The organism is Acinetobacter equi (assembly GCF_001307195.1).
In the GTDB taxonomy this organism is placed as follows: domain Bacteria; phylum Pseudomonadota; class Gammaproteobacteria; order Pseudomonadales; family Moraxellaceae; genus Acinetobacter; species Acinetobacter equi.
Window position 1 is genome coordinate 1,038,085 of record NZ_CP012808.1, and the last position, 461,373, is coordinate 1,499,457.

Annotated in this window: 413 protein-coding genes, 19 tRNA genes, 6 rRNA genes, 5 pseudogenes and 1 riboswitch (2 of these 444 cut by a window edge); of the genes and pseudogenes, 246 read left to right on the forward strand and 197 right to left on the reverse strand. The window is 35.4% G+C overall.

The window, feature by feature from the left end:
- The 4 genes from AOY20_RS04830 to AOY20_RS04845 form a co-directional block, all read left to right on the forward strand.
- On the forward strand, nt 1-241 hold the 3' portion of the coding sequence (locus AOY20_RS04830) for an ArsR/SmtB family transcription factor (RefSeq protein ID WP_054580811.1). The gene continues 59 nt to the left of window position 1, outside the view; 241 of the gene's 300 nt are visible here — the last part of the coding sequence; its start codon lies off the left edge, out of view; it ends in the stop codon at nt 239-241.
- 20 nt (nt 242-261) lie between these two features.
- Entirely contained in the window at nt 262-1,329 is a 1,068-nt protein-coding gene (locus AOY20_RS04835) for an alkene reductase (protein ID WP_054580812.1), read from the forward strand.
- An 84-nt stretch (nt 1,330-1,413) separates the two neighbouring features.
- A complete protein-coding gene (locus AOY20_RS04840; protein WP_054580813.1) occupies nt 1,414-2,694 on the forward strand; it encodes a 3-deoxy-D-manno-octulosonic acid transferase in 1,281 nt (426 codons plus the stop codon).
- 14 nt (nt 2,695-2,708) lie between these two features.
- Complete coding sequence (locus AOY20_RS04845) at nt 2,709-3,416, forward strand: 16S rRNA (uracil(1498)-N(3))-methyltransferase (RefSeq protein ID WP_054580814.1); 708 nt, start codon at nt 2,709-2,711, stop codon at nt 3,414-3,416.
- Here AOY20_RS04845 and AOY20_RS04850 read toward each other — a convergent pair.
- Nucleotides 3,396-4,370, reverse strand: coding sequence for a mechanosensitive ion channel family protein (locus AOY20_RS04850; protein ID WP_054580815.1), 975 nt, complete (start codon nt 4,368-4,370; stop codon nt 3,396-3,398). The genes AOY20_RS04845 and AOY20_RS04850 overlap by 21 nt on opposite strands.
- Before the next feature lie 562 nt (nt 4,371-4,932).
- Here AOY20_RS04850 and acs point away from each other — a divergent pair.
- Nucleotides 4,933-6,876 (forward strand): acetate--CoA ligase, encoded by a 1,944-nt coding sequence (acs, locus tag AOY20_RS04855; protein ID WP_054580816.1) that lies wholly within the window; start codon nt 4,933-4,935, stop codon nt 6,874-6,876.
- A 143-nt stretch (nt 6,877-7,019) separates the two neighbouring features.
- A complete protein-coding gene (locus AOY20_RS04860) occupies nt 7,020-8,198 on the forward strand; it encodes an acyl-CoA dehydrogenase family protein (RefSeq protein ID WP_054580817.1) in 1,179 nt (392 codons plus the stop codon).
- A 45-nt stretch (nt 8,199-8,243) separates the two neighbouring features.
- Here the strand turns inward: AOY20_RS04860 and AOY20_RS04865 are convergent, their stop codons facing one another.
- Together AOY20_RS04865 and AOY20_RS04870 are read right to left on the reverse strand one after the other, a co-directional pair.
- Entirely contained in the window at nt 8,244-9,080 is an 837-nt protein-coding gene (locus AOY20_RS04865; protein ID WP_054580818.1) for an SDR family NAD(P)-dependent oxidoreductase, read from the reverse strand.
- Nucleotides 9,081-9,090: 10 nt separating this feature from the next.
- On the reverse strand, nt 9,091-9,474 hold the full coding sequence (locus tag AOY20_RS04870) for a DoxX-like family protein (RefSeq protein WP_054580819.1): 384 nt from the start codon (nt 9,472-9,474) through the stop codon (nt 9,091-9,093).
- Between the two features lie 201 nt (nt 9,475-9,675).
- Between AOY20_RS04870 and AOY20_RS04875 the strand changes: the two genes are divergently transcribed.
- The 3 genes from AOY20_RS04875 (at nt 9,676) to AOY20_RS04885 (ending at nt 15,131) form a co-directional block, all read left to right on the forward strand.
- Nucleotides 9,676-12,795: an autotransporter outer membrane beta-barrel domain-containing protein gene (locus AOY20_RS04875; protein ID WP_054580820.1), complete on the forward strand. Its 3,120-nt coding sequence runs from the start codon at nt 9,676-9,678 to the stop codon at nt 12,793-12,795.
- 406 nt (nt 12,796-13,201) lie between these two features.
- Nucleotides 13,202-14,509 (forward strand): CitMHS family transporter, encoded by a 1,308-nt coding sequence (locus tag AOY20_RS04880; protein ID WP_054580821.1) that lies wholly within the window; start codon nt 13,202-13,204, stop codon nt 14,507-14,509.
- Between the two features lie 109 nt (nt 14,510-14,618).
- Nucleotides 14,619-15,131, forward strand: a complete 513-nt coding sequence (locus AOY20_RS04885) for a metal-dependent hydrolase (RefSeq protein ID WP_054580822.1) — start codon at nt 14,619-14,621, stop codon at nt 15,129-15,131.
- A gap of 21 nt (nt 15,132-15,152) precedes the next feature.
- On the opposite strand, the gene AOY20_RS04890 is transcribed toward AOY20_RS04885, so the two are convergent.
- The 3 genes from AOY20_RS04890 to msuE all read right to left on the reverse strand — a co-directional run bounded on the left by AOY20_RS04890 (nt 15,153) and on the right by msuE (nt 17,790).
- The gene (locus AOY20_RS04890; RefSeq protein WP_054580823.1) at nt 15,153-15,770 is read right to left on the reverse strand and encodes a riboflavin synthase; all 618 of its coding nucleotides are present in this window, start codon (nt 15,768-15,770) and stop codon (nt 15,153-15,155) included.
- Between the two features lie 158 nt (nt 15,771-15,928).
- Nucleotides 15,929-17,029, reverse strand: a complete 1,101-nt coding sequence (gene sfnG / locus AOY20_RS04895; RefSeq protein ID WP_054580824.1) for a dimethylsulfone monooxygenase SfnG — start codon at nt 17,027-17,029, stop codon at nt 15,929-15,931.
- Between the two features lie 29 nt (nt 17,030-17,058).
- Nucleotides 17,059-17,790: an FMN reductase gene (msuE, locus tag AOY20_RS04900; RefSeq protein ID WP_054580825.1), complete on the reverse strand. Its 732-nt coding sequence runs from the start codon at nt 17,788-17,790 to the stop codon at nt 17,059-17,061.
- Between the two features lie 376 nt (nt 17,791-18,166).
- On the opposite strand from msuE, the gene AOY20_RS04905 reads away from it, so the two are divergent.
- Nucleotides 18,167-18,817, forward strand: a complete 651-nt coding sequence (locus AOY20_RS04905; protein ID WP_054580826.1) for a response regulator — start codon at nt 18,167-18,169, stop codon at nt 18,815-18,817.
- Nucleotides 18,818-18,908: 91 nt separating this feature from the next.
- Here the strand turns inward: AOY20_RS04905 and AOY20_RS04910 are convergent, their stop codons facing one another.
- Nucleotides 18,909-19,676, reverse strand: a complete 768-nt coding sequence (locus AOY20_RS04910) for a hypothetical protein (protein WP_054580827.1) — start codon at nt 19,674-19,676, stop codon at nt 18,909-18,911.
- A gap of 395 nt (nt 19,677-20,071) precedes the next feature.
- Nucleotides 20,072-23,563: a hybrid sensor histidine kinase/response regulator gene (locus tag AOY20_RS04915; protein WP_054580828.1), complete on the reverse strand. Its 3,492-nt coding sequence runs from the start codon at nt 23,561-23,563 to the stop codon at nt 20,072-20,074.
- Between the two features lie 189 nt (nt 23,564-23,752).
- On the opposite strand from AOY20_RS04915, the gene AOY20_RS04920 reads away from it, so the two are divergent.
- The 3 genes from AOY20_RS04920 (at nt 23,753) to AOY20_RS04930 (ending at nt 28,042) form a co-directional block, all read left to right on the forward strand.
- Nucleotides 23,753-24,085, forward strand: a complete 333-nt coding sequence (locus AOY20_RS04920; RefSeq protein WP_054580829.1) for a DUF485 domain-containing protein — start codon at nt 23,753-23,755, stop codon at nt 24,083-24,085.
- A gap of 1 nt (nt 24,086) precedes the next feature.
- The gene (locus tag AOY20_RS04925; RefSeq protein ID WP_054582543.1) at nt 24,087-25,796 is read left to right on the forward strand and encodes a cation acetate symporter; all 1,710 of its coding nucleotides are present in this window, start codon (nt 24,087-24,089) and stop codon (nt 25,794-25,796) included.
- A gap of 272 nt (nt 25,797-26,068) precedes the next feature.
- On the forward strand, nt 26,069-28,042 hold the full coding sequence (locus tag AOY20_RS04930) for a BCCT family transporter (RefSeq protein ID WP_054580830.1): 1,974 nt from the start codon (nt 26,069-26,071) through the stop codon (nt 28,040-28,042).
- Nucleotides 28,043-28,095: 53 nt separating this feature from the next.
- Here the strand turns inward: AOY20_RS04930 and omp33-36 are convergent, their stop codons facing one another.
- The gene (gene omp33-36, locus AOY20_RS04935; protein ID WP_054580831.1) at nt 28,096-28,986 is read right to left on the reverse strand and encodes a porin Omp33-36; all 891 of its coding nucleotides are present in this window, start codon (nt 28,984-28,986) and stop codon (nt 28,096-28,098) included.
- Between the two features lie 1,009 nt (nt 28,987-29,995).
- Here omp33-36 and AOY20_RS04940 point away from each other — a divergent pair.
- Complete coding sequence (locus AOY20_RS04940) at nt 29,996-31,648, forward strand: GGDEF domain-containing protein (protein WP_227510365.1); 1,653 nt, start codon at nt 29,996-29,998, stop codon at nt 31,646-31,648.
- An 89-nt stretch (nt 31,649-31,737) separates the two neighbouring features.
- On the opposite strand, the gene uvrA is transcribed toward AOY20_RS04940, so the two are convergent.
- Complete coding sequence (uvrA, locus tag AOY20_RS04945; protein WP_054580833.1) at nt 31,738-34,569, reverse strand: excinuclease ABC subunit UvrA; 2,832 nt, start codon at nt 34,567-34,569, stop codon at nt 31,738-31,740.
- A 184-nt stretch (nt 34,570-34,753) separates the two neighbouring features.
- On the reverse strand, nt 34,754-35,137 hold the full coding sequence (locus tag AOY20_RS04950; RefSeq protein ID WP_054580834.1) for a hypothetical protein: 384 nt from the start codon (nt 35,135-35,137) through the stop codon (nt 34,754-34,756).
- Between the two features lie 121 nt (nt 35,138-35,258).
- On the opposite strand from AOY20_RS04950, the gene AOY20_RS04955 reads away from it, so the two are divergent.
- Nucleotides 35,259-35,609, forward strand: coding sequence for a GlpM family protein (locus tag AOY20_RS04955; protein ID WP_054580835.1), 351 nt, complete (start codon nt 35,259-35,261; stop codon nt 35,607-35,609).
- 67 nt (nt 35,610-35,676) lie between these two features.
- On the opposite strand, the gene tenA is transcribed toward AOY20_RS04955, so the two are convergent.
- Nucleotides 35,677-36,348: a thiaminase II gene (gene tenA, locus AOY20_RS04960; RefSeq protein WP_054580836.1), complete on the reverse strand. Its 672-nt coding sequence runs from the start codon at nt 36,346-36,348 to the stop codon at nt 35,677-35,679.
- Nucleotides 36,349-36,680: 332 nt separating this feature from the next.
- Between tenA and AOY20_RS04965 the strand changes: the two genes are divergently transcribed.
- The 4 genes from AOY20_RS04965 (at nt 36,681) to AOY20_RS04980 (ending at nt 45,248) form a co-directional block, all read left to right on the forward strand.
- Complete coding sequence (locus AOY20_RS04965) at nt 36,681-37,760, forward strand: DUF475 domain-containing protein (RefSeq protein WP_054580837.1); 1,080 nt, start codon at nt 36,681-36,683, stop codon at nt 37,758-37,760.
- A 158-nt stretch (nt 37,761-37,918) separates the two neighbouring features.
- Entirely contained in the window at nt 37,919-39,283 is a 1,365-nt protein-coding gene (locus AOY20_RS04970) for an MFS transporter (RefSeq protein ID WP_054580838.1), read from the forward strand.
- Nucleotides 39,284-39,334: 51 nt separating this feature from the next.
- Nucleotides 39,335-39,916, forward strand: coding sequence for a single-stranded DNA-binding protein (gene ssb / locus AOY20_RS04975; protein ID WP_054580839.1), 582 nt, complete (start codon nt 39,335-39,337; stop codon nt 39,914-39,916).
- Between the two features lie 352 nt (nt 39,917-40,268).
- Entirely contained in the window at nt 40,269-45,248 is a 4,980-nt protein-coding gene (locus tag AOY20_RS04980) for an ESPR-type extended signal peptide-containing protein (RefSeq protein WP_054580840.1), read from the forward strand.
- 64 nt (nt 45,249-45,312) lie between these two features.
- Here AOY20_RS04980 and AOY20_RS04985 read toward each other — a convergent pair whose 3' ends face one another.
- Nucleotides 45,313-45,645 carry a hypothetical protein gene (locus AOY20_RS04985; RefSeq protein WP_054580841.1) on the reverse strand — a complete coding sequence of 111 codons (333 nt, stop codon included), beginning with the start codon at nt 45,643-45,645 and terminating at the stop codon, nt 45,313-45,315.
- 226 nt (nt 45,646-45,871) lie between these two features.
- Here AOY20_RS04985 and ahpC point away from each other — a divergent pair, with 226 nt between their 5' ends.
- The 3 genes from ahpC to AOY20_RS05000 all read left to right on the forward strand — a co-directional run bounded on the left by ahpC (nt 45,872) and on the right by AOY20_RS05000 (nt 49,003).
- The gene (gene ahpC, locus AOY20_RS04990) at nt 45,872-46,435 is read left to right on the forward strand and encodes an alkyl hydroperoxide reductase subunit C (RefSeq protein ID WP_054580842.1); all 564 of its coding nucleotides are present in this window, start codon (nt 45,872-45,874) and stop codon (nt 46,433-46,435) included.
- A gap of 441 nt (nt 46,436-46,876) precedes the next feature.
- Nucleotides 46,877-48,175, forward strand: a complete 1,299-nt coding sequence (locus AOY20_RS04995) for an FAD-dependent oxidoreductase (protein WP_054580843.1) — start codon at nt 46,877-46,879, stop codon at nt 48,173-48,175.
- 3 nt (nt 48,176-48,178) lie between these two features.
- Nucleotides 48,179-49,003 (forward strand): SAM-dependent methyltransferase, encoded by an 825-nt coding sequence (locus tag AOY20_RS05000; RefSeq protein WP_054580844.1) that lies wholly within the window; start codon nt 48,179-48,181, stop codon nt 49,001-49,003.
- Between the two features lie 52 nt (nt 49,004-49,055).
- On the opposite strand, the gene AOY20_RS05005 is transcribed toward AOY20_RS05000, so the two are convergent.
- A tRNA-Thr gene (locus tag AOY20_RS05005) sits at nt 49,056-49,131 on the reverse strand.
- A gap of 190 nt (nt 49,132-49,321) precedes the next feature.
- A complete protein-coding gene (locus tag AOY20_RS05010; RefSeq protein WP_054580845.1) occupies nt 49,322-49,549 on the reverse strand; it encodes a hypothetical protein in 228 nt (75 codons plus the stop codon).
- 492 nt (nt 49,550-50,041) lie between these two features.
- Between AOY20_RS05010 and AOY20_RS05015 the strand changes: the two genes are divergently transcribed.
- The gene (locus AOY20_RS05015) at nt 50,042-50,968 is read left to right on the forward strand and encodes a 5'/3'-nucleotidase SurE (RefSeq protein WP_054580846.1); all 927 of its coding nucleotides are present in this window, start codon (nt 50,042-50,044) and stop codon (nt 50,966-50,968) included.
- A gap of 9 nt (nt 50,969-50,977) precedes the next feature.
- The gene (locus AOY20_RS05020; protein WP_054580847.1) at nt 50,978-51,664 is read left to right on the forward strand and encodes a hypothetical protein; all 687 of its coding nucleotides are present in this window, start codon (nt 50,978-50,980) and stop codon (nt 51,662-51,664) included.
- Between the two features lie 287 nt (nt 51,665-51,951).
- On the opposite strand, the gene AOY20_RS05025 is transcribed toward AOY20_RS05020, so the two are convergent.
- A tRNA-Ser gene (locus AOY20_RS05025) sits at nt 51,952-52,042 on the reverse strand.
- 122 nt (nt 52,043-52,164) lie between these two features.
- Here AOY20_RS05025 and AOY20_RS05030 point away from each other — a divergent pair.
- The 3 genes from AOY20_RS05030 (at nt 52,165) to AOY20_RS05040 (ending at nt 56,396) form a co-directional block, all read left to right on the forward strand.
- On the forward strand, nt 52,165-54,045 hold the full coding sequence (locus AOY20_RS05030) for a potassium transporter Kup (RefSeq protein ID WP_054580848.1): 1,881 nt from the start codon (nt 52,165-52,167) through the stop codon (nt 54,043-54,045).
- Between the two features lie 344 nt (nt 54,046-54,389).
- Nucleotides 54,390-55,391, forward strand: coding sequence for a DNA/RNA non-specific endonuclease (locus AOY20_RS05035; RefSeq protein WP_054580849.1), 1,002 nt, complete (start codon nt 54,390-54,392; stop codon nt 55,389-55,391).
- Nucleotides 55,392-55,433: 42 nt separating this feature from the next.
- Complete coding sequence (locus AOY20_RS05040; protein WP_054580850.1) at nt 55,434-56,396, forward strand: DNA/RNA non-specific endonuclease; 963 nt, start codon at nt 55,434-55,436, stop codon at nt 56,394-56,396.
- Nucleotides 56,397-56,477: 81 nt separating this feature from the next.
- Here the strand turns inward: AOY20_RS05040 and AOY20_RS14725 are convergent, their stop codons facing one another.
- On the reverse strand, nt 56,478-56,624 hold the full coding sequence (locus AOY20_RS14725; RefSeq protein ID WP_158319989.1) for a hypothetical protein: 147 nt from the start codon (nt 56,622-56,624) through the stop codon (nt 56,478-56,480).
- A gap of 201 nt (nt 56,625-56,825) precedes the next feature.
- The gene (gene aqpZ, locus AOY20_RS05045; protein WP_054580851.1) at nt 56,826-57,515 is read right to left on the reverse strand and encodes an aquaporin Z; all 690 of its coding nucleotides are present in this window, start codon (nt 57,513-57,515) and stop codon (nt 56,826-56,828) included.
- Nucleotides 57,516-57,936: 421 nt separating this feature from the next.
- Here aqpZ and AOY20_RS15075 point away from each other — a divergent pair, with 421 nt between their 5' ends.
- Complete coding sequence (locus AOY20_RS15075) at nt 57,937-58,062, forward strand: hypothetical protein (protein ID WP_257720063.1); 126 nt, start codon at nt 57,937-57,939, stop codon at nt 58,060-58,062.
- Here the strand turns inward: AOY20_RS15075 and hisF are convergent.
- Nucleotides 58,059-58,817, reverse strand: coding sequence for an imidazole glycerol phosphate synthase subunit HisF (gene hisF / locus AOY20_RS05055; protein ID WP_054580853.1), 759 nt, complete (start codon nt 58,815-58,817; stop codon nt 58,059-58,061). The genes AOY20_RS15075 and hisF overlap by 4 nt on opposite strands.
- Nucleotides 58,818-58,931: 114 nt before the next feature.
- Here hisF and AOY20_RS05060 point away from each other — a divergent pair, with 114 nt between their 5' ends.
- From AOY20_RS05060 to AOY20_RS05070, 3 genes are read left to right on the forward strand one after another with little or no spacing between them, the layout of a single operon-like run.
- On the forward strand, nt 58,932-59,882 hold the full coding sequence (locus tag AOY20_RS05060) for a homoserine kinase (protein WP_054580854.1): 951 nt from the start codon (nt 58,932-58,934) through the stop codon (nt 59,880-59,882).
- Between the two features lie 20 nt (nt 59,883-59,902).
- Complete coding sequence (locus tag AOY20_RS05065) at nt 59,903-60,535, forward strand: DUF1294 domain-containing protein (protein WP_054580855.1); 633 nt, start codon at nt 59,903-59,905, stop codon at nt 60,533-60,535.
- A 30-nt stretch (nt 60,536-60,565) separates the two neighbouring features.
- Nucleotides 60,566-60,970 carry a DUF4870 family protein gene (locus AOY20_RS05070; RefSeq protein WP_054580856.1) on the forward strand — a complete coding sequence of 135 codons (405 nt, stop codon included), beginning with the start codon at nt 60,566-60,568 and terminating at the stop codon, nt 60,968-60,970.
- Between the two features lie 32 nt (nt 60,971-61,002).
- Here AOY20_RS05070 and AOY20_RS05075 read toward each other — a convergent pair whose 3' ends face one another.
- The 5 genes from AOY20_RS05075 to hisB form a co-directional block, all read right to left on the reverse strand.
- Entirely contained in the window at nt 61,003-61,908 is a 906-nt protein-coding gene (locus AOY20_RS05075) for a DMT family transporter (protein WP_054580857.1), read from the reverse strand.
- Between the two features lie 76 nt (nt 61,909-61,984).
- Nucleotides 61,985-62,707, reverse strand: a complete 723-nt coding sequence (gene hisA, locus AOY20_RS05080) for a 1-(5-phosphoribosyl)-5-[(5-phosphoribosylamino)methylideneamino]imidazole-4-carboxamide isomerase (protein ID WP_054580858.1) — start codon at nt 62,705-62,707, stop codon at nt 61,985-61,987.
- A gap of 100 nt (nt 62,708-62,807) precedes the next feature.
- Nucleotides 62,808-63,317, reverse strand: a complete 510-nt coding sequence (locus AOY20_RS14460; RefSeq protein ID WP_081403361.1) for a DUF805 domain-containing protein — start codon at nt 63,315-63,317, stop codon at nt 62,808-62,810.
- 172 nt (nt 63,318-63,489) lie between these two features.
- A complete protein-coding gene (gene hisH, locus AOY20_RS05090; protein WP_054580860.1) occupies nt 63,490-64,107 on the reverse strand; it encodes an imidazole glycerol phosphate synthase subunit HisH in 618 nt (205 codons plus the stop codon).
- Nucleotides 64,107-64,700, reverse strand: coding sequence for an imidazoleglycerol-phosphate dehydratase HisB (gene hisB, locus AOY20_RS05095; RefSeq protein ID WP_054580861.1), 594 nt, complete (start codon nt 64,698-64,700; stop codon nt 64,107-64,109). Before hisB ends, hisH begins: the two co-directional genes overlap by 1 nt.
- Nucleotides 64,701-64,800: 100 nt before the next feature.
- On the opposite strand from hisB, the gene AOY20_RS05100 reads away from it, so the two are divergent.
- From AOY20_RS05100 to AOY20_RS05115, 4 genes are all read left to right on the forward strand, one after another.
- The gene (locus tag AOY20_RS05100) at nt 64,801-65,178 is read left to right on the forward strand and encodes a GNAT family N-acetyltransferase (RefSeq protein ID WP_054580862.1); all 378 of its coding nucleotides are present in this window, start codon (nt 64,801-64,803) and stop codon (nt 65,176-65,178) included.
- A gap of 148 nt (nt 65,179-65,326) precedes the next feature.
- Nucleotides 65,327-65,402 (forward strand) — tRNA-Phe (locus AOY20_RS05105).
- Nucleotides 65,403-65,538: 136 nt separating this feature from the next.
- Nucleotides 65,539-65,614 (forward strand) — tRNA-Phe (locus tag AOY20_RS05110).
- Nucleotides 65,615-65,748: 134 nt separating this feature from the next.
- Nucleotides 65,749-66,489, forward strand: coding sequence for a class I SAM-dependent methyltransferase (locus AOY20_RS05115; RefSeq protein ID WP_054580863.1), 741 nt, complete (start codon nt 65,749-65,751; stop codon nt 66,487-66,489).
- Here the strand turns inward: AOY20_RS05115 and AOY20_RS05120 are convergent.
- From AOY20_RS05120 to ompR, 4 genes are all read right to left on the reverse strand, one after another.
- Nucleotides 66,486-66,905, reverse strand: coding sequence for a GNAT family acetyltransferase (locus tag AOY20_RS05120; RefSeq protein WP_054580864.1), 420 nt, complete (start codon nt 66,903-66,905; stop codon nt 66,486-66,488). The two genes, AOY20_RS05115 and AOY20_RS05120, sit on opposite strands and share 4 nt — an antisense overlap.
- A 146-nt stretch (nt 66,906-67,051) precedes the next feature.
- Nucleotides 67,052-68,569: an acetyl-CoA hydrolase/transferase family protein gene (locus AOY20_RS05125; protein ID WP_054580865.1), complete on the reverse strand. Its 1,518-nt coding sequence runs from the start codon at nt 68,567-68,569 to the stop codon at nt 67,052-67,054.
- Nucleotides 68,570-68,773: 204 nt separating this feature from the next.
- Nucleotides 68,774-70,234 (reverse strand): ATP-binding protein, encoded by a 1,461-nt coding sequence (locus tag AOY20_RS05130; protein WP_054580866.1) that lies wholly within the window; start codon nt 70,232-70,234, stop codon nt 68,774-68,776.
- A 186-nt stretch (nt 70,235-70,420) separates the two neighbouring features.
- Nucleotides 70,421-71,185: an osmolarity response regulator transcription factor OmpR gene (ompR, locus tag AOY20_RS05135; protein WP_054580867.1), complete on the reverse strand. Its 765-nt coding sequence runs from the start codon at nt 71,183-71,185 to the stop codon at nt 70,421-70,423.
- A 336-nt stretch (nt 71,186-71,521) separates the two neighbouring features.
- On the opposite strand from ompR, the gene AOY20_RS05140 reads away from it, so the two are divergent.
- Entirely contained in the window at nt 71,522-73,870 is a 2,349-nt protein-coding gene (locus AOY20_RS05140) for a Tex family protein (RefSeq protein ID WP_054580868.1), read from the forward strand.
- A 59-nt stretch (nt 73,871-73,929) separates the two neighbouring features.
- Here the strand turns inward: AOY20_RS05140 and AOY20_RS05145 are convergent, their stop codons facing one another.
- The 3 genes from AOY20_RS05145 to AOY20_RS05155 form a co-directional block, all read right to left on the reverse strand.
- On the reverse strand, nt 73,930-74,241 hold the full coding sequence (locus tag AOY20_RS05145; protein WP_054580869.1) for a hypothetical protein: 312 nt from the start codon (nt 74,239-74,241) through the stop codon (nt 73,930-73,932).
- A gap of 178 nt (nt 74,242-74,419) precedes the next feature.
- Entirely contained in the window at nt 74,420-75,307 is an 888-nt protein-coding gene (locus tag AOY20_RS05150; protein ID WP_054580870.1) for an SDR family NAD(P)-dependent oxidoreductase, read from the reverse strand.
- A 282-nt stretch (nt 75,308-75,589) separates the two neighbouring features.
- Nucleotides 75,590-76,867 carry an O-acetylhomoserine aminocarboxypropyltransferase/cysteine synthase family protein gene (locus AOY20_RS05155; RefSeq protein WP_054580871.1) on the reverse strand — a complete coding sequence of 426 codons (1,278 nt, stop codon included), beginning with the start codon at nt 76,865-76,867 and terminating at the stop codon, nt 75,590-75,592.
- 319 nt (nt 76,868-77,186) lie between these two features.
- Between AOY20_RS05155 and ettA the strand changes: the two genes are divergently transcribed.
- The 3 genes from ettA (at nt 77,187) to AOY20_RS05170 (ending at nt 80,445) form a co-directional block, all read left to right on the forward strand.
- Entirely contained in the window at nt 77,187-78,848 is a 1,662-nt protein-coding gene (gene ettA / locus AOY20_RS05160) for an energy-dependent translational throttle protein EttA (RefSeq protein ID WP_054580872.1), read from the forward strand.
- 162 nt (nt 78,849-79,010) lie between these two features.
- Nucleotides 79,011-79,385: a hypothetical protein gene (locus tag AOY20_RS05165; protein WP_054580873.1), complete on the forward strand. Its 375-nt coding sequence runs from the start codon at nt 79,011-79,013 to the stop codon at nt 79,383-79,385.
- Nucleotides 79,386-79,500: 115 nt separating this feature from the next.
- Nucleotides 79,501-80,445: a cation diffusion facilitator family transporter gene (locus AOY20_RS05170; RefSeq protein ID WP_054580874.1), complete on the forward strand. Its 945-nt coding sequence runs from the start codon at nt 79,501-79,503 to the stop codon at nt 80,443-80,445.
- A gap of 25 nt (nt 80,446-80,470) precedes the next feature.
- Here the strand turns inward: AOY20_RS05170 and AOY20_RS05175 are convergent, their stop codons facing one another.
- From AOY20_RS05175 to AOY20_RS05190, 4 genes are all read right to left on the reverse strand, one after another.
- On the reverse strand, nt 80,471-80,812 hold the full coding sequence (locus AOY20_RS05175; protein WP_054580875.1) for a hypothetical protein: 342 nt from the start codon (nt 80,810-80,812) through the stop codon (nt 80,471-80,473).
- Between the two features lie 157 nt (nt 80,813-80,969).
- Nucleotides 80,970-81,045: transfer RNA gene (locus AOY20_RS05180), tRNA-Glu, on the reverse strand.
- 91 nt (nt 81,046-81,136) lie between these two features.
- The gene (gene gltX / locus AOY20_RS05185) at nt 81,137-82,645 is read right to left on the reverse strand and encodes a glutamate--tRNA ligase (RefSeq protein WP_054580876.1); all 1,509 of its coding nucleotides are present in this window, start codon (nt 82,643-82,645) and stop codon (nt 81,137-81,139) included.
- Nucleotides 82,646-82,769: 124 nt separating this feature from the next.
- Nucleotides 82,770-83,066, reverse strand: a complete 297-nt coding sequence (locus AOY20_RS05190) for a hypothetical protein (protein ID WP_144424757.1) — start codon at nt 83,064-83,066, stop codon at nt 82,770-82,772.
- Nucleotides 83,067-83,673: 607 nt separating this feature from the next.
- Here AOY20_RS05190 and AOY20_RS05195 point away from each other — a divergent pair.
- The 8 genes from AOY20_RS05195 to AOY20_RS05230 all read left to right on the forward strand — a co-directional run bounded on the left by AOY20_RS05195 (nt 83,674) and on the right by AOY20_RS05230 (nt 92,874).
- The gene (locus AOY20_RS05195; RefSeq protein WP_054580878.1) at nt 83,674-84,690 is read left to right on the forward strand and encodes a sulfate ABC transporter substrate-binding protein; all 1,017 of its coding nucleotides are present in this window, start codon (nt 83,674-83,676) and stop codon (nt 84,688-84,690) included.
- A 176-nt stretch (nt 84,691-84,866) separates the two neighbouring features.
- Nucleotides 84,867-85,781, forward strand: coding sequence for a 16S rRNA (cytosine(1402)-N(4))-methyltransferase RsmH (gene rsmH / locus AOY20_RS05200; protein ID WP_054580879.1), 915 nt, complete (start codon nt 84,867-84,869; stop codon nt 85,779-85,781).
- Nucleotides 85,771-86,124, forward strand: a complete 354-nt coding sequence (ftsL, locus tag AOY20_RS05205; protein WP_417855682.1) for a cell division protein FtsL — start codon at nt 85,771-85,773, stop codon at nt 86,122-86,124. The genes rsmH and ftsL overlap by 11 nt, the downstream gene beginning before the upstream one ends.
- A gap of 12 nt (nt 86,125-86,136) precedes the next feature.
- Nucleotides 86,137-87,957, forward strand: a complete 1,821-nt coding sequence (ftsI, locus tag AOY20_RS05210) for a penicillin-binding protein PBP3 (protein WP_054580881.1) — start codon at nt 86,137-86,139, stop codon at nt 87,955-87,957.
- A gap of 12 nt (nt 87,958-87,969) precedes the next feature.
- Entirely contained in the window at nt 87,970-89,463 is a 1,494-nt protein-coding gene (locus tag AOY20_RS05215; RefSeq protein WP_054580882.1) for a UDP-N-acetylmuramoyl-L-alanyl-D-glutamate--2,6-diaminopimelate ligase, read from the forward strand.
- Between the two features lie 9 nt (nt 89,464-89,472).
- On the forward strand, nt 89,473-90,882 hold the full coding sequence (locus AOY20_RS05220) for a UDP-N-acetylmuramoyl-tripeptide--D-alanyl-D-alanine ligase (RefSeq protein ID WP_054580883.1): 1,410 nt from the start codon (nt 89,473-89,475) through the stop codon (nt 90,880-90,882).
- Nucleotides 90,883-92,001, forward strand: coding sequence for a phospho-N-acetylmuramoyl-pentapeptide-transferase (gene mraY / locus AOY20_RS05225; RefSeq protein WP_054580884.1), 1,119 nt, complete (start codon nt 90,883-90,885; stop codon nt 91,999-92,001).
- 66 nt (nt 92,002-92,067) lie between these two features.
- Nucleotides 92,068-92,874, forward strand: coding sequence for a putative RNA methyltransferase (locus AOY20_RS05230; RefSeq protein WP_054580885.1), 807 nt, complete (start codon nt 92,068-92,070; stop codon nt 92,872-92,874).
- Between the two features lie 73 nt (nt 92,875-92,947).
- On the opposite strand, the gene ponA is transcribed toward AOY20_RS05230, so the two are convergent.
- Nucleotides 92,948-95,479: a penicillin-binding protein PBP1a gene (ponA, locus tag AOY20_RS05235; RefSeq protein ID WP_054580886.1), complete on the reverse strand. Its 2,532-nt coding sequence runs from the start codon at nt 95,477-95,479 to the stop codon at nt 92,948-92,950.
- A 161-nt stretch (nt 95,480-95,640) separates the two neighbouring features.
- On the opposite strand from ponA, the gene AOY20_RS05240 reads away from it, so the two are divergent.
- The 13 genes from AOY20_RS05240 to AOY20_RS05300 all read left to right on the forward strand — a co-directional run bounded on the left by AOY20_RS05240 (nt 95,641) and on the right by AOY20_RS05300 (nt 112,090).
- Nucleotides 95,641-96,699, forward strand: a complete 1,059-nt coding sequence (locus AOY20_RS05240; protein WP_054580887.1) for a pilus assembly protein PilM — start codon at nt 95,641-95,643, stop codon at nt 96,697-96,699.
- On the forward strand, nt 96,699-97,292 hold the full coding sequence (locus tag AOY20_RS05245) for a PilN domain-containing protein (protein ID WP_054580888.1): 594 nt from the start codon (nt 96,699-96,701) through the stop codon (nt 97,290-97,292). Before AOY20_RS05240 ends, AOY20_RS05245 begins: the two co-directional genes overlap by 1 nt.
- Nucleotides 97,293-97,369: 77 nt before the next feature.
- Complete coding sequence (locus tag AOY20_RS05250; protein ID WP_054580889.1) at nt 97,370-98,065, forward strand: type IV pilus inner membrane component PilO; 696 nt, start codon at nt 97,370-97,372, stop codon at nt 98,063-98,065.
- 2 nt (nt 98,066-98,067) lie between these two features.
- Entirely contained in the window at nt 98,068-98,583 is a 516-nt protein-coding gene (locus AOY20_RS05255; RefSeq protein ID WP_054580890.1) for a pilus assembly protein PilP, read from the forward strand.
- 59 nt (nt 98,584-98,642) lie between these two features.
- Complete coding sequence (gene pilQ, locus AOY20_RS05260) at nt 98,643-100,703, forward strand: type IV pilus secretin PilQ (RefSeq protein ID WP_054580891.1); 2,061 nt, start codon at nt 98,643-98,645, stop codon at nt 100,701-100,703.
- Between the two features lie 37 nt (nt 100,704-100,740).
- Nucleotides 100,741-101,283 carry a shikimate kinase AroK gene (gene aroK, locus AOY20_RS05265; RefSeq protein ID WP_054580892.1) on the forward strand — a complete coding sequence of 181 codons (543 nt, stop codon included), beginning with the start codon at nt 100,741-100,743 and terminating at the stop codon, nt 101,281-101,283.
- 19 nt (nt 101,284-101,302) lie between these two features.
- Entirely contained in the window at nt 101,303-102,385 is a 1,083-nt protein-coding gene (aroB, locus tag AOY20_RS05270) for a 3-dehydroquinate synthase (RefSeq protein WP_054580893.1), read from the forward strand.
- A gap of 7 nt (nt 102,386-102,392) precedes the next feature.
- Nucleotides 102,393-103,175: a hypothetical protein gene (locus AOY20_RS05275; protein ID WP_054580894.1), complete on the forward strand. Its 783-nt coding sequence runs from the start codon at nt 102,393-102,395 to the stop codon at nt 103,173-103,175.
- A gap of 463 nt (nt 103,176-103,638) precedes the next feature.
- Nucleotides 103,639-108,114 carry a glutamate synthase large subunit gene (gltB, locus tag AOY20_RS05280; protein ID WP_171250406.1) on the forward strand — a complete coding sequence of 1,492 codons (4,476 nt, stop codon included), beginning with the start codon at nt 103,639-103,641 and terminating at the stop codon, nt 108,112-108,114.
- 90 nt (nt 108,115-108,204) lie between these two features.
- Nucleotides 108,205-109,626, forward strand: coding sequence for an FAD-dependent oxidoreductase (locus tag AOY20_RS05285; RefSeq protein ID WP_054580896.1), 1,422 nt, complete (start codon nt 108,205-108,207; stop codon nt 109,624-109,626).
- A gap of 237 nt (nt 109,627-109,863) precedes the next feature.
- Nucleotides 109,864-110,454 (forward strand): LemA family protein, encoded by a 591-nt coding sequence (locus tag AOY20_RS05290; protein WP_054580897.1) that lies wholly within the window; start codon nt 109,864-109,866, stop codon nt 110,452-110,454.
- 23 nt (nt 110,455-110,477) lie between these two features.
- Entirely contained in the window at nt 110,478-111,533 is a 1,056-nt protein-coding gene (locus AOY20_RS05295) for a TPM domain-containing protein (RefSeq protein ID WP_227510366.1), read from the forward strand.
- Nucleotides 111,527-112,090, forward strand: a complete 564-nt coding sequence (locus tag AOY20_RS05300; protein WP_054580899.1) for a TPM domain-containing protein — start codon at nt 111,527-111,529, stop codon at nt 112,088-112,090. The genes AOY20_RS05295 and AOY20_RS05300 overlap by 7 nt, the downstream gene beginning before the upstream one ends.
- 70 nt (nt 112,091-112,160) lie before the next feature.
- Here the strand turns inward: AOY20_RS05300 and AOY20_RS05305 are convergent, their stop codons facing one another.
- Nucleotides 112,161-112,595 (reverse strand): pilin, encoded by a 435-nt coding sequence (locus AOY20_RS05305; RefSeq protein ID WP_054580900.1) that lies wholly within the window; start codon nt 112,593-112,595, stop codon nt 112,161-112,163.
- A gap of 339 nt (nt 112,596-112,934) precedes the next feature.
- On the opposite strand from AOY20_RS05305, the gene AOY20_RS05310 reads away from it, so the two are divergent.
- A complete protein-coding gene (locus tag AOY20_RS05310; RefSeq protein ID WP_054580901.1) occupies nt 112,935-114,575 on the forward strand; it encodes a PglL family O-oligosaccharyltransferase in 1,641 nt (546 codons plus the stop codon).
- A 60-nt stretch (nt 114,576-114,635) separates the two neighbouring features.
- Here the strand turns inward: AOY20_RS05310 and bfr are convergent, their stop codons facing one another.
- The 6 genes from bfr to gmk form a co-directional block, all read right to left on the reverse strand.
- Nucleotides 114,636-115,100: a heteropolymeric bacterioferritin subunit Bfr gene (gene bfr, locus AOY20_RS05315; RefSeq protein ID WP_054580902.1), complete on the reverse strand. Its 465-nt coding sequence runs from the start codon at nt 115,098-115,100 to the stop codon at nt 114,636-114,638.
- A gap of 244 nt (nt 115,101-115,344) precedes the next feature.
- Nucleotides 115,345-115,539, reverse strand: coding sequence for a bacterioferritin-associated ferredoxin (locus AOY20_RS05320; protein WP_054580903.1), 195 nt, complete (start codon nt 115,537-115,539; stop codon nt 115,345-115,347).
- Between the two features lie 153 nt (nt 115,540-115,692).
- Entirely contained in the window at nt 115,693-116,076 is a 384-nt protein-coding gene (locus AOY20_RS05325) for a RidA family protein (protein WP_054580904.1), read from the reverse strand.
- 80 nt (nt 116,077-116,156) lie between these two features.
- Entirely contained in the window at nt 116,157-118,259 is a 2,103-nt protein-coding gene (locus AOY20_RS05330) for a RelA/SpoT family protein (protein WP_054580905.1), read from the reverse strand.
- Nucleotides 118,260-118,486: 227 nt separating this feature from the next.
- Nucleotides 118,487-118,768: a DNA-directed RNA polymerase subunit omega gene (gene rpoZ / locus AOY20_RS05335; protein ID WP_054580906.1), complete on the reverse strand. Its 282-nt coding sequence runs from the start codon at nt 118,766-118,768 to the stop codon at nt 118,487-118,489.
- Between the two features lie 77 nt (nt 118,769-118,845).
- Entirely contained in the window at nt 118,846-119,469 is a 624-nt protein-coding gene (gene gmk, locus AOY20_RS05340; RefSeq protein ID WP_054580907.1) for a guanylate kinase, read from the reverse strand.
- Nucleotides 119,470-119,604: 135 nt separating this feature from the next.
- Here gmk and ispH point away from each other — a divergent pair, with 135 nt between their 5' ends.
- The 12 genes from ispH (at nt 119,605) to rplS (ending at nt 130,559) form a co-directional block, all read left to right on the forward strand.
- Nucleotides 119,605-120,555, forward strand: coding sequence for a 4-hydroxy-3-methylbut-2-enyl diphosphate reductase (gene ispH / locus AOY20_RS05345; RefSeq protein WP_054580908.1), 951 nt, complete (start codon nt 119,605-119,607; stop codon nt 120,553-120,555).
- 149 nt (nt 120,556-120,704) lie between these two features.
- A complete protein-coding gene (locus AOY20_RS05350; RefSeq protein ID WP_054580909.1) occupies nt 120,705-121,187 on the forward strand; it encodes a pilus assembly FimT family protein in 483 nt (160 codons plus the stop codon).
- A complete protein-coding gene (gene pilV, locus AOY20_RS05355; RefSeq protein WP_054580910.1) occupies nt 121,184-121,687 on the forward strand; it encodes a type IV pilus modification protein PilV in 504 nt (167 codons plus the stop codon). The genes AOY20_RS05350 and pilV overlap by 4 nt, the downstream gene beginning before the upstream one ends.
- The gene (locus AOY20_RS05360) at nt 121,687-122,565 is read left to right on the forward strand and encodes a prepilin-type N-terminal cleavage/methylation domain-containing protein (protein WP_054580911.1); all 879 of its coding nucleotides are present in this window, start codon (nt 121,687-121,689) and stop codon (nt 122,563-122,565) included. The genes pilV and AOY20_RS05360 overlap by 1 nt, the downstream gene beginning before the upstream one ends.
- Nucleotides 122,562-123,281: a pilus assembly PilX family protein gene (locus AOY20_RS05365; protein WP_054580912.1), complete on the forward strand. Its 720-nt coding sequence runs from the start codon at nt 122,562-122,564 to the stop codon at nt 123,279-123,281. The genes AOY20_RS05360 and AOY20_RS05365 overlap by 4 nt, the downstream gene beginning before the upstream one ends.
- Before the next feature lie 11 nt (nt 123,282-123,292).
- Complete coding sequence (locus tag AOY20_RS05370) at nt 123,293-127,324, forward strand: PilC/PilY family type IV pilus protein (protein WP_158319990.1); 4,032 nt, start codon at nt 123,293-123,295, stop codon at nt 127,322-127,324.
- An 11-nt stretch (nt 127,325-127,335) separates the two neighbouring features.
- Nucleotides 127,336-127,797 (forward strand): type IV pilin protein, encoded by a 462-nt coding sequence (locus AOY20_RS05375; RefSeq protein WP_054580914.1) that lies wholly within the window; start codon nt 127,336-127,338, stop codon nt 127,795-127,797.
- Nucleotides 127,798-128,238, forward strand: coding sequence for a type IV pilin protein (locus AOY20_RS05380; RefSeq protein WP_054580915.1), 441 nt, complete (start codon nt 127,798-127,800; stop codon nt 128,236-128,238).
- A gap of 151 nt (nt 128,239-128,389) precedes the next feature.
- Nucleotides 128,390-128,647 carry a 30S ribosomal protein S16 gene (rpsP, locus tag AOY20_RS05385; protein WP_054580916.1) on the forward strand — a complete coding sequence of 86 codons (258 nt, stop codon included), beginning with the start codon at nt 128,390-128,392 and terminating at the stop codon, nt 128,645-128,647.
- A gap of 26 nt (nt 128,648-128,673) precedes the next feature.
- Nucleotides 128,674-129,222, forward strand: coding sequence for a ribosome maturation factor RimM (gene rimM, locus AOY20_RS05390; protein ID WP_054580917.1), 549 nt, complete (start codon nt 128,674-128,676; stop codon nt 129,220-129,222).
- A 42-nt stretch (nt 129,223-129,264) separates the two neighbouring features.
- Nucleotides 129,265-130,014: a tRNA (guanosine(37)-N1)-methyltransferase TrmD gene (trmD, locus tag AOY20_RS05395; protein ID WP_054580918.1), complete on the forward strand. Its 750-nt coding sequence runs from the start codon at nt 129,265-129,267 to the stop codon at nt 130,012-130,014.
- 173 nt (nt 130,015-130,187) lie between these two features.
- On the forward strand, nt 130,188-130,559 hold the full coding sequence (rplS, locus tag AOY20_RS05400) for a 50S ribosomal protein L19 (protein WP_004787066.1): 372 nt from the start codon (nt 130,188-130,190) through the stop codon (nt 130,557-130,559).
- 51 nt (nt 130,560-130,610) lie between these two features.
- On the opposite strand, the gene AOY20_RS05405 is transcribed toward rplS, so the two are convergent.
- Together AOY20_RS05405 and AOY20_RS05410 are read right to left on the reverse strand one after the other, a co-directional pair.
- Nucleotides 130,611-131,573: a lipase family alpha/beta hydrolase gene (locus tag AOY20_RS05405; protein ID WP_417855683.1), complete on the reverse strand. Its 963-nt coding sequence runs from the start codon at nt 131,571-131,573 to the stop codon at nt 130,611-130,613.
- A 324-nt stretch (nt 131,574-131,897) separates the two neighbouring features.
- On the reverse strand, nt 131,898-132,926 hold the full coding sequence (locus AOY20_RS05410) for a lipase secretion chaperone (RefSeq protein ID WP_054582544.1): 1,029 nt from the start codon (nt 132,924-132,926) through the stop codon (nt 131,898-131,900).
- A gap of 149 nt (nt 132,927-133,075) precedes the next feature.
- On the opposite strand from AOY20_RS05410, the gene truB reads away from it, so the two are divergent.
- Together truB and AOY20_RS05420 are read left to right on the forward strand one after the other, a co-directional pair.
- Nucleotides 133,076-133,984, forward strand: coding sequence for a tRNA pseudouridine(55) synthase TruB (gene truB, locus AOY20_RS05415; RefSeq protein ID WP_054582545.1), 909 nt, complete (start codon nt 133,076-133,078; stop codon nt 133,982-133,984).
- Nucleotides 133,985-134,019: 35 nt separating this feature from the next.
- Nucleotides 134,020-134,793 (forward strand): sulfite exporter TauE/SafE family protein, encoded by a 774-nt coding sequence (locus AOY20_RS05420; RefSeq protein ID WP_054580920.1) that lies wholly within the window; start codon nt 134,020-134,022, stop codon nt 134,791-134,793.
- 41 nt (nt 134,794-134,834) lie between these two features.
- On the opposite strand, the gene AOY20_RS05425 is transcribed toward AOY20_RS05420, so the two are convergent.
- The 3 genes from AOY20_RS05425 to serA all read right to left on the reverse strand — a co-directional run bounded on the left by AOY20_RS05425 (nt 134,835) and on the right by serA (nt 138,066).
- Complete coding sequence (locus AOY20_RS05425) at nt 134,835-135,713, reverse strand: EamA family transporter (RefSeq protein ID WP_054580921.1); 879 nt, start codon at nt 135,711-135,713, stop codon at nt 134,835-134,837.
- A gap of 99 nt (nt 135,714-135,812) precedes the next feature.
- Nucleotides 135,813-136,709 carry an EamA family transporter gene (locus AOY20_RS05430; RefSeq protein ID WP_054580922.1) on the reverse strand — a complete coding sequence of 299 codons (897 nt, stop codon included), beginning with the start codon at nt 136,707-136,709 and terminating at the stop codon, nt 135,813-135,815.
- 124 nt (nt 136,710-136,833) lie between these two features.
- Nucleotides 136,834-138,066, reverse strand: coding sequence for a phosphoglycerate dehydrogenase (gene serA / locus AOY20_RS05435; RefSeq protein WP_054582546.1), 1,233 nt, complete (start codon nt 138,064-138,066; stop codon nt 136,834-136,836).
- A 361-nt stretch (nt 138,067-138,427) separates the two neighbouring features.
- Here serA and AOY20_RS05440 point away from each other — a divergent pair, with 361 nt between their 5' ends.
- From AOY20_RS05440 to ddlA, 3 genes are all read left to right on the forward strand, one after another.
- Nucleotides 138,428-139,840: an FAD-binding oxidoreductase gene (locus tag AOY20_RS05440; RefSeq protein WP_054580923.1), complete on the forward strand. Its 1,413-nt coding sequence runs from the start codon at nt 138,428-138,430 to the stop codon at nt 139,838-139,840.
- A 117-nt stretch (nt 139,841-139,957) separates the two neighbouring features.
- The gene (locus AOY20_RS05445; RefSeq protein WP_054580924.1) at nt 139,958-140,347 is read left to right on the forward strand and encodes a hypothetical protein; all 390 of its coding nucleotides are present in this window, start codon (nt 139,958-139,960) and stop codon (nt 140,345-140,347) included.
- Nucleotides 140,348-140,539: 192 nt separating this feature from the next.
- On the forward strand, nt 140,540-141,637 hold the full coding sequence (ddlA, locus tag AOY20_RS05450) for a D-alanine--D-alanine ligase (RefSeq protein WP_054580925.1): 1,098 nt from the start codon (nt 140,540-140,542) through the stop codon (nt 141,635-141,637).
- A 53-nt stretch (nt 141,638-141,690) separates the two neighbouring features.
- Here ddlA and ruvX read toward each other — a convergent pair whose 3' ends face one another.
- A complete protein-coding gene (gene ruvX, locus AOY20_RS05455) occupies nt 141,691-142,131 on the reverse strand; it encodes a Holliday junction resolvase RuvX (RefSeq protein WP_054580926.1) in 441 nt (146 codons plus the stop codon).
- Nucleotides 142,124-142,678 (reverse strand): YqgE/AlgH family protein, encoded by a 555-nt coding sequence (locus AOY20_RS05460; protein ID WP_054580927.1) that lies wholly within the window; start codon nt 142,676-142,678, stop codon nt 142,124-142,126. The genes ruvX and AOY20_RS05460 overlap by 8 nt, the downstream gene beginning before the upstream one ends.
- A 274-nt stretch (nt 142,679-142,952) precedes the next feature.
- Between AOY20_RS05460 and AOY20_RS05465 the strand changes: the two genes are divergently transcribed.
- Entirely contained in the window at nt 142,953-143,681 is a 729-nt protein-coding gene (locus AOY20_RS05465; RefSeq protein WP_054580928.1) for a hypothetical protein, read from the forward strand.
- A gap of 89 nt (nt 143,682-143,770) precedes the next feature.
- Here the strand turns inward: AOY20_RS05465 and recN are convergent, their stop codons facing one another.
- Nucleotides 143,771-145,429, reverse strand: coding sequence for a DNA repair protein RecN (gene recN, locus AOY20_RS05470; RefSeq protein WP_054580929.1), 1,659 nt, complete (start codon nt 145,427-145,429; stop codon nt 143,771-143,773).
- Between the two features lie 499 nt (nt 145,430-145,928).
- On the opposite strand from recN, the gene ppnP reads away from it, so the two are divergent.
- The 3 genes from ppnP (at nt 145,929) to AOY20_RS05485 (ending at nt 148,053) form a co-directional block, all read left to right on the forward strand.
- A complete protein-coding gene (gene ppnP / locus AOY20_RS05475) occupies nt 145,929-146,252 on the forward strand; it encodes a pyrimidine/purine nucleoside phosphorylase (RefSeq protein ID WP_054580930.1) in 324 nt (107 codons plus the stop codon).
- A gap of 129 nt (nt 146,253-146,381) precedes the next feature.
- Nucleotides 146,382-147,131 carry a 23S rRNA (guanosine(2251)-2'-O)-methyltransferase RlmB gene (gene rlmB, locus AOY20_RS05480; protein WP_054580931.1) on the forward strand — a complete coding sequence of 250 codons (750 nt, stop codon included), beginning with the start codon at nt 146,382-146,384 and terminating at the stop codon, nt 147,129-147,131.
- A gap of 34 nt (nt 147,132-147,165) precedes the next feature.
- Nucleotides 147,166-148,053, forward strand: a complete 888-nt coding sequence (locus AOY20_RS05485; RefSeq protein WP_081403362.1) for a DMT family transporter — start codon at nt 147,166-147,168, stop codon at nt 148,051-148,053.
- Between the two features lie 19 nt (nt 148,054-148,072).
- Here AOY20_RS05485 and coaE read toward each other — a convergent pair whose 3' ends face one another.
- Genes coaE through AOY20_RS05505 form a run of 4 tightly spaced genes read right to left on the reverse strand, consistent with a single transcriptional unit; the run spans nt 148,073 to nt 152,582 of the window.
- Nucleotides 148,073-148,681, reverse strand: a complete 609-nt coding sequence (coaE, locus tag AOY20_RS05490) for a dephospho-CoA kinase (RefSeq protein WP_054580933.1) — start codon at nt 148,679-148,681, stop codon at nt 148,073-148,075.
- An 8-nt stretch (nt 148,682-148,689) separates the two neighbouring features.
- Entirely contained in the window at nt 148,690-149,550 is an 861-nt protein-coding gene (locus AOY20_RS05495; RefSeq protein ID WP_054580934.1) for a prepilin peptidase, read from the reverse strand.
- Nucleotides 149,550-150,776 carry a type II secretion system F family protein gene (locus AOY20_RS05500; RefSeq protein ID WP_054580935.1) on the reverse strand — a complete coding sequence of 409 codons (1,227 nt, stop codon included), beginning with the start codon at nt 150,774-150,776 and terminating at the stop codon, nt 149,550-149,552. Before AOY20_RS05500 ends, AOY20_RS05495 begins: the two co-directional genes overlap by 1 nt.
- 24 nt (nt 150,777-150,800) lie before the next feature.
- Nucleotides 150,801-152,582: an ATPase, T2SS/T4P/T4SS family gene (locus tag AOY20_RS05505; RefSeq protein ID WP_054580936.1), complete on the reverse strand. Its 1,782-nt coding sequence runs from the start codon at nt 152,580-152,582 to the stop codon at nt 150,801-150,803.
- A 280-nt stretch (nt 152,583-152,862) separates the two neighbouring features.
- Between AOY20_RS05505 and tpiA the strand changes: the two genes are divergently transcribed.
- The 12 genes from tpiA (at nt 152,863) to AOY20_RS05565 (ending at nt 161,072) form a co-directional block, all read left to right on the forward strand.
- The gene (tpiA, locus tag AOY20_RS05510) at nt 152,863-153,654 is read left to right on the forward strand and encodes a triose-phosphate isomerase (protein ID WP_054580937.1); all 792 of its coding nucleotides are present in this window, start codon (nt 152,863-152,865) and stop codon (nt 153,652-153,654) included.
- Between the two features lie 13 nt (nt 153,655-153,667).
- On the forward strand, nt 153,668-153,997 hold the full coding sequence (secG, locus tag AOY20_RS05515; RefSeq protein ID WP_054580938.1) for a preprotein translocase subunit SecG: 330 nt from the start codon (nt 153,668-153,670) through the stop codon (nt 153,995-153,997).
- A 53-nt stretch (nt 153,998-154,050) separates the two neighbouring features.
- Nucleotides 154,051-154,135, forward strand: a tRNA-Leu gene (locus AOY20_RS05520).
- 50 nt (nt 154,136-154,185) lie between these two features.
- Nucleotides 154,186-154,262 (forward strand) — tRNA-Met (locus AOY20_RS05525).
- Nucleotides 154,263-154,333: 71 nt separating this feature from the next.
- Nucleotides 154,334-154,410: transfer RNA gene (locus AOY20_RS05530), tRNA-Met, on the forward strand.
- Nucleotides 154,411-154,477: 67 nt separating this feature from the next.
- Nucleotides 154,478-154,554, forward strand: a tRNA-Met gene (locus AOY20_RS05535).
- An 87-nt stretch (nt 154,555-154,641) separates the two neighbouring features.
- Nucleotides 154,642-154,718: transfer RNA gene (locus tag AOY20_RS05540), tRNA-Met, on the forward strand.
- Between the two features lie 213 nt (nt 154,719-154,931).
- On the forward strand, nt 154,932-155,456 hold the full coding sequence (rimP, locus tag AOY20_RS05545; RefSeq protein WP_054580939.1) for a ribosome maturation factor RimP: 525 nt from the start codon (nt 154,932-154,934) through the stop codon (nt 155,454-155,456).
- Between the two features lie 33 nt (nt 155,457-155,489).
- Nucleotides 155,490-156,974 (forward strand): transcription termination factor NusA, encoded by a 1,485-nt coding sequence (gene nusA, locus AOY20_RS05550; RefSeq protein WP_054580940.1) that lies wholly within the window; start codon nt 155,490-155,492, stop codon nt 156,972-156,974.
- Nucleotides 156,975-156,984: 10 nt separating this feature from the next.
- Complete coding sequence (infB, locus tag AOY20_RS05555; RefSeq protein ID WP_054580941.1) at nt 156,985-159,687, forward strand: translation initiation factor IF-2; 2,703 nt, start codon at nt 156,985-156,987, stop codon at nt 159,685-159,687.
- Nucleotides 159,687-160,091, forward strand: coding sequence for a ribosome-binding factor A (locus AOY20_RS05560; protein WP_054580942.1), 405 nt, complete (start codon nt 159,687-159,689; stop codon nt 160,089-160,091). Before infB ends, AOY20_RS05560 begins: the two co-directional genes overlap by 1 nt.
- A gap of 300 nt (nt 160,092-160,391) precedes the next feature.
- Entirely contained in the window at nt 160,392-161,072 is a 681-nt protein-coding gene (locus AOY20_RS05565; protein ID WP_054580943.1) for a tetratricopeptide repeat protein, read from the forward strand.
- Between the two features lie 59 nt (nt 161,073-161,131).
- Here AOY20_RS05565 and AOY20_RS05570 read toward each other — a convergent pair whose 3' ends face one another.
- The 10 genes from AOY20_RS05570 to AOY20_RS05615 form a co-directional block, all read right to left on the reverse strand.
- Nucleotides 161,132-161,533, reverse strand: a complete 402-nt coding sequence (locus AOY20_RS05570; RefSeq protein WP_054580944.1) for a Na+/H+ antiporter subunit G — start codon at nt 161,531-161,533, stop codon at nt 161,132-161,134.
- Nucleotides 161,534-161,543: 10 nt separating this feature from the next.
- On the reverse strand, nt 161,544-161,819 hold the full coding sequence (locus AOY20_RS05575; RefSeq protein ID WP_054580945.1) for a monovalent cation/H+ antiporter subunit F: 276 nt from the start codon (nt 161,817-161,819) through the stop codon (nt 161,544-161,546).
- Nucleotides 161,816-162,337 carry a Na+/H+ antiporter subunit E gene (locus AOY20_RS05580; protein WP_054580946.1) on the reverse strand — a complete coding sequence of 174 codons (522 nt, stop codon included), beginning with the start codon at nt 162,335-162,337 and terminating at the stop codon, nt 161,816-161,818. Before AOY20_RS05580 ends, AOY20_RS05575 begins: the two co-directional genes overlap by 4 nt.
- On the reverse strand, nt 162,338-164,140 hold the full coding sequence (locus tag AOY20_RS05585) for a monovalent cation/H+ antiporter subunit D (protein WP_054580947.1): 1,803 nt from the start codon (nt 164,138-164,140) through the stop codon (nt 162,338-162,340).
- The gene (locus AOY20_RS05590; protein WP_054580948.1) at nt 164,140-164,508 is read right to left on the reverse strand and encodes a Na+/H+ antiporter subunit C; all 369 of its coding nucleotides are present in this window, start codon (nt 164,506-164,508) and stop codon (nt 164,140-164,142) included. Before AOY20_RS05590 ends, AOY20_RS05585 begins: the two co-directional genes overlap by 1 nt.
- Nucleotides 164,509-164,511: 3 nt before the next feature.
- Entirely contained in the window at nt 164,512-167,349 is a 2,838-nt protein-coding gene (locus tag AOY20_RS05595) for a monovalent cation/H+ antiporter subunit A (protein ID WP_054580949.1), read from the reverse strand.
- A 331-nt stretch (nt 167,350-167,680) separates the two neighbouring features.
- A complete protein-coding gene (locus AOY20_RS05600) occupies nt 167,681-169,072 on the reverse strand; it encodes an AAA family ATPase (RefSeq protein WP_054580950.1) in 1,392 nt (463 codons plus the stop codon).
- Between the two features lie 16 nt (nt 169,073-169,088).
- Complete coding sequence (locus AOY20_RS05605) at nt 169,089-170,603, reverse strand: UvrD-helicase domain-containing protein (RefSeq protein ID WP_054580951.1); 1,515 nt, start codon at nt 170,601-170,603, stop codon at nt 169,089-169,091.
- Nucleotides 170,604-170,606: 3 nt separating this feature from the next.
- Nucleotides 170,607-171,389 carry a bifunctional phosphoribosyl-AMP cyclohydrolase/phosphoribosyl-ATP diphosphatase HisIE gene (hisIE, locus tag AOY20_RS05610; protein WP_054580952.1) on the reverse strand — a complete coding sequence of 261 codons (783 nt, stop codon included), beginning with the start codon at nt 171,387-171,389 and terminating at the stop codon, nt 170,607-170,609.
- Nucleotides 171,390-171,517: 128 nt separating this feature from the next.
- On the reverse strand, nt 171,518-172,789 hold the full coding sequence (locus AOY20_RS05615) for an FAD-dependent oxidoreductase (protein WP_054580953.1): 1,272 nt from the start codon (nt 172,787-172,789) through the stop codon (nt 171,518-171,520).
- Nucleotides 172,790-173,128: 339 nt separating this feature from the next.
- On the opposite strand from AOY20_RS05615, the gene AOY20_RS05620 reads away from it, so the two are divergent.
- On the forward strand, nt 173,129-173,782 hold the full coding sequence (locus AOY20_RS05620) for a hypothetical protein (RefSeq protein WP_054580954.1): 654 nt from the start codon (nt 173,129-173,131) through the stop codon (nt 173,780-173,782).
- 95 nt (nt 173,783-173,877) lie between these two features.
- On the opposite strand, the gene AOY20_RS05625 is transcribed toward AOY20_RS05620, so the two are convergent.
- The 5 genes from AOY20_RS05625 to AOY20_RS05645 form a co-directional block, all read right to left on the reverse strand.
- Nucleotides 173,878-174,957: a patatin-like phospholipase domain-containing protein gene (locus AOY20_RS05625; protein ID WP_054580955.1), complete on the reverse strand. Its 1,080-nt coding sequence runs from the start codon at nt 174,955-174,957 to the stop codon at nt 173,878-173,880.
- A gap of 167 nt (nt 174,958-175,124) precedes the next feature.
- Nucleotides 175,125-176,744 (reverse strand): ABC1 kinase family protein, encoded by a 1,620-nt coding sequence (locus tag AOY20_RS05630; RefSeq protein WP_054580956.1) that lies wholly within the window; start codon nt 176,742-176,744, stop codon nt 175,125-175,127.
- 31 nt (nt 176,745-176,775) lie between these two features.
- Nucleotides 176,776-177,435: a ubiquinone biosynthesis accessory factor UbiJ gene (locus tag AOY20_RS05635; RefSeq protein ID WP_054580957.1), complete on the reverse strand. Its 660-nt coding sequence runs from the start codon at nt 177,433-177,435 to the stop codon at nt 176,776-176,778.
- Nucleotides 177,436-177,447: 12 nt separating this feature from the next.
- The gene (gene ubiE, locus AOY20_RS05640; RefSeq protein ID WP_054580958.1) at nt 177,448-178,389 is read right to left on the reverse strand and encodes a bifunctional demethylmenaquinone methyltransferase/2-methoxy-6-polyprenyl-1,4-benzoquinol methylase UbiE; all 942 of its coding nucleotides are present in this window, start codon (nt 178,387-178,389) and stop codon (nt 177,448-177,450) included.
- A 156-nt stretch (nt 178,390-178,545) separates the two neighbouring features.
- Nucleotides 178,546-179,250 carry a DUF8198 family protein gene (locus AOY20_RS05645; RefSeq protein ID WP_054580959.1) on the reverse strand — a complete coding sequence of 235 codons (705 nt, stop codon included), beginning with the start codon at nt 179,248-179,250 and terminating at the stop codon, nt 178,546-178,548.
- Between the two features lie 201 nt (nt 179,251-179,451).
- On the opposite strand from AOY20_RS05645, the gene pap reads away from it, so the two are divergent.
- Nucleotides 179,452-180,870, forward strand: a complete 1,419-nt coding sequence (gene pap, locus AOY20_RS05650) for a polyphosphate:AMP phosphotransferase (protein ID WP_054580960.1) — start codon at nt 179,452-179,454, stop codon at nt 180,868-180,870.
- A gap of 30 nt (nt 180,871-180,900) precedes the next feature.
- Here the strand turns inward: pap and AOY20_RS05655 are convergent, their stop codons facing one another.
- Entirely contained in the window at nt 180,901-181,416 is a 516-nt protein-coding gene (locus tag AOY20_RS05655) for a hypothetical protein (protein ID WP_054580961.1), read from the reverse strand.
- 174 nt (nt 181,417-181,590) lie between these two features.
- Here AOY20_RS05655 and AOY20_RS05660 point away from each other — a divergent pair, with 174 nt between their 5' ends.
- The 5 genes from AOY20_RS05660 to pnp all read left to right on the forward strand — a co-directional run bounded on the left by AOY20_RS05660 (nt 181,591) and on the right by pnp (nt 194,243).
- Nucleotides 181,591-185,283 (forward strand): exodeoxyribonuclease V subunit gamma, encoded by a 3,693-nt coding sequence (locus AOY20_RS05660; RefSeq protein WP_054580962.1) that lies wholly within the window; start codon nt 181,591-181,593, stop codon nt 185,281-185,283.
- Nucleotides 185,284-185,286: 3 nt separating this feature from the next.
- Nucleotides 185,287-188,991: a UvrD-helicase domain-containing protein gene (locus AOY20_RS05665; RefSeq protein ID WP_054580963.1), complete on the forward strand. Its 3,705-nt coding sequence runs from the start codon at nt 185,287-185,289 to the stop codon at nt 188,989-188,991.
- Nucleotides 188,992-189,054: 63 nt separating this feature from the next.
- Complete coding sequence (recD, locus tag AOY20_RS05670; protein ID WP_054580964.1) at nt 189,055-190,815, forward strand: exodeoxyribonuclease V subunit alpha; 1,761 nt, start codon at nt 189,055-189,057, stop codon at nt 190,813-190,815.
- Between the two features lie 816 nt (nt 190,816-191,631).
- Nucleotides 191,632-191,901, forward strand: a complete 270-nt coding sequence (gene rpsO, locus AOY20_RS05675) for a 30S ribosomal protein S15 (RefSeq protein ID WP_004637724.1) — start codon at nt 191,632-191,634, stop codon at nt 191,899-191,901.
- 254 nt (nt 191,902-192,155) lie between these two features.
- On the forward strand, nt 192,156-194,243 hold the full coding sequence (pnp, locus tag AOY20_RS05680) for a polyribonucleotide nucleotidyltransferase (RefSeq protein ID WP_171250438.1): 2,088 nt from the start codon (nt 192,156-192,158) through the stop codon (nt 194,241-194,243).
- Between the two features lie 48 nt (nt 194,244-194,291).
- On the opposite strand, the gene AOY20_RS05685 is transcribed toward pnp, so the two are convergent.
- From AOY20_RS05685 to AOY20_RS05715, 7 genes are all read right to left on the reverse strand, one after another.
- Nucleotides 194,292-194,516 carry an HP1242/YdcH family protein gene (locus AOY20_RS05685; RefSeq protein ID WP_054580966.1) on the reverse strand — a complete coding sequence of 75 codons (225 nt, stop codon included), beginning with the start codon at nt 194,514-194,516 and terminating at the stop codon, nt 194,292-194,294.
- Nucleotides 194,517-194,804: 288 nt separating this feature from the next.
- Nucleotides 194,805-195,059, reverse strand: coding sequence for an HP1242/YdcH family protein (locus tag AOY20_RS05690; protein WP_054580967.1), 255 nt, complete (start codon nt 195,057-195,059; stop codon nt 194,805-194,807).
- A gap of 81 nt (nt 195,060-195,140) precedes the next feature.
- Nucleotides 195,141-195,473 (reverse strand): chaperone modulator CbpM, encoded by a 333-nt coding sequence (locus AOY20_RS05695; protein ID WP_054580968.1) that lies wholly within the window; start codon nt 195,471-195,473, stop codon nt 195,141-195,143.
- A 10-nt stretch (nt 195,474-195,483) separates the two neighbouring features.
- Nucleotides 195,484-196,431 (reverse strand): DnaJ C-terminal domain-containing protein, encoded by a 948-nt coding sequence (locus tag AOY20_RS05700; RefSeq protein WP_054580969.1) that lies wholly within the window; start codon nt 196,429-196,431, stop codon nt 195,484-195,486.
- Nucleotides 196,432-196,658: 227 nt separating this feature from the next.
- Nucleotides 196,659-197,534, reverse strand: coding sequence for an Hsp33 family molecular chaperone HslO (hslO, locus tag AOY20_RS05705; protein ID WP_054580970.1), 876 nt, complete (start codon nt 197,532-197,534; stop codon nt 196,659-196,661).
- A 50-nt stretch (nt 197,535-197,584) separates the two neighbouring features.
- The gene (locus tag AOY20_RS05710; RefSeq protein WP_054580971.1) at nt 197,585-199,435 is read right to left on the reverse strand and encodes a monovalent cation:proton antiporter-2 (CPA2) family protein; all 1,851 of its coding nucleotides are present in this window, start codon (nt 199,433-199,435) and stop codon (nt 197,585-197,587) included.
- Between the two features lie 53 nt (nt 199,436-199,488).
- Nucleotides 199,489-201,711 carry a primosomal protein N' gene (locus AOY20_RS05715; protein ID WP_054580972.1) on the reverse strand — a complete coding sequence of 741 codons (2,223 nt, stop codon included), beginning with the start codon at nt 201,709-201,711 and terminating at the stop codon, nt 199,489-199,491.
- 153 nt (nt 201,712-201,864) lie between these two features.
- Here AOY20_RS05715 and gspF point away from each other — a divergent pair, with 153 nt between their 5' ends.
- From gspF to AOY20_RS05740, 5 genes are all read left to right on the forward strand, one after another.
- Nucleotides 201,865-203,070, forward strand: a complete 1,206-nt coding sequence (gspF, locus tag AOY20_RS05720; protein WP_054580973.1) for a type II secretion system inner membrane protein GspF — start codon at nt 201,865-201,867, stop codon at nt 203,068-203,070.
- Between the two features lie 25 nt (nt 203,071-203,095).
- Nucleotides 203,096-203,527, forward strand: coding sequence for a type II secretion system major pseudopilin GspG (gene gspG, locus AOY20_RS05725; RefSeq protein WP_054582547.1), 432 nt, complete (start codon nt 203,096-203,098; stop codon nt 203,525-203,527).
- Between the two features lie 99 nt (nt 203,528-203,626).
- The gene (locus AOY20_RS05730) at nt 203,627-204,382 is read left to right on the forward strand and encodes a hypothetical protein (protein ID WP_054580974.1); all 756 of its coding nucleotides are present in this window, start codon (nt 203,627-203,629) and stop codon (nt 204,380-204,382) included.
- 85 nt (nt 204,383-204,467) lie between these two features.
- Nucleotides 204,468-204,980, forward strand: a complete 513-nt coding sequence (locus AOY20_RS05735) for a hypothetical protein (protein ID WP_054580975.1) — start codon at nt 204,468-204,470, stop codon at nt 204,978-204,980.
- A gap of 26 nt (nt 204,981-205,006) precedes the next feature.
- Nucleotides 205,007-205,648 (forward strand): fumarylacetoacetate hydrolase family protein, encoded by a 642-nt coding sequence (locus AOY20_RS05740; RefSeq protein ID WP_054580976.1) that lies wholly within the window; start codon nt 205,007-205,009, stop codon nt 205,646-205,648.
- Nucleotides 205,649-205,696: 48 nt separating this feature from the next.
- Here AOY20_RS05740 and msrA read toward each other — a convergent pair whose 3' ends face one another.
- The 5 genes from msrA to thyA all read right to left on the reverse strand — a co-directional run bounded on the left by msrA (nt 205,697) and on the right by thyA (nt 209,400).
- Complete coding sequence (gene msrA, locus AOY20_RS05745; protein ID WP_054580977.1) at nt 205,697-206,218, reverse strand: peptide-methionine (S)-S-oxide reductase MsrA; 522 nt, start codon at nt 206,216-206,218, stop codon at nt 205,697-205,699.
- A gap of 105 nt (nt 206,219-206,323) precedes the next feature.
- Nucleotides 206,324-206,785 (reverse strand): META domain-containing protein, encoded by a 462-nt coding sequence (locus tag AOY20_RS05750; RefSeq protein ID WP_054580978.1) that lies wholly within the window; start codon nt 206,783-206,785, stop codon nt 206,324-206,326.
- Between the two features lie 127 nt (nt 206,786-206,912).
- Nucleotides 206,913-207,959: an Lnb N-terminal periplasmic domain-containing protein gene (locus AOY20_RS05755; protein WP_054580979.1), complete on the reverse strand. Its 1,047-nt coding sequence runs from the start codon at nt 207,957-207,959 to the stop codon at nt 206,913-206,915.
- A 28-nt stretch (nt 207,960-207,987) separates the two neighbouring features.
- A complete protein-coding gene (locus AOY20_RS05760) occupies nt 207,988-208,500 on the reverse strand; it encodes a dihydrofolate reductase (protein WP_054580980.1) in 513 nt (170 codons plus the stop codon).
- A 57-nt stretch (nt 208,501-208,557) separates the two neighbouring features.
- On the reverse strand, nt 208,558-209,400 hold the full coding sequence (gene thyA / locus AOY20_RS05765; protein ID WP_054580981.1) for a thymidylate synthase: 843 nt from the start codon (nt 209,398-209,400) through the stop codon (nt 208,558-208,560).
- 397 nt (nt 209,401-209,797) lie between these two features.
- Between thyA and leuC the strand changes: the two genes are divergently transcribed.
- The 4 genes from leuC to leuB all read left to right on the forward strand — a co-directional run bounded on the left by leuC (nt 209,798) and on the right by leuB (nt 213,677).
- Entirely contained in the window at nt 209,798-211,231 is a 1,434-nt protein-coding gene (leuC, locus tag AOY20_RS05770; RefSeq protein ID WP_054580982.1) for a 3-isopropylmalate dehydratase large subunit, read from the forward strand.
- A gap of 14 nt (nt 211,232-211,245) precedes the next feature.
- On the forward strand, nt 211,246-211,896 hold the full coding sequence (gene leuD, locus AOY20_RS05775; protein ID WP_054580983.1) for a 3-isopropylmalate dehydratase small subunit: 651 nt from the start codon (nt 211,246-211,248) through the stop codon (nt 211,894-211,896).
- Nucleotides 211,897-211,993: 97 nt separating this feature from the next.
- Nucleotides 211,994-212,569 (forward strand): hypothetical protein, encoded by a 576-nt coding sequence (locus AOY20_RS05780; RefSeq protein WP_054580984.1) that lies wholly within the window; start codon nt 211,994-211,996, stop codon nt 212,567-212,569.
- Nucleotides 212,570-212,597: 28 nt separating this feature from the next.
- Nucleotides 212,598-213,677, forward strand: a complete 1,080-nt coding sequence (gene leuB / locus AOY20_RS05785; RefSeq protein ID WP_054580985.1) for a 3-isopropylmalate dehydrogenase — start codon at nt 212,598-212,600, stop codon at nt 213,675-213,677.
- Nucleotides 213,678-213,925: 248 nt separating this feature from the next.
- Here leuB and infA read toward each other — a convergent pair whose 3' ends face one another.
- Nucleotides 213,926-214,147, reverse strand: coding sequence for a translation initiation factor IF-1 (gene infA / locus AOY20_RS05790; RefSeq protein ID WP_001284370.1), 222 nt, complete (start codon nt 214,145-214,147; stop codon nt 213,926-213,928).
- A 224-nt stretch (nt 214,148-214,371) separates the two neighbouring features.
- On the opposite strand from infA, the gene AOY20_RS05795 reads away from it, so the two are divergent.
- The gene (locus AOY20_RS05795) at nt 214,372-215,379 is read left to right on the forward strand and encodes an AraC family transcriptional regulator (protein ID WP_054580986.1); all 1,008 of its coding nucleotides are present in this window, start codon (nt 214,372-214,374) and stop codon (nt 215,377-215,379) included.
- A 56-nt stretch (nt 215,380-215,435) separates the two neighbouring features.
- Here the strand turns inward: AOY20_RS05795 and truA are convergent, their stop codons facing one another.
- The 9 genes from truA to AOY20_RS05840 form a co-directional block, all read right to left on the reverse strand.
- Nucleotides 215,436-216,233, reverse strand: a complete 798-nt coding sequence (gene truA / locus AOY20_RS05800; RefSeq protein WP_054580987.1) for a tRNA pseudouridine(38-40) synthase TruA — start codon at nt 216,231-216,233, stop codon at nt 215,436-215,438.
- 18 nt (nt 216,234-216,251) lie between these two features.
- A complete protein-coding gene (locus AOY20_RS05805) occupies nt 216,252-217,214 on the reverse strand; it encodes an asparaginase (RefSeq protein ID WP_054580988.1) in 963 nt (320 codons plus the stop codon).
- A gap of 54 nt (nt 217,215-217,268) precedes the next feature.
- The gene (locus AOY20_RS05810) at nt 217,269-217,469 is read right to left on the reverse strand and encodes a FimV/HubP family polar landmark protein (protein ID WP_054580989.1); all 201 of its coding nucleotides are present in this window, start codon (nt 217,467-217,469) and stop codon (nt 217,269-217,271) included.
- A 143-nt stretch (nt 217,470-217,612) separates the two neighbouring features.
- Complete coding sequence (locus tag AOY20_RS05815; RefSeq protein ID WP_054580990.1) at nt 217,613-218,080, reverse strand: hypothetical protein; 468 nt, start codon at nt 218,078-218,080, stop codon at nt 217,613-217,615.
- Between the two features lie 203 nt (nt 218,081-218,283).
- Nucleotides 218,284-219,237: a FimV/HubP-related protein gene (locus AOY20_RS05820; protein ID WP_054580991.1), complete on the reverse strand. Its 954-nt coding sequence runs from the start codon at nt 219,235-219,237 to the stop codon at nt 218,284-218,286.
- A gap of 135 nt (nt 219,238-219,372) precedes the next feature.
- The gene (gene asd / locus AOY20_RS05825) at nt 219,373-220,491 is read right to left on the reverse strand and encodes an aspartate-semialdehyde dehydrogenase (RefSeq protein WP_054580992.1); all 1,119 of its coding nucleotides are present in this window, start codon (nt 220,489-220,491) and stop codon (nt 219,373-219,375) included.
- Nucleotides 220,492-220,981: 490 nt separating this feature from the next.
- Nucleotides 220,982-222,349: a H(+)/Cl(-) exchange transporter ClcA gene (gene clcA / locus AOY20_RS05830; RefSeq protein ID WP_054580993.1), complete on the reverse strand. Its 1,368-nt coding sequence runs from the start codon at nt 222,347-222,349 to the stop codon at nt 220,982-220,984.
- Between the two features lie 326 nt (nt 222,350-222,675).
- Entirely contained in the window at nt 222,676-223,611 is a 936-nt protein-coding gene (locus AOY20_RS05835; protein WP_054580994.1) for an LpxL/LpxP family acyltransferase, read from the reverse strand.
- 113 nt (nt 223,612-223,724) lie between these two features.
- The gene (locus AOY20_RS05840; protein ID WP_054580995.1) at nt 223,725-225,632 is read right to left on the reverse strand and encodes an ATP-binding cassette domain-containing protein; all 1,908 of its coding nucleotides are present in this window, start codon (nt 225,630-225,632) and stop codon (nt 223,725-223,727) included.
- A gap of 35 nt (nt 225,633-225,667) precedes the next feature.
- Here AOY20_RS05840 and AOY20_RS05845 point away from each other — a divergent pair, with 35 nt between their 5' ends.
- The 11 genes from AOY20_RS05845 (at nt 225,668) to AOY20_RS05895 (ending at nt 236,174) form a co-directional block, all read left to right on the forward strand.
- On the forward strand, nt 225,668-225,910 hold the full coding sequence (locus AOY20_RS05845) for a SlyX family protein (protein WP_054580996.1): 243 nt from the start codon (nt 225,668-225,670) through the stop codon (nt 225,908-225,910).
- An 81-nt stretch (nt 225,911-225,991) separates the two neighbouring features.
- Nucleotides 225,992-226,981, forward strand: a complete 990-nt coding sequence (locus AOY20_RS05850; RefSeq protein WP_054580997.1) for a hypothetical protein — start codon at nt 225,992-225,994, stop codon at nt 226,979-226,981.
- 70 nt (nt 226,982-227,051) lie between these two features.
- Nucleotides 227,052-227,501, forward strand: coding sequence for an ammonium transporter (locus tag AOY20_RS05855; RefSeq protein ID WP_054580998.1), 450 nt, complete (start codon nt 227,052-227,054; stop codon nt 227,499-227,501).
- 25 nt (nt 227,502-227,526) lie between these two features.
- Complete coding sequence (gene topA / locus AOY20_RS05860) at nt 227,527-230,169, forward strand: type I DNA topoisomerase (RefSeq protein WP_054580999.1); 2,643 nt, start codon at nt 227,527-227,529, stop codon at nt 230,167-230,169.
- Between the two features lie 326 nt (nt 230,170-230,495).
- Entirely contained in the window at nt 230,496-230,717 is a 222-nt protein-coding gene (locus tag AOY20_RS15040) for an NUDIX hydrolase (protein WP_236762037.1), read from the forward strand.
- Between the two features lie 142 nt (nt 230,718-230,859).
- Nucleotides 230,860-231,432, forward strand: coding sequence for an HdeD family acid-resistance protein (locus tag AOY20_RS05870; RefSeq protein WP_054581000.1), 573 nt, complete (start codon nt 230,860-230,862; stop codon nt 231,430-231,432).
- 152 nt (nt 231,433-231,584) lie between these two features.
- Nucleotides 231,585-232,718, forward strand: coding sequence for a glycerate kinase family protein (locus tag AOY20_RS05875; protein ID WP_054581001.1), 1,134 nt, complete (start codon nt 231,585-231,587; stop codon nt 232,716-232,718).
- 108 nt (nt 232,719-232,826) lie between these two features.
- On the forward strand, nt 232,827-234,815 hold the full coding sequence (locus AOY20_RS05880) for an ATP-dependent helicase (RefSeq protein WP_054581002.1): 1,989 nt from the start codon (nt 232,827-232,829) through the stop codon (nt 234,813-234,815).
- A gap of 77 nt (nt 234,816-234,892) precedes the next feature.
- Nucleotides 234,893-235,144, forward strand: a complete 252-nt coding sequence (locus AOY20_RS05885) for an RNA recognition motif domain-containing protein (protein WP_054581003.1) — start codon at nt 234,893-234,895, stop codon at nt 235,142-235,144.
- Nucleotides 235,145-235,284: 140 nt separating this feature from the next.
- Nucleotides 235,285-235,788 (forward strand): DUF6586 family protein, encoded by a 504-nt coding sequence (locus AOY20_RS05890; protein WP_054581004.1) that lies wholly within the window; start codon nt 235,285-235,287, stop codon nt 235,786-235,788.
- A 107-nt stretch (nt 235,789-235,895) separates the two neighbouring features.
- Nucleotides 235,896-236,174, forward strand: a complete 279-nt coding sequence (locus tag AOY20_RS05895; protein ID WP_054581005.1) for a hypothetical protein — start codon at nt 235,896-235,898, stop codon at nt 236,172-236,174.
- A 71-nt stretch (nt 236,175-236,245) separates the two neighbouring features.
- On the opposite strand, the pseudogene AOY20_RS05900 reads toward AOY20_RS05895, so the two are convergent.
- The 4 genes and pseudogenes from AOY20_RS05900 to AOY20_RS05915 form a co-directional block, all read right to left on the reverse strand.
- Nucleotides 236,246-237,963: pseudogene (locus AOY20_RS05900) on the reverse strand (cation:proton antiporter).
- Between the two features lie 217 nt (nt 237,964-238,180).
- The gene (rpmG, locus tag AOY20_RS05905) at nt 238,181-238,336 is read right to left on the reverse strand and encodes a 50S ribosomal protein L33 (protein ID WP_001205031.1); all 156 of its coding nucleotides are present in this window, start codon (nt 238,334-238,336) and stop codon (nt 238,181-238,183) included.
- Between the two features lie 16 nt (nt 238,337-238,352).
- Entirely contained in the window at nt 238,353-238,589 is a 237-nt protein-coding gene (rpmB, locus tag AOY20_RS05910) for a 50S ribosomal protein L28 (RefSeq protein WP_000048256.1), read from the reverse strand.
- 165 nt (nt 238,590-238,754) lie between these two features.
- On the reverse strand, nt 238,755-240,203 hold the full coding sequence (locus AOY20_RS05915; RefSeq protein WP_054581006.1) for a coniferyl aldehyde dehydrogenase: 1,449 nt from the start codon (nt 240,201-240,203) through the stop codon (nt 238,755-238,757).
- A 114-nt stretch (nt 240,204-240,317) separates the two neighbouring features.
- Between AOY20_RS05915 and AOY20_RS05920 the strand changes: the two genes are divergently transcribed.
- The 7 genes from AOY20_RS05920 to yddG all read left to right on the forward strand — a co-directional run bounded on the left by AOY20_RS05920 (nt 240,318) and on the right by yddG (nt 245,988).
- The gene (locus AOY20_RS05920) at nt 240,318-241,010 is read left to right on the forward strand and encodes a TetR/AcrR family transcriptional regulator (protein WP_054581007.1); all 693 of its coding nucleotides are present in this window, start codon (nt 240,318-240,320) and stop codon (nt 241,008-241,010) included.
- Between the two features lie 75 nt (nt 241,011-241,085).
- Nucleotides 241,086-241,952, forward strand: coding sequence for a formyltetrahydrofolate deformylase (gene purU, locus AOY20_RS05925; RefSeq protein WP_054581008.1), 867 nt, complete (start codon nt 241,086-241,088; stop codon nt 241,950-241,952).
- Between the two features lie 208 nt (nt 241,953-242,160).
- Nucleotides 242,161-242,937, forward strand: coding sequence for an energy transducer TonB family protein (locus AOY20_RS05935; protein WP_054581010.1), 777 nt, complete (start codon nt 242,161-242,163; stop codon nt 242,935-242,937).
- Between the two features lie 27 nt (nt 242,938-242,964).
- Nucleotides 242,965-243,588, forward strand: coding sequence for a MotA/TolQ/ExbB proton channel family protein (locus AOY20_RS05940; protein WP_054581011.1), 624 nt, complete (start codon nt 242,965-242,967; stop codon nt 243,586-243,588).
- Nucleotides 243,588-243,992, forward strand: coding sequence for an ExbD/TolR family protein (locus AOY20_RS05945; RefSeq protein WP_054581012.1), 405 nt, complete (start codon nt 243,588-243,590; stop codon nt 243,990-243,992). The genes AOY20_RS05940 and AOY20_RS05945 overlap by 1 nt, the downstream gene beginning before the upstream one ends.
- A gap of 168 nt (nt 243,993-244,160) precedes the next feature.
- Nucleotides 244,161-245,093: a DMT family transporter gene (locus AOY20_RS05950; RefSeq protein WP_054581013.1), complete on the forward strand. Its 933-nt coding sequence runs from the start codon at nt 244,161-244,163 to the stop codon at nt 245,091-245,093.
- 10 nt (nt 245,094-245,103) lie between these two features.
- Nucleotides 245,104-245,988: an aromatic amino acid DMT transporter YddG gene (gene yddG, locus AOY20_RS05955; protein WP_054581014.1), complete on the forward strand. Its 885-nt coding sequence runs from the start codon at nt 245,104-245,106 to the stop codon at nt 245,986-245,988.
- A 28-nt stretch (nt 245,989-246,016) separates the two neighbouring features.
- Here the strand turns inward: yddG and AOY20_RS05960 are convergent, their stop codons facing one another.
- Nucleotides 246,017-247,264, reverse strand: a complete 1,248-nt coding sequence (locus tag AOY20_RS05960; protein ID WP_054581015.1) for a YihY family inner membrane protein — start codon at nt 247,262-247,264, stop codon at nt 246,017-246,019.
- 114 nt (nt 247,265-247,378) lie between these two features.
- Between AOY20_RS05960 and wrbA the strand changes: the two genes are divergently transcribed.
- On the forward strand, nt 247,379-247,969 hold the full coding sequence (wrbA, locus tag AOY20_RS05965) for an NAD(P)H:quinone oxidoreductase (protein WP_054581016.1): 591 nt from the start codon (nt 247,379-247,381) through the stop codon (nt 247,967-247,969).
- Between the two features lie 58 nt (nt 247,970-248,027).
- Here the strand turns inward: wrbA and AOY20_RS05970 are convergent, their stop codons facing one another.
- The 3 genes from AOY20_RS05970 to AOY20_RS05980 are packed head-to-tail and all read right to left on the reverse strand — an operon-like array spanning nt 248,028 to nt 250,564.
- The gene (locus AOY20_RS05970) at nt 248,028-249,227 is read right to left on the reverse strand and encodes a hypothetical protein (protein ID WP_054581017.1); all 1,200 of its coding nucleotides are present in this window, start codon (nt 249,225-249,227) and stop codon (nt 248,028-248,030) included.
- Between the two features lie 3 nt (nt 249,228-249,230).
- Entirely contained in the window at nt 249,231-249,671 is a 441-nt protein-coding gene (locus tag AOY20_RS05975; RefSeq protein WP_054581018.1) for a divergent PAP2 family protein, read from the reverse strand.
- Between the two features lie 11 nt (nt 249,672-249,682).
- Nucleotides 249,683-250,564 carry a decaprenyl-phosphate phosphoribosyltransferase gene (locus tag AOY20_RS05980; RefSeq protein WP_054581019.1) on the reverse strand — a complete coding sequence of 294 codons (882 nt, stop codon included), beginning with the start codon at nt 250,562-250,564 and terminating at the stop codon, nt 249,683-249,685.
- A 30-nt stretch (nt 250,565-250,594) separates the two neighbouring features.
- Here AOY20_RS05980 and AOY20_RS05985 point away from each other — a divergent pair, with 30 nt between their 5' ends.
- From AOY20_RS05985 to AOY20_RS05995, 3 genes and pseudogenes are all read left to right on the forward strand, one after another.
- Complete coding sequence (locus AOY20_RS05985) at nt 250,595-250,999, forward strand: GtrA family protein (protein WP_054581020.1); 405 nt, start codon at nt 250,595-250,597, stop codon at nt 250,997-250,999.
- Nucleotides 251,000-251,003: 4 nt separating this feature from the next.
- Nucleotides 251,004-252,304 (forward strand): annotated as a pseudogene (locus tag AOY20_RS05990) (FAD-binding oxidoreductase).
- Nucleotides 252,305-253,060, forward strand: a complete 756-nt coding sequence (locus AOY20_RS05995) for an SDR family NAD(P)-dependent oxidoreductase (RefSeq protein ID WP_054581021.1) — start codon at nt 252,305-252,307, stop codon at nt 253,058-253,060.
- A gap of 49 nt (nt 253,061-253,109) precedes the next feature.
- On the opposite strand, the gene AOY20_RS06000 is transcribed toward AOY20_RS05995, so the two are convergent.
- The 8 genes from AOY20_RS06000 to miaB all read right to left on the reverse strand — a co-directional run bounded on the left by AOY20_RS06000 (nt 253,110) and on the right by miaB (nt 259,448).
- Complete coding sequence (locus AOY20_RS06000; protein WP_054582548.1) at nt 253,110-253,466, reverse strand: hypothetical protein; 357 nt, start codon at nt 253,464-253,466, stop codon at nt 253,110-253,112.
- Between the two features lie 165 nt (nt 253,467-253,631).
- Nucleotides 253,632-254,207: a xanthine phosphoribosyltransferase gene (locus AOY20_RS06005; protein WP_054582549.1), complete on the reverse strand. Its 576-nt coding sequence runs from the start codon at nt 254,205-254,207 to the stop codon at nt 253,632-253,634.
- Nucleotides 254,208-254,295: 88 nt separating this feature from the next.
- A complete protein-coding gene (locus tag AOY20_RS06010; RefSeq protein WP_054581022.1) occupies nt 254,296-255,009 on the reverse strand; it encodes a DUF3108 domain-containing protein in 714 nt (237 codons plus the stop codon).
- A gap of 129 nt (nt 255,010-255,138) precedes the next feature.
- Nucleotides 255,139-255,774, reverse strand: coding sequence for a hypothetical protein (locus tag AOY20_RS06015; protein WP_054581023.1), 636 nt, complete (start codon nt 255,772-255,774; stop codon nt 255,139-255,141).
- A gap of 275 nt (nt 255,775-256,049) precedes the next feature.
- Complete coding sequence (locus AOY20_RS06020; RefSeq protein ID WP_054581024.1) at nt 256,050-256,286, reverse strand: antibiotic biosynthesis monooxygenase family protein; 237 nt, start codon at nt 256,284-256,286, stop codon at nt 256,050-256,052.
- Nucleotides 256,287-256,364: 78 nt separating this feature from the next.
- A complete protein-coding gene (gene ybeY, locus AOY20_RS06025) occupies nt 256,365-256,847 on the reverse strand; it encodes an rRNA maturation RNase YbeY (RefSeq protein WP_054581025.1) in 483 nt (160 codons plus the stop codon).
- Nucleotides 256,848-256,872: 25 nt separating this feature from the next.
- The gene (locus tag AOY20_RS06030) at nt 256,873-257,949 is read right to left on the reverse strand and encodes a PhoH family protein (protein ID WP_054581026.1); all 1,077 of its coding nucleotides are present in this window, start codon (nt 257,947-257,949) and stop codon (nt 256,873-256,875) included.
- A 41-nt stretch (nt 257,950-257,990) separates the two neighbouring features.
- A complete protein-coding gene (gene miaB, locus AOY20_RS06035) occupies nt 257,991-259,448 on the reverse strand; it encodes a tRNA (N6-isopentenyl adenosine(37)-C2)-methylthiotransferase MiaB (protein ID WP_054581027.1) in 1,458 nt (485 codons plus the stop codon).
- Between the two features lie 412 nt (nt 259,449-259,860).
- Here miaB and AOY20_RS06040 point away from each other — a divergent pair, with 412 nt between their 5' ends.
- The 4 genes from AOY20_RS06040 (at nt 259,861) to AOY20_RS06055 (ending at nt 264,240) form a co-directional block, all read left to right on the forward strand.
- On the forward strand, nt 259,861-261,750 hold the full coding sequence (locus AOY20_RS06040; RefSeq protein ID WP_417855889.1) for a lytic transglycosylase domain-containing protein: 1,890 nt from the start codon (nt 259,861-259,863) through the stop codon (nt 261,748-261,750).
- 28 nt (nt 261,751-261,778) lie between these two features.
- Nucleotides 261,779-262,435, forward strand: a complete 657-nt coding sequence (locus AOY20_RS06045) for a ribonuclease T2 family protein (protein WP_054581028.1) — start codon at nt 261,779-261,781, stop codon at nt 262,433-262,435.
- A gap of 372 nt (nt 262,436-262,807) precedes the next feature.
- A complete protein-coding gene (locus tag AOY20_RS06050) occupies nt 262,808-263,794 on the forward strand; it encodes a malate dehydrogenase (RefSeq protein WP_054581029.1) in 987 nt (328 codons plus the stop codon).
- A 188-nt stretch (nt 263,795-263,982) separates the two neighbouring features.
- A complete protein-coding gene (locus AOY20_RS06055; protein ID WP_054581030.1) occupies nt 263,983-264,240 on the forward strand; it encodes a DUF2789 family protein in 258 nt (85 codons plus the stop codon).
- A gap of 81 nt (nt 264,241-264,321) precedes the next feature.
- On the opposite strand, the gene AOY20_RS06060 is transcribed toward AOY20_RS06055, so the two are convergent.
- Together AOY20_RS06060 and AOY20_RS06065 are read right to left on the reverse strand one after the other, a co-directional pair.
- Nucleotides 264,322-264,849, reverse strand: coding sequence for a hypothetical protein (locus tag AOY20_RS06060; RefSeq protein ID WP_054581031.1), 528 nt, complete (start codon nt 264,847-264,849; stop codon nt 264,322-264,324).
- Between the two features lie 56 nt (nt 264,850-264,905).
- Entirely contained in the window at nt 264,906-265,508 is a 603-nt protein-coding gene (locus AOY20_RS06065) for a 2OG-Fe(II) oxygenase (RefSeq protein ID WP_054581032.1), read from the reverse strand.
- A 117-nt stretch (nt 265,509-265,625) separates the two neighbouring features.
- Between AOY20_RS06065 and AOY20_RS06070 the strand changes: the two genes are divergently transcribed.
- The 9 genes from AOY20_RS06070 (at nt 265,626) to AOY20_RS06110 (ending at nt 275,658) form a co-directional block, all read left to right on the forward strand.
- A complete protein-coding gene (locus tag AOY20_RS06070; RefSeq protein ID WP_054581033.1) occupies nt 265,626-266,483 on the forward strand; it encodes a 23S rRNA (adenine(2030)-N(6))-methyltransferase RlmJ in 858 nt (285 codons plus the stop codon).
- Nucleotides 266,484-266,525: 42 nt separating this feature from the next.
- Nucleotides 266,526-267,353 carry a CDP-diacylglycerol--serine O-phosphatidyltransferase gene (gene pssA, locus AOY20_RS06075; RefSeq protein WP_054581034.1) on the forward strand — a complete coding sequence of 276 codons (828 nt, stop codon included), beginning with the start codon at nt 266,526-266,528 and terminating at the stop codon, nt 267,351-267,353.
- A gap of 24 nt (nt 267,354-267,377) precedes the next feature.
- Nucleotides 267,378-268,454 (forward strand): DUF6670 family protein, encoded by a 1,077-nt coding sequence (locus tag AOY20_RS06080; RefSeq protein WP_054581035.1) that lies wholly within the window; start codon nt 267,378-267,380, stop codon nt 268,452-268,454.
- Nucleotides 268,455-268,893: 439 nt separating this feature from the next.
- Nucleotides 268,894-270,431: ribosomal RNA gene (locus tag AOY20_RS06085) — 16S ribosomal RNA — on the forward strand.
- A 61-nt stretch (nt 270,432-270,492) separates the two neighbouring features.
- Nucleotides 270,493-270,569, forward strand: a tRNA-Ile gene (locus AOY20_RS06090).
- A gap of 37 nt (nt 270,570-270,606) precedes the next feature.
- Nucleotides 270,607-270,682: transfer RNA gene (locus AOY20_RS06095), tRNA-Ala, on the forward strand.
- 386 nt (nt 270,683-271,068) lie between these two features.
- Nucleotides 271,069-273,960, forward strand: a 23S ribosomal RNA gene (locus AOY20_RS06100).
- Between the two features lie 184 nt (nt 273,961-274,144).
- Nucleotides 274,145-274,259 (forward strand): 5S ribosomal RNA (gene rrf, locus AOY20_RS06105).
- Together the 16S, 23S and 5S rRNA genes with 2 tRNA genes alongside form the textbook arrangement of a ribosomal RNA operon.
- 178 nt (nt 274,260-274,437) lie before the next feature.
- Entirely contained in the window at nt 274,438-275,658 is a 1,221-nt protein-coding gene (locus AOY20_RS06110; protein ID WP_054581036.1) for an MFS transporter, read from the forward strand.
- Between the two features lie 18 nt (nt 275,659-275,676).
- Here AOY20_RS06110 and AOY20_RS06115 read toward each other — a convergent pair.
- From AOY20_RS06115 to AOY20_RS06125, 3 genes and pseudogenes are all read right to left on the reverse strand, one after another.
- Nucleotides 275,677-277,054, reverse strand: a pseudogene (locus AOY20_RS06115) (dihydrolipoyl dehydrogenase).
- 213 nt (nt 277,055-277,267) lie between these two features.
- Nucleotides 277,268-277,690, reverse strand: coding sequence for a protein tyrosine phosphatase family protein (locus tag AOY20_RS06120; protein ID WP_054581037.1), 423 nt, complete (start codon nt 277,688-277,690; stop codon nt 277,268-277,270).
- The gene (locus tag AOY20_RS06125) at nt 277,683-278,018 is read right to left on the reverse strand and encodes a protein tyrosine phosphatase family protein (RefSeq protein WP_054581038.1); all 336 of its coding nucleotides are present in this window, start codon (nt 278,016-278,018) and stop codon (nt 277,683-277,685) included. The genes AOY20_RS06120 and AOY20_RS06125 overlap by 8 nt, the downstream gene beginning before the upstream one ends.
- A 132-nt stretch (nt 278,019-278,150) precedes the next feature.
- Between AOY20_RS06125 and AOY20_RS06130 the strand changes: the two genes are divergently transcribed.
- From AOY20_RS06130 to AOY20_RS06140, 3 genes are read left to right on the forward strand one after another with little or no spacing between them, the layout of a single operon-like run.
- Entirely contained in the window at nt 278,151-279,047 is an 897-nt protein-coding gene (locus tag AOY20_RS06130; protein ID WP_054581039.1) for an alpha/beta hydrolase, read from the forward strand.
- Entirely contained in the window at nt 279,048-279,476 is a 429-nt protein-coding gene (gene trxC / locus AOY20_RS06135; protein ID WP_054581040.1) for a thioredoxin TrxC, read from the forward strand.
- Nucleotides 279,477-279,497: 21 nt separating this feature from the next.
- Entirely contained in the window at nt 279,498-279,917 is a 420-nt protein-coding gene (locus AOY20_RS06140) for an acyl-CoA thioesterase (protein WP_054581041.1), read from the forward strand.
- 46 nt (nt 279,918-279,963) lie between these two features.
- Here AOY20_RS06140 and AOY20_RS06145 read toward each other — a convergent pair whose 3' ends face one another.
- The 3 genes from AOY20_RS06145 to AOY20_RS06155 form a co-directional block, all read right to left on the reverse strand.
- Nucleotides 279,964-280,440, reverse strand: coding sequence for a nuclear transport factor 2 family protein (locus AOY20_RS06145; RefSeq protein ID WP_054581042.1), 477 nt, complete (start codon nt 280,438-280,440; stop codon nt 279,964-279,966).
- Between the two features lie 137 nt (nt 280,441-280,577).
- Entirely contained in the window at nt 280,578-281,078 is a 501-nt protein-coding gene (locus AOY20_RS06150) for a DUF4442 domain-containing protein (protein WP_054581043.1), read from the reverse strand.
- Nucleotides 281,079-281,107: 29 nt separating this feature from the next.
- Nucleotides 281,108-281,596, reverse strand: coding sequence for a YajQ family cyclic di-GMP-binding protein (locus AOY20_RS06155; protein WP_054581044.1), 489 nt, complete (start codon nt 281,594-281,596; stop codon nt 281,108-281,110).
- A 91-nt stretch (nt 281,597-281,687) separates the two neighbouring features.
- Here AOY20_RS06155 and AOY20_RS06160 point away from each other — a divergent pair, with 91 nt between their 5' ends.
- Nucleotides 281,688-281,993: a rhodanese-like domain-containing protein gene (locus tag AOY20_RS06160; protein ID WP_054581045.1), complete on the forward strand. Its 306-nt coding sequence runs from the start codon at nt 281,688-281,690 to the stop codon at nt 281,991-281,993.
- 83 nt (nt 281,994-282,076) lie between these two features.
- Here AOY20_RS06160 and mnmC read toward each other — a convergent pair whose 3' ends face one another.
- The 4 genes from mnmC to AOY20_RS06180 are packed head-to-tail and all read right to left on the reverse strand — an operon-like array spanning nt 282,077 to nt 285,480.
- On the reverse strand, nt 282,077-283,978 hold the full coding sequence (mnmC, locus tag AOY20_RS06165; RefSeq protein WP_054581046.1) for a bifunctional tRNA (5-methylaminomethyl-2-thiouridine)(34)-methyltransferase MnmC2/FAD-dependent 5-carboxymethylaminomethyl-2-thiouridine(34) oxidoreductase MnmC1: 1,902 nt from the start codon (nt 283,976-283,978) through the stop codon (nt 282,077-282,079).
- A gap of 37 nt (nt 283,979-284,015) precedes the next feature.
- Nucleotides 284,016-284,522, reverse strand: coding sequence for an SH3 domain-containing protein (locus AOY20_RS06170; RefSeq protein ID WP_054581047.1), 507 nt, complete (start codon nt 284,520-284,522; stop codon nt 284,016-284,018).
- A 5-nt stretch (nt 284,523-284,527) separates the two neighbouring features.
- Nucleotides 284,528-284,830, reverse strand: coding sequence for a YciI family protein (locus tag AOY20_RS06175; protein ID WP_054581048.1), 303 nt, complete (start codon nt 284,828-284,830; stop codon nt 284,528-284,530).
- Nucleotides 284,831-284,865: 35 nt separating this feature from the next.
- Nucleotides 284,866-285,480 (reverse strand): inner membrane-spanning protein YciB, encoded by a 615-nt coding sequence (locus AOY20_RS06180; RefSeq protein WP_054581049.1) that lies wholly within the window; start codon nt 285,478-285,480, stop codon nt 284,866-284,868.
- Nucleotides 285,481-285,525: 45 nt separating this feature from the next.
- Between AOY20_RS06180 and AOY20_RS06185 the strand changes: the two genes are divergently transcribed.
- Entirely contained in the window at nt 285,526-286,380 is an 855-nt protein-coding gene (locus tag AOY20_RS06185) for a PHP domain-containing protein (protein WP_054581050.1), read from the forward strand.
- Between the two features lie 32 nt (nt 286,381-286,412).
- Here AOY20_RS06185 and AOY20_RS06190 read toward each other — a convergent pair whose 3' ends face one another.
- From AOY20_RS06190 to radC, 3 genes are all read right to left on the reverse strand, one after another.
- Complete coding sequence (locus AOY20_RS06190; protein ID WP_054581051.1) at nt 286,413-286,988, reverse strand: LysE family translocator; 576 nt, start codon at nt 286,986-286,988, stop codon at nt 286,413-286,415.
- A gap of 194 nt (nt 286,989-287,182) precedes the next feature.
- A complete protein-coding gene (locus tag AOY20_RS06195; protein WP_054581052.1) occupies nt 287,183-288,094 on the reverse strand; it encodes a bestrophin family protein in 912 nt (303 codons plus the stop codon).
- 71 nt (nt 288,095-288,165) lie between these two features.
- Nucleotides 288,166-288,861, reverse strand: a complete 696-nt coding sequence (gene radC / locus AOY20_RS06200) for a RadC family protein (protein ID WP_054581053.1) — start codon at nt 288,859-288,861, stop codon at nt 288,166-288,168.
- Nucleotides 288,862-288,972: 111 nt separating this feature from the next.
- On the opposite strand from radC, the gene coaBC reads away from it, so the two are divergent.
- A complete protein-coding gene (gene coaBC / locus AOY20_RS06205) occupies nt 288,973-290,247 on the forward strand; it encodes a bifunctional phosphopantothenoylcysteine decarboxylase/phosphopantothenate--cysteine ligase CoaBC (RefSeq protein ID WP_054581054.1) in 1,275 nt (424 codons plus the stop codon).
- A gap of 72 nt (nt 290,248-290,319) precedes the next feature.
- Here coaBC and AOY20_RS06210 read toward each other — a convergent pair whose 3' ends face one another.
- The 5 genes from AOY20_RS06210 to AOY20_RS06230 form a co-directional block, all read right to left on the reverse strand.
- Nucleotides 290,320-291,234: a phosphatidate cytidylyltransferase gene (locus tag AOY20_RS06210; protein ID WP_054582551.1), complete on the reverse strand. Its 915-nt coding sequence runs from the start codon at nt 291,232-291,234 to the stop codon at nt 290,320-290,322.
- A gap of 26 nt (nt 291,235-291,260) precedes the next feature.
- Nucleotides 291,261-291,932, reverse strand: coding sequence for a lysophospholipid acyltransferase family protein (locus AOY20_RS06215; protein WP_054581055.1), 672 nt, complete (start codon nt 291,930-291,932; stop codon nt 291,261-291,263).
- A gap of 212 nt (nt 291,933-292,144) precedes the next feature.
- The gene (dusA, locus tag AOY20_RS06220) at nt 292,145-293,149 is read right to left on the reverse strand and encodes a tRNA dihydrouridine(20/20a) synthase DusA (RefSeq protein ID WP_054581056.1); all 1,005 of its coding nucleotides are present in this window, start codon (nt 293,147-293,149) and stop codon (nt 292,145-292,147) included.
- 191 nt (nt 293,150-293,340) lie between these two features.
- The gene (locus AOY20_RS06225) at nt 293,341-294,528 is read right to left on the reverse strand and encodes an MFS transporter (RefSeq protein ID WP_054581057.1); all 1,188 of its coding nucleotides are present in this window, start codon (nt 294,526-294,528) and stop codon (nt 293,341-293,343) included.
- Between the two features lie 197 nt (nt 294,529-294,725).
- Nucleotides 294,726-295,649 carry a DMT family transporter gene (locus AOY20_RS06230; protein WP_054581058.1) on the reverse strand — a complete coding sequence of 308 codons (924 nt, stop codon included), beginning with the start codon at nt 295,647-295,649 and terminating at the stop codon, nt 294,726-294,728.
- Nucleotides 295,650-296,482: 833 nt separating this feature from the next.
- Between AOY20_RS06230 and AOY20_RS06235 the strand changes: the two genes are divergently transcribed.
- The 4 genes and pseudogenes from AOY20_RS06235 (at nt 296,483) to AOY20_RS06250 (ending at nt 300,181) form a co-directional block, all read left to right on the forward strand.
- Nucleotides 296,483-297,610: a Re/Si-specific NAD(P)(+) transhydrogenase subunit alpha gene (locus tag AOY20_RS06235; protein ID WP_054581059.1), complete on the forward strand. Its 1,128-nt coding sequence runs from the start codon at nt 296,483-296,485 to the stop codon at nt 297,608-297,610.
- An 11-nt stretch (nt 297,611-297,621) separates the two neighbouring features.
- On the forward strand, nt 297,622-297,942 hold the full coding sequence (locus AOY20_RS06240) for a proton-translocating transhydrogenase family protein (RefSeq protein WP_054581060.1): 321 nt from the start codon (nt 297,622-297,624) through the stop codon (nt 297,940-297,942).
- Nucleotides 297,943-297,945: 3 nt separating this feature from the next.
- Nucleotides 297,946-299,399 (forward strand): annotated as a pseudogene (locus AOY20_RS06245) (NAD(P)(+) transhydrogenase (Re/Si-specific) subunit beta).
- A 92-nt stretch (nt 299,400-299,491) separates the two neighbouring features.
- Complete coding sequence (locus tag AOY20_RS06250) at nt 299,492-300,181, forward strand: XAC2610-related protein (protein ID WP_054581061.1); 690 nt, start codon at nt 299,492-299,494, stop codon at nt 300,179-300,181.
- 69 nt (nt 300,182-300,250) lie between these two features.
- Here AOY20_RS06250 and rsfS read toward each other — a convergent pair whose 3' ends face one another.
- The 5 genes from rsfS to AOY20_RS06275 form a co-directional block, all read right to left on the reverse strand.
- Nucleotides 300,251-300,652 carry a ribosome silencing factor gene (gene rsfS, locus AOY20_RS06255; RefSeq protein ID WP_054581062.1) on the reverse strand — a complete coding sequence of 134 codons (402 nt, stop codon included), beginning with the start codon at nt 300,650-300,652 and terminating at the stop codon, nt 300,251-300,253.
- Nucleotides 300,653-300,742: 90 nt separating this feature from the next.
- A complete protein-coding gene (locus AOY20_RS06260; RefSeq protein WP_054581063.1) occupies nt 300,743-301,522 on the reverse strand; it encodes a hydroxypyruvate isomerase family protein in 780 nt (259 codons plus the stop codon).
- A 16-nt stretch (nt 301,523-301,538) separates the two neighbouring features.
- Complete coding sequence (locus AOY20_RS06265; RefSeq protein ID WP_054581064.1) at nt 301,539-302,411, reverse strand: NAD(P)-dependent oxidoreductase; 873 nt, start codon at nt 302,409-302,411, stop codon at nt 301,539-301,541.
- 36 nt (nt 302,412-302,447) lie between these two features.
- Entirely contained in the window at nt 302,448-303,236 is a 789-nt protein-coding gene (locus AOY20_RS06270; RefSeq protein ID WP_054581065.1) for a crotonase/enoyl-CoA hydratase family protein, read from the reverse strand.
- Between the two features lie 102 nt (nt 303,237-303,338).
- A complete protein-coding gene (locus AOY20_RS06275) occupies nt 303,339-306,155 on the reverse strand; it encodes a GacS-like sensor histidine kinase (protein WP_054581066.1) in 2,817 nt (938 codons plus the stop codon).
- Nucleotides 306,156-306,439: 284 nt separating this feature from the next.
- Between AOY20_RS06275 and cysM the strand changes: the two genes are divergently transcribed.
- From cysM to AOY20_RS06395, 24 genes are all read left to right on the forward strand, one after another.
- The gene (cysM, locus tag AOY20_RS06280; protein WP_054581067.1) at nt 306,440-307,360 is read left to right on the forward strand and encodes a cysteine synthase CysM; all 921 of its coding nucleotides are present in this window, start codon (nt 306,440-306,442) and stop codon (nt 307,358-307,360) included.
- Nucleotides 307,361-307,373: 13 nt separating this feature from the next.
- The gene (locus AOY20_RS06285) at nt 307,374-308,195 is read left to right on the forward strand and encodes a 3'-5' exonuclease (protein ID WP_054581068.1); all 822 of its coding nucleotides are present in this window, start codon (nt 307,374-307,376) and stop codon (nt 308,193-308,195) included.
- A 6-nt stretch (nt 308,196-308,201) separates the two neighbouring features.
- Nucleotides 308,202-309,593: a 23S rRNA (uracil(1939)-C(5))-methyltransferase RlmD gene (rlmD, locus tag AOY20_RS06290; protein ID WP_054581069.1), complete on the forward strand. Its 1,392-nt coding sequence runs from the start codon at nt 308,202-308,204 to the stop codon at nt 309,591-309,593.
- Between the two features lie 30 nt (nt 309,594-309,623).
- A complete protein-coding gene (locus AOY20_RS06295) occupies nt 309,624-311,927 on the forward strand; it encodes a RelA/SpoT family protein (protein ID WP_054581070.1) in 2,304 nt (767 codons plus the stop codon).
- 208 nt (nt 311,928-312,135) lie between these two features.
- A complete protein-coding gene (locus AOY20_RS06300) occupies nt 312,136-312,762 on the forward strand; it encodes a beta-ketoacyl synthase chain length factor (protein ID WP_054581071.1) in 627 nt (208 codons plus the stop codon).
- Nucleotides 312,747-313,568, forward strand: coding sequence for a lysophospholipid acyltransferase family protein (locus tag AOY20_RS06305; protein ID WP_054581072.1), 822 nt, complete (start codon nt 312,747-312,749; stop codon nt 313,566-313,568). Before AOY20_RS06300 ends, AOY20_RS06305 begins: the two co-directional genes overlap by 16 nt.
- Nucleotides 313,552-313,812: a phosphopantetheine-binding protein gene (locus AOY20_RS06310; protein WP_054581073.1), complete on the forward strand. Its 261-nt coding sequence runs from the start codon at nt 313,552-313,554 to the stop codon at nt 313,810-313,812. The genes AOY20_RS06305 and AOY20_RS06310 overlap by 17 nt, the downstream gene beginning before the upstream one ends.
- 10 nt (nt 313,813-313,822) lie before the next feature.
- Nucleotides 313,823-314,071 carry an acyl carrier protein gene (locus tag AOY20_RS06315; RefSeq protein ID WP_054581074.1) on the forward strand — a complete coding sequence of 83 codons (249 nt, stop codon included), beginning with the start codon at nt 313,823-313,825 and terminating at the stop codon, nt 314,069-314,071.
- Nucleotides 314,068-314,616, forward strand: coding sequence for a COG4648 family protein (locus AOY20_RS06320; RefSeq protein WP_054581075.1), 549 nt, complete (start codon nt 314,068-314,070; stop codon nt 314,614-314,616). Before AOY20_RS06315 ends, AOY20_RS06320 begins: the two co-directional genes overlap by 4 nt.
- Nucleotides 314,617-314,635: 19 nt before the next feature.
- Complete coding sequence (locus AOY20_RS06325; protein ID WP_054581076.1) at nt 314,636-316,306, forward strand: ApeI family dehydratase; 1,671 nt, start codon at nt 314,636-314,638, stop codon at nt 316,304-316,306.
- A gap of 22 nt (nt 316,307-316,328) precedes the next feature.
- A complete protein-coding gene (locus tag AOY20_RS06330) occupies nt 316,329-317,066 on the forward strand; it encodes a glycosyltransferase family 2 protein (protein ID WP_054581077.1) in 738 nt (245 codons plus the stop codon).
- Entirely contained in the window at nt 317,066-317,992 is a 927-nt protein-coding gene (locus AOY20_RS06335; RefSeq protein ID WP_054581078.1) for an LpxL/LpxP family acyltransferase, read from the forward strand. The genes AOY20_RS06330 and AOY20_RS06335 overlap by 1 nt, the downstream gene beginning before the upstream one ends.
- A 2-nt stretch (nt 317,993-317,994) precedes the next feature.
- Nucleotides 317,995-319,539 (forward strand): HAL/PAL/TAL family ammonia-lyase, encoded by a 1,545-nt coding sequence (locus AOY20_RS06340; RefSeq protein WP_054581079.1) that lies wholly within the window; start codon nt 317,995-317,997, stop codon nt 319,537-319,539.
- 2 nt (nt 319,540-319,541) lie between these two features.
- On the forward strand, nt 319,542-319,961 hold the full coding sequence (locus tag AOY20_RS06345; RefSeq protein WP_054581080.1) for an acyl-CoA thioesterase: 420 nt from the start codon (nt 319,542-319,544) through the stop codon (nt 319,959-319,961).
- A gap of 53 nt (nt 319,962-320,014) precedes the next feature.
- The gene (locus AOY20_RS06350) at nt 320,015-320,605 is read left to right on the forward strand and encodes an outer membrane lipoprotein carrier protein LolA (RefSeq protein ID WP_227510384.1); all 591 of its coding nucleotides are present in this window, start codon (nt 320,015-320,017) and stop codon (nt 320,603-320,605) included.
- Nucleotides 320,580-322,901 (forward strand): MMPL family transporter, encoded by a 2,322-nt coding sequence (locus AOY20_RS06355; protein WP_054581082.1) that lies wholly within the window; start codon nt 320,580-320,582, stop codon nt 322,899-322,901. The genes AOY20_RS06350 and AOY20_RS06355 overlap by 26 nt, the downstream gene beginning before the upstream one ends.
- 18 nt (nt 322,902-322,919) lie before the next feature.
- Nucleotides 322,920-324,218, forward strand: a complete 1,299-nt coding sequence (locus AOY20_RS06360) for an NAD(P)/FAD-dependent oxidoreductase (protein WP_054581083.1) — start codon at nt 322,920-322,922, stop codon at nt 324,216-324,218.
- Entirely contained in the window at nt 324,208-324,759 is a 552-nt protein-coding gene (locus AOY20_RS06365; RefSeq protein WP_054581084.1) for a DUF3261 domain-containing protein, read from the forward strand. Before AOY20_RS06360 ends, AOY20_RS06365 begins: the two co-directional genes overlap by 11 nt.
- Nucleotides 324,749-325,945: a beta-ketoacyl-[acyl-carrier-protein] synthase family protein gene (locus AOY20_RS06370; RefSeq protein WP_054581085.1), complete on the forward strand. Its 1,197-nt coding sequence runs from the start codon at nt 324,749-324,751 to the stop codon at nt 325,943-325,945. The genes AOY20_RS06365 and AOY20_RS06370 overlap by 11 nt, the downstream gene beginning before the upstream one ends.
- Entirely contained in the window at nt 325,942-326,361 is a 420-nt protein-coding gene (locus AOY20_RS06375) for a hotdog family protein (protein WP_054581086.1), read from the forward strand. Before AOY20_RS06370 ends, AOY20_RS06375 begins: the two co-directional genes overlap by 4 nt.
- A 13-nt stretch (nt 326,362-326,374) precedes the next feature.
- On the forward strand, nt 326,375-327,100 hold the full coding sequence (fabG, locus tag AOY20_RS06380) for a 3-oxoacyl-ACP reductase FabG (RefSeq protein ID WP_054581087.1): 726 nt from the start codon (nt 326,375-326,377) through the stop codon (nt 327,098-327,100).
- Complete coding sequence (locus tag AOY20_RS06385; protein WP_054581088.1) at nt 327,100-328,323, forward strand: beta-ketoacyl-ACP synthase; 1,224 nt, start codon at nt 327,100-327,102, stop codon at nt 328,321-328,323. Before fabG ends, AOY20_RS06385 begins: the two co-directional genes overlap by 1 nt.
- Before the next feature lie 82 nt (nt 328,324-328,405).
- The gene (locus AOY20_RS06390) at nt 328,406-328,840 is read left to right on the forward strand and encodes an excinuclease (protein ID WP_054581089.1); all 435 of its coding nucleotides are present in this window, start codon (nt 328,406-328,408) and stop codon (nt 328,838-328,840) included.
- A 94-nt stretch (nt 328,841-328,934) separates the two neighbouring features.
- On the forward strand, nt 328,935-329,576 hold the full coding sequence (locus AOY20_RS06395; RefSeq protein ID WP_054581090.1) for a 4'-phosphopantetheinyl transferase family protein: 642 nt from the start codon (nt 328,935-328,937) through the stop codon (nt 329,574-329,576).
- A gap of 43 nt (nt 329,577-329,619) precedes the next feature.
- Here AOY20_RS06395 and secF read toward each other — a convergent pair whose 3' ends face one another.
- The 6 genes from secF to queA all read right to left on the reverse strand — a co-directional run bounded on the left by secF (nt 329,620) and on the right by queA (nt 335,992).
- Nucleotides 329,620-330,588 carry a protein translocase subunit SecF gene (gene secF, locus AOY20_RS06400; RefSeq protein WP_054581091.1) on the reverse strand — a complete coding sequence of 323 codons (969 nt, stop codon included), beginning with the start codon at nt 330,586-330,588 and terminating at the stop codon, nt 329,620-329,622.
- An 11-nt stretch (nt 330,589-330,599) separates the two neighbouring features.
- The gene (gene secD / locus AOY20_RS06405; protein WP_054581092.1) at nt 330,600-332,498 is read right to left on the reverse strand and encodes a protein translocase subunit SecD; all 1,899 of its coding nucleotides are present in this window, start codon (nt 332,496-332,498) and stop codon (nt 330,600-330,602) included.
- A 54-nt stretch (nt 332,499-332,552) separates the two neighbouring features.
- Nucleotides 332,553-332,882: a preprotein translocase subunit YajC gene (gene yajC / locus AOY20_RS06410; RefSeq protein ID WP_054581093.1), complete on the reverse strand. Its 330-nt coding sequence runs from the start codon at nt 332,880-332,882 to the stop codon at nt 332,553-332,555.
- A 102-nt stretch (nt 332,883-332,984) separates the two neighbouring features.
- The gene (gene tgt, locus AOY20_RS06415) at nt 332,985-334,112 is read right to left on the reverse strand and encodes a tRNA guanosine(34) transglycosylase Tgt (RefSeq protein ID WP_054581094.1); all 1,128 of its coding nucleotides are present in this window, start codon (nt 334,110-334,112) and stop codon (nt 332,985-332,987) included.
- 224 nt (nt 334,113-334,336) lie between these two features.
- Nucleotides 334,337-334,762 (reverse strand): hypothetical protein, encoded by a 426-nt coding sequence (locus AOY20_RS06420; protein ID WP_054581095.1) that lies wholly within the window; start codon nt 334,760-334,762, stop codon nt 334,337-334,339.
- 192 nt (nt 334,763-334,954) lie between these two features.
- Complete coding sequence (gene queA / locus AOY20_RS06425; RefSeq protein ID WP_054581096.1) at nt 334,955-335,992, reverse strand: tRNA preQ1(34) S-adenosylmethionine ribosyltransferase-isomerase QueA; 1,038 nt, start codon at nt 335,990-335,992, stop codon at nt 334,955-334,957.
- 180 nt (nt 335,993-336,172) lie between these two features.
- Between queA and AOY20_RS06430 the strand changes: the two genes are divergently transcribed.
- From AOY20_RS06430 to AOY20_RS06445, 4 genes are all read left to right on the forward strand, one after another.
- A tRNA-Leu gene (locus tag AOY20_RS06430) sits at nt 336,173-336,259 on the forward strand.
- A 515-nt stretch (nt 336,260-336,774) separates the two neighbouring features.
- Nucleotides 336,775-338,010, forward strand: a complete 1,236-nt coding sequence (locus tag AOY20_RS06435) for a sensor histidine kinase (RefSeq protein ID WP_054582552.1) — start codon at nt 336,775-336,777, stop codon at nt 338,008-338,010.
- A 105-nt stretch (nt 338,011-338,115) separates the two neighbouring features.
- Nucleotides 338,116-340,875, forward strand: coding sequence for a bifunctional [glutamate--ammonia ligase]-adenylyl-L-tyrosine phosphorylase/[glutamate--ammonia-ligase] adenylyltransferase (gene glnE / locus AOY20_RS06440; protein WP_054581097.1), 2,760 nt, complete (start codon nt 338,116-338,118; stop codon nt 340,873-340,875).
- Nucleotides 340,876-340,893: 18 nt separating this feature from the next.
- Nucleotides 340,894-341,820 carry a branched-chain amino acid transaminase gene (locus AOY20_RS06445; RefSeq protein ID WP_054581098.1) on the forward strand — a complete coding sequence of 309 codons (927 nt, stop codon included), beginning with the start codon at nt 340,894-340,896 and terminating at the stop codon, nt 341,818-341,820.
- A 77-nt stretch (nt 341,821-341,897) separates the two neighbouring features.
- Here the strand turns inward: AOY20_RS06445 and AOY20_RS06450 are convergent, their stop codons facing one another.
- Nucleotides 341,898-342,818 carry a PIG-L family deacetylase gene (locus AOY20_RS06450; protein ID WP_054581099.1) on the reverse strand — a complete coding sequence of 307 codons (921 nt, stop codon included), beginning with the start codon at nt 342,816-342,818 and terminating at the stop codon, nt 341,898-341,900.
- 252 nt (nt 342,819-343,070) lie between these two features.
- Here AOY20_RS06450 and AOY20_RS06455 point away from each other — a divergent pair, with 252 nt between their 5' ends.
- The 5 genes from AOY20_RS06455 to AOY20_RS06475 are packed head-to-tail and all read left to right on the forward strand — an operon-like array spanning nt 343,071 to nt 347,246.
- On the forward strand, nt 343,071-343,835 hold the full coding sequence (locus AOY20_RS06455; RefSeq protein ID WP_054581100.1) for a hypothetical protein: 765 nt from the start codon (nt 343,071-343,073) through the stop codon (nt 343,833-343,835).
- Nucleotides 343,836-343,853: 18 nt separating this feature from the next.
- Nucleotides 343,854-344,846 (forward strand): Stealth CR1 domain-containing protein, encoded by a 993-nt coding sequence (locus AOY20_RS06460; protein ID WP_054581101.1) that lies wholly within the window; start codon nt 343,854-343,856, stop codon nt 344,844-344,846.
- On the forward strand, nt 344,846-345,616 hold the full coding sequence (locus tag AOY20_RS06465; protein WP_054581102.1) for a glycosyltransferase family 25 protein: 771 nt from the start codon (nt 344,846-344,848) through the stop codon (nt 345,614-345,616). Before AOY20_RS06460 ends, AOY20_RS06465 begins: the two co-directional genes overlap by 1 nt.
- 30 nt (nt 345,617-345,646) lie before the next feature.
- On the forward strand, nt 345,647-346,447 hold the full coding sequence (locus tag AOY20_RS06470; protein WP_054581103.1) for a glycosyltransferase family 25 protein: 801 nt from the start codon (nt 345,647-345,649) through the stop codon (nt 346,445-346,447).
- A gap of 31 nt (nt 346,448-346,478) precedes the next feature.
- Nucleotides 346,479-347,246 (forward strand): glycosyltransferase family 25 protein, encoded by a 768-nt coding sequence (locus AOY20_RS06475; protein ID WP_054581104.1) that lies wholly within the window; start codon nt 346,479-346,481, stop codon nt 347,244-347,246.
- 14 nt (nt 347,247-347,260) lie between these two features.
- Here AOY20_RS06475 and AOY20_RS06480 read toward each other — a convergent pair whose 3' ends face one another.
- On the reverse strand, nt 347,261-348,238 hold the full coding sequence (locus tag AOY20_RS06480; protein WP_054581105.1) for a glycosyltransferase family 2 protein: 978 nt from the start codon (nt 348,236-348,238) through the stop codon (nt 347,261-347,263).
- Between the two features lie 102 nt (nt 348,239-348,340).
- On the opposite strand from AOY20_RS06480, the gene AOY20_RS06485 reads away from it, so the two are divergent.
- Nucleotides 348,341-349,033 carry a glycosyltransferase family 25 protein gene (locus AOY20_RS06485; RefSeq protein WP_081403365.1) on the forward strand — a complete coding sequence of 231 codons (693 nt, stop codon included), beginning with the start codon at nt 348,341-348,343 and terminating at the stop codon, nt 349,031-349,033.
- Nucleotides 349,034-349,116: 83 nt separating this feature from the next.
- Here AOY20_RS06485 and AOY20_RS06490 read toward each other — a convergent pair whose 3' ends face one another.
- The 6 genes and pseudogenes from AOY20_RS06490 to AOY20_RS06510 all read right to left on the reverse strand — a co-directional run bounded on the left by AOY20_RS06490 (nt 349,117) and on the right by AOY20_RS06510 (nt 353,897).
- On the reverse strand, nt 349,117-349,659 hold the full coding sequence (locus tag AOY20_RS06490; protein ID WP_417855820.1) for a glycosyl transferase: 543 nt from the start codon (nt 349,657-349,659) through the stop codon (nt 349,117-349,119).
- Nucleotides 349,660-349,668: 9 nt separating this feature from the next.
- Nucleotides 349,669-349,764, reverse strand: a pseudogene (locus tag AOY20_RS15130) (glycosyltransferase family 32 protein); the annotation flags it as partial.
- 187 nt (nt 349,765-349,951) lie between these two features.
- The gene (locus tag AOY20_RS06495; RefSeq protein WP_054581107.1) at nt 349,952-350,797 is read right to left on the reverse strand and encodes a lysophospholipid acyltransferase family protein; all 846 of its coding nucleotides are present in this window, start codon (nt 350,795-350,797) and stop codon (nt 349,952-349,954) included.
- A 23-nt stretch (nt 350,798-350,820) separates the two neighbouring features.
- Entirely contained in the window at nt 350,821-351,039 is a 219-nt protein-coding gene (locus AOY20_RS06500) for a hypothetical protein (RefSeq protein ID WP_054581108.1), read from the reverse strand.
- Nucleotides 351,040-351,157: 118 nt separating this feature from the next.
- Nucleotides 351,158-352,942 (reverse strand): aspartate--tRNA ligase, encoded by a 1,785-nt coding sequence (gene aspS / locus AOY20_RS06505; protein ID WP_054581109.1) that lies wholly within the window; start codon nt 352,940-352,942, stop codon nt 351,158-351,160.
- 148 nt (nt 352,943-353,090) lie between these two features.
- Nucleotides 353,091-353,897 carry a DUF4184 family protein gene (locus tag AOY20_RS06510; RefSeq protein ID WP_054581110.1) on the reverse strand — a complete coding sequence of 269 codons (807 nt, stop codon included), beginning with the start codon at nt 353,895-353,897 and terminating at the stop codon, nt 353,091-353,093.
- Nucleotides 353,898-354,025: 128 nt separating this feature from the next.
- On the opposite strand from AOY20_RS06510, the gene znuD reads away from it, so the two are divergent.
- Together znuD and AOY20_RS06520 are read left to right on the forward strand one after the other, a co-directional pair.
- Nucleotides 354,026-356,089, forward strand: a complete 2,064-nt coding sequence (znuD, locus tag AOY20_RS06515; RefSeq protein WP_054581111.1) for a zinc piracy TonB-dependent receptor ZnuD — start codon at nt 354,026-354,028, stop codon at nt 356,087-356,089.
- Between the two features lie 88 nt (nt 356,090-356,177).
- Nucleotides 356,178-357,641, forward strand: a complete 1,464-nt coding sequence (locus AOY20_RS06520; protein WP_054581112.1) for a phospholipase D family protein — start codon at nt 356,178-356,180, stop codon at nt 357,639-357,641.
- Between the two features lie 289 nt (nt 357,642-357,930).
- On the opposite strand, the gene AOY20_RS06525 is transcribed toward AOY20_RS06520, so the two are convergent.
- Both AOY20_RS06525 and AOY20_RS06530 read right to left on the reverse strand, forming a co-directional pair.
- Complete coding sequence (locus AOY20_RS06525) at nt 357,931-358,383, reverse strand: hypothetical protein (protein WP_054581113.1); 453 nt, start codon at nt 358,381-358,383, stop codon at nt 357,931-357,933.
- Nucleotides 358,384-358,545: 162 nt separating this feature from the next.
- On the reverse strand, nt 358,546-359,043 hold the full coding sequence (locus AOY20_RS06530) for a phosphate-starvation-inducible protein PsiE (RefSeq protein WP_054581114.1): 498 nt from the start codon (nt 359,041-359,043) through the stop codon (nt 358,546-358,548).
- Nucleotides 359,044-359,205: 162 nt separating this feature from the next.
- Between AOY20_RS06530 and AOY20_RS06535 the strand changes: the two genes are divergently transcribed.
- Nucleotides 359,206-359,415 (forward strand): hypothetical protein, encoded by a 210-nt coding sequence (locus tag AOY20_RS06535; RefSeq protein WP_054581115.1) that lies wholly within the window; start codon nt 359,206-359,208, stop codon nt 359,413-359,415.
- 50 nt (nt 359,416-359,465) lie between these two features.
- Here the strand turns inward: AOY20_RS06535 and AOY20_RS06540 are convergent, their stop codons facing one another.
- From AOY20_RS06540 to AOY20_RS06550, 3 genes are all read right to left on the reverse strand, one after another.
- The gene (locus tag AOY20_RS06540; RefSeq protein WP_054581116.1) at nt 359,466-361,247 is read right to left on the reverse strand and encodes an acyl-CoA dehydrogenase C-terminal domain-containing protein; all 1,782 of its coding nucleotides are present in this window, start codon (nt 361,245-361,247) and stop codon (nt 359,466-359,468) included.
- Nucleotides 361,248-361,415: 168 nt separating this feature from the next.
- On the reverse strand, nt 361,416-363,218 hold the full coding sequence (locus tag AOY20_RS06545; RefSeq protein WP_054581117.1) for an acyl-CoA dehydrogenase C-terminal domain-containing protein: 1,803 nt from the start codon (nt 363,216-363,218) through the stop codon (nt 361,416-361,418).
- A 301-nt stretch (nt 363,219-363,519) separates the two neighbouring features.
- A complete protein-coding gene (locus AOY20_RS06550) occupies nt 363,520-364,140 on the reverse strand; it encodes a hypothetical protein (RefSeq protein ID WP_054581118.1) in 621 nt (206 codons plus the stop codon).
- Between the two features lie 131 nt (nt 364,141-364,271).
- On the opposite strand from AOY20_RS06550, the gene baeS reads away from it, so the two are divergent.
- Both baeS and AOY20_RS06560 read left to right on the forward strand, forming a co-directional pair.
- A complete protein-coding gene (gene baeS / locus AOY20_RS06555) occupies nt 364,272-365,918 on the forward strand; it encodes a sensor histidine kinase efflux regulator BaeS (RefSeq protein ID WP_054581119.1) in 1,647 nt (548 codons plus the stop codon).
- 11 nt (nt 365,919-365,929) lie between these two features.
- Complete coding sequence (locus AOY20_RS06560) at nt 365,930-366,616, forward strand: response regulator (RefSeq protein WP_054581120.1); 687 nt, start codon at nt 365,930-365,932, stop codon at nt 366,614-366,616.
- A 58-nt stretch (nt 366,617-366,674) separates the two neighbouring features.
- Here the strand turns inward: AOY20_RS06560 and AOY20_RS06565 are convergent, their stop codons facing one another.
- Nucleotides 366,675-367,061 carry an MmcQ/YjbR family DNA-binding protein gene (locus tag AOY20_RS06565; RefSeq protein WP_054581121.1) on the reverse strand — a complete coding sequence of 129 codons (387 nt, stop codon included), beginning with the start codon at nt 367,059-367,061 and terminating at the stop codon, nt 366,675-366,677.
- A 27-nt stretch (nt 367,062-367,088) separates the two neighbouring features.
- Nucleotides 367,089-367,595: a GNAT family N-acetyltransferase gene (locus AOY20_RS06570; protein ID WP_054581122.1), complete on the reverse strand. Its 507-nt coding sequence runs from the start codon at nt 367,593-367,595 to the stop codon at nt 367,089-367,091.
- A 320-nt stretch (nt 367,596-367,915) separates the two neighbouring features.
- Here AOY20_RS06570 and AOY20_RS06575 point away from each other — a divergent pair, with 320 nt between their 5' ends.
- Nucleotides 367,916-368,470 carry a hypothetical protein gene (locus tag AOY20_RS06575; RefSeq protein WP_054581123.1) on the forward strand — a complete coding sequence of 185 codons (555 nt, stop codon included), beginning with the start codon at nt 367,916-367,918 and terminating at the stop codon, nt 368,468-368,470.
- Nucleotides 368,471-368,533: 63 nt separating this feature from the next.
- Here AOY20_RS06575 and AOY20_RS06580 read toward each other — a convergent pair whose 3' ends face one another.
- From AOY20_RS06580 to AOY20_RS06610, 7 genes are all read right to left on the reverse strand, one after another.
- Nucleotides 368,534-369,175: a L,D-transpeptidase family protein gene (locus tag AOY20_RS06580; protein WP_054581124.1), complete on the reverse strand. Its 642-nt coding sequence runs from the start codon at nt 369,173-369,175 to the stop codon at nt 368,534-368,536.
- Between the two features lie 88 nt (nt 369,176-369,263).
- Nucleotides 369,264-370,709 carry a protein adenylyltransferase SelO gene (locus AOY20_RS06585; RefSeq protein WP_054581125.1) on the reverse strand — a complete coding sequence of 482 codons (1,446 nt, stop codon included), beginning with the start codon at nt 370,707-370,709 and terminating at the stop codon, nt 369,264-369,266.
- A gap of 72 nt (nt 370,710-370,781) precedes the next feature.
- A complete protein-coding gene (locus tag AOY20_RS06590) occupies nt 370,782-371,111 on the reverse strand; it encodes a DHCW motif cupin fold protein (RefSeq protein WP_054581126.1) in 330 nt (109 codons plus the stop codon).
- Nucleotides 371,112-371,178: 67 nt separating this feature from the next.
- On the reverse strand, nt 371,179-372,345 hold the full coding sequence (locus AOY20_RS06595; RefSeq protein ID WP_054581127.1) for an acyl-CoA desaturase: 1,167 nt from the start codon (nt 372,343-372,345) through the stop codon (nt 371,179-371,181).
- Nucleotides 372,346-372,583: 238 nt separating this feature from the next.
- Complete coding sequence (locus tag AOY20_RS06600) at nt 372,584-373,318, reverse strand: glycerophosphodiester phosphodiesterase (protein WP_054581128.1); 735 nt, start codon at nt 373,316-373,318, stop codon at nt 372,584-372,586.
- A gap of 44 nt (nt 373,319-373,362) precedes the next feature.
- Nucleotides 373,363-373,941: a cob(I)yrinic acid a,c-diamide adenosyltransferase gene (locus AOY20_RS06605; protein WP_054581129.1), complete on the reverse strand. Its 579-nt coding sequence runs from the start codon at nt 373,939-373,941 to the stop codon at nt 373,363-373,365.
- 84 nt (nt 373,942-374,025) lie between these two features.
- On the reverse strand, nt 374,026-375,876 hold the full coding sequence (locus AOY20_RS06610) for a TonB-dependent receptor plug domain-containing protein (RefSeq protein WP_054581130.1): 1,851 nt from the start codon (nt 375,874-375,876) through the stop codon (nt 374,026-374,028).
- A gap of 38 nt (nt 375,877-375,914) precedes the next feature.
- A riboswitch (cobalamin riboswitch) is annotated at nt 375,915-376,123 on the reverse strand.
- Between the two features lie 145 nt (nt 376,124-376,268).
- Between AOY20_RS06610 and AOY20_RS06615 the strand changes: the two genes are divergently transcribed.
- From AOY20_RS06615 to AOY20_RS06630, 4 genes are all read left to right on the forward strand, one after another.
- Nucleotides 376,269-376,919, forward strand: a complete 651-nt coding sequence (locus tag AOY20_RS06615) for a phosphoribosylanthranilate isomerase (protein ID WP_054581131.1) — start codon at nt 376,269-376,271, stop codon at nt 376,917-376,919.
- On the forward strand, nt 376,894-378,123 hold the full coding sequence (gene trpB, locus AOY20_RS06620; protein ID WP_054581132.1) for a tryptophan synthase subunit beta: 1,230 nt from the start codon (nt 376,894-376,896) through the stop codon (nt 378,121-378,123). The genes AOY20_RS06615 and trpB overlap by 26 nt, the downstream gene beginning before the upstream one ends.
- A gap of 181 nt (nt 378,124-378,304) precedes the next feature.
- Complete coding sequence (locus tag AOY20_RS06625; RefSeq protein ID WP_054581133.1) at nt 378,305-378,820, forward strand: DUF1543 domain-containing protein; 516 nt, start codon at nt 378,305-378,307, stop codon at nt 378,818-378,820.
- Nucleotides 378,821-378,953: 133 nt separating this feature from the next.
- Nucleotides 378,954-379,946, forward strand: coding sequence for a DUF2804 family protein (locus tag AOY20_RS06630; RefSeq protein WP_054581134.1), 993 nt, complete (start codon nt 378,954-378,956; stop codon nt 379,944-379,946).
- A 38-nt stretch (nt 379,947-379,984) separates the two neighbouring features.
- Here the strand turns inward: AOY20_RS06630 and AOY20_RS06635 are convergent, their stop codons facing one another.
- Both AOY20_RS06635 and AOY20_RS06640 read right to left on the reverse strand, forming a co-directional pair.
- On the reverse strand, nt 379,985-381,826 hold the full coding sequence (locus AOY20_RS06635) for a DUF3413 domain-containing protein (protein ID WP_054581135.1): 1,842 nt from the start codon (nt 381,824-381,826) through the stop codon (nt 379,985-379,987).
- 267 nt (nt 381,827-382,093) lie between these two features.
- Nucleotides 382,094-383,425, reverse strand: coding sequence for a Na+/H+ antiporter NhaC family protein (locus AOY20_RS06640; RefSeq protein WP_054581136.1), 1,332 nt, complete (start codon nt 383,423-383,425; stop codon nt 382,094-382,096).
- Nucleotides 383,426-383,786: 361 nt separating this feature from the next.
- On the opposite strand from AOY20_RS06640, the gene trpA reads away from it, so the two are divergent.
- The 4 genes from trpA to AOY20_RS06660 are packed head-to-tail and all read left to right on the forward strand — an operon-like array spanning nt 383,787 to nt 387,710.
- On the forward strand, nt 383,787-384,590 hold the full coding sequence (gene trpA / locus AOY20_RS06645; protein WP_054581137.1) for a tryptophan synthase subunit alpha: 804 nt from the start codon (nt 383,787-383,789) through the stop codon (nt 384,588-384,590).
- The gene (gene accD, locus AOY20_RS06650) at nt 384,587-385,483 is read left to right on the forward strand and encodes an acetyl-CoA carboxylase, carboxyltransferase subunit beta (protein ID WP_054581138.1); all 897 of its coding nucleotides are present in this window, start codon (nt 384,587-384,589) and stop codon (nt 385,481-385,483) included. The genes trpA and accD overlap by 4 nt, the downstream gene beginning before the upstream one ends.
- Nucleotides 385,480-386,763, forward strand: coding sequence for a bifunctional tetrahydrofolate synthase/dihydrofolate synthase (gene folC, locus AOY20_RS06655; protein WP_054581139.1), 1,284 nt, complete (start codon nt 385,480-385,482; stop codon nt 386,761-386,763). Before accD ends, folC begins: the two co-directional genes overlap by 4 nt.
- Nucleotides 386,760-387,710 carry an SPOR domain-containing protein gene (locus tag AOY20_RS06660; protein WP_054581140.1) on the forward strand — a complete coding sequence of 317 codons (951 nt, stop codon included), beginning with the start codon at nt 386,760-386,762 and terminating at the stop codon, nt 387,708-387,710. Before folC ends, AOY20_RS06660 begins: the two co-directional genes overlap by 4 nt.
- A gap of 23 nt (nt 387,711-387,733) precedes the next feature.
- On the opposite strand, the gene AOY20_RS06665 is transcribed toward AOY20_RS06660, so the two are convergent.
- Nucleotides 387,734-388,315 (reverse strand): dual specificity protein phosphatase family protein, encoded by a 582-nt coding sequence (locus tag AOY20_RS06665; RefSeq protein ID WP_054581141.1) that lies wholly within the window; start codon nt 388,313-388,315, stop codon nt 387,734-387,736.
- A gap of 445 nt (nt 388,316-388,760) precedes the next feature.
- Here AOY20_RS06665 and secA point away from each other — a divergent pair, with 445 nt between their 5' ends.
- The 8 genes from secA to AOY20_RS06705 all read left to right on the forward strand — a co-directional run bounded on the left by secA (nt 388,761) and on the right by AOY20_RS06705 (nt 395,027).
- Nucleotides 388,761-391,469, forward strand: a complete 2,709-nt coding sequence (gene secA, locus AOY20_RS06670; protein WP_054581142.1) for a preprotein translocase subunit SecA — start codon at nt 388,761-388,763, stop codon at nt 391,467-391,469.
- Between the two features lie 133 nt (nt 391,470-391,602).
- The gene (locus AOY20_RS06675) at nt 391,603-391,899 is read left to right on the forward strand and encodes a hypothetical protein (RefSeq protein ID WP_054581143.1); all 297 of its coding nucleotides are present in this window, start codon (nt 391,603-391,605) and stop codon (nt 391,897-391,899) included.
- A 161-nt stretch (nt 391,900-392,060) separates the two neighbouring features.
- Entirely contained in the window at nt 392,061-393,281 is a 1,221-nt protein-coding gene (gene argJ / locus AOY20_RS06680) for a bifunctional glutamate N-acetyltransferase/amino-acid acetyltransferase ArgJ (RefSeq protein ID WP_054581144.1), read from the forward strand.
- Between the two features lie 130 nt (nt 393,282-393,411).
- On the forward strand, nt 393,412-394,479 hold the full coding sequence (nadA, locus tag AOY20_RS06685) for a quinolinate synthase NadA (RefSeq protein ID WP_054582553.1): 1,068 nt from the start codon (nt 393,412-393,414) through the stop codon (nt 394,477-394,479).
- Between the two features lie 149 nt (nt 394,480-394,628).
- Nucleotides 394,629-394,705, forward strand: a tRNA-Pro gene (locus tag AOY20_RS06690).
- A gap of 42 nt (nt 394,706-394,747) precedes the next feature.
- Nucleotides 394,748-394,824: transfer RNA gene (locus AOY20_RS06695), tRNA-Arg, on the forward strand.
- A gap of 33 nt (nt 394,825-394,857) precedes the next feature.
- Nucleotides 394,858-394,933: transfer RNA gene (locus AOY20_RS06700), tRNA-His, on the forward strand.
- 17 nt (nt 394,934-394,950) lie between these two features.
- Nucleotides 394,951-395,027, forward strand: a tRNA-Pro gene (locus tag AOY20_RS06705).
- A gap of 107 nt (nt 395,028-395,134) precedes the next feature.
- Here AOY20_RS06705 and yfiB read toward each other — a convergent pair.
- From yfiB to yfiR, 3 genes are read right to left on the reverse strand one after another with little or no spacing between them, the layout of a single operon-like run.
- Nucleotides 395,135-395,611, reverse strand: a complete 477-nt coding sequence (yfiB, locus tag AOY20_RS06710) for an outer membrane lipoprotein YfiB (protein ID WP_054581145.1) — start codon at nt 395,609-395,611, stop codon at nt 395,135-395,137.
- Between the two features lie 15 nt (nt 395,612-395,626).
- The gene (gene dgcN, locus AOY20_RS06715) at nt 395,627-396,829 is read right to left on the reverse strand and encodes a diguanylate cyclase DgcN/YfiN (RefSeq protein ID WP_054581146.1); all 1,203 of its coding nucleotides are present in this window, start codon (nt 396,827-396,829) and stop codon (nt 395,627-395,629) included.
- Nucleotide 396,830: 1 nt separating this feature from the next.
- Nucleotides 396,831-397,331, reverse strand: a complete 501-nt coding sequence (yfiR, locus tag AOY20_RS06720; protein ID WP_081403368.1) for a regulatory sequestration protein YfiR — start codon at nt 397,329-397,331, stop codon at nt 396,831-396,833.
- Between the two features lie 530 nt (nt 397,332-397,861).
- On the opposite strand from yfiR, the gene AOY20_RS06725 reads away from it, so the two are divergent.
- The 5 genes from AOY20_RS06725 (at nt 397,862) to rrf (AOY20_RS06745) (ending at nt 403,227) form a co-directional block, all read left to right on the forward strand.
- Nucleotides 397,862-399,399, forward strand: a 16S ribosomal RNA gene (locus AOY20_RS06725).
- 61 nt (nt 399,400-399,460) lie between these two features.
- A tRNA-Ile gene (locus AOY20_RS06730) sits at nt 399,461-399,537 on the forward strand.
- Nucleotides 399,538-399,574: 37 nt separating this feature from the next.
- Nucleotides 399,575-399,650, forward strand: a tRNA-Ala gene (locus tag AOY20_RS06735).
- A gap of 386 nt (nt 399,651-400,036) precedes the next feature.
- Nucleotides 400,037-402,928: ribosomal RNA gene (locus tag AOY20_RS06740) — 23S ribosomal RNA — on the forward strand.
- A gap of 184 nt (nt 402,929-403,112) precedes the next feature.
- Nucleotides 403,113-403,227 (forward strand): 5S ribosomal RNA (gene rrf, locus AOY20_RS06745).
- 262 nt (nt 403,228-403,489) lie between these two features.
- Here the strand turns inward: rrf (AOY20_RS06745) and AOY20_RS06750 are convergent.
- From AOY20_RS06750 to rplM, 5 genes are all read right to left on the reverse strand, one after another.
- The gene (locus AOY20_RS06750; RefSeq protein WP_054581148.1) at nt 403,490-404,134 is read right to left on the reverse strand and encodes a hypothetical protein; all 645 of its coding nucleotides are present in this window, start codon (nt 404,132-404,134) and stop codon (nt 403,490-403,492) included.
- 15 nt (nt 404,135-404,149) lie between these two features.
- Nucleotides 404,150-404,575, reverse strand: a complete 426-nt coding sequence (locus AOY20_RS06755; RefSeq protein WP_054581149.1) for a ClpXP protease specificity-enhancing factor — start codon at nt 404,573-404,575, stop codon at nt 404,150-404,152.
- Between the two features lie 12 nt (nt 404,576-404,587).
- Nucleotides 404,588-405,238: a glutathione S-transferase N-terminal domain-containing protein gene (locus tag AOY20_RS06760; RefSeq protein WP_054581150.1), complete on the reverse strand. Its 651-nt coding sequence runs from the start codon at nt 405,236-405,238 to the stop codon at nt 404,588-404,590.
- Between the two features lie 549 nt (nt 405,239-405,787).
- A complete protein-coding gene (gene rpsI, locus AOY20_RS06765) occupies nt 405,788-406,174 on the reverse strand; it encodes a 30S ribosomal protein S9 (RefSeq protein ID WP_054581151.1) in 387 nt (128 codons plus the stop codon).
- A 12-nt stretch (nt 406,175-406,186) separates the two neighbouring features.
- The gene (rplM, locus tag AOY20_RS06770; protein ID WP_054581152.1) at nt 406,187-406,615 is read right to left on the reverse strand and encodes a 50S ribosomal protein L13; all 429 of its coding nucleotides are present in this window, start codon (nt 406,613-406,615) and stop codon (nt 406,187-406,189) included.
- 347 nt (nt 406,616-406,962) lie between these two features.
- Between rplM and pdxA the strand changes: the two genes are divergently transcribed.
- The 4 genes from pdxA to AOY20_RS06790 all read left to right on the forward strand — a co-directional run bounded on the left by pdxA (nt 406,963) and on the right by AOY20_RS06790 (nt 410,572).
- Nucleotides 406,963-407,931: a 4-hydroxythreonine-4-phosphate dehydrogenase PdxA gene (gene pdxA, locus AOY20_RS06775; protein ID WP_054581153.1), complete on the forward strand. Its 969-nt coding sequence runs from the start codon at nt 406,963-406,965 to the stop codon at nt 407,929-407,931.
- Between the two features lie 30 nt (nt 407,932-407,961).
- The gene (gene rsmA / locus AOY20_RS06780; RefSeq protein ID WP_054581154.1) at nt 407,962-408,774 is read left to right on the forward strand and encodes a 16S rRNA (adenine(1518)-N(6)/adenine(1519)-N(6))-dimethyltransferase RsmA; all 813 of its coding nucleotides are present in this window, start codon (nt 407,962-407,964) and stop codon (nt 408,772-408,774) included.
- 3 nt (nt 408,775-408,777) lie between these two features.
- A complete protein-coding gene (locus AOY20_RS06785; protein WP_054581155.1) occupies nt 408,778-409,623 on the forward strand; it encodes a symmetrical bis(5'-nucleosyl)-tetraphosphatase in 846 nt (281 codons plus the stop codon).
- A gap of 118 nt (nt 409,624-409,741) precedes the next feature.
- Nucleotides 409,742-410,572: a hypothetical protein gene (locus AOY20_RS06790; protein ID WP_054581156.1), complete on the forward strand. Its 831-nt coding sequence runs from the start codon at nt 409,742-409,744 to the stop codon at nt 410,570-410,572.
- A gap of 77 nt (nt 410,573-410,649) precedes the next feature.
- On the opposite strand, the gene AOY20_RS06795 is transcribed toward AOY20_RS06790, so the two are convergent.
- From AOY20_RS06795 to AOY20_RS15080, 4 genes are all read right to left on the reverse strand, one after another.
- Nucleotides 410,650-411,327: an LrgB family protein gene (locus tag AOY20_RS06795; protein ID WP_054581157.1), complete on the reverse strand. Its 678-nt coding sequence runs from the start codon at nt 411,325-411,327 to the stop codon at nt 410,650-410,652.
- Between the two features lie 10 nt (nt 411,328-411,337).
- Complete coding sequence (locus AOY20_RS06800) at nt 411,338-411,709, reverse strand: hypothetical protein (protein ID WP_054581158.1); 372 nt, start codon at nt 411,707-411,709, stop codon at nt 411,338-411,340.
- Nucleotides 411,710-411,746: 37 nt separating this feature from the next.
- The gene (gene hflX, locus AOY20_RS06805) at nt 411,747-413,066 is read right to left on the reverse strand and encodes a ribosome rescue GTPase HflX (protein ID WP_054582554.1); all 1,320 of its coding nucleotides are present in this window, start codon (nt 413,064-413,066) and stop codon (nt 411,747-411,749) included.
- A 95-nt stretch (nt 413,067-413,161) separates the two neighbouring features.
- Nucleotides 413,162-413,296 carry a hypothetical protein gene (locus tag AOY20_RS15080; RefSeq protein ID WP_257720065.1) on the reverse strand — a complete coding sequence of 45 codons (135 nt, stop codon included), beginning with the start codon at nt 413,294-413,296 and terminating at the stop codon, nt 413,162-413,164.
- A 275-nt stretch (nt 413,297-413,571) separates the two neighbouring features.
- On the opposite strand from AOY20_RS15080, the gene AOY20_RS06810 reads away from it, so the two are divergent.
- Nucleotides 413,572-414,354 (forward strand): lysophospholipid acyltransferase family protein, encoded by a 783-nt coding sequence (locus AOY20_RS06810; RefSeq protein WP_054581159.1) that lies wholly within the window; start codon nt 413,572-413,574, stop codon nt 414,352-414,354.
- 32 nt (nt 414,355-414,386) lie between these two features.
- Here the strand turns inward: AOY20_RS06810 and AOY20_RS06815 are convergent, their stop codons facing one another.
- The gene (locus AOY20_RS06815; RefSeq protein WP_054581160.1) at nt 414,387-415,979 is read right to left on the reverse strand and encodes a phospholipase D-like domain-containing protein; all 1,593 of its coding nucleotides are present in this window, start codon (nt 415,977-415,979) and stop codon (nt 414,387-414,389) included.
- Between the two features lie 129 nt (nt 415,980-416,108).
- Here AOY20_RS06815 and AOY20_RS06820 point away from each other — a divergent pair, with 129 nt between their 5' ends.
- The gene (locus AOY20_RS06820) at nt 416,109-417,119 is read left to right on the forward strand and encodes a metallophosphoesterase (RefSeq protein ID WP_054581161.1); all 1,011 of its coding nucleotides are present in this window, start codon (nt 416,109-416,111) and stop codon (nt 417,117-417,119) included.
- 106 nt (nt 417,120-417,225) lie between these two features.
- Here AOY20_RS06820 and AOY20_RS06825 read toward each other — a convergent pair whose 3' ends face one another.
- Both AOY20_RS06825 and trhA read right to left on the reverse strand, forming a co-directional pair.
- Nucleotides 417,226-418,539, reverse strand: coding sequence for an MFS transporter (locus tag AOY20_RS06825; protein ID WP_054581162.1), 1,314 nt, complete (start codon nt 418,537-418,539; stop codon nt 417,226-417,228).
- Nucleotides 418,540-418,683: 144 nt separating this feature from the next.
- Nucleotides 418,684-419,331: a PAQR family membrane homeostasis protein TrhA gene (gene trhA, locus AOY20_RS06830; protein ID WP_054581163.1), complete on the reverse strand. Its 648-nt coding sequence runs from the start codon at nt 419,329-419,331 to the stop codon at nt 418,684-418,686.
- A 104-nt stretch (nt 419,332-419,435) separates the two neighbouring features.
- Here trhA and AOY20_RS06835 point away from each other — a divergent pair, with 104 nt between their 5' ends.
- Together AOY20_RS06835 and AOY20_RS06840 are read left to right on the forward strand one after the other, a co-directional pair.
- The gene (locus tag AOY20_RS06835; RefSeq protein WP_054581164.1) at nt 419,436-420,653 is read left to right on the forward strand and encodes a class I SAM-dependent methyltransferase; all 1,218 of its coding nucleotides are present in this window, start codon (nt 419,436-419,438) and stop codon (nt 420,651-420,653) included.
- Between the two features lie 10 nt (nt 420,654-420,663).
- Nucleotides 420,664-421,080 carry a GNAT family N-acetyltransferase gene (locus AOY20_RS06840; protein WP_054581165.1) on the forward strand — a complete coding sequence of 139 codons (417 nt, stop codon included), beginning with the start codon at nt 420,664-420,666 and terminating at the stop codon, nt 421,078-421,080.
- Nucleotides 421,081-421,116: 36 nt separating this feature from the next.
- Here the strand turns inward: AOY20_RS06840 and AOY20_RS06845 are convergent, their stop codons facing one another.
- A complete protein-coding gene (locus tag AOY20_RS06845; protein WP_054581166.1) occupies nt 421,117-421,413 on the reverse strand; it encodes a hypothetical protein in 297 nt (98 codons plus the stop codon).
- A gap of 152 nt (nt 421,414-421,565) precedes the next feature.
- On the opposite strand from AOY20_RS06845, the gene AOY20_RS06850 reads away from it, so the two are divergent.
- Nucleotides 421,566-422,453 carry a hypothetical protein gene (locus AOY20_RS06850; protein WP_054581167.1) on the forward strand — a complete coding sequence of 296 codons (888 nt, stop codon included), beginning with the start codon at nt 421,566-421,568 and terminating at the stop codon, nt 422,451-422,453.
- Between the two features lie 158 nt (nt 422,454-422,611).
- Here AOY20_RS06850 and AOY20_RS06855 read toward each other — a convergent pair whose 3' ends face one another.
- The gene (locus AOY20_RS06855) at nt 422,612-423,337 is read right to left on the reverse strand and encodes a FadR/GntR family transcriptional regulator (protein ID WP_054581168.1); all 726 of its coding nucleotides are present in this window, start codon (nt 423,335-423,337) and stop codon (nt 422,612-422,614) included.
- A gap of 126 nt (nt 423,338-423,463) precedes the next feature.
- Here AOY20_RS06855 and AOY20_RS06860 point away from each other — a divergent pair, with 126 nt between their 5' ends.
- From AOY20_RS06860 to AOY20_RS06875, 4 genes are all read left to right on the forward strand, one after another.
- On the forward strand, nt 423,464-424,216 hold the full coding sequence (locus tag AOY20_RS06860) for an SDR family oxidoreductase (protein ID WP_054581169.1): 753 nt from the start codon (nt 423,464-423,466) through the stop codon (nt 424,214-424,216).
- A gap of 27 nt (nt 424,217-424,243) precedes the next feature.
- The gene (locus AOY20_RS06865) at nt 424,244-425,086 is read left to right on the forward strand and encodes a fumarylacetoacetate hydrolase family protein (RefSeq protein WP_054581170.1); all 843 of its coding nucleotides are present in this window, start codon (nt 424,244-424,246) and stop codon (nt 425,084-425,086) included.
- Between the two features lie 107 nt (nt 425,087-425,193).
- Nucleotides 425,194-426,474 carry an L-fuconate dehydratase gene (locus AOY20_RS06870; protein ID WP_054581171.1) on the forward strand — a complete coding sequence of 427 codons (1,281 nt, stop codon included), beginning with the start codon at nt 425,194-425,196 and terminating at the stop codon, nt 426,472-426,474.
- A 124-nt stretch (nt 426,475-426,598) separates the two neighbouring features.
- Entirely contained in the window at nt 426,599-427,951 is a 1,353-nt protein-coding gene (locus tag AOY20_RS06875) for an MFS transporter (RefSeq protein ID WP_227510368.1), read from the forward strand.
- 113 nt (nt 427,952-428,064) lie between these two features.
- Here the strand turns inward: AOY20_RS06875 and AOY20_RS06880 are convergent, their stop codons facing one another.
- Together AOY20_RS06880 and AOY20_RS06885 are read right to left on the reverse strand one after the other, a co-directional pair.
- Nucleotides 428,065-428,664, reverse strand: coding sequence for a DUF805 domain-containing protein (locus AOY20_RS06880; protein ID WP_054581172.1), 600 nt, complete (start codon nt 428,662-428,664; stop codon nt 428,065-428,067).
- A 271-nt stretch (nt 428,665-428,935) separates the two neighbouring features.
- Complete coding sequence (locus AOY20_RS06885; protein ID WP_054581173.1) at nt 428,936-429,703, reverse strand: hydroxymethylpyrimidine/phosphomethylpyrimidine kinase; 768 nt, start codon at nt 429,701-429,703, stop codon at nt 428,936-428,938.
- 95 nt (nt 429,704-429,798) lie between these two features.
- On the opposite strand from AOY20_RS06885, the gene AOY20_RS06890 reads away from it, so the two are divergent.
- Entirely contained in the window at nt 429,799-430,443 is a 645-nt protein-coding gene (locus AOY20_RS06890; RefSeq protein WP_054581174.1) for an HAD-IA family hydrolase, read from the forward strand.
- 48 nt (nt 430,444-430,491) lie between these two features.
- Here the strand turns inward: AOY20_RS06890 and AOY20_RS06895 are convergent, their stop codons facing one another.
- Nucleotides 430,492-430,956, reverse strand: coding sequence for an Lrp/AsnC ligand binding domain-containing protein (locus tag AOY20_RS06895; protein ID WP_054581175.1), 465 nt, complete (start codon nt 430,954-430,956; stop codon nt 430,492-430,494).
- Between the two features lie 141 nt (nt 430,957-431,097).
- Here AOY20_RS06895 and AOY20_RS06900 point away from each other — a divergent pair, with 141 nt between their 5' ends.
- Nucleotides 431,098-432,357 (forward strand): D-amino acid dehydrogenase, encoded by a 1,260-nt coding sequence (locus AOY20_RS06900; protein WP_054581176.1) that lies wholly within the window; start codon nt 431,098-431,100, stop codon nt 432,355-432,357.
- A gap of 262 nt (nt 432,358-432,619) precedes the next feature.
- Entirely contained in the window at nt 432,620-434,044 is a 1,425-nt protein-coding gene (locus tag AOY20_RS06905; protein WP_054581177.1) for an amino acid permease, read from the forward strand.
- A 57-nt stretch (nt 434,045-434,101) separates the two neighbouring features.
- On the opposite strand, the gene hemJ is transcribed toward AOY20_RS06905, so the two are convergent.
- A complete protein-coding gene (hemJ, locus tag AOY20_RS06910) occupies nt 434,102-434,554 on the reverse strand; it encodes a protoporphyrinogen oxidase HemJ (protein ID WP_054581178.1) in 453 nt (150 codons plus the stop codon).
- Nucleotides 434,555-434,577: 23 nt separating this feature from the next.
- Complete coding sequence (locus AOY20_RS06915) at nt 434,578-435,807, reverse strand: beta-ketoacyl synthase N-terminal-like domain-containing protein (RefSeq protein WP_054581179.1); 1,230 nt, start codon at nt 435,805-435,807, stop codon at nt 434,578-434,580.
- Nucleotides 435,808-436,087: 280 nt separating this feature from the next.
- On the opposite strand from AOY20_RS06915, the gene AOY20_RS06920 reads away from it, so the two are divergent.
- The 6 genes from AOY20_RS06920 (at nt 436,088) to rimI (ending at nt 442,834) form a co-directional block, all read left to right on the forward strand.
- Nucleotides 436,088-437,380, forward strand: a complete 1,293-nt coding sequence (locus AOY20_RS06920) for an EcsC family protein (protein ID WP_054581180.1) — start codon at nt 436,088-436,090, stop codon at nt 437,378-437,380.
- 211 nt (nt 437,381-437,591) lie between these two features.
- Complete coding sequence (gene rpsL / locus AOY20_RS06925) at nt 437,592-437,966, forward strand: 30S ribosomal protein S12 (protein WP_002050319.1); 375 nt, start codon at nt 437,592-437,594, stop codon at nt 437,964-437,966.
- Between the two features lie 179 nt (nt 437,967-438,145).
- Nucleotides 438,146-438,616, forward strand: coding sequence for a 30S ribosomal protein S7 (gene rpsG / locus AOY20_RS06930; RefSeq protein WP_054581181.1), 471 nt, complete (start codon nt 438,146-438,148; stop codon nt 438,614-438,616).
- A gap of 190 nt (nt 438,617-438,806) precedes the next feature.
- Nucleotides 438,807-440,945: an elongation factor G gene (gene fusA / locus AOY20_RS06935; RefSeq protein WP_054582556.1), complete on the forward strand. Its 2,139-nt coding sequence runs from the start codon at nt 438,807-438,809 to the stop codon at nt 440,943-440,945.
- 97 nt (nt 440,946-441,042) lie between these two features.
- Entirely contained in the window at nt 441,043-442,233 is a 1,191-nt protein-coding gene (gene tuf, locus AOY20_RS06940; protein WP_054580458.1) for an elongation factor Tu, read from the forward strand.
- Between the two features lie 142 nt (nt 442,234-442,375).
- The gene (gene rimI, locus AOY20_RS06945) at nt 442,376-442,834 is read left to right on the forward strand and encodes a ribosomal protein S18-alanine N-acetyltransferase (protein WP_054581182.1); all 459 of its coding nucleotides are present in this window, start codon (nt 442,376-442,378) and stop codon (nt 442,832-442,834) included.
- Between the two features lie 10 nt (nt 442,835-442,844).
- On the opposite strand, the gene AOY20_RS06950 is transcribed toward rimI, so the two are convergent.
- The 4 genes from AOY20_RS06950 to trxB form a co-directional block, all read right to left on the reverse strand.
- A complete protein-coding gene (locus AOY20_RS06950; RefSeq protein WP_054581183.1) occupies nt 442,845-443,660 on the reverse strand; it encodes an arginyltransferase in 816 nt (271 codons plus the stop codon).
- Nucleotides 443,661-443,681: 21 nt separating this feature from the next.
- A complete protein-coding gene (aat, locus tag AOY20_RS06955; protein WP_054581184.1) occupies nt 443,682-444,410 on the reverse strand; it encodes a leucyl/phenylalanyl-tRNA--protein transferase in 729 nt (242 codons plus the stop codon).
- 66 nt (nt 444,411-444,476) lie between these two features.
- Nucleotides 444,477-446,027 carry a methyltransferase regulatory domain-containing protein gene (locus AOY20_RS06960; RefSeq protein ID WP_054581185.1) on the reverse strand — a complete coding sequence of 517 codons (1,551 nt, stop codon included), beginning with the start codon at nt 446,025-446,027 and terminating at the stop codon, nt 444,477-444,479.
- 175 nt (nt 446,028-446,202) lie between these two features.
- Complete coding sequence (gene trxB, locus AOY20_RS06965; protein WP_054581186.1) at nt 446,203-447,156, reverse strand: thioredoxin-disulfide reductase; 954 nt, start codon at nt 447,154-447,156, stop codon at nt 446,203-446,205.
- 249 nt (nt 447,157-447,405) lie between these two features.
- Here trxB and AOY20_RS06970 point away from each other — a divergent pair, with 249 nt between their 5' ends.
- The gene (locus tag AOY20_RS06970) at nt 447,406-450,426 is read left to right on the forward strand and encodes a DNA translocase FtsK (RefSeq protein WP_054582557.1); all 3,021 of its coding nucleotides are present in this window, start codon (nt 447,406-447,408) and stop codon (nt 450,424-450,426) included.
- 61 nt (nt 450,427-450,487) lie between these two features.
- The gene (locus AOY20_RS06975; protein ID WP_171250440.1) at nt 450,488-451,393 is read left to right on the forward strand and encodes an AEC family transporter; all 906 of its coding nucleotides are present in this window, start codon (nt 450,488-450,490) and stop codon (nt 451,391-451,393) included.
- Nucleotides 451,394-451,466: 73 nt separating this feature from the next.
- Here the strand turns inward: AOY20_RS06975 and AOY20_RS06980 are convergent, their stop codons facing one another.
- The 6 genes from AOY20_RS06980 to AOY20_RS07005 form a co-directional block, all read right to left on the reverse strand.
- Nucleotides 451,467-451,754 (reverse strand): PA4642 family protein, encoded by a 288-nt coding sequence (locus tag AOY20_RS06980; protein ID WP_054581188.1) that lies wholly within the window; start codon nt 451,752-451,754, stop codon nt 451,467-451,469.
- A 133-nt stretch (nt 451,755-451,887) separates the two neighbouring features.
- Nucleotides 451,888-452,160: a cell division topological specificity factor MinE gene (minE, locus tag AOY20_RS06985; RefSeq protein WP_054581189.1), complete on the reverse strand. Its 273-nt coding sequence runs from the start codon at nt 452,158-452,160 to the stop codon at nt 451,888-451,890.
- 1 nt (nt 452,161) lies between these two features.
- On the reverse strand, nt 452,162-452,974 hold the full coding sequence (minD, locus tag AOY20_RS06990) for a septum site-determining protein MinD (RefSeq protein WP_054581190.1): 813 nt from the start codon (nt 452,972-452,974) through the stop codon (nt 452,162-452,164).
- Between the two features lie 63 nt (nt 452,975-453,037).
- A complete protein-coding gene (gene minC, locus AOY20_RS06995; protein ID WP_054581191.1) occupies nt 453,038-453,766 on the reverse strand; it encodes a septum site-determining protein MinC in 729 nt (242 codons plus the stop codon).
- 121 nt (nt 453,767-453,887) lie between these two features.
- Complete coding sequence (locus AOY20_RS07000; RefSeq protein ID WP_054581192.1) at nt 453,888-454,949, reverse strand: hypothetical protein; 1,062 nt, start codon at nt 454,947-454,949, stop codon at nt 453,888-453,890.
- A gap of 8 nt (nt 454,950-454,957) precedes the next feature.
- Nucleotides 454,958-455,893, reverse strand: a complete 936-nt coding sequence (locus AOY20_RS07005; protein WP_054581193.1) for an acyltransferase — start codon at nt 455,891-455,893, stop codon at nt 454,958-454,960.
- A gap of 230 nt (nt 455,894-456,123) precedes the next feature.
- On the opposite strand from AOY20_RS07005, the gene AOY20_RS07010 reads away from it, so the two are divergent.
- The 5 genes from AOY20_RS07010 to argB all read left to right on the forward strand — a co-directional run.
- Complete coding sequence (locus AOY20_RS07010; protein WP_054581194.1) at nt 456,124-456,771, forward strand: YiaD family glycine zipper/OmpA-like lipoprotein; 648 nt, start codon at nt 456,124-456,126, stop codon at nt 456,769-456,771.
- A 130-nt stretch (nt 456,772-456,901) separates the two neighbouring features.
- Entirely contained in the window at nt 456,902-458,941 is a 2,040-nt protein-coding gene (locus tag AOY20_RS07015) for a UvrD-helicase domain-containing protein (protein ID WP_054581195.1), read from the forward strand.
- A 32-nt stretch (nt 458,942-458,973) separates the two neighbouring features.
- Complete coding sequence (gene dut, locus AOY20_RS07020) at nt 458,974-459,426, forward strand: dUTP diphosphatase (RefSeq protein WP_054581196.1); 453 nt, start codon at nt 458,974-458,976, stop codon at nt 459,424-459,426.
- A 176-nt stretch (nt 459,427-459,602) separates the two neighbouring features.
- The gene (locus AOY20_RS07025) at nt 459,603-461,027 is read left to right on the forward strand and encodes a phosphomannomutase/phosphoglucomutase (protein ID WP_054581197.1); all 1,425 of its coding nucleotides are present in this window, start codon (nt 459,603-459,605) and stop codon (nt 461,025-461,027) included.
- A gap of 10 nt (nt 461,028-461,037) precedes the next feature.
- A protein-coding gene (gene argB / locus AOY20_RS07030) for an acetylglutamate kinase (RefSeq protein ID WP_054581198.1) crosses the window boundary here: on the forward strand, nt 461,038-461,373 show its 5' portion. It continues 573 nt past the right edge of the window; the window shows 336 of its 909 coding nt (coding positions 1-336); the start codon lies at nt 461,038-461,040; its stop codon lies off the right edge, out of view.

Consider the following 461,373-nt stretch of genomic DNA (forward strand, 5'->3'; position numbering starts at 1 on the left):
ATGGTTGAAATCGCCAGAACGATTTTTGTCTGTAGAGGAGTGCGGTGACTTTAAACGTGGGGTTTGTGCAGGTCAAATTGAAAAATTGGGTAAAGTATCCCAATCGACCATGTCAAATCATTTATCTGTTTTACAGCAAGCAGGACTCATTCAAGCTCAAAAATACGGGCAGTGGTCTTATTTTTCTCGCAATGAAATCTTAATTCAGCAATATATTGATTATTTAAAAAGCACACTTTAATGCCGTGCTTAGAGGTATCTATGGCTGAATTAAATACACCTTTAATTCTTGGTGATTTACATTTAAAAAATCGTGTCGTAATGGCACCACTTACACGTAGTCGTGCAACCGATGACCGTGTGCCAACAGAAATGATGGCTGAATATTATGCGCAGCGCGCTAGTGCGGGTCTCATTATTTCAGAAGCAACGGTAATATCAGAAGAAGCAAATGGTTATTTAAATACGCCAGGATTATTTACTGATGCTCAAGTTAAGGGTTGGAAAAAAGTCACTTCAGCAGTTCATAACAAAGAAAGTTTAATTGTGGCACAGCTTTGGCATGTTGGTCGCGTATCTCATCCAGATCTATTAAATGGTGAAACACCTGTTTCAGCAAGCGCTGTTCAACAAGCAGGTCATGTCAGCTTATTACGTCCAAAACGTGAATATGTTTTGCCTCGTCCACTTGAAATTTCTGAGATTCATGCAATTACTGCGCAATATAAACAAGCAGCAATTCGTGCAAAAGAAGCAGGTTTTGATGGTGTTGAATTACATGCAGCAAATGGTTATTTAATTGATCAATTCCTACAAACTAAAACGAACTTACGCGAAGATGAATACGGTGGTTCAGTAGAAAATCGTGCTCGTTTCCTATTGGAAGTAATTGATGCATTAATTGAGGTTTGGGGTGCAGGTCGAGTAGGTGTTCATTTATCACCACGTGGCGATGAGCATGATATGGGTGACCATGATCCACGTGAAACATTTGGTTATGTGATGCAAGAACTTGGTAAGCGTAAAATTGCCTTTTTCTTTACACGTGAATATTTAGCTGAAGATAGTATTTCAAGTTATTTAAAAGAACGTTCAAATGGAGTTCCATATATTGCGAATATGCGTTTAAGCCGTGAAGATGCAGTAGCACTTTTAGCTTCTGGAAAAGCAGATGCAGTATCTTTTGGTAAAGCTTATATTGCAAATCCAGATTTATTTGAGCGTTTGGTACAAAATGCACCATTAAATGAATTAAAATTAGAAACTATGATTGGCACTTCAGTTGCTGAAGGATATATCGATTATCCAACATTAGAGACTGTTGCTTAATTTATAGTAAAGAGAGCTATACGCATTAACATGTGGGTATAGCTCTGTTATATTTTATTTTTATAGATTGTCTGAGGCGATTCTTTGGCTACACCATTTTGGTATAACGCAGCATTAACATTCATTAAGCCCTATTATAAGTGGCGCATAAAAAAGCGTGCGGATAATGCTGAACAATTGCATCAAGAATCTTTAGAAAGATTTGGTCCTTTTCAGGCTGTTAAAAATACACAAGCAATTTGGTTTCATGCTGTTTCTGTGGGGGAAACAAATGCAGCGCAACCACTCATTGAACACTATTTAAAATTAGGCCACCCAGTTTTAGTCACCAATACAACCAAAACAGGGCAGGCTCGTGCGAAGTCATTATTCTTAAAAGAACCTTATTTAGATTTATTTCAAGCCGTTTATTTACCAGCAGATCAAAAGCATTTAGTACGTAATTTTTTTGATAAATATCAGCCTAAAATTCTTGCTTTAGTTGAAACAGAACTTTGGCCTAATTTAATTGATCAAGCAAATAAGCAAAAGATTCCTTGTATGTTGATTAATGCTCGATTATCAGAAAAGTCAGCAAAAGGTTATGGCAAAGTACCAAGCTTAACAATACCTATGTTGAATGGGCTTCAGCAATTATTGGCACAAGATCAAGCGACAAAAGAAAGATTTATTGACTTAGGTATGTCTGCTGAACATGCTCAAGTGGTTGGAAGTATTAAATTCGATATTTCTGCACCACATTCATTTCTTGAGCAAGCTGAACAATTAAAAGAACAGTGGAATTTAGCTTCACGTAAAATAATTGTTTTAGCGAGTACTCATGCTCCAGAAGAACAGAATTTATTAGCAGCTTTAAAGCCTTATTTACAGCAATACCCAGAGCTTTTGTGTATTGTTGTACCAAGACATCCTGAACGGTTTGAAGAAGTTTTTGATGTTTGCCAAAATTTACAGTTGGTCATTCAACGTCGAAGTTTAGCTGAACAAATTCAGCCTGATACACAAGTCTATTTAGCTGATAGCATGGGTGAAATGTGGCTTTGGTATGCATTAAGTCAAGCTTGTTACGTGGGCGGTTCTTTGAATGAACCTGGTGGTGGTCACAATATTTTAGAGCCCTTGGCATTACATGTTCCGACAATTTTGGGAAAAAATTATTTAAATTTTCAAACGATTGTTGATGAATTTATTCATGCAGAAGCTATTCGTGTTGTTCAAAATGCAGAGGAAGCAGCAGAAGCACTAATTCAATTGGTTTTTGATTCTGAATTGGTTGAATTATTAAATTTTAATGCAGATCGTATTATGCAAGCAAATAAAGGCTCTTTAGAAAAGCATATTCATGTCATTGATCAATATTTATAAGCTTGGTTAATGAAATGAATATTGTTTTACTTGATGAGCGTCAAACTCAAAATGACATTTGGAATATTACAGCGCAAAGACAATTAATACATCTACACGAGCATTTGAATATTCAAATTGGAGATACTTTAAAAGTTGGTATTTTAAATGGGAAGCGTTATTTAACAGAAGTGATTGATGTTTCTGAACATGTCATTTCAGTTAAGCCATTACATGAAGAACTCATTCCAAATAAGTTACCAGTGACGCTTATTGTCGCTATGCCACGGCCTAAAGTGCTGAGACGTCTAATCGCAGATAGCGTGACTTTAGGTGTAGAAAAAATTATTTTATTGCATAGCTATCGGGTAGATAAAAGCTATTGGCAAACGCCTTTTTTACAACAATTAGAGTCTTTTATTCATTTAGGTTTAGAGCAAGCTGGAGATACGCAGCCTCCTAAAATTGAAGTTTATAAACGTTTTAAACCTTTTGTTGAAGATGTTTTACCGCAATTCATTTCTCAAGATTGCCCTGCTTTTGTAGCTCATCCTTATACAGATATTCCAATGCCTGTAGCAATTGATCATGCTTGTAGTATTATCATTGGACCTGAAGGTGGGTTTATTCCTTATGAAGTTGAGTTATTGCAAAAAAATGGTTGCCAAGTCAGAAACTTAGGCAACCGTATTATTCGCACTGAAACAGTTATTCCTTATGTATTAGGAAGATTGTTTTGCTAAATGCTCATTTAGATCATTACCCAACATTTTAACTTCTTGAATTGGATACGGAATAGATATTCCATTTTGGTTAAAGCTGTCGACGACTTCTTCTTGAGTTTTACTAATAGATGTTGAAATTGATGTTTCAGTGGTATTAATCCACCAGCGAACATTTAAGTTAATTGAAAAGTCAGCAAGTGTTGAAACATTGACAGAAAAAGCTGGTTGGCTCAGTACGGTTGGATCACGATCTAAAATTGTTCTAATAATTTCTTTGGCTTGTTGTACATCATCTTCATAACCAATACCAACAACAAACTCACAACGACGGCGTTGATAGGCTGTATTAACGGTCACCGCACTGGTATAAACCGTTGCATTTGGAATCACAATACGTCTTCCATCTGGAGAGCGTAAAAAGGTTGCACGAATTTGAATATCTTCAACAGTACCTTCCATACCATTCACAATAATATCGTCGCCAATTTTAAAAGGTTCACTTAAAAGAATAAGAATTCCAGATAATAAGTTTTGGAAAATATCTTTGAATGCAAAACCGATTGCAACAGAGCCAATGCCTAATGCACTCATAAGCTGACCTGGTGTAAAACCTGGAATAGCAATGACCATGGCAATTAAAAAACCGAAAAAAACAATAAAGGAGCTACCTACACGGTTAAGTACAAGTACTAGGTTTTGCTTGCTATATGAGCTTTCAGTTAATGCTTTACGCACAAAAAACTTAAAGAGTTTAGAAAATAAATAAAAAATTGTAAAAACAACAAGAGCAATACAAATATAAGGTAGGCGAGACCAAAAACCATCAATAATTTGATCGATTGCGGCATATGCATCGTTATATTTAGTGGTATGTGCAATGACAGTTTGAGTTGTTCTTTCACTCGCCTCATGTAGTAACTGAGCTGTTTCTTGAGCGACTAAGTCACTTAAGCTACCTTTTTCTTCGGCCATTGATGTTTCTATCCAAATGATAAGAGATATAAAAAAAGTAATTAACGTGTATTTATGACATTACTTTTCTTACATTTTGTCAGAAAATTACTTATATGTTTAGGTATTAAAATATCATTTTAGTTGTGAAGTGTTAATTAAAAAGCAATATATTAAGAATGTTAATTGTTAAATACTTTAAGTTGATAATTTATTCATTTTTGAAGAGTCAGTCCTAAAAAATGAATTTGCATTTTAAAAAATCAAAAAATATATTGATCTTTTATTTAAATAATTTTGATGAAAATTAAGGATGTAATTTTAGCTAAGAGGGATGAAAATATAGGGTATATAGAATATTGCTTATTTTTTCTTTTTAAAGCTAAAGTTTACAAAAAAGTCATGATGTCACATTGGAGTTCAGTGATATTTTGAGAAAGTAAATAAATGAACAGTATACGACCAAAGAAGAATTGAGTTGTTTGAAATTTAACCGCAATACTAAACCAGCATGCAAGTATAACAAGTCAGAAATTGGCATGGCATTTCGTGAGGAAATGTATAACTATCAAGGAAGTAGCTTATGAAAGAAGTGTATTCTGTACCAGAAGGATTTAAACGTACAGCACGAACCAACGAAGAGGAATATTTTCAAAGGTATCAAAACTCCATTGAGAATCCTGATGAATTTTGGGCAGAACAAGCGCAAAAATTAGAATGGATAAAACCATTTAGTAAAGTGAAAGATACGAATTTTGATCCTGAAAATTTTAAAATTGAATGGTTTGCTGATGGGCAATTGAATGTTAGTGCAAATTGCTTAGATCGACATTTAAAAGAACATCCATATAAGCCTGCCATTATTTGGGAAGGCGACCATCCATCACGTCATAAAATTATTTCATTTGTAGAACTACATGATGAAACATGCCGTTTTGCGAATGTTTTAAAAAAACAGGGAGTAAAAAAAGGCGATAGAGTTATTTTATATATGCCAATGGTATCTGAAGCCGCGATAGCAATGCTTGCATGTGCACGTATTGGTGCTGTGCATTGTGTGGTTTTTGGTGGATTTTCACCAGATTCATTAGCAAGTCGTATTGAAGATAGTCAGGCAACAGTAGTGATTACTGCTGATTCTGGAACGCGTGGTGGTAAACCTATTTATTTAAAAGAAAATGTAGATGCTGCCTTAGAAGTTCAAGGAACAGAGTCTATTGAAAAAGTTATCGTGGTTCATCGTTCTGGGCATCCTATTACCATGAAAGAAGGAAGAGATTTGTGGTATCACATGGAAATTATGACAGTCACAGATGATTGCCCACCTGAACCAATGAATGCAGAAGATCCTTTATTTATTTTGTATACTTCGGGTTCTACAGGAAAACCTAAAGGTGTTTTACATACAACAGGTGGCTATTTAACTTATGTGAATAGCACCTTTAGAGAAATTTTTGATATTAAACAAAATGATGTATTTTGGTGTACCGCAGATGTAGGGTGGATTACAGGGCATTCTTATGTTTTATATGGACCACTTTCTAATGGTATTTCTACCGTTATGTTTGAAGGAATTCCACAATATCCAACTTGGGCAAGAACAGGGCATATTGTAGATAAGCATAATGTCAGCATTCTTTATACGGCACCAACAGCTATTCGCGCCATGATGAGAGAGGGTGATGCTTTTGTCCGAGAAAGTAATCGAAGTAGTTTACGATTACTCGGATCAGTTGGTGAGCCAATTAATCCAGAAGCTTGGAATTGGTATTATACCGTTGTTGGCGAAGAGCGTTGTCCTATTGTTGATACGTGGTGGCAGACTGAAACTGGCGGTATTTTAATTTCACCATTACCAGGTGCAACACCTTTAAAACCAGGTTCTGCTACACGTCCATTATTTGGGATTCAACCTGCAATTGTCGATGCTGAAGGTAATGAATTAGAGGGTGCTGCTGAAGGAAATTTAATTATTAAAGATTCTTGGCCAGGACAAATGCGAACAATTTGGGGCGATCCAAAACGCTTTATAGAAGCTTACTTTTCAACATATTCAGGGTCATATTTTACTGGAGATGGTGCTCGTCGAGATGAGGATGGCTATTATTGGATTACAGGTCGTGTTGATGATGTTTTAAATGTATCAGGGCATCGCTTGGGTACCGCAGAAATTGAAAGTGCGCTTGTCGCTCATGAATATGTAGCCGAGGCTGCTGTTGTTGGGATGCCGCATGACATTAAAGGTCAAGGTATTTGTTCCTTTGTTACTCTTCAAGCAGGGGTTATTGAATCAGAAGAGCTACGTGCCGAATTAGTCGCTTGGGTACGTAAAATTTTAGGACCTGTAGCAACACCAGATGCATTACATTGGGCACCTGCATTACCTAAAACGCGCTCTGGAAAAATTATGCGCCGTATTTTAAGAAAAATTGCAGCAAATGAACTTGATAGTTTAGGTGATACATCAACTTTGGCTGAACCTCAGGTTGTTGAGCATCTGATTAAAACTGTTTACCCAAATGATTAATTGTATTGAACTAAATACCGGTTGTTTTCAAACGGTATTTTTATTTTATAGATAAGTTCTGCATGCATTTAGATAAAGCGTCGAAGAATGCTCTGTTAAGCTAGAAAGAGTTGAATAAACTGATAAAAGAACCAGACTATATTATGAATGTTTCCACTCTTGTGACATCTGACCCAATAAAAGTTGCACAGCAATTAGCAGAAAAGCTTGCTTTAACTGCAGCAGAACGAGATAAACAAGGAGGTAATCCAAAATTTGAACGAGACTTAATTCGTCAAAGTGGATTATTAAATTTGTCCATTCCAAAACAATTTGGGGGGCAAGGTGCAGATTGGCACATTATTTTTAAAACGATTCAAACAATTGCACAAGTGGATAGTTCATTAGCACATGTATATGGTTTTCATCATTTATTAATTGCGACAGTACAGCTATTTTCACAAGCTGAGCAATATGGCAAATGGTTTGAGCAAACGGCGAAAGACAATTTATTTTGGGGAAATACGCTTAATCCTTTAGATAAAAGAACAACAGCAACAAAAAATTCAGATCATGAATATATTTTTCATGGTTATAAAAGCTTTTGTTCAGGTTCGATAGATTCCGATATTTTATTATGTTCGGGTTATAACGAAGCAGGAAAGCTATTAATTGGGGTAATTCCTACATCACGAGAAGGTGTCCAATTTTTAGGTGATTGGAATAATATGGGACAACGCCAAACAGATAGTGGTACTAGCCATTTTGAATCGGTAAAAATTCATGAAGATGAATTATTATTAAATCCAGGACCACTAAGCACACCATATTCAAGCTTACGTCCTTTGATTGCACAACTTATTTTTGTTCACTTATTTTTGGGTGTGGCGGAAGGAGCTTTTGAAACAGCAAAAGAAACAGTTCAAACACAAAAAGCTTGGTCAAAATCATTAGTGGAACAAGCCGTAAATGATCCATTTACACAAAAACATTTTGCTGAATTTTATGTGCAATTAGAAAGTGTTCGGTTACTGGCTAATAAAGCCATAGATATCTTACAATCAGCTTGGAACAAGGGGGATAAACTTTCAGCAGAACAGCGAGGAGAAGTGTCAATTGCAATTGCGACTGCAAAAATTGCAGCGACAAATACATCGTTATACATCACACAAAATATATTCCAAGTGATGGGAGCGAGAGCAACAACGGCTAAATTGAATTTAGATCGCTTTTGGCGCAATGTTCGAACACAAACATTACATGATCCTGTCGATTATAAATATCAAGAAATTGGTGAATGGGTTTTAACTGGGAAAGTACCTGATCCAAGTTTTTATTCTTAGTATTTATGAATGAGTTAAAAGGAATTTTATGTGTATGAGTTCCTTTTAATGATCTAAATGCTCTAAGTCTGTATTTTGAATAGGATTGCGTTTCCAATAATAAGGCTGAAATAATCTAAATAGGAGTCGTAAAGGAGTCATCCATACAATGCGGTTATAACTTTTTTTATTTGTCTTAATTTTATGTGCTAAAAACTTACAAACAGTTTCTGGTGGATCAATAATAAATAAAAACAGGCGTTTCATTTTTTTCCAATTTTGTACATTTCCTTGTGTCCAAGAGGAAATGAGTAGATCTGTTGAAACCATGCCTGGGCTTAATGTTCCAATTCGAATACCATGAGATTTCGCTTCTTTGAAAAGTGCTTTACTGAAGTAACTAACTGCATATTTTGTTGTTGAATAAACAGTCATACCTGCACTCCATTCACCTTTACTGCCCCAACCCTCCATATTATAAATTTGACCAAATTTTTGTTGAATCATACCTTGTAATGCGACTTGAGATGCAAGAGTTGTTCCTAAGATATTAGTTTGAATTGTATTGTTTATTTCACTTTCTGGAATATTAATAAAATCCAAGGTTGCTGTGCATGTACCTGCATTATTAATCCAAATATCAACTTGTTTAAATTGTTGAGTTGCTTGTTTCCATAATGCTTTTAAGTCGTGGTGCTGTGTAATATCACAGCGTATAGCAAGAATTTTTGATTCACTAAAATTTTGAATAAGTTGTGCGAAGGCTACATCTAGCTGTGTTTTATTCCGACCAGAAATGACAACATTATAATTTAGTTTTAAAAATGCTTGAGCTAGACCAAATCCGATTCCTTTACTACTTCCCGTAATAACGACACAGCCTTTTTGATATGAGCGATTCATATAATTCTCTTTATTTGTGTATGTTTTGCTGATGTATTAATAGATATAAAACAGATAGGCTAATCATTGCAAAGTTCATTACAACAGGATTAAATGCGGAAATTAAAGATGTTGGAAGTAAAAAACTAACAAGAATAAAAAGAAAAATTAAGCCCAAAATACTTAAAAAATGTAGATATTTATTGGTCAAAAAAATAAAACATATGCCAAAAACAATCTCTATGATGCCTGAAATTTGTCCTGCAAATTTTGCATATTCATAAGATAGACCAAACAATTGCCAAATATAAATTTCATCAGCATTAATAAACAGCAATTTGGGTACAAGACCTTGATATATCCATAAAAAAGCGAGTGTTAAATTAATAAATTTTGAAACATTGATGTTATGCATTTCATTCAGTATTTATTTTTAAGTATATCTAATGTTAGAGCTTAAACTTTGCTGTGTAAACCAACTAAATCTATTTACTTGAAATTGATTATTAAGTTAAAAAAACAAAGTAGTAACAATAAAAAACATAATAAAAACAGATTGAAAGGCTATAAAAATCATTAATAAATCACACAAAAAATAAAGTTATATTGGGGATGTATGAATAAAGTTTATAAACTAATGTGGTCAAGTATTCATGGGGCTTGGGTAGTTTGTTCTGAATTGGGGAAAAGAACAAAATCAAGTGGTATTAAAATAATATTAGCAACAGCAGCAGGGGTTGGTATCAGTTCAATTACTTTTGCTGCTGAATGTGTGGTTGGCGGAAATGGCACAATTGCAATTAACCAAAATACAGTAGCAAGTTGTACATTATCTAGCATTGCACCTGAAATTGGTAATTCAAGTCCATATAACACGGGCTTTTTGGTCTACAGTAATGGTGGAGTTGCTAGAAGTATTATTGTTGAAAATGACTTAACGACGATTTTAAAAGGGGTTAATGGCATTAGCGTTTATGCAACAGCTCCATATTCTGCAAGTTCTACATTTGATGCTTCAGGAAAAATAATCAACTTAACCATGGCAGATGTTGATTATGCTGGTATGCCACCGACTGCAACAAGTTATGCTCGTATTGGTGCAGGTATTTCTTATGGAGGAACGTTAAGTGTTGGTACACTAAATTTGAATATGCCAGATTTACCTGCTGGAACGAATCGAGATACAAGATTTGAGCACTATGGCGTACTGACAGGTTCTTATAAGGACTCAGGAGAAAATAATACATCTAATGGGCTATATTCAAAGGCGCTATTTGATAATTTAAATATTGCAATGAATTCTAGTAACAATACTGGACTACTTTATGGTTCATATCCTTTATTAGCTGGAATTCGTGTTATTCAAGGTGCGGGTTTAAATACAAATGTTGGGCAAGGAAGTGCAGGATATGTAGCAGTTAATGATAATTTAGATCTGAATCTTGTTGGCACAACAAATGATGTTATTGGTATTTATATTTCAGGTTCAAGTCAACAAAATGCAGATGGTGAAGAAATTTTCCCAGAAGTTCATTTGAATAACAGTAAGATTAAAGTGGTGAGTACCTCTAGTCGTGCAAATGCAATTCGTTTAGGTAAAGATGCAGCTGTGGGAACAGGTGAAGGGCGGTTGTATTCTACTGGTCATATGGAAATAGATACAACTGAAGCTAAAAATAGCAATGCAATTGATATTATTTGGCAAGGTGCAATTTTAGATGCAAATGCAGACACATCAAGTACAGAAATTAAAGCTGGTAAACAAGCTATTCGTATTAGTGGTAATGCGAGTCAAGATACAGATCAAACTCGTACAGAGTTTAATAATTTAGTTATTAATAAAACAGAAACAGCAACAGCTAATTTAATTGAAGTTGCTAGTAATCAAAAAGATTATATTTTTACTGCCCGTGGTCAAGATTCCTCAATTATTGCAAATACCAATGGTTATATTATTAATGTTGCAGGAGGTACATCTACACCAAGTCAAGTGACATATAACTTTGCAGATGGGTATATGCAAGGGCTAGTGAATAAAACAGCAAGCTCTACACTTAATTTAAATTTAGATAATGCACGTTGGCAGCTTGAAAAAAATAGCCAAGTGAATACAGCTCTTTTTAGTCAGTTAAATTTAACGAATGCATCAGAAATTTTTGCATATAACAGTGTAACTGAACCATCTCAATTTATTTTAAGTGGTCAAGTTAACTCTAAAAACTCTACATTAAATTTAAGCAATGGAATTTTAGGTGACACACTCACTATTAATGGTGACTACTCTGGTGATAATGGCATTGTTGTTTTAGATACTCAGCTTGGAGAAGATGATTCACCGACAGATAAATTAATTATAAGTGGTGCTGCAACTGGCTCTACACAGCTTAAAGTGAATAATGTTGGTGGAACTGGTGCTCAAACAGTAAAAGGTATTCATGTTATTCAAACTGGGTCATCAGCATCTGATAATACATTTTATTTAGCAGGAAATTATGTCTCTGCGGGTGCATATGACTATTCATTGCATTTAAAAAAAGCAGAAGTAATAGAAGAGCTGTCGACAAATCCATTAGATAATTGGTATCTGGAGAGTGTACTAGCTGATACTGATCCTACTGATCCTACTGATCCTACTGATCCTACTGATCCTACTGATCCTACTGATCCTACTGATCCTACTGATCCTACTGATCCTACTGATCCTACTGATCCTACTGATCCTACTGATCCTACTGATCCTACTGATCCTACTGATCCTACTGATCCTATAGAGCCTCAACCAAAACCTCCTATTTATACACCTGGCGTTGGTTCTTATTTAGCTGTAGCCACAATGGGAAATACATTATTTACGTCTAGATTAGAAGATCGTGAGGGGGCAAGTCGCTTCCAACACCTAGAACAAGACAATGGTAATGTGTGGATTCGTGCTTATGGTGGACATCATCAATTTAAGAGCATGGGTGATCAATTAAAAACGAAAGGTAAGAGTTTTGTGACTCAAATTGGTACTGGTTTAGTTTCTTTAGGTGAGGAAGATCAGTATAACTTAGGAATTATGGGGGGATATGCTCACTATAGTGGTGATACATCTTCACGCTTAACTTCTCGTGAATCAAAAGCAACTGTTGAAGGTTATAGCGTTGGTTTATATGGTACTTGGTATGCATATCCTGTAGAGAAACGAGGTGCTTATATTGATACGTGGGTGCTTTGGAATAGCTTTAATAACAAAGTAGAATCAGCAGATTTTCAACAATATAAGTATGATTCATCGGGTATTACAGCTTCAATTGAAGCAGGTGGAGAATATCTTTTAAATAAAAATGGTGATCAAGATTGGTGGCTTCAACCTCAGGCTCAAGTCATTTATCAAGGTGTTCACACAGATAGCTTTGAAGATGTACAAGGAGCGACTATAGATAGAGGCTCTGATAACTTTCAATCCCGTCTAGGATTTAAAACTTATTTAGAAATACCAACAGAGGCAGGAAGCTTTAAGAGTTATCGACCATATTTGGCGCTGAATTATATTCATAATACGACTCCTTATTCGGTTGTGATTAATCAAGTTCAGTATGAGAATGAGGGGATGAAAAACTTAGGTGAATTTAAGCTTGGTATTGAAGGTTATATTTCAAAAGATAGCCAAGTTTGGTTGAATGCATCTTATGTTGCAGGTAGTCATAGTAATCAAACTTACCAAGGTAATTTAGGATGGAAATATAGCTTCTAAGATTTTTTAAAAGGTTCTCTATTTTTCCTCGAAGAGGGGGAGAATAGAGAACAAATATAATGTTGAGTTGTTTTTGTTATTTTTTATCAGCATTTAAATTTATTCATGCTTTTTATAAGAATAAAAATACTTAATCTTTTAGATTTCTTTATTAAATGAGTAAAAATAAAAGAATTTATTTATTACAGTTGAATTTTTAATTAATTCTTTAATTACATGTGTTTATGGTGTTTTTGTAATTATTTGTTTCAAAAATCAAACGATATAGTCAAATAAAAAATAGAAATATATTTTAGTATCAATAAGGTGATAATTTGATAAATAAATCACACTTTAATGGAATGTATATTTAACATTATTTCAATGATGAAGTGTATAAAACGAATCTAATGATAAGGAGTTTCTAATGCTAACAGTGATTGGAATCCTAATAATTGTCACCATTGTGACGCTATTGATGGCAGGTAAAGTGAATCCAATCTTAGCGATGTCTATTATTCCGCTTATTGGTGCTTTTATTGCCGGCTTTACACCCTCTGAAATTTCAGGTTTTTTTGAGGCAGGAATTACTAAAGTAACAAAAGTTGCAGTCATGTTTTTATTTGCAATTTTGTTTTTTAGTATTCTCAAAGAGTTACATGTTTTTGATCCACTTATTAAAAGAATGGTCACCTTAACTGGTGGAAATGTTATTGTTGTCGCCGTTGTAACGGCAATTATTGCAGGGCTTGTTCACTTAGATGGTTCAGGTGCAGCCACTTTTTTAATTATTATTCCAGCATTATTACCTCTCTATCGTCAATTAGGTATGAGTCCATACTTGATGTTGCTTTTAATGGCAGGAAGTATGGGGATTATGAATATGGTGCCGTGGGGCGGACCGTTAGGGCGAGCTTCTGCTGTTACGGGAATTGATGCGTCAACTTTATGGCAAAGTATTATTCCTGTGCAGATTATTGGTATGCTCGGAATGGTTGTTTTTGCAGTCATTATGGGGATGAGAGAAAAACGCCGTATTGCAGCAGCTCATCTTGTAGGTACAACTCCTTTTGAAAAAGATTGTTTAATTACAGACTTTCCAGAAGAAAATAATGAAAATGTAAAACCTAAGAATTTCTGGATTAATATTGCCTTAATTGTAATTGCAATTATTTGTTTGGCATTTGGTTTATTTTCAGCACCTTATGTCTTTATGATTGCATTATCTTTAGTTTTATTCCTTAATTTCCCGAATCCTAAAGAACGTATGCAAGCGATTAGTCGACATGCACCGCAAGCACTTTCGATGGTCGCAATTATTTTTGCAGCAGGTGCATTCTTAGGCATTATGTCTGAGTCAGGAATGCTTAAATCAATTGCTGTTGATTTAATTTATATTTTGCCAACAACATGGGTTGGTAGTTTACATATTTTTGTTGGAATATTAGGTGTTCCAATGGATTTGTTTACAAGTACAGATGCATATTATTTTGCATTACTTCCAATTGTTCAAGAAGTTACTGCTACTGCTGGTGTAACACCTGATGCTGTGGTATATGCAATGGCTATTGGTAATAACGCAGGAACATTTGTTAGTCCATTTTCTCCAGCAACATGGCTTGCGATGGGACTTGCTGGCACCGAAATGGGTAAACATCTACGCTATTCATTTGGTTGGATTTGGTTATTTAGTTTCTTCTTATTAGCTATAGGCTATTTACTTGGTCTTTACTAAAAAATTAAGTAATTTTTAAATAAAAAGCCCTTAATTGATTAAGGGCTTTTGCTAAATAATTAAATATAGTTAAAATATTCTTAGAATTAAAACGTAATAGAAGATAAAAATGTTTATTGCCCATTTGCCATCTGGTTATATTTTAGCAAAAGTACTTCAAAAAAAATTTAAAACCCTTCCTATACACTCGCATCTATTTATTACAGTGACAATGCTTGGAGCAATTTTTCCTGATATTGATTTATTTTATTTTTATTTAATTGATGGAAGATCTGTTCACCATCATCAGTATTTTTTACATTGGTTTGCATTTTGGATTCCACTCTTTTTTATTGCGTTCTTTTGCTTTTGGAAATCTAATTTTCAATCAAAATGGGCTGCTTTAGCGAGTACATTCTTTTTAGCAGCATTACTGCATGTTTTTTTAGATACATTTGTGGGTGATGTTTGGTTACTTGCACCATTTGTGATGGAGCCTTTCGCATTTTTTGAAGTAAGTGCACGTTACCAACCTTGGTGGCTAAACTTTATTTTTCATTGGTCATTTGCTGTTGAATTAGTGATTTGTATGTGGGCTTTAATTATATTTATAAAAGAGTGTAAATCTAAAAGTCTTAGTTAAAAGACTTTTAGACTATAGCCTTTATTTGTGTTGATGTATATTTTCTAAAGTATCAACTAGAGTTCGTGTCATTTGATCAATTTCATAATTTACTTGATCATTAACTTGAATATTTTTCCATGTGGTTAAGCGCAGTGTTTCTGGAATTAAGTCGATTGAAATTTCATTTTTTTCTCTGTCAACGCGGTTAACAGTCAAGCTACATCCATTTAGACCAATAAAACCTTTTAAGAAAAAATATTTGATATTGCCATCAGGTATTTCTAAATCTATATGTAGGGTTTCGCCATGTCGTTCTAAAGAATTAACCTTTGCAGTTCCTTCAATATGTCCATATAAATTATGACCACCATTTTCAGCTCCAACTTTGGCAGAGCGTTCAATATTGACATCATCTCCTACTTTTAAAAATTTAAGCGTAGTTAAGTCGAGGGTGAGGTTAGAGACATCAAAATGAACTTGATTTGCTGTGTTGTCAATTTTAGTGACAGTTAAACAAGTTCCATTAATTGAAACACTTGCTCCAATAAAAACGTCATTGAAAAATTGTTGATGATTTGAAAGGACTAAGCTAATGAAGCCATCTCCTTTTTGAATATCAATAATTTTTTCTAAGCCTTGAACAATGCCTGTGTACATGTATTTGTTCCTAATTCATTTTACTTTGAGCTTAGAATGATTCTAGCGACTTTTTTAATGAAATTTAAAAAATAGTGAAATGATGAATAGCAATAAAAAATCCCCCGAGCCGAGCCTCAGAGGAAAACTGAAAAAACTTATTATTTTTATAATGAAAGTTAAGCCGATTTATCTTGAAGAATTTGCTTTTGTTCCTCTTCAAGTTGGCGAACTAAAGGAAGCACTTTTTCTCCAAAATATTCAACTTCTTCAATGAAATGTAAGAAACCAGATAAAATAAGATCGACCCCAACATTTTTGAGTTCAAGAATACGTTCAGCAATTTGTTGTGGTGTACCAATTAAATTCGTGCGAAAGCCATCGTTATATTGCACTAAATCTTCAAATGTAGATTTTGCCCAGTTACCTTCACCTTCGTTGCTTGCGGCACCAGCTTCACGTGTTGCACCATGAAATGCATTGACTGCATCTTTATCTGCATGATCAATAATATCTTGTAGAACAGCTTTAGCTTCTTCCTCAGTATCACGAGCGATGATGAACGCATTTACACCAATTTTAACGTGATGATGATTGGCTTTTGCTTTTTCACGAATATCATCAATTTGTTTTTTGATTTCAGTTGGTGTATTCCCATTGGTGAAGTACCAGTCGGAAACGCGAGATGCCATATCACGTGCCGCACGAGAACTGCCACCTTGGAAAATTTCAATATGTGGTTTTTGAACAGGTTTTGGTCTCAATGTATAATCTTTAAATTGATAATATTTCCCATCAAAAGTGAAATTATCTTGAGTCCAAACACCTTTTAATGAACGAATAAATTCTTCCGAGCGAGCATAACGTTCATCATGTTCTGGCCATGTTTCACCAATGGCATCAAATTCACCACGGAACCAACCGCTCACAACATTAATTGCAATTCGCCCATTTGTTAAATGATCAATAGTTGCAAGTTGTTTCGCTGCCAAAGCAGGTTTCCAAGGACCAGGAAGAATTGCAGCAATAACCTTAAGCTTTTCAGTTTTTGCAAGAATGCCATGACTGAAGCTTACGGATTCATGTTGATTGTCAGCACCATAACCTGCCGTAAAACGGATTTGTGTAAGCGCATATTCAAATCCGCTTTTCTCAGCAGCTTGAGCTAAACGAACATTATATTCGTAACTCCAATCGGTTCGTTGTTTAACTTTACTCACAACTAAACCACCACTGACATTTGGAACCCAATAAGCAAATGTAATTTGGTGAGATGACATCTTCCTGATCCTCTTAATTTTTATGTGAATTAAGCAACTTGTGTTTTTGGTTTTTTATGATGTAGGCGAGCTTCTGCTGCATCTAGACTTGGAACTGCGGCAGAAGGTAAAACTTCTTCCTGTTCAATTTGTTTATTAATTCCAAGGTTTTGACTCGCTTGTTGAGATTTTTCTTTAATCACTTCTGCACGTTGTCCTTTTGCAGGTGCCCATTCTAAAATTGGCAATGCTCGAGCAACTGCTAAAGTGATACGAGCACGTAATAATTCACTATGAATTGTGTATTCAGGTGTGAAATCACGATCTGTTGCATAAACACCAATTGGTAAAGTTTGCGCTTGGAAGAAGCTGAACAATGGACGTAATTGATGTTCAAGTACCAATGCATGACGGTCACTACCACCTGAAGCTGCAAGTAATACAGGGACGTCAACAAGAGCAGTTTGTTCTACGAAATCGAAGAAATGTTTAAATAATCCAGTGAATGATGCACGGTAAACTGGTGTGCCAACAATAAGTGCATCAGCAGCCTCAACAGCAGCTAAATCATCTTGTACACGTTGTGGCAATTGATTGCGATAAATTGCACCACCCAGTAGGGGACCAATTTCACTGAATTTAATAAAATGCACATTAATAGGTGTTGCTTCACCTAGCTCATTAATAATCGCTTGAACAAGTGCTTCAGTTTTTGATGGATTATTTAAGCCACCAGAAACAGCTACAATATTTAATGGTTTTTGTTGATGAATATTAGACATTGTGAAACCTAAAAGTTATATCGCTCGGAATGCCTTTTATTAATCAATAAGTGATTATGACTGTAAAATAACGAATAAAAGATTAGTTATCATATTTTTAGATATATCTGAATTTAGGGATTAAATGTATGGTTTGTTATAAGTAAATTATTGAAATTTATGTTTATATTAAATTTTGGATAATAATTCTTATATATGAATAAATTTTATAATAAAAAGTGATTAGATATGTAAAATTTATAAAATACATAAAAAAAATGTGTATTTTTTATATAAACCTTAAATTTTATTCAAAAAATATGCTTAATTCCGTATCCTTAAACCTAGTTGTGTGGTTAGAATAGGGTAATTGTGCTCAAGATCTCTCACGTTACTTATGAATATCTTAATCGTTGATGATCATCCATTATTTCGTCATGCTCTCATTCAAGCTGTGCGTTATAGTTTGCCTCAGGCTCAAATTCATGAAACTGCAGCAGTTAATGAATTCTATGAACGTTTAGAAAAGGGTCCTGAGCCTGATTTGGTTTTATTAGATTTAAATTTACCTGGTGCTTCAGGTTTTTCTGCTTTAGTTCACGTACGCGCACAATATCCTTCTATTCCTATTATTGTCGTTTCTGCGCATGAAGAATCAACAATTATTCACCGTGCAATTGCGCATGGAGCAATGGGATATATCCCGAAATCAGCTCATCCAAGTCACATTGGTGAGGCAATTCGTCAGGTCTTGGAAGGTGATATTTGGTTACCACCAAATTTACCAGCCAATATGAGTTTTGACCCACGTGCAGCTGATGAAACTGCATTGGCTGAACGTATTCAATCTTTGACACCACAGCAATTTAGAGTATTAATGATGGTTGCTGAAGGTTTATTGAATAAACAGATTGCTTATGAGTTGGATGTTTCTGAGGCGACGATTAAAGCTCATGTAACGGCTATTTTCCGTAAACTTGGTGTACAAAATCGTACACAAGCGGTATTAGCAATTAATGCTTTAAATATTGAAGAAAAGAAAATGTAATAAATGGCTTATTCATAAGTTATTTTGAAAATAAAAGGTCTTCGTGTGAAGACCTTTTTCATATATATTCCGTTCTAAATAAAATAATTTTTTAAGCGAGACAATCTTGTTTGGGAATTAATTCATTACAAAATAAAGGATTTAAGGCAGATTGTAATTCATCAATTTGTTCTTCAGTGACATACCCTAAACTTTTTAGATATTCAGCAACACGATCATCTCTTAAGCTAAGAAAGGTTGCATCATATACTTCTAGATCTACGAAAAGTGCAGCTGTTTCTAAACAGTTAAAACGATCTAAATAGACAATATTATCAAACATTAAAAAAATATGATCGTGATCTGATTTTGGATCTACATTTAGGCGTTCAGCAAGCATAAGTGGTGAAGTTTTTATAAATAAAAGATCTGAAAGTTCATCAAATAGTGTTGTATCTAATACCCATTGATTGGTTTTAATTCTACCAAGCCATGCTTTAAAGACTAGAACAGCACCACCTCGTAAAAGCATACTCCATATTTGATGTCGAGTTTCTTCATCTAGACATTCAGATTCATTTTCTAAGGTTTGAATTAATTTTTCTTCTTGTTCTGATAGCTTGTCGAATAAGCTCAGTTCTTGTGGTTGATATGCTGTTGGCATAAAAACATCAAATTTAAGTTCCTTAAAAACTTGTAGTGCTAAAGGAACTGCTACTTTATATAACGTATCTAATGCTTTGATATGTGTTTCTGATAGAAGATTATGAGCAAATAGTTTTTGCCAATATATTTCAGGTAATAATGAGGTTTCACCATATTTACGATGAATTTTTTGATTTTGACTTTTATTTTGCTGCAAAACTTCTGCATGGTTCATTAGATATTGCCTCTAAAATAGGAGTAAGCAGTTTTATAGAAAATTACACAAAATAGATTTGAGTAAATTGATCTACAATATTTAACTTTTATGATCTTTAGGCATGACATCCGATATAGAACTAAAGTTGAATACAATCATAAAATTATATTTTAAATTATTAAAATCAATCACTTGTTAAGTTGTAACTAAGTGTACATGTGTACACTCAAAATTTTGTAAGCTATTGCCACTGAAAAAAATGATATGAGGCTTTTTGTCAATTATTCAGTAAATTAAGTTTAAGTTTTGGTATCTTTTGTAGATGAAGAGAAAATAAATGCTAATAATGTCTTCTTCAATGTAAAAAGCCTCTAAAAAAATATTTTTTAGAGGCTTCTAAATGTAACAAAAATTTAAGCAGAATTAATTTTTAATCCAGATAACCATGATCTTAATGATGCTGGTTTCAATGGTTTTTTCAATAAAATAATATTTAGATCTTTTAGCTTTTGTGGTAATTCGGGATCGGAGTCTGCTGTAATAAGCGCAACAGCAACATGTTCCTGACGATACTGTAAAATAAAATCCAAACCAACTTTATTATTATTTAAATGCTGATCAACGAGCCAAACTTGAATATTTTCAGTTTGTATAATTTCAGCCGCTTGTTCTGGTTCAGTAGCTTTAAAAACTTGATAGCCCCATTTTGTAAGTAATGTCGTCATACCTTCAAGAATGGCTTCATCATTATCTAGGCATAGGATTTTGTACGCTTTCGATTTGAGAGGTGTTGTTTGAACAGGTGTTGCAACAATTTTTGGCGCATCTACAGTTGGGACTTCAATCATGAAGCATGAGCCTTTACCATATTCCGAATAAACATGAACAGGGTAATCTAACATACTGGTCATACGATGTACGATTGCTAAGCCTAAACCTAAGCCTTGCTCACCCCAAGGGGATGTATGGCCACAACGTTCAAACTCTTGGAATAATTTAATACGTTGTTCTTCTGCAATACCTGGACCTGTATCCCAAACACCAATACGGATATGATTTGGACGTTCTGCTGAACGGAGTATGCCAACAACAACACGACCTTTTGCGGTATAACGAAGAGCATTGCTCACAAAGTTTTGAATAATACGTCGAATCCATTGAGGATCTGTATCAATCCAAAATTGTGCATCGTGAACGCTAAAACGGATACTACGTTGTGACGCGATAGATTTAAATTGAAGTTCTAAATCACTAAGTAAATCATGTAGTAGATAAGATTGACGTTTAGGCTGAATCGTTCCTCCTTCTAAACGAGCAATATCTAATAATGCTGAAAGCATACTTTCTGCACCATGTAGGGCACGATCTAACTGTTGTAATGTAAGACGATCTTCATCTGATTGAATACTTTGTTCTAATGCGGTACTGAACAAACGGGCAGCATGCATGGGTTGAAGTAAGTCATGACTCGCTGCTGCAATAAATCGACTTTTCGACATATTGGCTTTATCTGCTTGCTCACGTGCTAATTGTTGCTCAGCTAAAGCATTTGCCAATTGTTGAGTACGATCTTGTACACGTGCTTCTAATACAGCTTCATTTTCACGGAATGCCGTAATATCAGCAAAGGTTGTTACAAAGCCGCCACCTTCAATTGGATTTCCTCGCATTTGAATAACACGACCATCTTTACGAATACGTTCAAACTCGTGTGCACTACCGACTTTCATCCAATGAATACGTTTACGGACATGTTCTTCAATAGAACCTGGACCACATTCTCCACGCTCTGCGTTATAGCGAATTAAATCTGAAATTGGACAACCGACATAGACAATATCTTTAGGATAATCAAAAAGTTTTAAATATTGATTATTCCAAGCCACTAAGCACATGTTTTCATCAACCACACTCACACCTTGAGTCATATGGTCAATCATGGTCATAATTAAGTTTTGATTAAAACGTTGCCATTGTGATGCTTGGTCTAAAATATTAGCGACTTGTCCAAGTGCCAAACCATTATTGACCATTGCTGTGGTTAATAAGGTACGAGCAGATGCAGCACCAATCGTACCTGCTAAATATTGTTCGGTGAATCGCCACCACATACCATTAGCATTGCTATTTTCATTGAGTACGACATTATTTTGTGCACAGAATTGTTGGAAGGCTCGAATCGTTGGTTCTTCACCCGTAATACGTTTTGCTAATGTAATTAAATCTGCAACTTTTAAGCGAGCGACATCATGATGTAAATAACTGACTTCATTATTGGTTGATTGTGATGGTAATGGTTTTGTTTCGTAGTAGAAAAAGCTTTCTGCTTGAATTTGTTCTGCAACACTTGGGCGGAAAATATGGGATATCCAAATAAATAAAATAATATTTAAACCTAATGACCATACAACACCATGAGTCAGTGGAGCGAGAGATTCAAAGCCTAATAATGCTTCTGGTCTTAACCATGCAAGATCGAATGGACCGAAGTTTAAAAAATCGTGAGCGAAACTTTGGAACTCTGGAGCTAGGCTTTTTAAAACAGTAGGTAGTAATAAAGTGTAAGCCCACATTATAAAGCCGACGATTAAACCTGCATAAACACCTTGTTTACTTCCGCCTCGCCAATACAAGCCACCAATAAGAGCAGGGGAGAATTGTGCAACTGCACTAAAAGCGAGTAAACCAAATACTGAAAGTTGATTAATATCATTAAAGAAATGGAAGAATAAAAAGCCCAATAGCATGACAGCTAAAATACAAATGCGTCGAGTAAATTTTAGAACGAGAGGAAGACGTTTATCATGTCTTGAAAATACGCCAAACTTCCATAAAGCAGGCATAATCAGGTCATTACTCAGCATGATAGAAAGTGCAACAGATGAAACTAAAAGCATTCCTGTAGATGCTGAAAAACCGCCTAGAAATGCCAATAAAGTTAACCAATCTTGGTTATAGCTTAATGGCAAAGACAGAACAGCCACATCTGGAATAGCAAGATATGCAGGTGCAGCGTGTAGTGCCCAACTTGCAATTGGAATAATCGCAATAATGGTTAAAATTAAATAAATTGCGAACCATCTTCTTGCACCACGAATATGCTTTTCATCTCTTAATTCAACAACTGCAACGTGGAATTGGCGTGGTAAACAAATAATAGCTAAACCAGCAAGTAAGGTTTGAATCCAAAATGTTTCGGGAACACCATAAGTTTGAATATTGCTAAATGTATTTGATATATCTTGGCTTATGAGAGAAATATTTTCAGGAGAATCAAAAATAAAAAATGCAGCGACACAAAGTAAAGCGAATAATTTCACAAAAGATTCAAATGCTACGGCAAGCATTAAACCGCCATGTTGTTCTGTATTGGCAATTTGTCTTGTACCAAAAATCATGGCTAAAATTGCCAAAATACCGGTTAAAAATAAAACGCTATTTGTAGTATCTGTTATTCCCGAAGAGGGTTCTAAAATTACATTTGCGCTTAAAGCAATGGCTCTAAGTTGTAAGGCTAAATAAGGAATAATCGCAATAACGGCAAGAATAGTAACTAAGGAGGCAAGCATGCCACTTTTGCCATAACGTGCGGCAATAAAATCTGCAATTGATGAAATAGCATGATGCTGTCGTACACGACCTAAACGTCGCCAAATATCGTAACCGAGTGCAACGAACAGTAAGGGACCTAAATAAATAGGTAAAAATATGATGCCTTCTCGGACAGCAGCACCTGTTGCGCCATAAAATGTCCATGATGAGCAATAGACACCTAAGGTCAGGCTAAAGAGAAACATACGCCCACGTGTACTTAATCGACTTGCATGTTTTTCGCCAAAAAAAGCACAAATAAAAAGTAACGCGATATAAAGCGCGAGAACTCCAATAATTAGCCAACCGTTCATATTGCCCACAACACAATAATTTTATTGAACATCATACTCTATTCGTGAACTGTACAGTTTAAATTGCTCATTTTTTAACGACCAAAGTCTAAATTACAACCACTACAGAACCTTGTTACTTTTACCTATGACAATACGAATTAGAAAATTACACGTATCTAGAGATTAGATACCTTAAGGAGAGAAATTATGGATGACTCAAAAGTAAATCAGATTTTACAAAATCCAAAGTTTAAAGAAATGGTCCGTCAAAAAAGTATTTTAAGTTGGACATTAACCATCATTATGTTAGTGGTTTATGTTGGATTCATGCTTTTAGTCGGCTATAACAAAGAATTTTTATTATCTTCAATTTCTGGAGGTGTGACCACTTGGGGCATACCTTTAGGCTTGGGCATTATTGTTTTATCATTTGTTTTATGTGGAGTTTATTCGTATATCGCAAATAATAAATTAGATCCATTGAATAAAGATGCAGTACGTGAAGTTGAAGCGATTACTCATGAAAAAGGATCAAATTAATATGAAATGGAATTCATTGAAAGCACTTACTGCAACTGCGGTTATCATGCCAGGATTGGCATTTGCTGGTCCAGATTTGGGAGCTGCTGAACAGCAAGCAACAAACTGGTCTGCCATTATTATGTTCCTTATTTTTGTAGGCGCAACATTATTTATTACGAAATGGGCAGCAAAGCAAACCACAAATACAAAGGACTTTTATACCGCTGGTGGTGGAATTTCGGGTTTCCAAAATGGTTTAGCGATTGCCGGTGACTATATGTCAGCTGCTTCGTTCCTTGGTATTTCTGCCATGGTCTTTTTATCTGGTTTTGATGGCTTACTTTATTCTTTAGGATTTATGGTTGGCTGGCCAATTGTATTATTCTTAATTGCTGAACGTTTACGTAATCTTGGTAAATATAATTTATCCGATGTTGTGTCTTTCCGTCTGTCTGAAAAACCTGTGCGTACTTTAGCAGCATTAAGCTCTTTGGTTGTTGTAGCATTTTATCTTATTGCACAAATGGTCGGAGCTGGGCAGTTAATTAAATTACTATTTGGTTTAAACTATAATGTTGCAGTTGTTATTGTGGGTATTCTCATGATGGCATATGTAATGTTTGGTGGGATGTTAGCAACTACTTGGGTCCAAATTATTAAAGCTGTTATGTTGCTTTCAGGTGCAACATTCATGGCATTTATGGTAATGAAGGGCGTTGGTTTTAGCTTTACTAATATGTTTGAACAAGCAATACAAGTATTCTCTAAAGTTCATGATGTTTCATTAGCCGATGCAGCTAACATTATGGGACCTGGAAGTTTGGCATCTAATCCAATTGATGCGATTTCACTTGGTTTAGCACTTATGTTTGGTACAGCAGGCTTACCACATATCTTAATGCGTTTCTTTACTGTAAAAGATGCAAAAGAAGCACGTAAGTCAGTGGTTGTGGCGACTGGATTCATTGGTTATTTCTACTTATTAACGTTTATTATTGGTTTTGGTGCGATTCTATTTGTATCAAACAATCCACAATTCTTAGATGTTGCAAAAATGGCGATCACAGGCAAATTAGAGCTTGTTGGTGGTAATAACATGGCTGCTGTTCACCTTGCTGATGCAGTAGGTGGCGACTTATTCATGGGCTTCATCTCAGCAGTTGCTTTCGCTACAATTCTTGCTGTTGTTGCTGGCTTGACATTATCTGGTGCATCTGCAATTTCACATGACTTATATGCAAACGTATTTAAGAAAGGTAAAACGACACCTGAATCTGAATTACGTATGTCTAAAATTGCAACTTTAGGTTTAGCAATCTTTGCAATGATTTTAGGTATTCTTTTCGAGAAACAAAACGTTGCATTTATGGTTGGTTTAGCATTCTCTGTTGCAGCATGTGCAAACTTCCCAGTGTTAGTTCTATCTATGTATTGGAAAGGTCTAACGACACGTGGTGCTGTGATAGGTGGAGTTGTTGGTTTGGTTACAGCAGTCACATTAATTGTATTATCTAAAGCAGTTTGGGTAGATACATTAGGTATTTCTGATAAGCCAATTAATCCATTCAATGGACCTGCAATTTTTGCAATGCCGTTATCTTTCATCTGTTGCTGGTTATTCTCTATAACGGATAATTCTGCGCAAGCACAAGCAGAGCGTAAAGCATTTGATGCACAGTTTGTTCGCTCACAAACAGGTATGGGAATCTCAGGTGCTTCGGATCACTAAAATAATTTAAAAATAAAAAAGCCTCTTTTATAGAGGCTTTTTTATTTGTAGAGTTGTTTTGATTTTATTTTTATCTAATCAGCTAAATTGATTAAAAATATAAATCTATATTTGTTACGATAATATAACAATTACATAACAGTCTTATTTTTAATAATTAATTATAATTGTCGATGTATTTTTTATATTTTCTTACATTTTGCTTTCACATCTAGTATGTGTCTCTAGCCTATACGGCAAATCTTTTAAATAAAATCGAACATGGGGGAACTATGCCTTCCAGTAAAACACCTTGGTATTCTAATGTGAATCCAAATGTTTTTTTAAGCACAGTCATTATTATTGGGATCTTTATTGCAATTGTATTATTTGCACCAAATGCATTTGATTTAATTACAAAACAGTTAAATCATTGGGTCACAGACTCGTTCAGTTGGTTCTATGTTTTATCTGTTGCAATATTTTTAATTCTACTGATTTATATCGCACTATCAGAAATGGGCAAAGTAAAACTTGGTCCAGATCATAGTCAACCTACTTATGGAAATGCATCTTGGTTTGCGATGCTTTTTACCACAGGTATGGGAATTGGCTTGATGTTTTTTGGTATTGCAGAACCTGTAATGCATTATATTTCACCACCGACAGGTGAGCCAGAAACCATTCAAGCTGCTCAATTGGCTATGCAAGTCACATTCTTCCATTGGGGATTTCATGCTTGGGCTATTTATACCATTGTTGGTTTGTCATTGGCATATTTTGCTTATAGACATAATTTACCTCTAAAAATTCGTTCAGCTTTATATCCTATTATTGGTAAAAGAATTTATGGTCCTATTGGTGATAGTGTTGATACTTTTGCCACAATCGGAACAATATTTGGTATAGCAACAACGCTTGGTTTTGGTGTTACACAAATTAATTCTGGTTTACATCATTTATTTAATATTGAACATTCATCAACAACACAATTAATCTTAATTGTTGTGGTAACTGCTTTAGCATCTTTATCTGTTGTGCTAGGTTTAGATAAAGGGATTAAACGGCTATCTGAATTAAATTTATTACTCGCATTATTTCTATTGTTATTTGTATTTTTTGCAGGACCAACAATTTATTTATTACAAACGACAGTCCAAAATACAGGGCAATATGTTTCTAATCTATTTAATATGACCTTTAATCTATATGCATATCAGCCAAGTGGTTGGATTGGTGGCTGGACGATTATGTATTGGGCATGGTGGATTTCATGGTCTCCATTTGTTGGTTTGTTTATTGCTCGTGTTTCACAAGGGCGTACTATTCGTGAATTCATTGTTGGTGTGTTGTTAATTCCAACAGGTTTTACCTTAATTTGGATGGGATTCATGGGAAATGCTGCATTAAGTAGCATTCTGAATGATGGTAATACTTTACTTGTTGCAGCCGTTCAAAAAGATTCATCTATGGCTCTTTTTGAGTTTTTAAATACATTGCCTTTTTCCGGCATAATGAGTTTTATAGCAACATTATTAGTTGCTCTATTTTTTGTGACTTCTGCTGATTCTGGTGCATTAGTTACAGATTATTTAACATCAAAAAAAGAAGGTTCTCCAACATGGCAAAGACTATTTTGGGCAATTATGATGGCAGCATTGGCAAGTATTCTATTGTTAGCAGGTGGTTTACAAGCACTGCAATCAGCGACAATTTTAAGTGCATTACCATTTACATTTATTATGTTGCTCATGTGTTGGGGATTAGTGAAAGCACTTCGTTTAGATGTAACAAAAATGCAGGCACTTAAACTTGCTCGTATTACACCAAGGGCGATTCAGCAGCCTAGAAGTTGGCAACAACGTTTAGGATTAATTATGCATTATCCACATGGTAAAGCAGAAATTGATGACTATATACAAATAACAGTTGCTCAAGCTTTTGAAAAAGTGAAACGTGAATTCAAGAGAAGACATCTAGATGTCGAAATTGAACAAGTGGAGAATGGTCTTAAGTTGAAAGTCGATCATGTTGATGAAATTAAATTTGTTTATCAAGTAATTGCGACAGCGACAATTCCACCAAGCTTTATGGCAGATGCTGAGCAGACAGAAGAACCTGATTATTATCAAGCTGAAGTTTTCTTAAAAGAGGGCGGTCAGGGCTATGATGTGATGGATTGGACAATAGAAGATTTACTTCAAGATATTATTGACCAATATGAGCGTCATTTACACTTCTTAAGTTTAGTACGGGCATCTGAGTAAAAATAAAAAGGACGCATAAGCGTCCTTTTTTATAGTTCTAATTTTAGAAAAAATTAGAAACGGTATTTAGCATTTAAGCCAACAGTTTGAGTATCTGGATTGCTACCTAAAGCATTAGTGCTTGTATATTTAGCAGTTACAGATAAATCATCAGTAACGAAGTAGTTTACGTTAGCTGACCAAATTGTTTGGTTGTCGTTAGGCATATCTGCGCTAGTTTCAGCATAAGATGCACCAACACTTAACTTAGGAGTGAAGTAAAGGTCTGATTTTAAAGTGTAAGCAGTGTTTTCACCATAAATTAAACCAGCTTCAAAGCCAAGAGCCATGTTTGTACCGTCGATTGCACCAACATATTTAGCACGTGCAGTAGCAACGTCTTTTTTGTCGCCAATTGTTGCACGATCAAAACCAGCTTTAGCAACGCCGTCTTCAAGAATATCAAAAGCATCGTAAGTAGCTTGTGCTTTGTCAGCTACACGAGTGTAACCAGCAGCGATTAAGAAGTTAGGAGCAATCATTGCACCAACTTCAACAGCATAACGATCACCATTGTTGTCGTTTACGCCATTTTTATTATCTTGGTATGTATGGTTATATGCAGCACTTGCATACACAGGAACTAAAGAAGTTGGTACATATGCTTCAGCTTTAGCACCGAAAGTTTGTGAATTGAATTTCACATCGCTTACGCTGCTTGAGTATTTACCATAGTTATATGCAAGAGCAACATTTGAAGCTTGGTTCATGAAAGCAGCTTCAGCTAAAGGGCCTTTTTTAGAATCAACATTGCTTAAGTAGTAAGTACCTTGAACAGCACCTGTAAATTTATTATGCGCGTTTTCAGTTTCGATTTGCTCTGATTGACCTTCAACTTGGAATTGATAAGCTTGAGCACCGGTCATCGCTAATAACAAAGCAGTGGCTAAACCGAGTTTTTTCATAGAAAGCACCAATATAATTAGTTTAAAAATAACGTTATACGCGCTGATTATTCTATTGTAACAAATCATTTAGTCAATGATTGTTCAAGAATTAGATAGTGGGTTTTTTACTAAAAATGCGCTAGAGACGTTGATGGTTTGTAATAAAAAATATTAAAAATCATATTGATATATTGTTTTTTCATATTTTATAAGAAAGATAATCATGATTATATAAATTGAAATTTACAATAAGCTGAATAAGATATTGAATTTTAAATTGTGATAATAATCACATATTATTTTATAATTTTTACAAAGTTAGATGAATTTATTATTTTTAAGCGTGATTAATAAGCAATTTTTTTATAAAAAAGTAAAAATAAGAGAATATATGATTAAAAAACATACAAAAGGGATACTTTACATATATATGTATTTATCACATAATTTATTCAATAAAACCAAGTGAAATGTTTGGTTTTATTGAGTTTATAGTTTTTATCCACCCAACTTCCCCAAGGTTGGGTTTTTTTATATTTTGTTTATTTTTGCACTAAATTGGTGCTTTAATTTATTGGAGATATAATTAATAGGCAAAAAAAATCCTGATTTCGTTAGAAATCAGGATTTTTTCGCCAAAATTTGCGGGTAAACTGTAAAATCTGCTGAGAATTTTATTTATTCGCCCTAATAAGGTGCATTATGCACTTATTTGTTGCACTTGTAAATAAGGATATATATTGCTTTTATAAAAAAGATAAATAATTTTATATATTAATCTTATTTTGATTTATTTAACGGTATTTGTTAAATGTGTGATTTGTTTTGCTTAAATTTGTATATTTTGTTGATAAAAAACATGAAATATCTAAAATAATTGAAAAAATTGTGTTTAAATTAAGCACTAATTAAGTTGAATAACTGAAAAAAGTTGTGATTACAAAAGAGCCTTCTTTATTGTCGAGACAAATATTTAATGAAGTATAATTTGCATTCTGAGCATATTAAGCAGAGGCTTTTTTGGTCGATGGTTATTATCATAGGCTCAATTTTCTTCATTTCTGTTCCACTTACTTTAAGTAGCTATAAACAATATCAAGAATCTAAGAATGCATTGGCTGAAATCTCGATTTTAAAAAATTTAACGGATTTATCTAATTTAATTTCTCGAGAAAGAGCACCAACAAATAATGCAATGTCTAGTAGCCAACAAACATTACCTAAGACTATGTTAGAGTTACAGAAAAGTCGTATTCAATTAGATAAAAAGATAGATGAAACTATACAGATTTTAAATCAGAATAATTATTCTAAATTAGCTGATCAGTTGGAATATGATCTAAAAGTAAAATTAAAAAATGCTCGCGAAACTGTAGATCATTATATTGAATCGCCACCAACACAAAGATCAACAAAACAATTTGATTATGCCATTCAGCAGATGTACATCGCTTGGGGAGCTATTCGACAAGTTTTAGAAAACTTTATGATGAATTCGACAGGTAAAACATCTGAACTTTCAAATTATTATACGATCATTTTATTATTAACAGATTTAAGAGATCAGGCAGGGCGAGTCGCTTCAAATATTATTGCACCATTAACGTATCGTGAAAAAATGCCAGATGAAAATATTGCACGATCTTTACAAACACAGCATCAAGCGAATTATTTATGGAATTTAATTAATACACTCCAACCAGAGGAACTTAAAACTGAGCAATATTTACATTTACATAGACAAGTAAAAGAAAAATTTATAGATAAAAGTTTACCCATTGTTGAACAATTAATTTCTGACAGTGAGCAAGGTGTACCATATTCTTTTACAGCAATAGAGTTGACCAATACATTAATTGATAAATACGCAACAGTTGTGCGATTACAAGCATACATTATTAATAATTGTATTCCTCATGTTCAAAATGAAAACAATAAAATGTTTAGACAATTTATTTTGTCGATAGTCGTTTCATTGATTTCATTAATTACGGCATTGTTTACATTAATTTATGCAAGGGATCGAATTTTTGTTCCCTTAATTGAGGCGCGTCAGAAAATTTTGATGTTAGCGAGTAAAAATAATGATGGTCAACATGCAGAATATAATGACACTTCTATTTCATTATTTGAAGCAATTCAACGATTGCATAGTCGCTTACAGCAAAGAGATATTTTAGAGTTTCAATTACACAACATTGCAAATACAGATGCATTAACTGGGGTATCAAATCGTTTAGCATTAGAACAGTATGTAAAACTTTTAGATAGTCATACTGAAAAGTTACAACATACTGGTCTCATTATTTTAGATATTGATGACTTTAAAAAGGTGAATGATAGTTATGGTCACATTATAGGTGATCAAGTAATTCAGTTTGTGGCGAATAAATTAAAGTCCAATTTAAGAACATCTGACGTAATTGTGCGTTATGGTGGTGATGAGTTTATTATTATTTTAGATTCAATTGATGCTAAAGATACTGTTATTGTTGCAGATAAGATTCGTCTTGATATTTCAGAAAGTGAGTTTGTCATTCCTGAAACAGGAAAACGATTACAAATATCAGTCAGTGCTGGAGTTGCTGTGGGTGCAACAACATGGAAAGAGTTATTTGACAGAGCGGATAAATCTTTATTTAAAGTTAAAGTGAAAGGTAAAAATGCGGTTTCTGAATAGTGCTAAATGTATGTTTAAATAATTCAGGATGAAAAAATCCCTCTTTTAAATGAGGGATTTTTTTTAATGTGAATGATAAAAAAGTATATTTATTTCAACATTGGTTTTAAGAATTTAGCTGTATGTGAAATTTTAGATTTCGCAACTTCTTCAGGTGTTCCTTCTGCAATAATTTGACCACCACCAGCACCACCTTCGGGACCTAAATCTACAATCCAATCGGCAGTTTTAATGACGTCTAAATTATGTTCAATTACAACAATGGTATTACCTTTATTGCGTAATTCATGAAGGATATCTAGAAGCTTTGCAATATCGTGGAAATGTAGACCCGTTGTAGGTTCATCAAGTACGTATAAAGTTTTACCAGTATCTCGTTTTGCAAGCTCACGAGCAAGTTTGACACGTTGAGCCTCACCACCAGATAAAGTTGTTGCTGATTGACCTAGACGAATATAACCCAAGCCAACCTGATTTAATGTATCTAAACGACGGTGAATGACAGGAATAGCATCGAAGAAATGCATAGCATCTTCAACGGTCATTTCTAAAACGTCAGAAATATTGTGACCTTTATAATTAATTTCTAAAGTTTCACGATTATAACGTTTGCCATGACACGCATCGCAAGGAACGTACATGTCAGGTAGGAAGTGCATGGCAACTTTAATCATACCATCACCTTCGCAGGCTTCACATCGACCACCTTTCACGTTAAATGAGAAGCGACCCGCGGTATAACCACGACCTTTCGCTTCTTGTGTCTGTGCAAATAATTCTCGAATAGGTGTAAACAAACCTGTATATGTTGCAGGGTTTGAGCGAGGTGTACGTCCAATAGGGCTTTGGTCAATATCAACAACTTTATCTAAAAACTGTAAGCCATCAATTGAATCAAATTTTTCAGCTGTTAATGTTGTTGCACCATTGAGCTGAGTTGCAGCTAAGGGAAGTAAGGTACGGTTAATGAGCGTAGATTTTCCTGAACCAGAAACACCTGTTACACAGGTCATAATACCTAGAGGAATGGTGAGATCAACATTTTTTAAGTTATGACCAGCAGCACCCATTAGCTTAATTTGTTCATCTGGTTTTGGTGGTTGAGTACGTTGTTTCGGTACTTCAATTTTTTTCTTACCTGAAAGATATTGTCCTGTTAATGAATTTTCATTTGCAGCTAATTCATCGTAGGTTCCTTCAGCAATGACATGACCACCGTGAATTCCTGCCCCAGGACCAATATCAATAATATGATCGGCTGCACGAATAGCATCTTCATCATGTTCAACGACTAAAACGGTATTTCCTAAGTCACGTAAACGTACTAGTGTTTCAAGTAAACGATCATTATCACGTTGATGTAAACCAATAGAAGGCTCATCAAGGACATACATAACGCCCATTAAGCCTGCACCAATTTGTGATGCAAGGCGAATACGCTGCGCTTCACCACCAGAAAGTGTTTCTGCAGAACGAGAAAGGCTTAAATAATTTAAACCCACAGAAACCAAGAAGTGCAGACGTTCACGAATTTCTTTAAAAATTTTATCGGCAATTTCGCCTTTAGCGCCTGTTAAATTGAGCGTTTGATAATAATCTTCAGCATCACCAATCGACATTTTTGTGATTTCTGAAATGGTTTTATCTTGAACTTTTACATTACGAGAAATTTCATTTAATCGTGAACCACCGCAGGCATCACAAGCTGCGTTTGATAAATATTGAGATAAATCATCTCGAACATAATTACTTTCTGTTTCACGATAACGACGCTCTAAATGTGGCAAAATTCCTTCAAAAGCTTGTACACGATTATGACGACGGCCACGTTCATCAATATAACTTAAATCAATTTTTTCTTTGCCAGTACCATAAAGAAATTTCTTTTGGGTATCGGCATCAAGTTCATTCCATGGTGTATCTAGTGAAAAACCGAAATGTTCTGCAACTTTTTGAATCATTGAATAATAATAAGGACGTTGTCTGTCCCAACCACGAATAGCACCTTGGCTAATAGATACTTCACGATTTGGAATGAGTTTATCGGCACTAAAATGGCTACGTGTTCCTAAACCATCACAAACAGGGCAGGCACCAAATGGATTATTAAATGAAAATAAACGAGGTTCTAGTTCGGCAACTGCTCGATCACATTGAGGACAAGAGTGTTTTGCTGAAAATACACGATCTGGATTTTCATCATTCATCCAAGAAAGGATTGCAATATCACTACCTAAACGAAGTGCAGTTTCAAAAGATTCTGCAATACGGTTGCCTAAATCATCACGAACTTTAAAACGGTCAACGACAACTTCAATGGTGTGCTTTTTCTTTTTGTCCAATTCAGGAATTGGATCAATTTCCATAATTTCGCCATCAACACGTGCGCGTACAAAACCTTGGCTTTGAAGTTGTTCAAAGAGAGCAGTGTACTCGCCCTTACGTTCACGAATTACAGGGGCAAGCAACATGAGTGCTGTACCTTCTTCTAAGGCTTTTACTGCATCAACCATTTCAGTAATGGTTTGTGCAACCATTGGTAAATCATGTTCAGGGCAATATGGCGTACCTACACGTGCATATAAAAGACGTAAGTAGTCATAAATTTCAGTAATTGTTCCAACTGTTGAACGTGGGTTATGACTTGTCGACTTTTGTTCGATGGCAATCGCTGGACTTAAACCTTCAATTGAGTCAACTTCAGGTTTTTCCATTTGGGATAAAAACTGACGTGCATAAGCAGATAGAGATTCTACATAACGACGCTGACCTTCCGCATATAATGTATCGAAGGCAAGGGAAGATTTACCTGAACCAGAAAGTCCCGTGATCACGACAAACTTGTCGCGTGGAATATCGAGGGACACATTTTTTAAGTTATGGGTTCGTGCACCTCGAATACGGATATGACTTTGGCTCATAAATACTTCTCGAAAAGGGATACGTGAAAACGTATATGATAGCGCATGAAAATTGTTCAAGTGTGAATTAAATAATTTAAACGTCAAATTGTGACGGATATTTTTACTTTCGTGTGCTAAGCGAAGAATTAAGCATCATTTAGAACGGCTTTTTTTCTTGAGTATTTAAAAGAAGCCAATGAAATTAAGCAATTTGGCAAAGCCCAGCATAGGGGCGTTCAAAAATAGATTCAATATCTTTAAAATTTTGAGTTTTGGGTGTTAAGGTTTGACTAAATGAGTAGTGAATGACAAGTCTTTCTAGTTGAGATAGAAAAGTCTCATACTCGATTGCAAAGAAAGGAATATCGAGGAAATCAAAATTTACTTTAGGATTGCAGTCATAGTGAGAAATAAATTCAAGCATGAGCTGTTGTATATTGCGATTGGTGAAATATAAAAGATAAGTTACAGCAGAACCACAGTGTAAACATCCTTGATTTAAATAAATTTCTTCATTTTCAAACCAACATTGTCGTAATGTAATCATTGCACGAATAGCTTCAGTACCTTGAGTTTCATTGTTCATGGAGTTATACCTCTTATTTTTTAATTTAATGATAATAATTCTCATTAATATTTATAATAATAAGATAAGGTGAAAATGCAAGTTAAATTTTATAAGATATTTAATTGAATGAAGATGAAAAATGGGAATTGTTTTGGCGTTAATATTTAAGTGTGCTTTAGGAGCGATTGCAGTACTGATCATCGCAATTTTGTCAAAAAGTAAAGCATTCTATATTGCAGGTTTAGTTCCACTTTTCCCGACATTTGCCTTAATTGCACATGTAATTGTGTCTAAAGAGCAGGGAGCAGAAGCATTAAAGCAAACAGCATTATTTGGTTTATGGGCAATCATTCCATATTTTATTTATCTATTTATGGTTTATATTTTAGCAACACGAATGTCTATGTGGTCTTGTTTAAGTCTTGCTACATTCGGCTGGATTATTGCCGCTGCTGGATTAATCTATGGTTGGAATAAATTTTACTTATAAAGGAAAAGACAATTCCCTTCTTAAATGAGTTAAGAAGGGAAACGGAATGATTATGGTTCAAAATGAATTATTCACTTAAGCCCGACCATTGTTTTTGATAATAAGCACTGTCCCAGAATAACCATTCAAGTTCTGCACCACGGGTATATGCTTGATGCATTTTTTCAATGGTATCTGCATCACAGCGTGTAGCAACTTTATCAATTGTCGCAATGACATTATTTACTGCGGTATGAAATTCTTCACCAGAATATGTATCGACCCAAGCTTGATAAGGATTATTGGGTACTGAATTTTCTACAATATCTTTACCAACTTCGGCATAAATCCAAAAACAAGGAAGTAAAGATGCAAGTACAACAGGATAACTCTCAGACCAAGCAGTAGCTGTTAAAAAGCTAGTGTAATGGTGGCAAGCTAAGGTTAATGGCGTATTTTCAAATTGGTCTTTTGAAATACCAAAATTTTTCATAAAGCTATCATGTAAGCTACGTTCTACAACAATAGCAATTTTTGCACCTTCAGAAAATTGAATGACATCATCAGCTTCAAAAGCTTTTGCGGCGCAAACAGCAAGTGCACGACCATATGCTAATAAATAATGAGCATCTTGAATCACATAATGGCAAAAGGCATTTGAATTTAATGTACCTTGAGCAAGTTCTTGATTGAACGGATGTTGTAATGTTTTTTGATAAAGTTCGAGATTTCGTGTCCAAACATCTTGAGAAAAGCTCATTTTTAGTCCCTTGAACAAATGTCTTGATGAAGAGGGTCTCACTATAGCAAGTTAATCGTATACTCATTGTTAAAAATGATAATGACTTAAATAAAATAAGATAAAGGGCTTTGATTAACTTGTATAAAAAGCGTCATAATCACATCACTAAACTTAGTTAATTTTATTTGGGTAAATTTTATGGTGAAGCAAAATTTACTCTAGACCTTTTATGGTTTGAATTTAAACATAATGTTGAAGTACATCTTATTTTCAATATGAATTTACTAAGTTTTTTAAATTTCCAATACGATTGGATCATTTTTTAATTTGCATTTATGTAGGTCGTTGTCATGTTGAAACATTTTGGTTTCTCAATCATCTTCACGATCGTATGTCTCGCAATCTCTGCTTATTGGGGCTTTACGCACGGCCCTGAGGCAGGTTTTCAGGCCATGCTTTCAGCACTCACAGTAACCGCAATTTTAGCCGTTATGGAAGTATCACTTTCTTTTGATAATGCAGTTGTTAATGCCTCAGTATTACGCGGTTGGGATCATTTTTGGCGAATGATTTTCCTTACAGTCGGTATTTTAATTGCCGTTTTTGGTATGCGACTTGTTTTCCCTATTGTGATTGTTGCTGTAACTGCAGATATGGGCATGATGGAAGTCGTGACCATGGCAATTAATGATCCAATCAATTACTCAGAACGTTTAATTGCACATCATGCTGAAATTGCTGCTTTTGGTGGTGCATTCTTATTATTGGTTTGTCTGAATTTCTTTTTAGATAGCGGTAAAGATACGCATTGGTTCCGTTGGTTAGAACGTCGCTTAGCAAATTTAGCCAATGTTCCCGCAATGTCTGTTTTCTTGGCATTAATCGCATTATTAATTATGGCAATGAATGTTGATGAAGCTAAACGTTTAGTTGTGACCATCGCAGGCATTTGGGGAATTGTGATTTATATTGGTGTTCAAGTGCTAAGTCATTTATTGGGTGGTGAGCCTGAAGTTGATGAAGATGGCAATGCAGTAGGACATGATGCAAACGGAGCTCCAACAGGTGTAATTAAAGCAGGTATTGGGGGCTTTATTTACTTAGAAGTCTTAGATGCTTCTTTTAGTTTTGATGGTGTGATTGGTGCTTTTGCCATTACTTCTGATGTTGTCATTATTATGCTTGGTTTAGCAATTGGTGCGATGTTTGTACGTTCAATGACAATTTATTTAGTAGAAAAAGGTACGTTAGATGCATATGTTTATTTAGAGCATGGTGCACATTATGCAATTGGTGCTTTAGCTTTTATTATGTTGGCAAGTGGTACAGGTGTACATGTTCCTGAAGTTGTAACAGGTTTAATTGGTGTGGCGCTTATTGTGTGGGCGATTATTGCTTCAATTCAATATACAAAGAAACAAGCGACATAAAAGAATAATAGTGTCATAAAAAGGTGCAATCAATATTGCACCTTTTTTGTTTTTCAGATCATGATGATCTTTAATTTAAATGAAATACGTATTGGGAAAATTTTTGAATATCTTATAATCTTAACCTCGAAATTAATTAATTTTTTAACTGCCAATTTATGATGAATGCCTTAGAACGTCGCTCAACCTTTGCTTTAAGTAGTATTTTCGCCTTACGCATGTTGGGTTTGTTCATGATTATTCCTGTATTTTCAGTTGCAGGACAATCATATGAATATGCAACGCCAGCTTTAATTGGTTTAGCTGTAGGTGTTTATGGTTTAACGCAGGCAATTTTACAAATTCCTTTTAGCTTGCTTGCAGATCGCTATAGTCGTAAACCATTGGTCGTTCTAGGGCTTATTTTATTTGCACTTGGTGGTGCAATTGCAGCCATGTCAGATACGATTTACGGTGTCATTATTGGGCGAGCAATTGCAGGAGCTGGTGCTGTATCTGCTGTCGTGATGGCTTTGTTGGCCGATGTCACTCGTGAAGAACAACGTACCAAAGCAATGGCAATGATGGGCATGAGTATTGGTCTTTCATTTACTATTGCGTTTAGTTTGGGACCTTGGCTAACAGATTTAGTTGGAATTTCAGGACTTTTTTGGGTAACTACAATTATGGGCTTGATTGCAATTTCAATGTTGCTTCTTGTTCCGAAAGTTACACGACATCATAAAAATTTTAGACAAGGTTATCTTGTTCAGCTTAAACAAGTTTTAAAAATGGGCGATTTAAACCGCTTACATGTATCGGTATTTTCATTACACCTATTATTAACGGCAATGTTTGTTTATATCCCATTTCAATTAATAGAATATGCAAATATTCCATTAGTCAGTCATGGATTAGTTTATTTACCACTATTATTAATTAGTTTGTTTTTTGCATTTCCAAGTATTATTTTAGCTGAAAAATATCGCAAAATGCGTGGTATTTTTCTGACAGCAATTGGTGGAATTATACTCGGATTAATCATCATGATTTTTGGTTATCAATCAAAATATGTCTTGCTTGGTGGGCTTGGTTTATTTTTTATTGCCTTTAATGTCATGGAAGCATTATTACCTTCGTGGTTATCTAAATCTGCACCGATTCAATCAAAAGCAACGGCTATGGGAGTCAATGCAAGTAGTCAGTTTCTAGGTGCATTTTTTGGTGGAGTATTAGGTGGGCAATTATTGCTTCTGAATAATACATCTATCGGTTGGAGTATTTTAACAGCTATTGCTATAATTTGGTTGCTCATTAGTTTTGGGCTTGCACAGCCTCGTTACCTTTCTTCAGTCGTGTTGAGTTTGCCAGCGGGTAAAAAAACAGACGAATGGACTTCTCAACTTTTAGCAATTCGTGGTATTGAAGAAGTCGTGGTGATGCAAGAACAACAAGTTGCTTATATAAAGATCGATAAAAAGCTCATTGATGATAATGTACGACAAGATTTAGCGCACTTGTTGGGGAAAGAGGTAGCCATTTAAGCATAACTCTTATAAAGTAAAATATAGAAACAAATAGGAAGAATACGTCTGATGCGTGGTGTAAATAAAGTTATTTTAGTTGGTACTTTAGGTCGAGATCCTGAAACAAAAACTTTTCCAAATGGGGGGTCATTGACTCAATTTTCAATTGCGACAAGTGAGTCTTGGACAGATAAAACCTCTGGTGAACGTAAAGAACAAACAGAATGGCATCGTATTGTATTGCACAACCGTTTAGGTGAAATTGCACAGCAATATTTACGTAAAGGTTCTAAAGTTTATATTGAAGGTTCATTACGTACACGTCAGTGGACAGACCAAAATGGTCAAGAACGTTACACGACAGAAATTCGTGGCGAACAGATGCAAATGCTAGATAGTAATCGCCAACAAGGGGAACAAGGTCAACCTGAGCAACCAAGGTTTAATAATAATCAAGGCAATAGCTATGGAAACCAAGGTGGCTATAATAAAAACCAAGGTAATAACTATGGTAATCAAGCAGGTTATGCAAACAATAATAACCAAGCTAATGGTTATGCAAATAATAACCCGAGTGGTTTTGCACCAAAAACAGCTGCAACACCAGCTGCAGCGGCTCCTGCAGATTTAGATGATGATTTACCATTCTAGACTATACAATAACTAAATATTGTATTTATTAAAGAGAAAGAACTTGATTTATATCAAGTTCTTTTTTTAGAAATAAATATTATATAAAAAGTCTGATTCTAATCAGGCTTTTTTATATAACTTATAAATATATTGTGATGGTATTTGTTTATTGTGTAAAAAATATCGAATATATCAAATAATAATAAAGATAAATTATGTGTTTTATATGTGCAACATGGACATTTTTGCATTTATTGATTAGGATTTATTTGATTATAAAAATCTTTGTATCTAAAAAGAAAAATAGAATTCCATTATTTGAATGGACTTGAAAAAGAATTAATAAATATAAAAAATATAAGAGGCTATTATGAATACAATTTATAAGGTGATTTGGAATGCATCTTTGGGGATATGGATCGCAGTTTCTGAACTAGCAAGGGGCCGAATTAAATCTAAAAATATAAATAATGAACGGGTAGATTGTTTAAAAAAAAATAATTTTAGAAGAATCATTGTATGGGGATTGCTGAGTGTTTTCATTACACCAACATATGCAGTACGTACGATCACAATATCAGGAACATCAGGAGATCTTGTTTCTCCTGACTCTAAGGGGACAGACCTAAATGCTCAGAATTATACTAGTTGGACTAATCCTAATTCACCAACGGCAGATCTAGGAACGAGTACTGGTATTGGTGTTATCATTGGAAATGGTTCATCAACAACTGGTGGTGGTAATACTATTTATGGAAATAATAATAAATCTATTTCAAGTAATACTATTATTTTTGGTAATGGAAACTATTCAAGTGCAACAAATGGATTAACTATTGGACATAGATCATCTACTGCAGGAAATGCAGCTATTGCAATAGGGAGAGATACTGTTGCTAATCAAAATTTTACAGTCGCTATAGGAGTTGTAACATCTGCAACAGGTGTAAAAGCAATGGCAATAGGGCATTCTGCGGAAGCAAGTGGAACAAATTCAATTGCTTTTGGGGCATCACAGGGAACAGGAAGTGCACATACTACAACAGGTGCACGAGCTTCAGGTAATTATGCAATTGCTATTGGGACGAATGTAGAGGCAAGTGGTCAAGACGGTGTTGCTGTGGGGAGTAATGCGATTGCTTCAGCTTTACATAGTGCTTCTTTTGGTAGAGCAGCGAATGCATTGGCAGAAAAATCTCTTGCACTTGGCGATGCTGTATCTGCTAGTGGTGTAAGAAGTTTGGCAATGGGAGCCTCTGCTAATGCAACTCATGATAATTCAGTTGCTTTAGGCTCTAATTCAACAACAGCAACAAATGCAACATCGGAAATATCTGTAACTCAAAATAATTTGATTTATGGGAATTTCCAAGGACAAGTTTCTGGTAGTGGAATGCAGGTTTCTGTTGGTTCTGTTGGTGCGGAAAGACAAATAAAAAATGTTGCAGCTGGAAAAATTAGTAATACCAGTACAGATGCGATTAATGGTAGCCAATTATTTGCAACTAATGCTGTTTTAGGGGCAGTTGCCAATAGTACTAAAACATTGTTGGGCGGTAATGTTACTTTAAGTTCTGCTGGTACTTTAAATATAACGAATATTGGTGGGACTGGAGCAACTACAGTTCATGATGCATTAATTGCAGTAAAAGCAAGCGCTGATAATGCCAATACAGCATTAGCGAATCACACCGCAGCAGCACTGGGTGGAGGAGCCACTTATGATGCAGAGACAGGGACATGGACACCACCGACTTATACACTGATTAATCCAATTACAGGAACAGAAAGTACGGTGAGTGATATTGGCTCAGCGATTAGTGGCTTAGATGCCGCGGTCAATGCACCATTAACTTTTAAAGATGCAACGACAGGCATATCCGTTAATAAATTAGGTTCAGAATTTAAATTTATTGGTGATGCGAATATTGCAGCTATTGTGACAGAAGGACAGTTGGCATTAAGTTTAAACAAAAATTTAACAGGTCTAACAAGTGTCCAAACGACAGATGGCACGAATACCTCGACCATGACAGCCACAGGAACGACCGTGACAGATGGAACAAATACCACGGTTTATGGTGCAAATGGCTTAAATATTAATGATGGTACGGTTGTTCTAGATTCATCAGGTTTAAATGTCGGAGGAGTAACGCTTGGTTCCACAGGAATTAATGCCAATAATCAAAGTATTAGCAATGTTGCAGATGCACAAAATGCAGGAGATGCGACTAATTTAGGGCAAGTTGAAAGTCTACTTGCAGATGTTGGCACAGCAGCAGCAGAAGCCAATACAGCATTAGCGAATCACACCGCAGCAGCACTGGGTGGAGGAGCCACTTATGATGCAGAGACAGGGACATGGACACCACCGACTTATACACTGATTAATCCAATTACAGGAACAGAAAGTACGGTGAGTGATATTGGCTCAGCGATTAGTGGCTTAGATGTCGCGGTCAATACACCATTAACTTTTAAAGATGCAACGACAGGCATATCCGTTAATAAATTAGGTTCAGAATTTAAATTTATTGGTGATGCGAATATTGCAGCTATTGTAACAGAAGGACAATTGGCATTAAGTTTAAACAAAAATTTAACAGGTCTAACAAGTGTCCAAACGACAGATGGCACGAATACCACGGTTTATGGTGCAAATGGCTTAAATATTAATGATGGCACGGTTGTTCTAGATTCATCAGGTTTAAATGTCGGAGGAGTAACGGTTGGTTCAACAGGAATTAATGCCAATAATCAAAGTATTAGTAATGTTGCAGATGCACAAAATGCAGGAGATGCGACTAATTTAGGGCAAGTTGAAAGTTTACTTGCAGATGTTGGCACAGCAGCAGAAGCCAATACAGCATTAGCGAATCACACCGCAGCAGCGCTAGGTGGAGGAGCCACTTATGATGCAGAGACAGGGACATGGACACCACCGACTTATACACTGATTAATCCAATTACAGGAACAGAAAGTACGGTGAGTGATATTGGCTCAGCGATTAGTGGCTTAGATGCCGCGGTCAATGCACCATTAACTTTTAAAGATGCAACGACAGGCATATCCGTTAATAAATTAGGTTCAGAATTTAAATTTATTGGTGATGCGAATATTGCAGCTATTGTGACAGAAGGACAGTTGGCATTAAGTTTAAACAAAAATTTAACAGGTCTAACAAGTGTCCAAACGACAGATGGCACGAATACCACGGTTTATGGTGCAAATGGCTTAAATATTAATGATGGCACGGTTGTTCTAGATTCATCAGGTTTAAATGTCGGAGGAGTAACGGTTGGTTCCACAGGAATTAATGCCAATAATCAAAGTATTAGTAATGTTGCAGATGCACAAAATGCAGGAGATGCGACTAATTTAGGGCAAGTTGAAAGTCTACTTGCAGATGTTGGCACAGCAGTAGCAGAAGCCAATACAGCATTAGCGAATCACACCGCAGCAGCACTGGGTGGAGGAGCCACTTATGATGCAGAGACAGGGACATGGACACCACCGACTTATACACTGATTAATCCAATTACAGGAACAGAAAGTACGGTGAGTGATATCGGCTCAGCGATTAGTGGCTTAGATGCCGCGGTCAATACACCATTAACTTTTAAAGATGCAACGACAGGCATATCCGTTAATAAATTAGGTTCAGAATTTAAATTTATTGGTGATGCGAATATTGCAGCTATTGTAACAGAAGGACAGTTGGCATTAAGTTTAAACAAAAATTTAACAGGTCTAACAAGTGTCCAAACGACAGATGGCACGAATACCTCGACCATGACAGCCACAGGAACGACCGTGACAGATGGAACAAATACCACGGTTTATGGTGCAAATGGCTTAAATATTAATGATGGCACGGTTGTTCTAGATTCATCAGGTTTAAATGTCGGAGGAGTAACGGTTGGTTCCACAGGAATTAATGCCAATAATCAAAGTATTAGTAATGTTGCAGATGCACAAAATGCAGGAGATGCGACTAATTTAGGGCAAGTTGAAAGTTTACTTGCAGATGCGACAACAAGCATTACCAATAAAGGCTTTTCATTACAGGCTGAAGATGGTCAAACAGTAACAAAAAAATTAGGAGAGGCGATAGAGATTGTTGGTGATAATAAAAATATAAGTACCGAAATGAAAGATGACAAACTTTCTGTAGTTTTAGCAAAAGATTTAGTTCTAGATTCAATTAGTGCTGGTGGAACTATTTTAGATTCACAAGGATTAACAGTTGGTAATACCCAAGTCACAAGTGATGGTATTTTTATAGCTGGAGGTCCAAGTTTATCTACGAGTGGAATTGATGCAGGAAATAAAGCCATTAGTAATGTTAGTCGTGGAATAAATGCAAATGATGCGATTAATAAAGAGCAATTCGATGAGGCAATTCAGGATCTGACTGATAGTGTTGGTGGATTAGCAGAAAGTGCTGTGCAATATGATCGTAATGAGGATGGTTCTGTAAATAAAGACATTATGACATTAGGTGGAAAAAATGGAACGCTTATTACAAATGTTGCAGATGGTGATGTATCGATTGGTTCAAAAGATGCTGTAAATGGTGGGCAACTCGCAACTGTTAGGGATAATTTGCAGGGACAAATTACGACTAACACAACTCAAATTACAGAATTAAAAAATGGTTTAGAGGCAGGTACAATTGGTTTAGTCCAACAGGCTAGCCCATCAGACCAAATATCTGTAGCTAAAAATTCAGGTGGCACAACTGTAAATTTTGCAGGTACTAGCGGTAATCGCGTATTAACAGGTATTCAATCAGGTAGTATCAACAAGGATTCTTCAGATGCTATTACAGGTGCGCAACTTAATGCAAATTATGAAGCGCTAGCCAAAACTTTAGGTGGAAATGCTAAATTTGAAAATGGAGAGTGGACAGGTCCATCTTATACAGTCGGCTATGGTGAAAATGAAAAAACCGTCAATAATGTTGGTGATGCTGTTTCTGCTTTAAATGATGCAAATTCTGCACTTACCACGCGTATGGATACGATTGGAGCTCAATTTGATGATGTCATTAAATCAACAAATGAACGTTTAGATAAATTTACCAATAAGACAAATGCAGCAGTTGCCGCAGCTATTGCAATTGCATCTTTACCACAGCCAACAGAATATGGAAATACGATGATGGCAGTTGGTACAGGTGTATGGGAAGGTGAAACAGGATTTTCTATTGGTGCTTCAGGTGTGACCAAAGAAAGCCGAATTTTAAATGCTAGTAAGCCAGTTCATTATGTTTGGAAATTTGCTACAACAACAAATAGCCGAGGTACTTGGGGGGGAGGCGCATCAGTGGGTATTCAATGGAAATAAAAATTCTTGAACTTTAGTGGTCAATATCCAATATTTTAGGGCTGATTATTCAGCCCTAAATGATTTAAAAGATTCGAGAACTTTTCATATACTGTGAAGTTACTTGATTTTGAGCTTGTAGAATTAATGTTAAATCTTTTTGTTGTAAAGCATCATTTAATAATTGCATATATTCTAATAATTGTTGTTTTACGGATTGTGCAAAATCAGATTCAACAGCTTCATCTTCGTACAATAAAACATAGTTTTTAGCAAAGCCATAAATAAGAAATAATGCAGTTTGATCAAGATCTGATGACGTTTGTAATGCTTGTTCACATTCATTTTTTAATTGTTTGAATGCATCAGTACCTGCAGAAAGTGTTTTAAATTTTTCGAAAATTGTTGAGAAATACATTTGTTATATCATCCACTCAAAAAGAAAATCTACAGAAAAAAAGTGTGATGGTCAATACAAAAATAAACAAAGTTGTTTCAAAATTAACATTAAGTTTATGGCGATAATATTTTTAATTTGTTAAAACGATCATTTTTATTAAAAACAATAATTTTACCAATTAATAAAATGGTTTTATTATATGTCCATCAAATAAGCAATCTTATGAATGAAATAGAGGCACTTAATGAGCTTAATCAATACAGAAGTAAAACCATTCCAAGCAACTGCATACCATAACGGTCAATTTGTTGATGTTTCAGAGGCAAGCTTTAAAGGTAAATGGTCTGTTGTATTCTTTTATCCTGCAGATTTTACATTTGTTTGCCCAACAGAGCTAGGTGATCTTGCTGATAATTATGCTGAATTTCAAAAGTTAGGTGTTGAAATTTACGGTGTTTCTACAGATACACATTTTACGCATAAAGCATGGCATGACACTTCTGATGTGATTGGTAAAATTCAATATCCATTAATTGGTGATCCAACTTGGACACTTGCTAAAAATTTTGAAGTATTAATTGAAGCTGAAGGTCTTGCAGATCGTGGTACATTTGTTATTGATCCTGAAGGTAAAATTCAAATTGTTGAAATTAATGCTGGTGGTATTGGTCGTGATGCAACTGAACTTTTACGTAAAGTAAAAGCTGCTCAATATGTACATGCACATCCTGGTGAAGTTTGCCCAGCAAAATGGAAAGAAGGTGATGCAACACTTGCTCCATCTATTGATTTAGTGGGTAAAATTTAAATGTAAAAAAAAGCCTAGATATTTCTAGGCTTTTAAATTTCACTAATTAATTTAAAAAATTTCTTTTAAGCAAAAAAAAGCCTATGATTACTCATAGGCTTTTTTATTTACGCTGCTTGTTCTTTCTTTTTGTTGTGTATTTTATTATTGTTTTCTTTAATTATTGTGATGTTGTTGTCATTTTTATGGATTAAATGTTAAACAATTTTTTTTACTTTGTAAAACATTTTTTTGCTCTTTTTCTCATCAATATGAGATTTTTCATGTAATTTAACGAACTTTTCTTAAAATATGAATAAATTCCGTATGTTGTATAGTAGATTAGCTATGTAAAATTATGTAATTAAAAAAAGATAAAGATTCTGGTAGTTTTTAATAGTTAGATTTTGAATCGCTTGGTTCATAATCATGGAAGTATTTTAAAAAAGATAGGTTTGAATCTTGAATATTGCAATTATTGGTAGCGGGATGGCTGGACTTGCTACTGCAAGAATTCTAAAAGATGCTGGGCATAATATTACAATATTTGAAGCTTTACCTGGCAGAGGAATGGATAGCCACAGTATGGAGTTTGATGGTGGATTAATTGATGCGCCATTAAGAGTGATGAATCCTCATTTATGGAAAAATACATTAAGTTTAGCAACACATTTAGGTATTTCTACATATCCAGTACGTACTTACATGGCATGTAGTTGGTTATTTGAAGAAAAAACAGAAACTTGGTTAACAACAACACGTAGCCGAATTGGTAATTTTCCAATTATTAGTAATCGGAAAGGATTACAGCAGTATGGATGGCGCTTAGTTAAAGGGATGTTGCAACTAAAAGTTGCGATTGCAAAATTTTTTAAATCTAAAAACCAAGATATTACTTTGGCAGACTTCATTAATCAGAATGAAATTGAAGAAGTTTTTTTACATGGTGCAGTAATGCCTGTGCTTTATACCATTTGTACGTGTAATCCTAAGACAATTGGTGAGTGGCCTGCTAAGCCATTACTTATTTTTTTACGTCAACTTACAGATGGTGATGCTCTTTTACGCTTACAGGGTGGAACACCTGCATTGGTAGATAAACTCATTGATGGAATAGAAATTATCAGTGATGCACCGATTATTGATGTTAAAGAAACAGAACAAGGTGTATTAGTTAAAAATAATCATCAGCAATCTTTTATCTTTGATAGAGTTATTGTTGCAACCCCAACGACAAAAGTTGAAGAATTTTTAGATAAAGCACAATTTTCTGAAGATATTGAACTATTGAAAAAGTTTAAATTTGAAGATGGTGATTTAGTTATTCATACTGATGCAACGGTTATGCCTCCGAAGCGTAAAGACTGGTCCGTTTTAAGTTATATGATGGATCGTCAATTTACTCGTCAGCAATTTACGGTATGGTTAAATTCAGTTGAGCCATCTTTAGTAGGTAAGCAGCCAATTTTCCAAACATGGCGTCCTGTAACTGAAATTGATCCTAAAAAAATAGTAGCATCGGTTAAATTAACACGTGCTGTTGTAGATTCGAAAACAGTGGCTTTAAATAAAGAATTGCAATTACGACACCAACAACCAGATCGGAAAGTCTTTTTCTGTGGCTCTTGGTCTTGTGATGGTTTGCCAATTTTAGAATCTGCGGTGACATCTGCAATGAACATTGCTGAAATATTTAATGCACCATTGCCATTTGTTGGATTAAAACCTAAAGTTGAGGTTGCCCCACAACTTGGTTACTAAGTAATGAAATTGCTTCAAGCGATTCGAAATAAATTCCCAGAGCATAAGTATTCAATTAATACAAAATTGTTGGGAGATAATTCGGAATGTGCTTGGAGTAATTTAGGTTTTTGGAGTGAGAATCATAAAAGCACTTATCCACAAGCATGTGAAAATTTAGCTCATCATCTTGCACAGCGTTTAAATTTAAATTCAAAAGATCAATTACTTGATTTAGGTTGTGGTTACGGTGCTAGCTTATTGCTTTGGCAAAAGAGTTATTATCTTAAAAATATTCAAGCTGTTGAATTACAAAAACAATGTGTTAATTTAATTCGTCGTAATATAAAAAATATTCCAGTATTTTGTGAATCTTATTTGAATTTAAAACATATCATGTTTGAAAATAAGTTTGATGTGATTTTGTGTTTGGATTCTGCTTATCATAGTGATTTAAATTCATTTATAAATTCAGCATGCGCTGTTTTAAATTCAAAAGGAAGAATTGGATTTCATACATTAATGCTATCTGAAAAATGGAATACTTTAACTTCACTACAAAAACAAAAATATTCATGGTTATTAAAAGTAGCAGATGTGAAATTGAAAAATTTAAATTCAAAAGAAAAATTAGAACAATGTCTAAAGAAATTTGAATTTAGAAAAATTGAAATTGAAAATTTATCTAAACCTGTCTTATATGGTTTTTCAGATTATGTTGAGCAGGGACTAAAAGAAAATAAAAAAAACGTGGATGATTTAAAAATTAGAATGACGGCAAAATTATGCAAAAAATTATTTGAAGATGATTTTATTCGTTATGTACAAGTGTCTGCGGAATATAAATAAAAGCGAAGTAGTAAAAACAACAAAGGCTCACTAAAAAGCGAGCCTAAGTTTATGGTGCCGGCACACGGATTCGAACTGTGGACCTACTGATTACAAGTCAGTTGCTCTACCAACTGAGCTATGCCGGCGTTGTGGAATGCATTTTACAGAAAGTTTGATTGAATGCAAGCCAAAAAATAACCGATTAATTTATTTCTATAAAAAAAATGATGATTTATTGCATTTTATTTAAAAAAAAAGAATGAAGAGGGTTATTTAGCTCACAAAATATGAGCTAAATAAAGAAAATGAGATTTTATATTAATGAAATATAGTGAATCATTTACTTTTCAGAATACGATCTAAATCTTGAGCACATTCTTCTAGAGTAAAAGCCATATCAAGTTGCATTTGTGGTTTAAGCTCATTTGCTAATTGTCTCCATTGCTCTATTAATTTAAGTGCTTTTTGAATCCGATGTTTATTAACATCTTTAGCGACAGTTGGTGCATATCCACCACGTTTAGCATTTTTAATTTGTTTCACATAATTAAGGCTGTTATTCATATGAGCTCCCGAATAGCAGTTTTTATGTTGATATTTAGTTGCTAATTATTGGATTAAGTGAATATAAAAATGAGAGTGTGAAATATAAGTATCTTAACTTTTGAGTAGAACCTCTCTGATCATGAGAAATATAAGATGATTATTTTTTAACATAAATTCTGAATATTGTCTTATATGTAGCCAATTAAATTGTAAAAAAAATATGACATAAACTTAAAATTTTTTTTATATTTTATGAAGCGGAACGTTTTTTTATGTGGAATAAATATTTGAATAAAATTATCTAATTAAATGATAAAAAAAATGGAGTTATATAAATTAATACTATAATAGTGTAATAAATTTTAAGAATTTTGTTGTTATTGAGATAATACTATTCAGTAGAAAAGTAAAAAATAAAAAATAAATATAACAGAGTGTTTTTTTGTAAATTTTATTTCAAAAATCAAAATATTTATATAGCTTATTTATTGAATTATAAGGGGAAATAAAATGAGAAAAGTAATTTTATATTTAATGACAATGACGTTTGCAGTAGATGCATCTGCATTAAAAATTATTATTACAAATGATGATGGACTGACAAGTAATGTGGTTGCTTTAACAAATGCATTAAGAAGTGCAGGACATCAAGTAGCCGTTTCTGTTCCATGTACAGGACAAAGTGGACGAGGTGGGGCATTAGTCTTTTATAGCCAACAACGAATTGTTGCTGAAAATGATGATCAAATTACGGCAAATGGTGGTTGTTCGTTTGGTGTAGCATCAATTGGCGATCCAGCAATGGGTCCATTTAAAAAGAGCGGGTTTACAGATTATCACTATGTTCATGCAACACCAGTTGTTGCCGCTTTATATGGTATGGATGCGGTAGCAAAGCAAAAATGGGGAACAGTTCCTGATTTAGTGATTTCTGGACCGAATGAAGGGCAGAATGTCGGTGGAATTAATTTAATTTCTGGTACTGTTGGTGCTGCCCAATTTTCAGGTATTCGAAATGTTCCATCTATTGCTGTAAGTGCAGGTGAAAATACTGCATCAGCTACATTGAATAATCCACGTTCAACTGTTGTTGCAAATCATGTCGTACAATTAATTTCTGAATTGGAAGCAAAAGCGGGGGGGAAACGTTTACTTCCTAAAAATGTTGTTTTAAATGTCAATATGCCGAATAACGTATCTGCAACAACACCATTTGCATTTTCTAAAGTAGGTACATTTAATAAATATGATCTTTCTATGGGATCATCAACAACACCAGTTGAAATTCCTGTTTCAAGTGCAACACTAGCTCAGAAATATGATGAGGCGGTTGTTTCAGACCAGAAGATATCTGTAACTGCACTACAAGTAGGATATGAAAGTAGTCCTGTGACACAATCATGGTTAAAATTACATCTAAAAAATCTGTTTAGATAAGGCGGCATAATGAAAAATAAACTGACTTATCTAACAATTGCAGCTGTGTTAGGCTTAGTTTCTTGTGGTGATAATGACGATAATCAAACTGCTCAAGTAACCCCACAAGCTGTAAATTTAATGACTACACGTAGTGTGAGTGTAGCTGATGTAACAGGAATCTCTGAGCTTGGATCGGGTATATATTCTGTTATAACTGGATCTGATGAGCATATTAAGACAGGTACATATTATCAGTCTGATATAAATGAAAAGTTATTAATTATTAATGGTGATGAACAAAAAGCAGAGGTAGGTTTTTACGCATTACCTGAACAAGGATGGAATATTGTTGGTGGTTTAGCAGAAGAGACGACAGTAAATATTCAACAATTCGAAAAAATTGATGATGAAATATTGACTGTTGCATCTTTCAAAGGAAATTATCAAAGTACTTTTAATGATTTTGATATTGAAATTCAGATTGATCAGCAAGGTAAAATTATTTCAGGTCGTTCAACATGTAAATTCAGTGGTCAAATTTATGAGACGACTTTATCTAATATGGTGAAATATGAAATTAATAGTCAGAATTGTGAAGGTTTAGCATCTGTTTTACAAGGTTATTTGGTTAAAGATATAAACTATGAACCAGCGAGTTTTAGAATGATTAATTTAAATTCTGAAATTTTGGATTTATGGTTTTATGAAAATTAAGCATTAATCGAAATGTGTAAATATTTTACATAAAATTTATTAAATTTAAATCATTAAATCTGTAAAAAAAGTGATTTCTTATACATTTTAAATCTGTATTGAAAGGTACAGATTTAATTTTGATAGGGATTATTTTTCAAAGAAAAAAGTAATATTTTTGTAGAAAAATTGAGGAATGATGAGCTATTTTTTTTATTAAAGTTTAATTTATATATCAAATAAAAAAGGCTTAAATCCTTTAGGTTTAAGCCTTTCTTTATATCATATTGTTATATGATATTTGAATCTGGCGGTGAAAGAGGGATTCGAACCCTCGATACGCTATAAACGTATACACACTTTCCAGGCGTGCTCCTTCAGCCACTCGGACACTTCACCGTATAGGCAGGGGATAATAACTAAAAAAGATTAGTCTGCCAAGCTGAAACAATTGATTTGAAGAAAAACTTTTCTTGTAGTGCTATCATTCGCAAAAATACTGTCTAAAATGAAGACAAAATATGCAAAACACTGCAAAAAAGGCCGCATTGCCAGCGATTACGCTCGCTGCACTTGGGGTTGTATTTGGAGATATTGGAACAAGTCCTCTTTATGCATTACGTCAATGCTTCTTAACTGCCCATTTGGCAATTACAGATGCAACAGTGCTCGGGATTTTGTCACTTATTTTCTGGTGCATGATGCTCACCATTAGTTTTAAGTACGTCATGATTATTATGCGTGCCGATAACAATGGCGAAGGTGGAATCATGTCTTTGCTCGCTTTAAATTTACGGACAACCAGAATTGCTGAAAACAAAAAGATTTACTTAATTGCTTTAGGATTTATTGGTGCATCTCTGTTTTTTGGTGATGGTATTATTACCCCAGCAATTTCTGTATTATCGGCTGTTGAAGGATTAAGTATTGCAACGCCAATGTTCAATCAATGGTTGGTGCCACTTGCAATTGGGATTCTAGCTGGTCTATTTTTGGTACAACGCCATGGTACAGGTACCATGGGGAAATTATTTGGGCCTCTGACATTAGTTTGGTTTTTATCGATAGGTTTAGTTGGTGTTTGGAGCATTATTCAAACTCCATTTGTCTTGTCGATGGTTAGTCCACACTGGGCATTTAATTTTGTTGTGCACCAACCTTTTGTTGCATTTTTAACAATGGGAGCTGTTATTTTAACAATGACAGGTGGTGAAGCGCTTTATGCAGATATGGGGCATTTTGGGCGGTTACCTATTCGTTTAGCTTGGTTCATTGTCGTATTGCCATGTTTATTACTTAATTATGCTGGGCAAGGTGCGCTATTACTTCGTAATCCTGAAGCAATTGAAAATCCATTTTATATGCTTGTACCTGAGTGGGCATTATTTCCTATGATTGGCTTAGCAACGGCTGCTGCTGTGATAGCTTCTCAAGCCGTAATTACAGGCGTATTTTCAATGGTAAATCAGGCAATACAATTGCGCTATTTACCAAGATTAACCGTTAAGCACACTTCAGAAGTTGAACAAGGTCAGATTTATTTACCATTCATTAATTGGGTACTATTTATTTCTGTACTTATCTTGATTTTATTATTTGAAAATAGTGCAAATTTAGCAAGTGCTTATGGCGTTGCTGTAACTATGACAATGCTTTGTGGAACCATTCTAATTTCTATTTTAGCTTATGGTTACTGGCGTTGGCCAATGTGGAAAGTTGCACTTTTTGCTATTCCATTTTTATTTTTAGATTTAGTTTTTGTTGCGTCGACTTCATTAAAAATTATTTCAGGTGGATGGGTTCCAATTCTTATTGGCGCTGCATTATTTACAATTTTGATGACATGGAAAGATGGTCGTGCATTGGTATTAAAACGCTTAAGTAAAGATGCCTTGCCGATGGATTTGTTTATTAAAAGCGTAAATATGGGCGATGAAATGAAGTTCATTCCTGGTGATGCTGTATTCTTAACAGGAACACCAGATATTGTTCCTCATGCGATGCTACATAATATTAAGCATAATAAAGTGCTTCATGAACGTAATATTTTAGTCACCATAAATACGAAAGATGTTCCTTATGTGAGTGATGCTGATCGTATTTGTGTTGAAAAATTGGATGAACGTTTTTATCGCGTTGTTATGTATTATGGTTTTAAAGATCAGCCAAATATTCCTCAAGCTTTAGCTTTGGCATATGAAGAACTCGATTTTAATTTCGATTTAATGCAGATTAGTTTCTTTATTTCACGTGATCGAATTATTCATACTTTGGGCGATGGCATGGCACCATGGCGTGAAAAATTATTTATTTCAATGCAGCGAAATACGAGTCCTGTAAGTGACTTTTATCAAATTCCGACAAATCGCGTGGTGGAGTTGGGTAGTCAAATTGAAATTTAGATTCATATTTTTGATAGATAAAACCAGAGATTAAACTCTGGTTTTTTATATTTAAATGGAATGTATAGCAATGACTCTATGAATAGTGAGCAAGTACTAAAAAGAATATGAACTTTTGAGTGTTTGTTAAACGATTGGTACACCTGAGCATATACAACCTACTAGCGCCTTGTTAATCTCGAATTGCTTAATTTTCAAGTCATCAGATGAACATTAAAGATGTGAAATGATGATCTTTTGAAAAGAGATCATGATGAAAAATGTAATGTTAAGCATGATTTTAATTAAGCAAATTTTTGAAAATTTGTATCTTCTTCATTTTTATTTGTTGTGAATCATTCATTGTGAAAATTCAAAATTTTTTACTTGCTAGCAGTTTGATTTTTTCTTTTTCAGCATTTGCTAAAGATAACTCATCTGAATATGCTGTATTGGCAAAAAAGCAGCCAATTGCTTTATATAATAGTGCACAAAAGAAAAATTCCTTTGAAGGATGTGAAAGGTTATTTCCAAATAATAATTCGAATGATGTGGTAGGGCTATACACAGACCATAATGGTTTGTGGAGATTTAGGAAATTATGTTCAGATAATTTTGCTGTTTTATATTCAGATCGTACTAAAACACCTATTCTTGTCGTTGAAAAACTGAATGCTGCATCATTAAATAAAAGAAAAAAAGGTTTAGAGCGAACAGATATTTTCTATACTGACCCAAGAACACCTACAAATGGTCAAGCAAAAGCTTCTGATTATAAAAATGCGAATCCTGGGGTAGATAAGGGGCATTTAGCACCAGCAGGAAATGCTTTAACTGAAAAAGGTATGGCACAGACATTTGCAATGTCTAATATGATTCCACAAGATTCAAATAATAATCGTCAAGCATGGAATAAAATAGAAACTGACGTTAGAAAATATATTACGCGTTCAAAAGGTGATACGTATATTTTAACGGGAGTATTGTTTGATAAAAATGAGAAATCGACAGTTAAATTAGGGAAAAATCAAGTTTGGAAACCAACACGCCTATTTAAATTGGTTTATAACACAGATGAAAATAGAAGTTGGGTTTATTTGGTAGATAATGCTCCTACAACTGTGCCAAAACCAATTTCGTATCCTGAATTTGTTAAAAAAACGAAATTACAATTTAATTTTTTAGACTCAAATGAGCCTGTGCCAGCCACAAATGAAATTTTAACTAATGGCTCATCAAATGATACTGCAAGTAATAATGGTGGTCATGAATCGGCACAAGATAAGTTTTTTACTTTGATTCTTCATCAAGTAAGTGAATTTTTGAAAAATATGCTTCAAGCATTTATCTCTAAAATTTTAAATTAACTTTTACAATTTTAAATTTGTAGTCAATGAGTTTTTGAGTGTATGGCGCTGAGAAAACGTAAGGTTAAATCTAAAGCGAAAAGCCAATATGCTAAGGGAAATTCAATCAAAATATTGCTCGCTATCATTGCTTTAGTGAGCTTTATTTTGGCCTTTTCTTTTGACTCTTTGAATAAGTTAATTGTAGGTATTCAACCGATTGCGAATGAGCGTTGTTTACAAGAATTTTATAAAGAAGTTCCTCCATATTTAAATAAATTAAGTTTGAGCCAGCAGAGTTATCCTTTATGTTTTGATGGTTTTAACTTGATGTATTCCGAATTATCTAAAACAGCGCTTTGGATTGCTGAAGTTTTGACACCCCATCGTTTAAGTTTAACGACCTCAGATCAATCATTAGCTTTAAATTCAAATCGAAATATGAGGCATTTTATAAAACCAACAAATGACGGTTTTTATTTATGGCAACTTGCACCAATGGGACAAAATTCAAATTTATCTGAAGATGCCTATAGCAGTGCAGCAGGGACACAAATTCCATTTGTTTCTAAGGCAAAGTTAGCTTTATTTGAACAGATAGAAGAAAGTATTCGTGCGATTGTACGAGAACACAATGTTAGTGTGTATATGATTACAGGTCCTGCATTTTTAGATAGAACTTTAAAAATCACACAAGATGGCATTATGGTGCCAACAGCGATATATAAAGTGATTTATATTCCAAAAACTGGGGCAATTGGTGCGTATTATGTGCCGAATGATTTAAGTTCTAGCCCAAGACTTGTGAGTATTTGTTATTTGGAAGAAAGATTAGGTATTAATTTATTCCCACAATTAACTGAAGATGAAAAACGAAATACTTATAAACTGCCATGGAAGAAAATGGATATTCAGGCTGATCAGCCTTTAGAATATTTATATTGGGATGCACAAAGCCAATGTGAAGAAGATATTTCTGAATCTAAAATAGAGACACTGCAAAAACAGTTTAAATTTATGTCATAGAAGGTAGAAATATTTTTAACTTTTATAAGGTTTGTACATAAAATAATCGCAAGTATTTTATGTACATTTCATTTTAAATGATTATGAGTTTGTAACCACTTCGCTAGATGCTTGTTGGTTATGCTTATAGGTTTCTTCTTCAACATCTGCTTCAGCAAAAACTAAATAAGCGATAACTGCAATAATAACAATGAGAATGGCAAGAGAAGCTTTTTTTAAGTTAGTCATAACAAGCACAATTGATATAGAGCTGTTGAGGATATTAAAAATTGAAATAAAAAGCTAGAAATTTAATTTTATCATTTAGTTATTTATTCATATTTTATAACGGTTTTTTTCTTTAAAGCTTTAAGTAAAAGATTATAAGTTGCTTTAAAATCAATTATTTTAATCAGTGTAGTACTAAAACAGTACTACACTGAACATGATTTAGGCTTTTTTCGCTAATAAAAGTTTATAAATAACTCCACCTAAGAGACCACCAATAATTGGAGCAACCCAGAATAACCAAAGTTGACTTAATGCTGCTGTTTCAGCAAATAAGGCAACTCCCGTACTGCGAGCAGGGTTTACCGACGTATTTGTGACAGGAATACTAATTAAATGGATGAGCGTTAATGCAAGACCAATTGCAATTGGAGCAAAGCCAGCAGGTGCTAATTTATCAGTTGAACCCATAATAATAATGAGAAAGCCAGCAGTGAGCACAATTTCAATAATGAGGGCAGAAACTAAAGAATATTGTCCAGGTGATAATTCTGCAAAACCATTTGATGCAAAACCACCAACGCCATTAAAGTCTGCTTTACCTTGAACAATCATAAACAAGATAAATGCTGCTAGGCATGCACCAATAACTTGAGAAATAATATAAGGAATAAGTTCTTTTGTTTCAAAGCGACCACCTGCCCATAAACCAATACTTATAGCAGGGTTAAAATGTGCACCTGAAATATGACCTAAGGCATAAGCAGCAGTTAAAACCGTAAGACCGAAAGCAAGAGATACACCAGCGAAGCCAATGCCAAGTTCAGGATAAGCTGCTGCCAATACAGCACTACCGCATCCACCAAAGACGAGCCAAAAGGTTCCAATGATTTCTGCTAAATATTTATTCATTTGGTATTCTCCAAAGTATTTGTTATTTACTTTTTATTGTTAAAAATGTTTTTTAAGCACATTTAACTGTAGCTGTTTTTTAATTAATTTGTAAATAGAAATACGCAATATTCTAGTTTTAAAGAATTTGTAAGATATTGAAAAATAGTGAAATATATAATATTAAAAAAATATTATTAAATTTTTTTAATTCATTTATTTACTTTCATTTTATTTCATAATTTTACTTTTTCTATTTGAAATTTAGTCATTTATATAAATGAATTTAACAAATATTTTTTGAGTAATTTTTAGAAAATAAATTCTTTTTAAATTATTGCTTTTGTCCTATTTCCAAAATTTTGCAAAATATATAAGACAAAAATGGAGGGGGAATGAATCAAAAAGAAGAGGTTTTGTAATAAAATTTATGGTTATTTGTGTGACTTGGTTCACATTCGTTCTTATTTGTGCTATGAAAAAAGTACAGCTTTTTATTCATAATATAAATGAAAGTGGGCTTGTAAATGAGCAAGCCCTACGTTTCAATAGTTTAGATGCAGCTTAAAGGCGCATTTCAATACCTTGTTCAGCTAAATATTTTTTAGCTTCAGGAATTGTATGCTGACCAAAGTGGAAAATTGATGCTGCAAGAACTGCATCTGCACCACCTTGAAGAATACCGTCAGCTAAATGTTGTAAGTTACCTACGCCACCTGAAGCAATTGTTGGAATAGTAACGCGATCATTGATTTGACGCATTAATTGAAGGTCATAGCCTGCTTTGGTTCCATCTGCATCCATAGATGTAATGAGTAGCTCACCAGCACCAAAATCTGCCATTTTTACAGCCCAGTCGATCGCATCAATACCAGTTGGTTTACGACCACCATGAGTGAAAATTTCCCATTTATTTTCACCTGTTTTTTTCGCATCAATTGCGACAACAATACATTGAGCACCAAAGCGCTGAGAGGCTTCTTGTACAAATTCTGGGTTAAATACCGCAGCAGAGTTAATGCTTACTTTATCTGCGCCAGCATTTAGTAGTAAACGAATATCTTCAACTTTACGTACACCACCACCGACTGTAAGCGGAACAAATACAGATTCAGCCATACGTTCAACGGTACGGTATGTTGTGTCACGACCATTTGATGTTGCTGTAATATCTAAAAAGGTAATTTCATCTGCACCTTGTTCGTTATAACGACGCGCGACTTCAACTGGATCACCTGCATCACGAATGTCGAGGAATTGAACACCTTTCACCACACGACCGTTATCTACGTCTAGGCAAGGAATAATGCGTTTAGCAAGCATAATTTTTTCCAATAATTACAGCATGTTGTAAAACAAACCTACGTTTGGTGCTACACCTTAGTAGATGGACAAGGTATTCTATCAAAAATATTTAAGTTTTTTCGCAGGTTTTCTATGTCGGTTTATACCACTTTGACTTTGAAAGAAGTTCAGGATTTTTCTTCACCTTATGGATTAGAGGTGATTGACCTGATTCCAATTCAAGGAGGTATTCAAAATACCAATTATTTTTTGGTCTGTGAAAATAATCAGCAGTATGTTTTAACTGTATTTGAAGAAATGGATGATGAGGGTGCAAGTGAGTTAGTGCCTGTGTTAGAGCATTTAGGGCAAAGCGGTTTAGCTGTGCCTGTGCCATTAAGTCACTCGGGAAAGGCGATTCATCACATTAAAAATAAACCTGCTCAAATTGCACCACGTATGATGGGAGAACATCCCATGCCATCGACTGTTCAGCAAGTAAAAGAAATTGCAATTGCTCAAGCAAAAATGCATGTTGCACTTAAAGATTTTCCATTAGAACGTAAAGAATATCGTGATCATGCATATTGGTTACAAGTTTCACAAGAAATTAAACCAACGCTCAATGTAGCAGATAAAGCATTATTGGCAGAATTATTAGGATTATATGAAGCTTTAACGACGGTTTATCCAGATCGTCCTCGTGGCTTTATTCATTCAGATTTATTTAGAGACAATACCTTATTTGAAGGCAATCAATTAAAAGGTATTTTGGATTTTTATGAATTAAATAAAGATGAATTGTTATTTGATATTGCGATTACATTAAATGACTTTTGTACAGAATACCCTGATGTAATATTGAATGAAGAAAAAGCAGTGGCATTTTTAAGTGCATATGAGTCTGTAAGACCATTAACCAATGATGAAAAAGCATGTCTTGAGCTATATTTGGCAATGGCTGCTGGTCGTTTCTGGATGATGCGTTTACAAGTGGCACAAAAGAATTTAGCTGAAGGACGTACTGGAGAGGATATTTTGCAAAAGAATCCTTTAGAAATGCGTAATATGTTGATTGAACGTTTGAAATTTATTTCGGCATAACTAGAAAATAGGATTGAAAAATGCGTGATCAAGGGCGGCTTATTGAGTGGTTCGATGATAAGGGATATGGCTTTATTCAACCGAATGATTTAAGTAAAGATCACGTATTTCTTCATATCAAAAATTTTTCTAAACCGGGTCCAAGACCTATTGTTGGATGTGCTTTGGAATATACAGTTGTGGTTGATGCGCAATCTCGTTATAAAGCATTAGATGTTGTTTATTTAAAAGCAAATCAAGCTCAAAAGACGAAACAATCAAAAAGTGTAATAAAACCTAAAAATAAATCGAAGCAATATCTTCAACCTATGCAAGTTTTATGTATTGCTTATATTTTAGGTATTGTTGGATTATCATTTTTCGGTTTCTTGAGTGGTATGTTGGTCTTGTTGTTATGTCTGATTAATGCGATGACTTATTGGTGTTATGCGCAAGACAAGGAAGCTGCTCAATTGGGTAATCAACGAGTTCCAGAGCAAGCACTTCACACATTAGCATTTTTAGGGGGATGGCCAGCTGCATGGTTAGCACAACAGAGATTAAGGCATAAAACACAAAAACAACCGTTTAAGCATATTTTTTATTGTACAATTTTCTTTAATATTCTATTGGTTATATGGTTGGTCTCGCCATTAAATCATCTTGTTTTTTGAAACAAGTTTAAAATATAAGGAGAGAATAAAATGAACAATGTAATAGATCAAAATGGAAATAAATCTTTAACATTAGTTTTATATGTACTTTATATTTGTGCCATTTTTACTGCGGGCATATTGGCTATTGTTGCTTTAATTATTAATTATATTAAACGTCCTGATGTAAAAGGTACTTTGTATGAAAGTCATTTTACATGGCAAATTCATACATTTTGGTGGTATTTGTTTTGGAATATTATTGCCTTTATTCCTTTTGGTTTCTTATTTTTTACTGGAGATAATCCTGAATTATTTGCAGGGACAGCAGTCGGTGCTTCTTCATTTTGTATTGCTGTAATTATCATTTCTTGGATTTGGATTGTATATCGTGCAATTCTTGGACTTGTTCGCTGGCGTGAAAATAAGCCGATGTATGAAAATAATATTCAGTAAAATTTCTTGAATTTTAAAGTAAAAAAGAACCGTTAAGGTTCTTTTTTAAATATATATTTTTTAAAAAACTTAAATTTTAATTCACTAATAATGACACCGAGAACAACTAAAGCACCACCAATAAGTGTGATGATAGGAAGTCTTTCACCTGCAATTCGTCCTATAAGTGCTGCCCAAACAGGTTCAGCAGCATAAATGATGGCAGCTTGTGAAGAATCAACATATTGTTGAGCCCAGTTCATAACGAGCTGAATACATGCGCTTGCTAAGCCAAGCCCACATATCACAGCAATTAAGTGCCAGTGAAAAACAGGTGGTTGGGTTTCACCAACGAAGGGAGCAATGATAAAACATAGTAAGGATGCAAAAATAAGTTGTAATACGGTCACTCTACGTATATTTACTTTACCTGCATAATATCCAATAAGAATAATTTCAAAGGCAATAGCAATGGCACCAAGTAATGTAATAATTTGCCCAAATTGCAATTGAACAGCATTCCAACCATTGCCCGTTAGTAGAACTAAACCAATGAATGCACAACTTACCCCTAGCCAAGTCATAATATTGGGACGATGTTTAAAAAAAATCCACATAAAAATGGGTACAAGAGGAACGTATAGGGCAGTTAAAAAAGCAGATTCACTACTGGTAATAGTTTGTAAACCAATTGTTTGTGTACCATAACCTATAGCAATTACACTGCCAATTAAGAAGCCAGCAAAGACTTCTTTTATATTAAAACTATGTAAGTGTTTCCATGAGATTAAGCTGACAGCAATTGCCGCAGCGGTAAAGCGTAAACCAACAAAAATAATGGGGCTACTAAAATTTAAGCCGTATTGAACTGTAATGAAACTACCACCCCAAATAATGGTGATTAAAATCAATGTTAGTTGAGGAAGCTTTTTTTGAATAGATAGAGGTAAATTTAACATGAGAGATTGGTGTCTAAATTTTAATAAAAAAAGAGGTCTTTTGACCTCTTCTTTAATACTTTAAACAGTATACGCTTTATTGATCTAAAAGTAATTGAGCTTCGTTTAGATTTAAAGTACCTTCGTAAATAGCGCGACCTGTAATTGCACCTAAAATGCCAGGTTGACCTTTAAGATTACGAACATCATCAAGATTGGTTACACCACCAGAAGCAATCACTGGAAGTCCTGAATAAGTTGCTAAGTTTACAGTTTGTTCAACATTCACACCTTGCATCATGCCATCACGTGCAATATCAGTATAAACGATGCTTGATACACCAGCATCTGCAAAACGTTTTGCTAAATCAGTTGCTTTAACGTCTGTTACATTTGCCCAACCATCAGTTGCAACCATGCCATTTATTGCATCAATACCAACAATGATATGACCTGCAAATTTTTTGCATGCTTCTTCTACAAATTCAGGTTCTTTTACTGCTTTTGTACCAATGATCACGTAGCTTACGCCAGCATCTAAATAGTGTTCGATCGTTTCTAATGAACGAATACCACCACCAATTTGAATAGGTAAATTTGGTTGAGCTTTAGCAATTGCTTCTACAACAGGTTTATGAATAGGCGTACCAGCGAAAGCACCATTTAAATCAACTAAATGTAAGCGACGAGCACCTTCATTTACCCAATGTTGTGCTGTTGCTACAGGATCATCAGAAAATACAGTATCGTCTTCCATACGACCTTGTTTTAAACGTACACATTTGCCATCTTTCAGGTCAATTGCAGGGATGATCAGCATGCTTTCGCTCCTTGCTCTATTTAGGAAGTAAAATTGTGTGCAATCTTAGCAAATATTCAAAGATTATCTCTAGGAAATTACTAAAAATGTTTAAGGCTTATTACAATAAAGTTGCCAATTGCATCAAAGCCGAGACCATAATTAAGCCTACTAAGCACATTATAATGATATATATCCAAGCTACAGCTGTTTCCCAAGACAGGGCAACTCTTGGCTCACCAAATTTATTACTGGAAATATTTCCTTTAGCAAAAAATAGATATAAACCGAAGAAAAAGTTGATTAATGGAATAAATAGAAGAAGTGACAACCAACCAGTTAAATTTAAGTCATGCAAGCGTTTAATTGTAAAAATAATCAGGAAGTAGTATCCAATTATATATATTGGAAGTTGAATGAAAGAGACGCTATTTAAAAATGTTGATATTTCTTCAGAATTTTGGAGATCGAGTGATGAAATATCTGCTGATAGAAATGCTGATGATAATATTAATAAAATAATAAGGCTTATAATAGCAGCTATTAATGACCAAGCAATATAAGTCGCTCTGCTTATTCGACCTTGTGGTGAAAAAAGATTGTATTTTAAAGATGAATTTGAAGTTGTCATGTTGTTCACATTGAATATTATTAAAATGAGATTAAGTTAAAAAAACGAATAAAAGTATTCCTATTTAAATAGGTCTATTATTTAAGTTTTGTTGGTGTAATCATAATCTCAAAAGATATAAATTTCTCAATAAAAAAGCCCACAATCTGTGAGCTTTAAATAGGTTAGGAAATTAAATTTTCCATTCCACAAAGTTTTTCAACAATTGTAGACCTGCTGTATGACTTTTTTCAGGATGGAATTGAGTCGCAAATAGGTTTTCTTTATGAATTGCAGTACAAAATTCTAAGCCGTAGTCACATGTTGCCGCAACAATCGTTGGATCTTGAGGTTCAACATAAAAACTATGTACAAAGTAGAAGCGAGCATCTTGTTCAATGTCTTTCCACATTGGATGACTTGGATCAGCTTGATGTACCTGATTCCATCCCATATGAGGTACTTTTAAACCATCTATATCTGGAAAGCGTTTTACAGTACCTTCAAAAATACCGAGTGCATCAGCACCACCATTTTCTTCGGAATGCTGCATTAATGCTTGCATACCAACACAAATAGCCAGAACTGGTTTATTAAATACAGCATTGCGGACAACATCATCAATACCTGCTTCATGCATGCCTTGCATACAATCACGCATTGCACCCACACCAGGGAAAACAATTTTATCTGCTTGAGCAATTAATTTTGGATCATTGGTTACATCAACAGTGGCACCGACATGCTCAAGAGCCTTTGCTGCTGAGTGTAAATTTCCCATGCCATAGTCAAGAAGGGCAATACGGGTCATTACAACGTTCCTTTTGTTGAAGCAACTGTATTTTCTGCACGTGGATCGACTTCACAAGCCATACGTAATGCGCGTGCAAATGCTTTAAATACACTTTCAATTTGGTGATGGCTGTTTTTGCCTTTTAAATTGTCAATGTGTAGAGTCATTAGCGCATGGTTTACGAAACCTTGGAAGAATTCAGAGAATAAATCCACATCGAATGTACCAATACGTGCACGTGTAAATGGAATATCCATCCATAAACCAGGACGACCAGATAAATCGACAACTACTCGGCTTAAAGATTCATCAAGTGGTGCATAAAAATGACCGTAGCGTTTTAAACCTTTTTTATCACCTAAAGCTTGTGCAAAAGCCTGTCCTAGCGTAATACCGCAGTCTTCAACTGTATGGTGATCGTCAATTTCTAAGTCACCATCACAATGAATATCAATATCAAATAAGCCATGTCGCTTAATTTGATCTATCATATGATCTAGAAAAGGAACACCAGTGTTGAGGGTACCTTGACCAGTACCATCAAGATTTACACGAACTCGAATTTTGGTTTCGTTGGTATTTCTTACCACTTCACTGATACGCTGCGTCATAGACACGTTCCTTAAAAACGTCAAAAATGATTGATGTAAAATGTTTTTTCGCCGCCGTGACGAAGTCACTGCATATTAGATTGCTCAGGAGGGTTAATCAATGCCTATTACCGTACATCCTAAAACTTCCATTGAAAACGAAGACGTTCGTAATCAACTTGAGCGACTCTATGATACTAGCCCTGAATTTAGCGATGGAAAAGATGCCATTGAGCAATTAGAGCAGAATCTTTCACAGTATACCTTACTTTATACTGCAGAATTTAATACGAGAATTATTGGTGCAATTTGGTGTACAGGGCAAGGAGAGAGTAAAACTTTGGAAAATATAGTGGTTCATCCTGCCAATCGCGGGCGCGGTGTTGCAGATCGTTTGGTTTCTGAAGTATGCAGAATGGAAGAAATTAAAGGTGTAAAAGTATTTGAACCAGGTTGTGGTGCTATTTATCGTTGTCTTTCGAAGCTAGGAAAAATTTGATTTTTCTGAAAATGTAGATAAATTTTCTAAAAAACGATCTATTTATAATCATTTGATTGTTTAAATGCGTTAAAAGTAAACATTTGATAGAAAATATTGAAAAGTCTACTTGACGCATTTGCAACTTAATTGTTTAATACGCGTCATCGGCGTGATAGCTCAGTAGGTAGAGCAACGGATTGAAAATCCGTGTGTCCCCAGTTCGATCCTGGGTCTCGCCACCATATTCAAACGTATATACGTTTTATATATCTCTGATCACAATCAGAGATTTTTTTTGGGTAAAATTTACTCAAACAAATAAAAATATGCTGAATGTTATTGACTATTCAGCCTAGATACGGCTTAATACACCGCATCGGCGTGATAGCTCAGTAGGTAGAGCAACGGATTGAAAATCCGTGTGTCCCCAGTTCGATCCTGGGTCTCGCCACCATATTCTAAAAAACCTCAAACATTGTTTGAGGTTTTTTTATGTCTAAAGAAATTCAACAAAAATGATAATGTGGTGATGTGTATTTATCTGTTTAGATATAAAGCATTATATTTGAGACGAGAAGAATAGATAAAATGAAGGATCTATTTTCAGATCATAGTCAGCTTTATCAAAGTGCTCGACCGAGCTATCCACAAAAAGTATTAGAGGAAATTCTTAAGCATGTAAAAGGAAGGAAGTTTGCTTGGGATTGTGGAGCTGGTTCAGGACAATTTACACAATTGTTGAGCCCTTCTTTTGAAAATGTGGTTGCAACGGACTTAAGTGAACAACAATTACAACAAGCACCTTCTTTTGAAAATGTTGAATACTCTGTACAAAAAGCAGAAATGACAAATTTTAAAGATGATTCGTTCGACTTAATTACAGTTGCTCAAGCCATTCATTGGTTTAATTTTGATTTGTTTTATAAGGAAGTGAGAAGAACGCTCAAAAAGGATGGAGTCATTGCGGTTATAGGTTATGGTCTATTAAGAGTTGATGATATTGAAGTGAATAATGCTGTTCAAAAGCTTTATCTGGAAACTTTGGATGGTTATTGGGATGCTGAACGTCGCTATATTGATGAGAATTATCAAACAATACCATTTCCATTTAAAGAAGTGGAAACAGCTCAATTAAAGATGAGCTATCAATGGAGTGCTTCTCAGTTGTTGGATTATTTAAATACGTGGTCAGCAGTAAAGTATTATCGGCAAAAAAATGAAAATGATCTGTTTGATCAATTGAAACAACTTCTTACTGAAAAAGGTGATGTGTTATTTCAAGTTAACTTTCCAATTCTATTAAGAGTAGGATGCTTGGAAGATCATTAATCTTGGATTAAGCGTTTACCAAAACAAATCACTTCAACTTCTTCATAGCCGAGTTGTTCATAGAAATTTTGTACATCAATATTGTCTTTGTGAATTAATAATTGTAGCTTTGGGCAACCTAAAGCTGTTAAGCGTTTTTCTAGTTGTTGTATGAGTGCTGTGGCAACGCCATTGCGTTGTTGGTGTGGGTGAACTGCTAAATAGTTTACCCAACCTCTATGCCCATCATATCCACCCATAACTGTGGCTATGAGTTCATCATCTTTAATGGCAACTAAAAAAAGCTGATCTTTTTGTGCGACTTTTCTGAAAATATCAATTTCTGGGTTATTCCACGGACGTGACAAATCACATACTTCCCAAAGTGCAATAACATCTTCTAAATCTGTTTCTTGAAATTGGCGAATCATAAACATGGTGATTTTAACCAATATGAAAGGGCTTTAATGAGCTTAATTTTTTTTGTTTAATTAGTAAACATAATTTAAATATTTCATCATAAAAAAGACGCCTGAAGTAGGCGTCTTTTTTTGTTTAAAGTACTTAGATAATACTTATGGGATTATGCTGTTTTAGCATCTTTGTGAGCTGCAAGCATGTGACCAGTTTCTTCGAAATTAGAATGCCAAGAAAGCGCTTCACGAAGAATGTGAGGAGTATGACCACCTTTTTCACATGCACGATCGAAGTAGTCATTTAGTGCATCACGGTACATTGGGTGTGCACAGTGATTAATGATTTCACGAGCACGCTCACGAGGAGCTAAACCACGTAAATCAGCAAGACCTTGTTCTGTTACCAAGATATCTACGTCATGTTCTGCATGGTCAACGTGAGATGCGAAAGGAACGATTGAAGAAATATCTCCACCTTTAGCAATTGACTTAGTCACGAAGATTGCTAGGTGAGCGTTACGTGCGAAGTCACCTGAACCACCGATACCGTTCATCATTTTAGTACCACATACGTGAGTAGAGTTTACGTTGCCGTAAATATCGAACTCAAGAGCAGTGTTAATACCAATAATACCTAAACGACGAACAAGTTCAGGGTGGTTGGAAATTTCTTGTGGACGTAATACAAGTTTATCTTTGTATTCTTCAAGATTGTTAAATACTTTTTCGCCATATTTTGCAGAAAGCGTAATTGATGAACCAGATGCAAATTTCATTTTTCCTGCATCAATCAATTCGAAAGTACAGTCTTGAAGTACTTCTGAGTACATGATTAAGTCTTCGAAGTTAGATTCTTTAAGACCTGTTAATACTGCATTTGCAATAGAACCAATACCTGCTTGTAATGGACCTAAGTTTTTAGGTAAGCGCTCTTCAGCAACTTCTTTTTCAAAGAATGCAATCAAATGATTCGCAATTGCTTGAGTTTCAGCATCTGGCTCAGTCACTGTTGATGGAGAATCATGAAGTTCGCTGTTGAACACAATGCCGACAATTTTAGAAGGGTCGATATTGATTGCTGGAGTACCAATGCGCTCATCAACTTGAGTTAATGGAATTGGTTGACGAGTTGGACGATAAGTTGGAATGTAAATATCGTGTAAGCCTTCAAACGCAGGGCTTAAATTTGTATTGATTTCTACAATTACTTTATCAGCAAAAATTGCAAAGCTTGCAGAGTTACCTACAGAAGTTGTTGGGATAATGCCACCATCTTCAGTAATTGCAACAGCTTCAATAACGGCAATATCAGGCTTTTGTAATTGATGATTGCGCATTTGTTCAACTGTTTCAGATAAGTGCTGATCAATGAACATAACTTCGCCTTTGTTGATGGCTTTACGTAATGTATTGTCAACTTGGAATGGTAAACGACGTGCTAACACACCAGCTTCGGTAAGCTGTTTATCTAGGTCATTACCTAGAGAAGCACCTGTAATAAGTGTAATTTTTAAAGGATTTGTGTGAGCACGTTTAACCAATGCCAATGGTACAGCTTTTGCTTCGCCAGCACGTGTAAAACCACTCATACCTACTGTCATGCCATCTTCAATAAAGGCAGAAGCTTCTTCCGCGCTAATTACTTTGTCATGCAGGGATGCTAAACGAATACGATCTAAAGACATGGTTTACTCTCGTTAAATTCTTAGAATTGGTCAGGATTGTACCGACCAAAAAAGCCATTTTGCATCCCTGTTAGGCTAAGGTCTAATTTTTTGAGGAAATGAAGGTATAAATTTATATGATGATTTTTAAGTTATTGAATTTAATGCTATAAAAAATAAATAGTTAAAAGTTGATCAAACTGTTTGATCAACTTTTATGCTTTGTTAGAAGCGTTCTGAAATAGTTTGTTTAAATTTCCCAAATTTACTTACTATTGTAATTTCTTCATTTTCAATTGGATGAATAGGTAAAGAAATAATAACTTCTAAGCCACCTTCGGATTTATTGTGAATTGTTAGCTGTCCTTGGTGAATATCTACTATACGTTTAACAATAGCCAAACCTAGACCACTTCCTTGAATTGTTCGGGCTTCATTGCCACGTACAAATGGTTGCATGAGCTCATCAATTTGATCTTCGGGAATTCCAACACCATGATCAGCCACTGAAATCAATATATGTTGATCTTCTTGCCATGCTTTTAAATCTATAGGTTCTGAGCCATAACGTTTTGAATTATTAATAAGATTACCAATTAAGCGTTTTAATGACAGGCTACGAGCTTGAATAATTGGAACTTCTTGAGGTGTAAATTGAATATCTAGTGGTTTGAATTGAATTGCAAGCTCTTGTAGTAATGTATTGATGTTTGTATCTTGAAGTTCTTCATCAGAGCCATCACGCATATAAGAAATAAATTGATTAAGGATGGCATCCATATCATCGACATCATAAATTAGACCTTCTTTTAAGAAATCTTCATCTGACATCATTTCAGCACTTAAGCGAATACGAGTAAGCGGTGTGCGTAAATCGTGAGAGATACCAGCAAGCATGACTTTACGATCGCGTTCAATTTTATCCAGTGTATAAATCATTCGGTTAAATGCTTGGTTAACCTGACGAATTTCAAGAGGACCATGATTGGTTTCTAGATAAGGTGCAGTTCCTGTTCTTGTGTAGTTATTTGCTGCATTTTGAAGGCGAAGAAGAGGTCTGTTGAGTTGGCGTACAAGGGTTAAAATAATAATTGCTGAAAATAGTGGGACGCCTAGAAGCCATACTAAAATTAGCTCAGGGCTGTAATTGTCGTAGGTTTTAAGTGGTTCTCTTACCCAATTCCCATTCATTGCTGGGGTTTGAATCCAAATACGCGGGCTAGGTTTAAATTGGAAATAAACGACAACATCTTCAATATTGAGCTCTTTTGCTAATTTTTTTTCAACCTGATTTGTAAAAAATTCCGCAATCACTTTGTCTTTGACTTCTGGGAATTCTTTTGGGTTTGTAATGTATTCAATTCCAATATGTTTTTTTAGCCAATCGTTCACATGAACTTCTTGACCATTTTCAAATATCTGTAAGTTTGGATTTTTAATGACATCAAGTTCAGCAGCTAAATAGCGAGCATGTTGCTGAATTTCAGGTAAATATAAAGTTCGCCAAAAAAACCAAAGTGACATAAATAGGCTGAAGAAGACCACAAATAACACAAGAACTGTTGTTCGCATTGCAGCAGAGCGAGGTTTGATTTTGTCTAGAAAGCGTTCCCATGGGGTACGCTTTCTTTCGGAGTATTTAACAAAATCTGTAAATTCTTGAGGATCAATTGGGTCGAGTTTCACTGATTTATCCTAAAAGATAGAGCCATTAATTGGTGTTTTTATTTTTAGAGAGTGACATGATTGAAGAGGAGATTATTGACCATTCGATCTTTTACTTAATTTTTCACACAGTGTGATGAGATAAGTAAAGTCACGAATGGTGATAAAACTTATTTTTATTCATGCGAACATGAATAAATTAAATAATTATTCAGCACCATCTGGTACAAAAACGTAACCAATGCCCCATACAGTTTGGATATAACGCGCACGAGCAGGATTTTCTTCAATTAAACGACGTAAACGCGAAACTTGAACGTCAATCGAGCGCTCCATTGCTCCCCATTCACGACCACGTGCAAGATTCATTAATTTGTCGCGTGTTAATGGTTCACGAGGATGTTGTACAAGTGCTTTAAGTACAGCAAATTCACCAGTGGTTAAAGTCACAACTTGACCTTCACGAGTTAAAGTTCGTGTAGATAAGTCGAGTGACCATGGTCCAAAGCTTACCACTTCCATTTGTTGGCTTGGAGCGCCGGGCACTTCGCGAACTTGGCGACGTAGTACAGCACGAATACGTGCTAATAATTCATTTGGATTAAATGGTTTTGGTAGGTAATCATCTGCACCTGCCTCTAAACCCGCAATTCGGTCAGAATCACTACCGCGAGCAGTAAGCATAATGACCGGAATATCAATATTTGATTGGCGTAAACGACGACAAATGCTTAAACCATCTTCAACAGGTAGCATGAAGTCTAGAACAATTAGAGAGAATAGCTCTCGTTGAAGTAAACGATCCATTTGAGTTGCATCGTGAGCCGTTTTAACAACAAAACCTTTATCTTCTAAAAAACGCTGTAATAGCGTACGTAAGCGGACATCATCATCTACAACGAGGATACGTTCAATGCGGTCAGTTTCGGCTTGTACAGCATCTGTATTTTCAGCAGGTACAACTAAACTCATGATGTGCTCCTTTATCTTTATTGTCAGTCGTCAAGAATAAATTCCTGATCAACTAAAGTATACGATTGATTGATATGTTTTGACTATGATCTAAAGCAACAAATATTTCAAAAAGAATCAAGACATAGATACTAAATATATACAGGTATATAAAAAATAAACCAGTAGAAATAGATGATTTTGATATAAGAAAGGCTATAATTTGCTACAATTTTTCATAAAGTGAAGAATCAGAGAGATTGTCCATCAATAATTTTTATAAAACAATTGTGGATTTTATACACTCGGTCTTTATAATCATGACTTTTAGAATTTATTCTTGTGGAATCGAACACGATGACTGACTTAGTTCAGCAGTTAGCAAAAGAACTTGCCGTACGTCCAAACCAGGTAGAAGCAGCAATCAAGCTTATTGATGAGGGTGCTAGCGTTCCGTTTATTGCACGTTACCGTAAAGAAGTAACACAAGGCTTGGATGACTCTCAATTACGTCAACTAGATACGCGTTTATCTTATTTACGCGATTTATTCGAACGCCGTGAGAAAGTGATAGAGTCTCTGAAAGAACAAAATAAATTATCAGATGATTTATTGGCGCGTGTAAATGCTGCTGAAACTAAAAATGCATTAGAAGAAATTTATGCACCGTACCGTCCAAAACGTACGAGTAAATCATTCAAAGCGAAAGAAGCGGGCTTAGGTCCAATTGCTGAAAAAATATTTAATGAAGCAATTGATCCAACTGAAGCACTTGCTGGTTTTAGCCATGAAGATTATCCAGATGCAGAAAGTCAACTTGATGCGGTTCAACATATTTTAATTGATGAGTGGGCGCAAAATATCCCATTAACAACTGAACTTAAGACAATGTTTGCAAAAACTGCTGTATTAAAAAGTTTAGTTGCATCTGATGAGAAAAAAGAAGTCGGTAAAAAATTCCGTGATTACTTCGACTTCTCTGAAAACTTAAACAAAGTTGCTTCTCATCGTTTATTGGCAATGTTACGTGGTCGTCAAGAAAACGTACTTGGCTTAAAAGTAGATGGTGAAGATGATGCACCATTGGCGCGTATTGATACTGAATATAATTTAGAAACAGTAGCTCCACAAAGCCGTCAAGACTTCTTGAAGCAAACAGCTAAATTATTCTGGTTAGGCAAAGTACGTCCAACAATTGAACATTCATTGTTGACTGAAAAACGCTTAAATGCAGAAGCTGAAGCAATGCAAGTATTTGCAGAAAACTTACGTCATCTTTTATTGTCTGCACCAGCAGGTTCGCGTTGTACTTTAGGTGTTGACCCTGGTATTCGTACAGGTGTGAAGCTTGCGGTAGTCAATCAATCTGGTGATGTTGTTGCGCACAGCACAATTTATCCATTTGCACCAAAAGAAGATAAAGAAGGTTCTATTGCTGAACTTGCTCGTCTTTGCCGTGAATTCAATGTAGACCTTATTGCGATTGGTAATGGTACTGCAAGCCGTGAAACTGAAGCTGTTGTTGCTGAAATGATGGCAGCAAATGCAGACTTAAGCCTTACACGTGTTTCTGTTTCAGAAGCGGGTGCATCGGTTTATTCAGCATCAGAATTGGCATCGAATGAACTTCCAGATTTAGATGTTTCAATTCGTGGTGCAGTTTCAATTGCACGTCGTTTACAAGATCCATTGGCTGAACTTGTGAAGATTGATCCAAAATCTATTGGTGTAGGTCAATATCAACATGATGTAAACCAAGCAAACTTGGCAAAAACATTAGATGCTGTGGTTGAAGATTGTGTGAACTCTGTTGGTGTGGATGTGAATACAGCATCTGCTGCAATCTTGGGTTATATTGCTGGTTTGAATAAAGCAATTGCACAACAAATTGTAGATTATCGTAAAGAAAATGGTCGTTTTGACAGCCGTCAATCATTGAAAAAAGTACCACGTTTAGGCGACCGTACTTTTGAACAGGCTGCTGGTTTCTTACGTATTCAAGATGGTTCTGAACCATTAGATGCTTCAGCGGTTCATCCTGAATCTTATCCTTTAGTTGCTAAAATTGTTGAAGCAAAAGCAACAACAGTTAAGGATATTATTGGTAACACTGAAATTATTCGTCAAGTAAATGCTGAAGAGTTTGCAGATGAGAAATTTGGTTTACCAACAATTAAAGATGTTTTAGCTGAATTGGAAAAACCTGGTCGTGATCCACGTCCAGAATTCCGTACTGCTAAGTTCCGTGAAGATATTACTGAAGTTGCTCAATTAACTGAAGGCATGCAGCTTGAAGGTGTGATTACCAATGTAACTAACTTTGGTGCCTTTGTTGATGTTGGTGTTCATCAGGATGGTTTGGTTCATATTTCTGAACTTGCGAATGAATTTGTATCTGATCCGCATAAAGTGGCTAAACCTGGTCAAATTGTTCAAGTACGTGTAATGAATGTTGATGTTGAACGTAATCGTGTCAACTTATCTATGCGTCCTGAAGGTTCAGTTGCACCTGTGAAAGCACAGCGTCCACCGCGTCGTGAGCAGAATGGTGAGCAACGTAAACCTCATGCGAAACGTCCACAGCATGCACGTCCTCAAGGTGATCGTCCACAAGGGAAGAAACCTCAATCTGCTAAACCACAAGAAAATAAAATTGGTGGTTTAGGTGCATTATTATTACAAGCCGGAATTAAAGGTTCGAAGTAACCCTTAATTGCTAAATAAAAAAACCTCCTAGATAGGAGGTTTTTTTATGATTTAAACTTTTAAATAAGAGGGACAATCCAGCTGCAAATAATCAGCATAATGCCTAAATGACCGAGTTTACGTGTCATTTTTTCTAATTTGTTTGGCTCTAAAGCGGCTTTTGCTTCTGCTGCATTTGAGTTTGCAATGGTTTTAAGTTTGTTGTAATTAAGGAAAAAACCTAAATCAATACAAATTAAAATAGTACCTACATCGGCAACAATATCCATAAGAACATAATTAGGTTGCTGTAATGCCGTGATAACTTGATAAAGAAGGAAAAATGCAAAAGCAAAACAACAAACACGAAGTACAAGAGCTAAAATTTGCATAAATAAAATAGTATGAAGAAAAAACAACTCTAGTCTTATAACATGAAATAAGAAAAAGGCATTGTGTAATTAAAGAATTAATTATTTTTTTTCACCTGAATTCAAGATATAGAGTTGTTATAAATGACAAAAGTACATCATTGTATTGATCACAATGACGTACTTATTTTGTTATTGATTACCAATGTTCGCCAGGGAATAAACGAGCATATGCTTTTTGTACCCAATTTAATTTTTGTTGTTGACCGACTGATGCTGTTGAGCTTGGAAATAGATTGTACCCAATTGACATGAGTTTATTGTTGATGTCTGGTGCAATTGAATAAGTAATAGAAGCAAGACGACCTAGATGCGTTGCAACCTTCTTCGGTCGTTTTACAATGGCATATGCAACGAGATCTGCTGCTTGATCAGGTGAAAGTGTTGGAACGTATTTATAGATTTTAGTTGGCGCGATCATTGGAGTGCGTACAAGTGGCATGTAAATTGAAGTGATTGCAATTTTATGTGAATGTACTTCTGCAGATAAGCAACGACTAAATGCGTCTAATGCTGCTTTAGAGGCAACATAAGCTGAAAAGCGAGTTGCATTAGCTAAAACACCAATTGAACTAATATTAATAATTTGCCCGTTACGACGAATCATCATCTGTGGCAAAATATTCATAATTAGGCGAATTGCACCAAAATAATTCAGTTGCATGGTTCGTTCAAAATCATGGAAGCGATCTGTAGATTCATGAACTGCACGACGAATAGATCGACCTGCATTATTAATTAAAATATCAATATGATCTACAGTTTCTAAAATTTGTTTTGAAACCTGATCGATAGAGTCTAAATCATTCAAGTCACAAGGGAAGGTTAAGGCTTGTCCACCCTTGGCTTCAATTTCTTGTTTGACTTCTTCGAGAGTTTCTTTAGTACGAGCAACAAGTAAAACACGAGCTCCTGCATCTGCTAGTTTGTGCGCAGTTGTTAAGCCAATACCACTAGAAGCCCCAGTGATTAAAATAGTTTTTCCATTTACTTTTTTTTGAAATTCTTTTTCGAGTTTCGCTTTCACGTTACATGATCCCTGATAAAAATTAACCAAAGTCCGAAGCCATTTATGCCGTCTTGGAAGAGAGGGCTAAAGATAATAAATATCTTAACAAAAAGTTAAGGAAGTTATTTTTAAATGATATATCTGAATATAATGTGAAATATGAAGTTTTTCTTCATATTCATTCAGATGGACAGCAATATTATTAGCATGAATATTTTTTAAATCAAAGATAAGGTATGTTTGAAAATCCCTTCTTTATTGTTAAAGAAGGGATTTTTTGAGATGACTGCTTAGTTTAGTTTAAACACATGAAAGAGCTTGATCTAAGTCAGCAATTAAATCATCTATATGTTCTATGCCAATAGAAAGGCGAACCATATCTTCGCTAACACCTGCTGTTTTTAATTCTTCTGGGTTGAGTTGGCGATGTGTTGTTGTTGCAGGATGGCAAGCTAAGCTTTTAGCATCGCCAATATTTACTAGACGTGTAAATAATTGAAGTGCATCAATAAAGCGAGTCCCACCTTCACGGCCATCTTGGACACCAAAAGAAAGAATGGCAGATGGTTTTCCTTTTACATATTTTTGAGCTAATTCATGTTCGGGGTGATCTTTTAAGCCAGCATAATTGACCCACCTTACTTTTGCATGATTTTTTAAATATTCAGCAATTTTGTGAGCATTTTGGGTATGTCGTTCCATACGTAAATTTAATGTTTCTAGACCTTGTAAAATAAGGAAAACATTATGTGGACTAATTGCTGCTCCAGTGTTGCGTAGTGGAACAACACGTGCACGGGTAATATAGGCTGCTGGACCTAAAGCCTCAACGTAATTTACCCCATGATAACTTGAATCGGGAGTATTTAATGTTTTAAAGCGTTCTGGATATTTTCCCCAAGGGAATTTGCCACTATCAACAATAATGCCACCAATAGAATTACCATGCCCACCAATATATTTTGTTAATGAATGCACAATAATATCTGCACCAAATTCAAAAGATTTTTGTAATACAGGTGTTGCTACCGTATTATCAACAATAACAGGTATGCCGTATTCGTGAGCAATTTTTGAAATTTCTTCTAAGTCAATAATATTTCCAAGTGGATTACCAATAGATTCGACAAAAACGAGCTTGGTTTTTTCATCAATAATTTGATGGAGATTTTTGGGTTTTTTGTAGTCAAAGAAACGGACTTCAATACCTTGTTTAGGAAGAGTGTGAGCAAATAAATTATAAGTACCACCGTAGAGTGTTGAAACAGAAGCAATATTGTCACCCACTTCAGTAATTGTTTGAATTGCATACGTAATTGCAGCCATACCTGAAGCTAAAGCCAAGGCGCCAATTCCACCTTCTAGTGCAGCAATTCGTTGCTCTAGAACAGCAGTTGTGGGATTCATAATGCGTGTATAAATATTTCCTTGGACTTTTAAATCAAATAGATCTGCACCATGCTGAGTATTATCAAAAGCATAAGATGTTGTTTGATAAATAGGGACAGCAACAGCCTTTGTTGTTGCTTCCGGTGTGTATCCTGCATGAATAGCAAGCGTTTCATCTTTATAAGTCATAATTTCCTATCATCCTGAATAGATTCTTATTTGATCAGTCTAGCACTGCTTATTCTTTTTAAATGTGAATCTTTTGGGAAAATATAGTTAATTTATTCATAAAGATGAAATTATTTGAGGGCTGTTGAAATAATCTAATGATTAGCATCTTTAGGATTGTTTTTATACAGAATAAAACTTGTAACAATCCATTGAAGTTGTGCTCTATAGCTTATTTTTTTATTGCTTTAAGGGTATAATAGTCGATTATTTTTTCACTCATTTGAGTTGGGGTTTTTGTTTCCCCCCCCAAATTTAGTTTTCTATTGAGGAGTCCTACGTGGCCCAATATATTTACACGATGAACCGTGTGTCTAAGATGGTTCCGCCTAAACGCGAAATCTTAAAAGACATCTCTTTGTCATTTTTCCCAGGTGCTAAAATTGGTGTACTTGGTTTAAACGGTGCAGGTAAATCTACTTTGCTTCGTATTATGGCGGGCGTAGATAAAGATTTCTCAGGTGAAGCACGTGCTCAACCCGGTATTAAAATCGGTTATTTAGAGCAAGAACCACCTTTGGATGAGACTAAAGATGTTCGTGGTAACGTTGAAGATGGCTTACGTGAGCCACTTGATGCTTTAGCTCGTCTTGATGAAGTGTTTGCTGAATATGCTGCTGAAGATGCAGATTTTGATGCACTTGCAAAAGAGCAAGAAAAATTAGAAGCAATTATTCATTCATGGGATGCTCACAATATTGTGAACCAAATGGATCAAGCTGCTGCTGCGTTAAACCTTCCTGCTTGGGATGCTGATGTATCTAAGCTTTCAGGTGGTGAGCGTCGTCGTGTAGCACTTTGCCGTTTGTTATTGTCTAAACCAGACATGTTACTTCTTGACGAACCAACGAACCATTTAGATGCTTCTTCAGTATCTTGGTTGGAACGTTTCTTGAAAGATTTCCCAGGTACAATTGTTGCAATTACGCATGACCGTTATTTCTTAGATAACGTAGCAGAGTGGATTCTCGAGCTTGACCGTGGTATGGGTATTCCTTATCAAGGTAACTACTCTTCTTGGTTAGAGCAAAAAAATGCGCGTCTAGAACAAGAGAACAAGCAAGAAGAATCTTTTGCTAAAGCATTGAAAAAAGAACTTGAATGGGTTCGTTCAAATGCCAAAGGTCAGCAAAAGAAAAATAAAGCACGTATGGAACGCTTCGAAGAGCTTAACTCTCGTGAATTCCAACAACGTAACGAAACTTCAGAAATCTACATTCCACCTGGTCCACGTCTAGGTAATAAGGTTGTGGAAGTGGAAGGCATCAGCAAATCATTTGGTGATCGTACGCTTTATAAAGATTTATCATTCGTTGTTCCACCATGTGCGATTGTAGGTATCGTAGGTGAGAACGGTGCAGGTAAAACAACACTATTCCGTATGATGACTGGCGAGCAACAACCAGATACAGGTACTGTGGTACTTGGCGAATCTGTGAAAGTGGCTTATGTTGGTCAGATTCGTGACACATTAGATAACAATAAAACGGTTTGGGAAGAAGTTTCTGGCGGTTTAGATATCTTGAAGATTGGTGAATACGAAATTGCATCACGTGCATATATCGGTCGCTTTAACTTTAAAGGTCAAGATCAGCAAAAACGTGTAGGTCAATTGTCAGGTGGTGAGCGTAACCGTTTACAACTTGCAAAAATCCTGCAAATGGGTGCAAACGTAATCTTACTCGATGAACCATCAAACGACTTGGATATCGAAACTTTACGTGCGCTTGAGGATGCAATTCTTGTATTCCCAGGTACTGTAATGGTGATCTCGCATGACCGTTGGTTCCTAGACCGTATTGCAACGCATATCTTGTCATTTGAAGGTGAAACACCAGAATTCTTCACTGGTAACTATGCTGAGTTTGAAGCATACCGTCAAAAACGTGATGGTGATGACTTGGTTACGAAGCGTCAAAAATATCGTAAAATTGGTGGTTAATCCCATTTAATTGTAAAACCAGCCTAAGGGCTGGTTTTTTATTGTCTATGTTTAGGGTGTTTACAAAAAAAATATTTTTCTATGTGTGAAATTAAGTAAATGTAATTTTATTACGCTATGTGTGATTGTTAATATTGTGATCAAATTTTGTGAATGTGGCACATGAAGTATTCAAAATTTTTGATTACCATTCTCTTTAGCTTATTTGTATTCCAAAGTACTTGGAGTACAGCTTTAGTTTATTGTGTGCATAAATCAACAACTCACGGTGGGATTCAGAGTCATTTTGAATATGAGTACTCTGGAAAAAATTTACAAAATCCAATCAGTTTATCTTCTCAATTTATTAAAAATTTAAATCAATTTGATGATCAGCATGGTGATCATTTGTTGTGGTCATTTTATATTGCTATTCAGCCGATATTTATTGTTTTTGATCAGGATACAGCGTGTATGGGGTGTATTTCTGAATACATAGATGATAAAAACTTTTATCAATCTCCTTATTTAAATGTATTAAAACCTCCTCCTTTATGATGAATCAGGAATGGATAGAGTGTTTTTGATAACTTAAATTTTGAATTAATCTAATTATAAGATGCGTGAAAATGAGTATGAATAAGAGCGCATTTTATGAAATAAGGAGTCTGTTATGAGTGGGCATCATGGTCATGATCATAGTCATGCTGTTGTGACTGAAGAGAATGCAAAAAAATTAACATTTGCACTTATTTTAACGTCAATTTTTTTAGTTGTGGAGGTGATTGCTGGTTTTATGACAGAAAGCTTGGCATTAATCTCTGATGCAGCTCATATGTTTACCGATGCTGCTGCTTTGGCTATTGCATTGGTTGCAATTAAAATTGGCAAAATGCCTGCTGATAATAAACGTACATTTGGTTATCAGCGATTTGAGATTCTTGCTGCATTATTTAATGCATTAATGCTCTTTGTTGTTGCAATTTATATTTTATATGAGGCTTATCAACGCTTTTCACATCCTCCAGAAATTCAAAGTATGGGCATGATGATCGTGGCTGTGCTAGGGCTTATTATTAATTTAATTTCTATGCGTATTTTATTTTCAAGTTCACAGGATAGTTTGAATATAAAAGGGGCGTATTTAGAAGTTTTAAGTGATGCAATTGGTTCTGTTGGGGTAATTATTGGCGCGGCTGTTATTTATTTTACAGGATGGATGTGGGTTGATACTTTAGTTGCGATTCTCATTGGAGTATGGGTATTACCACGCACATGGATGTTATTAAAACAGAGTATTAATATTTTATTGGAAGGTGTTCCAGAGGAAATAGATATTGAAGCTTTGAGAGCGGATTTACTGAATTTAAAAGATGTGGAGAGCATTCATCAACTTAAAGTTTGGGCAATCACATCGAAGAATATTCATTTAACGGTACACCTATATGCACCGCATGCAAATCATAAAGCGTTGTATTTGGAAGCAATGGAATTACTTCGTCATACTTATGCTGTTACTGAAATGACGTTACAGGTTGAAGCTGAGGATTGTACTCAGCTTCATGAACATCATCATATACATCATGATGATTCACACGAACATTCGCATCATCATTAATGTTGATGTAAATAGAGTGGGGGTATTACACTTCCCACTCATTATTACATTCACGACATTTCCATTTTTTTTGTGATTGCATAAATGATTGCATAGAGATTTTAAAATCTGGTAAATCACGATAGAACATGAAGCCTGCAATAACACATACAATAAAGACAACTACTGTTGCAATTTGTAGGGTTTGACCAGCGCCGTTGCTAAATAACCAAAGAGCAATACTAATAGAAACAAGTAAAAGTAAAAGTAAAACTGCAGGAATAAGGAAAACTAAACTTTTTGGTACAACTGGACGTGCTGCAGTTTCCCCAGGTTGTGCAACAGGCATAATTTTTGGACTTTGACATTTAGGGCAACGATATTGCATTACGACTCCAGAATTTTCATTTATGCGTTATTTTAATCGGAAATATATAAGAAAGCCAAAATCCTAGCATAAATATCTTGATTGTGAAATTTCAGGCAATAAAAAAGCCCAAGTCATAATGCTTGAGCTTTTTTATAAGATGTCGCCATCTTAAATATGGCGTCCCTACGGGGATTCGAACCCCGGTTACCGCCGTGAAAGGGCGATGTCCTAGGCCTCTAGACGATAGGGACAATTGAGGCATCAGATTCAGTGTTTAACACTGTGTCTCTGTATGGGCGCTATATTAGGGATATAACATCCATACGTCAACTAAAAAATCACTTAAGCTTCATTGATTGCATCATTTTTCGGCAATTTTAGGCTTTCATTGAGTTTTTCCCATGCTTTTGTTTCTTTTTTACTCGGTGTACCTACAATTTCTAGTGCGTGACGTAAGCGAGCAAAAGTAAGATCAGGGCCAATAGTTACCATTGATTGCATTACAGGTGTTGAGCTTGTTGAGCCTGCAATTGCAATAAAGAAGGTCGGCATGAAATCACGGAGTTTAATTTCCATTTGATTTGCAAGATCCATAAGTACTTGGCTGACAGTGTCATTATTCCAAGTAAACATGCTTTCTAAACGCCAAATTGCAAATTGAAGACTTTGACGAACTTGTTCTTCAGACAATTTTTTACTTTCAAATTGTTCTTTTGTGATGTTCGGGAATTGGTTGAAATAGAATCCTGCCCAGTTCACAGCTTCAGATAAAAGATTAATACGAGGTTGAATTGCAGCGGCAATATCTTCAAGAGTTTGGCGATCTGCTTTCCAAGCTAATAATGTATCAAGTAATTGACCAGGTGTTAAACCTTTAATCCATTGACCATTTAACCAATTAAGCTTCTCAACATCAAAGATTGGGCCGCCTAAAGATACGCGTTTAATGTCAAAGTTTTCGATCATTTCAGCCAAAGTGAATTTTTCACGTTCATCTGGCATTGACCAACCCATGCGTCCTAAATAGTTAAGAAGCGCTTCTGGCAATACACCAATATTTTTATAATAGTTGATTGATGTTGGGTTTTTACGTTTAGATAATTTTGATTTATCAGGATTACGCAATAATGGCATGTGGCAAAGCACTGGCATATCCCAACCAAAATATTGATATAACAACTGATGTTTTGGTGCAGATGGAATCCATTCTTCACCACGGATGACATGAGTGATTTCCATTAAATGGTCATCTACAACGTTTGCAAGATGATAAGTTGGTAATCCATCTGTTTTTAGAAGGATTTGCATATCAACTTGAGCCCAAGGAATCTCTACTTCGCCACGGAGCATGTCATTAAATTTACAAATACCTTCAGTTGGAACTTTCATACGAATAACATGTGGTTCACCCGCTGCTAAACGACGTTCAACTTCTTCTTGAGTTAAATTTAGACCACGACCGTCATAACGAGGAGTTTCGCCACGAGCTTGTTGTTCTGCACGCATTTGATCAAGTTCTTCAGCTGTTGCAAAACAATAAAAAGCATGACCTTTTTCAACAAGTTCTAAAGCATATTGTTTATAGATACCCATACGTTCAGATTGACGATATGGTGCATGAGGACCACCAATATCTGGACCTTCAGACCAGTTTAATCCTAGCCAACGCAATGAATCTAAAATCATTTTTTCTGATTCGGGTGTTGATCGAAGTTGGTCTGTATCTTCAATACGAAGGATAAATTCGCCACCATGTTGTTTAGCGAAACATAAATTGAAAAGTGCAATATAAGCAGTACCTACATGAGGAAAACCTGTAGGTGAAGGTGCAATACGAGTACGAACTGTCATAACCAGATATTATTCAGAATGTAAATTAAATCTATTATAACGAAAAAGCCTAATTACATTCTGTTTAATTCATTGGAATGTGTTGGGAGTGTATTTTTATTTTTATGAAGAGAGTAACTTGTATTTAAAGTTGAGCACGACTTTGGGGGAGTATTGCCTGTATTAATTTACTAAAATGTTGATTTTGATTTGAAAAAAAAGCTTGAGTTGGTGCTAAAGTATGATGTTTAACAATATTTGATTGATTGTTACATGATTCTGTATTTTTCAGTTTTTTATCTGTTAATGCCTTTTCAATTAATGAACTTTTATTTAGTGGTGTAATTTTTTTTGATTGTACTGAATTTACACTTGCTGCATGGCTGAATTGTAATGTAATGCCCATACATAAGCAGAATATATACGGTGTTTTAAACTTCATTTTTGAACCCCCTTGCTTATTTGAAGATATTTATGTCTTGATCAAAATCTAGTTACAGTTTTTTATATTATGGTTAATATATAAACACAAATTGTAATCAAAAATAAGATGTATGTCACAAAGCTTACAAAAAAATTACAATCAAACACAAAAAGTGATCAATTTATCCTTAATATTTGTGAAATTAAATTATTTTTTTTTATCAAATGAGACTTCTTTCATATTTGATTTCGATGAAATTCATTAGAAATTGTTAATAATTGTGAGTTGTTTATTGTATTTTTGCATCATAAGTAAGCAAAAAAAATGACATGAAAGCCTTTAACTAAAATAAAATATGTTCAAATTGCAATTTTATTTTAAAGATAGTGAAAAAATCATTATTTAGTAAAATCGAAAAATAATAATGAAAAATACCTTATCTTTTTTATTGATATTCATTTCTTAAAAATGTATATATTGTGAATAAGTAAAATTTATTTGAATTATGATGAAAAACAGAGTCTTATTTTCTAATTGTTCACTTTGCTACTAAATGTATTTGATTGCACTTTAATTCGACTTTTCATATATTTGATCTTATTCAAATAATTCTGATTCAAATGTCATGAAAACTTCTTTTAAAGCGCTAATAAGTGCCACTGTATTGATTGCAAGTTTTGGTTTAACAACAACTTTACAAGCAGCTGATCGTCAATTTTTAAATGTTTCATATGATGCGACACGTGAATTTTATGATGAATTCAATAAATCATTTGGTTCATGGTGGACATCTAAAACAGGTCAAAAAGTTGATTTTAAACAATCACATGGTGGATCAGGAAAACAAGCACGTGCTGTTGTTGATGGTTTAAAAGCAGATGTTGTTACACTTGCTTTAGCTAATGATATTGATGAAATTGTTAAATCAGGGCAAATACAGCCAGGTTGGCAAAAAGAGTTTCCTTATAATTCAGCGCCTTATACTTCAACTATTGTGTTTATGGTACGGAAGGGAAATCCTAAAAATATTAAAGATTGGCCAGATCTTGTTAAGCCTGGTGTAGAGATTATTACGCCAAATCCAAAAACAGGTGGTTTACCTCGTTGGGTATATCTATCTGCTTGGGGGTATGAGTTAACGCAACCAGGTGGAAATGAAGCTAAGGCAAAAGCTTTTGTTGGAAAGTTATATCATAATGTAAAAGTGATGGATTCAGCAGCACGTGCTTCTATGACAACATTTGCTGAGCGTGGTATTGGCGATGTGCTTTTAACTTGGGAAAATGAAGCTTTAGTGACTCAAAAAGCATTAGGTAAGGATAAGTTTGAAATTATTTATCCATCAGTTTCTATTTTAACTGAACCTTCAGTTGCAATTGTTGATAAGACCGTTGAAAAGGATGGTAATAAATGGTTAGCAACGGCATATATTAATTATATGTATTCTCCACTTGGGCAAAATATGGTAGCAAAGCACTACTATCGTCCACGTAATCAAGAAGTTTTGGCAAAATATAGAAATCAATTTCCACCATTAAAAACATTTACGATTGATGAAGTGTTTGGTGGATGGTCGAATGCTCAAAAAACACATTTTGCAAATGGCGCTATTTTTGATCAGCTTTATAATTCAAAACGCTAATTTGTCTAAATATTGAAAAAAAGCCCCATTTATGGGGCTTTTTTTGTATAAGAATAAATACAAAAAACGGTTTTCTCTATAGAAAGTAATATTTACGAACAAAAAGTCGTTTGGAGCTTTTCAAAAACAAGGTAATAATACACAGTTAAATTATAGCTTTTAGATTGATTCCGCTTATGTCGCATATTTCTGTATTACTTTATGAAACTGTTGATGCTCTGTTGGCAGATCGCAATACAGGAATTTATATCGATGGAACCTTTGGGCGAGGCGGGCACACTCGTTTATTGCTTTCAAAGTTAGATGAAAATTCATCTGTTTATGCGTTTGATAAAGATCCACAAGCACTTGCAGTTGCAGCAGAACTTGAAAAAGAAGACCCAAGATTTAAAATTATTCATGCAAGTTTTGCAGATATAAAAGCAGAGCTTGCTACACTGGATATTCATGAAGTTGATGGTGTGATGGCTGACTTGGGTGTTTCATCTCCTCAACTAGACCAGGCTGAGCGTGGTTTTAGTTTTATGAAAGATGGACCGCTCGATATGCGTATGGATAATTCACAAGGTCCAACGGCAGCAGAATGGTTAGTGAATATTGAAGAAGAAGCATTAGCAAATTATATTTTTAAATATGGTGAAGAGCGTTATAGTCGCCGTATTGCAAAAGCAATTAAAAATGCGGGTTATATAGAAACTACAGGTCAGTTAGCTGAAATTGTGAAAGTTGCGCATCCTAAATGGGAAAAAAATAAACATGCCGCAACACGTACTTTCCAAGCTATTCGTATTGCGATTAATAAAGAATTAGAAGACATTGAAAACTTTTTACCGCAAGCGGTAGATATTTTAAAGCCAGATGCTCGTTTGGCTGTTATTAGTTTCCATTCTTTAGAAGATCGCTTAATTAAACAATTTATTCAAAAAGAATCTACGCTTGCTGAAGATACAGGGTGGGGAATGCCACAAAAGCAAGAAGATACACGACGTCTTAAAAAAATTTCACGTATTCGTGCAAGCGAAGAAGAAGTTAAGGCGAATCCAAGATCGCGTAGTGCATGGCTAAGAGTAGCTGAGAAACTTGAAAAATAGTGGAAAAATAATGACAACAGTCTCTATTGAAAATGTGAAAACAAAAATAAAAAACCCTAAAGTTTTTTATTACGTGTTGTTACTTATTTTAGTTCTAGGCAGTGCTGTTATGGTGGTGTTTCAAGTTTTTGAATATCGCCATGATTATCGTGAGCTGAGTAAATACTATCGTGAGCGTGATGATTTGAATGCTGAATGGGGGCGCTTGTTGATTGAGCAACAAACATTTGGTGCAACAGCACAAATTGGGACACGAGCTGTGACACAATTGAGAATGTATTCACCACCTGCAAAACAAACCGTTGTAATTTCTTTGCCGATGAAAACAGAAGATAAAAAGTAGGATTCGTGATTCATGTCAGATTCTCGTAAAAAACCAACACGAAAAAAACAGTCAGTCACAGATCGAAATGCTGTCCATGTTGATATGTGGCGGTATTACCTTATGTGGGGTTTTGTTATTCTATGTTTTCTAGCATTGGTAGGACGTGCTTTTTACGTTCAAATTGTAAATCATGATTTTTTGCAAAATAAATTGAATGCGAATATTCAACGAACTGAAACAGTAAAAGCAATGCGTGGCGTGATTTACGATCGTCATGGTGTTCCTTTAGCAATTAGTACACCAATCATGAAGGTCGTTATTGATCCGAGAGATTATTTTGAAACTAAAAAGCTATATGACGAAATTACAGCAGAATTAAAGAAAGATCCTGATAATCGTAAATTAAAACGTCAATTACCTGATAAAAATTTAAATTTAGATGAGTTAGCAGATGCGGTTGGGATGGATCGTGCTGAATTACGTAAAAAGATGAATGAGCGCCCTCGTTCACGTTATTTAGTTTTGAAAAAGGAAGTTCCACCGCAACAAGCAGAATTAATTGCAAAACGTAATTTCCAAGGTGTATATACAGAAAAAAATTACAAACGCTATTACCCTCAGCCTCAACCAAGTGCTCAAATTATTGGTTTAACGAATAGTGAAGGTTCAGGTATTGAAGGATTAGAAATGCAATTGAATACTCGCTTAGCGGGTACAGATGGGCAACAACAGATTATTCGTGATAAACGTGGAAATCGAGTTAAAGATCCAGAAGTTGTAAAAGAAGTTGAAGCTGGTGAAAACATCATGCTGAGTATTGATTCACGATTACAATATATTATGTACCGTGAATTAACAGCAGCAGGTGTTGCAAACAATGCGCGTTCTGCAACTGCTATTGCTGTTGATGTCAAAACAGGTGAAATTTTAGCGATGACATCTTGGCCTTCTTATAATCCAAATGATAAGAATGGTTTATCGAATAAAGATGCGATGCGTAACCGTGGCGCGGTTGACTCATTTGAGCCTGGTTCAACCATGAAACCTTTGACTGTTGCTATGGCACTGGAAAGTGGCAAATATATGCCAAATACTGTGGTAAGTACGGCACCAGGTTCTATGCGCGTTGGTAACCATACAATTAGAGATACGCATAACTACGGTTCTTTAACACTTGGTGGAATTATCCAAAAATCTTCAAACGTTGGTGTTGCAAAAATTGCTTTATCTTTACCGTATGAAGCATTACCAACATTTTATAAGCGTATTGGTTTTGGTGAGCGCTCAGCAGTTAAGTTTCCAGGGGAAAGTGCGGGTCTAATTTTGCCAAAGAGCAAATGGAATGTATCTGAAGTTGCAACAATGGCTTATGGTTATGGTTTAAATGCCACCGTACTTCAATTGGCAGATGCTTATGCCATGATTGCCAATAAAGGTAAAAAAATGCCTTTAAGTTTGTATAAATTAGATGAAGAACCACAAGGTGAGCAAATTATAGATCCGAAAATTGCAGATGAAGTCTTACTTATGATGGAAGCTGTAACTTTACCGGGTGGAACAGCAAAACAAGCGAATATTCCTGGCTATCGTGTTGCTGGTAAAACAGGAACAGCACATAAATTACGTCCAGATCGTAAAGGTTATTCACAAACAGATTATCGTGCACTTTTTGCAGGTGTTGCACCCGTAAGTGATCCACGATTAGCCATTGTTGTGGTCGTTGAAAATCCAAAAGGTCAATATTATGGAGGGCTTGTTGCTGCTCCTGTATTTGCACGTGTAATGCAAGAATCTTTACGTTTATTGAATGTACCCTTAGATAAACCTTTAGATACTCCCAAAGTCCAGTAAATAGGTGGATAAATGTCAATATCTTTTCAAGATCTATACACCATTGAAAATCCTGAAAGTTGGCTTCAGCAGCCTTTTCAAGGGTTTAATCTGGATAGTCGCAAAGTAACAGCAGGGCAAATTTTTATTGCGCTTACATCTTTGTCACAACCTGAAAAAACAGTTCAATTTGCTCAAGCTGCCTTAAATTTAGGTGCTTTAGGCGTAATTTCTGAAATAGATTTGGCTTTAGAAAATAATCTAGTCATTCCAAATGTACGTCAGTTAATGGGCGAGTGGCAAAAGCAGTATTTACAAGCGACTCAACCTGTTAGACCTGCAAAAATTATTGCGGTAACAGGAACCAATGGGAAAACCACAATTTCACGTTTAATTGCTGAATTATTAATGCTACAAGGCAAAAAATGTGCAGTGATGGGAACCACTGGAAATGGTATTTTACCTCATTTGGAAGCTTCATCTCATACAACATTAGATGCATTACATTTACAAAATGCGTTACATGAATATGCTCAAGCAGGTGCTGAATTCGCTTCAATTGAAGCAAGTTCGCATGGTTTGGAGCAAGGTCGTTTAAATGGCTGTGATATTGAAATTGCTGCGTATAGTAATTTAAGTCGCGATCATTTGGATTATCACGGAACATTAGAGGCGTATGCGGAAGCAAAATCTCGGTTATTCCAATTTAAATCACTTAAAGTTGCGATTATTAATATTGATGATGAACATGCATCTGTAATGTTGGATGCAGCAAGGAATAATCAATCAAAACCTAAAATTTTAACGTATTCAACGACACAAAAAGCAGATTATCAAGTACAAGAAATTGAATATAGTCTAAGTGGGGCACACTTTAAACTCATTACTGCTCAAGGTCAGTTTGTTGTAAATAGCCCATTATTGGGTCATTTTAATATTGAAAACTTAGTCGCAAGTTTAATTGCGGTAGAGCAAGCAGGCTTTAATTTACAAGACCTTATTCACGTGACGCCTAAGTTGAAAGGTGCACCGGGACGAATGCAAGTTATACGTGATGATGAACGTTTATTTGTGGTCGATTATGCTCATACGCCAGATGCATTAATTCAAGTTCTACAAACTTTAAAGCGTCATGTATCACAAAATTTATGGGCAGTCTTTGGGTGTGGAGGAGATCGTGATCGAGGGAAACGTCCTTTGATGACTCAAGCTGCACTTGATTATGCCAATGTTGCATTAATTACTTCAGATAATCCACGAACTGAAGATCCTGCACAAATTTTCGCAGATATGAAAGCGGGCATTCAGTTTGAAAATCATATTGTCCATGAAATTCATGATCGTCGTGAAGCGATTAAGTTTGCTGTTCAGCAAGCTCAAGCAGGCGATATTGTGGTGATTGCAGGAAAAGGACATGAAAACTATCAAGAAATTGATGGTGTTCGACATTGGTTTGATGATGTGGTTGAAGTGACTTCAGCTGTTCAGAATCAACATGCACAAACTAATTCATATCCAGCTCAATAGGAGAGATTCATGCATACCTCAACGACAAGTACGGTACCTTTAGAGCCTTGGACAATTGAACAATTACAAGAAGCAACTCAGGGACAGTGGCACAATGGTCGCATTCCTACAGGTCTTGTGAAACGTATTTTAACTGACTCTCGTCATGCAGAAAAAGGTGATGTATTTCTTGCTTTAAAAGGTGAGAAATTTGATGCACACAATTTCGTTGCTCAAGTGGCTGAAAAGGGCTGTGAAATTGCGATTGTAAGTCATCCTATTGATGCAGATATTTGTCAGCTTGTAGTTGCAGATACACGTTTAGCATTAGGACATTTGGGTGCTTATCGTCGTAAGAAAAATTCACAACTTAAAGTCATTGCTTTAACTGGAAGTAGTGGTAAAACAACAACGAAAGAAATGTTAGGCAGTATTTTGTCACGTATTGCACCGACATTAATTACCCGTGGAAATCTAAATAATGATTTAGGTGTTCCAATGATGTTATTAGAATTACGTTCAGAACACCAATATGCGGTCATGGAATTGGGTGCAAGTCATCAAGGTGAAATTGACTATACGTCTGATCTTGTACAACCTCATGTAGCAGGTATTTTAAATATTGGTACTGCTCATTTGGGTGAGTTCGGTGGGCGTGATGGGATCTGTCGTGCTAAATCTGAAATTTATGCGCATGTTGATGCACAAGGAACTTCAATTGTTCCTGCACATGATGATTTTAGCGCTGAAATTCGCCAAGTGGTAAAAACTGAAAAAGTATTAAGCTTTGGTCAAGATGGTGAAGTATTTGCAACTGACGTTCAGTTACAGCCTCAAGCTTCGGTATTTACTTTAAATACACCTGAAGGTTCACGTACTGTAAATTTACCATTTGCTGGTGAGCATAATGTTGAAAATGCGACCGCTGCGGCAGCATTTGCTTTAGCTTTGGGCATTTCTTTAGAAGATATTATTATCGGTCTAGAACAAGCGACAGGTGCTAAAGGTCGTTTGAATTTTATTCCACATAAGCATTATTTATTTATTGATGATACTTACAATGCAAATCCAACATCTATGCGAGCAGCAGCTGAAGTGCTTGCTCAGCAAGATGGTATTCGTGTGATGGTTGTCGGTGATATTGGTGAGTTAGGAAACAGCGCTGCTCAACAACATTATATGTTGGGGCGCGATTTGGTTTCTGTAAAAGGTTTAAACTTTGTTGTTGCTGTCGGAGAGTTTGCTCCTGCAATGCAAGAAGGTGCAAGAAGTACACAATATGGTAAAAAAATGCAGGCTTTTTTAACACAAGAGCAAGCATTGCCATTATTAATTGATTTGGTTAAAACACATCAGCCTCAGTCCATGAGTTTCCTCTTTAAAGGTTCTCGTTTTACCCACATGGAAACTTTGCTGGCTGACTTGATGGAGAACATATAAATGCTGTTATGGTTATTTGAACAGCTTGCGGGCTACAACAGCTCATTTCAAGTTGTTCGTTATTTAACATTGCGATCATTGCTTAGTGTCTTAACAGCACTAACCATTGGTTTAGTTCTTGGCCCTGTAATGATTCGCAAATTGCAAGCATTAAAATATGGTCAAGCGGTAAGTTCATTCGCTCCAGAAAATCATGCGAAAAAAATGGGTACACCAACAATGGGTGGGGTACTTATTTTACTTTCTATTGGTATTTCAACATTACTTTGGGCTGATTTATCTAATCCATATGTATGGATTGTATTGGCAGTTATGGTGATTTTTGGTGCTGTAGGCTGGGCTGATGATTGGATTAAAATCCGATATAAAGATAATGCTGGTTTACCTGCACGTAAAAAATTCTTTTGGACTTCTGTTGGTTCATTAGGGGCAGGTATTGCGCTTTATCTTATTGCGCAAAACCAAGGCAATCCAATTTACACTGCAAATATGTTGGATGTTTTAATTCCATTCTTTAAAGATTTAAGTATTCCATTGTCTAAAATTCCATTAGGTATTGGTTTCTTAGTTTTTACTTATTTTGTAATTAATGGTGCATCAAATGCAGTGAACTTGACTGATGGTTTAGATGGCTTAGCCATTATGCCTATTGTTTTAGTGGCTGCGGGCTTAGGTGTATTTGCTTATTTAGCAGGTGACTTACGTTTTGCAAATTACTTACATATTCCATATGTAAAATATTCATCTGAACTTGTTGTAATTTGTGCTGCAATGATTGGCGCGGGCTTAGCATTCTTATGGTTTAATGCTCATCCTGCACAAATATTTATGGGTGATGTTGGGGCATTATCTCTAGGTGCGATGCTCGGTACAATTGCGGTAATGGTTCGTCAAGAAATCGTATTTGCGATTATGGCAGGTGTATTCTTAGTTGAAGCAATTTCTGTATTCTTACAGATTGGTTCATTACGTATGCGTAATAAGCGTGTGTTCCTCATGGCTCCTTTACATCATCATTATGAGAAAAAAGGCTGGAGAGAAACTCAGGTTGTAATTCGTTTCTGGATTATTACGATTATACTGGTAGTTTTAGGTCTAATGACTTTAAAATTGCGCTAAGCAAATAGAATCTAAAAAGTCGGCATTTGTCGGCTTTTTTTATGGCTGAAAAGCTTTGGAGAAAAAATGAATCTGCTGATGTGTCCTGTATGTCAAAAGCAATTAGTACTGAATGACAGAACTTGGCGATGTGAAACGAATCATAGTTATGATGTTGCAAAACAAGGCTATGTAAATTTACATGTTGTTCAGCATAAACATAGTAAAAATCCAGGTGATACTCCCGAATCTGTACAAGCGCGTCGAGCATTTTTAAGTGCTGGACACTATGCACCATTACAGCAAGCAGTCGTTGAAAAAATACGCCAATTACGCATTGAAAATTTACTTGATATTGGTTGTGGTGAAGGTTATTACACTAATGCAATGCAGGCAGAAGTATTGCAATGTGTAGGTGTTGATATTGCAAAAAATGCAGTACAAGTTGCCGCTAAATTAAATTCGGAAGTAACTTGGGTTGTTGGAACAGGGGCAACACTTCCAGTACTAGAACATTCCATTGATCTTTGTACAAGTTTGTTTAGTCCAATTCCTAAAGCTGAAATTTTAAGAGTATTGAAGCCTGCAGGTTATTTAATGGTAGTTACGCCTGCCACAGAACATTTATATGCAATGCGTGAAGCTTTATTTGAAGAAGTAAAACCACATGATTCTTCTAAATTTGTAGAGCAATTAGCAGATGCTTTTGAGCTGATTGATGAGCAAGTTGTATGTGCCGATTTAGTACTGAATCAAACAGATTTAAAGAATCTAATTGCAATGACGCCATATGCATATAAAGCAAAACCTGAGCGTCGTTTGGCTTTAGAACAGCATGAGCAGTTTGATTTGACTGCACAATATCAAATTTATGTATTCAAAAAGAAATCTTAATATCAAAGATTAATTAAAGATAATAAAAAGCCCTCAATGAATGAGGGCTTTTTATTGAATTAAATACTTAGATTTACTGAATTTGTTGAATCAGATCTTCTAAAGAATCCTTAGGACGATGTGATGTTCCAGTATTGCTGTTTTGAGTCGTGGGTGACTTCTGAGTCGGTGCAGGATTATCCTCTTCAGGTAAATCATCGAAGTCGTTAATAGATGGTGGCTTAACTACTGGTGCAGGACGATATAACGGTCTTGCTAAAGGTGGTGAAGAACGATCAATCGTTAAAGGAACATCTGTTTCTTGAGTGGTTGATGGGCGTGTAGGATCTTTAGCTTTATGGTCTAAAGTCACCCAAGCTTCAGGTGTTCCTTGAAGTGCTTTTGCCATAAAGTTAGTCCAAATAGGAAGTGCTGCAACACCACCATATTCACGACGACCGAGTGTTGTTGGTCTATCAAAACCTACCCAAGCAATAGAAACGAGTTTTCCATTAAAGCCAGCAAACCATGCATCTTTGGCATCATTTGTTGTTCCTGTTTTACCACCAATATCGTTACGACCAATTCTAAGTGCTGCACGACCTGTACCATGCTGAATTACATCTCTTAAAATATTGGCCATATCATAAGCAGAGCTTGATTTTAAAATACGTTGCGCTTGTTTATATTGGCTATTTTTATTTAATGCTTCAGCATTCATGATCGCTTGCTGTTGATCATCCATAATTGTTTCAATTACTTCATCATCAGGAGTTAAAGCGGGTGCTGAAGTAGGATTTTTTTCTTGCTGTGTAATACATGAAATACATGCGTATTCTGGATCTGCCTGATAAATAACTTTCCCGTATGCATCTTCAATTCGATTAATAAAATGAGGCTGAACACGGTAACCACCATTTGCAAAGGCAGCATAACCTGTTGCCATTTGTACTGGTAAAACTTGGGGTGTACCTAAAGCAATTGTATAGTTATTCGGAATTTGATCTTCTTGTAAACCGAAGTCCATTAGTAATTGTTTAGCACGGTCAATACCGACACTTTGTAATAAACGAACAGAAACTGTATTTCGAGATAAATATAGTGCTCGACGTAATGGAATCATGCCTAAATAACGACCATCGGAGTTTCTTGGTGACCATTTACCAATACGAATAGGACTATCATCAACCATTGTATAAGGAGTCATTCCACGTTCTAAAGTAGCAGCGTAGATGAATGGTTTAATGATGGAACCTGGCTGTCTCCATCCTTGTATTGCACGGTTAAATGTTGACTGTGAAAAGTTATAACCACCAACGATTGCTTCAATTGCACCATTATTGGGGTTTAAAGCAATGATTTGTCCTTGAACCGCTGGAATTTGTACTAAACTCCATGTTGTTTTATCTTCGCTGGGTCTTAAGCGAATAATATCATTCACTTTAACAATTTGAGATGCATTTGTTGGTGCATTACCTACGCTATTTGCATTACGATAGGGGCGAGCCCAAGACATACCTGACCAGTTTACGGTTACTGTTTTTCCATCTTGCATGACTGCATCGAAGCTGTTTTTACTTACTTGCGTGACTTTTGCAGGATAGGTATTTGCAAATGCTGTAAATTGGCTTAAAGGTTTATCATGCGCTTCCGCACCGCGCCAACCATGACGACGGTCATAATCTTCTAAACCTTTACGTAATGATTCTTCAGCATATGCCTGACGCTTACTGTCAATCGTGGTATAAACTTTATAGCCAGAATCAATAGATTGTTCCCCAAAATTTTGAACTAATTCTGAACGAACCATTTCACCGACATAGGGGAATTTATTGCTGATGCTTCGATCAGGCATATTCAAATTGATAGGTTCAGCAATTGCTGTTTGGTATTCCCCTTGATTGATATAACCTAGTTGTAGCATACGTCCAAGAATCCAGTTGCGACGCTCTAGAGCACGATCTGGATTGACCACTGGATTGTATTTTGAGGGTGCTTTAGGTAAGCCAGCAATCATTGCCATTTGGGCAATACTCAGTTCATCTAAACCTTTGTCATAATAAACTTTTGAAGCAGCAGCGATACCATAAGCATTTTTACCTAAGAAAATTTTATTGACATAGAGGGTTAAAATTTCCTCTTTTGATAAGTTTTGTTCAATTTTTCGTGCTAAAAATACTTCAGTTAATTTACGTTTTAATGTTCTTTCGGGGCTTAAATAATAGTTTTTAGCCACTTGCATGGTAATGGTCGAGCCACCTGTTTGCACATTAGAACCAGTCACTGCCTCACTTAATGCTCGTCCTAGTCCTTTGAAACTAATGCCGCTATGTTCAAAAAAAGAAGAATCTTCAGCAGCTAAGAAAGCTGAAATAAATTTGGGTGGAATTTGGTTATATTCCACAGGTATTGATAATTTTCCACCATATTCTGCAATTAATTCATTATCAGCACTATAAACTTGTAAAGGTTTTAATAAAGGTGCTTTTTTGAGCAAAGTCATGTCTGGGAGTGACGGGGCAATATAGAGATACATGCCATAAAAGCCCATTGGAACTGAGACAAATATAATAATTATGAATAAAAAAAATGGATGAATACGACCTGAACTAGATGGCTTTTTCATAACAAGTGAGTTTTAATAAGGACTAATGGCAAACTAATTGTATTCAGTATATCTTGGTAAAGATGCTGATTGTTAAAAACTTTATTTAATCAGATAAAAATTATAAACCAATACTTAATTAGTACGTCGTTTTGGGAAATAAAAACAATAGGAAAAAAACAGTGCCTAGATTATACAATAAATCTAAAGATGGGGTAATAGGCGTAGATATTAGTTCTACTTCTGTTAAATTATTAGAGTTCTCTGTAAGAAATAATGAGTATTGGGTTGAAAATTATGCAGTTATTCCTTTACCTGAAGGAAGTGTAATTGAAAAAAATATTCTAAATACAGAAAATGTAGGAGATGCAATAGCAAAAGCGCTAGATTTTACGAGTTTTCGATCGCGATATGCGGCAATCGCAATTCCCACATCAATGGTCATTACTAAAATCATTGAGATGGATACAGACATGCATGATGATGAACGAGAAGTTCAGATTCGGATGGATGCTGAGCAATATATTCCATTTCCTTTAGATGATGTTAGTCTTGATTTTGAAGTACTACCAGATCGATTATCTTTACCTAATCGAGTGAATGTTCTACTTGTTTTGACCCGTGTAGAAAATGTTGAAATTAGACGAGAAGCGATAGAGCTTAGTGGTTTAGTTCCTAAAATTGCAGATGTTGAAAACTTTGCAATAGAAAATGCGTTTCAACTTTTTACCGACTCAATTCCTATGGGAACTAAAACAATTGCTATTTTGGATGTTGGTCATACCATGACGACCTTATCCGTTTTGCAACATAATAAAATTATTTATAACCGTGAACAAATTTTTGGTGGAAAACAACTGACGAACGATATTCAAAGACATTATGGATTATCATTTGAAGAAGCAGAACGAGCCAAAAAAACACACGTATTGCCTGATGATTATGATTCACAGGTGTTACAACCATTTTTAGAGTCTGTTATTCAACAAGCATCTAGATCTTTACAGTTTTTCTTTTCATCTTCTCAATATCATGATATTGATCATATTTTATTGGCTGGTGGATGTGCGAATATTCAAGGACTTTCACGGTTATTACAACAAAAATTAAATTACAGAGTAACGATTGCAAATCCAATATTACATATGCGGTTTTCTTCGAATGTAGATATTCAAAAAATTAAAAATGATGCACCATCATTGATGGTCGCTAGTGGTTTAGCACTTAGGAGTTTTGATTAATGACAAAAATTAACTTACTCCCTTGGCGAGATGAGCTCAGACAAAAACATAAAAAAGAATTTATTACAATTTGTGGTGGCATCGCTGTATTGGGAGCATTGTTGGTTGGAGGTGGGTGGTTGTATTTTGATCACAAGATGGATGATCAATTGCAAGCAAATCAATTGATTATTAGTACAAATCAGAATTTAGATCAGCAACTAAAATCACTCGAAGGTTTACAGGAGCAACGAGACCAAGTTATTGAGCGTATGAAGCTAATACAAGGGCTACAAAGTCAAAGACCGGTTGTTGTGAGATTAGTGGATGAATTGACGCGTGTGATTCCAGAAAATTTATATATTACAAAATTTTCAAGAGTAGGAGATTTATTTACTTTTGAAGGTAGAGCAGACAATCCAAATACAGTTGCAGAATTTTTAAGAAATTTAGAAGCCTCTTCTTGGTATCGAAATGCTTTTATGAATTCATTTTTAGCCTTAGATGAAGCAAAGAAAACAACAAACTCAAGCTCTGTTGTACCACGCATAGAAGATGGATTTGGACATTTTGTGGTAACAGCAAATGTTGCTGAGCCTAAAGCATCAGAATAATGATAGAAATATCAAACATTAAATAAAAATAGTATTTGCATGAGAAGCCAGTTTGGCGACTAGGGGGTGCACTCAGTATGGAAAAGTATAATAACGTTACTCCAAATACGACAGTTGCAAAAAAGAAGAAGTTTGATTTTGAAAAATTTATGCATCAATGGAATACACTAGATCCACAAAATTATGGTGGATGGCCAATTGCGGTCAAAATGACCATTTGTTGCTTTATTCTTTTATTGATTTCAATTTTAGGATATCTCGTAATCATCAAACCTAAAATTTTAGAAATTGAAAATGCGCAAGGACTTGAGCGGAATTTAATTGAAGAATTTAGAAAGAAAGAATCAACTTTAAGAAATTTATTGCAGTATCAGCAACAATTACAGGAAATGCAGATTAGCTTTAACCAACAATTAGAGCAATTGCCTAAAGAAACTGAAATTTCTGGGTTAGTCGAAGACTTAAATATTACAGGTATAAATTCAGGATTAAAATTTAATAATATTTTATTAGAGCCAGAAATTAAGCAAGAATTCATTATTGAGCAGCCTATTTCTATAGAGGCAACAGGTGATTACCACGCATTTGGAACATTTGTGAGTCAGAGTGCCGTGTTACCTCGTATTGTGACTTTACATGATTTTGTTGTGACTACAGGACAAAATGAGCAAAAAACAACAGCCATTCCTCGAATTACTTATTCAATCAAGGCAAAAACATATCGCTATGTAGGTAGCCTTCCGCAATCTAAAGCATCTACAGAGGAGAAATAATCATGAAAAAATTATTTTTCTTTTCGATCTTATTTATGATTGGGTGCGATTCTCGAATTGATTTTGTAAATCATCAAATGAATGAGATTAGGCGTGAACCACCTTTACCTATTGAGTCACCTCCTGTTTTTGAGCCAGCACCAACTTATGAATACGCGGCACATCAATTACGTAGTCCATTTATTCCGAGTTCGTTATCAGAAGAACTAAAACTAATGGGAGGAAGGAAGGTTTATCCAAACTTATCTCGTCCACAACATCCATTAGAAAGTTATGCGTTAGAAACTTTAAGTATGAAAGGTAGTTTAAAAAATAAAAATGGAAAAATATTAGCGCTGATTCAAACTCCTGATCAAGAAATTGAACAAGTTCAGGTAGGAAGTTATATGGGATTGAATCATGGGCGAGTAAGAGAAGTAACACCGACAAAAATTGATTTAATAGAAATTATTCCAGATGGTCGAGAAGGATATGTTGAGCGTCCTCGGAGTTTAGTTTTAGTAGGGGTAACACCTTAATTTTTAAATACATAACAATGAAAAACATGATGAGTTATATAATTGGGGAATAAATTAGAATGAATAGATTAGTTCGTCAGTGGGCAATGAGCACAGTTTCTATATGTGCAATACAAATAGCAAATGCTCAAGTTGATATTTTAAATATTGTGCCTGTTCAAACTCCTGAACAAGGAACAGAAATTCGAGTAACATTTAACAGATTACCACCTGAACCGCAGGCATATCAGCTTGAAAAACCTTCTCGATTAATTTTAGATTTTGAACAGGTAAAGCCAAATTTAACGCAAAATTCCGTAGCTGTTTTGAGTTCAGAAGTAAATTCGGTTGATGTTGCAGCAGATGATCTGCGTTCGCGTTTAACCGTTAATTTGGCACAAGCAGGTCAATTTACTACACGTGTTGAAGGAAATACTTTTATCTTAAAGGTAAATAATACTAAAAATGATACATTACCTACTCAACAAAAAACGATTGTTAATGCACATAAAGGTATTTCAAATATTGATTTTCAACGTGGCATAAATGGTGAAGGACAGGTATTAATTCAGTTATTTGATGCTCATACACCTGTTGATGTACAGCAACAAGGTACGAAAGTAATTGTCCGTTTCTTAGGAAATAAAATACCTAAGAATCTGGCACAACGTTTAAATGTTAATGATTTTGCAACACCTGTAACGGCTGTTGATGCATATAACGAAGGTGCTAATGGCGTGATTGCTATACAGACAACGGGTGCATATGAATATATGGCTTATCAAGCTGAAAAACAGTTAACTATTAGTTTAAAAAATTTTTCTACTCAAAAAGCTGCATCATTAGCGGTACCTCAACCTAAATATTCAGGACAAAAGGTTTCTTTAGATTTTCAAGATATTGAAGTTCGCCGTGTACTACAACTTTTAGCAGACTTTGCAAATACCAATTTGGTTGCAGCAGATAGTGTGACAGGAAATATTTCATTACGAATGAAAGATGTTCCTTGGGATCAGGCGTTAGATATCATCTTAAAAGCAAAAAATTTAGATAAACGTCAAAATGGAAATGTAGTTTGGATTGCACCTGTTATAGAGTTGGCAAAAGCAGATGAAGATCAGGCAAAAATGCTAGAACAACAAATAAAAATAGCACCAATTCAAACAGAATATATTCAACTTAGCTATGCCAAAGTTGAAGATATTGAAAAGTTAATTACATCAAATAAAACAGCAAGTAATAATAATTTATCTAGCTCAAGTGATAATAAAAATAATGAAAGTTTATTGAGTGGTCGTGGAAGCGTGTCCATAGATAAACGGACCAATACTCTCATCGTGAATGATACAGAACCATTTATTGTAAAAATTCGTAGAATGGTCGATCTGTTAGATGTTCCAGTAAAGCAGGTGATGGTTGAAGCACGCGTTGTTACAGCAGATACTAATTTTACGCGTGAACTTGGCGTCAAATGGGGATTACAACGTAATAATCCATCATTTCCCAATACACCAGGTTCAAATGTTTGGGGAGGAAATTTATCGCCTTCATTTGATTTAGGTGTCAATTTAGCTGCAGAAAATGCAGCAGGAACATTCAGTTTTGGACTACTTAAAATTTCTGATTATATGTTGAATTTACAGTTAAGTGCTATGCAGGCAGATGGTTATGGAGAAGTATTGTCTGCACCGAAGGTACTCACAGGTGATAAACAAAGAGCTTATATTTTAAGAGGTGATCAAATTCCATATCGGACATGGAGTGCAGAAACAGGGGTTAAAACAGAGTTTATGGATGCGAACTTAAAGTTAGAAGTCACCCCAAGCATTACGCCTGATGGAAAAGTACAAATGTCATTAAAAATAGAAAAGGATACGGTTGGACAGCTTACAGATGCAGGTTATGTTTTAAAAACCAATGAGTTGGAAACAAATGTTTTAGTAGATGATGGTCAAACAGTCGTACTTGGTGGGATTTTTGATGAAGCAAAAACGAATGATTATGAAAAAGTTCCATTCTTTGGTGATTTACCTGTAATTGGTCATTTATTTAAGAATAGTGTGAAGACAAATCAGCAATCTGAGCTATTGATTTTTATAACGCCAAGAATAGTTAATGACACTCTTTCAAGAAATCATTAATATATTTTCAATTTAAACAGAAATAATAGGTGACTCCTTGCTAAGCAAAGAGTTTAAGTCTCTACCAAATATTTATTTGGTAGGGCCGATGGGGGCAGGAAAAACAACAGTTGGTCGTCACTTAGCTGAATTGTTAGGACGCGAATTTCTAGATAGCGATCATGAAATTGAGCGTCGTACAGGTGCTTCTATTCCTTGGATCTTTGAAAAAGAGGGTGAGCCAGGGTTTAGATCACGTGAGACAATGGTCATCAATGAATTGACAAAACAGTCGAGTCTTGTTTTAGCAACAGGTGGTGGTGCTGTTACTCAAGCCCCTAATCGTGAATATCTAAATAAACGTGGTATTGTCATTTATCTTTATACGCCAGTTGAAATTCAATTGCAGCGTACATATCGTGATAAAAACCGACCATTACTTCAGGTTGAAAATCCTGAGCAAAAGCTTACAGATTTATTGGCAATTCGTGATCCTTTATATCGCGATGTTGCACATTATATTATTGAAACAAATCAAGGTGCTGCGCGTGATTTAGCGCAAAGAATTTTAAATTTGATTATTTCTAAAGAATTAACTTAAAAGTAAAGTGGTCGATTTCATGCAAACCTTACATGTTGAACTTGGTGATCGTCGTTATCCAATTTTTATTGGAAGTCATTTAGATCCACAAGCGTTACTTGAACCTTATATTAAAGGTAAACAAGTCATGATTGTAACGAACGAAACAGTTGCACCTTTATATTTAAAGCACTACGTTACTGCGCTAGAAGCTTTAGGTAAAAAAGTTTCGACATGTATTTTGCCTGATGGTGAAAAATATAAAAATATAGAACATCTTAATCTTATTTTTGATGCCTTACTTGAAGCAGGTTTTAATCGCGATTGTACTGTTTTAGCTTTAGGTGGTGGTGTGATTGGAGATATGGCAGGTTTTGCATCTGCATGTTTCCAAAGAGGTGTTTATTTTATTCAAGTGCCGACAACACTACTATCACAAGTTGATTCAAGCGTAGGTGGAAAAACAGGGATTAACCATCCTTTAGGTAAAAACATGATTGGTGCTTTCCAACAACCACAAGTGGTGTTGGCAGATATGGCACAATTAAAAACTTTGCCACCTAGAGAATTATCTGCTGGTCTTGCTGAAGTCATTAAGTATGCACTTTTAGGCGATGCAGAGTTTTTGACATGGCTTGAAGAGCATATGGACAAGCTTGTTCAAGGTGATGAAACTCTCTTAGCTGAAGCAGTTTATCGTTCATGTGCACATAAAGCTCGAATCGTTGCGAATGATGAAAAAGAGCAAGGTGAACGTGCTTTATTGAATCTAGGTCATACGTTTGGTCATGCTATTGAATCATATTTAGGTTATGGCGAATGGCTTCATGGTGAAGCAGTTGCAACAGGAATGGTGATGGCAGCTGATTTATCTTGTAAAATGGGATGGATTAGTCAAAATGACCTTGAAAGAACGCGTAAAATTATCGCGCGTGCAAAATTACCAATTGTCTGTCCACAAATTCCCTTAGATGATTTCTTGGGATATATGGCACATGATAAGAAGGTTCTTAATGGTCAGTTGCGCTTGATTTTGATGAAAAATATTGGTCAAGCTGTTATTACAAAAGAATTTGATATCGACTTGATGAAACAAGCGATATTGGAAAATCAACAATCTTAGGTGTCCTATGTCTGCTCTTCAAACAAAACAACAAAAAAATCAGTCCATTGTCTGGCTTGTTTGTGGAGTGCTATGCCTGTCTGGTGCAGGCATATTTTGGGCATTAACCGACGGAAAAATGGCGCAAGCTCCTGAAAAGGAGCCTGAACCAGAAGTTGAAATACAAATTCAGCCTGAAAAAGTTGCAGCAACAACACATTTAGGCGGATTGATTGATGAAGTAAAACCTTTAGAAGATACAACACGTATTAAAATTGCAGGCGTTCATGAAGCTGAATTTCGTGGAACAAAATTTATAAATGAGCATAAAAAAGATTACACCATTGAACTATTCAGAGCAGCAAAAGAAAGTGTAATTAAAAATTTTTTAAGAACTCAAGAATCTAGAAATCAATTTATTTATATCCGATTGAGTGGTGAAGGTGTTCAAGAGCAGTATATTTTATTGTACGGAAGCTTTAAAAATCGTGCTGCAGCCGAAGAGGCTCTAACGCATAATCAAATTGATTTACCAAAATCAATTAAGCCTGTTATTCGTTCATTTTCAGATTTTAGTCATGTGAATGATCTTGGATCTGAAGAGGTTGGCGTAAGTAATGTTTTATATGGGGTGAAGTTAACGCCAGCTGTAATACCTGCTACTACAACTACACCAACTGTAAATGATGCTAGTACAGCGACCACAACAACGACCGTGACGCGTAAAGATCAAAATGGTAATGTAATTGAAGTACAAAAAAGTCAAACTAATATACCATCTACTCAAAATAATGCACCAGTTACGCCTTAGTCTTTAAATTATGTCCAAATTAGGGGACTTTATGGGGCTAAAATGAAGCAGGCATGTTGAAAGAAAAAAATAACGCACAATTATGGTGCGTTATTTTTTAGCTGATTTTTCTCTTTTCTTGAATAAATCTTATAAAAGCATGATCTATTAGTATTGTATAAAAAATATTTAAAGTTGGCATTAATTTTGCTTAATTGGTGCATGAGTTGAGTAAATGTCACTGTTTTGGCGCAAAAATATTCAATGAGTGTGCGAAATTGATCTAAAAACTTGCTTAATTTAAGTGCGCAAGAGTCACAAAAAAGTTTTTCATCTCCTGATGATTAAGTTATAACTGAATCATCCAAGAAAAATTTTGTGAAACATTTATTTCATATAAGTCATAAAGACAAGATCGCAAAATAGAATTTAGATTTGTTTAATGCTCAATAGAGCAAAGTTGAAAGAAGGGTACGCTATGCACATGCCATCGCCTAATACTGTAGCTCCCGCTCAAGGTTTATACCAACCGGATGAGTTCAAAGATAACTGTGGTTTCGGTCTAATCGCTCATATGCAGGGCGATGCAAGTCATGATCTGGTCAAGACCGCAATTCATAGCTTAAGTTGCATGACCCACCGTGGTGGTATTGCCGCAGATGGTAAGACGGGAGACGGTTGTGGTCTTCTGTTAGCTATGCCAAAGACATTCTTCCGTGAAGAATCAAAAAAAATTAGTGATATTACATTAAGCGAAGTTTTTGCTGTTGGTACAGTTTTCTTAAATTTAGATCCAGCACTTGCTTTAAATGCAAAACAAATTTTAACGAAAGAAATTGAAGATGAAGGATGTCGTGTTATTGGTTGGCGTGTTGTTCCAACAAATAACGATGCCTTAGGTTCTATTGCAATGCAGTCATTACCTGCATTTGAGCAAATTTTTGTGAATTGCCCAATGGGTGTAACTGAGGTTGAATTTAACCGTAAGTTATTTATGGCACGTCGTCGTGCAGAACAACAATTAACGAATGATCCGTATTTCTATGTAACGACTTTATGTTCAACAGTTATTAGCTATAAAGGCTTAATGATGCCTGCTTATATTGCAGACTTCTATACAGATTTAGCTGATGAACGTTTAGCATCACATATTGTAGTTTTCCATCAACGTTTCTCTACAAATACTTTACCGCGTTGGCCATTGGCACAACCATTCCGTTATTTAGCACATAATGGTGAAATTAATACTATTACAGCAAACCGTAATTGGGCTGTTGCACGGACACCAAAATTTAAAAATGAGTTTTTACCAGGTTTAACTGAGTTAAACCCTATTGTAAACCGTACAGGTTCAGACTCTTCAAGTATGGATAATATGCTTGAGATTTTGGTTGGTGGTGGTATGGATTTGTTCCGTGCACTTCGTATGCTTGTTCCACCAGCTTGGCAGAACGTTGAAACTTTAGATGCAGATTTACGTGCATTTTATGAATTTAACTCAAAACATATGGAAGCTTGGGATGGTCCAGCAGGTCTCGTGATTCAAGATGGTCGTCATGCGATTTGTATGCTAGACCGTAATGGTTTACGTCCAGCACGTTGGGTGATTACGAAAAATGGTTATATCACTTTAGCTTCTGAAATTGGTGTGTGGGGGTATAAGCCTGAAGATGTTGTATCTAAAGGTCGTGTAGGTCCAGGGCAGATTTTGGTGATTGATACATTCACTGGGAAAATGCTTGATACCCAAGATGTGAGTAATCACCTTAAACGCATGCGTCCATACCGTCAGTGGTTACGTGAAAATTCAGTTCGTGTTCAAGGTAGTCCAGAATTAGAAGAATATTTATGTGATCAAGGCTTAAAAGGTGATGATCTAAAAGCCGCACAAAAAATGTTTATGGTGACGTTTGAAGAACGTGATCAACTTCTTCGTCCAATTGCTGAAAGTGGTCAAGAAGCTGTTGGTTCGATGGGTGATGATACGCCAATGGCGGTGTTATCACGTCAAGTACGTCATGTTAGTGATTACTTCCGTCAGCAATTTGCTCAGGTAACAAATCCACCGATTGATCCGCTACGTGAATCGATTGTGATGTCTCTTGAAACTTGTTTTGGTCGTGAACAGAATGTATTTGAACAAAGCCCAGAGCATGCGGATCGTTTGATTGTTTCAAGCCCAGTGCTTTCAAATTCTAAAATGCATCAAATTCGTACTTGTGGTCGTAAAGGGTATGAAATTGCAGATATTGATTTGAACTATCCTGAAACTGAAGGTTTAGAAGCTGCAATTACGCGTATTTGTGAAGAATCTGCACAAGCCATTCGTAATGGCAAAACATTATTGGTTTTATCTGATAAAAAAATTCGCCAAGGTTATTTACCTGTAAATGCGGCAATGATTACAGGCGCTGTTCATCATCATTTAATTAATCAAGGTTTGCGTACAGATGCAAACTTGATTATTGAAACAGGTTTAGCACGTGACGCACATCAATTCGCTGTCATTTTAGGTTTTGGTGCAACGGCTATTTATCCATACTTAGCTTATGACGTGATTAATGATTTAATTGCGAAAGGCGAATTATTGGGTGATCCAATTCATGCACAAGCTAATTTCCGCAAAGGGATTGATAAAGGTCTGTTGAAAGTTCTTTCAAAAATGGGAATTTCAACAGTTGCATCTTATCGTGGTGGTCAATTGTTTGAAGCAGTAGGATTATCTGATGAAGTTGTAGATAAATGCTTCACAGGTGTTCCAAGTCGTATCAAAGGTGCAACATTTACAGATCTTGAAAATGACCTGAAAAAATTGGCAGATTTAGCATGGAAATCTCGTAAGCCAGTTGATCAAGGCGGCATGCTTAAATTCGTATTTGGTAAGGAATACCATGCATTTAACCCAGATGTGATTAATGCATTACATAAAGCAGTTCGTTCAGGAAATTATGCTGACTTTAAAGAATATGCGGAAATAGTAAATAATCGTCCAATTGCGACAATTCGTGATTTATTTAAACTTAAAACAGAAAATTCAATTGCACTTGAGCAAGTGGAATCTGTGGAAGAAATCTTACCACGTTTTGACTCGGCAGGGATGTCTTTAGGTGCATTATCACCTGAAGCACATGAAGCAATTGCCATTGCAATGAATACGATAGGTGGTCGTTCAAATTCTGGTGAGGGCGGTGAAGATCCTGCTCGTTATGGCACAATTCGTAACTCGAAAATTAAGCAAATTGCATCGGGTCGTTTTGGTGTTACACCAGCGTATTTAACTTCTGCTGAAGTCTTACAAATTAAAGTAGCTCAAGGTGCTAAACCGGGTGAAGGTGGTCAGTTACCGGGTGGTAAAGTAAATGGTTTAATTGCACGTTTACGTTACTCTGTTCCGGGTGTGACTTTAATTTCACCACCACCGCATCATGATATTTATTCGATCGAAGATTTATCTCAATTAATTTTTGATTTAAAACAAGTAAACCCAAATGCAATGGTTTCAGTAAAGCTCGTTTCTGAACCAGGTGTAGGTACAATTGCCGCAGGTGTTGCAAAAGCATATGCAGACTTCATTACCATTTCTGGTTATGACGGTGGTACAGCAGCTTCACCATTATCTTCAATTCATCATGCTGGTTCGCCATGGGAATTGGGCTTAAGTGAGGCACATCAAGCATTACGTGTAAATGATTTACGCGGTAAAGTTCGTGTTCAAACGGATGGTGGTTTAAAAACTGGTTTAGATGTTGTAAAAGCTGCGATTCTTGGTGCTGAAAGTTTTGGCTTCGGTTCTACACCAATGATTGCACTAGGTTGTAAATATTTACGTATTTGCCACTTAAATAACTGTGCAACAGGTGTTGCAACTCAACAGGATCATTTACGTCAGGAACACTATATTGGTGAACCTGAAATGTTGATTAACTTCTTCCGCTTTATTGCCGAAGAAACACGTGAATGGTTGGCTGCACTTGGTGTTTCAAGCTTAAAAGATTTAATTGGTCGTACGGATTTACTTGAAACTTTACCGGGTGAAACAGATAAGCATGCACATTTAGATTTAAGTAAATTACTTGAATCACATCCTGCTGCTGAAGGAAAAGCGCAATATTGCCAAGTTCAAGGTAATGAACCATTTGATAAAGGCATCCTTGCAGAAAAAATGGTGGCTGAAATGTTACCTGCAATTGAAGCATCAACAGGTGGTGAATATCACTTCACGATTGGGAACTGTGATCGTTCAATTGGTGCACGTATTTCAGGTGAAATTGCAAAACGTTATGGTAACTTGAGTATGGAAGCTCATCCTGTAAAAGTGAATTTAACAGGAACAGCAGGTCAGTCACTTGGTGTATGGAATGCCGGTGGTCTGCATATTCGCCTTGAAGGTGATGCAAATGACTACGTAGGTAAAGGTATGGCAGGTGGGCGTATTTCCATTTTCCCACCACAAGGTTCGCCATTCCAAACACAAGAAACAGCCATTATTGGTAATACATGTCTATATGGTGCAACTGGCGGTAAACTATTTGCAGCGGGTACAGCAGGTGAACGTTTTGCTGTGCGTAACTCAGGTGCTTTTGCTGTTATTGAAGGTGCTGGTGATCACTGCTGTGAATATATGACAGGTGGTATTGTAACTGTACTAGGTAAAGTGGGGCATAACTTTGGTGCAGGTATGACTGGTGGTTTTGCTTATGTGCTAGATTTAGAAAATGACTTTGTGGATCATTATAACCATGAACTTATTGAATTAAATCGTATTTCAACTGAATCGATGGAAGAGCATAAAGAGTTCTTAGGTCGTATTTTAGATGAACACATTAAAGAAACAGGTAGTGCTTGGGCGTATAAGATCCGTAATGAGTTTGATTTTTACAGCCGTAAATTCTGGCTTGTAAAACCTAAAGCTGCCAATTTGCAGACTTTATTGAAAACAACTCAAGCAGATCCTCAATAATTCCACGACTCAAATTTAAGGCAGATGTGGATAACTTCTGATTTATACACAAGTGATAGAAGTTATTCACATCCACCGACGGAGAAAGACATGGCAGAGCGCCTAAACAATGACTTTCAATTTCTGGATGTAGCACGCCAAGATCCAGAGAAAAAAGATCTCACTGTCCGCAAAGCAGAGTTTGTGGAAATTTATAAACCATTTACGGCTGAAGTTGCTAAAAACCAAACACACCGTTGTCTAGGTTGTGGTAACCCATATTGTGAGTGGAAATGTCCAGTACATAACTACATTCCAAACTGGCTAAAATTGATTGCAGAAGGTCGTATTTTCCAAGCGGCTGAGTTATGTCATCAAACCAACACATTACCTGAGGTTTGTGGTCGTGTATGTCCACAAGATCGTTTATGTGAAGGTGCTTGTACGCTAAATGATGGTTTTGGCGCAGTAACAATTGGTAATGCAGAAAAATACATTAACGATACTGCATTTGCCTTAGGTTGGCGCCCAGATATGTCTCATGTGAAATGGACAGATAAGAAAGTAGCGATCATTGGGGCAGGGCCAGCAGGTCTAGGTTGTGCTGATATTTTAGTGCGTAATGGAGTTAAGCCTGTTGTATTTGATAAACGTCCTGAAATTGGTGGATTACTAACATTTGGTATTCCAGAATTTAAAATGGAAAAAGATGTGATGAAACGTCGCCGTGAAATTTTCACAGGCATGGGCGTAGAATTCCGCTTAAATACTGAAATTGGTACTGATATCACGATTGATCAACTACTTTCAGAATATGACGCTGTCTTTATGGGGATGGGTACATATACATATATGAAAGGTGGTTTTGCTGGGGAAGATCTTGACGGTGTATATGATGCCCTAGATTTTCTTATTGCCAATGTGAACCGCACTCAAGGCTGGGAAAAAGATCCTTCAGAATATATTAGTGTTGAAGGTAAAAAAGTTGTTGTTTTGGGTGGTGGCGATACAGCGATGGATTGTAACCGTACCTCAATTCGTCAAGCAGCAGAATCTGTTGTATGTGCTTACCGTCGTGATGAAGCGAATATGCCAGGTTCACGTCGTGAAGTAAAAAATGCACGTGAAGAAGGTGTAGAGTTCCAATTTAACCGTCAACCGATAGAAATTGTGGGTGAGAATGGCAAAGTAACAGGTGTAAAAGTTGTTACAACACAACTTGGAGAACCTGATAGCCGTGGTCGTCGTAGTCCTGAACCAATTCCAGGTTCAGAAGAAATTTTACCTGCAGATGCAGTATTACTTGCATTTGGCTTCCGCACAAGTCCAGCTGATTGGTTTGCAAATGTAAATATTGGTTTAGATGGTTCTGGTCGTGTAGTTGCACCAGAACAGCAAAAATTTAAATTCCAAACATCAAATCCGAAAATCTTTGCAGGGGGTGATATGGTTCGTGGTTCAGATCTTGTTGTGACAGCAATTCATGAAGGTCGCCAAGCCGCAGAAGGTATTTTAGATTATTTAGATGTTTAAATTTTTAATTTAAATTTATTTGATGAAACCCGCTTAGGCGGGTTTTTTTATAGCGTTAAAATAAGATATAAATTTAGAAAAATACAGTTTTTTTAACTGAAAAATATGATGATATTATGAGCTAACTATTTGAATCCTTTTTATTAAAAACTTAATGTATAACTAAAATAAACAAATTATTCGTAGAATATGTTTAGAATGAGTACATTAAATGAATAGAAAATGAGAGGCCTAAAAATGAAATCAATACAAAAAAGTATATTAATGCTGACATTGGCTGGAACATTAACTTTAAGTGGTTGTGGATACAATACATTACAAGTGAAAGATGAAGCGGTAAATGCAGCATGGTCTGAAGTGCAAAACCAATATCAACGACGTTTAGATTTAGTTCCTAATTTGGTTAATGTTGTTAAGGGCTATGCGACACATGAAGAAAAAGTTTTAACAGAAGTAACACAAGCACGTGCCAATGTTGCAGGTATAAAAGTGGATAAAGAAGTACTACAAGATCCTGAGTTATTCAAAAAATATCAAGAAGCACAAGCGCAAATGACAACTGCTTTATCACGTTTGATTGCAGTATCAGAAAACTATCCTGCATTAAAAGCCAATGAACAATTTAAAGATTTACAAGTTCAATTAGAAGGTACAGAAAACCGAATCGCAGTTGCACGTAATCGTTATATTACAACAGTTCAAGATTTCAATTCTTATGCGCGTCAGTTACCACAAGCAGTAACAGCTAAAGTCATTGGAATGGATATTAAACAGAATTTTAGCGCAGACCAAGCAGCACAATCTGCACCGACAGTATCATTTAATTAGTAGATATGGATGAGAGTGCATGTATGCTGGCAGTAAAGAGATTCATCATCCATATTTTTATGATTTTTCAGCTCATATTCTTATTGAGCACATCTTTAGTATGGGCTGAAAATACGACGACACTTGATCAATCAGCAGAGCAAGTTGTTGTTAAGCAAATATTAGATACCCAAAAAAATAAGGAAAGCTCATCTGCTCAAAGCCCTAATACAGAACTATCAAACAAAAATATTTCTGTACAAAATGATTTAGCAGAAGGACAGATTCGTGAATTACCAAGTTTAACTGCACCAGTTGTTGATCAGGCTCATATTTTATCAATTGAAGAAAAACAAGCGATAGAACAAAAGCTGTCGGTGATTTATAAGCAAGCTAAAGCTCAAATAGGAGTTGTTATTGTCCCAACAACAGGGCAAGAAGATATTTTTGATTATTCAATGCGTGTTGCAGAAGCGTGGAAACTTGGCTCTGCTAAAAATGACAATGGAATCTTAATTACAGTTGTAATTAATGATCGGCGAATTCAAATTGTGACGGGTTATGGTTTAGAGGGGATTCTACCTGATATCGTTCTAAACCGTATTATTCGACAGTATATATCGCCTGAATTTAAAGAAGGACAACTTGCACAAGGATTAATGTCTGGCATTGTACAAATTGAGAATATTTTAAACATGGATCCAGATGTTGCAGAACAATCAGCAACAGAATTAAAAGAAAGACAAGAACAAGCGCTATTAGAAAAAGAAGGTCGAGAACGAATTTTTGAAGGGACTTTAATTATTTTGTTGGTTGGTATAGTTGCATCCTATGCTATTGGAAATCGATTGAGTGCAACACTTGCTGGATGTGTTGGAATGATCATGGGATTAATAAATGGTATCGGAATATTAAGTAGTATTCTTCTTGGATTTGGAATTTTCTTTTTATTGATTACAGCAATTGCACATACACTTTTTAAAATTATTTTAAGTGCATTATCTAAAGGTGGTGGCTCTGGTGGAGGATCTTCTGGAGGTGGGGGATATCGTGGTGGCGGTGGTCGTTTTGGTGGAGGAGGTGCATCAGGCTCATGGTAAATCAATCAGATACAACAACAATAGTAACACAGCCTAAAGTGATAGAAGATCATAAACCAAGTTTTAAACGATGGTTAAAACATTTTTTCTATATGCCAGAAAGCAAAAGATTTTTTAATAAACAAGATCAATATGTTATTGCACAAGCAGTCACTGATGCAGAACATGGGCATGTTGGTGAGATACAAGTTGTTATAGAAGGGCATATTCCTGCGAATCAAGCGTATTTTCAAAATGTTCATGCACGCGCAAAACAGTTATTTGCAGAATTAGGTGTATGGGATACTGAATATAACAGCGGTATTTTGCTTTATATTAATCTTTGTGAAAAATCAGTTGAAATTGTAATTGACCGTGGAATAAAAGATGCAACATCTCAAGCAGATTGGAACCAAATTTGTGATGGAATAGTAATGCACTTAAGGCAACAAAAATATAGAGAAGGTGTAATTGATGGTATTGTGAAAATTGGTGAAATTTTACATCAATATTATTTAGATCATGAGCAAGATCAAAATCAGCAAAATGAAATTTCAAATAAACCCATTATTTTATAAAGTGATGAGTAAAATTAGAATATAAAAAAACGCATCTTGCGAGATGCGTTTTAACTTTTAAGTTGATGTATTAGTCTTTGACATAGCCTTTTGTTGTACAATCACCAGTATATGCCCACTCAAGACGATTACCACTACCAGCAGCAACAGGTGTTGGTGTAAGTGTACATGTTTCTGTTGCTGCAATACCTTTATAGGTATTTGGTGTTACTTTAATTGCTGCAGATGTTTCAATGAGTTCAACTGTATTTAATGCTTTTCCAGTTAAGCCTGTTGGAAGTGTTTCGCCAATTTCAGCTGCTGTATTACATTTGCTTAAATCTTGCTCTTGGACATAACAGGTTTCAATCGCCAATTTAATAGGTGACATTGCTGTAATTAATTCTGAATAGGCAGCTCGTTTAATATAATTTTGATACGCTGGAATTGCGATAGCTGCTAAAATACCAATAATTGCGATCACAATCATTAATTCAATTAATGTAAAACCTTTTTGAGTGTTCATTATAATTTCCCCATATATTTATGAATTAGTATAGGTTTTGTATACTGATCATATTTTTGCAAAAGTGATGCCAAGTTCTGTTTTGTTTTTAAGTTGTTGTTTTGTATTTGTTATTTTTATTTTGCTAACTTTTTTGTAGTACTGTTTTATGTAAATAAGTGACAAATAATGTCACTTCATTACATTATTTGTTAGTTGCTATTTTATTCATTGTTTTAAATATTTTTATTGATTTATCTTATTTAAAGGTTGAGGAATTGTTTGAATTCTTTTAGCGATCAGAGGATTTCCTAGGAAATTCAGTTAAAATACAGACGATCTAAATTTTTCTTAAATCTAATGAACTTCTTTTTAGTTTTACTCGCAAGTGTATTTATTTCACTTGCGTGGTTATTGCCAATACATTATCGACCATGGGTGACTTATACAGGGGAGTTATACGCTTTTTTTGCATTATTTGCTCTATCTGCAATTTTTATTAAGCAAAAAATTCAGCTCCCTAAAATAAGTTTAGCTTTGCTTTTGCTTGCAATTGTTCCTTTTTTTCAGTTTTTCGCGGGAAAAATATTCTTTTTTAGTAATGCAATAATGGTTTTTTCTTATATTTTTGCATTTTGGATGGCTATTGTTGTTGGATTCAATCTGAGTATTGGACAATTTGATCGAGAAAAAACATTTACATATTTGAGTTATGTATTTTTGCTTGCAGGAACATTAACCGGTTTAATTGGTTTTTTACAATGGTTGAATTTAGATGAGGTTCTTCCTGGGATTACTCGTTTAGTTAGTGCTCGTCCATATGCCAATTTTGCACAGCCGAATAATATGGCAACATTTTTGGTAATGTCTTTATTGGCGACATTATATTTATATGAAAAGAAAAAAGTACAGACGAAATGGTTAGTTGCAGTAAGTACTATGATGTTTGTTACATTGGCTTTAAGCCAATCTAGAACTTCATGGGTTGCTTGTCTCTGTGTTGTTATTTATTTGGCATATCAACAATATAAAGGTTATGTCCATATTAAATGGTATGTTGTCGCTTCATGGCTAGCAGTTTTTGTTGGGTTTATTTTCTTATTTCCAGCAATTAGTGGATACTTAGCTCAATTAGCAGATACACAGATTAAATCGGTAGACATTGCTAAACGTGCAACAGGGGATATGTCTCGCTTAGCCATTTGGCAACAAATGATTCATGCAGTGGAGTATAAACCTTGGTTTGGTTATGGTTTCTATCAATCTGGTGTTGCATACACCACGATCAGTGAGTTTTTCCAAGGCCCTGTATGGATTCGAAGTGCACATAATTTCATTTTAGATTTTATTCTTTGGAATGGAATTATTATTGGTGTGCCATTTCTCGCTTATTTTGGCTATTGGGCATATCAATTAAATAAACATGTGAATTCTATAGAATCAGTCATTGGCATTCTCATGATCGGTGTTTTTGTGGTGCATGCGCTTCTTGAATTCCCACAACATTATGCTTACTTTTTATTGCCTATTGGTTTTATTTTAGGTATTACTCAAGCACAGCAAATAAAACAAAAGATGATCGAGTTGCCTGCTATTGGTATGCGATTAATCTACGGTTGTAGTGTGGTTTTATTGATTATGATTTATCGCGATTATGATCTACTAGTCCCTAAATTGGCGGAATCAATGAGGTATGAGAAGCAACCAGATAAAATTCAAAATGAAGATAAAATTTACGTATTAAGTGAGTTTAATCATCGTATTGAATGGGTGCGTTTTAATCCTTATAGTCAAGTAACTGAGTCTCAATTGAAGAATTTTGAGCACATTGTTTTATTATATCCAACAGAATATAACTTTAGAAAGCTTGCGAAATTATTAGCATTTAATGGTAAAGAAGAGCAGGCTAAGCATCAATTGAAGATGTTAAAAATTTTGCGAAACAAAGATGTTACTTATGACAGTTTGTTAGAGCCACCAGTTAAAGCTCTGAAAGAGTAGATGGATTTGTATAAAAAAACCAGCGTATCGTGCTGGTTTTTTATTCTAAGATTTTATAATTTAGAGCTGGCTTTGAATATAATTCTCAGTACCAACCACTTCAACAAGATCTAGTTGAGTTGTTGTCCAATCTAAATATTCTTCCTCTTTTTCTAAAATATCTTGTATCAAATCACGAGTGACATAATCTAATTCTTGTTCAGCAAGAGAAACAGCTTTTTGTAATGCTTCTATATTTTCTTTGACTTTACGGACATCACAATTTAAAACCTCAACGGTATGTTGTCCAATATATAATTTACCTAAATGTTGGAGATTGGGTAAACCTTCTAAAAATAGAATGCGTTCAATAACTTTATCGGCATGTTTCATTTGACGAATAGATTCTTTGTATTCTACAGAACCTAATTTTTCAATGCCCCAATCATTAAACATACGAGAATGTAGGAAGTATTGGTTGATTGCAGTTAAATGATGATAAAGCACCTGATTTAACTGGTTGATTACGTCACGATTGCCTTTCATTAAACTACTCCATTTATTGTTTATTACCTTTAAATTAAAGGTACTATTTTAATTATATTAACGAACCATGCAGATAATGGCGAGTTATTTATAGAACAGCAAATGAAAATCACAATCAAACATAGTTGCAAGAAATTTTCATAAAAAAACCGCTTAGAGTCAAAGCGGAGGAGGAATGAGTGATCATTGTGTATTATGATTATTTATTATTTTTGGAAATGAGTGGAATATAGTAATTAGTTTGCTATGCAGCTATTGCTAAGCGTGATGCAATTAGTGCAACTTCTTCACTAATGATTGAGCGTGCTTCTGGTGTGCAGCGCCCACAACAAGTACCAAGATCAAGTAGGTCGCGAACTTCACGGTAGCTTTCTGCACCATTTGCAATTGCATCTTTAATGTCTTGATCTGTAATACCACGGCACAAACAAACGTACATTGGTCTCAACCATAGAATGAAATAAGATAAGTAATATTATTGATAATTATTATCGTTTGTCAAATAAAATCATTTGCAAATCCATTTTATTTAATTGGGATTTTAAATAAAAAAATACCACCTTATAGGCGGTATTTATAAAACAGGTGTAAATTATTGATTAATAATAACTACACCATCCATTTCAACTAAAGCACCTTTTGGTAAGCTAGAAACACCTAAGGCTGCACGTGCTGGATAAGGTTGGGCAAAATACTCACCCATAATTTGGTTAACTAACTGAAAATGAGATAAATCTGTTAAGAAAATATTGAGCTTAGCAATATCTGCTAATGAGCCACCAGCCGCTTCACATACTGCTTTTAAATTATCAAAGACACGTCGAATTTGAGCTTCAATGCCTTCAACTAATTCCATACTGTAAGGATCTAAACCAATTTGACCTGAAAGATATAAAGTATTACCCACTAAAATTGCTTGTGAGTATGTACCAATAGCTGCTGGTGCATTTTCAGTATGAATTACTTGGCGGGACATCGATTTCTCCTTATATCATTTTTAACATCATAGTCGATCATACACTAGGGCAGAAGCCCTTTGGGATAAAAGATGATGATTTAACTTACTTTTGATGTTTCGGTAGTATTAATCGGCTGTGCTAAACGAGAAATTCTCGGGAAGCCGAGAGACATGCGTAATTCTCTAATAATTTCAGCAATTTGCTGACGGCTATTCACTACAATATTGATATATGTTTTGGGACCATCTTGATAAACAGCTTCAACCCCAGTTTTTGCTTTACGACATTGATAAATAACTTGAGAGATTTGTTCATCATCTAAAGCTAGGTCGATACATAAATAAGCATTAAATTGAACATCATTAACAGGCTCAGCAGTCCAAAGTAATGGCATGATATTTTCTGGATGTAAATTTTGTTCATGCAGTAAGTTGTGACAATGATGGCGATGTACAATTAAACCACGACGAGACAAATGTCCTTGAATAGGGTCGCCTAAAACAGGATTGCAACAATGTGCATATTTAACGTCTACACCTTCTGTTCCTTGAATTAATCGATGAGCAGATTCGCTAGTTGCTTCATCTTGTGAGAAAAGATGATTAGCGACTAGTTGAGGAAGTAAATCACCAACAGCAATTTGTTCAAAAAGTTCATCTTTACTATTTACATGACGCCATTGGAGCAAGTCATTCCATTCATTTTCTTTAATATCATTAACTGATAAATTGAAAAGTTTTAGAGCACGACTTAAAGCCTGTTGTCCAATTAAGCGTTGTTCTTCTTGATCTTGATCTCGAAGAATATTTTGTAGTGCGCGACGTGCCTTTTGAGTATTAATAAAACTTAGCCAATCAGGATTTGGTGTTGCCAAAACATCTGTGATAATTTCAACAACTTGACCACTTATCAGTGGTGTTGAAAGTGGTTTTATTTCACCATTAATTTTGGAACCAATAGCATGGTTACCTAAAAATAAACTTGCAGAATAGGCAAAGTCTACAGCAGTGGCACCCTGCGGAAGTTCATGTAAATGACCATGAGGGGTATAAACCCAAATTTTTTCTTGGTGCAAATAGTCTAATAGATCATTGAACGTTGTTTTTGCACAACTACTATCAATAAGTGTAGTTAAATTCTGCATTGAAGCCTGAATTGCAGAACGACAAGTTTGAGGTGCATTTTCACCGAGTACAACACCAAAGCGTGCAGCTTTACGCATTAATTCAGTTTGAATGGTGAGAGAAAGTGTTGTTTTTTCACCTTTTAATCGCATCAAAAGTGATTGATTACCGCCAGGTAATGGGCGTCGAATATGATCATCAAAGCGTAATACTTGAAAGTTTTCACGTAAAATTTCAGCGAGTTTGTCGCAGTCAGCAATGCTTTGTAGAATAATTTCAAAAGCGTGACTATGTGTAAGCTCTTGTAGATCAATATGATTTTTTACGAAATGGCGAATTAGCTCAATATTGTTATTTTTCTTTTTAATTCGACCTGGAATTTCTTGCTTTTCTAATAAGGTCGTGAGCTTTTGTTCCCAAATTGCTTGGTATTCACAGCGTTTTGGTTTTGTTTTTAAAAGAGCATCTTGGACATCATTAAACATGTCTAAATCTAAATTTTGATAACAGAGTAACTCTAAATTATCAGCCATTTCATTCATACCAACAATGCGTGCCATTGGTACAAAAATATCAAAAGTTTCTTGAGCAATACGAGCACGTTTATCAGGTCGTAGTGCTTCAAGCGTGGTCATATTGTGGTAACGATCGGATAGTTTAATAATAATGACACGTGGATCTTGTAAGGTCGCTTGTAATATTTTTCTGAAAGACGCTGCTTTATTATATTCTTTATCACTTGAGTGGCTGAGTTTAGTTACACCATCTACAAGTTCTGCAACTGTACGACCAAATTTTTCAGTAATATCTTCTTTGCTGAAATCAGTATCTTCAATGACATCATGCAATAGTGCAGCCATGAGTGTTTCAGCATCTAAACGCATATGTGCAAGAATGCAACTTACTGCAATAGGATGCAGAATATAAGGTTCACCACTTTTTCGTGTTACACCATCATGCGCTAGATCGGCATAATCACAGGCCGCAAGAACTCGATCGATATCACTTTCGGGCAGATAAGCATCGATTATCGTTTTGAGTTGTTGTTTGGCTTGGCTGACCTCTGCGCCTGGCATAGAACACCTATATTAAAAAATATGAAAAATACAGTAGATATATTGTCAAACTCTCATAAAAATAAAATAGCATCAAGTTACTTTTTAAAAAGAGAATGAAGCGTGAACTGGTCGATTAAATTAACCTCATAGTTCCTACCTATATTTATAACTGTTATTTTGAAAATATAAAAGTTTATATAATAAAAAAGCCTAGTGAAAAACTAGGCTTTTTTAATCGGTTTAACTTATTGGAAAGAAAAACCATCTAAATTTAGACTATTTGCTGAAAGAGCAAGGTCAAGACTAGATGCTTGGTAGTCTTGTTCACGGTGTTTCAAAATGTCTTTAGAAACGTGGCCCGCTGCAATTTCACGAAGAGCAACAACTGTTGGTTTGTCATTATCCCACTCAAGTGTTGGTTCCATGCCTTGACGTGCTAATTGACGCGCACGTTTGCTTGCCACTAGTACAAGCTCAAAGCGGTTGTCTACATGGTCTAAACAATCTTCAACGGTTACGCGTGCCATAAGATTTCTCGTTTGAAATAGTAAATTTTAACAGACTGAACAGTATAAAGCCCTTTGCCAATAGACTCAAGTTTTAATCATTCAACTACAGGAGTAATCAATTTTTGAATGAGTTCTTGATGTCTTTGAGCTTGTTGTGAAAGCGTCAAGCGATTTGCAATAATCACGGCTTCTAAGTCATGTAGTGCTTTATTAAAGTCATCATTAATAATGACATAGTCAAAATGAGTATATTGTTGCATGTCTTCAACAGCACAACTTAAACGATATTCAATGACTTCAACAGAATCTGTACCGCGATTTGATAAACGCTGGCGTAAATCAAATTGACTAGGTGGGAGAATAAAAATTTGTTTTGATTCAGGAAAAAGTTTACGAACTTGTTCAGCACCTTGCCAATCAATCTCTAGTAAAACATCATGACCTTTTGCCAATTGTTCTTTTACTGTTGCTTGCGCAGTACCATAGTAGTTACCAAATACTTCTGCGTATTCAATAAAACCATTTTCATTGACTAAATTCAAAAAGTCTTCTTTGGTCGCAAAATGATAATGTACACCATCAAGTTCGCCAGGGCGTTGACCACGAGTTGTATGAGAGACAGAAACGTGAAGGTTATTAACACGCTCAAGTAGGGCTTTAACTAGTGATGTTTTGCCTGTTCCAGATGCTGCAGAAACGACAAACAAGAGACCCGACATGATATTTTTCCTGATATGATAAAATATCTTCTCTATTTTAGAGCAGACGAGCTACAAACAAAATAGCTATAACGCTTTTTGTTTGTATTATTTTTTCAGATTTGATTTATTCCTTTTTTTAACATTGAGGGTTCTATGGAAATTGTATTGGCAAATCCACGTGGTTTTTGTGCAGGTGTAGACCGTGCAATTGCGATTGTAAATCGTGCCCTTGAGTGTTTTAGTCCACCAATTTATGTACGTCATGAAGTTGTTCATAATAAATTTGTTGTGGATGATTTACGTCAGCGTGGTGCTATATTTGTAGATGAATTAGATGAAGTACCAGATGACAATATTGTTATTTTTAGTGCGCATGGAGTTTCTAAAGCTGTTCAGCAAGAAGCAGAACGTCGTGGTTTAAAAGTTTTTGATGCAACTTGCCCATTAGTAACTAAAGTGCATATTGAAGTAACTAAATATGCACGTGAGGGTACTGAAGCTATTTTAATTGGTCATGAAGGTCATCCTGAAGTTGAAGGGACGATGGGGCAATATGACAAAAAGAATGGTGGTGATATTTATTTAGTTGAAGATGAAAAAGATGTTTTAGCCTTAGATGTTAAAAATCCTGCAAAAGTTGCATTTGTAACGCAAACCACTTTATCTATCGATGATACTGCGAAAGTGATTGATGCTTTACGTCAAAAATTTCCAAATATTCAAGGACCACGTAAAGATGACATCTGTTATGCAACACAAAATCGTCAAGATGCTGTTCGTGATTTGGCTACACAGTGTGATGTCGTTTTAGTTGTAGGTTCACCAAATTCATCTAATTCAAATCGTTTACGTGAGCTAGCTGAGCGAATGGGTAAACATGCTTATTTAGTGGATAATGCTGAACAATTAGATCAATCGTGGTTTAGTGAAAATTCTAAGATTGGTGTTACTGCTGGTGCATCTGCTCCTGAAATTTTAATTCGTCAGGTTATTCAGCGTCTTCAAGATTGGGGGGCGAATGTACCTGAAGAACTTGCAGGACGTGAAGAAAATATTACCTTCAGTTTGCCGAAGGAATTACGTATTACTGTTGTTCAAGAATAGTTCACTTGTAGAATTTATATTGATTTAAAAAAAACAGATAATTGGTTTCAATTATCTGTTTTTTTATACCTTTTATCTTCTATAACATTTATTTGTAATGCCTTTTTATTATGATTTTTATAAAAGGATAATGTAGGCATAAGAAGAAAATGGGTGTCATAAAAATAAATGCAGGCTTTTCTTTAATAGAACTCATGGTGACATTAGTTATTGTTGCCATACTTGCTGTTATTGCAGTTCCTTCTTTTGGGCTTATGTTAAATAAATATCACTTGAATAAAAGTGTTCAAGAATTAATAAGTGTTTTAAAAAAAGCAAAATCTAAGGCAGTGTTAGAACGAAGAAATATCATAGTTGATATTGGTACTATTAGTACTGAAACGATCGTTGATGAAGAGACTAACTCAAAACTATATTGGACTCCTTCAGGGAAAGCATTTCTAAAATCTGATCAAATACAGCTTACATTTTTACCAAATGGTTTGATAAAAGAACAAAACGCGAATGAAGTATTAAGTGGAGATCTTTCATTTTTCATCTGTGATCAAGAATTAGATAGTCATCTTTCTAAAACTATATCCATTTCAAAAATTGGAAAGATTCAAAGTATTGAGGATGGTGAGTGCTTATGAATCATTCTAAAACTCAATTGGGCGTAGGTTTAACAGAAATTTTAGTTGCACTGTTTATTTTAGCGATTAGTGTTTTAGGTTTTATTGCTTTGCAATATAGAGCAATTGAAGCCATGAGTGAAGGTGAAAATAGAATACAGGCGATTAATATTGCAAGAGATTTGGCAGAAAAAATCAGAGTAAATCGTACTGCATTGACGCAATATGCATCGACTATTTCAGGAACTGTAACAGCATTACCCTCTCCAAATTGCTATGAGTCTTTATGCTCATCTGCGCAAAAAGCAGTATTTGATGCATCAATGATTAAGATATCTGCACAGCGTGTAGGGATGTCGATAAATATGTTGGCATGTCCTGAAGTTGAAAATCATCGTCAATGTGTTTATGTCGCATGGAATGATACGGCTGCTACAGTGGGGGATGGTGATGGTGACTGTACATCACCATCAGGTACTTATCGTTCCACATCAACATGTGTTGTCATGGAGGTGTATTAATGCGAAAACAGCAAGGTTATACCTTAATTGAGTTAATGATTGCACTAGCATTGGGGTTGATTATTGTTGCAGCAGTTGTATTACTTTTATTGGTAGGTGTACGTAGTAATGCGATGCAGCAAGGCGTTGCAGATTTACAGGATGATGCTAATTTTGGGCTAAATTATATTACGCAGGATATTCGTCTTGCCAATTTAAAAACAGCAACTGCCAAGATAAATGATCAAACTGTTTATGGGGGAATTGTTTTATCACTTCATAATTTACCAGAAAAATTTCATAATTTATCGTCAATATTATTGAGTCGGAGTGATTTTGGTCTATCTCATGTAGCGCAAAAAAGTGATCAACTGGTTATTCAATATCGTCCGATGACAACTGGTGGTTTTGATTGTGAGGGACGTCGTATTGATGATACGAACTCTACAATTATTCAGAGATATTTTTTAAGAATTGATAATGTAAAAGAATCAGGTGAAGAGCAGCCCTTATCTTTAGCTTGTGATGCAGGTCGTTATTCTGACGATAGTGATGTCATTTTAGATTATGGCGATAATGGTGAAATCATCATGAAGCGTGTTGATCACTTTCATGTTTTATTAAGTATTAGTACAGACCAGAATTTGCGTCGTTATATATCAATTCAAGATTATATGGCTTTAGAGGGAGATAAACCCCGTATTTTAGGTGTTCTTTTAGGTGCACTTACGAGATCTGTTCAGAATGTGGGTAAGGACAAATCGATTGAGCAAAATAATCATTTTACCGTTTTAGATCAGAATGTTGTTGTGCAGTCTAATGGTCTTCCCAAAGGTTATATTCGAAGAGTTGTCTCACAAGAAATTGCATTAAGAAATGCCTTGGGAGAACGTGAATGATAATTAAATATTCTAAAGGTTCGACTTTAATAGTGGTGCTTATCGTTATTTTAGCATTAACCATTATTGGTACATTAGCAATTAGGCAAAGTTTAGTTTCCTTAAATATTGCTACTCATGGTCAAGCTCAGCAGCTGTTAATGCAAAACTCAGATGCTGCAATTTTTAATATTGAAGATTCTAAAAATTTGATTCGCGGTTTAGCAAGAGATGGCATGTTTGGAGCGATTAAAGGAACAACAAATAAAGGTAAGGAGCTAGTTTTTTGTTTTAAAGGCTCACGAGAAGAATTTTTCAATCTCTCTCAAGCAAGTATTATTTATGTTCAAGGTGGCACTGTTAATAATAGCTCAATAGGTCCAAATGGATATTGTCGATCAGGTGCGAATAATACAAACTTTTTTACCAGTAATCGACGAGTTGTTTTAACACAAATTTCTGTGAGTTATGTCGATGGTATTACTGAACCATTTCAAAATGCTGTTCGTGGTACAGATGAGGAAATGGCAAAAATAGATAAAACAGATCGTGTCATTGTACATGCCATTTCACTCATTCCAACATTATCTTCAGCATCGACTCAAGAAATTGATCAATGTCTAAATGGTCATTTAAGTAACGATAGAAATAATGGAATTTCAAATTGTTTAACGAGTTTAAATGTTCCTTTCACTGCTCATATTAATGAATATACTTTGGGGCAAGCCTTTTTGTAAGGATGATGAAAATGAAAAAAATAAATAATAACGATAGTCGTCCTCATCTTTTTCAAAAAATCGCAATGATGAGTGTTTCTACGACCATAACGCTTTTACTTTGCGTGTCTACAGCATCATATGCCAGTGACATTGAAATTTATAAAGAAGCACGCTCTGGAAAAGTAACATTAATGTTTGCTTTAGATATTTCAGGAAGTATGACCAATAGTGGTTCTTATGATTTACCTGCAGGCTGTAATGCTACAAATTCTATTAATGATAATTTTAATAATCCAAGTTTAGGAATTAGTTATTCAAGGCAATATAAGGCATGTAATCAAACCGTAACAACGGTTACTCCTGTAGAAAAACAAGTGACTGTTAAAGTTTATTCATATTATCGTTATCGACAAGGAACAACTTCATCACCTAATTATCAATGGTATAAGTGCTCTTCAACTACGGATGGAACAAGTGAAAATCGTTCTAATTGTACCTATACAATTTCAGCACCATCTAATTCTGTATTAAATGGATTTTTATCTGAAACGAATGGCACTAGAAATACGTATTATTATAAAAATCAAACCAAAACAATTATTGAAAATGTTACATCAACGACAACAACTCAGGTGGGTAAACACTATCGCCGTTTAGATAGAGTTCGTGATGCAATGTATCAGTTATTGTATGGTTCAAATGCGATAACAGATGATCGAGTTATTGGTTTATCTGTATTTCCTTATGATACAGGTGGTTCATCTTTACAGGAAAAAACGCAAATTCTTGTTCCTGCAAGACCTTTGAATGAGTTGGTTAATGGCGTGCCTCAACGTCAAAAAATTATGCAAGCTATTGCGAGCATTAATGGGACTTCAGGAACACCAACAGCGAATATCTATGCAGAAGCAGCTTCTTATTTATTTGGAACTAAAACATTTGGAGAAATTTCAACATTAACGAATGCGAGACGATATCGTTCATATACGAGTCAAAGTACAACGTGGTATCAACAATGTAATAATTTTCAAAATAATACATGTGTGACATGGTCATCAAGGCAGAATAATCGACCATCAGGATGGCCTACAACTTCAAGTTATAGCTGTACATTTAGTGATAGTAGTTCCAATCGAAATGGATCATGTTGGGATTATTCTGGAAATTTTATTAATTCATCTGAGTTGGGGAATTCAGGCTTTTTTGAGTCTGCATCAGATACATGGAATACCAATCAAACGGCATATAAAAAACCTGAATCTTTAATACAAACAGACACGCAAAAACTTTGCAGTGGACAAGGGATTTATTTATTGACTGATGGTGAACCGAATGGAGGAAACCAAGCATCAGGATTAATGAAAAATGCACTGGCTGGCCACGGGCCAAGTTTTTCATGTGCATCTAGTTCATCGGGTTGGGCATGTATGCATGAGTTTGTTAAAAATTTATTAGATGAGTCAAAAAATCCATTAGGATTAAAAGTCAAAACTGCAATAGTTGGTTTTGGAAATGATTTTAATAGCGTTCCATCATATTCACCTAGTTTAAGTGAAACTGAAAATATTAATAATATTAATAATTCATCAGCAGATAGTGATCAAAAAAATGCTGCAAAACTAGGAGTCTGGGGGCAAGGTGGTTGGTACTCAGGAAGTAGTGTTGAAGACGTAATTAATAGTGTAAGAGATTTTGTAAATAATTTATCTACGGAAATTCCTGCTGTAACAACAGGAACATCGACCATACCTGTAGATCATTTAAATCCAAGTGCTTTACAGAATTTTGCTTATTATCCGCAATTCCAGCCTACGCCTGAAAAGAATTATCGTCTTTGGGTTGGGAACTTAAAAAAATATTTAGTTTCTGAAAATGGTTTACTAAGAGATAAATTGAATAATTTATTTGTTGATCAACAGGGAAAAATTCTAAACAACTATGATTTATTATCAGCAAATTCTGTTGGTAATGTAAATCAAGACGATGAAAATATTTTAGGAAGTGATAAAAATCGATTGGTTGGTGGCGTAAAGTCACGGCTCAAACTTAGAACCTTAAATGGTCAGATTCAGCGTAAAGTATTGACTGATCGAGCAGCAACACCAACAGAAAATACCTATTTAGATATGACAACGCTTAGATCTTTAGATTTGAGTACGCTGTCTAGTTCTGATCCAGCTCGTGGTTATTTAATTTCTTTGTTGGGATACCGAGTGAATGCAAAATATCCTGAAACGATTACAAATGATGTATTAAACCAAGCAGCTGAATTACGACAAATTGGTGCAATTATGCATTCATCACCATTGTTATTGACGAATAAAGGTAAGGTAACGTTTAGTGAGCAACAACTAGGTTCAGATTTACGTGAGGATTATGTTTTATTTGGAACAACGCAAGGTGTTCTACATGTTGTTGATGCTAAAACGGGTGAGGAGAAATTTGCATTTGTTCCAAATATCATGGTTGAAAATCAAAAAGAAGCATTTATGAATGTTGATTCGGTGATAGGAACACCTGATCAACTTTATTATGGAGTAGATGGTGCTTGGACTGCATATACTGAATATGTAAATACCGATCAAAATATACTCACCGTAGGAGCTGGTGCTTATAACCAAGAGGGTAAGCAGCTGGTATATGGCGGCTTAAGAATGGGCGGTCGAAATTATTACGCATTAGATTTACGAGATATTGATCAACCTAAACTTCTATTTTCAATTAAGCCACAAGGCGATTGTTCTGAAACAAATCCTTTAGGATGTATGGGGCAAAGCTGGTCAAAACCAACATTAACATGGGTGAATTGGAAAGGGACTAAGAAATTAGTCATGTTGGTGGGCGGTGGTTATGATGCTGAAGGGCTTCCACAAGCTATTCATAATATGCCTGAAACAACGGAAGCTCAGCGTATTGCTAAAGCTGCCAAAATTAAGCATTACAAAGGCTATGAATATGATGATTACCAACAAACAAATAAAGTTGGTGCAGGTGTTTATATGTTTGATGCCTTAGATGGAAGCTTATTATGGTGGGCAAGTGCGAATGCAACTGCACAAACAACGACACCAACTTATGTTCCAACAACAGGCGCATCTAGTTCATATGATGCTGATTTAAAATATAGTGTTGTGAGTCAAATAAGAGCAATTGATCGAGATGGAGATGGTTTAACTGATCATTTATATTTTGGTGATTTAGGTGGGCAAATTTGGCGTATTGATTTAAATAATCAAGTTAATAAACCTGAATTATTTGCTAAAGCACCTACACGAATTTTAAATTTAAATCGTGGTGCTGAAAGTCCACGTTTTTATGAAATGCCAAGCTTCTCAACTTTTTCTAATCGTGGAGAAGTGTTTGCTGTTGTTTCAATTGGTAGTGGAAATAGGAGTCAGCCATTAGCTGCTTATAGTACGACAGCAGGATATAACGAAGATGGTGTTTATAGTATTTATGATAAAGATGTAGCACGTAGTAATTTATTTACAATTAATCAAGATCAGCAGTATGTAGTCACAGGAGCTACATTGAAAACAAGAAATATAACATTGCTACCAGAAGGTGATTCGCTAAGTGGTACCGAAGTTAATCAGTTAGTTGGCTTAAATGACCAAAACCGTTTTTCTTTAAGTTCTATTAGAGCACCGTATGCTTTAACTCAAGGATGGTATTACTTATTTAAATCAAGTCTGATCCAAAGTGAAAAAGTCATGGCAACTCCCTTAGTGATTAACAATGACATGTTCGTGACAACTTTTGATAGTAGTCGAGATGGTCTATCGGGTGATTGCGGTGCAGGTGTTAAAGGAGAAAGTTTTATGACTTTATTCTGTATGCCTTTTGGACAATGTAATGAGGGAGACAAAACGACTTATCGCTTGAATTTAGGTGTAGGAATTGTAGGAGGTGCTGTAGGCGCAGGTGATAGTGCAGGAATGACACGTTTAATTGTTGCAAATTTAAATACATCTGCTTTAACAGGAAATGCGATAGCCAATAAACGTTATCAGACCATAAATAAATTAATTTCTCAGCGCTGGTACGATCGACATTACTAAGGAGAGTGGTAATGGGGTCTTATAATAAATTAGGATTTTCATTAATTGAATTGATGGTAGTAATAGTAATTGTTGCAATTTTTGCAACGATTGCGATTCCTTCATATCAAACTTACATAAGAAAAGCTTCAATGAATCAAGCACAACAAGAGATGCAGCATTTAGCAACATTATTAGATAAACATAAAGCTAAAAATTTTACCTATCGGGGGTTTGATATCAGCACAATAAACTTACCTGTGAATGCTATCGATGAAAATGTGAGATATACCTTAATTGTAAGAGATGGTGATAATTCAGATTTAACCTTAGATGAAAATGAAGCTACTGGTCATCATTGGGTGATTCAAGGACAGAGTACAGATATTAATAACTATACGTTGTTACTAACAAGTCATGGGGTGCGATGTAAAAATAAAATTGCTACGCAAGTCGATTTTATAAGTTGTGGATCAGATCAAGAGGAGTGGTAAATGAAAAAAGGATTTTCACTCATTGAATTGATGATTGTAATCGCAATTATGGCAATTTTAGCTACAATTGCTTATCCGTCATATATTGATCATGTTCGTAAAACGAAAAGAGCCGAAGCTCAAGCAGAATTATTAGATTTAGCAAGTAAGATACAGCGTTATAAAGTGGCAAATTTTACATTTTTAAAAGAAGATGATGAACCGATAACATTAGAAGATATTGGTGAGAGCGCGAATTTAAAAATCCCAAGAACAGGAGAAGCTCTTTATAATATTCAATTGTCTGAAGTAACTGAAAAATCATGGATTTTATCTGCCATTCCCATTGATAATACGATACAGCAACTTGATGGTGGTTTAGTAATGAATCATCGCGGAGAAAAATGTTGGGTTAAAGAACAAACAAATTGTGTGCCTTCAGAAGCAACAAATTGGCATTAAAGATAAATATTAAATTCAAAAGTGTGGATAAACAATTTTTGATCTTTCTTTCGGGAGAAACTTCGCGTAAAATACTGCCCTCTATGAAAGGGGTTTGAAGTGTATCGATGGTCGGTACAGGGATAATCCGTAAAAACTATAAGGTTGTATCATGGTAGTTATTCGTCTTGCACGCGGTGGTGCTAAAAAACGTCCGTTCTATCAAATCATTGTGACTGATAGCCGTAATGCACGTGACGGTCGTTTCATCGAACGTATTGGTTTCTTCAACCCTACAGCTCAAGGTAAAGCAGAAAAACTTCGTTTAGACGCTGACCGTTTTGCTCACTGGGTTTCTCAAGGTGCTCAACCTTCAGATCGCGTTGCTTCTTTAGCTGCTCAAGCTAAGAAAGCTGCAGCTGCTGCATAATTTTTTGAATTAGTAGTAGGTAGCCCATGACACCAACACAGAATGTTCCGGAAGATCGTATTCAGATTGGACAGTTGCGTTCAGCATATGGCTTGAATGGGTGGCTCTGGGTCTATTCCAATACAGAACCTATGAGCAACATATTTGACTATCTGCCTTGGTACATTGAGACCAAAGCAGGTTGGCAAATTATAGATGTTAAACGTTGGAAACCACATGGCAAAGGCTTGGTTGTTTCGCTAAAAGGTGTGAGTGATCGCACAGCAGCGGACGGCTTGGTGGGGGCTAATGTTTGGATTTCAAAATCGCAACTGCCTCAAGCAGGTGTGGATGAGTTTTATTGGTCTGATTTAAAAGGTCTAACAGTGTTAGGCTTAAATGATGAAGAGCAAGAAGTAAATCTTGGTAAAATCCACGAATTGTTTGAAACAGGTGCTAACGATGTAATGGTAGTTCGCGCAACTCCAGAAAGCATTGATAGCGAAGAGCGTATGATTCCATGGCATAAAGATGTGGTACAACGCGTTGATATCGAAGCTGGTCGTATCTACGTAAATTGGGGCGTAGATTATTAATCCTTTAAGGATTCACACAGCAGGAAAATAGAGGAGTCTGCGGTGTTTTTTGCAGTCATAACGCTTTTTCCTGAAATGTTTGAAGCGATTACAGCCTACGGTATTAGCGGGCGCGCAGCAAAACGCGATTTGATGCAAATTCATTGTATCAATCCTCGTGATTATGCTGAAGGGAACTACAAACGAGTGGATGAACGTCCATTTGGTGGTGGTCCTGGTATGGTGATGATGGCGGAGCCTTTGGCGAAAGCAATTCATCATGCTAAAGAGCTTGCAAAGCAAGCAGGTGCTGTTTCTGTTCCTGTGGTCTATATGTCACCACAAGGGAAAACTTTGAATGAATCGGCAGTACAACAGTTTGTTGAATATGATGGATTGATTGTATTGTGTGGTCGTTATGAAGGGGTAGATGAGCGTTTAATCCAAAAATATGTTGATCAGGAATGGTCAATTGGAGATTACGTTTTATCTGGCGGTGAACTACCTGCGATGGTTTTATTGGATAGCATCATTCGGAGACTTCCGGGGGCGATGTCTGATGAGCAATCACATGTGCAAGACTCATTTGTGGATGGTCTTCTAGATTGCCCACAATATACTAAGCCAGATCATTTTGAAGGTTTGGGTGTGCCTGAGGTACTAAAATCAGGTCATCATGCAAATATTGAAAAATGGCGGTTTTTGCAACGTTTTCAACGTACACTTGAACGTCGACCTGAATTGGTTGAAACAGTTGAGTTGACTAAGCAGCAAAGAAAATGGCTAAAAGATTCGCAAAGTGACAAAAATTAATTTTGTTATCTATGTACATTTACAACAAGTATTTTACTTGAAGTAATTTAATAGACTCTTTATGTATTGAAGCGGTCAAGCATAAAGGGAAAGTCAATCGGGTCTATGCGCTTTAGCCTCTAGCCCCAGCGATGATCAGACCTCTTCTGACTCGCACAAATTGGAGATACCCCATGAGCGGTAAGCATCCTTTAGTACAAGCTGTAGAAAATGCTCAGCTTAAACAAGACATCCCAGCTTTTGCACCAGGTGACACAGTAGTTGTTCAAGTAAAAGTTAAAGAAGGCGACCGTGAACGTCTACAGGCTTTCGAAGGCGTTGTAATCGCTAAGAAAAACCGTGGTTTGAACTCTGCGTTCACAGTACGTAAAATTTCTAGCGGTGTTGGTGTTGAGCGTGTATTCCAAACTCACTCTCCAATCGTTGCTAAAATTGAAGTTAAACGTCGTGGTGACGTTCGTCGTGCTAAACTTTATTACCTACGTGAACTTTCTGGTAAAGCTGCACGTATTCGTGAAAAGTTACCAGCTCGTAAACAAGGTTAATTTTAGCCTTGCTTCGAAGCAGAAAAATGCGCCTTTTGGCGCATTTTTTATTTATAGACCTTGTAGTTTTAATCGATTTGCATGTTGACGGTAAACATCCACAGGATCTGGAGCAAAAATAGCTTTGAGTCCTAAAAATTGGTTAACTTCATCTAGATGATTCCAATTTAAATTATCACGAATAGTTTTTCCAAATTTTGCACTACAACGGCTAACAAGCCCATCATTATCTTGTCCTTTGTTTATTAATAAGCCAGTTATTCCTAGTGCTGAATCTAAATCAATTAAATTAGTTACTTGTCCGACGCCAGAAAAAGAATAGAAATATATACCATTTTGTTGATAGGCACCTTCACCACAAGAAGTTGTTGGCATGCCTAGTGGAAATTTTTTATTAAATTCTACTGATCCTGTAGTTGATAGACTTATTCCTGCTGCCAAAGAATCATGAGGAAGTTGGCTTGGTTTAAAGCCTTGTACGAGGGTGATAATACGTGAAAGCGTATTCATTAATGTGACAACAGGTGCTTCTAGAGCTGTATTCTGTACTGTTAAAACAGCATCTGCTACTGGTGAGCCTTTGTGTGGAGCAGAAATTGTAGTTAGTGATGCAACAAGATCGGGTCGAATACCAGCAACATAGCGAATAGTTGGTCCACCATGGGAATGACCAATAAGATTAACTTTTGGCTTTCCTGTAATGGCAATGATTTGTTCAACTTGTTGAATCAGTTGTTCACCACGTACTTCTGAAGAGTTTAATGGTGATACACGTGTAGCCCATACATTTGCCCCATTTTTCGCAAGATTAGGGAGAATTTGATACCAATAGTCAACTCCTGCAACATCAGTTCCTAATCTTGCAAAACCTGCCATTCCATGATTAAACACAATTGGGTATTTTGTTTGGGCATAGTTAGAAGTATGGAACCGTTGAGTGATTTGCTCAGCTGGTATGGCTTGTGCTGTATTAAAAATACTGCTGAGTAGTATTGAGCTTATTATTAATCTCATATAGGTCATCTTATATCCTTTTTTTTGTTTGGTTTTGTTAGTGATATGAGCACTTACTTCTACTGTTTTTATCAAATTAATACAAGATTATTTAGATGAATGGTCTTGAGAAATACGCAGATATTTTTGAGTATTTATTGATTCTTTTACTTAAAAGTTGATCTAAATTATTGAAATATTTTATTCATTTTTTCTATTAAATTAATTTTTAGTATAATTAGTTTGATTAAAATTAATATAGTGAAAATATTGTTTATGCTGGGAATGATAGGTAAAAGTGCGTGATTTCACACACTTTAAGATCTGTTTAATAAGCGAGAACCATTATTCAGAAAATGGTAAAGGTCTGCCTTTATCATATAATTTTTCAAAAGTTTCGAGTCTAAGTTGTTCTTGTGATGTCATAAAGTTTTGTTCTTTTAATTTCTGAATAGATTGATTTTTTGTTTCTTCAGATAAATTACTATTAAGAATTTGGCGACGGTTTTCTAAGTAATTATTAACGTTATTTTTCCATTTATTTTGTTGGAAGTCTAAGTTCTCTAAACGCTGAGTTGCTTCAGGTCCAACTAAATTTAAACGCATATTACGTATGTCATTAGCACTGCCACCTTTTGCTTTTATATCAGATGTTAGTTTTTGTAGATCTTCTAATTTATATAGTTGTTCTAAATTATTTTGCCAATCAATAGGTAGTTTGTTGAAAAGTTCTTTGAGCTTTTCAGCTTTTTCTGCTTCATTTAAATCTTGATTAGCAAAGATATCCATGCGATCTAAAGTATAGTTATGGTAAATATCTTCTGAACCAAATAAGCCTTTAATTTCTTGATATGAAAAAAATGTCTGTCGTAAAGTATTAAGACTAGTAAAAAGTGCTCTAAAATATTGTGGATCTGTCGATGTGGCTCCTACTGGTGCCTGTTGTTCACCTAATTTTAAGCGATACTCAAAATATCTATTCCATAGATCTAGGATTTGAGAGCGAGCAGGGTCTGTATATTGCTGTGAAATATAGGCTTTAAAATCATCTTTAATTTGATCTGTCTTTTTTTCACCGTATTGAGTAATAAAGTACTCAAAGCAATTTTTTGTTTGTTCATTGGTAATTAATTGATTATTGTTATTTAAGGTGAGTTGGCAATTAATTTGAGTGTCTTGTTGGCTAGCACTTGCAAAAATAGCAAGATTTTTTTGCGTATGATCTGGAGTGTTTTGATGTGCTAGGTCTTCTAAATTGATTGCAGATTTATTTTTGAGATGTTCATCTGGTTTTTTAGGTTTTAGAAAGTAAATTATTGAAAATATAATAAAAAAAGAAATTATTATCCCTGTCCAAAGATTCAATTTTTTCATTTTAAAAGTACCGAATGCTGTTTTTATGATCTTTAATTTGTGTGATTTATAACACGAAAAAATAGAGATTTTATTAAAAATTTGTAAATCAGCGGTACAGGTTGATACCATTAGCTCCAATCTATATTTACTGTTCTTCATTTTTATTTATGAAATCAAGTTCTTCTCCAAAAATACAGCGTCGTCATATCAGTGGTGTTTTTTTATTGAATAAACCATTGGGTATTAGTTCAAATGCTGCACTACAAAAAGTACGTTGGTTATACCGAGCACAAAAGGCTGGGCATACAGGGGCTTTAGATCCTTTAGCTTCTGGTTTATTACCAATATGCTTGGGAGAGGCAACAAAATTTTCTCACTATTTATTAGATTCGACGAAGCGCTATCAAACAACAGTAAAGTTAGGAAATAGTACAACAACAGGTGATGTTGAGGGTGAGGTGCTGTTAGAAAAGACAGTTCATCAACTAGATGAAGCAACAATTAAAGCGGTATTAGATCAATTTGTTGGAGATATTCAGCAAGTACCGCCAATGTATTCTGCTTTGAAAAAAGAAGGACGTCCTTTGTATGAGTTAGCTCGTAAAGGAATTGAAATTGAGCGAGAAGCCCGTCCAATTACGATTTATGCGATTGAATTATTATCTTTTACTGAAGATAGTATTACTTTAGATGTAACGTGTTCTAAAGGAACTTATATCCGCGTTTTGGGTGAAGATATTGCAAAAGCTCTAAATACATATGGTCATTTAATCTATTTACACCGTATTCAAACGGGACCTTTTGATTTAATTCCTGAATATACGATTGAATATTTAGAGAGTTTAACGGAAGAAGAGCGCGAAGCATTGTTATTATCTGTTTATTCTCCAATTGATCATTTCCCGAAAATACAAGCTCCTGAAGGACGTGCTGAATATTTCAGTCGTGGTATGGAAAGTAATATTGATCATGAAGCTGAAGCTCAGGTTTTGGTTTTTGAGGGTGATAAGTGCTTAGGTTTAGCTGAAATTACAGATAAGAAAAGATTAGTACCTAAACGTGTATTAAACTTATAATTCTCATCTATTAATAATTTATAGGATTTTCTCCCATGGAATTGGACATTATATTAAGCTTAATTTTCTTCGCCTTTTGTGCAGGTGCAATTGATGCAGCAGTTGGTGGAGGGGGCTTAATTCAAATTCCAGCAATCATGGGAGCAATGCCTCAACTTGCTCCAGCAACCGTTTTTGGAACCAATAAACTTTCTTCTATTTTTGGTACAGCTTCAGCGGCATGGGGTTTTCTTCGCAAAGTTAAGTTGCAATGGAAATTAATACTCGTCATTGCACTATGTGCATTTGTAAGCTCATTTTTTGGAGCTGCTTGTGTCCCATTGATTCCTAAAGAAATTCTAAAACCTTTTGTGTTGGTCATGTTGATCATCATTGCGATTTACACCTTAGTGAAAAAGCAATTTGGTCAGGTGCATGTACAGCAAGAATTAACGACAAAGATGTTAGTTCTAGCAGGTATTGGGAGTGTCATTATTGGTTTTTATGATGGCATTTTTGGACCAGGAACTGGCAGTTTCTTTATCTTCTTTTTCATTCGTTATTTACAAGTCGATTTTTTACATGCTTCTGCATTGTCTAAAATTGCAAACTTTATGACGAATTTTGCGGCATTAAGTTTCTTTATTCCAACTGGGCATGTGTTATTTGCGATTGGTTTTGCAATGGCTGCGGCAAATATTGTAGGTGCTTTGGTCGGGGTTCGTGCTGCTTTAAAATATGGAAGTGGTTTTATTCGTATTTTATTTTTAATTTTAGTCAGTATTTTGATTGTGCGCTTAAGTTATCAAATTGTGATGGGTATAAATTAAAATTGTAAGATCATAAAAAAGAGAGCTTAAGCTCTCTTTTTTTATTTAGATGAAGCCATTTTTTGCTTTTGAATAGAACTATATGTGACACCAATAGAAGCTGACATAATGCAAATTAATGCAATCCATTGCCAGAGAGCAATTTTTTCACCCAGTAAGATAAGCCCAGTTAATGCGGCTAATGCTGGAGATAAACTAGATAGCGTTCCATAGCTCGCCTTACTTAAGTGCTTTAATGCCTGTAAATCTAGTGCATAAGGAATGGCTGTTGCAAGAATAGCGATGGCAAGTGCTTTACCCCAATATTGAGTATCAATTAATAAAGGTGCATTGTTATAAAGACCAATAGGTAATAAGGCAATTGCTGAAATACTAATAGCAATAGTCAGCGCATGCATACCAATATTTTGCCTAATTACTTTTTGACCAAAATGAATATATAGTGCCCAAAAAAATCCTGCTGCTAATGCACAAACTGCACCAAATATTGAAAATTGATTTGAGTCTAAATTGCCCCAAGGCACCATTAATCCGATACCTAAAATGGCTAAAATGACCCAAATATATTCATTTTTATTTTTAATAGACAGTAAGGCTAAGCCAAGAGGGCCAATAAATTCGAGTCCTACAGCAATACCTTGAGGTAATTTCCCTAAAGACATATAAAACAAGATATTCATTAGACCTAGAGAAGCACTATATCCAATTAAATTTCGCCATTTTAAATAAGGTAGGCGAGATAAAATTTGCCATGAACGGAACATGACACAGACAATAATTGCGGCAAAAAATAATCTTAAAATTGTAACCGTAAGAGGGTCTAAAATAGCAATTAGTTGTTTAGCAAATGATGCACTAATTTGATAGGAGATCATGGAGATCACCATAAAAAGCACAGCAAGAAGTTGAGAATTTAGCATAAATGTCTAGTTGGGCAATAATGAAATTGCCGTCTTAATTTTTAGCTACAGTATAAATAAAAAATGATTTTATGTAGGTAGCATATCGGTAATGTTGGGTTAAGGATTTACAGATTTAGAAGTTTTACTTTCCAAGGCTTTTTTTGCTTGATGCGTGGTAAAGGTACAACCTATAGATGCACCAATAATAATGCTGAGCGCTAACCATTGTGTCCATAAAAGCTGTTCTTGTAAAAAGATAAAACCTGAAAGTGCTGCAATGGCAGGTTCTAGACTTGTTAATGTTCCAAATACAAGTGGTGTTAAGCTTCGTAAAGCAATCATTTCTAAGGAAAAGGGTAAGGCACTTGCTAAAATAGCTAAACCTAAAAAAATCCATAAATTTGAAACTTCAAATACAGAACTTGGCATTCCCATAAAAATAGCGATAGGCATAATACAAAGCATACCAACAAACATGCCTAAGCAAACCGTATGATTACCCGATACACCTGAGGGTTTTTGTCCTGCAACAATATATAAGGCCCAGCAGGCACCTGCGCTGAGTGCGAAGAATATACCGAGTGGATCTAAAGATTGTGCTGCTTGCTGAAATGGAAAGAGTAAAACCAAACCTAAAATAGCAAGACCGACCCAAATAAAATCGTACTTTTGTCGTGCGTGATAAAGTGCAACACCTAAGGGTCCAATAAATTCAAAAGAAACAGCAATACCTAATGGTAAACGTTCAATTGAAAGATAAAACAGAAGATTCATTCCTGCTAGGGCAATACCATAGCTAACAATGGCGTTCCAATTTACTTGTTTGAATTGAACAGTCCAGATTCTAAAAATAATTGCCAATACAAATGCACCTAAAAAAAGGCGCATTGCAGATACAGTTATTAGTGGGAAATGTTGAAATAAAATTTTAGCAAGTGAGCCACTACTTTGCATGCTGATCATTGCAATGAACAATAAAATCAGTGCTTGAATATGTGGTTTACTTTTTATCATTGTTTAAATCTTAATTTATAACAGGATTGCTTTTCGTAGCGGGAAAAGCAATCGCTGAAAATGTTGTTATTTAATAAACAAAAAACCACAGCACGAATGCTGTGGTTTTTAATATAAATGTTATTTAGAACAATACGCGTACACGAATTGTACCTTCAACATGATGAAGAGTATCTAGCGCTTCTTGAGATGCAGTCGCATCAACATCCATTACTAAGTAGCCTACATCACCTTTAGTCATTAATGACTGACCAGAGATGTTGATGCCATGTTCAGCAAATAAGTTGTTAATTTTAGAAAGAACACCTGGAATGTTTTTGTGGATGTGAAGTAAACGGTGTTTACCTTCAGTCAACGGTAATGCAATTTCAGGGAAGTTCACTGCAGATAAAGTCATACCTTTATCTGAATAAGCAACAAATTTTTCAGCAACTTCTAAACCAATGTTTGCTTGAGCTTCCATTGTTGAACCACCAACGTGAGGCGTTAAAATCACGTTATCTAAGCCGCGAAGTGGAGAAACAAATTCTTCACCATTTGCTTTTGGTTCTTTAGGGAATACGTCAACCGCTGCACCAGCAATATGACCAGATTTAATTGCATCAGCAAGATCTTCAATCACAACACATGTACCACGTGCTGCGTTAAGGAAGATTGAACCTGCTTTCATTTTTGCAAATTGATCTTTACCGAAGAAGTTACGAGTAGACGGAACATCTGGTACGTGTAAAGTTACAACATCAGCATTTGCAAGAAGTTCATCTAAAGAACCAACTTGGCGTGCATTACCCATTGGAAGTTTAGTCACAGCATCATAATAAATAACGTGCATACCTAAACTTTCAGCAAGAACAGAAAGTTGCGAACCAATAGAGCCGTAACCAACAATACCTAAAGTTTTACCACGTGTTTCAAATGAACCGACTGCCGATTTTTCCCATCCACCACGGTGACAAGATGCAGATTTTGCAGGTACGCCACGAAGAAGAAGAATTGCTTCAGCAAGTACAAGTTCAGCAACTGAACGTGTGTTTGAATAAGGTGCGTTAAATACTGGAATACCACGAATCATGGCAGCATTTAAATTCACTTGGTTTGTTCCAATACAGAAACAACCAACAGCGATCAATTTATTCGCTGCTTCAAAGATTTCTTCAGTTAATTGAGTGCGCGAACGAATACCAACGAAATGTGCATCTTTTATCGCTTCTTTCAACGCTTCACCCTCAAGCGCAGTTTTACGATAATCGATATTGGTATATCCAGCAGCATTTAATGTGTCGACAGCATTTTGGTGAACGCCTTCTAACAACAAGAAACGAATTTTATCTTTAGGAAGTGAAAGATGTTGGCTCATTACGGCTCCGCTACAAAGGCCAAATTTGGTGGCAACATCATAGCACATGAACTGAGCTTATATACATTTCCTTTATGGTGTTCAACAAAGGTATTTTGATTAATATATATCAAGACTTCTGATATTTGGTCTAACTAACTGTGTAATTTACAAGGCGACATTATCAAAACACGATTTTCTGCGGGATCTGTTAAAAATGGCTTATAATACGGCCTTGTGAAAATACAACTTAAAAAAATGATGGTTTTATCTTCATGAACAGGCTATAAATTAAGATGTTTTCAATGTGCATTTTTTATTGAAACACATTGATTTTTAGCTAAAAAAACTACTTGTTTACTTCTTGCAAGGTCTGAAAACGATGAACGCTCCAGTCGCTTTAACCCCAGAGTTATTGACTCAATTAACTGCAATTGTTGGTGAAAACCGTATTAAAACAGATGCGGATAGCCTCCAAAATTGGGGACGTGACCACACTAAGCACTTTGATCCAAATCCATCAGTCATCGTTTTTCCATCATCCACTGAACAAGTTCAAAGCATTGTTAAGCTTGCGAACCAGTTTAATGTTGCAATTACACCAAGTGGTGGACGTACAGGTTTATCTGCTGGTGCGGTTGCTTCAAATGGCGAAATTGTTGTTAGCATGGATAAAATGAACCAAATTTTGGAATTTTTCCCAGCTGACCGTATGGTTCGTGTTCAAGCAGGTGTTGTGACTGAACAGCTTCAAAACTATGCAGAAGAACAAGGTATGTATTATCCAGTTGATTTTGCATCTTCTGGTTCATCACAAATTGGTGGCAACATTGGTACCAATGCAGGTGGTATTAAAGTAATTAAATATGGCATGACGCGTAACTGGGTATTGGGTCTTACAGTAGTAACAGGTAAGGGTGATATTCTACGTTTAAATAAAGGCATGATTAAAAATGCCACAGGTTATGCACTTCAACATTTATTTATTGGTGGTGAAGGTACATTAGGCTTAGTGACTGAAGCAGAAATTAAACTTGAACGTCAACCACATGACTTACAAGTAATGGTATTAGGCGTACCTGATTTTGATGCAATCATGCCTGTACTTCATGCTTTCCAAAAGAAAATTGATTTAACTGCATTTGAATTCTTTGGTGAACTTTCAATGCAGAAGGTTCTAGCAAATGGTCATGTACAACGTCCATTTGAAACTGAATGTCCATTTTATGTTTTACTTGAATTTGAAGCACCATATGAGCCAATTATGGATGCGGCAATGGAAATCTTTGAGCATTGTATGGAAGAAGGTTGGGTGCTTGATGGCGTAATGAGCCAAAGCTTAGACCAACTTCATAGCTTATGGCGTTTACGTGAAGACATTTCAGAGTCAATTGCACCATTTACACCATATAAAAATGACATTTCAGTACTCATTACTCACGTACCTGCATTCATTAAAGAAATTGATGCAATTGTGAGTGAAAACTATCCTGATTTTGACATTTGTTGGTTTGGTCATATTGGTGACGGTAACTTGCATTTAAATATTTTAAAACCTGAAAACTTAAGCAAAGATGAATTCTTTGATAAGTGTCAGCATGTAAATAAATATGTGTTTGATACGGTTAAAAAATATGATGGTTCAATTTCGGCAGAACATGGTGTTGGTATGACTAAAAAACCATATTTAGGTTATACACGTTCTGAAGAAGAAATTGGCTATATGAAAGCATTGAAAGAAGTGTTCGATCCAAATGGGATTATGAACCCAGGTAAATTATTTGACTTAAAATAAGTTTATTTAATTTGTTCGTTTAATTTTTCGAAAGCTTTCGAAAAAGATAAAAAAGGCATAATATTTTCATTGTGCCTTTTTTTATTTTAAATTTTTATTATTACAAGGAAAATAGTCATGCTAAAAAAAATGATGATATTCATGACAGGTACTGCATTACTTGCAGGATGTGCGACTACACAAAAAGTGATGTCTACACTTGAAACACCTATAGAAACGGTAGCGAATACACCTTTAGAACAGGTTTTAGAATTACAACCTGAGTTAAAATCGGAATTGACCAATACTGAAATCCGTCAGGTTTTTAATGCAGTTGAATCTCCAAATGTTGCACAAGTTATGGTGCTTCAAGCAGGCTTGTTAGATGATTCGGTCAATGCAATTCGTACGACTTATCGTTTTAAGCTGAATCAAAATGAGCTTTGGCAACAAATTGATAAAGTGACTGAATATAAGTGTGCCCGAGGCGAAAATACAAAATCATTTCAGAAGAAGTTATGTCGTTAATATTGATTGATATTTAAAGCAATTTTCGTTAAAAGCGTATCTAAGGGATACGCTTTTTTATTGGGCTTAATTGTTGTAATAAATATTCCAGTTAAAAAGATTTTTTACATCATGATTTGACAAAAATAATAAAGAATAGAGAAAAAAGAAAGGCTATTGTGATTTACTAATCTTATTGAGGGCAATGGACTAATGAAAAAGCGCGTAGGGATTATCTTTGGTGGGAAATCAGCTGAACATGAGGTTTCTTTACAATCTGCAAAAAATATTGTTGAGGCAATTGATAAACAACGATTTGAGGTTGTTTTAATTGGAATTGATAAGCAGGGTGCATGGAAAATTTTTGAACAAGAACATTATATTGAAAATGATAATAATCCTAGGCTGATTGCCATTAATGATGCGGGTCATGATCTACAAATACAATTTCGAACCGATGAAAATAAATTTCTAGAACAAAGAAAAGAGGGAATTTCTCAGTTGTCTTCCATTGATGTGATATTTCCTATTATTCATGGCACATTGGGGGAGGATGGTTTTCTTCAAGGGATGATGAATATACTAGATATTCCTTACGTTGGATGTGATGTTTTAAGTTCTGCTTTGTGTATGGATAAAGATATTTCAAAGCGGTTATTATTGGCAGCAGGTATACCGGTTACCCCTTATATTGCAATACATGCTTACCAGCGTAATCAACTTTCATTTGAGAAAATTCAAGATAAATTAGGACTACCTATTTTTATTAAGCCTGCAAATCAAGGCTCTTCTGTTGGAATTAGTAAAGTAGAAAATTCTCAAGAATTTGAAAAAGCGATTGAAACTGCATTCCTTTATGATGAAAAAATACTGATAGAAAAATTTGTGAATGGGCGTGAAATTGAATGTGCTGTTTTGGGAAGTAGTGCACATCCTACAGCAAGTGTTTGCGGTGAAATAGAAATACAAAGTTCTTTTTATTCATATGATGCCAAATATATTAATAGTGAAGCTTCACGTATGGTAATTCCTGCAAAAATTTCCGAGGAATTAAGTGAAAAAATACGTCAGCAGTCAATTCAAGCTTTTCAGATATTAGGCTGCTCTGGATTGGCTAGAATAGATTTTTTTCTCACAGAAAATAATGAGATTTATCTTAATGAGTTAAATACATTACCGGGTTTTACCCATAAAAGTATGTATTCTAAACTTTGGGAAAAGAGTGGATTAAGCTATTCAGATTTAATTTCAAAATTAATTGATTTAGCAATAGAAAGATACACTGAATTAAAAAAATTTAGAAATATTTGATTTAGACGATAATGCTTTCCCCCCTCTATATACAGAGGGGAAATAATCAAAAATTAAGGTCGAACCCCTTCAGGGTGTCTATACCAACTTTCAATAAATAATGCAGCTGCAATACTATCTGCCGAAACTTTTTTACGACCTTGCGCTTGATAGCTTTCCAACTCACCGCGAGCTTCACGTGTTGTTAAACGCTCATCGACCATCAACGTTTCAATATTGGTTTGATGGCGCAAACGTCGTGCAAACTTACGTGCACGTGCAGAAAGTTCAGATTCAGTTTCATCCATATTTAAAGGCAAACCGACTAAAAACAAGTTAGGCTGATACTGCTTTACAATTTTTAAAAGTTCATCCCAATTTGGAATACCATCTTTCATTGGAAATAACACAAGAGGGTTGGCACTTTCAATCAATGATTGACCCACTGCCATTCCCATTTTTTGTGTGCCAAAGTCAAATGCCATAATCATTTGAGCTGAATTTACATCAGGCATGTCCGATCTCAGAAGAAAGCCAAGTACGATCTATGCCCATTTTTTTATAGGCTGCATCCCAGCGATCGTCATAAGGAAGATTAAAAATTAAATCCATGTCGGCATCACAAACCAGCCAGTCTCCACGAGACATTTCTTGCTCTAATTGGTTTTTTCCCCAACTCGCATAGCCTAACGCAATTTGATAGCGACCAACACCTTCATTATGTGCAATTGCATCTAAAATATCTTTAGATGTGGTTATACAGATGTTTTCTCCAACGGCAATTGAAGAATGCCAAGTCGGTTGTCCTGTATGTAGAACAAAACCCGCTTCAGGGCGTAAAGGACCACCTTGTAAAACCTCATGCGGATTGACATGATCTGCTTCAATATCTAAGTCATTTAATAATTCTTTTACTTGAATGCCAGCAGGGCGATTAATAATAATTCCTTGAGCGCCATCTTCATCATGACGTGCTAAATAAATGACTGTATTTGCAAAGAAATCATCATCCATATTAGGCGGAGCAATGAGACAACGATGTGTCAGATATTGTTTGGTCACCTAATTATTTCTCCTTATAGATCTGCTTCATTTTAGGTAGATATTTAATCAAAATACTAGACAAACTCAGCTTCAACAATCAATTTTTATAAGAATGTGGCTGGAGAGCGTATTAAAAATAAATTAAATGTGTTTTGTTTGTCTTAATTGGTTTAAAAAGATGAAAATTATGATTTTATCAATATGATTGGATTTTAAATTATAGTTAGCTTTTATTTTATACCGTATGAATTACTGTTTAAACTTAAAATAGCATTTTTTATAGGGAATACCAATGTTTAAAGTAACAAAGACTTTCGCATTGTGTGGTCTTGCATTCTTGGGCGTTTCCAATGTTTATGCAAATCATGCTGATTTGGAAAAATTTGAACAGCAGATTATTCAGAAATATAAAAATAGTGATTATTTTGCAGTGAATGGAGAAATAGAAGAAGCAATATCAAATAAAATCTCACAAGATAGTTCAAGCTTGACTTATGAATTTTCAAATTTACAAAAAAATAATTATGTAAGTATTAAATATTCACCTGATAAAAAACTTAAATTTTATACCTTTGATGTATCGGGTGGTGGAACGATGGGGGAATGGTATTCAGATGTGCAATATAAAACGAATAATGTGATTCATGTTGATGAATTTACAGCAGGTTCAATTTTAGATATTAAACAAGTCAATATAGGAAATAAAACTATTTATTTGATTCAAAGCTATTATAAAGGGGATAGTTGTCATGGACTTTATAATTTACGCGCTGTAGAAATTGGTTCAAAACAGCTATTAAAAGCTTATGTTTTTGAAGATAAAAATAAAAAAAGCCATGAAATTGATGTCGAATATGATTGTCATTATGATCAGGATCGAAGTAGTGCATCGAGCTATTTCCGTATTCATCCTAAAACAATAGATGTGATGTTATTAAATGAAAATTTCATCCCACAAAATAAATATTTGCGTTATAGCCTAGGAAAAACAGGTTATCGCTATACAGGTATTGTGAAATAAAAAAAGACATATCTGTGGATATGTCTTTTTAAATTCAAAGTAAAATTAACTCAGTTTCAATTCAGTTAAATTTAAATTCAAAACTAAATTTAGTGTTGAAACTTGAGTTGTCTTAATTGTTTTGCATGCTGAAGGGTGGTTTCATTAATTTCAATTCCACCTGTCATACGTGCTAATTCTTGAATTCGATCATCTTCTTCAAGTGCAAAAATAGTACTACTTGCAGGATCTGTTTGACGCTTTTTCACCAATAAATGTTGATCAGACTGAGCTGCAACTTGTGCTTGATGGGTAATACATAAAATTTGTACGTGTTCTGCTAAACCTGCAAGCAAACGACCCACAATTTCAGCTGTACCTCCACTAATACCAACATCAATTTCATCAAAGACTAAAACTTCAGATTCAGTTTTTTCAGCATTCATGACTTGCATGACTAATGCAATACGAGATAATTCACCACCTGAAGCTACACGTGCTAAAGGTTGTGCTGGAATGCCTTTGTTGGCAGTAAAGAGCAATTGAATAAAACTTAAACCTTCACTAGATGCTTGCTCAAGTGGTTCAAATTTAAATTCAAAGTGTGCTTCAGGAAGTGCAAGTTGTTTGACTTGTTCTGTGAGTTGTTTTGCTAAAGGCGTTGCTGCTTCACGTCGAATTTGATCAAGATATTCAGCTTTGGTAATAAAATCTTGATAAGAAACTTCAACTTGTTCTGCAAGTGTTTCTGGATCTTCAAGTTGATGAAGCTGTTCTAATTCAGTTTGCCAGGATTCATATTCTTGCTTTAGATTTTCTGGTTGTGTGCGGTATTTACGTGCTAAACGATGGAAAAGCTCAAGATGAGTATTTAGCTCTTCCATGCGTTCAGGATCAAAACTCTGACGATCTATAAACTGACGTAAGTTAGCCGTTGCATCATCTAATTCGCTTTGTGCATTGAGCAGTGAGTTATAAATTTCAGAAAGTTGTTCACTACGTCCTGAATGCGATTCAATGCGTTTTAAAATGGAAGATAATTCTTGATTAATATTTTGTTCAGCATCATCAAGCGCAGCTAAGCCATAACCACAATCTTGCATGATATGTTCATGATGGCTGAGGCGATCAAACTCTTGTTCAATCTCTTTGTAATCGATTTGAACAAGTTCTTCAAGTTCTTCAAGCTGTAATTCAAGTGTCTCGATGCGTTGTTTACGTGTTGCTTGAGCATCTAATGCTGCTTGATGCTGGCGAATATCTTTTTGCCATTTGCTATAAGCATTTCTGACTGCTTGGGCAGGTTCATAGAAGTTGCAGTAACGGTCTAGCCAGTGTTTTGGATAAGGGGGTTCAAGTAATTGTTGTTGGCTATGTTGGCTATAAAGTTGTACCAATAAACGCCCAAGTTCTTTTAGTTCAGATAAACTACTTGGACGACCATTAATCCATGCTTTACTTCGACCAGTTGCAAAAATCACACGACGTAAATGAATTTCACCAGATTCATCATCTAGCTCATGCTCTTTTAGCCATTGTTCTTCTGCAGATGCTTCTTGATAGCTAAAAGTTGCCGTTACATCTGCTTTATCTGAGCCATAGCGGACATAGTTGGTATCTGTTCTTTCACCTAGGCATGCGGAAAGAGCATCGAGTAAAAGAGATTTACCTGCACCCGTTTCACCCGTTAAAACATTGAAACCTTTATCAATGTCGAGGGCTAAGTGGTCGGCTAAAGCAAAGTTAATCAGAGTTAAATGTGTCAGCATAAACGCATCCGAACTGCGAAAAGTTTGAGTTAAGGGTCATTCAGTATTGTTGTTACAAACTAACTTATATTCGAAATTGACTGAAAACCCAATGATTTTATCGCAAAATTAAAGTCGAAGATAAAATAATTATATTCACTTCTATCAAGATAGAATGAATTTTATTTTTTTGAAATGTTAATTTGCCATAAATTTGTTGAATTGTGGAATAAATATTGCTGTATAAAAGTATGTAAAACGCGTTTACCAAAATATACATTTGTTGTTTTATCGGTCTGTATAAAAGTTATTTGTGATTCGGCTAAACTTGATTTAGACTCTCGAAAATTGCAATTAAATTAGCAGATATAAGGTACAGTTTGTGAGCGTTTTGTGGTGAACAGTTCATCTTCTGTAAACGTATATCAATGAACGATTTTTTGGCATGGATTGATTGGCTTTAAGAAATATTTTGTATTTCTCAATCATATAAATAAAAAGTGTTATCTGGAGAATAAGCATGTCAGCTCAGTTTGATCATGTATCAGTGGTAAAAAAATCAAATGTTTACTTTGGTGGTTTATGCATTAGTCATACTGTTCAATTTGAAGATGGTACTAAGAAAACTTTAGGTGTTATTTTACCGAGTGAAAATGCTTTAACTTTTGAAACTCATGTACCTGAACGTATGGAAATCATTTCAGGTGAATGCCGTGTCATTATTGCAGATAGTGAAGAAAGTGAATTATTCCGTGCAGGTCAATCATTTTATGTTCCTGGGAATAGCCGTTTTAAAATCGAAACAGATGATGTTTTAGATTATGTTTGCCATTTAGAAGGCTAAGATATCCATCTACATCAAACAAAGAATTTTTAACCTGAATCGGTTAAACTAGTCTTTGAGCATAAATCCTGTGAAGTTGGCTTTGCAGGATTTTTCTTTTTCTTTGTATTAGTTAATTAGAGGTCGTTCATGGCTAAACCTGAATATTATTATGGCGTTCACTCAGTGGAGTCATTGTTAGAGCTTGAGCCTGAGCGTGTTCTTACTTTATTTACATTGAAAGGTCGTGATGATCATCGTTTAAAGCGTGTTTTAGAATTGGCAGAGCCTTTTGGTGTAAGCGTGCAACAAGCGAGTCGTGACAAGTTAGAGAAGCTTGCAGGCTTACCGTTTCACCAAGGGGTTGTAGCGGCTGTTCGAGCACATCCAACATTAAATGAACAAGATTTAGAACTTTTATTAAAAACTTCAAATCAGCCATTATTGTTGGCACTTGATCAAGTGACAGATCCACATAATTTAGGCGCATGTATTCGTACTGCTGCTGCGATGGGTGTCGAAGCTGTTATTGTGCCACGTGATCGTTCGGCAAGCTTAACGCCAACAGCGCGTAAAGTTGCTGCTGGTGGTGCTGAAAAAGTGAAATTTATTCAGGTAACAAATTTGGCACGTACTTTAGGTCAAATTAAAGAAGAGTTTAATGTACGTGTTGTTGGCACAATGCTTGATGACAAAGCATTACCTATTCAAAACTTCGACTTTACAGGTACACCTGTATGTGTGGTGATGGGTGCTGAAGATACTGGATTACGTCCAATTACACAGTCACAATGTGATCAGACTGTATTTATTCCAATGGCAGGAAATTTGCAAAGTTTAAACGTGAGTGTTGCAACTGGAATGGCATTGTATGAAGCATGTCGTCAGCGTAATGTTTAAGTTGTATATAGCTTATTTTGAAAGTATCTAAATCATGACATCAAAAACTCAAGGTTATTTGTACGTTCTTATTACAATGTGTATTTGGGGCGGTTTTACAATAACTTCGAGGCTAAGTGTGAAATGGCAAATTGAAGTGTGGGATTTAACCGCGCTTCGTTTTTTATTGGCGTTTTGTATTTTAATGCCAATTTTAATTTGGAAAAAAGACACTGCATTTTTATGGAAAAAAGAACCATTTATTTTGGCTCTAATAGGCGGTGTTATTTATTGTTTAACGGCTTATAGTGCTTTTAAATATGTACCTGCTGCGCATGCAGCTATTTTTTTGAATGGTTGTATTCCACTTTGTACAGCGGTTGCTGGTTTTCTTTTATTTAAACAACCTTTTGATCGACATACATGGTTAAGTCTTATCATTATGCTGATTGCTATTACAGCAATGAGTGCGTTGATGTATCAAGAAACGGGTGTTGCCTTTGGCTTTGGTGATTTGTTGTTCACTTTAAGCGCCATGTGGTGGGGGATTTTTACCGTTCTTTTAAGACAATGGAAATTGTCTGCGTGGCATGCAATGTCAGGTGTTGCAATTTGGTCAGCACTAATTTATTTACCTGTATATTTATTATTTTTACCTAAAAATTTAACAGCACCGGAACCCATGCACTTGTTTTCACAAGTCATTTTTCATGGCATTTTTGTGGTGATTATTGCGACCTTGACCTATGTAGAAGCCATTAAAAGATTAGGTGCATTTAAGACGGGTAGTATTGTGACTTTAGCACCATTTATTGCTGCTGTTTTGGCTGTGCCATTATTGGGTGAGCCATTAAGCTTTGCGATTATTTGTGGTTTATTTGGTATGGGGATTGGTGCATTACAACCTTGGCGTTGGTTTGCACAAAAGAAATTACATCATTAATCATGAGTTTTACACTACATTATGATGAATACTGTTGCGCCATTGCTAAGTATTTTTCATGTAATGGCTGTAACTTCTCATACAAATGTTCTAGTTGACCATCATTTAATACAACATCATTTGCAAGTTTCTGTTTTTCTTGGCGAGGCATTTGTGCTGAAATAATTTTTTCAATTTGTTCTATATTTTGTTCATCACGTTGTGAAGCTCTTTGAATTTGTAATTCTTCTGATGCATCAATTAATAACGTATGTTGAGCAAGTTGATACTGATTAGTTTCAAATAAAAGCGGAGATACGAGAATGACATAAGCGCTTTGAGCATTTTGTAATTGTTGAATGATAGATGCACGAATAGCAGGATGTGTAATATTTTCTAAAGTTTTTCGTGCTGTTGGATTTTGAAAAATATGTTCACGTAAAGCACGTCGATTGAGTTCTCCATTTTCGAGTAAAACCCAATCTCCAAATGTTTGATGAATTTGAGCTAAAGCAGGTTGCCCCAATTCAACGATTTCTCTTGCAACAATATCGGCATCTACAACTACAATATTCTGAGATTCAAACCATTGGCTTGCAGCTGATTTACCACTTCCGATACCACCTGTTAATCCCAAAATAAAGCGCATATATTTCCTTAGTAACTTAAATAAAATGTCATGATTGAATCACCCCATAAAAATGCGATCCATCCAGCAATAGCAATATATGGTCCAAATGCGAAAGGCAAATTTTCTTTGCGTACTTTCATTAGAACTATGCCAATAATAGCACCAATAAAAGAAGAAAGAAGAATAATCAGGGGGAGGTATAAAGGACCTAGCCATGCGCCAAGTGCAGCAAGAAGCTTAAAGTCACCATATCCCATGCCTTCCTTACCTGTAATCAGCTTAAAAATATAATAAACGATCCAAAGACATAAAAAACCAACAATATAACCCCAAATTGCAGCGCTGGGAGATGTGTAAAGTGAAAAACTATTGATGGCTAAACCCAAGCCTGCCAAGGGGAGGGTGAGGTGATCAGGTAACAGTTGTGTATCAAAATCAATGAAGCTAAGCGCAAGAAGAAAATAGGTCAGTACTAAACCAAAAAGCATTTGTACACTTGGACCATAAATATAGACTACAGTTAAGGCACAAATGGCTGTAAGCATTTCAATACATGGATAACGCCAACTAACTTTATATTTGCAATATGCACACTTGCCAAGTAATACCATCCAACTGATTACAGGAATATTGTGATACCAATGAATAGCGTGATGACAATGTGGACAAGTAGACTTAGGATGACTCAATGTTAATTTTTTTTGGTCAATTATAGGTTGTTCCGGATGTAATAAAAGCTGACATTCCTGATGCCACTCTTGTTCCATTATTTTAGGTGTGCGATAAATCACAACGTTTAAGAAGCTACCAATACATAAGCTAAAAATCCCAACTGCAATATAAAGTGCAGTTGGGTGTGTCATAAAATACTGAATAAAATTTTCCATTAAAGTACAGATCCCATTTGGAAAATTGGTAAGTACATTGCAACCACTAAACCTCCAATCAAAATGCCTAAAATCACCATGATAAAAGGCTCCATCATTGATGTTAGACCATCTACAGCATGATCAACTTCATTTTCATAATAGTTTGCGACTTTATCTAGCATGTCATCTAATGCGCCAGATTCTTCACCAATAGCCACCATTTGAATTGCCATAGTAGGAAATTTTTCTGTTCTACGCATCGCAAATTGGAGCTGCTGACCTGATGCAACATCTTCTCTTATTTTAAGTACAGCATCTTCATAAACATGATTATTGGTCGCACCTGCAGTAGACTCTAAAGCATCTATTAATGGGACACCAGCTGAAAATGTTGTAGAAAGTGTACGGCTATAGCGAGCAATAATGGCTTTATAAATCAGGCTTCCGAAAATAGGCATTTTAAGTACAAAACGATCTAAAAAATATTGAAATTTAAGACTTCTTCTTTTTGCTTGTATAAAAATAATCAGCGTTAAAATCATTCCAATAAGAAGAAAGAGCCAAAAACTTTGAAACCATCGGGACATACCGACCACCATTTTAGTAAATGCTGGAAGATCTGCACCAAATGAAGCAAAAAGCTCTTCAAAAACAGGAATGACTTTAATCATAAGCACAATGGTTACGGCTATAGCTACAACCAGTACCGTTGCTGGATATTTAATGGCTTTTTTAATTTTTTGTTTAAGAATTTCACTCTTTTCTTTGTAAAGTGCAACACGATCTAGCATAGTTTCGAGTGAGCCAGATTGCTCTCCTGATTCAATAAGTGAACAAAATAATTTATCAAAATATTGAGGATACTTTCTTAGTGCTTCTGCAAAAGTATGTCCACCTTCGACATCACCTTTAATATTTAAAACAACTTCACGCATAGAAGGATTATCTAAACCTTCAGCAACAATTTCAAAGCCTTGTACGAGAGGTACGCCAGCTTTCATCATGGTAGCAAGTTGTCGTGTGAAAACAGTAATATCGAGGGTAGAAACTCGTTTTTTTATCAGATTGTCGAGTACATTTTTTTTCTTTTCTCGAATTGATTTAACACTTATTCCTTGTTTTCTTAAAGTTACTTTTGCGAGGTTAATATTTCGAGCAGGAAGCTCTCCTTTTAGTTTGATCCCCTTGCGATCCACGCCTTCATAAATATATGTTGGCATCATCTGATTTTTTTTGATTGCCATAAGTCTTGTCCTTTTTATTATCTATTATTCACTTGTAATACGGTTTATTTCTTGGAGTGAGGTAATTCCTTGCATTGCTTTGAGTAGCCCAGAGCGTCTTAAATTTTGAAACCCAGATAGTTGTGAAGCTTCCGCAATTTGTATCGAATTACAATCTTCCATAATGAGTCGTGAAATTTCAGGCGTCATTTTCATCACTTCATAAATGCCAATTCGACCTTTATACCCATCATGGCAAGCAGAGCAACCATTTGCATCATAGAGTTGGAATGTCGGATTTTGTATATCTTCTTCTGTAAACCCCATTTCTAATAAGCTTTGAAATGGAATATTGATTGGTCTTTTACATAGATGGCAAAGCCGTCTTGCTAATCGTTGTGCAATGACTAAATTGACTGAAGTTGCAATATTAAATGAAGGTACACCCATATTTCTTAAGCGTGTTAATGTTTCAGGAGCACTGTTAGTGTGTAATGTTGACATCACCATGTGACCAGTTTGGGCAGCTTTAATTGCAATTTCAGCTGTTTCTAAATCTCGAATTTCTCCGACCATAATAATGTCGGGATCTTGTCGTAGAAAGGAGCGTAATGTAGTTGCAATTTCAGCTGTTTCTAAATCTCGAATTTCTCCGACCATAATAATGTCGGGATCTTGTCGTAGAAAGGAGCGTAATGTAGTTGCAAACGTTAACCCAACTTTTTGATTTACATTGACTTGATTGATTCCTTCTAGGTTGATTTCAATAGGGTCTTCTACAGTAGAAATATTGACTTCTTCTTGGTTGAGAATACTGATTCCTGTGTAGAGTGAAACAGTTTTTCCTGAACCTGTTGGGCCCGTTATTAGCAACATTCCTTGAGGTTTGCTTAGTGCTTCCAAAAATAAAGCTTTTTGATCTGGCTCGTAACCTAAAGAATCAATACCCATCATTGCACTAGATGAATCTAGTATTCTAAGCACTAATTTTTCACCATATAGGGTAGGTAACGAATTTACCCTGAAGTCAAATGCTTTATGTTTAGAAAGTTTAAGTTTGATTCGACCATCTTGAGGAATACGTTTTTCTGAAATATCCATTTGGGACATGATTTTTATACGTGAAGCCAAGCGTGTTGCTAGTTGTAGTGGTGGTGTTGCAATTTGCCTTAAAACACCATCAATTCGATATCGAACACGATAAATTTTTTCATAAGGTTCGAAATGTAAATCAGAGGCTCCAATTCGAATTGCATCAACAAGCAATTTATTTACATATTTAACAATAGGGGATTCATCTTTTAAAATATCATCTTCAGTTGGTGTGGTTTTTTGGGTGTCATCACTGATTTCTAAATCAAAGTCATCATCGAAGTTAAATATCTCTTCACCACTATAATGTTGTTCTATTAATTTTTTAAGTTTGTCATATTCAACAATAATCGCCTCAATATGCATTTGGCTGCTAAAGCGAATTGCTTCTATTGCTGTAATGTTTGTTGGATTTGCTGTAGCTACATATAAAATGTTTGCTCGCCTAAAAATAGGCAAGATTTTGTATTTAGTGATTATTTTATCATTTACAGAGTCTTTAATAATTAATGATGAATCATAAGCATCTAAATCAAATAAAGGATCACCGAACTCATGAGAAATTGCTTTGGCAATATCGAGTGGGTGAATATGATGGTTTTGGATTAAATAAGGAACGATATCTTGGTCTAGTTGTTTAGCTGTTTCAATTGCAGATAACATATGTTCTGCATCGATCATTCCTTTCTCAACAAGTTGCCGAATAAAACCGGTAAACTTCGGTATAGATTGCATGCGTGATCCTTTATAATTATCTATATCTTTAAATTATTCATTATTCGATTAACAAAATTATACTTTTCTTTAACAAAAAAACCATATAAAAGTTTGATACTACTGAATATATCTTGATTTTTGTTGTGATAGAATTAACAGAATTTTTTTAATAAATGAAAAAATTTAAATGCATTTTCAAATTATTTTTTCAAAATCTAGAAATATATATTTTTTTAGCAGAAATTAAATTTACGTGTAGAATGTGCGCAATTGAAAAATAGTTTTGTGTGAGTTACATATGTCGGGGTCGACGATTACACCTTGGGTTGTAGGTAATTGGAAAATGAATCCAATAAAAGCCGATGCACTACAACTTGTTGAAAATTTCAAACATTTATTGCAAACAAACCCTATCGATGAAAATAAATGCCATTTAGGGATTGCACCAATTTCAATAGCGTTACCAATGGTGCAAGCTAATTTTTCATCGGCAAATCGAGCTATTTATACAGTTGCTCAAGATGTTTCTAAAGTAGCAGGAACAGGTGCCTATACAGGTGAATTAAGCGCAGAGCTATTAGTTGATAGCCAAATTCATTATGTATTAATTGGGCATTCAGAACGTCGAGAGTTTTTTGCTGATGATGCTGCAGCATTAAAGAAAAAAATAGGCAATGCATTAAATGCAGGAATGACTGTAATTTATTGCGTAGGCGAAAGTTTGGAGCAACGTGAAGCATGTCAAGCTGAAACTGTTGTGTTGCAACAAATTTGTGACATTGCTTCTGTAGTTGAATCTGAGCAATGGGAAAAAATAGTCATTGCTTATGAACCAATTTGGGCAATTGGTACAGGAAAAACAGCTTCTCCTGAAGATGCGCAAGCTATGCATGCTAAGATTAGAGAAGGGTTGACTCAAATTACTGCCAAGGGCGCAAATATTGCCATTTTATATGGTGGTAGTGTTAAACCTGAAAATGCAGTAGAGTTAGCAGCCTGTCCAGATATTAATGGTGCACTCGTTGGTGGTGCATCACTAAATGCTGAGTCTTTCTATCAAATTGCTCAAGCATTTGCGAATACAAAATAATTAGGAGTACAGCATGCAAACTTTTGTGCTGGTCGTACATATTATATTAGCTGTTTTAATGATCGTGTTGATTTTAGTTCAACATGGTAAAGGTGCTGACGCTGGCGCTTCTTTTGGCGGTGGTGGTGCTGCAACTGTGTTTGGTGCAGATGGTTCGGCAAATTTTTTGACAAGAGTAACAGCAATTTTGACTGCGTTATTTTTTGTTACAAGTTTGACACTTGCGATTTTTGCGAAAAAGCAAACATCGGATGCATATAGCTTAAGTTCAGTGCCTGTGACGACAAGTGCACCTGAAAAAACGCCTGAAACTTCATCAACTGCACCAAAAACTGCTGAATAATTCTATTTAGGTCTTTCTTTTTTAGACTGGTACGACTAGAATGCGTCACAGCTGCGGTGGTGGTGGAATTGGTAGACACGCTACCTTGAGGTGGTAGTGCTTTCGGGCGTGGGGGTTCAAGTCCCCCCTTCCGCACCAACAATTAGCCCAGAACTTATTTGTTGGTGAAGCAGCTGAAAATCTATTGATGCGGGATGGAGCAGTCTGGTAGCTCGTCGGGCTCATAACCCGAAGGTCGTTGGTTCAAATCCAGCTCCCGCTACCAATCAATCTTATTGTGAAGCGCAAACTTTCAATAAGCAGTTTATATAAAGCTGAGATGAATTTGCATATTGATGCGGGATGGAGCAGTCTGGTAGCTCGTCGGGCTCATAACCCGAAGGTCGTTGGTTCAAATCCAGCTCCCGCTACCAATCTTATTGTAAAGAGCAAACTTTCAATAGGCAGTTTATTAAAACTGAAGTAAAATTTGCATGTTGATGCGGGATGGAGCAGTCTGGTAGCTCGTCGGGCTCATAACCCGAAGGTCGTTGGTTCAAATCCAGCTCCCGCTACCAATCCAATTGAGGTGCAACTTAATTGGGCAAAATATAGAGTTTTGATTGAAAAGATTCAGTGTTTTGTATATAATTTTTGCACGTTGATGCGGGATGGAGCAGTCTGGTAGCTCGTCGGGCTCATAACCCGAAGGTCGTTGGTTCAAATCCAGCTCCCGCTACCAAGTTTCTAAAGAGGCTCACAACAAGGTGGGCCTTTTTGCACAGTGGATTTTGAAAAATTCAATGTGCGGTATTGGGGCGATTACGCCCTTTTTTATTGGCTATCGTGTAGTGTCGATATAAGCTGTATACGGCTTACGGTCAAATATGCTTCACTATAGTAAATGTATTATGGTTAATCAGGCCACTTTTTCGCACAAATTTGACGAGAGTAAATGAAGCTATCAAATAAAACTCAAGCACTTCAGGACTTAATTGCGCCAGCAGTGCAAGCATGTGATGTGGATCTTTGGGGAATTGATTTTGTTCCTCAAGGTAAACGTTCTTTATTACGTATCTATATTGATAAAGCAATTGATGCAAGTGCTGAACCAGTCGTTAATGAAGCTGGTGAAGTGGAGCAGGGGCGCGGTATCGGTGTACAAGATTGTGTTCGCGTAACACAACAAGTTGGTGCAATACTCGATGTTCATGATCCAATTTCAGGTGAATATGCGCTTGAAGTTTCATCGCCAGGTTGGGACAGACCTTTTTTCAAACTTGAACAAATGTCTGCTTATATAGGGCAACAAGTTGCATTACGCTTAATTAGTGCAGTAGAAAATCGTCGTAAGTTTCAGGCCAAACTCGTTGCAGTTGACCTAGAAAATGAAATGATTCAGGTTGAAGTTGAAAAGCAACTGGTATTGGAGATTGATAGTCACAATATCGACAAAGCTAACTTAATCTATCAAGATTAATTTATTAATAAGAATCTAACGAATAGGTGGCTTATGGCACGCGAAATTCTTACCGTAGTAGAAACGGTTAGTAACGAAAAAGGTGTAAGTCGCGAAGCAATTTTTGAAGCGCTTGAACAAGCTCTAGTTGCAGCGACTAAAAAGAAATTTTACGAAGGTACTCATTCTGAAGAAGCACGTTTACGTGTAGAAATCGATCGTAAAACTGGTGACTATAGCACTTTCCGTCAATGGGAAGTTGTTGCAGATGAAGATCATGAAATGCCAGCATGTCAAGATGCGATTTCTGATGTTGATCCAGCAAAATGGTCTATTGGTGATATTCGTGAGTTAGAAGTAGAATCAATTGATTTCGGTCGTATTGCAGCACAAATTGCAAAACAAGTGATTGTTCAAAAAATTCGTGAAGCAGAGCGTGCCTTAGTTGCTGATGCATATGAAGCCAAAGTTGGTGAGCTTATCTATGGTGAAGTTAAAAAACAAACCAAAGATGGTTTTATTATTGACTTAGGTGATAATGCAGAAGCCTACCTAGCTCGTGAAGAAATGATAGCAAAAGAAATTCTTCGTCCTAAACAGCGTATGAATGCTATTTTATATAGTGTGAATCGTGAAGGGCGCGGTGCTCAATTGTTATTGTCACGTTCTAAGCCAGAAATGCTAATTGCTTTAATGAAAAAAGAAATTCCTGAAATTTCTGAAGAAATTATTGAAATTAAAGCAGCAGCGCGTCAATCTGGTATCCGTGCAAAAATTGCTGTAAAAACTAACGATCATCGTATTGATCCAGTTGGTGCTTGTATTGGTATGCGTGGTACACGTATCCAAGCGGTGCAGCAAGAGTTAAATGGTGAACGTATTGATGTTGTTGTATGGTCTGATGATCCTGCTCAATATATCGCTAGTGCTCTAGAGCCAGCAGATGTATCAGGCATTGTGATTGATGAAGAAGAACGTACAGCAGATATTATTTTTGCAACTAGTGATCAATTGGCTCGTGCAATTGGTTCGCAAGGTCAAAATGTACGTTTAGCATCAGAACTCACAGGCTATAAATTGAACATGATGCTCGAAGAAGAGTATCATGCACGTCAGCAAAGCGAAGCGCAAAAATATTTAGACATGTTTGTAACACGTCTTGATATTGCAGAAGACCTTGCTATGGCATTGGTTGAAATGGGCTTTACTTCGTTAGAAGAAATTGCTTATGTACCAGCAGAAACATTTGATGAAATCGAATTAGATGCTGAAGTTGTGGAAATGTTGCAAAGTCGTGCGAAGGAAGTGACTTTAGCAGATGCATTAAAACAACAAGAAAACATTCAAGATCCGAGTGCTGAACTTCTAGCAATGGAAGGAATGACACAAGAGATCGCATATGCGCTTGCTACTCGTGGAGTTATAACTGTTGATGATCTTGCAGATCAGGCGACCGATGATATCGAAGATATCGAAGGTTTAGGTGCTGAAAAAGCAGGTCAACTCATCATGAAAGCGCGCGAATCATGGTTTAACTAGGAGGTAATATATGGCGGACAAGTCGATTAAAGAGTTGGCTCTCAGCGTGGATCGTTCCGTTGAGAAGCTCCTAGAGCAGGTTCGTGACGCAGGTTTACCTCAACGTAAAGCTGACGATATTATTTCTACTGAACAACAAGATGCCCTTGTAAACCATTTGAAGAAAATTCATGGTCAAGAAGCAGGTAATGCAGGACAAATCACGTTGAAACGTAAAACTACCAGTACAGCTAAAGTAGCGAGTACATCAGGTAAGGCAAAAACAATTAATGTAGAAGTTCGCAAGAAACATACATTTGTTAAGCCAGATCCTGAACAAATTAAAGCAGAAGCTTTAGCTAAAGCTAAAGCAGAACAAGAAGCTAATGCGGCAAAAGAGAAAAAACCTGCTGAACCAAAATCAGCACCTTCTCAACAATCTGGTGCTAGTAAAGCATTAGATGCAATGCGTGCTGCAGCAAAACAAACAAGCGATAAGCAAGAAGTTGCTAAAGCGGCTGTTGTTGTAAAGCGTAAATCTACCAACAAACCGATTGTAAAACAAGTTGTTAAAGCAACTGAAACTCCAGAGCAGAAAAAAGCACGTGAAGCTGAAGCAGCGAAATTAAAAGCTGTTGAAGAAGCTGCACGTCGTAAGGCTGCTGAAGAAGCTCAACAACGTACACTTGAGCAAATGCGTCAAATGGCGTCTAAATATTCTTCAGAAGATACAACTGCAACAATTCGTGTTGTAGATGACTCTCCATTGGCTGCTGGTCTTGTTGGTCAAGCATACGAAGATTCATTTGCAAAAGAAGACCGCGAAATTAAACGTGGTACGAATACTGCGACTGCACGTGCACCAAAAAAAGGTGGTCGTCGTGGTCAGGAAGAGCAAAGCTTTAGCAAACAGCCTAAACGTGGTTTAAAAACAAGCCAAGCAAACAAACATGGCTTTGAAAAACCTGTTAAAAAACAAGTTTATGATGTTGAAATTGGTGAAACAATTGTTGTTGCTGATTTAGCTGCAAAAATGGCAGTTAAAGTTCGTGAAGTAATTAAATCACTGATGAAAATGGGTGAATTGGTTACACAGAACCAAGCAATTGATCAGGAAATTGCTGCATTAGTTGTAGAAGAAATGGGCCATAATCCAGTTCGTGTATCTGATACTCAAGCAGAAGATAACTTACTTGAAGCAGCAGAAGGTGCTCGTGGTGCACAATCTACACGTCCTCCTGTGGTAACAATCATGGGTCACGTTGACCATGGTAAAACATCGCTTCTTGATCGTATTCGTCGTGCTAAAGTGGCTCAAGGCGAAGCTGGTGGTATCACACAGCATATCGGTGCTTATCATGTTACAACTGAGAAAGGTATTATTACTTTCTTAGATACACCGGGGCATGCAGCATTTACATCAATGCGTTCACGTGGTGCTAAAGCGACAGATATCGTGGTACTTGTTGTTGCTGCGGATGATGGTGTTATGCCGCAAACTGCGGAAGCAATTGATCATGCACGTGCAGCTGGTACACCAATTATTGTTGCAATCAATAAAATGGATAAAGAATCTGCTGATCCAGATCGCGTATTGAATGAATTAACAACCAAAGAAATCGTTCCTGAACAATGGGGCGGTGATGTACCAGTAGCAATGGTTTCAGCGCATACAGGTGCAGGTATTGATGAACTTCTAGACCTTATCTCGATTCAAGCTGAACTTCTAGAGCTTAAAGCTTCTGAAGAAGGTGCTGCACAAGGTGTTGTCATCGAAGCACGTGTTGATAACAGCCGTGGTGCGGTAACGTCGATCCTTGTACAAAATGGTACATTGAAAGTAGGCGATCTTGTTCTTGCTGGCGCATCTTACGGACGTGTTCGTGCGATGACAGATGAAAATGGTCAACGTATTCAATCTGCTGGCCCATCTATCCCAGTAGAGATTTTAGGTTTACCAGAAGCACCTATGGCTGGTGACGAAGTTCTTGTTGTGAACGATGAGAAGAAAGCACGTGAAGTTGCTGATGCTCGTATGGATCGTGAACGTCAAAAACGTCTTGAACGTCAATCTGCAATGCGTCTTGAAAATATCATGGCGTCTATGGGCAAAAAAGATGTACCAATTGTTAACGTTGTGCTTAAGACAGATGTACGTGGTACATTAGAAGCATTACATGTTGCACTTGCCGATCTTGCTACAGATGAAGTTGGCGTACGCGTGATTGGTTCAGGTGTTGGTGCAATCACTGAGTCTGATGTAACACTTGCAGAGTCTTCTGAAGCTGTACTTCTTGGCTTTAACGTACGTGCTGATGCAACTGCTCGTCAAAAAGCAGATGCTGATGGTATCGACATTCGTTATTATTCAATTATCTATCAATTGATTGATGATGTTAAAGCGGCAATGAGTGGTAAATTAGCACCAGAACATCGTGAAACGATTCTTGGTGTTGCACAAGTACGTGAAGTATTCCATTCGAGTAAATTTGGTGCAGCTGCTGGTTGTATGGTACTTGAAGGTACATTACACCGTAATAAACCGATTCGCGTATTACGTGATGACGTTGTTGTGTTCCAAGGTGAGCTTGAATCTCTTCGTCGCTTCAAAGAAGTGGTGGAAGAAGTTCGTGCGGGTATGGAATGTGGTCTTGCTGTTAAAGGTTATAAAGACATCAAAGCACTCGATAAGATCGAAGTTTATGATGTTCAATTGATCAAACGGAGTCTTTAATGGCGGGTAGTCAACGTCTTAAGCGTATGGCTGATACAGTTCAGAGAGAACTCTCTGAACTGATTCGTCAAGAGCTGAAAGATCCACGCTTAGGTGGTTTAGTGACCATCTCTGCGGTTAAAGTTAGCCCAGATTTAGGATATGCTGAAGTTTATGTGACTGTAATGGGGCGTGAACTTGGCGATGAGCAAAGTGAAGCTGCAAATAAAGAAACTTTAGATGTGTTAAATAAAGCATCTGGTTTCTTGCGTCATGAACTTGGTCGTCGTATTAAGACACGTATTACGCCACGTTTGCGTTTCCATTATGACAAAACCAATGCATATGGTAACTATATGTTTGGTCTAATTGCTGAAGCAGTGAAGGATTTACCTCCTGCTGAAGACAAAAAAGACGAAGAATAATTTTATTATTATTCTATAAAAGCCACCTTAGGGTGGCTTTTTTGTATTTGTTGATAAATTAATCTACAATGAATTTAAAATTATTTTAAATAATGATGAAGATGTATAAAAAATTGCTCTTTCTTTAATTTCTATATGTATATTTAATTATTCACATGCTTGTCTAAATTCTTATGATGATAAAGTTGAAGGTATGGAGCCGGATCCAACAAGTATTACTTTTGAAAGCCAAGCTAAGCGTGATGAGTTTTATCAAAATGAATTAGAAAAATTTTTAAAAAGTATCCAAAGCCTAAAACAGTGGAAGAGCAAAATGATTATGCTGTTCGATTGATTTATAATGGTAAATATAAAAAGGCAATTAAAATTTTATTAGAAATTGAAAAATCTAAACCTAATCTTTCAAATACGGCGGTCAATTTGGGAACGGCTTATGAGTTATTAGGGCAAAATGAAAATGCTAAATTTTGGATTGAAAAAGGCTTAAAGATTAATCCAAGCGTGCATAGAGGCAGTGAGTGGATTCATTTAAATATTTTAAAAGCAAAATTGGCAAATGCAGATTCTAAATGGATTAGAGAAAATCCAATATTAGAGTTAGATTTTGGAAGTGGATATTTTCCAAAATTGTCTCACGATTCTAATTTAAAGTGGGATATTGATAGCATAGATCGTTTAGCATATCAGGCAAAATTACAATTAAGAGAACGTCGGAAATTTATTTTTGGTCATGATTTAACAATGGCTAGGTTGGCTTATGAGTCAGCAAATGTTGAGGTATTGCGTGGTCAAATGTATGAAGCAAAATATAGAAATGGATTTAAGAATGAAATAGCGGATAAGCTAGCAACAGTTGCTGTAGAACATGGTTTAGAAAAAGGAAAAATAGAAGAAAAGCGTTTGAAAATGTTGCTGAGTGATTCTTTTATTTATCGATTTTTATTGGTGATTTGGGATTTTATTTCAAAACCTTTTAGATAAAACACCTTGGAAATAAAAATATAGTAACTTGTATTTATAGTTTTAAAAGATGATCTACTTTATAGAAGATCATCTTTTGTTGATTTGCTTTTAGAATAAAAAGCACGTCTGCGTGTACGTTGCCAAGGCAGTGGGCGATTTAGTGCTTCAGGAACTTCACCACTCATTGAGCGTAAGCGTAAATGAAGTGCAGCTTGGGCAATTAAATTTGCAGATACAGGTGCTGTAATAAAAGCAAATAATGTGATGAGAATTTCAGCAAAGCCGAATCTACCATGAAAGGCGGAATAAATAATAGCAGCAATTAAGAAGCTACCTAAGCCTAAGGTGCTTGATTTAGTTGGTGCATGGAGACGCATAAATAAGTCTGGTAAGCGAACCATCCCAATTGCACCAACGAGCATGAAAAAAGCACCAATGATAAGGAAAATAGAAACTAATATTTCCATTGTTAATTGCATGATTTAGCTCCTAATCAATGACATGGCCAGTCGTGAAATAACGAGCTAATGCGGCTGTAGAAACAAAGCCAAGCATTGCAACCAATAATGCACCTTCAAACATTGATGTACTTGCCCAGTAAATGCCTAAAACTACAATTAAACAAATCGCATTTAAAAATAGAGTATCGAGTGCTAGAAGACGATCAACCATAGAAGGTCCCATAATCAGACGAATTAAACAAAGCAACATTGAAATTGTAATCGCTAAAGTACAAATCCCTAATGCATAAGGCAGTATCATCATGATTTATCTCCTGCTTTTACACCAAAAATATCCATTAAAGGCTTTTCATATTTGGCTTTAATGACTCTGATTTCTTCATCTGGATCGTCAGTGCTTAAAGCATGTACTAAAATATCGCCACGATCTTGATCAATACCCGCAGATACGGTACCTGGTGTAGTGGTAATAATCATTGCTAATAACGTATTCACTTCTTCATGGTGTGTCTCTAAAGGAACACGAAACCATTTAGGATGTAATTTGTGTGTCGGACCAAGAACTAATTTAGCCACATTAATATTGGAAACAATAATATCCCAAAGCACAACAAAAAAAAGTTTTGATGCTTCAATCCAATTGATGTTTGGTGTTCGATCAATAAAGGGACGAACTAATTTAGGAATAAATATGGCTAAAATAATCGCCATAGTAATTGATGCAATATCAGCACTATGAGAGAGCATGAGCCAACTTAAACCAACAATAACTGAAACGAGTGGATGAGGGAGCCATCTATCCCAAAATGATAATTTTGACATTTATGGTTCCTCCGCTAGTTTCAGTTGATTACTTTCTTCAACAGATGAATGCTGTTGTTGAATTTGTTGTAGTTTAAAATCGGAGATATGCTCTCCAGATAATGTATTGGGTGCAATTAAGAAAGGAATCAAATGAGCATTCGGATCTTCAGTTTCACCACCATATTTAGTTTCTGGCAAATATTCTGGATTAAATGGTTGAATGCTAATGACTTGACCATGCTCATCTTGTTTGAGCAATATTTGATTGTAAAGCGCATTATCTTGCATTTGCTTCGATGTATTTAAAACATATTGATAAACAGGATTTGAAGCGATCACATAGACAATCAACCCTGCTAATAATATATAAATAGTTTTATCATTACGCTTTGGTGCTTGAGCAGGAAGAGCTTGGTATGCTTTATATGCTTCTGTTTCAGGATTATCTTCAGGTTTTGTTGCACGCCAAAATAGTACAAAGCCAGCACGTGTAAATGCAATAATACTTAGTAAGCTCACCAATAAAACAATAACAATAATTAAAATTTGATAAGGTGAATTTTCAGTTGCTTGTAAAATAAAGACTTTACCAAAGAAGCCACTGAAAGGTGGTAAGCCAGCCATCATTAAAGCAATTAGAAAATAAACAACAGCAATTGTTTTATGCTGTTTCATTTGTGGTGCAATTTGAAGTTGATCTTTGAATGCACCACGTTGTGAGGTAATCCATCCACATAAAATGTAGAATGCTGCTCCAATAATTGTACTATGAACTAAATAATAGAGCGCAGCTGCCCAAGCATTGGTATTAAATAGTGAGATGGCAATTAAGATTGTACCAATCGATGATAAAATCATAAAACCAACAAAACGGCGTAATCGTTCTGCTCCCATCGCACCAATGACACCATAAAGTGACGTGATAATGCCAATTGGGAGTAACCAATTTTGGAGAATCTCTTTACTCATTGCATCATCAAACACGGTTCCATTTACACGTAAAATTGAATAAATGCCGACTTTTGTCATGATGGTAAAGATGGCTGCTACAGGTGTAGTTGCAACAGCATATGTTTTCGGAAGCCAAAATCCAACAGGAAGCATAGCTGCTTTTATGCCAAAAACAACGAATAAAAGTAAACCACCTGCAATTGCAATTCTATGCTGGTCTGGTTCAAGTAATGGAATTAAGCGTGCAACATCTGCCATATTTAAGCTACCTACGCTACCATAGATCATTCCTAAACCAATAAGGAAAAATGCAGACGCAAGTAGGTTAATTGTGACGTAATGAATACCCAGTTGGAAACGTGCTTTACCTTGTCCGTGTAAAAGTAAAACATAAGATGCCATGAGTAAAATTTCAAAGAAGACGAATAAGTTAAATAAGTCTCCTGTGAGGAAGGCTCCACATAAACCCATCAGTAAAAAATGCATCATGGCATGGAAATAACGACCGCGTTCATCCCACTCTTTACTTGCAAACCACATGACTGGTACAGCTAAAGAATAAGTCAGTACAAGCATGAATGCAGAGAGTCGATCTAAAACGAGCACAATTCCAAAAGGTGCTGTCCATTCACTTAAGTTATATGTCGTAATTTGCCCACTACTTGCAAAAGTGAGATAAATAATAGCTGTTGTTAAACCTAGAACTGATGACACATAGCTAATGCCTCGACGCCAAGGTTGTCGCCAATCGTGTGCTAAAGAACCAGAGCCAGGATTACCTAACAGTACTAAAATAAAAGCCGTAAATGCTGGAATTAAAATACTGAAAATAGGTGTGTGTTGAATCCAAAACTGGATGAAGTCATTCATTATGGCTCATCCTCACGTGGGTGACTTGGAGATATTTCTTCTTCTTTGGAATCAACGTGATCTGTCCCTGTTTCATAACGTGTACGTAGTGCAAGTTGGACAATAAAAGCAGTGGTTGCAAAGCCAATAACAATAGCTGTAAGTACTAATGCTTGCGGCAATGGATCTGTTGTTTTTGCTGTTTCAGTTAAAATTGCAGGGGCATTAATATGGATGCGCCCCATAGCAAATAAAAATAAATTTACAGCATAACCAATCATGGCTAGACCTAAAACAACAGGAAAAGTACGCGCACGTAAAATTAAATAAATTCCAGTTGCTGTAAGTAATCCAATGGCAGAGGTGAGTAAAAATTCTAAGCTAATCATGATTTACTCCTTTGGTACTGGACCAGCCATGCTTGAATGACGTGAGTCACCCAATACGGAAATCATTAACATGGTTGCACCAACGACAGTGATATACACACCGACATCGAAAAGTGCAGCCGATGCAAGATGCATTTCTCCCAAAAGAGGAGGGGAGATATGAACATGTGCACTTGTGAGGAATGGACGTCCCCAGAACCATGAAGCAAGACCTGTTGCTCCAGCAATCACTAAACCTGTGCCAATCCAAATTTCATATAAACGACCAGATTTAGCTTTGAGCATTCTTTCTGCTTGGTCTTGTCCAATTGCAATATATTGAATAATTAATGCAGATGATGTGATTAACCCTGCAATGAAACCACCGCCCGGTAAGTTATGTCCACGAAGGAAAATATACAAACTCACAACTAATGCAAGTGGTAAAATCCATGAAGCTGTAATTCGGAACATTAGTGGAGATGGATTAAAACGATACGCGAGTCCTTGAGTCATGATTGTGCCATGTGCACGCATACCATCCATCATGCATAGAGCACCAATTGCAGCGATACCAAGAACCGTAATTTCACCAAAGGTATCGAAACCACGGAAGTCTACTAAAATTACATTTACAACATTACTACCACCACCTAATGGGATAGATTGTTGCATAAAGAACCATGAAATTGAATTATGGTCTCGGGTCAGAATGAGCCATGTAATCCAAGAAATACCTAAGCCAGAACCAATGGCAATAATCGCATCACGCCAGCGACGTGAAACACTAGATTCATATGGCGTAAGTTGTGGTAATAAGGATAGGCTCATTAACAGAAGAACAGTAGTTACGACATCTACAGTGATCTGTGTAAGTGCTAAATCTGGAGCAGAGAAACAGATAAATACCATGGTCACAACAAGACCAACAGCACCACTAATGAGTACGGCTTTAATTCGTTCATGATGAAACCAAAGCATCATCCAACAAGATGAGAATAGTAATAACCAAAGAACAATTGCAATGGCAGGTGCATAGGTAAGTTCACGTGTACCTGTAGTTAAGGTATCACTTGCTAAAGGAGCGGCAACAACAGCAATGGTAAAAATGACAATCCACATTAAATAGCTTTGTAATTTTCCATTTTCTGTTGCACGTTTAAACTTACGAGAATTTGTGAGTAGAAACTTAAGGATTGATTCAAAAATAATTTTTCCTTGGAATTTTCCAAGATAAGGATCTAAATCAATACGACGAATTCGACCACCTTTTGCCAATGCAAAATAGAAAATGGCACCACCGATCAAGGCAATAATGCTCATGACTAATGGCGCATTAAATCCATGCCAAATTGCAAGATGGACACCTTCAAAATTTGAATTTTGTGTGGTTGCTTTTGTTCCTGCATTAATAATTGGCTGTATTAAAAGAGCAGGTAAAATACCAACTAAAATACATAAAATAGCAAGTAAAGTTGCAGGTGCTCGCATACCAAAAGCAGGTTCATGTGCATCTTTATTTGGAACATCTTTACCAATTGGACCATCAAAGAACACACCGTGTACTAAGCGAATTGAGTAAGCAACTGCAAAAATACCAGCTAAGGTTGCAATAATGGCAGACAGCACCATGATTGGACCTGTTAAATCTGCCAATAGCTCGGTAAAGAACATCTCTTTAGATAAGAAACCATTGGTGAGTGGTACACCTGCCATAGAAGCAGCTGTAATCATGGTCAATGTTGCAGTAAATGGAAGTAATTGCCATAAGCCGCTCAGCTTACGTAAATCTCGTGTCCCTGATTCATGGTCAATGATTCCAGCAATCATAAACAATGCAGCTTTAAATGTTGCATGGTTGATGATATGGAAAATAGCAGCTGCAACAGCTAATGGAGAACCAATTCCGAGTAAACAAACAATTAAACCTAAATGACTAATCGTTGAATAAGCAAGTAAGCCCTTAAGATCTTCTTTAAATATGGCAAAAAAGGCTGCCATACATAGCGTAAATAAGCCAATAAACGTGACTAAATTATGGTAGAGCACAGAGCCAACGAAAATAGGCAATAATCTTGCTAATAAGAAAATACCCGCTTTGACCATGGTCGCTGAGTGTAAATAAGCGGACACAGGTGTTGGTGCTGCCATGGCATTTGGAAGCCAAAAATGAAATGGAAATTGGGCACTTTTAGTAAATGCACCCAATAAAATCATGAGTAATGCAGGAACAAATAATGGGCTACTTTGAATTTGATCAGCCATTCCTGTGATTTGATCAATTTGGAATGTACCTGTAATTTGCCCCAGTAAAATAAAACCACCTAGCATGGATAAACCACCCATGCCTGTGATGGTTAATGCCATACGAGAGCCACGTTGAGCAGCTTCATAATTACTCCAATAGCCAACGAGTAAGAATGAAGAAATACTGGTGAGTTCCCAAAAGACCAATAAAATAATTAAATTATTAGAAAGAGCAATCCCTAACATTGCTGCCATAAACAGCATAAGTAAAACGTAAAGTTTACTTAGGGAATTTTTAGGGCTTAAATAATAATAAGCATATATATAGATGAGTGTGCCAATGCCTGTGATTAGCAATGCAAAGATTAATCCTAAAGCATCTAAGCGGAAGCTTAAATCAATCCCTAACTGAGGTAGCCAAGACCAACTCTCAGAAAGAGTAGCACCGTTAAAGACCTCTTTGGCTTGAGTCAGTAATAAAATAAAACTTGTTAAACTGACCCCAATCGCTCCAAAAGCAGTCACCCCGCGTGAAAATTTATTCAACCACGAGACAAGTATTGTGCCTAGGACTAGCGGTAACAATATAATAATCGGTAGCACACTCGTATCCATTGTTGTGAATAGGTTTAAAACCTAAGTAAATCTAAATCTTTCAATAATTTTAGGACGACAAAGAGAAGTCCAAGGATTCAATTATGAAAGCAGCTCTCTGTTCAGATTGTGTGAAAAATCAAATTGTATTGCACAATTTGTTAATCGATTGTAATTTCCGATTTTATTTAAGAAATCACAAATAAAATCGATCATATTACAGGCGAAGCTGAACATCAATCTTTTTTGAACACTTTCGCTATTATATGCTTTCTTAGCATTTTCTAGGGCTTAAAAACCCTAAAAAATATTTAAATAATGTAATCATGGGCATGAAATATGGAAATAAAAATTAAGGTTCATCCATATTTTGTGGAATTGAAATATTCCCATGTTGATTAAGAAGATCAATAAGAACTTGTTGTTGCGCTTGATTTAAATGCTGTTGAATGAATTCGAGGAGTGATTCAGGTGAATGTGTTATTTCAAAAGATTGGCTGAGCTCTTCTGTTATAGTTTCAGTAGAAGATTCTTCATTTAATACTTCATGTAATTCATTATAAATTTGTTGGAATGATGAATGCATGAGTTGAGCGTCTAAATCTTGAACTTGATACTTTTGAAGTTTTAAACATTGAAAATCAGTTGCATCATTTAATAACTCATTGCGTGCAGTAGTTGCAATAATTTGTAGCCGAGGGAATGCCTCATTGAGTTTGGTCAGAATTTGACTTGATGTTATATCGTCTAATTGATGTTCAATTTGATCGATTAATAGGATTCCTTCACCCTCTAGACCTGGATATAAACTGTGTGGATTGAGTAAACATAAGCGCCTCACAACATCACCAATTAAGGCAATCCAAGTACGAATGCTACCCGGTAATTGTTGAAAAGGCATCATTTTTTCTTTGTAGCACACGATCATTTGCAGTTTAGGGTGGAAATTTAAGTCAATTGCAGTGACATCTGTAAGTACTGTAAAAATTGCAGTTTTTAATGCTTGTAGGCTAGGGGCATGCATTTGAGTATAGACATCTAAAAGATGCTGACTCAAGTTGATGGCGGGATGTTCAGAACGTTGATCTTGAATAACATGTTGGACAAGTTGAGCTGTTTGTGCGTTTTCAATATCTGAAATTTCTCTAAACCATTCAAAAAAGCGTGAAAAGGTTGTGTAAGGAATAGTGGAAATCTCATAGGCATTTGTTGTTTGAAATACTAAGGGATTATTTTTGCTGAGCAAATTTACTTCATTGATAAAACGCTCAACAGGGTAGTAAGCAATTAAGGGTAAACCTTGCAATTTATCTTTTTGAATTGCTTTTTGATATAGTTTGACCAGCTGTTCAAGTTTCTCTGTATGAATTTGAGTTGTGCCAACATTATTTTGATTTAAGGTTTTATACAGTTGCCACTCGCACAAATGTGGATCTTGCTCTTGATTGGTTGCAGACTCTACAAATGCACCAATTTCACTTGGAAAACGAACAGTTATATCAATTTTTGTCTGCTGTTGGTTGTGTGAAATATCTTGATCAAGTGTAACTAGACCTGCTGTTCTTAAATCCTTATAGCGTGCAGAAAACCATGTTAAAGCTTGAAAGGTGGTCTTTAAAATGGAGGTTTTTCCACTACCTTGTTCCCCAAAAATTAAAGTAATTGGTTTATTGTGGTAATTAAAGTTAAGTGTCAAATTAGAAAAATGTGTAACGTGCCGCAACTGAATAGATTCTATTTTCATGGAACACCTACATGTGTTATTTAATTGATTTCCTTAAAGATAAAGGCATTTTAATTTTAAGCTGTTGTACCAAGTCATAAATATGATGAATATTTAAGCTTAACTTAGCTCGTGTACATGCAACGTATAATAATCGTAATTCTTCATCGCTAATTTTATAATCTTTTTCATTTAACTTAAATTGATAATCATCTTCTATATGAACTCGATTCCATTCTAAGCCTTTGGCTTTATGTGCAGTCGAAATAATATAATCTGATTGTCCAATTGGTGTGATTTTAGCAAGTGCTTTTTTTAGAGGCTCTATTCCGTGATCATCTACCAATTTAACTAAAGGCTTAATGTCACTGCCTTCATTAGTTTCGCAATATTCATGTACATCATGCCAAGAATTGAACCAAGCAAGTTCAGGAACATCAGTAATACGTTTTCCTTGTTTAAGCATGCTGGCAGCATCAACAAAGCGATTTATACGTGCGTGATCGGCTTGGAGGCTGACTTTATCTCCATGAACTAAACCTGCTAAAAGTAGTTCCATTGCACGTGCATTGGTCCGACATAAAATTGCATCGCGAAGTTTTGTATGAGGCTTATTAACGACCTTTGAATTTAAATCAGGATTACCTAATAAAGGTACTGTTTCGTTTAATGCACCTAAAATAGCATTCGCATTATGCGCAATTTCTTCACCAAATCGGAATGATGTAGTTAAACGAGATTCAGGTAAAGGTAATTGCTGCATGGCATTTATAGCACCACGCCATGCATAAATTTGTTGATGAGCATCGCCCACATAAATGACTTGAGAATTACGTTGCTTTAATAAAATCCCCAACATGAGTGGATCAGCATCTTGTGCTTCATCAAATAATATATAATCGGCAGGAATATTAGGTTCAGATAGCGCCCAAAGCTTTAAATAAATATCATGTCCGATTCCAGCTTGATGGTTAGGGTCAATAGACTCTAACCAACGACGTTCTATAGCAGGATATAAATGTGCTTGTAGCGTGACGATATCATCAGGGTGAAGCCAATTAGGTGCTTGTAAATGACGAGGTGCAGGATATTGTGAACTTGTAGCGCAAAAGTAGCTGACAGCATTGGCAACTAAACTTGCTAAACGAGAGGGCATAAGGACATATTTTTCATAACGTCCACCCATCATACGTCTGAGTGTAATTGGTGTAAGTCGATATTCTTTCGCTAAAAAACTAGGGCTTAAACGAGGTAAACGTAGTTTATCAGTGACTCCACGTGGAACACTGCGAAAAGCTAAAGAGTGGAATGTTCGACAATCAACATTACGATGAAATTTGCTTTGAGCTTCGCCCGCAATTGATTTATTAAAAGCTAAATACATGCCACGCCGTTGGGGCATGGCATCACTAATCATTTGTAAGGTTGTGGTTTTACCTGTCCCTGCATAGGCAATAACTTTGAATGATTTTCCTAGGCGAGCATTATCTATTGCTGTTGCTTGCTCATAAGTCGCTTGTGGTTTTTGCATATTAGGGACAGTTGAATTCATAATTTAGTGTTGGCGATTTGCTTTTTCAACTAAACCAGACAAGCCTTGACGACGAGCTAATTCATTGAGTACTAATTGTGGATCTAGGTCGAAATATCCCAACATTACAATCGTATGGAACCAAAGATCAGCGACTTCATAAATTAAGTCATTTTTATTATCTTCATGCGCTTCAATATTAAAATCTTTTGCTGCAATGATAGTTTCAATACTTTCTTCGCCTACTTTTTCTAAGATTTTATTTAAACCTTTATGATAAAGCTTTGCGACATAAGATGAATCAGGATCGGCTTTTTTACGTTCAGCCATCATTTCACCAAGATAAGATAAAACCTCAACTTGTTCTGACTGTGCAGCTGATGCGTTCATCGCAAGAGTATGTGGGTTTACAGATTTTTCACCGTAAATTTGGTTTGGATCTTTGATTTGAGCATCAACAATTTCCCAACCATTTTCAGTTAATTTACGATAGAAGCAAGATTCACGACCTGTATGGCACGCAATACCACCATGTTGTTCAATTTGTAAAACAATAACGTCAGCATCACAATCTAGACGAATTTCATGCACAGTTTGAAAGTGACCAGATTCTTCACCTTTGTGCCATAATTTTTGACGTGAACGAGAAAAATAAACGGCTTGTTTTTTTTCAGCAGTGAGGGCTAAGGATTCACGATTCATCCATGCCACCATTAATACACGTCCAGTTTGATGATGCTGAGCAATGGCAGGAATTAGACCTTGTTCGTTAAATTTTACTTCATCGAGCCATTGCAGATTATTCATGAGTGTTTCACCAAAATTTGTTCAAAAAAATAAGTATACGGATATCGTATCGGTTTCATAGTGTACGGTATTCATCTATAGAGAAGGAAATAAATCTTTATCTATTTTTAATTGCACACTGTATTTTGCTACTTTTTAAATGAAGACTGTGCAATATCTTGATATTTCATATTGGAAAATAAACCAGATTTAAGCCCTGAAATTGTAATAGCCATTTCTTTTCTAAAATATGGAAATTGATACATCATGGAAAAAGATAAATCTCGTAATGGACCAGTCCAAGAAGCATGAGATTGATAAAGTGGTGTTAATAATCGACTAAAAAATTGATAAAAGTTTGTTGAAGATAAACGATGCTGATGATAATCCTGCCAAAGATGTGAAAGATTTAAAGCACCATGTTGCGTTGCTGCTTGAATAGATTGTCCTAATGCCCAAGCATCAAGTAGCGCCATATTTGCACCTTGACCGAGCTGTGGGCTCATAGCATGAGCGGCATCACCAATTACACCTATACGTCCCGAACCGAATTTAGACATGACCACATCTCTATAATGTGCTGAAAGCCATTGTTCAGGATGTTCAATTTGTGGCTTGATAGATTCAATCCACTCTGCAACTTTTGGCCAGCGTTGATTTAGGTCAAAAAGCCAAGTTTCAAATGAATATTGTTTTGTAAGAAATTGGTCGAGTTGATGAGATGGTATGCTCCAAAAAATACTTGAAAGTGCTTGGTCACTGTGAGGGACTTTTCCTGTTGGCATAATTCCCATCATAGTTTGGGAGCGATCATAAAATTGATGCAAAATATGAGTTTCAAATTTTTCACATTCTGGAACAATAATCCATTTTGCTCCCCATGGATAAGGCTTATTAATTTTTACCCATGATTCTGGACGTAAATGACTCCGAGCACCATTGGCAATAATGACTAAGTCAAAATGTGCTGAAAAATGTTGTTGTTTAAATTGACCTTCTAAGGTGACATGATTTGAATATTCATTAATTTTAAAAATTTCATACCCGAGATACCATGAAATTTGTTCTGAAAACGCATGTGCCTTACTTTCTAAAACGTGCGTTAAACTTGCTCGATGAATGCCTAAACCATAAAAATCATCTTGCGCTTGTTGGTAGTGGCTATTGACCAATAATTTTCCATTCGCAAGTTGACCTTCCAGCCCTGTAACAATACGAGTAAGAGACAAAGCATGTTCTAAAACACCAAGATGTTCAAATACAGCTAAACCTGAGGGTTGTAATAATAAACCTGCGCCCACTGGGGAGAGTTGTTCTACTTTTTCAAAAAGACTGACTTTAATATTTTGCTGTGCAAGCAAAATTGCCGTTGCAATACCTGCTGTTCCTGCGCCAATAATGGCAATATGACGTTTTTTCATTATGTTGTAAGTTTCTTAATATATTAATATAAAAAATATAATAGAGTTCTTTCATAAGTCACTTTTCAATCAAATAAAAATCATAGCACTTAAAGCAAAAGACAATAAATATAAGGCTTAGAGCCTTTTACCGATTAATAAAAATATAATTATGAAAGAAGTCTAATATGAATAAGGTGGTATGAATATCACTTGTTTAAATGATATATATGATCGATCATAGCAGAGAAATTTATTATTCTTAAATGTGAAATTTTAATAAAAGGATTAAAGATGAGAATGACAAAAATTAGAGCAATCACTACGATAATATTTTTGAATATCTTTTTAAGTGCATGTATGACATCATTATTATGGGGTGAATATCCTGTAGTTGATAAAAAAACAACCTTTCAATTAGTGAAAGAAGATCAAATTAGAAGTTTCGCTAAAGTGATACAGAATAATCAAAATCCACAGTTTGTGGTAATAGGAACAGATAATGCTTATTTAATTGATGGTGCGACTCAGAATATTAATCGGTTGCTTGAATTAAATAGCTCTAGTCAGACATTAGAAATATTAGCAGACTATGATAATAATTTGACTTTAGAGTTAGATCAAAAACAACAAAATAATTATGAATTTAGCTCTCAATTACAATTTAGACTCATTATAAAAAATCCAAGTGAAGAACAAAAAAATACACTTAAAGCTGAAGCTAAAACATTAAATGCGAAAGTAAATGAGAGTACAGATGAATTAAGAATCACTGCAAATATCCCTATAAAAGGGAAAATAATTGTGTTGGATGATCGGCTGAAAGCATTAGAACAACAACAGATGTCAAAACAGTACAAAATTAAGTTAGGTTATACCTCAAATACAAAATCATTTGATGGTGGTCAGTTCTTATCTAATCTTATTTATACACCATTTGCATTGGTTGCAGATGCAATCGTTATACCACTTGCATCTGTTGGTGTAGCGGGTGCTGTGCTTACAGGAAAATAGTTTTTTGATAATGTAATTAAACTAACGATCTTAAATGTGGATGGTTAGTTTAATGATAAAAATGATTAATTTTTTTAATCATCATAAAAATAGCATTAGAAACTTTTTATAACATCAGCAAAATTTTGTTTTTCAACCATTTCTAAAAACTCATCTCCCATCCGATGGCTTTCAGCAATACATTGTTTCCATAATTTAATCCGTTCATTTTGATCTAAACCTTTTGTGGTGAAGTCTTTACGATCGGGGAAGTGACCTAATGGTAAGCTTTGTAAATATTCTTGAGATGGTGAAATTAATAATGTACGTGCTTGATTCATTGGATTTGCACGACGATTTTTTAACATTTTATCAAACCAACCAGGGGTAATATGGTCTGTAAAATGTGGATATAGCACAATGCCTTTGCTTTCAAAGGGCAGGTCAATATGATAGTCAATGAGCCCACCATCACGATAACTGCCTTTCGGTGCATCGGGAATATCTGTTACCGCAGACATCGCTACAGGAATAGAAGCAGAAGCCATTAACCAAGGCATCACATTTTTTTCAGTGAGTGATTGATAGAGGGTTGTGAACTCATCATTCACTTTGAATTGTTGTTCAATATTGGGTTGGCTAATAACACGTTGCATAAATAAACGATTATGTTTGCGTGCAAGAGCATTACTTCCGACTATGCCCATGACAGATGCAAGAAGGGGAAGTGTTTTATCACTTTGAAAAATATGATTGGCTTTAATAGATAGAATCGTTAAGTGATAATCTGGATGATTAATTAATTGTTGTTCTTTGCCTTTAACTAAGTTTTCTAGCATGTTACGGCATACATCACCAACATCATGGCGCGTCATCTTTTTATGAAATGAAAGATTTGTATATAAATCAGCAAGTCTTTCTGTTCCTTCTTTTGCTCCCCAAGCTAGGATACTTGCAAAACGCCAACTCCCAATTGAAGAACCAATTAATGTACGACGTTGCTTTGCTTGAGAAAAAAAATCGCCAAAAATTGCTTGATCTAATCCCTGAATTCCAAGTCCTTTAGGTCCACCTGCTGCACCTGGTACAATATCAACTTGAGCTGCATTTAATCCTTCTTTTTGAATAAGTTTTTTAGCAATGTACCCAGCTTTAATATTTAATGATGGCGGATGCTTTTTAAGAATGTGGGTCATAATATTTTTAGACAGCGATTGATAAAAACATAGTTGAATTTTAAATAAATATTAAAAAGCAACAATGGCGATAAACCTCATCGTATGACTTTGCAGTCACTTTATAATGCATTGTTGCTAAAATAAAAAAGCTAGTCATGGACTAGCTTTTCAAAATGTGATGATAATTATTTGGATATACGCCAAATTGACAAAATACTTGCAATAACCAACATAATGATTGAAATATACCAAGGTGCAATCACTGCAATTGCTAAGAAAATGGCAATAAAGCTACCAAAAATCCAACTTCGCTTATGCTGAACTTCCATTTGTAGTCGCATACTTTGCAATTCATTAATTTGTTTTGCATGCCATGCAGATTGATTCTTTAAGCCATTTAAGCTGTCAATCAATAGGCTTGGGAAATCTTGTGCGCCAAGAAGTAAATCAGGAATTTTTTGTCCTAATTCTTTAATATTTTTTTGAGGATTCATTTGCGCTTTAATCCAATCCGTTAAGATTGGTTTTGCAAGACTCCAAATATCTAGATTAGGATATAAATCTGTGCCTAAACCTTCTACGTGAACCAATGTTTTTAGTAAAAGCATGAGTTGCGGTGGAATTTCCAAATGGAAGCGACGTGCAATATCCATCACTTCAAGTAAAATACCTGCAAAATCCAACTCATTCATTGGTTTTGACACCATTGGACCTACAGTTCTACGCATTTCACGTGCAAGCGCATCTTGATCTGTACCCGGTGGAATCCAACCCGCCTGATGCACAATTTGAATGAGTTGCATAAAGTCACTATTCATTACAGCTAGCAACATTCGTGCAACGGTCATTTGATCGTGCTTAGACAGTTCTCCCATAATTGCACAATCAAGTGCAATAAAACGTGGATTACTTGGATTAATCGTTTCGACAAAAACATTTCCTGGATGCATATCTGCATGGAAAAAGTTGTCACGGAATACTTGAGTAAAGAAAATAGTTAAGCCTTTACGCGCAAGATCAGCACGATCCATTCCTAAACGATCAAAGGTTTCTATATCTGAAATTGGAACACCAGTAATACGTTCAGCGACCATAACATCTTTACTGTCCATATAGACTTCAGGCACATACATCATGCTTGAACCAGTAAAGTAGTGACGCATACGACGGGTGTTGTCTGCTTCTAAAGTTAAATCAAGTTCTTTTAAAATGATTTGACGATAGTCTTGAATAATTTCAGATAAATGTAAGGCACGTGCTGCTTCTAGACGTTTTTCTAGCGTGTGACCTAGCCATTCTAAAATTTCAAAATCTTGTAAAATTTGTGCACGAATATTTGGACGTGTCACTTTTACCACAACTTCTCGACCATCGTGTAGGGCTGCAGTATGTACTTGCGCAATAGATGCAGCAGCAAGGGGTTGTTCATCAAAACGTGAAAATAATGTTGAAATATCTGCTTTTAAAGATTGTTGAATTCTTGTTTTAGCAACATCAGAACCAAAAGGTTTTACACGGTCTTGAAGTAAAACCAATTGTTGTAAAACTTCAGGTGGAATTAAATCACGACGAGTTGAAAGTAATTGTCCTAATTTAATAGCTAAAGGCCCCATATCTTCAAGGGCTTGTTTTAGCTTCAGAGGATTTTTCCTTTCTTTGCTAGACCATGCAGCAGGATGCATACGAATAATGCTAAGTGCATGGCGAGCTTTTTCAGGTAATTCTTCAGCAGGAAACAACGTGTCGAGTCTATAGTGCGCAGCAATACGCCAAAGTTCGAGTAAACGTGAAACATGCGGAATCATATAGTCAATTACCTAAATTGTGAGTAGTGTTTTAAAGAGATTCAATCAGGTCTTTGAGTTGCTGAATTTTAGCTTCAGCACGATCTAAGTTTTGATTAAAAATACGTATATCTTGGTTTAAGTCGTCCATTTGCCAACGTGGGGCAAATACACCTAAATCTTCTTTTAAAGTATCTTCTGCAAAAAAGAACTGGCTTTGTAAAGTACGTTTTAAATGTTTTGGTGCAAGTTGAATTTTACCAATTTCATGAGCAAGTGCAGATCCAATCCAAGGAGATAAATGTGCTGCAAGATCAGGTTCAGCTTGATTCATAATACGCTGAATATCTTGCAAGAGATGATAATCGCCTTGTAGTGGAATATTTCCAACTTCTTCTGCAAATAATAATTTGATCAGTTCTATAATATTTTGCACATGCAAAGTAGCAGTGGCTTCTTGAACTGTATCATCTGCTTGTTCATAAGGTCGTTGTTCAAAAATAGACGTACTTTCAGATTGTCCTGTTGCTGTGGGTTCGAGACGAATTTTTTGATCATCAAAAAAAACATCAACAGAAAGCTGAGGAGAATCTAAAACAACACGAAGAAGTTTACCTTGTAAACCATTGAGTTGGACACGAGTAATCGCATCCAAATCAATAATATGGTTCATTAATCGTTCAGCTACACCAAGTGCAAGAATCGACCACATGATATAAAACCTTTAAAGTTTGAAACCACGGTGAACTGCAACAATACCACCTGTTAAGTTATGGTAATCACAGTTTTTGAAACCTGCATTTTCCATCATACCTTTTAAAGTACGTTGATCTGGATGCATACGAATAGATTCAGCTAAATATTTATAACTTTCTGAGTCATTCGCAACAAGTTTCCCCATAATTGGTAATGCTGTGAATGAATAAAGATCATAAAGTTTAGAGAATGGTTCAAATACAGGTTTAGAGAATTCTAAAATAAGTAGACGACCGCCTGGTTTAAGCACACGATACATTGATTCAAGTGCTGCATCTTTATCGGTTACGTTACGTAGACCAAAGCTAATGGTTAATAGATCAAAGCTATTGTCAGCAAATGGTTCTAATGTTTCAGCATTAGCTAAAACAAAATCTACATTGGTACAACCTGCATCAATTAAACGATCACGACCTACATTAAGCATTGATTCGTTAATATCAGAAAGTACGACATGACCCGTTGGACCAACTTCACGACTAAATACTTTGGCTAAATCACCAGTACCACCGGCGATGTCTAGAACATGCTGTCCACGACGAACACCAGACATATTAATAGCAAAGCGTTTCCATAAGCGGTGGATACCAAATGACATTAAGTCATTCATGATGTCGTATTTGCTTGCTACAGAATGGAAAACTTCAGCAACTTTTTGTGCTTTTTCTTCACTATTTACGGTTTGATAACCGAAGTGTGTTGTTGAACCAACATTTCCTGTATTCGCACCACGTGGCAGATTATATTTTGGTACAGAACCTGTCACAGGTGTGTCAGTGATACGTTGCCCAAGAGACTGTTGTTGCCCTTGAGGAGCACCTTGTGGAAGAGGTTCAGTTAAGAATGGACTCACGTTGTCTGAGTTTTGTGCCGACGCTGCAGGGGTTGGCGTTTGATTTTCATTCGACATTGGAGTCACTCCTAACAAAAAAATCGGTTTAATCTTGTAGTGCATGCATGATGACAGATTATTTGTCGTTGTACAGCAGTCATCATGCAATTGTTAAGCATAATATACAGGAAAGTACATTTAATTTTCTGCTAATTAAAATTTAGTGAAATAAAATTAGCGGAATGGGTTTGTATCACCAGAATGCACTTTGTCTATAATTTGACGTTCTAAAGCAGTAAATTCATTGACAAATTTTTCAGCAGATTTTAGTGGTTTTATGGCTAAAAAACCTTCTTGCATGAAGTCATACATCACTTCAAAATGATGTTTTATTGCGACATTTTTACACATTTTAAAAGCCGCTTGAATCATGAAAGAACGCATGTATTTATCAAGATAAACTCCAAGCTCATCTAACATATTTAGCTGTTTTTGACGATTATCACCTTGTTGAAGCTTAAGATAGGTTTGACGCATCATTTCATCAGTAATCGCTTCATGAGGATGATAATCTGCCAATAATTGTTCAGCAACTTGTTCATCTAATTCAACAGCAAATATTGCTAAAGAAACACCTAAAGCCCCAGTTTTGATCGCATTATCCGGTATAAAGTTTTCTGCTTTATGGGCATATTTGGTTAGGCGAGAAATTTGTTCAGCAAGTGCATCAAAATCTGGACCACCATATAGGCGGTTCATGAAAAAATCAGCCATAAGAATATTTTTTTTATCTAAAAATTGTTCTGCATGGGTATATTCCATGCGCTTTTTTTTCCAAGCCTGAACATCTTGTAAACGTTGAAAAAGTGTTGAATTTTTATGATATTTTAATCGATAGTAACGTTCTAATAGTTCATCTAATACAGCAAGTTTAGACATAAAGACTCTGAAGGAATGAATAGATGTAGTAAGTGTAAAAGGAGTTATTCCATGTGACTATGACATTTTTATTAAAATGATTATCATAATGGTTTAAAAAGCTGTAAAAATATACAAACAATTGAATCAGAACAACTTAAGGATATAGAAATATATCAATTGAATATTGAATAGATTCTTTAGAACAAATTAGAGGGATGTATGGTTTTAGCTAAAAATGATTTTAAAATGATGGAAGAGGAAGAACTCTCTGTCGCATTGATTCAAGCACAATATGATCTTTTACAATCCAAAGGAAAAAAAAACGCAAAAAGTTTAGTGATTTTGGTGAGTGGAATTGAACTTGCTGGAAAGGGTGAGGCTGTTAAGCAATTACGAGAGTGGGTCGATCCTCGTTATTTACGAGTAAAAGCAGATGCTCCTAATATTGTGAATGACCGTAATGTGTTTTGGCAGCCATATGCAAAGTCAATTCCTGCTGAAGGTCAAATTGTCGTGATGTTTGGAAATTGGTATAGCGACTTATTATCAACAGCCATGCATGTGTCTTCACCTTTAGATGAGACACTATTTGATGAATATGTAGAAAGTATGCGTACTTTTGAACAGGATTTAAAAAACAACCATGTTGATGTTATTAAAGTTTGGTTTGATTTATCTTGGAATTCATTACAAAAGCGTTTAGATCATATGGATCCAAGTGAGGTGCGGTGGCATAAATTGCATGGTTTAGATTGGCGCAATAAAAGACAATATGATAATTTGCAAAAACTAAGACAGCGTTTCACACATGATTGGCACATTATTGATTGTGAAAATGAAGCAGAGCGTGATCAACAATTTGCACAATATATTTTACGTGCAATGAAGCATTGCCCTGAACATTTAACCAAAGCAAAAGGAAAGTGGAAGCAGGCAAAAGTTCCAGAAGAAATTTTGAATCCATCAACTCATGTCATAGAAAAGTCTGAATATAAAAAAGAACTTAAAATCTTAACAAAAAAGGTTGCTGAAGCCCTTCGTTATGATCGACGTAATGTTGTGATCTTGTTTGAAGGGATGGATGCTGCTGGAAAAGGTGGTGCAATTAAAAGGATTGTGAAAAAGCTTGATCCACGTGAATATGAAATTTATACCATTGCCGCACCTGAACAATATGAGCTTGCACGACCTTATTTATGGAGATTTTGGGCAAAACTACAGCCTGATGAAAAAATTAATATTTTTGATCGTAGTTGGTATGGTCGCGTATTGGTTGAGCGTATTGAGAGCTTTGCGAATGATGTTGAATGGCAACGTGCTTATGATGAAATAAATGCATTTGAAAAAAGTTTATATAATCATGAAACAGTTGTAATTAAATTTTGGTTAGCTATTTCGAAAAATGAGCAAGAAGAACGATTTAAAAAACGTGAAGAAACGCCTCATAAGCAATTTAAAATTACAGAAGATGATTGGAGAAATCGAAGCCATTGGGATGAGTATTTAAATGCTGCCGCAGATATGTTTGCGCGCACAAGTACAGAATATGCGCCTTGGAACATTATTTCGACCAATGATAAAAATACGGCACGCTTAGAAGTACTAAGAACAATTTTAAAGCAACTTAAGGTTGGTTAAGCAACCTTAAGTTTTGAAGATATAGAAAAATTATTCTATATCTTCAGCTATTTCTTTGATTTGCTTATGTTGAATACTTTTTGCAAGTTTATAGCAATCATTTACATGTGCTTCAGCAACTTTCTTCATCACAAAAAAGCCCAAGCCAGCTGCAATCATTTGCCCGCCAATAGGAATAAATTTTGTAACTTGTTTTGTAATATATTTTGCAGCAGCATTATTAATGGATTTTTTAACAGCTGTACGTGCAATAACGAGCCCAGAAAACTCAATACCACGTTTACGTAGTTCTTCCCAATGAATTTGTTTTGTTGCAGGATCATAAACGCGAATATGTTCTGGTGCTAGACCAAAACGAGCGCTAATCTCTGGAATAAGTTGTGAAAGAATTCCTACATCAATAACAACATCAAAAAAAGGAACAGGTACAACTGCCGCCCCAGCAGAAAAATATGCTCGTGTTTTTACCAATTTCAGACATTCATCACGTATTTCTTCCAAGTTTAACGTGGGATCAATCGATGTCGGAATATTGTCTATTTTCATAATATTATTACCATAATTGCTGATCTACGTTATGCTACTCAAAGTATCATTAGTCCAATTAAATCTAAGATTTTTATCTATGAGCATGACTGTAATGTGACATGGACAAGCGAAGAAGTATAGTCAATAATCTTAATGATTTGTATGTGTTGGTTTTAGGGAAAGGAAGGTTTAATGGGGATTCATGTTATTCAAAGTCAACGCATTGATGTGCTTTTGGAAGCAATGCTAAAGACCGTACAGAAACCTACAACGAATCCATTTGAAGTTTTAAAACCACAACATTTTATTGTACCGTCTCCTGCTGTTGAGGCTTGGCTTACACAGCGCCTTTCAGAAAAAAAGGGGATTAGTGCTAATGCCTTATTCCATCATCGTATTCGTGGCTTTCAATGGGCTGCTTATCAATGGGTCTTGGATGAGCATAAAGATAAAGTTCGTAAAGCAAACATTCCACGAATTATTGTGAAATGGCGAGTATTTCAAGCACTAAAAGAATATATTCATGAAGAAACTAATCATCTTGAACAAGATCATCCTTTATACCCAATTATTCAAAAAATTTATGACAACGCTGACCGTTTAGAACAAGGCATTGAGAAGCAACTCAAAAAGCAAAGTATGCTGTATTGGGTTGCAGAGCAAGTTTCAAAATTGTTTAGCAACTATATGGTATATAGAGGACATTGTCAGAAGGGATGTGAAGGTGTGTGTCATTGTCCAAGCAACTGGCTAGATTTATGGGGAAATAATCAAGCACTTGATATAGAAAATATGTTTTTTAAAACAAATGGAGATATTTCATCCTTTGTTTTACAGCAAGCATATGAATTAGAGGCTTGGCAAAGATGGTTATGGCAAGAAGGTTTTCATCAAGACTTTCAAGATATGGAAGAAATTGATGAGCTATTTTGGCAGGCTTTGGGGAATCCTGAAAACCCAACAGATGCAGTAAAAAAATTACCACAAAAACTGGTGGTATTTACGTTATTAGATTTACCTTCTAGTCAGCTTAATTTCTTAAGACGACTTGGACAATATATTGATATTTTTGTTTTACATTACAACCCATCACAAGAGTATTGGGCAGATAGTGTCGATCCAAAATGGAAAGTTCGTTATGACGTTCGTGTAAAAGAACGCTTTATTGAAAAAAATCCGAAAGCGACAGATGAAGAAATTCAAAAATTCTTTGAGAAATTTACTTTAAACTTTAATGCGGAAAAACGTGAATCGCGCCATCCACTTTTAACACGACTAGGAAAACAAGCACGAGATCATTTTTCTCTTTTATCTAGTTTATCTTCAGGTGAAGAAGGTGTTTGGGCAGATCTTTTTGTTAATGATTATGCCGATACTTTATTGGCTAAAGTACAGTCTGATATTTTATATTTGGTTGAGCCTGAAGCTCATGCTTATACTTTAAAACCTAATGACGATTCTATTCAAATACATGTTTGTCATTCATCACAAAGACAGTTAGAAGTACTTAAAGATCAACTTATTCATTGGTTATCTAAAAGTACAGCAGAAAATCCGCGTAAGCCAAGTGATATTTTAGTGTTAAGTCCAAATTTAAAGGGAATTGAATCACTTATTCGTAGTACTTTTGCACCGCCACCAAGTACGAGAAATTTAGCATCTTCTTATACGCTATCGGCACAACGTTTAAGTCAGGATACCGTTTATTTACCTATACAAATTGCAGGGGTTACTCAGCTTGATGCAAGTAATGCTTGGCGAGCGGTATTAGGTCGAATTCAACTTATACAAAGCCGATTTACACTAGAAGATTTCGCAGATTGGTTAAGTTTAAATGCAACACTGGTTCGTTATGATTTGGATATTCATTGTGTTGAACGAATGATTGCATTATTGACAGATGCTGGGTTCAAGCGTGGATTTGATGAGGAGCATTTAAAGCAAAGTTTAAGTGAAGGTGATGAAGATTTTAGATTCAGTTTTAAATTTGCTTTAGATCGTTTGGCTTTAGGAATTGCCATTCCTGAACATGCTTTATTTCACGATATTTTAAGTTATTCTCAGGTGAGTCCAGGTGATTTTGAATTAATTGCAAAACTAATTGAAATTTATCATGATTTTAATTATCGCCGTGATTGGATGATTGCATATGAATTAGAACGGAACATTCATGTTGAGCAATGGCTAAAATTGCTGATGAAGGATATTTTAGAATTTATAGATGCAGGGGTAGATGCACTCAGTTCGGTATTTAAAATTGTTAAAAAACAAGAAAGAATGCTGACATTGGCAAACTTTTATGATGAAGATAATCATCATGCTTTAGGTGAATTATCATTACCATTACCGTACTTAATTGAAGAGATAAATCATTTAATAGATGCACAATTAGAGCAAGCAGAACCCACAGGACAAATTACATTTAGTCAAATTGGTCAAATTAGACCATTACCTTATAAACTGATTGTCGTCTTGAATTTAGATGGTGGTAAATTCCCAAATAGGAATGTGAATTTACCTTTTGATCTTATGGATATTCTTAAGCCACAATTAGGAGATCGTTCTCGTTTAGAAGATGATCAAGGTGCATTTTTAGATGTACTTTTATTGGCACAAGAAAATTTATGGTTATTTTACAATGGTTTTGATATTAATGATGGAGAAGTAAGAGATCCATCAACAGTCTTACAAGAATTAGTACAGCATTTGGAATTAATTGTTGAAACATCAGATAAATCAGAGAAAGCATTAAGTGAAATAACCTCTGTAAATGGTTTGAGTATTCCTAAACACTTAAAAAGCTTATATCACATTCACCGTTTACAACCTTTTGATCCTTTGGGTTTTGAAGAACAGCATGAGGTTCGTTATCGAGATCAATGGTTTAAAGTTGCGAATCAAATTCGTTCGGTAAAAGAACAACGTGAAGGTTGGGCAAATACGACATATCCTCTATTTGATGAAGATATTCAAGTATTAGACAGTCAGCAATGGATCAATGACGTTACATTTCCAGCACGATTATATTTAAAAAATTTAGGGATTAAAAATTTAAGTCCAAGTGATGTACCGACCTCTTTTGAGCCATTATTACTTGATGGTCTAGGACGATATGCTTTACGTGATTTTTTACATCAATATCAAGAAAGTGCAAATCAAGAGTTGTTGATGGATCGGCTTCCTGTTGGAAAAATTCAAGAAAGTGCATGGCAAATGAGTTTGATTGAGCAAGAACAATTGAAACATCGTTTACAGAAATACGCTTCAGAAGAAACGGTAACAACACATCAAGTTTGGCGTATTAATGCTGATTTACATATGAATGTTGTGTTACCGAAGCACAGTGCGACACATTGGGTGAGTATTAATGCTTCTAGTGCTCGGGCAAATCGTCGGGCTAAAGTCTGGTTGGAATATTTATTGTGGTTAGCTTATTTAAATTTAGCGGAAGGTGGTGCTGATTATCAAAGAATAGTTGTGTTTAGTGATCAGACTATTTTATGTGAAGGTGTTAGCTCAAACCAAGCAAAACAATGGCTTCAACTTTGGTTAGATGCTTGGGAGTTTGGTAAAACTCAACCACTTGTATTGCCTGCTGCACTGATTTTAAAAGTAATGGAAAAAGGGAAAGAACTTGAATGGCAAAGTGATGCAAATGGAAACATGGTCATTCAAAATATGGATGACATCTTAAAGACTTGGAATGAAAATGGTCAGTTCTCAGGCTTTGATGTAAGGTCTAATGAGTCTAGTAAATACCACCGAGATTGGCAATTTATTTTGCAAGAGCAAGATGTACAAGCATTACTTGAAAGTGCATGTGAACAATTTTCTTATAATTTGTATCAGCCAATTTTTTGGCATCAAAAGACGCTTGAGGATTAATTCATGAATAATAATCAAGCGAAGAATCATATTTCCTTTGAACCCATTAAAGACATGCAATTTGAAGGATTACACTGGATTGAGGCTTCGGCAGGAACAGGAAAAACTTATACTTTATCGAGTTTGATGGTTCGTATTTTATTAGGAAAATATTTGCCTCATCAGGTGATTGCTACAACGTTTACACGAGCTGCTGCGGCTGAATTAAAAACACGAATTCGTTTACGTTTAATAGATACCTTAAAATTTTTTGATGATCTTCAAAATAAAACTTCGGCTGAAATACAGATCATTTTGCAGCAAGAAAAAGATCCATTATTTCAAAAGGTTCTTCAAGATTATCTGGATAAAGTTGATTATGCCAAAGAACGACTAAAACTAGTTTTAGATCAATTAGATGAGTTATTTGTTGGGACTTTAGATAGTTTTAGTCAGAAAATTTTACGTGAATTTAGTTTTGAAAGTGGAAAAATTGAGTTAGCAGAAATTACAGATGATGCTAAAAGTTATACTTATCAATTAATTCATGATGTGTTGAGAGAGTGGATTCAAGCTCAACCTCAAAATGTGATTAACTATTTACTACTTCAACAAAAACTAAAATCAGTAGATCAATATATTACTATTGTTGAAAATACATTGAATTTCACCTCAGCGCATTTTCAAGAAGTTGAAGCACCAAAGCTTGATCTTGAACATTTTGAGTTAGCTATAGATAAATTATTACAACTTGATTTAAATCAAATAGAAAGTTTAGGTGAGTATTATTTAGAAGATGGGTTACATCATAATATTATCGCAAAGAAATGGCGTACTGATCATTTAATGCAAAAAACTTTATGTCTGGATTTGCCAGAGTTGTTTGAGGCACTCAGAGCACAGAGAAGTTATGCATTATTTGCACCACATTTCTCTGAAACATTAAAGAGATTAAGTGATTTAAGTACAAAAAAAGCACTTAATAAATGCGCTGAAAACGTATTAGATACGTTTAATCAGCATCCAGTGATTGTACAATTAAAAGGATTTTTTGAACAGTTACAACAGCTTGATGTTGATTTAAATTTATTAGACGCATATTTAAAATTTTATTTAAGTCAGCAAGTAAAAAGACGTCTTCCACAGCTATTACAACAAAAAGGTGAAACGACCTTTGCTCAGCAAATTAGAACATTGTCAGAAGCATTACAAGGGTTTCAAGGTCAACGTTTTGCTCAATTTATTCAAGCAAAATATCCATTAATTTTAGTGGATGAATTCCAAGATACGAATCAAGATCAAGATGACATGCTTGCACGAATTTGGCGTGATGCACAGCGTTATACTACTGGTTGCATGATTATGGTGGGTGATCCCAAGCAAGCAATTTATGGTTTTCGTGGCGGAGACATGTTGACCTATAACAAAGCAAGAATAGATGTTCTTGCCAAGCATGGGTATCAATATAGTTTAAGATTTAATCATCGTTCGACTGCACATTTGGTTGAAGTGGTTGATGCTTTATTTCAACGGCAAATGGATTTTGGAGAAGATGTATTTTATCAACCTGTTGAAGCAGGGCGACAACATGCTCCTTTAATTGATCAACATGGAGAAAATCATTTACCTTTAAGATGGATTATGCTTGAAGATAAAGCAGATGAGCCGATTCAAGTGGCTTGGAAGATTCGTGAATTATTAAATCAAAGTGCTTTAGGGCAGTTATTTTTAAATAACAATGGTATTCATCAAAAAATTATTGAAGATGATATTGCGATTTTATCTAAAAATCATGATGGTTTAGATAAGGCGCAGTATGAGTTGGAACGCTTGGGAATTCGTGTAAATCGTCCATCTAAAAAAAGTGTGCTTGATAGCCAAATTGCAAAAGATGTGGGGGCTTTATTAACGGCAATTATGCATCCTTATGATGAGGGAAAAGTAAAGCGCGCATTATTAACACGATTATTGAATTTTAAACTGAAAGATTTAATTGAACTTGAGCAACGAGCAGAAGGCTTAAGTCAATTTATTGCAGATTTTGATTTAATTCGTGAAATGTGGCTCGATAAAGGTTTTCTAACGGCTTGGCAATTTGCATTAAATTTATTCCATATTTGGGAAAATATGGTTGCAAGCCAAAGTCGTGATAATGAACGCGCAGTTGTTAATTTAAGACATCTTACGGAAGTTTTAAGTCAACATAGTGAACAATATCAAGGTGCTCAGAATCTTTATCAGTGGTATTTAAAACAATTAGAATCACCTAGTGAAAGAGAATGGGAGTTGGAGCGTAAACTGTCAAATGAGGCAGGTATTCAACTCATGACCATTCACCAATCAAAAGGATTAGAGTATAAAATTGTCTTTTTACTCGGGGCAGATAAAACATTTAAAGAAATGGGGAAAACATTAAACTTCTCCACAGAAACGGTGATAAATCCAGCAACAAAACAAGTAGAGCAATATCGAGTTATCGCAATTAATGACAAGGCTTTAATTACAGATGAAGCCCAAAAACAGCATCAGCAGCGTGCCGAGGCAGAGCAGCACCGCTTATGGTATGTTGCATTGACTCGAGCAAGTTATCGTGTTTATGCAATGATGAGTGACACTGAAGGAAAATCTACAACAGGATTGGCGTTTTGGAGGGGACAAGGGGAACAAATTTTCCAGCATTCTTTTAGTACAAATGAAGAACCATTAAAAGAACGCCCTAGTGTTATTAAAGAACAGCAAATTCAAATGATTGAATTACATGCGCTGACTTTTCCTGAACAACGATTTTATCCACGTTCAAAAACAAGCTTTAGTGCCTTATCTCAACATTTAAGTCGTAAACAGGCAATTGATGCGTTAGCAGCTCAAATTGAAAAAATTGAAAGTGCTGAAGATGAAATACATAGTGTTGTAGAACAAGAAGAGGAGTGTGATAAGCCAATCGACTGGATTAAACATCAATTCCCAATGGGAACGGTTGCTGGTAACTTTCTACATGAAATTTTTGAGCATATTGATTTTCAAGACATGACATTTTGGTCGCTTGAAATTTATCGACGTTTTAAAAATGATTATCCTGCATTATGGGCTGAACTACTTGAAAAATTTAATCAAAATTTTCCAGAACATCATGAAAATCAACTTATTGAGTTGATGGTAAAATGGTTGGTAGATGTATTAGATACACCTTTATATCAAGATTTTCAATTGAAGAATCTTGAAAAAGGGCAACATTTAGCTGAATTCCCATTTTATTTATCATTAGCTGATCATGTGTTGTCGACGAAACGAATTCATCAGCTGTTTTCCGATTATGGTATTTACATGCTGGATTTAAACGAAGCAAATTCAGCACGTTATTTAACAGGTTCAATAGATTTAGTCTTCTTTGATGGTCAGCGTTATCAAATTGCAGATTATAAAAGTAACTTTTTAGGGACTGACCAATCTCATTATGATTCTGAAAAAATTAAAGAAAATATGTCACATTCAAGTTATTGGTTACAGGCAGGATTATATTTAGTTGCCTTACATCGTTATTTGAAAGTTCAGCTAGATAACTATGATATTTATCAGCATTTGGGTGGTGCAACTTATTTATATTTGCGTGGTATGAATGGTCAAATGTTGCAAGGCTATCAGTATTGGCAACCCGAAGCTGAGTTTATTTTGCGACTTGATGCACTTTTAGGCACATATACTGAGGATAAACTAGTCAATATAGTCTGAATGTAACTATTTTTTACTATTAATACAGTTAATTAGATTGTGGATAACTTTGAGGATAATTGTGTGGAAAACCATCAAAAAGTGCTTAAACAACAACCTGAAAGTCAATCCTTAGCATGGTTTTCAGTCTGGAGTGATTTTATTTCAAAATCACCATTTTCCACACAAGTATTAAGTGAAAAATCTTCAAAAGTGATACAGGATATTTTGGAAGCAATCACACGAGGAGATAGTTGTATTGATGCAACTCAAGAGGATATTCAAGCATTAGGTAATTTAGCTCTGCATAATCAGGAGCTTTCATCTACAAATGTAGCGCCATTTATTTACGATCAGTATTTTCTTTATTTATACCGTTATTGGTCTTTAGAGGCATCTTTAGCACAACAAATTATTCGTTTAAAGCAACAAACTATTTTAGATATTCCATATATGGATGTTGAGTTACTCTTTAGTGATGAGTATCAAAAAAATGCATTAAAAACAGTTATTAATAATAATTTAAGTATTATTACAGGTGGACCCGGAACAGGTAAAACGTATACTTTGTCACGTATTATTGCGCTATTAAATTATGCTCAACCAAATTTACGTATTGCAATGGCTGCCCCAACAGGAAAAGCCGCTCAACGAATGAAAGAGGCATTACAGAATTCTTTTAATGATTCTAATTTAGCAGAATTCTTAACACCTGAACTTAAACAAATTACACCTATTACGATTCATCGGTTATTGGGTTTAGGGCACTCATCACATCCAAAATTCAATCTTAAACAGCCTTTACCTTATGATTTAATTGTAGTTGATGAAGCTTCAATGCTCGATTTGAATTTAGCAAACATGCTTTTTTGTGCCATTCCAGATCAAGCACGTCTTATTTTATTAGGGGATGCGCAGCAATTAGCTTCTGTAGATGTCGGAAATGTTTTGGCAGATTTACAGAATATGGATGCATTGTCTGAAAATAGAATTAATTTAGTTAAAAGTCGTCGTTTTAAAGAAGGTGCTTTAATTGGGAAAATGGCGAAGTTTATTTTAAATGAGCACGCTGATTCAGATATTTTAGATAAATTTTCTAAAACGATTGTTCCTGCTGAAATATTAAAAGATATTCAAATCAATGCAGAAATGTCTGATGTCGTTCAATTGGAGTATTTACCACAAGATATTTCCAGCCATACTCATCTTTCAACATATTATGATCAGTTATTTTTAGGATTTAAATCTTATAGTCAGGCAATTCAAAAATATTTAGAAAATGAATATTCCAATGCATCTTTATATCAAGTATTAGAAGCATTTGACCAATATAGAATTTTAACCGCAATTCGTCATTCATTATTTGGATTGGAGAGCCTAAATAGGCAAATCGAGCAACGCTTTTTAAGCAGTACTCAACAGCTTAAAATAGGGGATTGGTATGTTGGGCGCCCCGTGATGATGACATATAACGATTATCAACTCGGGTTATCCAATGGGGATATTGGTATTTGTTTAAAGCGAACTTCAGATTCTTCTACACCTTTTGAAGTTTATTTTCCAAGTCTAGAAAAATGGGTTCTTGCAAATCGGTTACCGAAGAATATTGAAACAGCATATGTCCTTACAATTCATAAATCACAAGGATCTGAATTTAAGCATACAGCAGTTGTTTTAGATCAAAAGGCAAAAAATTTACTGAGTAAAGAATTAATTTATACTGCTATTACACGTGCTAAATCTGTAGTGAGTTTATTGGTAGATCAGGCAGCATTTGAGCAATCTATTAAAGTCGGAACAGTCAGAAAGAGTGGGTTGTTAAGTAAAATTAATCTACTGGATTAATTAATAATTTTTGCTAAATAAATAGACATTCTGTAAGAAAATGCTTACAAGGATTCAAGATATTTGCGCATGGATTAGCCCAATCTGATCTGAGAAGATAGCGCTATAAAATAATCTAGCAAGGAATGCTGGGTATAAATCGTAAAATTATAATATTAAGTTGAATAACAACGAACTTACAGTGACGTAAGGAATAGAGGAAATTACAGCCGCTAAGCCTTGTAGTTTTGGGAGAGACTACAAGGCTTTTTTATATGTGAAATATATAATAATTTCAAAATGTTACATTGTTAAGTTGTGTAAAATATCCTACAAAGATATACGAAAATGTCTGTTTTTTATCTAGTATTTTAATGTAAAGATATGTAAACAAGGAAGTGTTGCTATATACAAGGATAGTTATATAAAAACACAGCTTAAATGCTGAATAATAATTAAAAGAAAATAATAAAAATGAAAAAACAGCGCACATAAGGCAGCTTAGCACACCACTAGGCTGTCTTTTTTCATTTAGTTATATATTTAAATAAATTCGAAATATTTCTTTAAATATCTTTAGATTTATTATTTTTAGTTAAATGAAATATGCTGAAGTGCTCTGAGTTGAATAAAGTTGAAATATAAAGTTAATCCCGCATAAAAATATAAGAGTAATAAAATGTATGTTTTTAATACACATAGATTTATGGATTTAGTTTTGCAATTCCCCCGTATTTCCCTTAAAATATTGTACTTGCTGTAGTGATGCACGGCAGTCAATTGTTTTCAATTGATCAATATCGAAATTTTAAATCTTAAGCATCTCGGAGAAATCGAATGGCTTTAACAAATGCAGATCGCGCAGAGATCATCGCTAAATTTGCTCGTGCTGAAAATGACACTGGTTCACCAGAAGTTCAAGTTGCTCTTTTAACTGCTCAAATCAATGACTTACAAGGTCACTTTAAAGAGCATAAACACGACCACCATAGCCGTCGCGGTCTTATCCGTATGGTTAACCAACGTCGTAAATTATTAGACTACTTAAATGGTAAAGATCATGGCCGTTATGTTGCTTTGATCGGTGCATTAGGTTTACGTCGTTAATTCGATTGAAACTTTTTTTCGGGTTATTGCATGTTAAGTGCTGTATTACTGAAAATAAAAGAATGTCTAGTTTTTTCTAGATAATTGAGAGGGGGCGATGATTCGCTCCTTCTTTGTGTTTAAAAATAGTCTTTCTGGTGAGGTCGGCTTCTAAGTTTTGTCATTTATGTTTTATGCCCATAACTTATGGGCTAGTGAATGCTAAACCTTAGGGGTCTCCACTAGAATAAATTAGGAAACAAAAATACATGTCAATGTTTAATATTGTTCGTAAAGAATTCCAATATGGTCAGTATAATGTTGTATTAGAAACTGGTCGTGTTGCTCGTCAAGCAAATACAGTTGTAATCACAATGGGGGGCGTAACTGTATTAGTTGCAGTTGTTGCTCAACCTACAGCTAAAGCGGGTCAAGACTTTTTTCCGCTTACAGTAAACTATCAAGAAAAACAATATGCTGCTGGTCGTATTCCTGGTGGATATGGTAAGCGTGAAGGTCGTGCTTCAGAAGCAGAAACTTTAATTTCACGTTTAATTGACCGCCCAATTCGTCCATTGTTCCCAGAAGGTTACTATAACGAAATTCAAGTGACAGCAACGGTTATCTCTTCTGATAAAACTATGGATGCTGACATTGCTGCAATGTTAGGTACATCGGCTGCATTGTCAATTGCTGGTACACCTTTCCGCGGTCCAATCGCAGGTGCACGTGTTGGTTTAATCAACGGTGAGTATATTCTTAACCCTAATCACGAACAGTTAAAAGAGTCGGATCTTGATCTTGTGGTTGCAGGTACTGAATCTGCGGTATTGATGGTTGAGTCTGAAGCGAAAGAGCTTTCAGAAGACCAAATGCTTGGTGCTGTATTGTTCGGTCATGACGAAATGCAAATTGCAATCCAGGCGATTAAAGAATTTGCTGCAGCTGCGGGCGCAACAGAATCAACTTGGATCGCTCCTGCGAAAAATGAAGTGCTTCTTGCTCAATTAAAAGAAGCATTTGAAGCGAAGATTTCTGAAGCATACACAATCGCTGTTAAGCATGAGCGTTATGCAGCACTTGATGCACTTCACGCTGAAGCTGTAGCTCAATTTGTTCCTGAAGATGATGAAACAGGTATTGCAGACGAAGTAAACGAGTTATTTGAAGATCTTAAATATCGTACTGTACGCGACAATATTTTATCTGGTAAACCACGTATTGATGGTCGTGATACAGAAACTGTTCGTGCACTTGATGTACAAGTTGGTGTGCTTGATCGTGCACATGGTTCAGCATTATTCACACGTGGTGAAACTCAAGCATTAGTAACAACTACGCTTGGTAATACACGTGATGCACTAATGGTTGATACACTTGCTGGTACAAAAACTGATAATTTCATGTTGCACTATAATTTCCCTGCATACTCTGTGGGTGAAACTGGTCGTGAATCAGGTCCTAAACGTCGTGAAATTGGTCACGGTCGTCTAGCACGTCGTGGTGTTCAAGCAGTTCTTCCACCAGCAGATCGCTTCCCGTACGTAATTCGTATCGTATCAGACATTACTGAATCTAATGGTTCATCTTCAATGGCTTCTGTATGTGGTGCTTCTTTATCACTTATGGATGCAGGTGTTCCACTTAAAGCTCCAGTTGCTGGTATCGCAATGGGTCTAGTGAAAGAAGGCGAGCGTTTCGCAGTTCTTTCTGACATCCTAGGTGATGAAGATCACCTTGGTGATATGGACTTTAAAGTAGCAGGTTCTGCAAATGGTATTACTGCACTTCAAATGGATATCAAGATAGAAGGTATTACTGAAGAGATCATGGAAGTTGCATTGAACCAAGCATATGCTGGTCGTATGCATATCCTTAATGCGATGAATCAAGTGATTTCACGTGCTCGTCCAGAAATTTCAATGCATGCGCCAACATTCCAGGTAATCAACATCAATCCTGATAAGATCCGTGATGTAATTGGTAAAGGTGGTGCGACAATCCGTCAAATCACTGAAGAAACTAAAGCTGCAATTGATATTGAAGACAACGGTACAGTTCGCGTATTTGGTGAAACAAAAGCTGCTGCTCAAGCTGCAATTGCAAAAATCCAAGCGCTTACTGCAGAAGTTGAACCGGGTACAATTTACGCTGGTAAAGTTATTCGTATTGTGGAATTTGGTGCGTTCGTAAACATCCTTCCAGGTACTGATGGTTTACTTCACATTTCTCAAATCTCTAACGAGCGTATTGCAAACGTTGCAGACGTATTGAAAGAGGGCCAGGATGTAAAAGTACAAGTTGCAGATGTAGACAACCGTGGTCGTATTAAATTAACAATGAAAGATATTGAACAAGCTTAATTGTTCATGACTTAAAAAAGCCCGCATTTTGCGGGCTTTTTTTATATATTATGAAGATTTTTCTTCCGCATGCTTTAACATGACATAAATTTCATCTTTAAGTTTCAATTTTTTACGCTTTAATACATCAATTTCATCAGAGGTACTTGTGACTACATCTTTTTCTAGACGTAAAATTTCATGATCTAATGTATTATGTTCATCAAAAATTTTTGCAAAATGAGCATTTTCTTGTTTCAGTTGGCTAATTAAACTTCTGTATTCGGGAAACATATTTTCTCCTTGTTATATCTTAATTAAATAATATTAATTAAGTGATAAAGATTAATAAAAATAATCTATTTATACATCCTAATAAAAAATCATATTGGAAAGCTAATTATAATATGTATCTGGATGTTAATATTTTGTATAACAAAATCATTTATTTTATGCCTTAAAATTTTTAGAAAAGAGTTTGTAAGGCTCAAATAAAAGTTATATTTTTAGATGTTGTTTTTTGTAGATAATAATAAAAACCAATAACTTTAAATATTCTAAAATTATTGGTTTTGACATGAATTATTGATTTTGAGATGCTTTAAGTATTTTATACATCTCATCTTTAATTTTAAGCTTTTTGCGCTTTAAAACTTCAATATTGTCATTAATTTGATTCACTGGATTTTGTTCCAATGAAATAATTTGCTTGTCGAGTTCCTCATGATTCTCGAACATTTTTGCAAAATGTGGATTATCTTCCCTGAGTGTGGCAATCACATCTTTAAATTCAGGGAACATATTTTTATATTTTTTATTACAGTCTTTCATTTTCATCAGTGTCAAAATCCTCATAAAAAATCAGATGATAAGGGGGACTCATATGTTTATAAGCATATGAGCTATGACGAATTGCATTTAATTTGGATGCAAATATTTTACTTTTCGACGTAAGTGTTGTACTTCATCAATGAGATCTAACATCATTGCAACAGCAGTTAAACTAGCATTAAAATCTCGTTGTAAACGATATGCACGAAGTGCGATAGTGACATCTTCGCCAAAAAACTGATGAACACGTTCATCTGGACGATCGGGTAAAATATCATATTCGAGCAGTTGTAAAACCCATTCAGGGCTTTGCCCACAAGCTTCTGCAAAATGATTTAAATCGAAAGATATGTTTTCATCTACGATTTGAGCTTCAATGCAATCGCCACAGACAATTTCACGATAATGTATAGTTGTCATGATTTGCTCCTTAAGATTGACGAGGCTTAAAGTGAGTAAATGCATCTGCAAATACTTGATAAGCAGCTTGTTCTGCTTCAGTGTTTGCAGGTGGATTTACAATATTAAGTAACAAATAAAGATGACCGGGAGTCTTGCTTGGAATTCCTTTATCTTTTAGTCGCAATTGCTGTCCTGTACGACTATTTTTAGGTAAATTTACTTGTACTTTATTTCCTGCTGGAGTCTGAATTTCAATTGCTTGACCTAAGGCTGTTTCCCAAGGTGCAACATCAATTGATTGATAGATATCAGCGCCATCTACACGAATTTTTTCTGTGTGTTTGTAACGTATTTCAATATATAAATCGCCATTCGTACCTCCATTTATACCTGTTTGTCCTTGTCCTGACAATCTTATTTGTTGTCCATCCTTCATCCCTTTTGGAATTTTAACTTCTAAGGTTTTACGTTGTACTTCAGCTTCTCCATATGCATTTAATGTTGGAATTTGCAAAGTAATATTCTGTGTTGAACCATGAAAGGCAATATCTAAATCGATGTCTAGGCTTGCATGTTGATCATCGCCTTTGAAACTTCTATGTTGTTGTCTTTGGTCTCTTTGATATCCATAATCGGAACCGCCAAATCCTGTACCAAAGCGTCCAAAAAGATCTTCAAACCCTGAGAAATCATATTGTTCATGATTGCCTTGAGTATTTTGATAATATTGATTTGAACCTGAATCAAAATGATTAAATCCATTTGGATGTTCTAATTCAAAATCGTATTGCTTTTTCTTTTCATCATTACTAAGGGTGTCGTATGCAACGTTGATTTCTTGCATTTTTTCTTCGGCATCGACTTCTTTGCTAATATCAGGATGATATTTTCGTGCTAATTTACGATAAGCCTTTTTGATTTGTTCAGGTGTTGCATCTTTTTTAACACCTAGTATTTCATAAAAATTTTTTGCCATTTGGGATTCTTAAAATTATTAAGTAATACCTTTATTATTACCACAATAATTGTATAAAAAATTAGCATTATCTGAGTTAATCTTTACGAATCATGACAATGTAACATTAGATTAATAATCGTAAGTATCTTTGGGGGGAAATAATAAAAAATGAATAGTTGTATAAAATTTATGGTCTTTTGAAGTAAAAAAGGATGGAAAACTCCATCCTTTGGATCAAACTTAAATTAACTTAAATGTTCACCAAATAAGCCTAAAGCTTGTTCTGCTGTAAATGTATATTTGGCATTACAGAATTGGCAATCCATTGAAATTGGATTTTGATGTTCTAACGTTTCACGTACTGCAGAAACACCAATTTGTTGAAGTGCAGTTTCACAGCGTTCTTTAGAACATGTACAACCAAATTTTAATGTTTCAACTTCAGGTAAACGAACTTCTTCTTCGTTATATAGACGATATAGAATTTCATTTGCCTCGAGTTGGGTTAACTCATCTGCTTTCAATGTTTCGGTTAACATTGTAAGTCTTGGCCATAAATCTTCATCAACTCGTTTTTGTTCTTCCTCATTATTACGAGGTAAAAGTTGAATAAGTAAACCACCAGAAGTTTGTTCATTACTTGCAAGAACAATACGTGTTGGAATTTGTGCAGATAAGTCATAATACTGCATTAAACAACCTGCCAGAGTAGGCTGGTCTAGCGGTACAATACCTTGGTAACGTTCACCAAATTCAGGTTCAATATTAATAAATAAAACAGGGCTGATTAAAGAAGATAATACAGTGCTACTGTCATCTGCTTGCGTGAATCTAGAATCAAACTCATAATCTGCTAATGCACGAACTTCGCCTAAGTGATTACACTCAGCCATAGCCCATTTGAAGCTACCAGAAGCTTGAATTTGTAAGCTAATACGACCTTTAATTTTAAGTGTACTTGCTAATAAAGCTGTTGCACTGAGCATTTCACCTAACAGAATTTTTACTGCTGGCATATAATCACGTTGTGCCAAAATCGTTTGTAAAGCTTCTTCAAGATGAACGACTTCACCACGAACAGGGCTATCTTCAATAAAAAAGCGTTGGCGTAAATCAGACATAAAATTCTCCATAACCCCGTTTAAATGGTGATGATTTGTAAAAAGACAAGCTATTTTACACTATCTCTTGTGACATCAAGACGCTGAGAATTTAAATGTCGTTTTAAATTGACACCAGTTACAGGCTCATCACGATTTTGAGCATCATTTTCAAACAAATGTTCGAGCTCTGCTAGAGCATTACGATGAGTACTATATATTTTTTGTTCATCTGTATATACATGTTGTTGTTGAGCAAGGAGCTTTTCATCATAATCTCTAAATAGCTCAATACTTTTATAAGCATCTTCTTCGCTGATCCCCATTTGGCAAAGTGTTTGATATGCCATACCAAGTGAGGATAAATACGTTTCACGCCAAATATATTCAACACCAAGATCACGTAATAAGTGAACATGATGTCGATCACGGGCACGAACCAAGAGTTTGAGATCTGGATAATTTAATTTGATATGACGAGCGATATTCATGCAATCTTCAATATCATCAATGGTCAGTAAAAATAACTTCGCATGTTCAATACCTGCAGCTCTTAAAATATCAGGTTGAGTTGCATCACCATAATAAACTTTACCACCATAATTTCTGACGAAGTCAATTTTTTCTAAGTTGTTATCTATGGCTGTAAATTTCAAATGCTGAAGATACGAAACACGAGCAACAATTTGTCCAAATCGCCCAAAGCCTGCAATGATAATTGGGTGATGAACTTCTGATTCGGGAATTTCATCATAAATTGGTGCTTTTTCTTTCTCTAAAAATATGTTCATTAATTTTGTCACAAGCAAATATAATAATGGTGTTAATACCATAGAAAGTGTGACGATTAATGTGAGTGGTTCTAGCATAGCTTGAGTAATAATTTTCTCAGTTTTAGCAACACTTAAAACAACAAAAGCAAACTCACCACCTTGAGCTAAGCAGGTTCCTAGCAATAAACTATTTCGCCATGAAAATTTGTAGTAACGAGCAATTGCTGTTAGTGCAATAAGTTTAATGGTGAGTAAAGCGAGTGTTCCGCCAACAATGAACCAAGGAATTTCAACCAGTAACGAAAGTTGGGTTGTCATACCAACAGCCATAAAGAACAGCCCAAGGAGTAGCCCTTTAAATGGAGCGATACTGGCTTCTAGTTCATGTCTAAATTCAGAATCTGCTAATAGTACGCCTGTTAGAAATGCACCAAGCGTCGTACTAATTCCAAGTAAATCCATTAATGCTACAACAGTGAGAACAATAAATAGTCCTACTGCGGTAATTAACTCGTGAGCACCACTTTTGGCGACAAAGCGGAAAAATGGACGCATCAAATAGCGACTAAACAAGAATAATCCTGTAAAGGCGGCAACAATTGCTGCGAAATATGCAATGCCATGATGTGCTGATTCACTTCCTGCTAATAATGGTAGTATGGCAATGAGTGGAATAGCAGCAATATCTTGGAATAATAAAATGGAAAAGGATTGTTGCCCGTAAGTGCTATTAAGTTGTTGTTTTTCAGTTAAAAGTTGTAAGGCAAATGCGGTGGATGAAAGTGCTAGTGCACAACCTATGACAAAACTAGCCTGAATACTTTGCTGTAATGCAAAGAAAATAAGCGTAATCAGAAGAATAGAAGTGATTCCAACCTGAAGACTACCCATTAAAAAAATGGATTTTCTCATTTCCCATAGACGTTGTGGTCTGAGTTCAAGACCAATCAGGAACATCAGCAGAATAACGCCTAATTCAGAAATTTCTTGAATTTGTTCAGGATTACTCGCGAGATTAAAAACACTAGGACCTAATAAAATACCTGTGAACAGATATCCTAGAACTGTAGCAATACCAAAACGTTTCAGTAATGGAACTAAGAGCAAAGCTGCACCGAGAAAAATTGTAACTTGCAACAGTAAAGACATGGATTAATCCTAAGTGTATTTATTTGCTATATTTTTGAAAATAGAAGATATATTTAGCTCAATTCCTGAGGATCTATATCTAAGCTTAGTTTCATATTTGATGGCTTTTGATGCAACATATTTTGCCACCATTGTCGGATGTAAAAATGTAATTTAGCTCGATCTTGTGATAACAAAACCATATGTGCTTGATAACGTCCAGCTTTACGTTCCATTGGTGCAGGAATAGGTCCCCAAATATCAATAAGCTCATTTGCATTTGTTCTTAGGTTTTGAGCATATCCTTGTAAAAAGTCTTGATTCAATTGTTGATTTTTAGATTCACATCGAATGAGTGCTGTATAACGATAAGGTGGTAATAATGCCGCTTTACGTTCTTTTAAAGTCTGATGAGCAAAAGCACGATAGTCATGATTTACCAAAGTGCTTAATAGGGGATGATCTGGACGTAAAGTCTGTAAATACACATCACCTTTTTTCTCTCCACGACCTGCACGACCTGAAACTTGAACAATGAGCTGTGCCGTTCGTTCAGGGGCTCTAAAATCAACACTTAATAAGCCCGAATCTATATCTAAAATGGTAACAAGTGTGACATAAGGAAAATGATGTCCTTTGGCTAACATTTGTGTACCAAGTAAAATTACAGGTTCGCTGGTTTGAATACGATCATAAATTTTTTGCCAGCTACCAACACGACTTGTGGAATCTCGATCAACACGGATAACGTCAACATTAGGAAATAATTCATTCAAGCTTTCCTCAACTTTTGCTGTTCCCATACCAATTGGTTTGAGTTCTTCGTGATTACATTGCGGGCAGTGATCAGGCTTACGGTGAATCGTACCGCAATGATGGCAGTGTAAGTGAGAATATGGCTGATAATGTAGAGTGAAATTGGCATCACAATTTGGACATTTTGCTTGCCATGCGCAGCTATCACAGATAAGTACAGGTGCATATCCACGTCGATTTAAAAAGATAAGAACTTGTTCTTTGCGTTCAATTCGTCTTTTTATTTCACCAATGAGTAATTGGCTGATGCCATGTTGTTTTGGACTCACTTTTAAATCAAGTACATGCATTTTGGGCATAAGGGCTGAACCTGCACGCTGATTGAGTTCTAATAATTTGAGTTTGCCTTGTTCTACAAGCGCATAGCAGTCAATACTTGGTGTTGCGGAGCCTAGAATAATTGGACATTTTTCTAAATGTGCACGATATAAAGCGACATCTTTTGCATGATAACGAAAACCTTCTTGTTGTTTAAAAGAAAGATCATGTTCTTCATCTAAAATAATTAAACCTAGGTTTGGCAGGGGAGTATAGATTGCTGAGCGCGTCCCTAAAATAATAGATGCTTTTCCCGATTGAGCATGTTGCCATGCTTGTAAGCGTTTTGAGTCATTTAAACCTGAATGTAACAAGACAATATTACAATGGAATCTAGATTGAAAACGGCTAATTGTTTGAGGAGTTAAACCAATTTCAGGCACAAGAACAAGAACTTGTTTTCCCTGTTTTAGGACTCGTTCCATGACTTGTAAATAGACTTCAGTTTTACCACTCCCCGTCAATCCATCTAATAAAAATGCTTGGTACTTATTTTGTGCTTTTAATATGGTATCAATGGCCTTTCTTTGATCTTCATTTGCTGTGAGAGGCATTTGTGCCAAAGTCATTGGCATTGGGCTTAAATCTTGTTTTTCATGCACACATTTGCAAATGTCTTTTTTGGCTAAAGCTTTTAATGTTGCAGTTTCAATACCTGCTAAATTCAAAATATTTTCTGTTGTTCCTTGAGGATGAAGCTTTAGAATTTTATAAGCTTCTTGTTGTTTATCTGAGCGTTTAATTTTTGTTTCAGCATGCTCATCCAGTAAGATCCAAACTCGAGTTAATAGATCAGCGGGCTTTCCTTGACGTAATAACGTAGGTAAAGCACTTTGTATAACTTCTCCAATTGGAAATTGGTAATATTGTGCTGACCATGTCAATAAACTTAAAACTTTTTCATCTAAAATTGCATGTTCATCTAAAATTTCTGTAATAAATTTTAGTTTGAATTTTGTTTGAATGGGTTGATTGGTTGGAAGTTTTTCTACAACAATGCCAACTAGATTTTGGCGACCAAAAGAAACTGAAACTCGAGCACCAAGATGAATATGCTGATACTGCTCTTCTGTCACCAAATAATCGAAAGTGTCGTAAAGGTGTACAGGCACAGCAACACGAATACGATAATTGGTTGAGTTTGTTTCTAAAGTTGTTGGCATAGCGATGTCAATAATCCTATAACAGTATAATCGTCGTGCTAGAAAGTGCGTTATGTTAGAGTATATGGAATAATATAATGCAGAATATGAATAATTTTAGTGTTTTCAGTGTGACTGAACTAAAATAAAAATGAGGATGAAAAGAGCATCACAATGCCAGCATATCAGTTTACCGCTATAGATGGATTAGGAAAGCAAAAAAAAGGTGTGCTTGAAGGGGATTCTGCACGTCAAATTCGTCAACAATTACGAGAACAGGAACTTATTCCTATTTCAGTAGAGCCTGTTGAGCAAAGACAAAACATATCAAAAAGCACGTGGTTTCAAAAAAAATTAACAGCCTATGATTTGGCATTAATGACCAGACAATTATCTGTATTAATTGCTGCGTCTATTCCATTGGAAGAGGCGGTTAAAGCAGTTGCAAAACAAAGTGAAAAAGCACATGTACAAAGAGTATTGTTATCTATTCGTTCAAAAGTTTTGGAAGGGTATTCTTTTGCGAATGCTTTGCAACAATCAGGACGTTTTCCAGATTTATATATTGCAACAATAGCTGCAGGTGAGCGCTCAGGGCACTTAGATTTAATTTTAGATCAGTTGGCTGAATATACTGAAAATCGATTTGCGATGCAGAAAAAAATTCAAGGTGCCATGATTTACCCTATGATTCTTATGCTGATGTCTTTTGCAATTGTGATGGGGTTAATGACGTATGTCGTCCCTGATATTGTAAAAACTTTTGAGCATAATAAAGATGCTTTGCCTTTGCTCACAATTGCCTTAATGAAGACGAGTGATTTTATTCGAGCATCTTGGCAGTATTTGACTTTAGCTGGTATGGGGGGGATTATTTTATTAATTCGATTTTTAAGAACAACAGCAGGGCATTATGCTTTTGATCGAATAATACTCAAACTGCCATTATTTGGTAAGCTTTCACGTGGTATTAATGCTGCACGATTTGCAAGTACGTTATCTATCTTGACTCAGTCTGGAGTACCCTTGGTCGATGCGCTCAAAATTGGGGCTGCTGTAAGTAACAATTGGGTGATACGAGATGCTGTGAATTTGTCTGCTGAAAAAGTCACAGAGGGTGGAAATTTATCAACACAGTTGGAGCGTAGTGGTTATTTCCCTCCTATGATGGTACAAATGATTCGAAGTGGTGAAGCATCAGGTGAATTAGATCTAATGTTAAGTCGAGCATCGAGTATGCAAGATAGAGAAGTGACCACATTTATTTCAACTTTATTGGCATTATTAGAACCATTAATGCTTGTTTTTATGGCAGGTATTGTTTTGGTAATTGTAATGGCGGTGATGTTGCCAATTGTGAATATGAACAATATGATTTGATGATAAAAATATGCGAGAAATTGGAATGAAAATGAAAAGGCTAAATAAGCAATCAGGCTTTACCTTAATTGAAGTGATGGTTGTGATTGTTATTTTGGGTGTTTTAGCCGCGTTGGTTGTTCCTAATGTGATGGGTAAAGTAGATTCATCTAAAATTAAAACAACAGAAATCACATTAAATAGTGTGGCAAAAGAGTTAGATGCTTTTAAAATGGATAATAACCGCTATCCAAATTCTCAGGATGGTGGATTAGAAGCTTTAGTTACTCAGCCTGCAAATGCTAAAAATTATCCGATTGGTGGATACTTAAAGAAATATCCTAAAGACAGTTGGGATAATGACTTGCAATATGTTAATCCAGGCTCAGATGGTCGTCCTTATGATTTATATTCATTAGGTGCAGATGGAAAAGAAGGTGGTGAAGGTACCGATGCTGATATTTACTATAAATACTAATTCATTGTGAAAAATGAAGAGTGTTTTCTATAGCACTCTTCAAATAATAAAAATAATTCTTTAAAAATATCAGAATTAAATTTTTATAAAGAGTCTGTTATGTATAAAAAAATATTTAAATTAAGCTTAATTTTTTTTATTCCCTTCTATTTGATCAGCTGTACTGCAATGGTTTGGCATGAAGGTAATGGCATGTTCTCAATGGGGAAAGTTTGGGAAGAACAAAACAAAACGATATATAAAAAAAAGCTTCTGAAAAAAGATGAGTTATTGGGTTTGGTGCAAACTCAGTCGAGTCAAGATACTCAATTATTTATTATTGGAAAAAAGTACGGTTATAAAGTTTTGAGTGGGCAAGATGAGGCATTAAAAATTGTTAATTCGAATACGGGTATTCAGTATTGGCGTTTAAAACAAGAAGAAGAGTGTAATGAATGTAAGCTTGAAATATTTTTTGATGATGAAACATCAACAGATCAGCATTTGATATTTTACACGACTATGACTTTATACTATGTGAATCCAAACATAACAGAGCAACAAAATGTAGAACTTCTAAAAATAGGAGCTAAGAAAAGGACAGTGATGGTTAATACAACGGAAAGACAAGAAATTTATATAAAAACAATTGATTTAAAAGGAGAGGTTGTTGGTTTAAATAAGCAATTTAAAGCTCTAGAACATCAAAAATTTAGTCAACCATATTCTATAGAACTTTATGATAGAGATATAAGCACTAGAACAAGTAAGGCTAACTATCCACTTTTATTAAAAAAAATCGCTGTAACACCGTTTACATTGTTAGCTGATATTGTGGTAGTTCCACTTTTTTTAATTATGGATGCAAATCATTAAATATGTTGTTCATTTAATTTTAGCAATGTTTTGATCATAATTTGGTGTAAAATTTAACTCGACTTATTAATGTTGCGTTGAACGAATGTCTGAAATTAAGCCTACTTTGTCTTTACGATATATTTTAACTCTTGAAGAATCTCAAGATGGTTTTGCTTTAGCAACATTTGGAAAAAAGCAATTTACCCGTTTTATTACACCAGTAATTAGTATTGCAATTATTGTTTGGGGTTTTTACCTTGGTCTTGATGGTGTTGGTGGCTATTACGTTGCTTTAGGTGCTTTTTTCTTAATTTTACAAATTTTAATGCGCTATTGGTTTTTACCAATGATGTTTAAACGTCAGTTTGTAAAATATCAAATTGGTAAAAGTGAGCAAGGTATAGATTTATATCAAGAAAAAGCTGAAATTTTTAGTAATGGACATAAAAGAGAATTTGAATATTCAAATGTACAAAATTTTGCAATTGGTCGTTTAACCTATATGTTAGAGTTGAAAATGGGACAATCTAAAAATCCTACAGCGGTGATTGTACCTAAAAGTGCATTTAAAGATGTAGCAGATCAAACATTATTTGAAAATACTTTCAAAAAATAATATTGAATAAATAAGCAAGGAAGATGATGAATACTCGTCCATCAAAAATTGTCTGTGTCGGTCGTAGCTATGCAGATCATGCAAGAGAATTAGGTAATGCAATTCCTGATAGACCTGTTCTTTTCATTAAACCGCCAAGTAGTTTAAGTTCTTTAGAAGCTGATATTTCTTGGAACGAAGCTTTAGGTAGTTGTCATTATGAATGTGAATTAACATTACGTATTGATCAAACTTTAAAAGCTGAAACAGATCCACAAAAAGCTTTAGCAGCAGTGGGTGCAGTTACTTTGGGTTTAGATTTAACACTGCGTGATTTACAAGATGATTTGAAGAAGAAAGGTCAGCCTTGGGAACGTGCTAAAGCTTATGATGGTTCATGTGTTTTAGCAGATTGGGTTGATGTTTCTGAAATTGCTGACTGGGATAAAGTAAATTATACCTTGCATGTTAATGATGAATTACGTCAGCATGGAAATACTGAATTCTTGATTTTTGATATCGGTGCATTATTGGTTGATATTAATCAAGTATTTACGTTAGAGGCAGGTGATGTCGTGATGACAGGAACTCCTGCTGGAGTGGCAGCATTACAATCTGGTGATCAATTAAAAATGACTTTAAAAGGTCGTAGCCAAGATTATATTTGGACAACTGCTGTCAAAGCATAAAGTCTTTTCAATTCAATAAAAAAGGACTGCTTTAGCAGTCCTTTTTTATTAATCTTTAAGGAGATGTTGAAACTTACTATGAAGTTTTAATAATTTCGGTGGAATTGCGAAGTTGCAATAACCTTGAGTTGGGTTCTTCACAAAGAAACTTTGATGATATTCTTCAGCAGGGAAAAAAGTTGGTACTGGAGTAACTTCAGTCACAATATTCAAATCTTCTGCTTTTAATGCATCTATCGCTTGTTGTGCAAGTTGCTTCTGTTCTTCATCATAATAATAAATTACAGAACGATATTGTGTTCCAATATCATTACCTTGGCGGTTTAATGTTGTTGGATCATGTGTTGCAAAGAAAACATCTAGAAGATGTTTATATTGAATTTGAGTTTCATCAAAATCAACTAAAATAACTTCTGCATGGTTTGTATCACCTTTGCACACTTCTTCATAGCTAGGATTGATGGTATTTCCACCGGCATAACCACAAGTGACTTTCTGAACACCGATTAAGCGTGAAAAAATAGCTTCTGTACACCAGAAACAACCTCCACCAAAGAGTGCTTGTTGCATGGTAATATCCCTAAAAAATACTCGGTTTTATATATAGGGGCATTTGTGGAAAATTACAATGTATCTTTTATAAAAAAAGCTTACCGAAGTAAGCCTTATATTTGATTAACGAGGCTGAATAACACTTTCAAATTCAAGTACAGGGTTACCATGACGATCAAGTAGTTTTAAAGTTCTATTAAATACTTGGTAATGGGTTACTTTTGCTAAAGCTTCATTAAATTGTTGATCTAAATTATCATTATTCATACAAGCCATACGAGTAGATGCTATTTGTTCAAGCTCTAAAGTATCTTTTCCTGCTTTATACGCACCTGTAAGACGATTACAGCCATCGGTACCAGTCACGCGATGTGTTGCTTCATCAAACTGGAGGCTAGCACGATTAGGTGCATCATTATTGTAAACGATCGTTGATTTACCAATTTTGGTAGCAACCCAAGTTGTATTTTGTAAAAGTGTTAAATTTGTTGCTGTCATATTTGCAGAAGTACTTGGAGTAGATTGACAACCTACAATTGCCAAAGTTGAGCTTAAGATAGTAATAGCGAACAATTTTTTTAACATTTTTAAATCACTTTTAAATTGATATATTTCTAATATAAACAGAAAACTAGAAAACACATAGCACTATTTGTATAGATCATTTGCCTATTTATAGCCTTATTGTTGCATACCGTTGAAAACGTGAATTTTAAGGTGCAAGGTCTTTGCGTATTAATGCAGAATATTGCTCACTAGTGAGTTGTTTGTTTTCAGTTTTAGGATTAACGTGAGCATGTTGATACCATTGCTCTATAGTCCAAGCATGACTAAATGCATGTAAATCGTATAAATAATTAGGTAAATATCCAGAAAGTAATAAACGATAATCTGAAGGATATTCATGATGACTTACAGCCTGTGCCATATCAAAAACAAGTGTGGTGCAATTACTTGTTAATGTGTTGTACCATTTAGGTGTTTGTTGTAATTCTTTAGCTGTTAATAAATATTCTTCAAATAATGCACGCATTTCTGCTTTTGGCATGTGAATAGGGAAGAAATAAACCTCTTCATTACGAATATTACTACGTGTAAAAATAATATCTTTTTCATCAGCTGCAATTAAGCTCAGCTCAAATTTTCGGAAGAATCCCCCTAAGGCAGAAAATGACTCACCTTTTTCTTTACGTATTTCAATGGAAAAGGTCAGTGGGGCACTATTTTCAAAATCAAAACTCACTAAGGTATGTGCAATTTGTGGTCCCATCCAATAAGATGTGATGACATTAATACCAGAAATTTTACTTAAATCGACAGTGCGGTTTTCCCATTTTTCATCATAGTCATTTTCAGAGCGCCAGTTAAAATTACGAACATTATGAAGCGTGACTAAATTGCCATGTTGCTCATAGCTAAGTTCACGAGAAACTTCAGGTGCCCAATCTCGATCTTGTCTAGCTGAAATACTAAAATAGCCTATAAGGCTACAGATAAAGGCGAGACAATAAATAATATTGCACAGATGACGGAGAAAAACGTACTGAGTAAAATGAAAGCCTAAATTAATTGTGGCGAGCACAATCCAAACAACAATTAAAAATATACTAAAAATAAGGCCAAGTGGTTGTTGAAACCAAATGACCATACAGACCCAAATTGAAGTACATACAACAAAAAGAGCAAAGAGGGTATGGAAAAAATATTTTCCAAACTGTGCTAGTTTTGATGATGTTTTTGTTTGTTTAGTTTGGGTCATTATTGATCTAAATTCTAAAAATTAGTGTTTATTTTCTATATGTTGCGAACTCAAAAGCAACCCCAGTTTTGTCATCAATATGTTGTTCAGATGCCACTTTTTTAAATTCATTTGGAATTTCTGGATAATGAGCATCACCTTGAACATCTAATTCAACATGAGTAAGTTCCAAGCGATCTGCAATATCAATTGTTTGCTTGAAAATTTCACCGCCACCAATGATAAAAATAGTGTCGGGCTTTTCTGATGCTTTTACATCTGTCACAGCTTGTTGTAAGGCATCGTCAATACTATGAGCTATTTTTGTACCTTCAAAAGCCCAGTTTAAATCCCGCGTAATAATCCAATTCACACGTTTTGGTAACGTACGGCCCATAGATTCTAGGGTTTTACGTCCCATCACTACAACGCCACCTTGGGTAATTTCTTTAAAATGTTTTAGGTCAGCAGAAATATGCCAAGGCAAGTCATTACCTTTACCAATACAATGCTTTTGATCCATTGCAACAACGTGCACAACTTCTAAATTTTGAAATGCCATATAAGACTCTAATTTAGTCAGTCCTCCTTTTAAAAGGAGGATAAATTCGCGAAGTAATTAAACTGCAACAGGTGCTTTAATTGCAGGATGAGACTCATATCCAATAATTTCAATATCTTCAAATTTAAAATCAAAAATATCTTTAATTTCAGGATTTAACTTTAATTGGCAAAGTGCTAATGGTTCACGTGTGAGTTGTAATTTTGCTTGTTCAAAATGGTTGGCATATAAATGCGTATCGCCACCTGTCCATACAAAATCGCCTACTTGCAAATCACACACTTGCGCAATCATATGAGTTAAAAGCGCATAACTTGCAATATTGAATGGCACACCTAGAAATACATCGGCACTACGTTGATACAGTTGGCAAGATAATTTTCCATCTTGAACAAAAAACTGGAATAAAGTGTGGCAAGGTGGTAATGCAACTTGACCAGCTTCTTGTGGGTTCCAACCTGAAACAATTAAGCGACGTGAATTAGGATTGGTTTTAATTTCATTTACTAGCCATTTTATTTGGTCAAAACCATCTTGTTCATATAGACCATTTTCTTTTTTAGTCGCACCGAAGTTGCGCCATTGATGACCATATACAGGACCTAATTCACCTTCAGGACGACCAAAACGTGCAGTTTGTTCTGCCGTAGCCCATTCATCCCAAATAGAGACTTTATTGTCTTGAAGATATTGAACGTTGGTATCACCTTTTAAAAACCACAATAGTTCCACGACAATTGAACGGAAATGAACTTTTTTTGTGGTTAAAATAGGAAAACCTCTGGATAAATCGAAACGCATTTGATGACCAAACACCGACCGAGTACCCGTTCCAGTACGGTCGCCTTTATCACCACCGTTATCAAGAATGTGTTGGAGAAGGTCTAAATACGCTTTCATAGAAATCCTATTAATTTCCCTTATTCGATTAATAATAAGGGGATAAGAAAATTGATTTAATGTGGGGAGTTTATACTATTTAGTACTAATTTTTAAGACAAGATATTATTTAAAATCTGACTAGTAAAAGATATATGTAAGATGAATTAGTGATCATTTAAATTAATATAAAACAATTATTTACATTGACATATTTTGAATTAATTGTAAGAGCTTATGTTTTAATTGTTAAGAATGTTTCTAAATATATGATTTTATTGTATTTAAAATATATAATACAATAAGTGTATTCCTAAAAGTTTCTAAATTAATAAAAATGATAAATTAGATTTATGTGATATCAGGGTTATAATCGAATAAATAGAGAATTACACCCAGTCCAGTGGAGCAAATCGACATGGCAGGCGAAACCCAAAAAGCAAAAACATTATATGATAAATTATGGGATGACCATTTAGTAAAACAACGAGATGATGGTTCAGCTTTACTTTATATCGATCGTCATTTATTGCATGAAGTGACATCACCACAAGCATTTGAAGGTTTACAACTTGCTGGTCGTAAACCATGGCGCTTAAGTGCAAACGTTGCAACACCAGATCATAACGTACCAACATCAACAAAAGAACGTTCAGAGGGTATTTCTGGAATTGAAGATTCAACATCTCGAATTCAGGTTCAAACTTTAGATGATAACTGTAAAACATTTAATGTCGTTCAGTTCGATATTAACGATGTACGTCAAGGTATTGCACATGTAGTTGGCCCTGAACAAGGTTTAACCTTACCTGGTATGACAGTAGTATGTGGAGATTCTCATACTGCAACACATGGTGCATTTGGTTGTTTGGCACATGGTATTGGTACATCTGAAGTTGAACATGTATTGGCAACTCAATGTTTAGTACAAAAGAAAATGAAAAACATGTTGGTACGTGTTGACGGTAAATTAGGTCAAGGCGTAACACCAAAAGATGTTGTATTAGCAATCATTGGTAAAATTGGTACTGCTGGTGGTACTGGTCATGCAATTGAGTTCGGTGGTCAGGTATTCCGTGATATGTCTATTGAAGGTCGTATGACGGTATGTAATATGGCAATTGAAGGCGGTGCGCGTGTCGGCATGGTCGCTGTAGATGATAAAACCATTGAATATGTAAAAAATCGTCCATATGCACCGAAAGGTGAGCAGTGGGATCATGCGGTTGAATATTGGAATACTTTGCATTCTGATGAAGGTGCTCACTTTGATACGGTTGTTGTATTACAAGGTGAAGAGATTGAGCCACAAGTGTCTTGGGGCACATCTCCTGAGATGGTGATTCCAGTTTCACAAGCTGTACCAACATTAGAACAAGCAAAAGATGATGTTCAACGTAATGATTGGACACGTGCATATCAATATATGGGCTTGGAAGCAGGTCAAGCATTGGCTGATATTCAATTAGATCGTGTTTTTATTGGTTCTTGTACAAACTCTCGTATTGAAGATATTCGTGCTGCAGCTGAAGTTGCGAAAGGCAAAAAAGTTGCAAACTCTATTAAGCAAGCGATGGTTGTTCCGGGTTCTGGCTTAGTTAAAGCGCAAGCAGAAGCTGAAGGCTTAGATAAAATTTTAATTGAAGCAGGTTTTGAATGGCGTGAACCAGGTTGTTCAATGTGTTTGGCAATGAATGCCGATAAATTACAACCAGGTGAGCATTGTGCATCAACTTCAAACCGTAACTTCGAAGGTCGTCAAGGTAATGGCGGTCGTACTCACTTAGTGAGCCCAGCAATGGCAGCAGCAGCAGCGATTGCAGGTCATTTCGTTGATGTACGTTCATTCTAATAGGAGCAAACAACATGAAAAAATATACCGTTGAACAAGGTATCGTTGCACCATTAGACCGTGCCAATGTCGATACAGATTTGATCATTCCAAAACAGTTTTTGAAATCAATTAAACGCACAGGTTTTGGTGAAAATTTATTTGATGAGTTACGTTATTTGGATGAAGGTTTTTTAGGTCAAGATAATTCTAAACGCCCTAAAAACCCAGATTTTGCTTTAAACCAAAAACGTTACCAAGGTGCATCAATCTTGATTTCACGTGCTAACTTTGGTTGTGGTTCAAGTCGTGAACATGCGCCGTGGGCATTGGAAGAGTATGGTTTCCGTACTGTTATTGCGCCAAGTTATGCAGATATTTTCTTTAATAACAGCTTTAAAAATGGCATGTTACCTGTGATCTTGTCTGAAGAGATTGTAGATCAGTTATTTAAAGAATGCTTTGCAACGGAAGGTTATCAATTAACAATTGACTTAGAAGCACAAGAAGTTCGTACGCCATCTGGTGAAAGTTTTAAATTTGAAGTTGATCCATTTCGTAAGCACTGCTTGTTAAATGGTTTAGATGATATTGGCTTAACTTTACAAGCTGCGGATGATATTCGTGCTTATGAAGAAAAAACGAAACAATCAAGACCTTGGGTATTTAGTGAAATTAAAGGCTAATTTCTAGAAAATTTAGTCGTAGATAAGCATCTAATCTCTTGATACTATCAAACATAATTATGGTGATAGCTTTAGGGATTTAAGGTTGGGCCTCTGCATGACTAAATCTATAGGAATACTTGGGGTTTTTAGTTTGATTGTACTCATGCTGGTAGGCTGCCAAGCTTGGGATACTGTTCGAATTAAAAATATTAAAGAAACTGAAAGCATGAAAAAAAATGCATTGGTTTTTTGCGAGGGAACTGAAGTTTGTGAATTTGAACGTCTAGATACAATTAACATTGTTGATGAAAATAGATATCAAATTAGTGATGAAGCGATTGAGCAAGGGCTGGTTCGTTTAAAAGGGACTTCACTGAAACATCCTAATGCATTGTATCTTTCAGTTTTGCCTCAACAGCATGAAGTTGTGATACGTTTTTATCCAATCTCAAAAAATAAGGCTGAAAAATTGGTGGTAATTCATCGGTTTGAGCCAAATAGAAATTATACCTTTAAGATGTATCGCAATCGTGGTACTGGGACTGGTTCATTATTAAATGTTTCAGCACCTGAACCATTATGTGTAGATTTGATTGAAGGTCAAAAAACCATACGTCGTTTTTGCAAACCTTATAATGTTCTTAACGGACTTGGAGAGTTTGCAGAAAAAAAAGTTAACAAACGTCAGTAGTTTACTGATTTAAAGAATGGAAATCCTCATGTCTAAACATATTTTGATTTTACCTGGTGATGGTATTGGCCCAGAAATTATTAAAGCTGCGGAACAAGTACTCGCACGAGTAAACGAAAAATTTAATTTAGGTTTGACGTGGGAGGAAGGTTTATTGGGTGGTGCTGCTATTGATGCGCATGGTTCACCTTATCCAGAAGTAACAGCTGAACAAGCAAAAAAAGCAGATGCTATTTTATTAGGTGCAGTGGGCGGTCCTAAATGGGATACGATTGAGCGTTCCATTCGTCCTGAGCGTGGTTTACTTAAAATCCGTAGTGAATTAAATTTATTTGCAAATTTACGTCCTGCAATTTTATACCCACAACTTGCAGATGCTTCCAGTTTAAAACCTGAAGTTGTTGCTGGCTTAGATATTCTTATTGTTCGTGAATTAACTGGTGGTATTTACTTCGGTCAACCACGTGGTATTCGTGAATTAGAAAATGGCGAGAAACAAGGTTTCAATACTGATGTTTATGCTGAATCTGAAATCAAACGTATTGCGAAAGTTGCATTTGAATTAGCAGGATTACGTGGTGGTAAAGTATGTTCTGTCGATAAAGCAAACGTACTTGAAGTTACTGAGCTTTGGAAGCAAACAGTTACTGCTTTGAAAGAAGAGCAATATCCAAATATTAACTTGTCACACATGTATGTTGATAATGCTGCTATGCAATTGGTACGTGCACCAAAACAGTTTGATGTTATTGTGACAGGGAACTTGTTTGGTGACATCTTATCTGATGAAGCAGCAATGTTGACAGGTTCTATTGGTATGTTGCCATCTGCATCTTTAGATGAAAATGGTAAAGGTATGTATGAACCATGTCATGGTTCAGCACCTGATATTGCTGGTCAAAATATTGCAAACCCATTGGCAACGATTCTTTCTGTTGCAATGATGCTTCGTTATACTTTCCGTGAAGAAGTGGCTGCTAAGGCAATTGAAGATGCTGTCGGTGCTGTTTTAGATCAAGGTTTACGTACAGCAGATATTTTATCTGAAGGTGCAACAAAAGTTGGTACAGTGGAAATGGGACAAGCTGTTGTTACAGCATTGAACTAATTTAAAACTATTTTGTTGTAAGAAAACGTAGCCAAGTGCTACGTTTTTTTATGGAAATAAGAGTTTTATGTAAAAAATTAAGTTTTAAAAATCGTAAAAAGAAATGTAAAGAATAGAAAAAAATGAGGTAGAAGATATTTTTTGATAAAATTTGGGGGATAAAAATGCAAGGCTTCAATTATATAATTGAAGTCGAAAAAGATAATAAAAAAGCCACTAGATAAAAGTGGCTTTTAGCTTACTAACGCTTAGCGTGCACGGTAAGTAATACGACCCTTAGTTAAATCATAAGGAGTCATTTCTACTTTTACACTGTCGCCAGTCAAAATACGAATATAGTGTTTACGCATTTTACCAGAGATGTGGGCGATAACTTCGTGACCGTTTTCTAAACGTACACGGAACATAGTATTAGGAAGCGTTTCGGTGACAACGCCTTCGAACTCGATGAGTTCCTCTTTATTGGCCATAGCCTACCTGAGTATCAAATTGGAAAGGCGCAAATTATAGTCAATTTTTTTGCAAATTACAAGATTAGAGGGCTTTGAGAATGATCATCTGTCATTCAAATAGATGAATTTGGTGTTTAAATAATTTCAACAAATATTGTAGCGATGCTGTTGTCAGTTTGGTCAATCGAAGTTAATCTTAAATTCTAAGATTGGGATAGATGAATAGAGCAAGGAAGATTTTTGTGGGTCAGCTAACAGATGCATCCGTTGTTTTACGACTAGGCTATCAAGCTATTCGACGTTCAGGATTACCAACAGAAGAAATATTAACAAAAGCAGGTGTTGCATTAACACAAGTAGAAGCAAATGATCGAACACCTTTTAGCGCTCAATATGCATTTTGGGTTGCTGCAGAAGAAGTTAGTAAAGATCCAGATATTGGATTGCATTTAGGTGAAAACTTACCACTATATCGTGGGCAGGTGATGGAGCATTTATTTGTATCTTCTGAAAATTTTGGAAAAGGTCTTACTCGTGCTTTAGCTTATCAACGGCTTATTAGTGATGTTTTTTCTGCTAAATTAGTGGTTGAAGATGATCGTTGTTATTTAACCAATGGTTTGCAACGGTCACCTGAAAATATTGTAAATCGTCATTTTTCTGAATGTGCGATGTCAGGCATTATTCGCTTTTTTAAATTTATTACAGAAGGACATTTTAAGCCCTTATATATTGATTTTAATTTTAGCCAAGGTGCACCTGATGATGAATACTTTAGGGTTTACGAATGTCCTGTGAGCTTAGGTCAGGCAGAAACTCGATTGTATTTTGAACCATCTATTTTAGAACATCCACTTTGGCAAGCAGAACCAGAATTGTTACAGTTGCATGAGCAATTAGCATTAGAAAAATTACAAGAGTTGGCTCGTTATGATTTGGTGGGGGAAGTCCGACGTGCTATAGGTTCAACGCTTGAAAGAGGAGAAACAACCTTAGAAACCGTTGCAGCACAGTTAAATATTACTCCACGTCGTTTAAGAACTCAGTTAAGTGAAGCGAATACCAGTTTTCAGCAAATTTTGTCAGATTACCGTTGTCGTTTGGCAAAGCGTCTTCTTGCGAATACAAGTGAAAGTGTTGAGCGAATTGTATATTTAACAGGTTTTTCTGAACCAAGTACATTTTATAGGGCATTTAAACGCTGGACAAATGAAACACCTGTTGAATATAGAAAGCGTAAACAGCGCTAAGATCATATTTAAGAGCTTTCGTATCCCTCTTTTATGTAAGAAGGGATACGATCGTACTATTCAGGCATATTTAGCCAATGAGGTCCTAAAGGTTGCTTGGGTAATTCAAACTCGGGCGGATAGTCGGCATGAATAAAATAAAGTCCATCTGGAGGGGCTGTAATCCCTGCTGCTTTTCGATCTTCGGCTGCAAAAATCTCATCAATATGATCTAAATCATACATACCTTGTCCAATTTCAAGTAAGCATCCCATAATATTTCTTACCATATGATGTAAAAATCCATTAGCTTGAATATCGAGAACTAAATAACAACCATGACGAATTAAACGACAATGGCTGACATGACGAACAGGTTGATTTGATTGGCATGCTGCTGCTCGAAAGCTTTCAAAATTATGTGTTCCTTCAAATTTTTTCGCAGCTTCAATCATTTTATCGACATCTAATGGATAAAAAGCATGAGTCACTTGTTTATATAAAAGAGCTGGTCGCTGAGGATTATTATAGACCACATAACGATAGCGACGTGCTTGTGCTTTAAATCGAGCGTGGAAGCTAGAATCCATCTCTTTAATCCATTGGATGGAAATATCTTTAGGCAAGGTGCTATTTGAGCCCATGAGCCAACCACGCATTGGACGAATTGCATTTGTATCGAAATGAGCAACCATATTGGTGGCATGTACACCAGCATCGGTACGACCTGCACCATGTAAGATGATGGGTTCATCTGCAATTTTAGAGAGTACGGTTTCTATTGTTTCTTGAACACTACGTACGCCAGCTTGTTGAGTTTGCCAACCTTTATATCGAATGCCACAAAACTCAATACCGACTGCAAAACGTGGCATAATCACCTCAAATTAGACTTAATCATTCCAATGTTCAATCCATTGGTCTACGGTATCGTATTTTAAATACATTTTTAATGATTTTGCATAAAGATCTGCATGACTAAGTGTATTACTCACTAAAATTTTAGAAGTTTGAATCCATTGACTAATGGCATAACGTTGATCAATTGAACCAAAAGGGACTTGTGTTGTTAAAATAACTGGACAGTTTTTTTCTTTAAGTTTTTGCAATATATCAATAATTTCTGTATTTGTAGAAATGTTGCCTGTTCCAAATCCTTGTAAAATGAGGCAACTTGGAGGATGAGACAGTAGATTTTTTAAATTAAATAATAATGCAGAAGGATCTGAAGGTTGTAGCATCCAATTTTGACAATTGAATTGTTTTGCTTTCTCAATATGTGAATCTTTTACTATAAGTACATGTTCAATATATGAAATTGAATTTTGTGCAAGAATGCCTGTAAATGCATTTAAATCGGTTGTATGTCGTTTTAAGGCAGTTTGGGCATGTATGAGTTGATGATGAAATGCCAGATAAACACCTACAGGAACATGCATCACAGAATCGAGAGCGAAATTTAAATTTTCTAAAGCATCTGTAAATTCACGTGTATTTTGAGCATCTACCGTAAGCAGAGGATATTGGCTACCTGTAAGCACGACATAGGCAGACTGACCAAGACATTGAGCTAAAATAGCACCTGCATAACTAAGCGTATCTGTACCGTGAATAATCACAAAGTGTTGAAAATTTTGCAGTTGAAATTTTTGAATAAATTGTATGAGTTTAAGCCAATCACTTGGGGTACAAGCACTACTATCTTTAATTACAGGTGCAATAAAACATTCAATATTCAAATGATGCGGTAAGATTTTTTTTAGTTTTGGGATAAGGTCATTTGCAGGCATTGGGTTTAAAGGTTCACCAATGCAGCCAAACGTTCCACCCATATAAATCAATGCAATTTTTTTCATTACTAAAATTCACACTTTAGATTGTCATTTTATGTGATCATAAAACTAAATTTGTTAAGATGCGATTTGTTTTAGTAGTTGATCTGCTTGGTTTCGTTGTGCTGTATTGTAGCTTTTTTCCTTTTCTTCAATTAATCGTCTAGCATCTTCATAAGCTCCCAACTCTATATATTTTTCAGCAAGTTCGAAATTAAGAGAAATTTCATCTGTTTGTTCAAGTTCAGGAAATGCATCTAATAAAGGATCAGAAGGCATTGAGATAGTAGTTTGATTATTCTCACTTTCAACTGCTATAAGATTTAATGAATGGTCATTTGAGAGTGAGTTTTCGCTCGTTGAGATAGAAAAATTCTGATCAAAATATTCTTTTTTACTGTTAGATTCTGTTGTTTCTAGTTCTAATTTTTTAACAATTTGATTTGATTTGATTGAGAAGGTAATTCAAACTCAATGGTTTCTATTGTATTGCTGTTATCTTTGATTCTTGCTTTTACCAATTGAAGAATTGGTTGATGATCTTGTGTATTTAGGCGGTCTAAAAGTTCTTGAATGGAAAGTTCATCATTTTGTAAAAGATAAATTTCGAGTAACAGTAGGTAGGCTTTTGGTTCTAAATGATTTTGTTTAATCCATTCATTAATCTGAACTTCAGCTGCAAAAAAATTACGATCATTAATTAAGGATGTAATCTTTTGGTAAATTTCATCTGAAGTTAAATATATTTGGCTTGTATCGTTTAGTGTAGAAGAGGTAGATCCTTTCTTTACTGATGTGCGGGATACACGTGATTTTTTCTTTGATTTATTAATGATAAAAAATAATGCAATAAATACAATCACAATAGCAATAAGTATATATATGAGCATCTAGGTACCCCTTTAAATATGTTTATATGTAATTAAAATTAGCTCAATTTCGTTATTTTAAATTAAGAAAAAGATACCAGACAAAGTTTAAATAATGATGAGTTTAACATTTATATAGCATAATTAGCATGATATAGGTCTCTTCTAATTTATTATTAAATTAATTTCACTTATATTTATTCGTTAAATTTAATTCTAAAAAATCATACTAGTATTGGCTTTAACGTAATAATAGTGCCATTTTTAAGTTTATTAAAATTTCCACGAATAAATGCATGTTGATTGTTTAGTTGAATTTGTTTCATTACTTGTGAGATGGGGATTTGATGTTTATATGCAATTTTTGATGAAATTAACCATAAATTATCATTTTTTTGAACGATATATTTGATATCTGTTTGAATAGAGCCTGTATTCTTTATATGAGTTTCTTTTGAATTTATAGCAAATTTTTCTTGATTGAGCGATGGTGGCGCAAAAGAAGAAACCTGTAAAACTTTATCAGTAATTGTAGCTTGATTTGTGATTACTTTTTGTGGTGTTTGGTCACTTGTTGAAACCTGACGATTTGATGTTATCCATGTATTGTTTAAATTTGGTGGTTGTTTGGGTAAAGGGGTAAGTACATAGTCTATTTGTGAAGGGCTTTCTATATTGATCCTACTTTGTTGTTTTCTTATGTGCTGTGCAGTAATTTCTAGTTCACTTACAATATGAATGGGGTGTAGCATTTTTTCTTGATAATTTTCTAATTTGTAACTTGTAGATATATTAGGATGATAAATAATAGATTGCCGTATATGTTGCAGTCTCTTATTTTCCCCATTTTGAATTTTAATTACAAAGTCTAAAGTTGGGCTATAAATAGGAGTAGAGGAGGTAACTGTAATGATCCCAGTTTCATGATTTTTAGGGCGAATAAAAAAATTTAAATGTTGTGGTGGTTGGTGTTTAATTCCTAAAGTGTTTAAGTCATGTGCATTTGCTAAACTGACGTGTATAGGTGAGTCATGATCGGTGTATCGAAAATGGATTTCGGCATATAGGAGATCTCCTATAGAGGACTGAATTCGAATGGAGTCAAGAGAAAGAGAATATAAACTTTGAGATCCTAAAATCGCAAAAATCGCCCCGATAATTTTTTGATAAGTATTCATATTTTTCTTTGGATCATATTTATTATTGATATATAAGATATCTTTTTGTTGGTTATTTGTAAATAATTTGTAGAGGGTAGAATTAAAAAAGCCGATCAAAATAGATCGACTTTTCTTTCAAAAATAAGAATTAAATTAGTTGTTTTTAAATTCAATAAGAATACGTAACATACGACGCAGTGGTTCAGCAGCACCCCAAAGTAATTGGTCACCAACAGTAAACGCACCTAGATATTCTTTACCCATATTGAGCTTACGTAGACGACCTACTGGTACAGATAATGTACCTGTTACAGCAACAGGTGTGAGATCAATCATAGATGCGTCACGTGTATTTGGCACAACTTTAGACCAATCATTAGCATTTGCAATGATATCTTCGATTTCATCTAATGGGATGTCTTTACGAAGTTTTAAAGTTAAAGCTTGTGAGTGGCAACGCATTGCACCAATACGAACACAGTGTCCATCAATAGGGACAATTTGTTGATTGCCTAAGATTTTATTGGTTTCAACTTGACCTTTCCATTCTTCTTTAGATTGACCGCTTTCTAATTGCTTATCAATATAAGGAATGAGTGAACCAGCTAATGGAACGCCAAAGTTTGCAGATGGGAAACCTTCACCACGTTGTAATTCAGCAATTTTAGAATCAATATCTAAAATTGGTGAGCGTGGATCATCAAGTAAGTCTTTTGTATTATTATACAAATAACCCATACCAGTGATGAGTTCACGCATGTTTTGCGCACCAGCACCAGAAGCAGCTTGATACGTCATTGATGTTGCCCATTCCACTAAGTTATTTTGGAATAAGCCACCTAAACCCATAAGCATTAAAGAAACTGTACAGTTACCACCAACAAAAGTTTTAGTACCTTTGACTAAACCATCTTTGATGACATTCATGTTTACAGGATCTAGAACAATAATTGCTTCATCATCCATACGTAATGTAGATGCTGCATCAATCCAGTAACCATTCCAATTTTCAGCTTTTAGCTTTGGAAATACTTCAGACGTATAATCACCACCTTGACAGGTAATAATGACATCCATTTGCTTTAGACTGGTAATGTCTGTCGCATCCATAAGTGCTGGGGCAGTTTTACCGCCAAACGCAGGTGCTTCACCACCTGCATTACTGGTAGAAAAATAAAATGGCTCAAAATGAGCGAAATCATTTTCTTCAACCATTCGTTGCATAAGGACGGAACCAACCATCCCGCGCCAACCGACCAGACCTACTTTCATGTCATTTTGCCTCGGTGCGTAAAAAATAAAAGGGGATTTGAGTGTATCAAAAGAGCAATTAACTGCAAGCGTTACACGATGAAAAATCAAGAATATTATGCAATATACCTTGTTTCTTTTAGAGGTAAAATTGATATAAATTTATGAATTAATAAAAAAATAAGAATATGAGATTTGATGTATATTATAAAAAATAAAAATAAGTAAATGTAAAATATGACAAAATATATTTGATATATGTGAATTAATTAATTGAATTGTAGTAAAAAGCTTACATGAACTTAAGTTTATAGAGCTATGGCGTTTTCATAATCATGTTTAAAGTATAAACATCAGTATGTGGAGCCCAGAAAGGATTTTGAAGTGAATACTGATATAAAGATGGAAAGGACGTTCCAAGAAAAAAGTTTGAATGACACAACCTAAAGTAAGCCCGATTTTTGTAGGATGCAGATTTCGGGCTTAGTTTTTTTGATTTATTAAAAAAAGATTAATTTTTTTGATCGGGTTCAATACCTAATTTATTGAGTGTATTTTCTAATATTGCTGAATATAAAGATGTTGAACCAAGTGTTTGAGCCATAAATGTTGCAGCGACACAAGTTAAAATTAAAGGCAGTATTAATATATAGCTACTTGTCATTTCCATCACAATAACAATACCAGTTAATGGTGCACGGATACTTGCGGCAAATAAACCAGCCATACCCAGCACAGCACATGTACTCAGCTGAATGTCATATTCTGGAAAAATAGTTTTTACCATAATGCCAAATAAAACTCCCAATATTGCACCTAAAGCAATGGTTGGTGAGAAAATACCACCTGGTGCTCCAGAGCCAAAACATAAAATAGTGGCAATCAGTCTTAATGCAAAAAGAATGAGTAATGGATAGAAGCCATAGAATTCATTCATCAGATTTGGAACAAGATCGAAGCCACCACCTGTAATTTCAGGTAAAAACATGGTGAGTAAACCAAATGTTCCAGCAAGAAGAGCCCCAGTTAAAACAAAAAGATATTCTTTCTTTTGATAAAAAAGATCTAAAAATTTTCGAGTAGTTAAAATTAAAAAATTAGAAAGAGAGCCAATCACACCTAGAGCAAGCCCTAAAAAAATATAAAGCCAGATGGTGCTAAGAGGAACTGCGCTTTGATTTGGAATATTTAATATTGGTGCAGATCCCATAATTAATTGATAAACCACACATGCAGATACACATCCTACAAATACTGCTTTGATTGATGCTTTGGTATAAGTGAATTCTCCTTTCATTTCTTCAATGACAAATAAAATACCACTGAGAGGTGCATTGAATGCAGTAGTAATACCAGCACCTGCACCAGTTGCAATGAGCGTGTGTTGGGAGTCTTTATTTTTAAGATGGCAGGTATCTGCGACCATTTTTCCTAAATTAGAGCCCATTTGTACTGTTGGACCTTCACGACCTAATACCATGCCACTCCCTAGTGCACATAATCCACCAAAGAATTTAACAGGCAATACACGCCACCAACGGACGGGTCTTAAATCAAGTAAAGCACCTTCAACTTCTGGAATACCAGAACCTCCAGATTCTGGAGCAAAGCGTTTAACTAAATAATATGCAATTGCTCCCATCAAAGCAGTGATTGTAAAAACAATAAATGATTTTAAGTAGATATTGCTAAATGTTGACCCAGTAAGCTCCAATCGCAATGAGATAATATGTTGAATTCCGATTTGAAATAATGAACCAATCGCCCCAGTTAAAGCGCCAACAATACTTGCTAAAATGAGAATAATAAAAGGTGAGCGCATTTGCCAACTGTCAATTTTTTTCACAGCATACATAGCGAAATCTTTACGGTTATGCATGATTTTTCCTAAATTTAGCAAGTATTTTGAGTCTTAATAAGCATCAAAAAAAAGGTTATTAAATACTCTGCAATTAATATGATTTAGATTGCTAGAGAGCTAAAGAATAATTAGAACGAATTTACAAAAAATGGTAAATAAGAATGAAAGATATGATACAAGTTTTAGTAAAATACCAATGTGCGAGTCTTTTGATTTGTATGGAAATATGTGAATTATGTTTTATTTGTAAGATTTAAAATTCATTAAATAAACTTAATATATTTGAATTTGATTTTTTGAAAGGGCTTTTTTTATAAGAATGAGTTATGAAGCCCTTAAGTGTATTAATAAATTTTATCCCAACCTTCTGGGCGAGTTTTAAATCGTCTATGGAACCACATATATTGTGTTGGTGCGATTCGTAGTTGACGCTCAATAATTAAGTTAGTACGTGTTGCATCATCAAGTTCATCATCACTTGGTAAATTTTCTACAGGTGGTTCGATTAGAACTTTATATTTAGGGTTTTTAATATCACCATCACGATAAAAGTATAACGGAATAGCTTCAGCTTTGGTCATTTTAAGTAAACGTCTATGTGCTGTAACAGTTGCAGCAGGCACACCAAAGAAAGGAGCCATGACGCCTTGTTTTAATCCAAAGTCTTGATCGGGGCTATACCAAATAGCACGACCATTTTTTAAATGTCGGATTAGGCCGCGCATATCATCATGATCAATTTGATGGGTATAAATTGTTGAACGACAACGATAAATAAACATATCCAATAACGGATTATTTTGCGGACGATAGACAACATCAGGGTCAAAATATTGTGCACATACATAGCCACCTGCATCAAGCAGCGTTGAATGTGTTCCTAGTAAAAGTGCACCTTTGCCTTGAGCTTGAGCATTTTCAATATGCTCTAAACCTTCCATTTCAACACGGCCATCAAACCATTTTGGACAGTACCAAGCATTGAGTGTTTCAAAAACACCTAACATTTGGTCAATAAAAACTTGTTCTGCATTTTGTAGAACTTGTTCTTGATTCCATTCAGGAAAGCAAACTTCTAAGTTGCGAATTGTCGTTTTACGTCTAGATTTAAGATGACGAAATGAGAAACGTCCCAAAGCTGTTGCTAAGCGGTATTGAATACTCCACGGTAATATCGCCAAAAACATCAGGAATGTAATGCCAATCCAAATACCCCAATATTTAGGCAGAAGGAAAGACCATTGAAATTCACCTGGTTTATAGTTTGGCTTTTTACTCATTGCAACAAAGAGACCTTAAAAATTGACAGTAGTTTAACACGATTGATTTATACAAATAAAAAGACATCTAAACCAAAGGAATAGATGTCTTTATTGGATCTTAAAAATTAAGCTTAGTTTCCTTTACTTAAGTTCTCAAGTTCTTCCCAACGCTCTAATTTTTCAAGTAAAAGTTCATCAATTTCAGATAAACGATTTGAAAGTTTCATTGCTTGATCTGCATTGGATACAAACATTGAACCATCTGCAAGTTGAGCATTAATTTCGGCTTGTTCTTTTTCAAGCGCTTCCATTTCTGCTGGCAATTGCTCTAAAGCACGTTGATCTTTATAGCTGAGTTTTACTTTTTTAGGTGTTGCTGCCGCAGCGGCTGCTTCAGCTTTTGCAAGGGCTTTTTTAACATCACTTTTTTGATCTACCGCAGTTTGATCTGGGCGTTGCTCAAGGTAATCTTGGTAACCACCGATGTATTCATCAATGTTTCCTTTACCATCAAATACCCAAGTTGATGTTACGACATTGTCCATGAAGGCACGGTCATGTGAAATAAGTAGCAATGTACCTTTATATCCACCTAACATTTCCTCTAGAAGCTCTAAAGTCACCATATCTAAATCGTTTGTTGGCTCATCCATCACAATAAGGTTAGATGGTTTGAGTAACAATTTAGCCAATAAAATACGGTTACGTTCACCACCTGAAAGTGCTTTTACTGGCGTACGAGCACGTTCAGGAGAGAATAAGAAATCTTGTAAATAGCTATAAATATGACGACGGTTACCATTTACATCGACATGATCTGAACCTTCAGAAACGTTATCTTTTACTGATTTTTCCAGATCAAGCGCATTACGTAATTGGTCAAAATAAGCAACTTCAAGTTGAGTTCCTGTTTTTACCGTTCCAGTATGTTCAAGATCACCTAAAATAGCTTTAATGAGTGTTGTTTTTCCTACACCATTATCACCCACTAAACCAATTCGATCTCCACGTAGGACAAGTGCAGAGAAGTCTTTGATGATAGGTGCATTATTTCCGAAAGTAACACTTAGATTATCAATTTCGAAAACAACTTTTCCTGAGCGATTAGCATCTTGTGTTGCCATGCTCACTTTACCTTGTTGTGAGCGACGTGCTTTCGATTGCTCACGTAATTCTTTAAGAGCACGTACACGACCTTCATTACGCGTACGACGTGCTTTAATTCCTTGACGAATCCAAACCTCTTCTTCAGCTAAACGTTTGTCGAAGAGCGCATTTTGCTTTTCTTCAGCTTCCATTTGCTGTGCTTTTAAATCTAAATAGCGTGAATAGTTACCTTCGTAGCTACGTAAAGTTCCACGATCAAGTTCAACAATACGTGTAGCAATGTTGTCGACAAATGAACGGTCATGGGAAATAAATAACAAAGTTAAGTTATTTTGATCGAGTAAGAATTTTTCTAACCATTCAATACTTTCAACATCTAAATGGTTCGTTGGCTCGTCAAGTAATAAAACATCAGGTTGTGTTAATAGTGCACGTGCAAGAAGTACACGACGTTTACGTCCACCCGATAAATCGGCTAAATCTGCATCTGGATCTAATCCCATTTTGCTTAAAATAGAATTTACTTTAGTTTCTAAAGCCCATCCATCAAGTTGATCCATTTTATGTTGCAAATGTCCCATATGGTCACATGCTTCCATGTCACCAAGTACACAAGCATCACTGGCTTCATGATAAGCGCGTAAAACTTTAGCAGCTTCACCAGCACCATCGGCAACAATATCTGCAACCTTACCAGAATCCATCGGTACATCTTGTGCAAGCATTGAGATGGTAATGCCATTCTGTAAGGCAATTTCACCAGAATCTGGAAGTAAACTACCGTCAATGAGCTTAAGTAATGTAGACTTACCTTCACCATTACGGCCGATTAAACATACTCGTTCGCCACGTTCTAAGTTAAAATTCGCGCCGTCGAGTAAGGCAGGTCCACCGAAAGCAAGTTGGACATCCCTTAAAGTAATATAGGCCATATTGGTTTCCTAAAAATCTCAAGTGAGGATTTATAATGACTAAACAAAATATTGATGATCAGGCGTCATTTTCCGCACCTATTGAAGATTTGCAAGTGCGAATTGCTTTTTTAGATGATTTAGTTGAACAATTGAATGCACAAGTCGCTCGTCAAAGCTTGGAAATCACTGATTTACAAAAACAAATGAAAATTTTGTATCAGCGTATTGAATCTGCAGATTTATCTGAAGGAATTGAGGAATTTGACCCATTTAAGAATATTCCACCACATTATTAAGATGATTAACGTTCTCAATAGATATGATTGATTATATTCAATTGTATTTTTACATTGCCATTTAAAGAAATAGTTAAGTTTATGCAATCAAAAGTTGTTCTATTCGATTTAGAAAATAATCCCCCTAAAGCTCAATTATTCAGGGAAGTTTTAGAGCACTATTCCACAATTTACTTATTTAATTGTGCGGGAACATTTGACTATGCTTTAGAAGATTTAACTGAAATGGCAAGTTGGATTACGAGTGGTCAAATCATTATATTAGAAACACCCAAAATTTCTCATAAAGAATTTGAATATGCAATGGTCGTAGGGCAATTACTAGCTTTACTTGATTCTTCAACACATATTGAAATTATATCTGCCTCTGCAAGTGCAGAAATGTTACTTTTAATGTTACAAGAATCTGATATCTCAAGTCATTTGATTCAGGTTGAATCTACTACAAGTGGAAAAGTAGCAGCGAAATTTAAAATTCCAGGAATTGAAAAGATCATTCAGAGCACTGATTTACAACGGGTTAAGTTGTATTGTGATGCATTGTCTAAAATGTCAGGTAAACCCAATACAATTGAAAAATTAAAAAATTCAGTAGCGAATGTTTTACAACTTAAAGATTCTGATGTTCAGAATATTGTGGGAATGCTGATTAATCTGAAAATTGTAAAAAAATATGATGCACAAATTGAGTTTCGTAAAAAAGTTTTAAAACAGTGGCAGCAATTAGATTTAAATCAAACTACACCAGATATACATAACGAAACATTATCAATACATCATCGATTGAACATTCAAATGCAAAATTTAGATGAAAATGATGTGATTGAAGAGCATGTTACGGTAGTAGATAAAAATTTTGCCCAAATTGATCCTATACAGATTGAAGTAGCAAAAAAATTACGTAGTTTGAAATCAGAAAAGCCTAAAGATATTTATGCCTTAAGGGATTTATTGGAAAAAATGTTCCCAGAATCTGATGTTCGTTTATTACTCAAGGAATTGCTAGAAAAAGGCTATATTTATTGGAATGGTCATGAAATTTTGTATAGTCACGAAATGTTTTTGAATTAATTTTATCGTTCAAACTTGCGTTTTATATTGAGCTTATGCAACTCTAATATAAGAATAGAAAGGTTGTACTATGGAAAATACTGGAATTTGGGTTGCAGTTATTATCGTTGTGTTCTTACTTGGTTCAATTTTTGGTCTACGTGTGAGTCCAAGAGAAAAAGCCATTGGTATGATGCGCGATAAAGCAAGAAAAATGGGGTTACACCCAAGACTGGTGAAAGCACCTGATTGGACTAAAATTCCGATGGCATCTGAAAGCCGTGCCAGTATGGTTGCGTATTACAGTATTCTGATACCAAATGCTCAACTTCAGTTAATGAGAGCTCTAGTTGTAGAGCAAAAATTACAGTTGGTTTATGGTGATGAAAAATTTAACAATTTGCCGATTGAATTGAAAGGCGTATATGCTATTGATATGCAAGCGAACTGTGTTGGTCTATATTGGAACGAAGAGGTTGATTTAAGAGCTTCTCAATTAGATGACATGAAAGCATTTTTGAATTCTTTAGCTGAAATTTAATTTACAAACAGGATTAATGGTTAATATGGCGAACGCTCCTCGATCCACATCCAAAAGCACTACAGCAAAATCATCCGATGCTGGGAATAAGCGTGCCCTAGTGATTGTGGAGTCGCCTGCAAAAGCGAAAACAATCAATAAATACTTAGGTTCACAGTACATTGTAAAATCTTCTGTGGGTCACGTTCGTGACTTACCTACGGGTGGTGGGGCAAAGACAGCAGAAAAGAAACCTGCAACGCGTACTAAATTGACGGAAGAGCAAAAAGCAGAAAAAGCACAAACAGCTTTGATTAATCGTATGGGAGTCGATCCTGAGCACGATTGGAAAGCTAAATATGAAGTCCTTCCTGGTAAAGAAAATGTTGTTGCTGAACTGAAAAAGCTTGCTTCGCAGGTTGACGAGGTATATCTCGCAACAGATATGGACCGTGAAGGGGAAGCAATTGCTTGGCATTTAAAAGAAGTCATTGGCGGTGATGACTCACGTTATCAACGTGTGGTTTTTAATGAAATTACCAAAAATGCCATTCAAGAAGCGTTTAAACATCCATCTCGTTTAGATACAAATAAGGTTAATGCACAGCAAGCACGTCGTTTCTTAGACCGTGTTGTTGGCTTTATGATCTCACCTTTATTGTGGGAAAAAATTGCCCGTGGTTTATCGGCAGGTCGTGTGCAATCTGTTGCTGTAAAGCTTGTGGTTGAACGTGAGCGCGAAATTCGTGCTTTTGTACCAGAAGAATATTGGCAAGTTTTTGCAGATACTAAATCTGCTAAAGATGACATTCGCTTAGAAGCAGTTAAGCAAGCAGGAAAAACTTTAAAATTACGTAATAAAGCAGAAACAGATGCTTTATTAAACTTAATTAAAGATGTTGCTTATACTGTTTCAGCACGTGAAGATAAACCAACAAAGGTAAATCCTAGCGCACCATATATCACTTCTACATTGCAACAAGCGGCAAGCACACGCTTAGGATTTTCTGTAAAGAAAACGATGATGCTTGCACAGCGTTTGTATGAAGCAGGTTTTATTACCTATATGCGTACTGACTCAACATTCTTAAGTGATGATGCGGTTAATATGGTACGTGATCATATTGGAACTGAGTACGGGAATAAATATTTACCTGAAAAGCCAAATCGTTATGGGAATAAAGCGGGTGCTCAAGAAGCCCATGAAGCGATTCGTCCTTCAAGTGTTTCTTTAAAAGGAGATGCACTTGCAGGTGTGGAACGAGATGCACAGCGTTTATATGATTTAATTTGGCGTCAATTCGTTGCATGTCAAATGACACCAGCACAATATTTATCATCGACTATTTTAGTCAATGCGAATGGCGTGGAATTAAAAGCGAAAGGTCGTACTTTAGTTTTTGACGGTTTTACCAAAGTTCGTGGTCAAAACAAATCTGATGATGATGTTTTACTTCCTGCGGTAAAAGTTGGTGAAGTTCTTAAACTTGAAAAATTAGATCCATCTCAACATTTCACAAAACCACCTGCACGTTTTACAGAAGCATCTTTGGTTAAAGAGCTTGAGAAAAAAGGTATTGGTCGTCCTTCGACTTATGCAGCTATTATCTCAACGATTCAAGATCGTGGTTATGTGAAACTTGAAAATCGTCGTCTTTTCGCCGAAAAGATGGGGGAGATTGTCACAGATCGTCTTGATGAAAGTTTTAATAACTTAATGAATTACGATTTTACGGCAGATTTAGAAGGTCAGCTTGATAAAGTTGCCGATGGTCAGCGTGATTGGAAAGACTTATTAAATAGCTTCTATGGCGATTTTAAGCAACGGTTGACAAATGCTCAAGGTGAGCATGGTATGCGCCGTAATCAGCCAGTAGAAGTGGATGCTGTTCATTGTAAAGAATGTGAGCGTCCAATGCAGATTCGTACGGGTACAACAGGCGTATTCTTAGGATGCTCAGGTTATAACTTACCACCAAAAGAACGATGCAAGGGGACGCTGAATTTAACCCCTGTAGAATCTTTAGCTGCACTTTCAGATGATGATACAGCAGAAACTGCTGATTTAATGTCGAAAAAACGTTGTCCAATTTGTGAAACGGCAATGGACAGCTATGTGATTGATGGTGGTCGTAAACTACATATCTGTGGTAATAACCCAGATTGTAGTGGTTTTGAGCTCGAAGAAGGTGAGTTTAAAATTAAAGGTTATGATGGTCCAACAATTCCATGTGACAAGTGTGATGGTGAAATGCAGTTGAAAACAGGTCGTTTTGGACCATATTTTGCCTGTAATAGTTGTGAAAACACTCGTAAAGTGTTGAAAAGTGGTCAACCTGCACCACCACGTGTAGATCCAATTAAAATGGAGCATTTACGTTCAACAAAACATGATGATTTCTTTGTACTTCGTGATGGTGCAGCAGGCTTATTCTTGGCTGCAAGTAAATTCCCGAAAGTACGTGAAACACGTGCACCAAAAGTTGCTGAATTACGTACGGTGGCAGATCAGCTTGATCCTAAATATCAATTTATTTTACAAGCACCAGATGTAGATCCTGAAGGGAATGCAACACTTGTTAAATTTAGCCGTAAGAATCAAGCACAATATGTGGGTTCAGAAACACCAGAAGGTAAGCAGACTAAATGGAGTTTGGTATACCAAGATGGTAAATGGGTAGAAGCCTAATATTTTTTAAATTTAGTTTTATATCTAAAAATGCTCACATATGTGGGCATTTTTTATGGGTTAAATTCTATGTTTAGTGATTTTAGTAGAGGTTAGAAGTGATTCCAATTCGTTCAATTATTGTATTTTTTGTTTTACTTTCTAAAATTGACGGGGAGGTTAAAATTTTATTAATGAAGCGAGTAAAGGGATAGTTTTGGTGTCATATTGCAGGAAAAGTAAAGAAAAATGAAACCGCAATTTAAGCGATACGTAGAGAAATTTATGAAGAAACACAAATAGAAGTACAGCATTTATTTAGTGCTGACTATTTGGAACAGTTTTATGTGTCACAATTTAATGTTATTGAAATGATTCCTACATTCGTAGGTTTCTGTAGCCCTAATCAATTTGTTACTTTAAATCATGAGCATACAAATGATCAATGGTGCAGTTTAACTGAGGCTAAAAAATTGGCTATGTTTTCAAATCAATGTAAATTATATGATTTTGTTTGGGAAAATTTTGTGATACGAGAACCTAAAAAACTATTAAAAATTACGTTATAGATTTTAAAATGTATGTTAATTTTAAAACTTATTGAATAATTAATTGAATTTATTTGTATTAATAAATTAAATAATAAGTATTAAAACATGATTTATATATTAATATGAAAGATAGTGCCAAAGAGTAGAAGCGAGAAAAAGTATGAAAACAGTCGGGAATGATTTAGTTCGTCATCAATTACATGAGAATCGTAAGTGGTATTTAGGTTTAGGTATTTTATTGACCCTTTTTGGTATTGTTCTATTAGTTTCTTTACCACTTGCAACCCTATCTGCCATATTAATTTTTGGTGCTTTAATGATGTTGGGAGGGATTATTCATATTATTGCGGGACTTAAAATATTTTCAGGCACATTTCGTATTTTATGGTTGTTGTTCGGTATTTTATATTTTGTAGCAGGATATTATGCATTTAAAACACCAGCTCAAACAGCAGTGGTTTTAACTGATTTATTAGCAATTTTTTTAATTATTGCAGGTGCAGTTCGTATATTTAATGCGGTTTTATTTAAAGCAGTACAAGGTTGGGGATGGATTTTATTCTCAGGTTTATTAACATTAATCGCTGGGATAGTGATTCTTAAAACTCCTGGTGCACCATTTTGGGTATTGGGTTTATTTTTGGCGATGGATGTATTATTTCAGGGAATTAATTATTTATCTTTAGCATCTTATATTAAAAATGATGTGCCAAAGAGTTCTGCTGATATATAAATGATCTTAGATCTGATTCAAAAAGAAGAGCGCAATTTGCGCTCTTTTATTTTTTATAGTTGTCATTGGTCAATCTAAACAAAATTGTACTGTTTATCATAAAGAAATTCAAAAATAATAAAATCATTATAAGGATGTAGTAAAAATAGAAAATGATGAAATTTGTACTTGCTCCAGACTCATTTAAAGAAAGTATGACCGCTGAGGAAGCGTGTTTAGCAATGCAAAGAGGAATACTGCAAGTGTATCCGAATGCGGAGTGTATTCATGTGCCTATGGCAGATGGTGGAGAAGGAACAGTTGATGCGTTGATATATGCTTTAGATGGGCAAAAAATAGGATGCAAAGTTCAGGGTCCATTATCACATCAACAAGTTGATTGTTATTTTGGGCTTATTGATGGTGGAAAAACAGCTGTAATTGAAATGGCAAAAGCCAATGGAATTCATCTTGTTAAAGCCAATGAGCGAAATCCTTTACTTACTTCTACTTATGGTACTGGTCAAATGATTCTTAGCGCCCTTGAACATGGGGTGACAAAAATTATGGTAGGTTTAGGAGGAAGCGTTACTAATGATGCTGGTGCTGGAATGGCTCAGGCTTTAGGTATCAAATTTCTAGATGAAAATAAATATGAAATAAAAGTTTGCTCAGGAAATTTAACTCAAATTAAAGATATAGACTTATCAGCGATAGATGCTCGTCTAAAAAATATTGAATTCTTAATTGCATCTGATGTAACGAATCCTTTGTGTGGTGAGCAAGGTGCTTCAGCTATCTTTGGACCACAAAAGGGTGCAACACCAAAGATGGTGCAAGAGTTAAATCAAAATTTAAAATACTTTGCAGATTTTATTGAGCAGAAAATTAATAAAAATTGTCAGAATGTAGCAGGAGCAGGTGCAGCAGGTGGCTTAGGATTTGGATTGATGGCTTTTTTGAATGCTAAGATTCAATCAGGTGCACAATTTATTATAAAGCAAACGAATTTAGCTGAAAAAATTGCATATGCAGATTATGTTTTTACAGGTGAAGGAAGCATAGATTTCCAAACAAAGTTTGGTAAAACGCCTTGGGCAGTTGCACAAGTAGCGAAGCGGTTAAATAAGCCTGTAATCGCTTTTGCTGGTCGTGTTGGAGATGATGTTGAGCCGTTATTTGATGAAGGATTTGAGCAGATTATTTCGATCAATGAGCCAAATTGTGATTTAAAAGTAGCATTAAATAATGCAGAGAAAAATTTAGAAAAAGTAGTGTTTTCTTTTTTAAAGACAATGAATAAGTGAAATTAGAGTTTATATTATGTTGAAGAGACATTAATAATGGAAAACTGAAATCTCCGAAAAAATAATAGCTCTGTTACACTATAGGCTGAATTTGAACGATGAGACACCATGAGTTTAGCCAGCCTAATTGATGAATTAAATCCTCAACAAAAACAAGCAGCGACTACAGAAGCAAAACATAGTTTGATTTTGGCGGGTGCTGGCTGTGGTAAAACAAAAACGATTGTGGCACGTGCTGCATATCTTATTGAACAAGGTATTCCTGCCAATCAAATTCAAATTTTAACTTTCACACGTCGTGCAGCAAGTGAAATTGTGGCGCGTGTAGAACTCGCTTTGGGTGAGCAAGCCAAAGGATTACGAGCATCGACATTTCATACATTTTGTATGTTCTTATTGCGCCGTGTGCCGAAGGCTTTTGGTTTAGAACAATTTTCAATTATTGATCGTGATGATCAGTTAATGATGTTTCGCCTCATTCGTGGGAAAGATGATAAAAACAATCCAAATCAATTACCCAAACCAAAAGAACTCTGTGATTTATATTCTTTTGCTCGTAATACACGACAGAAATTGAGTCTTGCTTTAGAAAAGCAAATGCCAGAATTTTTAGCAATGAAAGATCTTATTGCTGACATGATGAAAGAATATGAGTCACGTAAAAAAGCACGTGGCTTTTTAGACTATGATGATATTTTGGCAATTGTTGCAAAAGCATTAGCTGAATCGGATAGCTTAGTCGATTATGTTGCAGGCATTTGTCGTCATATGTTGGTCGATGAAATGCAAGATACTAATCCTTTGCAGTGGGCACTTTTAGAGCCACTAAAAGAACGTATAAATTTATTTTGTGTAGGCGATGATGCTCAATCAATTTATGGTTTTCGTGGTGCAGATTTTGAAAATATTCATCATTTCAAGGAACGAGTACCAGATGCACAAATTTATAAACTTGAAAAAAATTATCGTTCAACACAAGAAATTTTAGATTTGTCGAATTGGTTATTAGATGAAAGTGAAATTAAATACGATAAAAAGTTAGAAGCATATCGTGGTGATGGTATAAAACCAAAATTACATGTTTTTCCAAATGAATTTGATGAAGCAAAATGGATTGCCATAGATATTAAAGAGCGTCACTACTTAGAGGGAAATAAGTGGAATGACCATATGGTACTCGTTCGTTCAAGCTTTGCTGCTCGTCATATTGAAGCAGCAATGATTCAAGCGAATGTGCCATATCGTTTTATTGGTGGTTTAAAATTACTTGAAACAGCACATGTAAAAGATTTAATTAGTTTGTTACGTGTTATGGCAAATCCTTTAGATGATATTGCATGGATGCGCTTTTTAACCCTCTGGAATGGCGTTGGTGATGTTGGTGCAAGTCGTTTAGCACAGCAGTTATTACTTGAACCAAATATTGATAAAATTGCAGATAAATTAGAGAAGTTTGGCAAAATTCCTCAACAAGTTATTTTAATGATGAAACAAATGTCTGTAATTCGTCATGAAGTCCAAGCTTGTGTGACTTTAGCAATTCAAGCAATTTCAGATCAATTGGCAGAAAATTATAAGAAGGACTGGAATCGACGTCAGCATGATTTTGAGTTAGTGAAGCAATTGGCAACTAAACATGATCAATTAAGTGAATTCTTAGAGGCTTATGTGCTCGATCCTGTTTCTATCTCAGAAATTGAACGTCAATCAGATGTAGATGTTGTGACCTTAATTACAATTCATTCTGCTAAAGGTACTGAGCAAAAGGTATGTTATGTTGCAAATGTAACTGCAGGGCAGTATCCGCATGCGCGAGCACAAGGAAATTTTGATGAGGTTGAAGAGGAACGTCGTGTACTTTATGTGGCATTAACTCGTGCGAAAAATGAATTAATTTTGACTAAGCAAAATTTAAGTATTTGGGCACGTGATATTGTGGATGAGCAAGGTCGTAAAGTAGAAAGTTATTTTTTAAATAATTTAACGCGTGATTTATGTACTACAGAAACACATTATAAGACTCGTCAACAGACAGTAAAAAGTGCATTAATTGAAAGACAGTCGATAAATTTAGATTTTGGAATCGATCTCGATTAAACTAATGTAATATTGATGTGCAAAAAGTAGAGTAGGCGAATGCTTTTTGATGTTTTTGTCTATTTTAAGGTTGTGAAATGAAAATTTTGGTTCGTAATTTAGAACGTACAGTAACAGAAACTGAATTGCTTGAATTATTTAAGCAATATGGAACAGTAGATACGTGTACATTAGTATTGGATGCAGCAACAGGTAAATCTAAAGGCTTTGGCTTCGTTGAAATGCCACATGGTCGTGAAGCAGTAAAGGCAATTAAAGGCTTAAATACGTTACGTTTACATGGCACAGGTATTCGTGTGAAGCAAGTTGAAGATAAACCTGAAGCGTAAGAGAAGAAGGAGCATTGATTGCTCCTTTTTTTGTATAAGAAGAAAAATTTGTTTTACTTACATCGGTTATGCATAATTTTTATTGTGCATTTTGAATGAATATGTTTACTCTGTAATAGCCAAAATTGAGGGAACTATTCATGTCACGTGTTGCTCGCTTTCATGCAGATCGTACAAATCAGAAATTATATTTTGCTCGTTTATCTTGTCAGCAGGCAGAACAAATGGATCATATTCAGCAAGTACAAGCACATCGTGAAGCTGCAGTTTTCCATCTTCAAGGTGCAGTTTTAGCATTTTTGCAAGAATTAGTACGTTATTATCGTTTGAATGATACTGTACCAACATTGAAATCAATTGAAACCTTGATGGCTGAAAAAGGACAAATTTCTCCTGAAATTTCGATCTTACAGCAATTAGCGAAAGATGGATTTATTGCTGAATTAAAACGGGCTTATAGAATGTGTCAGTACGCACCTGAGCCAAGTACACCAGAACCTGAAGATGAAACATCGTCTAATTTAATTATTAAAGTAACGCAAACATCGCAAGCTTGGTTACCAGATGTTAAGATTTTACGAGAATGGCATCGGGATTTGACACAATTGATTGATGGTTTTCGTAATGAAATGGTTGAGTTTTAATTTAAATTTTTAGTGACTTGAAATAAACTATTTTATCCACATATATATTTTTCTAAGCAATGCAAAGTGCAGGTGCCTTTGCCACCATGTTTAGCATGGAGGATTTTATGTCAATTGAGCGGTTAAAAGAATTATTTGGTAATCAAGATGCAATGTTGGAGTTAGTGCAACTTGAAGATGGTGAGCTAGCTTTGCGTAACGCTGGTTCTGAAATGGAACCACTTGTTAAAATTCAGTTTAGTGAAGAAGTTAGAACTTTACTAGGTGAAAATACATCGGTTGTTGCACAAAGTATGATTCAGGCTGCTTTAATTGGCTTAATAGAAAAGCAGGTGGGCGAATGGAATGCTGAAATTGTAGATGAAAAACCAAGATTCATGAGCTAGTTTTATTATATTTTTCATAAAAAACGCACTGATTAAAGTGCGTTTTTTTATTTGAGATTTAACTTCCAGATTTAGTGAGTTGGTGTTTGATGATGAGCAATTTGGATTTGGTTTAAAATATGATTGCTCATATTTTTTGCCATTTCTTCTTTTGCATAGTACACCTCGCCAAAACCTTCATTTCGAATGATTTCAGCTTCTTCTTTACTTTCAGCACATACAAGAACCTGAATTTCAGGATTGAGTGTTTTAGCAATATCGACAATTTTATGAATGTTGAGTACATCCATTGGAGATAATACTAAAAGTCTTGCATGTTGAATATGTGCCTGAATGAGTACACTTGGTTCAGTTGCTTTACCAGAAACAGCAGCAATTCCTTTTTCACGTAAGTTTTCTACTATTTCTCTGTTTTCTTCAGCAATAACAACTTTAATACCATCTGCCATTAGAGTATTCGTGATACGACGACCAACCTCACCGTGACCAACAAGTACAACTTGATCACGTAAATAATCTTGAGATACTTCATCTGGCAACATTGCAAGAGGATCTCCATTGCGTTCAAGTAATCGAGCTAAATAAGAGCGATCTCTGATCCATTGTTGAATAGGTTCTACTGCTGAGAAGATGAAGGTATTTAATGTAATTGATATTAAAGCACCGGCTAAAATAAGATTCTGCCCCTCAAGAGAGAGTAAGTTAAGCGATACCCCTAATGTTGCTAAAATAAATGAAAACTCACCAATCTGTGCAAGGCTGGCGCCTACTGTTAATGCTGTATTGAGCGGATAGCGGAAAAACAGTACTAATGCCATAGCAGCAAGTGTTTTACCAATCATGATGATGGCAACAACAATGAGGACGTGAAGAGGTTGTTCGATTAAAATTCTAGGGTCGAAGAGCATTCCGACAGCGACAAAGAATAAAATTGAAAATATTTCACGTAAGGGCAAGGTTTCTTCTTCTGCACGGTGACTGAAATCGGATTCTTTAACGACCATTCCAGCAAAGAATGCACCAAGAGCCATTGATACGCCAAAGACTTTATAAGCACCAAATGCAATAGAGATAGCAGCAGCAACTACAGTTAATGTAAAGAGTTCACGTGAACCAAGACGTGCCACAATTTGCATGATTTTAGGTACAAGACGTTTACCAATAATGAGCATAAAGGCAATAAAGCCACTTACTTTTAATAAAGTGATACCTAAAGTAAGCCAAATATTTTCATTACCAGTACTGTCGCTTAATGGTGTTCCACCAAGTAAAACAGCCGTTGCAGGAAGTAGAACTAGGACAAGAACCATAACAAGGTCTTCGACTAAGAGCCATCCTACAGCAATTTTACCATTAACAGAGTTAAGTAAGCCTCTGTCACCAAGTGCTTTAAGTAAAACGACAGTGCTTGCACAAGATAAACTTAAACCAAAAACAAGTGCTGAACCAAAACTCCAGCCCCACATCATAGATACGCCCATACCTAAGAGCGTAGCGACAGCAATTTGTAAAATTGCTCCTGGTAGGGCAATACGGCGGACTTGCATTAAATCACCAAGTGAAAAATGCATACCGACCCCGAACATTAAGAACATTACACCTAATTCAGCAAGTTGATTTGCGAGGTGAATATCTCCTACGACACCTGGGGTATTGGGGCTAATTAATATTCCCGCTATTAAATAACCAATCAGGGGGGGAGGCGTAAGCGAGCGGCTAGATAGCCAAAAATTAGGGCTAGTCCAAAACCAACAGCAAGTAATATGATTAATTCTACGTCATGCGGCACTAAAAACTCCTTAAGCGCAAGTTAAGGGTAAAAAAGAATAAGCACAAAAAGTGCCAAAAATAAATTAGCACAGATTAGGCTTTAATATGTTAGATCGAACCTAATATGAGGGAATAAATATTAAGTTCTGTAAATCTTGATAAAATTTTACCAATCAGCATAAAAAAAATGCAAAAAAAAACGACCTAAAAGGTCGCCTTTTTTCAAAAAACTAAAATTATTTAATTTTAGCTTCTTTAAAGATTACGTGTTGACGGATTTTTGGATCAAATTTTTTGATTTCCATTTTTTCCGGCATAGTACGTTTGTTCTTAGTAGTGGTATAGAAATAACCTGTACCAGCAGAAGAAACTAAGCGAATCTTATCACGCATTGTCCTGACTCCTTACTTAGATCTTTTGACCTTGAGCACGAAGGTCTGCAACAACCTTTTCGATACCCAATTTGTCGATAATACGCATACCTTTAGTAGTTAGACGAAGACGTACGAAACGTTTTTCGCTTTCTAACCAGAAACGGTGGTGGTGCAGGTTCGGCTCGAACCGGCGCTTAGTTTTGTTGTTGGCGTGTGAGACGTTGTTACCAACGACTGGACGCTTGCCGGTAACTTGGCAAACCTTAGACATGGTGTAACTCCATTGATTTAGCCAACAGCAAATCTGTATGGCCAGTCAAAAATAAACGGATTGAATTCATTCAAGGGGCGTTTTATACCAAAAATACGCTTAAAAGACAAGCGATTTTATATAAAACCAGACATGATATCGTGTGATAGCTCATGCCTTGATCAGTTATCGAAGAAGAGTCTTTGAAATTAGTCTATGAATCGGCTTATTAAACGGTGGGAGAATGAATTTTAAGCTATACAGCTTAGGATTCGACATCATAGACCGTTCGTGCGATAAACTAAAGAAACCTTCTGGACCGTGATATTTACCCATACCTGATGCTCCGATGCCCCCAAATGGAAGATCATCTTGCGCGACATGGGTTAATACGGTGTTTATTCCGAAATGCCCTGAATGGGTACGCTGTGCGATAAAATCGGCACGCGCCTGATCAAAGTCGAAATAGTATAATGCAAGTGGACGCGGACGGCTATTAATAAAGTGAATAACATCGTCTATTTGATCATATTCCATGATGGGAAGTAGTGGACCAAAGATTTCATTTTGCATAATCTCCATCTCAGGAGTTACACCAGTCAAGACAATAGGGGCAATTTTACGATGAAGAGCGACATCTTCATGTAATGGATTAAATTCAATAATTTTTGCACCATTTTTACGTGCATTATCTAAATATCCTTGTAAACGACCGTATTGTTTATCATTCACAATAGATGTGTAGTCAGGATTATTTAATAGATGTGGATACATTTCATTCACAAAATATGCGAAATGTTCTAGAAATTCTTGAGTTTTTCCTTTTGGTAAAAACATGTAGTCTGGCGCGACGCAGGTTTGTCCAGCATTCCATAATTTTCCTACGGCAATTCTCTGGGCAACATCTTGCATATCACTTGATTCGTGAACGAGTACAGGAGATTTTCCTCCTAGTTCTAAAATAACGGGAACAAGATTTTGTGCGGCAGCAGCCATAACTGTTTTCCCGACATTTGTTGAACCTGTGAAAATAATCTTATCGAAGGGTAAATGTGAAAAATCATTAGAAACTTTTCCACCACCATTAATGACAGCGACAAGTTCTTGTGGAAAAGCTTCTGCTATAACTTTTTCTAAAACATGACCAAAATGCGCAGATGCACTAGAAATTTTGATCATTGCATGATTGCCAGCAGCTAATGCACAGATAAGTGGACCAATAGATAATAGAAGAGGATAATTCCAAGGTGTAATAATTCCAATAACACCTAAAGGCTGATATTCAACCCAGCCTTTTGCAGGTTGATGAATGATACCAATATGTCGTTTTGATGGCTTCATCCAATTTGTGAGGTTTTTACTATAATATTTGATATGTTCGAGACATGTTAATAGTTCGCCAATTTTAGTTTCACTGATTGAGCGATTACCATAATCTTGGTTAATTGCTTCAGCCATTTCATCTTGATACTTAATAAGTACACGTTTAAGCCGTGCAAGGCGATCAATACGTTGTTTTGCTGTTGAGGCTGGAGATTGTTGGTATGCAATTTTTTGTACGTTTAAAATTTCATGTAATCGCGAGTCATCTATGGGCTCAGGATGTATAGAATTCAGATTTGTTTGACTATTCATGGCAAATTACTATTTAAACATGCTAATATGTATTTTTTAGAGTATTTGCTCTAAATAGTCAAGTTACTTTATTTATTTGTAAAATCGCCTAACTCCTGAAAAGAATGGTTACTTATGCTGCATTCAAAAACGGTTAAAACGAAAGAGAGAATCCTACAGTTAAGTTTGCAACTGTTTAATGAACGTGGTGAACGTTCAGTGACAACAAATCATATTGCGGCTGAGCTTGGGATGAGTCCAGGAAATTTATATTATCATTTTCGCAATAAAAGCGAGATTATTAAAGAGCTGATGGAACAATATCAGCGCGAAACATTAGATATGTTAGCTTTGCCAGATGATCGTCCACTCGATGCTAATGATAAAATTCGATATTTCCAAGTTTTAAGTAGTCAGCTATGGGCATATCGATTTTTACATCGTGATGTTTATCATTTAGTTGAAAATAATGAAGACTTTAGAAAAATGTATCCAAAATTTTCAGCTCAAGTTATGCAGCAAGGGCAGAAAATCTATAAAGCTTTTGTCAATGCAGGATTGATGGAGATGACGGATTCAGAAATTGAAGCTTTGACCATTAATTTATGGATTGTTTTAACAAACTGGACAAATTTCCTTTATATGTCTGGGCATATTACAGATTCTAATGTTTTAGAAGATAAATGGTTGTGGCAAGCATTACGTCAAATGGTCTTTTTAGAGGGTGCTTATTTGCGTGGTGAAAGTCGTAATACATATGAAGAATTACTGACAAGTTTGGGCTCTTCTGAGCTTTTTACGCAAATGAAAATGAATAGTTCTGAATAAGGCTATTTAGAAAGCCGATAAAACGAGTTAGAATACTCCGCTTATTTTTACTTATAGATTAGTGACATTAACAAAATGAATATGACGACTGCAAATACTGCGCGCTTACTCATTACTTGTGAAGATAAACCAGGTATTGTGCAAGCTGTATCGAGCTTTTTGTATCATCAAGGAGCAAATATTACTGCGCTTGATCAATATGCAACAGAAGCTCAAGGCGGGCGTTATTTCATGCGCGTTGAGTTTGAATTAGATAATTTACAAAGCCGTAAAGATAATTTAACTCAGACGTTTGCATCTAATGTTGCAGAACGTTATAGCATGCAATGGCGTTTAGCTTTAGTGAGTGATGTGAAAAAAGTAGGTATTTTGGTTTCTAAAGTAGACCATGCCTTATTAGAGCTTTTATGGCGTCATGCTCGTGGTGGTTTACCTTGCGAGATTACTAAAGTTGTTTCAAATCATGAAACTTTACGTGAATCTGTTGAAAACTTTGGCATTCCATTTGAAGTTGTGCCTGTGAATAAAGACAATAAGCGTGAAGCTTATGCAGAAATTGATGAATTAATGAAAGGTAATGATTTATTAGTTCTCGCACGTTATATGCAAATTTTAGATGAAGAATTTGTTGCTAAGTGGGAAATGAAGGTGATTAATATTCATCACTCATTCTTGCCTGCATTTGTTGGTGCAAACCCATATAAGCAAGCACATGAAAAAGGTGTTAAATTAATTGGAGCTACAGCACATTATGTTACTGCTGATCTAGATCAAGGTCCAATTATTGAACAAGATGTGGAACGTGTAAGTCATGATTTTACAGTTGAACAATTAAGAGAGCTAGGTCAGGATGTTGAGCGTAACGTATTAGCACGTGCTGTAAAATGGCATTTGGAAGACCGAATCATTGTAGATGGAAATAAAACAGTTGTTTTTCAATAATTGTTAATTTAACAAGAAAAAAAGCATGCGATTTAGCATGCTTTTTTATATCCATCAAAAAAAGCCATAAAAATATAATAATTAATAGTTGCAAATGAAAACACTTCTCATTTATCATTGCGCATACTTTAATAGTACGAACCGATGCAATTAATTGTTTATTCTGAACTAGAATAAATGTTAAATTCATTAAGGTCAGCGGAATTCAATGAGCACATCTTCAGCCCCTATGATGCCAAATTTTACACCAATGAAAAAGAAAGTTATTGCTGTTATTGCAGCGGTAATTATTGGTCATACTGGTATGATGTGGGCACTAAAGAATGTCAAACCTATAGAATTAAAGCCCCTAGAAAAAGAGCCTCTAAAAGTTCGGTTTGTTAAAATTCAAGAGCAGCCTAAACCTAAAATTGAGCCTGAAAAAGAAAAACCTAAGCCAAAAGAAGTTAAAATTGTAGAAAAGAAATTACCACCACCACCTTCTAAAAAAGTGGAAAAAATTGAACAGGCGAAAACTCCTGAACCTCAAAAACAGGTTAATAAACCAGTAGAATCTTCTGTTCAGTCAAATATTATTACGACTAATTCTTCTGAGAAAAAAATTACTACTCCAGTAGTAGAGCCCGTGAATGTTCCTGTTGAGAATCCAACACCTAAACCAGCTGCTGCACCTGCTACACAAAAAGGTCCAAAAACTGTATCTGTTGGTAGCGGTATTGAATGGAGATCGTCACCTAAACCAAATGTAAATGCTTTACAACGTAAAAATAGAGATTCATTAGGTCAAACATTTAATGTTGTTGTACGTATTAATGCTGATGAAAAAGGTAATATAACATCGGCTATACTTGTTAAAAAAAGTGAAAATGAATCTGTAAATAATGAAGTAATACGAGCAGTTAAGGCAGCAAAATTTAAACCGTATAAAGAGGGTGGTGTAGCCTATCCAATTGTAGCGGATCAACCTTTTTCAATTAAACTCTGATTATCCAGATCACCAAGGAGTTCGAGTATGAACTTTTCAGTTTATTGGCAACATGCTGATGCAGTTAGTAAAACGCTGTATTTCGTGTTATTGGCAATGTCTATTGCGACATGGACAATTGTAATTTTACGATTGATGGGCACTCGCCAACTTAAACAATTAGCTTATGCTCAACTTTCAAATGCTTTACAAGCATTAAAAGCAAAATTAAAACCTTTGTCTTTTGAGCAACGTAAAGCGGTTGCAGAACAAGCGTTATTACGCCAAATTGCAACAGAAAAAGCATCAGCTGAAAAAGGTGTATCTGTTTTAGGTACGATTGCTTCTTTAGCACCTTTTGTTGGCTTGTTTGGTACCGTTTGGGGTATTTTTCATGCACTCGTTGCTGTAGGTAAAAGTGGTCAAGCTGGTTTAGCACAAGTAGCAACCCCCGTTGGTGAGGCACTGATTATGACTGGTTTTGGTCTCGCTGTTGCAATTCCTGCTGTAATTGCTTACAACATCTGTATGCGTTATAACCGTACATTATCAAATGAGCTACAAGATCATGCTCATAGCTTATTAATTGATACGATGTTGCAGCAAGATTCATCAGTTCAAAAAGCTGAAGCGAGCGCAACCCAAGAAGGTTTAGTTGGAGGTCAAGCTTAATGGCTTTTCAATTGGGTGAGGACAATGATGGTGGTATGAATGAGATGAATCTCATTCCACTTATCGACATTATGTTGGTATTGATGATCATCTTTTTGGTGACTGCAACCGTTGCCAACCCATCGATTCCATTAACTTTGCCACAAACAGCAGCTGAGGTTGTAGATCAGCCACCCAAAGCAATAACAGTGAGCATTAATGCAAATAATCAAGTTGCTTGGGATGATCAAGTGATCAGTCTTGATGAGTTGAAAACTCGTTTACAAGAAGCTGGTCAAGAACCACAAAAACCAACAGTACAGCTTCGTGCAGATAAAGAAGCAAAATATGATACTGTTGCACAAGTGATGTCACATGCGAGTGAAGCCGGACTCAGTGATATAGCATTTGTAAGTGATAATTAATTTAAAAATAATATTAAGAAGCGATCAATTATGATCGCTTTTTTTGTTGATTTCTAAAAAGACATACTTTTATTAGTCATATTTTTTAATAAAAATATCCTTAATTAGATCTATATTTAATTTAAGGTAGCATTATAGTATGCAAGTTACATTTTTGTGAGTAATACAGTGGAACTGCGTAAGCAGCTAGATGCACAAGCATCTGGCTTAATGATTTTATTGTGTATGATTTGGGGTATTCAACAAGTTGCGATTAAGCTTGCTGCACCTGATATTTCTCCAATGATGCAAATTGCAATACGATCAGGTTTAGCAGCTTTACTTATTTTTCCTTTAATTAAAATTAGCCATTTCAAAAATTTATATGCAAAAGAATATTTATTACCAGGAATTTGGTTAGGTATTTTATTTTCGGTTGAATATCTTTTTGTAGCGGAAGCATTACGTTATACCTCTGCATCACACACTGTTGTTTTGCTTTATACAGCACCTATTTTTGTGGCTTTGGGCTTACATTGGAAATTACCGTCAGAAAAATTATCTTTCATTCAATGGGGTGGGATTCTTCTGGCATTTTTAGGCATCGTACTTTCTTTTATTCGATCAGATCATCAAACAGAAACAGCATTAAGCCAAATCTTATATGGTGATTTTATGGCACTTATGGGAGGTGTGATGTGGGCGCTGACAACAATTTCTTTACGCTTAACTAAGCTTTCAGAAGTACATCCGACTCAGACTCTGTTTTATCAGCTTATTAGTGCTTTTATTATTTTATTACCCACAACATTTTTGATGAATCAAACCTCCATTCTATGGTCGACAACTGCAATTTGGAGCATGATATTTCAAGTATTTATTATGTCTTTATTTAGCCTGATTTTGTGGTTTTGGTTATTAAGAAATTATTTAGCAAATGCACTTGGTGTTTTTTCATTTTTAACGCCAGTCTTTGGAATGATTTTCGGGGTGATGTTTTTAAATGAGCATATTGAATTAAATTTTATTTTGGGCTCAATACTCGTAATGCTTGGAATTATGATTGTGAGTTTGCATAAGTGGATTAAACGCGCATTTCAATTTTCGAAGTTAATATCTTAAGTGCTGTAATATGATGAATATGACTCAAAAATATACTTGGATTGGTCTATCTTCAATTTTGATTTGGGCAAGTCTTGTTGCTGTGGTAAAGCTTATTACAGATGATTTAACTCCAATTTCAGGCATCGCATTAATTTATACATTCAGTGCTTTTGCAATTTTAATTTTAAATAAATTTCCATCTATTCGGCAAATGCCTAAAGCATATTTATATGGTTGTGGTGCGTTATTTGTTGGTTATGAAGTTTTATTTCTTATCGCAATTGCATTTTCTCATAGTCATGAGGAAGTGCTTGTAATTGCAATGATTAATTATTTGTGGCCACCTATTACAATTCTATTTTCAATTTTTGCCCAACAATTAAAGTTTCATTGGTTGGTGATCGTTGGTTTTATTATTGCTGTTATCGGATTACTTTTGGTCGTCAATCCTAAAGTATTTGAATTTACTAGATTTAGTGCAATCATCATGCAAAATCCTAAAGCATATACTTTTGCTTTTATTGGTGCTTTATTGTGGCCTAGTTATAGTGTACTGACAAAAAAATATGCACAAGGCTTTAATGCTGTGCCATTATTTTTCTTGGTAACTGCATTTACCTTATGGGGATTACATTTTTATCTTGGTGAGTCTTTTATTTTGCCAAGTTTACCTATGTGGTTGCTGATTATAATGACAGGATCTTTGATTGGTATTGCATATAGTAATTGGAATCAAAGTATTCAATTTGGCAATATTCAATTATTGATCTTAGCGACATATTTTATGCCAATTCTTTCATCTTTAATGTCGATGATGATTTTAAATGTTTATCCTTCCATATCGTTTTGGATGGGTAGTTTGTTGGTTTCGATTGGTGCTTTAATTTGTTGGAAAAGTACTTCAGAAGTATAAAAAAAGCCCTAAAAAGGGCTTTTATAAATTATTTTTGTTCAAAAATAGTGGACAGTGGAATAGAGAGTTTTGCTGCAAGATATTGGTCAGATTCTAATAATTGAGGAATCAATTTTTCCATCCAAGGTTCACGAAGCACAATATTTTCAATATCGGTTTGATTTGGTAGTGGATAAGGCAATTGCTGATAAAAAGCCCAAAAATTTACTTGGGATAAATTTCGAACCAATGCGTATTTATTATCATCTGTACGCTTAATTAAATTCTGTTGTTCTAACATGAGAATAAAAGAGGGTAGCGCACCTGCTTCATCGCAACCGAGAATATCTAAGGCTTCGACTTCGGTGACGCTATTTCCTGTTTGTTGACGTTCATAAAATAAATTGAGTAAACTAAGTAGCATAATAACAGGATGACGTTTAGTATTTTTCCCCGCATGGAATGCTGTAATTCCATAGCTAATTTCTACACCCATTAAAATGATATTCCACGTTAAAAATACCCATAATAAGAAAATAGGAATTGCTGCAAATGCACCATAAATAATTTGATAACTCGTAAAATTCGTCATAATGACGCCAAAAAGATTTTTTAAAAGTTCAAAAATAACAGATGCGAAAATACCTGAAATAAAGGCAGCTTTAATAGGAACATTACGATTTGGAATAGTCCAATAGAGAATAAAAAAGCCTAAAATAGTGAGTGCAAAAGAAATAGTCCAAAGAATTAAAGCACCATTGAGCTCATATCCTGCAAAATTATTACTTAAAACATTGAGAGAAGCTAAGGTTGATGAAATAACAAATGCACTGCCTAAAAGAATTGGACCTAGAGAAATAATTGTCCAATAGCGCATAAATCCTAAGATTCCGCCACGCGTTTCTTTCACACGCCAAATTCGATTAAAGACTGTTTCAATACTAGTTAGCATCATTACTGTAGTAAAAAATAAAAAGAGCACACCAATAATGGTTAAATTACTCGATTTATCAGTAAAAGCATTAAGTGCTTTATCAAAGGCTATTGTTGTTTTAGGTAAAAAATTACTATAAATGAGCTGTTGTAGCTGCTGTCTTGCTGGCTCTAAGGCTTTAATTGAAGAAATAATCACAAGAAAAACAGTAAGCATGGGTACAACAGCAAAAAGTGTTGTATAAGTCAATGAGCCGGCCATTTCTCTACAACGATCAGCTTCAAAACGTCTGAATACAAACAGTATAAATTGAAACCAAGTTTGATTATAAAAAGGAAGCTTTTTCAAATATTCAGCGATCATACTTATGTTCGTCTCAATTGTTTTTAATGATATTTCTACAAATCCTTAGCGAAGTTTACCAAATAAAACGGAAAATACCGTATAGTTTTAATATTTGGTTTAGTTAATAAAAATATGCAACCTTATATTTTAGTTTTGTATTACAGCAAATATGGTTCAACAAAGGAAATGGCACATTTTATTGCCAATGGTGTTGAATCTACTGGAATGGCAGTCAAAATTCGTACTGTTCCAAATATTTCTACAGTGGTTAAACAGGCTGAAGCAAGTATTCCTGATGAGGGAGATATTTACTGTACATTGGATGATTTAGCTCATTGTTCTGGTTTGGCTCTAGGCTCGCCAACACGCTTTGGCAATATGGCATCGGAAATGAAATACTTTTTAGATCAAACCACAAGTTTATGGCTGAGTGGAGCATTGCATAATAAACCAGCTTGTATATTTACTTCATCAGGTTCTATGCATGGAGGTCAAGAGAGTACATTGCTTACGATGCTACCACCTTTATTTCATCATGGGATGATGATTATGGGGTTGACGAATGCGACACCTGCACTATCAAATACAAAAACAGGTGGAACACCTTATGGTGCTAGTCATGTGAGCGGTGCGAGACATGATCAAACAATTAGTCAAGATGAACGTACTTTGTGTGAAGAGCAAGGTAAAAGATTGGCTGAGGTTGCATTAAAATTATTATAAAAAAAAGAGGTTAATACTATATTTAAGTAGTATTAATCTCTTTTTTCTTATTTGAAATTTAATTTAAGAAATTTAATTTTTTTTGAGTATCAATCGGAAGATTTTTACTTGAGAGTCCGCCGCTATTTACTTTGTGGATATGAGGATAAAGATTAATGACGCCCAAGGGACCTAGAAATAGAGATAATGTACAATAAATAATAATATTTTTTCTATATTTTATTAAATTATCTCGTAATTGAGAGTTACTGATTAGTTTTTTATTAATCAGATAAGTAAATAAGATAAAAAAATTAAAAAGAAATAAGCTGATCCATCGAAAGTAGTCATATGCAATTAGACTGAGTGCTAATGGTGACATTGTAAAAATAAAATAATATAAGTAAGAAGTTTTACTTATTGATATTGTTATTAACCTAATTACTGGATAAATAATGATAAGACTTAGAATAATAGGGATGAAGGTTTTTCTTTCAATGAGTGAATGCCAATTCATTAAAAGATTCTCATATAAACTGAGAGAAGTTGTTCTAAATGCAAACTCATTATATCCACGGTACTCTTCATAAGTTGAAATAAGTTTTTCTAAGTGTAGTGTGTTTATTTTTCCAAAATGTGAAATAAGTGTAATTGAAATAATTGATAATGCTAGGAAAACAATAATAGGAATTATTTTTTTATATTCTAAATAGTAGATGGATAAAATGAGAGGTAGGAATATAATTATTCCTGCTTCATGTGTTATTGTTATAAGTGGAATGATTAGTAAAATGTATAAGCTAGATATAATATAGCTTTTTATTTTTATTAAAATGAAAAGAAATAGTAGTGTTAATATTTGGAATATTTGATCAAACCTTCCTGCCTCTAAAATAAATTCAGATAATGTAAAAGAACAAAAGAAAAAACAACTAATATATAGGATTATATTTTTTTTACTTAAATTAGTTTTTTTTAGAATATTAAGAATTAATATGTATAGAAGGTAATAGAGTATAAGAACAATAGAAAAAGAGATGGAGCGAATACTATTATAGTTTTTATTTAAATTTAATTGATTGAAAATTTCACCAATGAAACCCCGTTGCATAAATCCATATTCATAACTAAATAGCCATGTACTATACATATAGGGGTCAAGGGTTAGACTAAAGTCAAGACTATAAACTCTACTATGAATAAATAGAACAATAGTTAAGATTAAAAATGGAGTAAATAAATAAAGTTGGATTTTTTCATTTTTAAAAAGCTGTAACATAACTTAAATCCAACACTTCATTGTTGAAACGATGTATAGTAAATAAGCCACACATATGCCTATAATAATTCCACCTAAAATTTCTAAACGAGTGTGCCCCATACGTTCACGCAAATTTGGTTTTATAATTAAATTCTCACTTAAGGTATTAATAGCTTTGGCATGTTTTCCAACTTGTTGTCTAAGACTGTTTGCATCTAAAAGTACAATAAAAGATAGAGTCAAAGCGACACCAAAAGCAGGTGTATTTAAGCCTTCTTTAAATGCAATAAGTGCTGTAGTACTACTGACAATCGCACTATGATTGCTTGGCATTCCACCATAACCGACAAGTCCAAATGCTAGTTTTTTAGCCTTTATACTATTAATAAAAAACTTTAAGCAACCTGCGCTTAGCCATGCACAAAATGGTGTGATTAAATAAATAAAATAATTTAATTGCATTCTATATATCTTCAAATAGATGGTAATAGTGACCATATACAGCATGTAATCCATGCTGTAACTGTGAGAAGAATTTGCCAATCTTGTATTATTACATCTGTTGGCGATTCACCTTCTTCTAGTGTTTCTACAATGAACCAATATCGATATAAACCAAACATGACAAATGGAATGGTCATAATTAATTGAGGTTGAACATCCATTACATAAAGACTATAAAAGACAATAGAAGTAACAGCTGACATTTCGGCAAAGCGATTAATTAAAGAAATGGAATAGTGAGCTAATACACCTCGTCCTAAAGAACCATTATTGATTAATTCTTGGCGACGCTTAATTGATGCTAAGTAAAGTGAGATACTTAGAGTTGTAACAAACATCCAGTTAGATACAGGTACCGCTAAAACAACAGCCCCTGCATAAACTCTTAAAACAAAACCAAATGCAACAACAAATATTTCAATGACAGGTTCATGTTTGAGCTTAAATGTATATGCCCAGTTTAAGGTTAAATATATTGTAATGACATAAATTAAATTTGGTTCATAAAACCATACACTTGCAAGTATTAAATAAATAATAATAAGTAAAGTAATTGCACTTTTTGTTGAAACATTACCTGATGCTAAAGGTCGTTTAAAACATTTTTCTGGATGTGCTTTATCTTTTTCAATATCTTTTAAATCATTAACAATATATACAGCTGATGCTGCTAGACAAAATATTAATGCAGCAAAAATAGTAGATTCAATTGAATTTAAATTTAGAAATAAACCAGAAAATATTAATGGAGCAAATACAAAACTATTTTTAACCCATTGTTTTGGGCGAATGAGTTTTAACAGACCTTTAATTTCTACTAGGATGGATTTCTTTACTGTTATATTATACATGGTAACTCAGAAGAAGAATCTTTTTGAAAAATGATAAATGTTTTTAAACTAACAACGCTATACTTTTGTTTTGCATTGATAGCAACAATATTGAATATATTAGCACAACAAATAATGGTGTATGTTTATTGGGGTAAATTTCAAATATTAATTTCATTAATATTCGGCACTATTGTTGGGTTATTAGTAAAGTATTTTTTGGATAAGAAATATATATTTAAATATAAGGTTTTTAGTTTTAATGATGATGCTAGATTATTTGCTTTATATTCATTAATGGGCGTTTTTACAACATTTATTTTTTGGGGGTTTGAATTTTTATTTTATTATATGTTTGAAAATAGAAGCATGCGTTATATTGGAGCTGTTATAGGTTTATTTATTGGTTATATTATTAAATACTTTCTAGATAAAAAGTATGTTTTTAGGATCTAGTAAAATGAAGAAAATTAAATCATGGGGTCGATTATCTAATAATAATCATTTAATTTTTAATATAAAAAACATCACTAATATTCAATGTGAAATTAAAAATAATTTACCCGGAATTATGCATGGTTTAGGTCGTAGTTATGGTGATGTGGCTTTAAATAGTGGTGGTTGTTTATGGATGGGAAACCAACTCAATCATTTTATTTCATTTGATAAAGATTTAGGTGTTTTATATTGTGAGGCCGGCTCATCCTTACAAGATATACATCGTACTTTAGTACCACAAGGTTGGATGCTTCCGGTTACACCTGGAACTCAGGTTATTACAGTGGGTGGAGCTATAGCGAATGATGTTCATGGTAAAAATCATCATGTTTTAGGTTCTTTTGGAGATCATGTTTTAGAATTTACTTTGTTAAAAACAACGGGTGAGATTTTTCAATGCTCTAGAACAAATCATTCAGAACTATTTTTTGCCACAATTGGTGGTATTGGTTTAACAGGAATTATTTTGACAGCAAAAATACAATTAAGAGCTGTTCAAGGACCTTGGCTAGAAGCTGAAACGGTTCCATATTATGATTTAAATGAGTTTTTTGAACTAGCTGATTCTTCTGAAAAAAAATGGGAGCATACGGTTTCTTGGATTGATTGTATGAATGGTAAGCAGGCACGTGGATTATTTATGCGTGCAAATTTATGTGATGCAAAAGAATCTATTCAAGAGTCGGTCATCAAAGATAAGATTTTCCCTATTGCTCCGCCTATTTCATTGGTAAATCATTTAAGTCTGCCACTATTTAATTTTGCTTATTTTCATAAAAATCGTTTAAGCCATCATCATAAGATTGTTCATTATGAGCCTTTTTTTATCCTTTAGATGCGATACATGAGTGGAATAAAATGTATGGACCTAAGGGTTTTTATCAGTATCAAAGTGTTATACCGAGACATTTAGGATTTGATGCAACTCAAGAAATGTTAAAAGTGATTAAAAAGTCAGGTGAGGGGTCTTTTTTAGCTGTATTAAAAACATTTGGCGATAGAGAGTCAGGAGGATTATTAAGTTTTCCTCAGCCAGGAGTAACACTCGCTTTAGATTTTCCAAATCGGGGTCTAAAAACAGAAAAGTTATTTAATGCGCTTGATGCGATTGTCCGCGAGGCACAAGGACGACTGTATTTGGCAAAAGATGCTCGAATGCCAAGATCATTATTTGAAGCAGGTTATCCGAAATTTAATGAATTTTTAAAATATAAAGATCCAAATATCAGTTCAGACATGTCGAGACGACTATTAGGTGTATAAATGTTAAATAAACAAAAAATTTTAATTATCGGTGGAACATCTGCAATTGCTGAGCAATGTGCGAGACAATGGCTATCTCAAGGAATGATTGATGCGATTCTAGTTGGTCGTAATCAAGAAAAATTAGAAAGGATTGTAAATGATTTAAGAGTGAGATTTCCTCAAAGTAAGATCGATTTTCAGTTGGTAGATTTTCTATCCATTTCATCTATTCAAGAATGTATTAATAACGCATATTTAGATTCGCCAATCGATATTGCTTTAATCGCACATGGAACATTACCTGATCAAATTTTGTGTGAAAACAAAATGAAAGACTTGAAACAAGCTATTGAAATTAATGCATTTTCTCCAGTGGTTTTTGCAGAATCGATTTTAAATAAAATGATTCAATTGGATTCTGGAAAACTTGCTGTGATTGGGTCTGTAGCTGGAGATCGTGGTCGGAAATCAAACTATGTTTATGGTGCATCAAAAGCTTTTATTGATAGATATGTAGAAGGTATGCAACATCGCTTAGCTTTGATCAAGTCATCTGTGAGCGTGACATTAATTAAACCAGGACCAACAGCAACACCGATGACAGAAGAGATTTCAGGGAAAGGAAAATTTGCAAGTCCTGAACAAGTTGCAAAAGAAATAGTAAAAGGAGTTTTAAAAGCTAAAAGAACAATTTATACACCTAAAAAATGGGCAATAATTATGTTTGTTATACGACATTTACCTTTCTTTTTATTTAAAAAAATGGATATATAGTTGTAGATGGTAAAATAGATTAATTTTAAAAGAGGTTGTGTAACCTCTTTTATTTGCAATGAATTTCTTTAAACTTACATTGGCATTGCTTGCATTTAAAATCTAAAAAAATATTTTTATCAATAATAACACCTGCTTTTTTTCCATAAATATTACCTAAAATACCACCTGTAATACCGATGCCAATAGCGCCAACAAATGTTCCAACAGCACCACCAACGATAATGCCTAATGGACCTGCAACAGTAGTTTCGATTGCAGCACCAATGGATGCTCCAGAAGCTGCACCACTAACACTACCAGCTGTGGCACCTGCTGAAGACATTAAAATTCCACCAATTTTTTTTAGTTGTTTATCATGATCACGTTGTTCAATATCTGTTGAACCACACTTAGGGCATATGATGATAGGTTGTATAATGATTTTTATAAATGGCTGAATCGTTAACATTGTAGCGAAGATTAGGGGTGTTTGAGTATGGTAGATTTATATTGTTATCACTCGAATAGTAAAATAAAAATGCCTGAATTTTATTCAGGCATTTTTATTAAGAAAATTTTATTTAAATAATTAATCACGTACAAATTCAACAGTACCATTTGCTAAAGATTTTACTCGAGCAAGTGATTCAACACGATAGCCTTTTTCTAAAAGCAGATCACGACCTGGTTGGAATGATTTTTCGATCACAATACCAATACCCACAACTTCAGCATTTGCTTGATGGATTAAATCTGCTAATCCTAGTGCAGCTTGTCCATTTGCAAGGAAATCATCAATCACTAAAACTTTATCAGTTGAGCTGATGTGCTTGTTTGAGATCGCAATTGTACTTTCAATTTGTTTTGTGAAAGAGAATACTTTTGAGCGATACAAATCATCTTTTAATGTCAGTGATTGGTATTTACGTGCAAAAATTACAGGAACACCGAGTTCTAAGCCAGCCATAACAGCAGGTGCAATACCTGAGGCTTCAATCGTAATGATTTTGGTAATGCCAGCATCTTTAAAAAGACGAGCAAATTCTTGACCAATTAATTGCATCATTACTGGATCGATTTGATGGTTTAAGAAAGAATCGACTTTCAGAACTTCTTCAGATAGGACGATACCTTCAGCTAAGATTTTCTGTTCTAGTGCATGCACGGGAGAATCCTCAGGAGCGGGTGCTTGTGAAAGCAAATGCATATTTTAAAAAGCATTAGAAAAAATGCAAGTAAAATTCGCTTCTGTCTTAGATGCTTGTGTTCTTATAGTTAGTTAATAACAACCCATAGCTGTTTTTTTGATCAATATGTGACACTTTTATAGGTGCATAATCAAGTGATGGGGCAAGCCAGAAAATGGTTTCACGTCCAGGCTTTGTATTTTTCATTACAATTTTGATAGTGTCATATGTTGTATTTCCTGCCTTAATTTTTTCTGTGCCTTGTTTAATAAATTGACGTGATTCAACTTCTTTTGCATCAGCAATGAGGTAATTAGATTTTAAAGCATTCTTTTTTAAATCTTCACGAATTTGAAGTTCAGCATTTAGCTCATCTAAAACACCATTTTTCCAAGCCAATGAACGTGTTTTATCATCTTTTTTTGTATTAATGATTCGTGAGTTGGGATCAAACTTCATATTCATACTTTTATTGTGAACAAGAACTTTACTTGTTCTAGTAAAACTATTTGAAATAATTTGAGATTCATTTAATGTGAATTGGCTGCTTTCTTTGGCCGAGGCAAGTCCCACAGCTTTAGCTGCAAAAACGTAGCTCCATTGATTTCCTGATTTACTTAAAGTACGTGTCGCAGAACCTACATTTTTACCATTATATTGAAATTGATAAGATGCTTGAAATGGATTCATTGCAAATGCATGGCAACTCAAAGCACTTGTGAATAGTATGCTTGTTATGCTAGCAACTTTTGCTAAGTTCTTGAATTTAGAATTGACCATGATTCATATTCCTATGTTTTAAGTAGGCAAAACATATTGCGATATGATGATTATGCAAATGAATCATGTAGTAAAAATGCAGATTAGGCTTTGTAAGTGTAAAGCCTATCTACATAATGATTTTAAAATTTATGTATTTTCAGGTGTTATTGTAGGATCAGGCATTTTATTGAGCAATGCAGCTAAGTTTAGATTGCCAAAAACAATAAGCTTTTTTTCTCTAAGTTCAGCATGATTCACATGAACTTTACTTAAGGTGTCGAGTACAGATTCGCTTTTACCTAGCCAGCGATTTAAATCTAAATGGAGTAGATCATCTTTGACTTTTATTACATCTAGTTTTTCTAAAATTGTTCCTAAAGGATCTCTATCTAATATTTTTTGATAATAGAATTTTGCTGCATAAACACCCCATTTGTGGAAAATATTTGGGTATTTTGCTTGAACGATATTAGTTTTACTAATTTGTTCGAAGACAATAAGTTGAGTTTTTTTATTCATCTCCATTTGGAGTAACTTAAGATCGACTGAAAGGGTGATGTCTAAACCTTGATAATTAAGAGTTGCATATAAGCGTAACCAATCATCATGCAAATCAGCATGAAGGTCTTTAAGCATTGTGACATTATCTGTGACAAAACGTTGGAATGTTGCATTTAGAAATGCCTCAGATAATGCAAATTCACGTTCATCTTCAATAAATCCTTCTGTTTTTTTATAAAAATGGTGCATGTATTTAGAGAGATTTGATATCAGAGTTTGCATAAAGAGCATTCCAAATCGTTATTGAAACTGAATATAAATGAATATTAGATGAACACGCTTAAATCTTAGTAAAAAGCATATGACGAATCCATGCAGTTTAACAAATTATTTGGAGTTCTATTAAATATTTTATGTTTAAGTTCAGTTTGTTGATTTTATTTAATATTTTAGTGGCTTAGGTTTTAGATGGTGGATGTGGGAAGCATATTTGTCTCATTATTATTTTGAATATAACGTTTATAAACTTCACAGATTTCAATACTGAAAAACTTGTACTATTTTTCTTTACCGAGTTGTTGAGCAATTTGATGCTCTGTATCGTAATGCCAAGCTTTAATATCTTCTAAGTTATTCCAATAAGATAGTGCAATTTCATTTTTATCAACGCAAAACGATTCAAATTTTTGACAATTAAACTTTAAAAGTGCTCGGTCTCTAAGTTTTGTTGCCATCTCGTTATATTCTTGATCAAATTCATTAATAATCGCTTTAAATATCACAACGTATCTCATTTTATAAATCTCTTATTGTTTTAAAAATTGTCGTTGAAATTGGATGATATTAAAAAAGCGAGCCGTAGCTCGCTTTATTTAATCTTGTTCTAAATAAGGATTTTCAAATCCTAATTTTTTAAGAATCTCAATTTCTAAGCTTTCCATTTCTTCGGCATCTTCTTCAGATGTTTCATGGTCATAGCCCATTAAGTGAAGCGTTCCGTGAACTAACATATGGGTAAAATGTGTTAGTGGTGCTTTGTGTTGTTCAGTTGCTTCACGAAGTACAACGGGAATACAAATAACCAAATCACCAATAGGAAATGTTTCTAAAATTTGAGCCATTTCATCAGGTAAATCACTTGGGAAAGATAAGACATTAGTTGGTTTATCTTTACCACGATATTCTAAATTGAGTTTATGGCTCTCATCATTATCAACACAAGCAATACCAATTTCACAATCACTTTGTGTATCAATATGACGTAAAGATGTTTCTACAACTTTTTTAATATAGGCACGTTTCAAGACCAATTCTAGTGCTTGAAAATCCTGTTGTAGGGAAAGACTAAGTTTCAAAATGAATCCTTAAATTTAAATCAATTTAATGCTGTGCATCCGCAGCAGCATCATTTTCAGCAATTAATGCTTCTTGACGTGCTTTACGTTCAGCACGTGCTTCGGCACTTAAACGCTGTTGCTCGCTGTCCCATCCCTCATAAGCTTCAACAATTTTTTGAACAAGTTGATGGCGTACAACATCACGAGAATGGAAGCGCGTGATATGAATTTCTTTAATTTTTTCCACCACACGTAAAGCATGTGAAAGACCTGATTGTTGTCCACGAGGTAAATCAACCTGTGTAACATCACCTGTAATGACTGCACGTGAACCAAATCCTAAACGAGTGAGGAACATCTTCATTTGTTCAGGTGTTGTATTTTGTGCTTCATCTAGAATTACAAAAGAATGGTTGAGTGTACGTCCACGCATGTAGGCAAGTGGTGCAACTTCAATCACTTGACGTTCAATGAGTTTAGCCACTTTTTCAAAACCAAGCATTTCATAAAGTGCATCATAAAGCGGGCGTAAATATGGGTCGATTTTTTGAGTTAAATCTCCAGGAAGGAAACCTAACTTTTCACCTGCTTCAACAGCAGGACGAACCAAAAGAATACGCTGAATTTCATTGCGTTCAAGCATATCTACGGCAGCGGCTACAGCAAGATAAGTTTTACCTGTACCTGCTGGACCAATACCAAATGAAATATCACTTTGTAAAATACGTTGTACATAACGTTTTTGGTTTGCACCACGAGGATTAATTCGACCTTTACGTGTTTGTAACCAAACATCATCAAGACCGGTGTGTTCTTGACCTTCGAAATTCTCTTGAAGCTCGCGGTCTGTTTGACTACCTTGAATCATCATGTGAAGAATATCTGCAGTAATATGCGGATTAATTTCACTTTCTTCATGTAATCGATGCAAGAGCCCTTCGGCTCTTTCAACTGCATCGATTTCGCCATCAATAAAAAATGCATCTCCACGGTGGGAAATTTTGACATCTAAACGTTGTTCGATTTGTTTCAAATGACCGTTATAAGCACCTAAAATACTTTGTAAACGGTCAAGTGAAAGACCAGGAAAAGTTACTGTACGTCGAATCGCTGCAGTCAAGAGAATTCCTTTTATAAAGTAGACTAATTTATAGCTCTACATTACGCCACGTCAGGCTCAAGATTCAAGAGTTCACCATAAACTAAATTCAAAGTTTTGATCTCTGTAATCTCAATTTCCGCGAAACGACCGACCCAAGAAGCATCACCAACAAATGTTACTAAACGTGTGTTATCTGCAGTACCAACTAAAATGTTCGGATCTTTATTTGAAACATTTTCAATGAGTACACGTTGAACTGTGCCTAACATTGCATCAGTTTTGTCGATACTTGAACGCTTAATCCATTGTTGAACTTTCGCTAAGCGTTCTTTTTTCACATCTTCAGGAGTGGTATCTTCAAGTTCAGACGCAGGTGTACCTGGACGTTTTGAATATACAAAGCTATAAGAGTGGTCAAAGTCCATGTCTTTAATAAACTGATATGTTTCTTCAAAATTTTCATCAGTTTCACCAGGGAAACCAATAATAAAGTCTGAAGATAAGTGCATATCTGGACGAACTTTACGTAATTTAGCAATTTTCTCGATATAAACATCAATTGTATGGTTACGTTTCATTGCTTGAAGTACATCGTTTGAACCACTTTGTACAGGCAAGTGAAGATGAGAAACCATTTGTGGTAAATCACGATAACATTCAATTAAATCATCGTTGAATTCAAGTGGGTGAGAAGTGGTATAGCGAATACGACCAATTCCTGGAATTTCTGCAACTAATCGAAGTAAATCTGCAAATGTACAGATTTCACCTTCAAAAGTTTCACCACGATAGCCATTTACATTTTGACCTAGAAGTGAAATTTCACGTACGCCTTTTTCGGCTAATGTTGCAATTTCAGCAAGAACATCATCAAGTGGGCGAGAAACTTCTTCACCACGTGTATATGGAACAACACAGAAAGAGCAATATTTTGAACAGCCTTCCATGATTGAAACAAAGGCTTTATAGCCTTCTACACGCGGTTCAGGTAAAAAGTCGAATTTTTCAATATCTGGGAAAGAAATATCAACGAGTTTAATTTTTTCTTTTTTCGGTTTTTCTACCTGCTCGAAATGTTGATCTAACATTTGCGGTAAACGGTGTAAAGTTTGTGGGCCAAAAATCATGTCAACATAATTTGCACGTTTTTGAATATTGTCACCTTCTTGCGATGCAACACAACCACCAACACCAATAATCAGGTCAGGATTTTTTTCTTTAAGTTTGCGCCAACGACCCAATTCAGAAAATACTTTTTCTTGTGCTTTTTCACGAATTGAACAGGTATTCATGAGTAGAATATCTGCTTCTTTAGGATCTGTTGTAAGAACATATCCATGAGAATCGCCTAACAAGTCTGCCATACGGTGACTGTCATACTCATTCATTTGACACCCTTGTGTTTCAATGTACAGCTTTTTAACTGAATCATGAACAACATGAGTGTGCTCTGGCTGGGTAACAGTGTTTTCTGAGGCAGCTTGGGCACCATTTGGAATGAAGGTTTGAACCGTCATGTAGGCTCCTAAAAAGAAAAGATAACAAAAGATTTAATTTTGCCTTATCATATATAAAATTCACTGATTTCTGTGAAATGTGAATAATAAATAGCAAGTAGTAAAAAATTAAATCTAAAGATATGAGAAAGGCGCATATTTTAACAGGAAAACACCTTAAACTTATAGCCTAAAATAATAAAGGCATAGGTATTGTTTTTGACAATTATAAGCTTTGGGATTTACTATAGTTTAATCATGATGTTACATAACAGAACAATACTTTTATTGAGAATAATTAAACTATATACATGGTAAAATTAAGCATTTATGGGTTTGGATAAGAGAAATGGGCGGAAATATGCTTAATATGCAAAAAAAGCATTTTAATATTGATTCAAAGCAGTTTGTGTTGGGTTTTGTCTCAATATTCATGCTTTCTTCAGCATATGCAGCAGAAGAGCAGTTTAGTGATGCATTAAAAGCCGCAAATTCAGGAAATACAAGTTTATTGCAACAATACCAAACATCCATGGAGAGTGATGTTTTAGGATATTATCCAGAGTATTGGATGCTAAATAGAAACTTAGCTTCTCAACCTATTAGTGCAATTACAAGTTTTGCTGAACGTTATCCTCAATCTGCTATGGCAGAAAAATTATCCGCTGACTATGTAGAAGAGAAGGTAAAAAAAGCTGATTTCATAAATGTTCAAGCCGTTTTACCTTATATTACAAATCCAGATCAAGCTGAAAGCTGTGCTATTGCTCAAGTTCGTGCTCGCTCAGGCGACTCTCTTGTGTTTCTTGAAAATAAAGAAGCATGGTTAACAACAAACTCTCAACCTCAATCATGTACTGATCTCGCTAAAATGATGTTGGATAGTCCATTGATGACTAAAGAAGATAGAAAGCACAGATTATGGGTGCAGTTACGTTCAGGTCAGGCTGGTCCTGCTGTAGCAACATCACAAACACTAGGATTAAATTTATCATTAACCCAACTTAATGTAATTCAAGACAATCCTTTAAATTATTTGTGGTCTGCTCCGAAAGTGACAGATGCTGATTATGCATATTTGATATATGCAATTGGTCGTTTGGCAGATAGTGATTTAAATACTGCATTATCTTCAGTGAGTGTGGCTGCTCAAGGCACACCTGAAAATGTACAAAAAGCTTTGTATAGAACTGTTGGCTATATTGGTGGTACAACAGTAATGAAAAATAATTTTAACCGAGAAGTATTAAATAGTTTTGAAGCAAGTTATGGCATTCCTTTTAGTCATGAAGAAGCTGAAATTTATGCTCGCCAAGCGATTCGTTTTGGTGCTTGGGAAAGTCTTATTCGTGCAATTGATTCAATGACAGCTAATCAGCAAAAAGAAGATCGTTGGCAATATTGGTTAGCACGTGCATATGAACAACGTAATGACCATGCTTCGAAGACTAAAGCACGAGAAATTTTCCAAAAATTATCTCATGGTGATGATTATCATAATTTATTGGCTAAAGATCATATTGGACAGAATTATAAAAATTTTCCAACCAATCATGAACCATCATCACATGATATGCAGCGTTTAAATCAAGATATACATTTTCAACGTGCTTTTACATTGAAGGCAATTAATGCACCTGCAACTTATATTAATCGTGAGTGGAATTGGGCTGTTCGTCAGGCATATTTAAAGCATGATGATGGTTTAATTTTAGCAGCTGCTAAACGTGCAACAGATATGGGGTGGTATGATCGAGCAATTTATGCTGCAGATCGAACAACCAACAAACATAACTATAGCTATAAATATGCAATGCCATATAAAAATTTTGTGGTTTTGCATAGCCAAAATGCGGGTATTGATCCTGCTTGGGCATATGGTTTAATGAGACAAGAAAGTCGATTTAATACAGGTGCTCGTTCGCATGTAGGAGCGGGCGGTTTAATGCAAATTATGCCTGACACTGCTAAATTAGTTGCCAGACGAATGGGTGAGTCATATAACCCAGCAGCATTATCTGATATGAATACCAATATTCGCTATGGAACATACTATTTATCTATGATTCAAGGACAATTAAGTGATAGTTCTGTCCTAGCAACAGCTGGTTATAATGCAGGTCCAAATCGAGCACGCCGTTGGCAGCCTGAATTTAGTGAATTGGCAGCAGATCAATATACTGAAACGATTCCTTTGTCTGAAACGCGTGATTACGTAAAACATGTGATGACAAATGCTACCCATTATGGTGTATTACTTGGTCAAGGTGGTCAATCTATTGGTCAGCGAATGAAAACGATTCCTTTAAGAAATACCCAATAATAGCGAGCTCAAGTTTTTAGGTTTTTGCATGAATAAAGTGAATAGTTTAATAAAACAACAAAGTCTTCTTTTGCTTTTTGCAATAGGATTTGTTTTATCTATAACAAGTTCATTCATTCATGCGAATCCTTTAAATGGATATGTTATGGAGATTCAGATGACTCCAGCAACATGTTTACTTGATGCTACAAAAACAAAAAGAAGAGAGTGTTTAGAGGGCTATGCTCTTAATATTGTAGGGTTATATCCAGAAACAACGACTGCAAATTGTCGAACAAATTCATCTGCAATTTTACCTCCGATACAAGCTAAAGTTGTTGCAAGTGTAATGCCTAATGAAACGGCACGTGTGAATTTATGGAAAAATATTGGTGGCTGTGTGCTTATGACAGCAAGTCAATATTTTAGATATGTTATTAACTTGGCAGATCGCTTAAATATTCCGATTGTGATGACACGGCAAGAATCTACACATATTCAGCAGAATATGTTGAGAACAATGTTTACAAAGTTAAATTCAGGTCTTCCTCCACAAGGAATTCATTTTCAATGTAGTAGCCACCGTAATGTGAGTTATTTAACCCATATTAAAATTTGTTATAACAAAAATGGAAAATATCGAACTTGTCCGGAAACAATAGAGACAAAATGTCCGAAATCTTTTGTGATTAAAGGATCGTATTAATATAAATTCGGTATAAGATCATATTTAGATTTCGAACGTGGTGTAATACTGCGCATTTTTTAGCGTGTTGTAAAATGTGTGATAAATATTTATATTTTAAGATTTTAAATAATGCTTAAATAAATTAACCATATGAAAAATTAAAAAATTTTAATTAATCATGATTTCTATTTTATATGTGAATTTTTTATATTTGCTGATCTTTAGATTGTATTTTATTTATATTTCCTATCATACTTTTGTTGAAATTCATTCTCTTTTACATGCATATCGGAAAGGATTGGAGTACAATCTTTGCCGTTTAAGATAATTAAGATTAAATAGAACAGCTATTTAATCATATTGATGTTCCTCTCAATTGGAGATAATTACATGAAGCAACCTGTTCGCGTTGCCGTTACTGGCGCAGCTGGTCAAATCGGTTACAGCTTATTATTCCGTATTGCAAGCGGTGAAATGCTTGGTAAAGACCAACCAGTGATTTTGCAATTGTTAGAAGTTCCTTTTGAGAAAGCTCAACAAGCGCTTAAAGGCGTAATGATGGAACTTCAAGACTGTGCATTCCCACTTTTAGCAGATATGATCGGTACTGATGATCCTAAAGTTGCATTCAAAGATGCTGATTACGCACTTTTAGTTGGTTCACGTCCACGTGGTCCTGGTATGGAGCGTGCTGACCTTCTTAAAGTGAACGGTGAAATTTTCATTGGTCAAGGTCAAGCATTAAATGAAGTTGCTAGCCGTGATGTTAAAGTACTTGTTGTAGGTAACCCTGCAAACACTAACGCTTACATTGCAATGAAATCTGCTCCAGATCTTCCAGCTAAAAACTTTACAGCAATGTTACGTCTTGACCACAACCGTGCTGCATCTCAAATTGCTGCAAAAACTGGTAAAGCTGTTAAAGATATTAAACAACTTACAGTTTGGGGTAACCATTCTCCAACAATGTATGCTGATTACCGTTTTGCAACAATTAACGGTGAAAACGTTAAAGATATGATCAACGATCAAGAATGGAATGCAAATGTATTCCTTCCTACAGTTGGTAAACGTGGCGCTGCAATCATTGAAGCTCGTGGTTTATCTTCTGCTGCTTCTGCTGCTAATGCTGCAATCGACCATATGCGTGATTGGGCTCTTGGTACAAATGGCGAATGGGTAACTATGGGTATTCCTTCTGACGGTTCTTATGGTATTCCTGAAGGCGTAATGTTCGGTTTCCCTGTAACTTGCGAAAATGGCGAGTATAAAATCGTCCAAGGTCTTGAAATTGACGAATTCAGCCGTGAACGTATTAACTTCACTCTAAATGAGCTTGAAGAAGAACGTGCAGCAATTGCTGACATGGTTAAATAATTTAATCGTAGATTAAATTAGAAAAAAGCACTCTATAATAGAGTGCTTTTTTTATTGGTATTTATTTTTTGGATAGAAAATATACACAAATTGAAACAACAAATTGATGATTTATACTTTGCATTATGATGAATTTCTTATAAGTTAATTGAATAAATTATGACAAAATAGTTGATAAGGAGGGCTAGATGCTCAATCAAAATATACCATCCTTAGCTTTATTGTTTTCTCAATTAGGACTTGCTAATAGTCCAGCAGCAATTGAGTTATATGTACGGACACATCAATTATCAGCTTCTCAAAATTTACATGATGCTCCATTTTGGAGTAAATCTCAGCGTGATTTTTTAATTAGCCATTTAGTTCAAGATGATGACTGGGCAATTTGGATTGATGAGTTAAATCAACAACTTCATATGGATGCATATAAAATACAGCTAAGTTAATTTAAATTAAGCCAATTTAAATATTGAAATAAAAAATGCCTATGAAGAGGCATTTTTTATATTGTGAGTAGAGATTCTGTCTTAGTGCATTTTGCTCTTTAATAAATTCAGAAACCAATCTAATTTTCTATATTGATCAAAAGCAGGATGGATGTTGAATAAATCAAAATCGAACTCTTTGGTTTTAAGATATTTACCTAACCAATGGCGTGTTAATGAATGTTCATTTTTTACAGCAGATGCATATGCTAAAAAGAAATAAACTTCTCCATTTAAATCGGTGGTTATAGGTTTTAAGATTTGCTGCGTAATAATGGCAAACTTTTGATCTTTAGAAATTTCATAGTAAATCATATATGCTTTGGCTAAATGCAAAGAAAGTTTTAGGTACATTTCTACAGGCATTTCATCAAATTCAATACGAGCGCGTTCCAGTATAACAATAGCTTCTTGTAAAAAGTGAGTTTGTTCCTGACGAAATTGACTAAGCGTCACTAACTGTAAACGAAGATCAGCACGTTCTAGTGCAAGTTCAGGTGTATTACCATTCAAGTAAATTTGATCAGTTTCACCAATACGTTGAATGATTGGTTGAATATTATTTCGCATTGGATACTCCTCATAATCAGTTACCTAATATGAGGATGAATATGTAAATTTAAAGTTTAAAAAATTGTATTATCATTTCTTAGCCAAGCAGTAATGGATAAGCGTTGATGTTTGGCAACTAAAACTTCATGCATTAAATCACTTTGGAAAAGTGCAATCCGATTGGGTTTTGGTTGAATAATATGCCATTGATCATTTTTATCTTGTAAGCGTAATTCTCCGCCCCAGTCATCGTGCCATTCTTCATGTAAATAATAAACTGCTGATATAACACGACCATTTTTGCCTTGGGGGTTGTCTCTATGCAAGGCATAAAATTCACCTGCATTATAGCATGCAAAATGCGCTTCAACTTCATGAATTCCTGCATAAAATGCACGATTAAATTCGGTAGCTAAATTGTTCAGGGTTTGAATATGTTGTTGAGCAATGGTGAGATTTTCATCAATCCAAAGAATATGATCGCTTCGGATATTACTGACAATGCCATTCTGAATTGCGGCATTTCTAAATTCGTTAAGATGGGATGTGCATTCTGTAGCAAGTTGGTGTGTATATTCTGGTGTGTAAGCGTTATCTATAATACTGAACCCGTGTTGATCCAAATTATCTAAAATCTGGTCAACGGGTAAAGCTTTTGGAATAAGCGTTTTTTCCATATATAAAACCTCAAAAAAATGTGAAAAAAAGGGTGTCGTATTCTAGAGTAAGAATAGCATCTGAATGAAACTATTTTTCATGCTAAAATACCTGTTGATATTAGGAATTAACGAAACATGAATTACCGTCATCATTTTCATGCTGGCAACTTTGCCGATGTGATGAAGCATGTCTTACTGCTTCAATTATTAAATCGACTGAATCAAAAAGACAAACCATACCGCTATATAGATACGCATGGCGGTGCTGGTAAGTATGATTTATCTTCTTCTGAAGCGCAGAAGTCGGGTGAGTTTTTAACGGGTATTCATCGTTTAGTGAAACTTGACGACTCAATTAAACGTAATGCGCCAGAAGGTGTTCAACAATATTTAAAAGTTGTTGAAAAAATGCGTGATAACTTTGGTAAGGGAGCTTATCCTGGATCACCATGGTTTGCACTTGATGGTCTGCGTGAGTGCGATAAAGCTACAATTTTTGAGATGCAACGCGATGTATTTCAGCAATTACGCCATAATATTTTTGATAAGCGTGCAGGTTTACATGAACGTGATGCCTATGAAGGATTACTCGGTGTAATTCCGCCTAAAGAAAAACGCGGATTGGTGATGATTGATCCACCATATGAATTAGAGCGTAAAGATTTTCCTCAATTGGTTGAGCTGCTAGTTGCTGCATATAAAAAATGGCCAACAGGTGTGTTTGCTGTTTGGTATCCAATTAAAGACCGTGCCATGATTGAACGTTTTGAAAAGAAAATGTACAAAACAGGTATTCGTCGTCAGTTGGTTTGTGAAATTTGTGTATGGCCAGATGATACGCCTGTTGGATTAAATGGTTGTGGTTTGCTCGTAATTAATCCACCTTGGAAGTTCTCTGAAGATGCTGATGAAGCATTACAGTGGTTATTCCCACATTTACGCATGCAAGAAAATGGCGGTCATGCTGCTGTTCGCTGGCTTGTGGGTGAATAAAGTTAAATCAATATAAAGATAGGTCATAGTTAGGATCGAAGAATGACTAGTACAAATAAGCCTGAAGGGGAAATTTCTTCAACAAAGGAAAATACTTTTGATGGTATTACGTTCGAGGTTGAAGAAGAAGAACAGACCCAGGAAGGGAAGAAAGTGAAGCGTCGAGGCATCTATCTATGGCCTAATCTGATTACGACACTTGCGTTGTTGTCAGGTTTTTACTCAATTATTGCCAGTATGAATGGTGATTTTAGACAGGCTATATTTGCTATTTTTATTGCCGCACTTTTTGATGGTTTAGATGGGCGTGTTGCACGAGCAATTGGTGCTCAAAGTCCATTTGGTGAACAATTCGATTCATTGTCAGATTTACTTGCATTTGGTATTGCACCTGCAATTTTAATGTATAGCTGGAGTCTGCATGATTTAGGACGAATTGGTTTGGCATGTTGTTTTGTTTACACAGCTTGTGCAGCATTTCGTTTAGCACGATTTAATGTGCAAATTGGTGTGGTTGATAAGCGTTATTTTATTGGTGTTGCAAGTCCGCTAGCTGCAATTATTGTGATTTCTTCTGTTTTAGTCGGTTTAGATTATAGGGAAGTCTTTGATTTGCAAGATAAGGGATATCAAATTTATAACGTTATATTAATTGTTACAGTTGGGCTCTTGATGATTTCAAATATCAAGTATTATTCTTTTAAAACCATTGATCGTAAACGTGTACCTTTTGCTGTATTGCCTCTGAGTGTATTTATTATCTCGGCGATTACATATGATATTCCTGTTGGTATTTTGATTTTATCTTTTATCTATGTACTTTCAGGTTTTGTAACGACATTTTTAGCGAGAAAAAATACGCCTGTATAAATAAAAAATGATAAGGAGTTTGATATGAGGCTGTTTCAAGACTTACTCGATCAGTCTAGGCAACTGAATCAAACTCCGCATAATAAAAAATTAAATCTGCCTTATCATGTCCCGAATCATAAATACAAAACTATTATTGTTGGTTTAAAAGTTCCAAATCTTCCAGCGCCATTACATTATTTAAATTTTTTTACTGCTATTGGAGTAGATGAATTTTCTATATTTTATAATGAAAGTGCCATCCAAACGACAGCATTAGATACTGCTGTGACATTGGTAAGTAGTAGCCCTCATATGATTGGGCAATTGAACTCATACTCAATAAGCCACGAATGTTTTTTTAATCAACAAGAATTTCAATTTGCGCAGCGCGAACATCTTAGTGGACACTTTTCATCTTTATTGCTAGAACGAGCAAGTGATGAGTTAGGCTTTGAATTGGAAATAGAGGCGGCAAAACCTTTAAATTATTTTTCTAAGCTACGATTTAATTTAGCTGAACATTGGTCTTTAACTGCTTTTTGTCGTGGTGTAATTGTTTATAAGCAACAAGAATATAAAATTAATGAGATAGCAAGTTTTGAGTTTGCTCGTAGTTCGTATTTATCTTATTTATCATGTGCATTTTATGTTTATCAATTAATTAATATTGGAAATGAACAACAAATTATTTTTGTTCAATGTCGCAATACTTTAAGCCAGTTAATGTATTCAAGAATTTATTTTAAGAATATAGAAAAACAAAACATACAATATTTTGATGAGGATGTTGAATTTCATATTAGACGTCTATATCCAAAAATTAAAACACCGAATAATCAATTTATGTATTTACCCCGTGAGTTTGAATGGAGCTATTCCAATGAAAATCTTTCAATAGTACTAGAAGGACATAGTCGAGGAGATTTTAAATTTGGATTGGGAGCAGGATTTGTCGGGAGCTTTTATTACACATTAAAAGTTAATGATGAAATATTCGAGGGGGCTAGTGGCTATGGAGAATATATTGATTGCCGTGATTTAAAGTGGCAAGAACAAAATAAAGAAGATGAAATGATGAAAAAATTTGAACAAGCTGTACCTTTAATGTTCAAAAAATAAGATAAATCTGCATTTTTGCTTATAAATTACGCAAACAGACATTATTTTCAAAAAAAATAAAGAAAAGGTGTTGCAACGTATAGGAAATGCTGTAGAATGCACATCCATCGGCGGTGATGAAGATTAAAACTTCTGATAAAACAGCAACTTAGCACAAAGTGTTGGGGTTGTGTTTTAGAAAGAAAGTTTAAAATAATTTGAATTACTAGTTGACTTTCTGGAAATAGAGAGTAATATAGCCGACCTAGCTTGCTACTGACGAAGTAGTAAGAAGATCATTAAGAGATTATGAAGAACAACTTGTGTGGATTTTTACTAGTTGATCAATCGAATATATTTTCATTGATTGAATGGTAGAAATTACTCGAAGTTTATTTGAGAAATATTTGTCAGAAAATTGATGAGCCAAGATTGGTAGCCATAAGCTACTACTGATTTTAAACTGAAGAGTTTGATCATGGCTCAGATTGAACGCTGGCGGCAGGCTTAACACATGCAAGTCGAGCGGGGGAAGGTAGCTTGCTACTGGACCTAGCGGCGGACGGGTGAGTAATGCTTAGGAATCTGCCTATTAGTGGGGGACAACGTTTCGAAAGGGACGCTAATACCGCATACGCCCTACGGGGGAAAGCAGGGGATCTTCGGACCTTGCGCTAATAGATGAGCCTAAGTCGGATTAGCTAGTTGGTGGGGTAAAGGCCTACCAAGGCGACGATCTGTAGCGGGTCTGAGAGGATGATCCGCCACACTGGGACTGAGACACGGCCCAGACTCCTACGGGAGGCAGCAGTGGGGAATATTGGACAATGGGCGCAAGCCTGATCCAGCCATGCCGCGTGTGTGAAGAAGGCCTTTTGGTTGTAAAGCACTTTAAGCGAGGAGGAGGCTACTTGGATTAATACTCTGAGATAGTGGACGTTACTCGCAGAATAAGCACCGGCTAACTCTGTGCCAGCAGCCGCGGTAATACAGAGGGTGCAAGCGTTAATCGGATTTACTGGGCGTAAAGCGTGCGTAGGTGGCCAATTAAGTCAAATGTGAAATCCCTGAGCTTAACTTAGGAATTGCATTCGATACTGGTTGGCTAGAGTATGGGAGAGGATGGTAGAATTCCAGGTGTAGCGGTGAAATGCGTAGAGATCTGGAGGAATACCGATGGCGAAGGCAGCCATCTGGCCTAATACTGACACTGAGGTACGAAAGCATGGGGAGCAAACAGGATTAGATACCCTGGTAGTCCATGCCGTAAACGATGTCTACTAGCCGTTGGGGCCTTTGAGGCTTTAGTGGCGCAGCTAACGCGATAAGTAGACCGCCTGGGGAGTACGGTCGCAAGACTAAAACTCAAATGAATTGACGGGGGCCCGCACAAGCGGTGGAGCATGTGGTTTAATTCGATGCAACGCGAAGAACCTTACCTGGTCTTGACATACAGAGAACTTTCCAGAGATGGATTGGTGCCTTCGGGAACTCTGATACAGGTGCTGCATGGCTGTCGTCAGCTCGTGTCGTGAGATGTTGGGTTAAGTCCCGCAACGAGCGCAACCCTTTTCCTTATTTGCCAGCGGGTTATGCCGGGAACTTTAAGGATACTGCCAGTGACAAACTGGAGGAAGGCGGGGACGACGTCAAGTCATCATGGCCCTTACGACCAGGGCTACACACGTGCTACAATGGTCGGTACAAAGGGTTGCTACCTCGCGAGAGGATGCTAATCTCAAAAAGCCGATCGTAGTCCGGATTGGAGTCTGCAACTCGACTCCATGAAGTCGGAATCGCTAGTAATCGCGGATCAGAATGCCGCGGTGAATACGTTCCCGGGCCTTGTACACACCGCCCGTCACACCATGGGAGTTTGTTGCACCAGAAGTAGGTAGTCTAACCGCAAGGAGGACGCTTACCACGGTGTGGCCGATGACTGGGGTGAAGTCGTAACAAGGTAGCCGTAGGGGAACCTGCGGCTGGATCACCTCCTTAACGAAAGATTGACGATTGGTAAGAATCCACAACAAGTTGTTCTTCATTATGATGTATCTGAGGGTCTGTAGCTCAGTTGGTTAGAGCACACGCTTGATAAGCGTGGGGTCACAAGTTCAAGTCTTGTCAGACCCACCATGACTTAGAAAGGTACATTGAATCTAAATGATAAGCTGGGGACTTAGCTTAGTTGGTAGAGCGCCTGCTTTGCACGCAGGAGGTCAGGAGTTCGACTCTCCTAGTCTCCACCATGTATTTGAATGAATACATAGTAAGCAAACAGTTGGATAGCTTATAGAGCTTAGTGATAAGGTGGCGTATAATGCGCGGCATTGTTATTAATCTCTGTGATTTATCACAGTTGACTGCGATCTGACGAAGACGTAGTGAATCATTAACAGAATATATTTGAGTTGAAATAATTTGTTCATACTCGTTAAAAGGAAGACTAAAGAAGTAATTCTGAAGTTGACTGATTAAATGAGTTACTAGCGAAATTAACTGAATCAAGCGTTTTGGTATATGAATCTAATTGAAGCTGTACTGTAGTTAAATCTACAAAACTCTAACTGTGGCGATTAAGTTCGCAACGCAACATTTTCACTTGTAGGAAATGGGCGACTGTTTGGGGTTGTATAGTCAAGTAATTAAGTGCATGTGGTGGATGCCTTGGCAGTCAGAGGCGATGAAAGACGTAATAGCCTGCGATAAGCTCCGGGGAGGCGGCAAATATCCTTTGATCCGGAGATTTCTGAATGGGGAAACCCACCTAGTATAAGCTAGGTATCGTAACATGAATACATAGTGTTACGAGGCGAACGAGGGGAAGTGAAACATCTCAGTACCCTTAGGAAAAGAAATCAATTGAGATTCCCTCAGTAGCGGCGAGCGAACGGGGAACAGCCCATTAAGTTATGTGTGTTTTAGTGGAATGCTCTGGGAAGTGCAACCATAGTAGGTGATAGTCCTGTACACGAAAGGGCACACATAATGATGTCGAGTAGGGCGAGGCACGTGAAACCTTGTCTGAATATGGGGGGACCATCCTCCAAGGCTAAATACTCCTGACTGACCGATAGTGAACCAGTACCGTGAGGGAAAGGCGAAAAGAACCCCTGTGAGGGGAGTGAAATAGATCCTGAAACCGCATGCATACAAGCAGTGGGAGCCGACTTGTTCGGTGACTGCGTACCTTTTGTATAATGGGTCAGCGACTTATATTCAGTAGCAAGGTTAACCGCATAGGGGAGCCGTAGGGAAACCGAGTCTTAATAGGGCGTTTAGTTGCTGGGTATAGACCCGAAACCAGGTGATCTATCCATGAGCAGGTTGAAGGTTGGGTAACACTAACTGGAGGACCGAACCCACTGTCGTTGAAAAGCCAGGGGATGACTTGTGGATAGGGGTGAAAGGCTAATCAAACTTGGTGATAGCTGGTTCTCCCCGAAAGCTATTTAGGTAGCGCCTCGGACGAATACCATTGGGGGTAGAGCACTGTTTCGGCTAGGGGGTCATCCCGACTTACCAAACCGATGCAAACTCCGAATACCAATGAGTACTATCCGGGAGACAGACTGCGGGTGCTAACGTCCGTAGTCAAGAGGAAAACAATCCAGACCGCCAGCTAAGGCCCCAAAATTATAGTTAAGTGGGAAACGATGTGGGAAGGCATAGACAGCTAGGAGGTTGGCTTAGAAGCAGCCACCCTTTAAAGAAAGCGTAATAGCTCACTAGTCGAGTCGGCCTGCGCGGAAGATGTAACGGGGCTAAAACTATATGCCGAAGCTGCGGATTTGCAATTTATTGCAAGTGGTAGGGGAGCGTTCTGTAAGCCGATGAAGGTGGATTGAGAAGTCTGCTGGAGGTATCAGAAGTGCGAATGCTGACGTGAGTAACGACAAAACGGGTGAAAAACCCGTTCGCTGAAAGACCAAGGGTTCCAGTCCAACGTTAATCGGGGCTGGGTGAGTCGACCCCTAAGGCGAGGCCGAGAGGCGTAGTCGATGGGAAATTGGTTAATATTCCAATACTTCAGTATAATGCGATGAGAGGACGGAGAAGGTTAAGTCAGCCTGGCGTTGGTTGTCCAGGTGGAAGGTTGTAGGCATGTATCTTAGGCAAATCCGGGGTACTCTATGCTGAGAACTGATAGCAAGCTAGTTTACTAGCGAAGTGGCTGATACCATGCTTCCAGGAAAAGTCTCTAAGCTTCAGTTATACTGGAATCGTACCCTAAACCGACACAGGTGGTCAGGTCGAGTAGACCAAAGCGCTTGAGAGAACTCTGCTGAAGGAACTAGGCAAAATGGTACCGTAACTTCGGGAGAAGGTACGCTGTTGTTGGTGATAGGACTTGCTCCTTGAGCTGATGACAGCCTCAGAAACCAGGCCGCTGCAACTGTTTATTAAAAACATAGCACTCTGCAAACACGAAAGTGGACGTATAGGGTGTGATGCCTGCCCGGTGCTGGAAGGTTAATTGATGGGGTTAGCGTAAGCGAAGCTCTTGATCGAAGCCCCAGTAAACGGCGGCCGTAACTATAACGGTCCTAAGGTAGCGAAATTCCTTGTCGGGTAAGTTCCGACCTGCACGAATGGCATAATGATGGCGGCGCTGTCTCCAGCAGAGGCTCAGTGAAATCGAATTCGCCGTGAAGATGCGGTGTACCCGCGGCTAGACGGAAAGACCCCGTGAACCTTTACTGCAGCTTGACATTGAACTTTGATCTTACTTGTGTAGGATAGGTGGGAGGCTTTGAAACCGAGACGCTAGTTTCGGTGGAGCCAATCTTGAAATACCACCCTGGTAATATTGAGGTTCTAACTCTGCTCCATTATCTGGAGCGAGGACCATGTCTGGTGGGTAGTTTGACTGGGGCGGTCTCCTCCTAAAGAGTAACGGAGGAGTACGAAGGTGCGCTCAGCGTGGTCGGAAATCACGCGTAGAGTATAAAGGCAAAAGCGCGCTTAACTGCGAGACCCACAAGTCGAGCAGGTACGAAAGTAGGTCTTAGTGATCCGGTGGTTCTGTATGGAAGGGCCATCGCTCAACGGATAAAAGGTACTCTGGGGATAACAGGCTGATACCGCCCAAGAGTTCATATCGACGGCGGTGTTTGGCACCTCGATGTCGGCTCATCTCATCCTGGGGCTGAAGCAGGTCCCAAGGGTATGGCTGTTCGCCATTTAAAGAGGTACGCGAGCTGGGTTTAGAACGTCGTGAGACAGTTCGGTCCCTATCTACCGTGGGCGCTGGAAATTTGAGAGGATCTGCTCCTAGTACGAGAGGACCAGAGTGGACGAACCTCTGGTGTACCGGTTGTGACGCCAGTCGCATCGCCGGGTAGCTATGTTCGGAAGGGATAACCGCTGAAAGCATCTAAGCGGGAAGCCTACCTCAAGATAAGATTTCCCTAGGACTATATGTCCTCTAAAGAGCCGTTGAAGACTACGACGTTGATAGGTTGGATGTGGAAGCATAGCGATATGTGAAGCTGACCAATACTAATTGCTCGTGAGGCTTGACTATACAACACCCAAACAGTTGTTGTATCAAGCATCAATTGATTCACAAATAATCAAAGAAACTTGATTTAGTTCTAAAGCTAGATACAATGAACACCTTAAATTAACTCAGATATACCTGTTAATAACTCATTTGAAGAAAGCTAGGCATCTAAGTAAGACCATAGCAAGTAATCATAAACAGTTGTGCTGGCGACAATAGCAAGAGTGAACCACCTGATCCCTTCCCGAACTCAGAAGTGAAACCTCTTAGCGCTGATGGTAGTGTGGGGTTACCCATGTGAGAGTAAGTCATCGCCAGCTCATTAATTCTAAAACACCCCCTTCAGATGAAGGGGGTGTTTTTTTATGTGAAAAAATAAATGAAAGAAATTTAAGGAATAAGTAGATCAATAAGAATTTGATAAAAATATATGGAAAATGAAAGGGAATGAGTTTTAATTTTAAAGAGGAGTATACTGTGCAAAGAAATGGAGCACATATGCAAGACTCAAAACAATCTAATAACTATATTGAATATGGAACAAAATCATTTAAATCTGTTCTATTTTGTTTATTTCTAGCCGGATTTTCAATTTTTTCTTCTTTATATTGTGTTCAACCCATGATGCCAATATTGGCAGACTTTTTTAATGTAAGTGCAACTCATAGTAGTTTTCCATTATCTATTTCTACAATCGCCTTGGCATTTGGTCTGCTCATTACTGGATTTATATCAGATAAATTTGGTCGAAAATCCATTATGACAGTAGCACTGTTGAGCGTAGCTCTTCTTTTATTAATAAGTGCATGTTTACCTTATTGGAGCTTATTTCTAATTACTCGAATTTTTGTTGGATTAGCAGTTAGTGGTGTGGCTGCTGTCGCTATGACTTATATCGGTGAAGAAATTGCAAAAAAAGATATTGGTTTAGCAATTGGGCTCTATATTTCAGGTACTGCAATTGGAGGAATGGGGGGGCGATTTATTGCTGGAGTTTTAGTTGATTTCGTGAGTTGGCAAACGGCAACAATTGTTATTGGATTAATTAATTTATTTATTGCATTAATTTTTTATAAAAAACTTCCTGCATCTCAGCATTTTAAACGTTACTCTTTTAAATTTTCAAGATTTAGCTCTTCTTTTATAGACAATTTAAAAGATTCAAAGCTTAAATTATTATTCCTTCAAGGATTTATTTTGATGGGATGCTTTGTTTCTATTTTTAATTATATGAGTTTTCATTTACTAGATTCTCCTTTTAATTTATCTCAAGCATGGATTGGCTGTTTATCTGTTGTTTACTTAGCTGGTATCTATAGTGCGCCACGTGCTGCAGCTTGGGGACGAAAATGGGGAAGGCATAGTATTTTACCTTGGATGCTTGTTGGCATGATTATGGGTATTTTATTAATGTTTAGTAATTTATTATTTGTTGTCTCAATAGGATTACTTATTTTTACTTTTGCCTTTTTTGCTGGACATTCAACAGCTAGCAGTTGGGTTTCAATTCAAGCATTAAGATATAAAGCAGTTGGATCTTCATTATATTTATTTAGCTATTATTTAGGTTCAAGCATTTTAGGTAGTTTAAGTGGTATTGTGTGGGAATACGGAAAATGGAATGGTTTGCTATTTTTTATTATAATTCTTTTATTATTAGGTTTACTAATAGCATGGAAACTTAAGCAACTTACTGTGAATGAGCAGAGAAGTGCTTAAGTCTTTTTAATCTTAGAATTAATTTAGTTGTCGTTTTGCATGTTTTAATGCAGTCCTTAGACCTTCTTCTAGGGTCGGATGATAAAAAGGCTTCTGTAAAATTTCATTAACTGTTAACTTTTCATCTATGATCCATGCTAATAAATGAGCTAAATGTTCTGCTGATGATACGAATAATTCTGCTCCAAGAATTATTTTGGATTGTTTATCTATATAAATCTCAGCAGCACCTTTATTTTCAGACATTAGTAAAGCGCGACCTTGCTGTTTGTAATCAATAAATCCACAGATATATTCAATTTTATTTTCTTCAAGTTGTTTCAAACTTTGTCCTATAATTGCCATTTCAGGTTGGCTAAACACAATACTTAATGGAGTTAGTATTTTTATATTATTAATCTGTGGATAATTTAAGCAATTATGAACAGCCAAACGACCTTCATGAGCAGCTTCATGTTGAATAGGTGTTGTTGTATATGCATCACCAACAATAAAAATTGGATAATTACCTAATTGCTTGGTTTGAGATGAAATATTTATTTGTTTTGAAGAAGAATAGGTTGAATCAATTTTTTGTAGGTTTAATGTGTCTAATAAACTTTTACGGCCTGTTGCTGTGAGAACGTAATCGACTTCAATATTTTTTGTCTGCTGATCCTCGGTAAAGTTTATCGAGATTTTATTTTTAACTTTTTGCATAGCATCTGGTAAAACTTCAAAATGTATATTAAGTTCCTGTGAAATTTCTTCTTGTGCAAATTTTTGTAAACGTGGACTTGTCAGCGAACCAATTTTTTTACTTCGTGCAAAAACATCTACTTTTACACCAAGTCGTTGCATTGCTTGTGCTAGTTCAAGAGCAATAACACCACTACCAATAATAGCTAATGAGTTGGGAAGTTGTTCTAATTCAAAAATTTGATTTGAGCTAATAAGTCGACTGCCTAATTCTTGTTGCATTGTTTGATCAATATTTGGTGTTGAGCCTACAGCTAAAATAAATGATTTTGCTTGAAAAATTTGATTGTTTACTTTAATGGTTGTTGCATTTATAAATTCAGCTTTACCTGATATTTTGTGCTCAGTTGACCATTGATCTACATCTTTTTGTGTTGCAGTTGTAAAGTGGTCTCGTAAGGCTCTTACTCTACTCATTACATTTGATGTGTCAATTTGTACTTGGATATCTAAACCAAGTTCATTTGCATGTAAAATATTATGCATACATACGATTAGCACTAGCAATAAGAACTTTACTGGGCATACAACCAACACGGGCACATGTCGTATCCCAAGGACCATCATTAATAATGAGAATATTTTGTGTAAATTTAATTGCTTCTTTATAGGCAGCTATACCTGCTGTTCCTGCGCCAATAATAATAATATCGTACATAAAATACTCTTTATTTTATAATGATGTCTTATTCATAGCATATTTATGTGAAAAATTATAAGCGATTTAAATTTTTAAAATAAAAAAAACGGCAATTTATGCCGTTTTTTATGCTTTTAGATGGACGCTCCGCCATAGATCCCAACAGTTGGACGAACATTCATGGTGCTACATCCAATAAGTGTGAGTGAGCAGAGTAGTACAAGAAACATTTTATTCATCTAATAAACCTTGTTCTTTTGCCTGATGATATAATGATGCAGAACGCGTTCCACTTTTGCAAACCATTAAAATTGGTTTTGGTAAATCATTATAGTATTCAGCAAATTCATTGATGTCTATTTGATTGATTTTTCCACTTGTAACAGGTTGATAAATAACACCAACCTGATTTGCTTCAGCAATTTCTCTTAAAGCATTGACTGAAACTTTATTGCCTGATTCTTGATCAGGACGATTTACAATTACAGATTTAAAACCTTGCTGCATGAGCTTACTAAACTTATCAGTTGTCATATCACCAGTGACGCTAAGGCTCGGTGCTAAAGATTTACTTAAAGAATCTTCAGCTATGACTGTTCCTGAAAAGCTGATAATAACGCTAAATATTAAGGCTTTAAAACAAAATTCAGTCATCTAACAAATCCATTTGTTTTGCAAGTTGGTAAAGATTATTTGATCGATTACCAGTACGGCAGAACATAAGAACAGGTTTTGGTAGTTCATTAAAATTATTTGCAAATTCACGTACGTCTAATTCAGTGATTTGCCCAGCAACTACGGGTTGATACACATAATCTAAACCAGCTTCACGTGCAGCAACTTCTAGATCTGCACTTGTTGGTTGAGAGGGGCCACCTTCAAGATCAGGACGATTATTAATTACAGATTTAAATCCTTTTTCAACAACTTGAGAAATATGTTCAGGACCAATTTGACCTGCAAAACCAACAAGATCACTCACTGTAGGACTCCATTAGCACAAAAATAAATATAGTCTATGATAACATTAAGCATAATATTGAGCAGATTATTAAAAAAATTTATAAATCATTAAATTCGATTAACTTAAGTATGATTATGGAATGGAGCTGACATGTTTGCGTATATGGTTGAACCGCTCTATGTCAAAAGTGGGAAAGATGTTATTGCTGCGGATTTTTATCATCCACATAATATAGATAAGCCACCTATTATTTTAATGGCTCCCGAATTTGCATCATTAAGACATTTTAAATTAGCCCAATTTGCTAAACGATTTGCTCGTGCAGGTTATGCTGTTGTTTTATTTGATTATCGCTATTGGGGAGGTAGTACAGGACGACCACGTGAGCTCGTTTCTATTGATGAGCAAATTGAAGATTGGAAAACGATGATTTCTCACTTGATGGGAAGAAAATCAATTGATATCAACCAAATTATTTTATGGGGTTCTGGGTTAAGTGCAGGCTATGTTCTTCATTTGGCTTCCGTGTTGAAAAATATTAAAGCTGTTATTGCACAGGTTCCATTTGTTGATGGAACCGAATATGCAAAAGTATATCCTATTCAATATATGACGAAGGCTTTAAAAATTTCTACAAAAGATTATATGGGAGCAAAAATTGCTTTAGCATCTAAACAAATACCTGTTGTAGAACCTAGCGGTTTATCTATTTTTCCTGCGCATGATTATTATGAGGGATATTTATCCATTTTAAATTTAGATGCTTTCTGGAGTGGGGAAATTCCCGCACGAGTGTTTTTTAGCTTACTTAAATTTAGACCAATTTTAGATGTTCAAAAAATTCAAATACCTACTCTGATTATTGCTGCAAAAAATGATAGTCTAATGCCGATAGAGGCTGTCCGTGAAACTGCAACGAATCTTGCATTTTTTGCAGAATATCAAGAATGGGATATGCATCATTTTGATATTTATCATGGAAAATACTTTGAAAAAGCAATATTGACCCAATTAGATTTTTTATCTAAAACGATAGGAACAAGCTAGATGATTATTGTGTGTTCGGCATGTGGTGCAAAAAATAGAGTACCTGAAGAAAAACTTTTGGAGCAACCAAGTTGTGGACAATGTCATCAAGGATTGATTCCATTAGCACCTATTGAACTGAATGAAAAAAATTTTAGTAGCTTCATTAGTTCTAGCGATTTACCTGTATTTATTGATTTATGGGCAGATTGGTGTGGTCCTTGTAAAATGATGGCTCCACATTTTCAGCAAGTTGCAAAAGATTATCCTCATGTTGTTTTTGCAAAAATTAATACTGAAGAGAATCCTCGTTTAAGTGCTGCATTTAATGTTCGTAGTATTCCAACCTTAGTTTTAATGAATAAAACGAATGAAGTTGCTAGAATAAGCGGTGCACTTAGATCTAGTGAGTTAAAAAAGTGGCTAGATCAACATTTGAATGCTTCCTAATTTTATAGGCTTGGAGTTAACGTGTCAGATTCTTACGTAAAACCAGAAGGTACTTTATCCCTTCAAACTATTGCAATGCCTGCGGATACAAACTGGAGTGGTGATGTCTTTGGTGGTTGGATTGTGTCACAAATGGATTTGGCAGGTGCAATTCATGCGGAACGTTTCTCGAAAGGACGTTGTGCAACAATTTCGATCAATCAAATGACTTTTCTTGTTCCTGTAAAGGTTGGTGATGTAATTTCTTGCTATACAAAAATTTTGAAAGTAGGAAATACCTCAATTCAAATGCAAATTGAAGTATGGGATAGTCATGATAGTTCACGTCCTGCTAAACGTGTAACAGAAGGTGTATTTACCTTTGTAGCAGTAGATGTGAAGGGATCTAAACGTCAAATTCCGGAAGAGTCAAAACAGTTGTTTTTAGAAACACAATCTTAAATTTGATTGTCAAAAAATCCCAGCATAAGTCTGGGATTTTTTATATTTAGAACATTGAATTTTGATTGGCACTTTGTTCAGGAATATTTTGAATCACATCCCAATGCTCAACTATTTTTCCATTTTCTATCCGAAATATATCAACAATTGCTTGTCCTTTATCATGTTCATTTTGCTTTGAATGCACATGTAAAACGACTAAATCACCGTCTGTAATTGCACGTTTAATTGTGTTCTGTGCAGTTGGGTTTTCTTTAAAGTATTGGGTGAAGTAATTTACAAAAGGTGCTTTACCATCAGATACATATGGGTTGTGCTGAATATATTGATCACCAATATAGCGGTCTGCATATGCTTTTACGTGATGCTTTTGGAACACGCCTTGATAAAAATCGAGAACAATATTTCGGTTCTGTTCAGTTTGAGATTTAGCTTTTATCCCGCTTGTTGGGGCAGCAGCTTGAACTGTATTTAGGATTGGGAGGGTGACCAAAAGGGTAGAAGCCAATAATAATTTTTTCATCAGAAGACTCAATATGAAAAAGAGAGAATGTCACCATATTAAGCATATTTATAGTCGTGAAAATAGCAACATTTTGTCAGCCTTAAGTGTAAGTCTAGTAAATCTTACACTTACCCAACAGTAAGTTTTATTTACATTTATTTGTTTTTTAGGTATGACTTTGGGATCCATGCCCACAGCATTTCACATTGAATAGGGGCTTCACCAGATTCATCAGTTACGGTCACATGAACGATAGTTTCTCCTTTATCTGTTTGCATCAGTTGGCGTTGTTCAGGTGTAAGTGTCGCAATCGCAGTCATGGCACCTTTGGATGGCCGTTTGAAATCGACATGTAGACTTTTGATGAGCATGATGCAATTGTCAGGAACATTCATTCCAGTTACAAAGCCAGTTGCTGTTTCAGCAAGAAGCACCATGGCACAGGCATGAACTTGACCGATATGGTTTCGCATGGCTTTGTGGTTGGCAAGGGTCACTTCCACTTTTGATTCGCTGACGTGAATGTAGCGAATCTTAGCGGAACCGACCATTGGGACGATGCGACCAAAGACCTTACTTAACAGCGTACTTTGAATGCCACTTGGCAATTTAGAAGTGGCTTTAACGAGTTTAGAAAGTCGATTGGTCTGCGTCATAATCCCTACTTTTAAGACTTCAAATAGTCTTAATCTTTAAAGTTGTTGAATTGTAAAGGAACACCAAATTGTTGTTCTTTCAAGAAAGCCATAATTTGCTGTAGAGTATCGCGTTTTTTATCAGTTACACGAATTTTGTCCCCTTGAATAGAAGACTGCGCCTTTATACCGCTTTCTTTAATGGCTTTATTGATTTTTTTTGCGGTATCAGAGTCAAGACCATCTTTAAGTTTGATGACTTGAATCACATTTTTACCTGAAGCTGTCATTTTTTGTGGATCAAGCGCTTGAATATCAACTTTACGTTTAAAGAAATGATTTTCAAGCATGGTATAAACTTGTTCGCATTGGAAATCACTTTCAGTGGAAATTTTGATTTCTTTTGCTTTTTCATTTAGTTCAATGGAAACATCTTGACCACGGAAATCAAAACGAGTTGCGATTTCTTTTTGTGTATTTTGAACAGCATGGTTCACTTCAAAAATTTCTAATTCCGAAACAATATCAAAAGATGGCATAAATTAGACCTTTGCAAATATAAACAATATCTGAGATGCTAGGGATGTTTTCTTCATTTGCCAAGTGTTGTTTACATCAAAGGAGTGCGTAATGATCCGTAAACAAGAAATTACAACATTTGAGTTCCCAGAAAATGCTGTAATCTGGGATGTCCGTGATACAAATGCTTATGCTGAAGCACATTTAAAAGGTGCATTAAACCAGCCTATAGCCAGCTTATCGGCAGATAGTTTATCTCAGGTGTCGGCGGATCAGCCAATATACATTTTATGTGGTGGTGGAAGTAAAGCACCTCGTGCTGCTGAATTATTAGAGGGGTTTGACAGTAGCCGTGAATATGTTGTGCTAATGGGTGGAACTCGAGCTGCCCGTGACGCAGGACTACCTTTAGAATAAGGTAGTTATTAAAAAAAGCGCCGTTTGGCGCTTTTTTTAATAATAATAATAAATTAAATTGTAAATAAATATTTCAACTTGTTTTATGATGCTGGTTTGAAATAAGGTTTTTTGTTTTTTTGCTTTTTTTGGAAACGTCGAACATTGAGTTTTTGAAATAAAGATGAAGGAATAGGGCATGCTTCACCTAAAATTGAAGCGACTAATACTTCACTACATAGTGGCGAAAATAAAAAACCTTTTGATCCTAGCCCAGCAAATGTATAAATCTCTTCATCATCTTTAAGTGAGCCAAGCAATGGAAAATAGTCCTGACTTTGTGCACGAACAGATGCTCGACCTTGCCAATTTAGAGTTGTATCTAATGATTCCGCATATTCAGGAAATACACTGTGGATAAGTTCATAGTTATGCACATGGTCTTCAGGTAGTACCCCATGATCCTCTCTATTTGGATAAAAAGAAGCACCTAAAATAATATGATCTTGATCTAATTGCATACAATAACCACCATAACTGTAGGCTTGATCAATAGATAGAGGATGTTGAGTGTTCTGTACCCAGCTGACTTGTCCACGAATTGGTTTTAAGCTTGGAAAGTTTTCAAAAAATTGAGCACTTTCACGTGCCGCACAAACAATGACATGATCAAAGATATCTGCTTGTTCATGATTATTTTTAAATACCTGAACCTGATTTTTTTGTTTGATTTGATAAATTTCAGCTTGTTCAAGCGTAATGTTAGGATGTTGAAGAATTTCATCACGTAATTGATGTGGATAGACAGCACCCGCTTTAAGTAGTTTTAGACTTGAAAATTGGGTTGCTAAATGACTTTGTTCAGCGGTTTGATACTTTAATACTTGAGATGGGTATTGGGTTGAAAGTTCAATTAAATCATCTGAATTTTTTAAGCCAATTTGATTAATTTGCAGTGGGCGAAATGCTGTAAATTTTATGTAATGAGTTAATGCATATTGCCAAGCTAATGTCATTAAATGTTCGGCACTTTGTTCAATAGGACAAAGTTTTGGATTAAGTAATGCTAGAGGATTGCCAGATCCCCCAGATAATGGCGCTGTTTTCTCGTAAATAACGACTTTATGCCCACGTTGAGCAAATGCCCATGCACAACTTAAACCCGCAATTCCAGCGCCAATAATCGCAATTTCACGTTGTTTAAATTGGGCTTGAGGAATTAAAGAAGTTTTTTTTTGAGTATCTTCTAAATTTTGTTCATTTTCAGGTGGTATTGGAGCATTCCAAATAGCCTTTAACATTTCTCGTTTATGACCAAAACCACGTGGACGAGAAATTGTAATGCCATGTTGTTTTAAGCCTCTTTTAAGAACGCCTGCAACGCTAAAGGATGCGAAAGTTGTTCCAACACCAGATAAACGAATAATATGATTTAGAACATTTTCTTCCCACATATCTGGGTTGCAAGAGGGGGCAAAGCCATCTAGAAACCATGCATTAACTTGTTGGGTTTTTATCATGGTAGGAAAAACATCATGAGCATCGCCTAGCCATAAATCTAAAGAAAAACGTTCTTCAGGAAAGTTTAAACGATGACATCCTGCAATCGCAAAAGGATATTGAGTAATGAGTTGATCAGCAAGTGGTTTTAGTTCGGGCCAAACATTGAGCGCCCGAATAAGATCTGATTTACTGAGTGGAAATTTTTCAACAGAAATTGCATGCAGATGGCTGTGATTGGTTGGACGAACTTGTTGCCAAAGTTGCCACAATGCCAAAATATTTAAACCTGTTCCAAATCCTGTTTCACCAACACTAAAGTATTCAAAAGCTTTAAGGTTTGATAAGCGATCAGATAAATCATTGCCATTTAGAAACACATGGTGGGTTTCAAGTAAGCCATTATCTTTAGAAAAATAAACATCACCAAACTGTTTAGAAATAGGGATATCAATACCATCTACAATTTGCCAATCAAGATCAGCAGTTTGAATTGCATGAGACAAATCTTAAAGCCTTTTTAGTGAAAATGAGAATAAAAAATTACCATTGACGACGACGTTTGCCGTATACATAACTTGCAATTAGAAAGCCAAGCAAAACACCTAAAGCAAGTGTAACAGCACCATAAAGGAACATTTGAGCACTACGTTCACTTTGTAGAACTTGGACCTGTACAGCAAGATTATCATTCTTTAGCTGTAGTTCTTGGTTCTGAGAAAGAGCATCTAAGTTTGCTTTTTCTAACTGTTGTAAGCGACTTTCTTGGTCTTTTACCAATGCTTTAACTTTAGCATCTTGTTGAAATTTTGTTTTTGCAAGCTGTTCGGCTGTTAATTTCTGTTCTTGAGCATTCGCTGTATTGTGAGCTGCAGAAGGAATAACCCCAGGTCTATTTGCTGGAATTGTTTGCACCGTTGCTGGCGGAGGCGGTGTTGTTGGTGGTATTTGCTGTCCTGCAGTAGGAGATGCAGGGGTCGTAGGTTCAACTGCCCAAGCAGGAGAACAAAAAAGCAATAAACTGAATACACTAGATACAACGGTGCGCATGAACCTTATCCTTTAGGAAATGCTTTGTTAAATGGTTTTACGTCAATATGACTGTAAACACCTTCCTTTAAAAAAGGCTCTTCTTGTAACCATGCATCAAGCGCTTCTCTAGATTCAAAGTCTACAATAATTGTGCTACCATAAAATCCTGCTTGAGGATTAGTTGGATCTTTAGGCATTGCGCCAGCGACAATTAAACGACCTTCTTCATCAAGTTTATTTAAGCGTTCAAGATGCTGTGGACGGATAGCAAGACGCTTTTCTACAGTGCCTTCCTGATCTGTACAGCTAACAACAAATAATGGCATATGCGTGTTCTCTGTGCTGAAGTGAGCTGGAATTTCTATTGTTCAGTATTCTTAAAGTATTTTCGTAATACAATGAACTGAATAATAATAAAGGAAAACATCACAATCATGTCACCAAAAGCTGTGAATTCTCCCCAATATTTTCCGTTCATATATAAAAAAGCGAAAAATACGTGTAAAAATGACATTAAGGTGAACATTGCTGCCCATGCATAGTTTAATTTTAGCCAACCTTTTTCAGTTAAGTCGAAGATTGGGCCAAATAAACGCTGAATAAGGGGCTTACGTTCTTTGCTAAATAAAGGTGAAAGAATAAAAGCACCAGCAAAGACTAAGTTTAATAATGCCGCTTTGAGTTTGATATAGAAATCATCAGAAAGCATAAGTGTAATACCACCAAAAATTACCGTCATAAACAGTACAATCCACTGTTGTTTTTCTAAACGGAATTTTTGCATGATATATAACGCACCATATACCACGAGCATTGAGATAATTAAGCCAGTTGTCGCAACCAAAATATTATTATTGTCTACGCCACCTGCAGAACCAATTAATTTTAATAATGGATGATTTGTATCGTTTGGCTCTACCGTTTTATATAAATAAAAGAAAATAATCAGTGGCACAAAGTCTAAAAGTGCTTTCATGTTAAAGTATCTAAATCTGCTCAAATAAGTGACATAGTATAAGTGATGGAAGGTATAGATTTACATACACATAGTAATATTTCTGATGGAACTTTGTCTCCAGAACAACTCGTGCTTGCTGCGGTTGAAAAAAATATTCATACCTTAGCTCTAACCGACCATGACACCATGGATGGACTGATTTTGGCAGAAAAAGCAGCAGAAAAACAGCAAATAAAAATTATTTCTGGTGTAGAGATTTCAAGTCAGTGGTCTAGACCTGCAACAAAGAAATCCTATGGTGTTCATATTGTTGCATTAAACATGAAAAATCCAGAACCTTTGCAACGTATTTTAATCGAACAAAAGAAAGTGAGAGCTGCTAGATCAAAACAAATTTGTGATTTATTAATTCCATTAATTCATGAAGATATTTATGCCGATGTGATTGCTAAAGTAGATGGTGAAGCAGATAGAGTGACTCGAACACATATTGCCAAAACTTTAGTTGAAAAAGGTTATGTTAGTCGCCCTCAACAAGCATTTGATAAATATATTAAAGAAGGCAAAAAAGCTTATGTTAAGTTTGAAGGATTGGGTTTAGCTGAAACGATTGATGTGATTCATCAAAGTGGTGGATTTGCAGTTTTAGCTCATCCTACAAAATATGACTTATCTGCGACGAATATTCGCTATTTAATTGAAATATTTGCACAGCATGGTGGAGATGCTGTTGAGTTACCACCAGCTATTGAGCCTGCATCAACACGACAAATGATTGACCGAAAAATTGCGGAACATGAACTTAAAGTTTCTGTGGGGAGCGATTTTCATGGAGATCATATGCCATGGATTCGACTTGGTAATATTCCAAGATTAAAAGAAGGTCAAATTGGCATTTGGGAATCATTTAATCATTAAGTGATTTACTTTATAAATTGTAAAGTATTTTTCTATATCCATAACAGGGCTGTTGCAAGAACAAGTAGTGCACCAAAAAACTTATCTTGATACTTTGAAAGAGGACTTTTAAGAATAAGTTGTGCACTAGATGCCCATAATAGATGGGATAAAAAATTACATAAAGTAATGATGAATGCTAAAACAATTCCAAAATGATAATCTTGGGTTTCTACAGAAAATAAAGAATAAATTGTCAAAATAATAGCAATATTTTTAGGATTAAGCGCTTGAGCCATGACGCCAAAACTAAAGCTACTTTTAATTTCAGGTTTCTTTTTAATATCTGAGTCTGATCTGAGCATACAAAATGCCAGGTACAGCATATAAATACTGCCCACTATTTTTACAATATGCGTAATATAGGCATGCTGTGTAAGAAAATAACCAGCACCAAATGCAATAATTAAAGAATATAAAAATGGAAGAACTTGTAAACCTGCAATAAATTTTAAAGAGCCTTTAAAACCTTTTGCTGAAGCAACACTAAGACATAAAATATTGGCAGGGCCAGGAGAAAATGCAAGCGGTAAATTAACCAATAGTGCGGCTGTAATAAACGCGAACATTGTTTTTCCTTAAAAGATTTTAAAAAATAATCAGAGTAGATTATTTATGAGAGGAAGTAATAATAAGAAATAAATAGATATTGAGCAATTTAAAAATAGGGCGTATTTAAAATTTAATTTTGCTTTCTTTATATTATTTTAAAATCATCATAAGGTCTCATATTATATGAAATTAAAGGGTGATTAATCTCGAATTAAAGTAAATTATTATTGTGTGCCTGAATAGGTGGCGGGGTTTGTTTTCCTAGTGTGCCTAATAATTCAATTTCAATTGTACGAACCATTGCATCTAAAGGAAGATCATTACTTTGTGTACCAAAAGGTTCTTCAATTTCAGAGCTAAGTGCATCTAAACCTAAGAATGTATAAGCCAAAATACCGACCAATAATGGAGTCGCTAAACCTAAGGTAGACCCTAAGCTAAATGGCAGCATAAAACAGAAAAAATATACAGTACGATTGAGCAGAACTGAATAAGCAAAAGGCAAAGGTGTTGTCGCGATACGATCACAACCTGTTTGTACAAGGCTAAGTTCAGTCACATGATTATTCATTTGCGTATAAATAATATCTGAAATTTCACCTTCTTTGAGTGCTTGCATAAGCTCCCACTGAATTAAACTTAAGGTATATTGTGGCGCATTGACCTGCTGATAAAGTTGAGAAAGTGCTTGTGGGCTCATACCACTTGTTGCAATAAGTTCGGTTGGATTGGCAGTTTGCTGTCTTAAACGATCACGAAGCACATTGGCAAAGACAATAACATGTTGAATAACACGTTCACGTCGCCCTTGACTGAGCATACGACAATCACGATCAAAATGACGTGCATTGGCAATCAGCATCCCCCAAAGTTTACGTGCTTCCCACCAACGGTCATAACATGCTGAGTTTTTAAAGCCTAAGAAAATAGAAAGAACAACCCCAATAAGGGTAAAACCAACCAAAGGTAATTCTGGAAAATTAAAATGTCCGGCATGAGCAAGCCCGCCTACGACCGTAGATAAAAGTACAACAAAACCTAGGGGTGGAAGCACTTTGGGTAAAATGGTTCCACTCCATGAGAAGAGTATTTTAAATACGCTAGGTTGTTCGCGAACAATCATTTATTAGAATCATCTATATTTTTTGCTGATATTCGTATCTTGTGATGAATTTGTCAATCCTTAAACTTTATTTATAAATTGTTTTTTAGGAGAGATTGTTCAGCAAATGAAAGACATCCCTCTGAAGTGATGATGCAGTGATCAATTAATTCAATATCTACAAGCTGACAAGCCTGTTGAATTTTTTCTGTTAATGCAATATCAGCGGTTGATGGTATAGGTAGACCTAGAGGATGGTTATGTGCAATAACAATAAAAGTGGCTTGTTCTATAATGCAGTATCTAAGTAATGTATTAATAGAAATTTCACAGGAATTTAAAGATCCAAAAAATAGCTTTTTAAAATGCAATTTTCTTAAATTTGCATCTAAGCAAAGTACAGCAAAAGTTTCATGCGTTTCTCCAAGTAATTCAAATTTTAAATAATCTAAAAGTAATGTTGAATTGGATAGTTCTAGTTTTTCTTGTTTTAAATGTTCAGAGATATAACGTTTTCCTAATTCTTTAACTGCCATAATTTGGGCATATTTTGTAGGTCCAATACCGTGAAATTTTTTAAAATCTTCATATGGGGCATCAAGTAACGTCATGAGCTGTCCAAAATGTTGAATCAATATACGAGCCAGTTCAACAGCTGAATGTTGTTGTGAGCCTGAACGCAGAAAAATGGCAATCAATTCAGCATCGGATAAGTTAGAAGCACCAAATTGTAGAAGACGTTCACGCGGTCTTTCATTTTCAGGCCAGTTTTTTATAGAAATGATCATGTTTTTTATACTTTTTATTATGATGAAAAGATTAATTCCAAGTACAAGTCTTGGGAAAGATTTTATTTAATGATATTGTGAGCGCCACTGCAACAGAAAGGTAGCCTGTTTGTGAGTTTTGATTTAAGTGTAATTCCTAATAAAAATATTGTGTTGGCTGTAACAGGTGGTATTGCTGCTTATAAAAGTGCAATTCTGGTACGTCGTTTAAAAGATGCAGGATTTAATATTCGTGTTGTTATGACTCAAGGTGCATTGGCATTTATTACGCCTTTAACCTTTCAAGCACTTTCGGGAAATCCAGTACATACTGAATTACTTAATCCTGAAGCTGAAGCAGGAATGGGGCATATTGAATTAGCACGATGGGCCGATCTTTTATTGGTTGCACCTGCAACATGTGACACCTTAGCAAAATTTGCAACAGGGTTAGCAGATGATTTGTTATCTACATTATATTTAGCAACAAAAGCACCTGTTTGGGTGGTGCCTGCTATGAATCAGCAGATGTGGGCGGCAAAAGCAACACAGCGTAATTTGGCGACATTGGTAGATGATGGCGTACATGTCATTATGCCTGATTCAGGTTCACAAGCATGTGGTGATGTTGGTTTAGGTCGTATGCCTGAGCCTGAAGCAATTGCGTATCAAGTCAAAGCATATTTCCATCAAGCACAACGTGCTATTGCTGAAAAATTTGGTTTGCTGGCAGGTAAACGCGTAGCGATTACTGCGGGTCCAACAAGAGAAGCAATTGATCCTGTACGCTATATTTCAAACCATAGTACAGGAAAAATGGGCTTTGCCTTAGCCGCTGCATGTTATGCGGCAGGTGCAAAAGTAACGCTCATAGCAGGTCCTGTGAGTTTAGATACACCAAATGGCGTACGCCGTGTAAATGTACAGTCAGCATTACAAATGCTAGATCAAAGTTTGGCGCAGTTACAAGAAGGATGCGATATTTTTATTGCAACAGCTGCTGTGGCAGATTATCGAGTTGCGGAAGTTGCTGAGCATAAAATTAAAAAATCAGGTGATGAGCTTGCTGTAAATTTGGTGAAAAATCCAGATATTGTGGCAACGATTGCACAGCAAGAAAAACGGCCATTTATGGTGGGGTTTGCTGCTGAAACACGTCAGGTTGAAGAGTATGCGGCAGGCAAATTGGTTGCTAAAAAACTAGATATGATTGCATGTAATGATGTTTCACGTGCAGATATTGGTTTTGCATCAGATCAAAATGCTATGACTGTTTTCTTCGCAGATCAATATCAACTAGATAAACGTGATTTGGAAAAAGCATCAAAACAAGAAATTTCTCAACAACTTGTTGAAGCAATTCATGATGCATTACATTTTAATTCATTGAAAAAAGATGAATTGTAAATTTTCTTGATGATTTTGATTTGAAAAAAATGCAGCTTAGGCTGCATTTTTTCTGATTTGGAAGTGATTTTCTCATCCCCAATAAAAACGGATAATATGGAAGAAGATTGGAGCAGAAAAGCAAATAGAATCAATACGATCTAACATACCACCATGACCTTGAATTAGATTTCCCCAATCTTTTACACCTCGGTCTCGCTTAATTGCAGACATAACAAGTCCACCAAAGAAACCAAAAATGCAGACAATAAAGCCAATTAATGTTGCTTGCCAATAATTAAAAGGAGTGAGCCATGACATTGCTACGCCTAGAGCAACGGCTAAAAAAATTCCACCCAATAGTCCCTCTACTGTTTTTGATGGGGATAGCATTGGAGCAACTTTATGCTTACCAAAAAGTTTTCCACAAACATACTGTAGAACATCAGAAACCTGAACAACCATAATGAGCCAAATAGCGAGCCAAATTTTCTCACCACTAAAGCCTGTTACTTTCAGGTTAAGTAGGGCAGGCACATGTGAAATACAGAAAACACTAATCATTAATCCCCATTGAATTTTGGAGCTGCGCTCTAAAAAATGCGTGGTATCTTCTGCTTTTAAACTGGCAATTGGAATAAGTAAAAAAACATAGAGTGGGATAAAAATTGAATATAGACCGTACCAATTAGAATAGATTAAAAAATATTGATAAGGAATGACAAAATAAAAAGCGATCAGTAGCGGAAAATAGTCTCCACGTCGTGTGGGTAATAAACTAATAAATTCACGTAATGCAAAAAATGAAATAATTGCAAAAAGGACAATAAATGCTGTTGTTCCTAGCGTAATTGCTACCGCTAAGATAATCACCATGACCCACCAAGCATTAATACGGGCAATTAAATTATCAATGACTGGAGCAGGCTTTGTACCTGCCTTGCGTTTTAAAATAAAACCAATACTCGATGCAATCATTAAAATAAGTGTAAAAACACCAAATAGCATATACGTTGCTGAAAATTGAGCCACGATTATTGTACCTCTTGTTCTTTTAATGCAATGAGTTGTTGGCGAGCATATTCTAAAAACTCAGCTTTTTGCATATGCGCATATGTCTGTAAAGGTGAACCAAAAATAACGGTAGATAATAGGGGGAGGGGAATAAAAGCCCCTTTAGGCATGACGCGTTTAAGATTAGAAATCCAAACAGGAACAATTTCAACTTGAGGAAATTGCTGTGCTAAATGATATAAACCGCTTTTAAAATCTAATAATTCCGTATCATCACTTAAATTTCGTGTTCCTTCAGGAAAGAGAATAATTGAATCACCTTGGGTCAGTGCTTCGGCAATTGTGGCGAGAGGATCTATAGTTTTATTGCCTTGTCGTTGAATGACAATCCCAGTAAAAGTATCTTGAATTAAAAAGCGACGAAATCCATCTTTAAGCCAATAATCAGATGCAGCAACAGGACGAGTTTGTAGTCGTAGTGGTTTAGGTAATGATGCCCAAAGTAAAATAAAATCGATATGGCTATTATGATTTGCATAATAAATACGTTGAATTTGTTGTGGCTCACAACCAACCCATAAGCTACGCGCACCCGTTAATAGTTGAGCACTATGTCGAATAAGAAAGGAAATACCACGCGCAATAGGACGACTTTTAACATGATTTATAGATGATTGTGATGTTTTATTCATAATATATAGCGCTATTCATAATAAATATGATTTTGAATTTTTAGGCATAAAAATATTGTTATGTATCAATCTTAGCATACATTAATCAGGTTATTATACTTTATAAATATTGCTTGAATTTTATAGGTTTAATGTGAAATTTTAAAATAAATAATTATAAAAATAATAGAAAAATGGCCAATCTATTTATTTAGATTAGCCATTTTATTTCATTATTGTGTTTGTTGATTTTGAATATATTCTTCAGTACGTTGCATTGCATCTTTAATATTTTTAATTGCATTTTCAACATCTGCAAATGTTTTTGCATTACCACCACTAAGTGCTTGACGCCATTTACGTGCACCAGGAAGGTTTTGGAATAAGCCTAAAATATGACGCGTAATAATAGAAAGAGGAGCACCTTCTTCCATACGTTTTGCAATATATGGCAGCATTTGATCCATAATATCAAAACGATTAGGCGCTTCTAAATTCCATAACTGTCCAAGCTCAGCAAGTAAATATGGATTATGGTAAGCCTCACGACCAATCATGACACCATCAATATGCTTTAAATGTGCTTCAGTTTCAGCAAAGGTTTTAATGCCGCCATTTATTTCAATCAGTAAATTTGGACGATCTTGCTTTAAACGATAAACATCTTCATAACGTAAAGGTGGAACTTCACGATTTTCTTTAGGTGATAAGCCTTGAAGTAATGCAATACGAGCGTGAACAATAAAGTTATTACATCCTGTTTTTGCAATGGTATCTACAAAATGCAGCATTTCTTCATATGACTGCATGTGATCAATACCAATACGATGTTTTACAGTTACAGGAATATCAACTGCATTTTGCATTTCAGCAATACATTCAGCGACTAAATTCGGTTCTGCCATAAGGCAAGCACCAATTTTATTATTTTGTACGCGGTCACTTGGGCAACCAACATTTAAATTGACTTCATCATATCCCCAATCTTGTGCCATTTTGGTACAAGTCGCTAAGTCTTGAGGATTTGAACCACCTAGTTGTAAAACCAGAGGATGTTCTTCTTTATTGAAGTCTAAATGGCGTTTTGCATCGCCAAAAAGAATAGCGCCAGTTGTAACCATTTCAGTATATAAAATGATATTTGGATTAAATAAACGTGCAAAAAAACGGTAATCTTTGGTGGTCCAATCCATCATGGGTGCGACAGAAATGCGTGGCTGAAGTGATTGGATAGACATATATTTAATCCTGAAGAGATTACAACAAGAGCGAGGATTATACGGATTTTATAAAAAAAATCGAGTTGATATCTTGAATGCTATTTGGTGAAGATTGATAAATCAAATATTTAACCATGTTCCATTCATTGATAAAGACCCATAAAATTCTCATTCATAGATTGTCATAAGTAATTTTTTATTAAAATTACTTATAATTTTAGTGTTTTTTGAGAATAGAGTTGATCAATAAAGGCAAAAATAGCAGAAAAGCCGACTAAGCTTAAACCTGCAAGACAACTCATATTCCATCCACCATGATGCCATGCATACACCCCAATGGCTGAGCCTGTTGCACCACCAATAAAATAAGATGTCATATAAATGGAATTAATACGTGATTTGGCATCTACTCGTAAACGAAAAATAATATTTTGATTACTGCTATGAACGATAGCTAAACCTAGATTGATTATCCCAAAGCCAATGATATAACTGATTAATGAATATTGACCGTAATATAAGAAGATCCAGCTTAACCCTAAAATTGTAATTCCAAGCCAAGTGATGAGTTGGGTATAACCACGGTCGGCAAATTTACCGACAGTTTTTGTAGATAAAGCACCGAAAACACCAACCAAGGTCACAATGCCGACAATAAAGTCGGGCAAATTAAATGTTGAACCTAAAAGTACAGCAATGGTTGAAAATAAAATACTCATTGCAGCAAATGAAAAACCACCGATTAATGATCTAAAAACTAAACGCTTTTCTTCTTTGAGCAATACGCCCATAGATTTAAAAATATGACTATAGCTAATTTTATGAATTGGGATATACGGTAGGCGACTGCGTAATGCAATTGCAATAATAAGCATGAGAATCGCGCTTAAAAAATAGATAAGTTTCCAATGAAATAGGTTGGAAAGTACTCCGGCTAAACTGGTTGATAGTAAAATACCAACAAGTAAGCCACTCATTAATAAGCCTACAACTTCACCCAATTTATTAGGTGAAACACTCATTGTTGCAAAAGGAATGAGTACTTGTGCTGCGACAGAAAAAAGTCCTGCCATGATTGTTCCAACCCATAGCATGGGTAAATTAATAGAAAATGCACATATAAAAAGCCCTATAGATGCAAGAACCATCAACAATGGAATAAATTTTGTTTTATTTACAATATCACCAATAGGAACAATAAAAAGTAGTCCTAACGCATATGAAACTTGAGCAAAAGTAACAGTTAAAGCAACTTGAGATTCTGGAATCAAAAAAGATTCATGAATAGAGTTAATTAAAGGTTGGCTATAATAGTTGGCACCTGCGCATAAACCGCAGGCAATTGCCATAAGCCAAAGTAAGGGTTTATTTTCACTGATATCATTTTTAATTTGCATAATCTATCCTTAATCTTAGCAATAAGCAGTGACTTCAATTTGAATAATCTTATGAAATAGCTATTCAGTGTGCTATAGAAATTAAATATATGGGAAATATTGAGTATTATTTCACACTTTTATTAAATTAATGATGAAGAATTGTATTAAAAAATCTCTTTTCAATTTATCTATTTAGGTCGGTGTATCAAAATATATTAAGTCAGCTTTTTCTTCGCAAGTGTAATCATTAATACACCAATAATATTTAAAGCACAGCCAAACCATTGAATTAAGTTTAAGCTTTCTCCTAAAAATATTGTCGCTAAGATTAGGGTTAAAACAGGACCAACTGATGCAATCATAGCTGACTGAGCTGCACCAATTCGAGCAATACTTTGAGCCATAAGAACCGTAGGTAATACGGTCACTAAAAAACCGAGTGCAATACCATACCAAATAATATTTGTCGGAAGTTCTGTTAATAATTGAATTGGATGGGGTGTTTCAATCAGGTAATGTAAAATTGTCCCGATACAGGCGATACTTAAAGCAAGACCTGTAAAATTCCAACTACCAAATTTTTGAATTAATTTAGGTGTCAATAATAAATAACAAGCAAAACATACAGCACTAGCAAATACGAGACTACTACCTAACCAAAAATTACTTTCATGAGGTACATTGCTTTGTTCTTGTAGCATGACTAATACAGTGCCACCATAACTTAAGACGATCGCAAATATACTTTTAAAATTAAGCTTTTGTTTAAAAATAAAGCTAGATGCAATAACAGTTAATGTTGGATATAAAAATAAAATAATGCGCTCTAATGAGGCACTAATATACATAAGGCCTACAAAATCAAGCCAACTTGAAAAATAATAGCCAAGTAAACCAGCCAAAAGTAATAAGGTCCAATCCTTGATTGAAATGTTTTTATTCCGATGTCGATTGAGCCAACAAAGCACAAGAAAAAAGGGTAAGGCACTACTCATTCGAAGCATCATTAATAGTGTGCCATCGACTAAAGCAGATTCAGCATATGCTTGTTTTATGAGAATAGATTTTGTGCTAAATAAAAAAGCGGCAAGTATTGCAAATATAGAACCTATTTGAGTTTTAGTGAGTGCTAAGGTCATATGAGCAATTACGTTTGAAGTTGGTTTTAGGTAAATTTTTAGATAATTTGAATGAAAAATAAAGCATCCATCTAACCTATTTTTATAGCAACACATAAAAATAAAGAGAGAAAAGGGTTAGATGAAAGTGCATATAGTATAAATATAAAAAGGTATTAAATAATATTTAAATAAATGAATAAATAATTGAACTAATTGGAATATAAGAACTCAAATCAATATGCACATGTATGGTGCATTATTATGAATACATCACGCACCAAAATGATGAATAAAATAATTTTAAAAAAATTAATCCGCATTTAAGACGATTTGCTAATAACTAAAAATTTCAAAATGAGCTTAATAAAAGCCTTTATTAATAAAAAGCTTATATTCTTATTTATATAGATGATGAAATATTTGATTGATATTGTATTTAATTCTTGCGTATTTTTGTCAATAAGGTCAATTGGAGTTATTGGGATGTAGTGCTACGGTGAAATATTAGATAGATCAAGTCTTATAATAAAAATGAACTTTGGAAAGGTTGATTGAAATAGCGTCAATTAGGTCAATCAGGAAATTGGAAAATTAGATTAGTATAAAAAACAGAAGTTGACTAAAAAGAATACTAATTATAAATAAAATTTATATAAAATCTAATTAAGTATTTTTATATCTTATTATTATTTTTATGAATGGTCAGTCTAATAAGTAGGTATTTATTAAATAAATAGTAGGTAGTAATTAGAAAAATTTTCATTAGAATCCAAAAATAATAGAAATTTAGATCTAAAGGTAATGCTGCATTTTGCAGTGTTAATCAAAAAAACATGGCTTGAGGGATGCTCATGCGAATAGGAATTCCAGCAGAAACTGTGACCGGTGAAAATCGAGTGGCGGCTACGCCAGAAACAGTAAAAAAGTTAATTAGTGCAGGACATGATGTGGTGGTTGAGCATCATGCGGGCATTAATGCTGCATATATTGATAGTGCATATGAACAAGTCGGCGCAAAAATTGTTGATGATGCTTATATTGGTAGTCAATTAATTTTAAAAGTCCGTGCACCGCAGGGTAGTGAAATTCAAAAAATCACAGCCAACACGACTGTTGTTGCAATGTTTGATCCTTATCGCAATACAGAGTTGGAGAGTTTTGCAAAGCAAAACATTACCTCATTTGCATTAGAGCTTTTACCTCGAACATTATCTCGTGCACAAAATATGGATGTTCTATCATCTCAAGCCAATTTAGCAGGTTATAAATCTGTGTTATTAGCCGCAAATGAATATCAGCGTATGTTCCCTATGTTAATGACAGCTGCTGGAACGGTTAAACCAGCACGTGTTGTGGTTATGGGGGTTGGTGTTGCAGGTTTACAAGCAATAGCAACAGCCAAACGTTTAGGTGCTGTGGTTGAAGCAACAGATTTACGTCCAACTGCAAAAGATCAAGTTGAGTCTTTGGGTGGCAAATGGCTTGATATTCCAATGTCTGAAGAAGAAAAACAACGTGCTGCCGATGCTGCTAAAAATGGCTATGGATGGATGCCAGGCGAACAATATATAAAAGATCAGACAGCAATTGTTGATAAAGCTGTTTCAAATGCAGATATTGTGATTACAACTGCACTTCTACCTGGTCGTGATGCACCGCGTTTAATTCAAGCAGAAACAATTGCAAAAATGAAACCTGGTTCAGTCATTTTAGATATGGCTGTTGAAACAGGTGGAAATGTTGCATGTTCAAAATGTGGTGAAACTGTCGTTACGGATAATGGCGTAAAAATTCTAGGTATTCCAAATATTCCATCTACTGTTGCAACAGAAGCGTCTGCTTTATATGCCCGAAATGTTTTTAATTTTGTCGAAACTTTATTTGATTCGGAAAAGAACATTTTAATTAATCAGGATGATGATATTCAAAAAGCATTACTGCTCACTTATGGCGGTCAAGTACTGCTTAAACGTGGTTAAGGAGAACGGACATGGTTGAAACAATCACAATTTTTGTCTTAGCAATTTTTGTAGGTTATTACGTTGTTTGGGGTGTAACACCTGCATTGCATACGCCATTGATGGCAGTTACGAATGCTTTATCTTCAATTATTATTGTGGGTGCAATGATTCAAACCGTAGGAATTCCAGGTGTTATTGATGCGAGTGTGCAATTCCAAAGCATTAACATTGTTAGCGTATTGGGTGCTATAGCTGTATTTCTTGCAAGTATTAATATTTTTGGTGGTTTTGCTGTAACGGCTCGAATGCTTGAAATGTTTAAACCAAAGCAAAAGAAAAAAGAGGGTTAAACAATGGATTTCATTCGTGAATATGCAAACTGGTTCTATTTAATTGGCGCTATTCTTTTTATTTTAACTTTACGTGGTTTATCTGGACCAAAAACAGCAATTGCAGGGAATCGTTATGGCATGATTGCTATGACGATTGCTGTTATTACGACATTTTTTGTAGCAGATCATCCTGTGGTTTGGATGATTGTTGGTGCAATGGTGTTAGGTGCAATTGTGGGGATTGCTCGTGCACGTACAGTTCCAATGACGCAGATGCCTGAAACTGTTGCATTAATGCATTCTTTAGTCGGCTTAGCTGCTGTGCTTATTGCCATTGCTGCAATTTTACATAACAACCAATTAAGCGCTTTATTTGTACAGAATGAATCAGCATTAACAGCAGCTGGTGTTTCTCATGTGCATATGAGTAAAGTGCATTTATTTGAACTCTTTGTGGGGTGTTTTGTAGGGGCAATTACCTTTACAGCATCTGTTTTTGCTTATGGGAAATTGGCTGCAAAAAAATGGGCAAAAACCATTTCAGGTGCTTGGGTAAAACCTGTACAAGCAGTTATTTTTATTGCCATGCTTGGCTTTGGTATAAGTTTCTTCCTAACAGGTGATATGACATCATTTTGGTTGATGACAGTCCTTGCTCTTGCTTTTGGTTGGGTTTGGATTGCACCAGTCGGCGGGGGGATATGCCTGTTGTGGTATCACTTTTGAACTCATTCTCAGGTTGGGCTGCTGCGGGTATTGGTTTTACACTTGAAAATAATATGCTCATTGTTGCAGGTTCATTGGTTGGATCTTCAGGAGCAATTCTGTCTTACATTATGTGTAAAGCAATGAACCGTTCAATCATCAATGTCTTATTTGGTGGTGCAATGGGTGGGGCTGTTGCTGCAACGGCTAATACAGGTGAACAAGTTCAGCGTAACTATCGTTCAGGTTCGGCAGATGATGCAGGATTCCTTATGTCAAATGCAGATAGTGTGGTGATTGTACCTGGTTATGGTATGGCACAAGGTCGTGCGCAAAACGCAGTAAAAGAATTGGCAAATTTATTAAAAGAACAAGGTGTTACTGTTCGTTTTGCGATTCACCCTGTAGCAGGTCGTATGCCAGGACATATGAACGTTTTACTTGCTGAAGCGGATGTACCATACGAAGATATTTTGGAGATGGATGAAATTAACTCTGATTTCCCAGCTACAGATGTTGTATTGGTTATTGGTGCAAATGATGTGGTTAACCCAGCAGCAAAAGATGATCCGAGTTCGCCAATTTATGGAATGCCAATTTTAGAAGCACATAAAGCGCGTACGATTATGGTGATTAAGCGTTCTATGGCAACTGGTTATGCAGGTTTAGATAATGACTTGTTCTATAACGATAAAACCATGATGGTATTTGGTGATGCGAAGAAAGTCGTGGAAGATATGACAAAAGCCATTAATGGTACAGGTCACTAAATTTTCATTTATAAAAAAACCGCCACTTTGGCGGTTTTTTTTATGAGATCATTATTTTTAATAACGATAGTAAAAAATAGGATTATTAAGTAATGAATTCTTGGCTAATAGTCATTTTTATCTGTTTGTTTTCAAATAGTTTATATGCTCAAATCTTTGAAATTCAGCAAGGTTCTGATTTGTATACAGCAATCATTGAGGTTGAATGTGAGGAAGATACTTGTTCAGGGCTTGGGAAAGTTAAGTTATATAGCAAAGAAAATAAAAAATTAATTCAAAATTTTGAGTCAGAAGATCTTTATTTTTATCTCAATGAAAATCAGCAACCATCAGTCAATGTGATACAGCTATATAATGAGCAAAGTCCTTTAATTTTTGATGATTTTAATTTTGATGGAAGTATAGATTTAGCTATACGAAATGGAAATATGGGATCATATGGTGGACCGACATATGATGTTTATGTGTATCATAAAAATAAGAAAAATTTTGTATTGAGTGAAGAGTTATCTGATTTAACTTATTTAAATTTAGGTATGTTTTATACAAATCATGAGCAAAAAAGAATAATTACATTCAATAAAAGTGGTTGTTGCTTTCATGTTACAGAAGAATATCAAGTTGTTCCTAAAAAAGGATTAGTTCTAGTTAAAGAGTTTATTGAAGACGCAACTCACGCTGTTGGTGGAGATAGAGTAGAGGTCACAGAACGTAATTTAATTAATGGGAAATGGAACGAAACCATTAATTATTATCCAATTGATGAATATTATGAAAATTAAGATTAGATTACGAATATCATAGATATAAAAAAGCGACCTAATAAGGCCGCTTTTTTAGAATAAAGAAAATTATGCTACAGACTCAGGAGTTGTACGCCATAAGCTTTCTAAATCATAGAATTTACGTGCTGTTGGAAGCATAACGTGTACAACAACATAACCTAAATCGATAAGGATCCATTCAGCATCACGTTCACCTTCAACACCAATTGGGCGAAAGCCTGCTTTACGTGCTTCTTCGGCAACATTGTTAGCAAGAGACTTAATATGACGAGTTGATGTACCACTAGCGATCACAATTGCATCAGCAACGTTGCTAATTTTGCTTACATCAAGTTCAACAATTTCTTTAGCTTTTACATCTAAAAGAGCTTCATGTACAACTTTAAGACAATCTTGTACAGCAGTGTTTTGTGAGTTCATTGCGAGATCGTGAGAATTAGAAGCGCTGGGCGATGGTTCTAAATTCATAAAAGGTTTAAATTCCGGACTATTTTCATGTTCTAATATAGCTTATTTATCGCTAAATTTCAATCGAGCAAATAAAAAGCAATTTAATAATTATGGAAAATATTTACTTTTCCATACAAAAGAATTTTCTGAATGTTCTGATGGTTTATATTCGGCTGCGATAAAGCCAGTATATGAACTTTGTTTTAACCATGAGAAGATCTCTGCGAAAGGGATGGAGCCAGTATCAGGTTCATGACGACCAATACAATCTGCAAATTGAATATGTCCAATTTGGTGTATATTTTTGTGTAGAGCTTGTAGAATATTTTCATCCATCATTTGCATATGATAACAATCGAATTGCATTTTTAAAGCAGGGTGTTGTACGGCATTTAATACTTGATGTGCTTGCTCAATTGTTTGGATGAGAAAATTGGGCATATCTTTGCCATTAATCATTTCAAATACAGGCTGAATATCATGCTCGCTCAACATTACACTGGCTAATCTTAAATTTTTAACTAAGGTTTCAAAACAAGTTGAATATTCAAGATGTGTTGGCTGTTTACCTGCCAAAATATTAACACTAGGAACTTGCAGCGCTTTAGCATAATCAATCGCTTGTTCGAGTGCTAGACGAAATTCGGTTGCTTTTTCTAGAATACTTGCAAGACCACATCCTCCTTGCATTAAGTCTCCAGTAGGAACATTAATTAAACATAAGCTAAGTTCATTTTCATCTAATTGTTTTTGTATATCTGAAATGGAAAGCACATAAGGAAATTGAATTTCTACATGTCGAAAGCCATGTTTTTTTGCTAAAGCAAAACGCTCAATGAGCGGGACTTCAGTAAAAATCATTGAAATATTCACGGCTAAGTGGTTCATATCACGTCCTTATGAATTAGTTTTGATGCTGAATTTGAAGAATAACGCTTGCCAAATCTGCTTCAGCATAGCCCTGATTTTGATGTGCTTGTAGCTGTGATAATGCATGTTGAGCTACAGGAATATCAAGTTGGAACTGCTTGGCAAGTTTTATCGCATTATTTAAATCTTTAGATAAAGTTTGTACTTTCCATTGCACAGGTTCAAATGTATGAGTTGCCATACGCGGAGCTAATATTTGGAAAGGTTTTGAGTCAGCAAATCCACCAGCAAGTGCAGAAGCAAGTAGTGTTGTATCAACGCCCGCTTGGCTGGCTAGTGCAACAGCTTCAGCAATCAGTGTGCTATTCGCTGCAACAATGAGCTGATTACAAATTTTTGTTGCTTGTCCAGTTCCTGTGTTTCCCATACGCGTAACACGTTGCGAAAGTACTTGATAGAGATGAGTTAAGTTTTGAATTGTATGTTCATCACCACCTGCAAAAATGACCAATGAGCCTTGTTCTGCACCCGCTGTACCACCAGAAACAGGAGAGTCAATCCAAGTTACTTGTTTATTTTTTGCTTTATCCGCAAGTTCTAAAGTTTTATCCACAGATAGACTTGAAAAATCGACAATGATTTGATTTGGAAGAAGCCAATCTTGTATCTGTTCATAAACTTGTTCTACAGCCTGATCATCCGCCAAACACATTAGAATAATAGGATAGTTCTGAATTTTATTAAGTTTTAATGCATGTGCACCTTGTTCAATTAATGGCATACATGCAGATGAGGTTCTATTCCAAACACCAACATGAAAACCTGCATCGAGTAATCTGTGACTCATGCGTTTCCCCATAAGTCCCATACCTAAGAATGCAATTTTTGTTTGTTGACTAATGTTCATTTGAAATCCTTTTCTATCTTTGTTTTTAGAAGTTAATCATTTAAATTGGCGCGGTAAAAATTGGGTATCTGGATGCTTATCTTTTTTACGTGCTAATTGACTATTTTTGCCTAAGAGAAGTTTTAGCTGCCAAATTTTTTCTAAACGTAAAGATTTTTGTGGATGATGTTCCATCGCATTTAAAACCTGTTTAGCTGCGGCTAAGGCATCAGGAGATCTTTGAAGCATTTCTTCAGAAATTTGTTGGGCATGTTTTAATGGATGATCACTCAAATGAGTGATTAGACCAATGTTTTTGGCATATTCACCATCAAAAATACGCGCAGTTAAGGTCAATTCTTTTGCTAGATCTAGTCCGATTAGGCCTTTAAGTGATTTGCTTAAGCCCATGTCTGGTACGAGACCCCAACGACTTTCCATAATTGATATTTGGGTATTTGCGTGAGCGATACGAATATCTGCAGCTAAAGCGAGTTGCATGCCAGCACCGAAACAATAGCCTTCAATTGCTGCAATGACAGGAATGGGCAATTCTTGCCAAACTAAGAATGCTTTTTGAAATAGGCTTTGACCCGGTTTAAGAAGTTCCCATGCTGCAAATGCTTTATTTTTAGGATTATTCAAATCACTGAGATCAATACCCGCACTAAAAACTTGAGCTTCACCTGTCAAAATAATGCAACGGACATGGCGATTTTTTTTTAATTGATGTGCTGTTTTGACTAGTTCTTTGAGTAAAGCAAAACTCATAGCATTACGTTTTTCAGGACGATTAAGTGAAACAGTGGCAATACCATTTTGAATATCTGTACGTATTAAAGTCATTAACTTTGCTCTTATTTTTCCTAGATTGAGCATATCACGGACGTCACTTATATAAATGACACCATAGTCATAGAAAATCATCATGCTCTATTTTAAAATTAGCTATAGACTTGAATGATGATCTAAAATATGTTGAGCTACATTTTCGACTTGTTTAATGACCATTTTTAATTCATCTAAGCGAATTAAGACATCTTGAATAAATGCATCATCCGCACGCTTTTGCTCTTTTCGTAAGGTCGAAACAAAGCGTTCAAAATTTCCAGTTGTATCTTGTAATAATGGGGTACCGACATAACGTGTAGCACCATGTAGGCGATGTAATACATGTTCAAGTTGAGGGAAATCTTCAAGTTCAATGAGTTGTTCCATTTCTTCTAAGTCGGATGGGAAGCTATCAATGAGCATTTTTAAAAGATCTAATGCCAAATCTTCTTTATTTGCTGCGAGTTGTAAGCATTGCTGCCAATTTAAAATTTGAGGGTCAAGTGCCTCAATTACAGGCGATTTATCTACATATTGATTAGCTGAAAAATCATTATTAGTCCAATGTGTTAAAATTTGAATGATTTGTTCAAGCTGAATCGGTTTGGTAACATAGTCATCCATACCTACTTTGAGTAGCTTATGTTTTTCATCGGTTAAAGCATTTGCTGTGAGTGCAATGATTGGAATCGGTTGATGATTTTCCAAAGTTGACTCTAATGAACGAATTGCTCGTGTAGTATCTACCCCTGACATTACAGGCATTTGAATATCCATAAAGATTAAGTCAAATGGCTTTTGTTGTTCATTTATCCGTGCTTGAAGAATATCTAAAGCTTCTTTACCACTAAGTGCTTTGGTCGTGGTGACATTTAATTCGCCTAATAATGCCTCAAGTACAATTAAATTAGGCAAATGGTCATCAACTGCCAAAATATGTAAGCCTTTACCATCAAACTCTTCGATTTCAGCTTCTTCAAACGTATTTTCATTGTTTAATAATTCTACCAAAGCCTTACGACTCAATGGCTGGTATAGAGCACGCGCCTTATATTCTTGCAACATATCTGGTTCTAATGACATTTGATAGCCATAAATTGCAATTTTACCTGTATATCGCGTGCGGATTTCTTTAAGTAATGCTTTTGTATCACCACTATGATCGACTATAAGCCAAGTATCTTCATCTTCAGGTAGTTGATGTAATCGGCTAAAAATATCTAAAACTGATCCTGCTTCATTGTGATGAACATGATAATTTTCTAAATACTGACGTAAAATACTTGCAGTTGCAGGATGTGCAAGATATGACAAGACATGAATTTGATTAAATTTAGGGTGAATCACCACTTCATCTTCATCAACATCAAAACGTGCTGTAAACCAAAAGGTTGAGCCTTTATCGGTTGGTGCTCTTTCCTGATTATCTTCAAATCCAATTTGTCCATGCATGAGGTGAACGAGTTGTTTTGAAATTGCTAATCCTAAGCCTGTTCCACCAAATTGACGAGTAACTGAAGCATCACCTTGTGAAAAGGATTCGAAGAGCTTTTTACGATCTGTGCCACTTAAGCCAATTCCACTATCTTGTACACTAAAGTGAATTAAGCACTGACCAATATCATCATGTTCAATACGGGCACGAACAATAATTTCACCATCTGGCGTAAATTTAATAGCATTTGAAATAAGGTTGGTTAGAATTTGTTTAAAACGAAGTGCATCGCCAATGACGAAAATAGGTAAATCATCAGCATAATAAAATGCCATATCGATATTTTTTTGTGCTGCAAGAGGGGATAGCATATCCATGACATCATAAATTGCTTCTTCTAAATTAAAACGTGCTGTTTCGAGTTCTAATTTTCCTGCATCAATTTTTGAGAAATCTAATACGTCATTAATTAAGGCAAGTAAATGTGCTGAAGATTTACGAATAGTTTGTAAATAAAGTTTTTGTTCATTGCTTAAGGTATCTTGGCGCAGAAGCAAGTGAATAAAGCCATCAATACTATTTAATGGTGTACGTAATTCATGACTGATATTTGCTAAAAATACAGATTTAGATTGATTAGCCGAAATTGCTTGGTCTCGTGCTTGACGATAAGTAATATTTTGGACTTCTAAGGTATCTAAGGTACGACGTAGATCATCCTCAGTTTGTTCAGTATGTTCTTTAAGTTCTAAGAAGCTGAAATGTAAGCGTTTTACCACATTGGCAATATCACGCTGCAATAGGCGAAGTTCACCTGTACTGTTAATGACCATGTGTTGGTCAAGAGTATCTGCATTAAGACGCTGTAATTGCATACGTATTTCATACATAGGTGCAATCCAGCGTCTAGAATAAAAGTTTAGACAAAGTAAGAGTAAAAGTAAGGTTAGTAATCCTGTTGCAATTAGTACGATTAACACCCTATAGCGTGCCAATTGTAATGGCTGATTATCTAATTCAATAAGTAACCAAGAACGCTGATGGTTTTCATTTTGAATAGGAATACCATAAACATTGCTAGCTTTAGATTTGATAGGTCCAAAAAAACTATTGCTATTTTTCGGGATAGTTGGCCATGGTGCCTGTGCATCAAAACCAATACTAATCAGGCTAATATCATTTTCATCAATTAAGGCGGTGCGTAATAGATCCTTTTCTTTCATCATATTTTGCATAAAGTTTGTTGGTGCTTGATGAAAAGTCCAAGGCATTGAATTAATTTGTGTTAAGGCAATTTCTGCAGGAATTTCATTTCTTGTTAGAATTGCAATTGCCATTTGTTTTTGTTGAGATTTTGCAGCATTTGATGTTTCAGTTAAAACTAAAGCTGCACCGACACAAGCTAAAATGGTAATAGGTACAAAAATGAGCGCAATAAGTTGCCCATAAGCATGATTTAAATCCAGTCTTTTAAATAACTTTTTATTGATATTTGACATAAGTTAAGCAAGCTATCCCTTCTAAAAAGGAGTGTAGCATGCTTTTTCTATTCGACTCATAATCGGTTATAGATTTATCGGTATCATTTAAAAAATTAATCTAAAAATATCATCTCTCAAGCGCATAAAAAAGAAATAAGCCAATTAAATAGAGCAAGATCAATATGAAAAATTGACTAATGGGTTGATGGTTAATTGATCATGTTTAATAAATATTAGTGCAAAAGGGTGCAGGGGTAAGGTTTTTTTCATACAATATGCGCACCTCGATATAGGTGCACATAATGAGTAACATGACCCCAGATTTTAAAGCAGATGAATTTTTGTTAGACCATTATGTAGGTAAAACCCCACTAGTGCGTTTACAGCGTCTTGCAAATCACACTCAAGCAACAGTATTAGCAAAACTTGAAGGCAATAATCCAGCAGGATCGGTAAAAGATCGACCAGCATATAATATGATTATGCAAGCAGAAAAGCGTGGTCAAATTCAGCCAGGCGATACGTTAATTGAAGCGACGAGTGGGAATACTGGAATTGCATTGGCAATGGTTGCGGCAATGCGCGGTTATAAAATGATACTGATTATGCCAGCGAGCTCTAGTCAAGAACGTAAAGATGCAATGCGTGCATATGGTGCCGAACTTATTGAGTCTGAAAATATGGAGCAAGCACGAGATCTTGCGCTTCAGATGGAAAAAGAAGGAAAAGGTTTAGTCCTTAACCAATTTGGTAATCCTGATAATGTTGAAGCACATTATCTCACAACAGGTCCTGAAATTTGGGAACAAACAGGTGGGAAAATTACTCATTTTGTGAGTTCAATGGGAACGACTGGTACGATTATGGGAATTTCAAAATTCCTAAAAGAAAAAAATCCAGAGATTCAAATTGTCGGTTTACAGCCTTCAGAAGGCTCAAATATTGCGGGTATTCGTCGTTGGCCACAAGAATATCTTCCAACGATTTTTGATGCAAAACGTGTTGACCGTATTATGGATATTCCGCAAATTGAAGCGGAAAAAACAGCGCGTAAATTGGCACGCAAAGAAGGGATTAGTGCAGGAACTTCATCGGGTGGTGCTGTTTGGGCATCAATTAAACTTGCTGAAGAAAATCCAGATGCAGTGATTGTATGTATTGTTTGTGATCGTGGTGATCGCTATTTATCTACAGGATTATTTTCTGTAGTAGATCCAGAATAATAAGAGTCTAATTATGCGCTTACCTGTTTTAGTTTTTGATATCGAAACTGTTACCGATCTAAAATCGGGGGCGCATTTATATCAATTAGATTTGCCAGAAGCAGACCTTGAACAAGCATTGATGAAATTACGCCGTCAAGATACTGGAACTGATTTTCAGCGCTTGGCATTACATGAAATTGTATGTATTTCGGGCTTGTGGATTGATGAATTAGGTGCAATGAAGTTATTTTCATTTAGCCGTGAAAAGTTTAATGAAGCTGAAATTTTAAGAAAATTTTTATCCATTTTTGATAAACGTCATCCAACATTAGTGAGTTGGAATGGAATGCAGTTTGATTTACCTGTGATTTTATTCCGCGCAATGTATCATGGGCTTTCTGCACCTAGCTTATTTGATCAGGGCGAAATTGATACTCAGAAACGCTATAATAATTACCAAAATCGATATCATCATCGTCATATTGATTTAATGGATGTTATGGCAATGTTTAATGGTCGTCATTTCCAAAAATTAGATGATATTGCTCATTTACTAGGGTTTCCGGGTAAACGAGGTGAGGTAGGTTATCATGTGCCTGAATATATTCGTTTACAGCAATGGCTACGTTTAACGAGTTACTGCGAAGGTGATGTATTAAATACATGGTTGATCTATATTCGTTGGTTATTGTTAAAAGGGCAATTAACGAGTGAGGATCATCGTTTATGGGTACAAGCAACTATTGAGTATTTGAAAACTCAAGCGCAACATGCTGAGTTTTTAGAAATATGGTCTAAAACCTCTCAACAGACAACTTTTACCTCTTCAGATTTTTTATCTTCCCAATATTAGGTATACATGAAACATAGAGCCAAACCTCGTACCACTCAACACGGAACATATATTTTTACAGTTGAGTCACTATCACACGAGGGACGTGGTATAGCGCACTATGGATCACATCCAGAGCATCCTGCTGAAAAGCATGGAAAAAAAGTTTTTATTGAAGCTGCTTTGCCAGGTGAAACTGTTAAAGCAAAGATTACAAAAGTTGTTTCAAAGCTAGAAGAAGCAGAATGCTTGGAAATATTAAGCCATCCTTCAGAAGTTCGTGTTGAACCACAGTGTCCACATTATGGACATTGTGGTGGTTGTAATATGCAACATATTCATAAAGATGAGCAAATTCGTTTAAAACAAAATGTTTTGAAATCTCATTTAGAGCATTTTGCTGGTATTCAAGCCGAATCATGGTTGGAGCCTTTACGTTCAACACGTGACGATTATCGTAGAAAGGCGCGTATTGGGGTTCGTTATATTCCAAAACAAAATAAGCTTGTGGTTGGTTTTCGTGAAAAATCTAGTAATTATTTAACATCAATTGATCGTTGTATGATCTTGGATCAAGAGTTCGGCTCAATTACTCGCTTAAAGCAATTACTCCAAAGTCTAAAAGGCAAAGCGAACATAGGTCATATAGAATTAGCGATGGGTGATCATGAGTGTGCGCTTGTGATTAGACAAACAGCCCCTTTAGCTGAAGATGATATTACGTTACTTAAACAATTTGCATTACAGAAAAACTGGCAACTTTATTTACAGCCAACAGATGTGGAGAGTTTAACGCGTGTGGATCATGCAGAAGAAATGCGACTACATTATGCATTAGATGATTTTGATGTGAGATTTGCATTTCATCCGTACGATTTTACGCAAGTTAACTCAACAATTAACCCTCAAATGGTTAAGATGGCATGCAATTTGCTTAAGCTTCAGCCGGGCGAACGGGTTCTTGATTTATTTTGTGGATTAGGAAATTTTTCATTACCTTTAGCGCGCTGTGTTGGTCCAACAGGATCAGTGATTGCTGTTGAGGGTTCAGAAGAAATGGTTCAACGTGGTCAGGAAAATGCACGATTAAATCATTTGGATAATATTCAATTTTATTCACAAGATTTAACGCAAGATTTTTCGAATCAATCATGGGCGAGTTTAGCATTTGATGCGCTTTTGATTGATCCACCACGCTCTGGTGCCGAAGAAGTGATGACATATTTGTCAAAATTCGGTGCTAGAAAAATTGTTTATGTTTCATGTAATCCTGCAACTTTAGCTAGAGATGCAGGTTTATTGGTAAAACAAGGCTATAGATTGAAAAAAGTAGGAATAATGGATATGTTTACACATACTGCTCACGTTGAATCAATCGCGTTGTTTGAACAAAGCATGGAAAATGTAAGCGGTTTATAATAATGATGTATAAAACAACAGGAGATGGGTATGGTCACAGTACGTGAACAACTTCCAGGACGCTTGACTGAGCTGTCTGAGGAAACGACTGTAGAACATGCCGAGCAAGCACGACAAGACATTGCAAAATGGCTTGATAGAGTTCGTGATATTTTAGATGGGGCTGCATTAAAGCGACTTGAAGAAGTGGCTAGTTATACTTTGCAAAAAGAGCTAGAGACAACGGTTAGTCATCGTTCCAATACACTTTATACGGGTATTGAGATGGCTGATATTCTTGCACATTTACATGTTGATGAAGATACTTTGTCAGCCTCTCTATTGTACCGAGGCGTACGTGAAGGTGTAATCCCACTAGAAGATGTGAAAGAGCTATTTGGTGAAGGAGTTTATGGGCTTGTCAAAGGTACTTTGGCAATGGGTAAACTATCTGATCTGATTGAAAAGAATAAGCGTCTAGAAGATCATTTTAATAATAATCAACGCGAACATTTAACAGGCATTTATAAAATGCTGATCTCTGTGACAGAAGATGTTCGAGTCGTATTAATTAAACTTGCGGAACGTACTTTTGCTTTACGTGAATTAGCTCATTCTTCAAAAGAACGACAAGAGCGAGTTGCTCGAGAAATTTTAACGATTTATGCCCCTTTGGCACATCGTTTAGGCATTGCTCAGCTTAAATGGGAGTTAGAAGATCTTGCATTCCGTTATTTAGCACCAGATCGTTATAAAGAAATAGCATCTTTACTGAATGAAAAACGCTTAGAACGTGAACAATATATTCAATTTGTTATTGATAAATTAAAGAATGAATTGGCTGAAAATGGTATTGAAGCTGAGATTAATGGACGAGTAAAACACATTTATTCGATTTATCGAAAAATGAAAAGCAAAAACCTTAGCTTTGACCAGCTTTATGATATTCGTGCAGTTCGTGTTTTGGTTAAAAGTGTTCCAGAGTGTTATCACTCTTTGGGGATTGTTCATCAGATTTGGCGTCATATTCCGCATCAGTTTGATGATTATATTACCAATCCAAAAGCCAATGGTTATCGTTCATTGCATACAGCCGTGATTGCTGAAAATAAATCTTTGGAAGTACAAATTCGTACTAAAGATATGCATGAAGAAGCTGAGTTAGGGGTATGTTCACACTTTAATTATAAAGAAGGAGCGAAAACGACAGATCGCTCCTTCAATCATCGTTTACATTCTTTAAGATCGGTTCTTGAGCATTATCAAGAGCGTAATGATGCAAGTGCACATAAAGATGAAGATGTAGATGATTTTGAGCAAATTCAAGAGTTTGAAGATTTTGAGAAAATTTATGTGTTTAGCCGAGATGGTGATATTAAAGAATTACCACGTGGCTCAACAGTTTTAGATTTTGCATTCCATGTGCATACAGAAGTTGGAAATAAGTGTTATGCAGCACGTGTCAACCAACGTTATGTTCCTTTAACTTATACGCTAAAAACTGGTGAGCAAGTTGAAATTTTGACCAAAAAAGATCGTGAACCTAACCGTGATTGGTTGGTGAACTCTTTAGGTTATATTAAAACTGCGCGTGCGCGAGATAAGTTACGTCATTGGTTTAGACAACAAGATCGAAGCAAAAACTTAGAAGTTGGGCGTGAGATTCTAAACAAAGAACTTTCTCGTTTAGCTATTCATCCTAAAAGCATTGATTTAAATGATTACTGTAATCATTTTAATGTAAAACATGGTGAAGATATTCTGATTGGATTGGTGAGTGGTGATATTAGTCTACATTCACTGATTAATCAGGTTAATCGTCATATGCATCTTGATCAAGATGAGCCAGAACTTGTTCTAAAACCAGCATTAAATCCACGTGCTAGCCATACTTTATCTGCACATGGTATTTTAATTGATGGTTTAGATAACGTTGAATTACATGTGGCACAGTGTTGCCAGCCTGTTCATGGTGAATCAATTGCTGGCTACATCACCTTAAATCGTGGTGTGAGTATTCATAAAGTTATATGTTCTGACTATGTACGTATGATTTCTCAAGAGCCTGAGCGCGCGGTTGAAGCAGATTGGGAAATGCAACCAACACGTGGGCAAAGTGTCCAAATTGTGGTTGAAGCTTACGATCGCCGTGGTCTATTGAAAGATTTAACGCAAGTCATTTTTGCTGATCAAATTAATATACGACAAGTAAATACCATTTCAGAAGCAGATGGTATTGCCAATATGAAGTTGTTAATCGAAGTTAAAGGTTTAGCACAATTGTCTAAATTATTAGCTCGCCTTGAGCAGCAACCCGGCATTATTAGTGCAAGAAGGCTTGTACAAGGAAACTAAGGTTTTGAAAAACCAGTGTCTTTTGATGCTGGTTTTTTTTATTTAGAATTTGTGAAATAATGCTTAAGCTGCTTTTTATGATTTTATTTTAATCATTGAGTTTATTTTGTTTTTTGTATATTTTTTGTTTTCATAATTGCATTTATATTATTAAAATAGACAATGCAGCTTGGATAAGCCTTGTGGGAAAGGTGTGGAAGGTGACTTTATGATATACATAAATGTATCTGAGCTTTATTTAAGTTCAGAGGAATCATTATTCCCAGAATTAAAACAAATTCCTGCAATGCAACGTCGCCGTTTATCTACAATTGCAAAACTTGCAATAAATAGTGCATTAAGTGCGTTAAAGAATACATCAGTTGATTATATTATTTGGGTTTCCCAATATGGCGATGAGCATAAAACATTTAAAATTCTAGCTGATGTTTTACAAGATCAGACACCATCTCCCACACAATTTTCTACGTCTGTTCATAATGCAATTTCAGGGCTTTATTCAATTTTATGTCAAGATGCAACTCAATCAACAAGTTTAGCTGCGACTTGGAATGATGCACTAATAGAAGCTTATAGTTGGTTAAAAACAACAAAAGTTGAAAATGCCAAAGTCTTGACTGTATTTTATGAAGAGAGCATGCCAAGCGTATATATTGAAAGTCATCCTTTTGATGCTTTTGCATTAGCGGGTATTATTTCTTTAGGAAATGAAAATTTAGCACTTTCATTTACTCCAGAACATGTTGCTAAAAATTATTATGAAGATGTTTTAGCTTTTTATCATTTTTGGGAGCAGACATCGGATGTTCAGTTTAAAGAATGGAAGAAAATTTAAAAATGGATTTTATAAGAAAAAAAGCAAACTTTTGTTGGCGAGTGGGTGCCACAGGATTTAGTTTTGCAAGTTTTGGAATTGGTGGTGTGATTTTAGGTGGTTTAATTGCACCTCTTGTGAAGGCTTCCACAACGGATCAAAACCTAAGACAGAAACGAACACAGAAAGTCATTAAATATACGTTTAAAGGTTTTACTAAAATGATGGTAAAGCTTGGAATTATGACGTATGAAATTGAAGGTTTGGAACAATTAAAAAATAGTCGTCAAGAACTAGTGATTGCAAACCATCCTACTTTAATTGATGTTGTTGTACTCATTGGTCTTATGGAACAAGCTAATTGTGTTGTTAAACAAGCACTATGGCAAAATCCATTTACTAAAGGTGCTGTACAAAATGCAGGTTATATTTTAAATGCAGGTTCAGAACAGTTTATTCAAGATTGCGTAGATAAACTTAATCAAGAACAAGCTGCTTCTTTATTAATTTTTCCGGAAGGCACTAGAACTGAAAAAGATACATTTTTGAATGAATTTCAAAGAGGTGCTGCAAATATTGCACTACGTGCAAAAGTTCCAATACGTCCAATTTTGATTCATTGTACGCCATCAACACTAACGAAAAATGAAAAGTGGTATCACGTTCCGAGTGAGCCTTTTCATATTCAAATTAAAGTGATGGATGCACTTGAGATCGATGATCTTTTAAATGATGATTGTATTAATCCTAAAAATGTTCGTCATTTGAATCACCAGTTATTCCAATATTTTAGTCAAGAGTTATGTAACGATGAGCAATCTCGCTGATGAATTAAAGCAAATGATTATTGATGTGCTCGTATTAGAAGACATCCGTATCGAAGATATTGATAGTGAAGCTCCATTATTTGGAGATGGCTTAGGGCTAGATTCTATTGATGCTTTGGAACTTGGTTTAGCACTTAAGAAGCGTTATAACGTGCATTTAAATGCAGAATCTGCTGAAACAAAGCAACATTTTAAGTCAATTCAAAGTTTAGTTGCTTTGGTTGAAGCACAAAAAACGGCATAAAGAGGTTGTCATGCTGACTCAAGAAGAAGTTCTCGAAAAGTTAAGAGAGTGGATGGAAGATCTATTTGAAATTTCACCAGAAGATATTCAGTTGGATTCAAATTTAGCAACTGATTTAGATGTAGATAGTATTGATGCTATTGATTTGGTAGTAAAAATTAAAGAACTGACGGGAAAACAAGTTAATCCTGAAGATTTTAAAAGTGTAAGAACCATTCAGGATGTTGTTATTGTTATTCAAAATATGACAGTTGAATGAAGAAAGTTTTTAAAGGGATATTGATAATTGGATTTATTTTTTATCCTTTTTTAGCGGGTTATTGTTTGGCGGAAGGACAATATGTATGGGTAGGTCTTTTATTAATCACATTAGGTTGCCTAAAGTTGTTTAGTAAAGGTAATGCATTACTTTTGCCTCTAACCACTTTTGCTATTTTATGTGGTGCATTAAGTTTAATTTTGAAGGATGAAGCATGGCTAAAACTTTATCCTGTGTTTATGAGTCTTGGTGCTCTCATTATTTTTGCATTAACACTCATTAAACCACCTTCAATGATTGAGCGATTTGCACGTATTGTAGAACCAGATTTGCCACATGAAGGTGTGATATGGACTAAGAAAGTCACCATGGTGTGGTGTTTATTTTTTCTCTGTAATTCACTGATAGCTACATATACTGTATTTATGACATCTATGGAAATTTGGGTGTTATATAACGGATTTATTTCTTATTTTCTCATGGGTATTTTATTTGTCGTAGAATTTATTTTACGTAAAAGACAACAGCGTAAGCACCAATTATAAAAATGGATGATGTTTAAAAATGAAAAAATGGTGTCTGTTCGAACCTTACTTTCAATCAGCTCAAGTGCTATGTATTCGAGAAGATTTTAGTCACGTTTCATTTCAAGCATTTTGGCAAGATGTTGCTCAACAAAGTGTTGAAATTAAAAAATTACATCATTCAGTGTGGGCATTATGGGAAAAAAATAGTTATGACTTTTTAGTTTTACTTTTTGCTGCACTTCAGGCGGGGAAGGATGTTCTATTACCTCCACATCGTATTCGTGATTTAGAAAAAGAATTAGCAGAACAAGATATTTATTTTTTAAGTCGTCAAAATTTAGTCACTACACAGGATGAGCTAGTTGAGTTAAAGTTTGATGAAACTTTTTTTAATCAAGCAAAATTGTATTTTTATACATCTGGTTCTACAGGACAACCTAAACGTATTCCAAGAACGTTAAAACAATTATTAAATGAAGTAAAAGGCTTAAATGATAGTTTTGAACTTCCATCTCAAGTGACCGCAATTTCGACCGTCAGTCATCAGCATATTTATGGATTATTATTTAAATTACTTTGGCCTTTAGCAAGTGGACGCAGTTTTTATGAGGTACAAGTTGCCTTTCCTGAAGATGTTATTGCGTTACAAAAAAAGCTTTCTGAGTGTGGAATTCAAAATTATTTCATTGCTAGCCCAGCATTGCTAAAGCGTTGGACTTCAGATTTAAAACTCCAAAATTGTGCCAAAATTTATTCTTCAGGGGGTAAGTTGGATGCTGGTATACGTCCATTTTTAAATGTGAGCATAGCTGAAATATTTGGGAGTTCTGAAACAGGTGGAATTGCATATCGATATCAAGATAATGATGTATGGACACCTTTTGCAAATGTTGAAATTCAAGCTCAAACACATAATGAATTAGCCGTAAAAGCAAATCATGCTTTTACTGAAGATTGGATTTTAACAGGTGATCAGGTTGACCTTGTAGTTCCAAATAATTTGAAAAGTTCATTTAAATTATTAGGACGTTTAGATCGCTTAGTCAAACTTGAAGAAAAAAGAATAAGCTTGGATGCAATTGAGCAAAAGTTAATGGCTTTGCCTTTTATTGAACAATGTCATGTTTTAGTTTTAGAGCAAGATGGTCGACAACGTTTAGCAAGTATTGTGGTTCTAAATTTACTAGGACGCACAGCGTTACATCAAAAAGGGAAAGCGAAATTTGTTGCTGAATTAAAAGCAACTTTAATCCATCAATTAGAGACAATTGCCATACCCAAACAATGGCGTTTTATAGCTAAACTTCCTAAAAATGCGCAATCTAAATTGAATAAGCACTATATGAAATCGTTATTTAATTCATTAACACTTCCTGTTGTTTTAGAAAAAAATGTTATAGAGAATGGTCATGAGTATCAATTAGAATTTATTCCAGAGTTGGAGTGTTTTAAAGGTCATTTTTCACAAAAGCCAATTTACCCAGGGGTAGGGCAAATTGCATTTATTCAACATTTTTCTAAAGAAAATTGGGCAGATTTGCAATGGTGTAATGGATATGAGCAATTAAAATTCCAAGACTTGATTCAGCCCTTTATGCAAGTCAATTTGTCTTTAAAACGTCTAGACCATAAAGTGTCTTTTGAACTTAAAACTGAAGATAAAATTTTGGCATCTGGACGGCTATTATTTGCTGTGCAATCTATATAAACAGGCGACTTAGAGATTACCTATGAAATATTGCTTTGTGATTCCTGTTTATAATCATCCCCATTATTTAAACGCGTTGGTTGAGCATTTAGAACATTATCAATTGCCTATTATTATGGTGAATGATGGTAGTGATGTCGAATGTAGTGATCTTTTGAGAAAAATTGCACAAGAGCATAGCTGTGTGGATTTAATTGAACATTCGCAAAATCTAGGTAAGGGACAGGCGGTTATTACAGGCATACAACATGCTTATAAACTTGGATTTAGCCACGCGATTCAATTGGATTCAGATGGTCAGCATCGTTGGGATGATATTTCAAAATTTTTAGAAGCATCTCAACAGAATCCTGAAGCAATGATTATTGGTCAACCTGAGTTTGATGATTCTGTTCCGAAAAAGCGCTTATATGGACGTTACGCTACGCACATTTGGGTTTGGATTAATACTTTATCTTTTGAGATTAAAGACAGTATGTGTGGGTTTAGAATTTATCCATTAGCATCGACAATTGATCTTTTAAATACTGCAAAGTTTCAGCTTCGAATGGGGTTTGATACTGAAATTTTAGTGCGATTAAAATGGAATAATGTTCCTTTTGTTAATGTACCAACCAAAGTGATTTATCCTGAAAATGGAATTTCACACTTTAATGCACTTAGAGATAATATTGGTATCAGTAAAGCGCATACACGCCTTTTCTTTGGGATGTTAATACGACTCCCTCAATTACTATCGCGTAAAGTAAAAGGGTCGTAATGTCTGCATTAAATACGGAAAAATGGAACAATATTAAAGAGCGTGGCGGTATGTTGCCATTGCTTATAATGTTGGCAATTTACCGATTTGGCGGTAGATGGTTATGCCGTTTTGTTTTGTATTTTATCATTTTGTGGTATTGGCTTTTTTCTAAAATTGCACGTGAAGCTTCTTTATTATATCTTTCGAATTTACATCAATTTGCACAAGAAAAATCTCCTTTTTCTAAAGCACCTTCTTTGAAAAATACCTACCATCATTTAATGGCTTTTGGCGAGTGTATTTTAGATAAAATTGAAGGTTGGTTAGGGCATATTCCTGAGCACCAATTAGAATTACATGGTCATGAGCATTTTCGAGAGCATTATCAAAAAGGTGCTATTTTATTGGTATCTCATTTTGGAAATATTGAATTATTACGTGCTGTTAAATCAGAGCATGTGCAAAAAGTAAATATTTTGGTTTATCAGAAACATGCGACTAAATTTAACCAATTTTTAAAAAAATTAAATAAAAATGTTGATGTAAATTTAATTGCTGTAGATGAGCTAGGTGTTGAAACAGCAATGATTCTTGAGGAAAAATTAGCTCAAGGTGAGTGGATTATTATTGCTGCAGATCGGACACCTGTTGAGTCAAATCGAGTACAACATATTTCATTTTTAGGTGAAATTGCAGCTTGGCCACAAGGTGCTTGGATTTTAGCTAATTTATTAAAAGCACCAGTTTTGGCTGTATTTTGTTATCGAAAAAAAGCAAAAATTCAAGTTCATATTCATTCTATTGCTGCGATTGTAAGTTTGCCAAGGCAAGGACGTTTAGAGGCAATGAAAGAATTTACACAAAAGTTTATAGCACTTTTGGAATATCACTGTATGCAAGAGCCGTATCAATGGTTCAATTTTTACAAATTTTGGAATAAATAAGAATGGAACACTTAATTATCGGTGAATTATCTTTAACGATAGAAGATGTGATTGCTGTTGCTCGTGGTGAACAAAGAGTAGAGCTCTCATCATCAAAAGAATGGGTTGAACTCATTCATAAAGGTGCTGCATTTTTAGATCAATTATTAGAAGAAGAAGGTGTGATCTATGGTGTGACAACAGGATATGGTGATTCTTGTTTAGTTAATATTCCAGCACATCAGGTACATGAACTTCCTTTACATCTTTCTCGTTTTCATGGCTGTGGGTTGGGAGAAAATCTCGATTTAGTCAGTGCACGAGCAGTTGTGATTACTCGTTTATGTTCTTTAGCTCGAGGTTATTCGGGCGTTTCATTTGAACTTTTGGAACGCTTGGTATGGATGCTCAATGAAAATGTAATACCAGTTATTCCATCTGAAGGTTCTGTTGGTGCAAGTGGTGATTTAACGCCTTTATCTTATATTGCAGGGGCGTTAGTAGGTGAGCGCGATGTGTACTACCAAGGAAAAATAGTTCCTATTGCAGATGTTTATGCTGAAAAAAATATGCAGGCTTTGATATTAAGACCAAAGGAAGGTTTGGCTTTAATGAATGGTACTGCAGTTATGACAGCGTTGGCTTGTTTAAATTATAAAAAAGCGGAACAAATTGCTTTAGCGAGTACTTATATTACGGCATTAAATGTATTGGCATTGGAAGGTAATGCGAGTCATTTTGACGAAGTTCTATTTGCACAAAAACCACATCAAGGGCAGCAGTATATTGCGCATCAATTACGTGATTGGTTGAATTATCAAGTTCAAACAGAACATCAAACTTCTCGTTTACAAGACCGTTATTCACTTCGTTGTGCACCACATATTATTGGGGTATTTGAAGACTCAAAAACATGGTTACGTCAATTTATTGAAAATGAATTGAACTCCAGTAATGATAATCCGTTGATCGATCCTATTCATTTACGAGTTTTACATGGTGGGCATTTTTATGGTGGTCATATTGCACAAGCCATGGATAGCTTAAAAATTATGATTGCCAATATTGCAGATTTAATGGATCGTCAATTGGCACAGCTTGTTGATTATAAAATGAATAATGGTCTGCCTCGTAATTTGACAGGATCAACAGCAGATCGATTACCGTTAAATCATGGGTTTAAAGCAGTGCAAATTGGGGTTTCTGCATGGACAGCAGAAGCACTAAAACAAACTGTTGCAGCTTCTATTTTTTCACGCTCAACCGAATGTCATAACCAAGATAAAGTAAGCATGGGAACAATTGCAGCACGAGATGCGAGTCGAGTGATTCTTTTAACTGAACAAGTGATTGCTGCTTTAAGTTGTGCCAGTGTACAAGCTGTAAAATTGAAAAATTTAAATTCACAATTAGGTCGAGTTTTAACAGCATTTCAACAATGGGTTCTTCAAAGCTTCAAGTATGTAGAGGAAGATCGACCATTACGAAAAGAGTTGCAGATGTTGGTCGATCGTTTTGAAAATCTAGAACTCATTCAAAGCTCAATTTTGACTGAGAATAAGGAATGATGATGCATGCTGATGTAATAATAGAAGTTCCATTTCATGATGTAGATACCATGGAGGTTGTTTGGCATGGGCATTATTTGAAATACTTTGAAATTGCGCGTTGTAAGCTGTTAGATCAGTTTGATTATAATTATAAGCAAATGCGTGATTCAGGTTATGCATGGCCAATTATTGAAAGTCATGTCCGTTATGCACATGGAATTTTGTTTGAACAAAAAATTCGTATACGTGCGACTTTAAAAGAATGGGAAAATCGCCTAAAAATTGAATATCAAATTTTTGATGCAAAATCTGGGAAGCGATTGACCAAAGGTTATACCACTCAAGTGGCTGTTGATATGCACACTAAAGAGATGTGTTATCAATCACCACAAATTCTGTTTGAGCGTTTAAATGCTTGGGCAGAGTTTAAGGCAGAGTAAAGATGAAGTATCAAAATTTATTTCGATCGACCATTTTAGCTTTAGCGAGCTCTATGGCAATAGTACCTATCATGTCGGTGCATGCTCAAAATGTAGAATTACAAAAGGTATTTCAGCAATTATCTGCAATGCCAGTGGTAAGAGCAAATTTTGAACAGCAAAAGAAATTAGCTTCTCTTAATAAAACTTATGTGTCTAAAGGAACTGTTTTATTTTCTAAAAATGCAGGTGTTTTGTGGCAAATACAAACACCAGTTAAAGCAGATTTAATTGTTACACCAAAGAAATTGATTCAAAAAACTCAGCGCACGTATAGCCAAATTGAAGTTGAAAAAACACCTTATGGCTCTGTTGCGACAATGTTTTTACAGCTTATGTCTGGAAATGAAACGGCTTTGGCAAAAAACTTTAATGTAGTTTCCGCAGAATATTCGCCAACTGCATGGAATGTTGTTTTAACGCCAAAAAGTAATTTATTTAAGAAGCTGTTTGATCGAGTTGATGCACAAGGTCAACGTTATGTAAATAAAATTGTGATTCAAGAAAAAGCAGGAAATAGCACTACAATTCGGTTTACGCAGCAAACATCACAACCTCAAACTTTAACGGCCAATGAGAATGAACTTTTCCAATTGGCAAAATAAAGCCACCGCAATTTGGCTCATTATACTTACAGTTACTGCATTAGTTTTAGGTGTAGCATGGCTAAAAAAAGAGATTCATATTGAATCTAATATTTTTGCATTATTACCAGAGACTCATCAGGATGAACGCCTTGAACAAGCTCAAAATTATGTAAGTGATCAACTTAATGATAAAATTTTTTTGCTGATTGATGCAGCAACGGATGAAAAACTTCAAGTTGCAACTCAGACATTAAAACAACAGGTAGATCAAAGTGGTTTATTTAATCCATTAAAACCTCAGTTTGATGGTGAAGCTTTTGCAAGAATGCTGTATCAACATAAAGTGGGTTTATTGACAGAAAGTGATCGTCAGTTATTACGTGATGGCGATTATGATGCATTGGCAGAGCAAAGTTTACTTCAGTTAATGAGTCCTGGAATGCCTGTAACGGCAGACTTATTAAACTCAGATCCGTTTTTATTTTTTCCAAGATATGTTGCAAACTTAGCTGCACTTAATACCCATAATATTGAGCTTGAAGATGGTTTTGCGACGTTAAAAGATGAGCAAGGAATTTCTCGCCTATTTGTTTTGGAGCTAAAGCAAAGTCCTTATAATATTGAATATCAAGAAAAAACGACTGTATTTATTGATCAAATTAATAAAAAAATGACAAATTTAGGTGTAAATCCACATTGGACAGGAACACTTTTATTTGCTCAGTTTGGAACAAATTCTGCTAAAAATGAAATTTCGACTATTGGTGTAGGTTCAACTCTCGGTATTTTATTACTCGTTTGGTTTGGCTTTCGTTCAGTACGTCCTATGTTGACGGAAATGATTGCTGTTAGCACAGGCTGTTTATTGGCATTTGCTGTGACATATTGGATTTTTGGTGAAATTCATTTAATGACCTTAGTTTTTGGCGCAAGCTTAATTGGTGTTTGTGTTGATTTCTCATTTTATTTTATGGCAATGCAGTCACAGCATCGTAATGTTGATGGATTTGCAGTACTTAAACCTGTGTTGCCAAGTTTATTTGTTGGTTTATTAACAACTTTAATGGCATATGTCGTTTTAAGTTTTACACCATTTCCAGGATTTAAACAGATTGCTGTGTTTTCAATGGTTGGTTTAACTGCTGCATGGATTACAAGCATTTTACTTTTACCAAGATTACCTGCATTAAACGCTGAACCTGCAATTCGAACCTTGGCATTTATTGGCAATATTCGGACTTATGTTCAATCCAAAAAAAACTTACGTTATGGATTAATTGCGGGAATTATAGTTGTTACGGGAAGCAGTTTATTCTTTTTGCAAAGTAATGATGACATACGTAATTTACAAAGTATGGATCAACACTTAAAACAAGAAGATCAATATATTCGTGAAAAATTTGCCCAACAGCAGGGAAGTGAATACTTTGTTGTACATGGGAAAAATTCAGCTGAATTATTGTTAAATGAACAAAAGCTTATTCAGCAATTACAGCAACTTCAAAGCGAAAATAAGCTTGCAGGTTTTCAGTCTTTAGCTCAATGGCTACCAAGTGAACAGACACAAAAAGAAAATATTCAACTATTAACACAAATTCCACGTGGAACATTAGCGTTTTATGCAGAAGCAATGCAGTTAGATGTAAATGATCTTCAAACTTGGCAAGTACAATTAAAGCAACAACCTATCTTCGATTTTAATGCTTTTTCAACGCATCCATTGGCATTTTTGCAAATCAATCCAACGACAAGATTGGTGATGTTGCAAAATATTCAAGATTTAAATGCTGTTGAAAAATTGCAAACCAATGAGATCAAGTTATTACGTCCTGTAAATCAATTATCTGAACTTTTCTCTGAACATCGCTTACATGCACAGTGGCTACTTGTTTCTGCACTTGTGATTTTAGCAGTGGGTTTAGGTGCACTATATGGACGAAGATCAATTTTGCCATTGGTTTTACCCGTAACAATGGCTTTAATGACAACCTTTGCTATTCAGGCATGGCTTGGTGTTGAAATTAATCTTTTTAGCATTATGGGAACATTTCTTATTATTGGTATTGGTGTTGATTACGCAATTTTTTATCGACATGGACATGATCATCCGCAAGTCGTTGGTATGGCTTTATTCTTATGTATGATGTCAACCTTTTTAGGTTTCGGGTTATTGGCTTTTAGCCAAACTTATGCCATTCATTGCTTTGGATTAACTGTTTTACTCGGGGTTGTTTTTGCTTTCGTTTATGCAACCTTGTTTACAACTTCTGATGAAAAACATATTGTTATTGAACAATATCAAACAAAAAATTAAACATAAGGCATACGGTTTATGAGCATTATACAACAAACGGATATTTTGATTATTGGGGCAGGACCTTCAGGTAGTTCAGCAGCCGCTTTATTAAAGAAAAAAGGCTATGACGTTACGATTATTGAAAAACAACATTTTCCACGGTTTTCAATTGGCGAGTCATTATTACCACAATCTATGGTTTTTCTTGAAGAAGCAGGGCTATTAGAGTGTGTTCGTGACCATGTTGATGAATTTGCATTCCAATATAAAAATGGCGCGGCTTTTTTAAAAGGAAAACAGCGTAGTTTTTATGATTTTAGAGAAAAATTTAGTGAAGGTCCTGGAACAACTTGGCAAGTTCGTCGTGCGCCATTTGACCATTTACTTGCATCTCAAGCTGAAAAAATGGGTGCAGAAATTCGCTTTGGGCATGAAGTTATTGCGGTTAATGTAGAAAGTCATCAGCCAATATTAACGGTTAAAAATGAACAAGATGAAATCTATCAAATTCAAGCAAAGTTTTTGCTTGATGCGAGTGGTTTTGGACGCATACTTCCTAAATTTTTAGATTTAGAAAGCCCATCTGATTTTCCAGTACGCCGTGCGGTATTTACTCATATTGAAGATGGGATTTTAGATGATCCTGATTTTGATCGTGAAAAAATCTTAATTACCGTACATGAAAAAGATCCACGTGCTTGGTATTGGCTAATTCCATTTGCAGATGGTCGATCATCTTTTGGTGTGGTTGCTGAACAAGACTTTTTTGAAAAACATGGTTTTGATCATAGTACAGAATATGATTTAGAGTCATTACTGAAACGAATTTTGGCAGATGATCCTGCACTTTCACATGTACTTCGAAATGCTCAATTTGATACGCCTGTACGAACTTTAGTTGGCTATTCTGCTAACGTAAAACATCTTGCAGATCGTAATTATGCATTGCTTGGAAATGCAGGTGAGTTTTTAGATCCTGTATTTTCATCAGGTGTAACGATTGCATTAAAATCATCAAGTTTAGTTGTTCCTTTGGTAGAAAAGGTTCTACAAGGGGAAGAGGTAAATTGGATGGAAGAATATGAAAAACCACTTCGTAAAGGCATTCAAGTTTTCCGTGCTTATGTGGAAGCATGGTATTCGGGTGAATTTCAAGATGTTGTATTTTCTCAATATCAAGAAGAAAAAATTAGACTGATGATTTCTTCACTTTTAGCGGGTTATGCATGGGATGAAGAAAATCCAATTCATCGTAATGCGAAACAACGATTACATGTGATTTCACAATATTGCCAAGAGCAAATGCAGCGAGTAACTCAGGAAGATGTCACCTAAAATTCATTTGAAAATTGTTGGAATTTTATTGGCGAGCGCACTGCTATGCAGTGCGTGTCAAAGTTTTATACCTACTGCTCAAGGTTTGAAATCCACAGCTTGGGTGGATCAATCGTATTTACGCCAAGATCAAATTGAAGTTCAATGGAAAGATAAAAGTTTTAGCTTTTTATTGTATCAACAGCAGCAAGGTAAAAATTTAGACATGATTGCACTCAGTTTGACTGGTCAGCAATTATTTAAACTGTCATTTAATGGGGAAAAGGTGACAGTAGAGCAAAGAATTGATCAAATGAAGTTATTGCCATTTGAATATGTTGTACGAGATTTATTGTATGCAACTTATCCAAATTATTTAACAGAGGCAAAAATTGAACAACAAGATCAAATGAAAATGGTATTGATACAAAATCAAGCAGTATTAAAAATCACTCAACAAGAGAATGAAGTTGAGTTACAGAATATTCAGGTTCCATATTTAATGATGATTAGTCCAATTGATGCAGCTTTAGAAAGTGATGGTGTGCTGAATGCTCAATAAAATTGATTCCAATCAAACAGCAGTTGGTATTCAGTATGCTGTGGGATTATCTGCATTAGGTGAGAGTTCGGATCAAATTCGACAATCACTTACTATGCAATCTCAGACATTAACAGCAAGTAAAGACTATATTTTAGAGAAGCAAGTATGGGTAGGAGCATATCAATCAGCTTTAGTTGATAGTGTTCCAGATCATTTAAAGTATTTAGATTCAAGAAATTTACGTTTTGCATTGACGGCTTTGCAAAAAATTGAAGCACAAGTTAAAGCTTATACATCTCAGTTTGAGACACAGCGTTTAGCCATTGTTTTAGGAACATCAACATCTGGCATTTCAACCAATGAACCTTTAATTCAGCAACACTTTTTGAATCAGAGTACAAAATTAATTGGGCATGAAAAACAAGAAATGGGCAGTCTTGCTAAATCGATTCAATCTTATTTAGGTTGGAAAGGACCAGCTTATACAATTTCTACAGCATGTTCTTCGAGTGCAAAAGCGATGGCAGCAGGGCAACGATTAATTCATGCAGGATTAGCCGATGCTGTTTTGGTTGGTGGTGTCGATACTTTATGTAAACTTACTTTAAATGGTTTTAATAGCCTTGAAAGTTTATCTGATGATATTTGCCGACCATGTGGCTTTAAACGAGATGGTATTAATATTGGTGAAGCAGCTGCATTGTTTTTAATTTCAAAAGAAACTGCGCCTGTTATGCTTCTTTCCGCTGGTGAATCAATGGATGCTTGGCATATATCTGCGCCACATCCTGAAGGTCGAGGTGCGGCAGAGGCAATGCAAAAAGCTTTAGATACAGCTAACTTAAATGCTACAGATATTCATTATTTAAATTTGCATGGAACATCGACACCTCAAAATGATGCTATGGAAATTAATGCGGTAAGAACTGTATTTAAAGATTATGATGTTCCATTAAGCAGTACCAAACATAAAACTGGACATTGTTTAGGGGCAGCAGGTGCGATTGAAGCCTTAATTTGTCACCAAGTTTTATTAGATCAATCATGGTTGCCTTTACATCATGATGGCGTGATTGATCCTGATTTAGATGATCAAAATTATATTTTGACTTCAAATCATTCGCAGCCTATTCAATATGTCATGAGTAATTCATTTGCTTTTGGTGGAAGTAATATTAGTTTGATTTTTGGACTATCTAAATGATGGATGCACTGCAATTTATTCCACACGAAAAGCCGATGGTTTTTATTAACCATCTTATAGAAGCGAATGAAACTTCTGCTATTGCAGAATTAATCATTACATCTGATTTAATGTTTTGTGAACAACAAGGTTTACCCACTTGGACAAGTATTGAATTGATGGCGCAAACGGTCAGTGCATATGCAGGTCATCGAGCTAAAGAAACAGGTGGAAAACCTAAAATTGGATTTTTATTAGGTACAAGAAAGTTAACTTTTCCCATTCCTTTTTTTGAATTGGGTGAAACAGTTAAAATTCATGTAGAACAAAATTATGTTCATGAAGGATTGGGGCAATTTAGTTGTCAAATTGAATATCAAACCTACGTATTCAACGCGATGATTAATGTATTTGAACCAAATGATGAAATGGAATGATTAGAGAATCACTGTGAATAAAAGAATTTTAGTAACGGGTTCAAGCCGTGGTATTGGAAAAGCGATTGCTTTGGAACTAGCAAAATCAGGTTTTGATGTAACTGTTCATGCAAGATCAAGACAACAAGAAGCAGAGCAGGTATGCGAAGAAATACGAATGCTTGGACGTGAAAGTCATGTTCTTATGTTCGATGTGAATGACCGTGAATTAATTATTCAGCATCTTGAAAATGATATAGCTCAATTTGGGGCTTTTTATGGTGTTGTTTTAAATGCAGGTTTAACACGTGATGGAGCTTTTCCTGCATTAACAGATGATGATTGGGATGATGTGATTTCAACGTCATTAAACGGATTTTATAATGTTTTAAAACCATTAATGATGCCAATGATTCGCATGAAAAAGGGAGGGCGTATTGTCACGCTTTCTTCAGTGTCGGGCGTAATGGGAAATCGTGGGCAGGTCAATTATAGCGCAGCTAAAGCAGGCTTAATTGGTGCAACTAAGGCACTTGCTTTGGAGCTTGCAAAGCGAAAAATTACGGTTAATTGTGTCGCACCGGGTTTGATTGAAACAGAAATGGTGACAGAAGAAGTCAAAGAACACGCATTAAAAATGATTCCAATGCAACGCATGGGGCAAGTTGAAGAAGTTGCAAAAGTGGTAAGATTTTTATGTAGTGATGATGCAAGTTATATCACCCGCCAAGTGATTTCAGTCAATGGAGGGCTGATTTAATGAAACGTGTTGTCGTTACAGGAATGTCAGGAATCACATCATTAGGTGAAACGGCAGATCAAATTTTTGAACAGTTTAAATTAGGAAAAAGTGGCATTCGTTATATGTCAGATTGGGCTGTTTATACCGATTTACGAAGTAAATTGGGTGCTCCTGTGAGTTCATTTACCATTCCAAAGCATTTTAACCGTAAAGTGACACGTGGAATGGGACGTGTTGCTTTAATGTCTGTTATTAGTGCAGAAAAAGCATTAGAAAATGCAGGATTGTTAAATCATCCAATCCTTTCAAGTGGTGAGGCGGGTGTTGCTTATGGTTCATCTGCTGGTAGTGTAGATGCGGTTAAAGAGTTTGGTGCAATGCTACTCGATAACAATATGAATCAGCTAAATGCAACGACTTATATTCGAATGATGTCGCATACCAGTGCTGTGAATATGACGGTTTATTTTGGTTTAAAAGGGCTGACATTACCAACTTCTAGTGCATGTACATCAGGCTCAATGGCAATTGGTCAGGCATATGAAGCAATTAAATATGGCAAGCAAACATTAATGATTGCAGGTGGTGCAGAAGAAATTAGTGCAGCAGGATCAGCGGTGTTTGATGTGCTGCTCGCAACAAGTGTGCAAAATGATCATCCTGAAAAAACACCACGACCATTTGATAAAGCACGAGATGGTTTAGTGATTGGTGAAGGTGCAGGTACGTTAATTTTAGAAGAATACGAACATGCTATTGCACGAGGTGCAACTATTTATGCAGAAATTATCGGTTATGGTAGTAATACTGATGGTCAGCATGTAACGCGTCCAAACTCAGAAACAATGGGGCGTTGTATGGAATTAGCATTAAAAGATGCCAATATTTCCATTGATGAAATTGGCTATGTAAATGCACATGGGACTTCTACAGATCAAGGTGATATTGCTGAAACACAAGCAACTGCTTTTATTTTAGGTAAAAAGCCGATTAGCTCTTTGAAAAGTTATTTTGGACATACATTAGGTGCTTGTGGTGCTATTGAAGCATGGCTTGGTATAGAAATGTTATTGCGCCAACAGTTTATTCCTACACTAAACTTAGATGAAATTGATCCTGCATGTGGTGATTTAGATTATATTGTAGGACAATCTCGTGAGATTAAAACAGATGTGATGATGAGTAATAATTTTGCCTTTGGTGGAATTAATACATCGCTCTTGTTTAAAAAAATGATGTAAAAGTGAAGGTTAACAAAAACGTATACTTCGCTGCTTTATAGCGTTAAGACATATAAAACCAAGGGGTTAAGGGAATAAAATGATGTTTATTCAAAAAGTTTCACTATTTGTTGCATTATCTATGGGTGGAATTGTTACTGCACAAGCAGCAGATAAGATGCACGATTATAATTTTCAAGATGCTGTAAGCCGAGCTGTAGCAGATGGAACTTTAGATGGCTCAGTTAAATTTTATTTAGCAGGTACGAAATCTGGCGGTAAAATGATTGAGCAAGGGGCAGTTACAAATAAAAAAACCAATGGTTTTGCAAAATCAGCTGAATCATCTTGTGATCATGTATTACGTTCAGCATTAATTCAATTGCAAAACACAGCAAAGGAAAAAGGTGCAAATGCAGTAACGAATATTGTCAGTTATTACAAAGCCAAAGAAACCAAAAGCACAACGACTTATCAATGTGCTAAAGGAACGGCACTTGCTGGTGTTGCTTTAAAAGGTGATTTAGTTAAATTTTAAAGTTTAACTATTTAAAAAATAAAAAGACTTCTTTCATGATGCGATATGGGGAAGTCTTTTTTATATTGAGTTGGATGAAAGGAGAAAACAGCAGATGATGACCATTTTTACTTATCCTCTAGCTCAAGTTTTGTTGAAAAATAAAACAGACTTTACTGATATTCGAAGTTTTAATTTGTATAAAAAAAATGAAATTTATCAACTAAGAAATAAGCATTTGAGCCAAATTTTAAATAAAGAAATTTTAAATGAAGATTTCAGTGTAACAGAGTGGGGGAAACCATATTTAACTCACGATGAAGAATTAGCTTTTAATCATACGCATAGTCAAAATAATTATGCTTTAGCAATCAGTCAAAGTTATGCCGATATTGGTATTGATGTTGAAGATTTAACACGTCAAGTTCGTTATGAGGCATTGGCTAAACATGCATTTCATCCGAATGAATTATATGTATGGCAATTATCTGATTATTCAAAAGAATATTGGTTTAAAGTTTGGACGACAAAAGAGGCTGTTTTAAAAGCATCTGGATTAGGTATTCGTATCAGTTTAAATGAATTAGATACACAGGTATCTTTAGAGCAGAATATGGGTCAATGTCATCATGCTGCGATAGGTACATTGCAATATCAAAATTTTTTATTCAATAACATGATGCTAACTGTTGCATGGGTAAAGTGCGAAAGTGAATCTGAAAAAAAATGGCCAAATATTGAAATTGTTTCACATTAAAAAAGCCCATCCGAAGATGAGCTTTATTTGGTTTTAAATTGGTTTATTGAACTTCTTCTTCATCAAATTCAGGTTTAACTTGAACAATAAAGTCTTGGCGGTTTAGACCACGCCATAAAGCGAAAGCTGTACCAATGTAGATAGATGAATATGTACCAACAAAAACACCAATACACATTGCAACAGAGAACCATTTAAGACCATCGCCACCTAAGAACATCATTGCAAGTACAACGAGTAAAAGTGTCATAGATGTATGGATGGTACGACGTAAGGTTTCAGTTAAAGCAATGTTGACAATTTCCAGCGGTGTTGCGCCACGAATCTTACGGAAGTTTTCACGAATACGGTCAGATACAACGATGTTATCGTTTAATGAGAAACCAATAATCGCAAGTAATGCCGCTAATACTGTTAAATCAAATGGCCATTGCATCATTGCAAACACACCTAGTGTCACAATGATATCGTGGAATAATGATAAAACAGCCCCCATCGCAAGTTTAAACTCAAAGCGAATAGTGACATAAACCAACATAAGAATAAGTGCTAATGCAACAGCACCAGCCGAACGTAGATAAAGTTCATTACCTACTTGTCCGCCAACCATATCTACTTTATTTACTTCAACTGTGTTATTTGGCAATTGCACAGCAGTGTTAATAATTTGAGTAAGGTTTTCAACTTCCATGCCTTCTTGAACAGGCATACGTACCATAAGATCTTGGTTAGATCCTAAAGTTTGTACGACAGGATCATGGAAACCTGCTTGAGTCAGCGCATTAACAACTTGATTAGATTGAACGGGTTGGCTGTAGTTTAACTCGGCAGAAATACCACCAGTAAAGTCTAAGCCTAAGTTTAATCCTTTGGTTGCAATAAAGAAGATACTTGCGATGGTTAAAACGATAGAAAGCAAAGCCGCAGGCAGAGCAATCTTCATAAATGGAATCACGCGTTCTTCTTCAGGGCGTCCGTATTGTTTTGAATCGAGTTGAGTATTTTCAGTCATTTTTGATCTCCTTAAATGCTCAACTTTTTCAAGTTACGACGTTTACCATAAATAATTTGTACGATTGCACGAGTTACTGTAATTGCAGTAAACATAGAACAAACAATACCAATCATTAACGTTACCGCAAAGCCTTTAATAGGACCTGTACCGATAGCGAATAAGATAAATGCAACTAAGAAAGTTGTTAAGTTTGAGTCAAAAATGGTGTTATATGCACGATCATAACCCGCCACAATGGCTTGTTTTGGAGATGCACCCCATTTCATTTCTTCTCGTATACGCTCACATATGAGTACGTTGGCGTCGACGGCCATACCAATGGTAATTACGATACCTGCAATACCAGGTAATGTAAGTGATGCACCAATCCAAGACATGACTGTTAAAATCATGGCTAAGTTAAAGACAAGCGCAAAGTTGGCAATGATACCGAATAGACGGAAGAATACCACCATCCAAATCGCAACGAGTAAGAAGCCAATTTGAGTTGACAATACACCTTTATCAATGTTTTCTTGACCAAGGCTAGGGCCAATTACACGTTCTTCAACAAAGTACATTGGCGCAGCTAAAGCACCAGCACGAAGCATTAATGCAAGTTCAGCAGCTTCTTGAGGAGAGCTTAGACCTGTAATACGGAATTGTGATCCTAATACAGCTTGAACCGTTGCAGCATTAATAATGACAGATTCTGTATATGGTGTACGAACTTCAGTTTGAACACCTGTTTCTGGATCTTGTACGTAGTTAATTTTTTGTTTATTTTCAATAAACAAAACAGCCATACGTTTGCCCACAGCATTTCGTGTAGCATCTGCCATAAGCTTACCGCCAGCAGAATCCAAAGTAATATTTACTTCAGCGCCACCAGTATCTTGGCTAAAGCCACTAGATGCATTTTGAACACGTTCACCTGTTAAAATACGGTTACGGTTTAACAATAGTTGACGACCGCTGTCTAAAGACTCGTAAGCAAAAGCTTCTGTTCCTGGAGGAACAGCACCTTGTACTTGACCTGTGTAAGGATCAATTGTTTGATCATTTAAGTCAGATACTAAACGGAATTCTAAGTTCGCTGTACGACCTAAAACACGTTTTGCTTCAGCTGTATCTTGAACACCAGGTAATTCAACAACAATACGATTGCTACCTTGAGTTTGAACTAACGCTTCAGCAACACCTAATTCATTGATACGATTACGTAAAGTTGTTAAGTTTTGGTTGACAGCATAAGATTCAATTTCTTGCTTACGTGCTGGTGTATACGCTAAACGTAATGTTGCACCTTCAGGAGTTGCAACAGCTTGCTGAGTATATTCATTGCCATTACGACGCAAGAAATCCATAGCCGCTTCACGATCTGATGTATTCGCGAATTGAACGTTAATCGTATTGTTGTTTAAAGATAAACTATTAAATTTAATTTTATTATCGCGGAATTGACGACGAAGATCCGTAGTGGATGTTTCCATACGTTGTGCAATTGCTTTATCCATATCCACTTCAAGTAAGAAGTGAACACCACCACGTAAGTCGAGGCCGAGTTTCATTGGTTTAGCACCAATTTTTTGTAGCCATTCTGGAGTGGTTGGAGCTAAGTTAAGAGCAACAACATAGTCATCACCTAAACCACGACGTAATGCTTCCTTCGCTTTTAATTGTGCTTCTGAACTATCAACACGCAAAAGTGCGGCATTATTGGTAAAGGTATTATCGTGACTAGCAATTTTTTCGCTTTTTAAAATTTGCTCTGCTTTTTGTAAGATGCTTTGATCAATTTGAGTACCAGCTTTGGCACCGGAAATTTGAACAGCAGGTTCATCTGGATACAAACTTGGCAGGGCATATAAAGTACTTATCACTAAAACAACAATGATAAGTAGATATTTCCATGCTGGGTAACGCATTTATTTTCTTCTTAAAATGAAAGTAGCCGTGCCAAAAGCACGACTATTTTTTGATTAAAGACTATTGAGAGTACCTTCTGGTAAAACTGAAACAACACTTGCGCGTTGAACTTTCACTTCTACACCACGACTTAACTCAACAACTGCAAAATCACCTTCAATTTTAGTGATTTTCCCCATTAAACCACCAGCAAAAACAACTTCACTACCAACACCTAGGCTTTCAATTAAAGAGCGATGTTCTTTTGCGCGTTTTGATTGAGGACGCCAGATTAAAAAGTAGAAAATTGCAACAAAAACAGCAATCATTAATACGTTAGCCATTAGGCCAGGTTGTTGTGCTGTTTCACCAGCTGCATGAGCAGTAGCAATAAAAAGGCTCATTTGATCTTCCTAAATAAAAATTAGTAATTAACTATATGATTCATAAATTGGTTGAATAGCAATTTACATGGTCTTTAAGCTCAGCGCAAATGCTGAACGATATTATTGTGGGCATGGAGGGACTTCTAAGCCACGACGTTTATAAAAGTCTTCCACAAATGCATCGAAAGTTCCGTTATCTAATGCATTTCGAATATCTTCAGTAAAGCGTTGGTAATAACGAAGATTGTGAATAGTGCCTAACATTGAACCTAGCATTTCACCGCATTTTTCTAAATGGAATAAATAGGCACGTGTAAAGTTTTGACAGGTATAACAATCACAATGTGGATCAAGAGGGCTTTGATCATGACGATATTTTGCATTACGAATACGAACTAAACCATCCGTAACAAAATAATGACCATTACGGGCATTACGAGATGGCATTACGCAGTCAAACATATCTACGCCACGACGAATACCTTCAACAATATCTTCAGGTTTACCAACGCCCATTAAATAGCGTGGTTTATCTTCAGGCATTTTTGCAGGAAGGTAATCTAAGACTTTGATCATTTCTTCTTTAGGTTCACCTACAGATAAACCACCGATGGCATAACCATCAAAGCCAATTTCGAGTAATCCATTTAAAGATTCATCACGTAAATCTTCATACATACCACCTTGGATAATCCCAAATAGTGCATTGGTATTTTTTAATTCATCATGATGTTGAGTCTTACAACGTTTTGCCCAACGCAAAGAAAGCTGCAATGATTTTTGTGCTTCTTCATGTGTTGCAGGATACGGTGTACATTCATCAAAAATCATCACAATGTCTGAATTCAATGTATGTTGAATATCCATTGAAATTTCAGGAGAAAGGAATACTTTTGAACCGTCAATAGGAGAACGGAAGGTAACACCTTCTTCTTTAATTTTACGCATTGCACCAAGGCTGAAAACTTGGAAGCCGCCTGAGTCAGTTAAAATAGGCTTATTCCATTTCATAAATTCATGGAGGCCACCATGTTCTTTAATGACTTCTAAACCTGGGCGTAAGTAAAGATGAAATGTGTTGCCTAAAATAATTTGGGCTTTAATTTCTTCAATATCGCGTGGAAGCATACCTTTTACAGTACCGTATGTTCCAACTGGCATAAATACAGGTGTTTCAACTACACCATGTGCAAGGGTTAAACGACCACGTCGAGCACGACCCGACTGACCTAGTTTTTCAAACTTCATAAAAAATCCGAAATCGAGGCGAAAAAACAGTTCGCTGATTGTTAATGCTAAAAGTTCTCTATTTTCCTTGATTATGGCTTTAAAGGCTAGCTTTAAACTGTTTTAAAGCTGTAATTCTTAAAATAAATAATGAATAAAATATGAAAGATAAGACATGTTTTTTCATTGAATAATGCTACAAAATGCAGAGGTTAATGTAATTTGTAGCAGATCAAAATTAGTTATTATTCAGATGAAGATGATTTTCTAAAACGTGTAAAAAAGTAGCCAACAATTATTAGAATCAGAATATACATTCCAAATTTATTCCAAAAATTGCGTTGCATTTTATCTTCTTGAAATTCTGGTTTAGACTTTAAATATTCTGTGACAACTTCTGGCAATTCATAATAGGTATCTTTTTCACTTGGATTAATTCCGACAAGTGAGCAATCCCAAATTCTAAAATCTGCCCATAATATGCCAAAGTGACTACATTTATACCCAACTTGAAAGTTTTTAAAATCTTCATCTTGTTCTATAATTTCTTGAGGAAATGCTGCTACAGGAAACATTTCATCTCCTGTATTGATAATAAAAAATCCTTTTGCTTGAGCTGTGTTATGCAATAAAAAAGTAATGCATAAAATAAAAAATATCTTATTAATCATTTGGATAATCCTGTTTTTATTAATTTTTAATATAGCGAATATGGTTATATCTATCTGGGTATTATATATACAAATTTGAAGTAATAAATAGGGCTTATTATTTAATAATTTGAAATATTTTTTTTAATTAAATTATAATATTAAGCCTAAAGGATCAGAATTTATTCTTTAGGCTTAAAGGCTTTTACATCATTATTTTGCTTGATTATCTATTAGCATTGCATCTCCATAACTAAAGAAACGATATTTTTCAGTCACTGCATGATTGTAGGCATTTAAAATATTGTCACGATTCGATAAAGCAGAAACAAGCATCAAAAGTGTTGATTCTGGTAAGTGGAAGTTGGTAATTAAACGATCAACCACTTTAAATTCATAACCAGGATAAATAAAGATTTGTGTATCACCAGTCCAGCCTTTAAGTTCACCACCATTGGCTTGAGCAGCACTTTCAGTGGCACGTGTTGCAGTCGTACCTACAGCAATGACTCTATTCCCACGTGCTTTAGTTTCTTTAATGAGTTGCATTGAGGCATCTGAAACATCACACCATTCGCTATGCATAATATGATTTTCAATATCATTTGTACGAACAGGAAGGAAGGTGCCAGCACCAACATGTAATGTAACAAAGGTTTTATTAATACCTTTTTCTTCTAATTTTTTAAGTAAGACTTCATCAAAATGTAGACTTGCTGTAGGAGCTGCAACACTAGCTAATTTCGTAGGATCATTGAATACGGTCTGATAACGTTCAGTGTCAATATCTTCAGCTTCACGATTAAAATATGGTGGAATAGGGAGGCTACCATATTGATCAAGTACATCTAAAATAGGCTGTGAAAACTCAACAATAAATAAATTTTCGTGACGTCCTTGAACAGTAACTTTTACTTGATCTTCACCAATAAAAAGTTCAGCACCAGGTTTTGGTGAATTGCTCGCTTTAATATGACAATGAGCAATAAACTTATCTTGCATTCGTTCTACGAGTACTTCAACAGCACCACCCGTTGCTCTTTTTCCTTTAAGGCGAGCTTTCATTACTTTTGTATCATTGAGAACAAGTAAGTCACCTGGTGAAAGTAAATCTAAAATATCAGTGAACTGATGGTCATGATATGTACCATTTGCATCTAAATGCAAAAGTCTAGATGCACTACGAGTTTTTAAAGGATAGCGAGCAATAAGCTCATCAGGAAGATCAAAATTAAAATCTGAAAGTTGCATGATAACGCGCGTAAATAACTGAGATTTGGAAATACCACGTAGTATATGCCTTTTTAAACAAAGTAGATGGATTTGTTTATTGTTAAGGCAAAAAAAAATAAAATGATTTAAAAATAGACAAATGTGGGGAGCTAGGATTGACAACAGCTCTAAACAGTTTAATATACGCCTCAACACCTTCCCGAGGTGGTGAAATTGGTAGACGCGGCGGACTCAAAATCCGCTGTCAGAGATGACGTGTCGGTTCGAGTCCGACCCTCGGGACCAAGATTAAAAAAAACCCAAGCATATTAAGTCTTGGGTTTTTTTATGCCTAAAATTCAGAATAAAAATCTTATAAAAGATAAATGAATATTCTCTCATATAAAAAGTTGTTTTTATTATTCCTATTCTTTTTGTATATTTTTGTATATAAATTCAATGAATTTATATTTTTACTAAAAGTATAGAATAGTTTTGTAAATCATGTGATTTTTAAAAGATGAAATACAACTTAAAGTGATGCTTAAAATCTGAAAGCTTTACATGCTTGTGTTTCTGTGTGGTTATGTTGATTTTGTTGGCGTGATTGATTTGATTTATAGTGATTAAATTAGATGATTGTATTTGATTTATATTTTAAATATTTAGGAAAAACAAAAAAATATTTTTAATAAAAGTTAAACAATAGGTCAATATACTTTCATTGTTAGTGTTGAGTCATGTGTTTTTTTTTGTTAAATTTTAATGTAATTTTACAATGTAAACACCCTGTATATTCTGCATTAAAAAACGAGGGCGTTATGAAATTAGAATTACTTGAAATTGGCGCAGAAACAGAGCAATTAGGGGTATGCGAGCGTTCGTTATTATTGGGGGTGCATTCTCAAGATAATCGTATTGCAGACTTTCTAAAATTTGCGTGTGAAATTCTGGGGGCAGATAAAGGATTTTGGGTCTTTGAAAGTGAGCCATATGGGTGGCATTTTTCAGAAGATGCGTGTCATGCTTTTACAACACATTCTCAAAAAGGCTTTAGTGATTTTTTTCTAGATCAACAATATATTGATATTTCTCATCCAAACTATCAAACAACATCTGTTTTTTTAAGAACATTAGGCATAGAACATCAGCGTTTTATCGCTATTGATTTGAAAAATGAAGGTGAAACAGTTGGATATGCTGTTTTTTTTGATGATAAAAGTGAACCTTATGTTCATCGGAAATTGAATGCCATCATTGGATTTGTTCAAAGCTTATTAAGTATTTTGAGTTTACAAAAAGAAAATGCATTACTCAAAGAAATCTATGAGCAAGAATCTGCTTTAAACTTTAGTAAAACAAAATTTTTTCAAGTGATTGCACATGATTTAAGAGCACCATTTCATGGTTTATTAGGGTTTTCAGAAGTTCTAGCACGAGAGCGAGAAGAGTTAGATGATGGACATATAGAAGAAATTGCAAATTATCTTTTTGATACAGCTCAGTCAACTTATAATCTATTAGAAAGCTTGTTAAATTGGGCAATGGCTGAGGGTGGGCGTTTTGTTTGTCATCCAATCAATTTTGATTTAGCACAAACTGGTCAGATTGTCGTGAATGTATTAGGCGGATTTGCAGTTAAGAAAAATATTAAATTAATTAATGATATTCAAGAAAATACAAAAGTTTATGCAGATATTAATATGATTACATCTGTCATTCAAAATTTGGTATCAAATGCTTTGAAGTTTACTCCAATTGATGGTTCTGGAAAGGTTATTTTACGAACTGAGCAGGATGATGAACAAGTCTATGTTTATATTCATGATACAGGTCTTGGAATGTCACAGTTACAAATTTCTACCCTCTTTGAACCTAAAATAACTTTCAGTGTTCATGGTACAAGTGGGGAAAAGGGGGCTGGTCTTGGGTTAGTTTTATGCAAGAGGTTTGTTGATTTAAATTTGGGTTCAATTTCAGTTATATCTAAGGAAGGTGAAGGAACTATCTTTAAAGTTGGCTTACCTAAGGAAAAAAGTCTACATAAAAGTAGTTGAGTGGATTTAAAGATTCAAGGTCGCAGTAATATTTTTTTCCACAAGTTTAAATTGAGCTGTTATAACTAGGGAAATAATCAAAATGTCATGCTTTAGGCGTTGAAAATGAATTTAGACCATTTGCATAAAACTTTAGTTGCTAGTCAATATGCTGAACAAGTACTAGAAAAGCATAAATCTTTATTAGAGCAAGATTACCAACGAGACCAATTTTTTAGCTCATTAAGTAAAACAGATTTAAAAGAAATAATTACATCTGAAGTGGCTCATATTACAGATGAAATGCAATGGATGAGTGCTATTCGAATTCTAAGAGCACGTCTCATGTTTCGCTGGATTTGGCAGGATTCGAATCAATTGACGAATGTGATTCAGTTGACGCAAGAATTATCTGACTTTGCAGATTTAGCTGTAAGCGCAGCAAAAGAGTTTGCTTATCGACCATTGGTTGCTAAATATGGTGAGCCTATTGGTTATGGTGGGAAAGTACAGGATTTAATTGTGATTGCTATGGGGAAGCATGGTGCACAAGAACTTAATTTATCAAGTGATATAGATTTAATATTTGCCTTTGATGAACAAGGTGAAACCAATGGTCGTAAGTGTATTGATGTTCAACAATTTTGTATTTTTTGGGGACAAAAATTAATTTACTTATTGGATCATATTACAGCAGATGGTTTTGTTTTTCGTGTAGATATGCGTTTACGTCCTTGGGGAGATGGATCAGCTCTAGCAATTAGTCATGGTGCTTTAGAAAAGTATTTAAGTCAGCATGGTCGTGAGTGGGAGCGTTATGCTTGGATCAAAGCTCGTATTGTGACGGGTGGAAAAGAAGGGCAAGAATTATTACAAATGACACGTCCATTTGTATTTAGAAAATATGTCGATTACACCGCTTTTGAAGCTATGCGTGAAATGAAAGCGATGATTGAGAGAGAGGTTCTACGCCGTAATATTGAAGATGATATTAAGTTAGGCGCAGGTGGTATTCGCGAAGTTGAATTTATTGTTCAAGTGTTTCAGCTTATTTATGGTGGTTCAAAGTTAGAGTTACAAGATCGTAAATGTTTGGTGAGCTTGCATCATTTGGGTGAAGCTGAATTATTAGACCAAAAAGCAGTGATTGAATTAGAAGATGCTTATTTATTTTTACGACGTATTGAACATGCTATTCAGGCTTTAAATGATCAACAGACTCAGTCTTTACCTACTGAGCCAGATTTACGTCAAAGAATGATTGATACATTAGGGTATTCTTCATGGGAAGCATTTTTAGATGTTTTAAATGATAAAAGAGCAAAAGTAACTTATCAATTTGAGCATTTAATTAAGGAAAAGGAAGCAGATCCTTTAATCGAAAGTTTTTCTCAATTAGAAAAACAATTAAATGAAATTTTAGATGAAAATGCAAAAAACTTAGTCTATGAATTTTGGCATGGACATGCATTAAAAAAATTACCTGCCAAAGCCGTTCAGCGGTTAAAAATGTTTTGGCCACATTTAATTGAAGCAATTTTACAATCAGATAAACCGCAAACAGCTTTAGTTCGCTTAATGCCTTTGGTTGAGTCGGTAATGCGAAGAACTGTTTATTTGGTTATGCTGATTGAAAGCAAAGGTGCATTACAACGATTAGTCAAAATGGCAACAGTAAGTCCTTGGATTTGTGAGGAACTTACTCATTATCCAGTGCTGCTTGATGAATTCTTGTCGATGGATTTTGAATTACCTAAACGACAAGATTTGGAAGATTCATTACGTCAACAATTATTACGTATTGAAATTGATCAGGTAGAAGATCAGTTACGTGTACTCCGTTTATTTAAAAAATCGAATGTACTGACGGTTGCTGCAAGTGATGTTTTAGCAGAAAGCCCGTTAATGAAAGTTTCTGATGCGTTGACGGATATTGCTGAAGTTTCAGTTCAGGCAGCATTACATTTAGCTTATGAAATGACTGCAAAAAAACATGGCTTTCCATTAGATGCAGATGGTCTAAGATGCTCTTTAGATCATACGGCTTTTACTGTTATTGGTTATGGGAAAGTGGGGGGGATTGAACTAGGATACGGTTCAGATTTAGATCTCGTGTTTATTCATTATATGGATGAGCAAGCCGATACAGATGGTCAAAAGCAAATTAGTGGATTTGAATTTGCAATGCGTGTTGCTCAAAAATTTATGTCTTTAATGACGACACAAACTTTAGATGGTCGTGTCTATGAAATTGACACACGTTTAAGACCATCAGGTGAAGCTGGATTATTGGTAACGAGTCTAAAAGCATTTGAACAATATCAATTAAAAAGTGCATGGATGTGGGAGCATCAAGCATTAGTTCGAGCAAGACCAATTGCTGGTGAGCAAAGTTTACGCCAGAAATTTGAAGAATTACGCTGTAGTATTTTGACTTTAACAAGAGATGAAAAATTTGTTCGAGAAGAAGTCTTAAAAATGCGTCAAAAAATGAAAGATCACCTCGGTTCATCGAAAGAACAGAAAAAAGAGGGAATTTTTCATTTAAAACAGGATGCAGGTGGTATCGTTGATATCGAATTTATGGCACAGTATGCAGTATTGGCATGGAGTGGGTCGAATCCTGATCTCGCCCATTACTCCGACAACGTACGAATCCTTGAGGATGCCGCAAAAGCAAATTGCTTATCAAGCAGCGACGCGACAGCATTGATTCAAGCTTATCTTAGTGAACGAGCCGAGAGCCACCGTTTAGCCCTTGCAAATCAATCCATGCAAGTGACTGCTTCGGACTGGCACGATACCCGAGAGGTCGTTTGCAAGTTATGGCAAAGATTAATAGATCCAAGTGCAATGTTTGCCTTGGATAGAAATGACTGTGTATAAAAAATTGGAGTTTAGGTCATGAATTTGGCTGATCGTGATGGTTTTATTTGGCAAGATGGACAATTAGTTGATTGGCGTGAGGCTAAAACTCACGTATTAACACATACTTTACACTATAGTATGGGTGTGTTTGAGGGTGTCCGTGCTTACGAAACTCCGAATGGAACGGCGATTTTCCGTTTAAAAGAACATACAAAACGTTTATTAAATTCTGCAAAAATTTATCAAATGAAAGTTCCATTTGATCATGCAGCATTAGAACAAGCGCAAATCGATGTTGTACGTGAAAATAAATTAGCATCTTGCTATTTACGTCCAATTATTTTCATTGGTTCAGAAAAATTAGGTATTGCGGCTACTGACAATACTATTCATGCAGTTGTTGCTGCATGGAGCTGGGGTGCTTACCTTGGTGAAGAGGCAATGGCAAAGGGTATTCGTGTTAAAACCTCTTCATTTACACACCATCATCCAAATGTGACGATGTGTAAAGCGAAAGCATCTGGTAACTACACTTTATCTATTCTTGCACACCAAGAAGTTGCGCATGCAGGTTATGATGAAGCAATGTTATTAGACCCACAAGGTTATGTGTGCCAAGGTTCGGGCGAAAACGTATTCTTAGTACGTGATGGTGTAATTCATACTCCAGATATCGCTGGTGGTGCGCTTGATGGTATTACACGTCAAACGATTATCACAATTGCCAAAGATCTTGGTTATGAAGTGGTTGAACGCCGTATTACTCGTGATGAATTCTACATTGCAGATGAAGCATTCTTTACAGGTACTGCTGCGGAAGTAACACCAATTCGTGAATATGATGATCGTCAAATTGGTGAAGGTGTTCGTGGTCCAATCACGACAGCAATTCAAAAAGCTTATTTTGATGCTGTTCAGGGTAAAGATCCGAAATATGCTCACTGGTTAACTTATGTAAAATAAGTTTTTCCTAAGAAAAAAGCATTGCTTCTCGCAATGCTTTTTTTATGGGCTTTAATGAGTAAACTAATTTTTTATAACTATAAGTCTTTCTCGTCAATTACTTTGATGTCATATGCTTTATATTCTTTACCTACCCATTGCATATGATGTGGATCATCATTACGTTTGTAGCCATTGCGCTCAAGTTCATCAGCAATAATACGCCAAGTTTCAAAGCTTACGTGTTTATCTTCACCTTCCAAATTAACTTCTTTATCTTTGACAAAATAGGTGAGATAGCCATGTAAAGACTTTTCATTTATTGAAATTTTAGGATAAATTTCTCTAAATATAGTCGATGTCGCTTTGTGATCTTTATGGTCACCAGGGTTACGATCATAACTTTCATCCATAATATAAAATGAAGAACTGATTGCACCTTGATTTTCATGTTCAATTAATTCTAACAATGAATTTTGGATATCTTGTTTTGTATAAGCTTGATGATGAGCTAAATCATAAATTTTTTCGCTTGTCTGATTAAGTAAATCATCTAAAGATGTTGTTTTATCGGCATCTGTTAAACGAAAGTTATATAAAACAATGGAAGAACCTAAAGTAATTTTAGTAATTTTTCTTTGATTGATGCTAATTTCACTTTCAATTGCTGGATCTCGATTATTATTCCAATATGAAATAGAAAGTGTATGTGCTTGTTCTCGTGCTTTCCACCATGTGATTTCTCGGAAAATCTTTTTACGATTTTTTCTATTTGCATCTCCAGCAGAAAGAACAATGAAGATTTTTTTTGTATTGGGTTGTTCTAAAATTTGATGTCGAGCTTCGCGACCCATAAATAATTCAATATCATCTGGATGGGCAACAATAAAAAATGAACTTTTAAAATTTGTTAATGGTGTCGGTTCAATATGATTTTGTTTTTGAATAGATTGAGAAGATGATGTTCGATATCCTAATGTAAAAATATAACGGAAAAAGAACAGGAAAAAGTTTTTCATTTGATGATATCCAAATCTGCCAATGGCAATCATATGATGAATGATGAGTTATCTTATAGAAAAATATATTTAAAAAATAGGCTGAATAAAATAACTATATTTACAAGAATTTTCTTTTTTTTAAAGAATAGGATTAAAAGTCTTTAAATTTAATTTATTAATTGTATTTATAGGCGTTGTTGCTTGTGAATGGCATGACGAATTATAGGTTATTGTGTATTATAGAAAAAAGAAATTAAAGGTCGAGTCATTATGAATAACGAAAGTATTCAGCCAGATTCTATGAGCGATGAATCACAAAATATAGTCCTATGTATGAAATGGGGGACAAAATACGGGGCTGAGTATGTTAATCGACTTTATAATATGGTCAAACGCCATACGACTGTAGATTTTACAATGGTGTGTTTAACAGATCGTACAGAAGGAATTAATCCTGCTGTTAAATGTTTTCCTATTCCACCATTAGCATTGCCGGAAGGTAGCCCTGAGCGTGGTTGGAATAAGTTATCTACATTTGAACCAGACTTATATGGTTTAAAAGGAAATGCATTATTTCTAGATTTAGATGTTGTTATTGTTGATAATATTGATAGCTTTTTTACGCATCCAGGTGATTTCCTCATTATTCATGATTGGAAGCGACCATGGCGTATTACTGGAAATAGTTCAGTTTATCGCTTTAAATTAGGTGAATTCCCGGGGCTTATGCCATATTTTCGTGATCATTTTGATGAGATCCGTGAAAAATTCCGTAATGAGCAAGCATATTTATCTTGGTATGTAGATCAAGAGAAAAAATTACAATATTGGCCAGATAGTTGGTGTAAAAGCTATAAATATCATTGCCTACAGAAAATTCCACTGGCTTATTTCAAGCCGCCTGTAAAACCTAAAGATGTCAAAATTATTATCTTCCATGGAGAGATTAATCCACCTGATGCAATTAATGGTGGCGGAGGAAAATGGTATCGCTATGTATTGCCTTCAGAATGGATTAAGGATGCTTGGCAATAAAGTTTAGAGATACATTACATGAAAGATTTAAATAAAACCATTGATGTTGTCATCACATGGGTAGATGGTAGTGACCAAAATTTGCAGAAAAAGCGTCAACAATATTTAACTGATGATGCTGCTTCAGATGCAACAAGCTCAACGCGATTTGCAAGTAATGATGAAATTTATTTTGCAATTGCTTCTGTTTTAAAATATATGCCACAAAGTGGAAAAGTTTATTTAGTTACGGATCAACAGGAACCAGAATTTCTATCTAGGTTTGTTGAAGAAAATATTTGTTCAGCAGATAAAATTCAGGTGATTGATCATCAGGTTTTATTTAAAGGATATGATGAATATTTACCAACATTTAATTCCTTAACGATTGAGGCACTATTGTGGAATATTCCAAATCTTTCTTCTGAATTTATATATCTAAACGATGATGTTTTTTTTAATGGGATTGTTAAATCATCTGATTGTTTTGAGAATGATCAGGTGATGGTGTATGGGCATTGGGAAAAAACAGCTTTAATTAAAGCAAAGTATAAATTCCGTAAATGGATGAATACAATTAGTCATAAAAAGTTACAACCACGATTTACCATTGCACAGATGCTAAGTGCAGATTTAGTTGGTTTAAATCAATATTATGCACTCGATCATCGCCCTCATTTTGTAAAAACAGATTTACTAAAAATATACTTTCAGAATAATTTAGATGTTCTAAAGTCACAGCTTAGTCATAAATTTAGACATATCGATCAGTTTTTACCAACTGCTCTAGCGAATCATTTAGCAATTCAACAAAATAAGGCAATTTTGAAACCAGATATTCATATTGCATATATTAAACCGAATGGTGATGTGGGTGTATTTGTACAAGAATTACAGGATGAAACGATAAAATATGGCTGTATTCAAAGCTTAGATTTAATGACAGAACAAGATCAAAATATTGTACGTCAAGCAATGATAAAAAAATTTAATGATTATTTACCAAAAGCAATTCAATTTGGAGCAGCATAATGAAAGTAGAAGCATATCTAATTAATCTTGATGGAAGTCATGCGCGATTAGAAACAGCAACGAAACAATTAGCTGCGCAGAATTTTCAATTTGAACGTTTCGCTGCTTATGATGGACGTGGTAAGCCACTATCTGACTTTAAAGAATATAACGATGTGAAAGCAAATGACGTTATGGGACGAAGTTTAATTAGTTCAGAATTAGGTTGTTACAAAAGTCATTTAGGTTGTGTAGAAAAATTTCTAAAGACAGATGCAGATTATTTAGTTGTCTTAGAAGATGATATTGAAATCATTGATGAACAATTTAAAACAACAATCGATGGAATGTTGAATTGGTTATACCAACATCCAGAGATTGATTGGTATGCAATGAATCTAGGAGCAAAAAAAAATAAGCTTTCTAAATCAATTTTTAATTATGCCGGACGCGATCTTGTAAAGGCATATTATTATCCAATTCGTTTTATTGGCATGATTTGGTCAAAGCAAGGTGCACAAGCATTTTATGACTATGCTGCACATGAAATGTATATGCCTGTCGATAATTTGGCACAGTCTTGGCTTGCAAAAAATGGTAAAGGTTTATCGATTTGGCCACCATTAGTAAGACCAAATGGTTCTGATAGCGATATTGATGGTGCGAATGCAACACAAAGTATCCGTCGGAATGATAAATCAGGACGAAAGATTGGGTATGGCTTGAAAAAGCAAACACGCATGTGGCGTGATCGTTTTTATGCATTTAAGAACCTTGTTAAAGATAAATAACTTTTCTTTGATATATAGAGCTGAAAACACGTGAAAATTTTACTGATTAATTTAGATTCTTCAAAAGATCGACTAGAAGAACAAAAAAAGCAATTTAAACGTCTTGGTTTGAAATTTAATCGGTTTTCAGCAACAACGATTCAAGATTTTACTGAATCAGAATATTTAGATTTAGCATTTAATGGTCAAAGACTAATGAAGCAGTCAGAGCTAGCATGCTTTTTAAGTCATCAACGTGCTTGGAAGTATGTGATTGAACAAAATGAGCCTTGTGTAATTTTAGAAGATGATGCGGTTTTAGTTTCTGATTTTTCAATACTTTTACAGCAAATAGAAAGTATAAAAATACCTGTAGATTTTATTAATTTAGAGGCTCATGGTCGTAGAAAAATAATATCAAAACAGCCTTCTTATTCGCTAAAAGATTATAGATTATTTGAATTATATTTAGATCGTAGCGGTACGGGTGGGTATATTTTATATCCTCAAGGTGCTCAAAAGTTATTATCTTTTATGAATCAGCGTGCAATAGGCTTAGCAGATGAATTTATCTATAGTTGTCATTTGTTAAATGCCTATCAAATTGAACCTGCAGTATTATTACAAAGTGATAAATGTCCAGTATATAATGTTCAAACGGATATAAATATGGGATCTGTGATTGGACAGGTAAAGAATGTAGTCAATTTTGAACTCACCTTGTCACAAAAAATTAATTTTAAATATAATCGAATTATGACTCAACTTCGGTTAGGTATTTATTATTTAAAAGTCCTATTTAAAGGGGTGAAGAGAGAGATTTTTGTCGATTCATCAAGATTTAATCAATAATTGAAGACTGTTGGGAATTCTGTAAATTAATATGCAAAGTATGGTTATTAGCTTAGAAACGGCAATAGAACGCAGAGCTCATATTCAAGGTGAATTTGAAAAGCAGAACATTAATTACACATTTTTTAGTGCATTAACTCCTAAATTAGCTCAGCCATTAGCTGAAAAAATGAACTTAAATATTCAGTCAGAACGTTTAACTTCAGGTGAATTAGCTTGTTTTATGAGTCATGTTGCACTATGGCAAAAAATGGTTGATGAAAATATTCCATATATGGCTATTTTTGAAGATGATGTATTTTTAGGTGAAGATGCCGCAGCTATTTTAAATAGTGATGAGTGGATTCATTCAGGATGGAATATTATTAAAATAGAAGCATTTTCACCCAAAGTGATGATGGATAGCCCAATAAAAATACCAAATACAATCAGGGAAGTACAGTTATTGAAGGACAAACATTTAGGGACGGCAGGCTATATTTTGTCTTTACAAGGTGCACAAGCTTACCTAGATTATATTAAACGTCGACCTCTAATTCCTTTAGATGAACTAATGTTTGATGTTTTTGTCAAAGAGAGATTATTAGACATATATCAAATGTCACCAGGTTTATGTATACAGGAAATGATTTTGTATCCCGAGAAAGCATCAGTTTTGCCAAGTAATTTGCTTCTTGAACGCAAGCAAAGGATGAAAAAATTCAAGAAGAAAGGCTGGGAAAAAGTTAGAGTGGAAATACAACGAATCCTTACTCAAATTCAGTACGCATTTTCAAGTAAGGAAATAAAGTTCAAGTAAAAGCTTTATTTCTTTTATTTTATAAATTTTGAAAGTTTTTTTGCTAAATAATGCCCAAATAGACCGAATTTTAAAAAGTAAACTAAAAAGCGCTCATTATTATTTTTAATAATTTTTGGGGGGATTTTTAAGTTATCAATTCTAGCTGAAAATTTCCCCCAATTTTCTTTTTTTAAATCCTGTTTATATTTTTTTGTTTCATTAATATAAATATTAAAAAAATGAATTAATGGAATACCAAAAATAATATTTTTTGAATAGAGGATAATAAGTTTTTCAATTATTTTTTCAGAGCTAAGTAATAATTTTTCTTTTGTTTTAAAATCTTTAGTTCGAGTTGCACTTGAGTTTATTATCCTATAATTATAAAGGCAATCTGAAATCATATATATATATTTTGAATTATTTATTATTTCAGCAATAATATAGGCATCTTCAAAATGTGAAATTTTTTCAGGAAATAAAATATTATTAAATAGCTCTCTTTTGAAAATTCTAATCCAAGAAAACCAGCTGTTTTCATTAAAAATTAAACCTTTTAATTCATTGTTGAGTGTATGTAGACCATTTAAGTTGTGTGTATTTAATATGTAGTTTTTTGAAGGGGAGTTTTCAAAAATGCAGTAAGCATTAATTTGAATTAAATCAGGGTTTTTGTAGATGGCATGAAATATTTTTTTAATATACTCTGGGGATATAAAATCATCAGAATCAATGAATGTAATATAATCACCTTTTGATATTTTTATTCCTTTGTTTCTCGTATGACTTACACCACTATTTTTTTTATTTATAAGTGTAAAGTTATTAATCTCTTCGGGGGTTAATGTTTTGAAAAAAATATCCAATATTTCAAGTGATTTATCTGTTGAACCATCATTAATTAAAATAACTTCAATATTCTGATTAATTTGATTTTTAATACTGTTTAGACAGTCCATTAAGTAATTTTCAGCATTGTATATAGGAATGATAATGCTTAAATTAATCATTGGATTTTACCTTGTTTGAAATTAGTATTATAAATTTTAATAAACATATTATATAATCTTTATGTTTATAAGAAGAATATATTATATATTGTGGGTAAGTCAATGAGTATTCATATAATAAGTCTGATAGATGAAGTGGATAGAAGAAAACATATTGAGGAGCAGTTTTGTGGGCAAAATATTCAATTTAATTTTTTTAATGCCATAGATCCATTGCAAATAGTTAATGTACAAGATCAACTGAACTTATCTATTTCACAAAATGATTTAACAAAAGGTGAAATTGGTTGTTTATTAAGTCATGTTTCTTTATGGGTAAAACTTTTAGAATCTAATGAAAGTTATTTTACAATTTTTGAAGATGATGTCTATTTGTCTTCATCTGCTCATTTATTTTTGAAAAGCTATAATTGGATTGACCAAGGTATTGATTTGATTAAAGTTGAGCTTTTTGATGATGATGTAATGATTAAGTTTTTTTCTAAAATTAAACTAAAAAATAATTTTCATTTACAGATTTTGAAAAACCGACATCTTGGAACTGCAGGTTATATTATTTCTAGAGAAGGAGCAAAAAAATTAATTATCTATATAAAAAGTTTAAAAAAAATGCTTCCTATAGAAAATTTTATGTTTGAATGTTTTATTAAAAGTAATGATGTTTATCAAATTTTTCCAGCACTATGTGTGCAAGATTTTATTTATAATAAAGAGTCTATAGTTTTTAATAGTTATTTACAAAAAGAACGTATTAAGAGACAGGGGGGAGATATTTCGATATTGAAAAAAATATAAATTTAAAATATAAAATAAAAAGAGAGATAGTGAGGTTGTTTTTTCAAATTTATAATTTGCATTATGAAATTTGGAAAAGAAAGTTAAAATTTAATTAATTTTGATTTTATATAATATCGAATAATATGAATTAAACTTTTAAAACTAAGTATATATGCTGTTTTTCTTAAAAAAACTTTTTTGTTGACTGTTTCTTTGTTTAATATTAAATCTGTGTAGTAATTCTGATGAATATAATCTTTTACATTTAATGTTTTAGATTTATCTATCCATGATCCAATAAAATGATGGGAGGCATAATTTATAGGTAAATCTAAACAAAAGTAATGTGATGCATAAATATGAATTGAATTTTTAGCATCTTGACCAATTTGATTGTTATTATCAAGCGTATTTATATTATAGTCCATTGCTAGAATTTTAGTAATTGTAATTGTATTTGGTTCATGATTTATATTAAATGAATTATTATTGTAATAGTTAAGCATTTTGGCTGTTAGAGAGTGTTCTTTAATGCTTCCCCATACAGCAGAAGTAAAAGCAATCCCCTTTGTCTCAAAGCAACTAAATGCTTCACAATTTAAAAATGGATTTAAACTATGCTTTAGCTCTATATCTGTATCCAAATATACACCGCCAAATTTATATAGAACCCATGTTCGTACATAATCAGATACAAAAGCATATTTTTGTTTTGAATAAGCACTTGCCGCAAATGGATGTTCTGAAATATTAAAATTATTTTCATTTCATAATTTAATTTCCCAATCAGGGCATATTTCTTTCCATTGTTTTATAAAATCTTTTTGTTGCTGTGGTAATTCATTATTCCCAAACCAGCAGTAATGTATTATTTTAGGTATCATTTGAAGATATTCTCTTTTTATAATCAATTTTAAATTAATTATAATATAAGAATTAATCTTTTTGTTTTCTAAATCGTTTATAACCCCATAAATATTGTTCTGGAGCAACATTAATCATCTGTTCAATATCTTGATTTAATACATTTACAGAGACTTGTAAATCTTTGGAGAGTATTTCGTTTGAAATTTTACAAAAATGGAGCTCAAATCCGTTTAAATCGGGGTTACGTAAGCAATACATTCCAATTACAGAGCATTGTGTTTTTGCAGCAAGTTTTGAAAGTAATGTTGGTGAAAGAACATTTTTTCCATAAAAAGATGCATAGATTCCTCCTGATTCTTTAGGAACATGATCAGGAAGAATTGCAGAGAAACCACCATGCTTTAAATGCTTAAATAGTGCTCTGACACCGCTATCATCAGTTGGAACTAATGTTGCATTTAGGCGTTGTCTAGATTCGAGCATGAATCTATCTAAATCTTTATCTTTACTCGGTTTATACATGATTACTGGGGCTGTGTATTGATTAACCCAAGCATTCATAAGCTCCCAATTTCCATAGTGAGGAACTGCTGCTAGTGTTCCATTTGGATTTTTGAGAGCATCAAAAAATATTTCAGCATGATGAACTTGTTTGATTTGTTCTAATGAAAACTGTGTTGGTGAACCCCATACTTTGATCGATTCAGCATACGTCATGCATTGATGTTGTAAGTTTACTTTTAATAGTGCTTCATGCTGATCAGTATTAAGATTTGGATAGGCAATTTTTAGGTTTGCTGATGTTGTTTTTTTGGCAGAGGAATTACTTTTATATAAGAACCCCCCAACCAGTTTTGCAAAAGACTGAATAAATGCTAATGGTAACTTAGAAAAAAACTTAAAAAAATAGTACATAGAATTCATTCAAATAGATTGCGTTATTCTTTATCAGAATTACCTTTGAGGACCATATAAATGAGTCCAACAAAAATAATAAATGCACCAGCTAAACTGCTTACACAGAAAATTACAATACGATTATAAGTTGTTAAATTGAATAGTTCGTTATTTAAAATATAACGCATGAAAATCCATTGCACGATTGCAAACACAATTAAAACGATTGCACGACGACGAACTTCAGGACGCATAGCCATAAAAAGACTCACAGCAAAGTCAAAAATAAGATAGATATTATGCCATTGCTCGACTACATGCACAATCCAATAAAAAAGCCCTACGTTTAGCAGGGCTTTTTTAATATAAATCTAAAGATTATTCTTGAGATTCAGCTTTTGGTTTTTCACGTAAGCGAATACCTAGGTCACGCAATTGATTTGCTTCAACTGGTGCCGGTGCTTGAGTTAATGGACATTCAGCAGTCTTCGTTTTCGGGAATGCAATCACATCACGAATAGAAGAAGCACCAGTCATCAACATAACAAGACGGTCAAGACCGAATGCTAAACCACCGTGAGGAGGCGCACCGAATTTTAATGCATTTAACAAGAAGCTAAATTTCTCTTCAGCTTCTTCTTCAGAAATACCAAGCGCTTCAAAAATTGCTTTTTGCATTTCAAGATTGAAAATACGAAGAGAACCACCACCAATTTCAGTACCGTTCAATACCATATCGTAAGCTACAGACAATGCTGCACCTGGATTGTTCTTCACTTCTTCGACGCTTGATTTTGGAAGCGTGAATGGGTGGTGAACAGAAGTCCATTTACCATCATCAGTTTCTTCGAACATTGGGAAATCAACAACCCAAAGTGGAGCCCACTCGCAAGTTGAAAGATTCATATCATGACCGATTTTCACACGAAGTGCGCCCATCGCATCATTTACGATTTTAGCTTTATCAGCACCGAAGAATACGATATCGCCATTTTCAGCACCAACACGTTTTAATAGATCAAGTACGATTGGCTCGATGAATTTAACGATCGGAGATTGAAGACCTTCAATGCCTTTTTCAAGCTCATTTACTTTGATGTAAGCTAAGCCGCGTGCACCATAAATGCCAACGAATTTAGTGTATTCATCAATAGCACTACGAGGAAGAGCACCAGCACCAGGAACACGAAGAGCAACAATACGACCTTTAGGATCTTTTGCTGGACCTGCGAATACTTTGAACTCAACGTCTTGCATCATGTCTGCAACGTCAACAAGTTTCAAAGGAATACGTAAGTCTGGCTTATCCGATGCATAATCACGCATTGCATCAGCATAAGTCATACGTGGGAATTTTTCGAATTGAACGTTTAGAAGTTCTTTGAACATCTTAACAGTCAATGTTTCCATTAAATCCATGATGTCATCGTCACTCATGAACGATGTTTCAACGTCGATTTGTGTGAATTCAGGCTGACGGTCAGCACGTAAGTCTTCATCACGGAAACATTTAGCAATCTGGTAATAACGATCAATACCGCCAACCATCAACAATTGTTTGAATAATTGTGGAGATTGTGGAAGAGCGTAGAAGCTACCGTTAGATACACGACTTGGGACTAAATAGTCACGTGCACCTTCAGGAGTTGCACGAGTCAAAATAGGTGTTTCAACGTCTAAGAAACCATTTTCTTCGAAGTAGTTACGAATAAGGTTTGTTAATTTAGAACGGAAACGTAGACGGTCTAACATTTCTGGACGACGGATGTCTAAGAAACGATATTTTAAGCGTACTTCTTCAGAAATATTTGTATTTTCGTCATTCAATGGGAATGGCGGAGTTTCAGAAGTAGCAAGAACTTCGATTTCTTTACCAAGAACTTCGATTTGACCACTTGTAATATTCGCGTTTTCAGTACCTTCGTAACGACGACGCACACGACCTGTAATTTTTAATACGAATTCTGAACGTGATTTGTCAGCAGTTGCAAATGCTTCAGGAGTATCTGGATCGATAACAACTTGTACAAGACCATCACGGTCACGCATATCTAGGAAAATCACACCACCGTGGTCACGGCGACGGTGAATCCAACCGCATAGTGTTACTGTTTGATCAATTTGAGCTTCGGTTAAAGAACCGCAGTAATGAGTTCGCATCATAGCGTAAAAAATCCAACTATATGGGTTATGGAAGCGAATACGTAAACAGCGTACCGCCTTTAGTAAATATAGGATTATGCCTCTTTGAGAGTTTTGTCACAACAATTAGTTGTAAAATGATACGAACTGATGGTGTGATTGTGGTTAATTAGTCATTAAATTTACTCAAATTTTTATTTTTTATAAGGAAATATAACTTTTTAAAAATTATTCGATTACTATAAAGGTTAAGTATTAAGCAAAATATAGTGCTAGAAATAAGAAAACCGACAGTAAAAAGATTGAGTATACGTCCTAAATAGTAATAGGCATTTTGATTAAATATGTTCGGTGTTAAGTAAAAGATATAGCAAAAAGAATATAGAGATCCTGCAAGGGTTGAAAGAATAAAAATACAAAGAATGGCTTTTAAATATCCCAAAGATTCTATTTTAAGTTGCATATAATTTTTAAAATACTGGTACATAAAATAGAAGAGTACGGGCAATGCAATGAAAGAACTAAAAATTTGTAGTAAAAAATGTAAAGCATAGCTTTGATTAAAAATAATAAATTCTTGGGAAAGTATGGTGTGAAACAGTAAAGTACGATGATCTAAATGAGTTAGCCCATCCCAAATTAAATGAGTGATACATCCCAGTAATAGACCAATAATCAGCAGAAAAAAGCGAATAAGGTGATTCGATTGATTTGTCTTTGGATATTTTGAAATAAAAATATAACTGAGCGTTGGCTTATAAATGTAATACCACAGAAAGCAAAAAAGTAGCCCAATAAATAAATTTGGAACAATTACACTTGTCCATTGATGACTAACAAAACCAGATTGAGTGGTCAATAAGCGATATAAATCAGGTGTCATACTACCAATTGCGATTGAAGCAAAAGGAATTCGTTGTTTAAAAAATTTAGTGAGCGGAATTGCAACAATACAATGAGAAAGAGTAAACGCCATTTTTTGATCAGAAATTTAATTTAGCAGAGTTTAATATGAATATTAAATGACAGTAGAAAAATATTGCATTCAATGTGAAATGTTATAATATATCATTTATTCAAAATTGACCTCTTTGAGCGACTCAGATGTATTTCCACAAAAATTTAATCACTATTACTATTTTCTCAGTGGTATCCCCAAGTATTTTTGCTGAAGAATCAAATGTAAAACAATTAGAAACAATTCAATTACAAGCACATCCATTGGTTCAAACAGCTGCTGATTTTGCAGTCGCAGATCATATTATTGACCAAAAACAATTAGCAGGACGAGCAACAACGATTGGTGATGCATTATCTGAAGAAGTGGGTGTTTATTCAAATCAATATGGTGCGGGGTCAAGCCGTCCTGTTATTCGTGGGCAAGATGGACCACGTGTCAAAGTATTGCAACATGCATCGGAAACTGCCGATGTATCATCATTATCACCAGATCATGCAGTAACTGTTGATCCTGTTTTGGCTAAACAAATTGAAATTATTCGTGGACCATCAACATTGCTTTATGCAGCGGGGACTGTTGGTGGTTTAGTTAATGTGACAGATAATAAAATTCCTACCGAAATGCCAGAAAATGGTCATGAAGGAAAAGTTGGATTCCGTTATAACTCAGGTAGTGATGAGCGTGTCGCTACAGGTGGTGCTACAGTCGCTTTAGGTAGCCAGTTTGCTTTACGTGTGGAAGGCTCTAAAAAGCATGCAAATGATTATATTACGCCTGATTATGTTGTAGAGCATGATGGACATTTAGATTATGAACGTCGTGTACCTGACACTTTCTCAAAAGGTGAAACATTTAGTATAGGTGGTTCTTGGATTCATGATCGTGGTTTTGTTGGAATGGCATATACTAAACGTCATGATCAATATGGTTTACCAGGTCATAGTCATGAATATGAGTCATGTCATCCGCATGGAAATAGTTTGCATTGTAGTGGGCATGAACATCAAGAAGAAGGGCATGATCATGATGAACATCATGATCACGATGCTGGTCCTTGGGTGAATTTAAAATCTGAACGTTATGAATTACGTACAGAATTGTATGATCCATTTGCTGGCTTTAGTAAATTAAGAGCACACGTCAGTTATACGGATTATAAACATGATGAAATTGATGATAAAACAGTTGAAACCCGATTTAAAAGTAAAGGATATGATGCTCGTCTAGAGCTTGTACATCATGAGGTTGCTGGATGGGAAGGTGTTTTTGGAACACAATATAATCAGCAAAAGATAGATATTACAGGTACAGAGGTTTTATTTAGCCCAGCCGATACGAAGAAGTGGAGTTTATTTGCTTTAGAACATAAGCAAGTTGGTGATTTTCATTTTGAATTAGGTGCACGTGCAGATCAGCAAAAAATAAAAATTGACTCCAAGCAAAAAGACAATAATTCACATGCCTTTTCAGGTTCGGCAGCAGTGAATTGGGAATTTATGCCAGATTATAAGTTGTCATTGGTTGGCTCACATCAACAACGTTTACCACAAGCTCAAGAGTTATATGCAAATGGTGTTCATTTAGCGACAAATACTTATGAGCGCGGTAATGAAAATCTGAATATTGAAAAATCAAATAATTTAGAATTAGGACTGCATTATGAACATGATAAATTAGATTATCATGTTCATGTGTATCAAAATTGGTACGAAAACTATATTTATGCAGCAACAATAGCACGTGTTGAGAATGAAAATTTTCGTTTAGTTGACTATACACAAGATAAAGCGAAGTTTTATGGTGCAGAAGCTAAAATTGGCTATCAATTAACAGATGTTTATAAATTAAGCCTATTTGGTGATGTTGTTCGTGGGAAAATTGATGGCAAAAATGCACCACGTGTTCCCGCTGGACGTTTAGGTACTAAAGTCGATGCAGACTTTGCTGATCAATGGTCTGGCTCTGCTGAGTACTACCGTGTATTTAAGCAAGATCATATTAGTACTTTTGAAAATGACACACCAGGATATAACATGGTAAATCTTGGCATTACATATACGGACCATTATAAAAAAGATCATGAGTATCGTGTTTATTTCAAAGCAAATAACTTATTAGATCAAAAAGTGTATCAACACGCATCATTCCTTGCGAATATTCCACAAGTGGGACGCAACTTTACAATGGGTGTTGAGTTTAGCTTCTAAACAAAATTCATGATGAATTAAAGTGAAAAGAGCTTGAAAAAAATATGAATAAAACCTAGCCTGAGTTCATTAGGTTAGGTTTTTTCTTATGCGAGTTTTTACAAAAATTTATCAAAAACTAAATTGGTCTCCTAAACGCTATATTTTGCTTGTTTTAGGATTGATGGCGATTACTTATGTCAGTTCAGTGATTTATCAGGTTTATAAACCATTACCTGAAGGGCTAAATTACATAGGAAAATTACGTCATGCTGATGTCGAATTTTTATCAGACCAAACATATATTGATATGCAAGGTCGACAACATTTAGATCAGCATATTTTTCAAAAAATTCTTGATCTCATTGAAGAAGCCCAAAGTACAATTGTGCTAGATATGTTTTTATTTAATGCAGAAACAGGCGACTCACAACAAAAGCAACGCCCATTAACTCAACAGTTAGTCGATGCACTGATTGTGAAAAAAACATTAAATCCTAATATTGAAATTCGATTTATCACAGATCCTGTAAATTCTGTTTATGGTGGTATTGCACCAGAGCAGTATCGTAAATTACGTCAGGCTGGTATAGATGTGATCGAAACGAACTTAACGCCGTTACGTGCATCGAATCCGTTATGGTCAGGTTTTTGGTATGTTTGCTGCCAAGGTATAGGAAATAACAGTGAAAAAGGCTGGTTAGCAAACCCAATGGGTGAGGGAAAAATCACAATAAGAAGCTACCTTAATTTACTTAACTTTAAAGCAAATCATCGTAAAACATTAGTGGTCGATACTGCTGATGGTTGGAAAACATTAGTTTCATCTATGAATCCTCATGATGGTAGCTCAAGACATTCTAATGTTGCACTTCTTGTTAAAGGTCACACAGCTATAGATGTTCTTCGATCAGAACAGGTTGTTGCACAAATGTCTCAAGGGGATGTTTCTGGTATTGTGATTGGAGAATTTGATGGAGATCCACAATTACCTCAAGTTCAGGTACTCACAGAAAAAGCAATTTTAGATGCAACATTGAATTTAATTGAGTCTGCTCAGGCACAAGAAAAAATTGACTTGGCAATGTTTTATTTGTCGGAACGTCAAATTATAAAATCTTTAATTGCTGCAAAAGAACGCGGTGTAAATGTTCGTGTTTTGTTAGATCCCAATAAGGATGCATTTGGACGTGAAAAAAATGGAATACCAAATCGACAAGTTGCTTTAGAGCTTCATCAGGCTGGAGTTAATGTACGTTGGTGCAATACGCAGGGTGAACAATGCCATAGCAAAATGATTATTAAACACAATGTAGACAAATCTGAACTTATTTTAGGATCAGCTAACTTTACTGCACGGAATTTAAAAAACTATAATTTAGAAACAGATTTACGTGTTATTGGTCATTCACAAGCGACTGTTTTTACGGATGCTCAGGCCTATTTTAATACTGCTTGGTCTAATTTAGAAGGGCGTCAAATGAGTGTGGATTATCGTCAATATGCAGATGATTCTAAGTCTAAATATTGGTTATACCGTTTTATGGAATGGACAGGATTATCGACATTTTAATTTTTAAGATTAAGGGTAAATAATAAATTGTTTATTATTTACCTCTATTTATATTAAAATTGACTTTTATCACAAAAAAGAGAATAAAATTAAAAAATAACGGATATTTTTCAAACACTCAATTTTTTTATTATTGTTTTAATTAATATAGATAAATCTTTGGATGAATGGGACTCTTATTGAGAGTCACTAACAGAAAATGACGAGGAATAGTTTTACAATTTTTTCAGTTATAAATATTTGTTGGGTGATAAAACCGCAATATTAATTACGGTTTTATCTAGTAAAATTAAGCTTGTGGATTCGGTGGAACTAGAGTATCCAAATCTTTATCTGAAAGTTGATCTAACTCTTTAATATCTGTTTTAATTTTCCATTGTGATTCATCATCAATTGGTTGAGGTAAACGTGCTTCTAACCAATCACATACGACATCAGGTGGGAAGTCTGCGTGATTACATTGAATCACCCAAGATAAAAATTGTTTTGCTTCACCATTCATGTATGGTGGTGGTGATACAGGCAAAAATTGCGTAGGTAAGCGTTCATTTTTAGAAATATAATTTAAAACGTGACCTAACTCTTGTACGGTTTGCCAAGCAAGAGGATGTTCAATATTAATTTGAAATTTAAACCACCATGCTTGGTGTCCATCTGTACCATAAGAGTCTATATGATTTTTTTGAACACTTGGAACTTTACAAAAAAAATCGTATAAACGGTCAAAGCTAAGATCAGACACGATAAAAATCCAGTACTAAATAAATTCAGTCTATCATATAGGGATTATGGCTTGGATTTTCAATACGCGTAATTTTATTTCGTAAAGAGTAAATAATGCTATTTGTCTTATTAAGAAAACTACAGCATGTCTATAACATGCTGTATTTGGAATATATTTTCTTTAAGCAAGTTCATCTTCTTCAGGACGTGGTGTTTTTCCATTAGGAATAGGTTTATCTTGATGTTTTCCTCGTATAACTGATGGAAACTTCCAAGATGCAAAACGAACAACTAAAATTGCAAAAGCTAGAATTAGAATAGATCCAGTAATAATTACTAAATCCATATCAGCCTTATGATCATGCTGAATATCTGAAATAAGTAGCCGAGTAAGTGCTGTGATCGCAATATATATTAAAAAACGAACAGGCATATGATTTGTTTTAAAGTAAATTCCAACCATTGCCCCTAATTCTAAGTAAATGAAAAGCAATAAAATATCATCAATAGTTGCGACTTTTTTTATGGTAAAAATATCAAAAATAGTTTGTCCTGCAGACCAAATAACCATACAACCAATCACAAATAGGGCAATGTAATGAAAACCTTCAACAGCCATATTTCCAAAACGATCGAGGAGCTTTTCAATTTTATTTAATTTAGGGTCTGTATGTGCCATTTGCGCCTCCTTTGATAAAAAACTTTATTTATTAAAATATTAAGCAATTTTCATGCACATTACAGACATAATTGAAATCAATAGTCAAAAGAAATTTAGTTGTAGATGAATTTTTATGCTAATTTAAATACCGATGGGCTAAACGACTATAGGAAAATAAAAATGTTAGATAAAATTCAAGTACAAATAGCAATGTTAGAAACAGGGAAAAAATTAATTTTAGGCGCTGGAATAGAAATAAAAACGATGCAGCATGTGGTTGAGTTATGTGATCAATTGGCATCGGATGGAATTATTAAAATTCTTAATCGTCATGAAGAAACGAAGACGGGACAAAAGTTAGTAGATTCACTAATGATTCAGAAAGTTTGATATTTTAATAAAAACGCCTGAATGTACAGGCGTTTTTTATTTCATTATCTTTAAGATTGATGAGTAAAATAGTCTTCAGAAAAACTCATAATTACTTCAGAACCAGCTTTAACTTTGGTGATGCGTACTGACAATTCAGGCAAAATACGCTGTACAAAATATCCAGCTAGTGCAATTTTGTTTTGATAGAAATCGCCTTCTTTCTCTTTTGCTGCATTTGCAATACGAGCAAACATGTATGCAAAACTGAGTAAACCAACTACATGTAAATAATCTACAGCAGCAGAATTTGGAAATTCAGGATTTTCTTGAGTTGCTTCTAAAATGTATTTAGTAACAGATTCAACTTCGGTTGCTGCATCTAATGTCGCATCTTTTATAAAGTTAAGTTCGGCATCTAAACTATTAGTAAAGTCACGAATTTCAGAAATATATTCCGCGAGGAATTCACCTTCACATTTAATGGTTTTACGACCAATTAAATCTTGGGATTGAACACCATTAGTTCCTTCATAAATTTGTGCGATACGTAAGTCACGTATACATTGTTCCATTCCCCATTCACGAATATAACCATGTCCACCAAAGCACATTTGAGCATCTAAAACTGCTTGGAATGCAGTATCTGTTAAATAAGCCTTTGCAATTGGTGTGAGTAATGCCACACGATTATTCGCAGCTTTTATCGCTTCAGGATCTGTTGAGAACTTTGTAATATCGAGTTGTTGACCTACATATACAGCAAATGCACGAGATGCTTCATTGTTTGCACGTGCATTGAGTAACATACGACGTACATCACCATGAACTAAAATGCTATCGGCGACTTTGTCTGGTGATTTTGCTCCTGTTACGCTACGACCTTGAATTCGATCAGTTGCGTATTGAGCAGCATTTTGATAAGCAAATTCTGATGCACCTAACCCCTGAATTCCCATTGATAAACGTTCATAGTTCATCATGACAAACATAGCAGCAAGTCCTTCATTTTCTTTGCCAACAAGGAAGCCTTTTGCCGCATCAAAATTCATGACACATGTTGCAGAGGCTTTAATTCCCATTTTATGTTCAATTGAACCTGGGTTTACAGGATTACGCTCACCTAATGAACCATCTTCATTGACTAAAAATTTAGGCACAATAAAGAGTGAAATACCACGTGAACCTGCGGGTGCATTTGGTGTTTTTGCTAATACAAGATGAATGATATTTTCAGTAAGATCATGATCACCACCAGTAATAAAGATTTTTGTACCAGTAATATTGTATGAACCATCATTATTTGGTTCAGCTTTAGTTTTAATAATACCTAAATCTGTACCTGCATGTGGCTCTGTTAAGCACATAGTACCAGCCCATTCACCTGTATAAATTTTAGGTAAATAGGTTTCTTTTTGCTCTTGAGATGCATAGCTATTTAATGCCATACCTGCACCAACAGAAAGCAGAGGGTAAAGCATAAAAGATGGATTTGTTGCAAAAAGCATTTCATCAGAAAGGACGGTCAGCATTTTAGGCATTTCCTGACCACCCCATTCTGCGTCAGCGCCTAAACCAATCCAACCTCCTTCAGCATATTGTTGAAATGCAGCTTTAAAACCAGCAGGTGTAGTGACAGTTCCATTGTCATATTTTGCTCCTTCTTCATCTCCAGTACGATTAAGAGGAAGAGTCACATTTTGAGAAAATTTAGCCATTTCTTCTAAAATTGCTTCTGCTGTTGCAGCATCAAGATGAGCTAGATTTTCATTCTTTTGCCAGAATTTTTCTGCTTGAAAAACATCATTTAAAATGAATTTCATGTCTGCTAGAGGCGCATTATATATTGGCATGTGTTGTCACCCGTTTATTGTTTGTTTCGTATGGATTTAATCAGTCTAATAGAAAAAATATAAGAATGTTAGACGACTAAAGGTTTAATTTTATATCTCTTTTATAAAGAAAAAGGATGGTCAAATCATTGACCATCCTCTTCGTTACATCATTTTAAATTGCCAGTTTTAGAATGCAAAATGTTCAGCATCTAAAGTCATAAGTGGGTCAACACCTGTAGCAATGACTTCTACGTGTGAGCGTACACGTGGAAGAATCTTTTTAAAGTAGAAACGTGCAGTTGTTACTTTTGCATTATAGAAATCTACTTCTGTCGAACCTGATGCAAGTTGTTCTTGTGCAACAAGTGCCATACGTGCCCATAAGTAAGCAAGAGTTACATAGCCAGAGAAGTACAGGTAATCAACTGCTGCTGCACCTACTTCTTCAGGGTTTTTCATTGCACGCATACCAATTTGCATGGTTAAGTCGCCCCATTCTTTATTTAGAGCGGCAAGTGGTTCAATGAATTCTTGTAAAGCTGCATTGTCTTTATTTGCTTCAGTAAATTTATAAATAATTTTAGTGAAGTCTTTAAGCATCGCACCTTGGGTTCCAAGAACTTTACGACCTAATAAGTCAAGTGCTTGAATCTCAGTTGTACCTTCATATAAGCAAGCAATACGTGTATCACGAACGATTTGCTCCATGCCATGTTCAGAGATGAAACCATGACCACCAAATACTTGTACGCCGTGATTAGCAGATTCATAACCAGTTTCAGTTAAGAATGCTTTTGCAATTGGTGTTAAGAATGAAAGAATATTATCTGCAAACTTACGTTCTTCTTCAGTCGCTGCATTTTCAACAACATCAGCATATAAAGTAAGTAAATAAACAAGTGAACGTCCGCCTTCTGCAAATGCTTTTTGAGTAAGAAGCATATTACGAACAGCAGGATGGACAATAATTGGATCGGCTTCTTTTTCAGGTGCTTTTGGCCCAGATAAAGAACGCATTGCTAAACGATCTTTCGCATATGTTAATGCACCTTGGAAAGAGGCTTCAGAGGCAGAAAGACCTTGTACAGCTGTACCAATACGTGCAGTGTTCATAAATGTGAACATGCAGTTTAAGCCACGGTTTTCAGGACCAATAAGGAAACCCTTTGCATTGTCAAAATTAATGACACAAGTGGCATTACCATGGATTCCCATTTTATGTTCGATTGAACCACAACGAACAGCATTACGTTCACCTAAAGAGCCATCAGTATTTACATTGAATTTTGGAACAATGAATAATGAAATACCTTTAGTTCCTTTTGGTGCACCAGGTAAACGAGCAAGAACAATATGTACAATATTTTCTGCCATATCGTGTTCACCAGCAGAAATAAAGATTTTCTCACCCGTAATAGCATAGCTACCATCTGCTTGTGGTTCTGCTTTAGTACGAATAATACCAAGATCTGAACCTGCTTGAGATTCAGTTAAGCACATGGTACCTGTCCATTCACCTGAAACGAGTTTTGGTAAATAAGTCTCTTTCTGTTCTTTAGAACCATGATGCTCTAAAGTACGTACAGCACCGTGAGATAAGCCAGGGTACATACCCCAAGCCCAGTTTGCTGTGCCAACCATTTCAGAAATAACAGTACCTAATGAATTTGGTAAACCTTGACCACCGTATTGTTCTTCGGCAGAAAGAGAAGGGAAACCTAATTCGATATATTTTTGATATGCTTCTTTAAAACCTGTAGGTGTTGTTACGACACCATCATTCCAAGTACAACCTTCACGGTCGCCAACTTGATTGAGAGGAGAAAGTTCTTTTTCACAGAAATTTGCTGCAGCTTCTAGATATTGATCAATCAATTCGCGACCTACGCTTTCTTGAAATGCAGGTAATTTTCCATAATGTTCTTCGACATTCAAAAGTTCATGCAAAACAAATTGCATATCACGTAAGGGCGCTTTGTATTGTGGCATATCGTTGTTCCTCAATACTGGTTTTAAACCAGCCTTATAATCCTAAGAAATAATTCTACGTGCTTTATATTACACGGTTTACATAGTTATAATCGTGCAACATCTTATATGAAGGTACAAGCTTTTCTTTACTATTTCTTAGTGACTGCAAAGTCAAAAAAAAATATCTTGAAAATCGTAACTGTTTAAAGTGTATATAAATTTATGTTTTTTCTTGTGATATAAATAGTCAAAAAACGTAAATTGAATTGGCATAAAAAAAGGCGCAATAATGCACCTTTTTTACTTCAATTTTGCTTAGTTAAGCTGCTTTGGTTTGCATAGGAGCAGGTATCATTGGTTTATTGGGTTGAAAACGTACTTCACATTTACCATTTATAGTTTGTTCGCCCATTTTGAGCTGAATAGTTGTACCAGCTTTTTGTCCTTGACATGCTTGAGCCATTGCGTTTTGATTCGCTTGATGTTGTGCTAAACGTTGGTCAAATTTTTTCGTCAATTCTGCACGTTGAGCATCAGTTAATGGCTCTGAAGGCATTGCCCCCATTTTTCCACGCATTTCACCCTGCATTGGCTTATGTTCGCCACGCATTGGTTTAGATTCTGCACGAGCATCTTTAAAATCTTTACGATCAGCTTTAAATACTAAGTTACATGTACCTTCAATTGTTTTATCGCCAATTTGAACTTGTGTTGCAGTTCCTGCAGCTTTTCCATCACATGCGGCTTTTATTTTTTTCATGCCTTCACGTTGTTCAGTATGCATTTTTTTCATATGTTTACGTTGTTCATGATCATATTTACCATGCATTTTTTGAGTAGATACATTTTCTTTTGGACTATTTGTAGATTGACAAGCTGTCAGTGTACCTAATGCGATTAGGCTTGCAGTAGCAATTGAAATTTTTGCTAAGTTCATTATATTTGCCTCGATAAATTAATTTATTTTTCAATGATTAAAGAATAAATAATAATGATGAAGAAACAATGAAGAGTTTTTTTAGACAGTGTTCGTTACAATAATAATTGTAGAGAAAAAATAGAGAACATCCCTTGAAAGTTTTTCGAGTACCTATTGCATTACGCTTATTTTTGACAGTGTTATTAACTACACTTTTACTTACTACGGTGAGCTTAGGTGTACTCCATTGGGCTATGCAAAAAAACTTCGCTAAATATGTTGCAGATGTTGAAATGCAAAAGCTAGATCATCTTATGACGAACTTAGCAGAGGTATATACGGTTCATCATGATTGGGGGAATGCAATTCAGGCTCAAATTTTACAAATTGAGGGAGAGGCAGGACCAGATGATTATGATCGTTTGTCTCGGTGGTGGTTAAGACGTCAGTATGATATTGCTTTGCAGCAGCGTTATTTTGAAGAACATACTACAGCAATGAATTCAGATAGTTTGAATAAAAGTGATATAAAACAAGGTTTGAATGAGGAAGAGATAGAATTAATTCGTAAAAATATTCCTTCAGAATTTCAACCATTCGAAGGACTCATATTTCCGTTAAGTGCAAATCAAAATTTAGTGCGAGCGGATAAAAAAACAGATTCAAACCTAACGAATGAACCAAGTAAAAAACAATATATTGCCATACCTGATCGTCTAGGTTTAAGCTCTCGTTTATCTCTATATGATGTAAATCATCAGTTTGTTGTGGGTGAACCATCTCCTGATCAAGTATCGTATCGTCCAATTTCTGTTGATGGAAAAGTTGTTGGATATTTAGGTTTAAAACCTGTTTTAGATCAAGATGATGCATTAAGTATTAATTTTTTTAGTAATCAAAAACGTTATTTATTTTTAGTGTACGCATTTACCTTCTTGGTGAGTTTAATTGCAGCATCATTATTGGCGACTTACTTCAAAATTCCAATTCAACGATTGCTACGAGGTACAAGAGAGTTAACTAAAGGGAATTATGAATATCAGGTGAAAATTAATCGCAATGATGAATTAGGAGATTTATCTTGTGAGTTAAATCAATTGGCTGTCATTCTTGATCATCATGAAACATCTCGTCGTCAATGGGTTGCTGATACTTCACATGAATTAAAAACTCCTTTGGCTGTGCTACAAGCTCAAATTGAAGCGATGCAAGATGGTATTCGTAAGCCAACACCAGAACATTTTGAGTCGATGCTACGTCAAGTAACGAGTTTGAAAAAACTAACCCAGGATTTAGCAGATTTGGCTCAAGCCGAAGCGATGCAATTAAAATGTTATTTTGCCGAGGTTAATCCTTGGGCCGTTATTGAACAAGAAATAGATAACTTCAAACCTAAGTTTGAACAAGCTCAGTTAACCGTTACAGCACAGGGTGACAATACAAACTTATTATTAGATATAGATCGTTTTAAACAAATTATGGTGAATTTAATTGGAAATAGTATTCGCTATACCGAAGAAGGTGGGCAGATTCATATTCATACAGAACAGTCTACTACTGAATGGACGGTATATGTTGATGATAGTCCATTAGGTTTAACAGATGAACAATTAGTTAATCTAGGTCAACGTTTTTACCGTGTAGATGATTCTCGCACACGAGCAACTGGCGGTACGGGGCTTGGTTTGGCATTATCGGTTAAAATTACTGAAGCATTAGGTGGTAAGTTAAGTTTTGAGCATTCACCTTTAGGTGGTTTACGTTGCAAATTAACTTTTCCTAAGCACATTAAACAATAAGGAATAAATACATGAAATATGTTTTGTTAGTGGAAGATGAAATCGAACTTGCACAGCTTGTTCGTGATTATCTTGAAGCAGCGGGTTTTGAAGTGGGCATGTTCCACGACGGGCAAGAAGCATATAATAGCTTTCTACAACGTAAACCAAGTCTAATGATTCTAGACTTAATGGTCCCACGGATGGATGGTTTAACTATTTGCCGTAAAGTTCGAGAACAATCAGATGTGCCAATTATTATGGTGACTGCTAGAACTGAAGAAATTGATCGTGTACTTGGACTCAATATGGGGGCGGATGATTATGTGTGTAAACCATTTAGTCCAAAAGAACTAGTTGCTCGTGTGCAAGCTGTTCTACGTCGTTTAGAGCGTAAAGCAGAACCTGAATCAAATGATTTATTCCGTATGGATAAAGCACAGCAGCGTATTTGGTATCAGCAAAAAGCACTAAATCTAACACCGACAGAATTTCGTTTATTAGAGTTATTTTTAGAGCATGTCGGTCAAGTTTATTCTCGAGCGCAATTACTAGATCATATTAATCCAGATAGTTTTGATGTTGCTGACCGTGTAATTGATAGTCATATTAAAAACTTGCGTCGTAAAATTTCTGATGCAGCAGAAACAGGTAATCGTCATGAGTGGATTCAAGCTGTTTATGGTGTAGGTTATCGCTTTGAATATCCTGAAGATTAATGTTTTACATTAATTTTAGAATTTAAGAAATACAAAAAGACCAATTTATTGGTCTTTTTTATTGTCTGGATTTTTTTATAGATTGTAGTATTTGAAGCTGTTGTTTTTTGGTTTTTGCTAGATTGAAAATTACCAATTGATAGGAAGAGTTGATTAGATCTTTTAAGAGATCTTCACTTAAATCTTCATGTTCGTAAATAGAAATCCAGTGTTGTTTGTTCATATGATATCCAGTATGAATAAATGGATAAGTATCACGTAGCATTTCACTTTCTTGCGGAGTGGTTTTTAAGTTTAAAATTGGATGATGATTTAAGCTGAAAGTCATAAGATAAATTTTATTAAAGACTTTATATACATCACAATTGGGCATAAACGGTTGTGTACATGTAGTTGCCGTTAATGATGATGCTTGTTGCTTTGCAAAATGATGTAAGTTGAGCATGTTAATTATCCTTATACATATAACTTTCTATAAATTTTTAGTTAAAAAAAGCTTCATCAATATTTCATTTGTATACTTGTCTTGATCTTTAAGAGCATTAATTTCAGTACCATAAATTTGAAAACCTAACTTTTTATATAAGTTAATAGCAATCATATTATCTTCAACAACAGTCAGTAATATTTGTTCTATTCGTTGTGCTCTTGCATGTTTAATTACAGTATTTAATAGTATATGAGCAATCCCTTTTTGTTGAAATTTAGGCTCTATAAAGACACTTGCTAAGTGTGCTTTATGAGCGATTCGGATTGCTGACTCTCGTACCAATACAGCGATACCAATAATGTCTTTATCATGATAAGCAGCAAATGCTATTGAATTTAATAAACAATTTTTAAAATAAATATCTTGATGAGTGACTTCAGTTGTATAAGTTGATCCAAACATTTCAGGGGCCTGAAGTAAGGCAGACAGACGAATCTTTTTAAAGTCATTCACATTCTGAGGGCTTAATATTTTAATTGTGATATTCATTTATTTTAATTAATAGAAAATAGGTTTTTAGCTTATAACGGAAGTCAGATATAGGTAAATTTTAAAATGTAATTCTTTATATGAAGTGAAGATGATCTTATATTTTTAAGCAAAATAATGCTGAGTTGATATTCTATTCTTAAACGAGTTAATGAGATGATTAATACGTGAATTTTACTTTTGTTTATAAATCGACTATATTTCATAAAAAATTAATATAAGTCTATAGATTAGACAGTTTTCGCATTGTTTTTATCGGGGTATAGCTTTTCTGTTTTATCGCTTTTTATAAAGTAAAACTCTTGAGATGATAAATAAGTATGAAAACATTTAAACACCTTGTATTACCTTTAAGTATTATTGTTCTATTACTTTCAGCATGTAGTAATCAAACAACTGAGACAAAAACAGCAGAAAGTATGTCCGAAGAAATTAGCCAATCTTCAGGAAATTGGCAAGCAAAAGTAGATGAATTATCTAATCAAAATGTACAAGAGATTAAAGAAGATTTATCTCAACTAAATAAAATAGTAGATCATTTAAATTCTCAATCTGAACAATTAAGATCTGAAATTGTATTGGCCAATCAAGATACAACTAAAATTAAAAAAATTTTAGAAAAGAGCCAAGTTATGCAACAAAAAGGCTTACTCGATTTGATGAATTTAAATCTTAAGACCTCGGAAGTTCAAGCTATTCGAACTAAGATGATTGAAAATTTAATGCTAACCGAACAAATGCATGATCTATCGAATCAAGAAGATTTTGATATGAAAAATCCATCTGCTGAATTTAAAAATTTAGCATTACGTTCTCAAATTTTGCAAAAAGATATTTTTGTTGAATTAGATCATTTGAATAATGAATTTCAATAATTGAAATTAAGGGGGAAATTGGCATTATTTTAAATGCCAATTTTCATAATAAATAGTGTATTTCTATGGAGCAATTTCAATAGGAATACCATTATTAACAAGTTTCCAAATTTCATCTATATCAATATTACGTACAGCAATACATCCCCAAGTCCAATCATCTCTTGGAAAATAAGTCATTAGAGAGGAAAGTGCATTTACTTGTTTTGTTGTTGCAGAACCATGAATCATAATATCTCCGCCAGGAGATACACCCAGTTGTTGAGCATGATTTTTATCTTTTTGATTTGGATAGGAAATATGTAGTGATTTATAAAATGCGCTTTGTGGATTTCGCCAGTCAATGGTGTAACGTCCTTCAGGTGTTTTTCCATCACCTTCTTTAACTTTATGTCCAATCGGGTCAAAACCTAAACGCATTGGGTATTCACGAATAATCTGATCTTTTCCATGAATGAGTTGTACGATACGTTGTTTTTTATGAACTTTAATTAATTGAATTGGAGTTTCAGTACGAATATTTTGAATAGCTGCATCTGTTAAAGGTGTTGGAAAGCCATTATTTTGATTGAGCGTAGAGGATGTAGCGTTTTGATTGCTAAGAGTAGTCGTGGGTAAATATTGATTATATTTTTGGAATAAAACATATCCTGATATGAGTAAAATAATAAAGATAAGAAAAATAATGAGAGATTTTTTATTCATTTTGATAATTGTGAAAAGTTGAATATATTTTACTATTGTTGTGGATAAAGCTTAATTTATCCACAACTGAATTGTCAGAAAATATAATTTAGCTTGAACAGCTCACCATAATTTCAGGTTGGTCACTTGGTAAAGGGGCTAAATCTTCAGGCTTTTCAAGTTCAGGCTGCTTTTGGAAGGGATGGCTAAGCAATTTAAATAAGCGTTCTACTTCTGAAAAATCATTTCGTTCTGCTAATTCAATTGCTTTTTGAGCCATATGATTGCGTAAAATATAATGAGGATTTGATGCTCGCATGATTTGATCAAGTTCATCTGTATCTTGGTGTTTACGGATATTTTCATATTGTGCTAAAAAGCTTTCAAATTGACGATGGTCTAAACAGTCATCTTTGATTAACTCATATTCTTTATTTTGTAGACGAATAAAGTTTTGCGTATAGTCTAATTGTTCTGTTTGTAAAATACGTAAGAAAGCCATAGCACAATCAAAGCTATCTTTATGGAAACTTGGCAGTCCCATTTTCTGTTTTAGACCTTGTTGATAATGCTCTAAAAATGTAGGCTCAAAATGTTCTAAACATTGTGCCAATTGTTCTTTCCATATTTCTTTTTCTATATTTTCAGGGCATAGCGGAACTAAATTATTCAACCACATCCATAAGTTCCAATGACCAATACTTGGCTGTTGTTGGTAAGTATAACGTCCTTGATGATCTGAGTGATTGTTAATCCAATTTGGACGAAAACGTTCTAAAAAACCATAAGGACCAAAATCTAAAGTTGAACCTGTAATATTTAAATTATCTGTATTCATCACACCATGGGCAAACCCAATTAATTGCCAATGTGAAATCATAATCGCTGTGTTTTGAATGACTTTGGTTGCAAAAGCTAAGATAGGTTGTTCAGTATCTAAACATTCAGAATAATGCCATTCAATGCACTTTTGAGTAAATTCTTTTAATAAATCAGGTTGATATTGATTAATCCATTCAAAATGACCTAAGCGAATATGGCTGTCTGATGTTCTAAGCATCATTGCACCTAATTCTAATTTTTCTCTTTGTACACCTTGGGTCGATGTTGTAAAACCAACAGCATTGCTTGATGGAACACCTAGCGCATTTAAAGCATGACCTGCTAAATATTCACGTATTACTGAACGTAAAACTGCACGGCCATCTCCCATACGAGAGTAGGGTGTTAAGCCTGCACCTTTTAAATGAAGGTCTATTGTTTTCTGATTCTTATCTAAAATTTGAGCAATAAGTAAACCACGACCATCACCTAATTGTCCTGCCCATTGACCAAATTGGTGTCCTGCATAAACCATTGCTAATGGTTCAAACTCTTCAAAGATTTTTTGACCACTACAAATTTCAACCCACTGTACTTTATCTTCATCTGACCAATTGAGTTGATTGGCTAGTTCAGCATTAAAATGTCCAGCTTTTGCACCAATCAATGGTTTTGGTGCTTGATGATGAAAAAGTTTAGGATTTAAAGATGGGTAGCGAGCATTAAATTGCATAGTGCAGAGATCAATCAGATGTTTGCCTTTAATATAACAAAGTTATTTTAATACGCATGCAATTGTTCTGAATTAATCCACAATAAAAAGTTTTGCACCTAATAAAGTTGAGGAACGATGTGCTTCAGCAGCATCAGCGACTTGATAGCTCATACCTGTAGTTAATGTAAATGTTCGACCATCTTCGAGTTCTGTAACAAGTTCACCTTCCAAGCAGAATAAGATGTGTCCTTTATGACACCAATGGTCTGCCAGGTAGCCTGCTGAATAGCTAACGATTCTTACGCGAATATCATTAAAAACTTGTGTTTGCCAAAGTGCATAACCCTGTTCGCCCATATGTTTTTCTGAAGGAATATCTTTCCAATTTGTGATGCCAAATGGAATATTGTTGAGTTGCATGATTGTTATCCATATTTTTTAATATTTATTCTATGAAAAAGCCTCCTTTTAGGAGGCTTTCATATTCTTATTCAGAAATTGTATTTTTTTTCACATTTCTGAGTAATAAATTTAATGTTTCACGGTGATGTGATAATCGTTGTTCCACCAATTGAAACTCAACTTTTAATTTGTCATCCATTTGATGAATTTTTTCAGCAACAGATGCTTTTTTTGTCTGAATTTCTTGCTCTTTTAGTTTAGCCCAATCATTTAATGTTTGAGTAAATGCATCATATTCTTGAGAAATTCGAGTTTTAACGTTGCTAATATCTTCAGTGACATTTAAGCCATAAATCGCTAAATCTTGTTCAGCATATTTAAACTTCATGGCTAATTCTGCTTTTTTGATATTAAAGCTTGGTATGCGGCGTAAGTTTTTCGCTAAACCTAATTTTGAACATGTCCAAATGAGCCATTTTGTTGGGTCATATTGCCACCATTTAACGCCATTACGATAGTCATATTGGAAAATATGGTGATAGTTATGATAACCCTCACCCCAAGTAGCAATTGCTAAGACAAAATTGTCACGTGCCGTATTTTCATCTGTATATGGGCGTTTACCCCACATATGGCATAGAGAGTTAATAAAGAATGTTACATGGTGACTTAAAATAAGGCGCATTAAACCACCTAATAATAGAACCCCTCCCATGTCGCCTACAGCCCAACCAATAGGTAATAGAATTGCAGAATGTACACCAATTACCATTGGTACATAATATTTATGTTGGAACATTACTAATTTATCATTTAATAAGTCAGGCGCATTCTTATAATTAGGTTCTGCTGCTGGATAGTCGCGAAGCATCCATCCCATGTGAGCATACCAAAATCCATTTTTGATAGAATATGGATCTTTTTCAATATCATCAACATGGCGGTGATGTGTACGGTGACCAGAGCCCCAGTACAAGATACTATTTTGAACAGCAAAAGTTCCCATAACCATCAAAATAATTTTTAATGGTAAGGTTGCTTCAAAAGCGCGGTGTGCCCATAAACGATGGTAACCCGCAGTAATTCCCAAGCTACTTACACCTAATAAAACAAACATACTGATCCAAGCGGCTAAGCTAAAATCGTAATGATAGGCATAAAGTGGAATTGCAATCACTGCAACAATAGGTAAAAAGACTAATGCAAAAATTGCAACCCAGTTGAATGGGGCTTTGGGTAGGGGAGCGGTCATCTCCAGCAATACTCCTAATACACCTTGGGAGGTATAATTTTAAAAAAACTTAAAAATGAACTCGATCATTTTTTAGCATATTAACATGTTTGAATATACTTTCATTAACATTATTGTACAGTTGTATTGTTGCAAAAAGTATGAAAATAATATGGATGAATGATTGGTTTTATCGACATTATTCCATTGAAATTATGAATTCAGCGATATACAAATTTTTGTGCAAAATCTTATTGAATTAGAAAGAAATATTTTTAGATTTAAAGTAGTTTAACATACGCTTAGGATAGTCTGTAATGAGACCTTGAATTCCTAAATCATAAAGATACTGTGCACGATCAGTGTTATTTACAGTCCAGATACTGATATTTAAATTGGCATTTTGTGTTGCTTCAATAATTTTATCATTTGCCAAACTATCCATCCAACCAATTTGGCAACAACCTAATTCAAGTGCTTGATCAATTGCTTTAAAGCGAATGTCTTCTTCAATCAGAAGTCCATGCTTAAAAACGGATTTTTTTTGATTTAAAATGTGATGAATTTTAGTGTCAAAACTCGTAATAATGGCAGTATTTTCAAAACCTACAAGTTGTTGGTGTAATTCATCAACAATTTTTTCAGCATCATTCAAACTCGTGACGGCTTTAACTTCGACTTCAATATGATTAAAGTTTTGAATAATATGGAGTGTTTCGGTCAAAAGAGGGGTTTTTTCTTGTGTTGACCAATCTGACCAATGAAAAGATTGGTTGTAATGATCTAATTCACAAGCGGTACATTCATATAAAGACTTATCTTGTCCTGTTGTACGTAAAAATTGGTCATCGTGCATCACAATTAAAGCTTGGTCTTTAAGTTGTCTAATATCAAATTCGACAGCACGAATTCCAATATCATGAATATATTGAAATCCGCCTAAAGTATTTTCAGGTGCTTCACCACGAGCACCACGATGACCAATAATTTTCATAGAGTTCTCAACGTATTATTTATGATTATGGTTTTATAACGCTGTTAAATTGTTTCATTAATATTTTTTTGCCAAAGAACTTCAGTACCGCCTTCTGCACGTTGTAAAGCACGTGATGCAACAAATAACCAATCTGATAAACGATTAAGTAATTGTAAAGATGGTGCTTGAATATTTTGATCACGAGCATGTACAGACATTAAGCTTCGTTCTGCACGACGACAAATCGCACGAGCTTGATGAGCAAAACTACAGCTTAATGAACCAGAAGGTAGAATAAAATCTTTTAACATTGGAAGTTCTTCATTCAAACGATCAATGTCATTTTCTAAATATTCAATTGCGATAGGTTGAACCAAATTAAAGTTTGGAATACAAACTTCTCCACCTAAATCGAATAACCAGTGTTGAATTAAGCTTAAAGACTTATCCCAAGATGCTTTGTCTACAATTGTACTTGCTGTAATTTGAGCACGTAAAATGCCAATCGATGCATTGAGTTCATCAACATCACCTAAAGCATGAATACGTAAATCATCTTTAGATACACGTGAGCCATCACCCAAACCAGTAGTACCAGAATCACCTGTGCGTGTATAAATTTTGCTTAAGCGATGCCCCATAAATATTCCTTAAATTTCGAATTAAACCGTTGTAAAAAGGATAATGTATTGAAAACATTATCCTCTAAATTTATCTGTTGTACATTAATATTTTAATGTAATTCCTATAGATGCTAAACGACCACCGTTGATGTAATAACTGCCACTGCCGTAACCTGTACGATATTGGCTATCACCAATATTTTGGATATTTGCAAACAATTTAAGCATGTCATTTATATTGTAATATCCACTCATATCAATGTTGAAATGTCCTGGAATGATAATATAGTCATAGGCACTATTATCGGAAGAAGAAAGTGCTGTTAATGTTGTGGATAGACCGTATTTAGTATCATCCCAACCAATCGTAAATGCTGCTTTTTGACGTGGTCGACGGCTGAGATCTTGATTGGTTGTTTTATCTTTAGCACGGACATAATTGTAACTTGTGCTTGCATAAAGGTGATCTCCAGACCATTTAAGATAAAGCTCACTTCCTTCAAAGGATGCTTTATCTAAATTTTGGAATTTGTAGTTTGTTAAACCCGTTGCATCAATCAGATTTTTGACTTCATTGTGATACAGCGTAATCCCAGTCGAGATACCATAATTTAATTTTTGATCTAAACCAATTTCGTAGGATGTACTTTCTTCAGGTTTAAGATTTGGGTTGCCAGATGCACTATATAATTCATTTAAATTAGGAGAACGAAAGGCAGTTCCAATATTCGTATAAATACTTGTAAGAGGGAGAATTTGATAGCGTATAGCAGCTTGACCTATAGTATGAGTACCATAAACTTCATTGTCTTCTACACGTAATCCAACTTGGGTATGAATCCCATCACTATTGTATTGATGCTGAATATAATAACCTTGAGAATCAATGCTACTATCTATTTTTTTACCATAAGATAAGGCATCAGCTTTAATATTTTGATAGGTTGTTCCGAATGAAATATTTTGTTGGGCTGTTATATTCCACTTTGCATATAAATCAGCCTCTTGAGTTTTACTCAATACATAATCATATTGCCCCAAATAGTTTGTTTGATTTTGAATTAAATCATCTTTAAATTGGGATAAACGAGCATTTAACTCAACTTGAGATCCTAGATTAATTCGTCCTTTTAAATTTAGAATTTTATTTTTAAAATCTTGATCAGCTAATGCTCCATAATTGTCGTATTCAGTATTACCTTTATTTTCACTGTAATCGAATGAAGCAGCATATTGTTCTTTTTCAACACCAACTTTAGCACTGTAACCTTTTTGATCAAATGCTGCTTTTTGTGCATTTTTAATTTCTTTTAGTATAGTTCCATCAGTTTCTAAACGTTGACCACGGATTTGTGCATAAAAACCATCTTCTGCTAAATCAGCACCAATAATAGATTTATAAGTTTTATTTTCACCAATTTCACCTGTAATAAATGCACCTGTTTTTTCAGGTGTCTTAGTAATCATTTGTATGACGCCACCAATTGCATCAGTACCATATAAAACAGAAGCGGGACCTTCTAAAACTTCAATTTGCTTAATATCTGTTGTATCTAAAAATGGGATAGATGCTGCACCAGTTGTGGCAGTATTTAAACGGACACCATCTTGCAGAACTAAGGCCTGTGTAGAGTTTGTTCCACGTAAAAAAATTGAAGCTTGTTGACCGTAGCCACCAAGTTGAACAATATTTGCAGAAGCTTGGCTTTTGAGTAACTCAGGTAGAGAGGCCATCGGTGATTGTTCAATGATTTGTGGTTCAATAATTGAAATTCGAGCAGGAATATTTTCAATTTTTTCTTCAGATCGCGTTGCTGTGACTACAAGTGTATCTAAAGTTGCATTAACAGTATTTGAGGAACTTACTGTTTCTTGAGCAAAAATAACCGTTGGATAGCTTATTGCAATAGCAATAGCACCTACAAGTGCTGTAGGTTGGAAAGGGATGGACATGATTTTTAGCTCCATACATTCACTCCCCGTGAATGATTGAGTGGCAGGAACAATAAGCAGGTATCCGGACTTAAATGTGGTTATATTAAAGTAACTGACTTATCCACCTTCCCACAAAAAAATTGCAGTGGTGTAAATCTAAGATTTATAAAGATAAGCTTTTCATTTTACCGTTGCGGGGGCAGTGTCGGATTTTCACCAACTTCCCTAAAGCGATGAGGCTTGAACTTATTGCATTTGCGCGAAGTATAATGTTTGAACTAGTGTGAAACAATCACTAAAAAGAATTTTTCGATGGAACTTTACTCAAGTCATGTGAATTGCATTACAATGACTTGCCTTAAGTTTCAGACAGAATGGCAAGAAACACGGAATTAGTTAGAGCAAAGAACATGCGTACTCGTACCAAAATATGTGGGATCACAAGAGTTCAGGATATTCAATCAGTTGTTCAAGCCGGAGCAGATGCAATTGGTTTTGTATTTTTCCCACCTAGTCCACGCAGTGTGAATAAAGAACAAGCACAATTGTTGATTCAGTATGTACCTGCTTATGTACAAACAGTTGGTTTATTTGTGAATGCATCTTTGAGTGAAATTCAAGATATTTTAAATGATGTTCCTTTAGATATTTTACAGTTTCATGGGGATGAAACTGCAGATCAATGTAAAGAAATTGCCCAAGCAGTTGGACGACGATGGTATAAAGCAATTCAAGTAAAGCTTGATCTGGATTTGATAAAAATTATAAAAAACTATCAACAAGCAGGTGCAAGCGCAGTATTATTGGATGCATGGCATCCTGAACTTAAAGGGGGAACTGGACATCATTTTAATTGGATGCAGTTCCCAAAAATGGATATCCCTTTAATTTTGGCAGGTGGATTAAAACCTGAAAATATTGAAGACGCTATACAAACGACACGAGCATATGCAGTGGATGTTAGCGGAGGCGTAGAATCCGCAAAAGGTATTAAAGACCAACAACTCATAGAACGCTTTATGCAAGGAGTCCTTCGTGGATCAGCAAAACAATGTGATTGACTATACCCAGTTCCCAGATGAGAAAGGGCATTTCGGTATCCATGGCGGACGTTTTGTGTCAGAAACACTTATGGCGGCATTAGAAGATTTAGAAAAACTCTATTTCCGCATGCAAAATGATGAACAGTTTCTGGCAGAATTCGACCGTGACCTTAGTTTTTACGTAGGTCGTCCAAGTCCTTTATATCATGCTGAGCGATGGTCGAAAGAGTTAGGTGGTGCACAAATTTATTTGAAACGTGAAGATTTAAACCACACTGGATCTCACAAAATAAATAACACGATTGGACAAGCATTACTTGCTAAACTTTCGGGTAAAAAACGAATCATTGCAGAAACAGGTGCAGGTCAACATGGTGTAGCAACAGCAACTATTGCGGCACGCTTAGGACTTGAATGTGTTGTGTTTATGGGTGCAGAAGATGTAAAACGTCAAGCAATGAATGTTTATCGTATGCGTTTACTCGGTGCGACTGTTGTTCCAGTAGAAAGTGGTTCGAAGACATTAAAAGATGCCATGAACGAAGCGATGCGTGATTGGGTAACAAATGTTGATTCAACTTATTATGTGATTGGTACTGTTGCGGGTCCACATCCATATCCGCAATTGGTTCGTGATTTTCAATCAATTATTGGTCGTGAAGCACGCCGTCAAATTCAAGAACAAACAGGTCGTTTACCTGATGCTTTAGTGGCTTGTGTTGGTGGTGGTTCAAATGCAATGGGCTTATTCTATCCATTCTTGAATGATCAAGATGTGAAAATGTATGGTGTTGAAGCAGCAGGCTATGGCATTGAAACAGGTAAGCACTCTGCACCATTAAATGCAGGTCATGTTGGCGTACTTCATGGTAACCGTACATATTTGATGTCGGATGAACAAGGTCAGATTATTGAAACTCATTCAATTTCCGCAGGTTTGGATTATCCAGGCGTAGGCCCAGAACACAGTTTCCTAAAAGATATGGATCGTGTGAAATATGTTCCAATTAATGACCAAGAAGCACTTCAAGGCTTCCGTGATTTGACGAAAATTGAAGGAATTATTCCTGCGCTAGAAAGTTCTCATGCAATGGCATATGTTTCTAAACTTGCGCCAACAATGGATAAAGATCAAATTCTGATTGCGACTGTATCTGGTCGTGGAGATAAAGATTTAATGACTGTTGCACGTATAGATGGCGTGGAAATGGTAGAAATGTAAACTATATTATAGTGATGCAAAGATCCCGTATCTAGTATTTTAGGTATGGGATTTTTATTGATATATTGAATAATAAAGTAGAAAAGAAGTCTTAGTAATAAAAATATAAAAGCGACATATTAATACTGAAAGCGTATGATTTAAGAGATCTGTAAAAGGTTTTGTAGCAAGGAATTACACAATGTCTGATTTGTTTGTAGTCATGTTAGGTGGTCATCATGCGCGAGCAAATACGGAAGTTCATGATGTTGTTTTTGCGATAGGAAATACATTAGAGGAGATTTATCCTCAGCTCAAACAAGCTTGGTTTGGAGAGCAAAAAGGTTTGCATATAGATTCATGGATGAAAGTAAATGGTGTTGAAACAGAACAAAAAAAATATCGAATTAGCTTTAGTCATTCAATGCCAAATGAGCAAAGTTTAAAATTATTTTTAATTAATTTAGGTGGATATGATTCTCAATTATTTGGTGAATTACACCGTTATATTTTAGTTGTTGCATTAAATGAAGTCGAAGCTAAACGAATTGGAAAAAAGCATTTTCATAAAGCATGGAGCAAGCAACATACAGACCGTATACTTGATGTAGATGATTGTTTGGCAATTGATTGTATTGCGGGACGTTATATTGTGCTTGAAGAGAGTGATTATGTACCAACTGTCTGGGAAAATTGTTATATCAAGATCGGTCAATAGCAAACCATTGAATTAAATAATATATATTTCGGAATAAATGTATTATATTTTTAAGTTTAATTTAATTCACTTTTCTATAATTTAAGTGAAAGTGGAATTGTTGGTTTTTTAGCTGAAGAATGGAATGGCGTAAATGGATTTAATTCAGATAAATGGTCAGCCTAGATTTGGTCGATTCAGCATTGTACCAAGCATGATTAATATTGATCGTTATGAACATCGGGTTGCTAACGGCAATATTTTGAAAGGTTGGCGTAAACGGTTACAGTATAAAAAATATAAATTTTGTTTTATACAGCATGAAAATATTACCATTGGACTTGCAATTGCAGATATGGTTTGGGCAAGTTATGGATATTTTTATATTTATCATCATGATAAAAAGGAAGTATTTAATTGGAATGCGGTGAATCTTTTATCGCGCAAGACAGTGTTAGATGAGCAACCTTTATTTAATCAAAGTTATTTTGAAAATTCTCCGTATCAAATTCAAATTCAACATGCTAATGGTGTACGTTATATTCAAGTAACTAAATTTGGTGAAATTCAATTAAGTGCACGTATTTTTTGTGCTGGAACACAACCATTAAGTGTATGTAAACCTTATGGTGAAACAGGATGGATTTATACACAAAAGCTAATGACTTTAAACTGCGAAGGCTATTTTATTGATAAACAGGGTGAGTTAATTCAGTTTAATGATAAAACTTTTGCTGCATTGAGTGATACTTGTGGGTTTTTGAGCCCCAATGAAACTTTGTTCACATTATCGAGTAACTATTGGGATCGCACTGGAAATCGAATTGGTCTTTATTTAACTTCAAATAAGAAACATGATGATTCTAATGAAAATTGTTTGTGGATCAATGGACAACTATATGCCTTACCAAAAGTGAATGTTACTCAAATACAACCCGAAATTTGGCATATTCATTCTGATGATAAATTAATTGATTTAAGTTTAAATCTGAATTGGCATAGAAGTGAAGGGATTAAGTTACATTTAAAGCATCATCAAACACACCAATGGCAAGTCAAAGTTAGTGGTAAAATTCAGCACGAAGAATTGAACGTATTGTTGTTAGATGAATATGGATTATTCGAACAATATAAATTTAAGGAATAGTACAAAGGTTTCTAAAAACCTTTGTACTAAGATGTAGTTTACTTATTAAAACGACTAATTTGCTCTAGCGCTTCTTGTAAGCTTTTATGATCAGGTTGAGCATCTTTCATTGGATGATTATTTTTATCTAGAATATCGTACTGACCTACAACACCAATTTCTAAAATAGATTGCGGTGAAATAATCGCATAACTACTATAATTTGATGCCAATAACCAATCACGTTGTATTGGTTTGCCTAAAAGATCTTCACCTACAGAGTAGTCTTTAACATCATTTGTTACACCTAAGTAATTTTTCATAAGAGTTGGAACAATATCTTGATGGCTAGTAAATGCATCACTATTCCATTGCATGATTTGAGATTCACTTAATTTAGGTGCAATAATTGCAAATGGGACTTTGATTTGAGGATCAGTATAATTACTGTTATGTCCCCAGAAATTGCTCATATTGTCATTAATTTCTTGACCATGATCACCCGTAATAATAATGACGGTATTTTCTAAGTCACCTGATTGTTTTAGTTTATCTAAAATAATTTTAACTTGGCTATCAACAAAATGAACGCTGGTTTTATAACGATTCATAATGAGATTACGGTCAGTATTATTATTTAGTTTTAGATAGTTGACTTCATCAACCATAGGTTCATAACGATGAGGATAGTTTGTTGGGAAATCGAATCCATGTGGTGCATCATAGAATATAAATGAAAAATAAGGTTTAGATTTATTTCGATGATCGAACCATTGTACCCAATCTTTTGTTAAATCTTGGTCCAACTCAGACGGTAGATTGCCTTTAGAGCTTACACGTAAATTTGGGACTTTAGAGAAAACTGTTTGATGAAATTCTGGATTAGTTAATTTTGCAGCTGCAAAAATGCCTAAATCATAATTAAGTGTCTGTAAGCGATCAATAAAGACGGGACTTTTATGATTTGCAAGCATTGCATGCCAGTAAGTACCAGGAATACCATAAAATAATCCAAAAATACCTGTACGTGTGGCATTTCCTGAAGAAATATGATTATTAAAAATTTTCCCTGATTGGGCAAAATTCCACATATTGGGTGACGTATCGGCATTAAACGTATCTGCACGCCAAGAGTCAATTACAATAAATACAATATTAAGTGGTTTTTCAACAGGTTGAGTTTGTAATGTTTGTAATGGATAGTTGATATCACTTTTACTATTAAGAGATAATGATTTTTGTTTTTCTAATGCTTCAGCATCAATCCATCCATATTTTTCCATTGTTCCATTTGCTGTTGTTGGATAAAACAATGGTAGATATTTCTTAGTCACTGTGACAGGTTGATAGACATTTGCTACAGCCCAAATATGTATACTGTGGGAAATGAGTAAGCAAATAAAAACCAGCACACTAAATTTTGGACCAATTTTCCATTGCTGTATACGATCAACATTCTTTTCTAAATAGACTAGTAAGAAATACTGAGCTAGCCATATAATTGCAATACCCGCTATAGCCATAAACCAAGTCATAAAACTAAAATTAACAACTTGACCAGACATAACCAGTTCAAGCATTACCAAGCTGATATGGAAACGATATTGTGCAAAGACAATAGTATCAATAAATAAAATCAGTAATGCTAAAGATAATACCGTGACTTGAATTACTCTGCTTAGTTTATTCGGCAGTAGTAAAAAAGGAATTAATATAATACCTAAAAGAACCATCAATAATGTCATATGTGAAATAACACTACTGACTAAGAAACTAAAGCCTAATATATCTGTTGGGAATTCAGATAAATAAACAAAGTATCGGCATGCGATAAGCATAGCAATGAATGCATTTACGATAATAAAATATAAATGCACTCGTAGTTTGGATTTGAATAGCATAAAAGAATCAATTTTTATCTGAATAGAAGAGTTCATTAATATGTGTTTTTTGTATATAAAATCATGAAATACATCACAAAAAACAGATATCATTTGTGCAAAAATATAGCATATAAAGACAATGTATTCATTATCTTTATTGACTACTTAAAGTGGTAAGTGATCGATATAAATATATTTGTTTTTAAGCTTAAGAGGAAAATTATTGTTATTTTGATTCTTTATTTTATGTAATGGCGACCTCATGTGGTCGCCTTAATATAGCGTTTAAATTGATTTAAATTTGGGTTGTCTAAAAATAATCGCAAGTACAGCAAAAATCGCGAGAATCCAGCAATAGTAAATGCTACCGATTAATTCAACTGGTGAAATTTTAGCGATAGAACAGGCAAGTAATAATTGTGCACCATAAGGGATGAGCCCTTGAATGACACAAGAGAAGATATCTAAAAGTGCTGCAGAACGTTTAGGATCAACGCCATATTCTTTTGCAACTTCACGTGCCATATCTCCTGATAAAATAATTGCAACGGTATTATTTGCAACGAATAGGTTTGAAAAAATGACAAGAAAGCTGATCCCAAACTCGCCAGCACGTTGTGTACCAACTTTGAATAAGCGCGTTAAGCTATAAATGCGCTGAATGAGCCATTCTAAGCCACCTTCTTTTTGCATAATGGCAGATAATCCACCTAAAAACATAGAAAGAAGAGCAACTTCAAACATGCTTGTAAAGCCATCATAAATTGCATTATTTAATTGTAAAAAATCAAATTTTGTATTTTCAATTAATCCAACAATACCAGATAAAATAACACCAATAAAAAGTACAGCTAAAACATGTAAACGAGAAAATGCTAAAATAAAAACGGCAACATAAGGCAAAATAAGCCAAAAATTATAATAGCTATAATGAATGGTTTGAGAGCTATGACTAGAAAAAATATAAATTAAAATAGTAACAACCGCTGCTGGAACAGCAATCCATACATTGACTTTAAATTTATCGCGCAATTGAACCTTCTGGCTACTTGTTGCTGCAATTGTAGTATCTGAAATCATTGATAGATTATCACCAAACATTGCACCGCCTACGACAGCACCAATTGCATAAATGACATTAATATCGGTTGCTTGAGAAAAGCCAAATGCAATAGGAGCACATGCGGCAATAGTTCCCATTGAAGTTCCCATAGCTGTTGCAATAAATGCAGAAATGAGAAAAAGCATAGGTAATACAAATTCAGGTGGAATAATAGATAAACCGAATTGAACGGTTGCGTCTACGCTTCCAATGGCACTACTTGTACTTGCAAATGCCCCTGCAAGCATAAAAACCATAAACATGAGAATTAAATTAGGATGGCTTGCACCCTTTAAGAAAGCTTCGATGCCAGCATTGAGTTTACCTCTATAAAGCAATACGGCTATAATAATTGCAGGTAAGGCAGCAACTGGTGCTTTAATTTGATAGAAAGCAAACTCAGTTCCGATTGCGGAATGATATATTCCACTACCTAAAAAGATGGCTAAAAAAACAATAAGTGGCAATAGTGCAAATGCTCGTGCTTGCACTTTTGACGAGTGTTCGGGATTCATAGGGAGATAGGAAAAACAAAGAATAGTGATAGTATAAAGCAGGTTTTGCTATTTCAGCTAATTTTAAGTGCTTTTGCTAAGCATGTTATTTTTATAGAAATTTTTAAATAAAAATAAGTTTTTCTAAATCTTATAGATTTCAATAAAACCTAAAAATAGGCATCTTTGATCATTGTGAAAAAATGTTAAATATTAGTAAATGTACCTTTCGGGTTGTTTTGAAAAAATGATTTGTAAATGAAATGCAACTTCAAAGTATTGTGCTCTATTCAATGAGTAAAAAATAGCGTTACAATGAGTGGTCTTGTATTTTTACAATAGCAACGCCTCAGTTTTAATAATTCAAGGAATGTACAACCCTATGTCACGTTTAGCCGCTCGATTTGAACAACTGAAATCTCAACAACGTAAGGCTTTAGTTTCTTATGTTATGGCGGGTGACCCTCATCCACATGTAACTGTACCATTATTACATCAAATGGTTGAGGCTAGTGTCGATGTGATTGAGTTAGGCCTTCCTTTCTCAGATCCTATGGCAGATGGTCCTGTGATCGCATTAGCGGCAGAACGAGCACTTGCTGGTGGAACAAATACACTTGATGCTTTGAATATGGTGAAAGAATTCCGTAAAAATGATTCTGAAACACCGGTTGTTTTAATGGGATATTTAAATCCTGTTGAAGTAATTGGTTATGAAAAGTTTGTTGCTTATGCAAATGAATGCGGTGTTGATGGTGTACTTTTGGTGGATTTACCTCCAGAAGAAGCAAAAGATTTAGATGTTGTATTACAAAAATATAATATGGATCAGATTTTCTTACTTGCACCAACATCAACAGATGAACGTATCCAGCATGTAGTGAAACAAGCAAGCGGATTTATTTATTATGTTTCCTTGAAAGGTGTAACAGGTGCGGCAACTTTAGATGTTGCTGAAGCTGCGTCACGTATTGAAAAAATTAAGCAACACACAAATGTTCCTGTAGGTGTGGGCTTTGGTATTAGTGATGCTGCATCTGCAAAAGCAATGGGTAGTGTTGCTGATGCTGTAATTGTAGGTAGTGCTTTCGTAAAACAGTTTGCAAATTTAACTCCAGAACAAGCAACGACTGCAACGATTAATAAAGTTAAGGAGCTTCGAGCTGCGCTCGATGAGTTAGTATGAGTCAAGAAGTGAAAACAGGGAAAATCCTCAGCCCATCTACGCCATGGACAGTACGTGGTGTTCCAGGTATTCATATTCCTGATGAACAACAAGCATTAAAAGCGACTTTTACAGAGCCAACAATTGAATGCCCTGAGTGTCACGCATTAGTGACAAGAACGGCAATGTCATTTAATGCTTATGTTTGTCCGCAATGTGACGAACATTTAAAAATGAAAGCTCGTGATCGTTTAACTTGGTTTTTAGATCAAGTACAAGCTGAGCTTGGGCAAGAGTTTAAAGCAAAAGATCCATTAAAATTTGTTGATAGCAAAGCTTATCCAGATCGTATGACTGAAGCGCAAAAGAAAACAGGTGAAACTGAAGCGCTTGTAGTAATGCAAGGGTTGTTAAAAGATCTTCCTGTGATGACTTGTGCATTTGAATTTGACTTTATGGGCGGTTCTATGGGAACTGTCGTAGGTGATCGCTTTGTTCAAGCTGCAGAACGTGCAATTGAATTACGTCAACCTTTAATTTGTTTTGCTGCATCTGGTGGTGCACGCATGCAAGAAGGCATGTTGTCTTTAATGCAAATGGCACGTACATCAGCTGCAATTCAACGTATGAAAGAACAAGGTCTTCCATATATTGTGGTATTAACTCACCCAGTTTATGGTGGTGTAACTGCATCATTGGCAATGTTAGGTGATGTTCATATTGCTGAACCTAAAGCAATGATTGGTTTCGCGGGCAAACGTGTAATTGAACAAACTGTACGTGAAACTTTGGAAGAACCATTCCAACGTGCAGAATATTTGCTTGATCACGGTGTAATCGATCAAATTGTTCATCGTCATGCATTACGTGATACTGTATATCGTATTGTGACTAAGTTGATGAATTTACCTTGAACACAGCACCACTTGCATCTGATTCTTTAAATACATGGCTCGATTATTGGAGCCATGTTCATGTTACGGGCATAGATTTAGGTCTAGAACGCGTAATTCCTGTTGCTGAAAAACTGGAAGTTACTCGACCGAATGCCAAAGTACTGACAGTTGCAGGAACAAATGGTAAAGGTTCGACGACGACGACCTTGGCTGCTATTTTAAAAGCCCAAGGTTATCAAGTAGGTTTATATCAATCTCCTCATATTTATCGCTTTAATGAGCGCGTAAAGTTAAATGGCATAGAGATTGATGATCAAACTTTAATTAATGCATTTGTGTTGGTTGATCAAGCACGCCGTGAATGCAAGTTATCACTATCATTTTTTGAAGCAACAACATTAGCTGCTTTTGTGATTTTTAAAGTCAAACAATGTGATGTTTGGGTGTTAGAAGTTGGGTTAGGTGGTCGTTTAGATGTTGTAAACGTTGTAGATCCGAATATTGCAGTAATTACTAATATTGGTTTGGATCATACAGATTGGCTTGGCGATACAATTGAAAAAATTGCTTTTGAAAAAGCAGGAATTATTCGACCAAATATTCCAGTTGTTTTTGGCGGACATCAAGCCTTACCACAAGCAATTCAAAATAAAGTCAATGAATGTCATGCAACACTTTATGCTTTAGACCGTGATTATTTTTATCGTTATACACAAGATGGTCAGGCGTGGATGCTGGCTACAGCAGGATTAACGTTAGAATTACCACTAGGTCAATTAGCATTAGAGAATATTTCAACTGCAGTCACTGCTATTTTAGTGAGTGGGTTAGAGGTATCTCAAGAGGCTATTGCGACAGGTATTATTGCAGCTCAGTTACCAGGTCGTTTTGAAATTAGAAAAATCAAAGATAAAACCGTTATTTTTGATGCTGGACATAACCCACATGGTATTGAATTTCTATTAAAACAATTAAAAAACTATTTGAATTACAATAAACAATATACTGAGATTGTGAGTGTATTTTCAATGTTGACTGATAAAGATATTAAATCTGTCATCACACTATTGAAAGATACTGTGAATCTGTGGAAAATTGCTCCGCTGACAGTACCTCGAGCAGCAGACATATCTCAATTGGATGATGCGTTGTTAGGCGAAAATGTACAACACTATCAAAGTGTTCAATTGGCTTTTGAGTCAGCTTTAAATGAAACAAATAATAATCAGCTGATTTTGGTGTGTGGGTCATTCCATACATTGGAAGCCGTATGGGAGTATTTAGAAAAATGTCCATGAATAACAAACAGCGCTGGATGGGTGGTGTTGTTTTATTAGGTGGTGGTATTTTACTTGCGGCTTTATTGTTAAAAGGGCAGGAAGAAATTAAGCATGCGCCTAATTCAGATATTGTAAGTCAAGTACAGCAAAAAAATAATTCCACAGAAAGTGAAATGATTCAGTTACAGCCTTTAACAGTTGATATTGAAACTGAAAAGCGCTTATTAGCTGAACAAAAACGAGCAAGAGAAAAGGCAATTGCTGAGCAAGAAGCACGTGCAGCAGAGTTTTTAGCTATGCAGCAACAGGCTGAAGCTGAAGCAGCTAGAAAGGCAGCAGAAGAATATGCTGCTTTGAATGCACATAGAGCAGGTGCTCAACAGAGTTCAGATAACATTCCACCTGAATTGGTTGAAGATGAAAAAGTTAAGCAAAAGCGTTTAGCTGAGGAAAAACTGGCAAATCAAAAAAAGCAAGAACAGCTGAAAGCAGAGCAGTTGAAAGCAGAAAATGCGAAAAAAGAAGCTCAGCGTAAAGCTGATGCTGAAGCAAAGAAAAAAGCTGAGGAAAAGAAAAAGGCTGAAGATACTCGTAAGGCTACTGAGAAAAAAGAAGCTGAACGTAAAGCGGCAGAAAAGAAAGAAGCAGAGCGTAAAACTGCTGAAAAGAAAAAAGCTGAAGCTGAAAAGGCGAGAGAACTATTGGAACATGGCGAAAAGCAATGGATGGTTCAAGTTGCATTGGCTGTTAATGAGGCAAATGCAGATGCTTTAGCTGCAAAATTAAAAGCAAAAGGCTATAAAGTTACAAAAAGTCCAACATCTAAAGGTATTCGTTTAATGGTAGGACCTTCTAAAGATAGAGCAGCTGCCGATGCTATTCGTAAAAAAATTGCAACCGATGAAAGTTTAGGCATGAAATCAGCTTGGGTGATTGATTGGGTGCCATTAGATAAACGTAACTAATCAGCTTTTATTATTCTCAAAAATTAAAGTGGATTTGACAGTTCTTGTTGAATCCATTTTATATTTTTAGGCGTGAATAATTTTTCAAGATTTCTCCAAATGGAATGGAAACCATAGTCTCCATTTTTCATTTCATTTAGTGCTTCCTCTATTGACCAATCCTCAAAAATAATACGATACATTGCAACACTCGTTCCTGTACGATCTGAACCGTGATAGCAATGAATCAGAACTTTTTGGTTATTTTGTTCTGCTATTTGAATGGTTTTCATCACAACAAGTAAGTCTTCTTTAGACATTGCCCATGTGTTTACAGGAATATGTACGAGCTCAATATTAGTATCATGGAGTATTTTTTTATCTTTATTTGATGTTCTTAAGTTGATGACAATATCAATATTTTGTTGTTCTAATAACGGAATAATTTGATTGGATGGCTGCTCACTACGGAAAATATTTGGACTGACTTGATAAAAATTATGTTCTTTAGAAATAATATTCCCCCAATTTTCAGGACGAACAGGTACTGTATTCGCAGTGGTGCAAATGGAGAGAAAAAATAAGGGATGAATAAGTAAAGTTGTAATAAGTAATTTTTTAGGCATAAGAAAATTAAAAAAAGAATTATAAGAGGTCGGGATAACCTTAAATTATACTGAGTAAACAAGAAAGTATAGATAATAAGCTATCTTTGCTTTATTCATCATAAATAGGGGGATGATAAATATACTTAATTATGATTTTTATACTAAGTAAAAAAAGAATGTGATGTTATTGATTCGTATATATATTTTATAAGTGTGGTAATGCTGTTTTATTAGAAGATAATAAGGGGAATAGATCTTTTATCCCGCAAAAGTCACATTTTTTTCTATAAAACTGGGTTGAAATTTGATACATTATCGTACTTATGTTTAGTGTTAGATTAAAAAATAAAGAGTTTTTTAATGGTGTTTTTTAGAAAGCACTTGTACTTCATATTTCTGACACCATAATAATGATTGACAAAAAACTTATTCAATTGACAAGCAAGATTTAGAGAGTCTATTCATGTTGGCAAGTCTGATCGGAGGAATCTTCGGTACTAAAAATGAGCGTGAACTTAAACGCATGCGTAAAATCGTTGAAAAGATTAATGCGCTCGAGCCGACGATATCAGCCTTAAATGATGCAGACCTGTCTGCAAAAACTGAAGAATTCAAACAGCGTCATAAAAATGGCGAAAGCTTAGATAAATTAATGCCAGAGGCATTTGCTGTTTGTCGAGAAGCTGCAAAGCGTATCATGGGTATGCGTCATTATGATGTACAGCTCATTGGTGGTATTACACTTCATGAAGGTAAAATCGCAGAAATGCGTACTGGTGAAGGTAAAACGCTCATGGGTACTCTTGCATGTTATTTGAATGCGATTAGTGGTGAGGGTGTTCATGTTATTACCGTGAACGATTATTTAGCACAGCGTGATGCTGAGTTGAACCGTCCATTATTTGAATTTTTAGGATTAAGCATTGGTATTATTTATTCAATGCAAGATCCAATGGAAAAATCAGAAGCATATAAAGCAGATATTACATATGGTACAAATAACGAATTTGGTTTCGATTATTTACGTGACAATATGGTGTTCTCTTTAGCAGAGAAAAAGCAACGTGGCTTGACTTATGCCATCATTGATGAGGTGGACTCAATCTTAATTGATGAAGCCCGTACACCATTAATTATTTCTGGGCAGAGTGAAGACTCTTCTCAACTATATGCTGCAATTAACTCAATTCCAGCTAAATTACGTCCTCAAAAAGAAGAAAAAGTGCCAGATGGCGGTCATTTCTGGATTGATGAAAAGCAACGTTCAGTTGAAATGACTGAAGTTGGTTATGAGACTGTAGAGGCAGAACTTATTGCAATGGGGTTGTTGGCTGAAGGTGAAAGCTTGTATTCGGCTGCGAATCTTAATTTGGTTCATCATGTTTCAGCAGCAATTCGTGCACACTTTCTTTTCCAACGTAATGTTCACTACATTATTCACGAAGGCGAAGTGATTATTGTTGATGAAAATACTGGCCGTACAATGCCTGGTCGTCGTTGGTCAGAAGGTTTGCATCAAGCTGTTGAAGCCAAAGAAGGTTTAGAAATTCAACCAGAAAACCAAACATTAGCAACAACGACTTTCCAAAACTATTTCCGTTTGTATAAAAAGCTTTCAGGTATGACAGGTACAGCCGATACTGAAGCTTCGGAAATGAAAGAAATTTATGGCTTAGATGTTGTTCTTATTCCAACGCATCGACCAATGGTACGTAAGGATTTAAATGATTTAATTTATTTGAATCGTAATGGTAAATATTCTGCAATTACTAAAGAGATTCAAAGTATTCAAGAGTCTGGTGTTGCACCAATCTTAATTGGTACAGCAACGATTGAAGCATCTGAAATTTTATCAGATAAACTTCGTCAAGCGGGCATTGTTCATGAAGTCTTGAATGCAAAACAACATGAGCGTGAAGCAGATATTATTGCGCAAGCAGGTGCACCACGTGCCGTAACAATTGCAACGAACATGGCAGGTCGTGGTACAGATATTTTACTTGGTGGTAACTGGAAAGTTCTACTCTCTAAAATTGAAAATCCAACACCTGAAGATGAGCAGCGTTTAAAAGATGAATGGGAGGCAAACCATGAAGCGGTATTAGCTTCAGGTGGTCTACACATCATTGGTTCAGAACGTCATGAATCACGTCGTATTGATAATCAGTTACGTGGTCGTGCTGGTCGTCAAGGTGACCCTGGTGTTTCTCGCTTCTTCTTATCTTTAGAAGATGATTTAATGCGTATTTTTGCGGGTGATCGTATCATTGCGATGATGCGTGCAATGGGCTTAAAAGAAGATGAAGCAATTGAACATAAAATGGTTTCTCGTTCAATTGAGAATGCACAACGTAAAGTAGAAGCACGTAACTTTGATATTCGTAAGAACTTATTGAAGTACGATGATGTAAATAATGAGCAACGTAAAATTATTTATTCACAGCGTGATGAAATCCTTGCGGCTGAGTCACTACATGACTACATTGAAGAAATGTATCATGATGTAATGTCAGGTATGATTGCAAATTATATTCCACCAGAGTCTATTCATGATCAGTGGGATATTCCTGGTCTAGAACAAGCTTTACATGAAGATTTAGGTATTTCACTTCCAATTGGTAAATGGTTAGAAGAAGATCGTCGCTTAGATGAAGAGGCATTGGTTCGTCGTATTACTGATGAAGTACTGAAACGCTATAATGATCGTCGTGAGCAGATGGGGCCAGAATCTTCTGCAATGCTAGAAAGACACTTCACATTAGGTTCATTAGATCGTCATTGGAAAGATCATCTTGCTGCAATGGATTATTTACGCCAAGGTATTCACTTACGTGGATACGCGCAAAAGAACCCAGAGCAAGAGTATAAAAAAGAAGCATTTAATTTATTTGTAAATATGTTAGGTGTGATTAAATCAGATGTTGTGATGGATCTATCTCGTGTTCATGTTCCAACTGCGGAAGAATTGGCTGAATTAGAAGCACAGAAACAAGCGCAAGCACAGGCAATGCAATTCAATTTATCTCATCAAAGTCTTGATGATGAAGTTGATGGTGAAGCTGTAGAACGCTCTAATTCAGATGCTCAGCAAGTAATACCACCAGTAAGCCGAAACTCACCATGTCCATGTGGTTCAGGTCAGAAATATAAACAGTGTCACGGTAGAATTTAATTATTTTATTAAAAAAGGCAGGATTTAATATCCTGCTTTTTTTAAGAGAAATTTGATAATTATTTTATTACTATGGAATTTTTTCAAATTAAATGTTATTAACTCTCCTATTGAGAATTAAGACGGATGATCAATGAAAAAATTAATTAGTACTTTGTTATTAATAACTATAGTTATTCCAATATCTGCAATTGCAAATCCAGCAGCACAACAAGTTCCAGTAAATAATGGACAGGTAACATTAGAAAGCCCTAGAACGGGAATTCAATATACTATTCCAAATCCGGATCAAAGATCTGTTGTAATGCAAACACAAGCGATTGAAGCAGCTAACTCAGTTACAGCAGATCGTATTATTGCTTCAAACCCAGCATTATCAATTGAAAGTCAAGAACAAGCGAAACAAGCATTGGTTAATCTAACTAAATAAATTTGTTAAGCGAGTGTGAAAAAAGCTAGACCAAGTGTCTGGCTTTTTTGTTGCTTAAGGATGTGGGATTAAAATTACATTTGCTAAAAGCTAGGAGCTACTCGATTTTTTTATCATTTTGAACTAAGCTCTATTTTTAATAATCTGAATTGGATATAAAAATGGCAGTTGGTGACGTATCTATGCCACAGATGCATGTGGTTAAAGGTGTAAAAATTGGTACCGCGGAAGCGTATGTGCGTTATCAGAACCGACGTGACCTTGTTATTTTCGAATTTTCAGAAGGCACACAAGTTGCTGGTGTATTTACACAAAATGCATTCTGTGCAGCACCTGTTCATTTATCTAAAGCACATTTGCTTGCTGGAAACCCACGTTACTTAGTTATTAATACAGGTAATGCGAATGCAGGTACTGGTAAAATTGGTATGCAAAATGCAGAAGCAACATGTGCAAAGCTTGCTGAATTGGCAAATGTTAAAGTAACAGAGATTTTACCATTTTCAACAGGTGTTATTGGTGAACAATTACCAATCGAGCGTCTTGTAAAAGGTTTGCAACCAGCCTTAGATAATCTAAATGAAAATGCTTGGTTGGATGCCGCAACAGGTATTATGACCACAGATACTACACCTAAAGGTGCATCAGAACAGTTTGTTCTAGATGGTGTTACTTATACCATGACTGGCATCTCTAAAGGTGCAGGCATGATTCGTCCTAATATGGCAACGATGTTGAGCTATGTTGCTACAGATGCACCGATTAGTCGTGAACTTGTTCAATTGTTATTAAAAGAAACTGTCAATGTTTCTTTTAATAGAATAACTGTTGATGGTGATACATCTACGAATGACTCATGTATTTTTGCTGCAACAGGTCAAGCAGGTGGCATTGAAATTAACTCAGTAAATGATGCTCGTTATTCTGTTGTATTGGGTGTACTTACACGTGTAATGAAGCGTTTAGCACAACTCATTGTTCGTGATGGTGAGGGTGCAACTAAATTTATCACCGTTGCTGTAGAGGGTGGTGCAAATACACAAGAATGTTGTGACATCGCTTATAGTATTGCTCATTCACCTTTAGTTAAGACAGCGATCTTCGCTTCAGATCCAAACTGGGGACGTATACTTGCTGCAATTGGTTACGCAGGTGTTCCAAATTTAGATGTTGAAAAAATTCAAGTTTGGTTAGATGATGTACAAATCTGTAAAGATGGTGGTGCAGCAGAAGATTATACCGAAGAAGCTGGTGCTCACGTTATGTCTCAATCAGAAATGACCATTCGTGTTGATTTGGGACGTGGGGATGCTAAAGATACGGTTTATACTTGTGACCTATCTTATGATTATGTGAAGATCAATGCAGACTATCGATCTTAACATTCTTTGATTAAAAGCCTCCTTTAAGGAGGCTTTTTTATATCAGAATTTTTTTACTAACTGGTCAATTTTATTGATCAGTATTGAGGAATCTACCCCAGGTATGGGCAAAAGGACAGAGAAGATCATGATGAATAATGCGACGAATTTAATTGCAAATGAAGCAAAATCAATTGTACAAGCGCATTTAGATCGACTAGGCGAGCCAAAAGTGAGCTTAATGAGTGAAGAAATAAAACAACGGAAGTTTGAGCAAATTCAAGCAGAACTAAAAAAAAGAAATGCAGTATTAGTTGCGCATTATTATTGCGATCCAGAGGTACAAGAACTTGCAGAAATTACTGGTGGATGTGTATCGGATTCTTTAGAAATGGCACGCTTTGGTCGAGATCATGAAGCACAGACATTGGTGGTTGCTGGTGTCAAATTTATGGGAGAAACAGCAAAAATTTTATCTCCTGAAAAAACAATTTTAATGCCAACTTTAGAGGCGACATGCTCTTTAGATTTAGGCTGTCCTATTGATGAATTTACTCGATTTTGTGATGAACACCCAGATCATACAGTTGTAGTGTATGCCAACACATCTGCAGCAGTTAAAGCACGTGCGGATTGGGTGGTAACATCGAGTTGTGCTGTAGAAATTATTGAGCATTTAGATAGCTTAGGTGAAAAAATTATTTGGGCACCTGATCAGCATTTGGGGCGTTACATTCAGAAGAAAACAGGTGCTGACATGTTGCTTTGGGATGGAGCTTGTATTGTTCATGAGGAATTCCGTGCACGTGGTATTGATAAGATGAAAGCGCTTTATCCTGATGCGGCAGTACTTGTTCATCCCGAATCACCAGAATCGGTTATTGATATTGCTGATGCAGTGGGAAGTACATCTCAATTGATACAAGCTGCACAAAGACTTCCGAATGAAAGGTTGATTGTTGCTACTGATCGTGGAATTTTTTATAAAATGCAACAAGTAGTACCACATAAGATTCTTATTGAGGCGCCTACAGCAGGGGAAGGGGCTACATGTAGATCTTGTGCACATTGTCCATGGATGGCAATGAATGAATTAGATGGTATTTTGAATGTTTTGCAAAATAATGATCAAGAAATCTTTGTTGATCCTGCTTTAGGGGAGAAGGCGAAGCTACCTTTAGATCGAATGTTGAGCTTTAGCGCAAGCTTGAAACGTTAAATTTGAACAAAAAATACCTAAAATGCTTGATAAATATACGGTTGAAGCATTTTTTTAAATTTTTTTAAATATAGGTGTTGACGTCTCGCTGCGTCGCGCCTAGAATGCACACCGTACCGCACGATATGCGATACGAAAGCTGAGATGAACGGAGCATAGCACAGCCTGGTAGTGCACCTGGTTTGGGACCAGGGGGTCGTAGGTTCGAATCCTACTGCTCCGACCAATTCCTCAAGGCGAATCGCATGATAAATATATCATCGGTCATGCGCCTGTAGCTCAGTTGGATAGAGCATCCGCCTTCTAAGCGGATGGTCACAGGTTCGAATCCTGTCAGGCGCGCCATTTGGTAGCTTGGTATATTAGAGCCAAATAATGGTGGATGTAGCTCAGTTGGTAGAGCCCTGGATTGTGATTCCAGTTGTCGCGGGTTCGAATCCCGTCATTCACCCCAACTTTTATAGTTGAAATCGGAGCATAGCACAGCCTGGTAGTGCACCTGGTTTGGGACCAGGGGGTCGTAGGTTCGAATCCTACTGCTCCGACCATTTAAAAGATCCGCTTAAGTGCGGTTTTTTTATTTCTGAATTTTATGTAAACAAAAAAGCTCCATATTATTTTGGAGCTTTTTTATTGAGTAAAAAGTAGTTTTTGCTTAAGGAATAATAACAATGTTTACTCTGCGATTAACTGCTCGCTTTTCAATGTTATCATTGTTGCTTAGGGGTTGAGTTGCTCCTCGTCCTATAGTTTGAATATCTGAACTGCGGAAGCCATGTTGAACAAAGACTTCTTTGACTGTCTCTGCACGTTTTTTGGATAAAGCATGGTTGTATTCAGGGGTGCCTATATTATCTGTATGACCAATGATTTTTAGTCGTTTTAAATCATATTTTTTCAATGTTTCAGAGAGTTGCTCGATTTGAGAGATTTTACTTTCATTAATTGTTGATTTGTTGAATTCAAATAATAATTGTTCTGGTAATGCTAGGCTCCAGCCATCTTCAGTAAGATTGAATCCTTCTTTCTGTAATAGTTGTTTTTGCTTGCTCGATAAGCCTTTAGTCGCACAAGCAACAAGTATTAAACCGATTAAAGCGAATGAGAAAATTTTTGTAAATTGTTTGAGCATAAGGTCGAATCCTAATTAAGATGCAATAAACCAACGCTTAGGCAGTATTTTTGCTTTGTACATAGAACTATCGGCTTCAGCTATAAGGGTTTCTGGTGTTGTAAACAGTTTTCCTAATGCTATACCAATACTAAAACTGAAATAAATTTCTTGATCTGAATGAATAATTGGTTTTTTACATGTATTTAGAAGATTTTCGCAAATTAAGATCAAATTGTCTTTATTTTTTACGTTATACAATAAAACTGCAAACTCATCACCTCCAATACGGGCAATAAAGTCATCAGATCTTAAACTGGATCTGAGTCGAATAGCCATTTCTTTTAGGACAGCATCACCAGCAAGATGACCAAATTTATCGTTAATCTCTTTGAAGTTGTTATTGTCTATGAATAATAGAGCAACATTATCATTCAGATGGTGATTAAAAATATAAATTAATTTTTCATTAAAATAGTTCCTATTGGGGAGTTGGGTTAATTCATCATGGTTAGCTCGATGAGATAGTTGCTGATTTTCTGTTTCAAGTTGTTGGTTTGATAATTGAATTTTTGCAAGCAATTCATTAAAAACAAATGTAATTTTATTTAATTCGGAAATATTAGAGTGGGGAAATCGTAGACTGTAGTCTTTGTTGCTACTGATTATTTTTGCTGTTTCAGCAATTGGACTTATAGAGTGCATTAAATATTTATAAATGGAATTCACAGACCAAAATAAAATGATCAGTACGAATAAGAATCCTATGCATAGAAAAATAATTATTTTTTTAAAAAATTCGATATGAGTTGATGAGTTTCCGTAAACAATTAATTCACCAAAGTTTTGATTATTGTGTTGTATCTTTAATCGAATTGGGTCGCTAAAATATAAATTATCTAAAATGGATTGAAGCTGAAAGGGTGTTGATTCATATTGCATTGCTTGTGAGATTGTATTTCCATTAGTGTCAGCAACTGAAATTGAGCGAATAGGATACTCTTTTGTAAAATTTTTTAGAATTTTATCAATCGTGGATTTGTCATTAAAAACAACAGCTGGCTGTATACGCTCACTGAGTGCTTTTGTTAGAACTGTGATACTACGTGTGGCGTAAGTTTCTAGAGTGAAGCTAGCAACCAATACAAAAATAACACTACACAGAAAAAAAGTTAGTCCAAAAATAGCCAGTTGAGATTTTTTAAATACATTATGTAAGGAAGTCGTTGTATTTTTCATACTATTGCTCCGATTCCTTTGCGAGTAATAAAATACGAGGATCAATATAAACTCTCGATTGATTTACACTTTCTAGATTTATTTTAAAGGAAATTTGGTTTTTCTTTTTATAAAGGCAGATAGCACTTCCTACCTCACAATGGAGGTTGTTTGTACTAATGGATAATGCGGGAAAAGTAACATGAGAATTAAGAATAAATTGTTCTTCTTTTGGAGTGGATCCTGAAAAAATAATAACATTACAATTTGTTTTTTTTATTTCACTTATAGAAACATTTTTTATTCGGTACTTATTGTAGCTATTAGATGCTTTAGTTAGTTGATCTGATAGGGGAGGATTATTTAGTGTGCATATCATGGGTGAAGGGGTATTAATTTTAACATAACTTAATATTGAATAAATTGTATTTGCTGTATTTGTAGAGTTTGCATAAATAGATGTGCTTAAATTTAGAGCGGAAGAAAATAAAATAATAAAGGGTAATTTGGAGGATGACTTCATTGTTTTTATTGCAAGCTTGATAATTGTTTAAATTATGTTCAAATATAGCATAGAATTATTATTATTTTCCACTATCAACTATATTTATGCGTGAAAAACAACATTTTTGCTTATAAATCACGCAAACGCACATTATTTTCAAAAAAAATAAAGAAAAGGTGTTGCAACGTATAGGAAATGCTGTAGAATGCACATCCATCGGCGGTGATGAAGATTAAAACTTCTGATAAAACAGCAACTTAGCACAAAGTGTTGGGGTTGTGTTTTAGAAAGAAAGTTTAAAATAATTTGAATTACTAGTTGACTTTCTGGAAATAGAGAGTAATATAGCCGACCTAGCTTGCTACTGACGAAGTAGTAAGAAGATCATTAAGAGATTATGAAGAACAACTTGTGTGGATTTTTACTAGTTGATCAATCGAATATATTTTCATTGATTGAATGGTAGAAATTACTCGAAGTTTATTTGAGAAATATTTGTCAGAAAATTGATGAGCCAAGATTGGTAGCCATAAGCTACTACTGATTTTAAACTGAAGAGTTTGATCATGGCTCAGATTGAACGCTGGCGGCAGGCTTAACACATGCAAGTCGAGCGGGGGAAGGTAGCTTGCTACTGGACCTAGCGGCGGACGGGTGAGTAATGCTTAGGAATCTGCCTATTAGTGGGGGACAACGTTTCGAAAGGGACGCTAATACCGCATACGCCCTACGGGGGAAAGCAGGGGATCTTCGGACCTTGCGCTAATAGATGAGCCTAAGTCGGATTAGCTAGTTGGTGGGGTAAAGGCCTACCAAGGCGACGATCTGTAGCGGGTCTGAGAGGATGATCCGCCACACTGGGACTGAGACACGGCCCAGACTCCTACGGGAGGCAGCAGTGGGGAATATTGGACAATGGGCGCAAGCCTGATCCAGCCATGCCGCGTGTGTGAAGAAGGCCTTTTGGTTGTAAAGCACTTTAAGCGAGGAGGAGGCTACTTGGATTAATACTCTGAGATAGTGGACGTTACTCGCAGAATAAGCACCGGCTAACTCTGTGCCAGCAGCCGCGGTAATACAGAGGGTGCAAGCGTTAATCGGATTTACTGGGCGTAAAGCGTGCGTAGGTGGCCAATTAAGTCAAATGTGAAATCCCTGAGCTTAACTTAGGAATTGCATTCGATACTGGTTGGCTAGAGTATGGGAGAGGATGGTAGAATTCCAGGTGTAGCGGTGAAATGCGTAGAGATCTGGAGGAATACCGATGGCGAAGGCAGCCATCTGGCCTAATACTGACACTGAGGTACGAAAGCATGGGGAGCAAACAGGATTAGATACCCTGGTAGTCCATGCCGTAAACGATGTCTACTAGCCGTTGGGGCCTTTGAGGCTTTAGTGGCGCAGCTAACGCGATAAGTAGACCGCCTGGGGAGTACGGTCGCAAGACTAAAACTCAAATGAATTGACGGGGGCCCGCACAAGCGGTGGAGCATGTGGTTTAATTCGATGCAACGCGAAGAACCTTACCTGGTCTTGACATACAGAGAACTTTCCAGAGATGGATTGGTGCCTTCGGGAACTCTGATACAGGTGCTGCATGGCTGTCGTCAGCTCGTGTCGTGAGATGTTGGGTTAAGTCCCGCAACGAGCGCAACCCTTTTCCTTATTTGCCAGCGGGTTATGCCGGGAACTTTAAGGATACTGCCAGTGACAAACTGGAGGAAGGCGGGGACGACGTCAAGTCATCATGGCCCTTACGACCAGGGCTACACACGTGCTACAATGGTCGGTACAAAGGGTTGCTACCTCGCGAGAGGATGCTAATCTCAAAAAGCCGATCGTAGTCCGGATTGGAGTCTGCAACTCGACTCCATGAAGTCGGAATCGCTAGTAATCGCGGATCAGAATGCCGCGGTGAATACGTTCCCGGGCCTTGTACACACCGCCCGTCACACCATGGGAGTTTGTTGCACCAGAAGTAGGTAGTCTAACCGCAAGGAGGACGCTTACCACGGTGTGGCCGATGACTGGGGTGAAGTCGTAACAAGGTAGCCGTAGGGGAACCTGCGGCTGGATCACCTCCTTAACGAAAGATTGACGATTGGTAAGAATCCACAACAAGTTGTTCTTCATTATGATGTATCTGAGGGTCTGTAGCTCAGTTGGTTAGAGCACACGCTTGATAAGCGTGGGGTCACAAGTTCAAGTCTTGTCAGACCCACCATGACTTAGAAAGGTACATTGAATCTAAATGATAAGCTGGGGACTTAGCTTAGTTGGTAGAGCGCCTGCTTTGCACGCAGGAGGTCAGGAGTTCGACTCTCCTAGTCTCCACCATGTATTTGAATGAATACATAGTAAGCAAACAGTTGGATAGCTTATAGAGCTTAGTGATAAGGTGGCGTATAATGCGCGGCATTGTTATTAATCTCTGTGATTTATCACAGTTGACTGCGATCTGACGAAGACGTAGTGAATCATTAACAGAATATATTTGAGTTGAAATAATTTGTTCATACTCGTTAAAAGGAAGACTAAAGAAGTAATTCTGAAGTTGACTGATTAAATGAGTTACTAGCGAAATTAACTGAATCAAGCGTTTTGGTATATGAATCTAATTGAAGCTGTACTGTAGTTAAATCTACAAAACTCTAACTGTGGCGATTAAGTTCGCAACGCAACATTTTCACTTGTAGGAAATGGGCGACTGTTTGGGGTTGTATAGTCAAGTAATTAAGTGCATGTGGTGGATGCCTTGGCAGTCAGAGGCGATGAAAGACGTAATAGCCTGCGATAAGCTCCGGGGAGGCGGCAAATATCCTTTGATCCGGAGATTTCTGAATGGGGAAACCCACCTAGTATAAGCTAGGTATCGTAACATGAATACATAGTGTTACGAGGCGAACGAGGGGAAGTGAAACATCTCAGTACCCTTAGGAAAAGAAATCAATTGAGATTCCCTCAGTAGCGGCGAGCGAACGGGGAACAGCCCATTAAGTTATGTGTGTTTTAGTGGAATGCTCTGGGAAGTGCAACCATAGTAGGTGATAGTCCTGTACACGAAAGGGCACACATAATGATGTCGAGTAGGGCGAGGCACGTGAAACCTTGTCTGAATATGGGGGGACCATCCTCCAAGGCTAAATACTCCTGACTGACCGATAGTGAACCAGTACCGTGAGGGAAAGGCGAAAAGAACCCCTGTGAGGGGAGTGAAATAGATCCTGAAACCGCATGCATACAAGCAGTGGGAGCCGACTTGTTCGGTGACTGCGTACCTTTTGTATAATGGGTCAGCGACTTATATTCAGTAGCAAGGTTAACCGCATAGGGGAGCCGTAGGGAAACCGAGTCTTAATAGGGCGTTTAGTTGCTGGGTATAGACCCGAAACCAGGTGATCTATCCATGAGCAGGTTGAAGGTTGGGTAACACTAACTGGAGGACCGAACCCACTGTCGTTGAAAAGCCAGGGGATGACTTGTGGATAGGGGTGAAAGGCTAATCAAACTTGGTGATAGCTGGTTCTCCCCGAAAGCTATTTAGGTAGCGCCTCGGACGAATACCATTGGGGGTAGAGCACTGTTTCGGCTAGGGGGTCATCCCGACTTACCAAACCGATGCAAACTCCGAATACCAATGAGTACTATCCGGGAGACAGACTGCGGGTGCTAACGTCCGTAGTCAAGAGGAAAACAATCCAGACCGCCAGCTAAGGCCCCAAAATTATAGTTAAGTGGGAAACGATGTGGGAAGGCATAGACAGCTAGGAGGTTGGCTTAGAAGCAGCCACCCTTTAAAGAAAGCGTAATAGCTCACTAGTCGAGTCGGCCTGCGCGGAAGATGTAACGGGGCTAAAACTATATGCCGAAGCTGCGGATTTGCAATTTATTGCAAGTGGTAGGGGAGCGTTCTGTAAGCCGATGAAGGTGGATTGAGAAGTCTGCTGGAGGTATCAGAAGTGCGAATGCTGACGTGAGTAACGACAAAACGGGTGAAAAACCCGTTCGCTGAAAGACCAAGGGTTCCAGTCCAACGTTAATCGGGGCTGGGTGAGTCGACCCCTAAGGCGAGGCCGAGAGGCGTAGTCGATGGGAAATTGGTTAATATTCCAATACTTCAGTATAATGCGATGAGAGGACGGAGAAGGTTAAGTCAGCCTGGCGTTGGTTGTCCAGGTGGAAGGTTGTAGGCATGTATCTTAGGCAAATCCGGGGTACTCTATGCTGAGAACTGATAGCAAGCTAGTTTACTAGCGAAGTGGCTGATACCATGCTTCCAGGAAAAGTCTCTAAGCTTCAGTTATACTGGAATCGTACCCTAAACCGACACAGGTGGTCAGGTCGAGTAGACCAAAGCGCTTGAGAGAACTCTGCTGAAGGAACTAGGCAAAATGGTACCGTAACTTCGGGAGAAGGTACGCTGTTGTTGGTGATAGGACTTGCTCCTTGAGCTGATGACAGCCTCAGAAACCAGGCCGCTGCAACTGTTTATTAAAAACATAGCACTCTGCAAACACGAAAGTGGACGTATAGGGTGTGATGCCTGCCCGGTGCTGGAAGGTTAATTGATGGGGTTAGCGTAAGCGAAGCTCTTGATCGAAGCCCCAGTAAACGGCGGCCGTAACTATAACGGTCCTAAGGTAGCGAAATTCCTTGTCGGGTAAGTTCCGACCTGCACGAATGGCATAATGATGGCGGCGCTGTCTCCAGCAGAGGCTCAGTGAAATCGAATTCGCCGTGAAGATGCGGTGTACCCGCGGCTAGACGGAAAGACCCCGTGAACCTTTACTGCAGCTTGACATTGAACTTTGATCTTACTTGTGTAGGATAGGTGGGAGGCTTTGAAACCGAGACGCTAGTTTCGGTGGAGCCAATCTTGAAATACCACCCTGGTAATATTGAGGTTCTAACTCTGCTCCATTATCTGGAGCGAGGACCATGTCTGGTGGGTAGTTTGACTGGGGCGGTCTCCTCCTAAAGAGTAACGGAGGAGTACGAAGGTGCGCTCAGCGTGGTCGGAAATCACGCGTAGAGTATAAAGGCAAAAGCGCGCTTAACTGCGAGACCCACAAGTCGAGCAGGTACGAAAGTAGGTCTTAGTGATCCGGTGGTTCTGTATGGAAGGGCCATCGCTCAACGGATAAAAGGTACTCTGGGGATAACAGGCTGATACCGCCCAAGAGTTCATATCGACGGCGGTGTTTGGCACCTCGATGTCGGCTCATCTCATCCTGGGGCTGAAGCAGGTCCCAAGGGTATGGCTGTTCGCCATTTAAAGAGGTACGCGAGCTGGGTTTAGAACGTCGTGAGACAGTTCGGTCCCTATCTACCGTGGGCGCTGGAAATTTGAGAGGATCTGCTCCTAGTACGAGAGGACCAGAGTGGACGAACCTCTGGTGTACCGGTTGTGACGCCAGTCGCATCGCCGGGTAGCTATGTTCGGAAGGGATAACCGCTGAAAGCATCTAAGCGGGAAGCCTACCTCAAGATAAGATTTCCCTAGGACTATATGTCCTCTAAAGAGCCGTTGAAGACTACGACGTTGATAGGTTGGATGTGGAAGCATAGCGATATGTGAAGCTGACCAATACTAATTGCTCGTGAGGCTTGACTATACAACACCCAAACAGTTGTTGTATCAAGCATCAATTGATTCACAAATAATCAAAGAAACTTGATTTAGTTCTAAAGCTAGATACAATGAACACCTTAAATTAACTCAGATATACCTGTTAATAACTCATTTGAAGAAAGCTAGGCATCTAAGTAAGACCATAGCAAGTAATCATAAACAGTTGTGCTGGCGACAATAGCAAGAGTGAACCACCTGATCCCTTCCCGAACTCAGAAGTGAAACCTCTTAGCGCTGATGGTAGTGTGGGGTTACCCATGTGAGAGTAAGTCATCGCCAGCTCATTAATTCTAAAACACCCCCTTCAAAGAAGGGGGTGTTTTTTTATGTGAAAAAATAAATGAAAGAAATTTAGTGAATTGGTTTTTATTTAAAAATGAAATACATCTTTTATCTCTTTATCAATATTTTAAGCTACATTGATAACGGTATATTAATAAAATGTATAAAAAATAGCAGTTTAAAGGAAAATGAAGTGAAAATTAGAGAAATGTGATAATAAAAAACCGCAATGAAGCGGTTTTTTATTTAGCTAATTACACTTTTAAGCAAAAACTGTACATAAAGCATTTACTAAAATCCATAGAATAGCTAGAGCAACTAAAGGTTCCACAATTTTAGCCCAACTTGGTTCTTTCACTTCAATTACTTCTTCAGATGCATGAGTTTGATTTTGAGTAGCCATTTGATTAAATTCCTTTAATGTATTCTCTAATGATATATCTTCTGTGAGAGTAGGTTTAGTCCCTTTTAGTTCTAGTAGGTTGTTTGTTGTCCAAACCCAATCTTCTGCCTTTCCAGATAAGTATTCAACTTGTCCAAGTAGTAGCTCTTTTATGCCAAATTTGCCAAGGCTTGCAGTTTCATCTAATTGTTTTAACTCTAAAAATTGAAGTTTAAGAATATCGAATAATGAAATTTCTAATTCAGATTTATTAAGCTTAGATTGATTAGAGTGTGATGTTGTTAGATGTCGAGCAATTTCTTGAATGTATAAATCATCTAATTGATGAATTTCATAGTAGAATTTTTCTTCATCTTCACGTAGACATGAAATAAGTTTACCTAATATTAGACAATTAAGTTCTTGGATAGTGAGGTCTTGTTTCTGCTTTGGATAACAATTCAAAAGTTGAGGCTTTTGAATTCTAATTTGGTCATTAAAATACTGAACTAAATCAAAAGCCATAACTTTCTCCTTAAATTAATCTAATAATCTTAACTGTGGTTTCTTTTTCACTGGTTCTACTTGTTCTTCTTTAGATTCTACGTGACTTTCTTCAATATTGATATCTTCATACTCTGAAGCATCAAAGAAAAGTCCTTGACCATTTTCTCGTGCATAAATGCCTAATAGTGATTTAAGTGGTACATAGATATCACGTGAAACACCACCAAATCGCGCAGAAAAAGAAATAGCTTCTTTATCCATAGAGAATGCATGTACAGCATGAGGTGCGATATTTAGGACAATTTGTCCATCTTGAATGAATTGTTCAGGCACTATTGTATATTTTTGTGTTGCATCAACAAGAATATATGGTGTCAAATTGTTATCACATATCCAGTCATAAATGGCACGTGATAAATATGGACGAGTAGGGGTCAAATTTAAATCTTTATCAGACATAATGTAACTCAATTAATTTGAAATATATTTAGCATATCTATTTCTTTCCTGCAAAGTTAATGACTTAATGAATGCAGGACGATTAAAGATACGCTGACAATACAGAATAATAGGGCGACAATGCTGTGCTGGTAATTCAATATGCATTGCTTTTAATCTTAGAAAAATAGGTGCGAGCATACAATCTAAAATTGTAAAATGCTCTGACATAAAATAAGGATAATGCTGAAAGAGTGGTGTAAGTGAAATAAGCGTATCTTTTAGCTGTTTCTGAGCTCTTTTAAGCGCATCTATATTTAAAGTATCAGAATGGCAGAGGATCGTTTCTGCGAGTTTTAGCCAGTCATTCTGTAAACGCCAAATGTATTGGCGTTGTTCTGCTCGTGGCATTGGTGCATCTGCATATAATTTATTTTGGCGATAGCGATCATCTAGATATTCAGAAATTATTGCTGTATTAAATAATTTTAATTCATTTTCAATAAGCGTTGGTAGTTGATTATAGGGGTTGAGACTTGCTAAGTCCTCATCCTCATCTTCAACTAATATGAGGTGAAATTTTATTTGTTTTTCGGCCAGAACATAGCGAATCCAATGTGAGCGTAAGTCATCAACATGACTATAAAGCGTAATTCCTTGAAGCGGAGCGGTTTCGACTGACATATTCCGATGCAAATAGTGAATGAATAGGATAGGATACTAAAAATAGATCATAAAATCACGATTTCAAATTATTTAATATCATTGTTCGTGAAAAAGTAATATTAAATTGATAATGTACAAGAGTAATAAAAAAAGTACGCAGTAATTTGATTATTTATTCAAAGTCCAATTCAAATTTGCGCTCATGATAATTTTAAATTATGTATGAAGAGAGAAGGTTTATACTATTGTTACTGCATTTTGTGATGACAATGAAACTTTAAGTAGTGTATGTAATGTGTTTCCATTTATATGGAGACATTGAAGATCAATATATTGTCGATCATTGTAATGTTGACTATCTATTATGATGGATCTGTAAGATTAGAGGATGTAGTCACTAGTAATCAGTATCATATAAATCTACAGAATGATCGAGAAAGAGGGATACTTAATTATAGAGTATCTTGATCTTGAAGGCAGATCTTCTAATCTTATTGATTCTTATAGGTTGGATAAATAAAAAAGCCTTGGATAATCCAAGGCTTTTTGTCCGATTCGGTAAACGAATTAACGTTTAGAGAACTGAGGACGTTTACGAGCTTTACGTAAACCAAGTTTCTTACGTTCAACTTCACGAGCATCACGAGTAACGAAACCAGCTTGACGAAGAGCAGGTTTTAAAGTTTCGTCAGAAGCGATCAATGCACGAGTAATACCGTGACGGATAGCGCCTGCTTGACCACCAATACCACCACCAGCAACAGTGATGTAAAGGTCATATTTTTCAGTAACTTCAAGAAGCTCTAAAGGTTGACGAACAACCATACGAGCAGTCTCGCGACCGAAATATTGTTCTAAAGAACGATTGTTAATTACGAGTTTACCAGTACCAGCTGATAGGAAAACACGTGCAGTTGCGGTCTTACGGCGACCTGTACCATAGTTAGTAGCCATGTGCTGTATCCCTTAGATGTCCAAAACTTGTGGCTGTTGAGCAGCATGCGGATGCTCGCTACCAGCATACACTTTCATCTTCTTGATCATTGCGTAACCAAGAGGACCTTTAGGTAACATACCTTTAACAGCTTTTTCTAAAACAGCTTCAGGTTTGTGAGCGATTAACTTTTCAAAGTTAGTTTCGCGGATACCACCAGGGAAACCAGTATGGCGATAGTATTTTTTATCAAGTGCTTTTTTACCAGTTACTTGAATTTCTTCAGCATTGATTACAACGATATAATCGCCAGTGTCAACGTGAGGAGTATAAGAAGTTTTATGCTTACCGCGTAAACGACGAGCGATTTCAGTCGCAAGGCGACCTAAAGTTTTGCCAGAAGCATCAACAACGTACCAGTCGTGTTGAACTTCAGCAGGCTTAGCGCTGAGAGTTTTCATTAAACCACTACCTATTATAGTTGGTTTGGACTATGGAATCTGTCCAAACTAAAGGAGAGCGAATTCTAGCGGATTTCACATAGAATCACAATCAAAATATAGACTTTCAAGGTGGGTATTTTATAGGAAAAGCATACAAATAGAAAGTATAAATATAAAATGTGATTTATATTTCATTTTCTAGTGACTTATAAACAAAAATATAAATATAAAAAAATGGATATAGAATGTGAAACTTGAGTGTTATTTTCTTCTTTATTCGTATGCTTCTGTTGAAATAAAGCTGAACATTCGTTAATAAGATTATTATAATGAAGTAATCTTGATGAAGTGAAGTTGAGCCTGATATGCGTCCTTTATATGTCACTAGTGGTGAGCCAGCGGGAATCGGTCCGGATATTTGTTTAACTTTGGCAGATCGCATTGATGAACGTCCGATTGTTGTATTGGCTGATCAAAATTTATTAGAACAGCGTGCTCAGTTACTTCAATTATCTATTCAATTTATTGAATATAAAGGTCAGCAAACTTCTTCAAAAAAAGGTCAGCTTTATATTGAGCATGTGCCTTTAAATCAAGATACTGTTACTGGTGAATTAAATTCACATAATGCAGCTTATGTTTTAGAGCAACTTCGTCGTTCAGCTGAATATGCTATGACAGGTCAAAGTGTTGGGGTTGCGACAGCACCTGTACAAAAATCCATTATTAATGAAGCAGGTATTCATTTTAGTGGGCATACGGAGTTTTATCAGGAGTATGCGAATGTTGCCCGTGTTGTCATGATGTTAGCAACAAAAACACTAAGAGTTGCTTTGGCAACCACACATTTACCACTCAGAGATGTTGCTGATGCAATTACAGTTGAACGCTTACATCAAGTGATTGATATCTTAATTCATGATTTAAAATCTAAATTTAAAATTGAGCATCCTCATATTTTAGTGTGTGGTTTAAATCCACATGCAGGTGAAGATGGTTATTTAGGTATGGAAGAAATAGAGGTTATTAATCCTGTTTTAGAAACTTATCGTGAACAAGGTATTAATATGAGCTTAAGTTTACCTGCAGATACTTTATTTACCCCAGAAAATTTAAAAGATGCAGATGCAGTTTTAGCGATGTATCATGATCAGGGTTTACCTGTGTTAAAATCTCAAGGCTTTGGTGAAGCAATCAATATTACTTTGGGCTTACCTTTTATTCGAACATCTGTTGATCATGGTACTGCACTCTCCCTTGCAGGTACGGGTCTTGCTAAAAGTTCAAGCTTACAAGTTGCTGTCGATTTAGCGCTAGATTTAGCACGTCAATGATTCAATCTTATTTACACGTTGGAAATGTCTATGTATCAAATTAATGCCTTAAACCCTAAAGATGAAGGGCATCATACACGGAAACGATTTGGTCAAAACTTCTTACATGACCAACGTGTCATTGCAAAAATTGTCCGTTCAGTGAACCCGCGTGCGGGTGAAAATATTGTTGAAATTGGTCCTGGTTTGGCTGCGTTAACATCGCCACTTATTGGTGAGTGTGATGCATTAACAGTACTCGAATTAGACCGTGATTTAGCAGCAGGTTTACCGGGTCGTGTACCACATCCTGAACGACTTACGATTATTGAAACAGATGCTTTGAAATATGATTTTACTCAATTATTTCAAGAAAATCGTCCATTACGTGTCGTTGGCAACTTGCCTTATAATATTTCAACACCACTTTTATTCCATCTCTTAGAATTTGGCGATAAAGTAAAAGACATGCATTTCATGCTACAAAAAGAAGTTGTTGATCGTATTACAGCAGCGCCAAATACGAAAGAATATGGTCGTTTATCTGTGATGATTCAATATTTTTGTAAACCTACTTTCTTATTTGAAGTACCGCCTGGATCATTTAATCCACCACCAAAAGTAACATCTGCAGTTTTCCGTTTAGAGCCTTATGATGTTAAGCCAATTATAGCCAAAAATGAAAAAGCATTGGCTCGTTTGGTATCTCATGTCTTTACACAACGTCGTAAAACTTTGCGTAATAGCTTAAAAGGAATGTTGGTTGAAGATGGATTTGAAAATGCAGGGGTTGATCCAATGGCACGTCCAGAAACATTAACACTTGCTCAATTTGTTGCACTTTCAGATCAAATGGTGGCTTAAAGAATGTCTCGTTCGATTCGATATAATTATGTTATTGGTGATGTACAAGGTTGTTTTGAAGCATTAAAAGCATTACTTAAAAAAATTCAGTTTGATGCAGATCAAGATTTTATTTGGTTTGCAGGTGATTTAGTTGCTCGCGGAGAAAACTCTGTTGGGGCAATAAGATTTATTAAAAAACTGGTTGATGCTGGCGTTGCTAAAACCGTATTAGGCAATCACGATCTTAATTTACTCGCTGTTGCACGAGGCATTAAACCGATCAAAGATAAAGACAATATTGCTGATGTTATTCATGCATTAGAAAGTGATGATTTAATTGATTGGTTACGTAAACAACCATTATGTTTATTTCCAAATGAACATACAGTTTTAACGCATGCTGGAATTCCGAATATTTGGACTGCGGAACAAGCCGCAACATTAGCCAAAGAAGTTGAAGCAGCTATTGCTCATGAAGATTTTAATGTTGTTGATACTTTTTTAAAAGAAATGTATGGCAAAACTCCAGATATATGGTCGGATGATTTGGATGGTAATGCACGGTTACGTTGTATTACTAATTATTTAACTCGTATGCGTTTAATTGATGAAAATGGACGTTTAGAATTTAGTTTTAAAGAATCATTAGATGATTCGATGCCTAAAGGTTTTAAACCTTGGTTTGATTTTGATTCAAAAGCAGCCAAAACTCATCAGGTTGTTTTTGGTCATTGGGCTGCTTTAGAAGGCAAAACAATTTCTAAAAAGATACAAAATGTAGATGGTGGATGTGTTTGGGGACATCAACTATTGGCTTATCGTTTAGAAGATAAACACATTTTTGCTGTCGATAATCCAGTTTTTTGATTTTTTAAAATTTGTAAAAAAAGTCACTTTATTGTGGCTTTTTTTATTGGAAATAATGTATTTTTAGAACATTAATTTGATTATAGAAAATAATTAAAAATAAGAGTGGAGATTATAAATGTTAGAACCAGAACAATTAAAAAGTATATATCCTTTGATTGTGACACCGACTCATGATGGAAAATATTTTAATAACTATTTGGTTTCTCTTTTAAATTTACAGAATGTAGCTCTAAAAATTGGCGTTCCTCTTCAATTTTATTTTATGCAAGGTGAGAGTTTAGTCACTCGTGCACGTAATAATTGTGTCGCTGCATTTTTAAAAAATAAGCAATGGACACATTTATTTTGGATTGATGCTGATATTGGTTTTAGTGTCGATAGTGCTTTGCGCTTACTTGCTTCCGATTATGATGTTGTAGCTGGAGTATATCCTTTAAAAAGAGATGATTGGCCAGAAGATGGACTGGATAAAGGGATGAGACAATCTGAATTTATTGCTAAATATCAGAAATATACTGTAAATACATCTGGTGATGGAGAAATAAATTTAGAAATTAACAAAGATGGTTTTTTGGAGGTCAGTGAAGCACCAACAGGATTTATGGTCATTAAAAGGGCTGTATTTGAAAAAATGATGGAACAGTATCCAGAATTAAAATATGTGCCAGATTCGATTGGTGAAGAAAATCAAGGATTTCATTATCGGTTTTTTGATGTCATGGTACATCCTGAATCTAAACGCTATTTGTCTGAAGATTATGGATTTTGTTATTTATGGGAAAAGATGGGGGGGGAGATTTATATCGATGCTGCATCTAATTTAACGCATCAAGGTGCTAAGTTATATCAAGGAAATTTTGCTGAGTCACTCAAAGTTAATGTTGTAAATGCTATTGGTGGGCGTAAAGGAAGTACAATGAAAATTAAAGGTTTAGAATATTTATAATTGATTAAAAGTAATGAAATTATCTTTTATCCATTACATTGAAATGTTCGTAATAATGGATAAAAGATGAGTTTTAATTAAGTCATATTTTTTAGATAGAGAATAAAAGTGGGAAGCCAAACTGCTGTAAATACTGCATTTACTGCCATACCAAAAGCAGCATAACGACCAGCAACACTACCACGTTGCCATGCTTGAGCTGTGCCAATGGCATGTGCTGCTAAACCTAAGGCAAGACCTGAGGCTCTTTCATCATTAATCCGGTTTAAAATGAATGGTGAAAATGCTGCACCAATAACACCAGATAAAATAACGATTAATATGACTAAACTAATTTCAGATTGCAGTAATGTTGCAATATTAATTGCGATTGGTGTTGTTACTGCACGTGTTGCAAATGCCAAAATATCTGGAGCATTCATATGTAATATATAAGCAAGCCCCATAGGTAATGCAACAGCACTAATACTAGCAAAAACTAAGATGCCCATGAGAGCTTTAATTGGCAAATCATCATAACGCATAGTTGCTAATGGAATGGCTAAAGCAACAGTGACATAGCCTAATAATCTATTAAAGATAGTATTGGTTTGTGCCATATAATCTTCATAAGAAATACCAAAACAGAATAAGAGAATTAATACGAAGAACATACTAAAAACTAAAACTGGAATTTGTGGTACTTTTTTATTGCATGGCTTTGCAAGTAAATAGGCAATGAGGGTGAGAACAAAAGCATATAAGATAGAAAGCATGAAGAATCTCCTACAACCAACGTTTTGCAATTTTTGCATACACCCATAATGGAATTAAGGTGCTGATGAATAAAACAATTAAGAAAGTAGGAATTTTCTCTCCCATATGAACCAACATGATAAGAGATCCAGCACTAATGGGTAAAAATGCAAAAGCACTTTCTTTCATGATTTTATTGTTGGTTTCTATGAGATTGCTTGGGATGTGTCCAAAAAATCGCCATAAAGATAAAACGATTAAAAGGCTCATTAACCCGACTAAATTACCGAGTTCAGGATGTGAAAACTGAGTCATGAGCCATAAAGCACCTTCTCTAAATGCAACAATTAAAATGATTGTTGCAATCCAGATGTGCCAATCTATATGTTTGAACCAATCCATGTTGTCGTAATATTCTATTTATCAAGTTTTGATCAATTTAATCCTTGATTTCAAACTCTTCAAGTGCTGGATGGAAAATTTTCGCTTTTTCTCCCAGTATTTCGTCTAATGGCAAATGGGCTTTTTTTATTAGCTGTTCAATTTTATGAGGTGCCATCATCACTTTTAAATGCAAATTGCCTTCATCATCATATTTTTCAGATTGAATAACATTTAATGCATAAAGTTGTGTACGTAATTTTCCATAAGCAGGTTTAAGCAATACATCAAAACATTGAATTTGACCAACTAAGCTTTCATGTACAGCTTGTTTTAATAGATTTAAACCTTGTCCCGTATGTGCAGATAGGTAAACTCGCTCAGGTTGATGTTCGTTGGCATAAATGATTTTTGCTTCTTCTTGGCTTTGATCAATTTTATTGTAAACACGAATGATAGGAACATCTGCACCAATTTCATTTAAAACCTTTTCAACAGCTTCGATTTGTTCAAGCATTTCAGGGCTGCTGGAATCGATCACATGTAAAAGTAGGGTTGCTTCTAGGGTTTCTTCTAATGTTGCTTTAAATGATTCAACTAAAGAGTGTGATAAATTTCGGACAAAACCAACCGTATCAGCAAGGACAAGTTGACCAATACCATCCCAATCTAAACGTCTTAGAGTTGGGTCTAGTGTTGCAAAAAGCTGATCTGCTGCATAAACATCACTATTGGCTAAAATATTAAATAAAGTCGATTTTCCTGCGTTGGTATAACCAACAAGAGAAACTGTTGGAATTGCAGCTTTTTGACGTGCAACACGACCTTGCATACGTGTTTGTTTAACTTTATCTAGTCTCGCTTTGAGTTGCCCCATACGAATTTTAAGTAAGCGACGGTCTGTTTCAAGTAAGGTCTCACCTGGTCCACGTAAACCAATACCACCTTTTTGGCTATCTAAAGTACCTCGGCTACGAATAAGACGAGATGAAAGATGATGTAATTGGGCCAATTCGACTTGTAACTTACCTTCATAAGTACGTGCACGAAGGGCAAAAATATCTAAAATTAATTCTGTACGGTCAACAACACGACATTTCATGATCTGTTCTAAGTTACGAACTTGAGCCGGGGTAAGAGAGTGATCAAAAATAACTAAATTAGCGTCTAGTTCTTCGACAAGTGCTGCTATTTCTTCTGTTTTACCAGATCCAATAAAATATTTAGCATCTGGTTTAATTCTTGCAACATGTAAATGTTGAAGAATTTCAGCACCCGCAGATTTTGCAAGCAGGGCAAACTCATCAGCATCGAGATCTTCTAACATTTGAACTGAAACACTGATTAAGATGACACGTTCACCATCTCTTTGTTGCATTGCATTGACCACTAATGTGTTGCTCCGTTTATAAAGCTCCTATTTTAGATGAAAATGGTCTGAGAGTTGGTTTTTTCTTCGTGCTTTATTTAGAATTAAAGCATTGATGAGAACATTTGTGCAAAGCTTAAAATCACACCAAAATATAAAATAGTTCCACCTAAAATTACTTTAAGTGCTGAAGATGCTTTGATGTCTTGATTCATTTTATTTGATTGATCTTGTTGCATGATAAAACTCATTAATTTGTTAATTCGATTGTTTTATTGTAGTTAAGTTATTTTTTGAATTGAAATTGAATTTTTGGATGAATCTTTTCGGTTTTTATCATCAAGTTTTTTAATTAGATAGTCAAAATTTCTTATCTTATTCAGGATTAAAATACTTCAAAATATCTTAGCTTACAAAGTTGTGGGAAAAGTATAAAATAGTATATGAAAATATTACAGCACCTCTATGGTTGATGTAACTCTCTATCGTATTGTATGGAAATTAAATATTAATAATGAGTAATTTATCTAAATATTTTTTATATTTAAAAAAGACAGTTTTAGGCATTGGCATTATTTTACTTGGCTTTTATTTAGTTGTCCGTTATCGCTTATATCAAGACAGTAACAACCCTAAAAATACACGTTATGTACAATATTTTTGTCGTAAACTCTGTCATGTTTTTAACCTTGATGTAAAGGTTCATGGTCAGATTCCTCGTGAGCCTGCATTATGGGTTTCCAATCATGTTTCATGGCTTGATATTGCTGTTTTAGGTTCAGGTGCTCGTGTATTCTTTTTGGCAAAAGCTGAAATTGAAAAATGGCCATTATTGGGTAAATTGGCAAAAAGTGGTGGAACTTTATTTATTAAACGTGGTTCAGGTGATTCAGTTCGTATTCGTGAGCAAATTGCAGATTTTTTAAGTCAAGATATTCCTGTTTTATTTTTTCCTGAAGCAACTACGACAGATGGTTCTAAAGTTAAAAAAATTCATGGACGTATCTTAGGTGCTGCAATTGAGGCACAAAAACCTGTGCAAATCTGTTTAATCTGTTATGTAAACCAGCAAGGAGAACTAGATTTAGTTTCTCCATTTATTGGCAACATTTCATTTATGCAACATGTTAAAAATGTAGTTGAAATGCCCCAAGTTACAGCTCATTTAATGGCATTGCCAAGTATTTCTGTTGAAGGACACACCGTAAATACATTAACAGCTGTTGTGCAAGAACGAATGATTGAAGGCTTACAACAGCTTCAATCAGAAGTTTTAGTTAAAAAATTAGAGCAATAACATTATATAGAATTTTTACGTATAAGAAGGTCTTACATAAGACCTTCAACGGGAAGCCAAGACGTAATTTTTAATAAGGCTTTATGATACCAACGCATCTTAGGCTCTTTTGTTAAGGTACGAACTTCACCATTTGGTTTAGTTAATTGCCAATTAATTTTTTGGTTTGCATCTAAAATAAGTTTATATGCATATTTTGAAAGATGATCATCCATAGTTTCATGAACGCCTTTTGCTAAGGCAGGGCTATTCAGTAATACACCAATTTCACTGTTTAAATACGATGATCTAGGATCAAAATTAAAAGAGCCAATAAACACTTGTTTTTCATCGATTGCCATAAGTTTTGCATGTAAACTTGAACGACTTAATCCTTTTAGACTGACTTTTGCTTTTTGAGAAAATTCTTCCAAGTTTGAGTTTAGATTTTCTTGATCAGGCGCATACAAGAACTCATATAATTCAACATTATTAGCTAAAAGCTCTTCACGATATTTTGCATAAAAGGCATGAACAACAGATACATCATTTGCTGCAAAGGAATTCGTTAATACTCTAACTTTTACACCATTTTGAGCCATTTCATTTAACTTACGCATTCCAATTTTTTCTGGAACAAAATATGCAGAAACAATATCAATACTATGATCAGGTTCTTGTAAACGTTTTAAAAGTTGAAAGTTTAAATGCTCTTCTTTTGTTGCACGACTTTTAATTTTACTTGGTGAGTCTTTAACAACTTCCGCACTAACCCACTCAAGTTTAGGATCTTGATTTAACCAATTTTCAAATGAATTAGAACGTGAAGCAAGATCTAGATAATTCTGTACAGAAGCTTCTTGATAATGTGCTTCTAATTGTTCTTTTAATCCATCATATCGTAAAGGATAGCGTGTATGACTTACGATTTGTTTAACAGGATAGGCGTAGTTGTCATTCCAATACTCATCAAAAGATTGGATGATTTCATCGGATGCACTTCCAACTAAAATGGTATCAACATCTGAAAATTGATATTTATCACTTAAATTGTAATATTGGTCACTCATATTGCGACCACCTATCAATGCAATTTGATTATCAACAATAAAACTTTTATTATGCATTCTACGATTAACACGTTTTAGATCAAAAATAATATCGAGTAAGCGATATTGTCTAAAACCATAAGGATTATAAAGTTTTACATCAATATTTTCGTGTTGATCGAGGGCGAGAAAAATGCCTTCCATCTCTTTTGCATTATTATCATCAATTAATAAACGGACTTTTACACCACGATCTGCTGCTTGAATAATAGAATGTAACGCTAATGCACCAATTCGATCATTATCCCAAATATAATATTGTAGATCTAAAGTTTTCTCTGCTTTATCTATAAGATGAATCCTTGTTGAGAGTGCCTCTAAAGGATCATAGAGAATATGATAACCAGTCAAACCTGGATTGTTTTCACGTAAAGGTTCAATAATTTTGGCAAAAGTTGTTTGACTAGTATCTTGTTGATATGAATACTGTGCTTGTTGAGGATATTGTTTTGGCAATGTTGAGCAGCCAGAAATTCCAAGCATAAACATACAGCTTAGCCATATAAAAACTAAGTAATATGTTTTGATGGTTTTCATATGATGAAATAACAAATTCAATTCCTTCAAGCCAAGTTCTTGATGATGAGTACAAAATTAGATTTGTGTATAATTATAAGCTGTGAAAAGATAACAATATACGTAAGTGCATAAAAAATGAGATGAATAATGTGGTCACCTAATTCAGTCCAATTATATTTTTATATTGTTTTGGGAGTACTTGCTTTGTGGGCAATTTCTCAAGCATGGATGAGTCAGAAAAAAACCGAAACGATTCATCCATTTAAAGCTTTTATACATTTATTAGCATTCTATTTTTCATATTTGCTCATTCCAATTTTTTTATTTAGTCTTTATGCAGGTTGGGTAGGTTACTATTCTTTACATGAAGCAATTTTTGTATTCATTGTAAGCGGAATACTCATTTATGCTCGTTTTATTGAGCCAATGCGCATTCATGTCGATGAAATATCTTATCAAATTTATCCAGAAAAATCTTTAAATCAACCTATTAAAATAGCCTTATTGGCAGATTTACATATTGGTTTATTTTCAGGACATGAACAACAGCTTAAAAAAATTGTTAAAAAAGTGAATGAGCAGAATCCAGATTTAGTTCTTGTTTCTGGAGATTGGACTTATGAGCCTGAGAGTACATTGATTGAAGAACTTGCTGTATTAAAAGAAATAAAAGCACCTATCTATTCAGTAAATGGTAATCATGATGAACAATATCCTGGACCTCCTATTCAGGCATTATTAGCAAAGGCATTAGAAGAAAATAATGTGATGGATATTGAAGGTCAGGTTGTAGAGTTTGATGACTTTAGACTTATTGGTATTGGTGATTTATGGGCAGGAAAAGCTGATATGCGCTTTATGCCTGACTTGCCACAAGACAAACCATGGTTAATTTTGTCACATAATCCCGATACTGTAGATATGGTGCCTAAACTTAAATATCGTGCATTAATGCTTTCTGGTCATACGCATGGTGGACAGGTTGAATTACCATGGCTAACTGACTATGTGATGAAGAAGGTATCAATTTTAGGGCATAAAAGAGGGCTTTATTCCCATGAAAATGCAGATGTTTTTGTGACAGTTGGAACAGGGATGGTTGGTGTTCCATTTCGTTTTCGCGTACCACCAACTATAGATATTATTAAACTTATTTAATGAATTTTTAAATTTTAAAATAAAAAACCAGCAAATATGCTGGTTTTTTTGTTGGCTAATTCCATTTGAGATTAAATGAAATTAGCAACTAATTCAAAGATATGAATTAAACTTGGTTATTCACATCATCATTTTTTGTTTCACGAATTGCTAAGAATGCAAGTAATGAAAGAATAGATGCCGCAGTTAAATAATAACCTACAGCAGCTAAACCAAAATGGTCTGCAAGTTCTGTTGCAATTAGTGGTGCAAAGGACGCACCAAAAATACCAGCAAGGTTAAATGTGAGTGCTGAACCTGTGTAACGTACTGAAATTGGGAAAATCTCTGAAAGTACTGTACCTATCGGTCCATAAGTGAGGCCCATAATTGCTAAACCAATACATAAGAACAGGAATACAACAAGAGTACTTCCTGAATCTAACATGGTTGAAAATACTAGACCAAATAATGCAGAGATAATACAAACAGCAATAGATGTTGTTCTACGTCCAAATTTTTCAGCCAAAATAGCAGAAAGAGGAATAAATGCAGCAAAACATAATGTTGCTAATAGCTGTAATTTTAAAAATTCAGCTCGCGTATAACCAAGTTGTGTAGTACCCCAGTTTAAAGCAAAAACAGTAGTTAAATAGAATACGACAAATGTACAAATAGCAGCAATCGTACCTAAAATTAGCATTTTCCAATGTTTTGCAAAGACTTCTTTAAATGGGACATTAACTTCTTTTTGTTTGTCTAAAACTTTTTGGAATGCAGGCGTTTCATGTAATTGTAAGCGAATCCATAAACCTACAATAACTAATAAAGCACTTGAAATAAATGGAATACGCCAGCCCCATGTCATGAATGACTCTTCAGACATGAATGCACCAAGTGTTAAGAACGAACCAGTTGCAAGAATAAATCCTATTGGTGCACCTAACTGAGGGAACATACCATACCAAGCACGTTTACCTTCAGGAGCATTCTCTGTTGCAAGTAACACAGCACCTGACCATTCACCACCTAGACCTAGACCTTGCCCTAAACGGCAAAGTGCTAACATAAGTGGTGCTGCAATCCCAATTTGTGTATATGTTGGAAGTAAACCAATGGCAACAGTTGAAAGTCCCATGGTAAGAAGCGCAGCAACTAAAGTCGCTTTTCGCCCAATTCTATCTCCTAAATGACCAAATATAGCAGCACCAATTGGACGAGCAATAAAAGCAATCGCAAATGTTGCTAAAGATTGAATAATTGCAGTTTTAGGATCTGTACTAGTAGGGAAGAATAGATGCGGAAAAATGAGAACCGCAGCAGTTGCATAAATATAAAAATCGAAGAATTCGATAGTAGTACCTACTAGACTTGCTGTAAGTACACGAAATTTAGAGTTTGTTGCTACTTCTTGATTTGTAGCTGAGTTTACTGACGCCATGGAGGACCTTACACTTACTAAAAATAAAAACTTAGTTTTAATAGCGTAATCTTTTTAAAAAAAGGCGTAATTTCTTAAAAAAACAACGGCAATCTTCTCTAAATCAAAGTTCAGGGTCACTAAACAAGAATGAAGGAGAGATGATTAAATCACGTACAAATAAATGGAAAGGAATTGTAATCCTGCACCTAAAAGTACAAAAATATGCCAGATAGCGTGTGTGTATCTTACCTTTTTTAGCGCATAAAACAATGCACCAACCGTATAAGAAATGCCTCCTGCAATTAGTAAGGTTAAACATTGATCAGTTAGAAACTCTTGCATATCGTCAATAACAAATAGTGCAAGCCATCCCATAGCGAGATAAGCAAAGAGAGAAATTTTTTGAAATGAATTGATGAACACCAATTTAAAAAGTGTACCAATAATAGCAATGATCCATAAAGCAATAAGTAAATAGTGTGCTTTTGCAGTTGGAATAGCGATGGCTAAAAATGGAGTATATGTTCCAGCGATGAGATAATAAATAGCAGTGTGATCTAACTTTTTGTAAAAATGACGACGGTCATCGGTTGTCGCCATATGGTATAAAGTTGATGCTGAAAATAAGATAAATAAACTTAATGCATATATCCATAATCCAAACCATTGCCCCCAATTTAGATAAGCTCCTTTAAAAATTAAGAAAACTCCACCAATAAAAGACAGTATTGCACCTATGCCGTGACTCCAATAGTTGATTTTTTCTTCTAAGGCGTCGTAACTCATAATCGATGAAGCATTTTTGGTCATAGAGGAATGCTCTAAAATTAAATATACAAATGTATAGTAATTCAATTTTGAATTTAAAGTAAGAAGCTTTAAACTTTAGGTACAATTCTTTTTAGGTTCATTTTATGTCTCTCGCGGTTATGCCTACATCACAGGAACAACAGTTTTTAGATGCTTTTAAGGAAGCTATTGAAAATCAAAAGCTTGAGCGAGTGGTGCTAAGTCAATATAAAGGTGAGCTAGAAAAATTAGAAAAAATGACTTTAAGAGTCATTCAGTTACAGAACGAGCCATTTTTGAGTTGTTTATATAGATACTCAACTCAAGATGTAACTAAAAATTATCCTATAAAGGAATCTATTCAAGTTTTAACTGAATTACTTGCTCAATGTAAGCAAGCAAATTTATTTATGCATGATCAAGAAATACAACTAAAAAAGAATAAAAAGAAAGCGATGTTAACAGTAACTAAAAAACTTCAAGCTCCTTCAAAGAAAGAGGTTCAAGGGCATGATCGAACAAAACAACGCTATGTTGATCAAGATGCATTGTTTCTACAGGGATTAGGAATTACAGATACTAAAGCGCAGATTATTCCGAGTATGGCGCGTAAGTGGAAACAAATTAATAAATTTATTGAAATTTTTTCAGGGGCTCTAGCGCAAATTCAAGTTGATCAGCAACCATTACAAGTTGTCGATTTTGGTTCAGGTAAAGGCTATTTAACATTTGCTTTATATGACTATATGGCAAAAAATCAGCATGTTCCAAATGTAACAGGTGTTGAACTCAATCCTAAAATGGTCGAGTTCTGTCAAAATATTGCTCAACAAGTTGATTTTAATCAACTCGAATTTTTCCAAGGAGATGTAAGAACTTATCATCCCGAAAAATTAGATGTCATGATTGCATTACATGCTTGCGATGTCGCAACTGATTTTGCTATTCATACGGGTATTCGTTTAAATGCACAAATGATCATGTGTGCGCCGTGTTGTCATAAAGAGTTGCGCCCACAATTAACAGCACCACAAGTATTACAACCTATGTTGCAATTTGGTATTCATGCAGGGCAGCAGGCTGAAATGTTAACAGATACGATTCGTGCTTTGTTGTTGAAGGCATATGGTTATGAAACCAAAGTTTTTGAGTTTGTTGCCTTAGAACATACTAGTAAAAATAAAATGATTTTGGCGACAAAACGCAAAGATTTTGAAGTACCTGATCAGCAAGTATTAGATCAGATTAATGCATTGAAGCAAATGTATGGTATTCAAAAGCATTCTTTAGAATTGTTATTAAAGAATGAATGGGATCAGCAAGATATTGGATGTAAATGTTAAGGGATGAAGCATAGTGAAAATTGAAGCAGGAGATTGGGTAAATTTAAAACTGCATGCCAAAAAAATTCGTGAATTGGTTTTTATTCAAGAACAAGATATTCCTGAAAATGAAGAATGGGATGATTTAGATCCTGTTAGTCTACATTTTATCGTTTGGGATGATACTACTGCGGTCGCAACGGCTCGATTATTACCAAATAATAGTATTGGTCGAGTGGCTGTATTAAAAAGCCATCGTGGTTTAGGCATTGGTTTTAAATTAATGCAAGAAATTATTTTAGTGGCACGCCAAGAGCAGCGAAAATTTTTAGAACTTTCCGCACAAGTTCATGCAATTTCTTTTTATGAAAAATTAGGTTTTCAATGTGAAGGGCATGAATATTTAGATTGTGGGATTCCACATATCACCATGAAAATGGAGATGTAATAAAAAAGCGAGATATTAAATCTCGCTTTTTTTATTTTAGCGCTGTTGTTGTGGTATTGGATGGTCTTTACCATTCGCATCTTTAGGTGGCATCGGATGGTCTTTACCATTCGCATCTTTAGGCGGCATCGGACGGTCTTTATCATTCGCTTTGTTAGATGACTTAGATTTTTGTTGATTTTTCATCTCTTTAGATGATTTATCTTTATGAGGTTTAGAGCTACTGGTCTTTTCTTTTTGATGATTTGTATCGGGCGTTTTATTCGCCATAACTGACGTTGTTAAAGCAATAGATGAAATACCTAAAATTAAACCAGATAATATTTTTTTCATATTCATTTCTCAAATGGAGAGTAATTTTGTTAAACTGATCATAGTTTTTTTGTGTGGAGAAAAAATGTAGTTTTTGGCATTTATTTTTCTTTGCTTAAAAAATAACAAACATTAAAGTAATAAGACACTAAAAATTAAATGTATATAAAATTATGAGACATATTAGCAGCTTGCAGAATTCTTGGTCAGAATTTAAAAAATTGGCAATCAGTCAGTATCAGGATTATTTGAATCAAGTACCACCTTTACCGCCATTAAATATTAAAATTTCAGAAATGTCATTTGAAGAAAAACAGTATTTTGAATTTTGGCGATTAAAAATTAATAATAATTTTTTATATATTCAATTAGAGGATGAATTAGAAAACATGTATGACCTCATGTTTATAGATGATGAATTGTCTTTTGAATATTTTGAAAATTTTACAATAAAACAAATTAAAGTTAGAGATGATGATTTTCCATATAGGTTATTGCATGAGCTTTCAGAAAAAATAGAAGATGATTTTAACGAAACTGATGAGTATCAAGATCATCCTATTTTTAATGATATTAAAGTTCCATTTTTGACACCTTTAAAAATTATATTATTCATATGTATTTTATTAATACTTGTTTTAATTTTATTTTCGACAAATTTTTTTATAATATCAATAATATTGGGATTAATGGTAATTGTATTTTATGCTGTATTTGGTGACTTTAATCCTAAAAAAACAGCAAGATTAAATAAGTTAATAGAATATAAGCAAGCATATATTTATAGTATTACAATTGAATTTAGACAAATGCTTAAATTAAAATTTGGTTTAGATGATTTCGATTTTAAAGAGTTTAAAGATTCAAATATTCAAGAAGGTGAAAATTTTTTTATGAACAACGATTTTATTAATGAGAACAATAAAAAAATAAGAATTGCATATTTTATGCTATTTTCTATTCAACATGAGCTTGCACTAAATAAACCAGATCAAGCATCAATTGATTTAGATTTATCACGCGAAGATTATTTAAAGTATAAAGAAAAAGGCCTGTTATAACACTAATCATATTTTGAATAATAAGAGATTAGTCTATTTATTTAAGCCAATATTGGAATATACTTTTTGGGGAAAAGAGATCTTTCATAAGAATTTATTCTATTTAAAAGAGTAGATCACTTATGAAAGAACCCAAAATAATGAACATAATTCTAAAATTATATTTTTCTTGAAAAAATATTGATGACATTTTGAATATGCTTTTTCATGGCATTTTTAGCTGCAATGGCATCTTGATTTTGAATTGCAAATAAAATTTCTTGATGTTCAAATTGTGATCTTAAAGGCATATCTTCTGGGGTATACAATGTACGCATTCGGCTAAAAATGTCTGTGTAATGTTGACCCAATAAATATTTTAGAAAAAATCCATAAGCATTATTCTGACTTGCTTCGGCAATTCGAATATGAAATAAGCGATCGCCAATATGATCTGATGATTGATCTAAGTTGTCATTCACATTCATTAAAAATGCTTCTTTAATTTGTTCCAATTGTGCTGTAGTACGATTTTTTGCAGCTAATTCGGCAAGATACGGCTCAATATGTAAACGTGCTTCTAAAACTTCAAATGGCGTAATGAAATCTTCTTCTTTTAAATGAGGTAATAAAAGAGGATGAATATTCTGATCTAAATTATTTTGAGGTTGTGGCAAAAGATCATCTGGAGTTTTAAGGACATAAACACCACTTCCAAGTCTTACTTCTACAATACCAAAAATTTCTAAAGCAATAATTGCTTCACGGATAGATGTACGACTTACCCCTAATTGTTGAGCTAAATCTCGTTCAGGTGGCAACTTTGCACCCACAAGATAAATTCCATTTTTTATATCTTCTTGAATTTTATTCACAATATTTTGGTAAAGACGATTTTGCTTCATAAAACTAACTTTTTAAAATATTTGGTCTTGCCAAAAAAATAAAAATAACATAAATTGGCTAGACCAGTTGTTTGGTCTAGCCAATTTGGCTTTGATTTAATTATAATGTAAAACAAGGAAAGAAGTATGAGATTACGAAATAAAACTTGTGTAATCACTGCCGCAGCTCAGGGAATTGGTCGGGCCACTGCTTTAGCATTTGCTAAAGAGGGTGCAAAAGTGATTGCGACAGATATTAATCTTGATTTACTTAACGAATTACAAAGCGAAGAAGAAAATATTGTCATTGAATATTTAGATGTAACAGACTCAAAGCAAATACAAGTTTTTGCAGAAAAATATAAAACGGTTGATGTGTTATTTAACTGTGCAGGCTGGGTTCCTGCTGGAACAATTTTAGAGTGTGATGAAAATCAATGGAAAAGAGCATTCCAAATTAATGTTGACTCAATGTATGACATGATTCGAGCTTTTTTACCGTCAATGTTAGAGCATAAAAAAGGCTCAATTATTAATATGTCTTCGGCTGCATCAAGTATAAAAGGTGTACCAAATCGTTTTTCTTATAGTGTGACAAAAGCTGCTGTATTGGGTATGACTAAAGCAATTGCGGCTGATTATATTACTCAAGGTATTCGTTGTAATGCGATTTGCCCAGGAACAGTTGAGTCACCGTCGTTACATCAACGCATTGAAGCTCAGGCAAAAGAACAAAATAAAACAGTAGATGAGGTTTATCAGCAATTTGTTGCACGTCAACCCATGGGGCGTGTAGGTAAAGCTGAAGAAATTGCAGCTTTAGCTTTATATCTTGCAAGTGATGAATCGGCATTTACGACAGGTACGATCAATATGATTGATGGTGGTTGGTCAAATTAATGAAAACAATGAATTAAGGATAGAATAATGAAATTATTACGCTTTGGTCAAAAAGGGCAGGAAAAACCAGGTATTTTAGATCAAGATGGAAAAATACGTGATTTATCATCTATTGTTTCAGATATTAATGGTGAAACGCTCGCTCATCATTTAGAAAAAATTCGCCAAATAGATCTTCAACAATTACCTATTGTTTTTGATCAAGTACGTTTAGGTGCTTGTGTTGGAAATATTGGTAAATTTATTTGTATTGGATTGAATTATTCTGACCATGCTGCTGAAACAGGTGTGGAAGTTCCCGCAGAGCCAGTTGTTTTTAATAAATGGACCAGTGCAGTGGTTGGACCAAATGATGATGTGGAAATTCCTAAAAATTCTCAAAAAACAGATTGGGAAGTTGAGTTAGGTGTTGTCATTGGTAAAGATGGTCGCTATATCAGTAAAGACGATGCGATGGATTATGTTGCTGGTTATTGCGTCATTAATGATATTTCTGAACGTGCTTTCCAATTAGAAGGAACAGGAACTTGGGATAAAGGCAAGGGGTGTGACACTTTTGGTCCAATAGGACCTTGGTTAGTGACGAAAGATGAAATTGAAAATCCGCACCAATTACATATTTGGTTAGAGGTTGATGGACATCGTTATCAAGATGGTAATACCAATACGATGATTTTTGATATCCCAACCATTGTGAGCTATTTAAGTCAGCATATGAGTTTACAAGCAGGTGATGTGATTTCAACAGGGACACCACCAGGAGTCGGTTTAGGACAAAAGCCACCTGTATATTTAAAAGCTGGGCAAACCATGCGTTTAGGTATTGAAGGATTGAGTGAGCAACAGCAAAAAGTGATTAATGCTCAATAAGCAATAAAATAGCTTAAATCTCTATTTTTTTAAGGCATGAAACTCTCGTGCTTAGGGAGCTTTTGTCCTTGAAAAACGAAGAACTATAAAACAAGGAATGAGTGAAAATGCTTAAAATTACAGATTTAGAAGTATTAGATATTCGGTTTCCAACATCGCAGCAATTAGATGGTTCAGATGCAATGAATCCTGATCCAGATTATTCAGCTGCATATGTAATTTTAAAAACAGAAAATGAAGAATTAGCTGGACATGGTTTAACTTTTACCATTGGACGTGGTAATGAAATTTGCTGTGCTGCAATTGAAGCCATGCGTCATTTAGTTATCGGTTTAGATATTGAAGAAATTAAAAAAGACCCTGCACAAATGTGGCGTCATTTAACTTCTGATAGTCAGCTCCGTTGGATTGGACCAGATAAAGGTGCAATGCACTTAGCAACAGGCGCAGTTGTCAATGCAATTTGGGATTTATGGGCAAAGAGTGAAGCTAAGCCTGTTTGGAAACTCGTTGCTGATATGACAGCAGAACAATTGGTTGCATGTATTGATTTTAGATATCTAACCGATTGTATTACACCTGAAGAAGCTTTGGCATTATTGAAAAAGAATGAGGCAGGTAAAAAACTTCGTGAACAAACATTACTTCAAGAAGGTTATCCTTGTTATACAACGTCTGCTGGTTGGCTAGGGTATAGTGATGAAAAATTAGCACGCTTATGTCAAGAAGCAGTAGATGAAGGCTTTAATTATATTAAGTTAAAAGTTGGGCGTGATGTTGAAGAAGATAAACGCCGCGTCAAAATTGCTCGTGAAATTATTGGATCAAATCGTCAGTTAATGATTGATGCCAATCAAATTTGGGAGCGTGATCAAGCAATTGATTGGGTCAAAGAATTAGCTTTTGCAAAACCATGGTTTATTGAAGAACCAACATCTCCAGATGATATTGAAGCCCATCGTGCAATTCGTATGGCAATTCAACCTATCCAAGTTGCGACAGGTGAAATGTGTCAAAACCGTATTATGTTCAAGCAATTTATTATGCGAGAAGCCATTGATATTGTACAAATTGATGCATGTCGTATGGGCGGAATCAACGAAGTTCTTTCTGTTTTACTCATGGCGGCAAAATATAAGCTCAAAGTCTGCCCACATGCTGGTGGTGTAGGATTATGTGAATATGTTCAGCATTTGTCTATGATTGATTATTTATGGTTCTCTGCATCAAAAGAAGATAGAGTGACCGAATATGTAGATCATTTACATGAACATTTTATTGAACCATGTGTTATTCAAAATGCAGCATATATGCCACCAAAATTACCTGGTTTTTCAATAGAAATGAAAGAATCTTCAATTCAAGAATATTTATTTCGTGAAAAATAAAAAATGATGTATCTAATCTAATGTGATGATGCTTGTGATAGATCAATCTTCTTTATAGAGGGGAGATTGATTTAAAACAAAAGTTTCATCAGCTTAAAATAGTTCATATCAAAGGATGATTGATATGCAAAATACTCAGGAAATGATGTCTTCAGGGCATACAGAATTAACTCAAATTATTCGTAAAATTAAGATTCGTATATTGCCATTGATTGTTTTAATGTTTGCTTTGGCAATGTTAGATCGTTCAAATATTGGTTTTGTAAAACACTATATTGAAGTTGATGTTGGAATCAGTGCCACGGCATATGCTTTGGGCGCTGGAATATTCTTTATTGGATATGCCTTATTTGAAATCCCAAGTAATATGATTTTGCATAGAGTTGGTGCTAAAGTTTGGCTGAGCCGAATCATGATTACATGGGGGCTTGTTTCCATTGCAATGATCTTTGTTCGGGACTCGACAAGTTTCTATATTCTTAGATTTTTATTAGGTGCAGCAGAAGCAGGGTTTTCACCAGGTGTTATTTTATTTTTAACATATTGGTTTCCAAAAGCATTTAGAGGGCAAGCATATGGTTGGTATTACTTAGGTGTACCAATTGCTTTAATGCTTGGAGGACCATTTTCTGGATGGTTATTAGAATCAAATTACACATTTGGTTTTAAAAATTGGCAATGGATGTTCATTGTCCAAGGTGTATTGACAGTGATCGTTGGGCTTATTGCATTTTTTATGTTGGTGAGTCAGCCAAGTGATGCAAAATGGTTGAGTACAAGAGAAAAGCAAATGTTAAAGCAAGCATTTGCACAAGATATGCCTGAGACACAACGTGTTGATAGTAATAAACCACAAAAAGTATTTTCTGATTGGATGGTTTGGCGGTTTGTTTTTATTTATTTTGCCATTCAATTAAGTGTGTATGGCGTACTTTTTTTCTTACCAACAAAACTTGCAGAATTATTACATACACAAGTTGGAATAGAGGTTGGATTTTATAGTGCTATTCCATGGGTATTTACTTTATTTTTACTTCCATTAATTACGAGAATTGCAGATAAAAAGCAAAACTGGAATTTTATGGCAATTATTATGTTGTCATGTGCAGTCATTGGAATTGGTTTATCGACTCAAATGACTCATATTTTTCCATTTATTTTTACTATTAGTTTAGCTGTTGTTGGTTTTATTGTCGTTCAGCCCTTATTTTGGAATTTACCAACACAATATTTGACAGGACGTGCAGCCGCAATTGGTACAGCTTTAATTGGTTCAATGGGAAATTTAGGTGGATTTGTTGCACCAAATTTAAAAAATTGGATGGATCGAGTTTGGCAAAACGATATGGCAGGATTGGTAACACTTGCTGTGGTTGGTTTTATTGGTGTTATTTTATTGGTGATTTTAAATCGTAAACGTAAAGATGAAAGTAAAATGACAGTGATAAATAGAGTTGCTTCATCAGTTAAGCATTAGTTTAGATGATAAAGACTTCTTTCATAAATATAGATTATTCTGCAGTTTTTGAAGAGATAAGAATATTTAAAAAAGAAGTCTTTTAATGTTATTTAATAATAAATATAGCTTTATTATTTAGCTGGTTTACCCCATTGGTTATCTTCATTTTTTGTTTCTGTGCATAACCAAACAAGTAAAATAATACCGCCAACAATAGGGATCATTGAAATGAACATAGCCCAGCCAGATTTATTAATATCATGCAAGCGACGTGCTAAAACAGAATAACTCGGTATGATCATTGCGAGTATAAATAAAATAGTTATAATTGGATAAGACCATAATATTATTTCAATAATAAGTAATCCTAAAGAGATTAATGAATAAACTAAAGTAAAAAGCCAATACTCTTTACGGCGAGCACGATCTTTAAAATTAGCATAGTTTTTTAAGCATTTTACGAACCAATTAAACATGTTGTAATTATCTTCTTCATTATGTTGCTGCTTTTGAAGAGGAGTATTTGAAACATTAGTGAATACTGGTTGAGTAATAGCAGTAATTTTTGTGACTAAGCCATTTGCATCTAATTCAAAATTAACCGTTGTACCAATGGTGGGTTGAACTGTCTCAAACCAATCTGTAATTGAAAAAGTATACTGTAGTTGTTCTTCAGATAAAATTTCACCAGTTTGATTTTGGGTAGAGTAATTTAAAATAGTACCTTTCATAATAATCTCATTTATAGTTAGAGTATTCTTTTTTTATTTAAGTGCATATATTATCACTTATTTTTGAGTTAAGAATAAGAAATATTTCAAAGATTATATAGAAATACTAAAAATAAAAAATATATTTCAAAAGTTAAATAATTTAAGAGTCAAAAAGAAGAAATACTTTCTAGAAACGATTTTGGATAATTAAAATCAGCCTTCAATCAATGGAAAGCTGATTTTTTATTATAGATTTAATAAATATTACTTTAGCTTTAAGGTTACTTTATTAAAAACGCTTCGGGATTTTTTGACCATTGGTTACAGGTGATTCAGCATTTTTAAGCACACCAAATAACCATGTTTCAGAATGATGTACGGCAACTTTTAAATCATCACCTAATGCCAAACGCCCAGCAATAAAACTTGCTAATGAACAGCCTGAACCATGGTATTCACCATCTAAACGTGGACATCGCGTTTCAGAAACTAATTCATTTTGAATATATAAGGCATTACGAATATATTCAGGCGTATCTTCATGACCACCTTTTACTAAGACTGCTTTCGCTCCCATTGCAAAGAGTTTTTGTGTTGCTAAATCTAGGTCATTTTCACCTGTTAAAGCACGAAGCTCTACAGTATTGGGCGTAATTACTGTCGCAAATGGAATAAGCTGCGCAAATGCTTTGACTAATGTTTCTTGATTTCCTAATGAGCCGCCACTATTAGCAACCAAGACTGGATCAAGTACATAAAGATATTCTGGATGTTGAGCTAAAAATTCTGCTAATGCTGCAATATTATCGGTTGTACCTAACATGCCAGATTTAACACATTTGATTGGAAGATCACCAACGACGGCATTCGCTTGAGCAAGTAGTAATTCTTTTGAGGTCGCCTCAAAACCAAAAACTTGTTGAGAGTTTTGAATCGTTAATGCTGTACATGCAATAGCAGCATGAGCACCACTTTGTCCAATGGCTTCAATATCGGCTTGTAGACCTGCTCCACCAGATGGATCTAATCCTGAAAAACAAATGACAGTAGGACGCACAAGCATATCCTTAAATTTTAAAATTAGGGTAGTATAGGAAAAAATATTGAAAGTCTCGATAGTCTTTTTGATCGATTTGTTAAAAGAGTGATGCTGTGATTAAAAATATCTTATTAGATTTAGACGGAACATTGACTGATCCGAAAGTGGGCATTACTACATCGGCACGTTATGGCTTAGACAAAATAGGATATCCAGTTGATGACAGTACTAATTTAGATTGGATTATTGGTCCACCATTGAAAGCATCTTTAGCAAAAATTTTAAATGTAGATTTGAGTGATGATTTAGCAGAACAAGCATTATTAGGCTATCGCGAACGTTTTTCAGCGATTGGTTTATATGAAAATGAAGTTTATCCCACAGTCGTGGAAACCTTGGAAAAGTTAAAAGAAAAAAAATATCAGTTATTTCTTGCGACAGCTAAACCAACAATTTATGCCAAACAAATTTTGGAGCATTTTAATTTAGCACACTATTTTAATGAAATTTACGGTAGTGAATTAAGTGGTGAGCGGACGAATAAAGGGGATTTAATTACCTATATACTTGAGCAAGAAAATTTAAAACCTGAAGAATGTATTATGGTTGGAGATCGTGAGTACGATATTTTAGGTGCTCGAAAAAATGCGATTGAAACGATTGCAGTTGAATATGGATATGGCTCTTTAGATGAGTTAACGCAGGCGAATCCAAAAGTTAGAATTCAGCAATTTTCTGACTTACTTCAATATCTGTAATTGTATTATCTGTATTTTTAGACAAGGATGTCTAATACACAGTGAATTTCACTCAATATCTAAATATAGCGTTTCTTTGACTTCTTCCATCACAATATAACTATGTGATGAAGCAGAAGAGGGAAGTTTCTTTAATAAATCTCCTAATAATCTACGATAAGCGCTCATTTCCTTTAAACGCGCTTTGACTAAATAATCAAACTCGCCAGAAATAAGATGGCATTCTAAAACTTCAGGAATTTCGACTAAATCTTTTGCAACCTGATCAAAAACATCTCCAGATTTTGCGGACAATTTAATTTCTAAAAAAACCAATAAGCTTTTTTCAACAAGATTGGGATTTAAACGAGCGTAATATCCCATAATAATTCCATCACGTTCTAAGCGTTTTACACGTTCTGAACAAGGCGTTGTGGACAGATTAACTTTGGCTGCAAGTTCACTAATGGCAATACGACCATTTTTTTGCAAGATATCTAAAATCATGCGATCAATACGATCTAGCTTACGCATTTAATTTTCCCTGCTATTTGTCTTTATTAAAATAAAAACTTATTCCTTTCTTTTAATAATGCCTTAAAAAATAGTGAATTTCACTATTTAAGTAAAAATATACTAGGTAAATAAACTAATAATATTTTTGAGGATATAGCCATGCGAGTGATCGTATTAGGTAGTGGTGTAATTGGGGTTGCAAGCGCCTACTATCTTGCGCAGCAAGGAGCAGAAGTAACCGTATTGGATCGTCAAGCAGGCCCCGCTGAAGAAACTAGTTTTGGTAATGCAGGTCAAATTTCCCCAGGATATTCGACTCCTTGGGCTGCACCTGGCATTCCATTTAAGGCTGTAAAGTGGATGTTTCAACATCATGCACCATTAGCGATGAATATTGATGGAAGTTTGTGGCAGTTACAGTGGATTGCTCAAATGCTAAAAAATTGTGATGCATCTCATTATGCAATTAATAAAGAGCGTATGGTGCGAGTTGCAGAATATAGCCGTGATTGCTTAAGAAATTTGCGTGAAGAAATTGGGATTTCTTATGAAAATAGAGCAAAAGGAACACTCCAAGTATTTCGTAATGAAGCACAATTAGATGCTGTTCAGCGAGATATTGAAGTACTTCGTGAAACAGGTGTGGATTTTGCCTTATTAGATCGGGATGGGCTTGGGCAAGTAGAACCTGCATTGGCTGAAGTCAAAGATAAGTTAGTTGGTGGTTTGCATTTACCAAATGATGAAACAGGCGATTGTTATCTTTTTACAAACGCTTTAGCAGAGCATGCTAAAAAAATGGGTGTTAGTTTTAAGTTTAATCAAAATGTTGAAAAGCTAGTCATTGAAGGAAATGAAATAAAAGGTGTTATTTCAAATGGGGAACTTTTACAAGCAGATCGCTATGTCTTGGCATTTGGTAGTTATTCACGAGATTTCTTAAAACCATTAGATCTGAACTTACCTGTTTATCCTGTGAAAGGATATTCTTTGACTATTCCTATTGTTGATCCAAGTCATGCACCTCAATCAACAGTATTGGATGAAACGTATAAAATTGCGATTACACGATTTGATGAACGTATTCGTGTAGGTGGAATGGCTGAACTCAGTGGATTTAATTTAGGCTTAAATGAAGATCGCCGTGGCACTTTAGAAATGGTGACACAAGATTTATTTCCAGGCGGTGATTTGGCTCAAGCGAGTTTTTGGACAGGTTTACGTCCAATGACGCCAGACAGTACACCGATTATTGGTAAAACTAAATTTAAGAATTTATTTTTAAATACAGGGCATGGCACATTAGGTTGGACTATGGCATGTGGTTCAGGGAAACTGATTAGTGATTTGGTTTTAGATAAGTCGACGGAAATATCAACGGAAGGTTTATCTTTAGAGAGATATGACTATGCGGCATAAGCAAATGAACGGGATGTTTTGATGTTTAGTCTGTCTAAATACAAATTTTAGACAGACTTTATTTTTGGTAAAATGATAATAGCAAACCACGATGGAGATCGTAGAATGAATAAATTTTTGTTACTACAAATTGCTTATAGAAACAAATCTTGAACTTAGAGAAAATGGAAGATTACAGTTTTTAAACAATCGTATGACTTTGAGGATTAATATATAAATCCTATTTTTCGATTGTTTTGATAACGGTTATAAGGATGTTTTAATGAACAGAACCAATCAAATAAATGATAAATCCCCTCCACACGAATTACAGCGTAAGCTTTCAAATAGACATCTACAATTAATCGCTATTGGTGGAGCAATTGGAACAGGGCTATTTATGGGCTCTGGTAAAACAATTGCTTTAGCTGGGCCTTCGATCTTATTTATTTATATGATCATTGGCTTTATGTTTTTCTTTTTAATGCGCGCTTTAGGTGAAATTTTACTTTCAAATTTACACTATAAATCATTCATTGATATGGCACATGATTTAATTGGTCCAGGTGCTGGTTATTATATTGGTTGGTCGTATTGGCTTGGATGGATTTTAGTTGGAATCGCTGATCTAGCCGCAATTATTAATTATTTAGGTTTTTGGCTTCCCGAAGGAATGGCATTTACGCCAATGGGGCAAGCACTTATTAGTGCGGGATGTGTCATTTTTATTTTACTTATTAATTTAGTTACGGTTAAGTTATTTGGTGAGATTGAATTTTGGTTTGCCTTGATTAAAATTTTAGCCATTATTGGGTTAATTGTTATTGGTGCTTATATGGTGTTTACACACTTTCAAGCACCTACAGGTTCAGTTGCTAGCTTTAGTAATATTTGGTCACATGGTGGTATGTTTCCAAAAGGTGCGATGGGCTTTTTAGCAGGTTTCCAAATTGCGATGTTTGCATTTGTTGGGGTTGAACTTTTAGGCACAATGGCAGCAGAAACAAAGGATCCTGAAAAGAATTTACCTAAAGCTGTAAATGCAATTCCGACACGCATTATTCTATTTTATGTTCTTTCTTTATTTATGATTATGGCCGTAACGCCATGGATTGAAATTCCTGCGGATCAAAGTCCATTTGTTAGTTTATTTTTACATGCAGGTATTCCAACTTCTGCCATTATTATGAATTTAGTGGTTTTATCTTCAGTTATGTCATCTATGAATAGTGGTGTATTTTCAACAAGTCGTATGCTCTTTGGTTTGGCTCAAGGCGGACAGGCACCAAAAGTATTAGGTTTGTTATCACCACGTGCTGTTCCTGCAAAAGGCTTATATTTTTCATGTGCTTTTATTATGGTTGGTGCGGCATTTCAATACTTTGTTCCAAATACAATTGAAGCTTTTACTTTAGCAAGTTCGTTATGTGTAATTTTATTTATTAGTATATGGGCACTGATTATGGTGTGCTACATCCGCTATCGTAAATTAAAGCCAGAATTACATGATAAATCACAATTTAAAATGCCAGGTGGTATTTGGATGTCTTATATTGTGATTGCCTTCTTGCTTTTTGCTTTGGTGATTTTAAGTCTAGAAGCAGATACCTTGAAAGCACTTATTATTAGCCCATTATGGTTAATTATTTTGGCGACAACGTACCATTATTTTTATAAGCCACGTGTACATAAAATGAATAATCATTAATTTTATATACACAATAAAAAACCTCCAATTGGAGGTTTTTTATTGTTCTATTTTGTCTTAAAAAATAGGTTTAACAACCACTAAAATCACCACTGCAATTAAGATTACAGTTGGCATTTCATTAAAGTAACGCCAAAACTTATGTGATTTATAGTGCGCATTACCAATCAATTTTTTACGATAATAACCACAGAAAAAATGGTAAATCACCAGTAAACCGACTAAAGCAACTTTAATGAAAAACCACATTGCTTGATGATAATGTTGAGTTGCATCGCCCCAATCCACAAGAAAGTGGGCGGTAATTAATGTAATCACCATTGATGGCCACATAATACCGCGATATAACTTACGTTCCATAACTTCAAAGCGTTGATGGCTAATCGCATCTTCACTCATTGCATGGTAAACAAATAGCCGTGGTAGGTAGAACAAAGCAGCGAACCAACAAACTACGGCAATAATATGAAATGCTTTCATGAAGAGGAAAGCATTAGAAGCTATATCCATTCTTTTACCCTATATGGGGTGGATTAGCCTTCCCATTTCTTGAAAATGAGACAGGCATTTACGCCACCAAAACCGAAACTGTTACTCATTACAGTATTCAATTTTGCGTCACGTTTTTCAAGTACGATGTCATAGCCTTCTGTACCTTCATCAAGTTGAGTGACATTGATGTTTGGTGCAATAAAGTCATTTTGCATCATAAGAATAGAATAAATAGCCTCTTGAACACCAGCAGCACCAAGACTATGACCAGTCATAGATTTAGTTGAGCTAAGAGGAGGAACATTACCGGCACCAAAAGCACGCCCCATTGCTTGAAGTTCAGTGATATCGCCTGCTGGAGTAGATGTACCATGTGTATTTACATAGTCAATTTTTTCTACGCCATGCTGTTTTGCTTCTTCTAAAGCCATTAGGATACAACGTGTTGCACCTTCGCCAGATGGAGCAACCATATCTGCGCCATCTGAGTTAGCAGCATAGCCTACAACTTCAGCTAAAATATTAGCACCACGAGCTTGAGCATGTTCAAGTGATTCAAGTACAACGAAACCACCACCGCCAGCAATAACAAAACCATCACGGTCTGCAGAATACGGACGAGATGCACTTTCTGGTGTGTCATTATATTTAGAACATAAGGCACCCATTGCATCAAACAATAAACTTTGTGACCAATGGTCTTCTTCACCACCACCAGCAAGCATAAGATCTTGCTTACCAAGTTGAATTAGGTTGTATGCATATCCAATAGCATCAGCAGATGTTGCACATGCACTCGTAATAGAGTGAGCAACACCTTGTAATTTAAATGCAACGCCTACGTTTGCAGTAATCGTATTTGTCATATTACGAGGAACAAAGAAAGGACCTACTTTACGTGCGCCTTTTGTTTCCAATAATTCATTCATTTCAACAACAGAGGCAGTTGAACCACCACCTGAGCCACCAGTAATACCGTAACGAGGATTACCAGCCAATTGTTCTGCAGTTAAGCCTGCATGTTCAACGGCAGCGACAGCGGCATTGTAGGCATACATTGCGCATACGCCCATGAAGCGTTTTGCACGACGGTCAATATTGTCAAAGTTTTGTTCAGCAGCGGCACTAACATGACTTTTAAAATTTAGTTCAGCATAAGTTGGGTTAAAACGTGTCCCAGAAATACCATTTTGTAATGAATGATTCACATCTTCTAAAGTATTACCAATACATGAGTTAATACCCATGCCTGTGATTACAACACGTTTCATCTAACATATCCCTTTATGGTCATGATACTGGGGAGTAAGCTGATTCAGATATTAAAATTCATATCTGAACTCAAGCCATCCTTGAGTTTATAAATTAAGAGACATAATAGCAGAAAGATTTTTGAATTCTTATGGCAAATATGATGCCTATTGAGACTTTACCTAGTTAATTACTTTAATCTTGTTAATTTATTAAAATAAACAGAATTAAGTTGAGATAAATCTAGACTATGCCTAGTATTTACTAGGTATAAATCGAGATTATAAAGGGTTGGGGCGAATGGAAAAATCTAATAATAATCCTTCAAGAGGATTCCTATCAAATGCGTTAGGAGTGGCTAAAAAGCTCAGTAGTGCGGGTATAGAGCTTGTAAACCAAACAAAAATAAATCAAGTTTATAAGCAAAATGACCCTGTAGATGAATCTAAAACTATAGATGGTATTGCAAGCCCAAAACTTGCATTTCAATTTTATGATAATCAGCCACAACAAATTTTACGTAATTATGTCCCTGTTATATCTCAACAGTTATTAGGTCGCCACTACGGTACATTTAATAAAGTGACAAATATGGTATCACCAGAGCTTTCAGATAAAGTTTCAGACTATTTTTTTGAGCGACTCAATAAATTCACGAATCAAATTAGCTCAGTTGATGCAGTATTAGATCAAGCAGGCATTCAAGATTTAGAAGAGTTAACACAAGATGTTGATCGCTCTAAACGTTTAAGTTTGGCATTGGTTGAGCAAAATAAATGGATTGCATCTGTTCAAGGTGCTTTGAGTGGGGCAACAGGTGTTGTAGGTTCATCTATTGATATTCCTATATCAATTATTTTAGCGTTGAAAACAATATATCAAGTCGGACGCTCTTATGGTTTTGAACTAAATGAAGAAGAAGAGCAAGATATTGTTCAATATATTTTTAGACAGATTAATCTAGGTATATTGGCTGAAAAGCAGACACTTTTAATGGGGTTGAGAGCAATATCAAGTATGCTTAAAACACATGATATTGATCAATTACAAACACTATTGGGCTCAACTAATGATATCGAATTATTAAGAAAAATGTTATTAAATGCGCAAGGAGAAGCGAAGTATGAATGGTTAAAATATATTCCTAAAATTTCTGCTTTATCTAAATTAAGTCCTGTGATTGGTGCTTCAATTAGTGCAACCTATAGTTGGCAACTTGTTGATGATGTAAATAATAAGGCACAAGAAGTCTTTTCTAATGCAAGACGTTATTTACTTGCACATAAAGATGCTTCTCTTTCAATTATTACTGCATATGAGAAATCTTTGCAGATTAAAAAGAAAGCAAATGCAATTGGTGTTCAAATAAAAAGTGAAAAATTATCGTATAGATCTCTAGAAATAGAAAAAAATGAAATGACAAGAGGTGAGATAAGTGAAAATGCAGAACAAAATAAACAGGCTTTAAATGGGGCGAAATTTAAGCATAAAGATAAAAGGCATCAAAAAGATTTACTTGAAGTGACAGGATTAAAAGAAAATGAAATAAAACAATTGAATAAATCTGATGTTGAAAATAGTGAAGGAAAGTAAAAAAGCAATAAAAAGAGTAACAAAAAAATCGAACAAGAAGGATGCTGGTAAATAATTTTATAATAATCAGTGTGTTGTGGCTTTTTTTGGAAAATGATCAATATTCATTATAAATACCGAATATTGACCATTTTCTTATCTTGGAATACAATTGCATGCCCTCAAAAAGTAGTAGTTTTTTGGGGCTTTTTATTAACGGGAGAATTGCCAAATGGCAACAACAAATCAGTTGATCCGTAAGGGTCGTACAACTTTAGTTGAAAAATCTAAAGTTCCTGCGTTGAAGGCTTGTCCACAACGTCGTGGTGTTTGTACACGTGTTTACACAACTACACCTAAAAAACCTAACTCAGCAATGCGTAAAGTTTGCCGTGTTCGCTTAACTTCAGGTTTTGAAGTATCTAGCTACATCGGTGGTGAAGGCCATAACTTACAAGAGCACAGTGTTGTTCTTATCCGTGGTGGTCGTGTTAAAGATTTACCAGGTGTACGTTACCATACCGTTCGTGGTTCTTTAGACTGTGCTGGTGTTAAAGATCGTAACCAGTCTCGTTCTAAATACGGTACTAAACGTCCTAAGAAATAATCTTTAAAAGATTTCATCTTAAGACTGTTAGAACTGCAATCCTTTACCGTCTCGCTTGTCTGATTTCTGCATTTTTTGTAAAAATTCAAGCGACGTATAGTAAGGCCAGCGAAAAGCACATGACACTTTGTGCTACGGCTGGATAAACCTGAAGTGTCATATTTATAGGTAGTATTAAAATGCCAAGACGTCGCGTAGTCGCTGCTCGTGAAATCCTTCCGGATCCGAAATTCAGCAGCCAAACAATCGCTAAATTTATGAACCACGTAATGCAAGATGGTAAAAAATCTATTGCTGAAAGTATCGTTTACGGTGCTTTAGATCGCGTTCAAGAAAAATCAAAAGTAGACCCAGTTGAATTTTTTGAGACTACTCTTGAAAAAGTTCGTCCTATGGTCGAAGTAAAAGCACGCCGTGTTGGTGGTGCTACTTATCAAGTTCCTATGGAAGTACGCCCATCCCGTCGTACTGCTTTAGCGATGCGTTGGTTAGTAGATGCTGCAGCTAAGCGTTCTGAAAAAACTATGGCTTTACGTCTTGCTGGTGAGTTGCTTGATGCATCTGAAGGTAAAGGCGCAGCGATCAAAAAACGTGAAGATGTGCATCGTATGGCTGAAGCCAACAAAGCCTTCTCTCACTACCGTTTCTAAGCGGATAAAACAGTCCCTAATCAGGAGAATACTCATGCGTACAGTGGCTCGATTTAATATCGCACTTTACCCAAGTGGGGGATTTGCGGGTATTTAATTTACCCACAAAACGTACTGAGTATCCGTACGCATCAATGTTTCATTGGTGCGTCCTGTTTTAAACAAACAAAATTTAGGAATGCTAGAAATCATGGCTCGTCAAACCCCAATTTCTCGTTACCGTAACATTGGTATCTCTGCACACATCGATGCTGGTAAAACCACTACTTCTGAACGTATTTTGTTCTACACAGGTGTATCTCACAAACTAGGTGAAGTACACGACGGTGCAGCAACAATGGACTGGATGGAACAAGAGCAAGAGCGTGGTATTACCATTACTTCTGCTGCTACGACTTGTTTCTGGTCTGGTATGGCTAAACAATTCCAAGAACACCGTATCAACGTAATTGATACCCCAGGACACGTAGACTTCACAATTGAAGTTGAACGTTCTATGCGTGTTCTTGATGGTGCATGTATGGTTTACTGTGCTGTAGGTGGTGTTCAACCTCAGTCTGAAACTGTATGGCGTCAAGCAAACAAGTACCAAGTACCTCGTTTAGCATTCGTGAACAAGATGGACCGTACAGGTGCAAACTTCTTCCGCGTTGTTGAGCAAATGCGTACGCGTTTAGGTGCTCACCCTGTACCAGTTGTTATCCCAGTAGGTGCTGAAGATAACTTCCAAGGTGTTATTGACCTTATCGAAATGAAAGCGATTATCTGGGATGAAGCATCTCAAGGTATGAAGTTTGAGTACGGTGAGATTCCAGCTGACCTAGTTGATACTGCTGAAGAATGGCGTACTAACATGGTTGAAGCTGCGGCTGAAGCATCTGAAGAATTGATGGATGAATACCTAAACAATGGTGATTTGACGAAAGAGCAAATCATCGCTGGTCTTCGTGCTCAAACTTTAGCATGTGAAATTCAACCGATGCTTTGTGGTTCGGCATTCAAGAACAAAGGTGTTCAACGTATGTTGGATGCTGTGATTGATTTCCTTCCATCACCGACTGAAGTTAAAGCGATCGAGGGTATCCTTGATGACAAAGCTGAAACTAAAGCGACTCGTGAAGCATCTGACGAAGCTCCGTTCTCTGCGCTTGCGTTCAAAATCATGAATGACAAATTCGTAGGTAACTTAACGTTCGTACGTGTTTACTCTGGTGTTCTTAAACAAGGCGACCCAGTGTACAACCCAGTTAAAGCGAAACGTGAGCGTATTGGTCGTATCGTGCAAATGCATGCAAACGAACGTCAAGACGTTGAAGAAATCCGCGCTGGTGACATCGCTGCATGTGTAGGTCTTAAAGACGTTACAACTGGTGATACACTTTGTGATGAGAAAAACATCATTACTCTAGAACGTATGGAATTCCCTGAGCCAGTAATTTCTTTAGCTGTTGAGCCTAAGACTAAAGCTGACCAAGAGAAAATGTCTATCGCGCTTGGCCGTTTGGCAAAAGAAGATCCATCGTTCCGTGTTCGCACTGACGAAGAATCTGGTCAAACAATCATCGCAGGTATGGGTGAGCTTCACCTTGACATCCTTGTTGATCGTATGAAACGTGAATTTAACGTTGAAGCGAACATTGGTAAACCAATGGTTGCTTACCGCGAAACGATCAAAAAATCTGTTGAGCAAGAAGGTAAATTCGTACGTCAAACTGGTGGTAAAGGTAAATTCGGTCACGTATACGTTCGTTTAGAACCAATCGATGTTGACGAAGCTGGTAAAGAATACGAATTCGTTGAAGAAGTTGTAGGTGGTGTTGTACCTAAAGAATTCTTCGGCGCGGTTGACAAAGGTATTCAAGAACGTATGAAGAATGGTGTCCTTGCTGGTTACCCTGTTGTGGGTATCAAAGCGACATTATTTGATGGTTCTTACCATGATGTCGATTCTGACGAATTATCGTTCAAAATGGCGGGTTCTTATGCCTTCCGTGATGGTTTCATGAAAGCGGATCCTATCCTTCTTGAACCTATCATGAAAGTTGAAGTAGAAACTCCAGAAGATTACATGGGCGATATCATGGGTGACTTAAACCGTCGTCGTGGTATGGTTCAAGGTATGGACGATTTACCTGGTGGTACTAAAGCAATCCGTGCAGAAGTTCCACTTGCTGAGATGTTTGGTTACGCGACTCAAATGCGTTCTATGTCTCAAGGCCGTGCAACTTACTCTATGGAATTTGCTAAATATGCTGAAACTCCACGTAACGTGGCTGAAGGCATCATTTCTAAGTTCCAGTCTGGCGGTAAAAAAGGTGACGACGAGTAATCTTTCGATTACTATAAGCCCCACTAACTCATAGTTTTTAAAAAAACCAAGTGCTCATGGAGCGATCCTCCATGAGTAGTTTACAAAGGAAGATCTCATGGCTAAGGCTAAGTTTGAACGTAATAAGCCACACGTTAACGTGGGCACAATTGGTCACGTTGACCATGGTAAAACTACTTTAACAGCTGCAATCGCAACTGTTTGTGCGAAGAAATTCGGTGGTGAAGCTAAAGACTACGCTGCAATCGACTCTGCACCAGAAGAAAAAGCACGTGGTATTACAATTAATACTTCACACGTAGAATACGATTCTCCAACTCGTCACTACGCTCACGTAGACTGCCCAGGACACGCCGATTATGTTAAAAACATGATCACTGGTGCTGCTCAAATGGACGGTGCGATCCTTGTATGTGCTGCGACTGATGGTCCAATGCCACAAACTCGTGAACACATCCTTCTTTCTCGCCAAGTAGGTGTACCATACATCGTTGTATTCTTAAACAAATGCGACCTTGTTGATGACGAAGAATTACTTGAATTAGTAGAAATGGAAGTTCGTGAACTTCTTTCTACTTATGACTTCCCAGGTGATGACACTCCAGTTATCCGTGGTTCTGCTCTTGCTGCACTTAACGGTGAAGCTGGTCAGTTTGGCGAAGACGCAGTTGTTGCTCTTGTTGAAGCGCTTGATTCTTACATTCCAGAGCCAGAGCGTGCTATCGACCAAGCATTCTTAATGCCAATCGAAGACGTATTCTCTATCTCAGGTCGTGGTACAGTTGTAACTGGCCGTGTTGAGACTGGTATCGTTAAAGTAGGCGAAGAAGTTGAAATCGTTGGTATTAAAGATACAGTTAAAACAACTGTAACTGGCGTAGAAATGTTCCGTAAACTTCTTGACGAAGGTCGTGCGGGCGAGAACTGTGGTGTTCTTCTACGTGGTACTAAACGTGAAGACGTTCAACGTGGTCAAGTACTTGCTAAACCAGGTGCAATCAAACCGCATACTAAATTCGACGCAGAAGTATATGTACTTTCTAAAGAAGAAGGTGGTCGTCATACTCCATTCCTTAACGGTTACCGTCCACAGTTCTACTTCCGTACAACTGACGTAACTGGTGCTATCTCTCTTAAAGATGGCGTAGAAATGGTTATGCCTGGTGACAACGTAGAAATGTCAGTAGAATTAATCCACCCAATCGCAATGGACGCTGGTTTACGCTTCGCGATCCGTGAAGGTGGTCGTACAGTTGGTGCTGGTGTAGTTGCTAAAGTAATTGCATAATCACTAAATGTGTGAAAAAGGCATCCTTTTAGGATGCCTTTTTTTATGTCTGAATTTAGTGCAATTAAGGCTGTGAGCTATATCAATTTTTGCGAAGAAATTAATATAATGCGACCATTACAATTGAAATAAGTTAACGAAGATGATTCGGTTAATGAATAATACTGATGTTAGATCGGTAACTAATATTGAATATAAAGTTCAAACACATCCTTGGACAATGAAGCAGTTCGAGGAGGCTGTACAAACTTATCAAAGTACAGTTATTGAAGAAGATGGAAAAGTAATAGGCTTTTGCATTTTACAACCTGTATTAGATGAAGCAAATTTGCTATTAATGGCTGTCGATCCTGATTTTCAGGGTAAGGGTTATGGTTATAAATTATTAGAAGAATCAATAAACCTACTTAAAAATAGCCCAGTACAAATATTTTTAGAGGTAAGAGAAAGTAATGTTGCTGCTATTGCTTTATATGAAAAAGCTGGATTTCATCAAATAGATCTTAGAAAAAACTATTATCCGAATCCAGATGGTTCACGAGAGCATGCAGTTATTATGGTGAAATCTTGTAGTGATGATTTTGCTAGCTTATTTAAATAATCATTGATCTTTATTTTATAATTGGGCTATTCCAACCAGAGGGTAGAGTAGTCATCAATGAGTTACCCAATTGATTGATTTCATCCTCAGTTAATATTTTATTTAATTTTCGCCATTGACCATCTAGAAGTAATTCAAGTGGAATATATTGAGATTTATAGTTCATTTTCTTGGAATGTGGAACCCAGTAACCTAAGTAGACATATTGAAGTCCAATTTGTTTAGCATATTCTATTTGTTGGAGAACAGCAAAAGTTCCCAAAGAGCGATGACTTTCTTCTGGATCAAAAAAAGTATAAACAGCAGAAATTCCATCATCGAGCTGGTCGCAAGTTGATACAGCTATTAACTTTTGGTCAAGCCAAAACTCTATAAAAAAACTGTCGGTACAACTTTGTACTAAAAATTTATCAAATTGTTCTCGTGATGGTGGATACATATCACCATCTGAGTGGCGTGCAATGATATAGCGTTCATAAAGTTCATAATGCTGATCATTAGCATAGACTGTAGATGTAATGGTGTAACGTAAATCCTGATTCTTTTTATACGCCTTTTTTTGACTGCTATTCATTATAAATTCTGCAACAGGCACGCGAGAAGATAGGCATTGGCGACATAGATGGCATTCTGGTCTATATGTGAAATCTCCACTTCTTCTAAATCCCACACGCGAAAGTTCAGAAAGTGTAACAACATCAATTTTATGTGCTGGGTCTAGAAATACCATACGAGATGATTTATTTTCCAAATAGCTACAATCATGAGGTGGCGTAATGTAGTACTGTAATTCATTGAGCAATGATTTAGGTTCATAAGAATTCATATCAAGCTCCCTCTTTATTTTTCATTTTATGAATAAAGCATTATTTTCTGCGATGCTTTTACTTGAAAATACACTGTCTTGATATTTTTTCCAATCTATAGGTGTTTCATTTACAACAATTTGTAACGATTTTAGATAATCTTGGCGAGAAATTGTACTAGCACCTAAGCTAAGTAAGTGTTCATTTACAAGTTGACAGTCAATCCATGGAAGGTGATTCTCGTTACCAATCAACATTAAAGTATAAAAAGCCATTTTAGATACATCGGTACGAGTACTAAACATAGATTCACCAAAGCAGCCTTGTCCAATATTGATACCGTATAATCCACCAACAATTTTGTTATTTTCCCATACTTCAATGCTGTATCCATAGCCATATTTAAACATTTGACAATAGGCTTGAATGATATCTTCACTGATCCATGTTTCATTAGCATATGCACGAGGAAGCGAGCAAGAACGAATTACGGTTTCAAATGCATGATTGATGGTAATTTTATAATTGAACTTTTTCATGTTTCTAAGCAAAGATTTACTTGGCTTGTAATGATTTGGATTGATCACACATCTAGGTTCTGGAGACCACCAATAAATAGGTTCGCCTTCTGAAAACCAAGGGAATAGTCCGTGTGTATATGCTTCATATAACGTAGAAGGGGATAGGTCTGCACCTATACAAATAAGACCCTCTCCTTCAGAATCGACTTCTGAAGGATTTGGAAATATGAACTGTGATTGGGATAGCATATGATTTGGCAAAATTTTTATATTCGATCAATCAATACTAACGAAAGATAATGTAATAATTCAATCCTAATAAAAGAGTCTTAATTTTTTTGCAATTTTGATACTGTCACTTTCCATGAAGGTTTTTGCTTTTCCTTTTAAAATTTTTAAGCTTTCATTTGTATTTGAAATAGCATCACCTTTTGAGTTAAGAATATACCAACCTAAATTTGAAAGTGTATTTTGTACAAATTGAGCAAGATCATTTACAGATTTCATTTCATACATAAAATGTGCTTTATATAATAATTGAGTAATATTATCTGTAAAAATACCCATTCCAGAATAAGGATTGGTTAAAGCTTGATAATTATGATGAAAACTTGCTTGTTCTAAAATATAGAGATTAAGTGCTTGTGATCTTTTAATAATTTCTTCTGTTGGTTGATTCATACATGGTTGAGCAATTCCTAAATGGCACCAAATTATGAGAGCATTGAGAATTTTTACATAATTCAGATTTGGTAATTGCTTTTCAATTTCTTCGATAGTTAATGGTTGATATTCTGCTTTTTTAAAGCATTCACCTAAAGGCTGGTAGATATCTAGCAATAAGTCAAATTCACCTAAATGTCCTTTTATTGTTTTTGGATGAAGTTCTGGTGCTAATAACAATGAGAAAGGAGTTTTACGTAATCGTTCTTGTATTTGCGAAGGTGTTAGGCTGACTTTTCCACGAATAAATAGATCTCTTCTAAATTGAGTATTATTGAAATAATCGCGACATTGTTCTTTAAAAATAGGATGTTCAATTTGCTCTAAAAATGCCTGATGTGCTTCGCTTAAGTTAATTTTATCTAAGTTTGTATTTAAATCGATTGAACCTGCAAAACTGAGCTTGATTTCATCAAATAATCTAACAATTTGTTGGAATGAAAAACATTGCCAATCTTGGTTAAGATATTCATGAATTAAATAATTTGGGTTACTATTTTTTAATTCTTGTAGCCGTGAGAGTGCATTGGGATTATTAATAGAAAAAGTTGGTTTTTGTTCTAGAAGCTTTTCACTAAATTCTAAAGCTTCTTTCACTTTTTGAATTGGATTTGTACTTGTACTATTAAATTTAAAATAACTATAAAAAAGTTCACGAATTGGCATATTTGCAGCCCATCCTGTCACGCAGTTATAGCTGATATAAACGACACCATTTGGTTTTAGGAATTTTCGAATGAATTTTAAAATAATGAGTTGGTTTTCATAGCTAATCCAACTCCAAATACCATGTAAGCTGATACTATCAAAAAGAGGTAGATCTTCTGAAAGTAACTCCTCAAAACTATGGTCATAAAAGCGTTGATGAGTCTGAGCTTGTTCTGCAAGCATATTGGCATGGGCAGCATGAGCTGGATTGAAGTCAGTCCCAAAAAATTGTCCTAAGTGGCTTGCAGCATGGATATTTAAACTAACACCTTGTCCAAAACCTAACTCACAATGTGTATGACCTTCGGTTTCTTTTGGGGTATCTATACCATTTAGCAATAAGCAGAATTTTTGATAGTTAGGACTTAACTCTTTGTAATAGCCATAGGTATAGTTAACTTCAGTTTGATAACCATTGGTCCAATGTGTTGTCATTGTATGATCCTTTTTATATTGTGGCAGTTTGTTATTTTTAACTTTATTTATACGATTATTTAGTTGCTGTTTTCATTGAGTTTTTATCAGTAACTTTTGTAGTTATAAATGATTTGTGAATAAAAGAAAACCACCGATTTAGGTGGTTTTCTATATTTTTGAATTTAAATGAAAATTAGTCAGATAAACCATCTAAATATTTTTCTGCATCAAGTGCCGCCATACAACCAGAACCTGCTGAAGTAATTGCTTGACGATAAACACTATCTGCAACATCACCAGCTGCGAATACACCTGGAATAGATGCTGCAGTTGCATTACCAGAAGTACCACTTTGAACTTGGATGTAGCCGTCACGTAAGTTTAATTGACCTTCAAACATTGTTGTATTTGGTTTGTGACCAATTGCAACAAATAGACCTTGAACATCTACGTCTTGAGTTGATTCATCAGTTGTTGATTTTAGGCGGACAGATGTAACACCTGTGTTGTCACCAAGTACTTCATCAACTTGATTATTCCAAAGAATGCTGATTTTTCCTTCTTTTTCTTTTTCAAATATATGATCTTGTAGAATCTTTTCTGAACGTAAAGAATCACGACGGTGAACTAATGTTACATGAGATGCAATATTTGAAAGATATAGTGCTTCTTCTACAGCAGTGTTACCACCACCCACAACCATTACTTTTTGGTTTTTATAGAAGAAACCATCGCAAGTTGCACAAGCACTTACACCTTGTCCCATGAATTTTACTTCAGACTCTAGACCTAAATATTGAGCTGTTGCACCAGTCGCAATAATTAATGCATCACAAGTAAACTCTTCCATATCGCCTTTGAGAACGAATGGGCGAACGCTAAGGTCTACTTCATTAATATGGTCATATACAATTTCTGTTCCAAAACGTTCAGCATGTGCTTGCATACGTTCCATAAGTGCGGGGCCAGTTAAACCTTCTGGATCACCAGGCCAGTTATCGACTTCAGTAGTAGTTGTTAATTGACCACCAAGTTGTAAACCTGCGATGAGAGTTGGCTTTAAGTTTGCACGAGCAGCATAAACTGCAGCACTGTAACCTGCTGGGCCTGAGCCTAAAATAATTAGACGTGAGTGACGAGCGCTCATCAGTGTAATCCTTTTTTTATTTAGAAATTTATGAAATTATACGTGAAAGTACATAACTGTGGGGGGAGTTTCAAGTTGATATTATTGATCAAGCAAATCGATTTGAGCTATATAGAATAAGTTAACAACATACGTAAATAATATTGCATCATTTTTTGATTAACGAGTGCATAATAGCAGACATTGTAAATATGCATAGTTTAAACTCTGCAACAAAAACATGATGAATAAATGGTTACAGGACAGTATATGACTGCGGTGTCGAGTACATATGTACAGCGCTTAATAGTGACAATATTTTTAATCTCATTTGGGATTTATCTTTTTCTTGCAACTGTGACTTATACACCATTTGATCCAGGATGGATGCACATATCTAGTGATACTCGCACTGTCTCAAATGCAAGTGGTGTTGCTGGTGCATGGATTGCAGATTTGTTGTTTGGTTTTTTAGGGTGGGCAAGTTTACTTATTCCTATTTACTTCTTTGTTGAGGCAATTCAATTATGGTGGCCTCATAGCTTTTTAAATCGCCCATTTAGATATGCAGCACAGTTTTTTATTGTTTTGGCAACTTCAAGTCTACTTTACTTATTTTGGGAAGTTCCTGCTGATACCTTAGATAATGCTTCAGGTGGCATCATTGGTTATGAGCTTGGAGAGAGTTTAAGTCAAGTACTGACTATTTATGGTGCGAGTATTTTTCTCATTGCTTTTTTGATTACTATATTCACTTTAGCTTTTGGAGTGAAATGGAATAAAACTTGGGCAACATTAAAAGCCACACCAGCCTATTTACAAGATTTATTTTATCGAGATATTCCAAAGTCAGATCAAGAGTTTGAAACATCAAAAGCTACTGTTCAAAAAACAGTAATTGCTACTGCACCTCAAAATATAGAAGAATCGGAAAAATTAGAAGAAAAAGAGATTGTTCCTGAAACTAATCAGACAGTTGTTGTTGATCAAGCAGCACATCGTTTATTTGATGATATGGTTGAACGAGAAACAGTTCAAAATACCAATATTGCGGAACATGAGGCACAATTAGAGGCAACGATTGCAAAGGCACATGAAGTTTTAAAAGAAACTGAAGATCGTGTTGTATCAACAGGCGAGGTATGGCGTGCAGTTGCAGGAGATGATTCTGTACAGCAACATAAAGAAGATATTAATGAGCTGCTTAAAGCTTCTCAAGATACGAATATACAAGTCGAACCAGTTAGATCTGAAAGCTCAGCATCTTTAAGAGAAACCACAACATCTCAAGTGCATACCAATATTGATTGGAATGATGATCAAGTATTTGATGAGTTATTGGCTGCTGTACCAAATCAAAAAACAGCAGAAATTCATAGCCCATTTAATACTGAATCTAAGTCTCATTTAGCAGATGAGTTAACAGCACTTGCTGCTGCAGCTACGGCTGAACCAGTAAGTCATCTTGCTACGACTGAAAAATTGACAGATCAAGGTTTTGAATCATTTGATGATTTATTAAGAGAAGATTCTAATGAAAGTGGTCAAAAATCTTCATTAAGTTATGCTCAATCTTCACCCTTTGTTAAAGCTGAAATTCAACATGAGATTAATACGGCTTATGTTTCTGAAGATGAAAAAGCTTTAATTAGTAGTGATAAAGATGCATTTAGAGAAGCTTGGCAGGAAACAGCCGGTGTAGCTGAAGATGAAAAATTAGAAGATGATTTTGATCTAGATGCTCCACTGACCGATGCATATGGACGTCCATTGTCTCGTGCGATGCAAGTTGCACAAAAACGTAAAGATTTACCAACTCTGCCTGGACTAGAAATTCTAGATAAAGTTGATCCAAATAAAAAAGTGAATTTCACTGCGGAACAATTGGCTCGACTCTCTGAACTTCTTGAAATTAAATTACAAGAGTTTAATGTCAAAGCGAAGGTGATGGAGGCCCAACCGGGACCTGTTGTTACACGGTTTGAACTTGATTTAGCACCAGGTGTTAAAGCTTCAAAAGTTACAAATATTTCACGTGATTTAGCGCGATCAATGTCAATGGCATCTGTTCGTGTTGTAGAGGTTATTCCAGGTAAACCATATATTGGCATTGAAGTACCAAACAGTACACGTGAAATGGTACGTTTAATTGAGTTACTTGAAACACCTGCATATCGTGATCCAAATGCATTACTTAGTATGGCAATGGGGAAAGATATTTCGGGTAATCCTGTATTAGCTGATTTAGCGAAAGCACCGCATATGCTTGTTGCAGGTACGACAGGCTCAGGTAAATCTGTAGCTGTGAATGCAATGTTATTATCGATGTTGCTGAAATATACACCTGAGCAGCTTCGTTTAATTATGATTGATCCTAAGCAATTAGAATTGGCGAACTATAATGATATTCCACATTTGTTAACACCAGTTGTGACTGATATGAAAGATGCAGTAAGTGCATTAAATTGGTGTGTTAATGAAATGGAACGACGTTATAAACTTATGTCATTATTAAAAGTACGTAAGTTAACTGATTATAACCGTAAGGTTGAAGAAGCGATTGCAAATGGTGAAGATTTAATTGACCCTACATGGAAGCCAGATGACTCAGCAACACAAAGCCGAGCTCCTCGTTTACAACCAATGCCATTGATCGTAATTGTTGCTGACGAATTTGCAGATATGATTATGCAAGTTGGTAAGAAAGCAGAAGAAATGATTACTCGTCTTGCACAAAAATCTCGTGCAGCAGGGATTCATTTATTACTTGCAACACAACGACCAACGGTTGATGTTGTAACAGGTTTAATTAAAGCCAATATTCCTACTCGTGCAGCATTACGTGTAAATAGTAAGTTAGATTCACGAACCATTTTAGATGCTGGTGGTGCAGAAGACTTGTTAGGCCACGGTGATATGTTATTTCTTGGACCAGGAAAAATTGAGCCTGAACGTGTGCATGGTGCATTTATCTCTGATGATGAAGTAAACCGTATATGTGATGCATGGCGTGAACGAGGTGAGCCAAATTATGTGGATGAAATTTTAACGCCATATGATGAGGAACCAAGTTCACGTGGTTTTGAAGATGGAGAGGGAGCGCCAGATCGTGATGCACTTTATGATCAATGTGTTTCATTTGTATTAGAGACAAGAAAAGCATCAACCTCATCTTTACAAAGAAAGTTTAGCTTGGGTTATAACCGAGCTGCACGCATTATCGATCAAATGGAAGAGAACGGAATTGTTAGTGCTATGGGAGCAAACGGAAAACGAGAAATTCTCGTATAATTGTTTCTTAAATGAAGAGCCTGCGTGAGCAGGCTTTTTTAAAGATAGATGTATTGAGACAATAATGAATATATTAATTGCACTATTTCCGCTTGTTTCCTTAATTGCGGTTGGGTGTATTTTGAAAAAAACTCGATTTCTCACAGATGGATTTTGGGGAAATTCGGAAAAATTAAATTACTATGTTTTATTTCCTGCATTACTATTTTTGAATATTTCAAAAGTTGAACTTAATCTTGATACAGTTTCAAGTTTAATTATGGTGTTAGGAGTAGTAACTATCGGTGTTGCTATTTTTTTATGGAGTTTAAAAAAATATTATCAGACTCCCATAACAAGATTTGGCGTTTATGTACAAAGCCAATTACGGTTTAATACCTATATTGGTCTCTCTTTAGTTGCCATGCTTTCAGGTACTAAAGGTATGCAGATGTTTTCAATGTTAATTGCTGTTGCTATACCATTAGTAAACATTATTTCTGTATTGTCATTTTCTACAGTTAATGCTGAAAATTTACGTAAAACTTGTTTTGCAATTTTAAAAAACCCACTCATTTTAGGTTGTGTAGTTGGTGTTATTTTTAATTTTCTCAATTTGAATTTATTTGAAGGGATAGAGCGGTTACTTGGTTTATTTGCGGCAATGAGTTTACCCTTAGGCTTGCTATCTGTAGGTGCTGCGTTACAGTTTAATCAAATAAAAACAGATATTAAGCGTTTAAGCCTAAATGTATTTGGTCGCTTGTTGATGATGCCATTACTTGCATTTTTCACATGTTATTGTTTTGGTTTAAATCAGTTTGAGACGACCATTTTAGTTACTTATTTTGCTTTACCTACAGCATCTGCCTCTTATATTTTAACAAAAGTTTATGCCGGGGATGATCGTTTGATGGCAGCAGTGATTAGCTTACAAACAGTATTTTTTATTGTGACGTATCCAGTCTTAGTGGAAATATTGCTTTGAATTATTCTTAATTAAATTAAAAAAGCCTGCATGTTATGCAGGCTTTTTATTTATAGAAAATTTTAAATAAAACTTAAGCAAATTTTGCAAGCACTTCTAAAAAGCCATCTTTTTGACGAGGAAACTTCGCAATAACCTCATGAATACGTTGACCTTCTAAATTGGTGGCATTGAGATCACGACCATCTGCAACGAATTTTGTCAAGAGACGTTCATAATCAGCAGGGCGCATATGTTTATATGCATGGTAAAGTACATGGAAATCTGCATTCACGCCTTCAGGAGGAAGCTGATTAAGGTAGGCAAATACACGCTCATCTGACCATTCTTCGTTGAACGTTGCTGGTTGTGATAATGCCATTGCAATCTCCTAAATATATTCGTTTCAAGGTTTAAAAAAGGCAAAATACTTGTACGGCAAGGGAAAGGGATCTTTCCTAAACTTGCTGTGTATTTTGCCTTGATTCAATGCAGTTGACTAATCAGAAATCAAATTATCGCTCTTCAGGCAAATTGATATTCATTTCAAGCATTTCAATGTTTGCTTCTGAACGAACAGACATTTGAATATGTTGTTCATCTACACCGCGAACATAGCGATTAACCACTTGCATGATCTCTTTTTTCATTTGATCAATTTTGTCTTGACTCAAACGTCTACCTAAGCCTTGTTCAGAGGCTACAATGACTTTTAAACGATCTTTAGCTGTTTGAGCACTTGATGGTTTATCTTCACTGCTGAAAAGTTTACTCCAAAAACCTGCCATTTTAAGCTCCAAATAATCGTGCTAACCAGCCTTTTGGTTTAGCCGTAATATGGCGATATTCTCTTTCTTCACCTAAAAAACGAGCGACAAGATCATCATATGCTTGGCCTGCAGTTTCATCTTGATAAAGGATGACAGGTTTACCTTCATTTGATGCTTGTAAAACGCTTTTACATTCAGGAATAACGCCTAATGTTGGAATACGTAAAATATCTTTGGAAATGTCATCAATAGTTAACATTTCTTGTTTATCAGCACGTTCAGGGTTGTAACGTGTGATACAAAGATGTTTACGAATTCGCCCCTCATTTTGTTCTACTTTTTTTGTTTTACTGTCGAGCATGCCGATAATACGATCGGAATCTCGTACTGAAGAAATTTCAGGGTTAGTTACAATAATTGCTTCATCAGCATGATACATGGCTAAAATAGCACCACGTTCAATACCAGCAGGTGAATCACAAATAATATAATCAAACTCTTGAGAAAGTTCATCCATTACACGCGCAACACCCTCATCTGTTAGAGCATCTTTATCACGTGTTTGTGAAGCAGGTAATATATAAAGATTTTCAAGGTCTTTATCACGAATTAAAGCTTGTTGTAATCTTGCTTCGTTATTTAATACGTTAACAAAATCATAAACTACACGACGTTCGCAACCCATGATTAAATCTAAATTACGTAAGCCAACGTCAAAATCGATCACAACAGTTTTGTGACCGCGCTGGGCTAAACCTGTTGCAAAAGATGCGCTAGTCGTAGTTTTTCCTACGCCGCCTTTGCCTGATGTTACGACAACAATTTTCGCCACCGAATCCACTCCTGTTATGGTTAAATCCCCATATTGTTTGGGGTTTTAGGTGTTATTTATATATTAAAACTGAAGAGCATCAAAAACGAGCTCTTGATTATCATTTAAATAGATATGTACAGATTTTTTCACCACATCAGGTGGTATATCATCTGCTACGCAGTATGTCCCTGCAATAGAGACTAATTCAGCCTCGAGTGAATGGCAGAATATTCTTGCTGAAGTATTTCCTCCAGCACCAGCAATAACTCTTCCACGTACACTACCATAGATGTGTATATTTCCAGAAGCAATTACTTCAGAACCGCTATTAATTCCTGCATTTATAATAATATCACCCTGATTTTGCACCAAGCACTGACCAGTTCTTAAAATTTCATCATGATAAGACGTTACATGAGAAATAATAGGGGGAGGAATAATTTCTGGTTTTTTTGAGTCTTGAGGTAATTCCTCTGGCACTTCAATTTTGACTTCAACAACTTGCTCTTTTTTAGCTTTTACTTGCTGTAAATGGCGATCAGGCGGTATTACAGGAAATTGAATAGCACGAGCTTGATCAGCTAAGATGCCTTCAGTGACTGCCATTGGTTGTAAATCTAGATCAATAAGAAGTTGAATGAGAGCAATAAGCTCTTGTTCAACAGAGCTCTCAATTACAGCGAGTGTTCCTTGCGGTGCTGTTTTCTCAAGCATAGGTGCTAATTGCTGTCGGATTGCATCATGATCACTTGTATCTAGGCTAATGCGAATAGCATTGACCATTCTGCCTTTTATCCGGATATCAGCCATATTTATTCCTTTAGACTTCTGACAGTTAGTGGTGGTTGAGGTAGAGTTATTAAATAAGAACAAATGCTAGAACAAATTTAATGATTTCTCTAGCGCCAGAAGTAAATTATTTTGCATTTGCTCACTCTTTGTTGTGTAGAGATTCATTTTTGCTTTCTTCAAGTATTTGTTGCCATTGTTTCACTTTTACTTGCTGTTGAATAGCATCAAGACTTTGGAAAACTACAGATTCTACAAGTTGTTCAATATGTGGATTATTTTCGATTGGGATTTGACTGATTTTTTCAGAAATTAAACGGTAAGATGTATTGTCAGATTGTGCATTTGTCGTAAAAGGTTGTATAAGCCCTTGGGTAATATTTTCACCTAATCGTTGACCAATACTTTGAATTTGTTGTTCAATTCGACTACCTACAATTGGGATTAAACGTAGCAATTGCGTAAGCTCAGGTGTATCTTCAATTGCTTTGTTTACAATTTGCCCCACATCTTGTGCAATAAGTTTGCGTTGCTGTTGTAATTCTTTACCGAGATGTTCTTGCAGAATATCGGTTAAACTGATTGCTAAAAGTTCACGATGTTGGTTAATAATATTTGAAATAAGCTGTTTATGCGTGGTGCTCGTGGTTAATTCTTTTCGAATACCCGATAACACAGTAAGTACAATACGGCTAGTGAGTTCTTCCATTACAAGGTTGTAATAAAAGTTGGCTTGTTTATACCAACTTTTTGGGAAAATTTGATACCCATGCTCATGTAGCTGATAGGCAATTACACCAGCACGTAATAATCGTAAGAAACGCAATTGTGGAATAACCGCTAGAATTTCGTACCAATGCACAAATGGAAAAAAGAACCAACGTTGGTGTTGTTTAAAAATAATTGCAATAATCCAGCGAATGGCTAATTCAATAATAAGTAAGCTTGTAAACCAACTTTCAGTAATGACAACCCATGGATTAAGTTCAGTTTTATAATAAACAAGAATTTCAGATATTCTAAATAAATCAAAAAACCAATTGGTGAAGTTGCTCATTAAAATAGCATTTGAGCATAGGCAAAATAAGTTAATAATGATGAGAAACATCATAAAAACATCATAGCCTAAAGCGACCTTCCATCCCCAAGATCCTTCCTTTACAAAGTTAAAGGTTGGATTAATCCGTGGTTTATTATTGCTCATTCTATTCCCTAGCTTACTTCATTTAGGCTGTTTCGTAGGTTTTGCTTCATTTGAGTAATGAGTTGATCTTTTTCTTGCCAAAGCTCATCTACCCAATTTTGAAATCGTTCTTTATAAATAGGATCATCTTCATAATTTCCACCCAATACCCAGTCTGGAATGGAAATCTTACGTAAGTTTACGGCAATACGAGGTACTTCACCTAACCAAAATTCGCCATAATCAGGAACACCGTCAGGATAAACAATAGTCATATCGACTAATGCATCAATTTGGTCACCTAAAATATTTAAAGCAAGTGCTAAACCACCAGCCTTAGGTTTAAGCAAATTTACATACTGAGATTGCTGTTGCTGATGCTTTTCCTTTGTAAAACGAGTACCTTCTAAATAATTGAGTAAAGTAAAAGGTTGACTAAGTAGCTGTTCACACGCTTTTCGAGCTTCATCCATATCACGTGTTTTTAATTCAGGATTTTTTTCAATTTGTATTTTTGTGTGGCGTTTCATCATAGGGAAGCCTAAAATTTTAAAAGCTTGCCCAACAAAGGGAATAAAAATAAGTTCCCACTTTGTAAAAAATCGTGTTAGTGGCATTCGTGTTAAGCCAAAATATTGGTTTACTGTAGTATCAACCCAACTCTGATGGTTACATGTCATTAAATAGCGCCCATTCATATTGAGTTCTAACTCAGGATCTATTTCAATATTCCATTTTGTATTTGGTAAAACATAATCAATTAACCAGTTGTTTATACTTAACCAACTGTTTGTAATTCGAATATTGGTTTCATCTACTTTTTTTGATTTTTTGAATAGTTTCGTGAGTCCAAGAGCGAGAACAGGTGGTCCATGAAAAAATGTACTTCCAGTAATGACAGCGCCAACGGTAAATCCTTTAGAAAGTTTTTTAAAAAAAGGTTGTTTATTTGGAACGCTTGCCATATTTTTCCCTATTAATATATGAAATTTAGTATTTTATATTAAATGCAGTTTCTACTTTTAAAAAGTAAAAGGTAGATGAATAAATTAAAAATATTGTTAATTAAATCTAATAAAGAAGAAATTATGTTGTAAAGTGTAAAAATATTAAGACTTTTTTACAAAAAGTCCATGTTCTATGCATGATTATAGGTCATAATTTATCTACAAAAACACAACAAAGGAGGCATGCAATGCGTGCACTAGCAATTTCAGCAATAGCTGGGGCGATGATTCTTTCAGGTTGCCAAACCACAGGTAATATCGGTGGTGTTGAATATGATAAAACTGCGCTTGGTGCCGTAATTGGTGCAGCAGCAGGTTATGGTATTTCAAAAGGTAATGCTAATACATCTAGTCAAAACAACCGAGCTACAGCTATTGGTGCTATCGTAGGTGGTGCGGCAGGTCTTTACTTAGATAATAAAGAGAAGAAACTTCGTCAACAAATGGCTGGAACAGGCGTAGAAGTTAACCGTAATCCAGATGGTTCGGTTGGTCTAATTATGCCAGGTAACATTACATTTGATACGAACAAATCAAATATTAAGCCTAACTTCTATACAACCTTAGATAAAGTTGCTCAAGTACTTGCTGAAGATAATAAAAGCGGTATTTTAGTAACAGGTTATACTGATAATACGGGTAATGATTCAATTAATATCCCATTATCTCAAGCACGTGCTCAATCTGTAGCAAGTTATATTGCAAGCCGTGGTGTTTCTACTGCTCGTATTAACTCACAAGGTATGGGTTCAGCAAATCCAATTGCTGATAACTCAACTGCTGTAGGTCGTGAACAAAACCGTCGTGTAGAAATCAGTGTTTACGCAATTCAATAATTTGAATATGATTTCAATTTAAAGAACCACCTTCGGGTGGTTTTTTTATGATGATGAAATATGCATTTTGCATTAGGCAAGTTGCCTTGAGATGTCTATAATCACAAGCGGATTAAAAAGAGGAAAGCATATGTCACTTGCAAGTCAACTTAATGACAAGCAACTTGAAGCGATGAAACATACTCAAGGACCCTTGTTAGTGCTTGCAGGGGCTGGTTCAGGTAAGACATCGGTTATTACACGTAAAATTGCTTATTTAGTGAAGCATTGTGGTATTCCTGCACATCGCATTACTGCCATGACCTTTACCAATAAAGCTGCACGTGAAATGAAAGAGCGTGTGACTAAGCTACTTTCTCGTGAAGAGTCAAAAGGTTTATCTGTATCTACCTTTCATACTTTTGGTTTGAATCTATTACGTATTGAACTTCAAAATACACCTTTGAAGCCGAATTTTTCCATTTTAGATGCAGATGATTGCAAACGAATTCTGATGGACTTAATGCACCGCGATAATATGTCAGGTGCAGAAAGTAAAGAACTCATTGCGAGAGCAATGAAAATGATTTCAGACTGGAAAAATGATTTAATTCCACCAGAACAAGCGCATACTACATGTGAAACACCTGAAGATATTCAGATGGCTCATTTGTATCAACTTTATGAGCGTAATTTACGTGCCTATAATGCCGTTGATTTTGATGATTTGATTGTGATGCCAACTCGTCTTTTACAAGAAAATGCAGAGGTTCGTGATCGCTGGCAAAATCGTGTGCGTTATTTATTGGTTGATGAGTATCAAGATACCAACACGGCACAGTATATTTTGGTGAAATTATTAGTTGGTGTGATGGGACAGTTCACTGCGGTGGGTGATGATGATCAATCCATTTATGCATGGCGTGGTGCTAAGCCCGAAAATATGGCTTTGCTTAAAGAAGATTTTAGAAATTTAAAAGTCATTAAATTAGAACAAAATTACCGTTCTACCAGTCGAATTTTAAAAGCGGCCAATACAGTTATTGGAAATAATCCTCATATTTTTGATAAAAAATTATGGTCTGACAAAGGTCATGGTGAAGTCATTCGCGTGATTACTTGCCGTAATGATGATGATGAAGCGGAACGCGTTGTTAAAGATCTCATCACCCATAAATTGATGAATGGTAAAAATTGGAAAGATTATGCGATTTTATATCGTGGTAACTTTCAAGCACGTATATTAGAAACGCAATTACGTCAAATGCAAATCCCATATAAATTATCGGGTGGGCAGTCTTTCTTCGCACGAGCAGAGATTAAAGACATTATGAGTTATTTAAGACTCATTATTAATCCTGAAGATGATAGTGCTTTTTTACGTATTATTAATACGCCAAAACGTGCCATTGGCCCTGTGACTTTAGAAAAGTTGGGTCTATTTGCACAAGAAAATCATTTATCATTATTGACTGCGGCTGGCGATCAGCGTTTAACGATGGTAATGCCTAAAAAGGCAACGACGCAGTTGGCTGAGTTTGCAGATTTTATTGCAGGGTTTACTCGAAATTTATTGGAAGATGATGAGCCGGTTCCGATTATTCGCCAAATGATGTTGGAAGCAGGTTATATCGACTACATTAAAGAAAGTGCGGCAACGCCAGCACAGGAAAAAACGAAACTTGATAATATTGAAATTTTATATAGCAGTATTCAAAGTTTAATTAACCGTGCTGAAGATGTAGACGAAAAAAATATTGAAAGTGTTATTCGTAAAATGGTGTTGCTTGATATGTTGGAGCAACAGCAGGAAGAAGAAGACACAGACAAAGTCAATTTATTGACTTTACATGCTTCGAAAGGTTTAGAGTTTCCATTTGTTTATTTAATTGGTTTGGAAGAAGAAATTCTGCCACATAAGAACTCCATTGTTGCTGAAACGGTCGAAGAAGAACGCCGTTTAATGTATGTGGGAATTACACGTGCACGACAAGGGTTAACCATTACATTGGCTGAACAGCGTAAGGCTGGTGGTCAAATGAAACAGATGACGCCAAGTCGTTTTTTAGATGAGTTACCACAAGATGAACTAGAGTGGCTAGGTCGCAAGAAAAAACTTGCAGGAAACATTGATCCTAAGCTACAAGCTCAACAATATTTAGAAAACTTACGTGCTCTAATTAAACGTTAATTAATTTCCACGAAATAAATAGGAATGAACAGATGAAGGTTCAAGTTAAAGTATTAGATCAGCGTTTAGGTAAAGAATGGCCATTACCAACATATGCAACATCTGGTTCAGCTGGCTTAGATTTACGTGCATGTGTTGATGAAACAACGGTGATTGAACCAGGTCAAACTGTATTGGTTAAAACTGGTTTATCAATTTATATTCAAGATACTAATTTTGCAGGATTAATTTTACCACGCTCAGGTTTAGGTCATAAACATGGTATTGTTTTGGGTAATTTGGTAGGGTTAATCGATTCAGATTACCAAGGTGAGCTTATGGTTTCTGTTTGGAACCGTAGTCAAACTGCATTTAGTTTAGAACCAGGTGAACGCTTGGCTCAATATGTATTAGTTCCTGTTGTTCAGGCAGAATTTGAACAAGTTGAAGAGTTCGTTGCGACAGAACGTGGTGCAGGCGGTTTCGGTCATACTGGAAAAAATTAATTAATTTTAGTTAAGTCATTATATTGCGACAAAGTGAGGTATCATTTTGTCGCATTTTTATTGAAATGTAACTAAAAGTGTACGATTGACTATCTATTCAGCATAAATCGAATTATAGTGATTAGAAGTCAATATTTTAATTGTTTAAAAATCTTCTAATTTTCATTGTCCAGCCTATGACGACTCAGCCACATTCTTTCCCATATTATGTATTTAGAGCCTATGATATTCGAGGAAAGGTCAGTGCACTTACGCCTCAAGTAGTCGAAGCCATTGCTTATGGACTAGTTCTACAATTTAAGAAGAAAAATCAATCTGAAATTGTTTTAGGTTATGACGCACGTTTAAGTAGTCCTGAATATGCAGAAATTATTGTAAAAATATTCGAATTAAATCAATTAAAGGTTCTTCAAATAGGCTGTTGTTCTAGCCCAATGATGTACTATTTTGCTTGTCAAATGGCAGGAAATGGAATTATGGTCACAGCGAGTCATAATCCAAAATCTGATAATGGCTTAAAGTGGATGATTAATGGTTTACCTCCATCGCCTGAAATGATTCAAGATGTAGCGGTTATTGCAAGCGAATGTTATGAAAATATAGCACCATTAAAAAGCCCTAATTTAGAGCATCATATCCATCTTGAATATGGTTTGAAATATCAGCAAGCATTATTGTCTGATATTCACTTACAACGTCCATTTAAAATTATTGTGGATGGCATGAATGGTTCAGCAGGATATCTCGCACAAACAGTATTTGAGAAGTTAGGTTGCCAAGTCATTGCTTTACGATGCGAAGTAAATGGTGAATTTCCAGATCATGCACCAGATCCATCTAAAGAGCAGCATTTAGCCCAGTTAAAAGAAAAGGTTTTAATAGAGCAGGCAGATATTGGTATTGCTTTAGATGGTGATGGTGATCGATTGGTTTTAATTGATGAAAATGCACATTTAATAACAGCAGATCGTATTTTATCTTTATGTGCACAAATGTGTTTATTAAAACAGCCAGCCAAAGAAATTGTATTCGATGTAAAATGTTCAACGATGGTACGAAATACGATTCGTGATTTAGGTGGTATTCCTAAAATGATTCGGACTGGAAGTACATTTTTAAGAAAATATCTTGCGTGCTCGAATGGTGATGCCATTTTTGGTGGTGAATATGCAGGACATTATGTTTTTAACGATGGTCGTGGCTATGGTTATGACGATGGTTTATACGCTGCATTAAGAATTTTAGAATATTTAAGTCTTTCAGATTTTAAAACAGTATCCTCTATTTTTAGTCAATATCCTGAACGTTGTAGCACTGAAGATACTTATATCAGTACATATGCAATTGACCCACAGCAAGTTTTAGATGTGGTGGAATTAAAAAGTCAGGCATTTGATGCACAAATGAGTAAAATAGATGGTATACGTCTTGATTTCGAAGATGGATTTGGCATTATTCGAGCATCAAATACGGGCGAATATTTTACGGTTCGTTTTGATGCAGATAATCCTAGTCGTTTAAAAGATATTCGAGGAGTATTTGCTTCTATGTTAAGTGAAGATTATCCTCAAATTGCCCAAAATATATTAGATGCTCAATAAGGAGAGGCGAATGCCACATCAACAGACTGGCATCGACAAAGCACAAATTTTGACAGAAGCTTTGCCGTATATTCAACGTTTTGCAGGTAAAACACTCGTTGTAAAATATGGCGGCAATGCCATGACTGATCCAGCATTAGAAAGTTCATTCGCTCGAGATATTGTTTTATTGAAAACAGTGGGTATTAATCCAATTGTTGTGCATGGTGGTGGACCTCAAGTCGATTCTTTTTTAAAGCAATTAGGACGTGAATCTGATCGTATTGATGGTATGCGTGTAACCGATCCTGCAACAATGGAAGTTGTAGAAATGGTTCTAGGTGGTAGCGTTAATAAATCGATTGTG

Coding starts and splice junctions, on each gene's coding strand:
- tgt (WP_054581094.1), bottom strand. CDS start 334,112: ATGAAGTTTGAAAAACTAGGTCAGTCGGGTCGTGCTCGACGTGGTCGT.
- AOY20_RS04955 (WP_054580835.1), top strand. CDS start 35,259: ATGGGAATTGTTTTGGCGTTAATATTTAAGTGTGCTTTAGGAGCGATT.
- AOY20_RS04905 (WP_054580826.1), top strand. CDS start 18,167: ATGAATATCTTAATCGTTGATGATCATCCATTATTTCGTCATGCTCTC.
- AOY20_RS14725 (WP_158319989.1), bottom strand. CDS start 56,624: ATGACTAACTTAAAAAAAGCTTCTCTTGCCATTCTCATTGTTATTATT.
- AOY20_RS05350 (WP_054580909.1), top strand. CDS start 120,705: ATGGGTGTCATAAAAATAAATGCAGGCTTTTCTTTAATAGAACTCATG.
- AOY20_RS06795 (WP_054581157.1), bottom strand. CDS start 411,327: ATGCTTTCTATCTTATATGCTTTTGTTCTCACCCTCATTGCCTATTTA.
- AOY20_RS06235 (WP_054581059.1), top strand. CDS start 296,483: ATGCGAATAGGAATTCCAGCAGAAACTGTGACCGGTGAAAATCGAGTG.
- AOY20_RS06055 (WP_054581030.1), top strand. CDS start 263,983: ATGCTCAATCAAAATATACCATCCTTAGCTTTATTGTTTTCTCAATTA.
- fusA (WP_054582556.1), top strand. CDS start 438,807: ATGGCTCGTCAAACCCCAATTTCTCGTTACCGTAACATTGGTATCTCT.
- ponA (WP_054580886.1), bottom strand. CDS start 95,479: ATGAAAAAGCCATCTAGTTCAGGTCGTATTCATCCATTTTTTTTATTC.
- AOY20_RS06570 (WP_054581122.1), bottom strand. CDS start 367,595: ATGAATATCACAATTAAAATATTAAGCCCTCAGAATGTGAATGACTTT.
- ftsI (WP_054580881.1), top strand. CDS start 86,137: ATGTCAGATTCTCGTAAAAAACCAACACGAAAAAAACAGTCAGTCACA.
- rsfS (WP_054581062.1), bottom strand. CDS start 300,652: ATGAATTTAGAACCATCGCCCAGCGCTTCTAATTCTCACGATCTCGCA.
- AOY20_RS05120 (WP_054580864.1), bottom strand. CDS start 66,905: ATGTTTATGATTCGCCAATTTCAAGAAACAGATTTAGAAGATGTTATT.
- AOY20_RS06980 (WP_054581188.1), bottom strand. CDS start 451,754: ATGGCATTATCACAACCAGCAACGTTCAACGAAGAATGGTCAGATGAG.
- coaE (WP_054580933.1), bottom strand. CDS start 148,681: ATGCGCTTTATTTTGGGATTAACAGGTGGTATCGGAAGTGGTAAATCA.
- AOY20_RS05740 (WP_054580976.1), top strand. CDS start 205,007: ATGAATACTCGTCCATCAAAAATTGTCTGTGTCGGTCGTAGCTATGCA.
- AOY20_RS05430 (WP_054580922.1), bottom strand. CDS start 136,709: ATGATAAAAAGTAAACCACATATTCAAGCACTGATTTTATTGTTCATT.
- AOY20_RS06565 (WP_054581121.1), bottom strand. CDS start 367,061: ATGCTCAACTTACATCATTTTGCAAAGCAACAAGCATCATCATTAACG.
- yfiB (WP_054581145.1), bottom strand. CDS start 395,611: ATGCTCAAACAATTTACAAAAATTTTCTCATTCGCTTTAATCGGTTTA.
- AOY20_RS06630 (WP_054581134.1), top strand. CDS start 378,954: ATGGATTTAATTCAGATAAATGGTCAGCCTAGATTTGGTCGATTCAGC.
- trhA (WP_054581163.1), bottom strand. CDS start 419,331: ATGACCAAAAATGCTTCATCGATTATGAGTTACGACGCCTTAGAAGAA.
- AOY20_RS06195 (WP_054581052.1), bottom strand. CDS start 288,094: ATGATTGTTCGCGAACAACCTAGCGTATTTAAAATACTCTTCTCATGG.
- nusA (WP_054580940.1), top strand. CDS start 155,490: ATGGCACGCGAAATTCTTACCGTAGTAGAAACGGTTAGTAACGAAAAA.
- AOY20_RS05440 (WP_054580923.1), top strand. CDS start 138,428: ATGAACGCTCCAGTCGCTTTAACCCCAGAGTTATTGACTCAATTAACT.
- AOY20_RS06845 (WP_054581166.1), bottom strand. CDS start 421,413: ATGAAAAAAATATTATCTGGTTTAATTTTAGGTATTTCATCTATTGCT.
- AOY20_RS06585 (WP_054581125.1), bottom strand. CDS start 370,709: ATGCAATTTAATGCTCGCTACCCATCTTTAAATCCTAAACTTTTTCAT.
- AOY20_RS05245 (WP_054580888.1), top strand. CDS start 96,699: ATGACAAAAATTAACTTACTCCCTTGGCGAGATGAGCTCAGACAAAAA.
- AOY20_RS06590 (WP_054581126.1), bottom strand. CDS start 371,111: ATGCAACTCAACAATATTCCATTTGGCATCACAAATTGGAAAGATATT.
- AOY20_RS05070 (WP_054580856.1), top strand. CDS start 60,566: ATGAACAATGTAATAGATCAAAATGGAAATAAATCTTTAACATTAGTT.
- AOY20_RS06605 (WP_054581129.1), bottom strand. CDS start 373,941: ATGGGGCATCGCTTAAGCAAAATTTATACACGCACAGGTGATTCTGGT.
- AOY20_RS06450 (WP_054581099.1), bottom strand. CDS start 342,818: ATGAAAAACTTTTTCCTGTTCTTTTTCCGTTATATTTTTACATTAGGA.
- AOY20_RS07025 (WP_054581197.1), top strand. CDS start 459,603: ATGACGACTCAGCCACATTCTTTCCCATATTATGTATTTAGAGCCTAT.
- AOY20_RS05625 (WP_054580955.1), bottom strand. CDS start 174,957: ATGACCCACATTCTTAAAAAGCATCCGCCATCATTAAATATTAAAGCT.
- aspS (WP_054581109.1), bottom strand. CDS start 352,942: ATGATGCGAACTCATTACTGCGGTTCTTTAACCGAAGCTCAAATTGAT.
- aat (WP_054581184.1), bottom strand. CDS start 444,410: ATGCTATCCCAATCACAGTTCATATTTCCAAATCCTTCAGAAGTCGAT.
- AOY20_RS06385 (WP_054581088.1), top strand. CDS start 327,100: ATGAAACGTGTTGTCGTTACAGGAATGTCAGGAATCACATCATTAGGT.
- gspF (WP_054580973.1), top strand. CDS start 201,865: ATGCCAGCATATCAGTTTACCGCTATAGATGGATTAGGAAAGCAAAAA.
- AOY20_RS05875 (WP_054581001.1), top strand. CDS start 231,585: ATGATGAAATTTGTACTTGCTCCAGACTCATTTAAAGAAAGTATGACC.
- rlmB (WP_054580931.1), top strand. CDS start 146,382: ATGGCTAAACCTGAATATTATTATGGCGTTCACTCAGTGGAGTCATTG.
- AOY20_RS06015 (WP_054581023.1), bottom strand. CDS start 255,774: ATGCAAACTCTGATATCAAATCTCTCTAAATACATGCACCATTTTTAT.
- ahpC (WP_054580842.1), top strand. CDS start 45,872: ATGAGCTTAATCAATACAGAAGTAAAACCATTCCAAGCAACTGCATAC.
- AOY20_RS06130 (WP_054581039.1), top strand. CDS start 278,151: ATGTTTGCGTATATGGTTGAACCGCTCTATGTCAAAAGTGGGAAAGAT.
- AOY20_RS04980 (WP_054580840.1), top strand. CDS start 40,269: ATGAATACAATTTATAAGGTGATTTGGAATGCATCTTTGGGGATATGG.
- AOY20_RS06445 (WP_054581098.1), top strand. CDS start 340,894: ATGAATTTGGCTGATCGTGATGGTTTTATTTGGCAAGATGGACAATTA.
- AOY20_RS06155 (WP_054581044.1), bottom strand. CDS start 281,596: ATGCCATCTTTTGATATTGTTTCGGAATTAGAAATTTTTGAAGTGAAC.
- AOY20_RS14460 (WP_081403361.1), bottom strand. CDS start 63,317: ATGACAACTTCAAATTCATCTTTAAAATACAATCTTTTTTCACCACAA.
- yfiR (WP_081403368.1), bottom strand. CDS start 397,331: ATGAAGTCATCCTCCAAATTACCCTTTATTATTTTATTTTCTTCCGCT.
- ppnP (WP_054580930.1), top strand. CDS start 145,929: ATGTCAGCTCAGTTTGATCATGTATCAGTGGTAAAAAAATCAAATGTT.
- AOY20_RS05665 (WP_054580963.1), top strand. CDS start 185,287: ATGAATAATAATCAAGCGAAGAATCATATTTCCTTTGAACCCATTAAA.
- AOY20_RS05115 (WP_054580863.1), top strand. CDS start 65,749: ATGAAGGATCTATTTTCAGATCATAGTCAGCTTTATCAAAGTGCTCGA.
- AOY20_RS06610 (WP_054581130.1), bottom strand. CDS start 375,876: ATGTCCATCCCTTTCCAACCTACAGCACTTGTAGGTGCTATTGCTATT.
- AOY20_RS05165 (WP_054580873.1), top strand. CDS start 79,011: ATGAAGTATTCAAAATTTTTGATTACCATTCTCTTTAGCTTATTTGTA.
- AOY20_RS05330 (WP_054580905.1), bottom strand. CDS start 118,259: ATGCCAGGCGCAGAGGTCAGCCAAGCCAAACAACAACTCAAAACGATA.
- AOY20_RS06160 (WP_054581045.1), top strand. CDS start 281,688: ATGATCCGTAAACAAGAAATTACAACATTTGAGTTCCCAGAAAATGCT.
- hemJ (WP_054581178.1), bottom strand. CDS start 434,554: ATGGATATAGCTTCTAATGCTTTCCTCTTCATGAAAGCATTTCATATT.
- AOY20_RS07010 (WP_054581194.1), top strand. CDS start 456,124: ATGCGTGCACTAGCAATTTCAGCAATAGCTGGGGCGATGATTCTTTCA.
- AOY20_RS06345 (WP_054581080.1), top strand. CDS start 319,542: ATGCATGCTGATGTAATAATAGAAGTTCCATTTCATGATGTAGATACC.
- AOY20_RS06785 (WP_054581155.1), top strand. CDS start 408,778: ATGTCTCGTTCGATTCGATATAATTATGTTATTGGTGATGTACAAGGT.
- rimP (WP_054580939.1), top strand. CDS start 154,932: ATGAAGCTATCAAATAAAACTCAAGCACTTCAGGACTTAATTGCGCCA.
- AOY20_RS06900 (WP_054581176.1), top strand. CDS start 431,098: ATGCGAGTGATCGTATTAGGTAGTGGTGTAATTGGGGTTGCAAGCGCC.
- AOY20_RS05805 (WP_054580988.1), bottom strand. CDS start 217,214: ATGAAAAAAATTGCATTGATTTATATGGGTGGAACGTTTGGCTGCATT.
- AOY20_RS06915 (WP_054581179.1), bottom strand. CDS start 435,807: ATGAAACGTGTTGTAATCACAGGCATGGGTATTAACTCATGTATTGGT.
- AOY20_RS06305 (WP_054581072.1), top strand. CDS start 312,747: ATGGAAGAAAATTTAAAAATGGATTTTATAAGAAAAAAAGCAAACTTT.
- AOY20_RS05735 (WP_054580975.1), top strand. CDS start 204,468: ATGTCTGAAATTAAGCCTACTTTGTCTTTACGATATATTTTAACTCTT.
- AOY20_RS06540 (WP_054581116.1), bottom strand. CDS start 361,247: ATGCCAATATATAATGCGCCTCTAGCAGACATGAAATTCATTTTAAAT.
- AOY20_RS06020 (WP_054581024.1), bottom strand. CDS start 256,286: ATGAGATACGTTGTGATATTTAAAGCGATTATTAATGAATTTGATCAA.
- AOY20_RS05815 (WP_054580990.1), bottom strand. CDS start 218,080: ATGCTCATATATATACTTATTGCTATTGTGATTGTATTTATTGCATTA.
- rpmG (WP_001205031.1), bottom strand. CDS start 238,336: ATGCGTGATAAGATTCGCTTAGTTTCTTCTGCTGGTACAGGTTATTTC.
- AOY20_RS05945 (WP_054581012.1), top strand. CDS start 243,588: ATGGCTTTTCAATTGGGTGAGGACAATGATGGTGGTATGAATGAGATG.
- AOY20_RS06260 (WP_054581063.1), bottom strand. CDS start 301,522: ATGAACCACTTAGCCGTGAATATTTCAATGATTTTTACTGAAGTCCCG.
- trxC (WP_054581040.1), top strand. CDS start 279,048: ATGATTATTGTGTGTTCGGCATGTGGTGCAAAAAATAGAGTACCTGAA.
- AOY20_RS06350 (WP_227510384.1), top strand. CDS start 320,015: ATGGCAATAGTACCTATCATGTCGGTGCATGCTCAAAATGTAGAATTA.
- AOY20_RS05750 (WP_054580978.1), bottom strand. CDS start 206,785: ATGTTAAAAAAATTGTTCGCTATTACTATCTTAAGCTCAACTTTGGCA.
- AOY20_RS04875 (WP_054580820.1), top strand. CDS start 9,676: ATGAATAAAGTTTATAAACTAATGTGGTCAAGTATTCATGGGGCTTGG.
- glnE (WP_054581097.1), top strand. CDS start 338,116: ATGAATTTAGACCATTTGCATAAAACTTTAGTTGCTAGTCAATATGCT.
- AOY20_RS06510 (WP_054581110.1), bottom strand. CDS start 353,897: ATGGCGTTTACTCTTTCTCATTGTATTGTTGCAATTCCGCTCACTAAA.
- AOY20_RS05635 (WP_054580957.1), bottom strand. CDS start 177,435: ATGTGGTCGATTCTTGCACTTGGTGTAGCTGAACGATTAATGAACCAT.
- AOY20_RS06535 (WP_054581115.1), top strand. CDS start 359,206: ATGTTAGATAAAATTCAAGTACAAATAGCAATGTTAGAAACAGGGAAA.
- AOY20_RS06240 (WP_054581060.1), top strand. CDS start 297,622: ATGGTTGAAACAATCACAATTTTTGTCTTAGCAATTTTTGTAGGTTAT.
- omp33-36 (WP_054580831.1), bottom strand. CDS start 28,986: ATGAAAAAACTCGGTTTAGCCACTGCTTTGTTATTAGCGATGACCGGT.
- AOY20_RS05360 (WP_054580911.1), top strand. CDS start 121,687: ATGCGAAAACAGCAAGGTTATACCTTAATTGAGTTAATGATTGCACTA.
- AOY20_RS05885 (WP_054581003.1), top strand. CDS start 234,893: ATGAAAATTTTGGTTCGTAATTTAGAACGTACAGTAACAGAAACTGAA.
- AOY20_RS05375 (WP_054580914.1), top strand. CDS start 127,336: ATGGGGTCTTATAATAAATTAGGATTTTCATTAATTGAATTGATGGTA.
- AOY20_RS06500 (WP_054581108.1), bottom strand. CDS start 351,039: ATGGCTATGCGTCCTGAAGTTCGTCGTCGTGCAATCGTTTTAATTGTG.
- rpmB (WP_000048256.1), bottom strand. CDS start 238,589: ATGTCTAAGGTTTGCCAAGTTACCGGCAAGCGTCCAGTCGTTGGTAAC.
- AOY20_RS06790 (WP_054581156.1), top strand. CDS start 409,742: ATGTTAGAACCAGAACAATTAAAAAGTATATATCCTTTGATTGTGACA.
- AOY20_RS05590 (WP_054580948.1), bottom strand. CDS start 164,508: ATGATTAGCTTAGAATTTTTACTCACCTCTGCCATTGGATTACTTACA.
- hisF (WP_054580853.1), bottom strand. CDS start 58,817: ATGCTTGCTAAACGCATTATTCCTTGCCTAGACGTAGATAACGGTCGT.
- sfnG (WP_054580824.1), bottom strand. CDS start 17,029: ATGTCATCTCACCAAATTACATTTGCTTATTGGGTTCCAAATGTCAGT.
- AOY20_RS05370 (WP_158319990.1), top strand. CDS start 123,293: ATGAAAAAAATAAATAATAACGATAGTCGTCCTCATCTTTTTCAAAAA.
- rsmA (WP_054581154.1), top strand. CDS start 407,962: ATGTATCAAATTAATGCCTTAAACCCTAAAGATGAAGGGCATCATACA.
- purU (WP_054581008.1), top strand. CDS start 241,086: ATGAATATGACGACTGCAAATACTGCGCGCTTACTCATTACTTGTGAA.
- AOY20_RS05695 (WP_054580968.1), bottom strand. CDS start 195,473: ATGACAACTATACATTATCGTGAAATTGTCTGTGGCGATTGCATTGAA.
- AOY20_RS06820 (WP_054581161.1), top strand. CDS start 416,109: ATGTGGTCACCTAATTCAGTCCAATTATATTTTTATATTGTTTTGGGA.
- gltB (WP_171250406.1), top strand. CDS start 103,639: ATGCCATCGCCTAATACTGTAGCTCCCGCTCAAGGTTTATACCAACCG.
- bfr (WP_054580902.1), bottom strand. CDS start 115,100: ATGAAAGGCAATCGTGACGTAATCAACCAGTTAAATCAGGTGCTTTAT.
- AOY20_RS06825 (WP_054581162.1), bottom strand. CDS start 418,539: ATGGCGTCAGTAAACTCAGCTACAAATCAAGAAGTAGCAACAAACTCT.
- AOY20_RS04950 (WP_054580834.1), bottom strand. CDS start 35,137: ATGAACAATGAAACTCAAGGTACTGAAGCTATTCGTGCAATGATTACA.
- AOY20_RS04850 (WP_054580815.1), bottom strand. CDS start 4,370: ATGGCCGAAGAAAAAGGTAGCTTAAGTGACTTAGTCGCTCAAGAAACA.
- rpsL (WP_002050319.1), top strand. CDS start 437,592: ATGGCAACAACAAATCAGTTGATCCGTAAGGGTCGTACAACTTTAGTT.
- AOY20_RS05250 (WP_054580889.1), top strand. CDS start 97,370: ATGGAAAAGTATAATAACGTTACTCCAAATACGACAGTTGCAAAAAAG.
- minC (WP_054581191.1), bottom strand. CDS start 453,766: ATGGCTGATATCCGGATAAAAGGCAGAATGGTCAATGCTATTCGCATT.
- AOY20_RS06230 (WP_054581058.1), bottom strand. CDS start 295,649: ATGACCTTAGCACTCACTAAAACTCAAATAGGTTCTATATTTGCAATA.
- rplS (WP_004787066.1), top strand. CDS start 130,188: ATGAGCGGTAAGCATCCTTTAGTACAAGCTGTAGAAAATGCTCAGCTT.
- AOY20_RS07005 (WP_054581193.1), bottom strand. CDS start 455,893: ATGGCAAGCGTTCCAAATAAACAACCTTTTTTTAAAAAACTTTCTAAA.
- tenA (WP_054580836.1), bottom strand. CDS start 36,348: ATGAGCTTTTCTCAAGATGTTTGGACACGAAATCTCGAACTTTATCAA.
- trxB (WP_054581186.1), bottom strand. CDS start 447,156: ATGAGCGCTCGTCACTCACGTCTAATTATTTTAGGCTCAGGCCCAGCA.
- miaB (WP_054581027.1), bottom strand. CDS start 259,448: ATGACGGTTCAAACCTTCATTCCAAATGGTGCCCAAGCTGCCTCAGAA.
- AOY20_RS05845 (WP_054580996.1), top strand. CDS start 225,668: ATGACTAAACAAAATATTGATGATCAGGCGTCATTTTCCGCACCTATT.
- AOY20_RS05780 (WP_054580984.1), top strand. CDS start 211,994: ATGACTAAATCTATAGGAATACTTGGGGTTTTTAGTTTGATTGTACTC.
- secG (WP_054580938.1), top strand. CDS start 153,668: ATGCAAACTTTTGTGCTGGTCGTACATATTATATTAGCTGTTTTAATG.
- AOY20_RS06640 (WP_054581136.1), bottom strand. CDS start 383,425: ATGAATCCCGAACACTCGTCAAAAGTGCAAGCACGAGCATTTGCACTA.
- AOY20_RS05125 (WP_054580865.1), bottom strand. CDS start 68,569: ATGTCTTTAGATCGTATTCGTTTAGCATCCCTGCATGACAAAGTAATT.
- AOY20_RS06480 (WP_054581105.1), bottom strand. CDS start 348,238: ATGATTAATTTAAGCATTATCATTCCTATATACAATGCTGAAAATTAC.
- AOY20_RS05560 (WP_054580942.1), top strand. CDS start 159,687: ATGGCGGGTAGTCAACGTCTTAAGCGTATGGCTGATACAGTTCAGAGA.
- AOY20_RS05580 (WP_054580946.1), bottom strand. CDS start 162,337: ATGTCAAAATTATCATTTTGGGATAGATGGCTCCCTCATCCACTCGTT.
- AOY20_RS04890 (WP_054580823.1), bottom strand. CDS start 15,770: ATGTACACAGGCATTGTTCAAGGCTTAGAAAAAATTATTGATATTCAA.
- AOY20_RS06210 (WP_054582551.1), bottom strand. CDS start 291,234: ATGCTATTTGGTGTTTTTACACTTATTTTAATGATTGCATCGAGTATT.
- AOY20_RS05495 (WP_054580934.1), bottom strand. CDS start 149,550: ATGGAAAATTTTATTCAGTATTTTATGACACACCCAACTGCACTTTAT.
- AOY20_RS05940 (WP_054581011.1), top strand. CDS start 242,965: ATGAACTTTTCAGTTTATTGGCAACATGCTGATGCAGTTAGTAAAACG.
- AOY20_RS06375 (WP_054581086.1), top strand. CDS start 325,942: ATGATGGATGCACTGCAATTTATTCCACACGAAAAGCCGATGGTTTTT.
- AOY20_RS06270 (WP_054581065.1), bottom strand. CDS start 303,236: ATGACTTTAATACGTACAGATATTCAAAATGGTATTGCCACTGTTTCA.
- AOY20_RS05230 (WP_054580885.1), top strand. CDS start 92,068: ATGAATCTGCTGATGTGTCCTGTATGTCAAAAGCAATTAGTACTGAAT.
- AOY20_RS06310 (WP_054581073.1), top strand. CDS start 313,552: ATGAGCAATCTCGCTGATGAATTAAAGCAAATGATTATTGATGTGCTC.
- AOY20_RS06435 (WP_054582552.1), top strand. CDS start 336,775: ATGAAATTAGAATTACTTGAAATTGGCGCAGAAACAGAGCAATTAGGG.
- AOY20_RS05935 (WP_054581010.1), top strand. CDS start 242,161: ATGAGCACATCTTCAGCCCCTATGATGCCAAATTTTACACCAATGAAA.
- AOY20_RS05325 (WP_054580904.1), bottom strand. CDS start 116,076: ATGTCCCGCCAAGTAATTCATACTGAAAATGCACCAGCAGCTATTGGT.
- AOY20_RS06800 (WP_054581158.1), bottom strand. CDS start 411,709: ATGGATTGGTTCAAACATATAGATTGGCACATCTGGATTGCAACAATC.
- thyA (WP_054580981.1), bottom strand. CDS start 209,400: ATGAAAGCGTATTTAGACCTTCTCCAACACATTCTTGATAACGGTGGT.
- argJ (WP_054581144.1), top strand. CDS start 392,061: ATGGCAGTTGGTGACGTATCTATGCCACAGATGCATGTGGTTAAAGGT.
- hflX (WP_054582554.1), bottom strand. CDS start 413,066: ATGCAACAAAGAGATGGTGAACGTGTCATCTTAATCAGTGTTTCAGTT.
- AOY20_RS05730 (WP_054580974.1), top strand. CDS start 203,627: ATGTATAAAAAAATATTTAAATTAAGCTTAATTTTTTTTATTCCCTTC.
- AOY20_RS05595 (WP_054580949.1), bottom strand. CDS start 167,349: ATGGATACGAGTGTGCTACCGATTATTATATTGTTACCGCTAGTCCTA.
- AOY20_RS06495 (WP_054581107.1), bottom strand. CDS start 350,797: ATGTACTATTTTTTTAAGTTTTTTTCTAAGTTACCATTAGCATTTATT.
- AOY20_RS04930 (WP_054580830.1), top strand. CDS start 26,069: ATGCCTTCCAGTAAAACACCTTGGTATTCTAATGTGAATCCAAATGTT.
- AOY20_RS05190 (WP_144424757.1), bottom strand. CDS start 83,066: ATGAAGTTTAAAACACCGTATATATTCTGCTTATGTATGGGCATTACA.
- AOY20_RS05755 (WP_054580979.1), bottom strand. CDS start 207,959: ATGACCCAAACTAAACAAACAAAAACATCATCAAAACTAGCACAGTTT.
- AOY20_RS06250 (WP_054581061.1), top strand. CDS start 299,492: ATGAATTCTTGGCTAATAGTCATTTTTATCTGTTTGTTTTCAAATAGT.
- uvrA (WP_054580833.1), bottom strand. CDS start 34,569: ATGAGCCAAAGTCATATCCGTATTCGAGGTGCACGAACCCATAACTTA.
- AOY20_RS06045 (WP_054581028.1), top strand. CDS start 261,779: ATGAATAAAGTGAATAGTTTAATAAAACAACAAAGTCTTCTTTTGCTT.
- AOY20_RS06295 (WP_054581070.1), top strand. CDS start 309,624: ATGGTCACAGTACGTGAACAACTTCCAGGACGCTTGACTGAGCTGTCT.
- secD (WP_054581092.1), bottom strand. CDS start 332,498: ATGCGTTACCCAGCATGGAAATATCTACTTATCATTGTTGTTTTAGTG.
- AOY20_RS06895 (WP_054581175.1), bottom strand. CDS start 430,956: ATGCGTAAGCTAGATCGTATTGATCGCATGATTTTAGATATCTTGCAA.
- yddG (WP_054581014.1), top strand. CDS start 245,104: ATGATGAATATGACTCAAAAATATACTTGGATTGGTCTATCTTCAATT.
- AOY20_RS04985 (WP_054580841.1), bottom strand. CDS start 45,645: ATGTATTTCTCAACAATTTTCGAAAAATTTAAAACACTTTCTGCAGGT.
- AOY20_RS04880 (WP_054580821.1), top strand. CDS start 13,202: ATGCTAACAGTGATTGGAATCCTAATAATTGTCACCATTGTGACGCTA.
- AOY20_RS06320 (WP_054581075.1), top strand. CDS start 314,068: ATGAAGAAAGTTTTTAAAGGGATATTGATAATTGGATTTATTTTTTAT.
- AOY20_RS05970 (WP_054581017.1), bottom strand. CDS start 249,227: ATGTTACAGCTTTTTAAAAATGAAAAAATCCAACTTTATTTATTTACT.
- AOY20_RS06855 (WP_054581168.1), bottom strand. CDS start 423,337: ATGAAGCAAAATCGTCTTTACCAAAATATTGTGAATAAAATTCAAGAA.
- AOY20_RS06265 (WP_054581064.1), bottom strand. CDS start 302,411: ATGAACATTAGTCAACAAACAAAAATTGCATTCTTAGGTATGGGACTT.
- AOY20_RS05195 (WP_054580878.1), top strand. CDS start 83,674: ATGAAAACTTCTTTTAAAGCGCTAATAAGTGCCACTGTATTGATTGCA.
- AOY20_RS05365 (WP_054580912.1), top strand. CDS start 122,562: ATGATAATTAAATATTCTAAAGGTTCGACTTTAATAGTGGTGCTTATC.
- AOY20_RS06170 (WP_054581047.1), bottom strand. CDS start 284,522: ATGCGCACCGTTGTATCTAGTGTATTCAGTTTATTGCTTTTTTGTTCT.
- AOY20_RS06065 (WP_054581032.1), bottom strand. CDS start 265,508: ATGGAAAAAACGCTTATTCCAAAAGCTTTACCCGTTGACCAGATTTTA.
- AOY20_RS05655 (WP_054580961.1), bottom strand. CDS start 181,416: ATGAAAATAGACAATATTCCGACATCGATTGATCCCACGTTAAACTTG.
- AOY20_RS07015 (WP_054581195.1), top strand. CDS start 456,902: ATGTCACTTGCAAGTCAACTTAATGACAAGCAACTTGAAGCGATGAAA.
- hslO (WP_054580970.1), bottom strand. CDS start 197,534: ATGTCTGATTTACGCCAACGCTTTTTTATTGAAGATAGCCCTGTTCGT.
- pnp (WP_171250438.1), top strand. CDS start 192,156: ATGTTTAATATTGTTCGTAAAGAATTCCAATATGGTCAGTATAATGTT.
- AOY20_RS06110 (WP_054581036.1), top strand. CDS start 274,438: ATGCAAGACTCAAAACAATCTAATAACTATATTGAATATGGAACAAAA.
- AOY20_RS05320 (WP_054580903.1), bottom strand. CDS start 115,539: ATGTACGTTTGTTTGTGCCGTGGTATTACAGATCAAGACATTAAAGAT.
- AOY20_RS04845 (WP_054580814.1), top strand. CDS start 2,709: ATGAATATTGTTTTACTTGATGAGCGTCAAACTCAAAATGACATTTGG.
- AOY20_RS05145 (WP_054580869.1), bottom strand. CDS start 74,241: ATGCAAATTTTAGCTCTTGTACTTCGTGTTTGTTGTTTTGCTTTTGCA.
- tuf (WP_054580458.1), top strand. CDS start 441,043: ATGGCTAAGGCTAAGTTTGAACGTAATAAGCCACACGTTAACGTGGGC.
- AOY20_RS06615 (WP_054581131.1), top strand. CDS start 376,269: ATGCGTACTCGTACCAAAATATGTGGGATCACAAGAGTTCAGGATATT.
- AOY20_RS05065 (WP_054580855.1), top strand. CDS start 59,903: ATGCGTGATCAAGGGCGGCTTATTGAGTGGTTCGATGATAAGGGATAT.
- pssA (WP_054581034.1), top strand. CDS start 266,526: ATGACTAGTACAAATAAGCCTGAAGGGGAAATTTCTTCAACAAAGGAA.
- AOY20_RS05985 (WP_054581020.1), top strand. CDS start 250,595: ATGATAAATGTTTTTAAACTAACAACGCTATACTTTTGTTTTGCATTG.
- AOY20_RS06190 (WP_054581051.1), bottom strand. CDS start 286,988: ATGTTCGCGTTTATTACAGCCGCACTATTGGTTAATTTACCGCTTGCA.
- AOY20_RS06070 (WP_054581033.1), top strand. CDS start 265,626: ATGAATTACCGTCATCATTTTCATGCTGGCAACTTTGCCGATGTGATG.
- AOY20_RS05100 (WP_054580862.1), top strand. CDS start 64,801: ATGCCTATTACCGTACATCCTAAAACTTCCATTGAAAACGAAGACGTT.
- rpsG (WP_054581181.1), top strand. CDS start 438,146: ATGCCAAGACGTCGCGTAGTCGCTGCTCGTGAAATCCTTCCGGATCCG.
- AOY20_RS04885 (WP_054580822.1), top strand. CDS start 14,619: ATGTTTATTGCCCATTTGCCATCTGGTTATATTTTAGCAAAAGTACTT.
- AOY20_RS06595 (WP_054581127.1), bottom strand. CDS start 372,345: ATGACCGCTCCCCTACCCAAAGCCCCATTCAACTGGGTTGCAATTTTT.
- AOY20_RS06395 (WP_054581090.1), top strand. CDS start 328,935: ATGATGACCATTTTTACTTATCCTCTAGCTCAAGTTTTGTTGAAAAAT.
- pap (WP_054580960.1), top strand. CDS start 179,452: ATGGTTTTAGCTAAAAATGATTTTAAAATGATGGAAGAGGAAGAACTC.
- AOY20_RS05405 (WP_417855683.1), bottom strand. CDS start 131,573: ATGAGATTAATAATAAGCTCAATACTACTCAGCAGTATTTTTAATACA.
- leuD (WP_054580983.1), top strand. CDS start 211,246: ATGAAAAAATATACCGTTGAACAAGGTATCGTTGCACCATTAGACCGT.
- AOY20_RS04925 (WP_054582543.1), top strand. CDS start 24,087: ATGAAATGGAATTCATTGAAAGCACTTACTGCAACTGCGGTTATCATG.
- rpsP (WP_054580916.1), top strand. CDS start 128,390: ATGGTAGTTATTCGTCTTGCACGCGGTGGTGCTAAAAAACGTCCGTTC.
- AOY20_RS05215 (WP_054580882.1), top strand. CDS start 87,970: ATGTCAATATCTTTTCAAGATCTATACACCATTGAAAATCCTGAAAGT.
- clcA (WP_054580993.1), bottom strand. CDS start 222,349: ATGCATAACCGTAAAGATTTCGCTATGTATGCTGTGAAAAAAATTGAC.
- AOY20_RS06530 (WP_054581114.1), bottom strand. CDS start 359,043: ATGGCACATACAGACCCTAAATTAAATAAAATTGAAAAGCTCCTCGAT.
- trpA (WP_054581137.1), top strand. CDS start 383,787: ATGTCACGTTTAGCCGCTCGATTTGAACAACTGAAATCTCAACAACGT.
- AOY20_RS15080 (WP_257720065.1), bottom strand. CDS start 413,296: ATGCAACAAGATCAATCAAATAAAATGAATCAAGACATCAAAGCATCT.
- AOY20_RS05605 (WP_054580951.1), bottom strand. CDS start 170,603: ATGAATTCAACTGTCCCTAATATGCAAAAACCACAAGCGACTTATGAG.
- asd (WP_054580992.1), bottom strand. CDS start 220,491: ATGAAAGTAGGTCTGGTCGGTTGGCGCGGGATGGTTGGTTCCGTCCTT.
- secA (WP_054581142.1), top strand. CDS start 388,761: ATGTTGGCAAGTCTGATCGGAGGAATCTTCGGTACTAAAAATGAGCGT.
- AOY20_RS06275 (WP_054581066.1), bottom strand. CDS start 306,155: ATGTCAAATATCAATAAAAAGTTATTTAAAAGACTGGATTTAAATCAT.
- AOY20_RS06545 (WP_054581117.1), bottom strand. CDS start 363,218: ATGCCACAATACAAAGCGCCCTTACGTGATATGCAATTTGTTTTGCAT.
- AOY20_RS05255 (WP_054580890.1), top strand. CDS start 98,068: ATGAAAAAATTATTTTTCTTTTCGATCTTATTTATGATTGGGTGCGAT.
- AOY20_RS06180 (WP_054581049.1), bottom strand. CDS start 285,480: ATGAAAGCACTTTTAGACTTTGTGCCACTGATTATTTTCTTTTATTTA.
- AOY20_RS05290 (WP_054580897.1), top strand. CDS start 109,864: ATGAAATCAATACAAAAAAGTATATTAATGCTGACATTGGCTGGAACA.
- AOY20_RS05020 (WP_054580847.1), top strand. CDS start 50,978: ATGAAAAATAAACTGACTTATCTAACAATTGCAGCTGTGTTAGGCTTA.
- AOY20_RS05620 (WP_054580954.1), top strand. CDS start 173,129: ATGACATCATTATTATGGGGTGAATATCCTGTAGTTGATAAAAAAACA.
- AOY20_RS06850 (WP_054581167.1), top strand. CDS start 421,566: ATGAGACATATTAGCAGCTTGCAGAATTCTTGGTCAGAATTTAAAAAA.
- ruvX (WP_054580926.1), bottom strand. CDS start 142,131: ATGCCTGATGTAAATTCAGCTCAAATGATTATGGCATTTGACTTTGGC.
- AOY20_RS06860 (WP_054581169.1), top strand. CDS start 423,464: ATGAGATTACGAAATAAAACTTGTGTAATCACTGCCGCAGCTCAGGGA.
- infA (WP_001284370.1), bottom strand. CDS start 214,147: ATGGCCAATAAAGAGGAACTCATCGAGTTCGAAGGCGTTGTCACCGAA.
- AOY20_RS04860 (WP_054580817.1), top strand. CDS start 7,020: ATGAATGTTTCCACTCTTGTGACATCTGACCCAATAAAAGTTGCACAG.
- AOY20_RS04915 (WP_054580828.1), bottom strand. CDS start 23,563: ATGAACGGTTGGCTAATTATTGGAGTTCTCGCGCTTTATATCGCGTTA.
- AOY20_RS06225 (WP_054581057.1), bottom strand. CDS start 294,528: ATGCAAATTAAAAATGATATCAGTGAAAATAAACCCTTACTTTGGCTT.
- AOY20_RS04920 (WP_054580829.1), top strand. CDS start 23,753: ATGGATGACTCAAAAGTAAATCAGATTTTACAAAATCCAAAGTTTAAA.
- AOY20_RS06040 (WP_417855889.1), top strand. CDS start 259,861: ATGCTTTCTTCAGCATATGCAGCAGAAGAGCAGTTTAGTGATGCATTA.
- ddlA (WP_054580925.1), top strand. CDS start 140,540: ATGAAAAAGCGCGTAGGGATTATCTTTGGTGGGAAATCAGCTGAACAT.
- AOY20_RS05140 (WP_054580868.1), top strand. CDS start 71,522: ATGACTGACTTAGTTCAGCAGTTAGCAAAAGAACTTGCCGTACGTCCA.
- AOY20_RS06750 (WP_054581148.1), bottom strand. CDS start 404,134: ATGGCTTTTGATTTAGTTCAGTATTTTAATGACCAAATTAGAATTCAA.
- AOY20_RS06675 (WP_054581143.1), top strand. CDS start 391,603: ATGAAAAAATTAATTAGTACTTTGTTATTAATAACTATAGTTATTCCA.
- AOY20_RS05995 (WP_054581021.1), top strand. CDS start 252,305: ATGTTAAATAAACAAAAAATTTTAATTATCGGTGGAACATCTGCAATT.
- cysM (WP_054581067.1), top strand. CDS start 306,440: ATGAGTAACATGACCCCAGATTTTAAAGCAGATGAATTTTTGTTAGAC.
- AOY20_RS05810 (WP_054580989.1), bottom strand. CDS start 217,469: ATGCCTTCTGATCCTTTATTAGATGCATTTCCTGAACTTGAACAAACA.
- leuB (WP_054580985.1), top strand. CDS start 212,598: ATGTCTAAACATATTTTGATTTTACCTGGTGATGGTATTGGCCCAGAA.
- AOY20_RS05300 (WP_054580899.1), top strand. CDS start 111,527: ATGGTAAATCAATCAGATACAACAACAATAGTAACACAGCCTAAAGTG.
- AOY20_RS05690 (WP_054580967.1), bottom strand. CDS start 195,059: ATGAAAATGAAAGACTGTAATAAAAAATATAAAAATATGTTCCCTGAA.
- AOY20_RS05980 (WP_054581019.1), bottom strand. CDS start 250,564: ATGTATAATATAACAGTAAAGAAATCCATCCTAGTAGAAATTAAAGGT.
- AOY20_RS06355 (WP_054581082.1), top strand. CDS start 320,580: ATGAACTTTTCCAATTGGCAAAATAAAGCCACCGCAATTTGGCTCATT.
- AOY20_RS05920 (WP_054581007.1), top strand. CDS start 240,318: ATGCTGCATTCAAAAACGGTTAAAACGAAAGAGAGAATCCTACAGTTA.
- AOY20_RS05425 (WP_054580921.1), bottom strand. CDS start 135,713: ATGCTAAATTCTCAACTTCTTGCTGTGCTTTTTATGGTGATCTCCATG.
- AOY20_RS06875 (WP_227510368.1), top strand. CDS start 426,599: ATGCAAAATACTCAGGAAATGATGTCTTCAGGGCATACAGAATTAACT.
- AOY20_RS05485 (WP_081403362.1), top strand. CDS start 147,166: ATGACATCAAAAACTCAAGGTTATTTGTACGTTCTTATTACAATGTGT.
- AOY20_RS04970 (WP_054580838.1), top strand. CDS start 37,919: ATGATGAATGCCTTAGAACGTCGCTCAACCTTTGCTTTAAGTAGTATT.
- AOY20_RS06360 (WP_054581083.1), top strand. CDS start 322,920: ATGAGCATTATACAACAAACGGATATTTTGATTATTGGGGCAGGACCT.
- recN (WP_054580929.1), bottom strand. CDS start 145,429: ATGCTGACACATTTAACTCTGATTAACTTTGCTTTAGCCGACCACTTA.
- AOY20_RS05000 (WP_054580844.1), top strand. CDS start 48,179: ATGAAATTGCTTCAAGCGATTCGAAATAAATTCCCAGAGCATAAGTAT.
- AOY20_RS06120 (WP_054581037.1), bottom strand. CDS start 277,690: ATGACTGAATTTTGTTTTAAAGCCTTAATATTTAGCGTTATTATCAGC.
- AOY20_RS05855 (WP_054580998.1), top strand. CDS start 227,052: ATGGAAAATACTGGAATTTGGGTTGCAGTTATTATCGTTGTGTTCTTA.
- AOY20_RS04910 (WP_054580827.1), bottom strand. CDS start 19,676: ATGAACCATGCAGAAGTTTTGCAGCAAAATAAAAGTCAAAATCAAAAA.
- AOY20_RS06010 (WP_054581022.1), bottom strand. CDS start 255,009: ATGGTCAATTCTAAATTCAAGAACTTAGCAAAAGTTGCTAGCATAACA.
- infB (WP_054580941.1), top strand. CDS start 156,985: ATGGCGGACAAGTCGATTAAAGAGTTGGCTCTCAGCGTGGATCGTTCC.
- AOY20_RS06080 (WP_054581035.1), top strand. CDS start 267,378: ATGAGGCTGTTTCAAGACTTACTCGATCAGTCTAGGCAACTGAATCAA.
- aqpZ (WP_054580851.1), bottom strand. CDS start 57,515: ATGAATAAATATTTAGCAGAAATCATTGGAACCTTTTGGCTCGTCTTT.
- leuC (WP_054580982.1), top strand. CDS start 209,798: ATGGCAGGCGAAACCCAAAAAGCAAAAACATTATATGATAAATTATGG.
- AOY20_RS06635 (WP_054581135.1), bottom strand. CDS start 381,826: ATGCTATTCAAATCCAAACTACGAGTGCATTTATATTTTATTATCGTA.
- AOY20_RS06215 (WP_054581055.1), bottom strand. CDS start 291,932: ATGAATAAAACATCACAATCATCTATAAATCATGTTAAAAGTCGTCCT.
- AOY20_RS05660 (WP_054580962.1), top strand. CDS start 181,591: ATGGGGATTCATGTTATTCAAAGTCAACGCATTGATGTGCTTTTGGAA.
- AOY20_RS05305 (WP_054580900.1), bottom strand. CDS start 112,595: ATGAACACTCAAAAAGGTTTTACATTAATTGAATTAATGATTGTGATC.
- AOY20_RS06920 (WP_054581180.1), top strand. CDS start 436,088: ATGGAAAAATCTAATAATAATCCTTCAAGAGGATTCCTATCAAATGCG.
- AOY20_RS05310 (WP_054580901.1), top strand. CDS start 112,935: ATGAACTTCTTTTTAGTTTTACTCGCAAGTGTATTTATTTCACTTGCG.
- AOY20_RS05010 (WP_054580845.1), bottom strand. CDS start 49,549: ATGAATAACAGCCTTAATTATGTGAAACAAATTAAAAATGCTAAACGT.
- AOY20_RS06300 (WP_054581071.1), top strand. CDS start 312,136: ATGATATACATAAATGTATCTGAGCTTTATTTAAGTTCAGAGGAATCA.
- AOY20_RS05410 (WP_054582544.1), bottom strand. CDS start 132,926: ATGAAAAAATTGAATCTTTGGACAGGGATAATAATTTCTTTTTTTATT.
- AOY20_RS06365 (WP_054581084.1), top strand. CDS start 324,208: ATGTCACCTAAAATTCATTTGAAAATTGTTGGAATTTTATTGGCGAGC.
- rimI (WP_054581182.1), top strand. CDS start 442,376: ATGATTCGGTTAATGAATAATACTGATGTTAGATCGGTAACTAATATT.
- pdxA (WP_054581153.1), top strand. CDS start 406,963: ATGCGTCCTTTATATGTCACTAGTGGTGAGCCAGCGGGAATCGGTCCG.
- AOY20_RS06455 (WP_054581100.1), top strand. CDS start 343,071: ATGAATAACGAAAGTATTCAGCCAGATTCTATGAGCGATGAATCACAA.
- AOY20_RS06175 (WP_054581048.1), bottom strand. CDS start 284,830: ATGCCATTATTTGTTGTTAGCTGTACAGATCAGGAAGGCACTGTAGAA.
- wrbA (WP_054581016.1), top strand. CDS start 247,379: ATGCAACCTTATATTTTAGTTTTGTATTACAGCAAATATGGTTCAACA.
- AOY20_RS06660 (WP_054581140.1), top strand. CDS start 386,760: ATGAATAACAAACAGCGCTGGATGGGTGGTGTTGTTTTATTAGGTGGT.
- rimM (WP_054580917.1), top strand. CDS start 128,674: ATGACACCAACACAGAATGTTCCGGAAGATCGTATTCAGATTGGACAG.
- AOY20_RS05685 (WP_054580966.1), bottom strand. CDS start 194,516: ATGTTTCCCGAATACAGAAGTTTAATTAGCCAACTGAAACAAGAAAAT.
- AOY20_RS06865 (WP_054581170.1), top strand. CDS start 424,244: ATGAAATTATTACGCTTTGGTCAAAAAGGGCAGGAAAAACCAGGTATT.
- nadA (WP_054582553.1), top strand. CDS start 393,412: ATGAATAATGCGACGAATTTAATTGCAAATGAAGCAAAATCAATTGTA.
- AOY20_RS06390 (WP_054581089.1), top strand. CDS start 328,406: ATGTTTATTCAAAAAGTTTCACTATTTGTTGCATTATCTATGGGTGGA.
- AOY20_RS05710 (WP_054580971.1), bottom strand. CDS start 199,435: ATGTCTTTACTGTTGCAAGTTACAATTTTTCTCGGTGCAGCTTTGCTC.
- AOY20_RS05220 (WP_054580883.1), top strand. CDS start 89,473: ATGCATACCTCAACGACAAGTACGGTACCTTTAGAGCCTTGGACAATT.
- hisH (WP_054580860.1), bottom strand. CDS start 64,107: ATGACCCGTATTGCCCTTCTTGACTATGGCATGGGAAATTTACACTCA.
- AOY20_RS05960 (WP_054581015.1), bottom strand. CDS start 247,264: ATGATCGCTGAATATTTGAAAAAGCTTCCTTTTTATAATCAAACTTGG.
- gltX (WP_054580876.1), bottom strand. CDS start 82,645: ATGACAGTTCGTACTCGTATTGCACCTTCACCTACAGGTTTTCCTCAT.
- mraY (WP_054580884.1), top strand. CDS start 90,883: ATGCTGTTATGGTTATTTGAACAGCTTGCGGGCTACAACAGCTCATTT.
- AOY20_RS06285 (WP_054581068.1), top strand. CDS start 307,374: ATGCGCTTACCTGTTTTAGTTTTTGATATCGAAACTGTTACCGATCTA.
- yajC (WP_054581093.1), bottom strand. CDS start 332,882: ATGAGCCTTTTTATTGCTACTGCTCATGCAGCTGGTGAAACAGCACAA.
- dusA (WP_054581056.1), bottom strand. CDS start 293,149: ATGTCTATCCAATCACTTCAGCCACGCATTTCTGTCGCACCCATGATG.
- AOY20_RS06340 (WP_054581079.1), top strand. CDS start 317,995: ATGGAACACTTAATTATCGGTGAATTATCTTTAACGATAGAAGATGTG.
- AOY20_RS05600 (WP_054580950.1), bottom strand. CDS start 169,072: ATGAAAATAGAATCTATTCAGTTGCGGCACGTTACACATTTTTCTAAT.
- ispH (WP_054580908.1), top strand. CDS start 119,605: ATGGAAATTGTATTGGCAAATCCACGTGGTTTTTGTGCAGGTGTAGAC.
- AOY20_RS06905 (WP_054581177.1), top strand. CDS start 432,620: ATGAACAGAACCAATCAAATAAATGATAAATCCCCTCCACACGAATTA.
- AOY20_RS05285 (WP_054580896.1), top strand. CDS start 108,205: ATGGCAGAGCGCCTAAACAATGACTTTCAATTTCTGGATGTAGCACGC.
- hisIE (WP_054580952.1), bottom strand. CDS start 171,389: ATGAATAATCTGCAATGGCTCGATGAAGTAAAATTTAACGAACAAGGT.
- secF (WP_054581091.1), bottom strand. CDS start 330,588: ATGACTGAAAATACTCAACTCGATTCAAAACAATACGGACGCCCTGAA.
- AOY20_RS05890 (WP_054581004.1), top strand. CDS start 235,285: ATGTCACGTGTTGCTCGCTTTCATGCAGATCGTACAAATCAGAAATTA.
- pilQ (WP_054580891.1), top strand. CDS start 98,643: ATGAATAGATTAGTTCGTCAGTGGGCAATGAGCACAGTTTCTATATGT.
- AOY20_RS05040 (WP_054580850.1), top strand. CDS start 55,434: ATGGCGCTGAGAAAACGTAAGGTTAAATCTAAAGCGAAAAGCCAATAT.
- msuE (WP_054580825.1), bottom strand. CDS start 17,790: ATGTCTAATATTCATCAACAAAAACCATTAAATATTGTAGCTGTTTCT.
- AOY20_RS05840 (WP_054580995.1), bottom strand. CDS start 225,632: ATGGCCTATATTACTTTAAGGGATGTCCAACTTGCTTTCGGTGGACCT.
- tpiA (WP_054580937.1), top strand. CDS start 152,863: ATGTCGGGGTCGACGATTACACCTTGGGTTGTAGGTAATTGGAAAATG.
- AOY20_RS05505 (WP_054580936.1), bottom strand. CDS start 152,582: ATGCAATCTATACCGAAGTTTACCGGTTTTATTCGGCAACTTGTTGAG.
- hisA (WP_054580858.1), bottom strand. CDS start 62,707: ATGCTGATCATCCCTGCAATTGACCTGAAAGATGGCAAATGTGTACGT.
- AOY20_RS05630 (WP_054580956.1), bottom strand. CDS start 176,744: ATGATTCCGCATGTTTCACGTTTACTCGAACTTTGGCGTATTGCTGCG.
- queA (WP_054581096.1), bottom strand. CDS start 335,992: ATGCAACTTTCAGATTTTAATTTTGATCTTCCTGATGAGCTTATTGCT.
- rplM (WP_054581152.1), bottom strand. CDS start 406,615: ATGAAAACTCTCAGCGCTAAGCCTGCTGAAGTTCAACACGACTGGTAC.
- AOY20_RS06870 (WP_054581171.1), top strand. CDS start 425,194: ATGCTTAAAATTACAGATTTAGAAGTATTAGATATTCGGTTTCCAACA.
- gmk (WP_054580907.1), bottom strand. CDS start 119,469: ATGTCGGGTCTCTTGTTTGTCGTTTCTGCAGCATCTGGAACAGGCAAA.
- AOY20_RS05295 (WP_227510366.1), top strand. CDS start 110,478: ATGCTGGCAGTAAAGAGATTCATCATCCATATTTTTATGATTTTTCAG.
- AOY20_RS06485 (WP_081403365.1), top strand. CDS start 348,341: ATGAGTATTCATATAATAAGTCTGATAGATGAAGTGGATAGAAGAAAA.
- AOY20_RS06335 (WP_054581078.1), top strand. CDS start 317,066: ATGTCTGCATTAAATACGGAAAAATGGAACAATATTAAAGAGCGTGGC.
- dgcN (WP_054581146.1), bottom strand. CDS start 396,829: ATGAAAAATACAACGACTTCCTTACATAATGTATTTAAAAAATCTCAA.
- AOY20_RS05030 (WP_054580848.1), top strand. CDS start 52,165: ATGCAAAACACTGCAAAAAAGGCCGCATTGCCAGCGATTACGCTCGCT.
- hisB (WP_054580861.1), bottom strand. CDS start 64,700: ATGACGCAGCGTATCAGTGAAGTGGTAAGAAATACCAACGAAACCAAA.
- AOY20_RS06370 (WP_054581085.1), top strand. CDS start 324,749: ATGCTCAATAAAATTGATTCCAATCAAACAGCAGTTGGTATTCAGTAT.
- AOY20_RS04940 (WP_227510365.1), top strand. CDS start 29,996: ATGGTTATTATCATAGGCTCAATTTTCTTCATTTCTGTTCCACTTACT.
- AOY20_RS05715 (WP_054580972.1), bottom strand. CDS start 201,711: ATGCCAACAACTTTAGAAACAAACTCAACCAATTATCGTATTCGTGTT.
- AOY20_RS05170 (WP_054580874.1), top strand. CDS start 79,501: ATGAGTGGGCATCATGGTCATGATCATAGTCATGCTGTTGTGACTGAA.
- AOY20_RS04835 (WP_054580812.1), top strand. CDS start 262: ATGGCTGAATTAAATACACCTTTAATTCTTGGTGATTTACATTTAAAA.
- AOY20_RS06460 (WP_054581101.1), top strand. CDS start 343,854: ATGAAAGATTTAAATAAAACCATTGATGTTGTCATCACATGGGTAGAT.
- serA (WP_054582546.1), bottom strand. CDS start 138,066: ATGAGCCAACATCTTTCACTTCCTAAAGATAAAATTCGTTTCTTGTTG.
- rpsI (WP_054581151.1), bottom strand. CDS start 406,174: ATGGCTACTAACTATGGTACAGGTCGCCGTAAGACCGCAACTGCACGT.
- AOY20_RS04870 (WP_054580819.1), bottom strand. CDS start 9,474: ATGCATAACATCAATGTTTCAAAATTTATTAATTTAACACTCGCTTTT.
- gspG (WP_054582547.1), top strand. CDS start 203,096: ATGAAAATGAAAAGGCTAAATAAGCAATCAGGCTTTACCTTAATTGAA.
- AOY20_RS05615 (WP_054580953.1), bottom strand. CDS start 172,789: ATGAAAAAACGTCATATTGCCATTATTGGCGCAGGAACAGCAGGTATT.
- truB (WP_054582545.1), top strand. CDS start 133,076: ATGAAATCAAGTTCTTCTCCAAAAATACAGCGTCGTCATATCAGTGGT.
- AOY20_RS05645 (WP_054580959.1), bottom strand. CDS start 179,250: ATGTCTAAACTTGCTGTATTAGATGAACTATTAGAACGTTACTATCGA.
- minE (WP_054581189.1), bottom strand. CDS start 452,160: ATGGCAGGTTTTTGGAGTAAACTTTTCAGCAGTGAAGATAAACCATCA.
- znuD (WP_054581111.1), top strand. CDS start 354,026: ATGTATTTCCACAAAAATTTAATCACTATTACTATTTTCTCAGTGGTA.
- AOY20_RS06815 (WP_054581160.1), bottom strand. CDS start 415,979: ATGAAAACCATCAAAACATATTACTTAGTTTTTATATGGCTAAGCTGT.
- AOY20_RS06810 (WP_054581159.1), top strand. CDS start 413,572: ATGAGTAATTTATCTAAATATTTTTTATATTTAAAAAAGACAGTTTTA.
- AOY20_RS05820 (WP_054580991.1), bottom strand. CDS start 219,237: ATGAATACTTATCAAAAAATTATCGGGGCGATTTTTGCGATTTTAGGA.
- AOY20_RS05975 (WP_054581018.1), bottom strand. CDS start 249,671: ATGCAATTAAATTATTTTATTTATTTAATCACACCATTTTGTGCATGG.
- AOY20_RS05880 (WP_054581002.1), top strand. CDS start 232,827: ATGAGTTTAGCCAGCCTAATTGATGAATTAAATCCTCAACAAAAACAA.
- AOY20_RS05060 (WP_054580854.1), top strand. CDS start 58,932: ATGTCGGTTTATACCACTTTGACTTTGAAAGAAGTTCAGGATTTTTCT.
- AOY20_RS04865 (WP_054580818.1), bottom strand. CDS start 9,080: ATGAATCGCTCATATCAAAAAGGCTGTGTCGTTATTACGGGAAGTAGT.
- AOY20_RS05420 (WP_054580920.1), top strand. CDS start 134,020: ATGGAATTGGACATTATATTAAGCTTAATTTTCTTCGCCTTTTGTGCA.
- accD (WP_054581138.1), top strand. CDS start 384,587: ATGAGTCAAGAAGTGAAAACAGGGAAAATCCTCAGCCCATCTACGCCA.
- ompR (WP_054580867.1), bottom strand. CDS start 71,185: ATGAGTTTAGTTGTACCTGCTGAAAATACAGATGCTGTACAAGCCGAA.
- AOY20_RS06575 (WP_054581123.1), top strand. CDS start 367,916: ATGAAAACATTTAAACACCTTGTATTACCTTTAAGTATTATTGTTCTA.
- truA (WP_054580987.1), bottom strand. CDS start 216,233: ATGCCACGTTTTGCAGTCGGTATTGAGTTTTGTGGCATTCGATATAAA.
- AOY20_RS06420 (WP_054581095.1), bottom strand. CDS start 334,762: ATGATTAATAAGATATTTTTTATTTTATGCATTACTTTTTTATTGCAT.
- AOY20_RS06600 (WP_054581128.1), bottom strand. CDS start 373,318: ATGAAAATTATTGGTCATCGTGGTGCTCGTGGTGAAGCACCTGAAAAT.
- AOY20_RS05895 (WP_054581005.1), top strand. CDS start 235,896: ATGTCAATTGAGCGGTTAAAAGAATTATTTGGTAATCAAGATGCAATG.
- AOY20_RS05275 (WP_054580894.1), top strand. CDS start 102,393: ATGTCTGCTCTTCAAACAAAACAACAAAAAAATCAGTCCATTGTCTGG.
- AOY20_RS05175 (WP_054580875.1), bottom strand. CDS start 80,812: ATGCAATATCGTTGCCCTAAATGTCAAAGTCCAAAAATTATGCCTGTT.
- AOY20_RS06060 (WP_054581031.1), bottom strand. CDS start 264,849: ATGCGAAATAATATTCAACCAATCATTCAACGTATTGGTGAAACTGAT.
- AOY20_RS05585 (WP_054580947.1), bottom strand. CDS start 164,140: ATGAATGACTTCATCCAGTTTTGGATTCAACACACACCTATTTTCAGT.
- AOY20_RS06665 (WP_054581141.1), bottom strand. CDS start 388,315: ATGCCTAAAAAATTACTTATTACAACTTTACTTATTCATCCCTTATTT.
- AOY20_RS05465 (WP_054580928.1), top strand. CDS start 142,953: ATGTTTAAAGTAACAAAGACTTTCGCATTGTGTGGTCTTGCATTCTTG.
- AOY20_RS05835 (WP_054580994.1), bottom strand. CDS start 223,611: ATGAGTAAAAAGCCAAACTATAAACCAGGTGAATTTCAATGGTCTTTC.
- AOY20_RS05575 (WP_054580945.1), bottom strand. CDS start 161,819: ATGATGATACTGCCTTATGCATTAGGGATTTGTACTTTAGCGATTACA.
- AOY20_RS06325 (WP_054581076.1), top strand. CDS start 314,636: ATGAAAAAATGGTGTCTGTTCGAACCTTACTTTCAATCAGCTCAAGTG.
- AOY20_RS06185 (WP_054581050.1), top strand. CDS start 285,526: ATGGAAGGTATAGATTTACATACACATAGTAATATTTCTGATGGAACT.
- rpsO (WP_004637724.1), top strand. CDS start 191,632: ATGGCTTTAACAAATGCAGATCGCGCAGAGATCATCGCTAAATTTGCT.
- AOY20_RS06835 (WP_054581164.1), top strand. CDS start 419,436: ATGTCTCTCGCGGTTATGCCTACATCACAGGAACAACAGTTTTTAGAT.
- AOY20_RS06760 (WP_054581150.1), bottom strand. CDS start 405,238: ATGTCAGTCGAAACCGCTCCGCTTCAAGGAATTACGCTTTATAGTCAT.
- AOY20_RS05700 (WP_054580969.1), bottom strand. CDS start 196,431: ATGGCAAAAAATTTTTATGAAATACTAGGTGTTAAAAAAGATGCAACA.
- rsmH (WP_054580879.1), top strand. CDS start 84,867: ATGTCGCATATTTCTGTATTACTTTATGAAACTGTTGATGCTCTGTTG.
- AOY20_RS06560 (WP_054581120.1), top strand. CDS start 365,930: ATGAAATATGTTTTGTTAGTGGAAGATGAAATCGAACTTGCACAGCTT.
- AOY20_RS06580 (WP_054581124.1), bottom strand. CDS start 369,175: ATGAATAAAAAATCTCTCATTATTTTTCTTATCTTTATTATTTTACTC.
- AOY20_RS06330 (WP_054581077.1), top strand. CDS start 316,329: ATGAAATATTGCTTTGTGATTCCTGTTTATAATCATCCCCATTATTTA.
- AOY20_RS06950 (WP_054581183.1), bottom strand. CDS start 443,660: ATGAATTCTTATGAACCTAAATCATTGCTCAATGAATTACAGTACTAC.
- AOY20_RS05850 (WP_054580997.1), top strand. CDS start 225,992: ATGCAATCAAAAGTTGTTCTATTCGATTTAGAAAATAATCCCCCTAAA.
- AOY20_RS05015 (WP_054580846.1), top strand. CDS start 50,042: ATGAGAAAAGTAATTTTATATTTAATGACAATGACGTTTGCAGTAGAT.
- AOY20_RS05075 (WP_054580857.1), bottom strand. CDS start 61,908: ATGTTAAATTTACCTCTATCTATTCAAAAAAAGCTTCCTCAACTAACA.
- AOY20_RS05915 (WP_054581006.1), bottom strand. CDS start 240,203: ATGAATAGTCAAACAAATCTGAATTCTATACATCCTGAGCCCATAGAT.
- AOY20_RS06465 (WP_054581102.1), top strand. CDS start 344,846: ATGAAAGTAGAAGCATATCTAATTAATCTTGATGGAAGTCATGCGCGA.
- AOY20_RS06150 (WP_054581043.1), bottom strand. CDS start 281,078: ATGACGCAGACCAATCGACTTTCTAAACTCGTTAAAGCCACTTCTAAA.
- AOY20_RS05155 (WP_054580871.1), bottom strand. CDS start 76,867: ATGACTTATAAAGATGAAACGCTTGCTATTCATGCAGGATACACACCG.
- rlmD (WP_054581069.1), top strand. CDS start 308,202: ATGAAACATAGAGCCAAACCTCGTACCACTCAACACGGAACATATATT.
- AOY20_RS05445 (WP_054580924.1), top strand. CDS start 139,958: ATGCTAAAAAAAATGATGATATTCATGACAGGTACTGCATTACTTGCA.
- AOY20_RS05760 (WP_054580980.1), bottom strand. CDS start 208,500: ATGGCATTTCAAAATTTAGAAGTTGTGCACGTTGTTGCAATGGATCAA.
- AOY20_RS05500 (WP_054580935.1), bottom strand. CDS start 150,776: ATGGCAATCAAAAAAAATCAGATGATGCCAACATATATTTATGAAGGC.
- AOY20_RS04965 (WP_054580837.1), top strand. CDS start 36,681: ATGTTGAAACATTTTGGTTTCTCAATCATCTTCACGATCGTATGTCTC.
- pilV (WP_054580910.1), top strand. CDS start 121,184: ATGAATCATTCTAAAACTCAATTGGGCGTAGGTTTAACAGAAATTTTA.
- AOY20_RS06970 (WP_054582557.1), top strand. CDS start 447,406: ATGACTGCGGTGTCGAGTACATATGTACAGCGCTTAATAGTGACAATA.
- AOY20_RS06520 (WP_054581112.1), top strand. CDS start 356,178: ATGCGAGTTTTTACAAAAATTTATCAAAAACTAAATTGGTCTCCTAAA.
- AOY20_RS06960 (WP_054581185.1), bottom strand. CDS start 446,027: ATGACAACACATTGGACCAATGGTTATCAAACTGAAGTTAACTATACC.
- msrA (WP_054580977.1), bottom strand. CDS start 206,218: ATGCAACAAGCACTCTTTGGTGGAGGTTGTTTCTGGTGTACAGAAGCT.
- aroB (WP_054580893.1), top strand. CDS start 101,303: ATGCAAACCTTACATGTTGAACTTGGTGATCGTCGTTATCCAATTTTT.
- AOY20_RS06475 (WP_054581104.1), top strand. CDS start 346,479: ATGCAAAGTATGGTTATTAGCTTAGAAACGGCAATAGAACGCAGAGCT.
- AOY20_RS06755 (WP_054581149.1), bottom strand. CDS start 404,575: ATGTCTGATAAAGATTTAAATTTGACCCCTACTCGTCCATATTTATCA.
- dut (WP_054581196.1), top strand. CDS start 458,974: ATGAAGGTTCAAGTTAAAGTATTAGATCAGCGTTTAGGTAAAGAATGG.
- AOY20_RS07000 (WP_054581192.1), bottom strand. CDS start 454,949: ATGAGCAATAATAAACCACGGATTAATCCAACCTTTAACTTTGTAAAG.
- AOY20_RS06315 (WP_054581074.1), top strand. CDS start 313,823: ATGCTGACTCAAGAAGAAGTTCTCGAAAAGTTAAGAGAGTGGATGGAA.
- AOY20_RS06145 (WP_054581042.1), bottom strand. CDS start 280,440: ATGAAAAAATTATTATTGGCTTCTACCCTTTTGGTCACCCTCCCAATC.
- radC (WP_054581053.1), bottom strand. CDS start 288,861: ATGATCATTTCTATAAAAAACTGGCCTGAAAATGAAAGACCGCGTGAA.
- AOY20_RS06880 (WP_054581172.1), bottom strand. CDS start 428,664: ATGAAAGGTACTATTTTAAATTACTCTACCCAAAATCAAACTGGTGAA.
- AOY20_RS06625 (WP_054581133.1), top strand. CDS start 378,305: ATGTCTGATTTGTTTGTAGTCATGTTAGGTGGTCATCATGCGCGAGCA.
- rpoZ (WP_054580906.1), bottom strand. CDS start 118,768: ATGGCACGCGTAACCGTTGAAGATTGTTTAGACCATGTAGACAACCGC.
- AOY20_RS06050 (WP_054581029.1), top strand. CDS start 262,808: ATGAAGCAACCTGTTCGCGTTGCCGTTACTGGCGCAGCTGGTCAAATC.
- topA (WP_054580999.1), top strand. CDS start 227,527: ATGGCGAACGCTCCTCGATCCACATCCAAAAGCACTACAGCAAAATCA.
- ssb (WP_054580839.1), top strand. CDS start 39,335: ATGCGTGGTGTAAATAAAGTTATTTTAGTTGGTACTTTAGGTCGAGAT.
- AOY20_RS05570 (WP_054580944.1), bottom strand. CDS start 161,533: ATGCAATTAACAATGGAAATATTAGTTTCTATTTTCCTTATCATTGGT.
- acs (WP_054580816.1), top strand. CDS start 4,933: ATGAAAGAAGTGTATTCTGTACCAGAAGGATTTAAACGTACAGCACGA.
- AOY20_RS05870 (WP_054581000.1), top strand. CDS start 230,860: ATGAAAACAGTCGGGAATGATTTAGTTCGTCATCAATTACATGAGAAT.
- AOY20_RS05380 (WP_054580915.1), top strand. CDS start 127,798: ATGAAAAAAGGATTTTCACTCATTGAATTGATGATTGTAATCGCAATT.
- ubiE (WP_054580958.1), bottom strand. CDS start 178,389: ATGTCGAATGAAAATCAAACGCCAACCCCTGCAGCGTCGGCACAAAAC.